The organism is Streptomyces flavusporus (assembly GCF_046267975.1).
Taxonomy (GTDB): domain Bacteria; phylum Actinomycetota; class Actinomycetes; order Streptomycetales; family Streptomycetaceae; genus Streptomyces; species Streptomyces flavusporus.
In genome coordinates this window covers 8,930,239-9,378,825 of the sequence record NZ_CP176503.1, presented here as the reverse complement: position 1 = coordinate 9,378,825, position 448,587 = coordinate 8,930,239, and the positions used below count along the sequence as shown (strand labels likewise).

The following is a 448,587-nucleotide window of genomic DNA, read 5'->3' as shown; positions in this document are numbered from 1 at the left end:
ATGTGCACCAGACCGCCGGTCTCGTGACTGACGTTGGCGAGGAAGGCGGCGGCCTCCTGCTTCTTCACCGTGTCGCTGCCCGTGTTCGCGAAGGCGGGGTACGCACTCAGGGCCGCGGTGAGGCCGCTGTAGGTGTAGAAGGAATTCCGGTTCGGGAACATCTGGTTGAACTGCGCCTCGCTGACGACGAATCCGGCGGCGGACGCGGTCGGTGCCGGCTGGAGGGCGAGGGCGGTGCCCGCGAGGGCGAGTGAGCTCAGGACTGCGGAGATACGGCGCCTCGACACAGGGTCAACTCCTTTGCGGTACACGGCCGCTCCCGGTCGAGGGCAGGGCGGAGCCGACCCTCGTGCGCACATGCCGGTGATACCGGCCACGGCGTGGGGGCGGCCGTGGTGGGGGGTGTGGACCACACTCAACCGCGTTGGTCTGTACCAGTCAAGGGTGTAGACCAGTCAAGGAGTCCGGGAAATCAGAGGAGTTGACGTCCGATCAGATCAGGGACGTGTTGGTCACGCCGTCCGGCCCTTGCGCAGGAACCGTTGCAGTCGCGCCTGGGGCCAGGTGTTGATCACGTCGTCCTTGGTGAGCCACCCACGTTGCGCCGTGCCCACGCCGTAGCGGAGGTGGGCCAGGTGGAGGACGGAGTGGGCGTCGGTGTCGATGGCGAACTTCACCCCGTGCCGCTTGGCCCACAGGATGTGCTCGTCGCTCAGGTCGAGCCGGTCGGGATGCGAGTTGATCTCCAGTGCCGTGCCGGTGCGTGCGCAGGCGGCGAAGACCGCGTCGAGGTCGGCGTCGATGCCGGGCCGCTTGCCGATGATGCGGGTGGTGGGGTGGCCGATGATGTTGATGTACGGGTTCTCGCAGGCGCGGACGAACCGACGGGTGAGCGCCTCGCGTTCCTGGTTGAAGTGCGAGTGCACCGAGGCCACGCACAGGTCGAATCCGGCCAGGAAGTCGTCCGGCCAGTCCACGCCGCCGTCGGGGTCGATGTTCAGCTCCACGCCGTGCAGCAGCCGCATGCCGCGGCGTTTGCCGCGCCGGCCGTACTCGCCGTCGAGCTCCCGTACGCGCTCGCGCTGGGCCAGCATCCGCTCGTCGGTCATCCGCTGCATGTAGAGGTTGGGCGCGTGGTCGGTGATCGCGTAGTAGGCGTGGCCGCGTTCGGCTGCCGCGGCGACCATTTCCTCCAGCGGGGCCAGGCCGTCGGTGAGGTCGGTGTGGGTGTGCAGGTCGCCCCGGATGTCCGACTCCTCGATCAGATCAGGGAGTTCGCCTTTCAGCCCGGCCTCGATCTCGCCGCGGTCCTCTCGGAGGGTCGGCGGGATCCAGGGCAGGCCGAGCCGGGCGTACACGTCCTCCTCCGTCTCGGAGACGATCTTCTCCCCGCTCTCGACGTCGAACAGTCCGTACTCGGAGAGCTTGAGTCCCTGGTGCACGGCCAGTTCGCGGGTGCGGATGTTGTGCGCTTTGGAGCCGGTGAAGTACTGGAGCGCCGCGCCCCAGGAGTCCGGGGGTACGACGCGCAGGTCGACGGCGAGGCCCTTGGTGGTGCGGATGGACGTCTTGGTCGTGCCCTGCGCGATGACCTCCATGACGTACGGCAGCTCGGTGAACGTCCGCATCAGCGGCCCCGAGTCCTCGGCCGCGGTGAGGATGTCGACGTCGCCGATGGTCTCGCGGAGGCGGCGCAGCGAGCCGGCGTAGGTGCACCGCCGGCAGCCGGTCACCCGGGACAACTCCTCGACGACGCCTTCGGCGACGTCCATGGCGGCGTCGATCAGCACCCGGTCCCCGGAGGACTGCAGGAGCGCGATGCCGTGCAGGATCCTCTCCTCCGTCCTGGGGCCGAAGCCTTTGAGGTCCCGCAGCCGCTCCTCGTGGATGGCGTCGGTCAGTTCCTCGACGGAGGAGATGCCCAGCTCCTCGTAGAGCGCCAGGGCCTTCTTCGGGCCGAGTGTGGGGATGGCCGTCAGCCGCCGGACCCCGGCGGGGATCTTCGCGCGCAGTTCCTCGACCGCGGAGACGCGGCCGGTACGGAGGTACTCGACGACCTTCTCCGCGATCGACTTGCCGACGTTGGGGATCTCCTTGAGGCCCTTGGCGTCGAGCGTGGAGACATCGGCGTGGTAGCCGCCGATCGAGCGCGCGGCCTTCTCGTAGACGCGTGCCTTGAACGCGTCTCCTCCGGTGATCGAGATCAGGTCCGCGTACTCGGCGAACAGCGCGGCGACCTCGTCATTGGCCCGAGCCACATCTCCAGGGTAGGCAAGGTGCGGCGCCCGTGCGCTCAGCTCAGCGGCTGCCCTGAGGTCGCCCGACTACGTGCCGTGACGTCTCCGTCACACGCGGGACGCCGTCCGGTCCAGCGTGGAGGCCAGGCGGTCCAACAGGGCGCGCAGCAGTTCCTCGTCGCCGTCCCCGAGTGACGGCCAGTCCGCGCGGACCGCCTGGTCGACACGCCGCCAGTACTCACGGCCGCGCGGGGTGAGGTGGGCGAGTTCGGCCTGCTCGCCCCCGCGCGAATGGGAGCGTTCAGTCTTCCTCGCCGGCCGGCACCACCACGAGGAACGCGTCCGACTTCAGGTCCATCACGACCGTCGCGGGCTCACCCTCGGCGCGCAGCGCCGCCGCGTACTCCTCGGCCGGCCACGATCCGCGCGGAGCCCCCGCCGGAAACCGCTCCAACACCTTCGCGCCCATAGCGGCAGGCACCTCCCAATTGGTTCATCCGGCTGGCACATCCGGTTGTTCATCGTGAAGTTCTTGAAGGAACAACTCCCGTACGGTTCGCCTGCCCCGGATCCGCGCGCCCATGTGCAGACGGGCGGGCTCCACGCCACCGGCTGTCGACGAGGGTGACGAGGCCGGACGCTTCCTCACCTCCCGGAGGATTTCTTCAAGGACAGCTCCTCGTTCATCGCCGCGAGAAAGCGCAGCGCCACCGCGAGTTCGGCCTCGCCGAAACGGGTTCGGGCGGCCGGCGTCGCCTCGGCGAGCGGGCGCAGGTAGGACCGGGCATGCGAGCGGGCGTCGGCCGCGTAGTGCAGATGGACCCCTCGGCGGTCGCTGCTGTGCCGGACCCGGCGAATGCGCCCGGCCCGCTCCAGCCGCTCCACGCACGCGCTGACGGCACCTGAGGTGAGCCCGAGGTGTCTGCGCAGCCGCCCGGGGTCATCGGCTCGTCGGCGTCCAGGATCGCCGCCAGCGCCTGGACGTCGGTGGAGCGCAGGCCGTTGTCGCCCGCGAAGTGGTGGACCAGACGGTTGATCCCGATGCTCATCCGCCGCAGCTGCACGGCGATGGTGTGCGGGTCGATGCGCGCGGGGCCCGCCGACGGCTTCCGTAGTAGCGCCGCCTGCCGCTGCCTGTCGTGTGCTGTGGTCACAAGATCAGCGTATGGACATCTCCGGATCCGGCATCCGGACCGCCGCCAAGCGGGGCAGCCGGGGCGGCCCTCTGACCTCTACACATAAAGGCTGAATAAGCGCAAAATAAACCTACACGGCGCTTACCGCATACCGCACCAGACGCGGTCAGGCCTGCACAGTCAAAGGAGACGAGTCATGGCCAACGTCTCGCCCACCAGAGGTGACATAACCAGCCACCCTGATGCATCCGAAATGCGGGCACGGTACGCCCGTATGCTCGGCGGTCGTGATGTGGCGCTCGTGGACGGACCGGTGTTCCTGCTCGGTCTGTACTGCGCCGCATCCCCGTGGATACTTCACTTCACCACCAGCCAGCCCGCGCTCGTGACCCACAATCTGATCGTCGGGATCGCGATCGCCCTGCTGGCTCTCGGGTTCACCAGGGCCCCCGAACGCATGTACGGCCTCAGCTGGGCCATGTGCGCGCTGGGCGTATGGATGATCATCTCGCCGTGGATCGTCGGCGAGAGCCCGGACGCCGGCGTCGTGTCGAGCAACGTCGTCATCGGGGCCCTGGCCGTGATCCTGGGACTCGTGTGCGCCGGTACGGCGGCGAGGAGCGCCCCCAGGCCGTAGACAACGTCGGAAAGGGAGAAACGGAACGGCCGGTTCGCGGCGTGGCGGACCGGCCGTTCCCCCGTCCGCTCAGCGGTTCGGCACCAGCCACGGCTCCTCGGGCAGCGGGCTGCCGGTCTCCAGGAGGGACTTGAGGTTGGACAGCACGGCCGCCCAGCCGGACGCCGCGTCGGCGCGCTCGGCCTCGTCGGCGAGGTTCTCGTGGGTGACGGTGAGTCGGACGATGTCGCCGTGCGGCTGGATGTCGAAGGTGACGCGGGAGTGTTTGTCCGCGTCGGATTCGTCCTCGGGCGCGGCCCAGGTGGTGACCAGGCGGGTCGGACGCTCGCTCTCGGTGACGGTGCCGACCACGTCGGCGATGCCGGAGCCGTCCGTACGGACGTGCTCCCAGCGTGATCCCGGCTGCCAGTCGGAGACGTTGCTGTGGCCCCAGTAGGCGGCGGTGAGGTCGGCGTCGGTGAGCGCGTCCCAGACCTTCTCGGGCGTGCTCTGGATGTACGTGACGTACACGAATGTGGGCTTGTCGGTCATGGCTCCCTCGGCTCGTCGCTTCACGGCACCGAGCGCGCCGAGGCGCGGGCGCTCGAACTTGTCGATCCACCGCTCCTGGATCTCGTGGAGCGGGACCGGGTTGAGGTAGTGCAGCTTCTGCCGCCCCCGCCGCACCGTGCTGACCAGGTTGGCGGCCTCCAGGACGGCCAGATGCTGCGTCACCGACTGGCGTGCCATGTCGATGCGCTCGCAGAGCTCTCCCAGCGTCTGCCCGTTCTGCTCGTGCAGCCGGTCCAGCAGCCGTCTGCGGGTGTCGTCGGCCAACGCCTTGAAGACCCTGTCCATCCCCGAGTCGCCCTCTGATCGCACACTCAACGTTATGCAGGCAATTACCTGCATGTCAACGTCGGGCGGTCACCGCACCGCACCGCAGCTCAGCGCGGTGCGAACGGAGCGGAGTGGCTTCGTCTCCGGCGGGCACATGGAGAGCAGCGGGGTCCCGACAAGAGGGGCGGAGATGGAAATCTCGAGCATCATCAGTGCCATCGTCATCGGCATCATCATCGGCGTGCTGGGGCGGCTCGTCGTACCAGGCCGCCAGCGCATAGGAATCCTGTGGACGATCCTCGTCGGCATCGCGGCCGCACTCGTCGGCACGGCGATCGCCGGCGCCCTCGACGTCGCCGACACCGACGGCGTCGACTGGGTCGAGTGGCTCATCCAGATCGGCCTCGCCGCACTGGGCGTCGCCGCACTGGACCGGGCACGGGCACGTCGCTGACCCGGAGGAGGCTCATCCCTGCCCGGACCACGGGTGCGGACGCCGGCGGTCGGGCCCCGCGGGCGAACGTAGGCTGCAAGCCGGCGATCATGTCGGCATGATGGCCGTACGCCGGAAGGAGGGCCGTACGTCATGGTGGAGGACGCCGAGCTGCCGTATCTGCGTCGCTGTGTGGAGCTGGCGGCGGAGGCGCTCGAGGCCGGGGACGAGCCGTTCGGGTCGGTGCTGGTCGGCGCGGACGGTGCCGTGCTCGCCGAGGACCACAACCGGGTGGCCTCCGGTGACCGCACCCGCCACCCGGAGTTCGAGCTGGCGCGCTGGGCGGCGGCCCGTATGACGCCGGAGCAGCGGGCGGCCGCGACCGTGTACACGTCCGGCGAGCACTGCCCGATGTGCGCGGCCGCCCACGCCTGGGTGGGCCTCGGCCGCATCGTGTACGTGACGTCCTCGGAGCAACTCGCCTCCTGGCTCGACGAGTTGGGCGCACCGGCGCCTCCGGTACGGACGCTGCCGGTGAACGAGGTCGCGCCCGGTGTGCTGGTGGACGGCCCGGTACCGGAGCTGGCCGACGAGGTGCAGGCGCTGCACCGGCGGTTCCATCGGCGCTGAGCATCGCGCCGGTCCGTGAGCCGGCGTTGCGTCTGCGGGCTCACGGACCGGGCGTGGGACGAGAACGTCCCGGTCAGCGCCCCCCTTGGACGCGGGAGCGCCGATACAGCACCGCCCCGCCCAGGACCAGTGCCGCGGCTCCGACGGCGGCGGGCAGGGTCGCGTCCGCTCCCGTCTCGGCGAGGGCCGTGGTGGGCGGTGGGGCGTACGGCGCCGGCTTCGGTGCCGGGTGCGCCTTGGGCGGGGTGGACGGCCTCGGCTCGGGCGCCGGGCGGGCCGGGCGGTCGCCGGGCGTGTTCACGGACTCGTTGCCGACGGCCGAGTTGCCGACGCCGACGACGTTCACGGTGTTGCCGCTGACGTTGACCGGGAGGTCGACCGGCAGCTGCACGCCGTTGCCGGAGAGCACTCCCGGCGAATCGTTTGCGCTGCTCTCCGCGTTCGCACCGCCACTCTCTGTTTCCCCGCGCGCCGGGCGCTGCTCGTCCGCGCCGTCGTCGTTGGCGCAGCGGTTGCCCGCGGCGGGGTTGAGGAGGCCCACCACGTTCACCGTGTTCCCGCACACGTTCACCGGCGCGTGTACCGGGAGCTGAACGGTGTTGCCGGCGATCAGGCCGGGCGAGCCGACCGTGGCGCCGTGCGCCCCGGAGTCGGCGTGCGCCGGCAGCGTCACGGCCATCGCGCCCGAGGCGGCAGCGACGGCGATCACACCGTTTCGGGTAACCCGTCTCATAGGTTCCCTGCCTTCCAGACTTGGTCGCGGGCGCTCGCCCGCACCGGATAAAACGCAGGCGAACCATCCGAGTTATGGCTTATCTGCCTTTCACCCCATCGAGTGGCAGGGTTGTCGAACTAGCAGTAAAACCGTCCGAAGCCCCCTTCGCCTCCGGCCCGGAACCGAGGCGGCGCAGGGTACGGCACTCCGGCCGGTCCCGCTCGCCCGGAGGCGTGCCCTCCGGCATCCGCCTATCGTGAGCGAGGGTGCCGTTCACCCGTCCGCAACGGGGCGCCCCTGGAGGCATCGATGCTGGCCAAGCTGTCACCGCGGCACACGGTCCGGCGCTGGACGCTCGCCGGCACGGTCGGCCTGGCGCTGCTGGGCGCCGGGCTGCCGGCGACGACTGCCGAGGACCGCGCCCAGCCCGATCTGACCCGGTTCTACCGCCAGAAGATCGCCTGGACGGCGTGCGACGGCGCGGAGACGCCCACGGACCTGCAGTGCGGAAAGGTCACCGTGCCCCTCGACTACGCACGCCCCGGCAAGGGAACGCTCGAACTGGCCCTGGCCCGCCACCGGGCGACCGGCGACAAGCGCGGCTCGGTGGTGCTGAACTTCGGCGGTCCGGGCGGCTCGGGCGTCACCGAACTCGCCTACAGTGTCAAAGACTTCATGGGCCTGACCGACGGCTACGACGTGGTGAGCTTCGACCCGCGCGGCGTCGGCCGGTCCTCCCCGGTCAGCTGCGGCGACGGCTTGCACGAGGACTCCGCCGTCCTGCAGGAGACCGACGCGGCGCTGCGCGATCCGCAGTCCGTGCTCCGGCAGTTGAAGAAGACGGCCGACGAGTGTGCCAAGCACTCCGGGCCCGTCCTCCCGTACATAGGCACGGTGAACGCCTCGCGGGACCTGGACGTCATACGCGACGCGCTCGGCGACAACAAGCTCAACTACCTGGGTTTCTCCTACGGAACCCGCCTGGGTGCGGTGTATGCGGCGCAGTTCCCCGACAAGGTGGGGCGGCTGGCACTGGACGGGGTGGACACGCTGACCGAACCGCTGACCCAGCAGGGTGTGGCGGGTGCCAAGGGTCAGCAGACCGCACTGGAGGACTTCCTCGACTGGTGCGTGCAGGACATCGCCTGCCCGTTCGGACAGGACCCGCGCGGCGCGCGGCAGGACGTCGAGCGACTCGTCCGCTCCATGGACGAGGATCCCGTACCGAGCGCGTTCAGCGGCGAGTTCACCGGCCAGGACCTGGTGGTCGCCCTCGCTCAGGGGCTCTACAGCAGGAACCTGTGGCCGTCGCTGGAGCGTGCCCTCGCCTCGCTGGTCGAGGACGGCGAAACGCACGGTGTCGAGGCCTTCGCCACCGGCGGCTTCGCTCCTCCCGGCAGTCCGGAGCCGCGGCCGGAGACCACGCCGACCGGCGACGGCGGCCTGGCCGACGAGGAGGACGTCCCCCTCGACAACCTCCCGGCGGCGCTCATGGCGATCAACTGCGCGGACGATCCCGATCGCCCCACGGCCCGGCAGATCACCCGAGAGCTCGGCCGGCTGCGCGCCGCGTACGAGGAGGCATCACCGGTCTTCGGCCGGCACCGGCTCACCCAGGTACTCATGTGCTACGGCCGCCCCAAGGGCACCGACTTCATCCGCAACGAGGTCAAGGACGTCGACACGCCCAGGATGCTGCTCGTCGGCACGCGCGGCGACCCGGCGACGCCGTACCGCTGGACCACGCAGACGGCGAAACGGCTGGGCCCGTCGGCCGTGGTGCTCGACAACAAGGGCGAGGGCCACACCGGGTACTCGTCGTCCACCTGCGTGCAGCGCAAGGTCGATGACTTCCTGCTGTACGGCTCTCTGCCGGCGAGCGGCGGCTCCTGCGCCCCGGAGAGCCCCGAGGCCCCCGAGGACGGCGAATGAGGGCCGCACGGCACGACGCACTCACACCAAATGCCCGATACGTAAATCGGTCCTATGGTTCTGTCATGGAGCACGCACTCAGTCCCACGACCCTCACCGAGCTGCGCCGCCCGCGCCCCTACCCGGCGGTGTCCGTGCTGACGCCGACACACCGGCGCGAGCCCTACCACGAGCAGGACCGGGTCCGGCTGCGCAATGTGGTGGCCGAGGCCAAGAAGCAGCTGGAGTCCGATCCCGCGGTCACCCGGGAGCGGCGCGCCGATGTCGTGGCGCAGCTCGACCGGGCCCTCACGGAGGTCGACCTGACGTATGCCGACGACGGTCTGGTGATCTACGCCGCGCCGGGTGAGCACCAGGTGTGGTCGCTCACTCGCACCGTGCCCGAACGCGTGGTGCTCTCGGACACCTTCCTCACTCGCAACCTGGTCTCCGCACAGGCCTCCGAGCGGCCGTTCTGGGTGCTGTCGGTCTCGGCCGACCGCGCCACCCTCTGGAACGGCGGCGCCGGCCGCGTCACCGAGGAGCGCACCGGCGGCTTTCCGCTGACCAAGCGCGCCGACAACTTCGATCCCGAGCGGATGGAGCAGATCGGCGACATACCGAGCACGTACCGCGACGAGGGCACCCGCCACTTCCTGCGCGATGTCGACACGGCGATGGGCGCGGTGCTGCGCGAGAGCCCGCGCCCGCTGTACGTGACCGGTGAGCAGGCCGCCCTGTCCTGTCTGGACGAGGTGGGCGACGTCGCCAGGCGCGCGGTGTACGTCCCGCACGGCGGCCTCACGCACGCCACCCCGGACGCCGTCTGGCAGGCCGTGCGGCCGGTGGTCGATGCCGAGGCCCTGCGGACGGTCGACGCCGTGACCAAGGAACTCGTAGCCGCCCGTGGGCGCAAGGAGTTCGCGGCCGGTGTCGACGAGGTCTGGCAGAACGCCCGGCAGGCCCGGGTGCGGCTGCTGGCCGTCGAGGAGAACTTCCGGGTGACCGTGCGCGACGACGGCGCCCACCTGATTCCCGCGTCGAGCGACGACCTCGACGCCCGCGAGGACATCGTGGACGAGATCGTCGAGCAGTGTCTGGAGACCGGCGCCGAGGTCCGCTTCGTCCCCGACGGCGCGCTGGGCGACGCGAACGGGATCGCCGGCGTGCTGCGCTACTGACGGCACCCGTGCGTCGCCCCTTACGCTACGCCGGGACAGCCGGCGACGAGGGAGTGCGCACGTGGGTGACCTGCTGGGCGTGGCGGTACTGGGCGCGGGACACATTGGAGCCGACCACATACGGCGGCTCGACCAGGTGGTGAGCGGCGCCAGGGTCGCCGCCGTGGCCGATCCCGACACCGCCCGAGCCAAGGAGGCGGCGGCCGGAATCGAGGGGGTCTCGGTGCACGCGGAGGCGGAGGCCGCCCTGGACGCCGCCGGCGTCGCAGCCGTGCTGATCGCCTCCCCCGACCCGGCGCACGAGGAGGCCCTGCTCGCGGCCTACGCGCGCGGGCTTCCGGTGCTGTGCGAGAAGCCCCTGGTCCCTGACTCCGCCGGTGCGCTGCGCGTACTGGAGGCGGAGGCGCGGCTCGGGCGGCGGCTGACGCAGACCGGGTTCATGCGGCGCTACGACGCCGAGTACCGGCAGCTGAAGTCCCTGCTGGACAGTGGCCGGTTGGGGCGTCCGCTGATGCTGCACTGCACCCACCGCAACGTCTCCTCGCCGCCGGGCTTCACCAGCGCGATGCTGGTCAGCAGCTCCGTCTCGCACGAGATCGACGCGGCGCGCTGGCTGCTCGGGCAGGAGGTGACGGCGGTGACCGTGCTGCGCCCCAGGTCCTCCGCGTACGCCCCCGCCGGCCTGCTCGACCCGCAGTTCGTACTGTTCGAGACCTCGGCCGGCACCCTGGTCGACGTGGAGGTCTTCGTCAACTGCGGCTTCGGCTACCAGGTGCGCTGCGAGGCCGTGTGCGAGGCGGGCAGCGCCCGGATCGGCGACGGGCACACCATGGTCGTCACGGCGGAGGGCGGCGCCCGCGAGGAGGTGCCGCAGGACTACCTGGTGCGGTTCGCGGACGCCTATGACCGTGAGATGCAGGCCTGGGTCGACGCCACCCGGCAGGGCCGGGTCACCGGCCCCGGCGCCTGGGACGGTTACGTCGCCTCCGCGGTCGCCGAGGCCGGCGTCCGGGCGCTGGAGAGCGGGCACCGCACGACGGTCGAGCTCGCCGCGCGCCCGGAGCTGTACGCGGGCGTCGACCGGTAGGCTCACCCACCTCGAACACATGCGCATCGAACGCGCGAATGGTCGCGGCAGGAAACGTCGGACGGTCAGTCAAGTCGCGTACGTGGTCTACGACTTGCCCCATGCGGCGACGTACGCCCCACCTACGCCGGAACCACTCCGTGAAGACGGTGGCATATGCCGGAAGCACCACCGTATCGTGTGTTGCCAAATCCCTTACAGGGCGTCGCGGGCTGTGCAACAGTCATAACGGTCCCTCCGTCAGCCTTGGTCGTACCGTCCCCCTCATCGGAGAGCGTCATGCCGTCCCACCTCTCTGCGGACCACCCCGCCGCCCAGCCGCCAGGACACGGCCCGGTCGACGCGCTGATATCGCAGACGCGGCGGCTCAAGGGCGACGTGAACGCCGTACGGCGGGAGGCGCAGAGCGACGGATCGGACCCGCAGGATCGCTGGCAGCGCGCGCTCTACGATCTCGCCCTGCACCAACTCAACGACCTCGACGAGCACTTGGCACAGCTGCGGGACGGCCCCCCGCCCCCGACCGCCGAACCGGCCGCCGCGGAGCCGCCCGCCGCCCCGCGGCGCGGCTCGCTGCTCAGCCGGGTCGGCAGTGCGGAGTGGAATCTGCTGACCGACGAAGCCAGTTGGTCCTCAGAGCTGTACGAGATCCTCGGTCACGACCCCGCCGCTCCCCCGCTCACCCTCGACGAGCTGCCCTCGCTGGTGCTCGACGCGGACCGGCCCAAGCTGACGGCGATGGTCACGGACTGTCTGGTCGACGCCAAGCACATCGACGGCGAGTTCCAGATCGTGCGCCCGGACTGCGAGGTCCGGACCGTGCACATGATGGGCGAGCCCGTGCTCGACACTGACGGCAGCACCGCCTCGATGTGGGCCGTACTGCGGGACGTCAGCGAACTGCGCCGCAGCCAGCAGGCGGTCAGCGAGACCCGTGACTCGCTGCAGCGCCACCGGCACCGCGCACAGACCGAGCACCGGCTTGCGGTCGAGTTGCAGGAGGCCGTGCTACCGCCGTGGCGTGGCACCCTGCGGCTCCCGCACCAGGGCCCGCGAAGCCTGGACCTGGCCGCCCGCTATCTGCCGTCGTCGACCAGCGCACTGGTGGGCGGCGACTGGTACGACGCACTCGAACTGCCGGGCGGCGAGACGCTGCTGAGCGTCGGCGACCTCACCGGACACGGAGTCACGGTGACATCGGGCATGGCGATGCTGCTCGGCGCGCTGCGCGGCATGGCGATGGCGGGCGCCCGGCCGGGCCAGTTGATGGCCTGGCTCAACCAGCTGCTGGACACCACCGTCCAGCCGGCCCTGGGCAGCGCCGTCTGCTGCCGCTACCGCCCCGAGACCCGCACCCTGGTCTGGGCGCAGGCAGGACACCCCGCCCCGCTGCTGTTCCGCAACGGGACGGGGCGCAGGCTGAACACGCCGGACGGCGTCCTACTCGGCGCGACCTCGGGTGCCACCTACGGCGAGGCCGAGGAGACCCTCGAGGCGGGCGACCTGATCCTGCTGCACACCGACGGGCTGGCGCCCGGGCGAGGGGAGTCACCCGGAACGGCCGCCGTGCACCGCCTCCTCGACCTGGCCCCGCGCTTCGCCGAGACACACACCGCGCAGGACTGCGTACGGACGGTCGTGGAGGAGTTCGGCGAGTCGGAACGCGAGGACGACGCCTGCGTGCTCATCGCCAGGGTTATGTCATAACTGCCGCGGAACTACACCTGTGAGCTGTTGCCGCCCTTGCCCTTCGTCTTGGGCAGCGCCAGTTTGATCTCCTCCCGCAGTTCCTGGATCTTCGGGTAGCCGGCGTACTCGGCGGTGAGCCGGTACATCTGGCGCAACCGGTCCCAGGTGCGGTGGGAGGAGTTCGATCCCATCGACACCAGGGCGAGGCGTGCGTACCGGTCCGCCTGTTCGGGGTCGTCCGCGATGAAGCAGGCGGAGGCCATGGACAGGAAGTCGAAGATCTTCGAGCGCTGCCGCCCGTCGATCCTCAGGGCGAGGGCCTTCTCCGCGAAGTGCTGGGCGTGCACGGCCGCGCCCGGCTCGAACTCGGCCAGCGTCCGGTAGGCCAGGGCCTGCATGCCGTACAGGTCCTCCTCCTTGAACGTCTGCATCCAGCTCGGCGGCGGCACGTCGCCCTTGTCGGAGACGAAGAGGTCCTCCGCCTGCCCCAGGGTGCGGCGCATGGCCTGGCCCTTGCCCATCGACGCCTGTGCCCAGGCCTCGATGGTGTGGAGCATCGCCTGTGTGCGGGGCAGCACCTGGTCGCCGGAGCCGGACTTGGCCAGCTTCATCAGGTCGAGCGCGTCGTCGGGCCGGCCCAGGTGCACCATCTGGCGGGCCGCTCGGGAGAGCGCCTCGCCGGCCCGGGGCCGGTCGCCGCCCTCTCGCGCGGCATGGGCGGCGATGACGAAGTACTTCTGGGCCGTGGGCTCCAGGCCGACGTCGTGCGACATCCAGCCCGCGAGAACGGCGAGGTTGGCGGCGACGCCCCACAGGCGCCGCTGCAGATGGGGTGGGTGACGGTAGGCGAGCATGCCGCCCACCTCGTTGAGCTGGCCCACGACCGCCTTGCGTTGCAGCCCGCCGCCGCGGGCCGCGTCCCAGGCACGGAACACCTCGACCGAGCGCTCCAGTTCCTCGATCTCCTCGGACCCGATGGGGGCGGCCTCATAGCGGTCGAACCCGACGGGGTCGGCGTGCAGGGGGTCGGCGTGCAAGGGGTTGTCGAGGTGGGGAGCGTCGGCGGTCAGGGCCGGATCGGTGTGCAGCCAGTCGTACATGGCGCTGCTGAGTGCGGATCCCGCGGCGAGCGCGGCACCCGCGCCCACCAAGCCGCGTCGGTTGAGCATGAGGTCCATTCCCGTGAATTCGGTGAGGACCGCGGCGGTCCGTTCGGGCGCCCACGGCACGCCGTCGGGATGTTCCACACTCCCGCCGTCCTGCCGTTTCCCCGTACGCCCGTGCCGGACCAGACCGAGGTCCTCAATGGTCACGACACGGCCGAGACGCTCGGTGAACAGGGCCGCCAGCACCCGCGGCACGGGATCGCGCGGGATCTCTCCCATGTCGATCCACCGCCGCACCCGCGAGGTGTCGGTCGCCAGCTGGGGGTGGCCCATGGCCGCCGCCTGCTTGTTGACCAGTCTCGCGAGCTCTCCCTTGGACCAGCCGGCCAGACCGAACAGGTCCGCAAGGCGGGTGTTGGGTTCTCCGCTCACATCAAGCCCCCAGGTTCTCGGCTGAGTTGACAGTAGCCCGGTGAGAGTTGCCGGGCGACTATTCGCCAGGGTTCGCCAGGGCACGCCAGATGGTGTGCCACTGCACATCGGGTGTCAGGTAGGAACGCGCCACCCCGACCCGGTCGCCGCTTCATATGACGGGTGCATTCCCCAGGGTGCACCGGGGCATCCGGGCCGGGTGGCGCAATGACGTCGCAGGCACACGAAGGGATCTGTCTCGCCCATGTACGCAGCATCGTCCTCCGTGTCCGCCCCGCCCCGGCCGCTGCGCCCGCACCCCCCGGCTCCCGCCTCCCCGAGGCCGGGTGAGACGCCCCTGTCGGGCGGCGGCCCCTACCTCGCCCCGGCGCGCCCGTCGGCCCCCGTGCTCGGTGCCGGCCGGTCGCAGCGCCCGGCGGGGCCCGGCACCCAACCGCTCAGCGGGAGACTCGACCTGTCCGGCCCTCAGGGCGCCCAGCTGCGCACGGCGATCGCCTCGGTGCACCGGATCTGCCCGGAGTTCGCGCCGGTGCAGGTGCTGCGGCGCAGCGGACGGTCGGTGCTGGTGGTCGGCACGACAGGACGCAGTACGGCCGTCGCCAAGTGTTTACTGGACCACTCCCCGGCCTGGGCCGAGCGGATCCGGCACGAGATAGCGGCCTACCGCTCGTTCGTCCGGCACCGCCCACCGGTGCGGGTGCCTCGGCTGATCGCGGCGGACCCGGACAACTGCACGCTGGTGATCGAGCGGATGCCGGGACGGGCGGCGGCACTCCAGCGGCACCCGGCGGAGGCGCCACCGCGCGCCGACATCCGGGCGGCGCTGGGCGCGATCTGCCGACTGAACGCCTGGCGCCCGCCGGCCGGGACGTTCGACGCGCCGCTGGACTACGCGGCCCGCATCTCCCGGTACCACGAGCTGGGTCTGCTCACCGACCGGGACATGGGTGACCTGCAGAAGCTGCTGCACGGCATCGCGCTCGCCGCAGGCCGGCAGGGCATGGGGCAGTTCTGCCACGGCGACGCGCTCCTGTCGAACATCCTGGTCTCCCCCGCGGGTCCGGTGCTGGTGGACTGGGAGCACGCGGGTTGGTACCTGCCGGGCTACGACCTGGCCGTCCTGTGGTCGGTGCTCGGCGACGCGCCGGTGGCACGGCGGCACATCAGCCAGATCGCCCAGTCCGCGGGCCCTGCCTCACGGGACGCGTTCCTGGTGAACCTGATGCTCGTACTGACCCGTGAGATCCGTACGTACGAGACGGCCGTGCAGCGTTCGATGCACGACGCGACCCCGGCGGCACCGGGAGTGGCCCAACCGGGTGCTGGGCCGTCCGGCGAGGAGCAGCGGTTGCTGCTGCGGCGGCTGCACGACGACTGCCAGCTGGCCCGGCGGGCCGTGCGCGCGGCCGTCGGCACTCGCTGACGGGGATGACGGACCGCGGTGTGTTTCGCGGACAGCGGCGCACCGCGGTCGTCGTCATGCCGGGATCAGGACCATTGGTGTACGCCACTGACGCCCCGCAGGCCCGCACGCCCCCGCCGCGAAACTCCTCGCGCCCCGCCCTGACATGGGAAATCGCCTCGTGGGCGGCAGGATTGACGGATCGTCGGAGAGCCGGTACCACTGACACGCCCGGCCCCGCACGGCTCATCGCGCCCGACCGTCACAGGAGGCTGCTTTGCGAGGATCCGCCACCGACCCCAGCCGAGCCGCCGGGCCGAGACGCGTACGCCGGGCCGTCGGCGCCGTGGCCTCGGCGGCGCTGCTGCTGCCGCTGCTCGGCGCAGCCCCGTCCGAGGCCGGGTCGGCCGGCCGGCTGCAGCAGGCGTTCGCCGCGGCGGCCGCCGAGTACGACGTGCCGCGGAGCGTGCTGCTCGGCGTCTCCTATCTCCAGTCCCGTTGGGACGGGCACGGCGGTGCGGCGAGCGTGACCGGCGGCTACGGCCCGATGCATCTCACCGACGCCCGCACGGCCCTCGCCACGGCGCCGCCGCATCACAGCGAGGGCACCGAGGACCCGCGCGGCGACAGCGCCCGCCCGCCGTTGCTCCCCGACGTGGAGCTGCCTCAGGACGCCGAACTCCCTGCCCGCCTGCGGACGTTGACCAGGGCGGCGGAGCTGACCGGTATGAGTGCCGAGGAGTTGCGCACCGACCCTGCGGCGAATGTGGCGGGCGGGGCCGCGCTGCTCGCCGCCGCGCAGCAGGAGCTGGGCGAGCCGCTGAGCGAGGATCCGGCTCAGTGGTACGGGGCCGTGGCCCGTTTCTCGGGCGCGGACGACACCGCGACGGCGGCGGCGTACGCGGGCGACGTGTACGACGTCATCCGCACCGGCGAGGAACGCCTCACCGACTCCGGACAGCGCATCTCCCTGGCCGCGCAGCCGGGTCTCGCCCCGGACACCGGGCAGTTGAGCCGGACGGGCCTGCGTCGGGCCGCCGCCGAGGGCACCGAGTGCCCGACGACCGTGTCCTGTGAGTGGATCCCGGCGCCGTACGAGGAGTTCGGGGACGGCGACTACGGCAACCACGACCTGGGTGAGCGACCGGCGTCGCAGAGCATCGAGTACATCATCGTGCACGACACGGAGGGCGCCTGGGAGGGCGTCCTCGACCTGGTGCAGGATCCCACCTACGTCTCCTGGCAGTACTCCCTGCGCTCCACGGACGGTCACATCGCCCAGCACGTCAAGGCGAAGGACGTGGCGTGGCACGCGGGCAACTGGTACGTCAACGCCAAGTCGATCGGCCTGGAGCACGAGGGCTTCCTCGCCTCGCCGGACGCCTGGTACACGGAGGCGATGTACCGCTCGTCGGCCCGCCTGGTGAGGTATCTCGCCAGGAAGTACGGCATTCCGCTGGACCGGCAGCACATCCTCGGCCATGACAACGTGCCCGGCCCGACCACGTCGACGGTCCCGGGCATGCACACGGACCCGGGCCCGTACTGGGACTGGCGGCACTACTTCACGCTGCTCGGCCGGCCCTTCGGCCCCACCGCCGGGGCAGGCAGCGGCATGGTGACGATCCTTCCGGACTACGCCTCGAACCGGCCCGCGTTCACGGGCTGTGCGTCCGCGGGCACACCGTGCGCGGTGCACGGTTCGAGCGCGGTACGGCTGTACTCGGGGCCCGGCGAGGACTATCCGCTGATCAAGGACATCGGCCTGCGCCCGGGCGGCGGGGACTCGACGATCGGCGTCAACGACATCGGATCACGAGTCTCCACCGGCCAGCAGTACGCGGTGGCGGGCCGCGAGGGCGATTGGACGGCGATCTGGTATCTGGGCCAGAAGGCCTGGTTCAAGAACCCGAAGAAGGCCCCGACGGCAGTGCCCGCGAAGGGCCTCGTCGTCACGCCCAAGGACGGCCTGGAGAGTATTCCGGTGTACGGCCGCGCCTACCCGGAGGCGGCCGCCTACCCGGCGGGAGTGCCCGCCCAGGCGGTGTCCCCGCTGTCGTACCGGCTGCTCAAGGGCCAGAAGTACGTCGTCGGTGACAAGGTGCCCGGCGAGTACTACTACGCGGTCACCTTCGCGACCGACGCGCACCAGGTCGTGGTGGGCGAGGATCTGTACTACGAGATCCAGTTCGGCCACCGGGTGGCGTTCGTGCGGGCGGCTGACGTGACGGTGTCGTCGGCGACGTCGTAGGGCCTCAGCCCTGCTGGAACAGCTCCGCGGGCAGCGGCTTCAGCAGGGCGTACAGATCGTCGGTGATGGGGCGGTCCCAGGCGGCGATGGTGACCAGGACGTTGTCGCTGCGGTCGAACTGCACGCAGGAGATCCGGCTCTCGGAGAGCTTCAGACGGCGCACGATGAGGAGGTTGTCGCCCTGCATCACCGGCACGTCCTCGGTGCCGACGACGGTCACCTCCTCGTCGTTCTCGAGGGCCAGCAGCAGCTGGGCCACCTCGAAGGGGATCTGCCCCTCGGCGACGTCGCGGGCCGGGGAGCCCTCCGGCAGATTGCCGATGATCATCGCGGGGCCGCGGCCGCCGAACAGGTCGTAGCGCAGGAACACGCCCTGGCAGGTGCCGTCGGGGGCGGGCAGCAGGCCCGCGCCCAGATTGCCGGGCCAGTCGCCCGGGTCCATGGCCAGCACGTCGAAGTCGGGCCCTGCGGGGGTGGCGCTGCGGCGGCGGAGGAACGACATGCCGCCATGGTACGTGCCCGCAGGTCGTCGGCGCCGGGCGGGCGGCCGTACGTGCGGCGTTCGGGCAGGCCTACGCGGGCTTCCGGTGCCGTTCGTGGTGTCGGGCGACGCGGGCGCGGTTGCCGCAGGACGGTGTGCACCATTCCTGGCGCGGGTGCTCCTTGAGGAAGTAGCGCACACAGCGCGGGGCGCGGCAGGCGCGCAGCCGCTGCCGGTCGGGGCTCGCGAGGAAGGCGACAGCGGCCTGTGCGAGCACCGCGGTGAGCTCCGGGTCGCCGTGCACGGCCTGCCGGTGCAGGGCGGGGTCCGCGTCGTCCGGCCAGTGCAGGACGGGGACGGTGGGTGTGCGGGCTGCCGCGGCGTTGAGGCGGGCGAGGGCTTCGGGCACGGGCAGCAGGCGGGCCGCGTCGGCCGGGCTCGGCTCGGCGGGGCGTACGGCGCGGGCGAAGAGGGCGCGGACGGCGGCGCGCAGCTCGCGGACGGCGGTCAGGGCCTCGGCGTCGGCGGTGTAGGCGGCGGCATCGGGGACGGTGTCGGGGTGCGCGCGCACCCACGTGGTGAGACCGGCCGGGTCGGTGAGGTCGTCGGCGACGCCGCCGTGTCCGTCGTGCCGGACGGTCAGGGCGAGATCCAGGGCGATCCGGGCGTCCCTGCTGAGCGAGTCCTGCATGACGCTAATGATACGTTTGCGAGCAACCATTAACGAACGGGGGTGAGCGAGGGCTCAGGGACGCGCGGGGGCCTGGTCATTCCTCTGGCGGCGCCGGGGGCACCACGGCCACGGGGCTCGCCGCGTGCAGGAGTACGGCGTGCGTGACCGAGCCCATCATGCGGGCGGGCGCGAGCAGCCGGCGGCGGTGCCGGCCCACGACGACCAGCTCGGCGTCCTTCGAGTTGGCGACGAGGTGGCCGGCCGCGTCGCCCGGGACCACGTACGGTTCGGCCCGGACCTCGGGTTGGCGCCCGCGGTGCGGGGCGAGGAAGCCCTCCGCGAGGGCCCGCGTCTCGTTCTCGACGGCGTCCTGGTCGATCCCGGTCGGGACCAGCTCACCGACGGCTCCCGCCCACAGCTGTACCGGCCACGGATAGGCCGCGATCACCTGGAGGCGGGCGTCGCGCAGGGCGGCCTCGGTGAAGGCGAAGGTGAGTGCGGCGTCGTCGGGGCCGTCCACGTTGAGGCCGACGACCACCCGGGGTCCCGGCTCCTGCGGCGGCGCGTCGTCGACCTCGCGGCCGGGCCGGGGCACCACGACGACCGGGCACTCGGCGTCGCGGGCGGCGGCCAGGCCGTTGGAGCCGAGCAGCAGCCGGGCGAAGCCGCCGCGGCCCCGGGAGCCGAGCACCATCAGCTGGGCTTCGGCGCCCAGTCCGGGCAGTACCGCCCCGGGGGTGCCCTCCGGACCGCGGTACTCCACGACCGACCCGTCGGTGCGCCCGGCCAGGTGCGCACGGGCCCGGGCGAGCACCGGGTCGTCCTCCGGCTCCGGCAGCCGGGCGACCTCGACACCGGCGGGTACCCGTACGGCGTACTGCCGCACATGGACCACCCGCAGGGGTACCGCGCGTCTGCGGGCGGCGTCGAGGGCCCAGTCCAGGGCCCGCAGACTGTCGTCCGAACCGTCGAACGCCGCGATGACCGGCAGGGTGCTCATGGGGTCCTCACCTCCGGACGGCGGCCCACCTCTTCCCGGGGCCAGCCTCGCTCAGGCGTGGGCCCCGTCCGGGTTCACCGCACCGCGTGTCCGGAAACACGGGCGGAACACCCCCGGTTCGGCCCGTCCACCTGGCTCCCTGGGGTTCAGGTCAGGTCGAACTCGCCTTCCCGCGCCCCCGACACGAACGCACCCCACTCGGCGGGGGTGAAGATGAGGGAGGGGCTCTCCGGACGGCCGCTGTTGCGCATGGCGATGAAACCCTCGACGAAAGCGATCTGGACATCCCCCACGCCGCGGCTGCTGGACTGCCATTCGGCCTTGCTCAGGTCCAGTTCCGGCTTGTCCCAGCCCATGAGCGGCTTCTGCTGGGTGGTGGTCTCGGCCACGTCCGTGCTCCTCCCGACTCGTCGTCCGCGGCCAGCCTAGCGATCGGTTCCCATGGCCAACAGGCCACGTGAGGGGGACCTTTCAGGAGTGCGGAGGCGCGGATCCCACGAGCCACATGGAGAAGAACTGGGAGCCGCCGCCGTAGGCGTGCCCGAGCACCCTGCGGGCGCCGTCCACCTGGTGCTCGCCCGCCTGTCCGCGCACCTGGAGCGCGGCCTCGGCGAAGCGGATCATGCCAGAGGCGCCGATCGGGTTGGTGGACAGCACGCCGCCCGACATGTTGACGGGCAGGTCCCCGTCGAGTTCGGTCACCCCGGACTCGGTGAGCTTCCAGCCCTCGCCCTCCGCGGCGAAGCCGAGGTTCTCCAGCCACATCGGCTCGTACCAGGAGAACGGCACGTACATCTCGACGGCGTCGATGTCCCGGCGCGGGTCGGCGATCCCGGCCTGCCGGTACACGTCGGCGGCGCAGTCCTGACCGGCCCGCGGCGACACGAAGTCCTTGCCGGCGAACAGGGTCGGTTCGCTGCGCATCGCCCCGCCCAGCATCCAGGCGGGCGGCCGGGGCGCGCGGGCCGCGCCGGCCCGGTCTGTCAGGACCATGGCGCAGGCGCCGTCGGAGGAGGGGCAGGTCTCGGAGTAGCGGATCGGGTCCCAGAGCATGGGCGAGGCCTGGACCTTCTCCAGGGTGATGTCGTGCTCGTGGAGGTGGGCGTAGGGGTTCTTCAGGGCGTTGCGCCGGTCCTTGTAGGCGACCAGCGAGCCGATGGTGTCGGGCGCGCCACTGCGCCGCATGTACGCCCGCACGTGGGGGGCGAAGAAGCCGCCCGCGCCGGCGAGCAGCGGCTGCTGGAAGGGGATCGGCAGGGACAGGCCCCACATGGCGTTGGACTCGGACTGCTTCTCGAAGGCGAGTGTGAGGACGGTGCCGTGCACGCGGGCCGCGACCAGGTTCGCCGCGACGAGTGCGGTGGACCCGCCGACCGATCCGGCCGTGTGGACGCGCAGCATCGGCTTGCCGACCGCGCCGAGCGCGTCGGCGAGGTACAGCTCGGGCATCATGACACCCTCGAAGAAGTCGGGCGCCTTGCCGATGACGACGGCGTCGATGTCGGCCCAGGTCAGCTCGGCGTCGGTGAGGGCACGTCGGGCGGCCTCGCGGACGAGGCCCGCGATCGACACGTCCCGGCGGGCGGCGACGTGCTTGGTCTGGCCGATCCCGACGACGGCCACGGGCTCCTTGCTCATCGTGGATCCCCTTCGAGTACGGCGACCAGGTTCTGTTGCAGACAGGGACCGGACGTGGCGTGGGCGAGGGCCCGGTCGGATGCACCGCGGTGGATACGGGCGGCCGCCTCGCCGATGCGGATGAGCCCGGCGGCCATGACCGGGTTGGCGGCGAGCGGTCCGCCGGACGGGTTGACGCGCACCGTGTCGTCGAGCCGCAGCGCCTTGCGCAGGACGATCTCCTGCGCGGTGAACGGCGCGTGCAGCTCGGCCGTGTCGACCGGCCGGTCGAAGGCGCCGGCCCGCTCGGCGGCCAGGCGGGTGGAGGGCGAGTCGGTCAGGTCGCGCACGCCGAGGCCGTGTGCCTCGATGCGGTGGTCGATGCCGCGGATCCAGGCGGGCCGTGCGCACAGGGCGCGGGCCCGCTCCCCGGCGGCGAGGATCACGGCGGCGGCGCCGTCGCCGACGGGCGGGCAGTCGCCGGTGCGCAGGGGCCGTACGAGGTAGTCCCCGTGCGTCACCGAACCCCTCAGCTGGGCATGGGGGTTGTCCCGACCGGCCTCGCGGCTGCGGGCGGCGACGGCCGCGAGCGCGGGTTCGTCGGTCTCGCCGGCGTCGACGAGGGCCTGGGCCTGGAGGGCGGCGAGGGCCACGGAGTCGGGCCACAGGGGCGCGACGTAGTACGGGTCGAGCTGGCGGGTGAGCACATCGCGCACCGAGCCCGGTGAGGACTTGCCGTACGCGTACACGAGGGCGGTGTCCGCCTCGCCGGTGAGCAGCTTGGTCCACGCCTCGTACAGCGCCCAGGCCCCGTCCATCTCGACGTGCGACTCGGAGATCGGCGGCCAGGCGCCCACCCCGTCGAGGGCGAGGGTGAAGGAGAAGGCACGGCCGGCCAGGTAGTCGCTGGAGCCGGAGCAGGTGAAGCCGATGTCGGCGGTCTGCAGGCCGGTGTGGTCGAGCACCTCGTGCAGGACCGGCATGAGCATCTCCACCTCGGAGAGCTCGTCGCTGGTGCGCCGGTGGTCGGTCTGCGCGAAGGCGACCACGGCGATCTCGCGCGTCACCGAGCCTCCCGGTGGTAGGGTCGTCGACTGCGGAGCGAGAGCCAAGCCCGCATAGCAACTCCTTCCAAAACTTCATATGTCCGGGCTGGTTTCAACCCGGCTGGTGCTGATCGCAGAAGACTCGGTCGTTCGCTGAGCGACCGAGCGGCGTGAGCCAGGAATTCCCCTCGCTTACGAGGGGGAGGATTCAAAGCAGCTCCTTGTACGTCTCGTAGTCCGCGTCAAGTTCGCCGGTGGGCCGGTAGTGGTCGGGATAGCGACCTCCTGCCGTCCACACCGGCTCGACGCGCAGCCCCATCCGCACCTGGTTGTACGGGATGCCGCCGATACGGCCGTGCAGGGCGAGATCGGCGCCGTCGAGGGCGATGTGGGCGTAGACGTACGGCACTTCGATGTCGAGGTTCTTCGCCTTGATGTTGACGATGCAGAACGTGGTGATGGTGCCGCGCGGGCCGACCTCGACCTGTTCGGCGGTGGCGACGCCGCAGGTGGGACAGGCGCCGCGGGGCGGCACGTACACCTTGCGGCAGGCCGGGCAGCGTTCGCCGACGGTGCGGTGCCCGGACAGCGCGTCGATGTACGCGGACTGGGCGCGGCCGGGGCTGTAGGTGTAGTCGAGGCGGGCGGGGGCGACGATGCCGGTGACGGCGTTGCCGAAGTGGCCGTCGTGACCGGTGAGTCGGGGTGCTGCGCCGTCGTACGGCTCGAAGCAGGCGATGTCCGTGATGGCGCCCGTGCGTTCCTCTGCCCAGCGGATGCGGACGCGCATGCCGGTGCGGACGGTGTCGGGGCCGGGGGCGTCGAGGGCGTGCAGGAGGGCGGTGTCGGCGCCGTCGAGGCGGACCAGGGCCCAGGCGAAGGGGGTGTCGAGGGGCTGGCCGCGGCGCGGGGCGTGGTTCCAGGCCCAGGTGGTGACCGTGCCCGTGGGGGCGACCTCGACGAGGTCGCGCAGCTCCTCGGCGGTGACGGGGTCGTACTCGACGGGCGGGACGAGGGCGCGTCCGTCGGACGTGCGGACGCCGAGGACGACGCGTTCGCGCAGACCGGTCAGGAAGGCGCTCTGGACGGGGCCGACGGAGCGGGTGAAGGGGAACTCGACGACCAGGGGGGCTTTGAGGACTTCGGGCACGGTGACTCCCTCGTCAGGCACGCTTGTAGACGGGTGGCCGCTTCTCCGCGAAGGCGCGGGCGCCTTCCTTGGCGTCGGCGGTGTCGAAGATCGGCCAGCCGCGGGCGAGTTCCGCGGCGAGGCCGTCCGACTCGGTCATCTCGGCCGTCTCGTACACCGACGCCTTGACGGCCTCGACGGCGAGGGGCCCGCACGCGTTGATCCGTTCGGCGATCTCCAGGGCCTTGCCGAGCGCCGTGCCGTCGGGGACGACCTGCCCGATCAGGCCGATGTCCGCGGCCTCCCGGGCGTTGTACGGGCGTCCGGTGAGCAGCATCTCCAGGGCGTGGGTGCGCGGGATCTGGCGTTGCAGCCGGACCGTGGAGCCGCCGATCGGGAACAGCCCGCGCCGGACCTCGAACAGCCCGAAGGTCGCCGACTCGCCCGCGACCCGGATGTCGGTGCCCTGGAGGATCTCGGTGCCGCCCGCGACGCAGTGGCCCTCGACGGCCGCGATCACGGGTTTGCGGGGGCGGTGGTGCCGCAGCATCGCCTTCCAGTGCAGGTCGGGGTCGGCCTTGAGCCGGTCCCGGTACTGCTGCCCGGCCATGCCCTTTCCGGCCAGGGCCTTGAGGTCCATGCCCGCGCAGAACGCGCCGCCCGCTCCGGTCAGCACGATCGAGCGGATCGCCTCGTCCTCGTCGGCCTCGACCCAGCCGTCGTACAGGCCGACGAGCATCGGCAGCGAGAGGGCGTTCTTGGCATCGGGCCGGTTGAGCGTGAGCACCAGCGTGGCGCCTTCGCGCTGCACGGTGAGGTGTTCGGTGCCACCCATGGGTGTCCTCCGTCCGCAGGAACGAGAACAGGTTGCAGGAGGCGGGGAAGCACTTCAAGGGTTTTCTGACAGTCAGTCAGATTTCTGTTGCGCGGACCCTTCACAGTTGTGCCGCCCTTTGCTCTGATGACCGGCAACCGAGGGGCAGCGAGGTCAGGAGGAGCGGTGGAGTACAACCTTGCCGACCTGTTCGAGTCGGTCGTGGACGTGGTGCCGGACCGCGAGGCGCTCGTGTACCTCGACCATCCCGGCACGGGTGCGGAGCGCCGTCTGACGTACGCCGCACTGGACGCCGCCGCCAACCGCATCGGCCACCACCTGCTCGACAGCGGGATCCGCCCCGGCGAGCACCTCGGACTCCACCTGTACAACGGCGTCGAGTACCTCCAGACGGTGCTCGGCTGCCTCAAGGCGCGGATCGTGCCGGTCAATGTCAACTACCGCTATGTGGAAGAGGAGTTGGTCTACCTCTACCGGGACGCCGATCTGGTGTCCCTGGTCTTCGACGCGGAGTTCACGGACCGGGTGGCGGCGGCGTTGCCGCGGGCGGACAAGCTGCGGCATCTGGTGCGGGTGGGAACCGGAGACTCGCTGGGGGTGCCCTTCGCCGAGGCCGAGGCCGCCGGCTCACCGGAGCGCGGGTTCCCGGCGCGCTCGGGCGACGACCAGTTCATCATCTACACCGGCGGCACGACCGGGATGCCCAAGGGTGTGATGTGGCGGCAGGAGGACCTGTTCTTCTCCGGGCTGGGCGGCGGAGCGCCGACCGGTGAGCCGGTGAAGAAGCCTCAGGAGCTGGCCGAGCGCGTCGCGGCGGGCGGTTCGGGCATCACCTTCTTCCCCGCTCCCCCGCTGATGCACGGCACGTCCACCCTGACCGCGTTCATCGGCTTCAACTTCGGACAACGGGTCGTGCTGCACCGCAAGTTCGTGCCCGAGGAGGTGCTGCGGACCATCGAGCGGGAGAAGGTCACCAGCATGTCGCTGGTCGGCGACGCGATGCTGCGCCCGCTCATCGACGCGCTCGCCGGACCCATGAAGGGGACGGACTGTTCCTCGATGTTCAGCGTGTCGTCGTCCGGCGCGGTCATGTCGGAGACGGTCCGGCAGCAGTTCCTCACCCTCGTCCCGCAGGTGATGCTGCTGAACAACTTCGGCTCCTCGGAGTCCGGCTTCAACGGCACGGCCACGGACGACTCCGGCCCCGAGCGCGGCTTCCGCATCCGCGTCAACTCCCGTACGCAGGTGGTCGATCCGACCACGCACGAGCCGGTGGCCGTCGGCGAGGTGGGCCGGATCGCCCAGTGCGGCCATGTTCCGCTCGGCTACTACAACGACCCGGCGAAAACCGCCGAGACCTTCTTCGAGAAGGACGGCGAGCGATGGGTGCTCCTCGGCGACATGGCCACCGTCGACGAGGACGGCGTGGTGACCGTGCTGGGCCGTGGCTCGCAGTGCATCAACACCGGGGGCGAGAAGGTGTACCCGGAGGAGGTCGAGCAGGCCCTGAAGTCCCATCCGGACGTGTACGACGCGTTGGTGGCCGGCGTTCCGGACGCCCGGTGGGGCAGCCATGTCGCGGCGGTCGTCCAACTGCGCGAGGGCGCGCCGACCCCGTCCCTGGAGGACATCCAGACCCACTGCCGGGACCATCTGGCCGGGTACAAGATCCCGCGCCAGCTGGTGATCACGGAGTCCATCCGCCGCTCACCGAGCGGCAAGGCGGACTACCGGTGGGCGCGCGAGGTGGCGGTGGCGGCGGACGGCTAGTGCCGCGGCAGGCAACGTTTGCCCGTCAAGGAGCGGCGTCCGGTGCGTGCTCTCGGCGTGCCGGCCGGAAGTCCTCGTACTGGACGTACTTGGGCTTTCGGCCGGTGCGGCGAGAGGGCGTGCCGTGCGTCGCGACGGGGCGAACGTTGCCTGCCGCGGCACTAGTAGGGCTTTGTTAGGTACCCCGATTGATCATCGTCAGGTAGATTGTGATGTTCTGTCAGGTGTGACACCTGAGGAGATGGAGACGGTCCGCCCGCGCCTGGAGGCGTTCGCGGCGGAGATGCTCGGTTCGCTGGCGCGTCGGGACCAGCGGGCCAAGGGCGAGCTGTATCTGCGCGGGCTGATGCTGGACGGCAAGCGCAAGTCCATGCAGCCGATGGCCGAGCGCCTGGGCGTGGACCACCAGCAGCTGCAGCAGTTCGTCTCATCGTCCACCTGGGACTACTCCAAGGTCCGTGAGCGGCTGGCCCGTTGGGCTGCCGCGCACATTTCTCCCGAGGCGTACGCGATCGATGATGTCGGCTTCCCCAAGGACGGCTACGACTCACCGGGGGTGGCGCGGATGTACTGCGGCGCCCTGGGTAAGCGCGGCAACTGCCAGGTCGGCGTCAGTGTGAACCTGGTCAGTGACCGTGCGTCATCGGCTGTCGACTGGCGCCTGTTCCTGCCCGAGAGCTGGGACGACACCAAGTACGGCGAGGACGCGCTGATGGCCGAGGCGATCCGGCGCCGCCGCGCCAAGGCGGGAATCCCGGGCACCGAGCGGCACCGGGAGAAGTGGCGCCTGGCGCTGGACATGCTCGACGAGGTGCGCGACAACTGGGAGTTGCCCGACCTTCCGGTCGCCGCCGACGCCGGATACGGCGACGCCACCGGCTTTCGCGAGGGCCTGACCGAGCGCGGCCTGACCTACGCGGTCGCGGTCAAAGCCACCACGACTGCGCACCCCGGCAATGCCACACCCCAACGCCCGCCGTACTCCGGGCAGGGCCGCCCTCCCGTGTCCGCCTACCCCCAACCGCACACCACCCTGCGCGCCCTGGCCCTGGCCGTCGGCCGAGCGGCCACCCGCACCGTCACCTGGCGCCAGGGCAGCAAGGCCACCAGACGCAACCCGAACGCCGAGATGCGCTCGCAGTTCCTGGCCCTGCGGGTCCGACCGGCCAACCGCACCATCCGCCGCGCCGCCGACGGCTCCCTGCCCGACTGCTGGCTGCTCGTCGAGTGGCCACCCGACTCCGCCGAGCCAACCGACTACTGGCTCTCGACGCTTCCCGCCGACACCCCACTGCGCGAACTGGTACGAATCGCCAAGATCCGATGGCGAGTTGAGCACGACTACCGCGAGCTCAAGGACGGTCTGGGCCTGGACCACTTCGAGGGCCGCAACTACCTCGGCTGGCACCGCCACGTCACCCTCGCGTCCCTCGCCCAGGCCTTCTGCACCATGCTCAGGCTCGACCCAAAAGCCCCTGCGCCGGCCTGACCCTCTACGCGGTCCTCCGCGAACTCCAGGCCCTCCTGGCCACCTGGACCGGCGCCTGCTCGATATGCGGCCAACCCGCACCAGCACCCGAACCCCACCACAGGACCTAACAAAGCCCTACTAGGTCTCTCAGGCGCCGTCGAAGAAGGCGGCGGTGCGCCGGGCGAACCGGTCCGGGTCGTCGAGCCACGGGAAGTGCCCCGCTCCCGGCTGGACGGTGAACTCGGCGTTCGGGAAGACGTCGGCGGCGCGGCGCGCCAGCTCGGGGCGGGGGCCGCCGTCGAGTTCACCGGCGTACACGAGAACGGGGGCGGTCACTGCGGCGAGGGCGGCGCGGGTGGCGGGCGGGTCGTAGGCACCGTCGGAGCCGTACGTCTCCCCTGCCTCGTCGTTGGTCTGCTCCTCCTCGAGCGCGGCGTGCGCGGCGGCCGTGTCGTCCCAACGGCCGTAGAAGAAGGGCAGGAACACCGGGTCGAAGTCACCGTCGCCCACCAGCCAGCGCTCGAACGCCGGGAAGGCCTCCTCGAACCACGGCTCGCCCTTCCGCAGCCGCGCCGCGGTCAGCCGGTCCTCGGCCGTCGCGGGCAGGCCCAGCGCCCACGGCGTCGCGGTGATCAGCGCCAGCCGTGCCACCCGCTCGGGATGACGGGCCGCGTACAGCATCGCCAGGCTGCCGCCGGCCGAGTGGCCGAGCAGGTCCATCCGCTCCAGCCCCAGGTGGACCCGCAGCGCCTCCACGTCGCCCACCAGCCGGTCGCAGCGGTACGTCGCCGGATCCGCCGGCACCGCGGAGTCCCCCGTGCCGCGCAGGTCGAGCAGGACCAGCCGGCGGTGCGCGGCGAGCCCGCCCAGGTCGCCGAGGTAGGCGGAGGCCCGCATGGGCCCGCCGGGCAGGACGACGAGCGGCTCGCCGTCACCGCGCGGGTGATAGGCGAGGCGGGTGCCGTCGGGTGCGGTGAAGGTGGGCATGACGCCGATCATCGGGGGTGGGACGGGTCGCCGCAACACACTTCCGCTTGCGCCGCGACGCGCCGGGAGGTGAGGGCTAAATCCCGTGGGCGCGACGCCCGATCGATGGCTGGCTTGCGTGGTGTGAGCATCGAGGATCCGACAGAGGTCGTCCGGCGCGGGTACGACGCCGCGTCGCTGCGTTACGACGAGGTGTACGGCGCCGAGACGAAGTACCGGCCCTGGCTGGCCGAGTTGTGCGGGCGGCTCCCGCGCGGCGACGTGCTGGACGTGGGGTGCGGCAGCGGGGTGCCGGTCGCCCGGGCGCTGGCCGCGGCCGGCCTTCAGGTCACCGGCATCGACATCAGCGAGGTGCAGATCCGCCGGGCGCGGGAGCTGGTGCCGACGGCGGAGTTCATGCGGGTCGACGCCACTGCGGCGGCTTTCGGCACCGGATCCTTCGACGCCGTGGTGTCGTTCTACGCACTCATTCACCTTCCGCTGGCCGAGCAGCCGGGCCTGCTGGGCAGGATCGCCGCCTGGCTGCGTCCGGGAGGCTGGTTCGTGGCCACCGTCGGACACGGAGCATGGACGGGCGTGGAGGAGGACTGGCTGGGCAGCGGCGCGGCGATGTGGTGGAGTCATGCGGATGCGGGCACGTATCGCGAGTGGATCGGGCGGGCCGGGCTGACGGTCGAACGGGAGGAGTTCGTTCCGGAGGGTGACGGCGGGCACGCGTTGTTCTGGGCGCGGCGCCCGGTCTGAGAGCCTCAGTCGTCGGTGAGCCGGTCCCGCAGGTCCCGTTTGAGGATCTTCCCGCTGGCGTTGCGTGGCAGGGCGTCCACGAACACCACCCGCTTCGGGGCCTTGAACGGGGTGAGCCGCTCGCGGGCGTGGGCGATGAGCTCGGCCTCCGTGACCTCGCCGCGGGGCACGACGACCGCGGTGACGGCCTCGACCCACTTGTCGTCGGGCAGGCCGACGACGGCGACCTCGGCGACGGACTCATGGGTGTAGAGCGCGTCCTCCACCTGCCGTGAAGCGACCAGTACGCCACCGGAGTTGATGACGTCCTTGACCCGGTCGACGATGGTGAAGTAACCGTCCTTGTCGCGGACCGCCAGGTCCCCGGAGCGGAACCAGCCGTCGCGGAAGGCCTCAGCGGTCTCGTCCGGCTTGTTCCAGTAGCCCTCGCACAACTGCGGGGAGCGGTAGACGATTTCGCCGGGCGTGCCGTCGGGCACGTCCTTGCCGTTCTCGTCGACCACACGGGCGTCCACGAAGAGCACAGTCCGGCCGCAGGAGTCCATACGGCCCTTGTGTTCGTCGGGCCCGAGGACGGTGGCCAGGGGGCCGATCTCGCTCTGGCCGAAGCAGTTGTAGAAGGCCAGTTCGGGGAGGCGCGCACGCAGCCGCTCCAGCACGGGCACCGGCATGATCGACGCCCCGTAGTAGGCCTTGCGCAGCCCGCTGAGGTCGCGGGTGGCGAAGTCGGCGCGGTTCGTCAGGCCGATCCACACGGTGGGCGGGGCGAACACACTGTCCACGCGCCCCGCCTCGATGAGGTCGAAGAGCCGGTCGCCGTCCGGCGCGTCGAGGATGATGTTCGTCGCGCCGACCGCCAGGTAGGGCAGCAGGAAGACGTGCATCTGCGCGGAGTGGTACAGCGGCAGCGCGTGCACGGGCCGGTCGCCGGCACTGAGGTCGAGGGCGGTGATCGCGCTGAGGTACTCGTGCACCAGGGCGCGGTGCGTCATCATCGCGCCCTTCGGCAGGGCCGTCGTACCGGAGGTGTACAGCAGCTGTGTCAGGTCCTCGCTGCGCGGTTCCGGACCGTCGTACGGCGCCGCCGCGGGCAGTCGGCCGAGCAGCGAGTCGTCCGCGTCCCGCAGCGGCAGCACGCCCGTGGTGTCCGGCAGCCGGCCGGCCAGGTCGGGGTCGGCGAGGACCAGGGAGCTCTCCGACTGGCCGACGATGTACGCCAGGTCGTCGCCGATCAGGTTCTGGTTCACCGGCACGTGCACCAGGCCCGCGCGGGCGCAGGCGAGGAAGGCGATGAGGTAGGCGTCGGAGTTGTGGCCGTAGGCGCCGACCCGGTCCCCGGGGGTGAGTCCCTGGGCGAGGAGGACGCTCGCCGCCCGGGAGACGGCGTCGTCGAGCTCCTCGTACGTCCAGCGGCGGTCGCGGAACTCGACCGCGACGCGTGCCGGGGTGCGGCGGGCGCTGCGCCGCAGCACCCCGTCCACCGTGCTGCCGTGTCCGGGCGTCATGGCACCGATCCTCGATCCGCCGACGGGTGAGGTCAAGTAACCGGCCGGAGCGGGCGTCGAGCCGGTCACACCGGACGGGTCCGGCCCTCCCAGTACGGCTCCCGCAGCCGCCGCTTGTACAGCTTGCCGTTGGGGTCGCGGGGCATCTCGGCGATGAAGTCGACGCTCTTGGGCCGTTTGTAGCCGGCGAGGTGTGCGGCGCAGTGGTCGAGGAGGGTGGCGGCGAGGTCGCGGCCGGGCTCGTGGCCGGGGGCGGGTTCGACGACGGCTTTGACCTCCTCGCCCCAGTCGTCGTGCGGGATGCCGAAGGCGGCGGCGTCGGCGACGGCGGGGTGGGCGAGCAGGGCTGACTCGATCTCGGCGGGGTAGATGTTGACGCCGCCCGAGATGATGAGGTCGATCTTGCGGTCGCGCAGGAAGAGGTAGCCGTCCTCGTCGAGCACGCCGAGGTCGCCGACGGTGAAGAATTCGCCGATGCGGTTCTTCCGCGTCTTCGCCTCGTCCTTGTGGTAGCTGAAGCCGCCCGTGGTCATCTTCATGTAGACGGTGCCGAGTTCGCCGGGCGGGAGCCGGTTGCCGTCGTCGTCGAAGATCGCGAGTTCGCTGATGGGCCAGGCCTTGCCGACGGTGCCGGGTTTCTTCAGCCAGTCCTCGGTCGTGGCGAAGGCGCCGCCGCCCTCGCTGGCCGCGTAGTACTCCTCCACGCAGTCGCCCCACCAGTCGATCATGGCTCGTTTCACATGGTCGGGGCAGGGCGCGGCGCCGTGGATGGCGTGCCGCATGGCGGAGACGTCGTAGCGCGCCTTCACGTCGTCGGGGAGGGCCAGCAGCCGGTGGAACTGGGTCGGGACCATGTGGGTGTGCGTGCACCGGTGGGCGTCGATGAGGCGGAGCATCTCCTGCGGGGTCCACTTGTCCATGAGGACCAGCTGGTGCCCGATGTGCAGGGACGCGCCCGCGAACTGGAGGACGGCCGTGTGGTAGAGCGGCGAGCAGACCAGGTGCACGTTGTCGTCGAAGGGCCTGATGCCGAAGATGCCGAGGAAGCCGCCGAGGTAGGCCTCTTCGGGGAGCTTGCCGGGCAGCGGGCGCCGGATGCCGCGCGGGCGGCCCGTCGTACCCGAGGTGTAGTTCATGACCCAGCCGAGGGTGCGGTCGGCGGGTGCCGATTCCGGTTGCCCGTCGAGGAGTTGGGCATACGGGCGGAAGCCCTCGACCTCGCCGACGGCGTACCGGTGGGTGGGCGGGAGGCCGGCCTCGTCGGCGGCGCGGCGGGCCTGTCCGGCGAAACGCTCGTGGGCGAGGAGGACCTTGGCGCCGGAGTCGGAGACGATCCAGGCGATCTCGGGGCCGACGAGGTGGTGGTTGACGGGGACGAGGTAGAAGCCGGCCTGGGTGGCGGCCAGGTACGCGGTGAAGAACTCGGCCGAGTTGGGGAGGACGATGGCGAAGGCGTCGCCGCGTTCCATCCCGGCCGCGCGCAGGCCGTGGACGAGGCGGTTGGCGGCGGCGTGCAGACGTCCGGCGGTCCACTGCTCGCCGTCCGGCGCGATCAGGACCGTGCGGCCAGGGTCCTGGGTGGCCTGGGCCCAGAAACCGGCGGGGGGTGTGCTCGTCACTGGCCGCTCCTTCCGGCGATGCGGTTGATGCGGTCCACGGCCCGCTCGAAGCCGCGGGTGAGGTCGTCGAAGACGGCCTGGACGCTGCGCTCGCTGGTCATCCGGCCGACGATCTGACCGACCGGTGTGCCGAGCAGCGGTTCGACCTCGTACTTCTGGATGCGCGACACCGCCTCGGCGACCAGCAGGCCCTGCAGCGGCATGGGGAGGGTGCCCGGTCCGGCGGGGTCGTCCCAGGCGTCGGTCCACTCGGTGCGCAGCTGGCGGGCGGGCTTTCCGGTCAGGGCGCGGGAGCGGACGGTGTCGCCGGACTCGGCGGCGAGCAGTTTGCGGGTCAGGGCGGGCGAGTGGAGGTCGGCCTCGGTGGTGGTCAGCCAGATGGAGCCCGTCCACACTCCCTGGGCGCCGAGGGCGAGCGCTGCGGCCGCCTGCTGTCCACTGCCGATGCCGCCGGCGGCCAGCACGGGCAGCGGGTCGACGGCGTCGACGACCTCGGGGGTGAGCACCATGGAGGCGATCTCGCCGGTGTGGCCGCCCGCCTCGTACCCCTGGGCCACGACGATGTCGATGCCGGCGTCCTTGTGCTTGCGTGCGTGCCGGGCGCTGCCCGCGAGCGCGGCGACCAGCACACCCCGGTCGTGGGCGCGGGCGATGACGTCGGCGGGTGGTGAGCCGAGGGCGTTGGCGAGCAGTCTGATCGGGTAGTCGAAGGCGACGTCGAGCTGGGTGCGGGCGACCTGCTCCATCCAGCCGGTGATGCGCCATCCCGATGCCTCGCCGTCCGGGAGTTCGGGCACCCCGTACTTGCCGAGTGTGTCCGCCACGAACTGCCGGTGCCCCTGCGGGATCATCGCCTCGACGTCGGCCTCGGAGACGCCTTCGACCTTCTTCGCGGGCATGACGACGTCCAGGCCGTAGGGCCTGCCCTCGGCGTGGGCCTCGATCCAGTCGAGGTCGCGCTTGAGGTCGTCGGGGGCCGTGTAGCGGACCGCGCCGAGCACTCCGAAGCCGCCGGCCCGGCTGATGGCGGCGGCGACGGCGGGGAACGGCGTGAAGCCGAAGACGGCGTACTCGACTCCCAGTTTCTTGCTCAGCTCCGTCTGCATGGGCGCAGGATGCCGCAGCCCGGCGGACGACGGAAGAGGTTTTCTGACGTCCCGTCAGATTTCTGGTCACCTCATACGAACCGCACGCCCCATTGACACATCCCGCGCCTGACAGGAAAGTTTCACCCCGCAAGGCGATCCCGGAAAAATACTTTCACGCTTGCGTACGGGAGGGTCCTCGATGGGCGAAGAGATGGCGACCGGCCTCACCCGCCGTCAACTGGGCACTCAGGCCTTCGTCTTGGGCGGCGCCCTCGCCCTGGCACCCTTCCCGGCAGGACCGGCCACGGCCGCACCGGCAGCATCGAGCCACCCGACCCTGCGCCACGGCTCATCCGAACGCGCTGGGCTGCTCACCGCCCACCTGCGCCAACTCGTCACTGACGCCGAGGCGTTCCTCGGCCCCTCCCCCAAGTACCCCTGGTACGCCGGTGCCGTGCTGCTCGCCGGGCGCGGCGGGGTCGTGGCGCTGCACGAGCCGATCGGGATGGCGGTGCGCTATGCCGCGTACGACGAGAAGACCGACACCGGCGTCGAGTTCCCGGCCGGGGAGCAGATCCCGATGGCCGAGGACACCGTCTTCGACCTCGCGTCCGTGTCCAAGCTGTTCACCTCCATCCTCGCCGTGCAGCAGATCGAGCGGGGGGCGCTGGAGCTGGAGGCGGCGGTCGCCTCGTACCTGCCGGACTTCGCGGGCGGGGGCAAGCAGGACATCACGGTCCGTCAACTGCTGACGCACACCTCGGGATTCCGTGCGTGGATACCGCTGTACAACGCGCCGACGTACGAGGAGAAGCTGCAGCTGATCTGGAACGAGGCGCCGCTCAACGCACCGGGGACCACCTACCTCTACTCGGACCTCAACCTGATCTCCCTCCAGCTCGTCCTGGAGAAGATCACCGCTCGCACTTTGGATGCTCTGCTCCACGACGAGATCACCGCTCCGCTCGGGATGCACCGCACTCGTTTCAACCCGCCCGCCTCCTGGAAGCCGAAGATCGCCGCCACGGAGGACGCCCGAAAGCCCTGGTCGGGGCTGGACCGTGGCCTGGTGTGGGGCGAGGTGCACGACGAGAACGCCTTCAGCCTCGGCGGTGTCGCGGGCCACGCGGGGGTGTTCTCCAACGCGTGGGACCTGGCCGTACTGGGCCGCACGCTGCTCAACGGCGGCCGCTACGGCCGGGAGCGCATCCTCCGGCCGGAGTCGGTGGAGCTGATGTTCACCGACTTCAACACCACCTTCCCCGGGGACGAGCACGGCCTCGGCTTCGAGCTCTACCAGCACTGGTACATGGGCGCGATGGCCACCCCGCGCACGGCGGGACACACCGGCTTCACCGGCACCTCACTCGTCCTCGACCCGACAACCGACTCGTTCCTCGTCGTCCTCGGCAACTCCGTGCACCCCGCGCGCAGTTGGCGTTCCGGATCCGCGCCTCGGGTCGCCGCCGCGAACAACCTGGCGCGCGCCGTACCGGTCCGCCCGGCGCGGGGACGTACCGTCTGGTTCTCCGGGATGGCGAGTGCGACGACCGCGACCCTCACGTTGCCCGCACTCGACACGTCCTCCGGCGGGGCACGGCTGCGCTGCGCCCTGTGGTGGGACACGGAACCGCGGGCCGACGGGCTCGTCCTCGAGTCCTCCGCGGACGGCGGCGACACCTGGCAGCCGGTCCCGTTCACGACGGCACGCCACGGCGAGGAACCCGAGGCCCACCCGGCCGGCCTGGCCACCGGATGGTCGGGCCGCGTCTGGCACCGGCTCACGGCGGACCTCCCGCCGGCCCCACGGCTCACGCTGCGCTGGCGGTACACCACCGACCGGCTGTACGTCGGCCGTGGCGCCTACGTCGACGCCCAGCGGGTCCAGGCCGGCCGCACCGTCCTCTTCGACGAGGCGCGCCCCGCCGACGCGGCCCGGATCACCGCGACGGGCTGGGCCGCTTCCGCCGACTGACGGCCCGGGAAGCCCTCGGCTCACCCCGGTCCGGTCGGCGCCGTCCGCCCGGGGACAACGCAGCGAAGCCGTCGGCCCCCGCCGCCCCGGGCGTCACCCGGCGAAGCCGTCGGCCCCCTCCAGCACCGCCATCGCCGCGTTGTGCCCGGGCACCCCGCTGACCCCGCCGCCGCGCACCGCGCCCGCCCCGCACAGCAGCACGTTGGCGTGCCGGGTCTCCACGCCCCAGCGGCCGGTGCCCTCCTGGGCGTACGGCCAGGACAGCTCGCGGTGGAAGATGTTGCCGCCGGGCAGCCGCAGATCCCGCTCCAGGTCGAGCGGGGTCCTGGCCTCGATGCACGGCCGACCATCGGCGTCGGTGGCCAGGCAGTCGGCGAGGGGCTCCGCCAGGTGCGCGTCGAGCTGGGCGACGGTCGCCTTCAGCAGCGCTTCGCGCACGGCGTCGTTGTCCCTGGCGAACAGGCGGGCGGGGGTGTGCAGACCGAACAGGGTGAGGGTCTGGTAGCCCCGCTCGACCAGGTCCGGGGCGAGAATCGTCGGGTCGGTCAGGGAGTGGCAGTAGATCTCGGACGGCGGGGCGGCGGGCAGTTCACCGGCCGCGGCCTGGGCGTACGCGGTGGCCAACTGCTCGTATCCCTCGGCGATGTGGAAGGTACCGGCGAACGCCTCGCGCGGGTCGACCGACGTGTCGCGCAGTCGCGGCAACCGCTTGAGCAGCATGTTGACCTTCAGCTGGGCGCCCTCGGCGGGGGCGGGCTGGGTGTCGCCGGTGAGCGCGGCCAGATCCTGCGGCGAGGCGTTCACCAGGACGTGCCGGGCGACGGCGACGCCTTCCCCGTCGTGGGTGCGGTAGGTGACCTCGGCGGTGCTGCCGTCGGTGGCGATCCGCAGCGCCTCGTGCCCGGTGGCGATGACCGCGCCCACCCGGCGCGCCGCGTCGGTCAGCGCACCGGTCACGGCGCCCATGCCGCCGACCGGCACGTCCCAGTCGCCGGTGCCGCCACCGATCACGTGGTACAGGAAGCAGCGGTTCTGCCGGAGTTCGGCGTCATGGGCGTCGGCGAAGGTGCCGATCAGCGCGTCGGTGAGGACCACGCCCCGGACCAGGTCGTCGGCGAAGTGGTCCTCGACGGCGACGCCGATCGGCTCCTCGAAGAGCATCCGCCAGGCGTCCTCGTCGTCGATCCGGCGGCGCAGCTCGTCACGGGTGGGCAGCGGCTCGGTCAGCGTGGGGAACACGGCCCGGGCCACGCGCGCGGTCCTGCCGTAGAAGCGCTGCCAGGCCTCGTACTCGCGCTCGCCGCCGGTCAGCCGGGCGAAGGCCGACCGGGTCCGCTGCTCGCCACCGCCCACGAGCAGGCCGCTCGGGCGGCCGTCGCGCTCGACGGGCGTGTACGAGGAGATCGTGCGGGTGCGCAGACGGACGTCCAGGCCGAGATCCCGGACGATCTTCTGCGGGAGCAGACTGACCAGGTACGAGTAGCGCGACAGCCGGGCGTCGACGCCGGGGAAGGGGCGGGTGGAGACGGCGGCGCCCCCGGTGTGGTCCAGCCGTTCCAGCACCAGAACCGACCGTCCGGCCCGGGCCAGGTAGGCGGCGGCGACCAGGCCGTTGTGGCCGCCGCCGACGATGACGGCGTCGTACGCGCGATGTCCCTCGTGTGCAGGCATGGCTCTTCGTAACACGGGGTGATCCGCCTCGGCCAGAGCGGGCCGGTGCGGATCAGGCGTCACCGGCCGCCCGCTGCCGGCGCAGCACCGCGCCCCTGCGGTACAGCTCGACCGCCTCCTGTCCGCGGCCGAGCTGTTCCAGGCAGTGGGCCTCGTCGTTGCGGCTGGCGAGGGTGTCGGGGTGGTCCGGGCCGAGGACGCGTTCACGGGCGGCGGCCACCGCGCGGTACTGGGCCAGCGCGTCCGCCCAGCGGCCGAGCCAGCCCAGGCCGACCGCGACCTCGCGGCGGCTGACCAGGGTGTCGGGATGGTCCGGGCCGAGGACGCGTTCGCGGATCGCGCACACGTCGCGGGACTCGGCGAGGGCCTCCTCCCAGCGGCCGAGGCGGCCGAGGTTGACGCCGAGGCCGTGCCGGGCACGCAGGGTCTCGGGGTGGTCGGGGCCGTGCACGCGGGTGCGGTCGTCGATCAGGTCGCGGTACAGCTCCAGCGCGTCCGCGCTGCGGCCGAGGCGGCCGAGACTGATGCCGATCTCGTAGCGGGCGGCGAGGGTGTCGGGGTGGTCGGGGCCCAGGGCCTGGGCGCGGGCCTCGGCGACCTCGCGGTAGGTCTCCAGCGCCTCCGGCCAGCGGCCCAGCTGGCCCAGCGCGTAGGCGACCTCGTAGCGGGTGACCAGGGTGTCGGGGTGGCCGGGTCCGAGGACCCGGGCGCGGGCCGCGGCGACGTCGGACGCCATGCGGTACGAGTCCTCCAGGCGGCCCAGCCTGCCGAGGTTGAAGGCGAGGTTGTGCCGGCAGCGCAGGGTGTCGGGGTGGTCGGGGCCCATCGTGCGCTCCCGGGCGGCGAGCACCCGCGTGTATTCCTGGTGCGCGTCGAAGGGCCGCCCCAACTGGCCCAGCACGTAGGCCGTTTCCTGCCGGGCGGCGAGAGTGTCGGCGTGGTCGGCGCCGAGCACGCGCTCCCGGGCCCGGGCGACGTGCGTGTACTCGCGCAGCGCGTCGGCCGCGCGTCCGGTGCGGCTGAGGGTGAAGGCGATCTCGTAGCGGCTGGCGAGGGTGTCGGGGTGGTCCGGGCCGAGGAGGTGCTCGCGTTCTGCGGCGACCGCGCGGTGCACTTCGCCCGCCTCGGCCCAGCGGCCCAGCCGTCCCAGACTCAGGCCCGCGTTGTGGCGGCCGGCCAGGGCCGTGAGCACCTCCGTGGACGGGGTCGGCGGTGTGTCCGGGACGGGGGCGGGGATGCGGTCCGTGCCGAGGCGGGCGATCCACTCGCTGGTGAGCGCGGCGCCGGCGTCGGGCGGTGTGGTGCGCAGCGCGGTGCCGGCCGCCTTGTGGCCGGTGGTCATGCCGCGGGTCCAGGACGGCAGCCGCGGTTCGTGGGCCGCCGGTTCGGGCGGCTGCGCGGTGACGACCGTCGGCACGTGAGCCGGCGTGGTGCGGCCCGCGCTGATCCTGTGCCCCAGCTCGGCGGCGTCGCGCGGACGGTGCTCCGGAAGCTTGGCCAGCAGATCCAGGATGATCTGCTCGAGGTAGGCCGGCAGCTCGGCACGGTGGGTGCGCGGTGGCGCGGGCGGCGTGTCGCGGTGGCCGACGAGGATCGCCCAGGCGTCGTCGAGGTCGAACGGCGGTACCCCGGTGGCGAGTTCGTACAGAACGCACCCCAGCGAGTACAGGTCGCTGCGCTGGTCCACCTCGTCGCCGCCGATCTGCTCCGGCGACATGTAGTGCGGGGTGCCCATCGCGACACCGGTGCCGGTCAGCCGGGAGGTGAAGCCGATGTCGGCCCCGAGGCGGGCGATGCCGAAGTCGCAGATCTTCACCGTGCCGTCGGTCAGCCGCACGATGTTGGCGGGTTTCAGATCCCGGTGCACGATGCCCTGCCGGTGTGTGTAGGCGAGGGCCGCGGCCACCTGGTCGGCGATGTCGACGATGTCGGGTACGGGCAGCGGATGGTGCTTGTTGTCCTCCAGGAGCTGGCTGAGGTTGCGGCCCTGCAGCAGTTCCATGACGAGGAAGAGGACGCCGTCGGACTCGCCGAAGTCGTGGACGACGGTCACGCCGCGGTGCTGGAGCGCGGCCGCGACCCGGGCCTCGCGGCGAAACCTTTCCCGCAGGACCCGGGTGAAGGACTGGTCGTGGTGCGGGCCGAGGGGTTTGAGGCACTTCACGGCGACGTGCCGGCCGAGCGACTCGTCGCGCGCCCGCCACACCTCGCCCATGCCCCCGCGCCCGATCAGGTCCAGCAGCCGGTACCGGCCCTGGATCAGCCTGGTCTCCCCCATCGCGTGCCGTCGCCCCCGTCGCTGTCCGCCGCGCCCTCCCCTGGCCCGTCCAGTATGGCGACCTGTGGTTCGAGTTTGTACGGTGCCGGGCGGGCGTCGGGGCCGAGTCGCGCCATCGCCCGCAGGATGTGCTTGGGCGGGAGTTGCCAGCGCACCCGGGCGGGAACGGCGCGCAGCAGGGTGCCGGTGAACCGCAGGTGGCGGGTGACGGTCGCGGGTGCGGGGGCCGCACGCCCGTACAGCTCGTGGGCGTACGACGGCAGGGAGGCGTACGCCAGTCCGGCCACGCGCCGCCACAGCAGCTCGCGTGCCGGCACCAGCAGCGGGTGCGTCGGCGGCCGGCGCAGGAAGTCGTCGACGTCCCGCGCCTCGGGTCCGGCGGCGAGTTCGGGCCGCACCTTCACGAAGTAGGCGGCCATCTCCGCCCGGTCGGCGGGTACGGCGTCCGGGTCGAGGCCCACCAGGCGGGCGCTGACCCGGTGTTCGGCGATGTAGCGGTCGGCCTGGGCGTCGGTGAGCGGGTAGCCGGAGCGGCGCAGGACGTGCAGGTAGGAGTCGATCTCGGCGCAGTGCACCCACAGCAGCAGGTCGGGTTCGTCGATCCCGTATTCCTCACCCGTCTCCGGATCGGTCGCCCTGAGCATGCTGTGGATCTTCCGGACCCGGGCGCCCGCCCGCTCGGCGGCCTCGGTGGTGCCGTACGTCGTGGTGCCGACGAAGTTCGCGGTGCGCATGAGCCGCCCCCAGGCGTCGCGCCGGAAGTCGGAGTTCTGCATGACGCCGCGCACCGCGCGAGGATGCAGCGCCTGGAGGTAGAGCGCGCGGATGCCGGCGACCCACATCATCGGGTCGCCGTGCATCTGCCAGGTCACGGACCGTGGAGTGAACAGCCCCGGATCAGCCGCCATGCCGGCAGGTGTGACCACGGCCACTGATTGTCACCTCTTGTTGCTGTCGACCTGCGCTTTTGCCAACCAGCGGCAGCATCACACTGAGCCGACTACCGAGCCTTCTTGGCACATTGGTACAGGCCGACGGTTTCCCGCTGCTCGCGCCATCCACAACATCGACGACACTGATCGCACGCCTCGGAACACCGCTCCACTACCAGTCCCTCAATGCCGGAAAGTTATGATTCATTCTGGTTTGTCAAGCAGCTCTGCGGGTCGGCGTGTTCGTGGCGGCGAGCGGCCTCGCGGGGGCGGCCGGCACTGACTGTTCGGGGAGTCGGTAGGTTGCGGGCGCGGTCTTGACCAGCAGGTTCTTGCGTGCCCAGGCGCTGAGGTGTTGTGCGAGGGTGCTGTGTTTGACGGTGTTCAGCGCAGCGGTGATCTCACGGGCGTGCCAGGGGCGGTGAGGATCGGTGGCCATGACCGCGAGGACGTCTTCAGGGTGGACGGCGAGCTTGGAGGGCTGCGGCGGTCCGTCCGGGATCTTGAAGGTGGCCGGTCCGGTCTTGATGAGGATCTGGCGCCTGGACCACCGGATCAGCTCGCCGGTCAGGTCGCCGCGGTCCAGCCGTAGCAAGGTGGCCAGTTCGATGGCCCGCCACTCACGCTCCGGAGCGGTGCCCATCGCGGCGAGCACATCCTCGAGCCTGCTGGTGTGCATCGGGACCGCGGGCGGTAGCAGCGTCTGGGCCGTCACGGGCGGGTCCTGCTGCAGGGCCGGGTTCCGGCCGGGCCGGCCGGGCTGAGCTGCTGTCGGTGCGGGGACGGGAGTGTCCTGCTGAGGGAAGTGGACGATGATGTCGAGGGCGGTGACCGGGGTGCTGACGCAGGGGCGGTCCTCGTCGGACCGGCGGTGTCCGTAACGAGCGGAGACGCCTTTGACGGTGCGCGCGCTGATCCGTGGTCGGCGCGGTGGCAGCAGGGCGCCGATGACTGCCTCTGCGATCGGGCCGGTCAGCTCGCTGCCGGCGTCGGGCACGATGGCGGCGCCACGGGTGACGCTGTCGCGGGCGGCGACCAAGGCCGCGGTGAAGCAGGCCCGGTCCGGGTCGCATCCGGGCACGGCATCGGTGGCGTCCAGCATCGCCATCCGCAAAAGCTGGTGGACCGTCAGCAGTGCCCACATCTCCTGGCGCAGGCCCTGAGGGTCACCCGAGCGCAGTACGCGGCCCTTGAGCATGGTGTGACGGATCGCCAGGAACGTCACCTCGATCTCCCACCGCTGGTGGTAGAGGGCCAGCAGGTCTTCGGCCGGGTGGCGGCGCGCATCGGTCAGCGTGGTCACCAGCCGGTACTCGCCCCGATGGGTGCTGCCGTCCGCGCACGTGACGGTGACGGTCGCGGCGATGACACGGACCGGAACCCCCGCGATGACCGACAGGAAGGAACCGTCGGCCAGGACCTGCAGCACGGCGGGCCTGCGCGAGGAGCAGATCCGCAGCAGCAGCGCAGCCCGTGAGGCGTGCACGGCGCGGATGAAGGCGTTCGCGTCAAAGCCGCGGTCGGCGAGCACCACCATGTCCTGCCGCAGGTGGCCGACCAGTTGCAGGGCAGCCTCCACCTCACCGCGATACGGACCGACGACCGCGCCGAGCAGGGCCCGCGTTCCCGTCTCCGCCAGGGCCATCACCGCCAGCAGCGGATAGGCGGCCACCCCGGCGGCGACCTTGTACCTGCCCAGCCAGGCCACGTTGTCGCCGGTCTCGGGGACCCGGGTGGACCGGCAGCCGTCGAACGCGACCGTGCGCAGACCCCGCCAGGACACACCCCTCGTGCACGGACGGCCCAGCGGACCTGCCACAACCTCGAACAACTCCCGCAACGGGTCCGGTCCCACCCGCCGACGCACACAGGCCAGACCCGCCGCGGTCACCGACGCCACGAGGTGCCCCGCCTGCCGCAACGCTCCGGCCAGGGTGTCCCACACCCGCCCGTAGGAACCGCCTGGGAACAGGGCCAGCGCCAGCACGAAGTACACCGCCACCCGAGCCGGCACCGTACGCGTCCGCCCCCGACGGCCCGGCTGGTCAAGGACATCGTCGACCAATTCGAAGGGGAGATATCGGGTCAGGGCGCCGAGATGCCCCGGAGCGAACACTCCGCAGGCCGTTGTGAAGGTCTGAGTCAGCGTCGTCGTGCCACACTGGTCCGTCAACGGGACCTCCGGTGTTGGTCTGTCTTGGTCGACGACTCAACTTCCAGGGGTCCCGTTCTGTTCTCCCGACCCGCCACCTCGACACACCGCCGCCGAGTACTTGACAAGCGGCAACTTCACATAACTTTCCGGCATTGACCAGTCCCTGCCCAGGTTGACAGTGGATCATTCACTCGAAAGTGTGCTCAGTTGCAGGCGCTGCACGACTTCACCCGCTGGAAGCCCGAGGGGCGACGGAGCGCCGCCCCCTTGCTCGATCACGAGATTCGGTGAAACCGACGCTCGTGCAGGGCCGCCGTGTACACATCCGCCGTCGTCGCTGCGGCCGTGGCCCAGCCGAAGGAGCGGGCATGCCGGACCGCGGCCTCGCTCATGCGGGCGGAGTCGGCCGCGTCGTCGGCGAAGCCGCACAGCGCCCGCGCGTAGTGCGCTGGATCGTGCCCTGGTACGAGAACGCCGCTCACCCCGTTTCGTACTGCCACCGGCAGGCCACCGACCTCGGCGGCGATCACCGGGGTGCCGCAGGCCTGCGCCTCGACGGCCACCAGACCGAAGGACTCGCTGTAGGACGGCATGACCAGGACGGACGCCGCCCGGTACCAGTCGGCGAGCTGGTCCTGGCCGACCGGTGGCCGGAACAGCACGACGTCCGAGATGCCGAGGCAGGCCGCCAGCTTCTGCAGTCCTTCCGGCTGGGCCAGGCCGCTGCCGCTCGGCCCTCCCACGACCGGCACCACGATCCGCTCACGCAGCCGCGGCCGCTCGTCCAGCAGCCGGGCCACCGCGCGCAGCAGGACGTCCGGCGCCTTCAGACGATGTAGACGTTCATCCCGCCGGCGTCGCCGGTGCCGGGCTGGTGCAGCGGTGAGGTGTGCACGCTGAGCATCGCGACGCGGCGGGGGCGGCCGTGGGCGTCGGGGGGCCGCACCCGGGGCGGGCCGACGAGCGTGCTGCCGTGGGTACGGCTGTCCTGGAGCCCTTCGAGTCGGGTCATGTACTGGTTCACCTCGCCGGCCCTCCGGCCATGGCCTCGGCATGCAGGTCGAGGCGGTGCTCGCCCGCGTACACGTTCATGGAGCCGCCGCGCAGGAAGCCGACGAGGGTGAGCCCGGTCTCCGCCGCCAGGTCCACCGCGAGGGATGACGGTGCCGAGACCGCCGCCAGCAGCGGAATGCCCGCCATCACCGCCTTCTGCGCCAGCTCGAAGGACGCCCGCCCGGACACCAGCAGAATGCTCCGGGACAGCGGCAGTTCGCCGGACTGCAGCGCGCGGCCGATCAGCTTGTCGACGGCGTTGTGCCGGCCGACGTCCTCCCGCAGGTCCAGCAGCTCGCCCTCGGGCGAGAACAATCCGGCGGCGTGCAGCCCACCGGTGCGGTCGAACACCCGCTGCGCGGCCCGAAGTCGGTCGGGCAGGATCGCCAGCAGTTCGGGGGCGACTCGGACCGGGGGTGTGTCGGCGATCGGCCACCACGCCGTGGTCCGTACGGCGTCCAGGCTGGCCTTCCCGCACAGGCCGCACGACGACGTGGTGTACACGTTCCGCTCGAGCGTGATCTCGGGCAGCGGCACGCCGGGGGCAAGCTGCACGTCGACGATGTTGTACGTGTTCGAGCCTCCCCCACTCTCGACTTCGCTCGAGCGGGAGGGACCCCCACGCGTGGCGCCCGCGCAGTACACGATGTTCGCCACGTCCGAGGCCCGGCCCACGACGCCCTCGCTCACCAAGAACCCGGCGGCGAGCGCGAAGTCGTCCCCGGGCGTGCGCATGGTGATCGCCAGCGGCTTGCCGCCCAGCCGGATCTCCAGTGGCTCCTCCGCGACCAGCGTGTCGGGGCGCGTGCTCAGCGCACCGCCCCGGATCCGCAGCACGCGCCGTCGCTCGGTGACCCGTCCCATGGCCTCACTCCCAGTTCTGTCTGTGCACGTCGTTCCGTTCTACGCCTGGGGCGTCAGCCTCCGATGGCCGACATCGGCCGGGCGGGCCGCAGGCAGGCAGGTGCGCACCTGGCCGTCGGCGGTGAGCCGGGTGCGGTCGCAGGTCCCGCAGAAGGGGCGGGTGACGGAGGCGATGACGCCGGGCCGGGCCCCCGTCGACGATCCAGCGTTCGGCGGGCACGGAGCCGCGAGCCTCGTCCGGCTCAGGGGTGCGCGTGAAGCGGGTGCGCAGGCTCTCCAGGACGTCCCCGGCGGTGATCATGCCGTCGCGATTCCAGCCGCGCTGGGCGTCGAGGGGCATCTGCTCGATGAACTGGAGTTCGTAGTCGTTCTCCATGGCCCGGGCGAGCAGCTCGGGCGCGTCGTCGTCATTGAGGCCGGGCATCAGGACGGCGTTGACCTTCACCGGGGCGAGCCTGGCGGCGCGGGCCGCCGCAAGCCGATGCCGTTGGTGGTCAGCGACAGCTTGGGGCGCGGTGCGAGGGCTGCGCAGCGCTCGACGATGCCGACGAGGCCGGGGCGCAGCAGCGGCTCGCCGCCGGTGAAGCGGCCTTCCTCGACCCCGAGTTCGGTGACCGCGATGCGGATGAGCCGTACGATCTCGTCGTCCGTGAGGAGATCGGGCTTGGTCAGCCACCGCAGGTCCTCTTCGGGCATGCAGTACGTGCAGCGCAGGTTGCACCGGCCGGTTAGCGAGACCCGCAGGTCGGTGGCAACGTGACCGAACGTGTCGATGAGCATGGCTGCGGCCCTTTCTCCTGCTCCGTCCGCCTCCTCAGCACTCGATGACGTTGACGGCGAGGCCGCCGCGAGCGGTCTCCTTGTACTTGACCTTCATGTCGGCGCCGGTCTCCTTCATGGTCTTGATGACCTTGTCGAGGGAGACGTGGTGACGGCCGTCGCCGCGCAGGGCCATACGGGCGGCGGTCACGGCCTTGACCGCGGCCATGCCGTTGCGCTCGATGCACGGGATCTGGACAAGGCCACCGACCGGGTCGCAGGTGAGGCCGAGGTTGTGTTCCATGCCGATCTCGGCGGCGTTCTCCACCTGTTCGGGGCTGCCGCCGAGGACCTCGGCGAGACCACCGGCGGCCATCGAGCAGGCGGAGCCGACCTCGCCCTGGCAGCCGACCTCGGCGCCGGAGATGGACGCGTTCTCCTTGAAGAGCATGCCGATGGCGCCCGCCGCGAGCAGGAAGCGGACGATGCCGTCCTCGTCGGCGCCCGGCACGAAGTCGAGGAAGTAGTGCAGTACGGCGGGGATGATGCCCGCCGCGCCGTTCGTGGGGGCCGTCACGACCCGGCCGCCCGCAGCGTTCTCCTCGTTCACCGCCATCGCATAGAGGGTCACCCACTCCATCGCGCGGCCCGCCGAGTCGCCCTCGCTGCGCAGGGCCCGAGCCGCCGCCGCGGCCCGGCGACGGACCTTCAGTCCGCCGGGGAGGATGCCCTCGCGGCCCAGGCCTCGGGAGACGCAGGCCTCCATGACCCGCCAGATCTCCAGCAGACCCGCGCGGATCTCCCCCTCGGTGCGCCAGGCCTTCTCGTTCTCCAGCATCAAAGCGGAGATCGACAGGCCGGTCTCCCGGGAGAGCCGCAGCAGCTCGTCACCGGTGCGGAACGGGTAGGCCGGCACCGTGTCGTCAAGCTTGATCCGGTCTGCGCCGACCGCGTCTTCGTCGACGACGAAGCCACCGCCCACCGAGTAGTACGTCTTCTCCAGCAGCGGCACACCGTCGGCGTCGTACGCGAAGAGGATCATGCCGTTGGCGTGGTACGGCAGCGAGCGCCGACGGTGCAGGACCAGCTGGGTCGAGACGTCGAAGTCGATCTCGTGGGCGGGGCCGATCTCGGCACCGAGGAGGCGGATGCGCCCGGTGCCGCGGATCCGCTCGACGTCCAGGTCGGCCTGGGCGACGTCGACCGTGTGCGGCTCGTTGCCCTCCAGGCCGAGCAGGACCGCCTTGGGGGTGCCGTGGCCGTGGCCGGTGGCACCGAGGGAGCCGAACAACTCCGCCCGCACCGCTGCGGTCTGGACGAGCACGCCGTCCTGCTTCAGCCGGGCGACGAACATCCCGGCGGCGCGCATCGGGCCGACGGTGTGCGAGCTGGACGGGCCGATGCCGATGGAGAACAGGTCGAAGACGCTGATTGCCACGCCATACTCCGAGGGACTGGAGGGGCGTGCCGAGCGGTCACGGGCACGCCCCTGCGGGAGGTGTCGGTTACAGGCCGGGGTAGAGGGGGTGCTTGTCGGCCAGGGCCTTCACCCGGGCCTTCAGCGCCTCCGCGTCGTACGACGGCTTCAGCGCCTCGGCGATGACCTCCGCGACCTCGGCGAAGTCCTCGGCCCGGAAGCCGCGGGTGGCGAGGGCGGGCGTGCCGATGCGCAGGCCCGACGTCACCATCGGCGGGCGCGGGTCGTTCGGGACGGCGTTGCGGTTGACCGTGATGCCGACCTCGTGCAGGCGGTCCTCGGCCTGCCTGCCGTCCAGCTCGGACGCACGCAGGTCGACCAGGATCAGGTGGACGTCCGTGCCGCCGGACAGGACGTTCACGCCGGCCTCACGGGCGTCGGCGGCCGTCAGCCGCTCGGCGAGGATCTTCGCGCCCTCGATCGTACGGCGCTGACGCTCCTTGAACTCCTCCGAAGCGGCGACCTTGAAGGACACCGCCTTGGCCGCGATCACGTGCTCCAACGGGCCGCCCTGGAACCCGGGGAACACGGACGAGTTCAGCTTCTTCGCGAAGTCCTTGCTGCGGGCGAGGATGATGCCGCCGCGCGGCCCGCCCAGCGTCTTGTGCGTCGTGGACGTCACCACGTCCGCGTACTCGACCGGGTTCGGGTGCAGACCCGCCGCGACCAGACCCGCGAAGTGCGCCATGTCCACCCACAGGTACGCCTCGACCTCGTCGGCGATCCGGCGGAACTCCGCGAAGTCCAGCTGCCGCGGGTACGCCGACCAGCCGGCGATGATCACCTTCGGGCGGTGCTCCTTGGCCAGCCGCTCCAGCTCCGCCATGTCGACCAGACCCGTCTCGGAGTCCACGTGGTACGCGACCACGTTGAACTGCTTGCCCGAGAAATTGATCTTCATGCCGTGGGTGAGGTGACCGCCGTGGGCCAGGTCCAGGCCGAGGACGGTGTCGCCGGGCTGGGCCAGCGCGAACAGGGCGGCCTGGTTGGCGGAGGCACCCGAGTGCGGCTGGACATTGGCGTACTCGGCGCCGAACAGCTCCTTGACCCGGTCGATGGCGATCCGCTCGGCGACGTCGACGTGCTCGCAGCCGCCGTAGTAGCGGCGGCCGGGGTAGCCCTCGGCGTACTTGTTGGTCAGGACCGAGCCCTGCGCCTCCAGAACCGCGACCGGCGCGAAGTTCTCGGAGGCGATCATCTCGAGGGTGGACTGCTGGCGCTCCAGCTCGGCGTCGACCGCGGCGGCGACCTCGGGGTCGAGCTCGTGCAGGGGCTGGTTGAACAGGGTCATCGGCGGTCTCCTTCTGTGTGAGCGGATCTCGGGGGGAGTTGAGGCGGGGCGCTCATGTCATGGCGACCGCGGCGGCGGGGACGAGGGTGCGGCGGAGCCGGTTGAAGAACTTCGGCTGGTTGAGGGAGAGCACGGCGACGGGGGTGTCCTCGCGCCGGTAGACGGCCGTGAAGGTACGGCTGTCGACGTCACCTTCGACGACTTCGGGCTCGGTGCCGGGGGCGACGTGTCCGGCGAGCTGGATGCGTACCTGGTACTGGTCGGACCAGAAGTACGGCGCGGTGAGCGGGGCGGGGGCCGACACACCGGTCAGCAGCGTGCGGGCGGCGGTCTTCGCCTGCTCGGTGGCGTTGCTCCAGTGCTCGATGCGGGCGTGCCGTCCGGTGAACGGGTTGGGGCAGCGGGCGACGTCACCGACGGCGACCACGCCCGGGACACCGGTCGAGCAGCCGGCGTCGCACACCACGCCGTCGTCCACCCGCACACCGGAACCGGCGAGCCAGTCGGTGGCAGGCCTGACACCCACCCCGACCACCACGATGTCGGCGGCCAGCACCCGCCCGTCCGCCAGCCGTACGCCGGTGACCCGGCCCTCGCCGACGAGTCCCGCCACGCCGGTTCCGCACAGCAGGCGAACCCCGTGATCGTGGTGGAGCGAGGAGCACACCAGCCCCATCTCGCGTCCCAGTTGGCGTTTCAGCGGGACGTCGAGCGCCTCGACGACGGTGACGTGGAGCCCGAGCCGGTGGGCGGTGGCCGCCACCTCGGCGCCGATGAAGCCGGCACCGATGACGACGACCCTGGGCAGGCCGTCCAGCAGCTCGGCGCGCAGGGCCTGGGCATCGTCCAAGGTGCGCAGGGTGTGGACACCCCCCAGCCCGTCCGTGCCGGGGAGCGTGCGGGGGCTGGCGCCGGTCGCGACGACGACCCCGTCGGTGCGCACATGCCGTCCTCCGGCCAGGGTGACGGTCCGGGCGACGGGGTCGAGCCGCACCGCGCGCTCGCCGAGCAGCCAGTGCACGTCCAGGTCCTTGTACTCGCCCTCGTCGCCGAGCGCGAGCGCATCGGCGTCGAGGGCGCCTTTGAGGAAGTCCTTGGACAGCGGGGGGCGGTCGTAGGGGGTGTGGCGCTCCTCGCCGATGACGACTATTTCGCCGTCGTAGCCCTCTGCGCGCAGCGCGCGGACCGTACTCAGGCCTGCGAGGGACGCTCCGACGACGGTGATGCTCCTCATGCCGGCTCCAGACGGGGAGTTGTCTCGTATGGCACAACGATCATCGCTATACGCAACATGTTTTCTGCGGGGTACGGCGCTTGTCAAGGGAGGAGTCGTATATCAATTCCCAATGGCGCTCAATGTTGCGCATTTCGCAACGGGAGCCCGTGGCCCGTCTACCTGCCGGAGGGGCCGCAACAGCAGGTGGACGGGCGGTACTGGGGCGGGGGGATTGCGAGCTGTTCCAGCTGGAGTGTGTTCAGGTGTGCCCTGGTGGGCGGGAGTGAGTCTTGGCGGTCTGTGGCGTGAAAACGCCTGTCGGTCATCGTGCGGATCTCTCGGGAGGGAACGGAAGTACTGGTCTCGAATGCGTGACCTTTGCGGGCGAGTTTCGTTGGAGGCGGTGACGAGGCTGGGGTTTTCGGGGCAGAGCCGGGCGGGGGTGACAGGTGGGCGAGCTGCGGAATGTGGTGGAGCCGTTCGTCGCGTCCGGCCCGACCGGGGTCGCGATCCGTACCCGGATCAAGCAGCTGACATCCGAGGATGAGCAGGTGCTGCGTCTGGTGGGCGCGCATCTGGGCGCACTGGCCTCGAAGGACCTGAAGGCGCGGTGCGCGGACGGCCTGGAGCACTCCACCGACACCTGGGCGGCCAGGAAGCGTGCGCTGACGCCGGTGGCGTCTTCGCGCTGGGCCGGGGCGATCACCAAGGCGTCGCACGACCAGTGGGCGCTGGCCCGCCGGTGTCAGCTCGCCCACATCCAGTCCCTTCAGGCCGGTGTCGCCACGATCGAGCACCGGTTGGCGCAACCGGTCGGGGCGAAGGGATCGAAGAACGCGCCGGGCGGCTACCGCTCCCGTCGGGAGTGGTTCGCCAAGTCCCGCCGCCTCCACGTCCTGGAGGACCGGCTGGAGCGGGAACGGGCCGACCACCAGGCCGGGACCGTGCACGTGGCGCGCGGCGGCAAGCGCCTGGCCCGCACCCGCCACCATCTGGAGGCAGCGCAGCTCACCGAAGCCGCATGGCGTGAGCGGTGGGAGGCCGAGCGCTGGTTCCTGCAGGCGGACGGCGAGTCCGGCAAGCGGTACGGCAACGAGACCCTCCGCATCACCCCCGAGGGCCGGCTGAGCATCAAGCTGCCCGCCCCGTTGAAGGACCTGGCGAACGCCCCGCACGGCCGGTACGTCCTCACCGGCACGGTCCGCTTCGCCCACCGAGGCACCGAGTGGGCCGACCGCGTCGAGGCCAACCGGGCCGTCGCCTACCGCATCCACTACAACCCGGCCCGGAACCGCTGGTACGTGACCGCCGCCTGGCAGATCCCGCCCACTCGGACGATCCCCCTGGACGCCGCGCTCGCCGACGGGGTGATCGGGGTGGACACCAACGCCGACCACCTGGCCGCCTGGCGCCTCGACGCACACGGCAACCCCGTCGGCAGCCCCCGGCGGTTCTCCTACGACCTGTCCGGCACCGCCGATCACCGCGATGCCCAGGTCCGGCACGCCCTGACCCGGCTGCTGCACTGGGCCAAGGGCTGCGGCGTGGCCGCGATCGCCATCGAGGACCTGGACTTCACGGCGGAGAAGACCCGCGAGAAGCACGGCCGCAAGAAGCGGTTCCGGCAGCTGATCTCCGGCATGCCCACGAGCAGGCTGCGTGCCCGGCTGTCCTCGATGGCCGACGCCACCGGCATCGCGATCATCGCGGTCGACCCCGCGTACACCAGCCGCTGGGGCGCCCAACACTGGCAAAAGCCCCTCACCACGAAAAACCGCACCACCACCCGCCACGACGCGGCCGCCGTGGCGATCGGCAGGCGCGCCCAGGGACACCCGATCCGGCGACGGACGGCACCGCCCCCACACGACCGGAGCGATCGTGCGGGGCATCGGACCGTCCAGGCCCGACCGGACATCCCTGGGCGTGAGGGACCCCGCCCCCGCATCCCCGGACCACGGACACGATCCGTGCGCGCCGGGTGCGGAGCGAACGCGGGGAACCAGAACGCCCAACACCGTTCGGGGCGTTCGGCTGAGCATGAGTCCTGGCACCAGGACTCACTCCCGCTCAGTCTCTAGTAGGGCTTTGTTAGGTACCCCGATTGATCATCGTCAGGTAGATTGTGATGTTCTGTCAGGTGTGACACCTGAGGAGATGGAGACGGTCCGCCCGCGCCTGGAGGCGTTCGCGGCGGAGATGCTCGGTTCGCTGGCGCGTCGGGACCAGCGGGCCAAGGGCGAGCTGTATCTGCGCGGGCTGATGCTGGACGGCAAGCGCAAGTCCATGCAGCCGATGGCCGAGCGCCTGGGCGTGGACCACCAGCAGCTGCAGCAGTTCGTCTCATCGTCCACCTGGGACTACTCCAAGGTCCGTGAGCGGCTGGCCCGTTGGGCTGCCGCGCACATTTCTCCCGAGGCGTACGCGATCGATGATGTCGGCTTCCCCAAGGACGGCTACGACTCACCGGGGGTGGCGCGGATGTACTGCGGCGCCCTGGGTAAGCGCGGCAACTGCCAGGTCGGCGTCAGTGTGAACCTGGTCAGTGACCGTGCGTCATCGGCTGTCGACTGGCGCCTGTTCCTGCCCGAGAGCTGGGACGACACCAAGTACGGCGAGGACGCGCTGATGGCCGAGGCGATCCGGCGCCGCCGCGCCAAGGCGGGAATCCCGGACACCGAGCGGCACCGGGAGAAGTGGCGCCTGGCGCTGGACATGCTCGACGAGGTGCGCGACAACTGGGAGTTGCCCGACCTTCCGGTCGCCGCCGACGCCGGATACGGCGACGCCACCGGCTTTCGCGAGGGCCTGACCGAGCGCGGCCTGACCTACGCGGTCGCGGTCAAAGCCACCACGACCGCGCACCCCGGCAATGCCACACCCCAACGCCCGCCGTACTCCGGGCAGGGCCGCCCTCCCGTGTCCGCCTACCCCCAACCGCACACCACCCTGCGCGCCCTGGCCCTGGCCGTCGGCCGAGCGGCCACCCGCACCGTCACCTGGCGCCAGGGCAGCAAGGCCACCAGACGCAACCCGAACGCCGAGATGCGCTCGCAGTTCCTGGCCCTGCGGGTCCGACCGGCCAACCGCACCATCCGCCGCGCCGCCGACGGCTCCCTGCCCGACTGCTGGCTGCTCGTCGAGTGGCCACCCGACTCCGCCGAGCCAACCGACTACTGGCTCTCGACGCTTCCCGCCGACACCCCACTGCGCGAACTGGTACGAATCGCCAAGATCCGATGGCGAGTTGAGCACGACTACCGCGAGCTCAAGGACGGTCTGGGCCTGGACCACTTCGAGGGCCGCAACTACCTCGGCTGGCACCGCCACGTCACCCTCGCGTCCCTCGCCCAGGCCTTCTGCACCATGCTCAGGCTCGACCCAAAAGCCCCTGCGCCGGCCTGACCCTCTACGCGGTCCTCCGCGAACTCCAGGCCCTCCTGGCCACCTGGACCGGCGCCTGCTCGATATGCGGCCAACCCGCACCAGCACCCGAACCCCACCACAGGACCTAACAAAGCCCTACTAGGAACGGTCCGACTTTCGATGCGAATCACGAAACGTAATGCAGAAGGCCCTGCGGGAGCCCTTCAGCGGAGCTCCCACACAGGCGACGGGGGCAACCCCGTCGTGGTCGCTCAGATGTACTCCGTCGCCGCGTCGAGCATCCAGTCCGCCAGATAGCCGGCGAAGGACGAGCGGACCAGCACCCAGAATCCGGCCCTGGGTTCGTCCCGGGCGACCAGGACCACCTGAGTGCGGCCCAGTGTCGTCTGGGCGCAGCGCCCGGACCCGAAGGCCCGCGGATGCAGGTCCAGCGGGCAACCGTGGGCCAGCAGGTCGTGGGCGCGGGGACCCGTCACGAGGAGCGTGGTGCGCTGGGCGGAGACGTCGGTGACCGAGACCGGCTCGTCTTCCGCGGCCTCCCGGATCCGGCTCTCCAGGTCCCGTTCCCTCCCCGGCGGTCCGACCAGCAGCCACTCGTCCGGACCGAGCCACAGCGCGGTCAACTCCCCCGCGCGTACGACGGTGTTCGGCTGGAGGGGCAGTTGGAGGTCCAGTGCGAGCCCGACGGCTTCCGCCGCCGCTCCCTTGGCGTCGAGGCGCACGTTGATCTGGGCCAGGAAGGGGAGTTCGGCCAGCCGGATCGCACCCCCGGACGTGCGTGTCGCGGCGGCCAGGCGATCCGCGACGTGCGACAGGGGGCTGCGGAGCGGGGCGGTCAGGGCGTTGTCAGCCATCGCGGCGGGCTCCCTCGGGGTCGTAGAGGACGGGGCTTGCGACGGTCACCGGGACCAGTTGGTCGCCCACGGGGGCGTACAGCCGCTCGCCGATGCGGTCCCTGCCGCCCTTGATCAGGGCGAGCGCGAAGGTCCGGCCGAGGACCGCACTGCGATAGCTGGAGGTGACGTGGCCGAGCATCGGGACGGGCGGCGCCGGCAGCACGCTGTCGGCGACCAGGTGGGTGCCCTCCGGGAGGAAGGTGCCCGGGTCCTCGGGGAGGAGGCCGACCAGGTGCTTGCGGTCGGGGCGGGCGGTGTCCGCACGGGCGTAGGACCGCTTACCGATGAAGTCCGGCTTCTTCTTCGACACCACCCAGCTCATGCCGAGGTCCTGGGGAGTGACGGTGCCGTCGGTGTCCTGGCCGATGATCGGGTAGCCCTTCTCGGCCCGCAGGACGTGCATGGTCTCCGTGCCGTACGGGGTGATGCCGTACGGGGCGCCGGCCTCGTACACGGCCTCCCAGAGGGCGAGGGCCTCCCACGGTGACACGTTGATCTCGTAGGCGAGTTCTCCGGAGAAGCTGATCCGGCACACCCTGGCCTCGATGCCCGCGACGGTCGTCTCGCGCCATGCCATGAACGGGAAGTCGTCGTTGGCGACGTCGAGTTGGGGCGCGAGTGAGCCGAGCACCTCGCGGGACTTCGGACCGACCAGAGCGACCGTGGCCCACTGCTCGGTCACGGACGTGCAGTGGACCTTCAGCTCGGGCCACTCGGTCTGGAGCCACTCCTCCATCCAGTCGAGTACGGCGGCGGCGTTGCCCGTCGTCGTGGTGACCAGGAAGCGGTCCTGGGCGACGCGGATGACCGTGCCGTCGTCGAAGACCATGCCGTCCGGGCGGCACATGACACCGTAGCGGATCATGCCGACCTTCAGGGTGCTCATCATGTTGGTGTAGAGCCGGTCGAGGAAGACGCCGGCGTCCGGGCCCTGCACGTCGATCTTGCCGAGAGTGGAGGCGTCCATGAAGGCCACTCTCTCGCGGGCCGTCCGGCACTCGCGCAGCACGGCGGCTTCCATGTCCTCGCCGTCCTGCGGGTAGTACCAGGGGCGCTTCCACTGGCCGACGTTCTCGAACAGGGCGCCGTGCGCGACATGCCACTCGTGGATGGCGGTCGTGCGGATCGGATCGCTCAGCGCGCCTCGGCCGCGGCCCGCGAGGGCGGCGAAGGAGACCGGGGTGTAGGGCGGGCGGAACGTCGTCGTGCCGAGCGCCGAGATGTCCACGCCGAGCAGTTCGGCGACGACGCCGCTGGCCAGGACACCGGAGGTCTTGCCCTGGTCGTTGGCGGTGCCGGCCGTGGTGTAGCGCTTGGTGTGCTCGACCGAGCGCAGACCGGCGCCGGTCGCGCGGGCCAGGTCGTCGACGGTGACGTCGCGTTGGAGGTCGACGAAACGGGGGGCGTCCGAGGCACCCGGGACGACGTACACGTGCATCGGTGGCGTCTGCCGCGGCTGCGCAGCCACCGCCGGGAGGCGGGGCGCCTCGGGTGCGTAGCCCTCGGCCTCGACGGCGCGGGCACCGGCGGCCGCGCCCTGTGCCAGGACCGTGGCCGCGTCGAGGACGCCGCTCGCACTGCCCACGACCTCGACCGCCTGGCGGCAGGTGTCGGGCACGAAGGAGCCCAGCGTCTCGTCATAGCGCAGCTTGCCGCCCGACTGGCTGAACAGGTGCGCCACCGGGTTCCAGCCGCCGGAGACCAGCAGCAGGTCGGCGGCGAACTGCCGCTGCCCCGCGGACTCTCCGTACGGGGCGACGGTCACGGCGGTGAGGCGCGTGTCGCCTTCCGTGCCGGTGACGGCGTGGCCGGGCAGGACTTCGATGCCGGCCGCCCTCGCGCGCTCCGCCCACTCCCCCGGTTCGGGGCGCGTGTCGACGATCGCCGTGATGACCAGGCCCGCCGTGGTGAGGTCCAGCGCCGCGGCGTAGGCGCTGTCGTTGGTGGTGAAGACGACCGCGTGGCGGCCGGGCAGGACACCGTGGCGGTTGACGTGCGTGCGGGCCGAGGAGGCCAGCATCACTCCGGGGCGGTCGTTGTCCGCGAAGGCCAGCGAGCGCTCGTGGGCGCCGGTGGCGAGGACGACGCGGCGGGCGCGGATGCGCCAGACGCGTTCGCGGGAGACGTTCTCGGGGGCCTCGGCGCCGAGGTGGTTGGTACGGCGCTCGACGGCGAGGAGGTGGTTGTCGTCGTAGTAGCCGAAGACGGTGGTACGGCGCAGGACGCGGACCTCGGGGGCGGTGTCGAGCTGCCCGGTGATCTCCTGCACCCAGTCGAGGTGTTCGGCCGTGCCGAGGAGGCTGCCGCCCGGCTCCGGCTGGTCGTCGACGAGGATGACGCGCGCGCCGCTCTTTGCTGCCGCCGCCGCGGCCGCGAGGCCGGCCGGGCCCGCGCCGACGACCAGCAGGTCGCAGTGGGCGTGTACGGCATCGTAGCGGGCGGGGTCCGGTTCGGTGGCGAGGCGGCCCTGGCCGGGGAGGCTGGTTGCCACGAGGCCGTCGTAGAGCTCGACGGTCGTCGCGGGCAGCATGGGCTCCGGGAAGGGCTCCTCGATCTGGACGACCGCGTTGGGCTCCTCCACGCCGGCGGAGAAGATGCCGCGGGGGCGGCCGAGCTTGATGCTGGTGCCGGCCTGGATGACTCCGTTGGCGAGAAGGGCGGAGGCGAGGGTGTCGCCTCGGTAGCCCTGGTATTCGGTGCCGTCGAAGGTGAAGGTGAGGGGGGTGTCGCGGTCGATTCGGCCGCGGGTGGGGTGGCGGAACGGCTGGCCCGCGGCGGAGCCGCTGATGGATGCAGCGCCCCCGCCGCCCCTACCTGTCCCGTCCTCCAGGGGCTCCGCCCCTTCGACCCCGCCGGAGGGCTCCGCCCCCTGGCCCCCCGTCGGCCCTGAAGGGGCCTCGTCCTCAAACTCCCCCAGAGGGGGCACCCCCGGACGGGCTGGATCAACTGAGCGTGGCTCGACGGTTGCCGGGCGTTCCTCCTCCGCCCGGTACACCGCCAGAATCTCGTTCGTCGACGTGTCCCGTACCGCGTTGAACCAGCGGCGGCAGCCCGCCGCGTGGCTCCAGCGCTCGGCGAAGGGGCCCTTCGGGTTGTCGCGGAAGAACAGGTACCGGGCCCACTCCTCGTCGCTGAGGGACGCCGGGTCCTCCGGATACGGCACGTGGGCCTGACCGCCGTAGTGGAACTCGGCCTCGTCGCGGGGCCCGCACCACGGGCAGGGGATGAGCAGCATGGATCGGCTCCCTAGTGGGCCACCGCGGCCGCGCCGTGCTCGTCGACGAGCGCGCCGGTGGTGAAACGGTCGAGCGAGAAGGGGGCGTTGAGGGCGTGCGGGGTGTCGTGGGCGATGGTGTGGGCGTAGACCCAGCCGACGCCCGGGGTGGCCTTGAAACCGCCCGTTCCCCAGCCGCAGTTGAGGTAGAGGTTGTCGACGGGGGTGAGCCCGGTGATCGGCGAGGCGTCGGGGCTGACGTCCACGATGCCGCCCCAGGTGCGCAGGACGTGGGCGCGGGCGAAGACGGGGAACAGCTCCAGGGCCGCCGACATCTGCTCTTCGATGATGTGGAAGGCGCCGCGCTGGGTGTAGGAGTTGTAGGCGTCGATGCCCGCACCCATGACCAGCTCGCCCTTGTGGGCTTGGCTGACGTACACGTGGACCGCGTTGGACATGACGACGGTCGGGTGCACGGGCTCCAGCAACTCCGACACGAGCGCCTGCAACGGGTGGCTCTGGAGGGGGAGTTCGATACCCGCCATCGCGGCGAGGACCGAGGTGTGGCCCGCCGAGCAGAGCGCCACCTTGCCGGCGGCGATGGGGCCGAGGTTGGTCTGGACCCCGACCACTCGGTTGCCGACCACGTCCAGGTCGGTGACCTCGCAGTTCTGGATGATGTCGATGCCCGCGGCGTCCGCGGAGCGGGCCAGGCCCCAGGCCACGTAGTCGTGCTTGGCGATGCCGGCGCGCGGCTGGTAGGTGGCGCCCAGGACCGGATAGCGCACGTCCGGGGAGATGTTGACGATCGGGCAGACTTCCTTGACGCCGTCCGCGTCGAGCCACTCCGCGTCCACGCCGTTGAGGCGGTTCGCCTCCACGCGGCGCACACTGTCGCGGACGTCCTGCAGGCTGTGCGCGAGGTTCAGCACGCCGCGCTGGGAGAAGAGGATCGGGTAGTCGAGCTCCTCCGCCAGTCCCTCCCACAGCTTGAGCGCGTGCTCGTAGATGCCGGCGCTCTCGTCCCACAGGTAGTTGGAGCGGATGATCGTGGTGTTGCGGGCCATGTTGCCGCCCGCGAGCCAGCCCTTCTCCAGCACGGCGACATTGGTGATGCCGTGGTTCTTGGCGAGGTAGTGCGCGGTGGCGAGGCCGTGTCCGCCGCCGCCGACGATCACCACGTCGTACGACCGCTTGGGGTCGGGCGTACGCCACAGGAAGTCGGGGTGGTCGGGGAGGTCGGCGCCGGGGGTGCGGGGGCTCATCGGACGTCTCCGTCTTCTGAAAGGTGCGGATACTGCGGGTACTTGGGGACGTGCGCGGTCATACGGCGGTGGCGTTCCTCTCGGCGGCCTCGACGACGTTGGCCAGCAACATCGCCCGCGTCATGGGGCCCACACCGCCTGGCATGGGCGCGATCCAGCCGGCGACCTGGGCGGCGTCCGGGTGGATGTCGCCGACCAGGCCCTGGTCGGTGCGGGTGATGCCGACGTCCAGGACCGCGGCGCCGGGGCGCAGCATGTCCTTGGTGACCAGTCCGGGTGAGCCGGCGGCGGCGATGACGATGTCCGCCTCGCGTACGTGCCAGGCCAGGCCCTTGGTACCGGTGTGGCACAGGGTGACGGTGGCGTTCTCGGAGCGGCGGGTGAGGAGGAGCCCGATGGGGCGTCCGACGGTGATGCCGCGGCCGATCACACACACCCGCGCCCCGGCCAGCGGCACGTCGTGGCGGCGGAGCAGCTCGACGATGCCGCGAGGGGTGCACGGCAGCGGTGCCTCGACGCCCAGGATGAGCCGGCCGAGGTTGACGGGGTGCAAGCCGTCGGCGTCCTTGGCCGGGTCCATGCGTTCCAGTACGGCGTTGGCGTCCAGGTGGCGCGGCAGCGGGAGCTGGACGATGTAGCCGGTGCAGGCCGGGTCGGCGTTGAGCTCGTCGATCGTCTCCTCGACCTGCTGCTGGGAGGCGTCGGCCGGCAGGTCACGGCGGATGGAGGCGATGCCGACCTGGGCGCAGTCGCGGTGCTTGCCGGCGACGTAGGCGTGGCTGCCGGGGTCGTCGCCGACCAGGACCGTGCCGAGGCCCGGCGGGCGGCCGTCAGTGGCCGTCAACTTGGCCACACGCTCCGCTAGTTCGCGGCGGATGTCGGCGGCGGTCGCCTTGCCGTCGAGCAGCTGTGCGTTCACCGGCGGTGTTCCTTCCCTCGTAGTCGACGCTGGGTGTCAGCCGCGGAGGCGGGACATGGTGGGGTCGAACAGGGGCTCCTCGGCGACGACCGCCTCGATGCGCTGGTCGAAGTAGCCGATGTGCACGGGGGTGCCGGGGGTGGCGAGTTCGGCGGGGAGCCAGGCGTAGGCGATGCCCTTGCCGATCGTGTAGCCATAGGCGGCGCTGGTGACGTAGCCGACCGCACGGTCCCCGTCGTACACCGGCTCCTTGCCCATGACCACCGACCGCGGGTCGTCGATGGTGAGGCAGGTCAGCCTGCGCCGCACGTTCTCCTTACGGCGCTCCAGCGCGGCCTTGCCGATGAAGTCGTCCTTGTCGAGCTTGACGGCGAAGCCGACGCCGGCCTCGTAGGGGTCGTGCTCGTAGGTCATGTCGGTGCCGAAGGAGCGGTAGCCCTTCTCCAGCCGGAGGCTGTTGAAGGCGCCGCGGCCGGCGATGACGCCGCCGAGGGGCTTGGCCGCCTGCCACAGGGTGTCCCACAGCTTCAGGCCCTGGTCGGCGGTGGTGTAGAGCTCCCAGCCGAGCTCACCGACGTAACTCAGGCGCATTGCGGTGACGGGCACCGAGCCGATGTAGGCGCGCTTGGCGCGGAAGTACTTCAGGCCGTCGCCCGAGAAGTCCTCGTCCGTCAGGGGTTGCAGGACCTTGCGGGCGAGGGGGCCCCACAGGCCGATGCAGCAGGTGCCGGGGGTGATGTCACGTACCTGGACCGTGCCGTCGGTGGGGAGGTGGCGGGTGAACCAGTCGAGGTCCAGGTTGCCGTTGGCGCCGACCTGGAAGAGGTCGCGGGCCAGGCGGGCGACGGTGATGTCGCTGCGGATGCCGCCGTCGTGGTCGAGGAGCAGGGTGTAGGTGACCGAGCCGACGGACTTGGCGACCTTGCCGGTGCACAGGCGCTCCAGGAAGGCGGAGGCGCCTGGGCCGCTCACCTCCAGGCGCTTGAGGGCCGTCATGTCGTACATCGCGACGGTCTCGCGGGTGACCTGCGCCTCGGCGCCGACGATGGGCGACCAGTACTGGGCTGCCCAGTCGTTGGGGGTGGGAATGCTGCGGCCTTCGACCAGGGACGCGTTGGCCTCGTACCACTGCGGGCGCTCCCAGCCGTTCGCCTCCAGGAAGAAGGCGCCGTGCTCCTGCTGGCGAGGGTGGAAGGGGCTGGTGCGGATCGGACGCGGGTCACCCGAGGGCTGGAGGGGGTGGAGGATGTCGTAGACCTCCACGAAGTTCTGGCAGTCGCGGGCCAGGACGTACTCCGGGGACAGCTGGTGCGGCTCGAAGCGGTTGACGTCGCACTCGTGCAGGTCGAAGGACGAGCAGTGGCCGTCGACCAGCCATTCGGCCATCGCCCGCCCCACGCCCGCGGAGTGGGTGACCCACACGGCCTCGGCGACCCAGAAGCCCTTGACGTCCGGGGACTCGCCGAGGAGCGGGAAGTTGTCGGTGGTGAAGGAGAACAGGCCGTTGATGCCCTCCTCGACCTTCGCTTCCTTGGTCGCGGGGAGCAGGGACTGGGTCTCGGTCCAGGCGTCCTCGAAGTCCTCCTCGGTGAACTTCAGGACCGACGGCATGTCCTCGGCCTCGTCCACGGAGAGGATGTCGTCGGCGGAGATCGGCATCGGGCGGTGGCCGTAGTAGCCGATGCCCAGTCCGTCGAAGCGGTCGCGGTAGTAGAGGTCGGCGTCCTGGTGGCGCAGGATCGGGCGGACCGCTTCCTCCGTCTGGCCGGCCAGGGCCGGGACGGGGCCGGTCCAGGCCAGCTGGTGGGCGAGCGGGGTGAGCGGCAGGTTCATGCCGACCATGCGGGCGATCTTCGGGCCCCAGATGCCGGCGCAGCACACGACGATGTCGGCGGGGATCTCACCCTGGTCGGTCAGGACGCCGGTCACCTCGCCGTCGGCCCGCAGTACGTCGAGGACCTCGTGGCGGGCCAGGAAGCGCACGCCGCGCTCGGTGGCCCGGCGGATCTGCGCCTCGACGGCGAGGACGGCCTTGGCGAGGCCGTCCGTCAGGACGAGGAGGCCGCCGAGGACCTTGTCGCGGTTGACCAGCGGGTGCTGCTCGACGCACTCGTCAGGAGTCAGGATCCGCGACTCGATGCCCCAGGCGGAGATCCAGCCGTGGCGGCGGTGCAGTTCCGCGAGACGCTCGGGGGTGGTCGCCACTTCCAGCCCGCCGACCTGCAGGAAGCAGGGCTTGCCGTCGACGTCGAGGGAGCAGAACTTCTCGACGGTGTAGCGGGCCAGCTCGGTCATGGTCTTGGAGGAGTTCGTCTGGAAGACCAGGCCCGGGGCGTGCGAGGTGGAGCCCCCGGTGGCGGGGAGCGGGCCCTGGTCGACCACGGTCACTTCGGTCCAGCCTCGCGCGGAGATCTCGTCCGCGAGTGCCGCGCCAACGACGCCCGCTCCGATGATGACCACTCGCGGTCCCGCCATCGCCGCACCTCCGGTTTGATAACCAGTCGAGCCGATCCGGTTGCTGTCTACGCAACTTGATTCAGGTTGCGCAACTCAATGTGCCTTCCGTGCAGGTGGGTGTCAAGGGGTCCGCGACCTCGGAAAACCGGCCGGAACACGGCAATGCCCGGTGGGCGGTGCGCACCCCGCGCGCACCGCCCACCGGGCATGTTCCGACCGGCTTCCGACTCCCGGCTTCCGGCGCTACTTGAGCCAGGCGTCCACCTTGTCGCGGTTGGCCTCGACCCATTTCTTCGCCGCCGCCTCGGGGGTCATCTTGTCCACCGCGATGTACTTCGCCACGACGTTCTGGTCGTCGTTCGTCCAGGTGAAGTTCTTCACCAGGTCATAGGCCGGGCTGCCCGACTTGGCGAACTTCGCGCTGACGATCTTGTCCAGCTTGTACACGGGGTAGTCGCAGTTGACCTTCTCGGCGTCGGCGTCGCAGCCCGCCTTGTACTCGGGCAGCTTGACCTTCACCAGCCGTACCTCGGACATGAACCACTGCGGCTCGTAGAAGTAGCCGATCACCCATTCCTTGTCCTTCTCCGCCTTGCGGAAGGCCTGGATGAGGGCGGTCTCGCTGCCCGCGTACACGACCTTGTAGTCCAGCTTCAGGTTCTTCACCAGGGCCTCGTCGTTGGTCACGAACGACGGGTCGCCGTCGAGGAGTTGGCCCTTGCCGCCGGACTCGGACGTCTTGAACTCGGCCGCGTACTTGTTGAGGTTGTTCCAGTCGGTGATGTCCGGGTGTTCCTTGGCCAGCCACGGCGGCACGTACCAGCCGATGAGGCCTTCGTTGCCGGTCGGGCCGGCGTCGACGGCGGTCTTCTGGTCGGTGATGTACTTCTTCTTCAGGTCGTCGTGGCCCCAGTTCTCGACGACGGCGTCGACCTCGCCCGTCCCGAAGCCCTGCCAGGCGATCTCTTCCTTCAGGTCCTTCTTGGTGACCTTGCAGCCGAGGTCCTGCTCCGCGACGTAGGCGATGACCGCCGCGTTGGCCTCGTACCCCACCCACGGGTTGACCGCGAGGTTGAAGGTGCCGCACTTGCCGGAGCTGCCCGAGCCGCCGGCCTCCGAGGAGCTGTCACCGACCTTCGCACCGCCGCAGGCGGTGAGGGTGAGGCCGAGGACCGCTATGCCGGCCGCGCCGACTCTCCACTGTCTTGCTTGCCTTGCCATGGTCAGTTGCTCCTTACGCGCCGGCACGCCGCGCCGCTGCCTGAGTGATCCGGTCGAACATGACTCCGAGAAGGACGATGGCCAGCCCCGCGGCGAGCCCCTTCCCGTACAGCTGTCCCTGCGAGAAGCCGGCCACGACGTCGTAGCCGAGGGCGCCCGCGCCCACCAGGCCGCCCACCACAACCATCGACAGCACGTAGATCAGGCCCTGGTTGGTGGCGAGAGTCAGGGCGCCGCGTGCCATCGGCAGTTGGACCTTGGTGATGATCTGCCAGGTGTTGCACCCGGCGGCGGTGGCCGCCTCCACGGTGGTGGCGGGCACGTTCCGCACCCCGTCCGCGATGATCTTCATGGCGATGGGAGCCGCGTAGACGACGGCGGCGACGATCGCGGTGAAGCGGGTCGCGCCGAACAGCGCGAGGAAGGGCACGAGATAGACGAACGGCGGCATGACCTGTGCCGCGTCCAGGCTGGGCCTGAGCAGCCGGTCCACGAGCGCGCTGCGTCCCATCCACACGCCGAAGACCATGCCGAGCAGCATCACGAGCACCGTGGCGACGACGGTCGACGCCAGCGTCGTCATGCTGTCCGACCACACTCCGGTGCCGACCAGCAGTCCCACGCACACCGCCGTGGTGATGCCGGCGCGCCAGCCGCCGAGGACGACGCCGAGCGCGATCAGGGCCGCGCCGACGAGCCACCACGGGGAGTCGGTGAGCAGTGTCTGGAACGGGTTGAGCAGACCGTTGGTGATGGCGTCGCGGAAGGCGTTGGTGATGCCCGACAGGTTGTCCTGCGCCCAGGTGGTCACGGTGTCGGCCCCGCTCGAGATGGCACTGCCGGTGCCTCCCTCGCCGGGGAACTCCGCCGCCCATACATAGGTGTGCGACAGGTAGATCAGGACAGCCGTGACTGCCGCGCCCACGCCCAGCAACGGGCGTCGCCAGGTCAGAAAGCGGTTCTTCGAACGCCGGGCCGCCTCCTCGCGTCTGCTCGCCGCCGTGGTGACCCGGTCCAGCACGATGGCCATGACCACGATGGCCAGACCCGCGTTGAAGGCCGTGCCGACGTCGAGCGACTGCAGCGCCTGGACGACCGTCTTGCCGAGGCCGGGCGCGTCGATCAAGGCGGCGATGGTCACCATGGCCAGAGCGGCCATGATGGTCTGGTTCACGCCCATGACCACGGTCCGCTTGGACATCGGCAGCAGAACCTTCATCAGGGCCTGCCGTCGCGTGGCACCCAGCGAGTCGGCCGCCTCGACCGTGGTCTTCGGTACGGAACGGATGGCGTGCGCGGTGATGCGGATCGCGGGCGGAGCCGCATAGATCAGCGTGGCGATGGTGGCGGACGCCGGGCCGATCAGGAAGAAGAGGGTCAGCGGAGCCAGGTAGACGAAGGTCGGCATCGTCTGCATGAAGTCCAGGAAGGGCGTGATGATCCGGTTGACCCGATCGGACAGCCCCGCCCACACACCCAGCGGGATCGCGAACAGCAGCGCCACGAACACCGCGGAGACGGTGAGCGCCAGGGTGTCCATGCTCTCCTGCCACAGGCCCTGCAGGCCCAGGAAGGTGAAGCCGGCCACCGCCAGCAGCGCGACCCGCCAGTTGCCCACGGCCCAGGAGACATAGCCGGCGATGCCGACGACACCCAGCCAGCCGATCTGCGGGACGGGGCGGTCGACGGAGGGCTGTGAGATCAGCTCCTGGACGAAGGTCACCAGGGAGTCGATGACCAGGCGGATCTCGTTGAAGAAGTACAGGAAGAGCGGGTTGGAGTTGCGGTTCGCGCCGATCGAGTCGTTGACGTCGTTGAACCACCGGTGCAGATCAGTCAGGTCCGCCGCGGCCAGGGCCAGGGTCTGCTTTCCGCGCAGCACAAGGAACAGCACCAGCCAGACGACGAGGATCGCCGCCACCACCATGGACCGGCTGACCTTGCGCACGCTCTTGGCGGGAGCGGCCTGCTCCACGGCCTGAGTCTTCTCCGGTTGCTCTGTTTTCTCCACGGCGACGGTCATCACGCGCCGCCTTCCTGCCCGGCGACCACCGCGAGGATCTCCTCGTCGCCGACGATGCCGAGCAGCTCGCCGTTCTCGACGACCTTGACCGGCTTGTCGGCCGCGAGCACCGCCCGGGTGGCCTCCTTCACCACGACGTCCGGGCCCAGCTCGGGACCGTCCAGGGCGTCGCCGTCCGCCGGCGGGCGCATGATCCACCGCAGGGTCAGCACGTCGCCGCGCGGCACGTCCTTCACGAACTCGCGCACGTAGTCGTCCGCCGGGGCACCCACCAGCTCGTCGCCGGTGCCGCACTGGACCATCTTGCCGTCGCGCATGATCAGGATGCGGTCGCCCAGCTTGAGGGCCTCGGAGAGGTCGTGGGTGATGAACACCATCGTCTTGCCGACCTCGTGGTGCAGGCGGATGACCTCGTTCTGCATGTCGCGGCGGATCAGCGGGTCGAGCGCCGAGAACGGCTCGTCGAAGAAGAGCACGTCCGGATCACCGGCCAGCGCACGGGCCAGACCGACGCGCTGCTGCATACCGCCGGACAGCTGGTCGGGGTAGGAGTTCTCATAGCCCGCGAGGCCGACCAGCTCGACGACCTCCTGGGCCCGCCTGGTGCGCTCGGCCTTGCCCATGCCGCGGATCTCCAGACCGAACGCCACGTTGTCGACGACGCGGCGGTGAGGCAGCAGACCGAAGTGCTGGAACACCATGGAGAACTTCCGGCGCCGCAGGTCGCGCAGGCGCTTGTCGTCCGCCTCGCGGATGTCCTCGCCCTCGAACACGACCTCACCGGCGGTGGGTTCGATCAGCCGGGTCAGACATCGCACCAGCGTGGACTTGCCGGAGCCGGACAGGCCCATGACGACGAAGACCTCACCGGGCGAGACCTCGAAGTGGACGTCGCGTACGGCGGCGGTGCATCCGGTGCGGTCCATGAGCTCGCGGCGGGTGAGCCCGCACAGCTCCTCGGAGTCCGGGACCTGGTCGGCCTTCGGCCCGAACACCTTCCACAGCCTGCGCACGGATATGACCGGGGTGGAGCCCGAGTCCTGGGGCGTGCCGAGCCGCTGCAGCACCTCGGTCTGTGTGGTCACGTTCGACCTTCTTTCGGCGTTCAGCCGCGGAACCAGTGCTGCGGCCGGGGTTGGATGTTCTGCCAGATGTGTTTGGGCTCTCGGTACTCGTTCAGGCCGGTCGGTCCCAACTCCCGGCCCACACCCGAATGCCCGAAGCCACCCCATTCCGCTTGCGGCACATAGGGGTGGTAGTCGTTGATCCACACCGTGCCGTGGCGCAGCCGCCGGGCGACCCGCTGGGCCTTGCCGGCGTCCTGCGTCCACACGGCTCCGGCGAGTCCGTACTCGGTGTCGTTGGCGATGCGTACGGCGTCGTCCTCGTCGGTGAAGCGCTCCACGGTGAGCACGGGCCCGAACGACTCCTCGTGCACCACGCGCATGTCCTGCCGGCACTCGTCGAGCACGGTGGGCAGGTAGTAGTGGCCGTTCGCCAGCGCGGGGTCCTCGGGCCGTGCGCCGCCGCAGCGCAGTACGGCGCCTTCGGCGAGGCCGGACGCGACGTAAGCCTCGACCTTCTCCCGGTGCTGTGCGGAGATCAGTGCTCCGGTCTCGGCCTCGGGGTCGAAAGGACCGCCGAGGCGGATCTGCCGGGCTCGGCGGACGACCTCGTCGACGAAGCGGTCGTGCAGCGAGTCCTCGACGATCAGCCGTGCACCGGCCGAGCAGACCTGCCCCGAGTGCAGGAAGACGGCCGTGAGGGCGAAGTCCACGGCCGTCTCGAAGTCGGCGTCGGCGAAAACGACGTTCGGGTTCTTGCCGCCGAGCTCCAACGCGACCTTCTTCACGGTCGCGGCGGCGGTGGCCATGATGCGCTGGCCGGTCTCCAGACCTCCGGTGAAGGAGACCATATCCACGGCCGGGTCCTCGGACAGTGGTGCGCCCACCTCGGACCCGGTGCCCAGGACGAGGTTCGCGGCGCCCGCCGGGAGCCCTGCCTCCTCCAGTGCCTTCATCAGCAGGATCGAGGTGGAGGGGGTGAGCTCACTGGGCTTGAGGACGATCGTGTTGCCGGCGAGGAGTGCGGGGGCCACCTTCCAACTCGCCTGCAACAGCGGGTAGTTCCAAGGGGTGATCAGTCCGCACACGCCAACCGGCTCATACACGACGCAACTTACAGCGTCATCGCGGCCGGTGTCGATCACCCGGCCGGCGTCGGTGCCTCCGAGGCCGCCGTAGTAGCGGAAGCAGGAGACGACATCGGCGATGTCGTACTCGCTCTCCACCAGCCGCTTGCCGGTGTCCAGAGACTCCGCGCGGGCGAATTCCTTGGCGTCGCGCTCGATGAGGTCGGCGGCGCGCAGCAGCAGCGCGCCGCGCTCTCGCTCGGAGGAGCTCGGCCAGGGCCCCTCGTCGAAGGCCCGGCGGGCCGCGGCGATCGCCGCCTCGGTGTCGGGGCGTGTCGCTTCCGAGACGGTCGCCGCGAGCGTGCCGTCAGCGGGACATCGGATGTCCCGGTGCCCACCGGCCACCGGGTCCCGCCATTCGCCATCCACATACAGGTCTGCCACGCGCCGAGCCTTTCAACCGAAATTCGTTGCGCATCATGCACCCGATTGCTTGTGGTGGAACACCATGGCGAATGTCCAAACAGACGTCAAGAGGTTGACCGATGACGATTTGGCCATGCGATCACTTACCCGGCCACCCTTGACCACAAGCAACACCGAGCCGACCATGTTGCGTATCGCTCACCATGTTGTGCAATGCGCATCGACGGAGGCCGACGTGTCCCCTAAGTTCCCTCGACCGCAATCTGGCCGTGAGTACGTCCTCACCCTCTCCTGTCCGGACAGCGCCGGACTGGTCCACGCCGTGAGCGGCTTTCTCGTCAGGAACTCCGGCAACATCCTGGAAAGCCAGCAGTTCGACGATCGGCTCCAGGGCCGCTTCTTCATGAGGGTCCACTTCGACGTTTCCGATCCAAACGCCGAGCTGGAACAACTGCGTTACCGGTTCGGTCCCGTGGCCCAGGCCTACGGCATCTCCTGGACCCTGAGCGACGCGGCCACGCCGACCCGGACGCTGATCATGGTGTCCAAGTTCGGCCACTGCCTGAACGACCTGCTCTTCCGCCGGCGCACCGGCGCCCTCAACATCGAGATCCCCGCGATCGTCTCCAACCACCGGGACTTCGAGGGACTCGCGGAGACGTACGGCATCCCCTTCCACCACATCCCGGTGACCAAGGAGACCAAGGCGGACGCCGAGGCGCGGCTGCTGGAGCTCGTGCGTGAGCTGGACATCGACCTGGTGGTGCTGGCCCGCTACATGCAGATCCTCTCCGACGACCTGTGCAAGGAGCTGGAGGGCCGCGCCATCAATATCCACCACTCCTTCCTCCCCAGCTTCAAGGGCGCGCGCCCCTACGAGCAGGCCTACGCGCGCGGAGTGAAGCTCGTCGGCGCGACGGCGCACTATGTGACGCCGGACCTCGACGAGGGCCAGATCATCGAGCAGGACGTGGTCAGGGTGGACCACTCGCTCGACCCCGGTGAGCTGGTCACGGTAGGGCGGGACGTGGAAGCGCAGGTGCTCGCGCACGCGGTGAAGTGGCACAGCGAGAGCCGCGTGATGGTGGACGGCAACCGCACGGTGGTCTTCCGCTGAGCCGCACTGATCGTGGGCGGGACCGGATTCCGGTCCCGCCCTTGTCGTATACGGCCCACGCGCGCTGTTCCTCGATCAGAGCGGCTGGTGGAGGAAGGCGATGAGCGTGGCTGTGAGTTCCGCGGGGGCGTCCTCCTGTACGAGGTGGCCGGCGCCGGCGATCGGTTCGAATCGCGCGCCGGGGATGAGAGCGGCGAGCTCGCGCCCCTTCGCCACCGGGAGCCAGGTGTCGTCCTCGCCCCAGCAGACGAGCGTGGGGACGCCGATCCCGCTGTACCGGCCCTGGATCTCGTCGGTGTAACGCTGGTCGGCCTGGGCGATCTGCCGGTAGAAGGCCGCCTGGCCGAGTCCGTCCAGCCAGGGCCCGACGAGCCGGTCGAGGACCGTGGGATGCAGGCCGCGGCTGCTGGCGGAACCGACGTACTCACGCACCAGGGCACGGTGGAGTGCGCGCGGCAACTGCTCGAAGACGTCGGAGTGCTCGCCGACCAGCCGGAAGAACGGAGAGCCCCACGGCGCCAGCGCGACCGGATCCACCAGTGCGAGGGCCCGGTAGCGGGCGCCGTGCAGCAGATGCGCCCGTAAGGCGACCGCGCCGCCGAAGTCGTGGGCGACCACGAGCGGTTCCTCCAGACCCCAGTGGCTCAGGAGCTCGGTGAAGACCTGTCCCTGGGCGGCCAGGGACACATCCTGGCCCACTGCCTTCTCGGAGGTCCCGTAGCCGGGCATGTCCCAGACGAACACCTGATGGTGCCGGGCGAGCGAGCGGGCGACGGCACGCCAGACATACGAGGAGAACGGGGTGCCGTGCAGAAGGACGACCGGCAGTCGGCCGGGCTGCCCCAGCCGGCCCCAACGGACGTCACCTGATGTGCTGTTGAAGGTTCGGGGCAGCTTCCAATCGGTGTCCGTTGCCATCCTTCTCCTGGTTCAGCCGCCCAGCCGGTCCAGCAGCGCGCGGCGCCACCGCTCCGTTTCGACGATCTGGTTGAACGTGAACAGGTGCAGACCGGCCACCCCCGCCGAGGGTGCGGTGATGGCCTCCTCCGTGCGGATCAGCAGCCTCTCGGGTGCATACCCTCCGGGTGCCGCGAAACGCACGAACCACGAGGCGTGCTTCGTCAGGAAGCGTGTCGACTCCCCCACCCCGATCTTCGTGGCCATCGCCAGCAGCTTCGCCCGCTGTACGGGCCCCGCAATGCCCACATGGACCGGCAGGGTGACGTCCCGGCGCCGTATACGAACGAGCCACTCCCCCAGCACCCGCGGGTCGAAGCAGAGGTTGCTCACGATGTACGTGGCGTGCTCGCGCTTGTCCCACATCGCCTGGATGGTGACGTCGTCGTGGATGAGCGGATGGCTCTCGGGGTAGCCGGTGACGCCGACGTGAGTGAAGGGTCTGCCCAGCTCGCTCAGCCTGCGCAGCACCGGCAGCGCCCCCTCGTACGCCCCGGCGGGCGGGTCGGCGTCGCCGGCCGGGACGAAGATGTCGTCCACGCCCGCCTCGCGGAGCCGGCCCGTGACCTCCTTCAGGTGCAGGTCGTCCCGCAGCAGCCGCGCCGGCACGTGCGGGACGACCCGGTAGCCGTGCGCCGCGAGCCGGCCGGCGAGATCGAGGGTCGGTTCCAGGCCCTTGACCGGCGACGCCGTCACGGTGACGACGACGTCGCGCGGGACATGGGCGAGGATCTTGTCCTCGGTCGCCTTCGCAGGCAGCACCTCGTAGCGGACGCTGTCCAGCAGCGCCCGGAGCCCTGCGGCGCCCATCGTCTACTCCGCCTGCTTCCGGACGTCACGGTGGCGGTAGTACGCGGCCTTCGACGGCGCCGGCGGCTCCTTGCCGAGGATCAGATCGGCGGCCTTCTCGGCGATCATCATCACCGGGGCGTAGATGTTGCCGTTGGTGACGTAAGGCATCACCGACGCGTCCACCACACGCAGACCCTTCACGCCGTGCACCCGCATGCTCGTGGGGTCGACGACGGACATCCCGTCGGTGCCCATCTTGCAGGTGCAGGACGGGTGCAGGGCGGTCTCGCCCTCCTTCGCGACCCAGGCGAGGATCTCCTCGTCCGTCTCCACCGACGGTCCCGGCGAGATCTCCCCACCGTTGTAGGGGGCGAGCGCGGGCTGGTTGAGGAGCTTGCGGGCCACGCGGATCGCCTCGACCCATTCGCGGCGGTCCTGCTCGGTGGAGAGGTAGTTGAAGCGCAGCGCCGGGTGCTCGCGCGGGTCCTTGCTCTTGATCTTCACCGAGCCGATGGCGTCCGAGTACATGGGGCCGACGTGCACCTGGTAGCCATGGCCACCGGCGGGCGATGAGCCGTCGTAGCGGACCGCGACCGGCAGGAAGTGGAACATCAGGTTGGGGTAGTCGACGTCCTCGTTGCTGCGGGCGAAGCCGCCTGCCTCGAAGTGGTTGGTGGCAGCCGGGCCCTTGCGGAAGAGCCACTGCAGTCCGATGAAGGGGGCGCGCCACTTCGCCATGTACGGCTGCATGGAGACCGGCTGCTTGCAGGCGTACTGGACGTAGACCTCCAGGTGGTCCTGCATGTTCTCGCCGACGCCCGGGAGGTGGTGGACGACGTCGATGCCGAGGGCGCGCAGTTCTTCGGCGTTGCCGACGCCGGAGAGCTGGAGCAGCTGCGGGGAGTTGATGGCGCCGCCGCAGAGGATGACTTCCCTGGCGCGGACCTGCTGGAGCGCTCCCCAGCCGCGCTGGAACTCGACACCGACGGCGCGCTTGCCCTCGAAGAGGACGCGGGTGACGAAGGCCCGGGTCTTGACGGTGAGGTTCGGCCGCCTCATCGCGGGCTTGAGGTATGCCTTCGAGGCCGACAGGCGGCGTCCACGATGGACATTTCGGTCGAACTTGGCGAAACCTTCCTGCCGATAGCCGTTGACGTCGTCGGTGGGGGCGTGGCCCGCCTCCTGGGTGGCCTTCAGGAAGGCACCGAAGAGGGGGTTGGTCGCCGGGCCGCGCTCCAGGACGAGGGGGCCGTCGTGGCCGCGGAACTCGTCGTCCGGGTCGGCCACCAGACAGTTCTCCATCCGCCGGAAGTACGGAAGACAGTGTGCGTAGTCCCAGGTCTCCATGCCCGGGTCGGCGGCCCAGCGCTCGTAGTCCATGGGGTTGCCGCGCTGGAAGATCATGCCGTTGATGCTGCTGGAGCCGCCCAGCACCTTGCCGCGCGCGTGGTAGATGCGCCTGCCGCCCATGTGAGGTTCGGGCTCGGACTCGTACTTCCAGTCGTAGAACCGGCTGCCGATCGGGTAGGTCAGCGCCGCCGGCATGTGGATGAAGACGTCCCACGGGTAGTCCGACCGGCCCGCCTCCAGGACCAGCACCCGGTTGGCCGGGTCAGCGGAGAGTCTGTTCGCCAGTGCACTGCCGGCCGAACCGCCACCGACGATGACGAAGTCGTATTGCAGGGGAGCCATGATGCCTCGTCTCGCTCGCGCCGTAGATATGCGAGGCATGCTAAACCCGGTCGCGCTATACGCACCAGGTTGCGAACAGCGCAACTTCCAACGTCTTCGTTTCGGTACGGTTACTTGCAAGGGCGTTGTTTACTACGCGTATAGTTTCACTGTGAGCAACTACAGCCCTGACACAGAAACGTCGAATTCGCAAGTCGGCGGCGTGCAGTCGGTGGACCGCGCCATCAGCGTCCTGGAGATCCTCGCCCAGCGTGGCGAAGCGGGCGTCAGCGAGGTGGCGGGCGAGATCGACGTGCACAAGTCCACTGCCTTCCGCCTGCTCGGCGCCCTGGAGGCGCGCGGCCTGGTGGAGCAGGCCGGCGAGCGCGGCAAGTACCGGCTCGGCTTCGGCATCGTCCGCCTGGCCGGCGCAGTCACCGGCCGTATCGACATCACACAGCAGGGCCGCCCGGTCTGCGAACGCCTCGCCGCGGAGATCGGCGAGACCGTCAACATCGCCGTCATGCAGGAGCACTACGCGATCAATCTCTACCAGGTGCGCGGCCCGGGCGCGGTCACCGCGCACAACTGGGTCGGCCAGCTGACGCCGCTGCACGCCACGTCGAGCGGCAAGATCCTGCTGGCCCACCTGCCCGCGAAGGAGCGCGCCGCGCTGCTGTCCGCCGCCGGCATGAAGAAGGTCACCCCGCACACCATCACCGCGAAGACGAAGCTCGAGAAGAACCTCGCCGAGGCGCGGGAGCGGGGCTACGCCTTCACCCTGGAAGAGCTGGAGATCGGTCTGCACGCCATGGCCGCGCCGGTCCGCAACCGGGACGGCGAGGTCATCGCGGCGCTCAGCGCCTCCGGGCCCTCCTACCGGTTCACCGAGGAGCGCCTGCACGAGCTCTCCCCGGTGCTGATCAAGGGCGCCGAGGAGATCAGCCACCGGATGGGCTACCTGGGCTGAGTCACCCCTGAGGCGTGCCCAGGCGCTCGTTCACCCAGTCGTGGAAGGCGCCGATGTGGTGCTCGCTGGGCACCAGCACGCCGCCCTTGGCGTACATCCGGGAGCTCATTCCGGGCTGCGTACGCTCGCAGGCGTCGAAGTCCTGCTGGTTGACCCGATGGAAGAGTTCCACGGACCGGCTGACGTCCTTGCCGCTCTCGACGACGTGCGGGAGGTAGAGCCAGTCGCACTCGACGATCGTGCGGTCCACGGACACCGGATACATCCGGTGGAAGATCACGTGATCGGGGACGAGGTTGATGAAGACCTGCGGCCGTACGGTGATGGCGTAATAGCGGCGATCCTGGTCCTCGGCGACCCCGGGAATGCGGTCCAGGCCCTCCGAGCCGTCCACGGTGAAGCCCTGGACCTCCTCACCGAACTCGGCACCATGGCCCACGTAGTACTGGGCGGCGTAACCGTCCGCGAACTCCGGGAGCACTTCGGTAAGTTCGGGGTGGATCGTGGCGCAGTGGTAGCACTCCATGAAGTTCTCGATGATGAGCTTCCAGTTGGCCTTCACGTCGTAGACGATCCGCTTGCCGACGGAGAGGTTCTCGATGCCGTAGCGCTCGATCGACTCGACGTCGCCGAGACGGGCGACGACCTCACCGATGACGTCCTCCTCGAAGGAGGGCGGGTTCTCCGCCAGGCAGACCCACACATAGCCGAGCCATTCGCGCACCGCCACACTCACCAGGCCGTACTCGGTGCGGCCGACATCGGGCATCTTGGTGAGGTTGGGCGCCGCGACGAGCTTGCCGTTCAGGTCGTAGGTCCAGGCGTGGTACGGGCACTGGAAGGCACGCTTGACCTCGCCGGTCTCCTCGGTGCAGAGCTTGGCTCCACGGTGCCGGCACACGTTGAAGTACGCACGGATGGAGTTGTCACGCGCCCGGGTGACGAGGATGCTCTCGCGGCCCACGTCTACGGTGCGGAAGGCGCCGGGCTTCGCCAGCTCTGAGGCGCGCGCGACGCAGAACCACATGGTCTCGAATATGCGCTCCTGCTCCTGCGCGAAGATCTGCGGATCCGTGTAGGAGGAGCCGGGGAGAGTGGCGATCAGGCTGTCCGGCAGGCTGGTCGAGGTCACGGTGCACTCCTCGGGAGAACGTCGTGGAGGGGTCATTCACGCGCCGGGAAGAGCGACTCCGGACGGCGTTGTATATGGGGCAACGATGTGTGCTATGTGAAACCGCAGCATGGGATGCCGGTGGGGCGGTGTCAAGATGCGGTGGCGGCGAGTTGCTTGCGCCAGCGCATGAACAGCCGCGGCTGGTTCATCCCGAGCGCGGCGACCGGGTCCCCGGCCCGCCGGTAGACGGCCAGGACGTCGCGTTCGTCCGCGGCGCCCGCCTCGATGGTCACACTGTCCGCGCCGGCCGCGTGACCGGCGAACTGGATCTTCACGCCATACTGGTCGGACCAGAAGTACGGCGGCCTGGGCACACCCGGTTCCACCGCACCCCCCGCCAGCAGCGTGGCGACCGCGGCGTCCGGGCGCTCGCGCGCACCGGTCCAGTGTTCGACGCGCCGGTGGAGGCCCGTGCGCGGGTCGTACCAGTTGGCGCAGTCACCGACCGCGACCACACCGGCCAGGCTGGTGCGGCCGTCCGCGCCGCACTTGACGCCGTTGTCGAGAACGATGCCGGAACCTTCCAGCCACTCGACGCACGGACGCGCGCCCACACCGACCACGACGATGTCGGCGGGGATGCTGCGGCCGTCCTCGAGCAGGACGGCGTCGACGCGGGTCTCCCCGCTCAGCCCCTTGACGCCCACGCCGCACAAGAGCCGTACGCCGTGGTCGGCGTGGAGGGCGGAGACGACGGCACCCATGGTCTCGCCGAGCGGTCCGGCGAGCGGTGTCGGGGCCGCCTCCACGACGGTCACCTCGAGCCCGAGGGCGTACGCGGTGGAGGCGACTTCGGCTCCGATGAAGCCTCCGCCGATCACCACCAGCCGTCCGCCGCGGGCCAGTTCGTCCCGCAGGGCTCGGGCGTCGTCCAGGGTGCGCAGGGTGTGCACTCCGGCCAGACCTTCGGAACCGGGAAGGGTGCGCGCCGCAGCGCCGGTCGCGATGACGACACCGTCGGCGGGCACCTCCCGTCCGTCGGCGAGCCGGACGGCACGCTGCGCGTATTCGAGTCCGGTGGCGCGGACGCCCAGCAGCCACTCCGCCTGCAGGTCCTCGTCGTCCGCCTCCAGGGCGAGTTCGGCCTCGCCGAGAGTGCCGGCCAGGAACTCCTTGGACAGCGGGGGCCTGTCGTAAGGGCGGTGGAGCTCGTCTCCGATGACGACCAGCCGACCGTCGTAGCCCTGCTTCCGCAGTGAGCGCGCCGCCGACAGGCCGGCCAGCGAGGCGCCGACCACGGCGACGGTCCTCACGCGGGACCCCCGGCGAGCCGGGCTGCGACGCAGGGCGGCAGGTTGGGCGCCTCCGTGGACAGCCGGACGTAGATCATGCCGTCCTCGACGACGACCTCGTGCGTCCGGACCGGAAGCTTGGCCGGCGGGGCGTCGACCGCACCGGTCCTCAGGTCGAACTTCGAAGCATGCAGCGGGCATTCCACCTCGCAGCCCTCCAGCCAGCCGTCGGCGAGCGAGGCGTCCTGGTGGGTGCAGGTGTCGTCGATGGCGAAGAGTTCGCCGTCGTCGGTGTGGAACACCGAGACCGGCGGATCGATGTCGAGCCGGTGGGCCTCGCCTCGCGGGAGATCCTCGAGACGGCACGCGGGAATCATCATGACACCTCGGTGCGTATAACGAAACGGATTGCGGTAAGCGCAACATCAGTCTGGGGTCGCCCAGAACCCTTGTCAAGGCATTCAGTGGGCGCCCCGAGCCGCCCATAGTGTTGCGCGATTCAGAACTCAGTTCACATAGAACAACAGCAGCCCGCCGCATCGGCTCGCGATGGCAGCGAGCCGAGGGCGGGCGCGTGAGGGTCGCCGGTAGGCGTCAGAAACCTCGGTCGATCCACTCCTGGAGGTGCGGGGCCTCGGCCGCGATGCTGGTCGTCTCCCCGTGTCCGGTGTGCACGACGGTGTCGCCCGGCAGCGTCAGCAGCCGGTCCCGGATCGACTCGATGATGGTCGGGAAGTGGCTGTACGACCTTCCTGTCGCCCCCGGCCCACCGGCGAACAGCGTGTCGCCACTGAAGAGCGCCGTCAGGGCCGGCGCGTACAGGCAGACCGCGCCGGGGGCGTGGCCGGGCGTGTGCAGAACGGTCAGCTCGATGCCGGCCACCGTGAGGCCCTGGCCGTCGGTCAGTTCGGCGTCCGGCGCCTTGTCGGGGTGGGTCTGCTTCCACAGCGGCAGGTCGTCCGGGTGGAGGAGGATCGGAGCACCCGTGCGCGCCGCGAGTTGGGGCGCGGCGTCGATGTGGTCGTTGTGGGCGTGGGTGCACACGATGGCCCGCAGGGTGCGCCCGCCGACGGCCTGGGCGATCGCCTCGGCGTCGTGCGCGGCGTCGATGACGATCGCCTCGGTGTCGTCGCCGACGATCCACACGTTGTTGTCGACGTCCCAGGTGCCGCCGTCCAGCGAGAACGTCCCCGAGGTGAGGAGGTGTTCGATGCGGGCGGTCATCAGATGACCACCACCGAGCGCAGCACGTCGCCGTGGTGCATCCGTTCGAAGGCCTTCTCGACCTCGTCCAGCGCGATGGTCTCCGTGACGAAGGCGTCCAGGTCCAGCCGGCCCTGCAGGTAGAGGTCGATGAGCATCGGGAAGTCCCTGCTCGGCAGGCAGTCGCCGTACCAGGAGGACTTCAGGGCGCCGCCGCGGCCGAAGACGTCGAGCAGCGGCAGTTCGAGCTTCATCTCCGGGGTGGGGACGCCGACGAGGACGACGGTGCCGGCGAGGTCGCGGGCGTAGAACGCCTGCTTGTACGTCTCGGGGCGGCCGACCGCCTCGATGACGACGTCGGCGCCGAAGCCGCCGGTCAGCTCGCGGATCGCCTCGACCGCGTCGGCGTCCTTGGAGTTGACGGTGTGGGTCGCGCCCAGCTTCTTGGCCGTCTCCAGCTTGCGGTCGTCGATGTCCACCGCGATGACCTTCGCCGCGCCCGCCAGGTTCGACCCGGCGATCGCCGCGGCCCCGACCCCGCCGCAGCCGATGACGGCGACCGAGTCGCCCCGTCCGACGTTCCCGGTGTTGATGGCCGCGCCGATACCCGCCATCACGCCACACCCCAGCAGACCGGCGGCGGCCGCCGACGCGGTCCGGTCGACCTTCGTGCACTGCCCGGCCGCGACCAGCGTCTTCTCCGCGAACGCACCGATGCCCAGCGCCGGCGAGAGCTCGGTGCCGTCGGTCAAGGTCATCTTCTGCTTCGCGTTGTGGGTGTTGAAGCAGTACCACGGCCGTCCGCGCAGACAGGCCCGGCACTGGCCGCACACCGCACGCCAGTTGAGGATGACGAAGTCTCCGGGGGCGACGTCGGTGACCCCCTCCCCCACCGACTCCACGACACCCGCGGCCTCGTGGCCCAGCAGGAACGGGAAGTCGTCGTTGATGCCGCCCTCGCGATAGTGCAGATCGGTGTGGCAGACCCCGCAGGCCTCGATCTTCACCAGCGCCTCACCCGGACCCGGGTCGGGCACGATGATCGTTTCCAGGCTGACGGGGGCGCCCTTGCCCCGCGCGACGACAGCACGGACCTGGTGCGTCATGGCCACTCCTCGGCTGGTCGAGACTTGAATCAGATGTTGCTCATTACGGCACACATCTCATGTGTCGCAACACAGCATCGTGGAGTGCCGACCGGGGGTCAAGGAGCTCGACGGGGTTCCCTCAGCCGGCCAGGAGCGCGGCGGAACAGCGCGAACGCCCGGCGGGGTCGTGGCCGCACATGTCGGTTCCACGGCCCCCCGGGCAAGGGTTCCTCCGGCCTCAGCAGGCGGAGGAGGATGTGGACTCCCTGGGCCGCTCGGGCTCCGTGGACTCCGTGCCGTTGGTGGACGTGGCGGGTCCGATGCGGAGCTCGAAGTCGCCGTCGTACTTCTCATGGCCGGCGATGACGGCCGTTTCGATGGCTTCCTTGCATTCCCGCCCACGGATGATGAGCGGGTCGTGCCGCAGGTCGCGGGTGAGGGCGACACACAGCCCGACCATCACCACGGTGAAGGGTGCCGCCGCGAGAATGGTGAGGTTCTGCAGTCCGGTGAGCGCGTCGCCCTTGCCGCCTCCGATGAGCAGCATGATCGCCGCGACCGCACCGGTCAGCACACCCCAGAACACCACCATGGCCCGGGTCGGCTCCAGGGATCCGCGCTGCGAGAGCGTCCCCATCACGATCGAGGCGGCGTCGGCGCCGGACACGAAGAAGATCCCGACGAGGATCATCACCACAATGCTCGTCACCGTGGCGATCGGGTACTGCTGGAGCACGTCGAAGAGCCGGCCCTGGGCTGTCGCGGCGTCGCTGAGGCGGCCTTCGTCCTGCAGGTGCATCGCCGAGCCGCCGAGGATCGCGAACCACAGCAGGCTGACGGTGCTGGGTACCAGGATGACCCCGCCTACGAACTGCCGGATGGTCCGGCCGCGGCTGATGCGCGCGATGAACACCCAGAGAGGCCGCAGAGCCGAAGAGGGTGGCGAAAATGGCGAGGATGTCGATGACCCTGCCGCCCCAGCCGTTCGCCCGCTTCTCGCCGATCAGGGGGGTGAACACGGCGCTGATCAGCTGTCGGCGTCCGCGCCGGAAGGTGCTGTAGGCGATGGCAAGACCGACGACCGCGTACATCGCCCACGGGTGGAGCGTCCAGTGGAAGAGGGTGGTGGCCATGGCGGTCTCCATGGCCTGGGCGGCGTCGGCCGGGTCGGTGCCCGGCGGTGGCGTGGTGAAGTGGGACAGCGGTTCGCTCACGCCGTAGAACATCAGGCCGATGCCCATGCCCGCGCTGAACATCATGGCGATCCAGGAGACGGTGCGGAACTCGGGCTGCTCGCCCTCCCCGCCCAGGGTGATCCGCCCGTAACGGCTCATCGCCAGCCAGAGGGCGAAGACGACGAAGCCCGAGGCGGCGAGGACGAATGCCCAGCCGCCGTTTCGGATGGTCCCGTCCAGCAGCTTCCCGGACACGCTCTCCAGCGTGTCGGTCGCCGTGGCTCCCCACACGACGAAGGCGAGGGTGAGGACCGCTGCGACGCCGAAGACGACAAAGTCGGTCCGGGGGCCGGCGGATGCCGGCGGGCTTCCCGGCAGATCCGCCCCGACAGGATGGCTTCGGCTCCCGTTCCTTTCGCGGGTTTTGTTCATCAGCTCGTCCTTTCCGCAGACGGCGGTGCACTCTCTGTCGAGGACGACGGATGCGCGACCGAGCAAGAGGGGAATTCATCGGTGATTCCGCCGTGCCCCATGGACACACCGGATCGGATGGGAGATCGGCGAGGGAAGGGGAGGTGGAGCGGCTACCACCCGGACACTGTTGCGAATAATGCATGACTATCCACTATGAGCAACAACGATCTGACGCCTCAGAGAGGCTGTCAAGAGACACGTCAAGGAGAGTTGCCCGACCGCGATCAACCGGTCAGCTGGTACGCAGCCGACGCCACCCCGAGCAGCCGGCGCGCTTTCAGCTCCGTCTCGGCCCACTCGCGCTCGGCATGGGAGTCCCAGGTGATCCCGGCCCCCGTCCCGAAGCGCAGTAACGGGCCGCCGGGAGCGGTGCGGTCGATCCAGAACGTGCGGACGCCGACCGCGAGTTCACCCGTGCCGCGGTCGGCGTCGACCCAGCCGACGCCACCGCAGTACGGGCCGCGGGACGCGGTCTCCAGCGTCGCGATGATCCGCAGCACGCTGGACTCGGGGGCGCCCGTGACCGACCCGGGTGGGAAGGTTCCGGCCGGCAGCTCCGGCCGTCCGGCGCCTTCGGTGAGCTCGCCGCGCACGGTGGACACCAGGTGCACCAAGCCGGGGTGTTCCTCGACCGCGCACAGGTCGGGGACGGTCACGGAGCCGGTGGCGCAGACGCGTCCCAGGTCGTTGCGGACCAGGTCCACGATCATGACGTTCTCGGCGTGGTCCTTTTCGAGGAGGTCCGCGGCGGTCCGGCCGGTGCCCTTGATGGGGCCGGACTCCACCGTACGGCCGTCGCGGCGGAGGAAGAGCTCGGGCGAGGCCGTGGCGATCTCGACACCGTGTGCCGGGAGGCGCACCGTGCCGGCATACGGCGCTGGATTGCCGCGCGCCAGCAGGGCGGTGAGGGCGTCGACGTCCGCGCCCTCCGGGTCGGGCAGCGGCGTGGACAGGACCCGGCACAGGTTCGCCTGGTACACCTCGCCGGCCGCGATGTGCTCGCGTATGCGCCGGACCCCGCTGGTGTAGACGGCCCGGTCGAGGGAGGACGTCCAGGCGTCCGGGCCGCGCCACGCACCGGGCTCGGCGGCGGGCACGGGCGCACGGCGTACGTCCCCGAAGCGCGCGCAGACCGGGCGCCCCTCGAAGTCGGCGACCACGGCCCAGAAACCGGTGGAGTCCGGGCAGCGGGATCACTGGTCACGTCCCGGAGGTCGGTGGCGACGAGGCCGCCGAAGCGGGCCAGAGGGGTGAGGTGGTGCTCGGCTCGGCTCGGCTCTGCTCATCGAAGTCAAGCACTCGCGTCCGCTCCGGCGAAGACCGGTTCCAACCGAACGACGATCGACTTCGACGTGGGGGTGTTGCTGATGGCTGCGGTGGAGTCCAGGGGTACCAGGACGTTGGTCTCGGGGAAGTAAGCGGCGCAGCATCCGCGGGGCGTCGGGTACGGCACTGTCCGGAAGGCCGGCGCCCTCCGCTCCACACCGTCCCCGTACTCACTGACGATGTCGACGAGGTCCCCATCGGCCAGACCTCGCTCGGTGAGGTCGTCGGGGTGCAGGAAGAGGACCCGGCGGCCCTGGTGGACGCCGCGGTAGCGGTCGTCCAGGCCGTAGATGGTGGTGTTGTACTGGTCGTGGGAGCGGAGCGTCTGCAGCAGCAGCCGGCCCGGCGGGACATGGGGGCTCTCCAGCAGGTTGACGGTGAAGTTGGCCAGGCCGGTGGCGGTGGTGAACCGTCGCTCGTCGCGGGGCGGGTGGGGCAGGGCGAAGCCGCCCGGCTGCCGTACCCGGGCGTTGAAGTCCTCGAAGCCAGGGATCACGCGTTCGATGCGGTCGCGGATGCGGTCGTAATCCGACTCGAAGTCGTCCCACGGCACCTGCGGGCCTGCTTCCCCAAGGGCGGCCCGTGCCATCCGACAGATGATCGCAACCTCGCTCAGCAGGTGCTCGGACGCGGGGGCCAGCCGCCCCTGCGAGAGGTGCACCATGCCCATGGAGTCCTCCACCGTGACCAGTTGGGGGCCGGTCGGCCGCAGGTCGGCCTCGGTTCGGCCGAGACACGGGAGGATGAGTGCCTGCTCCCCGGCGATGACATGTGATCGATTGAGCTTGGTCGAGATCTGCACGGTGAGGCGGCAACTGCGCAACGCCTGCTCGGTCAGCTCGGTGTCGGGGGCCGCGGCGACGAAGTTGCCGCCCAGCGCGACGAAGACCCGTACGTCACCGTCGCGCATGGCGCGGATGCTGTCGACCGCGTCGTGCCCGTGGTGCCGCGGGGGTGTGAAGGCGAACTCGGCGCCAAGCCTGTCCAGGAACGTGTCGTCCGGCTTCTCGTAGATGCCCATCGTCCGGTCGCCCTGCACGTTGGAATGGCCGCGTACCGGGCAGAGGCCGGCGCCCGGGCGGCCGATGTTGCCGCGCAGCAGAAGGAAGTTGACGACGTCTCGGATGGTGGGTACCGAGTGGCGGTGCTGGGTGAGTCCCATCGCCCAGCAGACGACGATCTTCTCGGCGGCCAGCACCTGGCGGAACGCGGCCCGGATCTCTTCCTCGGGCAGGCCCGTGGCTTTCAGGATGTCGTCCCACGACGCCTTGCGGGCGTGCTCGGCGAATTCCTGGAAGCCATGCGTGTACTGGTCGATGAAAGACGTGTCCAGGCAGGTGCCGGGTGCTTCGTGCTCCGCCTCCAGCAGCATGCGGTTGAAGGCCTGGAACAGCGCCTGGTCTCCGCCCAGCCTGATCTGCAGGAACTGGTCCGCCAACCGGGTGCCGCCACCGACGATGCCAGAGGGGCGCTGGGGGTTCTTGAACCGGAGCAGCCCGGCCTCGGGGAGGGGGTTGACCGCGATGACGCGAGCGCCCCGACGCTTGGCCTGTTCCAGTGCGGAGAGCATGCGGGGGTGGTTGGTGCCGGGGTTCTGGCCGACGAGGAGGATGAGGTCGGCCTCGTAGAGGTCGTCCAGGCTGACGCTGCCCTTGCCGATGCCGATGGTCTCCGTCAGGGCCGAACCGCTGGACTCGTGGCACATGTTGGAGCAGTCCGGCAGGTTGTTGGTGCCGAGCATCCGGACGAAGAGCTGATAGACGAACGCGGCCTCGTTGCTCGCCCGTCCGGAGGTGTAGAAGGCGGCCTGGTCCGGGTGATCGAGTGCGGCGAGTTCGCGGGCGATCACGGCGAACGCGTCGTCCCAGGAGATCGGTCGGTAGCGGTCGCTGTCGGCCGGGCGGTACATGGGGTGGGTGAGGCGTCCCTGCTGCCCGAGCCAGTAGTCGGTGCGGGGCAAGAGATCCTCGAGGGTGTGCTCGGCGAAGAAATCCGGGGTGACCCGGCGGAGGGTGGCCTCCTCGGCCACGGCCTTGGCCCCGTTCTCGCAGAACTCCGCTCGGTGCCGGCGTTCCGGCTCGGGCCAGGCGCAACCGGGGCAGTCGAAGCCCTCTTTCTGGTTGACCTGGAGGAGAGTGAGCATGCTGCGGCGGGCCCCCATCTGCTCGCCGGCGTGCCGGAGCGAGGAGGTGACCGCTGGGATGCCGGCGGCGTACTCCTTCGGGGGGCCGACCCGCAGACGGGCGTCGCCGGGATCCTCAGCAGGTGCCTTGCGAGTCATCTGAAGCGCTACTCCGCGGTGTAGGGGAATCAGAGCCATTCCATCGCCGGGCATCGCGGCCCGCCGTACGGGGAGCCGCCACCGGAGACCAGATCGGTTGCGAATTGCACAACAGTATCGTAATACGCAACGCGTCTAAGGAAGCCCGACTTGCGACCTCCTGTCAAGGCCGCTGCTCTGCCGATTCGAGGCCGGGCCCGGCCTGCGCGGTGACTCACGGTCTCCCCAACAGCTGCGGATCAGGCGTCGGACGAGGAGGCAAGGGCCGGTCTGCTGCGCCCCCCGAAAAGGGTTACGGCGAAAGGCGGCCGACCAGGGAAGATGCCGGTCGGTCACCCTTCCTCGCACAGCCGGGCCAGGCGCCCGCGTCAAGGGCACGGGATGCTGGATGAGAAGCGACCCGGCGAGGACGGCCAGGAGATGATGGCGGTGATCGCCGTCAAAGATCGTCGGCGGACTGCTCTGGTCGCAGAGTCTCGTCCTGGCCGGGTACACCTGGCCCGCGCCTCATGCGTCGAATGATGCCGCCACCGCTGCGGACTGACGGTGATCCTGGCGCCAAGTACCCCTGTTTTGTGCCAACTGAAGATCGTGATCGCAGCAGGCTAACGCCGTACCCGCGGCATCCCCAGGCCGATCCACGAGATGATCTCCCGCTGGATCTCGTTGTTGCCGCCGCCGAAGGTGAAGATGACGGCGGAGCGGTAGCCGCGCTCCAGTTCGCCGTGGAGGACCGCGCCGGCCGAGCCCTCCTGGAGGGCTCCCGTGGCGCCCACGATCTCCATGAGCCAGGCGTAGGCGTCGCGACGGGCCTCGGAGCCGTACACCTTGGCGGCGGAGGCGTCCTGCGGGGTGAGGGTGCCGTGCTGGAGGGCGCTGACCATCTGCCAGTTGAGGAGTTTCAGGGCGTCCAGGCGGGTGTGGGTCTGCGCCAGCCGGCGGCGTACCCAGGGCAGGTCGATCACCCGGCGGCCGTCGGTGAGTTTGGTCCGCCGGACCCAGCGCCGGACGTCGTGCAGGGCGCGGATGGCCATGGTGCCGTGCGCGGCCAGGGTGACGCGTTCGTGGTTGAGCTGGTTGGTGATCAGCCGCCAGCCCTGGTTCTCCTCGCCGACCCGGTGGGAGACGGGGACGCGGATGTTCTCGTAGTAGCTGGCCGTGGTGTCGTGCCCGGCGAGGGTGTGGATGACGGTGCAGGAGTAGCCGGGGTCGGTGGTCGGCACCAGGAGCATGGTGATGCCCCGGTGCGCTGGGGCGTTCGGGTCGGTGCGCACGGCCAGCCACACCCAGTCGGCGGTGTCGCCGTTGGTGGTCCAGATCTTGTGTCCGTTGACGACATACTCCTCGCCCTCCCGCACTGCCCGTGTCTTCAGGGAGGCCAGGTCGGTGCCCGCGTCGGGCTCGCTGTAGCCGATCGCGAAGTCGATCTCGCCGGAGAGGATCCGAGGCAGGAAGTACGCCTTCTGCTCCTCCGTGCCGTACTGCATGATCGTCGGGCCGACGGTGTTCAGCGCCATCAGCGGCAGCGGCACGCCCGCCTGCGCGGCCTCGTCGAAGAAGACGAACTGCTCCGTCGGGGTCAGCCCACGCCCGCCGTACTCCTTGGGCCAACCCACACCGAGCCAGCCGTCCGCGCCCAGGCGTCGGACGGTCTCGCGGTAGAACCGCTTCTGCGCGGTCCGGTCGGCGTGCCTCAGGTGGGCGTTGTCCGGCACCAGCTCGGCGAAGTAGGCGCGCAGTTCGGTGCGCAGCCGCTGCTGCTCGGGCGTGTAGTCGAGATGCACGGCGCCTCCAGGCTCCCCAAGGCCGGTCCTGACGGCGCACACGGTAGAACCTGTTTCAGAAATTGGGAATGGCGGTGGACCGTGCAGTCTTCGAAGCTCACCTCACCCCAGCGTGTTCAGGAAGTCCGTGCAGGCCCGGGCGCAGGCGCGGCAGGCCGCCGAGGCGTCCTCGGCGCCCGGCCGGCCGTCGAAGACGCGGGCGGACTCCAGGCACTGAGCCCGGCACCACTCCAGCTGGGTGCGTATCCCGGCTTCTTCGACGAGGTTCTGCTCGGCCAGCACCCGGCAGGTCGCGTCGCACACCTCCGCGCACATGATCCCTTGACGTCGTACGAGTTCCTGCTCCTCGGTTCCATCCGGATCGACCAGGCTCGCGCGCAGCGCGCACACCCGAGCACACTCCGTGCACGCCTGCGCGCAGGCGAAGCGGTCCTCCAGGAAACGGAAGAGCTCCTGCTGCGATGTCGTCACATGTCGCGGGTAGCCGTGACACACCGCACCAAACCCGGCGCGGGACGCGGGTCCGTTTTCCGCCCCCACCCGCGGGAACCCGTCGTACCCGAGCACGGACGACCGGGAGGTGGCACAGATGCCCGGACGAGAGGAACTGCCCTCGACCCTGGAGCGCTCCTCCGAGGACGCCCAGCGCACCTGGATCAAGGCGCACGACTCGGCGGTCGAGCAGTACGGCGAGGGCGAGCGGGCACACCGAGTGGCCTACGGCGCCCTGAAGCACATGTACGAGAAGGTCGGCGACCACTGGGAGCGCAAGGAGGGCGGCCGCAAGGGTCCTTCGGATCCGCAGTCGGCCCGGCCACGGCAGCGCGGTGGTCGCAGCGGCGAAGGCGTCGACGAGAACGCCTCCAAGGAGCACCTCTACGACGTCGCCCAGCGACTCGGCGTCGAGGGCCGCTCCCGGATGACGAAGGGGGAACTGCTGGACGCGATCCGCAAGGCCAATCGTTCGCAGACCCGCGCCGCCCGCTCACAGTGAGCCGGTTGGCCGCCACTTTAGGGGGTATTCGTCCGATATGAGTAACGCATCGATGCAGATCGCCGCGCCGAGCGGCCTGCTCAGTCTCGCGCTGTTCGTGATCGCTGTCGCCGTCCTGGCGCTGCTGGCGGGCAGCTTCTGGTACGGCAACCGGATCAAGCTGCGCGAGCCCCCGCGCCCACGCCCCGAGGAGCAGCCACATCTGCCGCCGGAGGGCCCGGTCCACGAGATCCGGGAGAACCGCGAGCCCGACGAGGTCCCCAGGATCCCCAAGGGCGGTCGCCCGCTCACCCCGTACGAGCTGAGCAACATGCAGACCCGGCCGAGCGCGTCGAAGGAACGGCGCCGCTGGAGCCGAGGCAGCAGCGGATCCTTCGGCGGAGGAGGTCTCGGAGCGCACTGAGCCGCGGCCGACGCACGAAGGCAGACGTCCCGAGGAGGGGGAGATCATGGCCGACCCCGGCCGCAGCACCCTACCGCTGCCCGACTACGACCATCTGCCGATCGGCGGGCTGGAAGCCCGGGTGCGTTCACTGACCGCCGAGGAGGTGGAGGAACTCATCGCCTACGAGCGGACGCACGCCGATCGTGTGCCGGTGAACGAACTGCTGACCGCACGCCTCGAGCAGTTGAAGGCGGGCGCCGAGCCGACGTCCGGCGACCCGGCGGCCCTGCGTCCCGAGCAGGGCGAAGGCCACACCGGCTCCCCGGTGTCGCCCGCGACCTCGCCCGAGCCGTTCGGCCCACCGCCGCACGGCACACCCGACCAGCGCGGCAAGCCGAAGGGCGACCGCACGTAGGGCACCGGGGGCCGGGCCGTCAGCGGCCGGCCCCGCGGTCGTCCATCCGTCCGATGCGGGCCACGTTCTCCCGGTCGTCGGCGTCCTCGCTGGGCTCGCCGGCGAACCAGGCGTCGAGGATCTCCTTCAGCAGCGGCTCCGAGGTCAGCCGCAGGCTCAACGCCAGCACGTTGGCGTCGTTCCAGCGGCGGGCGCCGTCGGCCGTGTAGGCGTCCGTGCACAGGGCGGCCCGTACACCGGGCACCTTGTTCGCGGCGATCGAGGCGCCCGTGCCGGTCCAGCAGCACACGACCGCATGGTCCGACGTCCCGTCGGCCACGTCCTGCGCGGCCGCCGCCGAGCACGCCGCCCACTGTGGGTCGTCGCCGGCGCGCAACGCCCTGTGCGTGCGCACCTCGTGGCCGCGCCCGCGCAGTTCCGTGACCAGCAGACGGGCCACGGGTTCGTCCATGTCGGAGGAGACGGAGATCCGCATGCCTCGGAGCCTACGCCCGCCGCCCACCCGGAGGGGCGGTCGTCACGGGGACGCCTGTTCGCTGTCCTTCAGCGCGCCCCAGCCGTGCCAACGGTCGACCTCGATCCAGGCGCTGACCCGGGCGCGGACCCGGTCCGGGTAGGGACTGCCCGTGTAGTGCCGGGAGAGGCGGTCGATGTCGGCCAGTCCCTCGTCCTCCTTCAGCTCGGTCGCGCGGCCGATGAGGGTCACGTGCGTGTACCAGTTGTCCTTGTCGAGGACGGTCAGGGTCACCCGCGGGTCGCGGCGCAGGTGCTGCAGGCGGACGCGGCCCTCGTCCAGGCTGATCAGCACCCGGCCGTCGTCCCACACGTACCAGGTGGGCGTGGAGACCGGCGTGCCGTCGGAGCGCAGGGTGGCCATGACGCAGGGGTTGGCGCGGCGCAGCAGGGCGTCGGCCTCGGGCGGCAGGGGCGGTTTGGACATCTGAACCTCTCAGTGACGTGCTGTTTTCCGGGATGGTCCGGCCGTCAGGAGGAGTGTTCCTCGTCGAAGCTGGCGAAGTAGGCGGCAGCCATGTCCTCGTCGCCGTGTCCCTGGGCGGCGGCGCGGGTGAGGCGTTCGGCGCTTGCAGCGGCCACGTCCAGGCGGATGCCGTGCTGCTCCCCCGCCTCGACGATGAGACGGGCGTCCTTCGCGGCGGTCGCGACCGCGAACTGGGCCGGGGACAGCCGGTCGTCCAGGATCAGCCCCGCCTTGACCCGCAGATAGCCCATGTCGAGCGGGCCGCCGTCGATGGCGTCGAAGAAGCTCTGCGGGTTCACGTCGAGCACCTTCGACAGGGCCAGGACCTCGCCGACCGCGTTGGTGGCGGCGATGACCCAGCTGTTGGCGACCAGCTTGAGGCGGGTGGCGGTGCCGGCCGCCCCGTCGTCACCGGTCCACACGGTCCGGGCGCCGACGGCGTCGAAGACCGGCGTGACCGTCTCCCGGCTCTCGCTCGGCCCCGCCGCGAGGACCAGCAGCTGTCCGGCCTCGGCGGGCTGGCGGGTGCCGAGCACCGGGGCGTCGTAGAAGACCAGCTCGTGGTCGCGGGCGAAGGCGGCCAGGTCGCCGATCGCCCCGATACCGGCGGTGGTCGACTGCACCCACGCGGTGCCGGGACGCAGTGCCGGGGCCGCCTCCTCCATGACCTCCAGGGCGGCGGCGCCGTCGTACAGCATCGTCAGGACGACGTCGGCGCCCTGGACGGCCTCGGCGGGGGTGGCCGCGACGTGCGCTCCGTCGGCGGCCAGCGGTGCGGCCTTGTCGGGGGTGCGGTTCCAGACGCGGACGGTGTGTCCGGCCTTGGCCAGGTTGCGGGCCATGGCGGCGCCCATGATCCCGGTGCCCAGGACGCTCACGGTGAGCGTGTCGGTCATGACGTCAACTTCCTGTCGCTCTGCGGTGCGGTGGTTGTTGCTGGGGTGGACGCGATCGGGTCCGGCCCGGGTCCGACGATGCCACCGCCCGGGTGCGTCCCGCGCGTCGGGTGCACCCGGGTCTGCGGGATTTCAGCGGCCGAGGCGGCGCGGACGAGTCCGTCGAGCCGTTCCTCGGGCGTGCCGTCCTGTTTCGCGGTCCAGGACAGGCGGCCGGGGACGTCCTCGGCGGGCGCCTGGAACTCGAGGGCGGCCGTCGCTCACTCCGGGAGCATCAGCCGGCCCGTCTCGCCCGGCTCGAGGCGTACCGCGCGGTCCGGCAGCCGTACGTCGACCGGGGACGTGTCGGAGGAGGGCACGGTGATCTCCAGCTGGCCGTGCCGGAGCCGCACCCGTACTCCCCAGTTGCCCTGGTAGCGCAGATTGAAGCCGTAGGAGGACAGCTCGGGCAGTGGGACGGGGTCGAGCCACAGCGCGCCGCCGCGGGTCTCCAGGCCGGTCAGTCCGCGCTGGACCAGGTCGAGGGTGCCGGCCATCGCGCCCAGGTGGATGCCCTCGCCGGTGGTGCCGCCCTGCACGTCGGCGATGTCGCCGCGCAGGGCCTCCTGGCAGAACTGCCAGGCCTCGGCGCGCCGGGCGCGGGCCAGGATCCAGCCGTGCACGAGGCCGCTGAGGGTGGAACCGTGGCTGGTGCGGTGCAGGTAGTAGTCGACGGTGCGGTGCCAGATGTCCTCGTCCAGCCGCAGCCCCAACCGGCGGAACATTCCCTGCAGTTCCGCCGGTGAGAACAGGTAGCCGAGCATCAGGACGTCGGCCTGCTTGGAGGCCTGGTAGCGGTTGACCGTGTCGCCCTCGGCCTCCAGGATCCGGTCCAGCCGCCGGATGTCGCCGTACTCCTGCCGGTAGCGGTGCCAGTCGAGTTCGGCGAGATCGCCGTAGCCGTCGAACTGGCTGATGACACCCTCGTGGAACGGCACGTGGAGGGTGCGGGACACCTCCTCCCACCGCTCGAGTTCGTCGTCGTCGAGCCCGGTGCGCTCGGCGAGTTCGCGGCGCCGCGGTTCGGGCAGGCCGTGCAGCAGCTCCAGGGTGCGGCTGAGCACCCAGGAGGCGGTGACGTTGGTGTAGGCGTTGTCGTCGAGTCCGGGCTGCTGTGCGCCGGGGTAGGCGTCGTGGTACTCGTCGGGCCCTACCACGCCCCTGATGCGGTGCCGTCCGAGTACCTCGTCGTAGCCGGCCGCGTCCGCCCAGAAGCGGGCGATCTGGAGGAGCATCTCGGCGGCCTTGGTGTGCAGGAACTCGATGTCGCCGCTCGCCTCGCAGTACTCCCACACGTTGTACGCGATCGCCGAACCGACGTGGTACTGAAGCCGGGAGTGGTCCGGCAGCCAGCGGCCCGAGCGCGGGTTGAGGTGCAGTTCCTGGGTCTCCTCCCGGCCGTCGCTGCCGCTCTGCCAGGGGTACATCGCGCCCCTGCGGCCCACGTCGCGGGCGGCGGTGCAGGCCTGTTCGAGGCGGCGGTGGCGGTAGCGCAGGAGGGCGCGGGAGACCTCGGGGAAGTGCAGGTTGAGGTAGGGCAGGACGAACAGCTCGTCCCAGAAGACATGGCCGCGGTAGGCCTCGCCGTGCAGTCCACGGGCGGGCACACCGACGTCGAGGTCGGCGGTGTGGGGGGAGAGCGTCTGCAGGACGTGGAAGAGGTGCAGCCGCAGGATGCGGCCCGCCTCACCGGGGACGTCGAGGTCGGCGCGGCGCCACAGCTGGGCCCAGGCGGTGCGGTGGGAGCGGAGCAGGTCGTCGAAGCCGGGGGCCCGGCCGACCCGGCCGACGGCGGCGTGCAGCGGGTCGCTGATGGCCGGGTCGCGGGAGGTGTGCAGGGCGACGGTCTTGTCGACGGTGGCGGTGCGGCCGGGCGCCAGCTGCAGCCGGGTCCGCTGGGTGGTGCGCGTGCGGGCGTGCCGGATCGAGACGGGCGCGTCGGCGGTGAGGCGGGAGGCCATGCCGATGCGGATGTCGGAGGTGCGGGTGCGGCAGCGCAGCCAGACCGTGTCGTGTTCGGCGGTTCCGGATTGCTGGTGCGTCAGGTGGCGGCCGTCCAGGTCCCGGTAGCGCGGCACTCCGGCGTTGCTGACACCACCGTCGAGGGCGGCCTCGACGTGGAGTTCGCCGGAGAAGCCGTCGGCGGTGAACTCGGTGCGCAGTGCGGCCAGGTGCGGGTCGGCCATGTGCACCAGCCGCTGCTGCCGCACGGTCAGCGCCCGCCCGTTGCCGAACGCGTATCGGGTCAGGCGCTCCAGCACGCCCGAGGACAGGTGCAGCACCATGCGGTGTTCGAGCACGGTCGCGGTGTCGGGGGTGAGCCAGGGGCGGCCGCGCAGGCGGAAGCGCAACGGCAGCCAGTTGGGCACGTTGACCATGTCCTCGTTCTCGACCATGCGGCCGGCCACATCGGAGGTGAGCCGGTTGTAGCACCCCGCCACATACGTCCCCGGGTAGTGCACATCATCCGCGGCGCACTCCGGCAGGGCGCCACGGGTGGCGAAGTAGCCGTTGCCCAGCGTGCACAGCGACTCCCGCAGTCGCTCGTCCGCGGCCTCGTAGCCCTCGTACTCCCAGGTCCAGCCCGTCACGTCGGTACTCCTCCCGCAGCAGGCGGCTCGCCGGGATCTCGTACGAGGATCCCGGCACCGTCCCCCAGCAGTGTCTCCCGGGGCCGGGCCGGGCGGGGCGGAGCACGCCGCGGACGAGGGGACGCCTCGGGCCTACGGCACGGGGGGTGCCACTCCGGCCGGGTCGCGGGGCAGCACCGCGACCCGGTGGAAGTTGCAGCCGCCGGCGGGTGCGAGCTCCGCCGGGGGCAGGTCCTGGTGGGCCTGGAGGGCGACGCTCACCAGGCTCAGCAGCAGGTCGAGGTCCCCGTCGCAGTCGAGGTGGACGGTGACCCACCGGGAGCCGGGCACCAGGCGGATGGCCGTGGACTCCCTGAGGTCCTCGGCGAAACGTCCGATGGCCCGGCGGGTGAGATGCAGATCCACGTCGTGGCCCGAGTGGAAGTGGGCGATCTCGCTGTGGGCGGAGCTGATTGCCCGCCCTGTCCCGCAACTGGCCGGTCCCGCCGTGAGGTCGGGCCAGGCTGCCAGTTGCTCCAGGGCGCGCTGGGCCAGAGTCATGGCCCCATCGTCACCGCATCACCCCGCTGGTACCAGAGGTTGAGTCTTTTGTAACCCAGGCGTGAGGATCCTCACCGGGGCATGCGCCGGTCCGGGCCGAACCTGTACCCAGCTGACAGCCACGCCGTGGGTCAGTGGGCAGGTGCCGGTCCCGTGCTGCGGCGGACGATGAGTTCGACGGGTACGACGGGCTCGACGCGGGGTTCGTCGATGCCGTCGATGCGGTCCAGGAGGAGGCGCAGGGCGCGGCTGCCGATCTCGGCGAAGTCGGTGCGCACGGTGGTCAGCGGCGGCAGCAGGTGGGCGGCCTCGGGGATGTCGTCGTAGCCGACCACGCTGACGTCGTCGGGCACCCTGCGTCCGGCCTCGTGCAGGGCGCGCAGCAAACCGAGGGCCATCTGGTCGTTGGAGGCGAACACCGCGGTGACGTCGGGGCGTCGGGCCAGTCGGCGGCCCAGTTCGTATCCGGAGTCGGCGCTCCAGTCGCCGATGAGGGCGTCGGGGACCTCGGCGCCGGCGGCGGTCAGGGTCTCGCGCCAGCTGTCCGTGCGGACGTCGGCGGAGGTCCAGCCGGTGGGCCCGGCGATGTGGTGGACGGTGGTGTGGCCGAGGCGCAGGAGGTGGCCGGTGGCCGCGCGGGCGCCGGCCCAGGAGTCTGCGGTGATCAGGGGGGTACGTCCGCCGAGGTCGTTCTCCAGCACCACCATGGGGGTGTCGATGCGGGCCTCGGCCAGCGCCGTGCCGACCCGGCGCTGGGGGGCGATGGCGATCACGCCGTCCGCGCCCTCGGCCGAGAGCGTGTCCACGGCCCTCACCACCGTGTCGCGTTCGGCGGTGTCGAGGGCGATGGAGCTGACCAGGTAACCGGCGCCCTGCGCCGCGGTGTTGATGGCGGTCAGGATGGAGGCGGGTCCGTAGCGGGCGGCGTCGAAGGAGATCACGCCGACCATGCGGGTGCGTCCGCTGGCCAGGGAGCGGGCGCTGCGGCTGGGCCGGTAGCCGAGCGCACGCATGGCGTCCAGCACCGCGGCCCGGGTCTCGGGGCGTACGGCAGGATGGTCGTTGAGCACCCGGGACACGGTCTGCTTGGACACGCCGGCCAGCCGGGCCACGTCGTCCATCACGGGGCGCGCCCCGGCGAAGCTGCGGCGGCTGCGCCCCCTGGGAGCGGGGCCGTCGGCGGTGCTTCGGGTCATGGCGGGCGGTGCTTCCTTCGGCCTCGTTCCCCGGCGGTCCTTTCCCGCCCGGCGGATCCACAGGATAGGCCGGGCGGCCGGCTCCAGGGCGTCAGCCCGTGGTGACGGGCCAGGTCCGACTCGTGACGGTCTCGTCGGCGAGCGGCAGCTGGCCGGTCCGCGGTGGCGCGCCGGGCGGGGGGGGGGACGCGCAGGCGGTGCGGTCGGGTGGTCAGCGCTGCTCCGGTCCGAGATCGGGGGTGTCGGTGAGCTGGGCGCGCGGGCTGGTGGTGGCGTGCAGTTCGAGCAGGACGAGGTCATTGCTGCCGGGGCGCAGGACGGGCGCGGGAACGTACAGGGTGCGTTGGGGGCCGCGGTTCCAGTAGCGGCCGAGGTGGAAGCCGTTGATCCAGGCCTGGCCCTTGGTCCAGCCGGGCAGCGCCAGGAAGGTGTCGGCCGGTTCGGTCACCTCGAAGGTGCCGTGGTGGAATGCGGGTCCGGCGGCAGTGCCGGCCTCGAAGGTCAGTCCGCTCAGGTCGTTCAGGGGCAGCGGGAGGCAGTCCCAGCCGTGCAGCGCCGTGCCGTTGAAGGTGACGGCGCCGAGCAGGCCCTTGGGAGCGCCGATGCGGGGGCCGTAATTGACGCCGCCCATGTTCTCCACGAGGACGTCCAGCGTGGCCCCGGCGCGCGGGACGCGCACGGGCAGGGTCTCGTCGTGGCGTTCGCGTTCCAGTACGCCGACGGGGGCGCCGTCCAGGAAGACCTGGGCCCGGTCACCCACGCCGCCCGCGAAGTGCAGCACTCCGTCGCCGGCGGCGGGGACGGTGGTGCGGTACAGCGCGTATCCCGACCGCAGCCCGAGCTCGTCCAGGGTGAGCGGGCTCTCGGTGCGCACGGGCCGCTCGGCCTGCCTCGCCGCGTGCGGCAGCAGCGGCGCCTGCCGGTCCAACTCCACCACGGTGGGGGCGAGTTTCCGGCTCGGGGCCGGAGCGGGCTCGTCGGGGACGGGAGCGTGGCGGGCGATCACCTCGCGGAAGGCGTGGTACTTCGGGCCGGGGTCACCGGACTCCGTCAGTGGGGCGTCGTAGTCGTACGACGTGACGATCGGGGCGTAGGCGTGGTCGTGGTTGGCGCCGTTGGTGAAGCCGAAGTTGGTGCCGCCGTGGAACATGTAGATGTTGACCGACGCGCCGGCCGACAGCAGCCGTTCGAGGTCGGCCGCGGCGTCGGCCGCGGCGCGGACGTGGTGCGGTTCGCCCCAGTGGTCGAACCAGCCGATCCAGAACTCCGCGCACATCAGGGGCCCTTCGGGCTGGTGGGCGCGGAGCCGGGTCAGGTTCTGGTCGGCCTTGCTGCCGAAGGTGCCGGTGACCAGCGTGCCGGGCAGCGAACCGGCGGCCAGGTGTTCGGGGTCGGTCTGCTCGCAGGTGAAGAGCAATTCCTCGATGCCGCGCGAACGCAGGGACTGGTGCAGGTGCTTCAGGTACGTGGTGTCGTCGCCGTAGGCGCCGTACTCGTTCTCCACCTGCACGGCGATCACCGGGCCGCCGGCGGCCGCCATGTGCGGGAGCAGCGGGGGCAGCAGCAGGTCGAGGTAGCGGTCCCAGGCGTCCGTGAAGCGCGGGTCGCTGCTGCGCAGCCGGATGTCGGGGTCGGTGGTGAGCCACGAGGGCAGCCCGCCGCCGTCCCACTCGGCGCAGATGAAGGGGCCGGGGCGCAGCAGCACGTGGAGGCCCTCCGCGCGGGCCAGGCTCAGGTAGCGCGGCAGGTCGAGGATGCCGTCGAGGACGAGGGGGCCGTCGGGGTCGGGCTGGTGGAGGTTCCACGGCACGTATGTCTCCACCGTGTTGAGGCCCATCAGCCGGGCCTTGCGCAGCCGGTCGGCCCACTGGCCGGGGTGGATCCGGAAGTAGTGCATCGCTCCGGAGACGATCCGGAACGGCTCGCCGTGCAGCAGGAAACCGTCGGGCGTGGTGGTCAGGGCGGGCATGCGGGACTTCCCTTCAGCTGGAGCGGGTCAGGACGGGCGCGTGGTGCGGATCAGCCAGAGGGTGGCGGCCAGGCACAGGGCGGAGACACCGCTGAGCAGGAGCGGGACCGCACCCGTGCCGGACAGTTCGATGGCCTTGCCGAGCGCCGGGCCGGCCGCGACGCCGCCCACCATGGAGGCGGCGATGACGATCGCGCCCGCCCGACGGGCCTGCGGGGCGGCCCGGTTGAGCCAGGGCAGTCCGGTCGGGAAGATCGGCGCGATGAACAGGCCGACACCCGCGTATGCGTAGGGGGCGAGCTCCGGCACCCCGGCCAGCAGCAGACAGACCGTCATTCCCGCGCAGGAGACGGTGACGATGGTCTGGGCGGAGCAGCGCAGCGCGATCGGCACGACCAGGAACCGGCCGACCGTCATCATCAGCCAGTACACCGAGGTGGCGGTCGCGGCGGCTCCGGCGCCGTACCCCACGCTCTCCAGGTGGGTGGGTTCCCAGCCGCCGACGCCGGCCTCGATGCCGACGTGCAGGACGTAGAGCGTGACGAACACGGCCAGCACCGAGCCCAGGCTCCGGGCGAGGACGGGACCTGATTCCCCGGCCCCGCCGTCGGGCCGGGGCGATCGGTCGCGTACGCCCTTCAGGCACAGCAGCAGCGGCAGGTTGGCCAGCGCGAAGCCGAGGAAGACGGCCGGGTACCGGTCGGCGCCGACCGCGCCGACGAGGGCCGGGCCGAGGATGGCGCCGACGCCGAAGTGGGCGTTGAGGACGTTGAGCATCGCGGTCGACCGGTGGCCGAAGCCGGTGGCGAAGAGCTGGTTCAGGCCGTAGTCGATGCCGCCGAAGCCGAGCCCGGCGAGCAGCGCCGCGGCCAGTGCAGCCGGCCAGGTGGGGGCCAGGGCGACGCCTGCCGCGCCGGCGGCCATCAGGAGGTACGAGCTGCCGAGGAGCTGCCGGTTGCCGATGCGCCCGTAGAGGCGGTCGAAGAGCAGCACCCCGGCGACACCGCCGACGAAGTGGGCGCTGAGCCCCATGCCGGCGGCGGACGGCGACAGCCCGAACTCCCGTCGGAACGCCGGGATCGCGGGCCCGTACAGGGCCTGGAGCGCCCCGATGAGCATGAAGCCCACGCAGGACGCGACGACGGCAAGCGGGCTGAAGACGGGGGCCGCGGGGACGCTGCGGGCGCCCGCGCGGGGCGGTCCGGTCGTTGGCTCGGTCACGCGGACTCCAGGGAAGGGCCCATGGCGGCGTGGGCGGAGGCGGCTCTGCGACGAGGATGAATGTTACCGGTAACATACCGGCCGTCAAGCTCCCCTGCACGCTTCCGCGGCGGTCCCTGCCCCGAACGGGCCAGCGTCCGGCAGCGGCACAACGGTCCGGGGGTACGGATGTCGCACCGTCCAGACCGAGGAGTCCGATCGTGCAGCCGCCGAACCAGCCCTTGGGCCAGCCTCAGATGCCGCCACAGACGTCGCCACAGACGCCGAAGGAGAGCGGAGGTGATCCCGCTCCGGGCGCCCGACCGCCGGGGCCGCGGGTCGACGCCTCCCGCTTGTGGGCCGGCGGGGTCATGACCGCCGCGATCGCCGGACTCACCGCCGTGTTCTCCGTGCTGCTGGTCCGAGGGGTCCTGGGCTTCCCGGTGCTCGCGCCCGACGGCCACGGCGCGCTGGGGGACGCCTCGGCGGGGCTGCTGGCCGCCGGTTCGGCGGTGGTCGCGCTGGCGGCGACGGCCGTACTGCACCTGCTCATGCTGAGCACCGCGCAGGCGCGACGGTTCTTCGCGTGGATCGTCGTCCTGATCACGGCGGCAGTGGTGCTGCTGCCCTTCACCTCGTCGGTGAGCACCGAGGCCAAGGTGGGCACCGGCGTCGTCCGCCTCGCGATCGGCGTCGCCATCGGGTCCTTGCTGTCCGCGGTCTGCCGGGGAGCCGGCCGGCGTACCGCCTGACCGGGCGGCGGCGGTACGCCCTCCGCGGGCGAGTCGGCCGCCGCTTCGTCACCCGGCTCGTCGATCGGCGCGAGCGGACCGCCCGTTGACCGGTCGGCACGGGCTGCCCCCGCTCGCGTCACGTCCGAGGGGCTCCCGGCGGATGCGGGGAGCCCCTCGTGCGGTCAGTCCGTCAGTCCGCGTCGGCCAGAGCCCTGGTCCGGCCGCGCCGGTGGACGTACCAGCCCGTCGCCGTGAGCAGCGCGGCCAGCGCGGCGGCGGTGCCGACGGTGACCCCGGTGGAGGCGAGGCTGCCGCCGGAGGTCGTGGTCGTACCGGTGCCGCCCGAGGTGGAGCCGGTGCCCGTCCCCCCGGTGGTGGTGCCGCCGTCCGAGGTGCCACCGCCCGAGGCGCCGCCGGATCCGGTGCCGCCCGTGCCGCCGGCGTCGTCGTCGGTGTCCACCGGGTCCTGGCCGACGAAGCTGACCGGGACCTTGACGTCCTGGGAGCGGTCGCCGGACAGGGTGTGGTCGGCGCGGGTGGCGAGGACGCACTTCGCCTTGAAGCAGTCGGTGAACTCGTCCTTGGCGTCCACCGTGAGCTCGACCTCGAAGGTGCCGCCGTCGCCGTACGGGATCGCCAGGCCCTCGCCGTAGTCCGGCGGGTTGGAGGAGATCCACGCCGAGGAGTGGGAGGCGCCGGTCATGTCGACGCCGCCGATGCACGGCGTGGGCAGCTCGCCGTCGCCGTTGTCGACGCACAGGGCGACGTAGATGCCCTTGTCGACGTCGTAGCCGGAGCCGGTGACGGTGAGTTTCTGGTCCTCGGTGGCGAGGCTGTTGACCGGGGTGACGGTGAGCTTCTGGCCCTCGGGGCCGGAGACGGTCTTGGTGCCCGACGGTTCGGTGTCCTCGCCGCCGCCCCCGGTACCGCCGCCGTCACCGCCGGACTCGCCGACGGTCAGCATGATCGGCGAAGTGCGGGTCGCGCCCGCCGAGTTCCTGAACTCGGCGCGGTACTCGTGGCCGTCCTGTCCCGCCTTGGCGGTGAAGGAGTACGCGTTCTCGGTCGCACCCTCGATCGTGGACCAGGTCTGGCCGCCGTCCGGGCTGACCTGCCAGCGCACCGTCGGCTCCGGGGTGCCCTCGGCCACCGCGACGAACGTGACCTCGTCGCCGGGGGCGACGGACTGGTCGGTCGGAGACTGGGTGACCTTGGGGGACATGCGGAGGTCGAGCTTGACGACCTTGCTCTCCGCCTGGTTGGTGAGGTGGACGGACGTGGCGCCGGGGGCGACGGCGACGCCCGCGTAGGCGCCCGCGAGGCTGCCCGGCAGGGCGACCGGCTCGGCCGCCTGCTGGAAGGTCGCGGCATCGAGGATCTGGAGGGAGCCGTTCTTGTCCGAGGTGCTGCCGGAGAGGTCCTCGCGCAGCACGAAGGCCCGCCCGGTGGTCTTGTCGAAGGCCGCCGCCGTGGGCCGGTCCGCACCCGTCAGGGTGGTCAGCAGCTTGCCGTCCTTGTCGAGGACGAGCACCGAAGTCCCGCTGCCCACCCAGACGTTGCCGGTGGCCGGGTCCGGCTCGACGAAGAAGACGGAGTCGGCGGGAAGTTCGGCCGTCGCAGTCACCTCGAAGGTACCGGTGTCGACGCGGCGCAGCACCGGCTTGCCCTCGGCAGTGCCGACGGACCAGGCGGCGCCGTGCGCGGCGTCCACGCCGAGCTGGTTGCCGCCCTCGAGCGTGACCGTGTCCTTGACGGTACCGGTGGCGATCTCGACGCGGCGCAGCTCAGGGCCCGCCGCGACCAGAACGGTGGAGGTGTCGGCGTCCTGACCGATGCCGGTGAACGACGCACCGTTGAACCAGACGCCCTGCGCGACCGTGTCGCCGTCCTTGGCGGTGCCGATGCCGCGCAGCGGGTAGTGGAAGACCACGCCGTCACCGGCGAGCGGGGCGGCGATCCGGCGGACCACACGGGCTGCCATCGCGCCGTTCGCATCGGGAGCCTGCGTGATGCGGCTGAGGACCCTGCCGTCCTTGGGGTCCAGGACGTACAGGCCCTGCTCGGCCACGTCGGAGGTGTCGGGGATGTTGTCCGAACCGACGTACAGCTTCCCGGAATCGGGGTGCAGCAGAAGGTCCAGAGGCCGGCCGGCGGTGGTGAACTCGGCCGACCGGACGTAGCTGACGGTACCCGGGGGGACGTCCACGCCGTCGCCGTCTCCGTCACCCGGGTCCTGGCCCTCGAAGGTGATCGGGATGCGGACGTCCTGGGAGCGGTCGCCGGTGCCGTTGTGGTCGACCCGGGTGACGACCGAGCAGGCGACCTCGAGGCAGTCGAGGCCGCTGTCCTTGGCCTTGACGTTCAGCTCGACGTCGAAGGTGCCGCCCTCGCCCCACCGTTCGGCGATCGTGCCCGCGCCCTCGTCCAAGGCGTCCCTGGGGATGATCCAGACCGAGGAGCCGCTGTTGCCGCTCTGGTCGGCGCCGCCGAGGCAGGGAGTGGGGATGCGGTTGTCGCCGTTGTCCTTGCACACGGCGACGTAGATGCCCTTGGTGTCGTCGTAGGCCTCGCCGGTGACGTGCAGCGTCTCGCCGTCCGGGTCGAGGTTGGCGGAGGCGGAGACGGTGAGCTTCTGGCCGTCCTTGCCGAGCGCCGTCTTCGGGGTGTCGGCGGCCTGGGCGGGCGAGCCGACGGTCACGGCGGTGACTCCGGCGGCCATCAGGGCAGCGGCGCCCAGGAGTGCTGCGGGGCGTCCGAGACGGAGTCTGGCCGGTCTCTCCTGCTGCTGCCGCTCGGTTGAGTCGTCTGTCACGGGGAGGTCCTATGGGAAGGTGATCGGGGGTGTGGACTGGCCGTGCCGGAACGGGCCGGCCGGACGGCCGGCCCGTGGACCACTCGGAGCTGTGAGCGCTTACTGGAAGCTGATCGGGACGTGCACGTCGTACTTGCGGTCGTTGGTGTCGAAGTGGTCCGCGCGGGTGACGATGGCGCAGTCGACGTCCTGGCCGCAGACGCTGCCGTCGTCGAGCGTGGCCTTGACGTAGATCTGGACGTTGAAGGTGCCGGAGCCGAACTTGGAGCTGTTGGCGAACATGCCGCCGAAGGTGTTGTTCACCCAGTGCGAGGCACCGGTCGAGCCGTTCTCGTCCTGGCCGCCCAGGCACGGGGTCGGCTTGTTCTCGCCCGGCGCGCCGTTGACCACGCACAGGCCGACGTAGATGCCCTGGCCGGTGTTGAAGCCGGAGCCGGTGACGTTGATGACCTGGCCCGCCGCGGCGGCGGTGTCCGGGGCGGTCACCGACAGGTCGTAGGTGGTGCTGCCGTCGACGACGGTACGGGTCGAGGTGGCGGCGGAGGCCGAGCCGGCCAGGCCCAGCGTCAGTGCGGCGGAGGCGGCGACGGCGATGCCGGTGCGGGCGGAGAGGACGGATCTCATGTGTGCGATCACCCTTCTATTCGGTTAGGTAAGGCTAACCTAAGCCGGATCTTGCTGCTCTTGTCAACGGGCGGGAAAGAAGTCCAAACACCGTTGGGCGCAAGGGATTTGGGCATGCCGAGGAGCGGGCCGCGTCCAGGCCCGCTCCTCGATCGGAGAGTCCGGTAACGCGCCGGTCAGTCCGCGGCCCGCACCCCGAACCGCGCCACGGCGCTGGTCCGTTCGCCGGTCACGGTGTACAGCCCGGCTGTGTGCTCGCCCTCCGCGGCACCGGCGTACACCGGGAAGGTCCGGCTGATCCGCCCCGCGTCGTCCGCGACCACCTGGTAGCGGGTGTCGCCGTCGATCGCGACGAGCACCACCGCGCCCGGCGCGAACCCGGCGCCGGTGACCTCCTGTTGGCCGCCCGCGGTCAGGGTCGGGCGGACGACGGCCGCGGTGGGTGCCGAGGCGTCGGCGAGCCGGTCGCCGGGGGCGGAGGTGCTCGGGGCGGGCCGGGTCGCCTCGCTTCGGCCCACGTCGCCTTCGGGTGGCGCGGGCACCGGTGACGCCGGCACCGGTGACGCTCCTTCCCCCGTGCCCACGGTCACGTCGAGCAGGCCCAGCGCGTCCCCCGAGGCGAACTCCCGCCCGCTCCAGGCGGACAGCAGCCGGGCGCCGTCGGCGGTGAGGAAGGCGCGCAGGCCGGTCCAGGTCACCCCGCCCGCACGTACGGCGGGTGCGACGCCGCCCGTCTCCACGCCGGCGAGGGTCACCTCGCGCTCCTCGCCGTCGACTTCCGCGCGGGCGTGCAACGTGCCGCCGTCGTCCGCCAGGCTCAGGCGCAGGGCGTCGAGGAGGAGGGGGTGGGCGGGGTCGGCGGACCGGACGAGGCGGACGGTGCCGTCGAACTCGACCTCCGCGTCGCCCGTACGGGGGTCGGCTCCTCCGCCGGCGGCCGGGAACCAGGCCCGGTTCGCCGAACCCTGGGCGTCTTGACCGGCGTTGAGGGACACGCCGTGGTCGGTGAGTGCCGTGGCGGCCGTCGCCCAGCTCGCGTAGCCGCCGGACACCTCACGCGGGAACGCCTCCCCGTCCTGGGCGACCGCGACGCCCGGAGCCAGCAGTGCGACCAGGGCGCCGCCCGCCAGGAGGACGGCACCGGGCCTGTTCCTCGCCTTCACGTTCAAGCCCCTTCTCTGAAGTCGGAATACGACGCCTGCGGCCCAATGCCGCGCCCACGACGGCTGTACGACGCCTGCGACGGATGTACGCCGCCGAAGTCGGCCGTCGCCCACGAGGTTGACGTCAGCCCGCGTGCCCGGCGCGCCGCCGGCGTGCCCAGAACCAGGTGCCGGTACCGGCCGCGACCAGCCCGGCGGCGGCCAGCCCGAGCGGCACCGCGAGGTCCGCACCGGTGCTTGCCAGCGGGCCGTCCGATGCCTTCTCCCCGGAGTCGGAGGCAGCCGAGCCCCCGGTGCCGGACGTGGCGGCCGTCGCGCTCGGCGTGGCCGACGCGGAGCCCCCGGTCGACGTGCCCCCGCTGCCGCCGAACGTGACCGGAATCCGTACCGTCTGACTCTGGTCGCCGCCCCGCGTGTGGCCGTTGCGGGTGATGACGGCGCAGGTGACGCCGGACTTGGTGCAGTCGGTGTTGGCGTCCTTGGCGCGCGCCTTGATCTGCACGCTGAACGAGCCCTTGTGCCCACTGCCCTCATACGGCTTGGCCAGCCCCTCCCCGTACGAGGGCGGGTTGGAGGAGACCCACGCGGACGCCCCGGACTCGCCGGACATGTCCACCCCGCCCACGCACGGCGTGGGCGTCTTGCCGGGGCCGTTGTCCACGCAGAAGGCGACGTAGATGCCCTTCTCGGTGTTGTAGCCGGAGCCGGACACGGTCACCGTCTCGCCCGCCGGATCGAGGCCGGAGACCTTGGAGACGGTGAGTTTCTGCCCCTCGGGGCCCGTCGCCGACGCCCCCGCGGCGACCGCTGGGGACGTCGTCAGCGCCAGCGCCACCGAGGCGGCGGCCACCGGCAGCCACCCAACTCGCCTGCCGTGCGGGCCACTTGACCATGCCATGGAAACCCCACCCCACGATAATTTAGGAGAGGCTAACCTAAGTTGCTGATCATCTGTGTGCCAGCCGAGAGGAAAGGGCCGAACCATGCGCGCACCTGGAAGACCCCACCGCCCCCCGCGACGGTGGGCCGCCGCCGCCCTCGCTCTGGTTGTCGCGCTGGCGACGGCGGCCTGCGGAGGCGGCTCGGGTTCCGCGGGGACGGACTCGTCACCGGCCTCCGCGAGCGAGCGGGCCGCGGCGGCGCAGAAGCAGCCCGCGGGGAACTCCCTCGTACCGCTCGAAGGGGAGCCGCCCACACCGGAGTTGCCCGTCACGGTCGACTCCTCCGACGGGCGGAAGGTCACCGTCAGGGACGCCTCCCGGATCCTGCCGCTCAACGGCGGTGTGGCGGAGATCGTCTTCACCCTCGGGCTCGGCGACCGCGTGGTGGGGCGCGACATCACGGCCACGTTCGAGGAGGCGAAGGACCTGCCCCTGGTCACCAAGGCGCACGACGTGAGCGCGGAGAGCGTGCTCTCCCTGCGCCCCACCGTCGTCCTCGCCGACACCGACACGGGCCCGCAGGAGGCGATCGACCAGATCCGCGACGCCGGCATCCCCGTCGTCGTGCTCGATCCGGCCACCGAACTGGCCGACGTCTCCGCCCGGACGACCCGGATCGCCGAGGCCCTCGGCGTCCCCGAGGCGGGCGAGGCCCTCAACTCCCGTATCGGCAAGGACCTCGCGGCGGCCAGGGCGGCCGTCCCCGAGGGCAGCCGCCCGACGGTGGCCTTCCTCTACATGCGCGGCAGCGCGGCCGTCTACCTCATGGGCGGGAAGGGTTCGGGGGCCGACTCGCTGATCGAGGCCGCGGGCGCGGTGGATGCGGGCGTCGCGTCCGGCCTGGACAAGCCGTTCACTCCGTTGACCAGCGAGGCCCTGGTCAAGGCCCAGCCCGAGGTGATCCTGATGATGAGCAAGGGGCTGGAATCGGTCGGTGGCATCGACGGCCTGCTCGACGTCCCCGGCATCCGCGAGACCCCGGCCGGCATGAACCGCCGCATCGTCACCCTCGAGGACGGCGTCCTCCTCAGCTTCGGCCCGCGCACTCCCCTGGTGATCGACATCCTGGTGGACCGTGTGCATCGGGGATGACCCGGGACCGCTTCAACCGGCGGCGCACGGCGCACCGACCCCTTCCGAAGATGCCAAGGCTCCCCTACGCTCCGTTATGCAACAAGTTGCATTAGTCCACGAGAGAGGCGATCACATGCACTCCTTCCGCAAGGCGGTCGAAAGCAAGGACGTCGACGCCGTGGAGGCGCTGCTGGCCGACGACGTCGTCTTCACCAGCCCCGTCGTCTTCAAGCCGTACACCGGCAAGGCGATCACCGCCGCGATCCTGCGCGCCGTGTCCGAGGTCTTCGAGGACTTCACCTATGTACGGGAGTTCACCCACCCCGACGGCCGCGACCACGCCCTCGTCTTCACCGCCACGGTCTCCGGAAAGCAGATCCAGGGCTGCGACTTCCTGCACGTCGACGAGGACGGGAGGATCGACGACCTGATGGTCATGGTCCGCCCGCTGTCGGCCGCCAACGCCCTCGCCGAGGCGATGGGCGCCCGCTTCGAGGACATCGCCCGGGAGGCGGCGGGGCGGTGAGAGGGTCCCGGGCTCGCGACACCGACGGCTGTCGCTGTGCGCACGTGACCTTCGCTGCCGCAAGGTCGATACTGCGGACAGCAGCATTACCGCCGGAACCTGCCGAGATCCCAGGAGGTGCTCTGGCCGCTCTGACCGGCACCACGCTGTCCGAGGAGCCCCAGAGTCCGGAACCAGCGGCGGTCGACATGGCCGAGTTGATCTGGGACCTGCGACGCTTGACCGCTGACCAGGTGCAGCGCGTCAGCGAGGCGGCGGCATCCATGCAGCGTACGTGACCACAACCCCGATGCAGATCACTTGCTGAGCGAAAGGCCGGTCCCCGCCAGGCAACCGTCGATCGCCTCCGGGCGGTACTGCAGCATCTTGAGCTTGCGTTTCACTGCGCGGGTGATCTCGGCGAGGTTGGCGGCGGCCAGATTGCCGATTTCGCGTTTCACCAGCGACCAGATGCCCTCCTGAGGGTTGAGGTCAGGGGCGTATGTTGGCAGCTGGAATACGGTGAGCCAGTCGGTGTTGGCCTCGAAGAACTCCCGAAGTGGTGCGACCAGGTGCATGCGGAGGTTGTCCCACACGAGCACGATCGGGCCGCCGAGTTGTGTACGGGCGCGGATGATCAGGTCGCGGTAGTTCTTCCAGCCGAAGCCCTTCGGGTCGTCCTTGCGGCCCCGGTATTCGCGGATCGCGTAGATCAGACGGGACCGCTCACCGGACTTGTAGCAGGTCATTCCTGCCATCGACACCCGGCCCGAGCCCCGTCCGCGCACGCGGACGACCGGGGTGCTGCCCCTGCGTCCCCAGGTCCTGGCACGCGGCGGCGTCACCGACTGGCCGGCCTCGTCCTCGAAGACCACCCAGGCTCCATTCGCCGCCGCGGTGCTCTTACCCGCGGCCACACCTCCCGCTTCCACAGCTCCACCGCGTCGTCGTCACGTTCGATCGCTCGCCGTGCAGGCTGCTGCCACGACCAGCCGTACCGACGCAGTAGCCGCCACGTGCCCTCCACTGTGTACGAGACGTGGAACAACCGGCCGATAACCGTCTTCACCCGAGCCAGGGTCCACCGCTGGTCGGTCCACCCGTGTGCCAGCGGGCCACGCTCCAACTCCCGCTCCAGCCTGGCCATCTGCGCCTCAGACGGTCTGGGCCGACCAGGTGACCCCTTGGAAGCCACCCCGGCGTGGCCGTTCTCCCGCCACTGACGCCGCCAGCGTTCCACCGACCGCTCCGAGACCCGCAATGCGGCAGCGATCTCCCGGTTCTTCTCGCCGGCCTCGAAGCGAGTCACAGCCTGGCGCCGGACCCGCTCTCGTGCTGCTCTCTCAGCGTCGGTCAAACCGCCACCCTGCGGATATCTCACCGCCCCAGGACTACCGAAGCCCTGGGTGATGTCCGGCGAACAACCCGACATCACCCGATCAAGTTCAGTAGCCGCGGTCACCATGACCAGCAGTAACAGGCCGAGGGTGTCGACGACGATGCTGCGCTTGCGGCCGACGATTTTCTTGCCGGCGTCGGTGCCCTGGGTGCTGGTGGGCACGCTCGGGGCGGTCTTGACGCTCTGGGCGTCGATGACGCAGGCGGCCGGCTCAGCCTTGCGTCCCTCCTGCTCGCGGACCAGCCGGCGCAGGCGGATGCCCAGTTTCTCGATCGTGCCGTCGGCGGTCCAGGCGCTGAAATGCGAGAAGACGGTGGTGTGGGGTGGGAAGTCGTGCGGGAGGTAGCGCCAGGGGATGCCGGTGCGGTTCACGTAGAGGATCGCGTTCAGGACTTCACGCAGGTCGGCGACCCTGTCGCCGAGGTTGAGCGAGGTCTTCTGCCGGTCGGCCCGCCACGCGGTGAGCGTCGGTTCCATCAGGGCCCAGCGGGCGTCGGAGAGATCACTCGGGTAGGACTTGCGAGGTGGCTGAGTCGTCATGACAGCACTGATACGGCCGGGAGTTGGAGCCCGTATATCGCTCGTCCGGGTGACTGACGGGGGCGATCTGCTCATATTCGAACCGGACAGGATCTGTTGGTGCAGAACGTGACAGCACGCCCGACCGGCAGCGGGAGCTGCCCCTGCACATTCAGTGCGAGGAACGCCAATTGGTCGATCTCGAACATTCGACAAAACAACCAAACCTGCACGTCAGCAGCGCGAACGTCCTCTCAGAGGGCGTTTGATGTAGACGAATTGCCGTTTATTTCCTAGTAAGTTCCTCGCCAGGTTGGTGTAGTCTCGTCCGTTATGCGCTTGGTGAGGTTGTCGATCGAGGCGATGTGGATCATGGCTTCGGAGCTGGCGGGCAGGGTCTCGTAGTCGCGGGTGAGGCGGCGGTGCATCATGATCCATCCGATACTCCGCTCCACGACCCAGCGTCTTTTGACGACATGAAAGCCGCGGATTTCGGGGTTTCTGTTGACGACTTCGACGTCGATTCCGAGGTTGGCTCCGTGCTCGATGACGGCGTTTTTGAAGCCGGTGTCGACCCACGCCTTTGAGATGGTGGGGTAGGTCTTCTTGGCCTGGTCGAGGAGTTGTATTCCTACGGCGTTTTCCGACAGGCTTGCGGCGGTGACGGTTACGGCGAGGAGTAGGCCGAGTGTGTCGGTGATGATGCCCCGCTTCCTACCGACGATCTTCTTTGCGGCGTCGGTTCCCTGGCTGGTCAGGGGTACGTTGGTGGAGGTCTTGACGCTCTGGGTGTCGATCACGGAGGCGGTCGGTTCGGGTTTGCGGCCTTCCTTGACGCGGGCCAGGCCGGTGAGGTCGTAGTTGAGCTGGGCGAGGATTCCTTCGTCGCGCCAGGCGGCGTAGTAGGCGTAGACGGTGCCGTGGTTCGGGAAGTCATGCGGGAGGTATTTCCAGGGGATTCCCGTGCGGTTGACGTACAGGATTGCGTTGAAGACATCGCGCAGTTCGACCTGGGCCGGCTGGCCGGTGGGTCTGCGGTCGAGTCGGGCTTTCCTCCAGGCGGATAAGGTCGGTTCGATCAACGCCCATCGGGCGTCGGACAGGTCGCTGGGGTACGGCTTGCGCTGGCTCACGAAAGGGCTCTTACACGAACAGCACCGCTGACAGCGGTACTTGACCGGCTGGGCGTTTCCATGACGTCCATAGACCAGACGGAATCTGGGTGCGAGATGCGGAGTAAATAGGCGCCGAGGCTGGAGCCTGGAAGGCCGTGAAACTGCACGTAGGGCGTGAATCACTCCAAAGAGATCACGCCGCAAGAACGACGCAACACCGCAAGCCATACCTAAATGCCCACTCAGAGGGCGTTTGATGTAGACGAATTGCCGTTTATTTCCTAGTAAGTTCCTCGCCAGGTTGGTGTGGTCTCGTCCGTTATGCGCTTGGTGAGGTTGTCGATCGAGGCGATGTGGATCATGGCTTCGGAGCTGGCGGGCAGGGTCTCGTAGTCGCGGGTGAGGCGGCGGTGCATCATGATCCATCCGATACTCCGCTCCACGACCCAGCGTCTTTTGACGACATGAAAGCCGCGGATTTCGGGGTTTCTGTTGACGACTTCGACGTCGATTCCGAGGTTGGCTCCGTGCTCGATGACGGCGTTTTTGAAGCCGGTGTCGACCCACGCCTTTGAGATGGTGGGGTAGGTCTTCTTGGCCTGGTCGAGGAGTTGTATTCCTACGGCGTTTTCCGACAGGCTTGCGGCGGTGACGGTTACGGCGAGGAGTAGGCCGAGTGTGTCGGTGATGATGCCCCGCTTCCTACCGACGATCTTCTTTGCGGCATCGGTTCCCTGGCTGGTCAGGGGTACGTTGGTGGAGGTCTTGACGCTCTGGGTGTCGATCACGGAGGCGGTCGGTTCGGGTTTGCGGCCTTCCTTGACGCGGGCCAGGCCGGTGAGGTCGTAGTTGAGCTGGGCGAGGATTCCTTCGTCGCGCCAGGCGGCGTAGTAGGCGTAGACGGTGCCGTGGTTCGGGAAGTCATGCGGGAGGTATTTCCAGGGGATTCCCGTGCGGTTGACGTACAGGATTGCGTTGAAGACATCGCGCAGTTCGACCTGGGCCGGCTGGCCGGTGGGTCTGCGGTCGAGTCAGGCTTTCCTCCAGGCGGATAAGGTCGGTTCGATCAACGCCCATCGGGCGTCGGACAGGTCGCTGGGGTACGGCTTGCGCTGGCTCACGAAAGGGCTCTTACACGAACAGCACCGCTGACAGCGGTACTTGACCGGCTGGGCGTTTCCATGACGTCCATAGACCAGACGGAATCTGGGTGCGAGATGCGGAGTAAATAGGCGCCGAGGCTGGAGCCTGGAAGGCCGTGAAACTGCACGTAGGGCGTGAATCACTCCAAAGAGATCACGCCGCAAGAACGACGCAACACCGCAAGCCATACCTAAATGCCCACTCACAGGTCGTCTTGTAGGTGAATATGATGATTCATTGCTACTGGATGGCCTCCGGGTCGGCGCCACGCAGGCTCTTCAGCGGACGCTCGGGGTTCTCTGTCGCTGCTCTCAGGAGCTCGGTGAAGGATCGCCCCCACTTTTCGACGGCCGCCTGGGTGAACAGGTCCGCGGAGTATTCGAAGGTGACGGTGATGGTGTCGTCCGCGGGCACCAGGACGACGTAGAGCTCGTTGCGCGCCACTCCTGCTATGGGCAGGCTGCGTACCGAGGCGGACACAGATGTCAGGCCGAGGGCGGGCGGCGGTGTGGTGACCACGGTGAACAGCACCGTGGGGAACAGCGCGTCTCCGGTCCCGGGGGAGACCAGCTCGACGACGTCTGTCAGCGGCAGGTCCTGGTGGTCCAGCGCGGTGAAGAGCGTCGCGCCCAGCCGTTTCACCAGGCTGGTGAAGGTCTTCGCCTCGCCGATCCGGGCGCGCAGCAGGACGGCGTCGCCCAACAGCCCGACCACGTCGGCGCGTTCACGCTGCGTGCGGTTCGCGCTGGAGGCGGCCAGCACTATGTCGCCGGGTTCGCCGCAAAGTCCGGCCAGCCAGATGGCGAACGTCGCGGCCAGCACGGAGTACGGGGTCGCGCTCAGGCGGGTCGCGGTGTCCGTGATACGGCGGGCTGTGTCGCCGTCGATGACCCAAGTGTGAAGGGCGCCCCGGCCGGACAGCGTCTCGGGTCGCGGCTGGTCGTAGGGCAGGGCCGGACGCAGGGGTACGCCGTCCAGTTCGGTGTGCCAGAACCGTTCGAGTTCCGCCCTGCGCTCGCCGTCCAGGTCGTGCTCCGCTCGCGCAAAGTCCGTGAACTGTATGGTGGACGGGGGAAGTTGGGCGTTGTTTCCGGACCGCCGCGCGTTGTACAGCTCCTGCAGGTCGCGCCAGATGACCCCCATGGACCAGCCGTCGCAGACCGCATGGTGGAACACGGTCACCAGCACCCAGCGGTCCGCGCCGAGGCGTGCCAGGCGGAAGCGGAACATCGGTGCGCGGTCCATCGTGAACGGGCGGGATGCCTGTTCCCGGCACCACCGTTCGACGGCCGCGTCGTCCTCGGCCTGTGTGTCCAGGTCGGTGACCGGCAGGTTCACGGGCACCTCGGCCAGGACCTCGACGACGTACTGTCCGCCGTCGCGCCGTATGGCCCGGCTGCGCAGCGAGTGGTGGCGCCCCACCAGATCCTCCAGGGCCCGGGCCAGGATCCCGCAGTCCAGGTCGCCGTGCAGGTCGATGCGGTGGGCGACGTTGTAGACGCTGGGGTCGGTGAGCTCGTGTCAGCTGAGTATGCTCAGAAACCAGCCTCTGACCAGCGGCGATAGCGAAGTGCAACTGGAGTACTAGTGCTGCTCCGCAGAAGTTCGTGGAGGGGTCAGGCCGCTTCCTTGAGTGGGGTGCCGTCGTAGGTCCAGCGGAAGGGACGAGCGTGGTCGTTCCGCTGGATCGTCCAGGTGTCCATCTTCTCGATCAGGTCGTTTCGGCTGGTGAAGTCGCCGTGTCGTAGGACGGCGCGGGTCAGCGCGGAGAAGACGAGTTCGTCGGGTAGGACCGCTGCATTGCTGCAGCGGTCCCCCCTCAGAACCGGCCGTGCCCGCTTTCCAGGCAACCGGCTCAAGCAAGCCCCTTGGGCTCGCGGGCGAACAGAAGTGCTGGTCACCGGCCGGGGCCAGTGGCCAGCCGACGCCGGCAGTGGGTGTGTATCAGGCGTGAGGCGGCGGGTTTGTCCGGCTTGCCGTTGCCCGCTTCGGCGGTGACCGCGTGTTTGCGGATCGCGATGCGGGTGACCTTGAGCCACTGCTCCCACTGGTCGGGAGTTTGCGGCTCGTGGTCGGCGTGCAGCAGCAGCCCTCCGCAGAGCGGACATCGGCCGTCTTGCATCTGCAACAGATGCAAGGTGCCCTTGCCCAGCGGGAGTTTGCCGCGGCGGCACCGCTTGGCCCAGAAGTCGGCCAGGGCGGGATCGTCGGTTGACGCCCTCCCTGGCACCATCCGGTGCCGGACGATCGGCGTCCAGGCGAACTTGTAGAGGTAGAAACCGCTGGTGCGGTCCCCGAATACCCATGTGTCCTGCCTGAACGGGTTGAACATGGCGAAGTACCGGGCAGTCACCCAGCGCATCGGCTTGTTCGGGTGGGAGAACTTGGCCCACTTGTAGACCAGTCTCCACACGTAGGCGTCCAGCGAGTTGAACGCCCGCTTGGACACCCCGATCCGGTAGTAGGCAGCCCAGCCCTTGATGATCGGGTTGAGCTTGGCGATCACCGCGTCGGCGTTGGCCCCTCGCAGGGCCAGCACCTCGGCGGCAAGCCGTTCCCGGATCCGCCGCAAGGCCGCGTTGCTCGGTTTGGTCAGCAGCTTGCTGCGGTAGCGTCGGATGTTGAACCCCAGGAAGTCGCAGCCCTCATCGAGGTGGACAATGCGCGTCTTGTCCTCGTTGAAGGCCAGGCCCCGGGGCGCGAGCCACACAGTCAGCCGCGCCTTGACCTGCTCGGCCTGTTCCCGAGAATGACACAGGGCGAGAAGGTCGTCGGCGTAGACGACCAGAACCGGAGAATCGCGCGCCAGAATCGTGGCATCACTGCCGAGATTCTGGTAGCGGACTCCAGCAGCCTTTCCCATGCCGTGCAAGGCGATGTTCAACAACGCGGGACTGATCACCCCGCCCTGGGGAGTTCCCTCCACCGTGGGGGTGAACCAACCTTTCTCGACCACACCCGCCTTCAGCCATCCGGCGATCATTCCCCTCCCGGGAAAGGAGCCCAATGACGCGAGCAGGTGATCGTGGTCGATTCGGTCGAATGCCGCTTTCAAGTCCGCGTCGAGCACCCACAAGCGTTTGGCGTTCTTGCCGCTCGCCGTCGTGTGGATGGCAACGATCGCGTCATGACAGCCACGGCCTGGACGGAAACCGTAGACCTTCGGTTCCAGCCGTGCCTCCCACTCGGGCTCCAGTGCATTCAGCGTCAGAGCTTGAAGGCATCTGTCGGCGATCACAGGAATTCCAAGTGGGCGCTGCTTCCCATTCGCCTTGGCTATATACACCCGCTTGACGGGCTTGGGCTTCCACGGGGCCGCGCCATGCTGGACCCAGTCGGCCAACTCGGCCTTTCCCTGGGGCAGCAGGACGACTTTCCCGTCGATGCCCGCCGTCTTGCGGCCAGCGTTGACTTCCGTGACCCGCCGCACACTCGCGAGTGTGTTGGCGCGGGAGCGGAGCATCAACTTCTGCAGATTCCTGACCTTGGCCAGGTCTCCTGCCTGCGATGCCGTGAAGATGCGTTGCCGCAGACGCCGTACGTCGTCCTCGACGGTCCGCCAGTCGATCGACGGCCAGTCGGTGATCTCGTCCTCCGGTCCGTTCGCCATGCCGGCTGCGGTCGCAGCGGCTTGCGCCGCCCCAGCCACGTGTGTCGTCACGGCGTCCAACTTGCCCTTCGGTTCAGGTGTCTTTGGTCATCGTTTCTTCACGGGCTCACCAGACCCACGTCAGCGCCCTTTCAGGCCGGGACATCGGCCCCTATCCGGCCAGTTATGCGGGGACCACCGACGGAGGTGTCAGCGCATGGTTCCCGGTTTCCTGTTGCCTTTCGGCGACCGGCATTCGCTTGCTGGGTCTTCCTGCGCCCGCTGGAGAGTTGGGCCTTCCTTGCGGTTGGCTTACCAGGTCAGAATTGCATTGCCTGGACTCCATCGGGGTTGTCACGTTCCGCATGAGAGAGATGCTGCCGGTGAGGGGGCCCTCTGCACCCCGGGGACGGCGGTGCACTCCCGACTGGCCAGATTTCCCCAGTCGGCGCCTGCCGATTTCCAGCGGCCAGTCCCTATCTCTCGCTGAAACGACCCATCGGCGAGAGTGCTCATGACGAGGCATCATCAAGGGTTCATTCGCATTCACCCGTCCGGCATTTCCCAGCCTGTAACCCCCGGATGGAACGAGGATCCTTGGGCATTTCCCCAGGCTTCGCACCCCGCGATTACTCACGACGCACGCTGAGGCGGGAACGAGCCCTGTGCACTGGCTCGGGAGCTACACCTTCGACATCAGTCGATCCTCCTTCGGTGAGTCCGCTCTTCTCAAGCGGCTTTCGTGTCGCACGACCTGGTTGAGCCAGGAGGCGTGGGGTGGGGTCCAGTGGATGTGCCAGCGTTGGTGGGCCGCGAGCCACTCTTTGGTGTGCTTCGCGGTGTGGGAGGAGCCGTTGTCGAGAACCACGTGGATTTCCTTGTCGCGTGGCAGGAGCCGGTCGAGGCGGTCCAGGAAGGCGGTGAAGGTTGCGGCGTTGTTGCGTTCTATGGTCTCGATCAGGGTCTGTCCGGTGGTGACCTCCAGCGCGGCGACGATCGAGGCGGTGCCGTGGCGTCGGTACTCGAACTCGTGCCGGGCCGCTCGGCCTGGTCGGACGTGCTGTGAGGGGTAGCGGCGCTCGCGGGCTTGGATCGCGGTCTTCTCGTCGATGGACAGCACGATCGCCCCGGTCGGCGGGTTGCGGTACAGCTCGCAAATGTCCTTGACCCGCTCCCAGAAGTCGGGGGTGTCGCGGCGTGTGAGCCAGCCGCGCACCTTGTGCGGCTTGAGGTCCAGGTCGGCCAGGATCCGGCCGACCTGGGAGGCGGAGATCGGTGCGAACACCGTGCCCGCGACCTGAGCGGCGATGGACACGTGGGTCCAGGTCGCGGCGGGGACGGGCGGGGCGCTGGTGGCCGCGGCGACCACCGCGACGCGCACCAGGTCGTCGTAGCGGCGCGGTCGGCCCGAGCGAGCGGCGTCCTTGAGTCCCGCCAAACCCAGCCCGGCGAACCGCCCGCGCCACTTGCGGACCGTGTGCACGCTCACCGCCAGCCGACGTGCGATCGCCGCGTTGCCCACTCCGTCGGCTGCCGCCAGCACGATCCTGGCCCGAAGCACCTGCCGCACCTGCGCTTTCGTCGAGGACACGATCCGCTCCAGCACGCCGCGCACCTCCTCGTCCACCACCACGGCCGCCGCCGCACACCGCCCCGAGCCCTCCGCCATGAGCAGTGATCATGGCGCAGGCGCCGGTCGGGGCGGCAGGATGGGGCTGTGCCGAAGAACCCACCCGAGTCCATGCAGCACCACCTGCGCCAGCGGCTGAACGCCCGCGCCAGCGAGCGCTGGCCGCAGCTCGCCCGGGTCCGAGTCCGCTTTCGAGCCGGATTCGCCTATGTGGACGGCGAGTTGAAGGACGGCGAACAGCTGCCGCTGTGCCGCCTGCGCTTCGCGGGCGTCCTGCACTCCTGGGGCTTCGCTCTCTACCTCGCCAGCCGAGGCGGCTACCAGGACAACGTGCTACCCAGCGGCCTCCCCGTCGGCAGCCCCGAGGAATGCCTGGACTGCGCCTGCGGCCTCTACCTCGACAGCCCGGCGGCCTGACCCCTCCACGAACTTCTGCGGAGCAGCACTAGTAGGGCTTTGTTAGGTACCCCGATTGATCATCGTCAGGTAGATTGTGATGTTCTGTCAGGTGTGACACCTGAGGAGATGGAGACGGTCCGCCCGCGCCTGGAGGCGTTCGCGGCGGAGATGCTCGGTTCGCTGGCGCGTCGGGACCAGCGGGCCAAGGGCGAGCTGTATCTGCGCGGGCTGATGCTGGACGGCAAGCGCAAGTCCATGCAGCCGATGGCCGAGCGCCTGGGCGTGGACCACCAGCAGCTGCAGCAGTTCGTCTCATCGTCCACCTGGGACTACTCCAAGGTCCGTGAGCGGCTGGCCCGTTGGGCTGCCGCGCACATTTCTCCCGAGGCGTACGCGATCGATGATGTCGGCTTCCCCAAGGACGGCTACGACTCACCGGGGGTGGCGCGGATGTACTGCGGCGCCCTGGGTAAGCGCGGCAACTGCCAGGTCGGCGTCAGTGTGAACCTGGTCAGTGACCGTGCGTCATCGGCTGTCGACTGGCGCCTGTTCCTGCCCGAGAGCTGGGACGACACCAAGTACGGCGAGGACGCGCTGATGGCCGAGGCGATCCGGCGCCGCCGCGCCAAGGCGGGAATCCCGGACACCGAGCGGCACCGGGAGAAGTGGCGCCTGGCGCTGGACATGCTCGACGAGGTGCGCGACAACTGGGAGTTGCCCGACCTTCCGGTCGCCGCCGACGCCGGATACGGCGACGCCACCGGCTTTCGCGAGGGCCTGACCGAGCGCGGCCTGACCTACGCGGTCGCGGTCAAAGCCACCACGACCGCGCACCCCGGCAATGCCACACCCCAACGCCCGCCGTACTCCGGGCAGGGCCGCCCTCCCGTGTCCGCCTACCCCCAACCGCACACCACCCTGCGCGCCCTGGCCCTGGCCGTCGGCCGAGCGGCCACCCGCACCGTCACCTGGCGCCAGGGCAGCAAGGCCACCAGACGCAACCCGAACGCCGAGATGCGCTCGCAGTTCCTGGCCCTGCGGGTCCGACCGGCCAACCGCACCATCCGCCGCGCCGCCGACGGCTCCCTGCCCGACTGCTGGCTGCTCGTCGAGTGGCCACCCGACTCCGCCGAGCCAACCGACTACTGGCTCTCGACGCTTCCCGCCGACACCCCACTGCGCGAACTGGTACGAATCGCCAAGATCCGATGGCGAGTTGAGCACGACTACCGCGAGCTCAAGGACGGTCTGGGCCTGGACCACTTCGAGGGCCGCAACTACCTCGGCTGGCACCGCCACGTCACCCTCGCGTCCCTCGCCCAGGCCTTCTGCACCATGCTCAGGCTCGACCCAAAAGCCCCTGCGCCGGCCTGACCCTCTACGCGGTCCTCCGCGAACTCCAGGCCCTCCTGGCCACCTGGACCGGCGCCTGCTCGATATGCGGCCAACCCGCACCAGCACCCGAACCCCACCACAGGACCTAACAAAGCCCTACTAGATAGTGAAGTCCCATGCCTCGGCCTGGGACTGCTTCAGCAGCTTCTCGACGAACTCCGGCACCACGTTGCGGAACTTGCCCGTGTCGCTGGGCACGATCCGCACCATCGCGTCGATCATCTCGGTGGGGTCGAGGCGGCCTTCATCTCCGCTGTTCCGCAGCCCAGCCACCACCGGTTTGCGTGCCCGTCGAAGTGGTGGATGGCGTCGCTGATCCCGGCCGCGACCAGGATGATGCCGGTGATCGTCACCAGGTGCGCGCCGGTGAACGCGTAGTAGGCGAGTGTCTGGCGACGGTGCTCGGTGGCCTTCTCGAACTCCTCGTCGGCTCGCTCTTCGTCCCCGTCGAAGTACACCCACCACAGGCCCGAGGCCACGGCGATCCCCAACGCCAAGCCCAGCGCCAAGGGGGCATTCACCGGGTGGGTGGTCGACCCTTGGGTGCCGATTCCGATGGCGACCACCGATTTGCCCAGTACGACCAGCAGGAGCAGCGCATGCCGCTCCACGAAGTGATGCGGTTCGAGCACGAAGCCGCGAACGCGACCCAGCAAGGGCGAGAGATAGAGGACGGGCACAGCGGTGGCCAGCACACCCAGCCCCATGCTTCCGGAAGGTGCGGGCGACGAGTATGGGGACGCCGGCAGCGGCGTTGGACGGCATGTTGCGACGGATTGCCTGCCGAGCCGACGGGGCATCGGTCGTCAGGCAGACCAGCCCGTGGATGGCAATGACGGCCAGATACGCCAAGGGGAAGGCCCAGCCCTCGGGCGTGAAGGTGTAAGGCACATCCAGCCCCATGATGAAGAAGCCCGTCATCGCAAGCGTCAGCAGCAGGCGCACCTGCGCCGCGTCAGGTCTCACCGCGTTGGTGAGCCATCCGAACCCGCTGAACATCCACCACACGATGACCATCGGGAGCAGCGCCTTGAGGAGGCCCACCCACTCGGGATGGGTTCCCACCGCGTGGGTGACCTGAGTGACGAAGAAGACGAACACCAAGTCGAAGAAGAGCTCGCCGACGTCACACGGCCCTGGGTTCTCTCTGGAATCCACAGCCGTCTGGGAACGAGAGAGATCCCGGTCCGTTCGGTTCTTCTCACGAGCGGTTCGCTTTCCCTCATCGGTACGAGCGGACAGCCGTCCGCCGGGGCACCCGGTGGCGAATCCTGCGATCGAAAGAGGCGGCAGAAACGCCCACAGCGCGCCTGACCCTGCTCGCCGTGGCTGAGGGCAAAGGTCTCCTGGCAGTTGGCGGCATCCGGATTAACTGATCGTTTCTGCGTGGGATCGGCGTGCCGACCGGGTGCGAGCCAGGGGGGACCCCGCCCGTCCACGAACTGCGCGCCGCGGCCTCAAACGGCGGACCGGCGATCCGGCAGCACGGGGCGTCTGAGCCATCGTCCCAGCCCTGCTCCCGGCCGAGTCGGCAGCCGGGTGCGTTTGTCAACGGGCGTCGGATCGCCCGACATGACCCTGAAGCGGTCACCTCATCCCTTCCGGTAACCGCGTGCCGCTTGTGCCAATCGATACCTATGCGGGGGTCAAGTCTGCCTGCCCCGCCATGGGCACCATACCTAGGGGAACCGCTGACAGCCCGTTCCGGCATGGCCGGATGACGGATTACCCCCACGCCCGGCATGGTCAAACATGGATGTCGAAAGGGAACGCCGACCGGTTAGCGGAAATTCACGGCAAGCGCCTGAATAGCGAAAGTGGTCGGCAATGAAGACACCATGTAAGGAGCGGGTCGCAGTGCCTGACATTTCGACCGGAGAGGCCCAGCGGGTTCTCTCGGCCGGTGTGCGAAGGGCAGCGGAAATGGCGCTGCCTGTGAACATCGCGGTGTTCGATACCGGTGCGAACCTCAAGACCTTCGTTCGTATGGACGGTGCCCTGCTGGGTTCGGCCGACATCGCGATGGGGAAGGCGCGCACGTCGGCGCTGTTCCAGCTGGACTCCGAAGCGCTCTTCGAATACTGCAAGCCGGGCGGTACGTCGTTCGGCCTGGAGAACAGCAACGGCGGACTGGTGGTCTTCGCCGGCGGCAAGCCGATTCGCAACGCTGAGGGCGTGGTCGTCGGGGCCGTGGGTGTGTCCGGGGGGTCGGTCGCCCAGGATGCCGAGATCGCCCAGGCGGCGGCTGCCGCGCTCGCTGCCGCGTCGGCCTGAGTTTTCGTCCCGGCCTGAGCTTCCGCCCGGCTGGGGCGTGCGATGAACCGGTCCTACCGATCGGTTTCTGAAAAATCACCACATACAAAAAACCAAGTAAAGGAATGTGCATCATCATGAGCGGTAAGCGGATTCTGATCACGGGTGCCGGATCGGGTTTCGGTGAGGGTGCGGCCATCGGTCTGGCGAAGGAGGGTCACGACGTCATCGCCACGGCCCAGATCTACCCCCAGGTCGCGGCGCTCCGGCTGAAGGCCCGCGAGCTCGGTCTGGACAACCTGCGGGTCGAGAAGCTGGACGTCCTGGACCCGTACGATGTCGCGGCCGCGCTGAAGTGGGACATCGACGTGCTCTTCAGCAACGCCGGTATCGGTGAGGCCGGTCCGGTCAGCGAGATCCCCGTCGGGCTGCTGCGGAAGAACTTCGAGACGAACGTGTTCGCACCGCTCGAGCTCGCTCAGAAGTTCGCCCGCAAGTGGATCGACCAGGGTCGGCCGGGCAAGGTGGTTTTCACCTCCTCCATGGGCGGTCTGTTCACCCCGACCGGCTTCGGCCCCTACGTGTCGACCAAGCACGCGCTCGAGGCCCTCGCGGAGGCGCTCCGGGACGAGCTGCGCCCGCACAGCATCAAGGTGCAGACCGTCAACCCCGGCGCCTACCTGACCGGTTTCAACGAGACCATGGCCGAGACGGCCTTCAGGTGGCTCGACGACGACAAGAACTTCAACAAGCGTGCCGACGTGCAGGCCGGGTTCGACTCGCTGCTCGGCACCGATGAAGGTCGCCTCGACCCCCAGGAGATGATCGACGCGATGGTGCGGATCGTGCCCAGCGACACGGGCAAGTTCCGCAACGTGGTGCCGGGCTTTGTCGAGGACATGCTGAAGAAGAGCCAGACCGAGGCCTGGGACATCACCATCTAGCGCATCCATCACCTGGAGCCCTCCCATCCAGGGCTTCGGAGCACGTCAAGGAGAAAGATCATGAACCCCCCCCTCGCACGGCGCACCGCTACCGCGGCCGCCACTCTCGCCACCGCGATGGCCGCCCTCCTGGCCGTGGGCGGCACCGCCTCAGCCGCGCCGGGTTCGGCGGTTGACCGCGCGGCGATCGTCGCCCAGTCCTCGAACGGCGAGTACGGCGACCACCGCAACGACGATCGAGGCGACCGTGACCGCTACGACGGTCGGGACGGCCGCGGGGACCGCGACCGTGACCGCTACGACGGTCGGGACGGCCGCTGGGACCGCGACCGTGACCGCTACGACGGTCGGGACGGCCGCTGGGACCGCGACCGTGACCGCTACGACGGTCGGGACGGCCGCTGGGACCGCGACCGTGACCGCTACGACGGTCGGGACGGCCGCTGGGACCGCGACCGTGACCGCTACGACGGTCGGGACGGCCGCTGGGACGGACACCGCGCCTGGTACCGCGACGGCGGTGACTGGTACTGCAACGACCACGGCAAGCGGTACCGCTACGACGGGGACCGGTTCTACCTGCTGGTCCACGGTAGTTGGTACGTCGTGACCGGCGACGCCCACGGTTTCGACAAGGGCATCTTCCGCTGAGCCGGGCCTCCGCCGGGTGCACCGCCGCCGTGGCGCGGTGGTGCACCCGGCACCCCAGGCCCTCAAGGAGCAATGTGAGTGAGTCATGGCGATCCGCATAGACGAGCCGCTGTACATGGAACTCGTACTCACCGCCGAGGAGCGGATGACGGTGCCGACGCAGCTGTGCTACGAACCGCACGACCCGTTTGCCGTGTGCCTCGACTTCCATGTCGGCACCGACCTCTCGGCTCCTTGGTTCGTGGCCCGTGACCTGCTGGCGGAGGGGCTCTACCGGCCGACCGGGCATGGTGATGTGCGCGTCTGGCCGACGGGCTCCGGACCCGACGCTGAGCTGAACCTCGCCCTGTCCTCACCGCACGGGACTGCCCGGCTGATTGCTCCACTCCCCGTGGTGGCTCAGTTGCTGCGGCGTGCGTACCAGATGGTGCCGGCAGGTCGTGAGACGGAGAGGCTCGATTTGGACGCCGAACTGTCGCGGCTGTTGCACGGCATCACCTGACAGTGCTCGAGCGGACTCCACCGTCCTCGCCGTGCTCTCCGGTACCGCCGACGGCCTGCTATGCGCCTTTCACCTCGGCGCGATGACGGGCTGGGACGCGTCACCGCGATCGGGCCGGTATGAGGTGAACGGTCGTCGGCATCCCCGCCGACGGCCATCGTGAACCTCGGGTCGGCGCATCGTCACCGGTGGGCGGCGGTGACCTCCTCCGAGCGGGATGAGACGACGGTCCTCCCGTAACCCGGGTCGGCCGCCTCGTGGCGCCTGGTCAGGAACCGGTCCAGCAGGGTGCTCCCGAGCGCCGCCACCGCGAAGGCCGCACCGACCCACGCCGTGACCTCCAGTCCGAACCCCGCGTCGATGAGCAGGCCCCCCACCCAGGGGGCGACGGCGATACCGAGGTTGAAGGCGGCGATGTTGACGGCGCCGCCGAGCGTCCTGGTCTCGCCCAGGATGCCGAACACCCGGGAGTTCACGGCCGGGTTGATGAAGAAGCCTCTAGGTGTTCCGTCCACGGAGATCGCCCTGACGCGGATCTCCTCCGAGGCACCTTGAAACGGCTGAGGACCTTCTGGCGCGGTGCGGATTGCCACATCCGCAGCGGTGACCGGAAGGCCCTCATGCCGTCCCACCTGATGCCCTGCAGGGGGCACTTCCCACACTGGATGCCCGGATGGTGCATCCCGCCGCTGTCGACGCCGCGCCGGGTGCGCCTCCTGGGCTGTTGAACGGAGAGAGAGTGTGACAACCATAGGCTCGACCGTGACGAAAAGGCGGAGCGAGGACGACGTTCCGTTGATCACCGCGTCACCGGCCTTGGCCGGCGCCCTTCAGCAGGTGCTCGTCGATCTGATCGAGCTGCACCTGCAGGGCAAGCAGGCACACTGGAATGTCGTAGGTCGCAACTTCCGTGACCTGCATCTGCAACTCGACGACATCGTCGACACGGCCAGGGAGGCGGCCGATACGGTCGCCGAGCGCATACGCGCACTCGGCGCCGCCGTGGACGGACGTTCCGACATGGTCACCGCGACCACGACGCTTCCCGCCTTTCCCGGCGGAGAGCAGGACACGGCAACCGTGGCCTCCCTGCTCGACACCCGCCTCCGTGCTACAGCGGCGACGCTCAGGCAGGCACGTGACGAGGTGGACGCGGAAGATCCGCCGACCGCCGACCTCCTGCACGCGATCATCGACGACCTGGAAAAGCACGCCTGGATGATGCGGGCGGAGAACCGTTAACCTCGATCTTGCATGAGGGTCCGTCAGCTTGCTGACGGGCCCTTTCTGCTGGTTCGGGGCGGAGTTTTCTGGGGGTGGGCAGGTTGGCGACCCGGCTGATGCCCCTATGGATGTCAAGCGGCTGGTGCTGGTGTCACCGCGGTTCGCGGGTGATCGTCTGGTAGATCTCTCGTGCGATGTACCGTTTCAGGCAGCGGATGGCTTCTCGGCGGGTCTTGCCCTCGCTGATGCGTCGCTTCACGTAGTCGCGCGTGCGGGTGTCCCAGCGCAGGCGGGCCAGGACGATGGTGTAGAGCGCGGAGTTGGCCTGGCGGTCGCCGCCGCGGTTGAGCCTGCGGCGTTGTGTCTTGCCGGAGGATGCCTCCACCGGGCTGACGCCGCAGAGTGCGGCGAAGGACGCTTCGCTGCCCATCCGTTGTGGGTTGTCACCGGCCGCTATGAGCAACGCGGCAGCGGTGTCCGGGCCGACGCCGTAGTGCTCCAGGATTCTCGGTGCACGGGCGGCGATGGCGGTGGTGATCCGCGCCGTGAGGCCGTTGATCTCTTCGGTGAGATGCTGGATCCGTCGGGCCAGCAGCCGGAGTGTGTGCCGGGCCGCCGCTGCCGGGCCGATCCCGTCCACGGCCTCCAGCTCGGAGCACCGGCGGATGAGCTTGGGGTTGCTCAGCCCGGTCAGTGACTCGCGCAGAGCAGGATCCGCGGACACCAGGACGGCCTTGAGCTGGTTGATCGCCTGTGAGCGCGACTTGATCGCGGAGCCCTTGGCCATCTTGAACATCCGGATGGCCTCGACCGGCCCGTCGCTGGTCTTGGCGTTGGCAGTGGCCCGGCCGGACAGCACCGCTTGGGCGGCAGCTGCCGCGTCGATCGCGTCGGTCTTGCCGCGCCGGCGGCGGGTGGCCTTGTCCGGCTGGTTGACCTCGATGACAGTGATGCCTTCGCTGTGCAGGTAGCGTGTCAGCGCCGCGCCGTAGGAGCCGGTGCACTCGACGCCGGCCCGCTGGAGCTGCCCGAAGGCACGTGCCCAGGCCAGGAGTTGCCGGTAGCCCTCCTGGGTGGTCGGGAAGCTGCGGGTGTCCAGCATGGCCCCTGTCGTGGTGGTCACCGCGACGACGTGGGTGTCCTTGTGGGTGTCCACTCCGAGTACGACGTCCTCGGGCGGTTCGCCCGTGTGGTGACGGGTGCGGGTGGGCTGGGTCATGCTGGGCACGGTCGCCTGTCTCCTGAGCGCTTCGGGAACACCGGTGGCCGACGCCGGGCCGGTGTGGCGGTCAGGACTGTGACGGTGCCTGTCGCGAAGCCCCTGTCGGGACACGCCCACCGGTCCGGCGGCAGCAAGCGCCGCCTCCGGCATGGTCGACAGATCAGCACGCAGGGCACGAGGCCAGTCGCGTCGCGGGTCAGGCCACCGCCCGAGGCGGCACCCGATCATCCTCACAGTCGCGTCGGGTGGGCGCCGGCTTCCACGCTCCGGTGTGGTGGTGCGGTTCGTAGGGACAGGGAACGTTGCCGGTCAGCCGGGGTTCGGCAGTGTGGGCAGCCGGTTGAGGGCGTCTGTGATCACCTGGGGCCAGGGCCAGTGCGTCGCGAATTTCAGGTGTCGGCGGCGGGCTGTGGTGACGAGCTGGGCGGCGGTGGAGAACAGCCGTAGCCGCAGGCGGCGGGGTTCCCACAGCCGGGCTGTGCCGGTCAGCGCGAGCATCGGCATCCAGGCCAGCAGGCCCAGGGCGAGCTGGACGATCTCCAGCCAGATCCGGTTCTGTGCCGTGTCGTGCAGGGGCAGGTTGCGCAGGCCGGTGGCGCGGGCGGCGCGGATGCGGTCCTCGGCGCGGGCCCGCCGGCGGTGCCGTAGTTCCAGCTCGGCGATCGCCGCGTGGGTGGTGTTGGTGGCGAAGGTCAGCCGCATCCCGTCGGCGTCAGTGAAGCGCAACTGGGCGCCCGGATGCGGGCGTTCCTTGCGGACGATCAGCCGCATACCCTTCGGCCAGCCGGTCAGGCAGTCGCTGCCGGCGTCGATCTCGGCGACCCAGGCGCCGTCCCGGATCTCGCCGTCCGGCTCGACGGCCGGCGTCCACGCCGATACGGGAACCTGCAGGACGGCCTGGTGGATGGCGTCGGTGATGGTCATCCCGACCGAGTACGACAGCCACCTCCCGCGCGCCGCGAGCCAGGCCACGAACTCATGGGTACCACCACCGGAGTCGCAACGGATCAGCGTGTGCCGTCCGCGCCGGTACTTCTTCGGCAGCTGGGCCAGGGCCAGCCTCGCGGCCTCGATGTGGTCGGCGGCAGTGTTGGAACCGGCGTTCCCCGGCCGCAGCAGGCCCACGACCGGTTCCCCGGACCCGCCGCGGCCGTGGTCGACGAAGGCCATCAGCGGGTGGTGGCCGAACGTCCTCTTCCAGGTCGCGGCGGCATCCTGCTTGTCCGAGTGCGCGATCACGAGGACACCGTCCGGGTCCACGGTCACCTGTCCACCGGCAACCGGTGCCCTCTCACCGGCCAACTGCCAGATGTGTTCGCGGACTTCGGCGCGCGCCTGCCTGAGTGCGGCCAAGGCGCGTTTCCCGCTCGCTGCGAGTGTGTCGATCAGCCGGGACACCGTCGGATCGGAGGCCACCGGCCCGAACATCGCCGGCTCGGCCCGCAGCATCCCCACATCGGCCAGGCAGTCCCCGCCCAAAACGACCGCGAGCGCCACATCCAGCAGGATCTTGCCCGGATCGTGCACCGTCCGGGCCCTGCACCACGGTGCTGGAGCCGCGGATATCGCCGCATCCAGACCGGCCTTCCGGGCCGTCTCCACCAGCAGCACGGCCCCGGCCTGGGAGACCACCGAACGACCGCCGCCCTCGACGCGGACACGCGGGTAGGACCCGATACGCTTCTTCACCTGGGAAGTGCTTCTTTCCTCGCAGCCAACAGGACCCTCAGCAAGTCCTATCGTTGCAGGTCAGGAGCACTTCCCGTGCTTTTGATCAACCTTCGGACAGCCCCCCTCGCGAAAGCGCGAGGTTAAGGACGGCCTGGGAGAACACCCCATCCGACTTCATGCCGGCCCGGCGCAACCGGTGGTGCCTGCCAATCCACCCCGTTCGGCCCGCGGAAACGCGGTAAGCCACTGATACCGTTCCTGAAAGGGGCGCTGAAGCTGCCGGTTGCCCATATCGGGGCCATGGGTTCCCGGCGCACCCACGAGGTGCGCACGCGGCGCCTGCGCGAAGCAGGTGTGACAGATCAGGAACTGGCACGACTGCGTTCACCGATAGGCCTTGACCTCGGCGCGCGCACCCCTGAGGAGACGGCCCTGTCGATCGTGACCGAGCTCGTCGCCGATCGCCACGGCGGCTCGGGCCTGTCCCTGACAAGGACGCGCAGACCTGTTCATCGTGACATCGCGGCTGTCTCCTGTGGCGTCATGTGACAGATCCAGTGGGTCGCATTGGGAAACGGACCGACATGTTGGGCTTTACACATCTGGTCGGATGACCGATGTCCCCAGGACTGGTCCGCGCCATGGTTGTGGCAGTGCCACCGCATTCAGGAAAAAGGGAGGGGCCATGCCCGACAAACAACCGGAGAGCACGGCCGGCCGGCCGGCTCTCGATCACATCAGCTCGCTGCCGATGCGTGTCCATCGGATCCTGGGGCCGTCGACCCGTCTCCCGATGCGGGCCGCTTTCCATTACGACCCGGCCGATCCACTGACGGTGGACGTCTGTCTAAGTCCTCCCCACGGCCCAACCGTGACCTGGGTCATCTCGCGTGATCTGCTCTTCGAGGGCACACAGGGGCACACCGGCATGGGCGACGTAAGACTGTGGCCCTCGCCGACTCACCCCCGGCCCGTGATGTACATGCAGCTTGAATCGCGCGGCATGACGGCACTGTTCGAGGTGAGCCTGTCCACGCTGGAGGCGTGGCTGCTGAGCACCTACGACCTTGTGCCACCCGGTACGGAACTGGACGGGTTCGACTGGGACCTGTTCGTGGAGCGTCTGCTCGGCGATGCCTGAGCACCCCCTTGACTAGCGTTGCTGACCCCTCGCAGGATGAGGGGCACATTTCGGATATGGAGTTTGATATGACGACATTGACCGCCGCGGCGTCGGGATCGTTCACGATCGGCGCCGACCTGACGGTGAACCGCCTGGGATTCGGTTCGATGCGACTCACCGGCAAGGGGGTGTGGGGTGACCCGAAGGACCCGGACGAGGCGGTGCGTGTGCTGCGCCGCGCCGTTGAGCTGGGCGTGAACTTCATCGACACGGCCGACAGCTATGGGCCGTTCGTGGCCGAGCAGCTCATCAAGAAGGCGCTGCACCCGTACAGGGACGACCTCGTCATCGCCACGAAGGCGGGACTGAGCCGGCAGGGCCCGGACCTCTGGACCCCGCTCGGCCGCCCCGAGTACCTGCGTCAGCAGGCCGAGCTCAGCCTGCGGCACTTGGGGGTCGAGCGCATCGATCTCTTCCAGCTGCACCGCATCGACCCCACCGTGCCGCTCGAAGACCAGGTGGGCGAGCTGAAGAAGCTGCAGGACGAGGGGAAGATTCGCCATATCGGACTGTCCGAGGTCAGCATCGCCGACCTCCAGGCGGCGCAGAAGGTCGCGCCGATCGCGACCGTGCAGAACATGTACAACGTGGCCAACCGCTCGGCGGAGGAACTGCTCGACCATTCGACGGCCAACGGCATCGGTTTCATCCCGTGGTACCCGCTCGCGACCGGCGCCCTCGCGGCGCGCGGCGGCCCCCTCGCGAAGATCGCCGAGCGCACCGGACACACCCCCGGCCGGCTCGCCCTCGCCTGGCTGTTGAAGCGTTCGCCCGTCATGCTGCCGATCCCCGGCACCTCATCGGTCGCGCACCTGGAGGACAACATCGCGGCCGCGACCGTCCAGCTGTCCGATGAGGACTTCGAGGCGCTCGCCGCCGCGAACTGAAGCTCACCTGCCACTACCGCCAACGGAGAGAAGATGCCCCGTACGTTCCTCATCACCGGCGTGAGCAGCGGCCTCGGCCGCGCCTTCGCCACCGCCGCCCTCGAGGCCGGTCACGCCGTCGTCGGCACGGTTCGTGCCCCGGACCACGCCGCCGCCTTCGAGCAGATAGCCCCGGGACGCGCCCATGCCCGCGTGCTCGACGTCACCGACACCGATGCCATCGCGCCGACCGTCGCGGCGATCGAGGAAGAGGTCGGTCGCATCGACGTGCTCGTCAACAACGCCGGCTACGGGGTCGAGGGCACTTTCGAAGAGACCTCCCTCGACACCTTCCGCCGCCAGTTCGACGTCAACGTCTTCGGCGTCGTTGCGGTCACCCAAGCCGTCCTCCCCCGCATGCGGGAGCGCCGTGCGGGTCACATCCTGTTCGTGAGCTCCATGGGCGGTCTGCGCGCCTTCCCCGGCCTGGCCGCCTATCACGGCTCCAAGTTCGCCGTCGAGGGTATCGCCGCCACGCTCGCCCAGGAAGTTGCCCCGCTCGGCATTCATGTCACCGCCATCGAGCCCGGCTCCTTCCGCACCGACTGGGCCGGCCGCTCCATGCACCGCGTCGAGAGCACCATCGCCGACTACGACAAGATCTTCGCCGCGACCCGCGAACGCCGCCTCGCCATGAGCGGCCACCAGCTCGGCAACCCCGCCGAGGCCGGCCGCGCCCTGCTCGCCGTCGTCGAGGCCGAGAACCCGCCGACCCACCTCATCCTCGGCAGCGACGCGCTCCGGCTCGTCGCCGACGCCCGCTCCGCCTTCGACGCCGAGACAGCCGCGTGGAGCGAGCTGTCGAAGTCCACCGACTACCCCGACGGCGAACAGATCGCATGAGAGAACCGACAACGACCGGAGATTCGATTGAGAACACATGACATGACTGTGGTGCTCACCGGCGCGACCAGCGGCATCGGGCGAGCCGCCGCCCGTCTGCTGGCGCCGCAGGTGACCCGATTGATCCTCCATGGCCCGCAAAGGCCACAAGAAGTCACTGGGCAGCTGGAGGAGCTCCGCGCTGCCGGCTCAGGAGAGGTGCATTACGTACACGCTGACTTCGACAGCCTGGCCATGGTGCGCGCACTCGCCTCCGAGATCTCGAAGATCACGGATCGGGTCGATGTGCTCATCAACAACGCCGGCCGCCCGGGAGCACCGAGACGCCGGCTCAGTCACGACGGCAATGAAGCGACTCTCCAGACGAACTACCTGGCGGCCGTGCTGCTCACCGAACGTCTCACCCCGTTGCTCGTTGCATCCGGCGGCCGAGTAGTACATGTCGCTTCGGCGACCCATCTGTCCGCTTCGCTCGACCCGGACGACCTCAATCTCGAGCGCTCCCACTACAGCGCAACGACTGCGTACGCGCGCTCGAAGCTGGCCTTGGTGGCGCACGCTCGGTGGCTGGTTGAACAAGCGGCCCCGCCGCAGCCGGACACTGTAAGTCTCCACCCGGGAGTCATCAGCACCGAGCTCTTGCACGCCATGTTCGATATCGGCGGTGACTCGGTCGTGCACGGAGCGCACAACGTAGTGAATGCCGCCCTGTCCACCGGTAGGTGGGCCGGCCAGTACCTGGACGAGAGACGACCGGTCCAGCCGAACCCCATTACCCTCGACGCCGATTTCCGGCACCGGCTCGCACATCGCACCTTCGATCTCTTGCACCACTCCGGCAAAGCACCTGAAAAAGGCTGAAGTTCTCCCCTGAGGATGGAGGACATGCCATGTTTGGCATCACGAGCCCATTGCCGGAAGCCGACCGCAAGGTCATCGCCCAGGCCTTGCAGGGCGCCCTGGTGGACCTGCTGGATCTGTCGCTGACGGGCAAGCAGGTCCACTGGAGCCTGCACGGGCGACGCTTCGCTCCATTCATCTCCAGCCCGACAGGGTCGTGACGGGCGCCGGGGAGTTCTCCGACGCTGTCGCCGAGAGGGCCGCTGCGCTCGGCATCACGCCCGACGGCCGGGCGGCAACCGTCGCTGCCGACAGCAACGTGCCCGTCTACCCCGCTGGTTGGGTACAGGACAGTGACGCAGTGACCGCAGTCGTGGAGTCCTTGGCCTCGGTCATTGCCCGGATGCGGGAGCGGGTGACGAACACGCGAACTCGCCGACGTCCCCGCCGCGGGCCTCGTGCGGACCGTGGCGCTGGACCTGGCAGACCTGGCGTCGGTGGACGCGTTCGCGCGGGCCTGGCGCAGGCCGCTCGACATCCTCGTGGCCAACGCGGGGATCATGGCGCTTCGGAGCGGACCGTCACAGACGCGGACTGGGAGATGCAGCTCGCCACCAACTTCCTCGGGCACTTCGCCCTGGCCGGCGCGCTGCACGCTGCGCTGGGTGACGCGGGCTCCGCCCGCATCGTGGTCGTCAGCTCCGGCGCCCACCGCTGGGCGTCCTTCGACTTCGACGACCCGTACTTCGAGCAGCGTCCCTATGACCGGTGGGTGGCCTACGGGCAGTCCAAGACCGCCGACGTCCTGTTCGCCGTGGGCCCCCCTCGCTGGGCGGTCGACGGCATCACCGCCAATGCGCTCGATCCAGGGTTCATCCTCACCAACCTCCGGCGCAATCTCGACGACGACACCATGCGTGCGTTCGGCGTGATGGACGAGGACGGGAACCTCACCCCACCGCCGCACTGCAAGACTCCTGCGCAGGGTGCCGCGACGTCCGTGCCGCTCGCCGCATCGCCGCTGCTCGATGCCGTGACCGGCCGCTACTTCGAGGACAACCAGGAGGCGCAGGTCGTACCGGCCGACGCGCAAGGAGGCGGCGTCGCTGCCCACGCCCTGGACCTCGGAGCGGCGGACAGACTCTGGGAGTATGCGGGAGACCCTGTCCGAGCCTGGTCGAAGGCACAGTAGGCACCTCCGAACCTGGCTAGCCGGCACTGGCTCCGGAGGAGCGACGGTACACGCCGTACCAGTAACCCGCTGCCAGCTCGCGCGCGACCGGGGCGTTGTCCCTTTCGCTGCCGGACATCTGCTGGGCGATGACCTGACTGCCTCCCTGGACGATGATCCTCGCGGCGAGCTCCGGGTCGATGTCCTCAGGTGTCCGGCCGGCCCGCCGCTCCTCCTTCAGCACCGTCACTGCGTTGTCGATGAAACGGTCCTGATCCGCAGTCCATGCTTCCCGGACCGCCAGGTCGTACGTGGCGACTTCGTTGATCGCGGAGAGCAGAGCCGCGTGCTCGCGGTAATGCCGCAGGATGAGCTCGTAGGCCCGGGCCAGGCCGTCGAGCCCGCCCTCGGGGCCGCAGGGCCGCCAGGCCTCCGCTATCGCGAAGCTCTCCGTTTTGAGGGAGCCGCTCAGTCGCAGCAGGTATCGCCACTGCGCTCCGGTGCGGTCCACGTACAAGATCGCGTCCATGATCTCGCGCAGGTCATGCTCGGGCGGCGGCCGAAGTCCAGGGCCCGGCCGCGACGCTCGAAGCGCCATGCTGCCAGGACCGGCTCGATCAGCTCCCAGCGGGCATCGGACAGATCACTTGGATACGGACGTCGAGCACTCATGCCCTGGACGTACCGCCCGGACGCGAGTGCGCCCAGGCGTGCGTCTTCAATCGCGGGAGCAAGGCCACCGAACGGGGCGTCCTGGGGCGAGACAGGCGTAAGTCTCATTCCGCCTCAGCTATCACCCCATCCAGCCCTCGAGACTCGACTACATCGCCGGTCCCGTCAGCATCACAGCCCCACGCCACACAGACCAGGAGATACCTGGGCCCTAGAGACGAAAACGACCTCTGACTAGGTGTTTTTCAACCTCCGGCGTGGCGATCACGGGTCTCTTGCCGAATTCCGAGTTGGTCGTCCATCGGCTCGGTGAAGCCGAGGACGTCGGTGTAGAAGCGCTCGATGCGACTCTGGTCGGAGACCGGGACGGACACGATGTCGGGATTGGTCAGACCGAGCCGACACCGCCCTCGCAGAGACGAAGGCGGCATATGTCCGCCCGGACCCCGCGGCGTCGAAGGTGAGATCGAACTCCACCGGCTCGCCCGCGAGCAATATCCGGCCCCCAGGACCCTGAACCGCTGACGAGTACGCAATCGCGGAGGGCTCTCCGCCGTCCTGCACGACACGGCCCACGCTCCGTTCCGGGTCGAACCACTTCACCACTCCCACGGGCCCCACGCATAGCCCCCACATGCCGGCCGCTGATCGCACAGCCTCCACCTGCACGCGACCAGCGACAAGGGGCGCGGCCCCGGCGCACGAGACACGCACCCCGGCGCTCGCTTCAGCCGTCCACCACCCTCAGTCGCTGTGACACACCTCACAGGAAAATTTGGACAGACTGGGGCAAACTTAGGGGCTTGTGCATGAAGTAGCTGAGGAGTCTCACGCCGCATGGCCCACGGAGCCCGTCCCCGCCACCCTGCACACCCTCAACCGGATCTGACCCGGGTACGCGACTGTGATCGCTGCCGGGTGCGGGGAGTCGTCGTCATCAGAGCCATCGGGTGCAGTTCTCCTCGGTGCAGGCCCGGTACGAGTCGGCCTGGAGCTGGACCAGGTCGTGAGGGAAGGAGGCCTGTGCCGCGCCCGCCGCATAATCGAACGAAAAATCGATCACACCGGGAGTGTGTGCCGGGATCTTGGATCTGGCATCAGGCGGATCTGCGGCCAAGTCGGAGGCCTCAGTGCTTCACATGGCGGGAGTTCGGTCCCTCAGGAGCTCACCAGAGCGTCAGCGAGGCAGCCTGAATCCATGGCGTCGCTCTTTCGCCCACCTTCTCGACCAGGAGCGGACGCTCACAGCAGGGTCCTGCTCACACTGGTGCAGTGCCTGCCGTTCGTGATCGCGCTGGCCGTGCTGACCATCGAGCTCACCCCTGCCCACTTCATCTACACCGGCCCCCTTCTCACCGCGGTGCCGGCGCTGGCAGCGGTGACGATGGGTCCCAAGCGCACGGCCTCGGCAGTGGCCCTTGCGCTGGCGATCAGCGTGACCACAGCCACCTACAACCAGGCATGGGGCACCCTGCAGGTCTACACCAACTTCCTGGCTCTGGCTCTGGTCTCCACAGCCGGCTTCATCATCAGCAGCGCCGTGCGTGCGTACCGGCGGCGCGAGCTCGACCAGGTCCGCCGGATCGCCGTGTGCGCACAGGAGGTCATTCTGCGGCCGGTCCCCGAGCGCCTGGGCCCGGTGCGGGCGGCCGGCCTGTGCCTCGCGGCCGGCACCGGGGCACAGGTCGGCGGTGATCTGTACGAGGCCGTCCAGACGCGGTATGGCGTCCGGATGATCGTGGGAGACGTCCGCGGCAAGGGGCTGAACGCCATGCGCGCGGTCGCCACGACACTGGGCGCCTTCCGGGAGGCCGCGCACTACGAGGAGGACCTGGTCCAGGTCATGAACCACTGCGCCGCCGCGCTGCGCCGGGAGGCCGCCGTGCCGGGCTCCTATCCCGAGGAAGCCCTGATGGAGGGATTCACCACCGCACTCATCGCCCAGATACCCCACGACGAACCCGTAGTACAGCTGGTCAACCGCGGCCACCCACCCCCGCTGGTACTGCACGAGGGCCGGACCCAGACCTTGATGCCCACCACACCGCTTCCGCCCCTGGGCCTGGAAGACCTGATGCCCGACCTTCCCGAAAAGCCGGAGAGCCACCCCTTCGCACCCGGCGACCGCCTGCTCCTGTACACCGATGGCGTGATCGAAGCCCGCAACCCCGACAACACCTTCTTCCCCCTGCCCGAGACCATGGAATCGATCAGCTTCAGCACCACCCCTCAGGAATTTCTTCACCAACTGCACCACGCATTGATCCACCACACCGAAGGTCACCTCGCAGACGACGTAGCCATGATCCTGGCCGACCGGCTCGACGAAGGAGCCGGCATCCCGGTCACCTGAGCATCTCCTCCAGGTGGGCCAGCGTGTCGGCGGCCGACGTTCCGGAGCGGGCCTCGCGGATGGTGATGCACGTGGCGGTGAAGTCCGCGAGTTCGAGGATCAGGTCGAAGAACTCGCCCTGATCGCGAGCGAAGGTTTCCCCGAGCACTTCGCCCGCGCTCGTCTGGTCCGCCAGCAGCGCCCGGATCACGGGCAGCGCGTTCAGCTTCGCCTCTCCCTTAAGGGTCCTCACCGGCCTCGCCCGCGAGGAGAGGAACGCCGACACGGCTCAGTGAGACCGATCTCGCTGCGCTTCAGAGGAAGAGCGTTTCCGGGGCGGCATAGGACGATCCCCTGACCTGACTCTATGAGGGTCGGGCTCCCTTTCCTGCTCAGCCCGGCGGTACCTACTGTCCGGGTAGGTGCGAGCTCGGGAAGGAGGCCCTCGATGTCTGTCTACGTCGGTACCGACGTGCATCGCAAGCGCTCGCAGATCGCCGTGGTGGGTCACGACGGTGCGGTGCGAGGGAACCAGAATGTGCCCAATGGCGTGCACCCCGTGTCGGGGTCATCGGGGACCTGCCGATCGGCGCGCCCGTCGCCTTCGAGGCCGCGTTCGGTTGGGGCTGGTTGGTGGAAACGCTGGAGGACTACGGCTTTCAGCCCCATCTGGTCCATCCCTCACGGTGCAAGGCGATCACCTCGGCCCGCTTGAAGAACGACAAGGTCGATGCCGCACCCCTCGCTCAGCTGCTGCGTGCGGACCTGCTGCCGGAGGCATGGATCACCCCCGCGGCCGTCCGGCAGCAGCGCATCCTGCTACGGCACCGCTTCCACTTGGTGCGCCTGCGTACCCTGCTGCGCAACCGCATCCACGCCGTGCTCGCCGAGCACGGTCTCGAGCGGCCCGGGGCCTGTTTCACTGCCGCAGGGCGGGCGTGGCGGAGGGCCTCGATCTTCCGGACGCCTCCCGCATCGTCGTCGACCAGTTGCTGGCCGTGCTGGACGCGCTCAAGGAGCCGATCGATGCCCTGGACCGTCTGCTGGCCGCCCGGGCCCGCGGTGATCCACGGGTTGCTGCCCTCACCCGGCTGCCCGGGGTCGGAATCCTCACCGCGCTGGTAATCGTCACCGAGGTCGGCGACATCTCCCGCTTCCCCGATGCACGCAAGCCGGCCTCCTGGGCCGGACTCACCCCCACAGTCCGCAGCTCGGATCTGACCGTCCGGCACGGCCACATCTCGAAGCAGGGCTCGGCATGGCTACGGTGGATCTTGTGCGAGGCGGCCCAGACCGCCAAGAGATCGCCCGAGTTCGTGGACACCGACCAGGCCATCGCACACCGCCGCGGGAAGAAGATCGCCACCACCGCCATCGCCCGCAAACTGATCACCCGCGCCTACCACGTCCTGCAGGAAGCCGACGCCGAACCTCGTAAGAGGCCTCGGTGAACCGCCACCGCCGCAGGCGGTCGCCGGCGCCGGGTGCGCTCGTGAAACTGCATGAGCCGGCTCCGCCGCGCTCGATGACCTGACTGAGCAGCCCGGTTCCCCGAATCACGGCCATGGCGCCAAGCAGCAGCCTGGTGCCGAATGGGTGCATGCGAGACCTCTCCGCCGGCCCAGATCACCACTCGGGGATACACAACAGCCACCACCGCTACGGCTCTTCACTCACTCCCACGCCGTCAACGGAAACCCAAACAGACACAGCCCCGGCCCCATCGCGGAGCCGCAGGCCAGACCGACTCACGTCTTGACAGCATCGACCCTCATGGGTGCAGTCTCGCCTCGGCCACCGGCATACCTTCCTCGCACCTGAACGGTCAAGGCGGCACCTTGAAAACCGGGCTGCTGCCACGAGAACCAACGAGGACCGCAGGAGCGGGATACGGCCAGGTGGCAGCGGCAACCCTTGTGAGAGAACAAGTGCCAGCCCCAGACGGCTGGTCCAAAACCTTCACCGACCCGAGGCTCTGCGCGGCGATCGTGGACCGACTCACCTTCAACGCCACCCTCATCGAGACCGGCGCTGAGTCCTACCGCCTGGCCCGCACCAAGGTCAGGAACAACAGCACCAAATAGAAGCCCGTCCTTGAATCGCGCTGCCCACGGATCATGGACCGTGTTTCACTTTCCCGCATGTCAACCACTCTCGGCGCGCCCCGACCTGACCAGGCCGCCTACATGCTCCGAGCTGCGGCCAGCGCCGCCGGCCGCAGCTACAAGCAGGAGTTAATGGAACTGCTGGACGTCCAGCCAGACCAGACCGCGCTCGACGTGGGATGCGGCCCGGGCACAGACCTGCCGACGTTTGCGGAACGTGTCGGCGTGAACGGCACAGTGATCGGCGTGGACCGCGACCCGGCGATGCTGGCAGAAGCCCGCCGACGCACCAGCGGCCTGCCGGCAGTTCAAATCCGCGAAGCAGACGCCCACGCCCTCCCCGTCGAGCCCGGCACGGTGGACCGGGCCAAGATCGACCGGGTGCTCATGCACGTCGCCGAGCCGGCCGGTGTGCTGGAACAGCTTCACCTGGTCACGCGGCCAGGGGCACGGATCGGTCTGGCCGAGCCGGACTGGGACACCCTGGTGGTCGATGCCGAGGATCTCGACACGAGCCGCGCGTTCACGCGTTACACCACGTCGGAAGTGGTCCGTCACGCCACCATCGGCCGCAGGCTAGCCCGTCTCGCGGAGCAAACAGGCTTCGTTGTCGAGACGGTGAGGGCCACGACACCGGTCTTCCTCGACTTCCAGGACGCGGATCACACCCTGGGACTCGGCCGCAACATGCAACAAGCCATCCAGGACGGTCACATCGACGAAGCACGCGGCCGCCGGTGGTTCACCTCGCTTTCCGAGGGGCCCTTCTTCGCCTCCTTCACCCTCGTCGCCGTGATCTGCTCCCGCTGACGAAGAGCCGGGACTCGCGCGGTGACAACTGCGCCAGTCCCGGCTGCCGATCTGGAGACCGGTGGTCCCAAATCAAGCCGCCACCCGGAGCCACCTCACAACGCCTGATCTTCACAAACCACCGTGAACTGAGGCTAGTTGGAGTCGCCTTGGTGGGGCAGCTGAACGCCGCCCTAGTCACCCTGCTCGGCCGTGAAGGAGTTGCACCGCAACTCGTGGCGGGGCGGTCTGGTCCTGGAGACCAGCGCCGGGGAGAGGGCGACTTTCTGTGGTTCGACAAGTCCGCGTGGGACATGCTCTATGACTTCTCCAGCGTCTGCGCTGATGCCGTGCGGGCTCAACTGCTACGCGGGCCGCGTCAAAGCCGGCGCCAGCACAGAGTCCGGCTGGTCTTCAGTGGCGCTTCACTTGGTCGGTCGGGCTGATCTGTTGGCTGCTGGTGCTGTGGCGTGTCTCGGTCTTGCCCTGTTCGCAGCGGTTCGTGGCTGATCGGCCTGGCGTTGTGCCAGGCGGCGGTGGGCAGTCTTGATTGCCCAGGATAGGGCGGATATTACTCGCGCAGAGCAGTGGGTCGATCCTGATCACAACAGCAGTGAACGCCAGACCACGTTCTGTGGATATCGCGTGCGCGTCGACCGGACAGCGCTGCTGCACCATCTTGCCCAGACCGGAACCCATCCTCATTGTGGAGGTCCGGATTGGACGATATCGATCAGACTTCGACGGCTCCGGCTACCGCACCCCCAGAAGCAGGATCTACCTCATCGACGCCGCCGGCCCAGTCACCGCCCGCTGACTCTGCCGCCGCTTTCGGGGAACGCATCCGCACCGAACTCGGTGAGGAACACCAACAATATTCTCACGCGCTGGCTCACCCCTCACACAAGCTCGTCTGATTGACGCAGCCGATCATGTGCAGGCCGTGATCATCGCCACCGGCATCACCGAGGACGGCGGACGCGAAGTGCTGGGACTGATGGCCGGCGACAGCGAGACCGAGGTGTTCAGGCGGGCGGCGCCGGCCAGCGCGGCGTCGTGCCGCTCAACTGGCACGACTGCGTTCACCGATCGGCCTTGACCTCGGCGCGCGCACACCTGAGGAGACGGTCCTGTCGATCGTCGCCGAGCTCGTCGCCGATCGCCACGACGGCTGCCCCTGAGAAGGAGGCACGCGCATTCACCATGACACCGCGGCTGTCTCCTGGGCCGTCATGTGACAGATCCAGTGGGCCGCATGGTGAAACTGACCGACTTATTGGGCTTTACACATCCGGTCAGACGACCGATGTCCCGAGGACTGATCCGCGCCATGGTTGCGGCAGTGCCACCGCATTCATGAAAAGTGAGGGGTCATGCCCGACAAACAACCGACGTCCACGTCCCGTACTCAGTTCGGCAAGCTGCCGGACCAGCCGACGGTGACGACTCCGGCGCACCGGCACGCCAAGGCGTTTCTCGATGCCGAACGTGCCCGCATAGGCACGCAGCCCGGCCTCGGCATGGCGGGCCTCCTGGTGGTCGTTCCGGTCGCCTTGCTGTTCGCGTTCGGGCTGGGTGGCGCGGAGGAATCGGTTGTCGTCCTCTCGCCCCTCGTCACATTCGCGCTGCCGCCCCTGACGGTGATCGCCTTCTGGTGGGAGGACTGGCCGGGTTCCAGCCTGCGTCCCAAGTGGTCGGCATGCGTGGACATACTCCTGATCGCGGCAGCGGGCATCGCCCTGGCGGTGGCGGCGCAGCGGGTGATCGGTCATGTCGACGCCGCCGGTATCTTCGATCCGACTCCGGGGCCTGGTCACTCACCGTTGTATCCCGCCTCGTTGCCCCTGGGACTGACCGCCTTCACGGCGATCCTGCAACTGACCCTTGCCTTCGAGGGCTGGCCGCTCAAGCGCCTGCCGCGGCTCGTCGGCGGGATCGCGGCACTGGCGCTCTCCTGGGCCGTCGCTCTCCTGGTGCAGTACGTCGCCTACGACTTTCCCGCCCCGCCGGACTCCGGCCTGTTCAGCCGGAGCGGGCCGTTCTCCCGGGAGGCCATCTCCGTTGTGCTCGCCGTGTGCGGTTCGTGGCAGGTGTGGCTGTTCATCGTCTGGCGTGGTTGGCCCATGAACGCATTGCGGAAGCGATGGCTTCGGATCGTCGTGGGGAACGTGCTGGTGCTCGGTGGCGCTGCGCTCACCTACGCGCTCGCGTACGGCGCGGGCGGGGTGGAGCCGCCCGCCATCCTGGCGGCCGCCACCAGCTTCAGTGCCGCCGGGGTGCTTGTCGGCATGCTCTTCGAAGGGGCGTTGCGCCCGTATCTGTCCGCCGCCTGGGAACGCGTGGCCACCCTTGCCGTCACCGTGGCGGTGGGAGCCGGGCTCTGTACCGGGCTGCTCGCCTACGCCAACACGCTCACCTGGTCGACCTCCCACGCTGAGGCGTGGGTGGGACATGCAAGCATCAACGCATTGGCGTTCGGCGTGATCCTGCACGTGGCGGTCTGCCGCCGCTGGCCACTGGACGACAAGACCTCGGCACTGCGGCAGCCCGAGGCGCCCGAACAGTCGCCGTGAGCCGGCGGACCGTCCACGGCCTTCCGGGGCCCCGCACTCGGATGCTGCGGGCGGCCCTCGCCGTGGTCGACCCCGATCGGCTGGCGGAGATACGGCGGACGAAGGACGAGGCGTTCACGAAGGCACTGGAGTGGCAGTCGCTGAGTGTTGCGGAGTTGGGTGCCGGCTGGGCCGGGGGCATCGGGTTCGCCCGCCGCCCCCGACCTTGCAGCCCGGCATGCCCGGGCCATGAGCACGCTGGAGGACGAGGACCCGGTTGCCGCCAAGGACGCGCTGCGGGAGCTGAGCGAGGTCCTGGACGAGGCCCTGAAGGCGGTACGCGCGTGAGCTGGACGTGGGAGTACGCCTTTTCGGTGGTGCAGGCGGCCCGTACCGCGCCCCGCTCGTTCGTCGCTCAAGTGGGGTGCAGGCCGCAGAGTTGGTCAGGACGGCCGAGGCGTCGTATGCGCGCGGCCGAGCCACGGCGGGTTCGATCCGAGGGGGGGCCGGATGTCGCCGTTCCCGGCGGGATGTTCCGATACCGGGTCGTCGTACGCAGCGAATGTGTCTACGGCCTCGGCATCCCAGATCGAGAACCCTTCTGCCTGGCACCCCACCGGTCCCAGCCGAGCGCGCAGGGACGGAGGGTCTGTCCAGCCAACGGCTCTGGCCCGTAATCGGTGGTTGCGCTGTGTAGTGATCACTGGAGGAGGATGCGGTGGCGGAGTAGGGGGAACCCGGCTCGGCCGTGCATCTGCCTCATGATCTTCTTGGTTCGCGTGTTGACGCCCTCGGTGCGGCCGTTGTGGTACGGGAGGGTGAGTCCGGCGTCGACGGCGGCACGGTCGAGTTCGAGGCCGTTCGCGAAGGAGTGCAGGTGGGGAAGGTCGGCGGCGCGGACCGTGGTGATCCAGTCGGTGAGCTTAACGTCGTTGCCCTCCGCTGGGGCCAGTAGCTGAGCGAACTCGCTGGTGAGACAGGCGAGTTCGCTTATTTCTGGGCAGGCTTCGGTGAGTTCCCGCAGTAGCGTGGTGTCCTTGTCGCGCAGGTTTTCGGGGCGGGTGAGCAGGAGGCGGGCGAAGCGCTGCGGGGTGGTGACCGGCTTGTCGCCCTCGGCGCGGCCCTGGGTGATGTAGCGGTAGAGCAGGTTGAGGCTGCCGGTGTATCCCGGCTCCTGGATCTCCCGGAAGAGTTGGAGGACCGCGACGGCCGGGTCTTCCGCGCGGCGGGTGCGCAGGTGGTCGCGGTAGGGGTCGACGAGCGTGGGCTTGTAGCGGGGTGCGCGGCGGTCTCCGGTGGGCTCCTTCATGCGGGCGTACCGCTTGACGGTGTTCAGGGCGCCATCGAGGCGGCGGGCGCATTCGAGCAGGCCGACGCCCTGGTCGAGCAGATGGTGGACCCGCTGCCAGCGCTCGCGGGTGGTCTGCTCGCGTACGCCTCCGGGCCTGGCGGGGTTCACGGCGGTGGCCCAGCAGGCGGCGTGGGAGCGGACCTCGGCCAGGACCTTGCCGCACAGGTTGGACCAGAGATGCCACCTGTCGCTGACCTGGACCGCTTCGGGGAGGGCCTGGCGGATCGCCTCGCCATAGGAGCCGGAGCCGTCGCGGCAGACGTATGCGGCCCCGGGGTGCTCGCGTAGCCACGTGATCAGGGTCTGGGCGGTGCGGTCGGGCAGGACGTCGATCCGCTCGCCGGTCTCGGCGTCGATGATCACGGTGGCGTAGCGGTGCCGGCGCTTGAGGGCGAAGTCGTCGACGCCGGGCACACGCGGGACGCGCAGCGGCGGTGCTGCCCTGTGCATGAGTAGGCGCAGGGCGGTCGAGCGGGAGATCGCGCAAGCCGGCACGCGGGAGAGACGGGCGCCAGCTCGGCCCGCTGACTCCTTGACCACGGAACCGAGTTGGCTGGTCAGTCGGTTGGTGCGGCGCTGGTAGCGCTCCACGACGCCGGGCACCTGTTCGCGGAACGTCTGCCGCGGGCAGCCGAGCACCGGGCACACCAGTCGCCGCAAGACCACCGAGACGACGACCCGCCGTCCGTCCACCGGCACGTCCGCGACCGTCCGATGGTGAAAGCCGTGGACTTTCTCCGTCAGCGCCCCGCACGCCGGACACGGCACCGGCCGGCCCTGCGTTCGGGCCGTCACCCGGATGACCCCACCTTCGACCTTCACATTCTCGACGACCAGCGCCGATAACCCCGAAAACACCAGCCCCACAAGCTCGTTGACATCTCGCATGCCTTGCCAACGACGCCCGTCACCGTTCGTTACCACCGATTACGGGCCAGAGCCCAGCCAACGGTGTAACTCGTGTGGTGTGAGTTAGCGGCGGCCGAGGGAGAGTCGGCCGTCGAAGGCGATGTCGAAGGCCTGCAGGGCCGGCTTCCATCGCATAGTCCAGCGTTTGCGGCCCTGGCCGGTGGGGTCCAGGCTCATGACGGCCATGTAGACGCACTTCAGCGCGGCGGCCTCGTTCGGGAAGTGCCCGCGGGCCCGGACGGCTTTGCGTATGCGCGCGTTGACCGACTCGGTAGCGTTCGTGGTGCAGACGACGCGGCGGATCTCGGTGTCGAACTGGAGGAACGGCACGAACTCCGCCCAGGCGTTCTCCCAAAGACGCACGATCGCGGGATGCTTGGCGCCCCATTCCTCCTGGAAGTCCAGGAAGCGGTCCTCGGCGGCCTTCGCGGTCGGCGCGGTGTAGATGGGCCTGAGCGCGCGGGAGATCTTGTCCCAGTCCTGGCGGCCCGCGCAGCGGAACGACGCTCGGATCAGGTGGACGACGCACGTCTGTGTGACCGCCTGCGGCCAGACCGTCCCGGTCGCGTCCGGCAGGCCCAGGCGCCCGGCGCGTTGTGCACTGGCGGGGGTGCCTCCGACGCCCAGCCACAGCGGCAGCCGGGTCTGCTGCGGGCGGGGCGGGACGGGGAGATGGTCCAGGGCGGGACGGCTGCGGCCGGTCCAGGTGACGTGCTCGTTGTCGCGTATCGCAAGCAGGAGGTCGAGCTTCTCGGCGAAGACGCTGTCGTAGTCGGCGGGGTCGATGCCGAAGAGGGTGAAGGCTTCGAGGAAGGCGCTGCGACCGGCGATGATCTCGGCTCGTCCGTCGCTGATGAGGTCGAGGGAGGCGAAGTCCTGGTGGAGGCGGACCGGGTCCAGTGTGGGCAGGACGGAGACGGCGCTGGTGAGGCGGATGTTCGTGGTGACCTGGGCGATCGTGGCGAGGGGGACGGCGGGGTTGGCGACGGCGAAGTCGGCGCTGTGGTGCTCGCCGAGGGCGAAGACGTCGAGGCCGGCCCGGTCGGCGGCGATGCCGTAGGAGACGATCTCGCGGGTGTGGGTCGCGGGGACGTGGAGCTTGCCGGTGGTGGGGTCGCTCTGAAGGTCGGACAGGGACAGGATGCCGAGTTCCACGGCGGGCTCCTTGCGGTGCCGGGTGGCGCCGGCCGGTGATTCAGGCTGCCGGCGCCACCCGGCGGGTCAGTTGCTGATGGCGGGCATGGCCCGCCGGTAGCGGGTGTCGGTGAGCTGGGCGATGAGGAAGGCGGCGATGTCCGTGCGGCTCATGGCCGAGCCGATCTTGTCGTGGCCGAGGAACCCGGACCGGGTGCGGCCGGTGGCGGGCTTGTCGGTGGGGTTGGTGATCCGGGCGATCGTGTAGTCGAGGCCGGACCGGGTGACGGCTGCGGTCATGCCGGTGAGCTCGGCCAGCGCGTTCGGGAACATGAGCTTGGCCATGACGGGCAGGACCCGGTGCTTCCAGTGCGGCTTGTCCTTCGGGTCGGCCAGGGACGGCGTGGCCAGTCCGATGAAGCGGGTCACCTTCTCCGCTTCCATCGCCTTGACGATGTTCTGTGTGCCCTCGGTCAGCGGCGTGCCGGTCACGGAGCGCTCCAGGGACGGGCCGAGTGCGCTGATCACCGCGTCTGCGCCCGCTACGGCTGTGCGGACGGCGGCCGGGTCGGACAGCCGGCCGGTCGTGAGGGTGAGGTTCGGGTGGGTGAGGGTGAGCTTGGCCGGGGTGCGGGCCAGGGCGGTGACCTGGTGGCCGTTGTCCAGCAGCTGCTGGACGACGAGTTGTCCGATGCCGCCGGTGGCGCCGAAGACGGTGACACGCATGAGGGATGGCTCCTTGCCGGTGCGGTGGGTCAGGGGGCGATGCGGCGGACGGTGGGGGCCCAGCCGTCGGCGACGAACTTGTGGCCCCAGGCTTCGGAGGTGGAGGGGTTGGTCTGCACGAAGTCGTCGGGCAGCAGTTCGCCGTTCGCGCCGAACTCGATGTCGAAACCGGTGGGCGAGCGCATGTAGAAGCTGATGAGGGTGTCGGACATGTGCCGGCCCAGGGTGACGGTGACGGGGATGTCGTCGCGCTCCTGTACCAGGTCCCAGGCGCGGCCGACGTCGTCGAGGTGGGTGGACTCGAGCGCGATGTGCTGTACGCCCTTCATGCCGGGCACGCCGACGTAGCCCAGGCAGTGGGTGCGCGGGTTGCAGCGGTAGAACTGCGGGCCGGAGATGCTGCCGTCGGGGGTGGTGGCCGTCCAGCCGCCGAAGTGCTCCAGGCCGAGCACGCCGGTGGTGAACTCCTCCAGTTCGGGGGTGATTTCGGGGACGACGAAGACGACGTGTCCGACGCCGTCGGTGCCCGCGACGAACGTTCCGGCCATGGGCTTGCCGGGCAGGAACGAGCCGGCGGTGAAGGTGGGCCCGTAGTAGATCTCGTGGGGGAAGCCGAAGGGGTCGGCGAACCGGGCCAGGCCCTGCACCTGCCGGTTGGCGCAGTCCTGTGAGCTGCCGAGGTCCGGCTTGTAGCCCTTGGCTTCCAGTTCGGCGACGGCCTCGGTGAACGCGGCCTTGCCCGACAGCTCCCAGCCGACGTAGGCCAGGCGCTCCTCTTCGCCGGGGTGGATGGACAGGCGGCGGTGGCGGTCGTCCATCCGCAGGTGCACGGTGCCGTCGGCGCCGCGCTCGCCGATCTGCAGGCCGAACACCTCGGGGCCGAAGGTCAGCCACTGCTCGTAGCGGGGGGATTCGAATCCGAGGTAGCCCAGCGCGTGGATCTGCATGTCATGTCTCCTTGGCAGGTCGCAAAAGTGTGCGGTGGCCCGTGTGGGCCGTGTGGTCAGAAGGGGTTCAGAAGCTGTAGGGGCCGAAGCGGCCCCAGGCCACTAGGACGGCCAGGATCAGCAGGGCGGCGTTGAAGGCGATCGCGGAGGGTTCCTTGCGGCGGGCGTGGGTGAGCGCGGCCAGGAGCATCGTGATGGCCAGGCCGGTCGCGGCCAGCGGGGTCAGCACCGGGGCGATGCCGGTGGCCGCGGGCAGGATCAGCCCCAGGGCGGCGGCGAACTCCACGACGCCGATGAGGCGGACGGTGCCGGGCGAGAAGTCGGCCACCCAGGGCAGCTTGGCGGCGAGTTTCTCCTTGGGCTGGGTGGATTTCATGACACCGGCCATGGCGAACATGCCGGCCAGCACGGCCTGCACGATCCACAGGAAGACGTTCATCGGGGACTGGGCCCTTCGGTGAGAGGGAGATGGAGAGTGTGAGATGCAGAGGCGGAGCCGAGCGGGCCGGCGGCGACCGCCTCGGGCGGGGCCGTCGGTCCGTCGGGCGGGTGTAGGAAGTCCGGGTCGGCGAAGCTGAGGGCGTCGACGCCCTCACGGTGGTGAGAGGACGGAGCCTGCAGACTTCCCGCTAGCCGAGGAGGCTGCCGCCGGTGGCGTCGAGGGATGCTCCGGTGATCCAGCGCGCCTGCTCGGTGGCGAGGAAGACGGCCACGTTCGCGATCTCCTCCGGCTCGCCGAGGCGCTTGAACGCCGACAGCTGGGACATGGGCTCGCGGACCTCGGGCGTCTGGAAGGCCGCGCTGCCGTTGTCGGTGGCGCCGGGGAGCACGCTGTTGACCGTGATCTGACGGGGGGCGAGGTGCCGTGCGAAGTGCAGCGTGAGCTGGTCGATCGCGCCCTTGGACATCGCGTAGACGACCTGTGTGGGGATGGCGATCCGGGTGACCGCGGAGGAGATGTTGACGATGCGTCCCCCGTCCGGGATCAGTCCGAGGGCGCGCTGGACGATGAGGAAGGGGGCCTTGGCGTTGACCGCGAAGATCTCGTCGAGCTGTTCGGCGGTGACCTCCTCAGGAGCGTCTCCGGGCGTCGTCGCGGCGGCGTTGTTGACCAGGATGTCCAGGACGGTCTGCCCGGTGTGCTCGCGCAGGCCGGCCTCGAGACCGGCGAACAGCTGGTCGATGGCGCCGGGCGTACCCAGTTGTGCGCCGACGGGGAAGGCCCGGCCGCCCTCCTGTTCGATGAGGGCGACGGTTTCCTTGGCGGCCTGCTCGTCGCGCCCGTAGTGCACGGTGACCAGGGCCCCTTCGCGGGCCAGGCCGAGGGCTGTGGCCCGGCCGATGCCCCGGCTGGAACCGGTGACGAGTGCGGTCTTGCCGCTGAGCTTGGTCATGGGGGTGTCCTGTCTGTGTTCGGAAAGTGGGTCTCGGGAAGCGGGTGGAGTGTCAGCCGTTGAAGACGAGTTCGGCCTGGTCGCGGCGCTCGTACAGGTCCCAGTACAGGGGCGCGATCTCCTCGGGGGTCGCCGAGGGGATGCCCTCGGGGCCGCCTTCGCCGATCCAGGTGTTGATCGCCACGTGGGCGGCGTAGATGCCACTGCCGGCCAGCTCGCCATGCAGGTTGTGCACCCAGTTGCGCAGGGCCCCTCCGGCCGCGTTGACGTTGCCGAGCATGGGGATCGGGTGGACGGAGCCGCCGCCGGTGGTGAACAGCAGCGTCCCTGCCCCGGCCTCGCGCATCGCGGGCAGCACCGCGCGGGCGGCGGTGACGGCGCCGTAGAAGGTGTACTCGATCTGCGGCTGGAGGTTGTCGACCGTGACCTCGCTGGGGGCGGCCATGGTGAAGCCGGGCACCGGGGAGTGCGGGGCCGGGGAGTACTCCAGTACGTCGATGGAGCCGAAGCGGGCGCGGGCCGCGTCCAGCGCGGCGGTCAGAGAGTGACGGTCCAGCACGTCGGCGCGGAACGCGGCGGCCGTGATGCCCTCCGATGCGAGCTGGTCGACGAGGTCGTCCAGCTTCTTCGGGGTGCGGGCGAGCAGGGCGACGTCGAAGCCGCGGGCGCCGAAGGTGCGGGCGATGGCCAGACCCATGCCGGGGCCGGCGCCGACGATGGCGAGAGTGGGCACGATCAGATCTCTTTCACAGTGGTGCGAGGGCGGGGTCAGGAGCAGGTGATGGCGAGCTTGCCGAGCGCGCCGGCGCCGAACGCGGCGAATGCCTCCGGGGCCTGCTCCAGCGGGTAGGTGGCGGTCACCGGGACGCGCAGCGCGCCGGAGGCGGCGTCGGCGGCCAGCGGATCGAGGGTCTGGGGGTTCGGGTCGGCCATCACGGAGTGCGCGGTGATGTCCTGGCCGGTGACGGCGTCGGGGCCGAAGCCGAGGGTCGAGGCGATCCGGCCGCCCGGCCGCAGCAGACCGGCGAGCTGGGCGCCGTCGCCCGCTAGGTGCAGCACCGCGTCCACCCCGCCGGGGGCGAAGGCGCCCACCTGGGCTTGAAGGTCGCCGGTGAAGTCGACCAGGTGGACCTCGGAGTCCGTGAGGGCCTGCACGAGGTCGGCCTCGGCGCCGGGGCGGGCGGTGGCGATCACCTGCACGCCCCGCGCGGCGGCGATCTGCACGGCCAGCGCGCCCACGCCACCGGTGGCACCGGACACCAGCAGCGTCTCGCCCGGCTTGACGGCCACGGCGTTGACACTGTCCAGGGCCGCGGTCCCGGCCAGCCCCAGCGCGCCCGCATCGGTCACGTCCAGACCTTCGGGGATCACCGTGACGCCGTACTCGGCGGACACGGTGACGTACTCGGCCAAGGTCCCGGTGCCCAGGAACGGCTTCATCATCACGCCGAAGACGGCGTCGCCGATGGCGAAGCCCTCCACGCCCTCACCGAGGGCCTCGACGGTGCCCGCGAAGTCCTTGCCCACCACCAGCGGGAAGCGGTGCTCCATCATTCCCTGCAGGTAGCCGGCCGCGGTCGCGGCGTCGAAGCCGTTGACGGAGGAGGCGGCCACCTTCACAAGGAGTTCGCCGGCCTCGGGGCGGGGCAGGTCCGCCTCGCCCACGGCCGGGGTGGCGGGTACGGAATCCAGGGTTACGGCACGCATGGCCATCACCTTTCACATAAGTGGAACGGGCTTCCCGTTTCTCTGTCATCAGCGTAACAAGGCAAGTGGGACGCCTGTTCCACTTCGCTAGGATGGATTTATGACCACACCCACAGACCCCGCCGAAACCACAGGTCAGCAGCCCGAGCAGGGGCTGCGGGCCGACGCCGAGCGCAACCGGGAACGCATCCTCGCCGCCGCCCGCCACCTCTACGCCACCGAAGGACTCGGCGTCTCCATGGCCGCAGTCGCCCGCGAAGCAGGCGTCGGCAAGGCCACCCTGTCCCGTCGCTTCCCCACGCGCGAGGAACTCATCACCGCGGTCTTCGCCGACCGCATGGACGGCTACGCCGCAGCCGTCACCGACGCCCTGGCCGACCCCGACCCCTGGCACGGCTTCACCGGCTACATCCAGGCCGTGTGCGCCATGCAGGCCGCCGACCGCGGCTTCGCCGACGTGCTGACCATGACCTTCCCCGCCACCAAGGCCCTGGAGACCCGGCGCGCCGAGGCGTACGACGGGTTCCTCGAACTCATCGGCCGGGCCAAGGCCACCGGCCACCTGCGCGAGGACTTCGTATCCCAGGATCTCGTCATCCTGCTCATGGCCAACGCCGGCGTCGTCGCCGCCACCGGGGACGCGGCGCCCGATACGTGGCGCCGCCTGGTCGGCCACATGCTGCGCTCCTACGCCGCTCCCGGCGCACCCCTGCCCTCACTGGCCGGTGCCCCCGAGCCCACCGCCCTGTACCGCGCCATGGTCCACGTGGCCCGTACCGGAGCGGACGCCTCCTGAGCGTCACCGTCCGGCCTGCGCAGGGGCCGCCGTCCAGAAACACGTCACAGGTGAGCGATGGGGAAGCTCCTTCGCGAAGCCCAGGGCCCCACCCGGTCCAGGTCGATCCTCTCGAGGGCGAGGGCTCCGCGCGTGGGACGAGGTCGCCGCGCTAGCCGGCTGCCTTCGGCGAGGGGCCGCACTGGTTGGCGCCCGTGTCGCTGTCCACCGTCATGCCCACGAGGTAGAGGATCGGGCCGATGAGCGGGATCAACGCGATGAGCATCCTCCAGCCGGACTTGCCGGTGTCGTGCAGTCGGCGGATCGAGACGGCCAGCATGGGCACGATGAGCAGCAGCAACAGCACATTCGGCAGCGGCGCCCCGGCTGCGAGGCTGATGCCGGCCAGCAGGAGTGTGCCGACGACGTACAGCACGGAGAACCACCAGTATTCCGAGCGTCGGGCCCGGCCGGAGAACGTCGCGTACTTGGGCACGAGGCACGTGCGTACCGCTTCAGTGAACGACATGGCTCGACTCCGCCCTCATGGATATCCCTGCCCGACCGGCAGGAGTGCCACTGTCGCGGCCTGGATGGAAGACCTCCCTGAAATGCGGCATGACCTCCGCCGCCAGGGAGCCTCCGGTGGGTGCCTGCACCATCTGAAGCAGGTCGGCAGTCGTGTCGAGGTCCTTGACGGTCAGTTCCTTTCCGTCGCGCATGCGGAGCAGGGCGTCCCTGAACGCGTCCACGGCATCTGCCGCGCGCGGATCGGACGACACCGGGGCGGCGGTGTCTGACGAGGTGGTGGTGGCAGTCATGCTTGCCTACTTCCTTGTAACTGGGGATGGCCCGGGGCCGGAGCGGAGCGGGCCGAACTCGCTGCAGGCCGCGGGGCGGCCCCGGTAGTCGGGAGCTCGATGGGCCGATGGATCAGCGGGGCGGGTATACCGCCGAAGCCGCCCCGGCCCCGCCCTCCTGGCCGGGCGGGGCCACTCACAAGGGCCTCAGCGGGCGGCCCGGCAAAAGGGGGGTTCAGCCGCTGAAGACGAGTTCGGCCTGGTCGCGCTTGGTCGTGTGCAACTCCCAGTAGACGGGCGAGATCTCCTCGGGCTTGGCCGTCGGGAAGCCGGGGACGACCGACATGCCGATGGACACGTCGATGCCGACATGGGCGGCCTGAATGCCGGTGCCGTCCAGCTCCTTGTGCAGGTTGATCACCCAGTTGCGCAACGCTGCCGCGGCGGCGTTGACGTTGGCGACGGCGGGGACGGGGTCGAGGGATCCGGCGCCGGTGGTGAACAGCAGGGTGCCCGCTCCGGCCTCGCGCATGGCGGGCAGCACCGCCTGCGTGGCGGCGATCGCCCCGTACAGCTGGAACTCCATCTCGTGCTGCACGTGGGACGGATCCGTCTCGGTAGGGTGGGTCAGGGCGGTGGAGCCGAACGATCCCACCGGGGAGTACTCCAGGACGTCGATGCCGCCGAATCGTGCGGCGGCGTCCTTGAGGGCCTGGGTGAGAGCGTCGCGGTCGAGTACGTCCGCGGGGAACGCGGCGGCGGTGATGTTCTCCGCGGTGAGCTGCTCGACGAGGCCGTCGAGCTTCTCGCGGTTGCGGGAGATCAGGGCGACGTCGAAGCCCTGGGAGCCGAAGGTGCGAGCGATGGCCAGGCCCAGCTGGGGGCCGGCTCCGACGATGGCGATGCTGGTCACAGCGATCCTTTCGTCATGCCTTGATGGGGGTGCGAGCTTCATGCGGCCGGTGCAGACACGGGAGTCTCGAAACTCTCGCGATCTGAATAGGTCTATCCACTTTCTATCTGGATAGGCCCTTCCGTTTCACTGAGGCCACCGTAACACGGAAACTGGAAAGGGCTCTCCAGTTGCTAGAGTGGCGGGCATGACTCCTCGCATCCCACGCCCCGACACCCCCGCTGACCGGCCATTGCGCAGCGACGCCGAGCGCAACCGGGAGAGGATCATCGCCGCTGCGCGCACCGTCTACGCGCGTGACGGACTGGACGCTTCCATGGCTTCCGTTGCCCGTGAGGCGGGCGTGGGGATCGCTACCCTGCTGCGTCGCTTCCCGGCCAAGGCGGACCTGGTCGCCGCCGTCTTCGCGGACCGGATGGACGCCTACTTCGAGGCGGTCGCCACCGCTCTGGACAACCCCGACCCGTGGGACGGCTTCACCGGCTATATCGAGGCCGCCTGCGCGATGCAGGCCGCCGACTACGGCTTCGCCGACGTCCTGACCACGACCTTTCCCACCGCCAAGGCCATGGAGCGGCGGCGCAGCGAGGCGTACGAGGCCATGGTGGAGCTCATCAGCCGCGCCAAGGCGACCGGCCGGTTGCGGGAGGACTTCGATCCCTCGGACCTGGTCCTGATCCATATGGCCAACTCGGGCGTCGTCAACGCCACCGGTCATGCCGCCCCCGACGCCTGGCGACGCGTCGTCGCCCTGCTGATCCAGTCCTGTGAGGCGCCGGCGCGCGGCCCTCTGCCCGCCTCACCCGAGCACGACGCCCTGTATCGCGCCATGCTCCGCGCCGGCCCGGAGGATCCTGCCGCCCCGGCTCCGGACGAGGACGCCTGACGCGGCACCGACGCCGAGTAGGAAGGTGCGGCGCGTTCGGGCCGGGGCAAGGTGCCGCTCCACTTCTGCACGTCGAGTGGTGACTCAGAGTGACCGGTTAGGGTGCGGTTGGGTTGGTAGCACTCGAACGGGGAAGGTGGGCTGCGACAGTGCACCGCACAGCTGTCGGTTCTCCACGGTCAGTTGGTTAACAGCGCGGACCAGGTGATCGATGCCGGTCCGCAGATGGGACAGCTCCTCTGCGTCTTTGGCTCGGAGCTCCTTGAGTTTGACGATCTGCTGGCGCAGGCGGATTTCGGTGTCCGGCGTCTGTCCGCGCGCTCTGACCTGGGCGTAGAAGTCGTTCTTGAGGTCCGGGTGACGCTGGGTGAGTGCGTTGCGCGGTACGCCGGCTTCCTGGGCCAGGGCGACGATCCTGCCGTGCCGGAGTACTGCCGCTGCACGCCCGCCGAAGCGGGTGCCCTTCTTGAGGAAGCCGGTCTCGTCGATGATCAGGACACCGTCGGGCTCACCGAGCCGTTCGGCCACGTATTCCTGCAGGTCGTCCCGGACCTCATCCGGATCCCACCGGGCCCGGTTCAGCAGGTGCTGCAAGCCGGCCGGGACGTCGTGGCCGACATACTCCGCGAGCTGCCAGCCGTTCTTCCGGCCGACAGGGCCGAGCAGCCCGCGCACGTAGTCCCGCATCCGCCGCCGCAGACCGACCCGGCCGAACCGGTAACCGACCCGCAACAGCACCTCCTCAAGCTCCGAAGCCCAGACACCAGGCCGCACGTCGTCTTGCACGATCAGCACAACAGCGATCAAGTGCTGCTAGTCACGAACTCCGGCCACATGACGACACGTCAGCTGAGTATGCCCAGAAACCAGCCTCTGACCAGCGGCGATAGCGAAGTGCAACTGGAGTACTAGGCGTACGCACCACCGTGTCACCATCCCGGTGCCCCCCGCAGGCGCCCCGCCTGGCCTCTCCCAGTCGGGCGCCTGCCTGGCGACGGCCCGACCTGCGCGCCCGCCGGATCGCTGCACCACAGCGGGCGACGCCGGTCAGTACGACAGCCGTGCGCGGCAGCAGGCCCGCACTTCCCAGTCATGTGACTGATGCACTGGGGGCTCCGCCGGTGCTTCCATCGCAGGTGATCTTCGCCTTCGCCGGTACCCAAGTGCGCCTCCACGGCTGCGCGGCGCAGGCGTACCGGGCGTTGAGCTTCCGAGTCCGACGCCACCACCGTAAAGGAGTGTGTGATGTCCGACCCATCTTCCAACCCTGCGGAACCGGTGCTCGAACCGGAAGCCCGCGCGTTCACGGAAGCCACCGCAGAGCCGCCGTACCTCACAGATCTCGGGCCGGTGGAAGGCCGCAAAGCCATGCAGAGAATGCAGACGGCAGGGATGGCGGAAGCGGGACGGGCGGCAGAGGCGACACCTGCCGTGCAAGGCACGCACGGTGGGCAGGAAGGGCGGTCTTGGCAGGCGGGCATGCCCGAAGTGGACGAGAGGTGGATCGCGGTCTCGGGGGGACCGAACGGCAGTGTCGCGGTGCGCATCGTCCGTCCCAAGGGGGCCATCGGGGCATTGCCCGCCATCCTGTACCTCCACGGCCCGGGCTGGGTTTTCGGCAGCGCGTTGACCCATGACCGGCTGATCCGTGACCTGGTGGTGGGCGCACAGGCCGTCGCGGTCTTCCCCGAGTACACGCTCTCCCCGGAGGTCCGTTACCCCGTCGCCCTGGAGGAGTGTTACGCGGTGGCCCGGTGGGTCGCGCGCCGAGGAGCCGACCACGGCATCGACCCGACGCGGCTGGCCGTCGCGGGGGACTCCGCGGGCGGCAATCTGAGTGCGGCCCTGACGCTGCTGGCAAAGGAGCGCGGGGACGTCAGTTTCGTCCAGCAGGTACTGTTCTACCCGGTCACCGATGCGAACTTCGACACCGGCTCGTACCGCCGTTTCGCTGACGGCTACTTCCTACGGCGGGAAGCGATGCGCTGGTTCTGGGACCAGTACGCGCCCGATGAGTCGCAGCGCACGCAGATCACTGCAAGCCCGCTGCGGGCGACCGAGGAGCAGCTCGCCGGACTGCCGCCGACGCTCGTCATCACCGCGGAGGCGGACGTCGTACGGGACGAAGGCGAGGCGTACGCGGCCAAGCTGCGTGCGGCAGGAGTGGCGGTAACCGCTACGCGGTACGAGGGCGTCATCCACGATTTCGTCGTGCTCACCCCGCTGTCGTCGACGTCTGCGGCACGCGGGGCGATCACCCAAGCCGTTCTCGTCCTGCGGCAGGCACTGGGCACGACCGGCTAACCCACCGCCGCAGCGCCCCACCGGCGTATGGCCGCCCAACCCTCCCTCTAGACAACCGAGTTGTCCGACTGACCCCAGTTGGACGTCATGTCCAACGAAATGTCATGCATACTGTCTAGGGTCCGCCTGGGTTTTTGCGGCCGTGCACAGAGTTACCCCTCCGAAACGAAGGATGACTCTGACGCATCCATGACCAGGGCAAGCGTTGAAGTGTAGAGGAAAGTGGTTGTGATCGGTGGTGGCTCAGCCAGGCACAGTGCGACGGGAACGCTGATCGGTCGGGACGGTGACCTCCGCCGGATCCATGATCTGCTGCGTATCGGGGCGGGCGGCGGGGCGCTGCTGCTGGCCGGCGATGCCGGGGTGGGGAAGACGGCGGTGCTGGACGCGCTGGCGGGGGCCGCGGAGGCGGAAGGCATCCGGGTCCTCCGCGCCGCCGGCGTGGAGTTCGAGGCAGACTGCAGCTACTCGGGCCTCAATCAGATCCTTTTCCCGTTCCTGGACACCCTGGACGACCTCGACTTGCCTTTCCGTGACGCCCTCCGCGTGGCGCTCGGCTTCGACAGCGGTCGGCCGCCGGAGCGGCTCCTCGTCTCCAACGCTGTACTGCGACTCCTCCAGACGGTCGCCGCCGGGGATCCGCTTCTGATCATCATCGATGACCTGCCCTGGGTCGACCGGGCGAGCACCGCCGTGCTGGGCTTCGTCGCCCGGCGGGTGGCCGGCATCGGGGTGAGCATGCTCGCCGCAGCGCGCCCCGGAGCTCATAGCCTCTCCGAGGGCGGCGCACTGCCCACGTACGAGCTGCCACCGCTCGACGCGGAGTCGGCGGCTCAGTTGATCGGTAGCAAGTTCCCCGTCCTCGCGCGCAATGTGCGCCAACACCTTCTGGCTGTGGCGGGCGGCAATCCCCTGGCGCTGCTGGAACTACCGACAGCACTGCAGCCGGCGCTGGCTGACCCGCCCGCCGTGCTCCCACTCAGCCGGCGCCTGGAGACGTTGTTCGGCTCCCGCGTGACTGGGCTGCCCATGCCGTCCCAGAGTCTGCTGCTGCTCGCGGCGCTGGAAGGGAGCGGCGACCTGGGTGTGCTGCAGGCGGCCTCGCGGCAGGCGAACGACGGATACAGCCTGGACGATCTCGCGCCCGCCGAGCGTGACCAACTGGTGTACATCGAGGACAGGACGCGGCGCCTGAGGTTTCGCCACCCGCTGATCCGCTCCGCCGTGGTGGGCAACTCGACCAGCAGCGAACGACGCGCAGCACACGGGGCGCTCGCCCAGGTCCTCGTCGACCAGCCCGAGCGCCGCGCCTGGCACCTGGGTGAGGCGACCCTGGAACCCGACGAGGAGGTTGCCGCCCTGCTGGAGCACGCAGCGCGCCTCACCCTGCGTCGTGGTGACGCGAACGGCGGGATGCGGACGCTTGTCCGGGCTGCAGTCCTCACCCCCCAGGGACCAAACCGCAGCCGCCGCCTCGCGGAGGCGGCCTACATTGGCGCTGAGTCCACCGGCGCACTTCACAGTGCTCGCAAGCTCCTGGACGACGCCAGGTCCGTTTCCCCGGAGCTCGACGAAGGCTCGCTGCACTTCGCCACAGCAGCGGCGCTGCTCGACCTCAACAGCGACGGTGATGTCGACACTGCTCACCGACTGCTGGTCGCCGTCGTCGAGTCCGCGGCCGAAACCCACAGGTATGACGCCCGCAACAAGGCGCTCGTCGACGCGCTTCACATGCTGGCGGTGCTCTGCTTCTTCGGTGCCCGGCATGAGCTGTGGCAGCCCTACTACCGGGTGTTGGAACGGCTGCAGCCGGAGCCCCCGGTCCTCCTGTCCGTACTGGGTAGGACGTTCTCCGACCCAGCGCGCACCGGCGCGGCGGCGTCCGGGGAACTCGACCTGCTCGTCGCGAGCCTTCCCGGGGAGACCGACCCCATCCAGATCAACCGCGTCGGCACGGCGGCCCTCTACCTCGACCGGCTCGGCGAAGTCCGCGAAGCGGCGTGGCGGGTGGTGCGCACGGGACGCGACGGCGGTGCGGCAAGGCGATACATGTCCGCTCTGATCCACCTGTGCCTGGACGACTACCTCACCGGCATGTGGGACGAGGCACTCGACCTCGCCGACGAGGGACTCCAAATCTGCCAAGACCACGGATACAGCGCCTTCGCCTGGTACTTCCATTACGTCAAGTCCATCGTGCTGGGCGCTCGCGGGCATGCGGACGAGAGCCTTGCGACGGCCCACCGCGTAATCAACTGGGCCGTCCCCCGCGGAGCGCACTGCGCCGCGCACTATGCGCACCATGCGGCTGCGGTGGCAGCCCTGGGACTCGGCGACTTCTCGCTGGCCTACGAGCACGCGAATGCCGTCAGCCCCGCCGGGAACCTCGCGTCGCACACCCCGCATGCCCTATGGGTGGCGATGGACCTGGTGGAGGCCGCCATCCGGACCAACAGGCCCGAGGATGCGGCCGAGCACGTACGTGCCATGCGGGAGGCACACACGGCCGCCGTGTCCCCCCGACACGCCATGCTGATGGACGCGTCGGCCGCCCTGTGCACCACCGACGACGAGGAGGCGCTACGGCTGTTCGCGCAGGCGTTGGCGACTCCCGCAGCCGAGCGATGGCGCTTCGACTTCGCACGCGTCCAACTCGCCCACGGGGAGCGATTGCGGCGGGTCAGGGCGACGGCCGAGTCCCGGAAGCCGCTGCGCGCCGCGCTGGCAACATTCGAGCACCTGGGAGCGCGGCCGTGGGCCGAACGTGCAGAGAAGGAGCTGCGAGCCGCGGGCTGGAGCAGGCGGGGTTCAGGTGAATCGAAGGCACACACGCTCACGCCCCAGGAGCTGGAGATCGCCCGGCTCGCGGCCTCCGGTCTGACCAACAAGCAGATCGCCGAGCGCCTGTTCCTCTCTCATCGGACCGTGGGCGCGCATCTGTACCAGGCCTATCCGAAGCTGGGCATCACGTCGCGCGCCATGCTGCGCGACGCACTCGACTCCGAGGCCACGAGCCGGCGCACCGGCGCTGCCGACGACAGTCCCGACGGCTGAAGCCTCTGCCCGCTGAACCCGCGTCGGGGCCAAATGAAGATCGAAGTGATCCAACGGGCTGCCGACGTGCTGTTCGACGTTCCGGACGACGCGTACTACAGCTCCGCCGTCTCTCCGTCGATCTGCGCCACGACCCGGACATCGAGCGGGCCCACTGAAGATGCCGCGCAGGCCATGACCCACAGCGGCTTCCGGCACCTCATGGTCCTTGACCGCCCGGAGCCGGTGAGCTGATGCGCAACGGTGCCTGTGTGGAAAGGATCCGCACAGGCACCGCCCCAAGCCGCAACCATCATTTGAGCAAACCCCGTCGGCGAGGAACCAGGTCCGCGAAAGCGGCGCCGGTTCAGGCACAAAGCGGCGCGTCAGCCGCGCAGGGCCTGGACCGCGGCTTCCAGCCGCTTGCCGAAGTCACCGTCCGCCTGGCGGAAGTTGTCGATCGCCCGCTCGGCGATGTCGTCGCGCGACACCCCGGCGATGCTGCCCGCCAGGTTGTCGATCAGGCGCTCCTTCTCGTCCTCGGACATCAGGCGGTAGAGGTTGCCCGCCTGGACGAAGTCGTCGTCCTCGGCGTGCACCGGCGCCGGGTGGTTGCCCGTGCCGGCCGTGAAGTCCGAGGTGGAGGCCCACAGCGGCCGGTCCGTCTGGAACGGGCCGCCGAAGCTGTTCGGCTCGTAGTTCTTCGCGCCCTTGTGGCGGCCGTCGTACAGATGGCCGTCACGGGAGTTGGTGCGCGCCTCGGTGGCGTGCGGGCGGTTCACCGGCAGGTGGTCGGCGTTGATGCCGACGCGGTAGCGGTGGGCGTCGCCGTAGGCGAAGAGGCGGCCCTGGAGCATCTTGTCCGGGGACGGGCCGATGCCGGGCACGAAGTGCGCCGGGGAGAAGATCGACTGCTCGACCTCGGCGAAGATGTTCTCCGGGTTGCGGTTGAGCTCCAGCTTCCCGATCTCGATCGGCGGGTAGTCCTCGTGCGGCCACACCTTGGTGAGGTCGAACGGGTTGAAGCGGTACGTCGCCGCGTCCGCCGCCGGCATGATCTGCACCTGCACGGTCCAGGTCGGGAACTCGCCGCGCTCGATGGCCTCGCGCAGGTCGCGCTGGTGCGAGTCGGGGTCCTTGCCCGCCAGGGCCTCCGCCTCCTCGGCGGTCAGGTTCTTGATGCCCTGGTCGGTCTTGAAGTGGTACTTGACCCAGAAGGCCTCGCCGGCCTCGTTGTTCCACTGGAACGTGTGCGAGCCGTAGCCGTTCAGGTGGCGGTACGAGGCGGGAATGCCGCGGTCGCCGAACAGCCAGGTCACCTGGTGGGTGCTCTCCGGGCTGAGCCCCCAGAAGTCCCACACGTTGTCGGCTTCCTGCGAGCCGGTGTACGGGTCGCGCTTCTGCGTGTGGATGAAGTCGGGGAACTTGATGGCGTCCTTGATGAAGAACACCGGGGTGTTGTTGCCGACGAGGTCGTAGTTGCCCTCCTCGGTGTAGAACTTCAGCGCGAAGCCACGCGGGTCACGGACGGCGTCCCATCAGTGTTGCCATCTCAGTCTTGCCATTTACCGATGGGATCCCGCGTCGGTCGGCAGCGGCCCCAGCACGACCTTGGTCTCCAGGTATTCCTGCATGCACTCGGGGCCCCATTCGCGGCCGTTGCCGGACTCCTTGCAGCCGCCCAAGGGAGCGGTCCAGTCGAAATCGGCGTTGTTGACGATCACGTAGCCGGCTTCGATACGGGAACCGACGTCCGCGGCGTCCGCCGGATCGCCGCCGGTGACGTAACCGGCAAGGCCGTACCGGATGTCGTTGGCGATCTCGACAGCCTCGTCCACCGTGTCGTAGGTGATGATCGACATCACCGGCCCGAGGATCTCTTCCTGGGCGATGGTCATGTCGTTGGTGACCCCGGTGAAGACAGTGGGCTTGACGAAGTGCCCCTGCTCCAGGCCATGCGGCTTGCCGAGGCCACCCGTGACCAGGTGGGCTCCCTCATCCAGGCCGGCCTGGATGTAGTGCTGGACGGTCTGCCACTGCTCGGCAGAGATCAGCGGGCCCATGTCGATGTCGTCTGCGCGCGGGTCGCCGATCCTGATGGACTCGATCCGCGGGAGCAGCACGGACAGGAACTCCTCCAGCCGCTCGCGCGGCACCAGGGTCCGGCTCGGCGCACTGCAGATCTGTCCGGTGTTGGCCACCAGCCAGGTGAGCGCTGTGCCCGCCGCGACGTCCATGTCCGCATCGGGCATGATCACCTGCGGAGACCTGCCGCCGAGCTCGGTGGCCACGCGCTTGGCGCTCTTGGCCGCGGCGGCGTTCACCTGGAGCGCGGCCTCACCCGAGCCGGTGAAGGACACGACGGCGACGTCAGGGTGCGACGCGAGTGCGTTTCCGATCACCGAGCCGCGGCCGGTGACGAGGTTGAAGACACCTGCGGGGACGCCGGCGGCCTCCAGGATCTCGGCCAGGACGACAGCCGAGTACGAAGCCAGCTGAGCCGGCTTGAGGACGACGGTGCAGCCCGCCGCGAGCGCCGAGGCGGTCTTGCCGGCCGGCTGAAGGGCGGGGAAGTTCCACGGAGTGATCAGAGCCGCCACGCCGATGGCTTCCTTGCGGATGTGGGTGGTGCCACGGTCTTCGGTGAACGCGAACGTCTTGAGCACCTGGGCAGCGGCCCGGAACTGGATCAGCCCGGCGGCAACGTGCATGGCACGGGACAGCGGCAGCGGACAGCCCAGCTCGGCGGTGACCGCCTGGGCCATGTCCTCGGCGCGCCGCTCGTACTCGTCGGCGATCCGCTCCAGCAGATCTATGCGCTCCTGGCGGGTGGTCCGGGAGAAAGAGGGGAATGCGCGGCTGGCCGCGGCGACCGCCAGGTCGACGTCGGCCTCGCCGCCGAGCGCCACCCGTCCGGACACCTCGCCGGTGGCAGGGTCGGTCAGATCGATGACCGTTCCGTCGAGGGGCTCGCGCCAGGCGCCGTCGATGTACAGCTCGGTGTACTCACGCATGGTGTCTCCGTTGGATGCGCAGTTCTCCGCCACACGGACGACCATGTGGCGGAGGCGGCCTTTCGTGCACGAAGGCTCCTTGCGGAATCCATCGTCGTGACGGAGAGACCTGGCATACAGGGAGATCTTTTCCTGGGAAGCTGTCCCTAGGGAAGCCAGTACCAGGCACGCGCAGACCGCTTCCGAGCAGCTGGGGAGAGCTTCGTGGCCGCCTGCCGGCCTCGGTGTCACATCAGCCGTCCACCGGAGCCAGGCATCGAACGGGCGTTCCTTCTGCGCATTGCGCAGTGCTGGTGTGGGTGAGTCATCTGACGGATGCGCTGTCGTCGAGAAGACGAGGAGCGGCAGTCGGCATTGGCTGCTCTCGCACGGCGCAACCGGAGAGGGAAGCCGTGTCATGGTGAATGGGAGTGCGTGTACTGGCCAGTGGTAGGCCTGAGCCGCCCTGTCGATCGGCGACGATCTCGGCAACGATCGACAGGGCCGTCTCCTCGGGCGTGCCCGCGCCGAGGTCGAGGCCGATCGGTGAACGCAACCGGGCCAGCTCGTGATCGGTTACCCCTGCTGCGCGCAGGCGCTGTATGCGGTCGTCGTGGGTGCGCCGGGAGCCCATGGCCCCGACGTAGGCAACCGGCAGCTTCAGCGCTCGTTGCAGGAGCGGTATGTCGAACTTGGCATCGTGCGTGAGCACACACAGCACCGTTCGGTTGTCGAGCCGAGTGGCTGCGAGGTAGCGGTGAGGCCAGTCGACGACCACTTCGTCCGCGTCGGGGAAACGCGCCTGGGTCGCGAATACCGGTCGGGCATCGCAGACGGTTACGTGGTAGCCGAGGAATTTGCCGAGCCGTACCAGCGCTGCCGCGAAGTCGATCGCTCCGAAGACGATCAAGCGGGGGGCCGGGACACTGGATTCGACCAGCAGTGTCAGCGGGCGACCGCAGTAGGAGCCCTCCTCGCCGATCACGACTGTCCCGGTGCGCCCGAGTTCCAGCATTGCTCGAGCTCTGGCTGCTGCGGTGCGATCCAGCTGCGGCTGGTCACCCAGCGTTCCCTCGTACGACCCGTCGGAGTGGACTGTCAGCGCGCGACCGAGCCGTTCGGCCGGCCCGTCGACAACACGAGCCAGCGCAACCGTCTCCTGTGAGCGTGCGGCCAACAGCGCGGCAGCGAAGACGTCCCGGTCCGGATCACCGGCACGGACCGGTGTGACCATGATGTCGATGACCCCGCCACACGTGAGGCCGACGGCGAAGGCGTCCTCGTCGCTGTACCCGAACTGCTGCAAGACGGTCTCACCGTCTTGCAGCGCCTGCTGACACAGGTCGTACACCGCGCCTTCCACACAACCGCCGGAGACCGAACCGACGGCCGTGCCGTCGCTGTCCACAGCAAGGGCGGCGCCAGGCGCACGCGGTGCGCTGCCGCTGACCGCGACCACGCTGGCGACGGCGAAGTCACGGCCTTGCTCAAGCAACTGACACAGCTCTCGTGCGATGTCCAGCATGGTTTCTCCCCGGACTGCGGCGGTGCGATACTGCGCCGGACGGTGGCGCCGGCGACGAGGACGGCTCCGCGGCTCATCGGCCGCGGAGCCGGTCTCTCAGAGCATGAGTTGGTCGATGGTGATCGGGAGGGAGCGGATGCGGCGGCCGGTGGCGTGGAAGACGGCGTTGCCGATGGCCGCGGCCAGGCCGACCAGGCCGATTTCGCCGACTCCCTTGGTGCCGACGGCGGTTGCCCGGTCGGGTCCGCCGATGAAGAGTACCTCCATGTCGGGAACGTCGGCGCTGACCGGCATGAGGTAGTCCCCGAAGGTGGCGTTGGCGATGCGGCCGGTGCCCTGGTCGGTGGCCGTCTCCTCGAACATCGCCTGGCTGATGCCGCCCACCGTGCCGCCGATGATCTGGCTGGTGGCGGTCTTCTCGTTGAGGATGCGCCCGCCGTCGATCGCGGAGACGACCCGTGCCACCCGCAGCAGGCCCAGTTCGGGGTCGAGGCGCACCTCGACGAACTTGGCTCCGAAGGCGCCGGAGAGCGCCATGCCCAGCTCCTCGGCCTGCGGGGGGGTGCTCCGGCCGTCGGCGCTGAGCTCCTCGAGGCCGTGACGGGTCAGGATCTCCGTGTAGGTCTCACCCTGTGCGGGATTGCCGATGCGGTGGATGCGCCCGTCGGTGACGGTCACGTCGTCGGGCGCGGCGCCGTGCAGCGGGGATTCGGCGTCGTCGCGCACGACGTCGAGGAACTCCCGCACCAGGCGCCGGCAGGCGGCGTGGACGGCGTTGCCGAGGGCGCCGGTGAGGCCGGAGCCGCCGGCCTGGGGCGCGTAGGGCATGTCGGAGTCGCCGAGGTCGAACCGCACCCGGGCGACGTCGAGGCCGAGGAGCTCGGCCGCCAGCTGGGTCATCACCGTGTAGGTGCCGGTTCCGATGTCGGTGGCGGCGCTGCGCACGTATGCCGAGCCGTCGTGGCGCACCGAGGCCCGGGCCTGGCACGGCACCTGGTAGAACGGGTAGGAGACGCCGGCCAGGCCGTAGCCGACGAGCCAGCGGCCGTCGCGCATGGAGCCGGGTTCCGGGGTGCGCCGCGACCAGCCGAACCGCTCGGCGCCCTCGAGATAGCACTCCCGCAGCGCCTTGCTCGACCAGGGCAGGCCGAGGACCGGGTTCTCCTCGGCGTAGTTGCGCAGGCGGATCTCGAGGGGATCCATGCCGACGGCGTGGGCGACTTCGTCGATGGCGGACTCCAGAGCGAAGCTGCCCTGCCCCTCGGCCGGCGCGCGCATCGAGCCCGGGCAGGGGATGTTCAGCCGGGCCTGCCGGTCGCGGGTCAGCACGTTCGGGCAGGCGTAGGAGACGGCCGAACCGAAGGAGACCGGTTCGTAGTCGTCGTCCTCCATCGCCACCGACGAGATGCCGTGGTGCTCGATGGCCACGAGGTCCCCGCCCCGGGTGGCGCCGATCTTGATCTGCTGGACGCTGTTGGGCCGGTGCCCCACGGAGGTGAACATCTCCGGCCGGGACAGCACCAGCTTGACCGGGCGCCCGACCTCGCGGGCGGCCAGCACGGTGAGGATGACGTGGGACCACACCCGCAGCCCGGCCCCGAAGCCGCCGCCGACGAAGGGGGCGAGGACGCGGACGCCGCTCTCGGGGACCTTGAAAATCGTGGCCAGCGAGGCACGCACGTTGTGCGGCCACTGCGTGGAGTCGTGCACGGTGAGCGCGTCCCCGTGCCAGTACGCGACGGTGGACATCAGACCGAGCGGGTTGTTGGTGTTGTCGGGGGTGGTGTAGGTCTCCTCGACGACGACGTCCGCCCGGGCGAATCCGGCGGTGACGTCACCGCGCTCGGTGTCCAGCCCCCAGGGGTTCTCGACGATCTCGGCGCGGGGATCGTTCACGTCGAGCAGGGCCTCGGCCGGCTCGTACTCGACGCGTACCAGCCGTGCGGCGTGCCGGGCCTGCTCGGCGCTCTCGGCCACCACGATGCCGATGTGCTGCCCGTAGTGCAGGACGCGGTCGTCCTGCAGCGGAGCCGGAGGCGATCCGCCCAGCAGGGTCATCGGGCCGCGTTCCAGCTTCGGCGCGTTCAGGTGCGTGATGACGGCCAGCACACCCGGCGCCGCAAGGGCCCTGGTCACATCGATGCCGCGGATGCGCCCCGCGGCGATGGTGCTGCCCACCAGGGCGGCGTGCGCCATAGCGGGGAAGGAGAAATCGTTGGGGTAATGAGCCGATCCGGTCACCTTCAGCGGGGCGTCCACGCGGTCCAGGCCCGCCCCGACGACCGTGCCGGTTTCGAGAGTCGTCATGATGCTGCTCCTGCAACCGTCTCGAGCGTGCGCACGAGGGTGCGCTTGGCCAACTCCACCTTGAACGCGGTGCCGGGCAGCGGCCGGGCACCCTCCAGGGCCGCCTCCGCCGCGGTGCGGAAGACGTCGGCGCCCGCCCGGGCCCCCCGCAGGACGCCCTCCGCGTCCCAGCATCGCCAGGGGACGGTGCCGACCCCGCCCAGCGCCACGCGCGCCTCCTGAACGACACCGTCCTCGATCACCAGGGCCACGCCGGCCGAGACCAGCGCGAACTCGTAGGAGACACGGTCACGGACCTTCAGGTAGTGCGACCGTGCGGTCTCGGGGAGCAGGGGGATCTCGAGCGCAGTGATCAGCTCGCCGTGCTGCAGCACGTTCTCGATGTGAGGGGTGTCGCCCGGCGGGAGATAGAACTGGGTCAGGGGGATCGACCGTGTTCCGTTCGCCCCCCGGACGTGGACGACGGCGTCCAGCGCCACCAGCGGAACCGCGACGTCCGAGGCGTGCAGGGCGATGCAGTGGTCGCTGGTGCCGAGGATGGCGTGCATCCGCTGGATGCCCGTGATGGCGGCACACCCCGAGCCCGGGTTGCGCTTGTTGCAGGCGGCGACGGTGGGATCCCTGAAGTACCGGCACCGGGCTCGCTGCAGCAGGTTGCCGCCGATGGTGGCCATGTTGCGCAGCTGGGTCGAGGCGCCGAGCAGCAGAGCCTCCCGCACGAACGGCAGCCGCTCCCCGACGACGGGATCGGCGGCCAGCTCCTCCATCGTCGTGAGCGCCCCGACCCGGATCGCCGAGTCGGTGTGCGTGATGCCGCCGAGGGGGAGGCGGGTGATGTCGATGAGCCGCTCCGGTCCGAGGACCCCGTCCTTCATCAGGTCCAGCTGCGTCGTGCCGCCGGCCAGGAACGACGCGCGCGGATCGGCGCTGACCACGGCGACAGCCTGCTCGGCGTCGGTGGCCCGGACGTAGTCGAAGGGACGCATGGATCAACCCCCCGCCGCAACGTCGCGGATCGCTGCGCGAATGTTCGGATAGGCGCCACAGCGGCAGAGGTTGCCGCTCATGAACTCACGGATGTCCTCCTCCGAGTTCGCCCGTCCCTCGGCGATGAGCGAGACCGCCGACATGATCTGCCCCGGCGTGCAGTAGCCGCACTGGAACGCGTCATGCCGGGCGAACGCCGCCTGCACGGCATGCAGCTCCCCGCCGACCGACAGCGATTCCACCGTGGTGATCTCACGCCCCTCGTACTGCGCGGCCAGCGCCAGACACGACACCACACGCTTGCCGTCCACCAACACCGTGCAGGCCCCGCACGCACCCTGGTCACACCCCTTCTTGGCCCCGGTCAGGCCCAGGTGGTCACGCAGCGCGTCGAGCAGCGTGACCCGCGCATCGAGCCGGAGCCGGTGGAGTGTGCCGTTCACGTTCAGGGTGACGTCGACCTGGGGCACTTCCGGCGGTGACTGGCCGGTCGGGGGTGCCTCGGTTTCCATATGCTTCATGGCGCCTCAATTCTGAGTTTCCGGAGGGTTACTTGCCAGGCAAGGGAAATTCTTTGATTCTGGCCCTGCAGTCAGATGTTGCTGCTCAGCAAAAGCCGTACTCCGCCATCTTCTACAATTATGCCACTGAAGAGGAATGTCCGCCGTGCACCTAGGCGTGTGAGGTCTGTTTCACGGTTCTCGTGCTCGACGCGCCAGAAAATCGAACACGCGTCGGCGTCGTCCCAGGTCGTGGAGGTGGTAAGAAGTCGGCGACCCACGAGTCTGTTCAAGAGACGCAGGCCGCACCCCGCCGCACTGTCGCAGGCCGAACGCGTCCACGTCCGCAGGATCCGCTCAGGGGCATCCCGCCAGGGACGCTACGGATGCGAGTTCGTATAGGCAGCGGGACCCTGTCCTGTAGTACGCATTCCCGCCGCACCCTGCATCCGCGCGAGGCAGTCCCGATGATCGACGACCTCTCAGCCCCGATGCACCGAGTGCTGCACACCCTGCGTGTCGACGCCGACGCCCGGCTTTCCTCGAGCACCTGCTCCTCGCCCGCTGTCACGCCACCGACCCTCCGGACAGATCTAACGGCGTCCCGCCATTCCCACCACCAGTCCCACCAGTCCCGCAGAAGTCAGAACGCGCCTCGGACTGCCTCTTGAACAGAGCTGACGTTCGAGTAGAGACGCCTGCGGAGAGCACCCGCTCGACCTCGCCCGAGAGAGTTGGCATGCCTGTAGTTGATGACATAACCGTCAGGCGCGGAAGGGACGCGTTTGTCCCTGGGACGGCCACGTCCCTAGGTACGCCAGTACCCCCCTTCGCTGCCACGCGGCGGCCCCAATGAGCCGCAACACGATGCTCCGAGATTTCCTGCGCTCACGCCGTGCCCGGGTGACACCCGAGGAGGCGGGTCTGCCGCTCGGGCCTGGAGCGCGCCGTGTGCCCGGCCTTCGGCGGGAAGAGGTGGCCGACCTCGCCGGCATCAGCGTGGACTACTACGTCCGCTTCGAGCAGGGCCGTTGCCCCAACGTGTCAGACGCCTTGTTGGACTCGGTCGCCAGGATTCTGCGCCTCACCCCTGTCGAGCGAATTTACTTGTACGAGATCGCCCGGACGTCTGCCACCCACGCACCCAGGTGTGCCGACGACCAGCAGATCAGCGCCGGACTACGCCTGCTGCTCGAGAACCTTTCCACCCCGGCGTTCGTCCTCGGACGGCTACTCGACCTCCTCGCCATGAACGAGCCCGCGCACGCGCTGTTCCGCGGCTTGGGAGCCCGCGGAAACTACCTGCGCTGGCTGATCCTCGACGCTCCGGGCAAGGCACCGTACGCGGACTGGAACGTCGCAGCCCACGAGGCGATCGCCATGCTGCGCTTCGACGCCGCCCGCCATCCACACGATCCAGCCGTCGCCGCGCTCGTCGACGAGCTCACGGCGGTGAGTTCCGAATTCCGCCGAATCTGGGCCACCCATGAGGTTGAGCTCTGCAGGAACGGCCGACGTCGCTACCGCCATCCTCTGGTCGGCGAGATCGTGCTCCACAGCGAACGCCTTCACATTCCGAACGAACCTGATCAGACGCTCTTCACCTACAGCGTCGTCCCGGGCTCGCCCTCCGACGCAGGCCTTCGTCGGCTCACCCGTACCACCGATCCGGCCATCGCCACGAGTGCCGTAAGAACGGCCACGTCTGCCTCCCGGAAGACCGACTCCGTGGCCGGCCCGCCGAGCAGCACCCGTTCCGCGTCAGCCGCGCCACGGCTGGTGCCTGCGCCGCCGAGCGCGAGCCGGGAGGCGCGAGCGGTGCCGCTGCCGGCCTCGAGCGCGGCGGCGACCGACACCACTGACCTCGACTTACCGTGCCCAGGCCGGTGACGCAGTGATCAACGGAAAATCGTCCTCACGGAGCCTTCGGGGGCATGGCCGATCCGCTGGTTGTCGCGCTCTCATTGTTCAACAGCCCCAGACCTCTGGGGGAAATTCGCCCCTTCCGGGGCCTGAGGTAATGCGGGATGAGGGCCTTCCGGTCTCCGCTGCGGATGTGGCGATCCACGCTGCTCCAGAAGGCCCTCAGCCGTTTCGAGATGTCTCAGCGGAGATCCCTGTCGTCGATCTCCGTGGACGGAACACCCGGATGGTGATGTCCCAGGCCTCGGCCTGGCTCTGCTTCAGCATCTTCTCGATGAGCTCCGGTACCACGTTGCAGAATTGCTCGTGTCGCTGAGTACGATCCGCACCATCGCGTCGATCATCTCGGTGGGGTCGAGGCGACCGTGGTCATTGCCGAGCAGCGAGTCGAACCCAGCCGGCACGCCGATCTCACGCAGAAACGATCAGTTAATCTGGATGCCGCCAACTGCCAGGAGACCTTTGCCCTCAGCCACGGCGAGCAGGGTCAGGCGCGCTGTGGGCGTTTCTGCCGCCTCTTTCGATCGCAGGATTCGCCACCGGGTGCCCCGGCGGACGGCTGTCCGCTCGTACCGATGGGGGAAAGCGAACCGCCCATGGAAAGAACCGTACGGAACGAGACTTCCCTCGTTCCCAGGCGACTGTGGATTTCAGAGAGCACCCAGGGCCGGGTGACGCCGGCCGAGCTCTTCTTCGACTTGGTGTTCGTCTTCGTCGTCACCCAGGTCACCCACGCGGTGGAGAGCCATCCCGGGTGGGAGGGCCTCCTCAAGGGACTGTTCCCGATGGTCATCGTGTGGTGGATGTTCAGCGGGTTCGGATGGCTCACCAACGCGGTGCGGCCCGACGCGGTGCAGGTGCGCCTGCTGCTGATGCTTGCCATGACCGGCTTCTTCATCATGGGGCTGGATGTCCCCTACGCCTTCGCACCCGAGGGTTGGGCCTTCCCCTTGGCGTATCTGGCCGTCGTCGCCATCCACGGGATCGTCTATCTGACCGCCAATGTCCCGTCGGCGCGGCAGGCCATCCTGCGCAACATGCCGTTCAACGCCGCGGCCGGCCTCCTCGTACTCGTCGCCCCGTACCTGCCGGAAGCATGGGGCTGGGTGTGCTGGGCCGCCGCTGTGCTGGTCCTGTACCTCTCGCCCTTCCTGGGCCGCATCCGCGGCTTCGTCCTCGAGCCGCATCACTTCGTGGAGCGGCATGCACTGCTGCTGATGGTGGTTCTGGGTGAGTCGGTGGTCGCCATCGGGTTCGGCGCCGAGGGATCGGAGAGCCACGCGGTGGATATACCCCTGGCCCTCGGCGTGGTGTTGGGGATCGCCGTGGCGTCGGGCCTGTGGTGGGTGTACTTCGACGGTGACGAAAGCCGGGCCGACGCCGAGTTCGAGAAGGCCACCGAGCACCGTCGCCAGATGCTCGCCTACTACGCATTCACCGGCGCACACCTCGTGATGATCGTCGGCATCATCCTGGTCGCCGCGGGGATCACCGACGCCATTCACCACTTCGACGGTCATGCACACCGGTGGTGGCTGGGCTGCGGCACAGCGCTGTTCCTCCTGGGCCACGCGGCCTACCGGGGCCTGCTGGGAAGCGGACGGCTTACCGACCGCCTGGTGGGGGCCGTGTGCGCGGTGCCGCTGGGAGCGACGGCGTCCATCGCCGGCTGGATCGGCATGACCCTGGTTGTGGTCGTCCTGGCGGCCATCGCCACCGTCGACCACCGCCTGGCGTCACAAAGGACCCAAGCCTCTCAGACGGCCCTGAGTACTGGCTGACACATCGACTACGTCGACAACCCCGCCTTCACCGCCACGAGAGACGTCCGCGACGGGATGCTCTACCACGAGCACCTGACCCTCTACCGGACGCCCTGAGCGCCGGCGCGCACTGCCCCGCGTGCCGCGGCGAGGTGAAGGATCCGGGCGAAGGGCTCGGAAGCGGCCCTCGCTCTTGTGACCGATTGGGATCGGCGCCGGCCAGCAGGTCCAGTACCGGGCGCCCCAGCATTGCATCCGCCGGGCAGCCCAGCAGCCCTTCGGCCTCCGAGCTCCACCCGACCACCGTGCCCCGCTGGTCGATAAGGATGTGGGCTTTGTTTTCCGCCGGGACTCCACCATGGGGACCACTGCGCTTGGTGGCGTGAGATGCACCCATAGTCATCAGCTTTCACTCGCCTCAGAACTCGGTACGCCCTCAGTGTCCTCCGAGACGCTCGCGCGCGGCATCGGAGCCCACTGCTGGTCGTGGACTCGTTGAGCTGCTCAACCAAGTCCGAGGGGCGCGATTCCTCACCGAATCTGCTGGGTGCCCTCATAGAGCAGGGGGAAGGCGGGAAGCAGGCAGCGGGAGACGTTGCCGAACATCTGCCGGCTGCCCAGGATCAGGGCGAAGGTGAGGAGCGTATAGACGAACAGCGTTGGGGAGCAGGGTGTCGCACACCCTGCTCCCCAAGTGTTTCGGCCCGGCCGTCCCGCTGATGCGCTACGCCCCGTCCTTGGATTCCCCCGCCGCAGGTGCTGCCCCGGGCCGCCGGGGGGATCCTGCCGCCTCCGTCGGCCGGGCGGGGAGCTCGGTAGCGGCCCAGCCCGCCAGGAAGGTCAGGGCCTGTGTGCTGGGCGAGTGCGGTTCCGCCGTGTAGACGAGCAGGCTCTGGTCCGTGGAGCCCCGCACATCCAGCACCTGGAAGTCCAGGCTCAGTTCCCCGGCGATCGCGTGGACGAACTCCTTGCGGCCATGCCGCTGGGCCCGCACCCTGTGGTCGGACCACCATCGGCGGAAGTCGGGGTCCTTCAAGGACAGTTCCCCGACGAGACGGGCGAGTTCGGGATCGTTCGGGTAACGGCCGGCGTCCATGCGGAGGTAGGCGACACACTCCTGGGCCACTTGCTCCCAGTTCGCGTACAGCCCCCGGACCTCGGGATCGAGGAAGGTGAGCCATATGTGGTTGCGCCGCTTGGCCGGCAGCCTGGAGTAGTCGGTGAACAGCGCGGCGCTCAGTTTGTTCCACGCCAGGATGTCCATGCGGCGTCCGAGCACGAGTGCCGGGACGTTCACCATGCTGTCCAGGAGGACCTGGGTTGCATGCGATACCTGCTGGTTTCTCGGTGCGGCCGGCTTCGCCCGGTCGGAGATGCCGGCTTCGGCCGCGCACCGCAGCAGGTATTCCTCCTCGTCGGGGCGCAGCTCAAGCGCCCGGGCCAGGGCCGTGAGGATGGCGGGCGAGGCGGACTTCACGCGGCCTTGTTCCAGCCTCACGATGTAGTCCACGCTGACGCCGGCCAGCGACGCGAGTTCCTCACGCCGCAGTCCCGGCACCCGGCGGTGCCCGGACGTGGGCAGCCCCACCTGCTCCGCACTGACCCGGGCGCGGCATGCGCGCAGGTATTCACCGAGTTCTGTCACGGCAGCCTCCTTCTCGTTCGATCCCTGCGCGTCATACGGCGGGTCAGATGCTGACCGTCACGTCGTCATGGTCCGTGGACAGGGCCAGTTCCCGCCAGGTGTCGGTCTCCTCGCGAAGCTGGGCGATCTTACGGTCCATGGCCGAGGCGCAGTCGCTGCCGAGCTGGACGCGCAGCGGCGGGTTGGCGGCGTCGGCCAGGGCGAGGATGGCCGTGGCTCCCTTGACCGGGTCACCGGGCTGGGCGTGGTTGAGTCCGGGGACGGCCTGGCGCACCGCGCCGGCGGTGTCGGCGTAGTCGGAGATGATCCGGCCCTCTGTGAGCAGGCTGGTGGCGTCGAGGAAGTCGGTGCGGAAGTATCCCGGCTCGACAATCGTGACCTGGATCCCCAGCGGCGCCAGTTCCGCGCGCATGGCCTCGGACAGGCCCTCCACGGCGAACTTGGTCGAGCAGTAGACGCCGAAGCCCGCCACGCTCTCGAAGCCCCCGATGGAACTCAGGTTGAGAACGCGGCCCGACCGCTGTCGGCGCATGACCGGCAGTACGGCGCGGGTGACGTTGGCCAGACCGAAGACGTTGGTGTCGTAGACCGAGCGGAACGCTGCGTCGGTGGTTTCCTCCACCGCGCCCAGCACACCGCGTCCTGCGTTGTTGACGAGGATGTCGATCGTTCCGAACTTCTCGACGGCTGCCTCGATGGCTTCGCGGGCCTGCGCCTCGTCGGTGACGTCCAGGGCGACAGCGAGCAAGCTGTCCCCGTACTGGGAGAGCGCGTCCTGTACGCCCTTCGGATTGCGGGCCGTCGCCACGACCTTGTCGCCCCGCTCCAGTGCCTGGCGTGCGATCTCCAGGCCGAAACCGCGGGACGCGCCAGTGATGAACCAAGTGGTCATGCTACTACCTCTCATTTGTTCGATGTTAGAAAAATCGGGTTGGATGTAGCTATTGCTTCCGGAGCTCGGCCCGGCCCGAGCGGACAGCAATGACCCCTGCTGCTACGGCCAGCAGTGCCACGAGCAGTCCGAACCCCGAGAAGGCGGCGGCGACGCCGAAGCGGGAAGCAGCGGCGCCCAGAACGACCACCGGCACACTCACCGCCAGGTAGGCCAGGGCGAAGAACCCCGGCAGGAGCTGGGGGTAGCCCTTGGCGATCATCGCCGCCGTCACGGTGCTGGTGGACCCCATGAAGGTCAGGCCGAAGCCCGCACCGGTGATCGCCGCGCCGGAGAAGAACAACAGGGCGTGGGCGGTGTCGTAGCCGATCACGGACACCCCGACCCCGGCGACGAGCAGCGCGCACCCCGTCACCGATGCCGCCCGGTCCCCGAGCCTGCGCAGCAGCATCGGAGCGATGCCGCCGCAGCCCTGCACCACGAGGATGACCAGCGAGGACAGTGCCCTGTCGGTGGTGTGCAGCAGGCCGGCGACCAGGTCGACCCCCAGTGCCAGGTACAGGCCGACGACCGCCCAGCCGGCCGTCACGATGGGGGCCACCCGGAGCAGGATCCCGCGCGGCTCCGCACCCAGCCGCAGCACCCGGGGGCGCCAGGGCCTGAGCCGTTCGGGCGCGATCTGCCAGGCGGGAATCGCCCGCACCAGGGCGAGACCGCCGAGGGACAGGACGGTCAGCACGACGAACGGGGTGACCAGCGGTGCGGGAGCGAACTGGACGGCGAGGCCGGAGAACACCGCGCCCAGCGCGATGCCTGTCGAGGTCGCCGCGCTGTTGGCCGCCGCCGCTGCCTGGTGACTGCGGTCCCGGTGAAGGTCGGCCAGGGCCGAGCCCGCGCTGCTGGTGAGCAACCCGACCGCGACGCCCTGGATCAGGCGAGCCAGGCACAGCGCCCACGCCCCCGTGGCAAGCAGGAACGTCAGAAAGCTGACGACGACAGTGGCCAGCGCCATCACGATCGTCCGCTGAGTACCCAGGTGCTCGGCCAGGTCCCCGGCGACCAGCAGGGTCAGGATCGCGCCGACGGCGTAGCAGGCGTAGACGATCGTCGACGTGGTCGTGCCGAAGTGCCATTGCTGCTGGTAGAGACCGTACAGCGGAGACGGCGCGCTGCTGGCGGCCATGACCACGAAGACGATCGCGACCACGGTCTTGAAGTGCCAGGGGCGGTGTTGCCGGTGATGCTGGGCGGTAGGGCGCCGGTGCTCCCGGAGCTCGGGGGCAGCCGACTTGTCGGCGATCATCAGTCTTGCCATCTTTCGACGGGAATCCGGCGTCGGCGGCAGAGGTGGCTTTCCTCTGCGAAGGGCGCCTTGCGGGATCCATCGTCGTGGCGGAGTGCCTGGGCATACAGGGAGGCCTTTTCCTGGGCAGCCGTCCCTAGGAAAGCCAGTACCAGGCAGACGAGCGGGCTGCTCCAGGGCTACCCGCCGAGCATCCACAGTTTCCGCAGCTCCTGGCGCAGCACCGGGGTCAGCGCCTCGGCGTAGGGATCCACCACATGGCTCTCGTCGCGGTAGACGAACGTGTCGCCTACGACCCGGGGGCACCTGCCCGACCCGGGGCACAGCCAGGGCTTCGGGTCGACCACGGCGGCACTGGCACGACGGGCGCCCTGCCGGTTGGCCTCCCGGCGGGTGGGGTCCTTGATCGCGTCGCGCTGGTCCTGCTCGCAGTCTTGCAGCTGCAGCGGGTAACTCGACACGCACTCGACGGCATCGTTCTTCGGCCACGGATTGTCGAGCAGTACGACCCCGTGGTCCGCAGCGCCGACCAGCCGCCGGTAGACGGGTCCATAGCCCGCCGCCCAGTCCTGCAGCAGGTCTTTGAGCTCCTTCGCCGACTCGCCCGCCTCGGAGGAGGAGACCACGACCAGCATCGGCTGCAGGCGCGAGATCCGCTCCAGTGCCTTGTTGCGCCAGGTGTCGCACGCCTTGTACGGACGATGGTTGTCGACGATCGTGATGTCGGCGGTCTTGCAGGACGCCTTCGTCAACGACACCAACTTCCACTCCTACGGCCGGCTCAGCCTCTCCACCGCCGGGAACCACTGCGTGGCATGCGAGTCCCCGTACAGTACGACGACCTTGTCGGAGGACCGGTCACCGTAGGCGCAGGCGGGCGACACGGTGGCGGCGTAGTTGACGTGACAGCTGTCGCGGTAGACGGCCGACCGCTGCTTCTTGATGTCGGGGAGTGACGGGGACAGGTTGCGGGGCACGCCGGTTGCGGCCGTGGTGATGAGTTCGGCCGGCCGGGCCTGCGGGTCCTGTGCCGTCGTGAGGACCTCGTCCAGTTTGGGGGCGCGGACGGTGGTACTGATCGACGGGGGGAAGGACGTGACCGACCCAGCCGAACGGCTGCTGTGGATCTCGCCCGCGCTGCCAGGCCGCGCCCACGATCTCACCGCGGCCCGCACCCACCGGATCATCCGGATCTGTGAACGCCAGGGCGTCCCGGTCCTCGCCGGCCGCGTCTGCATGGGAGCCGGCCCGTGGGTGACGACACCCCTCAGACGTCCGCCGGGCCGCGACCTCACGCCGACCCAGCGCTCCGTCAACCGCGCGCTGTCCGCGGCACGGGCACCGGTCGAGCGCGGGGTCGCACGGCTGAAGTCGTGGCGGATCTTCCGCAGGGCCCGGTGCAGCCCGAATCGCATGTCGTCAATCTCCGCCGCCGTCCTCACCCTGGAGCGGCAACGCTGAAACGGCTCACTGGCTTGGAGTTCCGGCACGAATGATCCGTGCGTCGCCTCCCTGGCCGCGAAGGTAGCGTCGGTGGTCTACCCCGGCTCGGGTACCAACCCTCTCCCGCAGTGGGTGCCGATCTTCTGGGCCGCCCCTCTTCTTGGCCTGCCGAATCGCCACAGTGCCATCACCCTTCAGCTCGGTGAACACGCCCTCTGACGCGTTGCTGGCGTCCGCCGGGGCCTCGTCAGCGCTGCCCTTGAGGGCTTCTCCCTCTGGTGGGCGATGCCGTTCTTGGGCAGCGCCGAGCCGCCGGTGGTGGTCATCTTCTCTTCCCTGCCTGTGCACAGCTTGCCGCTCCTCGGGAGCCGACAGCGTGACCTTCGCTGCCGCAAGGCCGATACTGCCGTCAACAGGAGCTGCAGTCGTCCGACAACCGATCACCCGCAGGACCTGACGGGCCGTCACCGAAGTCAGCATCAGTACCGTCAGGACCCGCCCCGGACCGTCACGAACCGCCAAGATCGAAAACTGGCCTTATGTGCTCTGACCTCGGGAAACACAGGTACAGGGCCCGCCTGCTAATCTCTTCAGGAGGTACCCGTGAAGATGCTCATCAACGTCCCGGAGACCGTCGTCGCCGATGCACTGCGGGGCCTGGCGGCGGCGCATCCCGAGCTGACCGTCGACGTGGAGAACCGGGTGATCGTACGGCGGGACGCGCCCGTCGCCGGGAAGGTGGCGCTCGTCTCCGGCGGCGGCTCGGGGCACGAGCCGCTGCACGGCGGGTTCGTCGGGCCCGGCATGCTGTCGGCGGCCTGCCCCGGGGAGGTCTTCACGTCGCCGGTGCCGGACCAGATGCTGCGGGCGGCGGCGGCCGTGGACAGCGGGGCCGGGGTGCTGTTCGTCGTGAAGAACTACACCGGTGACGTGCTCAACTTCGACATGGCGGCCGAGCTCGCCGAGGACGAGGGCATCCAGGTCGCCAAGGTGCTGGTCAACGACGACGTGGCGGTCACCGACAGCCTCTACACGGCCGGGCGGCGCGGGACGGGCGCGACGCTGTTCGTGGAGAAGATCGCCGGGGCCGCCGCCGAGGAGGGCCAGCCGCTGGAGCGGGTCGAGGCGATCGCCCGGCAGGTCAACGAGGCCTCCCGCAGCTTCGGCGTGGCGCTGAGCGCGTGCACGACGCCCGCGAAGGGCACCCCCACCTTCGATCTGCCGCCCGGCGAGCTGGAGTTGGGCATCGGTATCCACGGGGAGCCCGGGCGGGAGCGGCGGGCGATGATGACCTCGCGGGAGATCGCCGACTTCGCGGTGCACGTGGTCCTGGAGGACCTCGCGCCGCGCAATCCCGTCCTGGTCCTGGTCAACGGCATGGGGGCGACCCCGCTGCTGGAGCTGTACGGCTTCAACGCCGAGGTGCAGCGGGTGCTGGCCGAGCGCGGGGTCGCCGTCGCCCGCACCCTCGTCGGCAACTACGTCACCTCCCTCGACATGGCGGGTGCCTCGGTCACCCTCTGTCAGATCGACGAGGAACTGCTGCGGCTGTGGGACGCGCCGGTGCGGACGCCGGGCCTGCGGTGGGGTGTGTGACCGGGCGTTCCAGGTGATCGACGTACCTACCACGCCGTACCTACCACGCAAGGAGATCCAGTGCTCGACGCCGACTTCTTCCGCCGTTGGATGACGGCGACCGCCGCATCCGTGGACCGCGAGGCGGAACGGCTCACGGCCCTCGACTCCCCCATCGGGGACGCCGACCACGGCAGCAATCTCCAGCGCGGCTTCACCGCAGTGATCGCGGCGCTGGAGAAGGAGGCCCCGGACACGCCCGGTGCGATCCTGGTGCTGGCCGGGCGGCAGCTCATCTCGACGGTCGGCGGTGCCTCCGGGCCGCTGTACGGCACGCTGCTGCGGCGGACCGGCAAGGCGCTCGGGGACGCGGCCGAGGTCGGCGAGGAACAGCTCGCCGAGGCGCTGCGGGCGGGCGTGGACGCGGTGATGCAGCTCGGTGGCGCCACGCCCGGCGACAAGACGATGATCGATGCGCTGGTGCCGGCGGTGGATGCGCTCGGTGACTCGTTCGGCGCGGCACGGGCCGCCGCCGAGCAGGGCGCCCTGGCGACGACTCCGTTGCAGGCCCGCAAGGGCCGGGCGAGCTATCTCGGTGAGCGCAGCATCGGGCACCAGGACCCGGGCGCCACTTCGTCGGCGCTGCTCATCGCGGGGCTCGTGGAGGCCGCCGATGAGTGACGCGAAGCTGGTCGGGATCGTGCTGGTGTCGCACAGCGCGCAGGTGGCCGCGTCCGTTGCCGAGCTGGCGAAGGCGCTGTCGGGCGGCGGCACGGCAGTGCCCGTCGCCCCGGCCGGCGGCACCGAGGGCGGTGAGCTCGGTACCAGCGCGGAGCTGATCTCCGCCGCTGCCGCGTCCGTGGACCGCGGCGCCGGGGTCGCCGTCCTCGCCGACCTCGGCAGTGCCGTACTCACCGTGAAGGCGCTCCTCGCCGAGGGCGACGAACTCCCCACCGGCACCCGCCTGGTGGACGCGCCGTTCGTCGAGGGCGCCATCGCCGCGGTCGTCACAGCGGCCACCGGAGCCGACCTCGACGCGGTGGCGGCGGCGGCCGGGGAGGCGTACACATACCGGAAGGTGTGACGCGCACACGCAGAGGCGCACCCACGCGCGTGTCCCTCCCCACCGGCGGCAGGACGGTCAGGTGACCCCCTCCGCCGCCATCGCAACAGCCGAGCGCACGGCGTCGGCCAGTTCGGTCTGCGTCGTGTGGCGGTCGGTGTCCGCGTCGGCGGTGCGCCAGGCGTGGTGCTCGACCGCGGCGCGCAGGGCGGCGTTGAGCATCGCCGCCTGGATGGCCGGCCGCAGGTCGTCGGCGGGCAGCCCGGCCCGGTCGGCGAGGGCGTGGGCGAAGGCCGGCTCGGCCTCGTCGTAGGTCTGCAGCCACACCGCGCGCAGGCCCGGCTCCGTCCGGGTCAGACGTACCAGTGCCCCCAGCGTGGCGCCTTCGGTCCCGGTCACCCGCTCCTGCTCGGTGCTGAACGCCCGCTCCAGGGCCGCCACGAGGGGCTGCCCGGGCCGCCAGTCGCGCAGGCATTCGGCGATCAGGTCGATGCCGGCGGAGAACAGGGGACGTACGCAGTTCTCCTTGCTCGGGAAGTACCGCCACACGGTTCGCGCCGAGACGCCGACGGCCTGCCCGATCTGCTCGCCGGTGGTCGCGGTGACCCCCTGGCGCACGAACAGGTCGACCGCCGCCCGGGCGATCTCCAGCCGGATCTCGGCCTTGCGTTCCTCGGTCAGGGGCGGTCGGCCCGTCCGTCCGCGGGCTGCGGTCATCTGTTCCTCCGGCGCCGGTGATCGGTCCTCCGGAATTCTCCACCAAGATTTTCTGTCACTCACAGACAATAAGTCGTACGGTGGATCCGCACCGGGCCCGCACCCCTCCCCTCACCCCTAGGAGCACCCCCATGGCCACTGGACTGGACGGCCGCAGCGTCATCGTCACCGGAGCGGGCTCGGGCATCGGGCGCGCCGCCGCCCTGGCCTTCGCCGGGGAAGGGGCCCGGGTCGTGGTGGCGGATCTCAACGCCGAGGGCGCGGACACGACCGTCAAGGAGATCGGGCAGGCGGGCGGCACGGCCGTCGCCGTCACGGGCGACCTGAGCGAGCAGGCCGTGGTGGACCGGGTCACGCAGACCGCGGTCGAGCGCTTCGGCGGGGTGGATGTCCTGGTGAACAACGCCGGGATCATGGATCGGATGTCGGCGCTCGCGGACGTCAGTGACGCGGAGTGGGAGCGGGTCATACGGGTCAACCTCACCGCGCCCTTTCTGCTCACCCGGACTGTGCTGCCGCACATGCTCGCGGCCGGCCGGGGCGCGATCGTCAGCACCGCCTCCGAGGCCGGTCTGCGGGGCAGCGCCGCGGGCGCCGCGTACACGGCGTCCAAGCACGGGGTGGTGGGCCTGACGAAGTCCCTCGCCGTGATGTACCGCAAGCAGGGCATCCGGGCGAACGCCGTCGCGCCGGGCGGCACGCGGACCGGCATCGTCGTGGAGGCCGAGGCCGACGCCCACGGGCCCGCGGCCCTCGGCCCGCACTTCGTCAACGTCGGCCGGCTGGCCCGGCCCGAGGAGCAGGCCGCCGCGATCGTGTTCCTCGCCTCGGACGCGGCGAGCAACATCAACGGGGCGATCCTGCCCGTCGACGACGGCCGGTCGGCCGTCTGACGGCAGCTCAGGAGCCCTCGACGAACTGCCGCGCCAGCCGCTCCCCTTCCGAGACTGCGGCCTCGTGGCTCTCGATGGGCGAGGCCTGGGAGTCCTTGAAGACGATGTAGGTGACACCGGAGTCCGTGCCGCCGCTTCGCGGGTCGGGCGGAATGCCGAGCGCCGCGGCGGTGGCGTACGACGCCTCGCCGATGATGTCGGCCGGCCCGGTGTCACCGACGACCGCGTACTGCACCTGGTCGCGGTAGACGACGGCGACCACCGATCCGCCGCGTACGCCGTGGTCGCGGTAGTTCCAGATGCCGCTCGGCATGGGCACGACGACGTAGGGCAGGCGCTCGGCGTCCAAGTAGCGTCCGTCGGACTGCTGGAAGGCCGTACTGGGCAGGAAGTACGGGTCGGTGACGCTGTTGCAGTGGGTGCCGGGGCTGCCGTCGCAGTCGATGTCCATGTCCGCCTTCCAGAAGACGGCATCGCCTGTGCCGCAGACGGGGACGGTGGCCGGGGTGTCGCGGTCGGTGCGGTAGCGGCCGTTCGAGACGGGGGTGCAGTCGCTCACCTTGGCCAGCAGGTCGGCGGCCGTCACGGCGCCTTCGTGCGGCACGGTCGTCCGCTGGTGCCGTATGGCGAAGTCCGGATCGGGGTGGATGGGGGAGGGCACGGTCGAGGCGAGCAGGGCGGCGCCTGCCGCGGCCAGCGTGAAGTACTGGACACGCACGATAAGAGCCTCTCTGCTGGGGGACACTGAGGGACATTCGGCCCCAATCTGCTGCCGATGCGATCACACTGCCACCCGAAGAGGCCGGAAACGGCACGCGCGCCCCGAATCGTCCACCAGGGGCCGGGCGCCCGAGCCGGTGTCGGCTCCGGCCGCCCGGCCGCCCGTGCCGGCGCGGGATCAGCGACGACAGCGGTCCGCGCCATCGGCATGAACTCCCCACTCCTCAGGGAGAGTTCAGCCGCGAGGAACTTCAGCATACGTAACCGCGCGGCATGCCCGGCACCCGCCGCCCTCTTGATGTGATCGCACCAGCCGCGCCATATTGGTCCGAACCATTGCCGTCACTCCGTCAGCGGAGGCCCAGAGGTGCGACGCGTCCCCGTTTCCGCTGCCCTCGTCTGTGGCACGCTGCTGCTGGTCTCCTCCTGCGGCGCGGGCGGCACGGGAGCGGCCGACGACGGCAGGCTGCCCGGGGCGCCGACGGGGGTGACCGCCACAGCAGGGAGCGCGACGAGCGTCCATGTGATGTGGAACGCGGTGTCCTCCGACATCAGCTCCTACGAGTTGTACCGGAACGCCACTAAGGTCAAGGAGGTGCCCGGCTCCGAGCACATGGCCGACGTCACCCGCCTCACCCCGTCGACGACATACGTCTTCACCGTGCGGGCGCGCGACACGGACGGACGGCTCGGGCCGCGCAGCCGCGGGGTCCAGGCCACCACCCCCGCCGCCGGCCCGGTCGACCGCTCCGCCCCGTCGCGGCCCGGCGCGGCGCAGGGACGGGCCGTCGGCAGCCGGGCCGTCCAGTTGTCGTGGGCCGCCTCGACGGACGATCGTGGAGTGGCCTCGTACGACATCCATCAGGGCGCCACGAAGATCCACAGCGTGAGCGGGGCGCAGACCACGACCGTGGTGACCGGGCTCAGACCCGGCACCCGCTACTCCTTCACCGTCCGCGCGCGGGACGCGGCCGGCCATGTCTCGTCCGCGAGCCGGGTCGTCCGGCTCACCACCGCGCCGGGCACGGACGACGGGCGCGGCACTGCGCCCACCGGGTTCCGGGCGACGACCCGGCGCGCCGACGGGGCGTACCACATCGACCTGTCCTGGGTGCCGCCCGAGGCCGACGGAGTGATCACGGAGTACCAGGTCCACCTCGACGGCCGTCCGGCCACCTCCCTCGTCTGGGGCGGGACGGCGCCGCGCGACCGGGCGACGTACAGCTTCTACCTGGGCCGGGAGACCGGGGTGACCCATCGGGTGCGGATCCGGGCCAGGCTCCCGGACGGCACCTGGGGCGGCTTCTCGGCGGAGCGGACGGTCACGACGGGCGCTGCCGCAAGGCCGTGAGCCACCCGCCTGAGCCGGATGGTGGATTACGTCACCTGCCCGGGGGATGCCCGCATGCGGGACGGGCCGGGGCCACGTTGGCTGCCACTGAGGCAGCACGGGCGTTTCCCGACCCCAGGCGGCGCAAGGGATGTACCGCCAACCGTGCCGCCGGAGGACAGTCCCATGCCTACTTCTCAGCCACTTCTCCGCACCGGGCTGACCGCAGCCGCCGCCGCACTGCCGCTGGCCCTGGCCGCCGGACCGGCCGTCGCGGTCAACGGGATCTCGGTGAGCACGGTCGGCTCGACGGTCTCGGTGACGACCAGCGCGTGCACCCAGATCAACGGCAGCTGGGGCACCGCCTCGCTCCTCAACAGCAACCAGGCGACCTTCGCCCAGGGCCGCCAGGTGTCGCTGTCGGGCTCGAGCGGTCTGCAGTCCGCGGCCTGGTCGAACGTCAGCCCCGGTACGTACACCGTCATCGTCATGTGCTCGAACAACAACACCGCCGGCACCCAGTCCGTCATCGTCTCCTCCAGCTCCACGCCCACGATCTCGACGACGTCCTCGCCGTCGCGCGGTGTGGTCGGCGGGGTCGGCGGCTCGACCAGGGACTACGGCACCATCACCCTGGTGGCGGGCGGGGCGCTGGTGGGCACCGGTGTCATCGCAGCGGCCTGGTTCCTGCGCCGCCGCTCGAAGCCCTACCGGCTCTAGGACCTGTCCGGCGGATCATGCCGCAGACGCGGGGCTTGGCACGCCCATCTGCGCTCATAGGGCGCCGCCGATTTCCTGCGACCTGATCCGCCGGACAGGCCCTAGCACGCCCGCGCTCACTTCGTGTCGCGGCCCGGCAGTTCGGCGAACTCCGCCAGCGCGTGTTCGAGCCATTGCGTCCAGAAGGTCTCCAGGTCGATGCCCGCCCGCAGCACGAGGTGCTGGAGCCGGTCCTGGGCGCTGTCCTTGCCGGGCGGGAAGTCGCGCTGCTCGATCTTCTCGTACTCGGCCAACTGCCGTCGGTGCAGGTCGAGATGGCGGCGCAGATCGGCTTCCAGCCCTGCGGTGCCGACCATGGCCGCGGCGCGCAGCCGCAGCAGCAGTGTGTCGCGGTGCGGCTTGGGGTCCTGCGCGGCGGCGGTCCAGCGGGCCAGTTCGGCGCGGCCCGCGGGCAGAACCTCGTAGCTCTTCTTCTGCCCGCGGACCGGCTGCTCGGCCGGCAGGGCCCGGATCAGACCTTCGGCCTCCAGTTTTCCCAGCTCGCGATAGATCTGCTGATGCGTCGCCGACCAGAAGTAGCCGATCGACCTGTCGAACCGGCGGGTCAGCTCCAGCCCCGAGGACGGCTTTTCGAGCAAGGCGGTGAGAATCGCGTGCGGGAGTGACATGGGGGTCATCCTAGGGACGCCCCCGGGACCTACAGCGTGGCCGCCAGCTCGGTGCCCTGCTTGATGGCGCGCTTGGCGTCCAGTTCGGCGGCCACGTCGGCACCGCCGATGAGGTGCACGCTGCGACCTGCCGCGAGCAGCTCCTCGTAGAGGTCCCGCCGCGGCTCCTGGCCGGTGCACAGCACGATGGTGTCGACCTCCAGCACGGTGCTGGTGTCGCCGACGGTGATATGCAGACCGGCGTCGTCGATGCGGTCGTAGCGCACGCCCGGGACCATGCTGACGCCGCGGTGCTTGAGCTCGGTGCGGTGGATCCAGCCGGTGGTCTTGCCCAGGCCCGCGCCGACCTTGGTGGTCTTGCGCTGGAGCAGGTGGACGGTGCGCGGCGGCACGGGCCGCTCGGGCGCGGCGAGGCCGCCGGGCCCGTCATAGGTCATGTCGACGCCCCAGTGGCGGAAGTACGTCGCCGGGTCCTCGTGCGCCTTGTCGCCGCCGTCGGTGAGGAACTCGGCGACGTCGAAGCCGATGCCGCCCGCGCCGAGGATCGCGACGCGCTCGCCGACGGGGGCACCGTCGCGCAGCACGTCGAGGTAGCCGAGGACGCTCGGGTGGTCGACGCCGGGGATGTCGGGGGTGCGCGGGGTGACGCCGGTGGCGACGACGACCTCCTCGTACTCGGCGAGATCGTCGGAGGTCACCCGCGTGTTCAGCCGTACGGCCACGCCGTGCGCGTCGAGCTGGTGGCGGAAGTAGCGCAGCGTCTCGTCGAACTCCTGCTTGCCGGGGACCCTGCGGGCGACGTTGAGCTGCCCGCCGATCTCGCTCGCCGCGTCGTACAGCGTGACGTCGTGGCCGCGTTCGGCCGCGCTGACGGCACAGGCGAGGCCGGCGGGGCCTGCGCCGACGACGGCGACGCGCTTGCGCCGCCGGGTCGGGGAGAGCACCAGCTCGGTTTCGTGGCAGGCGCGCGGGTTGACCAGACAGGAGGTGATCCTGCCGCTGAAGGTGTGGTCGAGGCAGGCCTGGTTGCAGCCGATGCAGGTGTTGATGGCCTCGGGGCGGCCGGCCGCCGCCTTGGCGACGAAGTCGGGGTCGGCGAGCATCGGGCGGGCCACCGACACCATGTCGGCGCAGCCGTCGGCGAGCAACTCCTCGGCGAGCTCGGGGGTGTTGATGCGGTTGGTGGTCACGAGCGGGACCGACACCTCGCCCATCAGCCGCTTGGTGACCCAGGTGTACGCGCCGCGCGGCACGGAGGTGGCGATGGTCGGGATCCGTGCCTCGTGCCAGCCGATGCCGGTGTTGATGATGGTCGCTCCGGCGGCCTCGACGGCCTTCGCGAGAGTGATCACCTCGTCGAGGGTGGAGCCGCCGGGCACGAGGTCCAGCATGGACAGCCGGTAGATGACGATGAAGTCCTCGCCGACCGCCTCGCGCACCCGCCGGACGATCTCGACCGGGAAGCGCATGCGGTTCTCGTACGAGCCGCCCCAGCGGTCGGTGCGGTGGTTGGTCTGCGCGGCGATGAACTCGTTGATGAGGTAGCCCTCGGAGCCCATGATCTCGACGCCGTCGTAGCCGGCCTGCCGGGCGAGGCGGGCGGCTCGGGCGTAGTCGTCGATGGTCCGCTCGACGTCGTCGTCGGTGAGCTCACGGGGCGGGAAGGGGCTGATCGGGGCCTGGACGGGGCTGGGTGCGACGAGGTTCTGGTGGTAGGCGTACCGCCCGAAGTGCAGGATCTGCATCGCGATCCGGCCGCCCTCGCGGTGGACGGCCTCGGTGATGCCCCGATGCTGCTCGGCCTCCGCGTCGGTGGTGAGCTTCGCGCCGCCCTCGTACGGCCGCCCGTCCTCGTTGGGTGCGATACCGCCGGTGACGATCAGGCCCACTCCCCCGCGCGCCCGGGCGGCGTAGAACTCCGCCATGCGCTCGAAGCCGCGCTCGGCCTCCTCCAGGCCGACGTGCATGGAGCCCATCAGGACGCGGTTGGGCAGGGTGGTGAAGCCCAGGTCGAGCGGGCTCAGCAGGTGCGGGTAACGGCTCATGGCCCCTCCGTGCGCGGTGTCGTGCCCGTAGTTGTAGAGCACCGCGCACGGTTTATGCAACTAGTTGCACAACAAGGGAGAGCCAGGTCACCTGCTTTCCAGCCGTACGTGCAGTTCCCGCTCCTGGTCGCCGGAGGCCGTGCAGAGGTCGCGCACCGTGAACAGGTCGTTCAGAGTGGTGCGGAAGCGGTCGATGGCCCAGTAGCCGCCCTGCACGTCGGCCTCCACGGAGGACGTGAGCCGGCCGGCCGGGCGGGCGCCCTCGTGCGGTTCGGAGACGTCGAACGTGCCCAGCCACACCGTCGGCCGGGTCTGGTGCCACTCCTGCGGCACGTCGTCGGAGCACCGGTCCGAGTCGAAGCACGCGCACAGCGCGTCGAACACGATCCGGGCGTCCTCCTTGCTGCATCCGCTGATCTCCACCGAGACCGACTCCGGGTGCAGTCGCTCGCTGTCCATCGTGATCGCTCCTCTCGTGGCCGCGCTGCGGTACCGCAGCGAGTTCCCCCGCGACACCGCGCCGCACTCCAAGAAAACCACCACATTCCGGGACGCACAGCCCCGAGAGGAGCGTCGCTCGGTCCGACGGGTCAGCTCTTCGTGAAGCGGTACGTCACGCTGTCCGTCAGGATGCAGAAGCCCGGCGACAGGACGATCACGCGCAGGGTGCCGGTGCGGCGGTCGTAGTCGATGCCCTCCGTCTCGAACGTGCCAGAGCAGCCACTGCGCAACGGCAGCTGCCGCAGCGCCGTGACATGGCCGGTCACGTCGGCCGTGCCGTTCGGCTCGGCCGACAGGTCGATCTGGAGCAGCGGCTTGGTGATGCCGAAGAGCGTGCCGGCCGGGTCGTCGGAGGAGCACAGCAGGCGGGTGGCGCTCACGAAGTCGCAGCCCTGCACGTCACGCACGGCGTGGTCGAGGTGGACGGTGGAGGCCTGCGGGAGGTTCGCCGCCGGGGAGGTGCCCGGGTTGACGCCCGGGGTCGGGAAGACCAGCAGACGGTTCATGGTGCCCCACTCGCCCGCGAGCATCCACTGTCCGCCCGGCGAGACGGCGACCCAGGAGTTGTTCAGCGCCTCCCCGGCACTGAGCGTGTGCACGTACTCCGACCAGGTGCCGCCGGGGGCCTGCACCCGGAACATCTTCGTGGTGCCCGAGTCCCGCTGGTACGGCTCGATGTAGAAGCCCCCGTAGGAGGCGTCGGGGTCGCCGACGTGGTTCCAGCCGCGGCTGCCGACACCGGCGGGGATGGTGCCGATTCCCGTGTAGCGGTTGGGGCTTCCGGCCGGGACCTCGACGGAGGTCAGGCCCTGGCTCTCGGTCAGCGGATCGGCGCGGTCGGAGCCGGCCTCGATCCAGGCGTCGGCGGCCGTGGCGGACGGGGCGGCGGACAGGACGGCGGCAGTGGCGAGAGCGAAGGCGGCGAGGCCGGTCAGGGCGGCATGACAACGTTGCCGGGTGCGCAGGGGCATGGTCGGCTCCTCGATCGGGGGGGTGGGGGCGCGCTCGGCGCATCAGTGTGGCCCGATCAGGTAGTCATGTACAGACCAATGAAGAAACGCGATCCGTCGGCTCGGCGACCGCTCCCTGGCGCTTCGCCGGACGACAACGGTCGTGTTGAGGGATGGTGGAGAAGGGCCGTCGTGGCGTAAGAGAGATGGTTGAGCGCGGTACAACGAGCAAGTCGGCACGGGGGACCGCGTGCCGGGAGGATGGGCGAAGGCGGTGCGTGCGATGGGTGCAACCGGGCCTCCCGTGGCCGACGGGACAGAACCGGGCCGCGGGTCGTTGGGGCCCAGCGGCCTGCTCGACGTGCTGGGCGTGGCCTCGGTGGTGCTCGACGCCGAGGGCCGGATCATGCTGTGGAGCCCCCAGGCGGAGGAACTGTTCGGTTATTCGGCGCAGGAGGCGCTCGGCCGGTACGCGGCCCGGGTGCTGGTCCACGAGCAGCACGTCGGCCTGGTCAAGAAGCTGTTCGCCGACGTGATGGCCACCGGCCAGGGCTGGGCCGGGGCCTTCCCCATCCGGCGCAAGGACGGCACCACCCGGCTGGTGGAGTTCCGCAACATGCGGCTGCTCGACGACCGGGGGCACGTGTACGCCCTGGGGCTCGCCGCCGACCAGACGACCGTGCGCAGCCTGGAGCAGGACGTGGCGCTGTCGACACGGATGATCTCGCAGTCGCCGATCGGGCTGGCCGTCCTGGACACCCGTCTGCGGTACGTGACCGTCAACCCGGCGCTGGAGCGGATCAACGGCATCCCCGCCGAGGAGCACACCGGCCGGACGATCCGTGAGGTGCTGCCCCTCGTCGAGATCGACACCCTGGAGTCCGCGGCCCGCCGGGTCCTGGAGACCGGCCGGCCGCTCGTCGATCACTCCACCGTCGGCCGCACCCCGGCCGACCCTGACGAGGACCATGCCTGGTCGGTGTCGCTGTACCGGCTGGAGGACTCGCTCGGCACGGTGCTGGGCGTGGCCCTGTCGATCGAGGACGTCACCGAGAAGTACCGGGCGGGCGTCGAGGCGGAGTCCGCGCGACGGCGCCTGGCGCTCATCGCCGACGCGTCCGCCCGGATCGGCACCACGCTGGACCTGGACCGCACCGCCCGGGAACTCGCCGACGTCGCCGTGCCGGAGCTCGCCGACATCGCGGCCGTGGACCTGCTGGACGCGGTGGTGGGCGGCCGCCGCCGCAACCTCGGCCCCGCCGAGCCGGCGGTGATCCGCGCCCTGGCCGTCAAGGCGAACGACGCGCCGGACGCCCTGCATGCGGCCGACCCGCCCGGGCAGGTGGCCCGCTACGGCCCCGACCGCCTCGTCACGGAGTGCGTGCGCACGAGCCGGCCCGTCATGGTGGCGCAGGTCAAGGACGAGGACCTGCCGCGCATCGCCCGCTCCCCGGAGGCGGCGGCGCTGCTGGCCCGCGCCGGCGTCCACTCGTACCTGGCCGTCCCGCTCATCGCGCGCGGCGAGGTGCTGGGCGCCCTCGACCTCAAACGCACCGGCAATCCGCTGCCCTTCAGCGAGGACGACCTCCTGCTCGCCCGTGAGCTGGCCTCCCGCGCGGCCGTGCAGATCGACAACGCCCGCTGGTACCAGAACGCCCGCGACACCGCCCTGATGCTCCAGCGCAGCCTGCTGCCCAGCCACCCGTCCGTCACCGGCGGCCTCGAAGTCGCCTCCCGCTACCAGCCCGCCGGCGCCACCACCGAGGTCGGCGGCGACTGGTTCGACGTCATCCCACTGGACGGCGGCAAGACCGCCCTCGTCGTGGGCGACGTGATGGGCAGCGGCATCACCGCCGCGGCGACGATGGGCCGGCTGCGGACCGCCACCAACACGCTGGCCTCGCTGGACCTCGATCCGGCACGGCTGCTGGAACACCTCGACCGGATCACCGAGAGCCTGGACCACTCCATCGCCACCTGCCTCTACGCCGTCCACGACCCCCGGCTTCACCAGTGCCGGATCGCCAACGCCGGCCATCTGCCGCCCGCCCGCATCCGCGTCGGCTCACGCCCGGAGCTGCTCGACCTGCCGACCGGGGCGCCGCTCGGCGTGGGCGGCGTCGAGTTCTCCACCACCGTCTTCGACCTCGGCCCCGGCGACGAACTCGTCCTCTACACCGACGGCCTCGTCGAGACCCGCCGGCACTCCCTGGACGAACGCCTCGCCACCATGCTCGGCCTCCTCGACGACCCGACCCGCCCCCTGGAGGAGGTCTGCGACCTGCTCGTCCGCACACTGCACCACCCCGACAACCACGACGACGTGGCCGTACTCATCGCCCGCGCACAGCCGGAGAACTGACGCCGACCGCTCGTCAACTCCAGCTCGGCGACGGCCCGTGCGGGCCTCCGTACGGCAGGGGCCGGCCCGTGGCGGCGTCCAGCAGGACGCGATCGCCGACCGGCCGGTCCAGTGTCACGGTCACTTCCCTGCCGAGCAGTTGTGCGGTGCAGGGGCCGTCCGTGCCCCCGGCGACGGAGCCGGACAGCACCACGCTGCCGTCCGTCTCCAGCACATGGACGACCGGGCCGTCGTCGCAGGCGCCGTGGTTGCCGATCACGGTGACGGACCGGCCGTCGCCGGCCACCTCGACCAGGCCGCGCAGCTCCCACAGTTCGCCGCTTGGCGACCCCGCGGCCGGCCCGATCGGCGGCCTGGGGAGCTTCGACGGGCCGACGGCGACGCTCTTGAGCGGGGTGTCGTAGCCCTCCAGGGTGAACAGCCAGGCCGGGACGGTCGCCGGGCCGCGGCTGGTGGCCAGCGTCATACGGCCCAACCGCCCCCCGGCCACGGTGAGGTGCGGTCCGTCATTGGCGCCGTGGGCGAACCTCTCGTACGCACCCCGCGCCCCCATCAGGGGCCGGGTCAGCGAGCCGCCGCTGTCCCACGTCACCCGTCCGTTGCGCTCCGGCGCGACGGGAAGGCGGCCGCGCAGGACGAAGTTCTGGGTCGCGTAGGCACGTTCGTCGGCCTTGTCATGGAAGCCGCCCTCGGGCAACTCGACCGCCTCGCCCATCGGGTGGTAACCGGCGCGCCACGCCTCGGCGGCCTTCGACCCGTCCCAGGCGTCGGCCACCCGGCGGGCACGGGCCGCGGCCTCGGGAGCCTGCCCGGTGGCGCGCACCTTGTCTCCCGAGCCACCGGGTTCCTCGCTTCCGCAGCCCGCGAGGGCGCCGGTTCCGGCGGTGAAAAGGGCCAGTCCGACGAGCAGTTGGACAGTGCGCGCGGACCTCGTGCGGGTGGTCGTGATGGGGCTGGTCTTCCTACGCATGGGCCCTCCCCGGGGACGAAGGTGTGGAGTCTGTGGGTGTGGGCCGGAGCCCGTACCGTTCCTGTGACGCCCGGGCCGTCGGCGGGGTTCACCGAAATCTGTTGCCGGGCCCGGGACGTACGAACCGGCTCAGCCGACAAGGGCTCCGACCCCGATCACGACGTGCGCGTACAGCTCCTCGGAGACCGCCAGTCGGGTGGTCAGGCCGGCGCGGGTGAAGGCGTCGACGGCCGACGGGGCCTGGTGCTCGCTCGTCTCGATCAGCAGGCAGCCGCCGGGCGCGAGCCACCGGCCCGCCTCGGCGGCGACCCGGCGCAGCACCTCGAGTCCGTCGGCGCCCCCGTCGAGGGCGACCAGCGGCTCGTGGTCGCGGGCCTCGGCCGGCAGCAGGCCGACCTCGGCGGTGGGGACGTAGGGCACGTTGGCGGCGAGGATGTCGACGCGGCCTCGCAGCTCGCCGGGGAGGGCCTCGAACAGGTCGCCCTCATGGACCCGGCCGCCGTGACCGGCGATGTTGCGGCGGGCGCAGCGCACTGCGGCCGGGTCGATGTCGGCGGCGTGGAGTTCGACGCGGCCGAGAGCGGCGGCGAGGGCGGCGCCCACCGCGCCCGAGCCGCAGCACAGGTCGACGACGACGGCTGCGTCCGGAGCCTGGGCGACGGCCTGGTCGACCAGGAACTCGGTGCGGCGGCGGGGCACGAAGACGCCGGGTTCGACGGCGATCCGCAATCCCTTGAACTCGGCCCAGCCCAGGACGAGTTCAAGGGGCAGTCCGGCACGGCGGCGGTCCACCATAGCGGCGGCCTCGGCCGGGGTGCGGGCGGCGCCGAGGATCAGCTCCGCCTCGTCCTCGGCGAAGACGCAGCCCGCGGCACGCAGCGCGGCGACGACGGAGGGGCGGGAGGGGCGGGAGGGGCTGGACGGCGAAGCGGAAGGAGGAGCGGGCATGAAACCGAGAGCCTTTCGGAAGCCGAAGGGCGCTCTCACGGCCACCTAGAGCCGGTGATCCGCGCTGTCGTGAGGGGAGAGCACCCGACCTGACACAGCAGTAATGGGTCTCACCTCCTCGGCCTCGCAACGGCTGGGACCACCCGCAGCCGGACGGCCACCCTACCCGAAGGGTCGGACGCTCACCGCGTACGGTGGTCCGCGTACGCACCGATCACGCTCTACCGGCGGGCCGCCGCACCGGCGGCCTGGAGGCACCACCCGCATGAACGTCACCCGAGGCTTCACCGGGCGCCCGCGCGTCGACAACCCGGGGCTGCCGCCCGGGCAGTACGACGCGGGCGACGACTGGCCCGTCCTGTCCGCCGAGGTCACGCCCGACCTCACGCCCGCCGACTGGACCTTCCGCATCGACGGCCTCGTCGAGGAGCCGCTCACCTGGGACTGGGATGCGGCCCACGCGCTGCCGGCGTCGGTGTACGAGGGCGACATCCACTGCGTGACCAGCTGGTCGAAGTTCGGGGTGCGGTTCGGGGGTGTGTCCCTGGACGCGTTCCTGGAGCGGGTGCGGCCGCTGCCGTCCGCCACCCATGCGGTGGCGTACGCGCACACCGGGTACACCACGAACCTCCCGCTCGCCGACCTCACCGGCTCACGTGCCTGGATCGCGTGGGAGTACGACGGCCGACCGCTCACGCCCGAGCACGGCGGTCCGGCGCGGCTGCTCGTGCCGCACCTGTACTTCTGGAAGAGCGCCAAGTGGATCGCCGGCCTGCGGCTGCTCGACCACGACGAGCCCGGATTCTGGGAGCAGAACGGCTACCACGCGCGCGGCAACCCCTGGGAGGAGCAGCGGTACTCCGGTGACTGAGATCTTCACTCCTCCGACCCGGTTCGCCGTCCCCGGGCGCATCGCCGTCGGCAACGGGACCGCGAACCGCTGGCAGACCGCCACGCTCACCGAGATCCGCCGCGAGACCCCGCGCGCCGCGACCTTCCGGTTCGCGGTGCCCGCCTGGGCGGGGCACCTGCCGGGCCAGCACCTGATGCTGCGGCTGACCGCCGCGGACGGCTACACGGCCCAGCGCCACTACTCGATCGCGTCCGCGCCGGACGACTCCGGGCACATCGAGCTGACCTTGGACCATGTCGACGGCGGCGAGGTCTCCGGCTGGTTCCACACCGAGGCCCGGCCGGGCGACCGGGTCGAGGTGCGCGGCCCGCTGAGCGGCTTCTTCGCCTGGCCGGGCGACCGTGCGGCGCTGCTGATCGGCGCGGGATCCGGGGTCGTACCGCTGATGTCGATGGTGCGCCACCACCGGGCACGGGACCTGTCCGTGCCGCTACGGCTGCTGGTGTCCGCGCGCGGTCCCGAGCAGCTCATCTACGCGGCGGAGTACGGCCCGGAGACGACGCCCGTGTTCACGCGGAGCGCCCCGCAGGGTCTGCCCGTGGGACGTCTGACGGCCGCCCATGTGGCGCCGCTCCTGGCCGAGCGGCCTCCCGGTGGGTGGGAGGCCTATGTGTGCGGCTCCAATGCCTTCGCCGAGCATGCGTCGCGTCTGCTCGTCGCGGCCGGCCAGCCGGTGGACCGTATCCGGATCGAACGCTTCGGCTGAGCCCCGGCGCTCCCCGGCTCGTCCCGCGCGGCGGCCGTTCGTCGTGAACGAAGTCCCGTGGACGGGGTACGAGATCCATGTGGCACTCGCACGCATACGTGGCGGCCCGAGGGAGCGAGGGTACGGCTCCCGGGGCCTCCGGTGACGGCGAGGAGGCGGGCATGGGAACCCGGGTGCGCGGCTGGCGGTGGCGGCGCAATCCGCTGCGACGCCGGTCGGACGTCGTCGAGGCGTGGACGGTGCTGGCCGTCGCCGTCCTGCTGTTGCTGGGCGCTCCACTGGCCGGGGCGGTCGCGGCCTGGTGGGCCCACGACGAGGCACGGTCGACCGCGGTGGCCCAGCGGGCCGAACGCCGGCACGTCCGCGCCGAGGTCGTGGGCAGAGACCCCGACAGCCTGCCCGCCCTGCACGGCGGCCGGGAGTACACGTACCGGGCGACCGTGCGGTGGGCGGAGCCGGGCGACGGATCCCGGACCGCCACGGCGCAGGTCCCGGCGGGCACGCGGCCCGGTGAGAGGGTCGACGTGTGGTTCGACGCGCAGGGCCGCAGTGTGCCGCCACCACCGGACGACGCGACGGTCTGGCAGCACACCTTCGCCATCGGCACCTGCGCCACGGCCGGCACGGTCGGCGTGGTGCTCCTCGGCCGTGCGGTCGTACGCCGGGTGGCCACCGGTCACCGGATGGCCGAGTGGGAGCGCGAGTGGGCCCGTACGGAGCCGGAGTGGACGGGGCGGCGGGCCTGACCGGGCGTTCATGAGTGCTCCGACCACCAGGCGGTCTGTCTCCCCTCCCCCGTCCATGCCCCGATCGAGGACGAGAAGACCTGGCGAGTGGTCCGACCACCCGCGTACGGTGTGATCATCAACGTCCTCTTCACCCAAGGCGGTCCTACATGGCGCTGTTCGACCTCCCCCTCGACGAACTCCGCGAGTACCACAGCTCCTCCAGCGAGCCCGAGGACTTCGACGCCTTCTGGTCCAAGACCCTGCAGGAGGCGCGCGAGTACGACCTGGACGCCCGGTTCGAACCGGTCGACACAGGACTGTCGACGGTGACGGTGTACGACGTGACCTTCGCCGGATTCGGCGGGCACCCGGTGAAGGGGTGGCTGACGCTGCCCGCCGCGGCGGAGGAACCACTGCCGCTGGTCGTGGAGTTCATCGGCTACGGGGGCGGGCGCGGTCTGCCGCACGAGCACCTGCTGTGGGCGTCCACGGGCCGCGCGCACTTCGTGATGGACACCCGCGGCCAGGGCAGCGCCTGGGGCGGCGGTGGCGGCACCCCCGATCCGGTCGGCGGCGCGCCCGCGTACCCCGGTTTCATGACCCGCGGCATCGACGCGCCGGAGAACTACTACTACCGCCGGGTGTTCACGGACGCGGTGCGCGCCGTCGACGCGGCCCGCTCGCATCCGCTCACCGATGCGGCCCGGACCGTGGCGCTCGGCGCCAGCCAGGGCGGCGGCATCACCATCGCCGTCGGCGGTCTGGTCCCCGACCTGGTCGCGGTCGCGCCGGACGTGCCGTTCCTGTGCGACTACCCGCGGGCGGCAACGCTGACGGACCGTCACCCGTACCGCGAGATCGGCCTGTACCTCAAGACCCACCGCGGCCGCGGCGAGGACGCCCTGCGCACGCTCTCCTACTTCGACGGCGTGCACTTCGCCGCCCGCGGCCGGGCCCCCGCGCTGTTCTCGGCGGCGCTGGAGGACCAGACCTGCCCGCCGTCCACCGTCTTCGCCGCCTTCAACGCCTGGGCGCACGAGGACAAGGCGATCGAGGTGTACGAGTTCAACGACCACGAGGGCGGAGGCCCGTACCAGCAGGCCGCCAAGGTGCGCTGGCTGCGGTCCTACGCCTGAGCGGAACGCCACTTCCCTCCGGTCCGACCAGTCGGTACGTTCAGGGAGCCCGGGCCGCAGGGCCGCGGACCGGGCTTCCGACGGACGACGGAGGGGCCATGCCCGAGCGCACGCCAGACATCCACGGTCACTGCGACACCCGCTTCGCCGCGGTGCGGACGGCGTTCGAGGAGAACTTCCGGGAGCGGGGCGAGCTCGGCGCCGCGGTCGCCGTCTCGGTCGACGGCGTGACCGTGGTCGACCTGTGGGGCGGCTGGGCCGACGCGGCCCGCACCCGGGCCTGGGAACGCGACACGCTGGTCAACGTCTGGTCGACGTCCAAGGGTCCGGTGGCGTTGTGCGCGCACATCCTCGCCGACCAGGGCCTGCTCGACCTCGACGCCCCGGTGGCCGCGTACTGGCCGGAGTTCGCCGCGGCCGGCAAGGAGAAGATCCTCGTACGGCATCTGCTGTCGCACCGCGCCGGACTCTCCGGCCCGCGCGAGCCGCACACCTTCGCCGATCTGTGCGACTGGGAGGTGACGACGGGCCGACTGGCGGCGATGGAGCCGTGGTGGGAACCGGGGACGCGGTCCGGGTACCACGCGCTGACGTACGGCCACCTGGTCGGCGAGGTCGTCCGGCGGGTGTCGGGGCTGCTGCCGGGCGCGTTCCTGGAGCGTGAGGTGACCGGGCCGCTCGGGCTCGACTTCACCATCGGACTGCCGGAGAAGGAGGCCGCGCGGGCGGCGGAGCTGGTGCATCCGCGGGTCGCGCCCAGCAGCGAACAGACGGCGATCTTCAGCCAGTTGGCGCCCGCCGCGCTTGCCGCGCTGACCAATCCCGTGGTGGGCGCGGCCGAGGCCAACACGCCCGAGTGGCGGGCCGCCGAGATCCCCGCCGCGGGCGGCCACGGCACCGCGCGGGCGGTCGCCGCCCTGTACGGGATCTTCTCGGGCCGGGGTACGTACGACGGCCACCGCATCCTGTCCCCCGAGGCGGCCGAGCGGGTGCGCGAGGGGCAGGGCGCCTGCCGGGACCTGGTCCTGGGTGCCGGGTTCGACGGGGATACGGAGGCCGGGCTGGGACTGTGGCTGAGCGGGCCGCACGGCTCGTACGGGCCCAATCCGCGGGCCTTCGGGCACGACGGTTTCGGCGGGTCCTGCGGGCTGGCGGATCCGGAGGCGGGGGTGTCGCTGGGCTACGTGATGAACCGCATGGGGCCGCACATCGCGAACGACCCACGCAAGATGGCGCTGGTCGACGCCTTGTACGGCGCGCTGTGACGGCCGAGTGGACCTGTCCTGTTTCGGTCGAACCCGCGGACCGCACTTCCATGCTGGTTTAGACCAATGCTAGATCTGGTGGCGCAATGAGCCCGCACGGCTACGGCACGTCACCAACAGGAGGGCGCGGCATGGCCCGCACCACCCCGCACGACCACCCGCACACCGACGGACAACCCCTGTACCGGCGGATCGCGACAGAGCTGCTCGGCGAGCTACGGAACGGCACCGTCCCGCCCGGCGAACGACTGCCGGGCGAACGGCAGTTGGCAGTGCACTTCGGCGTCAGCAGGGAAACCGTCAGGCAGGCGCTGGAGGTGCTGCGCCGCGAGGGCCTGGTCGCCACCGACCGGCGGGGCAGCCACGCCACCCTCTCCGGCCCGCCGGCCGAAGACCCGACCTCGCTGATCTTCCCGGTCGGCGCCCGACACATCGCCGACCCGCGCGCCGTCGACCGCGCCACCGTCAGCTGGGAGACGCCCCCGCCCGAGCACGCCGAGGCGCTGGGGCTCGCCCCGCACCGGCCGACCCTGATGCACCGCTACGAGTCCGCCGGCACCGACGGCCACGGTCTGCGCAGGGCCGTGACGTCCTTCTCGGCCGTGGCACTGGCCGAGGTCGAGGAGCTGGCCCGGTATCGCGACCGCGCCGACGGCACCGCCTCGGCCCAGCTGCGCCGCGCCTACGACTGGATGCGCAGGGCCGGCCTCGCCCTGCACCACCGCGACGCCATCACGCCGCTCGCGGACACGCCCTCGGTCCGGGTGACCCGGCTGGTGCACGACCAGTACGCCCGCCCGCTGGAGTTCACCGACCTCGTCGTGGACGCCCAACCGGACGCCCTGGTCTACGAGTTCACTCTGCCGACGGCGGTCTGAGCCCGGGCACCGGCCCACCGGGCCCGGCGTGAGACCGGGCTCTGTGGGCCGGTGAATCCCCATGCGCGGGCCACGGACACGATCATGCGGGCACGCACCACCGGCGAGGCCGTCAGGCAGATCTCTTCGATCGCTACGACTCGCCGACCGGTGCGCCTGGCTTTAGCGTCGAGGTATCCCCGAATTCGTATCGACTTCCCTCACCGAAAGGAGCCGACTCGTGGCCGACCATGTCCTCGAGCCGGAGGCGCAGGAACTCGCGGATGCGACCGCGAATCCGCCCTTCCTCTATGAACTCGGCCCGGAGGGCGCCCGCAAGGTGCTCGATGACATCCAGGCCGCCCCCATTGAGAAGGCCGAGGTCGGCGAGGACAAGTGGATCACTGTCCCGGCCCAGGTCGGAGACGTGCAGGTCCGTCTCATCAAGCCGGTGGGCGCCACCGGGCCACTGCCAGTGATCCTCTACATCCACGGAGGCGGGTGGATCCTCGGCAACTCCGGCACGCATGACCGGCTCATTCGGGAGCTGGCCGACGGCACCCGGGCGGCCGTCGCATTCGTCGAGTACGACCGCTCGCCGGAGGCGCAGTACCCCGTCGCCATCGAGCAGGCGTATGCGACCGCCCAGTGGATCACCGAGAACGGGAGCAGCGAAGGCCTCGACGCCGGCCGCATGGCCGTCGCGGGCGACTCGGTCGGCGGCAACATGACCGCGGCGGTCGCTCTCATGGCCAAACAGCGCGGGGACGTGCACTTCGTGCATCAGTCGCTCTACTACCCGGTCACCGACGCCGGTCAGGACACGGAGAGCTATCGGGAGTTCGCCGACGGCCCGTTCCTCACGGCCCGGGCGATGGCCTGGTTCTGGGACGCGTACATCCCGAACTCCCCCGAGAAGCGAGACGAGATCACGGCATCGCCGCTACGCGCCACCCTTGAGGACCTCGCAGGTCTTCCCCCGGCGCTCGTGATCGTCGACGAGAACGACGTCCTCCGCGACGAGGGCGAGGCCTACGCCGCCAAGCTCACTCGGGCAGGCGTCCCGACCACGAGTGTTCGCTACAACGGCATCATCCACGACTTCATGATGCTCAACCCCGTCCGCTCCACCAAGGCATCAACAGCAGCCATCGAGCAGGCCATTCACGTCCTACGAAAGGCGCTCGGCACCCTCTAGTGCCGCGGCAGGCAACGTTCGCCCCGTCGCGACGCCCGGCACGCCCTCTCGCCGCACCGGCCGAAAGCCCAAGTACGTCCAGTACGAGGACTTCCGGCCGGCACGCCGAGAGCACGCACCGGACGCCGCTCCTTGACGGGCAAACGTTGCCTGCCGCGGCACTAGCCGGGACCGGTTCCGGAAAATGCCGGTTGCAGCCACTCGTTGACGGCTGGGACCAGCACGGTCGCTCCGTAGCCGACGGCGAGCGCTTGTGGGAGCTGAGCGCCTACCCGGGCCGTCCGGCCACGACCAAGCGGACGCGCGGGCTGCCGTCGCCGCGCTGCCCGAACTCGGGCAGCGCATGGAGATCCACCCGGAAACCGGCGCGGTCCAGCTCCCGCAGGACGTCACCGAACCGGACGGCCCGGTAGTACATGACGAAGGGCGGCCGCCACACGGCGTTACGGACCCGCATCACCGCGTCGAAGCCCTCCAGCATCCAGTACGCGGCGGATCCCGGGCGGGGCGGGGCGACGACGGGAAACGCGAAGCACCCGCCCGGCCGCAGGACGGAGTGGACCTGCTCGAACAGACCGGGCAGCTCACCCGGGAGGAAGTGCCCGAACGCGCCGAAGCTGGCCACGAGGTCGAACGCGGGCCGGAACGGCAGGGCGCGGGCGTCGGCACGCACCCAGGAGACCCGCGGCCCGACGGCCCGGCCACGCTCCCGCGCGACAGCGAGCATGCCCGCGCTGAAGTCGACCCCCGTGACACTCCGCCGGCACACGCCCGTCAGCACGTCGACGCCCGCGCCGGTGCCGCAGCACAGGTCGAGCCCGTCCTCGAACGGCCCGATCCGCCGCAACGCCGCCGCGGTGGCCTCCAGCACCGCGTCCGGCGTGCGGAAGGGTGTGTGGTCGAACTTCGGGGCGAGCAGGTCGTAGCCGCGCTCGACGGAGGACAGCGCCTGTACGGCGAGCTCGCGGAGGCTGGGACCTTCGGGGCTGAACATCGACATCAGCTTAGTCGCGCCTGGGCAGCAGGAACGGCGTCGCCAGGATCAGGACCCCGGCGATCCCGATGGCGGCGCGCGGGCCCGTGACGGTGCTCTCCCCAGGCCACTGAGGCGTACGTCACAGCGGCAGGCGCCCATCGAGTGGTAAGGTGCCGGTGGCACTTGTGTACGCCTCCATGTGGCGCCGGTGCCGGTTTCCTTCCTCAGTTCGCCGAGCCGCCCGCCGTTCCGCGGCCGGTACGGCAGCTTCTCAGCGCACCTCATCTCCAGACCTGCCGGTCCGTCGCCGAGGTGCTGTTCTCCGCCGCCCGGAGGCACGTACGTACGCCCTCCCCTGCGGCTCTCCCCTCCCTTGCTCCCGCATACCTGTGTCCCAGGCTCTCCGTCCGTGAAAGGACCGACCACCATGACCGCCACTCTCGAACACCCTCCCCTCCAGCAGCAGGCTCAGGCCGTCACCGGTGTCGTCGACATCGACGCGGGCGGCAAGGCACACCTGCGCGCCGCGAACTGCCTTCCGACGTCCGCCGATCCGCAGGTCCCGGCCGCGCTGATCCGCCGGTACGGACTGCGCAAGGGCGACCTCGTCGAAGGCGTACGCGGCTCCCAGCGCACCCTGACCGAGGTCGCGCACGTGAACGGCCGCACACCAGAAGAGGTCCGCGGTCGCCGACACTTCCGCGACCTCACACCCCTCCACCCGCGCGAACGACTCCGCCTCGAACACCCGGCGTCCGGTCTCGCCGGGCGCGTCGTCGACCTGCTCTCGCCCGTCGGCAAGGGGCAGCGCGGGCTCCTCGTGGCCCCGCCCAAGACCGGCAAGACCGTGCTGCTCCAGCAGATCGCGGCCGCCGTCGCCGGCAACCACCCCGAATGCCGGCTGATGGTGGTGCTGCTCGACGAACGCCCCGAGGAAGTCACGGACATGCGGCGCTCGGTGCGGGGCGAGGTGTACGCCTCGACCTTCGACCAGACACCCAGGCAGCACATCGCGCTCGCCGAGCTGGTGATCGAGCGGGCCAAGCGGCTCGTCGAGGCCGGCGAGGACGTCGTGATCCTCCTCGACTCGCTGACCCGGCTGTGCCGGGCGCACAACAACGCGGCCGCCTCCGGTGGCCGCACCCTCAGCGGTGGCGTCGACGCGGCCGCGCTGATCGGCCCCAAGCGCTTCTTCGGCGCCGCCCGCCTGGCCGAGGAGGGCGGATCGCTGACCATCCTCGCCACCGCCCTGGTCGAGACCGGCTCCCGCGCCGACGACTACTTCTTCGAGGAGCTCAAGAGCACCGGCAACATGGAGCTCCGACTGAGCCGTGAACCGGCCTCCCGCCGGGTCTTCCCGGCCGTCGACATCACGGGCTCCGGCACCCGCCGCGAGGAACTCCTCCTGTCCCCGCCCGAGTTGACCGCCGTACACGGGCTGCGGCGCGCCCTGCGCACCCGCGACGGCGAGGCGAGCCTGGAGACCCTGCTGGAGCGGATGCGCGCGACCCCCGACAACGCGACGTTCCTGCGCCGGATCCAGCCGACGCTGCCCGCCCGCCGGGGAGACTGACGGCGGTTCACGCGCGTCCCTCCGGTGCGGCATCCGGGTGCACGCCTGCCGCATTCGGCCCTGACAGCGCGGCGTGGCCAGGACTTCGTTCCTACGTTGCTCATATGAAGATCGGATTCCCTTCCAGGGTGGCCGTGCCGACCTGCGGTCTCTGCGTCGCCGGCATCCTGGCGCTCGCCCCCGTCGCGGCGGCCGCCCCGACAGAGCCGGACCCCGGTGCACCGGGCGGGCCACGGGGGACAGCCCCGGTGTCGACCCTGCTGTACCGCTCCGGCACGCAGGCGCGGCCGCGCCCCGGGGCACCGCAGGTCCCGGATGTCTCCGCCCTGTCGTGGCTGGTGGCCGACGCCGACACCGGCGAGGTGCTCGCCGCGCACGACGCCCACCGCAAACTGCCGCCCGCCAGCACCCTGAAGACCCTGTTCGCCCTCACAGTGCTGCCGGCACTGCCCGGGGGGCTCCGGCACCGGGTCACGGACGAGGAGTTGTCGGGCATCGGGTCGGGCAGCAGCCTGGTCGGGGTCGAGGAGGGGGGCGCGTACCGCGTCACCGACCTGTGGCGCGGAGTGTTCCTCAGCTCCGGCAACGACGCCGTGCGTGTCCTGGCCGAGCTCAACGGGGGCTGGCGCACCACGGCCGCGCGCATGGAGGCCAAGGCCCGCACCCTGGGTGCGCACGACACCCGTGTCCGGTCGCCCGACGGATACGACGCGCCGGGCCAGGTGTCGTCGGCCTACGACCTGGCCGTGTTCGGCCGCGCGGGGCTGCGCAACGCCGACTTCGCGCGGTACTGCGCGACGGCCGAGGCCAAGTTCCCGGAGGCCGACGGCTCGGCGTACGACATCCACAACACCAACCGGCTGCTCACCGGCGAGGACGGTGTGGCGCCCTACCCGGGCCTGATCGGCATCAAGAACGGCTACACCAGCAACGCCGGCCACACTCTGATCGCCGCCGCCCGCCGCGACGGGCGCACCCTCGTCGTCTCGGTGATGAACCCTCAGTCGGGCGACGCCTTCACCGTCTACGAGGAGGCGCGGTCGTTGCTCGACTGGGGTTTCGAAGCCGCCGGCCGGGTCGATCCGGTGGGCTCACTGGACGCCCTGCGCAGCAGACCGCGGCCCGGCCCTCCCGCCCTGCCCGTGGCCGCGCCGGACACACCGGACACCGGGCCGGGCTGGCCGGCGACGGCGGCGATCGCGGCCGCAGCCTGTCTGGGCGCGGGGGCGGTCGAGCTGGCGCTGCGGCTCATGGGCGTCCGCACGGCGCCGGAGTGACCGACCGGCAGCCACATCAGCAGCCCGAGGGTGATCCAGGCATAGGTGTTGCTGCCGAGAAACCCGTCGACGCCGGACGCGTCGTCGAACCACAGCCACACCACGCTGGTGCACAGCACCGCGTACAGCGCGACCGCGACCCGCGGCTGCCCGGCCCGGATCAGCACCACGAAGGACGGCAGCAGCCACACGAGGTGGTGCACCCAGGTGATCGGGCTGACCAGACACGCCGTCAGCCCGGTCAGGGCGAACGCGGCGTACCAGTCCCCCGCCGCCACGGCCTTGCGGGCACGCCAGGCCCACACGCCCATCACCAGCAGCACCACCGCCGCCCAGACGGACTTGCCCTCCAGGTCGAGGCGGGCCAGGAGGCCCTGCAGGGACTGGTTCGAGACGTAGTCCAGCCGGCCCACCCGGGTGGTGTCCCACAGCGCATGCGTCCAGTAGAAACGCGACGCGTCCGGCGTCACCCACGCCGCCAGTCCCGTCGCCCCTGCGGCGACGGCTGTCGCGACGGCCGCAGCCCGCCACCGCCGGGCGAGCAGCAGCAGCGCGATGAAGATCGTGGGCGTCAGCTTGATCGCCGACGCGAGTCCGATGCCGACACCGGCCCAGCGTCCCCGCCCGGTGGCGAGCAACCAGGCGTCGGCCAGCACGAGCGCCAGGAGCAGCAGGTTGACCTGGCCGAAGCTGAACGTGTCGCGGAGCGGTTCGTACAACGCGAGCGCGCAGGCGGCCAGGGAGCAGCCGTACCAGCCGTAGCGCCGCCACGCCCTGCCGGTCAGCACCCGCAGCGACACGCCCAGGGCGGTCAGATTGAGCAGCAGGGCGATCGCGACCGCAGTGTGCAGGCCGACGAGGGCCATCGGCAGCATCGCGACCGCGGCGAACGGCGGGTAGGTGAAGCCGTACGTGGTCCCCGGCACCCGGTAGTCGTAGATGCGTCCGTCGTCGTGGATCCAGCTGTGGATGGTCCCGTGGTAGACGCGCAGGTCGAACCAGTCCCGTAGCAGCGGCACCGTCGCGGTGAAGACGGTCACGGCGGCGGCGAGGACGAGCACGAGCAGCAGTCGCCCGCGGTCGGTGCGGGACGCCCTCATGCCGTACGTCCCAGGACCGGGGCCTGCGCGGCCTGGTGGGCCTGCCACAGCACGACCACCGCGAGGACCCCGCCGGAGACGGCCAGCAGCAGCTGCCCGAGGTCCGCCGGGCCGCCGCTGGGCAGTACGGCGAGCGCGAGGACGCAGGTGACGGCCGCCACCCGGTGCCGTACCGAGGTGGTGGGCGCCGCGGCGGCGATGAGGAACAGCCCCCACAGCGCGTACCAGGGCCGGATCGCCGGGCCGAAGGCCGCGACCGCCGCCAGGCTGAGCCCCAGCGCGTACACCGGGCGGGGGCGCAGTCGCAGCCATATGACGAGCAGGGCGACCGCGGTGATCGCCAGTCCGGCCGCGTGCCACACCGGGACGGCGAGCGGCGCCAGATCGCTGCCCAGCCGTTCCAGCAGGGCGCCGGTGGCACGGCCGAGCAGGCTGGTGAGCGCCCAGTTGTGCGGCGAGACGGGTGTGTTGAGGGCGGCGATCCAGCCGTACCCGGTGCCGGCCACGGCCGTCGTGGCGACCGTCGTGGCCGCGGACGCGGCAGCGGTCGTCAGCACCGCCCGCGCCGGGTGGCGGCCCGCGCGCATCTGGAGCACGACGATCGCGGCGAGTCCGAGCACGGCGGGCGCCTTCACCAGCGCGGCCAGTGTGATGAGTACGGCGCCCAGGACCGGCCTGCGGCCGAGCGCCGCGACCAGGCCGACGCCGAGCAGACCGAGCATCATGGCGTCGTTGTGCGCGCCGGCCACGAGGTGCAGCAGTACCAGCGGGTTGAGGGCACCGAGCCACAGCGCGGCGGCCGGGTCGGCGCCGCTGTGCCGGGCGAGGCGGGGCAGCGCGGCCGCCATCAGGGCCACGCCCAGCAGCGCCAGGAGCCGCATCCCCATGAGGCCGGCGGGCAGTTCGCCGCTGGTCAGGCCGGACAGCGCGGAGGCGGCGGCGAGGAACACCGGGCCGTAGGGTGCCGCGGTGTGCTGCCACACGGGCGAGACCTCGTCGGCGAGCGGGCCGCCGAGACGGGACGGTCCGTGCGCGTACACGTCGATCTGGGCGTCCACCATGGCCCCTTGGGCGAGGTAGCTGTAGACGTCCCGGCTGAACAGCGGCGGGGCCAGCAGCAGCGGGGCCGCCCAGACGGCGAGGACCAGCAACAGCGCGCGTGGCGTGGGCGGTTCGGGACTGCGGATCAGCCGGCCGAGCAGGGCCCAGGCCGCGATCAGCAGGACGACGCCGAAGTACACGCCGACCAGCCCGAGAGCGGCGCCGGCCGAGGAGGGCGACAACAGCTCGCGGACGGGAAGGGCTCCGGCCGTCTCACCGCCCAGTGCGAGAAAGGCGGTACCGGCCAGACCGAGTACCTGACAGCGGCGGAGATCGACGGAGGAAGCCATGGCCAACACTCGGTCAGCGTGTCAACGCCGGGTGGCCGGAAAACGACGTTCCCCCTTCTGGTGGGAGACCTGCGCATGACCTCCGTGTGATCAGAACACCGACAGGCCGGTGAGCGTCGTGAAACGGTCCAGGGCAGCGACCCCGGCGACCGAGTTGCCGCGCTCGTCCAGCCCCGGGCTCCACACGCACAACGTGCAGCGTCCCGGCACGACGGCGACGATTCCTCCGCCGACCCCGCTCTTGCCGGGCAGGCCGACGCGGTAGGCGAAGTCGCCGGCCGCGTCGTACGTTCCGCAGGTCAGCATTACCGCGTTGACCTGCTTGGCCTGACTGCGCGTGAACAGCCGCGAGCCGTCGGCGCGAACGCCGTGCCGGGCCAGGAAGGCGGTGGCGAGGGCGAGGTCGGCGCAGGAGGCCCGGACGGAGCACTGCCTGAAGTACTGGTCGAGCAGCAGCGGCACCGGGTTGTCGATGTTGCCGTACGAGGCCATGAAGTGGGCCAGGGCGGCGTTGCGGTCGCCGTGCGTGGCTTCGGAGGCGGCGACCTCGTGGTCGAAGTCCAGGCCGGGGTTGCCGCTCTCGGTGCGCAGGAAGTCGAGGAGGGTGCCCGCCGCGTCGCCGGTACGGGTCTGGAGGCGGTCGGTGACGACCAGCGCGCCGGCGTTGATGAACGGATTGCGCGGGATGCCGTTCTCGTACTCCAACTGGACCAGGGAGTTGAACGGGTTGCCGGACGGCTCGCGGCCGACGTGTTCCCAGAGTTCGTCGCCCTCGCGGGCCAGGTCGAGGGCGAGGGTGAAGACCTTGGTGACGGACTGCGCGGAGAACGGCTCACGCCAGTCCCCCACGCCGTACACCGTGCCGTCCAGCTCCGCGACGGCCATGCCGAAGCGACGCGGATCGCAGGCGGCGAGCGCCGGAATGTAGTCGGCGGGCCGGCCACGGCCGGGCGTGTGCTCGATCTCCTCGGCGATGCGCTTCAGGACCGGTTCGAAGGTCAGCGACGACGTCATGATCACCAGTGTGCCTCCGGGCCGGTCCTGGCGTGCATCCGCAGGTCAGACGACGGGCGAGCCGCTGCCCGCGACGACCTCGGGCCGCAGCAGGGCAGCCAGCCGCTCGGCCGGCAACAGACCCCTCTCCAGGACGAGTTCGGCGACCCCGCGGCCGGTGGCCAGGGCCTCCTTGGCGATGTCGGTGGCGGCCGTGTACCCGATGTGCGGGTTGAGCGCGGTCACCAGGCCGATGGAGTTCTCCACGCTTGCGCGCAGCGCCTCGGTGTTGGCGGTGATGCCGTCCACGCAGCGCTCGGCGAGGGCGAGACAGGCACTCTCGAGATGGGTGATGCTCTCCGACAGGGAGTGCAGGATGACCGGCTCGAAGGCGTTCAGCTGAAGCTGTCCGGCCTCGGCGGCCATGGTGATGGTGACGTCGTTGCCGATCACCTCGAAGGCGACCTGGTTGACCACCTCGGGGATCACCGGGTTGACCTTGCCGGGCATGATGCTGGAACCGGCCTGCACGGGCGGCAGGTTGATCTCACCGAGGCCCGCGCGCGGCCCGGAGGACAGCAGCCGCAGGTCGTTGCAGCTCTTCGACAGCTTGACGGCGATCCGCTTGAGCACGCCGGACATCTGCACGAACGCTCCGCAGTCCTGGGTCGCCTCGACCAGGTTCGCGGCGGTGACCAGGGGCAGCCCGGTGATGTCGGCGAGATGGCGGCGGGCGGCTTCCGCGTACCCGGCGGGGGCGTTCAGCCCCGTCCCGATCGCGGTGGCGCCCAGGTTGATCTCGTGGATCAGCTCGACTGCCTCGGCAAGCCGGCTCCGGTCCTCGTCGAGCATGACGGCGTACGCGGAGAACTCCTGCCCCAGCGTCATGGGCACCGCGTCCTGGAGCTGGGTGCGCCCCATCTTGAGTACGTCGCGGAACTCGACGGCCTTACGGGCGAAGGCGTCCTGCAGCACGGACATCGCCTTGAGCAGACCGCGCACCGCGAACACCGTCGCGACCTTGACGGCGGTCGGGTAGACATCGTTGGTGGACTGGCCGAGGTTGACGTCCTCGTTGGGGTGCAGGTACCGGTACTGGCCCCTGGCGTGGCCCAGCAGCTCCAACGCCCGGTTGGCGACAACCTCGTTGGCGTTCATGTTGGTGGAGGTGCCGGCACCGCCCTGGATGACGTCGACGACGAACTGGTCGTGCAGCTTTCCGGAGCGTATCTCCCGGCAGGCGGCGACGATGGCGTCCGCCTTGTCCGAAGGGAGCAGGCCGAGTTCCTCGTTCGCGAGCGCGGCGGCCTCCTTGACGGCGGCGAGGGCGTCGATCAGATGCGGGTAGGCGGAGATCGGCGTGCCCGTGATGGGGAAGTTCTCCGTGGCGCGCAGAGTGTGGATGCCCCAGTACGCCTCGGCGGGGACGTCGCGGTCTCCGAGCAGATCGTGTTCGCTGCGGGTGGCGGCGGTCATGAAAGTCCTCTGTGTGTCGGAGGTGTGCGAGTCAGGCGTACGAGGCGGAGGGCAGCGGATCGAGCGCGCGCACCGGCCGGACACTGCCGACCGGCTGTCCGCCGCCGAGCAGCGGCTCGCCCGCGAACTCGGCGAGCAGCGCCGGGTCGACGCCGGCCCGGGCCAGCGCCGCGGCGGCGACCGGGATCCGGGCCCGGTCGGCGCCGTCGGCGATCTTCACGGCGACGGTCCGGCCGTCCGGGAGTGCGGCGACCTGCACGCCTTCGAAGCCGTCCTTGGCGAGCAGTCCGGGCACGGCCCGCATCAGCGCGGCCACGTCCCGGCCGGAGCCGGAGGCCATCTCGGCGTGCTCGCGCATCGCGTCGGCGACCCGCGCCTCGGGGGTGCCGGGAGCTGCGGTGGTGATACGGGCGGCGGCCCGCGCAAGGCCGTGCAGGGAGACGGAGAACAGGGGTGCGCCGCAGCCGTCGACGGTCACCCTGGCGATGCGCTGGCCGGTGAGGTCCTCGACGATCTCGGCGATGGCCTGCTGGAGGGGGTGGGCGGGGTCGAGGTAGTCGTCGAGGAGCCAGCCGTTGAGCTTGGCCGTGTAGAGCATGGCGGCGTGCTTGCCGGAGCAGTTCTGGGCGAGCCGGGAGGGCATGCGGCCCTCACGTACCCAGGCGTCCCGGACGACCGGGTCGAACGGCAGGTCGGGGACGTTGCGCAGATCGTCCTCGGCGAGTCCGGCGATGTCGAGGATGCGCCGGGTGCCGGCGAGGTGGCGCTCCTCCCCGGAGTGGCTGGCGGCGGCGAGCGAGAGCAGCTCGCCGTCGAGCGGGAGCCCGGCCCGCACCATGGCGACGGCCTGGACGGGCTTGAGTGCCGACCGGGGGTAGAAGGCGGCCTCGATGTCGCCGAGCTGGAGCTGGACCTCGCCGTCCGCACCGAGGACGACGACGGAGCCGTAGTGAATGCCTTCGACCATCCCGCCGCGTATGAGATGGGCGACGGGGGCGTGGCGGGGCTCACGGACCAGGGGTGCGTCCGCGACGGAACTGCTGTACATCACTGCCTGATTCATCGGTGAGGTGTCGTCGGCCGGGGCGTGGTTCACGCGTCGGCCCTGGTGGAGGTGGTGCGTATCCGGCCGCGAATGGCGTACCAGCCCGCGACCAGCGCCGCGACGATCAGCGGCAGGCACAGCACGGTGGTGCGTCCGGCGCCGCCGTCGGCGTACATGAGGACCAGGACGGAGGCGAGGAACGCCAGCGTCACGACTTCGGTCCACGGGGAGCCCGGCAGTCGGTAGCCGGGGCGGGCGAGTTCGCCCTTCTGGGTCTTCTGCCAGAACATCAGATGGCAGATCATGATCATGCCCCAGGTGGCGAGGATGCCGATCGCCGCGAAGTTCAGCACGATCTCGAAGGCCTCGGCGGGCACGACGAAGTTGAGGCCGACACCGAGGACGCAGACGCCGCTGGTGAGCAGGATGCCGCCGTACGGGACCTGGCTGCGGCTCATGTGCGCGGTGAACTTCGGGGCGGAGCCGGCGACGGCCATGGAGCGCAGGATGCGGCCGGTGGAGTACAGGCCGGAGTTGAGCGAGGACATCGCCGCGGTCAGCACGACGAGGTTCATGATCCCGCCGGCCGCGGGGACGCCGATGTTGGAGAGCACGGTGACGAAGGGGCTCTCGCCCGCCTGGTACGACGACCAGGGCAGCAGCATCGAGAGCAGGACGACCGAGCCGACGTAGAACAGGCCCACGCGCCACATGATCGAGTTGATCGCCCGGGGCATGATCTTCTCCGGGTTCTCGGTCTCGCCCGCGGCGACGCCGACCAGTTCGACGGAGGCGTAGGCGAAGACGACGCCCTGGATGATCAGCAGCATGGGCAGCAGTCCGCTGGGGAAGAGGCCGCCGTTGTCGGTGATCAGGGACGGGCCGGGGGTGTGACCGTCGACGGGGTGCTGGGTGACCAGCAGGAAGATGCCGATGCACATGAAGACGACGAGCGCGCCGACCTTGACGATGGCGAACCAGAACTCCAGTTCGCCGAAGATCTTCACCGAGATCAGGTTCACGGTGAGAACGACGGCCAGTGCGATCAGCGCGATCACCCACTGCGGAATGTCGGAGAACATGCCCCAGTAGTGGGTGTAGGTGGCCACCGCGGTGATGTCGGCGATACCGGTGGTGGCCCAGTTGAGGAAGTACATCCAGCCCGCGGTGTAGGCGCCCTTCTCGCCGAGGAACTCCCGGGCGTAGGACACGAAGGCGCCGGAGGAGGGCCGGTACAGCACGAGTTCGCCGAGGGCGCGCACAACGAGGAAGGCGAAGACCCCGCACACCGCATAGGCGATGAAGAGGGAGGGACCGGCGTCGGCGAGGCGGCCGCCGGCGCCCAGGAAGAGGCCGGTGCCGATGGCCCCGCCGATGGCGATCATGTTGACGTGCCGGGACTTGAGGGACTTGCTGTAGCCCGCGTCTCCGGCGTCGACATGACCGGACGGTTTGTGCACCTCTTCGTGCAGGGACTGCTCGCTCACGCCTCGGGGCCGCCTTCCGTGGGGGTGTCCGTGCGCGCGGGGCGCACGATGTCGGTGAGGGTGGTCTCGACGCGGTCCAGGTGGTGGGACATGGCCTCGACCGCGTCGTGCTCGGAACCGTCGATCAGCGCCTCGACGATCGCGCGGTGCTCACGGTTGGACTGCTCCCGGCGTCCGCCCAGCTCGTTGAGGAACGCCGACTGGCGGGCCAGCGCGTCGCGGATCTCCTCGATGACCCGGCGGAACACCGGATTCTGGGCGGCCTCGGCCACGGCGAGGTGGAAGAGAGTGTCCATGGCCACCCACGCGGTGGTGTCGGTCTCCCGCTCCATCCGCTGAAGCAGGTGGGCCAGGTGGTCGAGGTTCTCCGGGGTGCGGCGCACCGCCGCGTACCCGGCGACCGGGATCTCGACGTGCCGGCGCACCTCCAGCAGGTCGCTGGCGGCGTAGTCACCGAAGGTGGGGTCCTCGACCGCGCTGGCGACGACGAAGGTGCCCTTGCCGGTCTTCGCCACGGTCAGCCCCATGGCCTGCAGGGCACGCAGGGCCTCCCGCAGCACCGGGCGGGACACCTCGAGGGTGCGGCACAGCTCCGCCTCGGAGGGAAGCTTGTCGCCGATCGCGTACTCGCCGCGCTCGATGGCGCCGCGGAGGTGGGTGAGCACCGCTTCCATCGCGCTGACGCGCCGCGGGACCGCTCCACCTGTCTGGCTGTCTGACAGGTTCACGGGGGTGATACTCCGGGTGGCCGGCGGGTGGTGTCAAGCGGGCCGAGCGCACCGCAAACCGGTGGACCCCCCGTTTCGGCAGTGGGGCTACCCGCACCCCACTTGGGGGGAAGACGTCATTCTGCTGCCGGGAAATGGTTCACATACTGAAGCGCATGGCCAATCCAATGGTGCTCCCGGGGAACTCGTCCACGCGCGAAGAACAACGCGAACAGCAAAGGGGAAGCGACTTTTCCGAACTGTCGCGCCGCATAACCGAAGCCGGGCTTCTGCGGCGCCGGCCGTTGTATTACACCGTGCGTTTCGGGGCGGTGACCCTCGCTCTTGCGGGAGGCATCGGGGCGTTTCTCGCGCTGGGGGACAGTTGGAGCCAGCTGGTCGTCGCCGCTTTCCTGGCCGTGATCTTCGGCCAGCTCGCGCTGGCGGCCCACGACCTCGCCCACCGGCAGGTCTTCTCCCGCCGACGCCCCAGCGAGGCCGGCGGTCTGCTGGTCGCCGATCTGCTGCTGGGTATGAGCTACGGCTGGTGGATGAACAAACACACCCGGCACCATGCGAATCCGAATCATGAGGGAAAGGACCCCGACGTCTCCCCCGACATTCTGGTGTGGTCACAGCGGCAGGCACGCAAGGCAAAGGGGCTGCCCCGTTTCATCGGAAAGCATCAGGCCATGCTCTTCTTTCCGCTGCTCACCCTGGAAGGGCTGAATCTGAGTTTCGCCAGCTTCAAGGCGCTGGGGAACGCGTCGATGAAACGGCCGGTGCTGGAGGGGACGCTGCTCGTCGTCCATTTCTTCGTGTACTTCGGCGCCCTGTTCACCGTGCTCTCCCCAGCCAAGGCGCTCGCCTTCGTCGCCGTCCACCAGGGCCTGTTCGGGATCTGTCTCAGCTCGGTGTTCGCCCCCAACCACAAGGGGATGCCGATGATCGAGGAGGGGATGCGGCTGGACTTCCTGCGTCGCCAGGTCCTCACCTCGCGCAACGTCAGGGGCGGCGCGCTCATCGATGTCTTCATGGGCGGGCTCAACTACCAGATCGAGCACCATCTCTTCCCCAGCATGCCGACGCCGGCGCTCGGCAGGGCCCAGGTCATCACTGAGCGGTACTGCGCCGAGCTGGGCATCCCGTACCACCAGACCGGGCTGCTCGCCTCGCACCGAGAGGCGCTGCGCCACCTCAGGAGCGTCGGAGAGCCGCTGCGGGACGCGGGCGACTGACTCGAAACCGCTGGGCGTCGGCGCCCAGGGCGGGGGCTTCGCGCCCGCACCCGTCACGACCACACGACCTCGGCGATCGACACCCCCGCGAACGCCGCGCCGAGACCCGCGCTCACGCTGGCCACGACATTGACGGCGGCATAGAGCCCGGCCCCCGTCTCGACCAGCCGCAGTGTCTCGTACGAGAAGGTCGAGTAGGTGGTCAGGGCCCCGCACAGGCCGGTGCCGAGCAGCAGCTGAAGGTGGGAGCCCGCGGCGCCCGCCACTGCCGCGCCGGCCAGCAGGCCGAGGACCGCGCAGCCGACGACGTTGACCGCGAAGGTGCCCCACGGGAAGACGGAGTCGTGCCGGGACTGCACCGCCCGGTCGGCGAGATAGCGGAGCGGGGCGCCGACCATGGCGCCCGCGACGACCAGCAGCCAGTTCACCACGGCTTCTCCCCCTGCGTGCCCGATGTGCCCCCGCCGCCCTCCCGGCCGACGTACTTGATGACCTCGCAGTCGTCGAGGATCACGAGTCCCTCGGTGACCAGTTCGTCGAGCTGCGGCAGGAAGGCCCGGACGTGCTCCTCGGTGTCGACGATCACGACAGCCACCGGCAGGTCCTCGCTCAGGGACAGCAGCCGGGAAGTGTGGATCACGGACGAGGCACCGAAGCCCTCGATGCCCTTGAAGACGCTGGCGCCCGCCAGCCCCGCCGCGCGGGCCCGGTGCACGATCTCGGAGCAGAGGGGGCTGTGGTGCCAGGTGTCGTTCTCACCGACGAAGACGGTCACGCGCGTAGCGTTGCCGGTCAGCCGGGTCATCGCTGCCTCCATGTCAGGAAACGGCGGGTCGCGGTCGCGCCGAGCCACACCGCGGCGAGCGCCGCCGACACGGTCGCGGCCAGATACGCCAGGGCGGTGCGCGGGTGGCCGGCGTCGACCAGCCGCTGAATGTCGACGGCGTACGTCGAGAAGGTCGTGAAGCCGCCGAGCACTCCGGTGCCGACGAAGGGGCGGACCAGGCGGTGGGCGACCCAGACGTCGGTGATGATTACCATGAACACGCCGATCACGGCGCAGCCGATGACATTGACCCAGAAGGTCGCCCAGGGGAACCCGCCCGTCTGCGCGGGCCACCACACCGAGGCCGCATACCGGGCCGTCGCGCCGATCGCCCCGCCGACGGCGACCACCGCGACGACGGGCACCTGGGCGCGCCAGGCGCGCCGCCGTGGGGGACGCGTGTCCAGGGGAAGGCTCTCGGTCTCCGGGGCTGTCATGACGGTACGTCTCCTACTCGCCGGGGCCCTGACTGCGGGCGCCTGTCGTCGCAAGTAGGGACCGTTGGCGGCACCGACGCCGCGGTTCGTACGGCGGGCCCCACCGCCGCGCCGCGCGGGAACGCGGCTCACGCCAGACTAGCGCCGGGGCCGCGCCCCCGTCACTTCGGGGCCGGTGCCTCGCACACCGCGACGCCGCGCTCCCAGACACTGCCCAGGATCAGCAGGTCGCCCACTTCACAGACGCTGGTGATCATGCGGAAGCCGGTGCGGTGGTGGACGACGTCACCGTCGTCGTCGACCGCCAGGACACCGGCCGCGGCCGGAGGACGGATGGGGGCGTGCACGGCTGTCCGGGCCGCGGCGCGGCGTACGGGGCCGGGTGCGCGCTGCAGCAGGTCCAGGGCGGGCACGCGAGGGCCGGCCGGCGCGCCCCGGATCGGGCCGTCGGGGCCGCCGCGCCAGATGTTGCCGGGCATGCCCGGCAAGTGCTCCACGAGGGGTTCGTGCCGACCGGTGCGCGGGCCGGTGAGCCAGTAGCGGGTGAGGCGGCACGCGCGGGTCTCGGCGACGACCAGGAACGACCCGTCCCAGCTCACCGTGAGGCCGTTCGCGAACTGCAGGGAGTCCAGCAGCACTTTGGGCCGGTCACTGCCGGGCTCCAGCCGCATGAGGTGGCCTGTGCCCGTCTGTTCGACCACTTCGCCGATCCAGTGCTCCAGCGGACAGCGGTGACTGGAGACGGTGAAGCAGACGCTGCCGTCCGGCAGGGCGACCGCGTTGCTGCAGAAGCGCAGGGGCTCCCTCGCCACCGAGTCGGCGAGGACGCGTACGGTGCCGTCGGCGAGGTCGGCGCGCAGCAGTCCGCGTTCGGCGCGGCGGACCTTCGCGGTCGGGGGCGTGATCCTCGGGTGGGTACCCGTCGTGGCCGCTTCCCTACCAGCCCTTCTCGAACATCCGGGCCACCTCGGCGATCCGGACCTCGTCGCGGCGGTAGTAGGTGCGGCGCCGGACGCGCTTGGCGCGCAGCATGCCGAGGTCCGCGAGGAGGGTGAGGTGGGTGTGGGCCACCGCGCGGCGGACGCCGAGCTTCGCGGCGACGGCGTCGGCGGAGACCCCGTCCGCCACGAGGTCGGTGTGCCGCCGGCGGGGGAAGTGGGCGACCGGATCCTTCAGCCACTCCAGGATGCACAGGCGGGTGTCGTTGGCGGGAATCCTCAGCATCACGTCCCCCTTGGTCCGGGCCCTCTATGTGCGGCTTGCCCACTGCGGCGCCGGGCAAGCCGCCAGGCTCGGCACACCGCCGGACTTGACCGGGACCGAACGGGCCTCGACTCAATGTCGCGGAACAGCGAGGACCCGGCCGCGGAGGTGCGCACTCTCACGGCCGGGTCCTCGGGTCCTGTGATCCGCCTGGGATCAACGCGATGGGGTCCTCACCTCAGCCCAGCCGAACCCCCCAAGGCGAATCCCCGCCGAATCCCCTCAGCGGTGGCTGAACCACGCCATCGCCGGCAGCGCCCTGTCGTCGTAGCCGAACAGGGCCTGGTTCTCCCAGCCGTTGCCGGAGGAGGCGTCGGTCGGGTCCCAGCCGTTGCCGGAGGAGGCGTCGGTCGGGTCCCAGCCGTTGCCGGTGACGGCGGTCCAGGTCGCCTCCCAGTAGAAGACGCCGAGGCCGCGGCCGTTCGGGACGGCCTCCACGATGCTCGCGATGTCCTTCATCCACTGCGTCTGCCCGGCCGTCGAGGCCCCGTAGCCGGGGACGAGCTCGCTGGAGAGGTCGATGATGTTCTCGTGCGCGTCCTCGCTGTCGAGGCGGAAGGGGTAGGCCGTCTCGGCGACGAAGACCGGCTTGCCGTAGCGGGCGGCCGCGTCGTCCAGCGTGGTCTGGAAGTCGTAGAGCGTGCCGTGCCAGTAGCCGTAGTACGACAGGCCGATCGTGTCGAACTTCACGCCGCCCGCCACCGCGCTGTCGAACCACCAGCGGGTGCCGGACAGGTCACCGCCCTTGGCGAGATGAAGCGCGACGGTGGTGGACGAGTTGACCGCCTTGACGGCGTCGTATCCACTGTTGAGCAGCCCGGCGAGCTGAGTCCAGTTGTTGGTCGATCCCTCGTTCCACAGCATGCCACCGTTGATCTCATTGCCGACCTGGACCATGTCGGCGGTGGTGCCCTGTGCCTTCAATGCGTTCAACACGTCGTACGTGTGGTTGTACACGTCCGTCTTGAGTTGACTGTACGAGTGGCCCGCCCACGCCGCCGGCTTGCTCTGGGCGCCCGGGTCGGCCCATGTGTCCGAGTAGTGGAAGTCCACCAGCAGCTTCATGCCCTGCGCCTTGACGCGCTTGGCCATCGCGAGCACGCGCGTCTTGTTGTTGTAGCCGTCGGCCGGATTGACCCAGACCTTCAGGCGCGCGTAGTTCATGCCGGAGGACTTCATGATGGCGAGCGGGTCACTGGTGGTGCCGGAGCTGGTCCGGTAGACGCCGCCGAGCGCCTCGCTCTTGGCGAGGGAGGAGATGTCGGCACCCTTGATCGACGTACTGGACGTGCCCGACGTGAAGGTCAGGTCGTCAACATTGATCCAGTTGCCCGCGTTCGCGTCACTGTTGATGCTGATCGTGCACTGGTTGTTCGTCACATTGACCGGCACGACGATTCGGATCCACCCACTGGCGGACGCCGGCAGATCGGTGCGCTGCTCCGCGCTGCCGCAGTTCTTCAGGGCTATGTAGGCGGAGTTCTGGCCGCCGCCGGAGCGGACCCAGGCGGTCAGCTTGTAGTTGCCGTTGGTGAGCCCGGAGAGGTACTGGTACGTCTCCACCTTGTAGGCGGCGGACGCCCAGTGGCTCAGGCGGTAGCTGCCGCTGCGGCCGCCGGCCTCGGCGAAGGAGGCTCCGGTCGAGCCGTACTCGGACCAGCCGCTGGGCGTGGCCGCGCCGGTGCCGTCGGTCTCGAAACCGCCGTTGGTGAGCGTGCTCGCCGCAGCCGCGGTCGGGGCGGGCAGGGCGGTGAGGGCGAGCCCGGCCGTGAGCGGCAACAGCAGGACTCTCAGGGTGCGTCTGGGATGGAACTTCATCGTCCGTCGTCCCTTCGACGTGATGGGGATGGGGGGTGCCCCTCTCGTGGGGATGAGGGGCCCTCCGCCCGCGGCTCTCGTGGCACACACGGGCGGAGGGGAGTCGCTCAGCCGTCGAGTCGTACGACCCTCACGGCTCCCGCCGGAACCGCCAGGCGGCCTGCGGCTCGTTCGCCCGTCAGCAGCTCGGTGCCGGACGTGTCCAGCGGCACCTTGGCGTCGGCGGCGGTGTGGTTGACGACGAACAGGAAGGTGCCCGACTCGCCGGTGCGGCGTACGACTTCGACGTCGTGGGGCAGGTCGGCGCGCGGAGCGATGCGGGCGTCCTCTGCGGCCCGCCCCAGCAGTGTGTCGAGGCCGTCGGTGCCGAGGCGGGTCGAGACGTACCAGGCGGTGCCCTTGCCGAGGCGGTGCCGGGTGACGGCGGGGCGGCCGGCGGTGAGGCCGTCGGCGTAGGTCCACACCGTCTCGGCGCCGCGCGGCACCACGAACTCCGTCCACACGTCGGCGCCGAGCTCGGCGCCGTCCGGGCCGGTGATCCGGACCTTCTCGCCCTTCAGAAGCGGCGAGAACTCCTCCACCGTCAGGCCGAGGACCTCCCGCAGCGGGCCCGGATAGGCGCCTTCGTGGACGGCGTCGTGCTCGTCGACGATGCCGGAGAAGTACGACACGACGAGGGTGCCGCCGTGCTCGACGTACTCCTTGAGGTTGAGCCCGGCCGCCTCCGTCATCAGATAGAGCGCGGGCACGACGACAAGGGGATACGCCGACAAGTCGGCTTCCGGATGGGCGAAGTCGACGGTGAGGTGGCGGTCGTAGAGCACCTCGTAGAAGGTGTCGGCGCGTTCGCGGGCGTCGTGGTCCTCGGTGGGGCGCCAGTCGAGGTTCTGCGCCCACCAGGAGTGCCAGTCCCACAGGACGGCCACGTCGGCCTGGGTGCGGGTGCCGCGGATCGGGCCCAACGTGTCGATGGACGCGCCGAGTTCGACGACCTCGCGCCACACGCGCGTGTCGGTGCCGCCGTGCGGCAGCATCGCCGAGTGGAACTTCTCCGCGCCGCGCCGGGACTGCCGCCACTGGAAGAACATGGCACCCTCGGAGCCCCGCGCCACGTGCGCGAGGGAGTTGCGGGCCATCTGGCCGGGCGCCTTGGCGGGGTTGCGGGCCTGCCAGTTGACGCCCGAGGTGGAGTGCTCGAGGAGCAGCCAGGGGGCGCCGCCGGCGACGGAGCGGGTGAGGTCGGCGGCCATCGCGAGGTTGACGTGGGTGCGGCGACCGTCGGTGATCAGGTAGTGGTCGTTGGTGACGAGGTCGACCTCGCGGCCCCAGGCCCAGTAGTCGATGGAGTCGCACTGGCTGAGCGCGGTCATGAAGTTGGTCGTGACCGGCACGCCCGGTGAGAGGCGGTGCAGGATGTCCCGCTCCATGCGGAAGTTCTCGCGGATGGTGGCGTCGGCGAACCGCTTGTAGTCCAGTGCCTGCCCGGGGTTGCCGACGGTGGGAGTGAGGCGCGGCGGGTTGATCTGCTCGAAGTCCGTGTACCGCTGGCCCCAGAAGGCTGTGCCCCAGGCCTCGTTGACCGCGTCGACCGTCTCGTACGTGGCCCCCAGCCAGCGGCGGAAGTGCGCGGCGCAGGAGTCGCAGTAGCAGGCGGAGACGGGGACACCGTACTCGTTGTGCACGTGCCACATCGCGAGGGCGGGGTGGTTGCCGTAGCGGTCGGCGAGCCGGGTGGTGATGTTCGCGGCGGCCGCGCGGTAGTCGGCGTTGCTGTGACAGATGGCGCCGCGCGAGCCGAACTCGTAGCGGGTGCCGTCGGCGGTCACCGGCAGCGCCTCGGGGTGTGCCCGGTAGAACCACACCGGCGGTACCACGGTGGGCGTGCCGAGGTCGACGCGGATGCCGTTCTCGTGCAGCAGGTCGAGCAGGCGGTCGAGCCAGCCGAAGTCGTACACCCCGGGTTCGGGCTCCAACAGCGCCCAGGAGAAGATCCCGACACTCACCATGGAGACGCCGGCCTCCCGCATCAGCCGGACGTCCTCCTGCCAGACGGTTTCCGGCCACTGCTCGGGGTTGTAGTCCCCACCGAAGGCGAGCCTGGTGAGGCCCCCGGGGGTGGTCTCCGGCATGGATCTCTCCCGTTTAATCGATCATTTGGGAACGTGCACACACAGCTGGGGCGGTGCGAGCCCAACATAACCGCACAGCAACAACCATTGACAAGTGTCTGGGATGTTTCTCTACTGTGAACGCTCACAGAAGCATGACAGGGCCTCGCGACGGGCGAGGCCCCAGGTCAGCAGGCATCTGCATGGCAGGTCTCCGCAGCGGGCGGGGACCCTGGTCAGGGGAGAGTTCCATGCCGAACACGAAGCGCCGTCGCCTCGTGGCAACCACTGTCGCCGTCACGCTCGGCGCCACCGCACTCGCCGCCTGCGGTTCCGAGGACGACGGCGACGCCCAGTCGGGCCCGGTCTCGCTGACGTACTGGACCTGGACTCCCGGCATGGACAAGGTCGTCGACCTGTGGAACAAGGGACCGGGCAAGAAGGAGCAGATCACCGTCACGGTGAAGAAGCAGGCGTCCGGCGACACGCTGGTCACCAAGATCCTCACCGCGCACAAGGCCGGCAAGGCGCCCGACCTGGTGCAGGCCGAGTACCAGGCGCTGCCGACGCTGGTCAGCAATGACGCACTCGCCGACATATCGGGCGAGGTCGGGGACGCGAAGGGCAAGTTCGCCGAGGGTGTCTGGCAGCAGACGACGCTGGGCACGGACGCGGTCTACGCGGTGCCGCAGGACATCGGGCCGATGATGTTCTACTACCGCGAGGACCTCTTCAAGAAGTACGACCTGAAGGTCCCGACGACCTGGGACGAGTTCGCCGAGACCGCGCGCAAGCTGAGGAAGGCGTCCCCGGACACCGACCTCACCACCTTCTCCGCCAACGACTCCGGCCTCTTCGCGGGCCTCGCGCAGCAGGCCGGCGCCAAGTGGTGGACCACCGAGGGCGACAAGTGGAAGGTCGGCATCGACGACGCGGCGACGCAGAAGGTCGCCAAGTTCTGGGGTGACCTCGTCGAGGAGGGCGCCATCGACAACCAGCCGATGTACACCCCGGCCTGGAACAAGGCGCTCAACACCGGCAAGCAGATCGCCTGGGTCAGCGCCGTGTGGGCGCCGGGCACGCTGAGCACCGCCGCGCCCGACACCAAGGGCAAGTGGGCCATGGCTCCGCTCCCCCAGTGGTCCGGCAGCGAGAACGTCACCGGCAGCTGGGGCGGCTCCTCCACCGCGGTCACCACGGACTCCGGGAACAAGGAGGCCGCCGCGAAGTTCGCCGCCTGGCTGAACACCGACGGCGAGGCCCTGAACGCACTGGCCAAGGAGAGCGGCATCTACCCGGCCTCCACCTCCGCGCAGCTCAGCGGCGCCTTCACCACGCCGCCGGACTACTTCTCGAACCAGGCGGACTTCTACACCCAGGCCGCGGAGATCGCGAACACCACCGCGCCGTCCGCGTGGGGCCCGAACGTCAACGTCGCCTACACGTCCTTCAAGGACGCCTTCGGCGCCGCCGCCAAGAACAAGTCGGACTTCACCGCCGCCCTGAAGACGATGCAGGACGACACGGTCGCCGACATGAAGAAGCAGGGCTTCGAGGTCGCCGAGTGACCAGCACGGCACGCCGGAAGTCGTACGGGGTCAAAGGGGCCCCGTACGGCTTCCTTCTCCCCGCATCGATCCTCTTCGTCCTGCTCTTCGCGCTGCCCATCGGGTACGCGATCTGGCTCAGCTTCCGCAAGGTGAAGGTCTCGGGCCTCGGCCTGGGCGCCGGTGCCCGCAAGGAGGTCTGGGCCGGGCTGGAGAACTACACCGACGCCTTCACCGACAGCGAGCTGCTGGACGGTGCGCTGCGCGTCCTCGGCTACGGCTGCGTCGTCGTTCCGGTGATGCTCGGCCTCGCCCTGCTGTTCGCCCTGATGCTCGACTCCGAGAAGGTCAGGCTCGCGCCCTTCTCCCGGCTCGCGATCTTCCTGCCGTACGCCATTCCCGGCGTCGTGGCGGCGCTGCTGTGGGGCTTCCTGTACCTGCCGGACGTCAGTCCCTTCTACTTCGTGCTGGACAAGCTGGGCCTGCCGCAGCCGGACCTGCTGGACGGCGGTCCGCTGTTCCTCGCCCTGTCGAACATCGCGGTGTGGGGCGGCACCGGCTTCAACATGATCGTCATCTACACCTCGCTGCAGTCCATTCCGGGCGAGGTGTACGAGGCGGCGAAGCTGGACGGCGCCACGCCGCTGCAGATCGCACTGAAGATCAAGATTCCGATGGTGGCGCCCTCGCTGGTGCTGACCTTCTTCTTCTCGATCATCGCGACGCTCCAGGTGTTCAGCGAGCCGATCGCCCTCGGCCTGCACACACTCCTGGAGCAGGGCGCCAACACCCCGGCGCTGTACACACTGGTGATCACGGGCGCGTTCCTCGCGGTGTTCCCGCTGGTCGCGCTGTTCCTGGTCATCCAGCGCTTCTGGAGCCTGGATCTGCTCTCCGGGGCCGTAAAGTCATGACCATGAACAACACGGGGGGCCGGCGCAGACCGCCGACGATTCACGACGTGGCGCGCGAGGCGGGTGTCTCGCGCGGCACGGTCTCGCGCGTGCTCAACGGCGGCCACTACGTCAGCCCGGCCGCGCAGGAGGCGGTCAACGCCGCCATCCGCAGGACGGGGTACGTCGTGAACCGGCACGCCCGCTCGCTGATCACCGGGCGTTCGGACTCGATCGGCTTCCTGCTGACGGAGCCGCAGGAGCGGTTCTTCGAGGATCCGAACTTCAACGTCCTGTTGCGCGGCTGCACCCAGGCGCTGGCCCAGCACGACATCCCGCTGCTGCTGATGCTGGCCGGCACTCAGGACGAACGTCGGCGCATCACGCGGTACATCACCGCGGGGCACGTCGACGGGGTGCTCCTCGTCTCCAGCCACTCCGGGGATCCGGTGGCCCAGGAGCTGCGCGAGGCGGGGGTGCCGCTGGTCGCCTGCGGCAAGCCGATCGGGCTGGGCTCGAAGGTGAGTTACGTCGCCGCCGACGACCGGGACGGCGCGCGGGACATGGTCCGCCATCTGCTGTCCCTCGGCCGACGGCGGATCGGCGTGGTCACCGGCCCGCTCGACACCCCGGGCGGTGTCGAGCGGCTCGCCGGGTACAAGGAGGTGCTCGGCGAGGCCGGCGTCGAGATCGACGAGCGGCTCATCGTGTCCGGCGACTACAGCCGGGCCAGTGGTGAGGCGGGCGCCGAGCGGCTGCTCGCGCAGGCCCCGGACATGGACGCGGTGTTCGTCGCGTCCGACCTGATGGCACAGGGCGTGCTGACGGCACTCCAGCGGGCGGGGCGCCGGGTGCCGCAGGACGTGGCGGTCGGCGGCTTCGACGACTCCCCCGCCGCCGTCTCCGCGAGCCCGGAGCTGACGACCATACGGCAGCCGTGGGACCGGATCAGCGCCGAGATGGTGCGGGTCCTGCTCGCGCAGATCGGGGGCGAGGATCCGGCTGCCGTGATTCTGCCTACGGAGCTGGTGAAGCGGGCGTCGGCGTAGGGCCCTCCTGCTTGCACGCACACTAGTTGCACACTCAACGAATGGCCGATTCGGTGTTACCGTGCGGATATGGCAGCGAACACGGCCCAGTCCGGCCTGGAGCAACGGTGGCGGGACATCCTGTCGGCGCATGCGCGGACGATGTGCGAGATCGATCGCGTGCTGCATCCGCACGGCCTGGGGGCGAGCGACTTCGAAGTGCTGGACATTCTCGCCACCGAGTCGCCGGAGGAGGGCGACCAGTGCCGGGTGCAGAACCTCGTGGGGCGGGTGCATCTGAGCCAGAGCGCCCTGTCCCGCCTCATCGGCCGGCTGGAGAAGGACGGTCTGGTCGAGCGCTCCGTCTGCGCGGAGGACCGGCGCGGCGTCTGGGTGGCCCTGACCCGCAAGGGCCGCGAGCTGCACGCCGAGGTTCTGCCCCTGCAACGGGCGGCCCTGGCCCGCACACTGCAGGGCTGACCCGCCCCGTGCCCCGGCCTCGGCGCGGCGCGTCAGCGGCCGGGGTCACCCGTGGTCACCTCTGTGGCCGGGCCAGCAGGGTGCGTACGCCGTCCGAGGTGAGCGTCAGACCGTGCGCCGAACTGCCGTCGATGGTGAGGGACAGATCGTCGGAGGGCCACTGCGAGGCGAGCGCGCCGAGCGGTACGAGGCGGTAGCGGGAGACGAACGGCAGCAGCTCGGCCATCTCCAGCTCCGACGTGAAGACGGGCACCACCGGGCGCCCGTCCGGTTCCTCCAGCACGGGCAGCGCCACGGCGGAGGGATCGGCGGCCTCCTCCTCGAGGGCGTCGTCGGGCACGGGGACGAGCACCTCACTGCTCGCGAGCGTGTCCAGCGCCGCCGTGTCCTCGGTGTTCTCGGCGAGCACGTCGAGTGCCCGCTGGGCCGGGGTGGCGTTGTTGTCGTTCGCGGGTGTCTCCATGACAGATCCCCTGGTAGCGGTGGTCGTACGGCCCGCCCGGCACGAGGTCGCCCCGGCGCGGCATCCCACGCGTACCCGACCCGGCGGAACCCAACCCTCCGCCCGCCCCGCGGTGCTCCGGCGCCGGAAAAGGAGGTGAGGCCGGGTCCGCCCGCTGGTTGTATGAGCGCCATGCTGTCCACCGACCGCCTGCTGGCCTTCGCGGCCATGTCCTTCGTGCTGATCGTGATCCCCGGGCCGAGTGTGCTGTTCGTGATCGGCCGGGCGCTCGCGCAGGGCCGGCGCGCCGCGCTGACCACCGTCGTGGGGAACACGCTGGGTGCGTATGTGCTGGTCGTCGCCGTGGCGCTGGGGGTGGGGGCGGTGGTCGAGCGTTCCGTCCTGGTGTTCACCGTGCTGAAGCTGGCAGGCGCCGCGTATCTGATCCACCTCGGGGTCAGGGCGTGGCGGCAGCGTGGTGCCCTGCAGGCCGCGTTCACCGCCGACGAGGGTCGCCGGGGTGGTCTGCGCACGATGTGGGAGGGGTTCGCGGTCGGGGTGGCCAACCCCAAGACCATCGTGTTCTTCGCCGCCGTGCTGCCCCAGTTCGTGGACCGCGCTCAGGGGCATGTCGTGGCGCAGATGCTGCTGCTCGGTCTGGTCTTCAACATCATCGCGGTGGTCTTCGACAGTCTGTGGGGACTGACCGCGGCCACCGCCCGGGACTGGTTCGCCCGCTCCCCGCGGCGGCTCTCCCTGGTCGGCGGCGTCGGCGGTCTCACCATGATCGGCCTCGGATTCACGGTCGCCGTGACGGGCCGCAAGGACTGAGCAGCGGGGGCGGGTGGCGGTCGCCCGGGGACTGCCCCACGCCGGCCGGTTCCCGGTCACTGCCCCGGCTGGACGCTCAGCACGTCCGCGGCTCGCACCGCCCGCCCCGACGCGAGGGACTCGTTCGCGGCCAGACCCGTCACGAGGGACCGGGCGCCGGCCGTGGCGTCGGCTGCACGGCCCAGGGGGTCGGCGCCGACGACACCGAAGAGGTCGTCGAGCATACGGACGTCGCCGCCGCCGTGGCCGCCCTCCCCCGTGACGACCTTGATCTCGCGCGGGCGTTCCCAGAAGCGGCGCAGCAGCAGTTCGGTGCGGCCCGCGTCCTCGTCGGTCTCGGCGCCGTGCAGAGCGGTCTGGGTGCCGGGGCGTGACCAGGTCGTCTCCTCGACGAGGAGTTCCAGTCGTCCCTCGCTGCCGTTGAAGGCGATGCGATAGCCCTCCCAGGGCGCGTATGCCGTCAGGTGGTACGTCAGCGTGGCGCCGGAGTCGTAGCGCACCAGTACGGCCATGTCGTCCTCGATGGTCACGCCGGGCGCGAAGACGTTCTGGTCGCGGTGGTAGCCGTCCTCCGACTCTGCATCCAGGTAGAGCGACTTGAGGATCGGCTCGTCGGCCAGGTGCAGGGCGTACGGGTCGTCGTCGGCCGCCGGGGAGTCGTGTGCGCGGGTGTAGTCGCGGGCCAGGCCCCGGCGTCGGCCGGCCTCGTCGCCGTAGAAGAAGAGGCCGCCCTGTGCGAAGACGGTGTGCGGCGTCGCGTCCAGCCACCAGTTGACCAGGTCGAAGTGGTGAGTCGACTTGTGGACGAGGAGTCCGCCGGAGTTGGCCTTGTCGCGGTGCCAGCGGCGGAAGTAGTCCGCGCCGTGCCGCAGGTCGAGGAGCCATTCGAAGTGCACCGAGCCGACCTCGCCGATCTCGCCGCCCGCGAGGAGTTCCCGTACGGCCGAGTGCACCGGGTTGTAGCGGTAGTTGAACGCCACCCGCACCGAGCGTCCGGTCCGCCGCTGTGCGTCGAGGACGCGCCGGGCGCGCTCGGCGTCCGTCGTCATCGGTTTCTCGGTGACCACGTCGCAGCCCGCCTCGAGGGCGCGCACGATGTAGTCGTCGTGGGTCCGGTCCACGGTGCACACCACCACGAGGTCGACCCGCTCGCGGCGCAGCATCTCGTCGAAGCCCTCGGCCCCGTACGTGGGTACGGGCGCGCGGTCCGGGTGCACGGACGCGATCCAGTCGTTGTGGACGTCCATGCGGTGCGCGTTGACATCGCAGAAGCCCACAAGATCTACTCGGTCCGCGTAGGGGTCGGCCAGTGCCTGCGTGTAGAGCCGGGCGCGGGCGCCCAGACCCACCACGGCACAACGACGTCGGGGCGCGGGGTCGAAGGTCATGCGGAGCCTTTCGTTCCGATGAGGCGGTGCAGGGGTCTTGTCGTGACATCCGGACGTCCCTAGGGTCGCAGAACGGTGCAAGCGCTTTCTAGAGCCTGGAAGGGGTGACTCCGCATGCCCGGAAGCAGGACGACGAGGTCCTGGCTCACGGCCGCCGTGCTCGTGCTCTGCGCGGCGCTGACCGGCTGCTCCGGTTCCACCGACACGAGCGGCTCGTCGGGAAAGGTCGTGCTCCGCTACACCTGGTGGGGCAATCCGGACAGAGCGGCCAGGACCGAGCAGGCGATCGAGCTCTTCGAGGAGGAGCACCCGGACATCGAGGTGCAGACCTCCTTCTCCGGATACGACAGCTACAAGCAGAAGCTCGCCACCCAGGCCGCCGGCGGCGACGCCCCCGATGTGATGCAGCTCGACTACCGCATGATCGAGCAGTACGCGTCCGGCGGCGTCCTCTACGACCTCGGTCGGCAGAAGTCCGTGCTGCGGACGGACCAGATCGACGCCGGCCTGCTCGCCACCGGTGCCGTCGACGGCAAGCAGTACGCCGTACCGCAGGGGCGCGGCACCGAGGCCGTCGTGTACGACGCAAAGGCGTGGCGGGCCACCGGCGTTCCCCTGCCGAGCGGGGACTGGACCTGGAGCGAGTGGGCGGACACGATGCGCGCCCTCGCGCAGAAGACCGGCAAGCCGGCGGCCACCGACCCGGGCCAGAGCGAGGACGCCTTCGAGGTGTGGCTGCGCGGCCAGGGCAAGTCCCTGTACACCGAGGACGGCGGACTCGGCTTCACCGCCGACGACCTCACCCGCTGGTGGACGTTCGCCGATGAGCTCCGCCGCGAGGGCACCGTCTCGCCCGCCGAGCAGACCACCCAGCTCGACGGCACCGTGGAGAACACCCCGCTCGGCCGCGGCAAGGCCATCGCCGACATCAACTGGGATGCGCCGGCCAGCGGTTTCGTCCCGCTCGTCGGCGAGGGCGTCACGCTCGCACCGATGCCGTCCGGCGAGGACGGCACGCCCGGCCAGTACTTCAAGCCGTCGATGTTCATGGGCGTCTCCGCAGACTCCGGGCATCCCGAAGAGGGCGCAATGCTCATCGACTTCATGCTCAACAACCCCGGCGCCGCAAAGATCCTCGGCGCGACCCGCAGCATCCCGGTGAACGAGACCCTCCGCGAGGAGACCGCCGGGTCCCTCACGGACTTCGACCGGACCATCCACGACTTCCAGGCCACCCTCGAAGGCGAGCTCAACGATCCGCCCCAGGCGCCCCCGTCGGGTGACAGCGCGCTGCAGACCACCTTCCAGCGGGACTACGACCAGGTCTCGTACGAGCGGATGTCACCCCGCGAAGCGGCCGAGAACTACATCACCGAGGCGAAGGCGGAGCTGAGGTCATGACCACCACGCAGATGCCAACGGCCGCCCGCCCGAAAGGCGTTGCCGTAACCCGCAAACCCCCGCGCCGCCGACGCGAGGGCGCCGCCTGGGTGTTCCTCTCCCCCTGGGTGCTCGGTACCTGCGTCCTGACGCTGCTGCCGATGGCCGTCTCGCTCTACCTCTCCTTCACCGACTACGACCTGTTCAACCCGCCGAGCTGGGTGGGGCTGCGCAACTACACGCAGATGTTCACCGAGGACCCGCGCTACTGGCGCTCGGTGGTCGCGACCCTGACGTACGTCGTCATCGCCGTGCCCCTCCAACTGGGGCTCGCGCTGGTCGTCGCGCTCGCCCTGAAGAGCATGAAGCGGGGCAAGGGCTTCTACCGCTCGGCGTTCTACGCGCCCTCGCTGCTCGGTGCCTCGATGTCCATCGCCCTGGTGTGGCGGGCGATCTTCAACGACGGTGGCACGGTCGACAACCTCTTCGGCACCGGCGGCTGGGTGAACAAGCCCGGCTGGGCGCTGCTCGCGGTGGCACTGCTGACGGTGTGGCAGTTCGGGGCGCCGATGGTGATCTTCCTGGCCGGACTCCAGCAGATCCCCGGGGAGTTGTACGAGGCCGCGGAGGTCGACGGGGCCGGGCGGTGGCGGCAGTTCCTGTCCATCACCGTGCCGATGCTGTCCCCGGTGATCTTCTTCAACCTGGTGCTCCAGACGATCCAGGCCTTCCAGGTCTTCACCCCGGCCTTCGCGGTCAGCGCGGGCAAGGGCGGGCCGGCCGACTCGACGCTCTTCTACACGCTCTACCTCTACGACCGTGGCTTCGTCGCCTCCCACATGGGCTACGCCTCCGCCATGGCCTGGGTGCTGCTGATCGTCATCGGCGCGGTGACCGCCGTGCTGTTCCGCACCTCGCGCTCCTGGGTCTTCTACGCCTCCGAGGGGGACCGATGACTACGGCAACTCCCGCTGTCCGCAAGCCTGTTGCCTGGCGACGGGTCGCCCTGCACGCCGGCTGTCTGGCCGCGCTGCTGGTGATGCTGTACCCGCTGGCCTGGCTGGTAGCGACCTCGCTCAAGCCCGCCGACGAGGTGATCGCCAGCCTTCAGCTGCTGCCGAGCCGCCTGGAGTGGTCGAACTACTCCACCGCCCTGGACGGTGTGAACGACGTCTCCGTGGGCCGGCTGCTCACCAACTCCCTGCTGATCGCGGGCGGTGCGGTCGTCGGCAACGTCCTGTCGTGCTCGCTGGCCGCGTACGCCTTCGCGCGACTGCGGTTCCGCTTCCGGGGCCCGCTGTTCGCCTTCATGATCGCCACGATCATGCTGCCGCACCACGCGGTGCTGATCCCGCAGTACATCATCTTCAACCAGCTCGGCATGGTGAACACCTACTGGCCGCTGATCCTGCCCAAGTTCCTCGCCACCGAGGCGTTCTTCGTCTTTCTCATCGTGCAGTTCATGCGCGGGCTGCCGCGTGAGCTGGAGGAGGCGGCGCGCATCGACGGCTGCGGGCCGTTCCGCAGTTTCTTCCTGGTCATCCTGCCGCTCACCCGCCCCGCGTTGATCACCACCGCGATCTTCACGTTCATCTGGACGTGGAACGACTTCTTCACCCAGCTGATCTATCTCTTCTCGCCCGAGAAGTTCACGCTGACGCTGGCCCTGCGGGCGTTCGTGGACGCCTCCAGCCAGTCGTCGTTCGGTCCGATGTTCGCGATGTCGGTGATCGCCCTGCTGCCGATCGTGCTGTTCTTCCTCGCCTTCCAGCGGTTCCTCGTGGAGGGCATGGCCAGTTCGGGGGTCAAGGGATGAGCGCCCGTACGCGTACGACCCGTGAGCCGGGCGAGCTCTTCGGCCCCCGCGCGACCCTCTTCGCGGACATGCTCAGCGTCGGCCTCGCCACGGCCGTGGCCTGTCTGCCGCTGGTGACCGTGCCGGCCGCGTTGTCCACGGCGTGCGCCGTCCTGCGCGGCGTACGCGAGGACCGGCCCGCAACCGCGGGGCGGTACCTCACCCTGCTGCGGCAGCGGCTGCGCACAGGTGACCTGGCGGCCGGTGCGGTGGTCCTCGCGAGCGTGCTGCTGCTGGCCGCGGACCTGACCCTCGCGGGCGCGGGGCTGCCCGGAGCGCGGCTGTTCGCTGTGGCGGCGGGCGCGATCGGCGCGTGCGCGGCGGTCGTCGGACTGCGTGCGTGCGCCCGCCCCGAGTCACTCACCGACTGGCCCGCGGCCGTGCGTACGGCGGCCCGGGACGCCGTACGGGATCCGGGCGGCAGCGGCCTGGTCCTGCTCGCCCTCGTGGCGGCCGCGCTGTGCGGCTGGATGCTGCTGCCGCTGGCCTTTCTCGCGCCGGGACCGCTGGCCCTGGCTCTGACGTCCGTCGACGTACGACTGGAGAGCATGTGATCGCCCGCAGAACGTTCCTCGCCACGACCGCCACGACCGCCGCGGCCACCGGAATCAGCAGCGCACCCGCCGCGGCCGAGCCGCGCACGGACGCCGGCTTCCTCGCCCTGCTGACCGAGGCCGCCGACCAGCGCGTCACCGGGCTGCTCACGACGTACGGCGAAACCATCACCGATCTGCGCGACCGGGGCCGGGCCCGGGCCGCGGCCCGCGCGCTGCGCACGTTCACCTCGGTCTACGTGCACAAGGAGTCGGCGTACCACCACTCCCCCGACCTGCTCGGCCCGCTCCGCGAACTCGCCGACACTCTCGCTGAGGAGCAGCACGACGACGGCCTGTACGACCAGGGCGCCGTGCACTCGCCACCGGACACCGCCTTCTCGGTCGTCGACCTGAATCTGGCGTACGCCCTGCTGGACCGCGACGGGCACCGGCCGACCGAAGCCGTGCGCAACGTCGTCGAGCAGGTCCTGGACAAGGCGGGCCCGGGTCTTGCGACCGGTGGTGTGCACACCGCCAACCACCGCTGGCTGGTGTGCGCCGCGCTCGCCCGGATCCACCGCCGCCGGCCCGACCCGGCGTACGCCCGCCGCATCGACGCATGGCTGGCCGAGGGCATCGATCTGCTGCCCGGCGGCGAGTACAGCGAGCGCAGCCCCACCTACTCGGCCGTCGTCACCAACCCGGCCCTGCTCACCCTGGCCCGCCACTACGGCCGTACGGATCTGTACGCCGCCGTACGAGCCAATCTCAAGGCCACCCTCTACGTCATCGAGCCCAACGGCGAGGTGGAGTCGGTGCATTCGCGGCGCCAGGATCAGACGGCACTGCGCCATCTGCCCGAATTCTGGCTCCAGTACCGGGAGTTGGCGATCCGCGACGGTGACGCCCGCTTCGCCGCCGTGGCCGCGCTGCTGCAGGAGCGCGGCATGGACCAGACCTTCGGCGAGACCCCGCTGGGCGACCGGCTCGCGGAGGTCCTGGACCGCCCGGAGCTGGCCCGCCCGCTACCGTCACCGGCGCCGCTTCCCGAGAATTTTGTGCACCACGACCCGGACTGCCGTCTGGTTCGCATACGCCGGGGCACTCACACCGCGACCGTCTTCGCCGGCACGGACTTTCCCGAGGTGCGGGCCATTTCCTCGGGTCTGTCCACCAATCCCACGTTCTTCAAGATGCGCAAGGGCGCGGCGATCCTCGACTCGCTGCGCCTGTCGCCGCAGTTCTTCTCCCTCGGTCACTTCCGTGCCGAAGGGCTCGAGCAGGTCGACGGCGGCTGGCGGCTGCACGCCGAGGTACGGGCCGCGTTCCACCAGCCGCTGCCGCCGCAGCACCGCCGGCCCGACGGCGACTATCCGCTCAGCAACGACGGACGCTTCTGGTCCGCAATGGACTTCCCGCACCGCCCCAAGGAGTGGCGGACCCTGCGCACCGAGGTGCTGGTGCGTCAAATACGCGACGGAGGCTGGGAACTGGACTTCGACGTCTCCCGGTCCGCGGTACCCCTCGCACTGGAACTGTGCTTCCGCCGCGGCGGCACCTTGACCGGTGACGGGCTCGAACCCGTTGCGGGCCAGACCGACACCTTCCAGCTCGTCAGTGGTGAGGCCGCGTACACCGTCGGCGACGACCGGATCGAGTTCGGCCCCGGCAACGGCAAGGGCGGCAAGCAGCCACCGGTGGTCGAGCCGGGCGAACGCTACTCGTGGATGAACGGCTCCCTCACACCGGACGGCATCCGCGTGTTGATCACCGGCAGGTCACCTCTGGCGTACCGGCTCACGCTCAGGTGATCCTCACTCGTCGTCGAGGTAGTCCCGCAACACCTGCGAACGCGAGGGGTGGCGCGGCTTGCTCATCGTCTTCGCCTCGATCTGGCGGATGCGTTCACGTGTCACGCCGTAGATCTGTCCGATCTCTTCCAGGGTGCGGGTGCGGCCGCCGAAGAGGCCGTAGCGCAGGGAGATGATGCGTCGGGCGTGTGCGCAATTGAGCCGACGGGCTCACCGGCGGCGGCCCCGGCCGTCCGGACGATGCCAGGAGTCGATATCGACCTCGGCGATGCCAAGGCCACCGCGGTGCGAATTCAGTGGCGTCAGTGCCGGGGCGGGTTCCTGCGCGGGGTGATCGTGGCGTTCGGCAGGGTGGGGGCGGGCAGGCGGTCGCCGTCGTACCCCTTGACGGTGCCGAAGCGTTCGGAGGCGTGCTGCCAGTCGTCCCGGGCCCGGACGATGTCGTCATGGCTGCGGCCGATGAAGTTCCACCACATGACGACCTCCTCCTCGAAGGGAGCCCCGCCGAGCAGGACGGTGCGAGCCCTGGCGTCCGATTCGTTCGTCAGCGTCAGGACGCCGATGCCGGGGTGGGCGTAGCCCATGTCCGCCGGACGCAGCAGGGTGTCCGCCATGCGGACGTCGCCGTGGTCGACGAGGAGGCCGTGCTCGTAACCGGGGTCCACGGCGAGCGTGATCGATGCGCGCGGTCCGAGGGCGATCTCGGCGCCGAGCAGCGGCGTGAAGGTCCGCACCGGGGAGACGGAGCCCGCGAGCGAGCCGAGGAAGACCCTGATCTCGGCTCCGTCGATGTGCACCGGCTCGGGTACGTGGTGCTGGAAGTCCCTTTCGGTATGCCGGTGTTCATCGGGCAGGGCCACCCACAGTTGCACGCCGTGCAGGATCGTGGTCCGCGGCGTCGAAACCTCGGAGTGGGCGATGCCGTGTCCGCCGGTCATGAGGTTGAGTTCACCCGGCCGTACGAAAGCATGGCTACCGAGCGTGTCGCGGTGCTCGATCTCCCCGCTGAACAGCCAGCTGACCGTCTGCAGTCCGGTGTGCGGATGCGGGGCGACGTCCATGCCGCCGGTGACGGAGACGTCGTCGGGGCCATAGTGATCGGCGAAACACCACGCTCCGATCAGCGTCCGGGCCCGCTGCGGCAGCGTGCGCCGTACGGTCATCGCCCGCGGCCCGCCCAGCGGCACCTCGCGCGGAGAGATCACGTCGACGCGTGGCTCCTCCGCTCCTCTTTCGGTGTCCGCTCCGCACAGCATCTCCACGGGGTCCGTTTCCACGTTGCTCATCGGATGCCGCCTCTCACCCACCCCAAGGGGTTTGTTTAAAATAAAACAACTTGTTTCCGAGTATACGGAGCCCACGACCGCGTACACGCACCACGTGGACGGGGCGCCATCACCGAAGGAGTCCCGGGTTGAGCAGCGGCACGACGGAACCGGCGGTTCAGCGGATCTTCATCGACAAGCAGAGCCCAAAAGCCTACGACGCCCTTGTCCAGACGTCCGAGGCGGTCCGTGCCGTCGCTGCCGACGCCGGACTCGACCGCACCCTCGTAGAGCTGATCAACCTGCGCGTCTCGCAGATCAACGGCTGCGCCTTCTGCCTCCACATGCACACTCGGGCCGCCCTGCGCGCAGGCGACACCCCACAGCGGCTGGGGGTCCTGGCGGCCTGGCGGGACACCGAACTGTTCACGCCCGCGGAACGAGCCGCACTCGCTCTGGCGGAGGCCGTCACCAGCCCTGCCGACGCGACGGCACAGGAATCCGCCTACGCTTCGGCGCGCGAGACACTCGCCGCGGACCAGATCTCCGCGGTGATCTGGGTGGCGATCACCATCAACGCGTTCAACCGGGTCTCGATCATGAGCAAGCACCCGGTACGGAACAGCTCCCGACCGTGATCTGCCCACCTCAGGCCATGCGAGGCGTCGCCCCGGATCGCCCCGAGGGCGCCACGCCGTCATCCTGGAACGGTGGGGGAGTCTCCTCGCTGCCGGAAGGAGCCCCCGATGAAGGCCGTACGAACCCACGACCGTGATGCCGCTGTGGACGGCCTGGTTGTGGAGGAGGCACCGTACCCGTACGCGGGCGAGGGCGACGTGATCGTAAAGGTGCACGCGGCCTGCTTCACCCCGGATGAGCTGGCCTGGCCGGCCACCTGGGTCGACCGGGGCGGCCGGGACCGAGCGCCCGTCATTCCGGGACACGAGGTGTCGGGCGAGGTCGCCGAGGTCGCGGTCGGCACGACCGGGCTGTCGGCCGGTCAGCGTGTCGTCGGGCTGACCGACTGGAACCGGGACGGCACTCTCGCCGAGTACGTGGCGGTGGAAGCGCGCAACCTGGCGCCGCTGCCCTCGGGAATCGACCACGTGCAGGCGGCGGCTCTGCCGATGCCAGGCCTCACCGCCTGGCAGGGCCTGTTCATACACGGAAGGCTGGAGGCCGGGCAGAGCGTGCTGGTGCACGGAGCGGGAGGGGGCGTGGGAATGGCCGCGACACAGCTTGCCCGCGAAGCCGGGGCGCGCGTGATCGGGACGGGGCGCGAGGGCAGCCGGGACCAGGTGCTGGAGCTCGGCGCAGAGGTTTTCCTCGACCTTCAACAGCCGGCGTGGGAGGAGGCTGCGGGCCACGTCGACCTCGTCTTCGACACCATCGGCGGGCAGGTCCTCGCCCGCTCGGCCGCCGTGGTCAGGCCCGGCGGCACCCTGGTGACCATCGCCCATCCCCCGAACGTACAGCCCGAGGACGGCCGGGCGATGTACTTCATCGTCGAACCCGACCGCGGTCACCTCCTCGAGATCATCGGCCGGCACCGGGAGGGCCGGCTGCGCCCGCTGGTGGGTGCCGTCCTTCCTCTGGACCGGGCGCCGGAGGCGTTCCGCGCGAAGAAGGGAACAGCCGGCAAGACGGTCATCCAAGTTGCGTGAGCGCTGAGCTAGTGCCGCGGCAGGCAACGTTTGCCCGTCAAGGAGCGGCGTCCGGTGCGTGCTCTCGGCGTGCCGGCCGGAAGTCCTCGTACTGGACGTACTTGGGCTTTCGGCCGGTGCGGCGAGAGGGCGTGCCGGGCGTCGCGACGGGGCGAACGTTGCCTGCCGCGGCACTAGTCGGCGGGGTTGTCGCGACGGACGCTCTCGACGAACGCTGCCTCGCCCTGTGCGACGCGGTTGGCCTCTTCGAACACACTGAGGACCTGTGCAGCGGGGATGACGGCAGCGCCGGACGCGTCCGCGAACACGTAATCACCCGGGCGGACGGTCACGCCGGACACGACGACCGGCCGGTTTGCCTCGAATGGCGTCACCACATCGCCGCCCCATTTACTCGTCTGCCCCAAGCAGTAGGCGGCGAAGTCGTACGTCGCGATTTCGACGAAGTCCCGGAGACGACCGTCGGCCAGGACCCCGGCAAGACCATGTGCTGCCACCAGCGAGAGCTTTGTTCCGCCGCCGAGCGATACATCGGTATGCCCGTTGCCGGCCAGGACCAGCACCCGCCCCTGTGCGCCCTGTCCGATGGCGTCATGGAACAGCCGGGTGAAACTGAATTGCTCAGGCGGGAGTGCTTGCTCACATGCAGGGAAAAACGAGATCGTCACCGCGGGGCCCAGGAGGACACGGCCCGGGGTCGGGCTCACCAGGTCGTTGATGTGACACCGGTGTCGGTGCATCCGTCCCATGGCATCGACGACGTCGGGGGTACGTACTCGCGAGGCGAGATCCTGCAGGCGGTCGTTCTCGCGGGCAGTCATGCCGGTGTGGGGATCTTGAGGTAGTCCAGTCCGCCGGCGTCGAGCCATATCTCGGTGGGAGAGCGAACCAGGCGAAGCAGAACGCTGTCGCAGCCGGGACAGCGCAGGACCATCCCGGGACCATCGAGGTAAGCGTGCGTTTGGGCAAGCACCATCTGTTCACTGCAGCCGCGGCATCGTCCAGAAGCCGTGGTCATATCGGTTCCGAACAGGGCTTCGAGGTCCCCGGCGGCGGCGTTGCCGTCAAGGAAGTCAGGCGTCAGGGTCATGGAGATTCAGCTCCTCATCCGCTGGATCCAAAACGCTCGGTGCGGATACGGCCGGGCTGGTGGCCGAGGGCCACCAGCAGGCCGGCGGCCGTTTCGACGAAGCCCGTGGAACCGCAGACGTAGCAAGTGGGTTCAAAGTCCGGTGGCCACCCGGCGTTCGACAGCTCCGAAGCGGTGAACCGCCCGGGGGGCCGCGGCCACTCGGCTGGGGTGGAGCGGGTATAGAGGTACGTCTTGTCCAGGCCCGGATCGTCCCCTCTCAACTCGGACACGAAGAGCTGGTACTCAGGGCTGCGCACGACGTACACCAACCGGAAGGGCGTACGGCTGCCGACTGCGCGGCGCATGCGGATCATCGCCATCAGCGGCACCAGGCCGGAGCCGCCGGCCACCAGCAGAATCGGCTCCTTCTGCTCGGGCCGCCACACAAACCAGCCGCCGACCGGTCCGCGCAGTTCCACCACGTCGCCCACTGCGAGTTCGTCCGTCAGGTACGGGGAGACCTCACCGTCATCGACACGCTGCACGGTCAGCTCGACGCTCTCGCCGTCGGGTGCCGACGCCAGTGAGTAACTGCGCTGTGTGCTGTAGCCGTCCTCCGCCGTGAGTCGCACATCGACGTGCTGCCCCGCCAGATGACCCGGCCAGCCGGACACCTCGAAGACGAGGGTGCGCGCAGCGTGGGACTCGATACGCCGATCGGTCAGGCGGGCTGTCTTCCAGCGCAGCCGGTCCCCTAGTCGCCTTGATACCGCTGCTCGCGCCATGGGTCCCCATAATCGTGGTAGCCGATGTTCTCCCAGAAGCCCCGTTCGTCCTCGTCGAGCAGTTGGATGCGCTGCACCCACTTGGCGGACTTCCAGAAGTACAGGTGCGGAACCAGCAGTCTGGCGGGGCCGCCGTGCTCCGGCGCGAGTTCCTCGCCGTCGTAGCGGTAGGCGATCCATGCCTTCCCGTCGAGGAGGTCCTCCAGGGGCACGTTGGTGGTGTAATCGCCGTAGGAGTGAACAAGTGCGTAGTCGGCACTGGTCTCCACGTCCTCCAGAAGGACGTCCAAGGACACTCCCTGCCACTCCGTGTCGAACTTCGACCACTTGGTGACACAGTGCAGGTCAACGGTCGGAGTCTGGCTGGGCAACGCCATGAATTGTGCCCAGTTCCAGCTGTGCCGTGTGCCCGTCTCTGTGCGGATGGTGAACTCCCACTCGTCAGGGTTCACCGTGGGGGTGGGTCCTGCGGACAGAACGGGGAAGTCGGTGGTCTCGTACTGCCCAGGAGGCAGTCTGTGCCGGGTATCCCGCGCTCGGCCGTGGAATCCGCGCGAAACGATGGGCATGCCGTGCCCCCATTCTCCGAAGCGGACGGTTTCCATTCTTCAGGACATCGCACAGCACAGCATCTCGGCGGAAGAAGGCTCCGGAGTGGTATGGCTTCGGAACCACGTCATGGATCACATCACTGAAGAGCGGAGGAGCCCGTGAAACTGGTACGCGACGCCATGACCACCGACGTCGTCACGGTTGAGCCCTACACCTCGCTGACCGCGGTGGCAGCCTGCATGCGGGAGGCCGACGTCGGCTGCGTTCTGGTCATCAGCGACGACCGCCTCCATGGGCTGGTCACCGACCGCGACATCGCGGTCCGCGTCATTGCCGAAGGTCTGATCGCCGGCAGCATCACAGCGCTGGAGGCCGCATCCGGGGACCTCGTCACCGTCACCCCCGACACGTCACTGTGTGATGCAAGCGCGCTCATGCGGGATCACGCATTGCGCCGGCTGCCCGTCGTGGACGAGGGGCGCATCGTGGGTCTGCTCTCGCTGGGCGACATCGCCTCCACCCCGCACGCCCAGGAGGTACTGATCGCACTCAACAATGCACCAGCCAACCACTGACATCCGAGCACTGCCCGTCTGGTACTTGAGCTGTGCCGGCCCGCTGCGGTTCCGGCTCATCGCGGAAGGAGGGACAATACCCGGGTACCGCAAAACCCAGAAGTTGTCTCCTGCCGGTTACCGCAGTCCGTTCGGAAACGACGACAACACAAACGCGGAGGACCGGGATGACAGGACAGACACAGAGGGCCGTTCTGGCAGGCGGATGTTTCTGGGGCATGCAGGACCTGATTCGACGCCTGCCCGGAGTGACGTCGACCCGCGTCGGCTACACCGGCGGTGACGTGCCCAACGCCACGTACCGCAACCACGGCACACACGCCGAGGCGATCGAGATCACATTCGACCCCGACCAGACCGACTTCCGCACGCTCCTGGAGTTCTTCTTCCAGATACACGATCCGTCGACGAAGAACCGCCAGGGTAACGACGTCGGTCTCAGCTACCGCTCGGCCATCTACTACGTGGACGAGGAGCAGAGGAAAGCGGCGGAGGACACCGTCGCCGATGTCGACGCTTCTGGCCTGTGGCCCGGCAAGGTTGTGACAGAAATTGAACCCGTCGGACCCTTCTGGGAGGCCGAGCCCGAGCACCAGGACTACTTGGAGCGCTATCCCAACGGGTACACCTGCCACTTTGTCCGCCCAGGCTGGCGGCTTCCCACACGCGCGAGGGTTTGACGGCGGCGAACCGCACAGGCGCCTGGACTCTGCAACCTGTCAGGCGGGGCCCCACGTCGGCTTATCGGTGCAGCGGGCCGAGGCTCAGACGTAGGAGCCGATGTGGGAGCGGGGTGTCAGCGCCGACCGGCCGCCGGAGTCACGATGCCGTACGACAATCTGGTCATCGTTCTCGCGGTATCCGCTGGCGTCCCGTTCCTCCTCGCGGTGATGCCCCGCGTCCCTCTCCCGGGCCCGGTCCTCGAGATCGTGGCCGGGATCGTCCTTGGCCCGGCAGTGCTGAACGTGGTGCAACCGGACGCCACCGTTCAGGCCTTGTCGATCATCGGCCTGAGCTTCCTGCTGTTCCTTGCCGGGCTCGAGATCGACTTCCAGCACCTACGCGGGCCGTGGGCACGGCTCGTCGGTATGGGTCTGGCGGGCACACTTGCCCTGGCCGCGACCATCGGCTGGGTGCTGCACATCGCCGGGCTGGTCGAGAGCCCGCTGCTGATCGGCACCGCGCTGGTAGCCACGTCTCTGGGTCTTCTGGTCCCGATCCTGAAGGATGCCGACGCGGTCGATCGGCCGGTCGGCCAACTGACCATCGGTGGCGGCTCGGCAGGAGAGATCAGCGCCGTGGTGTTGCTGTCGCTGTTCTTCTCCGAGCATTCATCGGGCCCGGCCTCCAGGCTGCTTCTCCTCCTCGGCCTTGCTTGTCTGGTGGCGCTCATCGTGGTGGCCTCGATGCGTGCAGGACGCTCCATGTGGTTGTCCGGGGCCGTGGTGAAGCTGGCGGACACGAGCGCCCAAGTCCGGGTCCGCTTGACAATGGCTCTGATTGTCGGCCTGTCCGCGGTCGCCCTGCATCTGGGATTCGAGGCCATTCTGGGTGCCTTCATTGCGGGGGCCGTACTACGGCTGGTCGACCCCGACGCCGAACGGACGCATCCGCAGTTCCACGTCAAACTGGAGGGCCTCGGCTATGGATTTCTCGTCCCGGTGTTCTTCGTGACGAGCGGTATCCAGTTCGACGTCGGAGCCCTGTTCGCGGACGCTGGGACGGTGCTGCGGGTACCGATGTTCCTTGCCGCGCTGCTCCTCGTTCGGGGACTGCCCGCACTGGCCTACCGCAGCGCCGGGCTCTCGCGCGCGGAGATCATGGCCAGCGGACTCTTGCAGGCCACCTCCCTCCCCGTCATCGTGGCCGCGACAACGATCGGCTTGAAGCTGGACGCGATCCGACCGGCCAACGCCGCCGCGCTGGTGGCGGCAGGCCTGCTGTCAGTGGTCGTGTTTCCTCTGACGGCCTTGCCGTTGCTCAACCGTTCACGAACATCCGCAAGTACGGGGCCCGAAAAGGACCCGGATTGATCCCAGGAACGGCTTCCGCTGTTACTTGGCAGACGCAGGCGTACCGCAACGGCGGCAAGGGATGCTGGGAGGCGGGGAACGTGGTCCGGAGCGGAGACGTTTTCGTCTGGGAGCGGGTGGGTCGGCCCGCCCCTCCGACGACGGGAACGAGGACGTCAAGATGAGCGAGAAGGCCCGGAAGCTGTTCGAGGCACTCGACCTCGACCAGAACGGAACCCTGACCCGCGAAGAGGTGATCATCGCCCTGCGCACGAAGGGCCCGTCTCTTGCCGCGTCGGGGGATCTGCCGTTTTGGGGCGTGGGCGATGCCGACGCCTCTTCCGCGCTGTTCGACGCCGCTGACCAGAACGGGGACGCGGTACTGACCCTGGAGGAGTTCGCGGCACTGGTCGACCGCCGTTTCGGCTGGCACTGACACTGGACCGGCCTCCGCCGCACGAGCGCTGCTCTCCTAAAGCGGGTGTCGCAGGCTCGAATCCTGCCGGGGGCACAACACATTACGCCGCTGACCTGGGGTTTCTCCCCCAGGGAGGCGTTTTAATCGGCCTCGGACTCCTCGTCCGGGGCCGTTTGCGTGAGCGGACGGGGAGTTGATCTCCCGGATATCGCCCGACGGATCAGCATCATCCGGCACGGACTCCGGGCCGGGCTTCTCCGCGCCGTCGGGCTCGGGCTCCGCTTCGGGAGCGGTGTTCTCGGAGGTGGCGCGGGCGCGCTGTACGAGCCGGGCTGCGGCCTCGGCGATGGCGAGGTCGGCCTCGGGGAGCAGGCTCGTGTACGTGTCGACCGTGATGGTGATCGAGGAGTGGCCGAGCATCTCCTGGATGTCCTTCAGGTCGGCTCCGGCCGCGTGGGCCAGCGTTGCCGCGCTGTAGCGGAGGTCGTGGAGCCGGACCGGTGGGAGTCCGATCTCCTCGTACAGCTCGACGAACCGCCGTGTGACGTTGGCGGGGTGGAGCATCTCGCCGTTCTCCTTGGTGAAGACGCGGCCGGTCTCCACCCAGGCGCTCCCCCACTCCTCGCGGTCCTTGTCCTGCTGGGCGCGGTGCCGCTTGAGGGCCTGGACCGTGTCGGAGTCCAGCGCGATGGTCCGCGCGCCGGCATCGGTCTTGGGGTCGTCCTCGTACACCTCCCAGCCGTCGACCACGAGTTGCTTGGCGACGGTGATGAGCCCGGCGTCCAAGTGCGTGTCAGTCCACTTCTGGCCGCATGCCTCACCGCGTCGCAGCCCGCGGAACGCGATCAGGTGGAAGAGCGCGTAAAGGCGGTCCTCCGCGACGTGGTCGAGGAAGAGGCCGGTGCGCTCCGGTGTCCAGACCATGACCGGCGAGGGCTTCTCGCCGGTGCGCTTCCAGTGAAGGATGCGTTCCTCGGTCCACACGAGGGCCTTGGAACTCCTAACAAAATGCTCCAACTTGCCTTGGAATGTTGCTGCCTGATGGTGTGTTGGCCTGCACATGAGAAGGGGTGAGCAGCTGCCGTGGATCGTGTCCGATGAGCTGTGGGCGCGGATCGAGCCGTTGCTTCCGGTCGTGCCGCGCCGCGCGGATCACCCGGGGCGCAGGCGTCTGGACGACCGGAAGGTGCTGTCGGGCATCCTGTTCGTGCTCTACACCGGCATTCCATGGGAGTTCCTGCCGCAGGAACTGGGCTTCGGCTCCGGCATGACCTGTTGGCGGCGTCTGCGCGACTGGAATGACGCGGGTGTCTGGCAGCGTCTGCATGAATCGCTGCTGGCCGAGCTGCACGCTACCGGCGCTCTGGACTGGTCCAGGGCGGTGATCGACGGTTCCCACGCGCGGGCCATGAAAGGCGGCCCAAAACCGGACCGAGCCCGGTCGACCGTGCCCGAACAGGCTCCAAGCACCATCTGATCACCGAAGCGCACGGCATCCCGCTGGCCGCGTCGCTGACCGGCGGCAACCGCAACGACGTCACCCAGCTCATGCCGCTGATCGAGGCCGTCCCGCCGGTGCCCGGCCGGCGCGGACGACCCCGCCGACGGCCCAAGGCGCTGTACGCCGACCGGGGCTACGACCACGACAAGTACCGCAGGCAGGTCCGGGCGGTCGGGATCACCCCGACCATCGCCCGCCGCGGCACCGAACACGGCACGGTGCTGGGCGCGCGGTCGGCTCCGTGAGCCATCGGGGGGATGCTCCTCCATGGGCGATCAAAGCGGTGAGCCGGATGGGTTCTTCATCCACGTATAAGGGTGTCCTCTGGCTGCGGCACATCACGCTGAGCAGCCACGGCCGGGGCGGTCAGGATGCGGTGGGGACCGCCGCATCAAGGCCGCGGGCCGCGACGAGCTGCGCGCTGCCATCGGCCAGGCGGTAGCACAGGCCCACCACGGCGGCCCGGCCGGCGGCCACCTTCTCGGCGAGTACCCGGGAGCGGTCCAGCAGCAGGTCGACGGTGTGCCGTATGTGCTCGGCGAGGATCTCCTCCGGCTCGACCCGTCCGGCGGCCCGCGCTGCCAGCACGCTGGGGGTCACCCGCTCGACGACGTCCCGGACGTACCCGGCCGGTGCCATGCCGTCCTCCAGCGCGGCGCACGCTGCGCCGACCGCGCCGCACGAGTCGTGACCGAGCACCACGACCAGCGGGCAGCCCAGCACGTCCACGCCGTACTCGATGCTGCCCAGCACTTCCGCACCCATGACGTGGCCTGCGGTGCGCACCACCACGCGCTGCCGGCCGACGATCAGGGCGTTGTCGTCACACTGCCGCAGCAGCATGGCCACGGCCTCGCCTCGCTCGCGCTTGGCTGGGAGCAAGAAGCCCCACAGGTTGGTTGTCCATCGCTCCATGACGCGTTCACTGCTCTCGAGGAATCCCATCGGGTGCACCTGCCCTGCCGCAGACCGGGCAGGCTCGCCCATAAGGATGTCCGACCACCCAGTGATGACCGCGCAGCCTTTGACCTGCACGGGTAGCCCGGCCGGGGTCGATGTCGACGAGCTTGATCGCACTCGGGTGGCTTCGCGGATGGCCGGAGCTTCTTGGGACAGGCGCAGGGGGCCAGAGCGGCCGGCCCGCAGGGGGCCTGTGATCGTGTCACGGAGCGCTGGGCTCAGAGAAATAGGCTGTGAACTGGTCGCTCAACCCCTGGCGCCGTCGTAAGTGGTGAGACCGCGCGACGCCGGAGTTCCAGGGAGTGGAGAGGCCGGCGATGACGTTCAGGTCCTGTTCGAGGCCACTGGCGAAGCGCGCAGGCTGAGGAGGTGCAACCGTCTCAATGTCACGACGGGCAGACGGCATGCCCGCAGTCCTGGGAGTGGCCCGACTGCGGGGGGTGCAGCAGACCGGCGCTTCCTTCCGGGCCTTCTCCCACGAGGCCGGCAGGACCCTTTGGGAGGGCAGCTCTTACGCTGAGCGCGCCCCATGCTCCCCGAAACGTTGCGCTCCGGGTGAATCAATAGCTGTGTCCGCGAGCTGAGATTTCAACGGAACATGCAGAAAGATTCTCTGTCGCAATAAGTGGAGTGGGATTTTTCACCGCACACAGGCCGCTGCGGCGTGCTACTGTCGGCCTCAGTTGCAGTTGTGGTTCCCGAAACTTCAAGTGCTGTCCAGTCGGCCTCTGTGCCGCTGGGAGCGCTTTGTATTTCCGGTCTTTTCCGGGGCGGGGTGATCATCGCGGCGACACGGCGTCCGCGCAGTGCGGACCCCGATGCACTGCCCCAAAGGAGAAATGACATGGCTGCTGGTACCGTGAAGTGGTTCAACGCGGAAAAGGGCTTCGGCTTCATCGAGCAGGACGGTGGCGGCGCTGACGTGTTCGCCCACTACTCGAACATCGCCGCCCAGGGCTTCCGAGAGCTGCTCGAGGGCCAGAAGGTGACCTTCGACATCGCGCAGGGCCAGAAGGGCCCGACGGCCGAGAACATCGTTCCCGCCTGACACTGACGCGCACTTTGTAGCTGGGGCCCGCATCCTTCGGGGTGCGGGCCCCAGCTGCTCGCATTTTCCGCAGTGGTTTCACCTGTGGACGACAACCAGGAAATCCGTAGGCTCACCGCACACGGATCGTCCTTCAGGGGTGCAGACGCATCCCTTCATAGCTGCATCGCCGTGGACGCCCGAATATTGCGTCCACACCGCGCCACTCATTTCAGTGCCTGCGCCCGCACGGATTTTCCGCCGGCCAGATTCGCTGTCGCGTTCCACCGGCCCGTTCTTGTAATTCTCCGTGCCGCTCATCGCTGCGGGAATTCCTTGATATGTGCCGCATCGAGGAAGGTTCCGCATGAACCGCACACGCACGAACGACCGCTTCGCCCGCACCCGTAACGGCGGTGCCGACTCCGGAAGGGGTGGCAGCCGATTCGGTTCGTCGGCCCCGCGCCGGTCCGGCGGGCCGAGCCGTTCCGGTGGTTACGGCCGCCGGCCCGCCGCGATTCAGGGGGAGTTCGCCCTCCCCAAGACGATCACCCCCGCGCTTCCCGCCGTGGAGGGCTTCGCCGATCTCGACATGCCCGGGGCACTGCTGGCCGCGCTCGGCTCGCAAGGCGTGACCGTGCCGTTCCCGATCCAGGCCGCGACCCTGCCGAACTCCCTCGTCGGCCGGGACGTCCTCGGCCGTGGCCGCACCGGCTCCGGCAAGACCCTCGCCTTCGGGCTGGCGCTGCTGGCCCGTACGGCCGGGCAGCGAGCCGAAGCCAGGCGGCCGCTCGGGCTGATCCTCGTACCGACGCGTGAGCTGGCGCAACAGGTCACCGAAGCGCTCGCCCCGTACGCCCGCTCCGTGAAGCTGCGGCTGGCCACGGTGGTGGGCGGGACGTCGATCGGCAGGCAGACGAGCGCACTACGCGGTGGCGCCGAGGTCGTCGTCGCCACACCGGGACGCCTCAAGGACCTCATCGACCGCGGCGACTGCCGGCTGAACCAGGTCTCCATCACCGTCCTCGACGAGGCCGACCAGATGGCCGACATGGGCTTCATGCCGCAGGTCACCGCCCTTCTCGACCAGGTCCGCCCCGAGGGCCAGCGCATGCTGTTCTCCGCCACCCTCGACCGCAACGTCGACCTGCTCGTGCGCCGCTACCTCAGCGACCCCGTCGTGCACTCCGTCGACCCCTCGGCCGGCGCGGTCACGACGATGGAGCACCACGTGCTGCATGTCCACGGCGCCGACAAGCACACGGCCACCACCGAGATCGCCGCACGCGACGGCCGCGTGATCATGTTCCTCGACACCAAGCACGCCGTCGACCGCCTCACCGAGCACCTCCTGAACAGCGGGGTACGGGCCGCCGCCCTGCACGGCGGGAAGTCGCAGCCGCAGCGCACGCGCACGCTGGCGCAGTTCAAGACCGGGCACGTCAACGTGCTGGTGGCGACCAATGTCGCGGCGCGCGGCATCCACGTCGACAACCTCGACCTCGTCGTCAACGTCGACCCGCCGACCGACCACAAGGACTACCTCCACCGCGGCGGCCGTACGGCCCGTGCCGGCGAGTCCGGCAGCGTCGTCACCCTGGTCACCCCGAACCAGCGCCGCGGTATGACCCGCCTCATGGCAGCGGCCGGCATCGTCCCGCAGACCACCCAGGTCCGTGTCGGCGAAGAGGCCCTGCACCGCATCACCGGCGCCCAGGCCCCCTCCGGCATCCCGGTCGTCATCACCGCGCCGGTGGTCGAACGCCCCAAGAAGCGCAGCGCCACCTCACGCGGCCGACGCCGCCCCGCTTCGGCGGCCCGCCGCGCGCCCGTACGGCAGTCCACCGTCGGTGCGGCCGCATAGAACCTTCGTGATCAGGAAGCCGACCCAACTCCGCAGGAGGCACCCTTTGACGCTGGTCCAGATGCAGACCCGCCCGGCGAGCGCTCACCCCGTGCACAGCACGGTGGCCGACTCCATGGACGCGGCCGGACCGCAGGTCTGGGAGGACATGACCGTGGAGGTGGCACTGTCTGTGATGGCCGCCGCCCGTACGGGTCATCTGGTCGTCTGCGACGATGACGGTCTGTGCACCGGCCTGGTCACTCGGGCCAGGCTCACGGCCGTTCGTGACAGTTCCGGATACACGGACCGGATCCGTCTGCGTGACATCGCGGACGTCATCGGGCCCTTCGCCTCGCCGCTGACCACGAGGGCCGAAGCCGAGCCTGCGATGCGCTGCCGCCGGCTCGGGGTCCTGCCCGTGGTCGACGAACACGGCAACGCTCTGGGCGTCCTCGCCCTCTCCCGCTGAACCGCTTCACGGCGGTCGGCCCCGTCTCTCCTTCTCCCCTGTGAGGCATCATGCGCTGTGTCATCGCCCGCTTCCCGTTCGAGCTGACCAAGAGCGGCGTGCTGGAATCGATGAAGGGCGTCAAGCCCGAGCCGGTCACCGGCGAGTCCGTGATCATCGGACGACGCCACTACCCCGTCAAGCAGGTCGGCCAGGTCATCACCCGCCAGGACCGCCGCGATTTCAGTGCCGGCGAAGTCCTCCGGGCCATGTCCCGGCTCGGCTTCACCTGTCGCACCCTTCCCGAGGCCGCACCCGCGCGCATCGAAAGCTCGTTGCAGCGGGCTTCCGCAATGCTCGGCACCCCCCTGTCCGTCTGACCGACGGGACAGGCGCGAGCCGAACAGAGAAGTGAGGGCCCTACCGGCGCGCGCCGGTAGGGCCCTCACTGCGTGCCGTGCCGCTCTCGGCGTGGCGGTGGGTCAGTGGGTCAGTGATCGGAGTAGCTGAAGTCGCCCACGGTCCAGGCACTGACGTCCTCGATCGCGACGCGGTACATCCCGCCCGTCTCCGGGATCCCCACCGTGCCCTGAAGGATCCGGGCGACATGGAAGTGCAGATGCGTGGGCGGCCCGTCCTTCTTCGCGGGGGTGTCGAAGACAGCGGAGAACTCGCCCAGGTGGGCGGAATCCCTCAGCACCTCCGACACCCTCTGCCTCCACACGGCTTCGGGAGCCAGGCGACCGGTGATGACAGCACCACCGGTGACCACGGTCAGGGACATCTGAGTGCTCTGCCCGGACTCCACAAGGGCGGCGATGTCAACGATCAGCTCGTCAGGCTTCGGCATGAGATCGGATTCTATGCACCGGCCCGTCCGGGCGGCTTGGGAGGTGGCACTACCGGGTAAGACGAGCGCACACGGCTTCCCCGGTGCCGCAATACAGGTCAGGGGTGCGCATGTGTGGCGCCTGCGAGCCGTGGACGGCCACCTCGATGGTGTCCGGGTGAGCCGTCAGTTCCAGTGTGCAGGTGCCCCCGCCGTGGCGCAGGGCGTTGGTGACGAGCTCGGACACGATCGAGACCGCTGTGTCCGCGGCTCCCCGGGGCATTGGTCGGCTGCCGCAGGTCTTCGAGGAAGGCTCGTGCCGTATCGCGTGCGTCGGCAACGGCCGCAGTGGAACGGACAGTTATGGCGTTGGCGGACATCGTGTTCATCAGGGTCACCCTGGTCTCCGGATCGTCCATGCCCGGCCCTTGCCCACCCGACCCCTGTGCCCCGCCCGCCACCCCGCCAACCCGTCTGAGCAACCGTGCTTGTCAGAGGGGACTGAGAATCGCGGTCGACGCGACGCGCCGGTCGGCGGCGTCACGGGAAGCCCAGCGGGCAGCTCTGGGTCTCAGCCGTACGCCGGACCTGCGCTGCAGACGGTCCCAAGCATTCGCAGACCGGCCCAAGGGGGTACCTCATCGTCGAGCGCACCAAATCTATGGTCGCTGGAGTAGACATTCGATGCTCACATGATTATGGTTTCTCTCGTAGCAGAGATCGAGCAAGGCCCGGCAGACACGAACTGCCGGGCCGTAGTACACGCATGACGGTGCGGTGGTGGAGTTTCGAAGCCAGGTTGTTGTACGACGGCGACGGGACTGACGACCGGACCGGGTGGCCCGCAGTGGTGAGGGGCCGCCGTGAACAGGACCGCAGTTGACGCGGTTGCAGTACCAGCAGTGCTGTATTGAGCGGTGCCCTCGGTGAAGGCGTCGGGCTGCGGACGCGCGTGCCGGGGAGTTCGGCAGTGGGGTTCCAAGCCAGAGCAGACGCAGGACAGGCGACGGGGCCGGCTGCCGGAGAGTGGCGCTGTGTGAGGCCACCAGCAGTTCGCGGTATCAGCAGTACAAGCAGTACGGAGTCCCCGTTTGCAAGTGATTGGTTGAGAGGAAGAACGGAGGAGTCGAGCGCCATCAGGATCGCCCGGGTGGAAGAGATGAGCCCGGGTACCGTAGGACATCGATAGGTAGGTGGTCTCCGGTCACGCATCCGCGGTCCCCGCACCCCCGTCGGCGTATCGGGCGGCTGTGCGGAAACAGAAGGCCGGCGCAGTACTAGGGTCGGCAGATGGTGTTGCAGTTCCTTCGGGGCCCTGGTGCCGTACGGCACCAGGGCCCTCCACGCGTTCCACAGAGAGGTGAGATGACAGCAGAAGAGTCGCTAGGCCGTCTCGACGACGACGACTACCCCGCCTACACGATGGGCCGGGCCGCCGAGTTGCTCGGTACCACTCCCGGCTTCCTCCGCGCCATCGGCGAAGCACGACTGATCACACCACTGCGCTCCGAGGGCGGACACCGCCGCTACTCCCGCTACCAACTGCGTATCGCGGCACGCGCGCGTGAACTCGTCGACCAGGGCACCTCGATCGAGGCCGCATGCCGGATCATCATCCTCGAAGACCAGCTCGAAGAAGCCCAGCGCATCAACGCCGAATACCGCCGCGCCGGCGGATCGTCCAATCCATCGGCCGGGGCCTGAGGTGAGCGGGCCCGCCGGGATCGGCGGGCCCTCACCCACGCGCATGGCCGGAATGTGACGCGCAGGGAGGGTCCTCGTGTCCGAACGGTTCTCCTGGCGCTTCGCTCGCCTCAGGCCCCGGTCGCGGCGCCGCCACAGCGGGTGCGGCGGCCGACAGGCTCCATACCCGAAGTTCCGGGTGGATCCATCTCGCCCTCCTCACCAACCGCCGCGAGCAAACGGTCGTTTGCCGCCTCTCCTCCAGGACATCCCCCGTACGGCCGCAGTCGCTGATCGGGCCGCGAGTGCGGCGAGCGCACCGTGCCGCAGGAGTGGATGCGCCTGCTGTTGTGGTCAGTAGGCGGCGAGGGAGATGGCGATGTAGTGCGCGGTGAAGGCTGCCACGGTCAGGGCGTGGAACACCTCGTGGAAGCCGAACCAGCGGGGCGAGGGGTCGGGGCGTTGGACGGCGTAGACCACCGCGCCCGCACTGTGGAGGAGACCGCCGGTCACTATCAGGGTGACTACGGCCGCTCCGCCGGTGTGCAGGAAGTCGGGCAGGTAACGCACCGGTGCCCACCCCAGGGCCAGGTAGCAGGGGGTGTACAGCCAGCGGGGAGCTCTGACCCACAGGACACGGAAGGCGATGCCGGCCAGCGCGCCCGTCCATACGATCCACAGCAGCAGGGTTCGCCGGTCAGGGGGGAGGAGGAGTACGGCCAGAGGGGTGCAGGTTCCGGCGGTGATCAGGAAGATGTTGGCGTGGTCGAGGCGACGCAGAACGGCCTCGCCCAGTGACCCCCAGGTGCCCAGGTGGTAGACGGCGCTCGTCCCGAACCGGAGCCAGGCGGTAACGGAGTACACGGTGCAGGCCAGGGCCGCCTGCTGCGTCCGGGTCAGGCAGATCAGGACGATGCCAGCGCTCAACGAGGTGGGGACCATCGCGGCGTGGAGCCAGCCACGCAGCTTCGGCTTGATCGGCTCGACCATGTTGGCCGCCCGCTCCACCAGGGAGGCAACTGGGTGAGGGCTCTCCCCGGCCTTGCCATGGTGTGATCCGCAGGAGAGACCGGCTGAAGTGGCCCCCTCTCCTTTCACCCGCGCGGGGGCAGCGCCTCCGCCGTCGGCGTCGTCGCGGGACACAACTTCCCGTCCTGTCTCGGACTTCTGGTCATCACTGGCAACCCTGCGGTCATGCTAGGAGCCTGCCCGCAACAGCGTTCCCGGAGGTCGGCCTCGTGCCGCCAGGCCGGCATCACCGGACGTGGCCTGCTCGGCCACCAGGTGAGCGCCGGCCCCTGCGACCTGCCACCAACTGGGCCTGCAGAAGCGGTGTAAGCCGACTGAGCATGGGAAAGATCAAGATTCCCGAGCGCGCATCTCCGCCCGCCTACGCCCAAGGACCGCCGATGCTTCCCGAGTTCCGCTCCCACGCATCCGCCCCCCTCGCACATCAGCTGGAACTGAGATTGGGACTGCCCCCACAGCTCGAAACCGGCCGTCTCGACGTGGAGCGTGTCGCCGGCATCGCGGTCCTCGCGGCGGCCCACTCCGATGGCTACGCGGCCACCGCGCACCTTCTCGGACTGCTGGCCGCGCTCCCCACCCCCACCGAGGCAGGAGAACGCTTCTGGTCGGACCTGTGGAGATCCTCGGGCACTGCCTACCTGCTGCCGACCAACATCAAGGAACTGGTGCTGCGTTCGCTGGCCGGAGAAGGAACCGGTCTGGCCGGACAGATCCTCTCGGCTGTCGACGAGATGACGCCTCCCCAGCGCGTTGCGGCCGCAGAGGTGATCGGCCAAGCGCTCACCGAGTCCGACCACCTCCCTGACCTCAAAGAACAGGTCATTGGCGAACTTTGGCTCCGGGACCTCGAACTCACCGCCTGGCGCGTCCTTCACGCGGACCACAAGTCGGCCGATCCCGCCGGACGAAACGCCTTCATCGATGCATGGACGAGTATCTGACCCGGCCGAGCGGCACGCACATGCGTCCGAAGAGCCGGTGGACGAGGGCGGCACGACTCCTCTCCACCCACCGATCGTCAGGCTTCCTCGTCGGTCCTTCACCGCCCCCTTGTCACGAGCAGCGCGCAGTCTCCCAGTCAGGGAGGACAGACGAAGAACGTGGCCTGGCCACGCCTGCCACGACGTGATCCTGCATCTGCTTCATGCAGGATCACACGCGCTTACAACGGCTAAGAGGCTGTCTCATGTGGTGAGTTTTGCGAGCTTCTTGTAGCAGGTGAGGGCGGCTGCGAGGCCGAGGAAGGCGAGGAAGTGGGAGCCCTTTCGCTCGTACCGGACGGTGAGCCGGCGGTAGCCGAACAGCCAGGCGATCGACCGCTCGATCTTCCAGCGGTGTCGGCCGAGCCGCTCGCTCGATTCGATCCCGGGACGTGCGATGCGTGGGACGAGTCCGCGTTCGCGCAGCCAGGCGAGATGTTCGGCGGAGAAGTACGCCTAATAGGCACGATGGTTGGCCGTTTGGCCGGTCGGCAGGGGCCGGAGCGGCCCGCGTCGGGAGCGGACGGCGGGTATGCCGCGGATCAGCGGCTTGAGGGCCAGGCTGTCGTGGGTGTTCGCGCCGGACACCGCGACGGCGAGCGGGATGCCCTGGGCCTCGGACAGCACATGCAGTTTGCTGCCCTTCTTGCCGCGATCGACCGGGTTCGGCCCGGTCGGCGTGCCCCCCTTTCAGCCCGGACCGAGGCGGCGTCGACGATCGCCGAGGCCCAGTCCGGTTCGCCCCGCGCACCGAGTTCGTCCAGGACCGCCCGGTGGAGCCGACGCCACAGCCCCGCCCGAACTCCGGCGCTTGAAGGCGACTTCGGCGTTGGTCGCTTTGTGCACTGCCCGGAAGACCTGTGCTTGTCCGCCCTCCTCCATGGGAAGTCGATCGAGGCGGTAGTCCTTCCGGTCACCGCGGGCCTGAGAAGCCGTCTCTCAACCGATCTTGGAACGTGCAGATCGAACGGAGTTCCTGGTCGGGTGATCTTCCGGCCGTACGCGCATGAAGGCAGGGCCTCCTGGTAGCTCGGGGGTGCGACCCCAATCCGAGCGGTTCCCGGAGGCCCTGTTGTCGTTGTTGTACGCGCCCGAGCCCGCCCACTTCAACTCGCCCGCCGTGTCGTGCGATTGCCTCGCGCACGTGTACGGCAACGCGGCCGATCATCCCGATCGGGTGCGCCGGTATCCGTCGGACATGACGGACGCGGAGTGGGCGGCCATCCGGCCGTTGCTGCCGGTGCCGGCCTGGCTCCAAGGCAGAGGCGGGCAGCCCGAGGGGTATTGCCACCGCCAGATGCTGGACGCGATCCGCTATTTGGTCGCGGGCGGGATCTCCTGGCGGGCGATGCCCGCGGACTTCCCCGCATGGGGCCGGGTCTACGCCTTCTTCCGCCGTTGGCGCGAGCACGGGCTGATCGCCGAGTTCCATGACCGGCTGCGCGGGAGGGTCCGTGAACGCGAGGGCCGCCAGGCCGAGCCCACGGCGGGGATCATCGACGCGCAGTCGGTGCGGGCCGCCGCGACGGTGCCGGCCTCCTCACGCGGCTACGACGGCGGGAAGAAGGTGCCGGGCCGCAAACGGCACATCGTGACCGACTGCCTCGGCCTGCTCCTGGTCGTCGCGGTCACCGCCGCGAACATCGGCGACCGCGACGCCGCGGCCGGCCTGCTGAGACGGCTGCGCCGCCTGCACCGCGACATCACCCTGGTCTGGGCCGACGGAGGCTACACCGGCGGCCTCGTCGACTGGTGCCGGGACAAACTCGCCCTGACCTTGGAGATCGTCAAGCGCACCGACGACATGACAGGGTTCGTGGTGCTCCCCAGACGCTGGGTGGCGGAGCGCACGTTCGCCTGGCTGATGAACTCCCGCCGTCTGGCGAGAGATTACGAGACGCTGCCCGCTTCCAGCGAGGCGATGATCCGGTGGTCGATGGTCACGCGGATGAGCCGGCGCCTGGCGCGGCCACGGGCCGCCGGCCGGCGCTGAACGCTCCCGACGTCTCCTGCAGCAGCCACCCGCGCTCCGCCAGGCGCCTGGCCTTCGAGCGCACCCCCTCGACCTTCGCCGGTGTCGTCCCCAGGCCCAGCTGAACCGCGACCTCCTTGGCCTTCGCCGGTCCCTCGCCCGCTGAGCGCCGCTCCTCCAGCACGCCCAGAATCCGCTGATAGTCCGGCGCCAGCACCGTCACCGGCAGCCCGTCCCGCCACGGCGGCACCGTCGAGCCCGGCACCGGCACGGTCGATGGCGCCCTTTCCTGCTCCGCCCCGCTCTCCGTCACCGCAGTGGACTCGGCCGCAGACACAGCCAGGGCCTCGAGCAGCTCCTCCCGCGCGATCACCCGCCGGTCCAGCTCGATCTCCGCGGCCTCCAACACCTCAGCCAGCCGAGCGGCTTCCTCCCGCAGACCCTCCACCCGCACACGGGCAGCCGCCTCCCGCTCCTCCAGCATTCCCAGCACCGACGCCACCGCGCACCCCTCGGTCATGAAGCGGACACAAGACGCCGCATCCCTCCCTCACCCCGAGCGAAACCATTCCTGACCAGCAAGGATCAACCGATCACGTTCGGTTGAGAGACGGCTTCTGAGCTCGCACCAGGTCGTACGGGCTCAGAGCACCGCTCTTGGCCGCAGACGCATGGTCGGGTGTCTGCTGAACACGGACCGGGATCGCGGGTCGTGCCTGTATCGGAATGCGGCGCCCACCGTAGACGGGGTAGCCGCTGATGGAGTCAACGGGTACGAGCGCGTAACCGTCCCGGGCCAGCAGGGTGTTGAACAGTTCCAGCAGCTCTCGCAGCTCTTCCGCATCAGTCCGCACAACGGGGTGGAGCATTTCGGAGAGGAATCGGAGGAGGATCGCGTCCGGGCCGCGGCGCAGTCCGAACCGCTCGTCGGTGAAGATCCAGTCCGGTTCCCAGTCATAGTTGTTGACGCGGTGCTGGTAGATGTCGCCCTCGGCAGTCGGGAAGCGTGAGTCGTAGCTTTCCAACGCATCCAGATCGAAAATGCGCTTGAGGAACTCCGATTCCTCCAGCCTGCCGGACCAGTCGACGTTCTGCAGTCGAAGGGTGTCGAAGAGCCGCATACGGGTGACCTCGGTGATGCGCCCCCGCTTGTCCTCGGCCGCGCGTATGTCGTGCGGCTGGAGGAGCGCCAGCCCCTCGCCGCCCTCGAACGCTTGACGCTAGTTCACGGCCGGGTCGGGAAGTGCCGGCTTGATCAGGATCCGGTCGACGGCTGACCGGCCGTTCTGACTGGCCACTTCAGCGATCGTCGGCAGCAAGTGGTCCAGGGCCTCGTCGCCGAAGCTGGGGAAGTCGACCGCGTCGATGTAGAAGACAGCAGCCCAGAAGTAGTCGTGCCAATTGGTGGCCGTCGTGTACCCGTCCTCGGTCTGCTCGAAATCCAACCTCTCAACCGCGCGGAGCAACTCCGTCGCGCCAACATCCGAGCGAGCAGCGAAGATCGCAGCAGCCTGCGCCAATACGCGCTCCCCGAGTTGCTCCTGTCCACTGTCCATCGCCTGTGCCGCCTTACGCACACAGCCGGACATGGCCCACACCTACGTCAGCAGTGCCTTGCAGCACCGGCGCGGCCAGCCGACGTCCTCCCCCACACACAACTAGTAGGGCTTTGTTAGGTACCCCGATTGATCATCGTCAGGTAGATTGTGATGTTCTGTCAGGTGTGACACCTGAGGAGATGGAGACGGTCCGCCCGCGCCTGGAGGCGTTCGCGGCGGAGATGCTCGGTTCGCTGGCGCGTCGGGACCAGCGGGCCAAGGGCGAGCTGTATCTGCGCGGGCTGATGCTGGACGGCAAGCGCAAGTCCATGCAGCCGATGGCCGAGCGCCTGGGCGTGGACCACCAGCAGCTGCAGCAGTTCGTCTCATCGTCCACCTGGGACTACTCCAAGGTCCGTGAGCGGCTGGCCCGTTGGGCTGCCGCGCACATTTCTCCCGAGGCGTACGCGATCGATGATGTCGGCTTCCCCAAGGACGGCTACGACTCACCGGGGGTGGCGCGGATGTACTGCGGCGCCCTGGGTAAGCGCGGCAACTGCCAGGTCGGCGTCAGTGTGAACCTGGTCAGTGACCGTGCGTCATCGGCTGTCGACTGGCGCCTGTCCCTGCCCGAGAGCTGGGACGACACCAAGTACGGCGAGGACGCGCTGATGGCCGAGGCGATCCGGCGCCGCCGCGCCAAGGCGGGAATCCCGGACACCGAGCGGCACCGGGAGAAGTGGCGCCTGGCGCTGGACATGCTCGACGAGGTGCGCGACAACTGGGAGTTGCCCGACCTTCCGGTCGCCGCCGACGCCGGATACGGCGACGCCACCGGCTTTCGCGAGGGCCTGACCGAGCGCGGCCTGACCTACGCGGTCGCGGTCAAAGCCACCACGACCGCGCACCCCGGCAATGCCACACCCCAACGCCCGCCGTACTCCGGGCAGGGCCGCCCTCCCGTGTCCGCCTACCCCCAACCGCACACCACCCTGCGCGCCCTGGCCCTGGCCGTCGGCCGAGCGGCCACCCGCACCGTCACCTGGCGCCAGGGCAGCAAGGCCACCAGACGCAACCCGAACGCCGAGATGCGCTCGCAGTTCCTGGCCCTGCGGGTCCGACCGGCCAACCGCACCATCCGCCGCGCCGCCGACGGCTCCCTGCCCGACTGCTGGCTGCTCGTCGAGTGGCCACCCGACTCCGCCGAGCCAACCGACTACTGGCTCTCGACGCTTCCCGCCGACACCCCACTGCGCGAACTGGTACGAATCGCCAAGATCCGATGGCGAGTTGAGCACGACTACCGCGAGCTCAAGGACGGTCTGGGCCTGGACCACTTCGAGGGCCGCAACTACCTCGGCTGGCACCGCCACGTCACCCTCGCGTCCCTCGCCCAGGCCTTCTGCACCATGCTCAGGCTCGACCCAAAAGCCCCTGCGCCGGCCTGACCCTCTACGCGGTCCTCCGCGAACTCCAGGCCCTCCTGGCCACCTGGACCGGCGCCTGCTCGATATGCGGCCAACCCGCACCAGCACCCGAACCCCACCACAGGACCTAACAAAGCCCTACTAGCCCTCCACTCAACGCGGAAGGTCAGCCAGCTTAATGACCTCCCAGTGGCTGCACGGCCAGAGTTCATCGCTGTTACCAGAATGAGGGGCCTTCGGAGCGACGAGTTGGATGCCGGGCTGCCGCCGCTCAGGAGCACAGCCTCGCGGTTACCGTCGGCGCGGTGATCGCCGCACTGTCCTCGACTGCAGCATCGGCCGCACGATGCGCCGATACGGCACCAGCGCGGGCAACCTGCTCACCTGCAAGATGGCCACCGCCAACGAGTGCCGGAACCAGCAGCCTCCTGCGAGATGTGCAGTCGCAACCGAGGCTCCCGATCCGCCCGAGCGACGGCGGGATGCGCCGACGCAAGCGCCACCCCCCTTGGCCAAACAGCTCAGCGGCGTCGTGCCCACGACGTGCCCTTCAGAACGGACAACCACGGTCAACAGCGGTACGACCAGGCCCGCGCAACGGCGCCAGCACAGCGTATCCACGCACCCATGAGGGCTGGGGCTGTCAAGGGCCGCAAACGCCCACTCCGGTGCGCTGAGGGAGGTGGCCTTCGCCGACCCAGCTGACACCGAGCGGATCAAGGCCGCCGTACTGCTCGGCTCACTGCTCCCCGCCGGCATGGCCGCGCTGCTGGTCAAACGCCGTAACAGCATCTACCGCAGGCTGTGGGAGGCGGAGCACCTCGACGAGGACGCCGACGGCATCCCCGACATCTACCAGCGCGGCACGCGCCCCATCCGTGCCCGACGCCGCCGGTGACGGCTGAGGACCGACAGCCCGCCGCAGGAGACGGCCACGGCCGGTGACTGTAGGCGCACGACCGCCACCGGCGTGCGGCCTCCGCCGCGCGGCTGATGGCCGCCGCGGCGACCGTCGGTGACGCGCGCACGGCCGACCGGCTGATGGCCGATGAGGAGGCGACCGGCGACGTCACCGACGCCCGAAGCGCGGAGGATGCTTGGGAGACGGACGGCGGGGCCTGGGCACCACCGCCGCACTCCCGCCACGGAGCGCGACGGCCCTTGCCCTCGGGCCGAGGGAGTCGAGGCCCACGGAGACCGCTCACCATGGCAGCGATCCTCGCCATGACCGCGGCCCGGTCGCAGTGAGCCGGAACCGCCCTGATCCGCCCGGCTCAGCACTCGCAGTGAGGAACGGACCCGCGGACCTGCGCTACAACGACGCCATGCCGGGGATCGGCCGCCGGAGCCGCGGGGAGCGCCACCGTGATGCCCGTCAGGGAAGGAGCAGCCCGGGTTGCCGGTCCTCCACGGCTGCGTGAGCGTAGGTGATCGGAGAGTGAGGAAAGTGACAGGGAATGGGACGGCGGAATGGTCGGTGTGCTGCATCAACTGGCGCGACCCGTGTGGCAGGGAGCCGGGCGGCTGACCACGCCGTTACTGCCCGACGACTTTCTGGCGGTCGTCGATCCCCTGTGGTCGGCCAGGTGGCCGACGGGCCGGGTGGAGGCGGTCCGGACGGAGACGGCGGACGCGACGACGCTCGTGGTGCGGGCGGGGCGCGGCTGGTCGGGGCATCGCGCGGCGGGTCAGTACGTGCCGGTGGGAGTGGGCATCGACGGCGTACTGCACTGGCGGACGTACTCGATCACGACCCCGCCGGACGGCTCCGGGCGTTTCGCCATCACGGTGCGGGGGGTCCCGGACGGGCGGGTGTCGCCGCACCTGGCCCACCGGGTCCGGCCCGGGGAAATCCTGCGCCTCGGTCCTGTCCAGGGGGATTTCGTGCTGCCCGACCCGCCGCCGGCGCGCCTGCTGTTGCTGACCGGCGGTATTGGCATCACTCCCGTGGTGGCCATGCTGCGCGCACTCGCCGGGCGCAGGGGCCGCCGCCCGGACACCGTGCTGGTGCACAGCGCGCCGGACGCCGACCGAGTGGTCTTCGGCGGTGAGCTGCGTGCCATGGCAGCCCGCGAGAGCTGGTTCGCGCTGTACGAACACCACACCCGCCGGGAAGGGCGGTTGGATCGGGTGCGCCTGGGCGCTCTGTGCCCTGACTGGGATAAGCGCGAGGCCTGGGCCTGCGGCCCGGAAGGGCTGCTCGCGTTCGCCGAGCGGGCCTGGCGCGACGCGGATGCCCGGCGCCGGCTGCATCTGGAGCGGTTCCGGCCGCTGTCACCGGCCGCGCCGGGCAGTGGATCGGGCGGGCACGGCGGGCGGGTGCGCTTCACCCGCAGCGGTGTAGAGACGGACGCCGGCTCCGCCACGTCCCTGCTGGCCGTGGGCGAGGCGGCGGGTGTCGTCATGCCCAGCGGCTGCCGTATGGGCATCTGCCACAGCTGCGTCAGCCCGCTGTCCGCCGGCCGGGTCCGCGATCTGCGGACCGGCGACGTACACGGCGAGCCGGGCGATCTGATCCAGACCTGCGTGTCGGCCGCCTGTGGACCCGTGCACATCGACCTGTAGAAACCATCTGTGGAGCCTCAAGCCTTTAGAAAGGGGAGAACCAGTGGCCGCTGCGCTTGCTCTTGCGCCGCACGAAGCCGACGCCTTCGGGCAGGAACTGGACCGCATCCGCGCCGAGGTGCTGGCCGAGCGCGGCGCCGAGGACGCCCACTACATCCGCACACTCATCACCGTGCACCGCGCCCTGGAAGCCGGTGGCCGGGCCGCGCTGACCGTGTCCCTGCTTCCGCCCGCCTGGCTGGCCGGAACGGCGATGCTCACCACCGCCAAGATCCTGGAGAACATGGAGCTGGGCCACAACATCCTGCACGGCCAGTGGGACTGGATGCGCGACCTGGCCATCCACTCCACCACCTGGGAGTGGGACTTCCCCACCCCGGCCGCCGCCTGGAAGCACACCCACAACGACCTGCACCACACCTGGACCAACGTGGTGGGCCGGGACCGGGACCTGGGCTACGTGGCCATGCGGATGAGCGCAGACCAGCGCTGGCACCCCGTCCATCTCCTTCAGCCCCTGTACGGCGGGCCGCTGCTGGCACCGCTCTTCGAGTGGGCCATCGCGCTGTACGACCTGGAGCCCGAGGCCGTCGTCCAGGGCCGCAAGCCGCTGCGCGCGTTCCTGGACGACCTCGCAGGTGCGGCCCGCAAGGCGGCACGGCAATCCGCCAAGGACTACGTCCTCTTCCCGCTGCTGGCCGGCCCGTCCGCCCTTCCCTGCCTGCTCGGCAACCTCACCGCCAATGTCACCCGCAACATCTGGGCGCACACCGTCATCTTCTGCGGCCACTTCCCCGCCGGCGCGGAATCCTTCACCGAGGACGAGATCGAGGGCGAGTCGCGCGGCGAGTGGTACGTACGGCAGGCACTCGGCTCGGCGAACATCGACGGCGGCCCTCTCCTGCACATCCTCACCGGCAACCTCAGCCACCAGATCGAGCACCACCTCTTCCCCGACCTGCCCAGCAACCGATATGCCCAGATCGCTCCCCGGGTGCGCAAGCTGTGCGAGAAGTACGGCATCCCGTACACCACCGGCCCGCTGCTGCGCCAGTACGCCTCCACCTGGGCCCGCATCTGGCGCATGGCGCTCCCGTAACACCCCCCGTACGAGCCGGTTCGCCGACGCACGGGGCCCCGTGGCCCGCACCGGGGCCCGCGGCCTGTCGGTCCGGCGCTGGGCGGTCACCCGGGGCCCTCCGTCTCCGGTTTCGCTACCTCTTCTGGTTCATCCGCTGCGGGACGGGTGCGGTGCCTGGCCCGACACGCAGCAGTCCGGGCCTCGTCGTGTGGCCGTCGCGTGTGGCGCTCATGCTGTGTGGTGCCGGGCGACGATACGGGTGACCGTGACGGTGACGGTGGCCGCTTCCGGGAAGCCGTGTGCGGCGAGGTGGGAGATGACAGCGGCCCGTACCTGGTTGTGGACGTTCCGGGCCGTGTCCGACGCCCTGTGGCCTTCAGCCAGGACGCAGCGCACCTCGATGTGCCATCCCGGGCCGTCCGGCGCCCGGTCGGTGCGGACGCCCGCCTCGGACGGGGTGCGTTCAGCTGTTGTCTCCGGTCGCGTAGGCGAGGCGGCCGCCGCGAGGCGGTGAGCGAGGCGGGGCTGCAGGCCGGCCACGCCGGGAACCGCGAGGGCCGCCTCGGCCGCGACGCCGAGGAGAGTGGTCGCGTCGGTGGCAGCCATCACGTACCACCGCCTGTGGGGTGACCGGAGCCCGCGGGGCTGAGGGGCAAGAACGGCTCCAGCACGTCGACCACGATGATGTCGACGGCCGTCACGGCCAGCCCCAGAGCTTGGTCGGCGGTATTGATGACCGATCGGCGTACCTGATGAACCTTGTCGGGCAGCGGGCGGTCGAGGGCGGCGGCCAGGGTCATGGTCACCTGCACGCCGGTGCCCTCACCCGCGGGTACGAGCCGGCAGGTCGCGGCCCGCGCACCGGGCACCGTGTCCGCGGCCTGCCGCAGCACTTTCGCCGCGGCGCTCTCGGCGATCCTCAGATCCAGGTCGGTGTCGGCCAGTGGCAGCAGCCGTCCGAGGCGGACCTCGGCCCTGACGACGCTCATGACCCGGTCGGCGAGTGCCTGCAGGCCGGGCGGGTCCTTGGCGCGCATCGCCCGCGTGGCCGCGTTCACCGTGGCCAGTCCCTCGACGGCCTCGCGGCAGTGGGGACATGACACGGTGTGCGGATCCGCGGCCGGCGCCGCGTCCTGTGCCTGTTCCCAGGCCCGGCTGAGCAGGCGGCCGCAGGGCAGTACCTCGTCACCTGCGAGCGGGGCCGCGTCATCGACGGCTGGGATGTTGCGAGGCCCGTCGGTTCCGGGCGGTTCGGAAGGCCGCGCGTGCGAGTCGTCTAGCGCCATGGGGCCATCGCCTCCTTCAGGGACCGGCGTGCCCTGAACAGTCTGCCGCGCACCGTCTGCTCACTGGTCTGTGTCACGTGGGCGATCTCCTTGTAGGGCAGGCCCTGCAGTTCCCGCAGGATCCAGCAGACACGCTGTCCGGCGTCCAGCTCGCCGAGCGCGCGGGCCAGGGCGGCCGTGGCCGCGTTCTGCTCTGCGGCCCGGGCGGGCGAGCTCCACTCGTCGACCGTTGCGGCTTCGGCAACGGCGTCCAAGGAGAGGGGCGGAAGTCGGCGGCGTCGCATGGTCAGGCAACGGTTGACGGTGATCCGGTACATCCAGGTGCGGAACTGCGCACCGTGGCGGTATTCCGGCAGTCGCCGCCAGGCGCTGACGAAGGCGTCCTGAACAGCGTCCTCGGCGTCCTGGGCGTTGCCGAGCATGCAACGGGCCAGGGCCAGGAGGGGCCGGCTGTGCCGCTGGACGAGAACAGCGAAGGAGTCCTCGTCTCCTTCGGCCGCCCGCACGACCAGCAGTCCGTCCGGCAGGTCGCATCCCAGCGGTGGGAAACCGGTCTGCTCGATCATGCCGCTCCTGCTCACGGCTCGGGACGAACGTGTACCCCACCGCATTCAATGTGATGCAGGTCACATTAAATGCGCGTGAGAAGCCGACCGCCCCGTATGTCCAACTTTGCGACGGGTATCACGCCGGTGCCCGACCGACCGATCGAGGCGACCGCCATGACGGACAACAGCACCAGCGTCGGCAAGGGCAGCCCGCCCGACGGAGACACGAGCGCGCTGCAGGGCCGTACCGGGGCCGGGGCTCCGGCGGAGACACGGGGAAAGACCACCATCGCGGACGGCGTGGTGGCCAAGATCGCGGGCATGGCCGCCCGCGAGATACCGGGCATCCACAACCTCGGAGCGGGGATGGCCCGCGCCATCGGCGCCGTGCGGGAGCGCGTCCCGGGCGGAGGCGGCGGCGTCACACGAGGGGTGAAGGTCGAGGTAGGAGAGCGCCAGGCCGCCGTGGACCTGGACGTCGTCGTCGAGTACGGCGTCTCCATCGTCGATGTCGCCGGTGACGTGCGCAGCAACGTGATCAGCGCCGTGGAGCGGATGACGGGACTGGAGGTCGTCGAGGTGAACATCGCCGTCGATGACGTCCACCTCCCTGATGAGGAGGAAGAGTCCGAACCGGGTGAGGGCCGCGTGAGGTGACCCGGCCGTGATTCACGGCCGCGTCCCGGCGTGAGCGGGTGATCACATGGATGGCGCTCGCGAGACGGGTGAGTGAGTGATGAACACAGCGACTACGGGCCTGGCGGCCGGCATGGCCCTGGGCTTCGCCGGTTACTTCGGCGGCTTCTGGGCGTTCCTGCTCGTTCTGGTCCTGGGCGCGGCGGGTTTGATCGTCGGCCTCGTCCTGCAGGGTGACCTCGAACTTCCCGCACGGAGGCAGCGGTGAGTGCCCCACCCGGCTCCGCCGGACCGCCCGGCACCGCGCGCAGCCCATCGCCGCGGGCCGTCGACCTGCCACCCCCGGCCGATCGGGGCGCCACCGTCATCCCCGACAAGGTGGTCGCCCGTATCGCCACCCAGGCCGCACGTGCGGCTCAGTCCAGGCGTGCCGCCCTACCGCCTGACCGGAGCGGATCGGCAGCGCCGAGCGCCTCCGCTGCCGCCCATACCGGATCGGTGCGCCTGCACCTGGCCCTGGATTTGCCCTATCCCACCGACATCCCCCGCGTCTGTGAGCGGATACAGCACGACGTCGCCGAGCGGGTGGCTCAGCTGACCGGCCTGCACGTAGCAGAAGTCACCCTCACCATCCGGCGACTGGTAAGCGTCACCCACGCGAACCGGGGACGGGTCCGGTGAACCACCGCGCTCGGTCGCCCGACATGCCGCACACGAAGGAGGACCGGAATGACACCCGACCCGGGACCTCCCGGCCGCAGCTCCGCACCACCGGTGCACCGTGACACGGTGTCATCGGCGAACCAGCCGACCGAGTCCGAACCGCCCGAACGCGACGCGCCCCAGCCGAACACGGCAGCGGGCGACCACAACGGACAGCACACGACCCACCGCCCATGGTCCGCGCGCCGCCTTCCGGCTGCCCTGGTCGCGTCGGCGATTCTCGTGGCGGCAGGCGCGGCACTGTCCGATGTCGTCGCCGTACGGGCCGGACGCCAGGCAGCAGCCTGGCGAAAGCACCTGGCCGACGAACTGGCCACTCGTCCGGTGGACGACGTGTGGATGCTCACGGGAGCCGCCGTGGCTGCTGCCGTCGGCGTCTGGCTGATCACCCTGGCACTCACCCCCGGCCTACGGCGCCTGCTGCCTCTGCGATCCCCTCCCGGCTGTCCCCCGCCCCACCTGCGGGCCTCACTGGACCGCGACGGCGCTGCCGCTCTGCTGCGCGACGCCGCCATGCGGGTCCCAGGCGTCAGCACGGCTCACATCCGGGTCCGTCGCCATCGCATCAAAGCCCGCGCGGACATCCGCTTCCGCGACCCTGAGCAGGTCAAGGACGACCTCTCCGCCGTCCTCAACGAGGAACGCGACCGGCTCGCCCTGTCCCATCCTCCCCGCATCGTCGTACGTGTACGGCAACGCACCGCCTGACGACACCCAGCACCGGAGCCCGCACCATGACGCCGCGACCCGTGCTCAACCGCATCCTGCTGGCCCTCACCGGACTGGTACTGCTCGGCGGCGGCCTGCTGATCATGGCCGCCGGGCTCGACCTCTACCGGCGACACGACCTGGCGCCGCCCGCCGGCTGGCCCCTGACCACCCCGGACGACATCCTGCTCAGCTCCGCCGACCGGGCACGCTGGAGCAGCCAGGGCTGGTGGTGGTGGCCCGCAGTCATCGCCGCCCTTACTCTCATCACCCTGCTCGCCCTGTGGTGGCTGCTCGCCCAACTGCGCCGACGTCACCCTGGCGCAATGCCCGTCGGCGGCACACCACCGCAGGACGGCGTCGAACTGCGCGACCGCGCGCTCAGCGACGCGATCGCCACCGAGGCCGGCGCCCTGCCCGGCGTCCAGCAGGCGAACGTCCGCATCACAGGTCGACCTGCCCACCCACGCACCCACATCACCCTCACCCTCACCCCTCAGGGAACACCCGGCGCTGCCCTCAACGCCCTCTGCGAGGGGCCGCTGCGCACCGCCCACCAGTCCACCGGCTCCCCTCACATGCCCACCGAGGCCCAGCTGTGCGTCGCTCGCCACAAACCCCACCGCGCGCGATAGAGCCGAGGCAACCGCTTGCAGCCGGACTTGCCCCTGGGGCACAGGGCTCGGGAGGCCGACCACCACTATTCCCCCTTCCCTCCAGAACCCTCGCAGTTCACAGTGGAACAGGAACTACTCCCCAGGGGAGGCGTCATGATCATCCTGGGCATCATTCTGCTCGTCATCGGCTTCGTCACCGGCATATCCATCCTGTGGACCATCGGGATCGTCCTGGCAGTCATCGGAGCAATCCTGTGGGTCCTCGGCGCAATGGGACGCGCCGTCGCCGGACGACGCCACTACTGGTGACCGGCCAAGAACCGCGCCGCCGAGGGCGTGCAAAGGCCGGGTTCGGGGCCCCGAGGAGCCGCACCGTTTTCAAGCACCGAGGGACCTGGGAAACAGGGCGGTGAGCTCATCGGGTCAAATGCCACGGTTGGAGCAATGGATCGGGCGGATCGGGCGGCAGTTGCACGCTGCTCTGATCGGTCGGGCAGCGTCGGGAGTTCGTGTGCACAGACCTTTCGTGAGCATCCATCAGAGCGTCTGTCATGACCACCTTCGCGCCGAGGGAACGCATGGCCTTCCTGCCCACGGACCGGTCGGAGGGGTTCGGTGAGGAGCTTCTGGGCCTCGAGCGCGAAGCAGCGAGTCGCGCGGTCCCGCCACCGCCCCGGAAACCGCTTCGTGGCACTGCTCGCGTCCAAGGCGCGCTGCCGACGTCGCGGCATGAACGCCTACATCACGCAATGTCGGCATCATTCCCTTGAGACGGGCCCAGCACGGTCGGCGGGCGGTTCCCCGACCGTCCCCCGTCGGCTCCTCCTGGACGATTCGCCGGGGCCCGCATGAGCGAATGCACATGCGGCCGGCTCGTGCGTGCCGAGCGCGAGCGGAGAGCAACCGTTCCCCGCCACCCGGACACACGCCGGAGCAGGTCGTACGCCGAAGGCTGCCGTACGCCGCCGACCGGCTCGGCGACGACCACTACCCGTACCCGTCGTACACCATGGGCAGTAGGCAAGGTCGCCGAGCTGATCGGTGCCAAGTCGGGGAACCATCGATCCACTGGTGTGTCGGTCTGCCGATGCGCCCGCGGTCTTCGGCGAGGGTTTCCATGACTGGAGGGGCGGCGTGGTGGAAGGTGTGGGAGATGAGGGGCGGTGGTCGACGGCCGAGCCGGGTTTCTGGCAGCAGGTCGTCGGGCAGTTGGGCACGGCCCTGATCGTGGTGGACCCCGCCGGACGGATTCTCGCGGTCAACCCGGCCGCCGAGCGGCTGCTGGGCCGCGCCGCTGCGGCGATGCGCGGGGAGGACGCACACGACCTGCTGCACCGGGATGCGGACGGCGGCAGGATCCCCCGGGAGCAGTGCCCGCTGCTGCGGGCCGTGGCCGAGAGGGCCGAGGCGCGGGGGGAGGGCGACATCTGTCTGCGCGGTGACGGTCGCCTGATCGCGATCTCCTGGTCCGCTTCTCCCCTGACGGACGACGGCGCCTTCATGGGCATGGCCGTGCTGTTCACCGACGCCGCCAGCGACCGCAGCGCGCGTCGGGAGCGTGCGGCCTATACACGTGCTCTGGAGGACCTCACCGAGCGGCTGACGCTGGTCGCGGAGATCACCGACGTGCTCGGTCAGACGCTGGAGACCGATGAGGCCCTCGCCCGGCTGGGCCGCCTGCTGGTTCCCCGCCTCGCCGACTGGGCGGCGGTGGACCTCCGGGTCGGTTCCGGACAGGTCCACCGTGTGGCGGTGACGGGTCCCGAGGGCCGGGACGCTGCACAGGAGGACTGGCGCGAGCGCCTTCCCGAGGCCGGGGAGGAGGCCCGCTCCCCTCTGGTCCAGGTGCTGAAGGGCGGTGATCCCGTCCTGCAGCGCGAGGCGGACGTGGCCGCACCGACCGCCTCTGCCCTGGCCGCCGTCCACAGCGGCTTCCTGCGGGCCGTCGGCGCGACGTCCGCCGTCACGGTGCCGCTGGGCTCCCGGCGGCAGATCACCGGCGCCCTGACGCTGGTGCGCACGGACCCGGCGCACCCCTTCGACGCCGACGACCTGAAAGTGGTGAGCGACATCGGCCGCCGGGTCGGCCTGGTCATCGACAACGCCCGCCGCTTCGGCCGCCAGCGCGCCGTCGCCGAGGCCATGCAGCGCAACCTGCTCGCCCCGCTGCCCCAGCCCGGCCGCCTGCGGCTGGCCGCCCGCTACCAGCCCGCCCCGGCCGGCTCCCAGGTCGGCGGCGACTGGTACGACGCGTTCGAGCGGAAGGACGGCACGCTCGCGCTGGTCATCGGCGACGTCGTGGGCCACGACCTGACCGCGGCGGCCGGCATGGCGCAACTGCATGGCATCCTGCGCTCACTGGCCTGGGACCACAGCGGCCCGCCCGGCGCCGTCGTCGACCGCCTCGACGACGCCATGCCCGCCATCACCACCGTCCCCATGGCCACCCTCGTCCTCGCCCTGCTCGAAGGCAGCCTGCACACCGGCCCGTGGACGCTGCGGTGGACCAGCGCGGGGCATCCGCCGCCCCTCCTGCTGACCCAGGACGGACAGGCGCAGTACCTCGAAGCGGGACAGGGACTCCTCCTCGGCGCCCCTCCGGGCACCGGCGGGAGCCGGCCGAGCGCCGCGCAGTCCCTGCCGCCGGGTTCCACCCTGCTGCTCTACACCGACGGCCTGATCGAGATGCCCGGCAGCGACCTGGACACCGGCCTCGCCCGTCTGCGCCGCCACGCCCTCGCTCTCGCCCACGAACCGCTGGACACTCTGTGCGACCAACTGCCCGCCCGCATGCCGCCCGGCAGCACCGACGACGTGGCCCTCCTCGCCCTGCGCCTGCCGTCGCCGTGAGAGCCGTGACCGCCGTGACCGCCGTGACGCGGGACGTGGTGCACAGGTGCTCAGGTGCTCAGGTCTCGAGGACCAGGACGCGGAACGGGCCGGGCAGGGCCGTCCGAGGTGTGTCGCCTTCGATGTACCGCCACCCCCAGGACCGCAGCGCCTCGACGGTCCTGTGGTCGGAGCGGTTCACCAGCGTGACGGCGACGGCGGCACCGTGGTCGGTGAGCAACCGTTTCTGCAGGCGCCGGGCGAGGTTCCAGGCACGGTCCTGGTTCTGCCTGCGTACGCGGGACGGAACGTGGATCCCGGAGATCACGAAGAGGCTTCCGGAGGCGGCGAGCCGGAGCAGCCTCCCCGGAAGGTATCCGTCGAAGCCCTCCCACCAGGGACCGTCGCCGCGTACGGGGAAACCGTAGGCGCATCCGGTCAGCGCGGTGGTCTCCGCGATCAGCAACTCGAATCCCGGTCGCCGTACGTCGGCCGCCAGCCGCCGCAGGAAGGCGCCGCGGGCTTGGTTCCACGCCCAGGGGCCGCCGCCGGACGTCTCCGCGTACAGATCGCCCAGTTCCTGCAGATGGTCCTCTATCTGACGCCGGGTCAACGGACGGACGCGTTGCCCCTCTCGGGGCGAGGAGCCTCGTTCCGGCCTCGACGGGCCGGGCTTCCGCGTACCGCGCCGGTCCGGGCCGGCGGGCCACCCAAGGAGTTCTGTGGTCGTCGGCGGAACCGGCACGTTCACGGTCATGAGGCAAGCCCTGCCCCGGGCACGGGCGGATCCGGCCCGGCGTCGTCGGTCGCCGAGAGCGGCACCGGTGTCGGAGCCGGCGCGCGACATGCCCTCGGTGTCTTCAACCGTACTCCCGGGGCCGCGCCCCCCCTTGTGGACCGACGATGGCCGAGAACGCCGAGGCGGGTACGGCGGATCCGTCCGCTCCCCATCGGACGGGGGCGCGCGGGAGTACGGTGGACGTACCGAGGGCATGTCGCACACCGGCTCCCGCGCCGGTCTCGTCCTCGGCGAGACACTTCGCCGGAAGCCCCCGCGCAGCGCAGCAGTTTCCGGAGACAGGTCAGCACGATGGCCTCGGCCTTCGATACGTTCCCCGCCGCCGACGCGTGCTTCTCCCGAGCGCTTCTCGCGTTCGACCGACCGTCAGGCCGTGACCGCCATGGACATCGCCCTCACCGTCGCCGCGTTCCTCGTGCTCATCGCCGGCGGAGCGTACGTGATCCACCGGCTCAACTCCGCACACGGCGAAAGGATCGCCTTGCATCCCTACAGCCGCTTCCTTCCCGGCCGCCCAGCCGCCGCCGACCGCGCTGCCGGCACCACCGCGCCGCCCCCACCGCACTCCGCCCCGTCCGCCGCGCACGAACGCCGCGACCATCGCGACGGCGGCCGGGGACGCTTCCGACCGCGCCGCCACCGGGACCGGACCACGCACAACAAGCTGAATGCCGCAGGGCGTTGAGGCCGAGATGCCCCACAGGACAGAGATCACATCCATGCACGCGTCGCCCCGCCGCAGCCACGGCACCGGCAGCACACACGGCACAGGCGAAGATCCGCCGGCGTACGAGACCGCGGACGGTGATCCCCCCGTGGGCGGACTCGCGGAGGTCCGCATCATCGCCGCCAGCCCCGACATCGCCCAACGTGTGGCGCAGCTGCTGCGCCGGAACTTCCGCTGCGACGAGCCACGCAGCTACCCCGCGGGCCCCGACGGGCGCGACACCTTGCTCCATCTCACCGTCGACACCGGGGACGTCGCCGCAGAACCCTCCGTCGAGTCGCCCTGGCTGACCACCAGCCACACCCAGGCACGACGCGCCCACACCGACGAGCCGGGCTGACCCCGGCCCACCGCAGCACCGGCAGTCGTACGACGGCCGCCCGAGGACAGGAACCGCGACCATGAACCCGCCCACCGGCACAGGCCCACCGCCCAGGGCCGGCGACCGCGCCCCGGCCCACCCGGAACGCACCTCACCGCGCCCTGCCCGGCTCGCCCTGCGCCCGCCGACCTTCCCGCCCGGTCCCGTATGCGGCGCCTGGTGGCCCCGTACCGACGACCTGATGACCGAACTGCCCGCGCTCACCGAGGCGTTCGACGCGACGCGAGGACGCGTGTCGCGCATGGCGTCCCACCGCGACACCTGGCCGGCGGCGCCCTGCGACCTGCCCGTGATCGGGCACACGGTGAAGGCCGCGTGGTTCGCGTCCGGTTTCGACCCGCACATGATCCGACTCTTCTCGTACGGCGTCGGACGCTGGGACCTGCTCGTCGTCCCGCCCCGGACTGAGACCGCCACGGCCGCGCGGCTCATGGCCGCGGCGGCCGACCCCGCGCTCCACCTCACCGCGAGCGAGCTCCTGGCGGCCGAGCGACGCCTCCACGCCGAGGACGAGGCCGTACGCGAGCAGGGGCAGATGGAGCAGTGGGAAGACGAGGGCGGAGCACCGAGGCGCCCCTCGGCCCCGCTCTCCCCTCCCGCAACTGTTACGGTCCGTGACCCCCTTTTCGCTTCCCGCCAGATACGCTGAAGGGACCGAGGGCACGACGCACACCGGTTACGGACCGGCTTTCACTCCCGGCGCACCACGACACCGGGCGGTTCATCGCCCAGGACTGGTTCCGCATCATGACAGCTTCTGCCGCCCGCCCTCGATCCGGACGTCCTGTCACCGCGTTCGCGCAGGCGACCAGCACCCAGTCGGCACACCGCCCCATCCCCAGCGGTGCAGGAGAGCGTGGCCTCACCTGACGGCCGCTGCAGACCGGCGACCGCGTACGCCCGTCCCTCCACGTCACAACAGCAGCCGAGCACCCGGCCGCGCCTCCCCGGCCTCTCGTCTCGGCCCGCGAGAGGAATCCCCTTCACCGAGGCCGAGGAGCCCCGTCATGCCGTTCGATTCTTCCGCGACCGTTCCCTCACCGGCAGCGGTCCCGCCGGATCCCGCCCGCCCGCCTCAGGGGTACGACGGAACAGCGCCCTTCCCGTCCGACGGCCCGGCGCCCGCCCGCGGCGGCGCCGAGCTCGTGTACGTGACGGTGACGGCGGCGATCGTCGTCCTGCCGTTCCTGGCGCTCGGCGCGGCTGGCTGGTGACTGTGGGGAAGCCTCATCCGTCCCGCCGACATCGTCCTCGCGCTCTTCCTCTACACGGTCACGGGCCTCGGCGTCACCGTCGGCTTCCACCGCGGCCTGACGCACGGTGGTTACCGTGCCGCCCGGCCCGTGCGCATCGCGCTGGCGATGGCCGGATCGATGAGCTTCCAGGGCGACGTGATCAGCTGGGTCGCCACGCACCGCCGCCACCACGCCTTCACGGACCGGCCCGGCGACCCGCACTCCCCGTACCGCTACGGCACCCATCTGCGCGGCCAGTTGCGCGGACTGCTGCACGCCCACGTCGGCTGGCTGTTCCGCAACGACCCGACGCCCGCCGACCGGTATGCCCCGACCTGCTGGCCGACCGCGACATGCGCGCCGTCGCCCGCGCCTTCCCGGCCCTGTGCGTCCTCACGCTCGCACTGCCGTTCGCGATCGGCTGGGCGATCGGCGGCACCTGGGTACACGCGCTGACCGCCGCGCTATGGGCGGGCCTCGTCCGCATCGCCCTGCTCCATCACGTGACGTGGAGCGTCAACTCCCTGTGCCATGTGCTGGGCAAGCGGCCCTTCCGTACCCGGCGCCACGACCGGGCCACCAACCTGTGGCCGCTGGCCCTGCTCTCCTTCGGCGAGAGCTGGCACAACCTCCACCACGCCGACCCCACCAGCGCCCGGCACGGCGTCGACCGGGGCCAGATCGACCCGTCGGCCGCCGTCATCCGCCTCCTCGAACGCCTCGGCTGGGTGTCCGACGTGCGCTGGCCCACGTCGAACCGCCTCGCCGCCCGCCGCGCCTGATCCGAACCTGCCCGCCGCACAAGCCCGTCGAAGGAAACTCCATGATCACCACAGCACCGCCCTCACCGCCCACCCCACCTCTCCTCCGCCTGCGCCTCGCTCCCCACAGCACCCTGCCGCGTCGCCTCGACGGCGTGTGGTGGCCACGCTCCTACGACCTCCTGGCAGAGCTTCCGCAGCTGCTCGCCGCACTGCCGCGCGCCTGGGGACACATCGCCGGCGTCACGGTGAACGGAGCGGCCTGGTCCGCGGCACCTGGCCGGATGCTCGTCGCCAACCAGGTCGTACGACTGCGGAAGACGGTCGCAGTGCACGCCCCGGACACCGTCGTCCTGCTCGCCCCCGGCCACGGCCGCTGGGACCTGCTGGTCGTGCCGCCCGGCACCACCGAGGAGGCGGCCGAGCCGATCATTACCGCCGCGCTCAGCGACCGCGCCTGACACGGCAGGAGTAGCGTGGACGCGAGGAGGGCCCCGAACAGGCAGGTGAGCACGATGCCCGATCCCGATTTCCCGCCTCCGGCAGGATTTCTGGCGGACGGTGTGAACGAATCCATGCGTCCCGGAACGGCACTCCTGCGGCTCACCACCACTCACGAACGCCGGAGCATCCTCGACGGTGCGTGGTGGCCCCGTTCCAGGAATCTCACCGCCGAACTGCCCGGCCTGATCAGCGCACTGACCGAGCGCCTCGGGCCGATCACACGGATCGGCCTGGACTCCGCGGCCTGGGACGAAATGCCGACGCGGATGACCATCGACGACCGTGTGGTGCACATCGACGTCTTCTCCGTGGGCGACGACACCGCGCTCGTGACCCGAGGGGACCAGGACCACTTCTCCCTGCTCGTGGTCCCACCGGACACGCCCCCCGAGGCGGCGCGAGCCGCGATGACCGAAGCGGTCCGTACCGGCAACCCCAAGCAGGCCCAGCAGATCCTGATCGACACCGGCACGGATCAGACCCGTCCGAGCGGCCCGACCACTGCGGACGGCCGTCGGCGGGAGGACCGGTGACTCCGGCTGAGCCGCCGACGACGACGGCAGCGGCACACGCGCCCATCGCCGGAGGTCAGGGCGCTGTGGCCGGAGCATCAGGCGGATCCCGCCCCCTTGACCGGGGTCGACGACATGGACGCGTCCAGACCACGGGTCTGCGGCGACATGACCGTCAAGGGGGCCTTGTCCTGCCTACGCACGTCGGCAAGGCCCGGTCATCGGCGCTCACCTGACCACACCCGCCGACAGCTTCTACTGGACGATTCTCCAGATGCGCATGAGCGAAGGCACACGCGGCCGGCTCGTGCGTTGTCGGCGCGCGAGCGGAGAGGAACGGTTCCCCGCGGCCCGGAAACACGTCTGTCGGATGTCGTGCCCTTGGCGTGCCCGTAAGAACGGAGAACCACGGTCAACCACGGTGCGATCCGGGCTGAAGGCATGGGGCTTCAAACCGCGTAGGCGCAGGTCAGACACCATGCACCCCCGCAAGCGCCGTCGCTTCCCAAGCTGAGGGCCCCGATGTCAGAGCCAGGTGCTAACTTGCGCCGTCCAAGGGAGACAGGAAGGGAGTGGTCCGGTGGGGGCCTCGGGGTGGGGCTACTACGTGCCGTACCAGGAGGACTTGGACGCTGCGCGGCAACAGCTACGGCGTGAGGTGTTCGAAGCGGGCGACTATTACTGGGTCAACGGCGCCGACTGGCGACCCGGAGAGGAGCGGGAGCCGCGGCCGCAGACGTTGAAGGAGCTGTGGGAGGACGAGTTGGTCCAGGAGGCCGGCACTCACTCGATCCTGGACATCTTCCGAGTGATGGGACCTGATGACACCCCGGACTACAACACCGTGGAACCTGTGACGGCCGAGGAGGCACGCGAGCTGCTGGAGACGGACAAGCTGACACGCGCCCACGTCAAGGACTTCGATGTCTTCCCCGGTCGCGATGGATCGGGCGATGCGCGGTTCTGCACGACGACCAGGGCAAGCCCGAAGAGATCTATTTCTGGGGCCACTCGGGTGACTGAAGCGCCAGGCAACCGGGACGGCGCCTGACATCCACGCCTGACATCAACGAGGACGGACACCAGCACCCCCAAGCATCCAGGGACAACTAGCTCGGCCCCAGATGCAGCCGTCGTAGACGACCGTTGATCGAACTCCTAAAGCGAGTGTCGGCCCGTGCCACAGCCGTGCCACAACGGGCGGTCAACCACGGTTAACGACGGCTCGCCGCAGTCGAGATGCGCCGCTGACCTGAACTGCCTCTACAGCCGGAACGATCTGGGCGTCCCCCGTACCGATCACGTCCGCCCTGCGCGCGCGGCGGTCATCCGCTGCAGGCGGCGTGCCAGCGCGACACGCAGTACGGGGCGCGAGTGGGGCCGGCCGCGCGCATGAGCCGTACGTCGCACCGGGCCCCCTCTTGTCTCCGACGGCATGGCACCCGTACGCTCACCGTCCATACCGACTGGATGGTATGCCCCGTAGGAGCGTCGGTACGCGACGACGGCCGCCTGTCGGCCGTGCCGGGCCGCCGATCCAACGCGACCGTCGAAGGAGCCGCCGGAGATGAGCAGCATCAACCGCCAGGTGCGCCTGGCCGCACGCCCCGTGGGAGAGCCGCGGCCGACCGACTGGGAGCACGTCGAGGAGCCGACCGGGCAGCCGGGCGACGGGGAATTCCTGGTGCAGGTGCTCTGTCTGTCGATCGACCCGGCGATGCGCGGCTGGATGAACGCGGGCAGGTCCTACATCCGCCCGGTGGAGATCGGCGAGGTGATGCGCGCCGGCGCGGTGGGAAGGGTGATCGCCTCCCGGCACTCCGGGTTCGCGGTCGGCGACCATGTGTCGGGCTCGTTCGGCGTGCAGGAGTACTGCGTGTCGGACGGGCTCGGCGTGACCAAGGTCGACCCGGCGATGGCCCCCCTGCCGACGTATCTCGGCGCTCTCGGCATGTCGGGCCTGACAGCCTACTTCGGCCTGATCGACATCGGGCGTCCCGAGCCCGGCCAGACCGTCGTCGTCTCCGGAGCGGCGGGGGCGGTCGGCAGTGTCGTCGGGCAGATCGCCAAGATCCTGGGCTGCCGGGTCATCGGCATCGCCGGCGGCGAGTCCAAGTGCCGGCTGGTGGTCGACGAGTTCGGGTTCGATGCTGCGATCGACTACCAGAACGAGGACGTCCGTAAGGCGCTGCGCGAGCATGCCCCCGACGGCGTCGACGTGTACTTCGACAACGTCGGCGGCGACGTTCTGGACGCCGTGCTGCTGCGGCTGGCGCGCGGTGCCCGCGTCGTCGTCTGCGGCGCGATCTCCCAGTACAACAGCACCAAGCCGCAAGGCCCTGCCAACTACCTGTCGCTGCTGGTGAACCGCGCCACCATGACGGGCATGGTGGTGTTCGACTACGCCGACCGGTACTCCGAGGGCGTCGCACAGCTGGCCACGTGGCGAGCGGAGGGCCGGCTGAAGTCCCTTGAGGACGTCGTGTCCGGCGGAGTGGCGGCGTTCCCCGAAACCCTGATGCGGCTCTTCCGTGGAGAGAACCACGGCAAGCTGGTGCTGAAGATCGCGGACTGACGGGCAGAGGGGGGAGGAATCCGGTGAAGGCACTGACCTACCACGGCCGTCATGACATCCGCTACGGGGATGTCCCCGACCCGGCCGTCTCCAGGCCCACCGACGCGGTCGTCCAGGTCACCACGGCCGGCATCTGCGGCAGTGACCTGCACATCTACGGTGGCAACCCGTTCAGCCCGGAACTGGGCTACACGCCGGGACACGAGCAGGCCGCTCCGACGGCGTCCGCAAGATCCTTCTCGACCCCACCCGCTGATTCTCCTGCGCAGGGCCGCCTCGTCCGGACGGTCCCCACCCTGCCGGGCTCGCCCGGTGTGCTCGCATTCCGGACTGGTGAACACCAATGACCGGTGACCTTGGCCCGCCCCTCTGCCCTGCCTACGGCTGCGCGGTGCCGCCGATCAGCTGCGAGACGCGGGTTGCGCCGGCGCGCACGGCATCCCCGAGCTGCCGGTGCCGCTGCTCGAACAACTCCACGGGTATGGACGTGGCCAGGGCCCCCACGACCTTCCCGCCTGCGTCGAACACGGGAGCGGCCAGGCACGACAAGCCACCCTGGAACTCCCCGACCTCGGTCGCCACGCCGGAGCGGCGCACCCGTGCCAGATCTTCCTCCAGAACGTCGAGAGTGGTGATCGTGCGCTCGGTGAGCCGGGGCAGTCCCTGCTGCCGCAGGTGGTCACGACGCCGCTCGGCCGGCAACGACGACAGCATGACCTTGCCGAAAGCCGTGGCGTGGGGAGCCTGGTGGAAGCCGACATCGAGCGGCTCCGCCCGCCGCGCCGAGGGCGAGTCCACGACTTCCGCGACGACGATCTCCTCGTCGCGGAAAACAGTGAAATACGCGGCGGCGGCGCACTCGTCGTGAATCTGGTGGAGCCTGACCAGGTAGCCCTCGTGGACCAGGGTGTGCAGCAGGCGGTACGTCGTCGGGAGGGTGAGGCCCGCGCGCCGGGCGACGGCCTTGGCGGTGATGCCGTCACCGCCCGCCGCGACCGCCTCGAGCACCCGCAGAGCACGGCGGACCGATCCGAGCAGGTCTCCGGTTTCGGCGGCGGACGCCTCAAAGCCGTGCATCATGCGCCTCCTGCGCGGCCACCGGTCCGGCCCCGGCGGCCGAGGGCTGCCCGGTGCGCGACGGTCATGCGGTGCGGGCGGCCTGCCGGTCACCGGCTGGCGCCGTACGATCTGGTCGCCGGGCACGAGTCGGCCACCGCCTGTTCGACGGCCGGCGTCGCTCGTGTGCCATTGCCGTCCCGCTCGACCGCACCGCCGGGCCTACCGGACCGGCCGCACGTGCCGACCTCCGTCACCTGCTGCAGGCCCGCAGCCAGTCGACATACATCCATGGAGAGAGTCTGATGATCTTCATCACCGCCAAGTTCCGAGTCCGTCCCGAGCACGCCGACCAGTGGCCGGAGATCACCGCCGACTTCACCGAAGCCACGCGCCGGGAGCCCGGCTGCCTCTGGTTCGACTGGTCGCGAAGCGTGACGGACCCCACGGAGTACGTCCTGGTCGAGGCCTTCCGCGATGACGAAGCAGGCGCTGCTCACGTGCAGTCGGCGCACTTCAAGGCCGCGCAGCAGACGCTGCCGCCGCATCTGGTCGAGACCCCTCGCATCGTGAACGCGAACGTTCCGCAGGACGACTGGTCGCTGCTGGGCGAGATGGCCGTTCCCGAGCAGGAGTAGCACGAGCTGGGCGCACTCCCACGGAGTGACTTGCGTGCGACGGCGGCGGCACCGTTACGCGCTACGACGCGCCTGCGGCTGCCTCTCCGCCGACGCAGCCACAGCCGCTTCCCCGTGCCCTACCGTGCGGGCGGCTCACGCCACTGCGTACCAACGGTGCCCGGCGGGCCGTCACGCCCCGCGGAGCCGGTACGACGAAGCGCGCGGCGCCCGCACGGCCGATACTGGGATGAGCCGCTGCAAGCCCAGGCAGGCGGGACGGGTGGGAGCGCCCGGCGCACCGCACTACGAGTCCCTCGAACGGTGCGAGGTTGATGGGGCGATGGACGACACATCCCTGACGACGCTCAGCGAGAGCCCGGAGGACCCGTTCTCGATCCACCAGTCGGCGTCCGCCGTCCTGGACGACCACGGGCGGGTTGTCGCCTGGAGCGAGCAGGCCACGGGCCTCCTCGGGCATCGGGCCGACGAAGTGCTGGGCCGGCCGGTACGTGAGGTCCTGGTCGCCGACGGAGACGAGGCCCTGATCGCCGAGGTGGTCGCCGGGTGCCTGCGGGAGCGCGGCTGGTTCGGGCTGCTGCCGGTCCGGCATCGCGCGGGCCACCGCGTGTACGTGGGGTTCCGCGCCCGGCGGGTGCAGCGCCTGGACTCCACCGTCGAGCGGCTGCTCGTGGGCCCGTGCGCCGAGGACGTCGTCCAGTGGGAGGTCGACCGGGCCGTGCTGGACGGCTTCTTCCGCCGGTCCCCCGTCGGTGTCGCGGTTCTCGGCCCGGACCTGCGCCTGCTGCGGGTGAACCGGGCGATCGCACGGTTCGGCGGTCTGCCGGCCGAGGCCTACCCCGGGCTTCGCACCTCCGACTTCCTGCTCGGTCCGGACGCGCAGCTGGTCGAGGAACGGCTCCGGTCGGTCCTGGAGACGGGCCAGCCCGTGATCTACGCCGAGCAGCCCTGCCGGTTGCAGCGGGACCCTCAGAAGGAACTGATCGTCTCCATTTCCGCCTTCCGGATGCAGAACCCGTCCGGCCGGGTGCTCGGCGTCACCGAGATCGTCGAGGATGTCACCGGCCGCCACCGGGCCCGTCGGTGCCTCGCGCTGCTCAACGAGGCCGGCACCAGAATCGGGAGCACCCTGGATGTGGCCAGGACGGCGCGTGAGCTGGCCGAGGCGGCGGTTCCCGCGCTGGCCGACGCGCTCTCGGTGGATCTGCTGGAACCCGTGGCCCATGGGGAGGAGCCCGCCCCCGAGGCAGTGGGCCCGCTGCGCAGGATGGCGGTCCGCAGCGTCCGGCCCGAGGCGCTGCAGGTGACGTACCCGCTGGACCATCTGTTCTCCTTCCCCGAACAGACCGCGCAGGGGCGCTGCCTGGCCGAGCGGCGTTCGGTCCTTCAGCCCACCCTGGAGGTCGACCGCGGATGGTTCCTGGTCGACCGTGAGCGGGCCGAGAGGATGGTCGCGCTGGGTGTCCACTCGCTGATGGTGGTGCCGCTGGCCGCGCGCGGTGTCGTCCTCGGCCTGGTCTGTTGCCGGCGGTGGCAGCGGCCCGAGCCGTTCGAGGAGGACGACCTCACCTTGGCGGAGGAGTTCGCCGCCCGGGCCGCGCTCTGCATCGACAACGCCCGCCGCTACACCCAGGAGCACCAGGCGGCCGTGGCCCTCCAGCGCAGCCTGCTGCCGAGCGAGGTACCCGAGCACCCGGCGGTCGACACCGCCCACCGTTACCTGCCCGCGCAGGCCTCCACCGGTGTCGGCGGCGACTGGTTCGATGTCATCCCGCCGTCGGGACTGCGCGTCGCGCTGATCATCGGCGACGTCGTCGGCCACGGCATGCACGCGTCGGCGACCATGGGACGGCTGCGCGCCGCCGTGCACACCCTGGCCCATCTCGACCTGGCTCCGGACGAGGTCCTCGCCCGGCTCGACGACCTGGTGGATCATCTGGCCACCGAACAGCGGCAGGCCGACGCCAACGCCCCCAGATCGTCGGCGCCACCTGCCTGTACGCGATCTACGATCCGGTCTCCCGGCACTGCGCCATGGCCCGCGCGGAGCACCCGCCGTCGACCGTGCTGGGGCCGGACGGCCGGGTGCGCCTGATCGACCTCCCCGCCGGGCTACCGCTGGGCGTGGGCGGGCTGCCGTTCGAGACCGCCGACCTCGAACTGGACGAGGGCAGTCTGCTCGCCCTGTGCGGCGACGGGCTGCTCCTGGCCGACCACCGGGACATCGACCAGGGCTTGACACTGCTGCGCACCGTACTGGCCGGTCCGGCCCGCTCGTTGGAGCACACGTGCAAGGCGGTGGAGGACGCGATGCTGCCCGACCGGCCCGCCGATGACGTCACGCTGCTGCTGGGCCGCACGCAGGTGCTGGCGGCGGAGAAGGTGGCCACGTGGGAGCTGTCGACCGACCCCACCGCCGCCGGTCGGGCCCGGTCGCTGGTGACGGACCGGCTGGCCAAGTGGGGGCTGGAGGAAGTCGCCTTCACCACTGAACTGATCGTCAGCGAACTGGTGACCAACGCGTACCGGTACGCCGGCAGCCCGGTGTTGCTGCGACTGATCCGCGACAGCCATCTCATCTGCGAGGTCTCGGACACCAGCAGCACCTCCCCCCACCTGCGCCAAGCCCGAAGCACTGACGAGGGCGGACGTGGCCTGTTCCTGGTGGCCCAGCTGTCCGAACGGTGGGGCACCCGCTACGGCCGCAACGGAAAGACCATCTGGGCCGAGCAACCACTGTCCACCGCCGCTCCGAACGCGCGTAACAGTGAAACCAGGCCTTCTTGACCTGCGCCGCGGTCCGCAGGTGCCGGACATCGACTCGGACCGCCCCCGTCGGCTCAGTTCGCCGGGGAACCGAATTCCTTGCGGGTGTCCACCGGCTTGCCGAACAGCTGCCACCGCTCGCCCTTGAACCGCATCAGCTGCATCGTCTCGAGCGGGAAGGCGTCGTCGGGCCCGGTGGAGAGGGTGACACCGGGCAACAGCATGTCCACCTTGACGTCCTTCAGGTTGCGCACCGTGTCCCGCAGCCCCTCCCTGGTCGGGCACTTCACGGCGTCCAGGGCTTTGTGCAGGCTGGAGGCGGCGGCCCAACCATAGGCGTTGAACTGGTTGGCCGGGTCGGAGTCGGGCGCGTACTTGCGCAGCGCGTCCCGGTACGTCTTCATCTCCGCGTCGTCGGCCCACTGCGGGTCGGCGGGGTCCTTGAAGTAGGTCGCCGACACCACGCCCTGGACGTTCTTGAACCCGACGGGCTTGAGCACGGTGGCGGACGAGGACACGTTGTTGACGATGTGCACCGGGTTCCACTTGGTGTTCTTGGCATCGGCGGCGAGGGCCTGGCTGCCGAACTTCGGCGTGGTGATGTTGAGCAGCACATCCGCCTTGGACCGGGCGAGGCTTGTCATCTGTGCCGAGACGGATGGGTCGGTGACCTCGTAGCTCTCCTCGGCGACCACCTTGATGCCGCTGCCGGCGGCGGCCTCCTTGAACCCGCCGAGCAGGTCCTTGCCGAAGTCGTCGTTCTGGTAGAGGACGGCGACCTTGGCCTTCGGCTTCTCGTCCTTGAGGTACTTGGCGTACACCCGTGCCTCGGCCACGTAGTTGGGCTGCCAGCCGATGGTCCACGGGTGCTTGTCGTCCGTACCCCAGACGGAGGCGCCCGTGGCGACGAAGGGCTGCGGCACCTTCCGCTTGTTGAGGTAGTCCCACACGGCTGCCGTGGACGGGGTGCCGAGGGTCTGGAACACGGCGAAGACCCTCTCCTGCTCGACCAGTCTGCGGGCCTCCTCGACCGCCTTGGGCGGCTGGTAGCCGTCGTCGCGGACGACGAACTCCACCGTGCGGCCGTCGATGCCGCCCTTGTCGTTGACGTACTTGAAGTAGGCGCTCACGCCCTTGCTGATCGTGCCGTACGCGGAGGCCGGTCCCGACAGCGGGTAGATTCCGCCGAGCTTGATGGTCTTGTCGGTGATGCCGGTGGTCTGCTGGCCCCGGCACGCGCCGTCGGCGGCGGCGTCCTTGTCGTCCTGCCCGCGCTGAGTGTTGCAGGCGGCGGCGAGGAGCAGGGCGGTGGATGCGGCCGCGGCCGTGGCCGCCCGCAGAGCGGTCGTCTTGCGCATGTGATTCATTCCTTTTCCGTGCGGGGCGGTGCGCCCACGGGTTCGGCATCGACAGGTGCGGGATCCGCGGGTGCGGGGGGCGCGGACGGGGGTTCGGATTCGGGCGTGCGGTCGGCGGCGGGGGTGGTGCGGGTGAGGCGGCGGGCAGCGGCGCCCCGGGCGCGGCCCGCCAGACCGGCCAGTCCCGTCGGGGCCACGAACATCACCGCGATGATCAGCAGGCCGAACACCACACCGGGCGCCGCGTCGCTGATGTCCTGGGCCACGCTCGGCACGTACATCACGAACGCCGCCCCGAGCAGCGGTCCGTACAGCGAGGCGAGGCCCCCGACCACCAGGCCGGCCAGCAGCGTGATGGACAGGACGAAGCTGAACGAGTCGGGTGAGACGAAGCCGATCACCCAGGTGTACAGACACCCGGCGACACCGGGAAGCTCGCGCTCCAGGCGAAGGCGAGGGTCTTGTGCAGGGACAGCCGTACGCCCATGACCTCCGCGGCGCTCTCGTTGTCCCGCAGGGCGAGCAGTGCCCGGCCGACGCGCGACCGCAGGAGGTTGCGGGCGAGCAGCAGGGCCACCGCAGTGACGGCGAGGACGACGAGGTACATCCACTGGTCCTCGGCCAGCCCGCTCCACGCGGGCGGCTGCAGCTTGTCCACGGTCAGGCCCATGGAACCGCCCGTGACCGGTTCGAGCCGCTTGAGCAGCGGCGGCAGGAACACCGCGAACGAGAGGGTGACCAGGGCCAGGTACAGCCCGCGCAGGCGCAGGGCGGGCACTCCGAAACCGAGGCCCAGCAGGAAGCATCCGACGGCCGCGACGGGCAGGGTGGCCAGGTGGCCGGTGTCGTACCGGTCGAGCATGACCGCGGCCGTGTAGGCCCCGGCCGCGAAGAACGCCCCGTGCCCGAGCGAGATCTGCCCGCCGAATCCGACCAGCAGGTTGAGTCCGGCCAGCGCCACGGCGTACAGCAGGACCATGGTCAGCTGGAAGACCTGGAAGGGGGCGAAGTAGAACGGTGCGCCGACGGCGACTGCCACGGCGAGCAGCGCGGTGAGCGCGGCCCGCAGGCGCCGGGCACGGTCGGTGCCGAGGTTTGCGACGATCGTGCTCATGCGCGCTCCACCGCCGCCCGTCCGAACAGGCCCTGGGGCCGCATCAGCAGCACTGCCAGGATGATCACCAGGGGTACGCCCACCTTGAGATCGGCTCCGATCACGTCCACGTACGCCCCGGCCAGCGTCTCGGCGACGCCCACGAGCAGGCCTCCGACGACCGCGCCGACCGGGCTGTCGAAGCCTCCGAGGGTGGCCGCTGCGAAGGCGTAGATCAGTACCCCGCCCATCATGTTGGGCTCCAGGAACAGCACCGGGGCGACGAGCACACCCGACACCGCGCCGACCGTCGCGGCCAGCCCCCAGCCGAGCATCAGCACCCGGCCCACCCGGATGCCCGACAGCCGGGCGGAGACGGGGTTGCACGCGGCCGCCCGCATCACCAGGCCGACGGAGGCGTGCTGGAACAGCAGGTACAGCAGGCCCATCACAAGGGCCACCACAGCGATGATCCCGAGCGTCGACCAGTCCACCCGCACCCCGGCCAGATCCATCCCGCCGTCGGGGAACGGCTGCGGGAAGTCCTTCACGGTGAACGACCAGATCAGACCGGCCATGGCGTTCACGAAGATGAACAGGCCGACCGTGACGATGACCGTCGTCAGCTCGGGCGCGTTCCGCACGGGACGGATGACGAGCCGTTCGACCAGCATGCCGCCGGCGAACGACACCACCAGGGTGACCGGCAGCGCCAGCCAGAACGACATCCCGGACGCCACGAGCTGCCACGCCACATAGGTGGAGATCATGGCGAGCTCGCCCTGGGCGAAGTTGACGATCCCGGTGAACCGGTGGATCAGCACCAGGGCCAGCGCCAGGCTGGCATAGACGGCGCCGGAGCCGACGCCTTCCACCACTTGCTGGAGTACCTCGGTCACGGCGCTCACCCGCCCTTCCCCGCGCGGACGGAGACACCGAGGTACACCTCGGCGACCTGTCCGTCCTCGCGGATCCGGTCGGCCGGTCCGGACAGCACCAGGCGGCCGGCCTCCAGTACGTGGGCCCGGTGCGCGACATCCAGTGCGAGCTGGGCGTTCTGTTCGACGACGACCACGGTGGTGCGTTCCTCCTCGTTGACGGCACGGACGATCTCGAACAACTCGCGGGTGACCAGCGGCGCGAGCCCCAGCGACGGCTCGTCCAGGAGCAGCAGCGAGGGCCGCAGCATCAGCGCCCTGCCGATGGCGAGCATCTGCTGCTCGCCGCCGCTGAGGCTGCCGGCGGCCTGGCGGGACCGCTGGCGCAGCTTGGGGAAGTAGTCGTAGATCCGTTCAAGGTCGGCCGCCACGGCCGCGCGATCGGTGCGGCCCCGCCGCCATCGGCCGGTGCGCAGGTGGGCGCCGATGCGCAGGTTCTCCTCGACGGTCAGGTCGTTGAAGGTGCCCCGGCCCTCGGGCACGTGCGCCACACCGAGACGGGCGGCCTGCTCGGGCGAACGGCCCAGCAGCCCCGTACCCTTCAAGGTCACCGAGCCGCGTCCGCGGACCATGCCGCACAGGGCCCGCAGGGTTGTGGTCTTACCCGCACCGTTGGGCCCGAGGATCGCGCACACTTCGCCGCGAGCGACGGTGAAGTCCAGGCCTTGCAGCACGCGGGCCTGGCCGTATCCGGCATGCAGGTCGGACACCTTCAGGAAGTCCGGCTCCGCACTCGCCCCGGCCTCGGTGGGACCGGTGGTCGCCTCGCTCATGCCGCCACCCCCAGGTACGCCTCGATGACCGCCGGGTCGCGCTGGATCTCCTCCGGCGGGCCCTCGGCGATCTTGCGCCCGAAGTCGAGACACACCACCTTGTCGCACAGGCCCATCACGAACCCCATGTGGTGTTCGACCACCACGAGCGTCAGGTCGAAGTCCTCGCGCACCGCCCGGACCAGATCCGCGAATTGGTCGACCTCGCCGTGGCTGAGACCGTTGACGGGTTCGTCGAGCAACAGCAGCCGGGGGCGTACCGCGAGCGCCCTGGCGAGTTCGACGCGTTTGAGGGTGCCGAACGGCAGCCCGGAGGCGGGGTGCTCGGCGACGTCCGCCAGGCCGAGCCGCCGTAGCAAGTCGTCCGCCTGGTCACGCAGTTCCCTCTCCTCCCGCCGGACGCGGGGCAGCCGGAGCGCCGCGGCGAAGTGACCGGTGCGCCCCCGGCTGTGGGCGCCGACCATGACGTTCTCCCGGACCGCGAGCCGCGGGAACAGTCCCAGGTTCTGGAAGGTGCGGGCGATACCGCGCCCGGCCACGGAGTGCGGCGGGAGGGCGAGCAGGTCCTCGTCCTCGAAGCGCACCGTTCCCGCATCAGGGCTGCAGCGCCTGGTGAGGCAGTTGAACAAGGTGGTCTTGCCGGCTCCGTTCGGTCCGATGAGCCCCACGGCGGTGCCCGGCTCGACGGTGAACCCGACACCGTCCAGTGCCGTGATCCCGCCGAAACGCACGCTGATACCGTCGACCGCGAGCATGAGTGACGCCCCTTCCGAGGTGCTGGGGGTGAGCGAGCGTCACAGTAGGTGGGGGCCTTCCGGGCGCACATTGGGTGCGAGCACCCAACTTCGCGGCCTCCGACTTGTGCGCCGCGCCCAGTTCCCCGGAGATCTCGCCCGCCGGGCCTGTTGACGGGACACGACGCGGACAGCGACGATCGGCGCCATGCCTCGCGGACCCGCCCTGGGCGCCCCCGCACTCTCCGAACCGCTCAGCCGGGAGCGGCACCGCATCCTGCACGCCGTCCAGGACCGGCTCGAGGAGGTCACGCAGACCGCCGTCGCGGTGATGCGCACGGAGATCCCGTCGTACGCCCTCCAGGACGAGCGGTTCTTCGACGACGTACGCGACCAGGTGCTCACGCACTACCGGATGCAGCTCGCGGCGCTGGCCGGCGACCGCGACATCGCCCCCGAGGACCTGGTCTTCAGCCGCGCGGCAGCCATGCGCAGGGCCCGCGCGGGGTTCGCTCTGGAGGACTGGATCAGCGCCTTCCGCGTCGGCCGGCAGGTGCTGTGGGACGCGCTGCTGGACTGCGCGGGCCCGTCCCCCGAGGCGCAGCAGGCCGCGCTGTCACTCGTCACACCGCTGATGCGGTACGTCGACTACGCCAGCACCCATGCCGCGCAGGCCTACGTCGAGTACAAGCAGCACGTGGTCGCGGACGCGGACCGGGAGCGCCGGGACCTGCTGGACCAACTCCTGTCCGGCGCGGCACCGACGCGCGGCCCCCTGCTCGCCGCGGCCCAGGCGTACGGCATCGGGCCGCACTCGCCGATGATGGCGGTCGTGGCCGTGTGCGTGGACGACATCCGCACCGGCGACCTCACCTCCGCCGAGCACGGCTACGCGACCAGCGCGTCCCTCAGCGTCGCCGGGCCCTGGGCCGGCCGGACCCTGGTCGTCGTCCGCCATGGCCAGGTGGTGGCCGTGCCCGTGGTGCGCACCGGCATGGACCCGGAGGACATCTGTGCGCACTTCGGGGCCGTGCAGCGGCGGCTCGCACGGGAAGGAACCATGCTCGCCATGGGCATCAGCACCGTCGCCCAGGGCGCCGGCGAACTGCCGCGCGCCTACGAGGAGGCCCGGGCCGCACTCGACCTCGTGCCGAGCGGGGGCGGGGTGGCGGCCCTGCCGCGCCTCTCCCCCTTCGACTACCTTGCGCTGCGCGCCGACGACCTCGCCCGCCAGCTGGTCGATCCCCGTGTGCGTGCGCTGCTGGAGGAGGACCGAAGACGTGGCGATCCGCTGGCAGCCACCATACGGGCCTTCGCGGAGGCGGACCTCAACCTGCGGCTGGCCGCCGACCGGCTGCGGGTGCACCACAACACGGCGCACTACAGGCTGCGCCGGATCGAGGAACGCACCGGGCGCAATCCGCGCCGGATCGCCGACCTCCTGGAACTGCTGGTCGCCCTCGCCATCCGCGACGGGGACAGGGAAGACGGAGAACACCAGTGAGCGGAATCGTGGAGACGACCGGGACCCAGACGCCGCGTCAACACCCGGACGGGCAGGCGAAGTCGCGCCTGCCGGAAGTGGACGCCGAGCGGGACGGCTCCGTGCGGCACGCCCTGCTGAGCGCCGCGCTGGAGGTGTTCACCGAGCGCGGTTACACCGAGGCCGGTCTCAATGAGATCGCGACACGCTCCCACATCCCGCTGGGCAGCCTCTTCCAGCACTACGGCGGAAAGCGCGGCCTGTATCTCGCCCTCTGGGAGGAGTTCCGGGAGGAGCAGGAGCGCCGGACCGCGGCCACGCTGGCCGCCGAGCGTGACCGTGGCGTGGACGATCCCATCGCCCTCTTCGTCGCGGGAGCCAGGGCCTATCTGGAGGGTGCCTGGGACAACCGGCGCCTCGCCATGCTCCTCGTGGAGGACGACGGCCCCGCCGGCTTCGACGCGCTGCGCCGCCAGTGGGACCGCGCGTGGGTACAGCGCAACGCCCGGCTTCTGGAGGTGGACGAGAAGCTACGTGTCGGCCGGGTTCGGGTGAGAGTGCTGACCACCGTGATCGGCGGGGCGGCGCGCGAGCTGGGCGACTGCGCGGACGAGAGGGAGGCCCGGGAGATCGTGGACGAGGTGTGCGGCATCCTCATCCACCTGTCGGCTCCGGCCGGCTGAACGCCCGGCGCCGGGCACGGCACCAACGGTGCCGCACAGACGTGCGGGTGCGGCGGGGCGGCGGGGCGGCGGATTGAGACAACGCTGCGCGGAGTGCGTATCGCTTCACGACGGATGTTGCCCAAGGAGGACTGCCGATGGGAATCCCCGACGCCGAACCGCGGCAAGGCCTCACGTCCGGGGGCGGTCCCGCGCAGGAAATCCGGGACTCCTTCCAGGCCGTTCTGGACGCCTTGGACGCCGCACGGACCGACCTACGCACGCTGGACCAGCAGCACCGTCGCCTCGGTGACACGGCCGAGGACAGCGCTGTTGCCGGTCACCTGCGCCGGATTCCGCAGGAAGCCGTGGTAGGGCCGCTGTGGTCACACGGCGCGCGACCAACTGCGGACCGCAGAACCGGCCCACCTGCGGACACTCCCCGCTCCGCCATCCCGCAACCGTGGGATGCGCCTCCGGCCCTGCTCGTCGCCCCACCCTCCGATGCGCCCGTGTCCCCGGAAGTCGTCCGCGCGCCCGAGCGGCAAGGAAGCGGGGGACTCCGACGACGCCGAGGACCTGGTCGCTTCATCGACCGGCGGCGCACCCGTGTCGCCGGAGCCCTCGGACTGGGCACCGTGAGCGGATTGATCATCGCCGCGGCCCTGCTCGACAACGAGCACACCGCACCGGCGGAACCCCCCGCATCCATGGAGCAACCGGACCGGCCGCTTCCCGGCAGTTCCGCGCTCCCCCAGATCCCGGGTACCGGCGTCCTGCGCGAGGCGGACAGCGGCCACGGGGTGTACGAGTTGCAGGTGCGTCTGCTGCAGATCCCGAGCATCTACGACGGCGGCGCCATCGACGGCCACTACGACGCGGAAGTCCGGCAGACCGTAGCCCGATTCCAGAAACGGTACGGCATCCACGGGGACGAGAGCGGCGTCTACCTTTGATCTTGCGCAGTGCTCCGTCCTTCCGGACTCTGTTGAGGAATCCCCAAGACGGGCTGTCAGGCCGCGGACATGAGGGCTTCGCGGCGTGAGGTGTGGGTGCCGCCGAGTGGGGTTCCAGTGAGCCATCGGTCAATACGGATGATGTTGATCGCGGTGGCGGCGAAGACGTGACCGAGCCGGGTTGTGGGCAGGTTGCGGTAGCGGGTGCGGCGCAGTCCGGTGACGCGAACGGCCTGGGAGACCGTGCCTTCGACCCCGGCTCGAATCGCGTAGCGGTCCTTCCACTCGTCGGTGTCCTGGGCCTGGCGGACGGCTTCGAGGGCCTCGTGGCGCTCGCGGGGCAGGAAGGTCAGGCCCCCTGCCCCGGCGCCCGGAGGGAGGTTTGGTGCACGGGGCCTGCTGCGGGCAGGGGGGCAGTGCCCGGCGGGGCAGAACACCTTGATCATCGGAGTGCCGTGCGGTGGTGCTTCTGCTCCCACCACTTGAAACTGCGGTGCCCACCAGGGCAGACGGCACTCTCGGTTTCCCAGTCGATGGCGAAGTCGGCACGTGAGAACCCCTGGTCCTGCCGGGACTGGAGGCTACTGTCATGCGGGGCCGGGCCCAGCAGTTCCATGCCACGCTCTTGCGCGGCCACGAACAACGCCGCGGTGGTGCAGCCGGGGCATCCACGACATGCACATCGGGCAGCAACTCCCGGTCGGCGAGCGTCTGGTGGACCGGTTCGGTCATCTCGGTGTCGGCCACCACAGCGCCGGTCGTGGCCACCTGCCTGATCACATGAGGCGCGTGGCGCTCGCAGGTCCCTACCTTTTATCTCGGGTTGAGCCCGGCCATTCGTAGGGTCGGATCACCCAGGGGTGTCGGGTATGGCTTCGCAGGTCTGCAGTCCGTGGCTCACCGAGATTGGCCGCCCGGCACCCCACGACGACTCGGCCGCCAATTGGGATGTGCGAGAAGATCGCTGTGTAGGGACACGTCGGCGAGGTCGTCTGCGGGATGTACGAAGCAAGCGACGAGTTCCGGAGGCGCTGTGAGCCGGATATGGGCCGGGGTGGACGCCGGCAAGGCCCACCACCACTACTGCTGGATCCAGGCGCGCCGCAGCACCTGCACGGCCTCGATCTCCCGCAGCCAGCCAGGAGCCGCGGGCGCATAGATCGCCTGGAGCAGGAGAAAGCCGTCTCGGCCGACCTGTTCGGACCACTCCTTGCGGACCTCCTGGCCCTTGGGAAGAGGTAGTCATCCACGCGCGGCCCATACCGCTCGGCCCACTCGGCGGTGATCAGGGCAGACAGCAAGGCCGGGGCCGCGACCGCCAGCGCCTCCAGCGCCGCCCGCAGCGTCTCGCCGACGAACTCCATCCGGTTCAGTGTCCGCACCGCCGCTAGTAGGGCTTTGTTAGGTCCTGTGGTGGGGTTCGGGTGCTGGTGCGGGTTGGCCGCATATCGAGCAGGCGCCGGTCCAGGTGGCCAGGAGGGCCTGGAGTTCGCGGAGGACCGCGTAGAGGGTCAGGCCGGCGCAGGGGCTTTTGGGTCGAGCCTGAGCATGGTGCAGAAGGCCTGGGCGAGGGACGCGAGGGTGACGTGGCGGTGCCAGCCGAGGTAGTTGCGGCCCTCGAAGTGGTCCAGGCCCAGACCGTCCTTGAGCTCGCGGTAGTCGTGCTCAACTCGCCATCGGATCTTGGCGATTCGTACCAGTTCGCGCAGTGGGGTGTCGGCGGGAAGCGTCGAGAGCCAGTAGTCGGTTGGCTCGGCGGAGTCGGGTGGCCACTCGACGAGCAGCCAGCAGTCGGGCAGGGAGCCGTCGGCGGCGCGGCGGATGGTGCGGTTGGCCGGTCGGACCCGCAGGGCCAGGAACTGCGAGCGCATCTCGGCGTTCGGGTTGCGTCTGGTGGCCTTGCTGCCCTGGCGCCAGGTGACGGTGCGGGTGGCCGCTCGGCCGACGGCCAGGGCCAGGGCGCGCAGGGTGGTGTGCGGTTGGGGGTAGGCGGACACGGGAGGGCGGCCCTGCCCGGAGTACGGCGGGCGTTGGGGTGTGGCATTGCCGGGGTGCGCAGTCGTGGTGGCTTTGACCGCGACCGCGTAGGTCAGGCCGCGCTCGGTCAGGCCCTCGCGAAAGCCGGTGGCGTCGCCGTATCCGGCGTCGGCGGCGACCGGAAGGTCGGGCAACTCCCAGTTGTCGCGCACCTCGTCGAGCATGTCCAGCGCCAGGCGCCACTTCTCCCGGTGCCGCTCGGTGCCCGGGATTCCCGCCTTGGCGCGGCGGCGCCGGATCGCCTCGGCCATCAGCGCGTCCTCGCCGTACTTGGTGTCGTCCCAGCTCTCGGGCAGGAACAGGCGCCAGTCGACAGCCGATGACGCACGGTCACTGACCAGGTTCACACTGACGCCGACCTGGCAGTTGCCGCGCTTACCCAGGGCGCCGCAGTACATCCGCGCCACCCCCGGTGAGTCGTAGCCGTCCTTGGGGAAGCCGACATCATCGATCGCGTACGCCTCGGGAGAAATGTGCGCGGCAGCCCAACGGGCCAGCCGCTCACGGACCTTGGAGTAGTCCCAGGTGGACGATGAGACGAACTGCTGCAGCTGCTGGTGGTCCACGCCCAGGCGCTCGGCCATCGGCTGCATGGACTTGCGCTTGCCGTCCAGCATCAGCCCGCGCAGATACAGCTCGCCCTTGGCCCGCTGGTCCCGACGCGCCAGCGAACCGAGCATCTCCGCCGCGAACGCCTCCAGGCGCGGGCGGACCGTCTCCATCTCCTCAGGTGTCACACCTGACAGAACATCACAATCTACCTGACGATGATCAATCGGGGTACCTAACAAAGCCCTACTAGCGGCCGAGGCCCTCGACCGCCACGGTGGCGGCCTTGGCGAGCAGGGCGTCGCGGCGTTCGGCGTCCTTCTTGCCACGGGTGGACATGACCGCCATAACGATGGGGTTACTGCCGTCGTCGGACCACACCACGGCGATGTTGTTGCGTCCCCCGTATCCGGCGGTGCCGCTCTTGTCGGCCACGTCCCAGTCGTCGGGGACGCCCGCCCTGATGAGCGTCCGACCGGTCATGTTCGTCGTCATCCACTGCCTCAGAAGCTCGCGTTCGTCCCGCTTCAGGGCGTCACCGAGCAGGAACGCCCGCAGGCTCCCCGCCATCGCTCGCGGGGTGCTCGTGTCGCGGATGTCGCCCGGTGTGCCGTCGCTCATCTCCGGCTCGTACCGGTCCATCTCGGTGACGTCGTCGCCGAACTCCTCCAGCACCTTCTCCAGGCCGTCGGGCCCGCCGAGTTCGTCGAGGAGCAGGTTGACCGCCGTGTTGTCGCTGTACCAGAGGGTGGCGGCACACAGCCCCCGCAGGGTCATGCCCTTCTCGACGAAGTTCTCGGACACGGGCGAGTCCGCGACCAGGTCCTCGCGCGAGTACCTCACCACCTTGTCGATGCCGTCCGTTCCGTACTTCCGGAGGATGGCACCCGCCGCGAGCGCCTTGAACGTGGAGGCGTACGCGAACCGGTCGTCCGCCCGGTAGCCGACCGACCGGCCCGTGCCGGTGTCCAGGGCGTAGACACCGAGCCGCGCGTCGAACTCCCCCTCCAATGCCCGGAACTCGGCAGTGGTGGGCTTCGTGGCCACCGCCGGTGACGCGGACCGCGCCGTGCCGGCGGGTGAGCCGGCCCCGGACGCGGTTTGCTGACCGCACGCCGGAAGTGTGGCGAGCGCGAGCAAGCCGGCCGCCGCCCAGGCGGCACCCCGGCGGATGCGAAGCGGATGCGTCATGGAATGGACCTCCAAGCCGTCGAATGACATGGGGAACCTGCGAGCCCGGGGAAAGCCCTGGGCGTCGACCACTCTCCGGCCAGTGGGGTGCCGAGGTCCAAGACGCGGACGTTCAATTCCATGCTGTTTTGGCATAGTTGGGCTCATGGATCTTGTCGCGGCATGCCGGGCGTTCGTCAGTGTGAGCGAGCACGGCAGCTTCACGGTGGGCGCGGCGGCGGCCCGGACGGCCCAGTCCGTGGTGAGCCGCCGCGTCGCCGCGCTGGAACAACGCCTCGGCGAGCGGCTGCTTGACCGGTCCTCGCGGGCGGTGACGCTGACGCCCTTCGGCCGGGACATGCTGCCGACGGCGAAGCAACTCGTGCGGCTCGCCGACCGGTTCGAGCACGAGGCGGAGGCCGCGCGACGCCGGCCGCTACGGCTCGCCGTACCCGCCGTCTGCCCGACCGGTGCCCTCGCCCGCCTCATCGCCCAGGCGCACGAGCAGCAAGTCCTCCTCGACCCGTTTCCCGCCGGGCCGGCCGAGCGGGCCGACCTCGTCACGTCCCGGCAGGTGCGCGCGGCGCTGCTCGCGGTGGCTCCCACCGAGGCGACCTGGACGGTGCCGCTGGGCCTGGCGGTCGCGCACGCCCCGGGCGGCGGGCCGATCTACCTGGACACCCTGCGCCCCGGCCGGGCCGACCGCGACCAGCGGCCCCGGCGCGTGTGGCTCCAGCCGGAGGACGACGTGCCACACGTCCGGGACCGTCTCGCCCGGCTGCGCGACGCCGTCGGGCTGCTCCCGGCCCAGCTGGCCGTCGCACCGGCCGTGGCCGCCGCCGCGGCGGACGTGCTCAGCCAGGGCGACGCACTGCTGTGCTCGGCCGCGCAGGCCCGCGAACTCCGCCTCCACTGGCGGCCCGTCGGCGAGCTGGGCCCCGGCTTCGCGCGGGGGTTCTCCCTGGCCGTGGCGGATGAGGCGGACGTCGACGCGGTCCGCGTACGCCAGGTGTGCGCGGACGGTATCAGCCGGTGCCTCGGCACCACGGAGCGCTCGGAGGCAGCCGCATGACCACCAGTACCGAGAGACTGCTCGGGGATCTGCGCCGGGCCCTGCGCGACGGCGGGCTGTACGGCTCGTTCCTCGTCCGGGACCTGGAGACGGGTGACGAGATCGGTATCGACCCCGACATCGAGTTACCCGTCGCGTCTCTGGTGAAGATCCCGCTCGCCCTGGTGACGCTGGAACGCATCCGGCGCGGGGAACTCGACGGCGCCACGGTGATCGAGGTGCCGCCGGGGCGGATCACCACTCCCGGTCCGACCGGCCTGAGCCGGTTCCGTCACGCCGCCCGCATCGCCGTGGAGGACCTGCTCTACCTCACCCTCTGCATCAGCGACAACAGCGCCGCCGACGCACTCTTCGAACTCACGCCGCCCGACCGGGTCGGGGCGGTGCTGCACGAGTTGGGGCTGCGAGGCATCGCAGTCCGGCACACCATGCGCGAGCTGATGGAAACCCCGGTGGAGCGTTTCGACCCGGCGGACGTGCACCTCGCGCACGCCCTCGCGATCGACGCCGGCACACCGGGGCGCGGCCACCGGGTGCCGCAGCTCGACATCTCGCGCGCCAACACCGGGACGGCACGGGCCTTCGTCGACCTCCTTCAGGCCCTCTGGCGGTCGCGGCCCGGGACCGAGAGCGACGAGTCCCCGACGACGCCCTCGGCGATCCACCCCGACGTCGCGGCACGGGTACGCGGCTTCATGGCCAACAACCTCGTGCGCAACCGCCTCGCCCCGGACTTCGACTCAGACTCCTCCACCTGGTCGTCCAAGACCGGCATGCTGCTCAATCTGCGCCACGAGGCAGGCGTCGTCGAACACGCCGACGGCCAGACCTACGCGATAGCCGTCCTGACCGAGTCACGGGTGGCCGCCGGCCGACAGCCTGGCGCCGACGCCCTCATGGGCCAAGTCGCCCGGCGGCTGCGCGACGAGCTCCGTTCGAGGTGGGGCTAGGTGTTCTGTCCACGGAGGTTGGCGACGGTGACGCCGTTGCGGATTCGGGCGGGCAGAACTCGGCCGAGACGACGTTCTTGCCGCCACCGACCCAGTCGCCGTTGAAGTTCAGAGCGATCATGTGCCGGCCGTCCTTGGTGCCGAAGGCCTGTGTCGAGGAGCCGTGGATACCGCCGGAGTGGCCCCAGACCTTGATCCCGCAGGTCGTCTCGTACTCGATGAGGCCCAGGCCGTAGTGCTGACGCGGCAGGTTGCCCTCGGTCGAGACCGTGGTCGTCATCTGCTGGAGCTGGGTGGGGCGCAGCAGCCTGCCGCCGAAGAGGGCGGTGTAGAAGCGGTTGAGGTCGGCGGAGTTGGTGACCATCTCGCCCGCCGCCCAGGCCCAGGACGGGTTGAGCTCCGTCACGTCGTAGGTCTTCCCCGGGTCCTCCGTGAAGGTGGAGTAGTGCCGGGTGGGCGCGGGGACATGCGGGTCGGTGCCGGGGAAGTACGTGGCGCGCATCGCGAGCGGTCTGGTGATGCGCCGCTCGATCTCCTCGGCGTAGGGCCTGCCGGTCAGCTTCTCGATGATCAGCCCCAGCAGGAGGTAGTTGGTGTTGGAGTACTTCCAGGAGGTGCCGGGTTCGAACTGGGGCGGGTTCTGCAGGGCGAGGGCGATGACCTGCTGTGGAGTCCAGTCGTCGTAGCGAGACTCGAGGAACTCGATGCCCAGCACCTTCTTCGAGAACGCAGCGTCCTCGGTGAAGTTGAAGATGCCGCTGGTGTGGTTCATCAGCTGACGGACCGTGATCTTCGTGCCGTCGTGGCCGTTCCCCCGTACCAGGCCAGGGAGGTAGTGGTCGACCGTGGCATCGAGATCGGCCTTCCCTTCCGCCTGGAGCTGGAGCAGGACGGTCGCCACCAGCGTCTTGGTGACGCTTCCCGCGCGGAACCGGTCGCCGTTGCCGCGGGGCTGCTGCGTGGAGAGGTCGGCGACGCCCGAGGTGCCCTTCCATCCCCCGCGGGTGTCGCGTACTTCGGCCACGACGCCCGGCACGCCCGCGGCGACGGCCGCGTCCATGGCGGCCAGGGTGGCAGCGTGCCGGGACTCCCGCGTCTCAGCGGCGGGCACCGTGCCGCCTGCCGCGGCCGCAGGCGTCGTCAGCAGGGCCGAACCTGCCGCTGCGATCGCTGTCACGCCCAGCAGCGTCCTCCGTGTCCGGCGTGTCGACATGTGCACCAACCCTCTCTCGGCCTGCGGGACACGCATCGTGCCGACCACCCCTAACCGGCCACCAACACCCCGCCAACGGCGATGATGTGACGTTGAACCCAGCCCGTTACTGAACGAAGATGATGTTCTTCGATCGATGTCGGACACCGGACGTTCGGTGTTCGGCGTCCGACGCGGGGGGAGGGCCGGTGAGGTTCGCAGTACTGGGATCGCTGACGACCATCGACGACGACGGCGTGGCCGTCGCCCTCGGCGGATCGAAGCCCCGCTCGTTGCTCGCCGTACTGCTGCTGGAGCCGAACCGCACGGTGCCGCTGGACACGGTGATGGCGGTGTTGTGGGGCGAGGAGCCACCGCCGACGGCCACCGCCTCGCTGCACAACCACGTCGCCCGGCTGCGGCGAAGCCTCCACGACGTCGGCGGCACACGGCTGCGCACCATGCCGCACGGGCTCGAAATACGCGTCGGCGAGGGTGAGTTGGACCGCGACGTGTTCGAACGGCGGGTACGCCGAGCGCAGGAGGCCCGCAACCGGGAGGACTGGGAGGTGGTGGAGCGGGACGCCGGTGCCGCCCTGGCGCTGTGGCGCGGCGCACCGTTCGCCGATGTGCCCGCCCTCGCCGGCCACCCCGTGGTGACGTTCCTCCAGGAGCAGCGGTTGCAGGCGCTCGAATGCCGCTTCGAGGCTCTCCTGCACCTCGACCGCCTCGATGGGCTCGCCGCCGAACTGGGCCTCCTGGTCAAGGAACATCCGTTCCGGGAGACGCTGCACCGCCAGCTGATGCTCGTCCTCGGCCGCACGGACCGCCGGGCCGAAGCGCTGGCACTCTTCCGGTCGCTGCGCCGGAGCCTGGTCGAAGAACTCGGGGTGGAGCCCGGCCCCGCCGTCCAGGACGCCCACCGGGAGGTGCTGCTCCGCAGCGCGGCCGTCCCGAACCGCGCATCACCCGCCGCTCCGGCGGCCGGCCCGCGGCCCCCGTCGACGGGGACGCCCCCGCGGCTGGCGCAGCTTCCCGCACCGCCCGGTGAGTTCGTCGGCCGTGCCGAGCAGATGGCCGAGATCCGTACGGAGCTGGAGTCCGGTCGCAGCCGCACTGCACTCGCCGTGATCAGCGGAATGCCGGGCGTGGGTAAGACGGGCCTCGCCCTGCACATCGCGGAACAGCTCCGGCATGCGTTCCCCGACGGCCAGCTGTATCTCAACCTCCACGGAGCCACACCCGGCGTGGCCCCCCTCGAACCCGCCGACGCCCTCGCCGTTCTCCTGCACGGCCTCGGGGTGGACGCCCGGCGGATCCCGTGCGATGTGGAGGCCGCCTCCGCCCTGCTGCGCTCCGCACTCGCCCCCACCCGAACGCTGCTCGTCCTCGACGACGCGGCCTCGGTGAGCCAGATACGTCCGCTGCTGCCGGCCGGCGCCGGCTGCGCCGTACTACTGACCAGCAGACGGCCGCTGGCCACCCTGGGAGCCGCCACGCATGTCCGGCTCAAGCCGCTCTCACCGCGGGACAGCGCCCTCCTGCTGGAGCGGGCCTCGGGCCGGTCCTGGGCCGCGTCCGACGCCGAACCGGTCGCCCGGCTCGTGGCTCTGTGCGGCCACCTGCCCCTGGCCCTGCAGGTCTCCGCAGCCCGTCTGAGGAGCCGGCGGAACCTTCCGGTGGAGAAACTGGTCGAACGCCTCGCCCGGCAGGAGGACCGCCTGGACCATCTCGAACTGGAGGACCTCAGCGTGCGCCGATCCCTGATGGCGGCCCATGAGGCGTTCCTGGGCTCGGACGACCCGCGCGACGGTGACGCCGCCGCAGCCCTGGTCCTCATCGGGGCGCTGGACCTGCCCGAGTACGGGGCACCGCTGATGGCCACCGCCATGGACTGCACGGAGCGCGGCGCCGACAGGGCCCTGGACCGTCTGGCGGAGGTGGCGCTGCTCCAGGAAGTGGGCTGGGGCCGCTACGCCCCGCACGACCTGGTCCGCGACTTCGCCCGGGAACTCGCCGGCCGGCCGGGTGAGCAGGCCCGGAACGCCGAAGCCGCCGAACGGTCCCTGCGCTGGTACCAGGAGCGGCTCGCACACTGCGCCGCGGCCCTGCGGCCGGGGACCGGGCGAGCGCCCGAGCACGCCGGGGGCCGGACCGGCACGGTCTTCGCCGATACGGCGGCGGCACTCGCCTGGGGTGACGCGGAAGCGCCGAACCTGCTGGTCCTGGCCGGCTCCGGTGCGCACGGGCGCCTGGACCCGACCCGCACCCTGGACCTGATCAATGCCTTGTTCCCCTACCTGCACGACCGCGGCCGGGTGCAGGATCTCGAACGGCTGACGCGGCACGCCATCACCCTTGCCAGGTCCAGCGGCAACACCGCGGCCGAAGGCCGGGCGCTGGGCCACCTCGCCTCCGCGCACTACTCGGCCGGACGCGTCCGACAGGCACTGCTGCTTCTGGACGAAGCCGTGGAGCTCAGCGAGCACCTCGCCGACGACATGGCCCGGATGCGTCACCTCGGCAACCGGGCCGCGCTGCTGCGTGAACTCAACCAGGACGCTGACGCCCGAGCAACGTTGGCACGGTGTCTCGCACTGCGCCCCGACCACCTCACACCCGGCGAGGAAGCGATGCTCCTCGGGCACCAGGGGTACGTGGCCGAACTCACCGATCTGCGCTTGGCCCTCTCGTACCACCTGCGCAGCAGGGAACGTGCCCGGGAGGCCGGCAGCGCCGTGATCGAGCAGGTCGCCCTGTGCAACATGGGCCGCACCCACCTGGGCCTCGGCGAGCCCGCCCGGGCCCTGCAGAGCTTCGAAGAGGCGCTGCGCGTCATGGCGGCCGACGTGGCGCACTGGAACGCGGAGCGGGAGACGCGACTGGGCCAGGCCCAGGCCCTGCGGACGCTGGGCCGACTCGGACAGGCCGGGGAAGTCTGCACGGCGCTGCTCCAGGAAGCCGCCACGCGCGGCGACTCCTACGGTCGGGGCCTCGCCGAGTACGAGTTCGGGCACGTCCTGAGAGCACTCGGGGACGAACGGGCGGCCCTGAGCCGATGGGTCAGCGCACTGTCCGCCCTGGAAGGAACGGACGCGCAGGTACTCGCCGACCTGCGTGCCCTGACGTCTGCCCCGACGGTCGCTGCCGACGGCTGACGGAACTGCGCGACGAGCGGCACCGCGACGGAGCCGCCAGGCGACTCCGTACCCACGAAGGGCGCAGTCAGCGGGTCGGGGTGATCCGTACGGTCTCGGCCCAGTCGGGGGGCTGAGGGGCGTCCTCACCGATCAGGACGACGATCAGACGGCAGGAGACGGGTTCCGGGGGCCACGGGGTGTACCCGTCGGTGAGCACGACGACGATGTTCGGCGGTTCGGGTGCGGCGAGCGCATTCCGGATGCCGACGGTCATGTCCGTCCCGCCACCGCCGGCCAGTTCGACCTGGTCGACGGCGGTCACCCTGGCGACGGCGTGGACGTCGGCGTCGCAGGCGAGGACGGCGACCCGGTTACCGCCGACGCCCACCTCGCGCAGCACGCCGGACACCTCGGCGAGAGCGGCCGCGAGATCGTCCTCGCCCATCGAGCCGGAGGTGTCGACGACGATCGCCACGCGTGGCAGCGGTCGGCGCAGGCTGGGCAGCACCACCCGGCCGCCGAGGGCCGGGGTGCGGCGCGAGGGGCGCCGGTAGGTGTAGTCGACCGCACCGCCCGCCCACGCGGCGGCCTCGCGGACGGCGCCGGTCAGCGCCTTGCGCCAGTCGACGGTGGGTTCCAGGACCTCCTCCGCCCAGCGCCGCCAGCCCGCCGGCACCGAACCCCGGGAGCGTCGGTGGGCGCGGACGGCCTGGGCGGTCTGGCGGCGCAGGGCCTCGGCCTCCACGGGGCCGAGCCCGGCCACGCCTTCGCCGCCCTTCTCCCCCAGGTCCCAGGGCACTGGGACTCCGTGCGCGCCGGACCCGCAGTCCACCGGGTGGAGGGACGTGGCCGGAATGCCGGGCAGGTACTCCTCGAAGAGTCCGCCCTCGGGCAGACCGAACATGCGGGGTTCCATGCGCCCTTCGGGCAGTCGCAGCCCGTCGGAGACCAGGTCGTCGTTGATCTCGCAGTCCTGGGCGATGTTGACCCGCAGGCGGTCGCGCTGGTCTGCCGCGGGCAGCCGGTCGGCCCGGCCGTGGTGGTCGCGCAGGAGGTGCGCCGCCTCGTGGATCCACACCCCGGCCAGTTCCTCGACGTCGGTCGCCTCGACGAAGTCAGGTGCGACGTAGCAGCGCCAGTACCGGTCGACGGCCATGGTGCGCACCTGCTGCGAGACGACGACTGTCAGGGCGTACAGGGCGGAGGCCAGGTACGGGCGTGCCTCGGCCGCTTTGTAACGCGCGGCCAGCAGCTTGGCGCGGTCCAGCCCGTCGGCCGGGCCCCCTGTGACAGCCATGGGGCCGGTCAGCGCGCGCCCGGCAGGGCGCCGGCGAGCTGGAGCAGTTCCAGGAAGGCGTCGATCCCGGGCGGGATCGGCCAGTCGGGCTCGCGCATTGCGGCGAGGTCGCGGGCGGCTCGCGCGGCCACGTCGGGCACTCCGGCGTCCACGGCCTTGGCGAGGACGTCCCAGCCCGCCTCCCAGCGGGGGCGAGTGGGTTCGCTCTGCACGGCGGCGACCACGGCGATGAGGAACGCCAGCTGGCGGTCGCCGCGTTCGGGGAGCGCGAAGGCCGACGGGTCGGCGAGCACCCGGTCGGGATCGGGCAGGTCCAGGTTCTCCAGGTACGACAGCAGCTCGATGCCGGCCGCCTCACCGACGGCGCCCATCACGGCGGCGGCCTGCGCCTCGCGTCCGGCGCCGGACGCGTACCCGGCGGCGAGCAGGCGCAGCGCCATCTCCCAGGTGCGCGGGGAGGGCCAGGCGCGGCCGCGGCCCTCGGCCTCTTTCGGCATGTGGTGGACCAGGCCGGGCCGGGCGGTCAGGAAGCCGCTGATCACGCCTCGGGCGCGGGCGACCGCGCCGGGCACGCGGCCGGGTTCCACCGCGGGGAGGATCGTCTCGGGCCAGGTGCCGGCCATGCCGCGGGCCACGGTGCGCGGGTCGTGTGTCCAGTCGAGGTGGACGAAGCGGTTGGCGAGCGGGGGGCTGAGGTGCCAGCCGTCGGCGGCGCTGGAGGGCGGGTTGGCGGCGGCGACGATCCGCACCGACTCCGGCAGGGCCAGGCTGCCGACCCGGCGTTCGAGGACCACCCGCAGCAGGGCGGCCTGCACGGCCGGCGGCGCCGAGGACAGTTCGTCGAAGAACAGCAGCCCGTGCCCGGTGCGCGCGAGCCGGACGGCCCAGTCCGGCGGGGCCATCGGCACGCCCGAGGCCGCCGGGTCTTCGCCGACGATCGGCAGTCCGGCGAAGTCGGACGGCTCGTGGACGCTGGCGACGACCGTCTCCAGGTGCACGCCGAGGGCGGCAGCGAGCTGTTCCATGCCGGCCGACTTGCCTATGCCGGGCTCGCCCCACAGCAGAACGGGCTGATTCGCCGTCACGGCCAGGGCGAGGGCCTCCAGTTGGGGGTTGCCGGCCGGTTCGGTGCGCGTGACGCGTATGCGGGCGTTGAGGGCGTCGGCCGCCGCGAGAGCGGCGGGAACGGGAAGGGAACCGGTCGTCATGCGTGGATGTCCTCGTCCTGTGCGGGCAGCTCTTCGTCCTCGTCCCAGTCGGGCTCGGAGTCCTGCTCGCTCATGTATTCGTCCCACCACTCGGAGCCGATGCCGGGGTGCTCCTGCAGCACGCGGCGGCGCAGGAACATCAGGTCGGTCCGTTCGTAACGGCGGATCACCTGGGCGAGGGAGAGCTCCATCTCGTCGATCACGTCGATCCTGGCGCCGGCGTCGAGGAGGTCCCTGACCAGGGCGGCGGACCCTCCGTAGTGGACGGCGCTCTGGAGCGGGGTGCGGTACGCCTTGTCCTGCGCCTCCAGGTCGAGCCCGGCGGCGAGCAGTCGCGGCAGCAGCTCCCGGTGGTCGAGCAGATGGAGGACGTGCAGCAGGCCGCGCCCTCTGCGGTCGCGGACGTGCGGGTCCGTTCCGGCGTCGAGCAGCGCCAGCACGGCGGGGGTGTCCCCGTGCTGGACATGCTGGAACAGCTCGCGCCGCTGGTCCCGCAGGGCGCGCGGCAGCCGTCCCTCGCCACTGGTCCAGGCGTGCTGGGTGGCGAAGCAGCCGGACACGGAGCCGCCGAAGGCGCGCAGGGCGAGTTCGCGCTGCCGCTCCTGCTCGGTGTGCGGGATGTCGAGCACGCCGTTCCTGGACACGACCTCGTGCCATACGCCGCCGCAGCGGACGCGGACCGGCGCGGGCGTCGTCGGGCCGGGCGGGCCGGCAGCGGGTCCGGCCTGCGGGAACAGCGCGGCGGCGACCAGCGGGTGCAGGTCCTCGGGCCGGATCCGGCCGGCGCGCAGCAGGCCGATGTCGGGCAGTCGCTGCCAGGCGTACGAGGGCAGGCGGGGGACGTCCTCCTCCTGGCCGCGGTCCCTGCCGACGACCTGGGCCGGGGCCCCGTCGGCGGCCGCGAGGGTGACCCGAAGGCAGCCGCGCCAGTCGACGGGGATGCGGAAACACGTGCCGCGTCCGGCGCGCTCCAGCAGCCGGACCTCGGGGGCGATGCGGGTGAGGTCGGGTGCGAAGTACGTGATGAGCTGGGCGACGTCGAGCTGCCGGTAGGAGCGCGGGCCCTGCGGTGGAGGGGTGAGGTCGAGGTCGAGTCCGGCGGCGGCGTACGCCTCGATGTGGGCGCCACGGGCCTGCAGGACGGCGACCCACTCGGCGCGGGCGGCAGGGTCGGCGGGGCCCGGGTCCTCGGCGGGCAGCTCCTCGGCAGCGAGCGGGGTGCCGTCCGGGTGGAGGAACGGCAGACGGCCGGAGCCGGCGGGGCCCGCGCTGTGGCGCAGTTCGCCGGTGCGGCGGACGTCCCAGAAGCGGCGGGCGGCGGTCCAGTCCTCGGTGACGTACGTCAGGCCGTGGAGCCGGTCACGCGCGGGCGCGATGGCGGGACCCAAGTGCAGCCGGAGCCGCTGCGGTCCTTCCAGCATCGGGGAGTTCGTCAGCGACAGGACGGGGCCGGAGCTCCCGTATGCGGCGAGGACGACCCGCCGGCCGGGGGTGAGCGTGGTGTGGCCGTTGAGCGTGCGCGGCAGGTGCCAGCGCAGCAGGTCCGGTGCCAGGTGGCGCAGGTCGTCGGTCACCCGGGCTGCCGCGTCGGGGCCGTACCGGTCGGCTATCCGCTCCGGGTCGAGGTCGTCCGGGACGTCCACCGCGGCCGCGGCACAAGCGGCCCGCCAGTCACCTGCCAGGCGTGCTTCCGTGGCGCGTTCGATCATCCAGCCGGGGACGGCGTAGCGGCGGATGCGGGCCCAGGCGGAGGCGTCCTCGGGCGACAGGGCAGCGGGTGGCAGCGGACGCCGGCTCATCGGTACACGCTGCCGATCGCACGCAGGTCGGGGTGGGTCGGCCGGGCGGGGCGCAGCCGCTCGGCGAAGGACCGCTTGACGCGACGGGGCAGGCCGGGGCCGAGGCCCACGTACTCGAGGCGGTGCCGCTCGGGCAGCGCGGCGAGCAGGCTCTTCGCGCCGCGGCCGGTGATGCCGGTGTGGCGCAGTTCGAGGCGGCGCAGCGGGCTGCCGGGCAGGGCGGCGGCCAGGGCCCGGGCGCCGTCGTCGCCGGTGGCGTTGCCGGTGGAGCCGAGGCTGCGTTCGGACATGGCCCGGCCGAGATCGAGGGTCTCGATGCCGTCGAGGGCGTCGGCGAGGGCGCGGGCGCCCGCGGGGCCGATGCCGTTGCCGCCGAGGCCGAGCCGGACGGGCCTCGCGGGGTCGGTCGCGGCGGCCAGGACGGCGGTGCCCTCGTCGCCGAGGTGGTTCGCCGTCAGGTAGAGCTCACGGACGCCGGCGTCACGGACGAGAGCGGCGAGCAGCGGGGCGTCGGCGGCGGTCAGGCCGTTGCCGCCCAGGAAGAGCCGTTCGAGCGGGGCCTCCCGGTCCAGGAGTGCGTCGAGGAGCACCCGTACGCCCGCGGGTCCGATGCCGGAGTTGACGAGATCGAGGGTGCGCAGGGTGGTGTTGCGGCGCAGCAGCCCTGCGAGAGTGCGGGCACCGGTCTCCCGGACGGGATTCCGCTTGAGCCACAGGGCGCGGAGCGTGGTGTCGTCGGCGAGTGCCGCGGCGAGGGCGGTCACGCCGTCCGGGCCGATGCGGTTGCAGCCGAGGTAGAGGGTGTGGATCCCGTGGGAGGCGCCGGCGTCCCGCGCGGCGACCAGGGCGTCGGCGACTGACCGGACTCCGTTGTCGCCGAGGGAGTTGGTGCCGAGGAGCAGATGGGCGGCGTGCGGGGAGGCGGTGGCGACCGGCAGCAGCCGGGCGGCGCCGTCGGCGCCGAGTCCCTGCTTGCACAGGTCCACCCGACCGTCGGCGCGCAGGGTGCCGAGCGGAAAGGTCTCGTCGTCGGCAACGGGCCGTGCGTCGGCGAGGCGGGCCATCAGCGGCCCGAGCTCCTCGGGGTCGGCGAGCGGCAGATCGGGGTGCTCGATCGCGGGGCAGCGCACGGGCGTTGTCGGCTGGGTCATCACCACTCCACCGGTCTTCGCCGGGGCCCGGCGTCCGCGTCGACATCAAGTAGGCGCAAGACCGGTCGGATTCGAACCGACGTCCTCCAGCTCGATGCGTGGGCGCGACGACCTCTGCGCTACGGCCTTGCTGCGCACGATCATAGCCACACTCCGCACCTGATTTCGATCACCAGTGTGATGCGATTGCGCCAGGCGGCGCGGCCGAATATATGCGTCCGGTCGGCGGGGCACGGACGCCCCGACACCAACTCCATGGTGGAAACGCGCACTCCGACGCCCAAACCGCACACGAGGAAGTGGCGCACATGACCTCCGCAGCATCCGCTCCCCCAACGCCCGGCAACCTCAAGCACATCGTCGCCGACAGCCTCGAGAACCGGCGGCTGTACGAGGAGAGCGAGGCACGGCTGCTCGCCGCAGCCGAATGACGACGGCTGCGCGGGCGGGCTACGCGAGCGGCTTCAGTGCCCCGCCGTAGTCCGCCCAGCGGCCCAGGTCCCGTCGTCTCCGTGCGATGTACGCGCGCCGACGGCGACATCGAGCAGTGCCGCACGCCACGGCTGCCCGACGCCCCGGAGGCAGCTCGTCAGGTCAGGCTCGACGGGACGATGCCGTAACGGCGCATCTTGCGGTACATCGTGGCGCGGGAGATACCAAGGTCCTGGGCAGTGCGCTGGACGTTGGAGTTGTGGTCCATCAACCCACGCAGGATGGCGTCGCGTTCCAGCGCCTCGATGGTGGTCAGGACCTTGTGCGAGGACACCCGGCATTCCGGCGGCAGGTCCTCCGCATGGATCATCGGGCCGGAAGGCCGCCGCGCCAGCCCGCGCATCACCGACTCCAGCTGCCGGACGTTCTCCGGCCAGGGACATCGCTGCAGCATGGTCAGGGCATCCGGGGAGAACCTGCTCTCACCGCTCGGCCGGTACTTGCGCAGGAAGAACCGCGCCAGGTACTCGATGTCCCCGGGGCGATGGCGCAGGGGCGGCACCTCCACCAAGGCACCGCAGAGCTGGTCGAGCTGGTCATCGGTGCCGACCATCGACGGCTGGCTGGTCAGGACCAGTTGCCCGGTGGCGGTGCCGTCCAGGTGCGTCAGCAGGTTCCTCAGTCGCTGCCGCAGCTGGTCGCCCAACAGGTGAACGTCGCGCAGGACAAGCACGTTGGACGACACGGCGAGCAGCTCTCCGATGTCATGCAGCCAGCCCTCGGTGACGGCAGGCGCATCGGACAGCGGCGGCTGCGTCGTCTCCAGCCGGCGTCCGGCGCCGTGGGCCCGGTGCAGGGCCTCGACCAGCGTCCTCTTGCCGACACCGGCTTCGCCCAGGAGATGCAGCGAAGTCCCGGCCACGAACGCCGCCTGGCTGTCGGCGACCGCGCGCAGCCAGTGCGGTGACGAGCCCACCAGTCCCAGGCCGGACCGGGCAGGCGCGGCGGAAACCGCGGGTCCCTGCTGCGGGCGTCCGATCAGCCGGACTCTGAAGACGGCGCCCGCGTCGCTGTCCTCGCGCCGACAGCGACTGACCCTGAGTTCGGCGACCCGTCCGGAGGGCAGGGCGATGCTGCGCGTCCCCTCCGTCCGGGGGCTGTCGGCGATCTCACGGGCGTGGTCGAGCAGCGCGTAGTGATCCGGCCCGGTCACCGCCGTGCTGAGCTGCTCGTTCATCATGACGACATCGCGGTTCAGGGCCAGCACGGGGCCCGGACGCACCGAGGAGCACGCCTCCATGTAGTCATGGAACAGGGCCCGCTCGCGCCGCGAGGTGATCGCCGCGATCTCACCTTCGATCTGGGCCGCGACCGAGCGGGCGAAGGCCATCAGCATGCCGTCGGAACCCTGACGGATGGTGGTGAGGTTGAAGGCCCCCAGCAGGGTGCGCCGGGTGGGATGCAGGATCGGCACGGCCGCGCAGTGGAAGTCCCGCAAAGCCTCGACGTAGTGCTCCATTCCGGCGATCATGACCGGGCGGCCGCTGGCCAGCGCGGTCCCGATGCCGTTGGTGCCCACGTAGCGCTCGGCGAACACATGGCCCGGGGCCAGCTGCACGCGGTTGAGGTTCGTCGTCAGCCCCTCGTGGGACACCTTCCGGGAGAGCACCACGCCGTTCCGGTCCGTGATCATGATGGACACCGGGTCGTCGGCGAGCTGCTCGTGCAGCCTGTCCAGGATCGGCAGCGCCGCCCTGGCGAGGGGGCTGTCGAGGTTGGGGTTGTCCAGGTACGGAGCGTCGAGGCTGCCCGACGGCACCTTGTGCTCCATCGAGCGCTGCCACGAGGCCACGACAAGCGGCCGGGCGCTTGGATCGTTGGTGACTTCCAGGTAGAGCTCTCTGGCTGCTCTCAGCGAGCTTCCGGGCTGGTGGCGGGGCATTAACACTCCCGTACTGCGCGCGTCACATTCCCTCAATGCAGTGATTGGACCAGCCCGACGGCGTGGCGCCTACGGCGTGTATCACATTGAGACATCCGCGGACGACTTCTGAGACATCGACCTGCGAGCGGCGGCCTGTGTAATCGGCGCACCATCCACCCGCCGACCCACAGGGAGCCGCCATGAAGGCCGTGCAGGTCATCGAGTACGACGAGCCGCCCGTGCTCGTGGACGTGCCCGATCCGCAGATCACCGGTCCGCTGGATGTGATCGTGAAGATCGGGGGCGCCGGAGTCTGCCGGACCGATCTGCACATCCTCGAAGGACAGTGGAAGGAAAAGAGCGGGGTCGCCCTCCCGTACACGATCGGTCACGAGAACGCAGGCTGGGTCGCGGAGGTCGGGCAGTCCGTCACCCACGTCGAGGTCGGTGACCCGGTCATCCTGCACCCGCTGGTGACCTGCGGTCTGTGCCGCGCCTGCCGGGCCGGCGACGACGTGCACTGCATGAACTCGGCCTTCCCCGGCATCGACGCCGACGGGGGCTACGCCGAGTACCTGAAGACCAACGCCCGCTCGGTCGTGCCGCTCGCTCCGTCCCTCGAGCCGGCCTCGGTGGCGGCCCTGGCCGACGCCGGGCTCACGGCGTACCACGCTGTCGCCAAGGCGGCCCGGGTACTGCGGCCCGGTGACAGGGCCGTGGTCATCGGTGCCGGCGGGCTCGGGCACATCGGAATCCAGGTGCTGCGGGCCCTGTCGCCGGTCGAGATGATCGTCATCGACCGCAGCCCGGAGGCCCTGGCGCTGGCCGAGGAACTGGGCGCCGACCACACGCTCGTCGCGGACGGAAGCGAGGTCGACCGTGTGCGGGACCTCACCTCGGGGCACGGGGCGGAGGCCGTCCTGGACTTCGTCGGTGAGGGGGGTGCCGTCGAGACGGGCGTGGCCTGCCTGCGCCGCAACGGCAACTACTACGTCATCGGCTACGGCGGCCACCTCCACGTTCCGACGATCGACGTCATCTCCACGGAGATCAACTTCATCGGGAACCTCGTGGGGTCCTACAACGACCTCTCCGAGCTGATGGTCCTGGCCGCCCGCGGCAAGGTCACCCTGCACACCCAGCGCTACCCCCTCGCCTCCTTCCAGCAGGCCCTCGACGACCTGGACGCCGGGGCCGTGCGCGGCCGAGCGATCTTGATCCCCTGACACCGCAGGAGCAGCCCCATGCGCAGCAGACCGTACCCGGCCCTGGTCGCCGTCGCGGCCGTCGCGGCCCTGACCGCCACCGCGTGCACCGCCCAGAGCCAGGAACAGCAAAAGCCCAAGGGAAAGGCCGCGCTCTTCAAGCCCGGCTCGGAGATCAGCTACCAGAAGTACGGCAAGGACTACCCGGCCACGAAGGTCAAGGACGTCCCCGGGCCCTGCAGCTACGAAGCGATCAGCCGCAAGGACTACTCCGGACAGACCCTGAAGATCATCAGTCACGCCGTCCCCGTCATCGGCGAGCCGACTCAGCTGCACGCCAAGCAGTTCGAGGACATCACCGGCGGGAAGGTCGAGGTCGTCAACGTCCCCTTCGGTGAGCTGCACCAGAAGATCCTCACGCCCCTTCAGGCGGGCCAGCCGGCGTACGACGTCATGTTCTACCCGTCCCTGTGGATCGGCGACATGGCCCCCTATCTGGCACCGGTACCGAAGAAGTACCTGAACACCCCCGGCATGAAGGACGTCACCAAGGCCTACATGGACGTGGCGACCTGGGACGAGAAGGTCGTGCAGTACCCGGTGGACGGTGACCGGCACTACCTCAAGGTCCGCACCGATGTGCTGAAGGACCCCAAGCGGCAGGCGGAGTACAAGAAGGCCACGGGCAAGGACCTGAAGGTCCCCACGACGTGGGCCGAGTACCAGCAGATAGCCGAGTTCTTCAGCGGCAAGGACTTCGACGGCGACGGCAAGCGCAACTACGGCAGTGCCGAGGTGACCAAGCGCGACGACCTGACGTTCTCCGCGTTCATCAGCCGGGCGGCGCCCTACGTGAAGAACGCGGACGTCGAGGGCGGTGTCTTCTTCGATGTCGAGACCATGCAGCCGCTGATCAACACGCCCGGCTTCGTCCGCGCCCTGGAGGACATGGTGAAAGCCAAGTCCACGTGGGCACCCGGCGGCGCCAACTTCGGCCTGGGAGACGAGATCTTCTCGTTCGGCGGCGGGCAGACGCTGATGTCGTACTCGTGGGACGACGCCTTCATCCAGGCCCAGCAGCCGGACAGCAGGATCCGCAACGAGGTCGAGGCGGCGCCGCTGCCGGGCTCCGGCGGCCAGCAGCAGCGCGTCGCGATGGCCCGCGCCCTGGCACGCGCCACCGGCATCCTCCTGCTCGACGAGCCGCTGGCGAACCTGGACTACAAGTTGCGCGAACAACTGCGCGACGAATTCAAGACCCTCTTCTCGGACCGGGGGGACACGATCGTCATCTACACGACCACCGAACCCGCCGAGGCGATGATGCTCGGTGATGTGGTGCTGGTCATGCACGAGGGGCGGATCCTCCAGACCGGCACCCCGCAGGAGGTCTTCGAACGCCCGGCGACCACCACGGTGGCGTCCATCATCGACGACCCGCCCATGAACATCTTCGCGGGCCGGATCGAGGGCGGCCAGGTCACGGTCGCCGGCTTCCAGGCCACACACGCCTCCGCCCACCTGGCCGATCTTCCCGACGGCGCCTACCAGTTCGGACTGCGCGCGACGGACGTCGGCCTGGCCGCCGGCGGGGTCGAGGGCGAGGTCACCTTCGTGGAGATCTCCGGTTCCGAGACCTTCGTCCACGTGGTCGTCGGCGAGAGCCCCTTCGTCGTACAGATCGAGGGCATCCACGACGTCGCCCTCGGCGACCTGGTCAAACTACGGCTCCGTCCCGACCGGCTGTTCGCCTTCGACGAGCAGGGAACGCTCGTGCGGACACCTTCGTACGATCTCGCTTCAGTGGAAGGGCGTTGACATGGCGCAGTTGGACATCGTCGACGTCGGGCACGCGTACGCGCCGGGTGTCGAAGAGGAGCGGTGGGCTCTCAAACCGCTGAACCTGACCTTCGAGTCCGGTACGACGTATGCACTGGTCGGCCCCTCGGGCTGCGGCAAGACGACGCTGCTGAACATCCTGTCCGGCCTGGTCAGACCGTCCCAGGGACGGGTTCTGTTCGACGGTGTCGACGTCACCGCCCTGCCCACGAAGGCCCGCAACATCGCCCAGGTCTTCCAGTTCCCCGTCATCTACAAGTCGATGACGGTCTATGAGAACCTCGCCTTCCCGCTGCAGTGCCGACGTTGGGACAGGGCGAGGATCGACGCCAAGGTCCGGCAGGTCGCCGAGGCCCTGGACCTGCACGGCCGGCTCAGGCAGCCCGCCCGCGGGCTCACCGCCGACGACAAGCAGCTGATCTCGCTCGGCCGCGGCCTGGTCCGGGACGACGTCGCGGCCGTACTGATGGACGAGCCGCTCACCGTCATCGACCCGCAGCTGAAGCACTTGCTGCGGCGCAAGATCCGTGCGATCACCGAGCAGTTCAGGCCCACCGTGATCTACGTGACGCACGACCAGTACGAGGCGATGAGCTTCGCGCAGGAAGTGCTGGTGATGAAGGACGGCCGTGCCGTGCAGCAGGGCACCCCGGAGCAGCTCTTCGAGGCACCCTCGTCCTCCTACGTCGGCTACTTCATCGGTTCACCGGCGATGAACTTCCTGACCGTGGACCGGGGCAACGGAAGCCTCGCGCTGGGTGGCCGGGCGCTGTCCGCCGCCTGGGACATCCCGCACAGCACGACCGAGGTCCAGGTGGGCGTCCGGCCCGAGTACGTCAAGATCGTCACGGACCCCGGTCCCAACACCTTCCCCGGCACTCTGCGGAGCGTCACGGACCACGGCGCGCAGCGCGTGCTCGAGGTCGAGGTGGCCGGGCAGCTCGTAAGGACCAAGACACCGCGGGAGGAGGGAGTGCCGGCGGGCGAGGAGGTCCTGGTCCATCTGCCGCGCGCCAAGGTTCTTCCGTACGCGGACGGTCAGTTGGTACTCCAGCCGTCATGACCCGCCGGGCACGCCCGCGCCACCTGCCCGTCCCACCGTGGGGGCCGCCGACCGGGCGGCCCGCCACGGGCGTGGGGCGACGACGCCGTGCCGGGATTGTTGCGACGCGTCCGTTCTCGCGGGTCCGCGGGCCGGCGGCGGCAGGCCGAGGTCGCGGTCAGGTGAACATGCCGGCCAGTGACTGTTCGGTCCACACGGTCTTGCCCTCGCGGGAGTAGCGGGTGCCCCAGCGTTCGGCCATCTGGGCCACCAGGAACAGGCCGCGCCCGCCCTCGTCGGTGGTACGGGCGCGGCGCAGGTGGGGTGAGGTGTGGCTGGTGTCGCTGACCTCGCACACCAGACACCGTTCACGGATCAGCCGCAGGGTCGCGGGGCCACTGGCGTAGCGGTAGACGTTGGTGACCAGTTCACTGGCGATCAACTCCGTCGTGAACGCCAGGTGCTCCAGACCCCATTCGCTCAGCTTGGCCGAGGTCAATGCCCGGGCCCGGGCGGCGCTGGCAGGCTCCAGCGGCAGACGCCAGGAGGCGACATCGTCCGCCGGCAGCACGCGGGTGCGGGCGATCAGCAACGCGACGTCGTCGCTGGGGCGCGCGGGCACGAGTGAGTCGACCACCGCTTGGCAGGTCCGTTCCAGCGGGTCCGCGGGGCGGCTGAGCGCGGCGCACAGCTTGGTCAGGCCGACGTCGGCATCGATGTGACGCTCGCCGATGAGTCCGTTGGTGTACAGGCGCAGCAGGCTTCCCTCAGCCAGTTCGACCTCCCGGGCCTCGAACGGCAGGCCGCCCAGGCCGAGCGGTGGGCCGGCGGGCAGGTCGAGCAGAGCCGCCTGTCCGTCCGGAGCGGTCACCACCGGTGGCGGGTGGCCGGCGCGGGCCACGGAACACCGCCCGGAGACCGGGTCGTACACGGCGTACAGGCAGGTGGCGCCGACGACCTGCTCGCCCACGGGCCGTTCGCCGGCTGCTTCCTGTTCGGCCGCCAGCAGAAGGACCAGATCGTCCAGGCGGGAGAGGACCTCGTCCGGCTCCAGGTCGAGGCTGGCGAGCGTGTGTACGGCGGTACGCAGCCGGCCCATGGTGGCGGCGGCGTGGATGCCGCGTCCCACCACGTCGCCGACGACGAGGGCGATCCGTGCCCCGGACAGGGGAATGACGTCGAACCAGTCACCGCCCAGGCCAGGGGCCGCGCTGGCCGGCAGGTACCGCAGGGCCACCTCGACGGCCGACTGGTCCGGAACCGCCCGGGGCAGCAGGCTGCTCTGCAAGGTGAACGCGGTCTGCTGCTGCTGGGTGAAGCGCCGGGCGTTGTCGATGGCGACGGCGGCACGTGAGGCGAGTTCCTGGGCGAGGGTGAGATCGTCGGCCTCGAAGGGATCGGGGCGGCGCGAACGCCACAGGGTCATCACGCCCAGCACCAGGCCACGTGCGGCAACTGGGACCGCGATCAGCGAGTGGGCGCCCAGGTCCGGAGCGTGGTCCCCCTGGCGGCCTTCCCTGGAGGACCAGTCGGGCGGGAGAACCGGTTCCAGGACGGGCCGTCCTTCGGCCAGGCATCTGGCCTGGGGTGCGTCAGGCCCGAACTCCACCGGATCGCCCTGGGGGTGGGGCGGGCCGGGTTGCTGGGCACCGACGCTGCAGGCCCCCACTCGTACTACGGGCCCCGCAAGGGCCTGCGTCAGTTCCTCACCGCGCGTCACCTGCTGAAGCAGGTCCACTGACGCATGGTCGGCGAGGTGAGGCACCATCACCTCGGCGAGTTCCCGGGCGGTCTCTGCCACGTCGAGCGTGGTTCCGACACGGCTGCCGGCCTGGTCGAGGAGCGCGAGCCGACGCTGGGCCCGATGGCGTTCGGTGATGTCCTCGATCATCTCGGCCACACCCAGGATGCGGCCGGAAGGATCCGCCATCGGAAAGGACGAGACCATCGCGACCCGCTCTCGTGCCGGATCCTGCTCCAGACGAACGAACTGCTCGGAGTAGAGCATCGGCCTTCCGGTCTCGATCACCTGGCGCACACGGTCCACGGCCCTGCGTGCGTCATCGGGGAGGAGGAAAGAACCGGTGGGCAGCCCCCGAAAGTCCGCTGCCGGGACGCCGCTGAAGCGTTCGATGGCCCGGTTGACCCGGAGAATCCTCAGGTCAGGGCCGTGGACGACCAGGCCGATCGGGCATCGGCGGTACAACCCGTCCAGGACCGCGCGGTCCCTCTGCCACTCCAGGACGTCCACCGCGAGGGCCCCGGCAAGAAACCACTCACGGACCCGGCCGTCGCGTGAGAGCGCATGGGCCCTGAGCCCCATCTCCACGAGCCGCCCGTCGCGGTGCCGTAGGTTGAGCGCCCCGAACCAGCCGCCGGCCCTCCTGCAGCTCGCCGCGGCCCTCCTTGCGGCCGGCAGATCGCGAGGATCGACAAGGGCCTCGAAAGCCGGACGGCCGATCACGGCTGTGTCCGGATAGCCGAGTAGTTCCTGGGCCCGCCGGTTCCATCCGACCACGGCTCCCCGGTCGTCGAGCACCGCCAAAGCGGCAAGGTGCAGGGCGAACGGATTGTCGTGGATCTCGCTGAACTCCGTCATCCGCTTCTCCACCGCTGGACACCACCTTGCACTCCGGGTCGGTGGCCAGGCGTTCCTGAATGCCCCGCTGATCTGCTGTTGCCTGGTAAGCCTAGTGAACCCGGTGCGGCCGCGGCCTCGCCCACGGCGCGGCACGCCGTGGCGGGCACGAGGGATTACGGCAGGCGGTGACGCTCGAATCCGTCGCCGAAGGTGGTGGTCGGCATCCAACTCATTACTCAGGGCAGCAACACCTGCGCAATGCCCCGAGCGGCGATGACGGAGCGGGGGCGGTCCCCACGGGTCATGGCCCCGACCTGGACCGCCCCGCCGGCTCGGTCGGGCGCCGTGGCGAGCGGTACTGCGTGCGGGCCGGTTCCAGACCGCTCTGCATCGCATGGTGGGTCGTGTCCGGCAGACCGTCGGCGGTCGCCCTGTGTGAGCAGATGGCGATCACGCGTGCGGTTGTCGTCCGTCGTGCGGCACGGGATGCTGAGGGAGCACGAAGGGAAGCGGTGTCATGGGTCGTTTTCCGAAGGCGGCCAACGTCGATTTCCACAGTCCCTTGGAGCTCTCCAAGGCCGCCACCGCGGTGCTGGACCACGAAGGCCGCATTTCCGGGTGGGGATCCTCAGCCCAGCGCTTCCTCGGACATACACCCGAGGATGTGCTGGGCCAGTCGGCCGCCCGGCTGCTGGCAGCGACCCCGGAGCAGCGGCTGTCCGCCCTCTGCAGAGCGCACAGCCCTCGCAGCACCGTCTTGGACCTGTGCTGTCGAGACGGACGTACCCTGCGCGCGGCCGTGACGTTCAGCCCGCTCGCGCACCGGGGCGCCGCTGCGACCGTCGTGGTCGCGGCCGACCTGGAGGCGCTACGCGGCTGGGAGGCGCAGCTGGCGGTGCTGCAGGGACTGGCGACCGAGTCTTCCGTGGGGCTGACGATCTTCGATACCGACATGCGCATCGTCTGGGGGAATGTCTCCACCGATCTGGAGCTCGCGGGGATCGCCCAGTACATCGGCCGACCGGCCGCGGATCTCTTTCCTGAAGGCGAATTCATCTCCCGCCACCACCCTCCGGACGAAGACCAGGTGATGCAGCACGTGCTGACGACGGGGGAACCGATCACCGGCATGCACTATCGCGGACGCGCCCCCGCCGACCCGGTACGCGAGCACGTCTGGTCCTGCTCGTACCACCGGCTGCTGGACGCCCGAGGCGAACCGCTGGGGCTGTTCGAGGAGTCCCTGGACATCACCGACCGCTACCGCGCCCAGGAACGCCTGTCGCTGCTGGTGCGGGCAGGAAAGCGCATCGGTGCCTCGCTGGACGTGCGTCGTACAGCCGCGGAGCTTGCCGACGTGGCGATACCGCAGCTCGCCGACGAAGTGCTGGTGGACCTGCCGCCGGCCGTCATCGAGGGACGGCAGCCGCCGACGGGGCCGGCGCCGGGGCACAATCTGCTGCGGATGCACGGCCGGACCCCGGAAGAGTTCCGGACCAGTCCCGTCTCCTACCCACCCTCGTCACCGCAGGCTCTGAGCCTGGCCACCAGCCGCCCTGTCGTCGACGCCTGCCCGCCCGACGCACCGGGCGAGGTGGGATCGGCCGCCTCGCACTCCTGCCTCTTCGTCCCGCTGCTCACCCGCGATGCAGTCCTGGGCCTTGCCACCTTCCGGCGCAGCAGCAATCCCGACCCCTTTGGCGCCGAGGAGCAGACGCTCGCCGTGGAACTGGCCGAGCGAGCCGCCGTCGGCATCGACAACGCCCGCCGTTACACCAGCCAACATGCGGCGGCCCTGGTACTGCAGCGAAGCCTGCTGCCACAGAACCTGCCCGAGCAGAGCGCGGTCGACGTGGCGTACCGCTACCTGCCGGCCGACAGCCGCGTGGGCGTGGGCGGCGACTGGTTCGACGTGATCCCGCTGTCCGGTGCCAGAGTGGGCCTGACCGTCGGCGACGTGGTGGGCCACGGCGTGCACGCGGCCGCGACCATGGGCCGGTTGCGCGCCACCGTACGGACTCTGGCCTTGCTGGACTTGGATCCGGCCGAGTTGCTCACCCGGCTGGACGACCTGGTCGCACAGGACTCGGAGTCCCACGCGGACGACGGGCTGAGCGACGAGGCGCTCGGGGTGACCTGCCTGTACGCGATCTACGACCCGGTCAGCGGCCGGTGCGTCTGGGCGAGCGCGGCCCATCCCCCGCCGATCGTGGCCGATGCGAGCGGCTCGGTGGCCTTGTCCGCGCTGGCGCCGGGGCCGCCCCTGGGGCTGGGCGGCCTGCCCTACGAGAACGTTGAGCTGAGCCTGTCCAAAGGCAGCCTGGTGGCGTTCTTCACCGACGGCGTCGTGGAGGACCGGCGCACCGATATCGACAGCGGAATCGACCGTCTGGCCCATGTGCTCACCTGGCAACGCCGCCCCGTGGAGGAGCTGTGTGACCGGGCGCTGTCGACCTTGCCACCCGGACCACAGGCGGACGATGCCACGCTGCTGCTCGTCCGCACCCGGCGGCTCGACGCCGACCATGTGGCGGACCTGGAGCTGCCGCCCGACCCGGCCATGGTGGCTCACGCCCGCACACTCACTGAGCGCCAATTGGCGACCTGGGGCCTGTCCGAACTGTCGTTCACCGCTGCACTCGTGGTGAGCGAGCTGGTCACCAACGGCATCCGGTACGCCACCGGCCCCGTCATGCTGAGGCTGATCAGGGATCGCAGCCTGCTGTGCGAGGTCTCCGACAACGCGCACACCGCACCCCACCTGCGGCGAGCGCGTCGGGACGACGAGGGAGGCCGCGGCCTGTTCCTCGTCGCCCAGGTGTCCCAACGCTGGGGCACGCGGTACACCTCGTCCGGGAAGACCATCTGGGCCGAGCTGGCCACCCCCTAGGAGCGCCTTGCTGCGAGGTCGGGGGCGGCACGGGCTGCCTCGATGAGCGCAGCCCGCGGTGATCAGCGCCGCCCCCTGACACCCACCCCCACGTTGGGTGACGCACTTGGAGCAGTGAGACGACCTGCCCTACCTTCGCCGCAAGGACCGTCATGACCGCCACCCATCACGCCAGACCGAGCCGGCACGCGACGCCGCAATCCCCACCGCCTTCCGCATGCTCGGGCTGCAACTATGCGGGCACACGATCTCAGCACCGGTATGGTCGCGGAGCCAAGCGGTCAGCGTCTCGGAATTCCGGTCTGGCAGGACATCGACGAGCTGATGAGTTTCGACGTCGACGAGGATCGTTCCGAAGCGACGGCCGCGGCGGGAGGCGAACTCGTCCACGCCGAGCACCCGTGGGGCCTGGTCCGGCACGGCCGGAGCTCGCCCGCTGGTAGGGCTCGCTAACACCGTCGATCTGTTCGGCAAACGTCCGGCGTTGGCAGGTTGGGGTATCACAGAAGAACCGGCGGACGGTCAGCCGAACCAGCACCGGCCTGCCCGGCGACAGGACAGTCGTCCGGCTGACGACCGTAACGGCTGTGGACCCGGCGGGATGCGACACCGCAGTCCGGACACGCTCTCGACGAACGTGTGCTGGACAGCTGGACCGGCGTCCCGTCCACGAGCGCCTCCACACACTCCACCCGCACACCAGTAGTCCCAGGAAAGAACATGCCCTCGGCCGATAAACAGACATCCCCCATGAGCAGAGCATTGGCAGAGGTAACCTCGCGCCATGACCGATGACCTGGTACAGCGAGCGCACTGGGGTGACTTAGCACGCCAGTTGGAGATGGTGAAGGATGCCGCCCCCAGACACGAGCCCCCAGACGTGCTGCTTCTCCCCGCTCGTCCGGGTGTTTCCGCGTAGGGGCGGCGGTTGTCCCTACTCAAGCAGTCGCAGCGCCGAGAGTATCGACACGCACAAGGTCATCCACAGGATGAAGGCTCCGCCCCCGTATAGAAATGCGCCTGCCGGATTGGTGCCCGACGCCCAGGATAGGAAGCCTGCCACGAGTGCCACGAGCAAGGAGGACAGGGCGGCGATCATCAGGAAGAGCGCCTTGACGTATGGTTCCCGCTGCACCGAACGATTCCTTCAGCTGCGGACCGGGCGCAGCCTAGGAATTCATGGTCACGCTGCGAGTCGCATGGGCGGCAGGGTTCGGGTCCCGGTCGTCCCGGACCTCCGCACGACGCGGCCCACCGGTGGGGCGTTACGAGTGCTGGCCCCGGTCAGAGCTGTACGAAGATATACCCGTCCCTTAGAACCGACGGCCTCCAGCCGATCGCGGTGCCCGGCGAAGACGAGGCAACGCGGGCCAACGAGCAGGAGCAGAACGGCACGCAGATTCCGGCTGCTCGCACGGTCGAGCCCCAGAACGTCACGGAACTGCTCAATCAGCATCTCAAGCGGTGAGCCCCAAGATGAGAGCTCTGCACCGAACGCGTTCGCCACGATGCGCTCGAAATCCACTTGACGGAGCAGACGCACAAGACCTGTGCGTACCAGACGCCCCATCAGTTGCAGCATCGCATGGGTCTTCCCCTCGCCTGCTGCCAGCCAGTTTGGGGACATCCCACCGGCTGCGGGTGTGGTGTTGTCGAAGATGGCCTTGGCATGAGCGAGTTCATGGAGGGCTGAAGCAGCTCGAACCGCCGCCGAGCGACGAGCGATTGCACCACGCGACGGCGCCAGCATGACGTCAAACGTCAAAGGCCGGAGTGTCGCGTCCGCGCCAACTGGCGTCGATGGGAAGGCGGGACAGCGTATGTGATCCGCCATGGGTCCGTATGCACCAGCGAGCAGACGCTGGTTGGCGGGCGAGAGCACACTGCCATGCTCGAGATGCACGGCACCAGCGGCTTCCGGGCACACGCCCGACTCACACCACCAATACCACGGCGCCGTTGAGATGGTGGTGTAGCTCAAGGCGCCTCCCCTCATGCCAGATGGCTCTCATGATACCGGGATGCAGCGCCGAGGTCTGAAACTCACCCTTGTCCACACTGTTCGTCAAGGACTGTGTCACATCGACCGATGCCTTGCGACACAGGGCTTCCGTCAGCGGATCCCAGGGGCTGAGTGGTCACCGCGGTGTCCCAGCTCGGCAGGGGGACTGACGGCACCACGGCCTCACTTCTCGCACCGTACGACTCCGCGAGGGTCGGGCAACGGACCACCCACCCTGGGCAGAAGGGCGATCTCCCAGTATCACCCGCTCCAATGGCATGATCGTCCTACCGTCCGAGGACGGAATGGATGTCCAGCAAGAGGGGGAACGGGCTTGTCTTTCGAAGAGGAGTGGGCCCAGTTGAAGGCCGACGCCCTGGCGCGGCGGTCGACAGGTATGCAGATCGATCAGCTTCCAGCAGATGCGAGCGGCGGCGCAGCCGCACCGGCCACCGGAAGGCTGGTCGCCAAGACCGACTCGGTCAACGGCAATTCGAATCTGCTGATCGAGATCGCGGGCTTCCTCCACGAGGGTCGGCCGGACGCCGAACTCTCCACCATGGCCCGGGATCCCCGTGCGCACGAGGACGTGGCCAAGCAGGTGACGCGGTTCGCTCGATTCGCTGATGACCAGTACGTGGATGCGGTGGCTCTGTTCGCGGCACTCTCCACTCGTCTGCGAACCGCCGGCAGCGACTTCGTGAAGGTCGATGGCGACACCGCACAGCGTTTCCTCGACAACGTGCTGCGCTACGGCCAGTACGTCGCCCCGGAGGCACGATGAGCAGCGGCATCAGCCACCGCACGGACGTCGAGTTCCTGGAGAGTTGCAGCCCTCCACTCGTCGAGCGCAACGCGGACGAGTTCAAGCGCCTGCACGACATGCTCGTTGCGGTCGAACCATCCGCCGAGCGGGCCGAGAAGCACACGCAGTGGAAGAGCGACGGCAGTCAGCACTACGAGGCCCGACTCGCCGAAGCCCGTAAACTCATCGCGCAGATCGCCGACGGCTACAACAAGGCCGCTACTGCCCTGCGCGACTACGCGTTCGCCCTGGAGGTCGCAAAGGCCCACTACTCCAACGGCAAGGCGAACGAGCAGGCCCTCGCGAATCTGATCCACACCAAGGGCACGGCGATCACCCGTGAAGCCCAGGAGGCCGAGCCGATGCGCCAGTGGGAGGACATGCGGGACACCACGGGTGTCATGGACTTCTTCGCCGAACTCACCATGGACGTCGACGACATCCGCGACGACGCGAACCGGCTGCACGACGCGGCCGGCGGCGATTTCCACCTGGCCAAGACCACCGAGCAAGAGGCACGTGAGCTCTGCGTCCACCAGCTCAAGCAGGCGTACGACTTGCTGCCGGACTTCCGCATGGGCTTCATCGACCGCGTCGACATCGTCTCGGCGATCGCTGAGCTGCGGCGGGAGGCGGCCGAGGCGAGTACGAACCCGCTGACGCGGCTGCCCGGCAGCGGCCCCAAGCAGGACTACTTCCCCATCGCCGGAAACGACATCGTCTCCCCGACCCTGCGCGATATCCGACTCCAGGTCGCCAGCCTGCCCGGAGCGAAGGACAGTTACTGGAGCCCGCCCTCCAACGCCCAGGAGCGCGCCGACTGGATCGCGGCGAACAAGGAGATCATCACGGCTGCGGCACGCAACTCGGGGCTGCCGCCGGACATGGTCGCCGGTATTGCCTGGCAGGAGATCGGCGGACAGCCCGGCATCCTCGACGACATCACCGACACCATCCGCGAACAGGCGGACTCCCCGCTCAGCCCGATCGCCCCCGAGAGCCTGCCGTGGCGCCTCGGCGGCGACCCCGACAACACATCCATGGGACCCATCGCCATCCAGGTGCGACGCGGCGCGGAAGTCCTCGGCTACGACCCCGACCACCTCACCGATCAGCAACGCGGCATGGTGGAGGAAGCTCTGCAGGACCCGGCGCAGAACATCTTCATCGCCTCCGAGTACCTGGCCCAGCTCAAGGCGGAAAGCGAATTCGCCGACGTGCCGGCGGAGGAGATGACACCGGCCCAGTATCAGGAGCTCGCCGCGCGATACAACGGCGGTCCGTACTGGCAGACCGACGACGCCCAAGCGTATGGGCGTGGCTTTACGAACAATCTGGACGACGCAAGGAACGCACTGCGCTGATGACCAGCCCTTCCAACGTGGACGACGACCGCGGCTGCCTCCGCCTGGTCCTCGCCGTACCACTCGCTCTGCTGACCCTCATCGCTGGGTACTTCTGCTGGACGGCACTGACCATCCGTCCGTCCGGCTCCTGGGACGACGACGCTTACGCCGGCATCGTTCTGTCCTGCGTTCTCACCATCGGGGCCGCCGGTGCCGCAGGAGCGTTGTGGATGCTTCCGTCGGTGCGACGGGTCATCGCCTGGTGGTGGGTGGCCCCAGCTCTGTTGCTGGGAGTGGTCGCGGGGGTGCGATGGGTGATGGGCGGTTAGTCGGCTGTCGCCCTTCGCGGCGTCCACCTGCAGATTTGCTCCTCCCGCAGCTGCTGCTGACGCTCCTGTCCCTGCACATCGTGTTACATCCGCCGATACCTTGCGACCAGGGCGTTCCTGTCTACGCAGCCGCTTGACCTTGGCATGCACGAGATCGCTGACAGAACCCTCCTGGGCGAGTACCTGCGGTCTTGCAGGTCGGTAGGTCCGCCGACGGTGATGGGGGTGACGGTCAGGGCCTGCCCCAGCAGTGATCGGGTCTGCCGCGGGTCCAGGGCGGGGAAGGTCCTGCAGGAGTCCTTCGCGGCGCAGCAGTGCCGCCTGGCGGGTGTCGATGCCGTCCCTGCGGCGGACGGCATTGTCGAATTTGCGTTGGGCGGCGCGCTGTTCGCGCAGTGCCTCGCCAAGTCGGTGACGGCGCAGGGCCTGTTCAGGCCCGACGGCGCCGAGGAAGTACGGCAGGGTGTCCTTGACGGCAAGACCTGCGGCATCCCCCCTGCCCCAGGACGGCCGCGTCTTCCCCGCCCTCGTCCAGCCCGACGGCAGCGTCATATCGCCGACACCGACTCAGGATCCGGTCTCCAACCGGGCGATCTGCGCATCCTGCCGTCACATGAGCGTGCCCCTGCTTCGCCTGTCACCGGAGGACCACCGTGCGTCTGCCCTGGACGAACACCCGGCCTTCGCAATGCCAGCGGACCGCTCGGGCCAGGGCCGCCGACTCCGCGTCGCGGCCGATGGCGGCCAGGTCGTCGGGGGTGTGGCTGTGGTCGACTCCGATGACCTCCTGGGCGATGATCGGGCCTTCGTCGAGGTCGGCGGTGACGTAGTGGGCTGTGGCGCCGACGAGTTTGACGCCGCGTTCATGTGCCTGGTGGTAGGGCTTGGCACCCTTGAAGCTCGGCAGGAACGAGTGGTGGATGTTGATCACCCGGCCAACCAGCCGGGTGCACAGGTCGTCGGAGAGCACCTGCATGTAGCGCGCCAGCACGACCAGGTCGACGTCGAACGAGTCGACGAGCTCCAGAAGTCGGGCCTCGGCCTCGGGCTTGGTCGCGGCGGTGACCGGCGCATGGAAGAACGGGATGTCGTGCCACGTGACGAGTGCCTCGTGGTCGCGGTGGTTGGAGACCACCGCGACCACGTCGATGGGCAGGTCGCCGCTGCGGGTGCGGAAGAGCAGGTCGTTGAGGCAGTGGCCGTAGCGGGACACCATGACCAGCACGCGGCGCCGGGTGCCGACCGGTTCGAGGTGCCACCGCATGGTGAACGGCGCGGCCACGGCGCAGCACCTCGGTGGTGTTCTCGCCGCCGGACGTGGCAAAACGCACCCGCATGAAGAAGTGGCCGTCGCGGCGGTCGCCGAACTGGTGGTTGTCGATGATGTCGCTGCCGTGCTCGACCAGGAACCGTGAGACGGCATGGACGATGCCGGGGGCCTCGGGGCAGTCGACGGTGAGCACGTGCTCGACCGGCGCCGGGGGAGAGTCCTGTTGGAGATCAGTCATGGTGTCAGCACTCGATTACGTTGACGGCGAGGCCGCCGCGGGCGGTCTCCTTGTACTTGACCTTCATGTCCCTGCCGGTGTCGCGCATGGTCTTGATGGCCTTGTCCAGGCTGACCTTGTGCGTGCCGTCACCGGCCAGGGCGAGCCGTACCGCGTTGATCGCCTTGACGCTGGCGACGGCGTTGCGCTCGATGCAGGGGATCTGGACCAGGCCGCCGACCGGATCGCAGGTGAGCCCCAGGTTGTGCTCGATGCCGACCTCGGCGGCGTTCTCGACCTGCGCGGGCGTCCCGCCGAGGACCTCGCACAGCGTCCAGGCCGCCATGGAGCAGGCCGAGCCGACCTCGGCGCCGGAGATGGAGGCGTTCTGCTTGAACAGGATGCCGATCGCGGCGGCGGTCAGCAGGAAGCGCATCACGCCGTCGTCGTCGGCGCCGGGTACGAAACGCACGTAGTAGTGCAGTACGGCGGGGATGATGCCGGCTGACCCGTTGGTCGGTGCGGTCACGATGCGGCCGCCTGAGGCGTTCTCCTCGTTGACGGCCAGGGCGAACAGGTTCACCCAGTCCATGACGTGGAGCGGATCCCGGTCGTCGGCCTCGGAGTTGAGGTCCTGGAACAGCGCCGGTGCGCGGCGCGGCACCCGCAGGCCGCCCGGCAGCTCTCCTTCGCGACGGCATCCGCGCTCTACCGACGCCCGCATGACCGAGCACAGGTGGAGCGGCCCCGAGCGCACCTCGGCCTCGGGGCGCCAGGCCTGCTCGTTGGCGAGCATGATGTCTCTGATGGCGAGGTCTTCGCGTGCGCAGTGCGCGAGGAGTTCGGCCGCCGAGTCGAAGGGGAAGGGCACCCGGGTCGTGCCCTCGACGACACGATCGGCGCCGGTGGCGGCCTCGTCGACGACGAAGCCTCCGCCCACGGAGTAGTACGTCCGCTGGTCCAGCACCCGGCCGTCGTCCGCGAACGCGTGGAACACCATGCCGTTGGGGTGCGCGGGCAGGGACTTGCGCCGGTGCAGCACCAGGTCGGCGTCGCTGTCGAAGCCGATCCGGTGCTTGCCGGCCAGGAGCAAGGTCCTGCTCTGGCGCACCTCCCCCACCCGGCCGTCGGCCCGGTCGGTGTCCACGGTGGCGGGATCCTCGTCCTCCAGGCCGAGGACGACTGCCTTGTCCGAGCCATGGCCGTGGCCGGTCGCGCCGAGCGAGCCGAACAGTTCGGCCCGCACTCGGCCGACGAAGGACAGCAGGCCCTCAGCGTCCAGGCGCCGGACGAACCGCCGGGCCGCGCGCATCGGCCCCACCGTGTGGGAAGAGGAGGGGCCGATGCCGACCGAGTACAGGTCGAATGCGCTGAGCGCCATCAGGGCACCTCGGGGCCGCGGTACTCGCTCATCGCGTCGATGAGCCAGCGGGCCAGGTGGTCGGCGAACGAGGAGCGCGGGAACAGGCGGTACGTCGGAGTGTCGTCGACCTGCCAGAGCAGTACGGCGACAGGCCCCACCGTGGTCGACACTGCCTTGCCGGGGCCGAAGGCCCGGGGATGCAGGTCCAGCGGGCAGCCCTTCTCCAGCGCCTGCCGGGCGGCCGGGCCGCTCAGCTCCAGGGTGGTGCGGTTCGCGGAGACGTCCACGACCGAGCCCGGGTCGCCGCCGAGGGCCTCCCGCAACTCGGCGGTCACAGCGGCCGCTTCGGTTTGGGACAGCACGAGCCACTCGTCCGGGCCCAGCCAGAGGACCGTGTGCGGTCCGGATGCGGTGATGTGCCCGCCCTGGCGCGGAAGCGGTGCGCCCAGGGTCTTCTCGATGCGGTCGGCCGCTTCGGACGCGGGATCGACGCGCAGGTTCACCATGGTGAGGAACGGCCACTCGGTGAGCGTGACGCCGCGGGCGCCGGTGACCGTGGCGGCGCGCATCCGCTCTTCCAGGTGCGCCAACGGGCTCACCCGTGCGTCGATCGTCGGCTCAGCCATCGCGCTTGGTCCCTTCGGGGTCGTAGAGGACGAAGTCGGCCACCTCGACGGGCACCAGGTCCTCGCCCACCGGGGCGAGCAGGGTCTCGCCGATCCTGTCCCGGCCGTCCGCGACGAGGGCGAGGGCGAAGGGACGGCCGAGGGCCGGGCTGTGGTAGCTGGAGGTGACGTGGCCGAGCATCGGCACCGGCCCGGCCTCGGGGGTGATCGGCACGTCCGGCGCGACGAGTTGGGTGCCCTCGGGCAGCCGGGTCGTGCGGTCGCTCGGGAGCAGGCCGACCAGCTGCTTGCGGTCGGTGCGGGAGGTGTCGGCGCGGGAGTAGGACCGCTTGCCGATGAAGTCCTTCTGCCTGGAGACCACCCAGGACATGCCCGCGTCCTGCGGGGTGACGGTGCCGTCGGTGTCCTGGCCGACGATGATGTAGCCCTTCTCGGCCCGCAGGACGTGCATGGTCTCGGTGCCGTACGGGGTGATGCCGTACGGCAGCCCGGCCTCGTACACCTGCTCCCAGACGGCCAGGCCGTACCACGCGGAGACGTTGATCTCGTAGGCGAGTTCGCCGGAGAAGGAGATCCGGCAGATGCGGGCCGGGATTCCGGAGGCCAGGGTGGTCTCGCGGAAGGCCATGAAGGGGAACGCCTCGACGGACAGGTCGATGTCGGGCGCGAGTCGGGCGACGACCTGGCGTGACTGGGGCCGACGACGGCGATCGTCGCCACTGCTCGGTCACCGAGGTGCAGTGCACGTCGAGTTCGGGCCACTCGGTCTGCAGCCACTCCTCCAGCCAGTCCAGGACGCCGGCGGCGCCACCGGTCGTGGTGGTCATGAAGTAGCGGTTGTCGTCGAGGCGGAGCGTCACGCCGTCGTCGAAGATCATGCCGTCCGGCTTGCACATGACGCCGTAGCGGGCCATGCCGGGCTTCAGCTTCTTGAAGGCGTTGGTGTAGATGCGGTTGAGGAACTCGCCCGCGTCCGCACCCCAGATCTCGATCTTACCGAGGGTGGAGGCGTCCATGAACGCCACCCCCTCGCGGGCCGCGCGGCGCTCGCGGGCCACGGCGGTGTCCATGTCCTCCCCGGGCCGGGGGTAGTACCAGGGGCGCTTCCACTGCCCGACGTCCTCGAACTCCGCGCCGTGCGCCACATGCCAGCTGTGGATGGACGTCGTCCGCTCCGGGTCGAACAGCTCGCCGCGCTCCCGCCCGGCCAGGGCGGCGAAGGCGATCGGCGTGTACGGCGCCCGGTAGGCCGTGGTGCCGATCTCTCCCAGTGAACCGCCGAGGGCCTCGGCGATGACGCCGATCGCGTTGACGCCGGAGGTCTTGCCCTGGTCGTTGGCCGTGCCGAGCGAGGTGTAGCGCTTGACGTGCTCCACGCCGCGCATGCCGGCGCCGGTGGAGCGCCAGACGTCGGTGACGGTGACGTCGCGCTGGAGGTCGATGAAGTGGGTGTCCCAGGTGCCGGGTTCGCCTTCGGGGGCGGGGACCAGCCACAGGGCACGCATGGGTCCAGAACCGGTCCGGGCATCGCCGGGCGACGGTACCGGCACCGGGAACCCGGCGTCCGTCGCGGCCCGCGCACCTGCCCGCGCTCCCTCGGCCCGACAGCCGTCGAGGTCGTACGTCCCGTTGGCCGCACCCACGACCTGCTGGTCCCGTACGGTGCCGTCGGGGACGAAGGCGACCAGATCCTCGTCCCAGCGCAGCCGTCCCTGACGCTGGCTGTGCAGGTGCACCACCGGACTCCAGCCGCCCGATACGGCGAGCAGGTCGCAGTCGAACGACGGTGGGGCACCAGTGAGTCGACCGTCGGCGTCGAGGGCCTGGACGGTGACGCCGGTGAGCCGACGGTCCCCCGAGGTGTCGACGACCGCGCTTCCCGTCAGCACCCGTGCGCCCCGGTCGCGACGGCGACCTCGGCGGCCCGGTGGGACAGCTCGGGGCGCGCGTCCACGACGGCGGCGATGTCGATACCGGCGGCGTGGAGGCCGGCGATCGTGTCGTAGGCGCTGTCGTTGGTCGTGCTGACCACGGCCAGCGAACCCGGCGCCACGGCGTATCGGTTGAGGTAGGTGCGCACGGCCGCGGCCAGCATCACACCGGGGCGGTCGTTGCCGGCGAAGGTCAGCGGACGTTCGTGCGCGCCGGTCGCCAGGACGACCTGGCAGGCCCGGATGTGCCACAGCCGCTGGCGCGAGACGCCTTCGGGTGCGGCAGTTCCGAGGTGGTCGATGCGCCGCTGGAGGGCCAGCACGTAGTTGTCGTCGTACGACCCGAAGGCCGTGGTGCGCTGCAGTACGACGGCCTCGGGGGCGGCGTCGAGTGCCGCGCGGACGTCGGCGACCCAGTCGAGGGCGGTCTGCGCGCCGACCCTCTCGGTGCGCCCGGAGAGCAGCGAGCCGCCGGGCTCGGGCTGGTCGTCGAGGACGATCACGCGAGCACCGGAGCCTGCGGCAGCGGCGGCGGCCGCGAGCCCGGCCGGTCCGGCGCCGATGACCAGGACGTCGGTGTGGACGTACTTCTTGTCGTAGACGGCGGGGTCGGGGGTCGGGTCGAGTCGGCCCATGCCGGACAGCGTCATGGCGGACAGACCGTCGTACAGCTCCACCGTCGTCGCCGGGAGCATGCCCTCCGAGCACGAACCATCGATCTGCAACAGGGCGTTGGGCTCCTCGACACCCGCGGCAACAATGCCGCGAGGGCGGCCGCGGTAGAGCGACGGAGCGACCTCGACGAGCCCGTTCGCCAGCATCGCCGACGCGACGGTGTCACCGGGGTGACCGGTCAACTCCCGCCCGTCGACGGTGAACCGCAGCACGGTGCCACGGTCGACGCGGCCCCCTTGCCGGAGCCGGAAATGCTGGTCGGTCATCGGTTCCCTCCGGCCTGGGGCAGTTCGGGGCGAGGCTCGTCGAGCCGGTAGGAGGTCAGCACCTCATGGGTGGCGATGTCGCGCAGGACGTTGAACCAGCGGCGGCAGCCGGTGCTGTGTACCCACCGCTCGGCGAAGGGGCCCTTGGGGTTGTCGCGGTAGAAGACGTACTCGGCCCACTGCTCGTCGGTGAGATCCGCTGGGGTCTCGGGGTAGGCGACATGGGCCTGTCCGCCGTAGTGGTAGTCGGTCTCGTCCCGAGGACCGCACCATGGACAGTTGATCAGCAGCACGGTGTCCTCCTCAGTGGGCCACGGCCGCGGCGCCGTGTTCGTCGATCAGTGCGCCCGTGGTGAAGCGTTCGAGGGCGAAGGGGGCGTTCAGCGGATGCGGCTCGCCGGTCGCGATGGTGTGCGCGAAGGTCCAGCCGGCCGCCGGGGTGGCCTTGAACCCGCCGGTTCCCCAGCCGCAGTTGACGTAGAGGTTCTCCACGGGCGTGCTGCCGATGATCGGGGAGGCGTCCGGGGTGACGTCGACGATGCCGCCCCAGGTCCGCAGCACGTGCGCGCGGGCGAAGACGGGGAACAGCTCGACGGCGGCGGCCATCTGCTGCTCGATCACGTGGAAGGAGCCACAACGCCGCGCTGGTGGCCCGTCTTCCCCTGGACGACACCGCCAAGCAACAGCTCACCGCCTTCGTGGACCAGGCGATGGACGAGTACCGGCGCTACACCAGCGGCGGGGCACTCGACTCCCGTTCCGACGAGATCGGTGCGCACACCGTCGAGGACCAGCTCGTCGGCCTGCACCCGGACGCCATACGCATCATCCGCACCGCGGTCCAGGGCGGCGCCGTCGACAAGGCCTCACAGACCACCGCCAAGTACGGCCTGCGCTACTTCGCCTCGTACCTCGCCCACGAGAAGGGCAACCGGCTGTTCCCGGTGGACGGCATGCAGCAGCTGCCGCTGCGCATGGCCGAGCAACTACCGAAAGGCACCGTTCACCTCGGGACCACCGTCGAATCGGTCGAGGCCCTCGACAGCGGGACGTACCGTGTCCGGCTTCGTGAACGAGGCCGCGAAACGCGTGTGGTAGCCGCCCGCCGAGTGGTCGTAGCCGTGCCGGCGCCCCAGGTACCGGACGTCGTGCCGGACCTGCCCCGGTGGAAGCGGGACGCCTTGGACAAGGCACTGACCTCGGGCAGCCGCACGCTCGCCGTCGTCGCCGACGTCCGAGATGTCCCGCACCTGGCCGATCCGGCGTTCATCACAACTGTCAGCACCCGGTTCGACGCGATCATCAACCCCGCCCCCGGCCGACCCCGACACGACACGCGTACCGGGGCGTCGCTGGTCCAGTACGTCTGCTACGGCAACGGCGCAGGCCACCAGGAAGGCTTCGGCACCGATGAACCGGCCCTGGCAGCCTGGGTCGAGGACTTCCTCGCCGTACTCCCCGAACTGCGCGGACGCATCGCCGGTACGCACGGGCACACCTGGCCGCACTGCTTCTCCCTGCTGTCTCCGGCGCGACTGTCCGTACTGGACGAGCTGCGCCGACCGGTACGCGGCATCGAGTTCGCCGGCGACTACACATCGGCCACCGCAGGCACGCACGGCTGCTACGACGAGGCGTACCGGGTCGCAAAGCGCCTGCTTCATCGCAAGGCCGGAGCCGATACGGCGTGAACCGCGCCCGTGCGACGAGCCGCCAAGAACCGGACCATATGCGAGCCAGAGGCCCGTCGCCCCTCTCATCATCCGCTATTCCAGCTCGTCACAGACATGAATGACGTGTACCACCAGCAGACGAAGGATCTTCTGGTGTCGTACTCGCCGAAGAAGCTGGGTTTCTTCTAATACTCCAGCTGTAGATCGCGATCTTGCTGGTCTGGGCTGGCCCGGGAACAGGTGCGGCCACCGGTGATCATCGGTGTGTGAAGCAGGGCTGATGCGTTCTCAGATTTCGAGATCGAGTGGTTGGAGTGCGTGGTCGGTTCGTGACCGATAGTGGTCGGTGGCGGCGGCGATGTTCGTCCATCCGGCCTGGCGGATGAGGCCGATGGCGATGTTGCGGAGCGTCGCCATCGCGCGGGGTGCGGTGCCGGTGCGGACACTGGAGGCGTCTTCGGCGAAGGTCACGTCCCGCACGTGGTGCAGGGCTTCCACCTGCCAGTGCCCGCGGATCAGTTCGGCGAGCTGGGATGCTGTGACCTGGTCCGGGGTGAGGCTGGTGACCGCGTAGATCGTCTTGATGGTGGTCTTGCCGGTCCTGCGGTTTGTGCGACGCCGCTTGACCTCGATGGCTTGGACGGCGTGGGGGAAGAGCAGTCCGGGCTGGACGGTGCAGACCTTGAGTCGGCGGATTTCGCGGCGTCCGTGTCGCTGGTCGCGGGTGCGGTGCTGGAGCGGGACCTCCCGCCAGGGCAGGTGCCGCAGCTGACGGCGAAGTTTCTTCTGGTTGCCTTTGACGACCAGGATGTAGTGGGCGCCCTGGGCGGTGATCTGCTCGGCGTGGCCGGTCTGGGTGTGCAGCGCGTCGGCGGTGATGACGTGGCCACGCAGGTCGAGTGGCTCAAGCAGCGGGGCAAAGGCGGGGATTTCGTTGCTCTTCGCGGCGATCTGCCGCTGGGAAATCGGGTCTTCAAAGTTGAGCGGTGCGGAGGTGTCCGCGGGCTCGGCGGGTGGTGACTGAGCGTGTCCGTAGCCGTTGGTTCTCGGCGTTGCGGAAGCCTTGCATTTTGAGTTCCCGGTCACTCCGGGTGACAAGGGCTGGTCGCAGGCAGGACGGATTCCGCGGTTCTTATGACAGCAGGGCGGCCTCTGCATGATCGTGTCTTCTCGCCACGAGTTGACAGTCGATCAGGCAAAGGCCGTGATGCACACTCTTCCTTCTCCCACGCCCGGTGTCGATGCCCTGCGCGAACTGGCGGCGTTCCGAAGCCAGTTGCGCTCCTGTCTGTACCGTCGAGGCGATGCGCTGTTCGAACTCGCTGATGCGATGCTGTGCACCGCCCATCCGGTGCAGTCACCGGTCGAGCTGTCGCTGGAGCCGGAGTTCCTCCGGCGGCACAGCTCGGTGTACGACGCGCTGCACCACGGCGGGGTCTCGACCGACGGGCTGCGGCAGGCCCTGGTCCAGCGTCTGTCCCCGGCCCGGGCGGGCGAGCCGCTGATGTTCGCCATCGACACCACCCCCCTGGCCCGTCCCGACGCCCGCTTTGCCGACCAGCGGACCATGGTGATGGTCCGCAGCAAGGGGCCGGACATGTTCCTGCCCGGCTGGGACTACAGCGTTCTGGTCGGCATCGGCTGGGGCGCCACCTCCTGGGTGCAGCCGCTGGAGGCGCGGCGGGTGCGCCCCACCGAGCAGGCCGGCGAGGTCGCCCTGCGGCAGATCCGCACCCTGCTGACGGACTTGCAGACCACCGGCCGCTGGCAACTGGGCGACCCACCACCGTTGATCCTGCTGGACGCCGGCTACCGGGGCGCGGAACTGGCCACCGAGCTGGACTGCCTGCCCGTTCAGCTCCTGGTGCGACTGCGCAGCAACCGGCGCTTCCACTTCGACCCGCCACCACGACTGCCCGGCACCAACGGGCGCCCCCAGCGGCACGGCGCGGAGTTCTCCTGCGCCCGCCCCGACACCCGCCCGGCTCCCGACAACGAGACCCACCTCGACAGTGACCGGTACGGGAAGGTGACCATCCGCGCCTGGCACAACCTGCACCAGCAGCTGACCCGCCGCTCCAGCTGGTGGAGCGACTGGCCCGAGGACACGCCCTTGCCCATCGTGCGCGGCACCGTCCTTCAAGTGCACGTCGAACGGCTGCCGCACGGCGGCGGCACGGAGAAGGACTTGTGGCTGTGGCACCTCGGCCCACAGCCCGCCGATCCCGTTCTGCTGTGGATGGCCTACATGCGCCGCTTCGACCAGGAACACTTCCACCGGTTCGTCAAGGGCCACCTCGGCCTGGGCGCCGCCCGCCTGGACGCGGCCGAAGCCGTCGACCGGTGGATAGCCCTCGTCCTTGCCGCCTACACACAACTGCATCTCGCCCGGGACCTCGTCGACGATCTCCGCCGCCCCTGGCAGGCCCGCCCACCCCTTGGCACCACCTTGAGCCCCTACCGAGTCAGGCTGGGGTTTCGCCGCCTCCGCGCGAAACTCCCCGCGATCACCAAACCGCCGAAACCCCGGCCCGCAGGGCCCGGCCGCCCCAAAGGCTCACGGAACAGGCCGAAACATCCCCGCCCCACCTACAGACCCCCGACCAGCCCTTGTCACCCGGAGTGACCGGGAACTCAAAATGCAAGGAAGCCGAACGCGTTGCGGGCGACGAGCTTGATCACGCGGTTGATCCCTTCGCTCTTGGCGTTGCTGTGTCCGGTGTCGATGAACGCGGCGATCTCGGGCCACCAGCGGTCGACGGTGGTGGCGAGCTGGCGGACTTCGGGGATGTCAGAGTCCGCGCACCAGGTGAGGAACTTCCAACGGGCGTGGCCGACTTGGTGGCGGTCGGCTCCGGTGCGGGCCAGGGCGAGGAGGGTGCGCAGGTTCTCCTTGGCGATCCAGGCCGTCAGCAGCGTCTGCCCGATCTTCCCCTCGCCAAGGAGCGTGTTCCACATCGTGGCGAACTGGTCGTCGGTGAGGTCCTCGCGGTTGCGCAGAAGCCGCCGTCTGGCCTTCCACTCCGGGTCGCTCGCCCGTCCGCGTCGGCCGCGGGTCTCGGCGGTGGTGCGGCGCCTGACCATGGACAGCATCTTGTTGGCGAGCTGGACCACGTGGAAGTGGTCGACCACGACGGTGGCGTGCGGCAGGCCGATGCGGATCGCGGCGCGGTAGGTGGCCGACATGTCGATGGCGACGTAGCCGATGCCCTTTCTCCAGTCCAGGTCGGTGGTGGCGAGCCAGGCCAGGACGTCGGCGACGGTGCGGCCCTCGACCTGTCCGAGCAGCCCGCCGTGGCCGAGGGCGTCGACGAAGCCGGTGTGCCACCGGTCCCGGGTCAGGCGCCACTTGCCGGTATCCGCGTCCTGTTCCCAGCGGGGCCGTCCGCGGCGGGTCTCGTCGATGCCCAGGACTGCGACCTGCGGCAGAGGTGCCTCGGTGACGTCGCGGGCCTGCGTGCGGAAGGCTTCCATCACGGTCGGCCAGGACAGATGCAGATCCCGCGCGGCCTGGATGACCGTGGAGCCGGCATCCCGTATGCGGCGCCCGGCCGCTCCCCGCAGCCGGGCGGTCAGCCTGGCACCGGCCGGGATCTGCGGGATCTGTTCGGTGAAGGACCGGCGAGGGCAGTCGGCCTCGCGGCACCACCAGCGGCGCTTGTGCCAGCGGAACTCCAATCCGCTCTCTCCGTGAGGGAGATCGCGTGGCCGGGTCACCGCCGAGCCCTTCACCCGGGTGGCGAACACCCCGCAGGCCGGGCAGGCCCTGGCTGTCTCGTCGGCCGTGACCAGGTGGACCCTGCGTCCTCCGTTGGCCAGCCGTTCGACCTGCACGACGGACACCCCGTCCAGATCGAGCAGCAACGTCGTATCGTTGACCAAGCCCGTGGCTCCTGCATGATCGTTCTGCGTCGAGAACAGAAATGATCACGCAGGCCCACGGGCGCTCTGCGTCCAGGGGACGACACCACCACGACGATCACACACCGTGACACCACGGCAGTGCCCGAGACGAGGCGCACCGCTCAACTTCGAAGACCCGGGAAATCACGGCCTGGCTCTCGTGCAGGACCGCGGCCAGGAGGTGGACAGCCGTCTGGCCGTCACGACGGCTGCCGCGTACGGCCTTGCCGTCGACGGCCAGTCCCACCAGCGCGGGCGCCTCGTCCTGGACCGGGTCACGGGAGTACCGGGCGAGCCAGGCACCCACGGCGTCATCAAAGGCGTCGCCGTCGATGCGGGACAGCAGGCGGCCCAGGGTGGTGGCACGCGGGAGACGCGTAAGGCCGATGCGTGTCCGTGTTTCAGGGGCGGCGTCGACGGCGAACCGGGAGATGCCGGCCAGTGTGGTGGCACCGCCGAGGACTGCGAGCAGGCACAGGGCGAGCAGGGAGCCCAGCCGGTAGCGGCGGCCCCTGACCCGCCTCGGATCGGGGAGCCGGTCCAAGATCTCGCGGAGTGAGGTGAGTTGCTCGGGCGGGCAGGGCAGGCCGACGTGCCCGCAGTGGCGCTGCAGGACGCCGATCAGGGAGGATGACACGCGAACGCGACCCCTGTTCGTGATCAAAGGCTTCGAGAACCTTGATCATCGGGGGTCGCGTTCACCGTCTCCAGTCCGGCCGCCGCGGCGCATGCACACGCGATCAGCTCATCTCGCCGAGTGAGAACGCATCAGCCCTGGGTACTCGGCGACTTCGGCGGCCGCATCGACGCCGTGGGGCTGGGCGGCTGCTGATCCGCGGGCTCCTCGGCTCCAGGGTCTCCGGGGCGTATGGGCCCCGGAGACCCCCGGCCGGTCAGGGAGCGGTTTCGCGGAGCATGAGTACGGCGTACCGCTGACTGCGGAAGACCAGGTCGTACCGGGCGGAGGGATGCAGTTGCTTCGCGTATCCGACAGGGTCCTCGAGCGGTGTCGACCACCCCGAGCTCAGGTCGAAGGCGATGTACTGCGGAATCAGCGTGCCTGTGTTACCGACCCAGTACACCGACGTCCGGCTGGTCAGGTGGGTCATCAGTCCCGTGTTGGCCTCCACGGTCGCGCCGTCAGGGATACGTGACACCGCGGCAGTCGCATCCGAGACTCGCGGACCCCCGTCGTATGTGTCCGACTGGATGAGACCTCGCAGCGGCAGCTGGAGGCAGAGCGTGGCGGCGATCGCCGCGACGGCAGGCACCGCATGGCGCGCATAGCCCTGTATCCATGCGTGGGAGGAGCGCCGGGCACGCAGTATGGCGTCGATGAGTGCCATGAACACGATGGGCATGAGGATGGCGCTGTAGTGCCAGTCCGTCCCCCAGTAGTTCGGCTCGTGCGAGAGGAACCGCCAGCCCAGCGTCGGCACGGCGACGAGGACAAGGGGGGAGCGCAGTGCCAGGAAGGCCGACACTCCGATGATCCACAGCAGAGTCTCACCCTTGGTACCGAGCCCGTCGAGCACTTCGGTGGGCAGGCCAGCGGAGTCTCCTCCGGCACCTGGCACCTTCTGCCAGTAGTCGTAGCCGCTGCTCGGATTGAACATCGGGATGATGACGAGCAGGGTGACGGCCGTGGCCGTCGCGCCGAAGGCGGCCAGCCAGATTCCCTGCTTTCTCCGACCGGCCAGAACAAGACAGATTCCGACGGCCGTCACGGTCAACCCCAGGTCCTCTTTCACGAACACCAGGGGGACGGACCAGTAGGTGACGTGTTGCCATCGCTTCAGCAAAAACTGGCGCAGCACAACGGCCAGGAGCGGCACCGCGAAGCAGATCTCATGAAAGTCGCTGTCGATCGCCCGCTGAAGACCCCATGACAGACCGTAGGCCGCACCGAGGAGTAGACCCCGTGTCCGCCCCAGAAAGTGTGCGGCAGTGTCGGACACGACCACGACCGAGAGGGCGAAGAAAGCCGCCTGCACAAGGAGCAGTGTCACCGGACCGGGAAACAGCCTGTACAACGGGGCCAACAGCATGAGGACAGGACTGAAATGGTCGCCCAGAATGTTGAAGTCCGGCCCTTTGATCAACGAGATCGGGGCTTCCAGGTGGGCGTACGACCGCACCACCTGCTCGAATATCGAGAGATCCCAGGACATCGACTCGAAGCGAGCGTATCTGGCGACGGAGAGGGTCGCGTAGGCGCCGAACAGCAAAAATCTCAGGAGAACATGGGGGGTTCGCTCGAAGCGGCTTATGCGGCGGAGGGCGAGGAATCCGGCCCGAGGGTCGGACGGCGCGGACCTAACGACTTCCACCATGCACCTCGGACCTAACCTTCCGGGCGGCATCCAGTTGATCCCGCTTCGCCATGGAAATCGCGTCCAGCTTCTTCGAGTTCTTCTCGATCAGCTTCTGCTGGTAGGCCGACTCGACGGTGTACCAGACGCCGATCACATTCGAGCTCTTCTTGCATCGGACATCCGCCATGGCTGTCTCGACTTCTCCATTGCCGACCTCGGCCCGGGAGAACTCCGGGGCGGACATGGCCGCCATGGGGTCCGGGTACTTGTAACCCGCATTGCTCATGCAGGCGGACCAGGAGTGGAATACCTCCTGCACACGCTTGTCCTGCATCGACAGCTTGTAGGACCGGGCGTTGAGATCCTGCGATAGATCCGACACTCCGAAGTGCCGCTTTCCCGCCAGGGCCCGCTCGGCCTCTCCCACACAACCGCCTTCGGGGACGCGGCTCCCTGCCCCCTTCCCGGTCAGCGCGCGGTATTGGTCGGCCGGGACCGTCGACTCGGGCCGCACCGCCGCGCCCGGCATGTGGTAGCCGCTGGCTGCTGCCAGATCCGCGTCCGCCAGACCGTACCGGCGTTCCGTCATGGTCTTGGGACCGACCCGCTTCTGCGGCTTCGGTGGCGTGTAGTCAAGTTGCAGCCCGTGCATGCATTTCTGGATCAATACATTCCGGGCTTGCATGAGCGACGACATCTCCGAATCGGAGAACAAATAGGGTTCCAGAGGAAGTTTCAAACCGTTGACTGTCTCGAGGTCTCGTATGCCAGTGACCGTCGGTGCCGGAATTCGGGGCTCTTCTTTCGCCTTCCCGCCGGCCTCGGCCGAGCATCCGCTCAAGACGGATGAAGCCAGCGCAACCATGAAGACAGCTGCCGCTGTTCGTCGATCGCGAGCGCGCAGACGGACACGGGACATCAGTGTTCCTTTTCGCGTGTATAATGACAGATCCGGTGTCCCGCCCAACTGCAATGGGCGGGACACCGGGTTCTCAGTTCACTGCGTGGTCAAAAACCGATTGTCAGGCCCAGATCCACTGGAACGAGGCGTTCTCATTGTAGGTGTTGCTGAGGTTCCGCCAGGACGTGGGCTGAACGTTGTCGTAGACCCCGCCGAAGTTCGAGTTGAAGTACACGCGGGCGACGAGGCCGGTCTGCAGGTTCTGGGCGGACGCGGCATTGTTCTTGACCGGCTGACCAGCCCCGGCGCCGACACCCTTGAACGTGTAGCCGGCGAAGTCCGCGGTCGTGTCTCAGAACGGGTAGTACGCGTTCTGGCTGTCCGAGTTGTAGAACAGGCAGAAGTGCGACGGGTTGCAGGTGTTGGTCGAGGCGCTCGCCGGAGCGGCGATGCCGACCACACCCGCTCCGGCGACAGCGAGAGCGGCCAGTGCAGAACGAATACGTATGTAAACCTTCCCTTTGGTGAGTTTCGAGCAAGGAAAGCATTCGCAGTTTGCCTGCGCAAGCAAAACGAAGGACTATCTCACCCAAGGCCCTTCGGCCCAAGATCACTTTAGGCGATCTCTGGGATGGTCGTACAGCTATTTTCAGCCAGAATTATTTACGTCGAAATCACCAGAAGGTTCCGTTGCGCCGAATACAGGCAGGGGATGGACTATTCGCCTATCGGTACCAAAAACACCTTTTTCAGGTAGCCGTTCAGTCAGGGCCCCGGCGTTTGCCCGTCTCGTCCGAACTTGGGCCGGTTGATGTCGGCGGCGGTCCCCAGAAACAGGCGAACACGGCCCCCGTGGATCATGGAGTTCTCTACGCTTCAAGATCCACGAGGGTGCCGCGTTCGTTCCACCATCATCCCCCATCGCTGCTCCCGTCTGCCCCGCGCCCCGTCTGGAAGCCCTGCGTGAGGGCACCGTACGGGATCAAGTCCGCAGTCTGGTCGCGGGATTCGAGTCGCTCACCGATCCGCGCGGAGCCAGCGGGGTGCGCTACCGGCTCTCCTCTTTGCTGGCCCTGGTGGTCTGCGCGATGACACCCGCGGGCCACGACTCGATCACCGCGGCGGCGGAGTGGTGCCGGCGGGCGGCACCCGGGGAACTGGCCGCCTTCGGCCTGCCCTACCACCCGCTGCTGGGCCAGGGCTGATGCGTTCTCACTCGGCGAGATGAGCTGATCGCGTGTGCATGCGCCGCGGCGGCCGGACTGGAGACGGTGAACGCGACCCCCGATGATCAAGGTTCTCGAAGCCTTTGATCACGAACAGGGGTCGCGTTCGCGTGTCATCCTCCCTGATCGGCGTCCTGCAGCGCCACTGCGGGCACGTCGGCCTGCCCTGCCCGCCCGAGCAACTCACCTCACTCCGCGAGATCTTGGACCGGCTCCCCGATCCGAGGCGGGTCAGGGGCCGCCGCTACCGGCTGGGCTCCCTGCTCGCCCTGTGCCTGCTCGCAGTCCTCGGCGGTGCCACCACACTGGCCGGCATCTCCCGGTTCGCCGTCGACGCCGCCCCTGAAACACGGACACGCATCGGCCTTACGCGTCTCCCGCGTGCCACCACCCTGGGCCGCCTGCTGTCCCGCATCGACGGCGACGCCTTTGATGACGCCGTGGGTGCCTGGCTCGCCCGGTACTCCCGTGACCCGGTCCAGGACGAGGCGCCCGCGCTGGTGGGACTGGCCGTCGACGGCAAGGCCGTACGCGGCAGCCGTCGTGACGGCCAGACGGCTGTCCACCTCCTGGCCGCGGTCCTGCACGAGAGCCAGGCCGTGATTTCCCAGCGGCAGATCGCCGCGAAGAGCAACGAAATCCCCGCCTTTGCCCCGCTGCTTGAGCCACTCGACCTGCGTGGCCACGTCATCACCGCCGACGCGCTGCACACCCAGACCGGCCACGCCGAGCAGATCACCGCCCAGGGCGCCCACTACATCCTGGTCGTCAAAGGCAACCAGAAGAAACTTCGCCGTCAGCTGCGGCACCTGCCCTGGCGGGAGGTCCCGCTCCAGCACCGCACCCGCGACCAGCGACACGGACGCCGCGAAATCCGCCGACTCAAGGTCTGCACCGTCCAGCCCGGACTGCTCTTCCCCCACGCCGTCCAAGCCATCGAGGTCAAGCGGCGTCGCACAAACCGCAGGACCGGCAAGACCACCATCAAGACGATCTACGCGGTCACCAGCCTCAGAAGCCGTCTCTCAACCGAACGTGATCGGTTGATCCTTGCTGGTCAGGAATGGTTTCGCTCGGGGTGAGGGAGGGATGCGGCGTCTTGTGTCCGCTTCATGACCGAGGGGTGCGCGGTGGCGTCGGTGCTGGGAATGCTGGAGGAGCGGGAGGCGGCTGCCCGGGTGCGGGTGGAGGGTCTGCGGGAGGAAGCCGCTCGGCTGGCTGAGGTGTTGGAGGCCGCGGAGATCGAGCTGGACCGGCGGGTGATCGCGCGGGAGGAGCTGCTCGAGGCCCTGGCTGTGTCTGCGGCCGAGTCCACTGCGGTGACGGAGAGCGGGGCGGAGCAGGAAAGGGCGCCATCGACCGTGCCGGTGCCGGGCTCGACGGTGCCGCCGTGGCGGGACGGGCTGCCGGTGACGGTGCTGGCGCCGGACTATCAGCGGATTCTGGGCGTGCTGGAGGAGCGGCGCTCAGCGGGCGAGGGACCGGCGAAGGCCAAGGAGGTCGCGGTTCAGCTGGGCCTGGGGACGACACCGGCGAAGGTCGATGGGGTGCGCTCGAAGGCCAGGCGCCTGGCGGAGCGCGGGTGGCTGCTGCAGGAGACGTCGGGAGCGTTCAGCGCCGGCCGGCGGCCCGTGGCCGCGCCAGGCGCCGGCTCATCCGCGTGACCATCGACCACCGGATCATCGCCTCGCTGGAAGCGGGCAGCGTCTCGTAATCTCTCGCCAGACGGCGGGAGTTCATCAGCCAGGCGAACGTGCGCTCCGCCACCCAGCGTCTGGGGAGCACCACGAACCCTGTCATGTCGTCGGTGCGCTTGACGATCTCCAAGGTCAGGGCGAGTTTGTCCCGGCACCAGTCGACGAGGCCGCCGGTGTAGCCTCCGTCGGCCCAGACCAGGGTGATGTCGCGGTGCAGGCGGCGCAGCCGTCTCAGCAGGCCGGCCGCGGCGTCGCGGTCGCCGATGTTCGCGGCGGTGACGCAAACGACCAGGAGCAGGCCGAGGCAGTCGGTCACGATGTGCCGTTTGCGGCCCGGCACCTTCTTCCCGCCGTCGTAGCCGCGTGAGGAGGCCGGCACCGTCGCGGCGGCCCGCACCGACTGCGCGTCGATGATCCCCGCCGTGGGCTCGGCCTGGCGGCCCTCGCGTTCACGGACCCTCCCGCGCAGCCGGTCATGGAACTCGGCGATCAGCCCGTGCTCGCGCCAACGGCGGAAGAAGGCGTAAACCCGGCCCCATGCGGGGAAGTCCGCGGGCATCGCCCGCCAGGAGATCCCGCCCGCGACCAAATAGCGGATCGCGTCCAGCATCTGGCGGTGGCAATACCCCTCGGGCTGCCCGCCTCTGCCCTGGAGCCAGGCCGGCACCGGCAGCAACGGCCGGATGGCCGCCCACTCCGCGTCCGTCATGTCCGACGGATACCGGCGCACCCGATCGGGATGATCGGCCGCGTTGCCGTACACGTGCGCGAGGCAATCGCACGACACGGCGGGCGAGTTGAAGTGGGCGGGCTCGGGCGCGTACAACAACGACAACAGGGCCTCCGGGAACCGCTCGGATTGGGGTCGCACCCCCGAGCTACCAGGAGGCCCTGCCTTCATGCGCGTACGGCCGGAAGATCACCCGACCAGGAACTCCGTTCGATCTGCACGTTCCAAGATCGGTTGAGAGACGGCTTCTCACCCCGGACCAGGTCACAGCATCCCAGCTCGCCGAACTGATCCGCGGGCACTGGCAGGTGGAAGCCCTGCACCACGTGCGGGACGTGACCTTCGCCGAAGACGCCTCCAGTGTCCGCACCGGCACCGCACCCCGCGCGATGGCGACGCTCCGCAACCTCGCCATCGGCCTCATCCGCCAGGCCGGATGGACGAACATCGCCGCCGCCACCGACCACTATCGGTCACGAACCGACCACGCACTCCAACTACTCGATCTCGAAATCTGAGAACGCATCAGCCCTGGTGTGTGAAGACAGAAGATCAGTCGGTGGCCGCAGGTCACAGCATAGATCCTGGCCGCTGGCAGGCCGCGTTTGAGGTTCTGATGGGTCGCATCGCGGGACGGTTCGGTCGGGTGGAACCGCGGCGCCGGGTACGGGCGTTCGTGCTCGGGCTGCTGTCGGACCTGCCGCGCAAGAACTGCTGGGTGCGCCACGAGGCGCCATGTGACCGAGTGGAGGTGTGAGACCTCTACCGCCGGGCCGTCGCAGCGGCCGGGTAGAAGCTGAGGGCAGTCCGAGCCGGGGAACGCCGGTGAGGACGGGAAGCAGCCCTGACAACGCCGGGACGACGCGGTACTGCCAGACGCGTCGGGTTCGGCAAGCAAGGCCAGAAGGCGTACGAAGAGGAATCCGTGTAAAGCTCCGTAAGTCTTGCACCGGGCTCAAATCTGGCGGATATGGGCCCGGGGTGCAGTGCGTGGCCACTCGCTTCAACAGGGGTGGCCAACTCCGAAGCCGGTCTCCAACTGCCGGTGGGGAGGCCACGCTGAAGGTCTGCGGCGTAGGCGTGGTGATGCTGCCGGGGCAGTAGCGGGACGCCGACCTGGCCGATCGGCACATGGTGAACGTGGGAACCGCCTGCGGTCGCCCCCGGCTTTCCGGGCATCCGGTCCGGAGATCGAGGGCAGGCCCGTTGCCGGCTGAGGTCCGCAGGTGGGGCGGAGGCCCCGTAGTAGTCCGAGCGGAGGAAAGCTCCGTGCATGGCGAAGGGGGCCAGCAAGTCTGCAGGGAGGATGCTGCAATGCCGGGAGGCTGTTGGTGAATACCGGCGCGCTGGAGTTCGCGCTGCTCAAGGCCGAGCGCCGGGTACTGGAGATGCAGACCAAGCTGCACTGTTGGGCGACCGACGATCGTGATCGCCGGTTTGATGACCTGTTCAATCTCGTCGCCGATCCTGCGTTCTTGCTGGTCGCGTGGGCTCGGGTGCGAAGGAACAAGGGCGCCCGCTCGGCCGGAGTGGACGGGCAGACCGCTCGCTCCGTAGAGGACGGGCAAGGGGTTGAGGTCTTCCTCAACGAGGTGCGGTCCGACTTGAAGGACCGTAGTTTCCGCCCGCTTCCCGTGCGGGAACGGATGATCCCCAAGCCGGGGACGGCCAAGCGCCGTCGGCTGGGGATCCCCACCGTGCGGGACCGGGTGGTCCAGGCGTCCCTGAAGCTGGTGCTGGAGCCGATCTTTGAGGCGGATTTCCTCCCGTTTTCCTACGGGTTCCGCCCCAAACGCCGGGCTCATGACGCGCTCGCCGAGGCACACCACTTCGCCAAGAGCTCCTACGAGTGGATGGTGGAGGGGGATATCGAGGCGTGTTTCGACTCGATCGACCATACGGCTCTGATGGGCCGGGTGCGCCGCCGAGTCGGGGACCGACGCGTTCTTGACCTGGTGAAGGCGTTCTTGAAGGCGGGCATCCTGAGTGAGGGCGGCCAGTCCAAGGACACCGACACCGGCACTCCGCAGGGTGGGATTCTCTCGCCGCTGCTGGCCAACATCGCCCTGTCCGTCCTCGATGAGTTCATCGCGGCAGGTCCGGGCGGGCCGAACTCCACACAGGGCCAGCGGGCCCGGCGACGTCGGCAGAATCTGCCCAACTACCGGCTCATCCGGTATGCGGACGACTGTGCGCCACGAACACAACAGGAGGTTCCGATGTAGACGGAAGCCCTTGACGTGGTGCTGCACTGGTGATGGAGGCAGGCCCTCCGGGATCGCCCACGCAGGGGGAGGTCTCAAACCACCGCAGGTTGCTCCGGTGAATGAGCCGGGGTGATGAGCACTGCGGAAAAGGCGCACGAGATGCGTCAGGTACGTGCCGAGAAGGCGAACGCGAGTGAACCACTGCTGAAGTGTCGTAAGCGTATGAGTGGTTGCCGAAACCGGGGTCCAGTTGTTGCCCCGGGATGAGTCTGACGGGTTCCTGTATTCCTGGTCAGGCGGCGGCCCGGCATGAAGGTGGCGCGAGCTCGGCGACAGGCACCAGTGCGGAACGTGGGAACCCCTCGCCACGATGCCGCCAACCGGTCCATGTTGAGGGCGGGTTGGTGTAAAGGGAGAACTCCAAGCAGCTGAAACTGCAAGGGGCTGAGTACCGATGCGTGGCAGGGGGACGGACCGCCTCGTAGTAGTGATGAAGCTCCTGTAATGGGGGTGGAGCGAAGGGGGCGGGTTGTCCTGATCTTGTTTGGTGGTCAACCGGGATTCTCCGGGAGGAGCCAGATGAACGGATCGAGGCCGCAGGCCGAGTCCAAGTCGTTTTGCATTCCCAAGTCGATGGTGTGGGAGGCGTATCTGAGGGTCAAAGCCAATCAAGGAGCACCCGGGGCGGACGGCGTGACGATCGAGCAGTTCGAGCAGAACCTGAAAGGGAATCTGTACAAGCTGTGGAACCGCATGTCGTCCGGCTCGTACTTCCCTCCGGCGGTGAAGGCCGTCGAGATTCCCAAGGCGGGCGGAAAAGGTGTCCGAGTCCTTGGGGTGCCGTCTGTGTCCGACCGGATCGCTCAGACGGTGGCCGCGATGTACCTGGAGAGACGGGTGGAGCGTGTGTTCCACCCAGACTCCTACGGCTACCGGCCCCGGCGATCTGCGCTGGACGCGGTGGAGCAGTGCCGGCGGCGCTGCTGGAGAAACGACTGGGTCGTCGACCTCGACATCCGGGCGTTCTTCGACAGCGTGGACCATGAGCTGATACTCAAGGCCGTCGAGCGGCATATCGATGAAGACGGGAAGTGGGTCCTGCTCTACGTCAAGCGGTGGCTGGTTGCGCCGCTGGCAAAGGGAGACGGGACGGTGCAACAGCGGGATCGCGGAACTCCCCAAGGATCAGCGATTTCGCCCGTATTGGCGAATCTGTATCTGCACTACGCGTTCGACATGTGGCTGGTGCGAGAGTTCCCGCAGGTCACGTTCGAGCGGTACTGCGATGATGCGGTGATTCACTGCCGCAGTGAGCGTCAGGCCCGCCGCGTGCGGGATGCGCTTGCTGCGAGGTTGGCGCAGGTCGGTCTGGAACTCCATCCGGACAAGACGCGCGTGGTGTACTGCAAGGACGCTGATCGGCGCGGCTCGTACGAGCACACGTCGTTCACATTCCTCGGGTACACGTTCCGACCGAGGCTGGCCAAGAACCGGTACGGGAAGCACTTCTTGAACTTCCTGCCCGCGGTCAGCAAGGCGGCGATCAAGGCGATGGGTAAGGAGATCAGGTCCTGGCGCATCGCCTGCCGCAGTGACAAGTCCCTCACGGACCTTGCGCGGATGTTCAACAGCGTCGTGCAGGGTTGGATCAACTATTACGGGCGCTTCTACAAGTCCATGTTGTATCCCCTTCTCCGGCGCCTCAACGAGTATCTGGTGCGCTGGGCTTGCCGGAAGTACAAACGACTCCACCGCCGGGAGAAGAAGGCGCGGGAGCTGTTGGCGGGCACCGCCCGCCGCTACCCGAACCTCTTCGCCCACTGGCGGTTCGGCCTCAGACGCCATCCGCTTTCCGAACGTGATCGTTTGGTTCGGGCTGGGTGGGCATGAACTCCGGCTGGCGGCGGGAGAGATGGGCGTGGTTCGTCCGTTCGTTTCGCTTATGGAGGTGGCTGGTGCCGTCGGTGCTCGGTCTGCTGGAGGCCCGGGAGAAGAAGGTCCGGGAAGAGGTGGCACGGCTGCGGGAGGAGGCCGAGCGGGTGCAGGCCGCGCTCGGCGAGGCGGAGCGGGCACTTCAGCGTCTGGCGGATGCCCGTGTGACGGTGGCTGAGGTGCTGGCGGAGCCGCCTGTCGCGGTCGCGGAGCCGGTGGTGAGTGCGGTGGCGGGGTCGGTGGTGCCCAGACGGGCCGAGGGCATGACAGCGACGGTCCTGCCTCCGGACTACCAGCGGATCATGTCCGTGCTGGAGTCGGATGCGGCCCGGGAGGGTATGCGGTGCCAGCAGCTGGCCGCAGCCCTGGGCCTTCAGGCGGTTCCGGCGAAGGTCGAGGGGCTGCGGTCGAAGGCGAAACGCCTGGTGGAGCGGGGGTGGGCGCTCCAGGTGCGGCCGGGGGTGTTCACCCCGCTCGGGGCGCCGGCCGGCTGAAGGCGCCTGGCCGGCGCCCGGCCAGGCGGCTGCTCATGAGCATGGTCATGGACCACAGCACCATGGCCTCGTGCATGGCGGGCAGCGTCTCGTAGTCGCGCACCAGGCGGCGCGAGCGCATCAGCCAGCTCAGCGTTCTCTCCACCACCCACCTGCGCGGCAGCACCACGAACCCGCTGGTGTCGTCGGTGCGTTTGACGATCTCAAGGGTGAGCTGGAGCTTCTCGGCCGCCCAGTCGACGAGCCGACCCGCATAGCCACCGTCCGCCCAGACGAGGCGGATGGAGAAGTACATGGTGCGCAGCCGCTCCAGCAAGGGCAGTGCGGCGTCGCGGTCCTGCACGCTGGCCGCACTCACCACGACGGCCAGGACCAGGCCGAGGCAGTCCACCACCAGGTGCCGCTTGCGGCCGCCCACCTTCTTCCCGCCGTCCCACCCGGACGTCGAGCGCGGGATGTTCGCCGCTGCCCGCAGTGACTGCGAGTCCACGATGGCGGCCGTCGGGTCCACCTCACGGCCTTCCTTCTGGCGCACCTTGTCGCGCAGCCGGTCGTGGAGCTCGGCAAGCAAGCCCGTCACCTGCCAGCGGCGGGCGAACGCGTGCACCCGCCGGTACGGCGGGAAGTCACAGGGCAGGTTGACCCACTTGACGCCGTTGTCGACTACATAGCGGACCGCGTCCAACATCACGCGGTGGCAATAGCCCTCCGGCCGCCCGCCCCGCCCCTGAAGCCACGCGGGGACCGGCAGCAGCGGCCGGATGACCTGCCACTCCGCCTCCGTCAGGTCGGAGCCGTAACACCGCACGCGGTCCGGCCCGTCCGCCGCGTTGCCGAACCTGTGCGCGAGACAGTCACACGCCGGAGATGGCGCGTTGGACTCCAGAGACGCGAGCACGAAAGACTGCGACACAGGGCCTCCTGGTGCTGCTCGGTTGGGATCGCAACCCCGAGCTACCAGGAGGCCCTGCCGTTATGCCCCGACCGCCGAGAGGTCACCCGAACAGGAACCGTGTTCGACTGATCAAGCCTGCCGAGCGGTAAGCGGATGGCTTCTCAAGCCTGACGGCTGGGCGATGGGAGCCGTGTGAGCCGAGAGGTTCCCGCACGGTTCTGCGAGCGGCGGCGGGTGAGATTCCCGCCGCCGACTCACCTTCTGATCGCCGTGACTGGGACTCGTGAGCAGGCCGAAGACATACGCACCCAGGTGGCGGAAGTGCTCGCTCCGATGGAACTGCGCCTGTCGGTGGAGAAGACGGCGATCACTCACATCGACGAGGGGCTGGACTTCCTGGGGTGGCGCCTCCAGCGTCACCGCAAACGCGGGACCCAGAAGCACTACGTCTACCTCTACCCCTCCAAGAAGGCTCTCCAGGCCGTCAAGGAGAAGGTCAAGACGCTGTGCCGACAGGACACGAACCTGCCGCTGGCAGTCGTGCTGCACCATCTCAACCCGGTGCTGCGGGGCTGGACGGCGTACTTCCGGCACGGGGTGTCGTCCGCGACCTTCCAATACCTGTCGGCCTTCACCTGGCGCCAGGTCTTCGGGTGGCTGCGGCGCAAGCACCGCCGGTCCAGCTGGAAGAGTCTGCGCCGCCGCTATAGCGCGGGCCGATGGTGGCCCGCCGACGACGAGGTGACCTTGTTCAAGTGCGCGAAGGTGCGGACCCACCGCTACCTCTACCGCGGTAACAAGATCCCATCGCCTTGGCCCAATGGGACCACGACGGCAGTGGCCGTCTGAGAGGGCTTGTGGAGAGCCGGATGCCTGGAGATCGGGCACGTCCGGTTCGGGAGGCGGGCCGGGGAAACCCACCGACGGCAACGTCGGCAGGGCGCCCCGGCCCGACCTCACACGCTCGCTGAGCATGCCGGGGACGCGAGTCCGTACGGTCTCCAGCACCTGCTGTCGAGGGCCAGATGGGATGCAGATGCGGTACGCGACGACATCCGCGGCTTCGTCGTCGAGAACCTGCATCACCAAGACGCGGTGCTGGTCGTGGACGAAACCGGTGACCTGAAGAAGGGCATGCACACCGTGGGCGTGCAGCGCCAGTACACCGGCACCGCCGGACGCATCGAGAACAGTCAGGTCGCCGTCTACCTCGCCTACTCCACCCCGCTCGGGCACACGGCGATCGACCGTGAGCTGTATGTCCCGCGTTCCTGGACCGAGGATGCGGCCCGCTGCCGGGCCGCCGGGATCCCCGACGCCGTCGGCTTCGCCACGAAACCTGCCCTCGCCGCCCGCATGATCGACCGAGCACTGGACGCCGGCGTCCTTGCGTCCTGGGTGGCCGGCGACGAGGTCTACGGGGGCAACCCCCACCTGCGAACCGACCTGGAGAAACGCCAGGTCGGCTACGTACTCGCCATCGCCTGCGACCACCAGATTCCCACCCGTGCGGGCAAGCTCCGCGCCGACATCCTGGTCAAGAAGCTGCCGAAGCGGGCCTGGCAATGACTCTCCGCCGGCGCCGGAGCCAAAGGGCACCGCCTCTACGACTGGGCCCTGGCCGACATCGCTGACGACCGGCCCGGCCACCGCCAGTTGCTCGTCCGCCGCAACCGGCGCACCCGTGAACTCGCCTTCTACCGCTGCTACTCAGCCACCCCGGTTCCGCTGTCCACCTTGGTGCGGGTCGCCGGGAGCAGATGGACGGTCGAGGAGACGTTCCAGGCCGGCAAAGGCTTGGCCGGCCTGGACGAGCACCAGGTCCGCCGCTGGACTTCCTGGCACCGTTGGGTCACCCTCGCCATGCTCGCGCACGCTTTCCTCGCCGTGACCGCGGCCGCCGAACGCCGAGACCGCCCAGCGCCCGAAGACCTGATCCCCCAGAGCGGCAACGAAATCCAGCATCTGTTCGCGGCAATGATCAACCCGGTCCACGACCTCGCGCACCGACTTCGCTGGTCGCGGTGGCGACGTCGCCACCAGGCCCGCGCTCGCACCTCCCACTACCGACGACAAGCAACCACTCAACCGTGACCTGCCGCAGAGTCATGAGGTGAGGACGAGGCGCTACGGCAGCGGTGCCATCGCGTCAGGCCACCCGGTATGATCGGTGGCGGCCTGGTGCAGCCGGCCGCTCGCGCCTGTCAAGGTTGGGTGAATGCACCGTGGGTCGCCTCGCTTCGGCTCACTGAACGCGGCACCGGCCGACAACGCGAGCATCGGCAGGATGGGCCGCGTGGAAAGCCGACGCGATGACGTCCTCTACCACTGAGCACGCCAAGAAACTCGCCAGACTCCTGCGCGAGGACCTTGCCGCAGCGGGGATCGAGATTCCACACAGCCTCGCACTCGAACTGACCGCCCACCAGCTCGGCACCAAGGACTGGAATGTGCTCGCCGCCCTGACGAGCCGCGCAGGAAACCCTGTCGCACCGGACATCAGCCCGGGCGTGCCCGTCCTGCGCGTCATGTCCGTCGCCAGGCACTGCCGTTCTACCGTGACTTCCTTGACTTCGCCCTGGACTGGGAGCACCGGTTTGAGTCCGGGCTGCCACTGTATGTGCAGGTATCGCGCTCGGCAGCCGTGCTGCACCTCTCCGAACATCACGGCGACGGCGCCCCCAACAGCGTGGTCTGGATCCCGGTGCGCGATGTGTCCGCCCTGCACAAGGAATTGCTCGCCCGACCGAACGCACCAGCACGTCCCGGAATCGATCCGGACGCCCCCGGAGGGCCGACACTGCAGGTCATCGACCCGTACGGCAACATCCTGAGATTCGCGCAGCCGCCATCCGCACAGTAGTCGACCCAGGGCAGAGCGCGCCGCAGCACGCGGTGCGCTCTGCCGACACGATCCTCCACACGGACATTCCACAGAGCAACGCCAGCAAGATCGCGATCTACAGCTGGAGTATTAGAGCTTGTCTCACGTGGCGAGCTTGGCCAGTTTCTTGTAGCAGGTCAGTGCCGCTGCGAGGCCGAGGAAGGCCAAGAAGTGTGTGCCCTTCCTCTCGTACCGGACGGTGAGGCGGCGGTAGCCGAAGAGCCAGGAGATCGACCGTTCGATCTTCCAGCGGTGTCGGCCCAGGCGCTCACTGGATTCGATGCCGGGCCGAGCGATACGCGGGACGATGCCGCGCCCGCGCAGCCACTTCACGTGCTCGGCGGAGTAGTAGGCCTTGTCCGCACGGAGCCTGCCGGGACGGCGCCGGCGCGGACCGCGCCGCGAGCGGATCGCGGGTATGCCCAGGACCAGGGGCAGCAGAGCCTGGCTGTCGTGGACGTTCGCCCCGGACACGCCGAGCGCCAGGGGTAAGCCCTGAGCGTCGGACAGCACATGCAGCTTGCTGCCCTTCTTGCCCCGGTCGACCGGATTGCGCCCGGTCAGCGATCCCCCTTTTTCGCGCGGACCGAGGCTGCATCGACGATCGTGGAGGACCAGTCCAGCTCTCCGCGGGCACCGAGCTCGTCCAAGACGGCCCGGTGTAGACGTCTCCACAGCCCGGCTTCTGTCCACGCGGAGAACCGGCGGTGCGTGGTGGCGGGAGAGACGCCGAACGTCTCGGGAAGATGCCGCCACGCGCATCCGCTGGTCAGCACGTACACAACCGCGGTGAACACGGCCCGCTCATCGCATGGGGCCGTCCCTCCTCCCTGCGGGCGCGGCGCGAACGAGGGAAGCAACGGAGCCGCCAGCAACCAGAGTTCGTCAGGAACCAACCGCTGCGACAGATCGACACCCATAAGAAGGAATCATGCCGCATCGATCAGACACCACGTGAGACAAGCTCTTAGCTGTAGAAACAGCATCGGGCGCGCCAGACGGCGCTCTGCCGATGATGGCGAAAAGCAGCGGAAGCACACTCACAGCCGTGGTGCGCTGGCGCCGCCTCCTCGACTGTGCTTCTTTGCCAGTTCCCGCACCGGGGCATCAACAGCGGGTCCACCAAAACAATGGGCCCGCGCCACAACTGTGGGCAGTCATCGGTCATCGGGAGACCCTGTGTGCGAGACATGCCTCCGGGGCCGGCACGCACCAATGCCTCAATCGGCACCAAGATCCGGACCATACGCGGGCCAACACTCCACCCGTCGCTGACCCAGCCCTCGCTTTCCCTGGTCACCGCGCCGTGCGAGATGTACCACCAGCAGACCAAGAACCTCTTGGTTTCGTATTCGCCGAGGAAGCCGGGGTTCTTCCAGACCCAGAAAAAGAGGCGCCTGACCAGCGTAGATGCCCGTCAGGCGCCCTTTCCCAGGTTCGCCCAGGCAGCGAGCCGGAATTCGGCCTTACTGCCGATTTCTCCCATCCGTGCCCCGCCTCTGACTAGTGTCTCGTGATCCTGATTGTGTTACTTCGAGTTGTTGTTGACGAGTTTCTTCACGCTGGTCTGGACGAGGCGGACCTTGGCGAGGATCTCGTCGGCGGTGGCGGTCCAGGTGAAGGGTTTCGCGTTCTCGTTCCAGGAGTTGATGTAGTCGCGGATCTGTTTGACCAGGACGTTGACGCTGGAGAACGTGCCACGGCGGATGGACTGCCGGGTGATGATCCCGAACCAGATCTCGATCTGGTTCAGCCACGAGGACCCGACGGGAGTGAAATGGAAGTGGACGTGCGGGTTTTTCGCCAGCCACGCCTTCACGCCCGGGGTGGTGTGCGTGGAGAGGTTGTCCAGGACGACATGGATCTCCTTCCCCGCGTGCGGCTTGACGGCCTTCTTCAAAAACGCCAGGAAGTTCGCGCCGTTCCGGCTCGGCTTGCACTCGCCCAGCACTTCTCCGGTCGCGACGTTCAGCGCGGCGAACAGGTTCGTGGTGCCGTGCCGGACGTAGTCATGGGTGCGCTGCTCGGTGGCCGCGAAGGCCACCGGCAGCACCGGCTGGGTCCGGTCCAGCGCCTGCACCTGCGTCTTCTCGTCGACCGACAGCACCACGGCGCCACCGGGCGGGGCCAGGTACAGCCCGACGATGTCGGCGACCTTCTCCGCGAACGCCGGGTCTTTCGAGATCTTGAAGGTGCCCGAGCGGTGCGGTTTCAGATTCTCCTCACGCCAGATGCGGGCAACGTAGTGCCAGGACACCGAGATGCCCTCGCGCCGCTTCAAGTGGTCGGCCAGCGTTCGCGTCGACCAGTGCGAGAGCCCGGAATCCACCGGCGGGGACATCCTCGTCAAGGCGATCACCCGGGCCCGCACCCGAGGCGGCACCTGAGTTCGCGGCCCGCCCCGGCGTTTGTCCTCCAGCCCGGCAACACCACGCTCGGCATAGCGGGACTTGCACCGGTCCACCGTCAGCGGTGCCACACCGGCGAGCTCGGCGATGTCCTTTCGCCGCCGCCCCTCGGCCGACCACAACACGACCCGCGCGCGAAGCGCCACGACAGCCGGCACATCCCGCGAACCCGCCAACTCCCGCAGCTCAGCAATCTGTTCAGAGGAGAGATCCATACCAGACTCAACGATCACAGAGGCCTCAGGTTCCACAAACAGAATCAAAAGACACTAGCTGTTCCGGGATATTTCCAGGCAACCCTGGGCTAAGGTGCCGGCTGCCGCATCCTCGTGCTCGTCCCGGCTCGTCCACAATGAGCGCCGCCTCACGTGCTCGGCGCCACGTTATGCCCTACGCCAGGCGTCGATGTAGTTCCCGGCCGCGTTACGAAACACACGCCCATCCGGTGCCACACCGAAGCGCTCTCGCTTTGGCCGCGCGCCGCATCAGGGAGTGGATCTCGGAGATGGCACCCTCGTCGGCCCACTCCTTTCAGGCCATCACAACGCCACCCTTCAGGTTCCGCAGCCCCCACCCAGTGGCAGGGAGGCGGCATTGGGACTTCTGCAGTGGCCCTGACCGGCCGTCAGTGAGGATGGGGGCGAGTCCGCCGCCGATCAGCCTGCTGCACGTGGGGACGGCGAAGGACTTGATGGACTGGAGCAGCGGCTCCCCACCGCGGTGACGGCCACCTCCCTCCCCCGGCCGTGGTGATGAACGGCCCATACCGCGCCCCAGTTGCAGCGGTACGCCCCAATGCCCCCGGCATGAATGGCGAAACCGTTCGGCCGCTTGGGCCGGTCGGCCCTTGAGAACGGCTGGTCGGGGCCGTTCGGGGCCGACGGCTGCGCCCGTCTCAGAGCTGATGGGCGCGAGTGCCCCGTAGCCGGCCCCGGGTGTCCAGCAGCAGTGGGGCGTACTCGGGCAGCCGGTCCAGCGGAACGGTGTCGTGATCCTGCACCAGGATCACGAGGGCCGCGTCCGCGGCGGCAGCCAGTGCGTCGGCAGCCCGCTCCACCGGTTCGCCGTCCGGCGCCCAGGCGTCGACGAGCGGATCGTGATAGGTGACGGAAGCGCCGCACTGTCGCAGCAGCCGGACGATCGCGGCGGCCGGGGTGGCCCGCAGGTCCGTACTGTTGCGCTTGTAGGTCACTCCGACCAGCAGCACCCGCGCGTCCCGCAGGGCCCTCCCGCGCTCACGCAGCAGGTGCTCGGCACGCCGCACGACATGCGCCGGCATCCCGGCGTTGACCTCTTGCGAGAGTTCGACCAGCCGCAGCGGGGTCCCGGCAGCGCGCGCCCAGTGCGTGAGATAGACGGGATCGACCGGAATGCAGTGCCCACCCACACCCGGTCCCGGCCGAAACTCCTGGAAGCCGAAGGGTTTCGTGCGCGCGCAGTCGAGAGCGTCCCATACGTCGACTCCCAGCGCCCGGGCGGCGACGGCGAGTTCGTTGACCAGGGCGATGTTGACACTGCGATAGGTGTTTTCCAGGAGTTTCGCCAGTTCGGCCTCCCGTGCGGAGCCCGCCTCCACGACCCGGTCACACAGGTGCCGGAAGAAGTCGGCCGCGGCCGCCGTGCACCGTCGGGTGTAGCCACCCACGACGCGCGGGGTGTTCCGCACACCGAAAGTGTCGTTGCCCGGGTCGATGCGCTCCGGTGAGAATGCGAGGGAGAAGTCCGTGCCGGCGCTGAGCCCGGAGGCCTGCTCCACAATGCCACGGACGACGTCGTCCGTGGTGCCGGGAAAGGAAGTGGACTCCAGGATGACGAGGGTGCCGGGCTTCAGGCGATCCCCGAGACCGGAGGCGGCGCGCCGCACATGGGAGAGGTCGGGCCTGCCCGTTTCGTCCAGTGGTGTGGGGACGCAGATCACGGCCACCGAGGCCTCAGCCAGCGGGCTCTCGTCGGCGGAGGCCCGGAAGCCGGCGTCCAGCATGGCGGCCAGATCGGCGTCGGTGACGTCGGGGACATGCGAGTGGCCCGAGTTCAGGGCTGCGGTGACGGACGGGTTTTCGTCGATCCCTATGACACGCATGCCGGCGCGGCACGCCTCCCGGGCCAGCGGGAGACCGGTGTAGCCGAGTCCGATGACAGCAAGGCTGTTCATATCGCTCCCTGGATGCAGGGTGATGGTGAGGAGGGGCCGGGGCTCACCGCTCCCCTACCGCACGCGTTCGCAGGCGATGACCAGATATTCGAGGCTCTTCTCCCGGTAGCCCGCCAGGAACGGCGCCTCGATGCCCGTGCGCAGCCTTGAGTGGTTGCGCAGTTCCCAGTAGGGGATGGCCTCATCGGTGTGACGCGTCACCCGGTAGGGCGCGAGTCCACTGGCAGCGAGCGCCTCGAAGTAGGTGCTGCGCTTGTGCATCCCGCACACGTAGTGGTTGTCGATGCGGCGCGAGGCGGACGAGCGGGCATCGACGGAGTCGTTGCGGCACCACGTCACCACCACATGGCGTCCTCCCGGCCGCAGCAGCCGGGCGAACCCGCGGAACAGGTCGTGGAGGTCCGCGTACATCGTCGTCTCGTTGCTGACGATGAAGTCGAAGGTCTCGTCCTCGAAGGGCGGTTCCAGCATGTTGGCGTGGTGGAAGCGCACCCGGTCGTCCCGGCCGCGCTCCTTGGCCACCCGCTCGGCGAACTCGATGTGACGCTCACAGAAGGTGACGCCGTCCATACGGCAGCCGAACCGCTGGGCGATCATGAAGGAGGTGCCTCCGCGCCCCGAACCGGCGTCCATACCGCGCGCGTCGGCGGCAACGGTACCGAGTGCGTCGAGGATGAGTTCGGCCTCCGCGTTCTCCATGCGGTGCAGTTCCTCGAGGGCTAGCGAGTCCCGGTGCTCGGGGGCTGCGGTGAAAACGCCGGGATCGTAGTCACCGACGCCGTAGTGGTGGTGGTAGAGACCGTCCTCCGCCCCCAGAAGCAGATTGATGTCGTCTGTCGTCTTGGTGTCCCAGTAGCCCTTCAGCAGACGCTCGTAGTCACTGCGGACCACGGCGTTCCGTTGTCCGGTCGTACTCGTCATGTGGGCAGACCCTTCGTGTGGTGGACGGTCAGCGGATGTCGGAGGTCTCACGGGCAGCCAGAAGCGCAAGGGTCCTGCGGCAGATCTTTCCGCTGGGGCCGAGTGGCATCTCCCTGACACGCAGCAGGAGTTCGGGGAGCTTTCGGCGTTCAAGGCCGCGCTGGGACTCCAGGAACACCGTGAGTTCCCGCAGGCCCGGTGCGGGCGCGCCCGGCGTCTCGCGGACGCATGCGCACAGGCGCTCCCCCAGTTCCGGGTCGGGCACGCCGACGCAGGCCACCTCGGCCACAGCGGCATGTGCGCTGAGTTCGCGTTCCACCTCGGCCGGGCTGATGTTGTAGCCGCCCCGTACGACGATCTCCTTGATGCGGCCCAGTACGTGGAGCCGGCCGTGTTCGTCCAGGAGCCCGCAGTCACCGGTACGGACCCAGCCGGTCGACGTGCGGTACCGGGCGTCCAGATCGGGGTCGGCCACGTAGCACAGCGGTGTCATCGGGCCTCTGGCGCAGATCTCGCCGGGCTGCCCGGCCGACACGGGGGCACCGGTGTCGTCGGTGATGCGGATCCGCGCCACGGCCGAGTCGGGAAGCCCGCTGCCCGCCTCAGGGCGGAGCCCGGTGGCGGCGGTGTGGCAGTTCACGCCGTCGGATGATCCGTAGACGGAGATGACAGGGCCGCCGAACCGGTCGCGGCACACCTCGGCGGTGGCGTCCGGGAGGGCCGCGCCGCTGGAGACGACGGCCTGCAGGCCGGTGAAGTCCTCTCGGGATGTGGGCGGTTGTTCGGCGATGCGGTGCAGCATCGTGGGCACGCCGAAGACATGCGTGGGGCGGTGCTCGACGATCATGCGGAGCGCCGCGGCCGGGTCGAAGGACTCCTGCACCAGCAGCGTGCCGCCGAGGGCGGCCAGCGTGACGGACGTGCCGCAGGAACCGAAGGAGGAAGCCAGCGGGACGAGCACGAGGTTGCGCATCGCGCCGTCCCCGTCGTGCAGGGCGCGTACGTAGGTGGCCCGGCCGCCGGCCATCGCGTTGTGGGAGTAGGCGACCATCTTGGGTTCGGCCTCGGAGCCGGAGGAGACCAGGATCCGGGCGGGCGCCTCGGGGTCGACGGGACGGGGAACGAAAGGCTGCCTCGCGGGCGCCGCGAGTGACTGCGCGGTCCGCCGGCCCTCCCCGAAGGTGAACACCGCTTCGAGGTGGGGGAGATGAGCGCGTGGTACCGCGTCGGAGAGATGGGTGACGATGACCGCGCGGGCACGGGCGCGGGCGAGCAGGCTCACCGGGCCCCGGCTGCCGTGCCCCGGCGGATAGGGCAGCGCGACCGCGCCGACGGCCGCGACCGCGAGCTCCGCGGCCACCGCGTCGCGCCCGTTCGGCATCCGTACGGCGATGATGTCCCGTTCGCCCAGCCCGCGTTCGGCGAGCCGGGCGGCGATGTGCCGTACCCGGGCGTCGAGCCCGGCGTAGTCCAGCGCGCCCGCCGAGTCGATGACGGCCGTCCGACCGGGGTGACGCTTCACGTGTCCGGAGAAGAGCGTGTACAGGTCGCGGTCGGGGCAGTGGCCCTGTTCGACCCAGGCGCGCCGCACTGGGGCCGGCACCAGGTCACGGATCTCGACACCGGCGTTCGATGTCCATCCGGCCCTCATGAGAACTCCCAGGGTGCGAGGGGGGTGGCGTACTCCCCGACGGCCAGCGCCGGGGCGAACCGTGGGTCGCGGGCCAGGTCCGCGAGGCTGGTGCACACCGGTGTGACGGCCACGCCCGCTGCCGCCAGCCTGGGCAGCCAGTCCGCGGTGGGCCGCGTCCGGGCCCGGGAGGCGATCGCGTCCACGCCCGCCCCGGCGCCGAGGTCGAGCGCTCGCGCGAGGCGGTCCGGCCGCTCGCGGGCTTGCGGTCCCAGCGAGAGGTATCCGTCCCGGGTACGCAGCGGACGGTCCGTCGCTGCGGGCCGTCGCCACCCGCGGGGAACGAGGGCAGCGGCGGAGTACAGGGAGGAGTCCACGCGGCCGCCTCTTCCGGTGCGAAGCCGTGCCAACAGTGCCGCCAGTACGCCTTGCGCGCAGACCAGCCCGCCGAGGACATCGGTGAGCGTCATCAGGGAGGGCGCGGGTGGCTCGTCCGCGGGCCGCACGGCGGCGGCGAGGCCGCTGTGCGCCTGGACCAGGTAGTCGGTCCCCACCGGCGGTATCGGCCCGAGGGCGTCGCCCCAGCCGGACGCCCACGCGTACACCAACCCGGGGCGAGCCGAACGCAGGTCCTCGGCGTCCAGTCCGAGCCGGGCCGCCTTGCCCGGCGCCCAGTTGTGCAGAAAGACATCGGCCTCGGACACGAGTTCGCGGACCGCCCGCCGTCCCGTGGCCGAGGTGAAGTCGATCTCCGTGACGGCTTTTCCGGCGTTGAGGGCGCTGAAGCGGGCCGAACAGGTGCCCGCAATGGGAGGGATGCCGCGCATCGGGTCGCCGCCCGGCGGTTCGACACGTACGACGTCGGCGCCCAGGAGCCGCAGGACATGACCGGCCATGGGCCCCTGGACGCGTCGTGCCGACTCGACGACGCGCAGGCCCGCCAGGGGTGCCCCGGCCGTGCGGGGAGCGCCGCCCGTACGGGTCCGGCCGCTCGTGGTGCCGCCGGGTTCGGGCGACGGCGTGAGCGTCCACGGCGGCGTCACCGTCGGCGGGAGGGGATCTTCCCGTACGGACAGCACGGCGGCGCCCGACCGGTCCGCGGTCGCCCGGATGGCCGCGAACGAGACACGCCGCACGGTCGCGGACAGCGCGGGGGGCAGCGAGCAGGTGGCGGTGGCGAACCGCTGCTGGAACGACCGCCATCCGCGGCCGATCTCGGCACGGTCCGCGCCGAGCCGCTGCCAGAAGTCCAGCCACCGGTCGGCGTCGAGGACTTCGAGTTCGAAGCGCACTCCGTCGGCGGAGACGAACGGGCAGTCGGCGGGCCCGGACCCTTGCCCCGTGCCGGTGCGCGATGGCAGGCCGTCCTCCGGGTTGTCGCCGTCGGCTGTCGCGGCCGCGAGGTACTGGGCGAGCGCCAGCAGCGCGGCCTGGCTCACGGAGGTCCGCACCTGCGTCACGTCGGCGCCCGCGGCCCGCGCCAGGAGTGCCGCGCAGACTCCCTGGGCCGCGAGGACGCCCGCCACCGTGGAGGCGTAGTCGACGGCGAGCGGGGCCGGGCGTCCGGCCGCCCGGCCGTGGACGTGCATGATCCCGCAGGCCGCCTGGACGGCACCCTCATCGACCAGGGGGACGGAGAGCGGGCCCTGCCAGTCGATGTCCCAGCCGACGGTGGCGGTGGCGGGGTCGTCCACCAAGTCGAGCACGTGTGCCGCGATCCGGGCGGCCACCGGCGCCGTGGCCGGGGCCCCGGCGCGCGGCACGCAGAGCGTCATCGGGCGTCCTCCGTGAGGGGCCGCAGACCGTCTTCCGCCTCACCGGCCTGCGGGCGCCGGCCGTGTACCGAGTAGATGACGCTGGACGCGGCGCAGAACGACGGGTCCCGCATCAGCGCCCGTACGTCCGCCAGCTGCGCCTCGGTCATACCCGCGGCGAGGAGCTTGTCCCGCAGGTGGTAGGTGTGGTTGAGCTGCATCAGCAGGCCCGGCGACCCCGCGGTGCGCAGTTCGATGCGGGGCCACGGGTCGATGTTGACGAGCCCCGCGGCACGCATGGCGGCCGGCGCGTTCCGGGCCCAGTGGGGATCTCCCCCGCCGGCCCGCATGACGGCGCACTTGGCGTCGAGGAAAGCCGCGTAGAGCCGCGCGGATGCCTCGTCCGGGGTGAGCAGGGGTGGTTCGTAGGAGGCGTCGAACTCCTCGATGTACAGCCACCCTCCCGGTTTGAGGGCACGCACGAGCTTGTCGAGGACGGCGAGCCGTTCGGGCAGGTGCTGGAGGACGAGACGGGCGACGACGAGGTCGAAGTCCGCCTCCGGGAGCGGATCGGTCACCACGTCGTGCTCGACGGCGGTCAGGCAAGGCCCTTCCTGGATGTGGTGCGGTTTGACGTCGGTGGCCATGACCTCGCCCGTGGGAGCGACGCGTTCGGCGAGCCACCGGGCCACGCTCCCGCCCCCGGAGCCGATGTCCAGGCACCGCCACCCGGTCGTGACGCCGGTCTCGGCGAGCCTGTCGAAGGTCATGGTGTCGTAGGCGTCGGTGATGCAGCGGTGCAGCTCGTCGCTGTGCACGCTGTCGTTGTCGAAGACGAACCCCGAGGCCTGGCCCGGACTCTTGCGCATGTAATCCCCCCTTGTCCCGTCTCAGGTCCACCGGCCGGAGCCGTAGGTGTCGGTACGACCGGTGAGGCGGTGCAGCAACTCCCCGCGCCGCACCTTGCCGGTTCCGGTACGCGGCACTTGGTCCCAGGTGAGTGCGACCGGTTCGCGCAGGGGCGGCAGGTCTCGCACCGCTTCCTTCCAGCGGGCCTGGTCCAGGGCGCCGTCGGCGGTGACCACGACCGGCAGCGGATCCCGGCCCAGCTCGGCGAGGACGACGCACTCCAGGGCCTGCGGCAACCGGCCCTCCAAGAGGTCCTCGGTCCGCAGACAGCTGAGCTGCGGCGTGCGATCCACCTCGCGGTCGAGCAGCTCGATGCTTCCGTCGCGGTTGCGGGCGCCGATGTCGCCGGTGTTCCACCAGGTGCCGTGGCGCTTGGCCGACCAGCGGTCTTCCTCGCCGACGTAGCCCAGGGCACAGGCGGCGGTTCTGGCCAGTACCAGGCCCGCCCGCCCCCGCGGCAGGGACCGCAAGGTGTCGGCGTCGACCACCCGCAGCCGCGTCTTCACGGGCACCGGACGTCCGAGGTTCCGGGTGCCGGCCCCACCCGATGCCTTGTGGACTGACTGCCGGGTGTGGAAGCGGAAGGTCAGCGGTCCCGTCTCGGTCTGCCCCCACCCCTCCACCCACACGGGACGGCGGTGCCGGCTCGCTCTGAGGTACGCCCGCACGGTGGGGGGATGCATGGCGTCGTACGTACTGATGACCATGCGGACTCGCCGAAACGGGTTGTCCAACCCTCCGGTCAGCGGCTGGAAGCGGACGAACGAGGCGGGCAGCGCCTCCAGGACGGTCGGCGGATGGGCGCGCAGCACGGGGTCGGCGAGGTTCGGGTCCTGCGTGGTGATGATCGAGATCTCGGCGGGGCCCATGCACAGGGCGCTCGCGGTCCAGCAGAACGTCCTGCCATGGGCGAACGCGCTCGCGTTGACCAGGATGTCGCTGCGTCGCAGGCCGATCCGCGGCAACCGCACGCTCTCGAACCGAGCCAGCTTGCCGATGATCGTACGGGTCGAGTGCACCACCAACTTGGGCACACCGGTGGTACCCGACGTGTGGTTGATCACCAAGGGCTCGTCGTCGTGTCTGCGGTGAGGCCCGGGGGCGGTGTGTCCGCGTACGTCGTCCATGCCCAGCGTCCCCGGCACGGCGCCGTCCAGCACCAGGGTCGCTCGTGCGGCCGCGGACAGGTCGGTGCCCTCCTTCCGGCCGCGTTCCAGCACCTGTGCCGTCGTGACGAGCAGGGCGGGGCCGAGCCGGGCCAGCAACGTCCCCAGCGCCTCACCGGACAGGTGCGCGGACAGCTGCGCGGGTACGGCGCCGACGCGCACGGCGGCGCAGGCGAGCAGGTCGTAGTCCCAGTGGTTGTCCTTGACGATCGCCACCCGGTCGCCGGGGCCGGCCCCGGCGGCGGCCAGCCAGCCGGCCGCCTCCCGTACGAGCGTGGCGAGTTGAGGGAGCGTGTAGTGGGTCCGGGTGCCCGCGTCGATGTCGAAAGGCCGGTCCAGGTGGACGAGCGTGGCGACCCGGTGCTCGGCGCACTCGTCGAACAGGACGCCCATGTCGTGCGGTTTCACGAGACGTTCTCCTCGGTGGGTCGGGAAGCTGGGCGGGTTCGTCCGACCGACCGGGGTGGCCGCAGCCGGCTGAGGACCCGGGAGGCCGCGAGCGCGCCCGAGCGCACCGCGCCTTCGCTGGCCGGCCGCAGCATCACCCAGTCCCCGGCGTACTCCACCGGCCGTGCGGCACGCGCCATGAACCGGGCGCGTCGGCGCAGGGCGTCGGGGGTCGCCTCGGGCAGGCCGTGGGTGAAGGCGTGCACGAAGTGGCGCCCGGCGGTCGTGTCCAGACCGGGGACGTACCGGGTGGCCGCCCGCACCAGCCGGTCGGCCGTCTGCCGCTCCGGCGCGTTCAGCAATTCGGGGATGATGCGGGCGTCGGCCATCAGGGTCAGCAGTCCCTTGCCCGCGGGCGCCCGGCCCGGGTGCTTGGCATGGTCGACGATGATCGCGGAGAGCACGTCGTCCTCCGCATCCGGCGTCAGCAGGACGTACAACGGCTTGCGGGACGGGGGCGCGAGCGGCCGGTCCAGCAGGCAGCTGACCTTGAGCGTGGGGGTGAAGGTGCATGCCGACAGGAACGGAAGCTCGTCGGCGGGGGCGTTGACGTGCAGGCGTGCCGCGACCGGAGCGGGCACGCAGAGGACCACCGAGCGCGCCGTGACGTTGTCGCCCCCGACGCGCAGCCGCACGGAGCCTTCCTCGGTGACGACCTCGTGCACCTCGCTGCCGGTGACCACGTCGAGTCCCTCGGCCAGCCGCCGGGCGAGCAGGTCCATGCCGTCGCGGTACGTCCGCCAGCCTGCGGCCGGACCCACCGACAGCAGCAGACTGAGCATCGGCGCCGCCGCGGAGCGCGCGGTGTCCCAGCCGAAGAAACTGCCGGCGACCGGCTGGAGCAGGTAGTCGTGCACGTCCCGGTGATACCGCCGCGCGAACTGACTGACCGTCAAAGTCCCTGCCGGGGTCCGTTCGGGGTGGTCGGCGTCGAACTCCCGGCGGTGCGCCCCTGTCCAGGCCAGGATCCGGGCGAGATCCAACCGGGCACGGGGCGAGAGCCCGGCGCCGGTGAGCACCGCGGAGATGTCCGCCACGCCGGGGTGGGCCCGTCCGCCGCGCCACACCCCGACCGACTTGCCGATGCGCGGCACGTCGTGTTTCGGCACGCCCAGCCGCGAGAGCAGTTCCCACGTCGCGCGGTAGCCCTGCTCCGAGATCTGTTCGGCACCCTCGTCGATCGTGTAGCCGTCCTGCTTGAAGCTGTGCATCCGGCCACCGACGTGCTCCTGCTCCTCGAAGACCCGCACCTCGAGACCCGCACGCCGCAGTTCGTGTGCGGCGGTCAGCCCGGCCATGCCCGCGCCGACCACGGCCACGTCGAGATCGGGGCTCATCCGGCGGCCCCCGCGCCGACGATCAGGTTCGCGGTGATCAGCAGCACCGTGCTGACCCGGTGCGCCGGGAACCCGAGCTTGCGGGCGCGCATGATGTCCCCCTGGCGGAAGCCGGTGAGGTATTGGCGCACGCGCAGCACCGTGACGGGCAGCATCAGGAGCACGAACCACCACGGGGCGATCCCGACGGCGGAGGCGACCGCGCCGATCAGGAACTCCGCCGCGGAAAGCGAACCGATGAAGACGGCGTTGCCCTTGGGCGAGACCAGGCACGCCACGGTCGGACGCCCGACGGCCCGGTCCCCGGGGATGTCGTTGGTGTTGGAGTACACGCCGAACAACAGCGGTCCGAAACCGAACAGCACCCCCTGCACCAACAGGAATCCGGAGAAGTGGCCGGCTGCCAGCCCGTACGCCCCCATCACCAACGCCGCGCCCAGCCCCGCGAGGAAGACCTCCTGGAAGCCGCGATAGCTGATCTTCAGCCCGTAGGAGTACTGGACGGAGAACACGAACAGGACCACGACCAGCACCACGGTCCAGGTGGGCCGGTACGGGGCTGTCGCCATGGCGGCGGCCCACAGGACGGCGCCGATGGCGGCGGTGGCCCACCCGAAACCGAGCGCTTCGCGCAGTGTCAGGGTTCCCGCGACGAGCGGCTTGCGGAGTTTGTTGCGCAGCGGGTCGTCCGGGCCGTAGTTAGCGGCGTCGCTGCCGTCGCGGTAGCCGGTCACGTCGTCGAGGGAGACCATCGCCACGATCACGAAGACCGCGCCGAAGAGGAACAGGGCAAGCGTCACGATCGTTGCGGGCGGCAGGCCGGAGACGGGCAGCAGCACCGCGGACAATGCCACGGCGACGCTCGGGTAGTAGTCGTAGACATCGAGTTTGCCCAGCCGGGCATAGCTGCGGATCTTGCTCTCGGGACGTGCGATTCCGGACGTGAATGGTCCGGCCTCGGTGCGGCTCGTCATCCGCTCCGCTCCTTCGAGTGTGTTCGGGTCGACCGGGACGCCCGCTGAGGCGGCGACCGGCGGGGGACTTGCTACGGCTGGTGACGCGCCGTCGCCTGGTTAGCGGCCCTGCGCGGGTCGGCGTAGGCGCAGACCGTGTCCGCAATGTGTTCCACCTGGGCGTCGGTCAGCCGCGGGTGGACGGGGATGGCCAGTTGGCGTCGGGCGGCGCTCTCCGCGTGCGGCCAGCTCCGGTCCGCGGGCGCGAACCGGGTGAAGGCGGCCTGGTGCGGCAGCGGGAGTGGGTAGTAGACGTGGCTCTCGATGCCCCGGTCGGCCAGATACCGCTTCAGTTCGTCCCGCTCCTCGGCGAGCAGCGAGTACACGTAGAAACAGCGGCCGTTCCGGCCCGGCGGAGGGGGCAGTACTCCTCGCTCGCGCAGCGGCGTGAAGCGTTCGGTGTAGTAGTCGGCGATGCGAGCCCGGCGCTGCAGCAGCTCGGGAAAGCCGGGTAGCCGGTGGAGCTGGAAAGCCGCGAGCACTTCGTCGAATCGGCTGTTGTAGCCGGTGCGCGAGTAGACGAACCGCTCGCTCTGCCCGTGGTTGCGCAACGCCCTGACGGCATGTCCGAGTTCGGGGTCCATGGTGACGACGGCGCCGCCCTCGCCGGCTGTTCCGAAGGTCTTGACCTGGACGAAGGAGAACACTCCGGCCTCGCCCCAGGTCCCGGCGGGGCGGCCGTCGAGGACGCCGCCCTGGGCGACCGCCGAGTCCTCGACCAGGCGCACGCCGTGACGCCGGGCGATGTCCCGCATGCGGGGCATGTCGGCCATCACCGAGAACATGTGCGCCGGCATGATGGCCCGGGTCCGGTCGGTGATCGCCCGTTCCACCTCGTCGGGGTCGGCCACCATCGTCCACGGGTCGATGTCCGCGAACACCGGCGTCGCCCGCAGCCCTGCCACGGTGTTGGCCAGCGGGGCGCAACCGTAGGCCGGTACGACCACCTCATCGCCGGGTCCGACACCCATGGCGTGCAGTACGAGGGTCAGCGCGGAGGTGCCGCTGGAGCAGGCCACGACGTCGGCGGCGCCGAGCGAGGTGCACAGGGCCTCCTCGAAACGGGCGGTGTGCTCGCCGAGCAGGAACCTCTGCTCCGGTGCGGTGCCGATGTCGTGGACGAGGTCCAGCAGCACCTGCCGGTCGGCCTCGAAGAGGTCCCGGGCGAAGAAGGCAATCGTCACGCCGGCCTCCTGGTCGGGAAACGGCGGACGAGGTCGCACACCGTGTCGACGTCGTCGACGCTCATGTCGGGGTACAGCGGGAGGGCGATCGTGCGCTCGCAGGCCGTCTCGGCGTGCGGGAAGTCGCCGCGGCGGTATCCCAGATGGGCGAAGCACTCCTGGAGGTGCAGCGGGGTCGGGTAGTACGTCTCGGTGCCCACGCCGTGCTCGGCCAGGTACCCGGCCAGTTCGTCACGCCGCTCGACCTCGATGAGGTAGACGTAGAAGACGGGGTGGGTCCGTACGGTGCGGGGCACCACGGTGGGCAGTCGCAGTACGCCGGGTGTGCCGGCCAGCCGTTCGGTGTAGGCGGCGGCGAGTCGGGCCCTGCGGGCGATGTCCTCGTGCAACTGGGTGAGCTTGGCGAGGAGGACAGCCGCCTGTATGTCGTCCATCTTGCTGTTGACACCGTTGACGGCGGTCTCGTTGCTGATTCCGGGGAAGTGGGCCAGCGTCCGGCCGTAGCGCCCGTGGTGGCGCAACGCCGCTGCGGCCTCCGCGAGTTGACGATTGTCGGTGAGAATCGCCCCGGCATCGCCGATGGCCCCGAGCGTCTTGGTGGGGAAGAACGAGAGCACACCGCCGGCTCCCAGCAGCCCGGCGTGTACGCCGTCCCACCGCATGCCGATGGCCTCCGCGCTGTCCTCCACCACGGTCAACCGGTGGTGGTGCGCGATGTCGAGCAGCGCGTCCATGTCGGCCATCTGGCAGAACAGGTGGACGGGCATGATCATGCGGGTGCGCGGGGTGACCGAGCGGGCCACGGATTCGGGGTCGATCGTGTAGGTGACGGGGTCGATGTCGGCGAAGACCGGGCGGCCGCCGGCCAGCACGACGGAGGAGGCCGAGGCCACGAAGGTGAATGCGGGGACGATGACCTCCTCGCCGGGCTGCAGTCCGCAGGCGCGCAGCAGCAGCACCAGGGCGTCGGTGCCACTGTTCACGCCCACCGCGTAGCGTGCGCCGGTCCACTGGGCCAGTGCCTCCTCGAACCGGGCGACCTGCCGGCCGTGTGAGAACTTGCCGTCGTCGATGACTTCGGTCAGCCGGGCCCGGATGTCCGGCCAGAGGGCTTCGAAGGTCCTGGCCTGGGTGAAGAAGGGCACCGGCCCCGAGGTGCCGACCACGGCGCCGGTCGCCATGCCGCGCCCGCCGTACCTCTGTCCGAAGGATGCGTTGCGCATGTTTCCTCTCGTGTCGGTGGTGGCGGAGGCGAGCCGAGCAGTCGGCAGGAAGGGGCTACAACGACGGCGCTCCCCCGGTGGGCCGGGGGGCGCCGCACGCAGGACCGGGTGAGTCACAGACGGTCAGAGCAGGGAGAACTCCAGCTCACCGGAGTGGTAACGGTGTACGGCCACGATCAGCTCCTCGACCGACAGCTGACCGTCGCCGTCCGTGTCGATCAGCTTGAATGCCGTGTCCGCCGTGGACTCGTCACTGCCGATGGCATGGATCCAGCGCCGGAACTCCGGGGGGCTGACCTGACCGTCGCCGTCGGTGTCGCACAGGTCTGCGATCGCGCTGATCGTCGGACGCAGCACCTGGTCGAAGCCGGCCTGCCCGCGCTCGAGCACCTTGTCCGCCGCGACGCCCTTGAACTCGTCGAAGCCCAGCGCCCCGTCGCTGCCGACTCCGGCCTCCCCCGCCACATACTCCCACATACCGAGGTACGCGTCGGTGAGATTCCGGCCCTTCGGGGAGCTCTCGCTTTCCCCGAACGCGAGCAGGATGCGCTTTGCCTCGCCTGCCCAGTCACTGCGATCGATGGTGCCGTCGCCGTTCTTGTCCCACATGTCGAAACGGCGACGCAGACGCTTTTCCTGTACGGAAGTGCTCATGCTTCTTCCTTTCTCGTTTCCTTCTCTGGACTGCGATTCAGATACTTACCGGAACGGGCCCCCGATAACCCACTCCTATGAGTGAGAAAGAATCGCGCCACGCGCATTCCACGCATGGCCGAAACGCGTTATCGGACAGCGGGACGGCACACATTCAAGCCGCTCCTGACGGCCAAATCCGGAGCGGCTACCGATAGCCATCACCACCGTGGCCAAATACTATTATCCTTGTTTCTCCATGCGCTTTGATGCGCCCACCCCATGACCCCGCCGACTCAGCAGGAGAACCAACCCCGATGCGGCGATCGGGGCCACCTGGGAAATGAGTTGCCCGACCACGTCCGGGGTGTCGAAGCGTCCGAGATGCGCCACATGGAACACCAGGTGCGGAACCGTGAAGGCGAGGCATCCGAAGGCCGCCCCCCGCACCAGGCGCCGCTCGGGGGACACGGCGGCCAACAGCAGGACCGTCGTCAGCCCGAGCGACAGGGCGCCGAGATCGCGCACCAGGTGCTCGTTGTACGGCGGAAACCTGGTCACCCACCCCAAGCCCGGGAGAGGAAACCCGTCGTAGAAGGATCGCGGCGCGAACAGAGCCCACCCTGCCGGCAACCCCTGCCCCAGGGACAGCAGCACCAGTGCGGCACGTACCAGGGGCAGCCTGGTCACAGGCGCTGGCCCCACCGGGCCCGCGACATCGGTCCGTTGACCCGCTTCGCGGGACTCGGCGGGCATGGTCCCGCCCCCGGGGCCCGCAGGGCTCCGCAGTGTCCGCGGACATGGGGCCGCTCCGAGTGCACCGCGCCCGGAGCGGCCCCTGCCGTCGGCCTGCGGCTCAGACACCCAGAAGCGGGGCGTCGAGCTCGCCCGCGTGGTACTTGCCCACCGCGGCCACGAGCTCCTCGACGGACAGCTGCCCGTTTCCGTCGGCGTCCACCTGGCGGAACACCTCGTCCGCGTCGATCCCGTCGTTGCCGATGGCGCCGAGCCACTTCCCGAACTCCGCCGGGTTGACCTGCCCGTCGCCGTCGACGTCGCACAGGTCGACCATCGCGCGGATGCTGGGCCGGAGCATGGTGCTGAAGCCGACCGCGCCCTGGCTCAGCATCTGGGTGCCGGCGATTTCGATGAACTGCTCGACCGACAGGGCCTGCCCGGCGCCGCGGCCGGCCTCTTGCATCATGTAGTCCCACATATGCGGATACGCGTGCAGCAGCGCCTGGGCCTTGGGGGAGCCTTCCGGCTCGCCGAAGGCCTCGACGATACGCCGGGCCTCCGCCTCCAGGTCGCCGCGTTCGATACGTCCGTCCCCGTTGGTGTCGTACAGCGCGAAACGCTGCCGGAGACGCTCGACCTGGGCAGTCTTGTTGGACATCTCACTCCTCTTCGTCGAAAAGCTGCGGCGAAAATCGGCAGTCTCGCACCCGAATCCATGGGAAACCGAAAGGGCCACCTTTCCGGAATCCCCGAGGGAGAATTGAAAAACCCGAGTACAGGTCCAGGCGATCGACCGCCCCATGCAAGGCGAACATTCAACGCCTCGTTGCAAAATACATGAGTACTAGCACCTATCGAGGGCTGTCAACGGAGGGGCCGGCGACCGGAAGACCGCAGAAACATTTCTCCCGCAATGTTGAGCACCTCCGCACGGCCGATTGTTTTCGCCCGTAGGTTCGGCCGCGAGACCGGAATCGGTCCCCTGGGCGGCATCTGCCGGGCCGACCGGACACTGCGGCCGCCTTCGACATGCATTTCGGCCATCTTCTCGCCGACAGAAGAATCGGCGATCAAGCATGAAGAAGGCCATCAGTGGATACGATGCTTCGAAGCCGCGACAACGTAACCTGCCCCCCTTTCGCCGCACATTTCACGAGGACTGTAGCGCGCGTTTCAGGGGACGACGGGATGGGTATGCAGAACATTTTCAAGCTCATTCACCAACCTGTGCCCAGTTCACTCGACTCCGTATTCGCGCGCGAATCAACACCCGTGAGTGGCGTTCGGAAAGGATGTACAAGGGGGTCGAGCCATGCTGTGCACGTTGATCGTCGGCCTGGGCCGCGCCGGCCTGGGACTGCATGTGCCGTTGCTGCGGCGTGCGCGCGCCCAAGCCCTCGGCACGTTCGCCGACCACCCGATCGTGGGAGTGGACCCCGGAAACACCCCACCCATCGAGCAGCGGGATCTGCTGATCACCGATTCCCTGCACCGCGCGTGCGATCTCCTCGACCCGGCGCGCACCGTCGTCCATCTGTGCACCCCGCCCGCCGTGCGCGTCGAGGTGCTCCGCGAGGTCGCCACGCTCGGGTTCTCGCGGATCCTCACGGAGAAACCGCTGGCCGGTGACCGGGAGGCGCTCCGGAGCATCCTGCACGTCGCACGGGAACACGAGCTGCGCCTGTCCGTGGTGGCGCCCTGGCTGCACAGCGCGCTGACGCAGCGTCTCGTCCAGCTGGTGGGCGACCAAAGGCTCGGCGCGGTGCGCTCCGTGTCCGTCACCCAGCACAAGCCCCGGTTCCGGCGCTCCCTCGGCGGCAGCAGTCACACCTCCGCCTTCGACGTGGAGGCACCGCATGCGGTGGGCGTCCTCCTGCGCCTCCTGGGTGACGCGCGGGTGTACAGTGCCGCCGGCGCCGACCTGCGGGTGGGGAGGACGACGGTGCCGCGCATGGGCAGCGCGCGCCTCGAACTGCGGCATGCGGGTGGCGTCCGGAGCGAGGTGCTGTCCGACCTGTCGGCACCAGTACGCCAGCGGCAGATCGCCCTCGAAATGGCGGAGGGCAGGGTCGTCGGGCACTACGCGGTCGGCGAGGACGACGACTTCGCCCAGCTGGAGATCACCCGTGACGGCCACACCGCGCGTGAGGTCCTCCGCGACGACTCGCTCATGTCATGCCTGACACAGGCCTACCGACGCTTCATCGACGGCGGCGACGGAGCCGATACCGACGACCTCGGCCTTCATGTGCGAACGGTCGAACTTCTCGACGAGGCGAAGCGGCTGGCGGTCGGCGAGCCGGCGGCCGTACCACCCACCGCCAGGGGGACCCGTTCCAAGGAGGCGATCACCCATGGTCGTTGATCTCCCCTCCGGAGCGGGCCCTCAGCGGCCCCGGTACGGCGTGACCGAGGACGACCACATCGGACGTGCGGCTCCCGGCATCCGTTTCGCGGGCATCGGGGACGAGGCGGCGGCGGATCCCGCCGGGCAACTGGACGCGCTGCGCCAACTGGGCTGGAAGGCGATCGAGTTACGCAACGTCAACGGCGTCGCGATCGCCGACCTGGACGACCGGGCCTTCGACGCCCTGGCCGACCGGATCGCGGCCGCCGGCCTCGACGTCGTCTGCGTCGACTCCCGGATAGCCAACTGGAGCCGCCCGATCACCGGCCGCTTCGAGGACGATGTGGCGGAGCTGCGGCTGCTTGCCCGGCGCTGCGCCACCCTGGGCACCCGGTATGTCCGGGTGATGTCCTACCCCAACGCCGGCCTGGACGAGGAGGAGTGGGGCAAGCGGGTGCTGGACCGGATGGCCCTGCTGGTCCGGCAGGCGGAGCAGCAGGGGCTGGTGCTGCTGCACGAGAACTGCAGCGGCTGGGCCGGTACCCGGGCCGACCGGATGCTGGAACTCCTCGACCGCATCGGCAGCCCCGCGCTGCGGCTGCTCTTCGACATCGGCAACGGGGTGCCATACGGCTACGACGCCCGGGCGCTGCTGGGCGACGTCATCGACCATGTCGCTCACGTGCACGTCAAGGATGCTCGGACCGGAGCGGAGGGCCGCGTCACGTACACGCTGCCGGGGGACGGGGAGTCCGGCGTGCGCTCCTGTCTCAGGGCCCTCCTCGACCACGGCTACACCGGGGCCTGGTCGATCGAACCGCACACCCACCTACGGCCGCACCAGGACCACGACGCCACCAGCTCCGACGGTGTTGCGGCGTTCGTCCGCTACGGCCGGTGCCTGGAGCGGCTCGTGCGGCAGGAAGCCCCGCCTGCCCGCACCCCCGTCGCCGGTGGGGGGCAGCATGGCTGACGTCCCGGCCCAGCTCCCTCCCCCGGCCGAATCCGCTGCCCTGTCGCCTTCCGCTGCCCTGTCGTCTCCCGCGCGGCTGACTCCGGCCGATCACGACCTGCTGCTCGACCTGCTCGACACTCCCACGGCCGGGCCGCTGGAGACGGGCGCCGACGGCCCCGCCGTGCGCCTGTGGGACGCCGGACGGGCCTATGCGGCGGCTGCCGCGACGCTCGGCCTGAGGGTGCTGCGCCACGCCCCGGCGGAACCGGGAGTGCTGCGCCGGGACGACGTACCGCTGACGGTCCGGGAAGCGGCGGAGGACGAGACGTTCCTGGCCCGGCAGCCCAGCCTGGTGCTGCGCCTCGGCCCGGAGCTCCCGCGGCGGGACACGGTGATGTTCAACGTCCACCTGGACACGGTGGCCGGGTGGTGGCCGGCCCACTTCGACGGACGACGCTTCACCGGCCGGGGAGCGATCGACGCCAAGGGCCCCGCCGTCGCCCTGCTCGCCGGCATCCGGGCGGCTCGGGCTGCCGAGCCGGCCCTCGGCAGCCGGGTCGGCGTGCTCATCCAGGCTGTCGCCGGTGAAGAAGGCGGTGCCATGGGGACGTTCGGCACCAGGCCACTGGTGGAGCACGGCTTCACCGGCGGGCTGAACCTGTTCTGCGAGCCCACCGGGCACCGCTTCCTGCCACGTTCGACGGCATCGATGACAGCCCTCGTACGCGTTGACGGCGAGGACGCGGTGGACGATCGCCCCGCGGCCGGGCACAACGCGACCGTGCTGCTGGGGCACATCAGCCACTACCTGGCCCGCGCCCTGCCACCGCGAATCGGCGACGGCAGGGTGTGCGTGGCCGGCCTGTACACCGGCGAGCGGCACAACCGGGTCTACGCGGTCGGCTGCTGCTCAACGTCTCCTACGGTTCACGGCCGACCGGCCGAGCCGCCGAAGCCGCGCTGCGGCAGGCGCTGCGTGAGGCGCTCGCCGACTTCTCCTCCGGGGCCGCCGACACCCACGATTTGGCCAGAACGGCCGCTGACGCGGCACGGATCACGTCTCTGCACTGGTACAAACGCGGCCTCCCCGCCCTGGACGGCCGAGGCCGCGCGCCGTGGGCCGAAGAACTGCTGGAACGAGGGGCGGGCCTGGTGCGCTGGCCCGACGAGGAGCCGGCCTTCACCTGCGACGCGATCTGGATGGAGGAGGTCCCCGACAGCTACACGGCGGTCTTCGGCCCCGGCAACCTGGACACCAACCACGCGCACGCCGCCGGCGAGTACGTCGACCTGGACGACTTGGACCAGTACGCCGACGACATCGCCCGCATTCTCGTAGCCCGCGTCCGCCACCCGCCACCCGGCGGCGGTGCCGCCGTAGAACCACACACTCACTCAGCGGCCGCGCCCGGCGCGGCCGCGGACAGGATCGCTTCTCGATGACCTCGACGGCTTCCACCACTTCCACCACCTCGACAGCCCCCACCGCGGTGACGGCTGCGGCGCCCCGTTCCGGCCCGCATGCCGTTCCGCCCCCGGCCCCCGGCGAGGCCGGCGTGCGGGTGCCGTACAGGGACCTCGTTGCCTTCGTGGCCAATGTCCTCATCGCCAAGGGGCTGCCCGAGGACCGCGCGGGAGTCGCTGCCGAGGCACTGTGCCACGGCGACCTGACGGGCTTCACCAGTCACGGCATCACCAACCTCACCCGGCTCTACCTGCCGCTGTTCGACTCGGGCCGGTGCGACCCGCGGGCGGAGCCGCGGATCGTCGCCGACCACGGTGCCTCGGTCCTCCTCGACGCCCGCCGGGCGCTCGGGCTGTGGGCCGCCACCGAGGCCATGGACCTGGCGGTCGAGCGCGCCCGCGAGTACGGGGTCGGCATGGTCTCGGTACGGGGGGCCACGCACTTCGGCTGCACGGGCCACCATGCCCTGCGCGCGGTCCGGCACCACATGGTCGGCCTGGTCACCGCCAACTGCGGCCGGCAGCGGATCGTCCGCCCGCTCGGCGGACGGGTCCCCATGCTCGGCACCAACCCGCTCGCGCTGGCCGCCCCGGCCGGAGACCGACCGCCGTTCGTCCTGGACATGGCCACCACGGTGGCCCCCACCGGCAGGGTCCGAGCCGCGGCACGGGCCCGGCAGAGCGTGCCCGTGGGCTGGCTGCAGGACGACGACGGCGCGCCGGTGACCGACCCGGCCGCCTTCGACCGCGGCCAGGCGCACCTGTGCTGGCTCGGCGGTGACCCGCACACCGGTGCTTACAAGGGCTTCGGGCTGGGCCTGCTGGTGGAGGTGCTGTCCGCACTCGTTCCCGGAGCCGGACTCGGCCCGCAGGAGAACAAGGCGGAGCCGGTCGGCCCCGATGACGACATCGGCTACTTCATGCTCGCCATCGCCCCCGGGCGGCTCCGGTCCGAGGCGGAGTTCCTCACCGACGCGGCCGACCTGTTCGGTGCCCTCCTCGGCTGCCCGCCGGTCCGGGCGGACGAGCCGGTGCGCTATCCCGGCTGGCCGGAGGACGCCCGCTGCCGGGACCGGCGCGCTCACGGCGTCCCGCTCGACGCGGCCCTGCACCGGGAGATGCTCGACCTGGCCCGGAACAGCGGTCTTCGCTTCCCGGCAGCGGTGGAACCCACCGAGGCGGGGAGCCCGACATGACGATCCCCCGCATTCCCCGCATCGGCCTCATCGGCCTCGGCGTCATCTCCCGCTTCTACCTGGCCGCACTCGAACGCGAGGCGTGCGCGCGGCTGGTGGCGGTATGCGACCCCGACGAAAACCGGCTCGCCACCGCACCTGCGCAGGTCGCGCGCTACCGCGACCACCGTGAACTGCTGCGGGCAGCGGACCTGGACGCCGTGGTGGTCAACGTGCCCAACGACCTTCACTACCCGGTGTGCAGGGACGCGTTGGCGGCGGGACGTGCGGTGTGCGTGGAGAAACCGCTCGCCACGAAGGCGTACGACGGCCACCACCTCGTACGGCTCTCCCGGCAGAGCGGTGCCGTGCTGTTCACCTCCTTCCACCGCCGCTACAACAGTGAGGTGAACGCGCTCCGCGAACGCATCGCCTCCGGCCCGCCGATCGCGTCACTGACGGTGCGCTACGAGGAGACGATCGAGGAACACGCCGGTCAGGACCGCTGGTATCTCGACCCGGAGCGCTGTGGGGGCGGCTGCGTCGCCGACAACGGGCCCAACGCGTTCGACCTGGTTCGCCTGTTCCTCGGCGATGTCCGGGTGACCGAGGCCACCGTGCACCGCGATGCACAGGGCGTCGACCGGCAGGCGCAGGTGCTGCTGTACGCCCCGTCCGGCGCGGCGGCCCGGGTAGCGCTCGACTGGTCCTGTCCCGGCGAGCGCAAAACGGTCGAGGTGCGACTTGCCGACGGGACCATGGACCGTGCCGACATGCTCGCGGGCCATCCGGAGTTCAAGGGGTCCCTGCGGCACGAATACGTAGGCGTACTGCGGGACTTCACCGACGTGCTGTCCGGCCGCCGCCGGAACGACCCCGACGGCCTGGCCGCCCTTGAGCTGGTGGCCGCCACGTACGCGTATGAACGCATCGGCCGGTCCCGCCCCCGACAGGAGGTGCCCCACCCATGACCCCAGGAGAGGACGGTGCCAAACGCACCGTGTACGGGCAGCTGGTGAAGGTGCTCACCCACCGGCGTGACGACCGGGGTATGACTCTGGAGAGGTTCGCGAGCCGGTGTGTCCGTCGTGGGGAGGTGCATGAGCTGGTGACCACCGACCACACGGAGACCGCTGCCGGTGCCCGGATCGACCGGGTCGGCTTTCTGGGTTTCGTGGAGGCCGGATGCGCCGGTGTCATCGACCGGGGCGATGAGGTCTGGGCGGGCGGGGGCCGGGTGGGGACGGTCCTGGGATTCGACGCCTGTCACTTCCCGAACCACTACAACATCCTCATCTCGGTGCCCGAACCGCTCACCGGCCCGCAGTTCGGTCTCGCACCCGAAGCCGAGGTCAGGTTCGAACAGCGGGCTCAGATGCCGCCCCCGCCCGGCGGCAGCCCGATCACCGACGGCTGACGCGTGCCGACCCGCTCACCAGGAGTACTCGTGAACCCTCGTATCAACCTCGCCGAGCTGGAGCCCGCCGCCTATCAGGCCATGTTGGGCCTGGAGCAGTACCTCTCGTCGAGTCCGCTGCCGGCGCCGCTACGGGAGTTGGTCAAGCTGCGGGCCAGTCAGCTCAACGGCTGCGCGTTCTGCGTGGACCTGCACAGTCACCACGCCAAGAACGCCGGAGAGCCCGACGAACGGCTGTTCTCCCTCGTGGCCTGGCGCGAGTCCCCCTTCTTCAGCAAGGCCGAACGCGCCGCGCTCGCCCTGACCGACGCCGCGACCCGCCTCGGCACGGAGGGCGTGCCCGATGCCGTGTGGAACGAAGCCGCCGCCCACTACGACGACCGGCAACTGGTGGCGCTCGTCATGACGGTCGCCACCGTCAACGCCTGGAACCGGATCGCCGTCAGCACCCGCCTGGTGGCCAGCTCACCGGGCCCTGACCGAGGCGGCGCAGGTGACAGACGGTGATCGCCAGGCCGGACTCGGCTGCGAACTGGGCGAGTTCGGTACACGTGATGCCCGTCGCGGGTCGGTTCTCCTTCATGGTCGCCACCCAGCCGAAGCGCAACGGGTCCTTGGCCTGTCCCGGCTGGCCCGGCCGCGACTTCCGCGTCAGTCGCGGCGATCGCAAATCAGGTCGACATCCGCGCCCGCGGCCGCGCTGATCTCACCCCATGCGCTCCGAGCCAACCAAGATCCGGACCATTCATGGGCCGACGCCCCGCCCAGAGCAGCCACAGACACCGTTCCTGCTGGTCAGCAGCGGTGCGGCGCGTGTACCACCGTGAGACGAAGAACCTGCTGGAATTGATATGCATCGCATCCAAACGCGGCTCCCTGGCCATGCACGCAGAGACTGAGCCGCAAGGGCGTGGAACTTAGTCTCTCCGCTCCGGCCACATACAACGCAACTACTCCTGACCGATCAGCCCCAGATGCCCGAGTTCAACGGAGCGTAGTCAGCACCAAGTCAGCACGGGAGCGGTTAAGACGGGTAATGACGTGGGCTTTTAGTCAGCACCAAACCAGCACGGGAGTCAGCACGCCACCGTCAAATCGCACCTAATAACGCATCACAGACACAGCCCGTTCCTGCCCCATTCCAGCCGCTGAACCACCCCCTGGCGAGCGGGCATGGGGGCCGCGCGGATACCTCGCCCCGGAACTATGTTGTCCCGCCATATGTGCGCCTGACCTGCACGTTCCTACGGTGTGCCCACACGTACCCGTCCCCACCGCACACGAGGAAGTGGCGCACATGGCCTCCGCAGCATCCGCTCCCCCAACGCCCGGCAATCTCAAGCGCATCGTCGCCGCCAGCCTCATCGGCACCACCATCGAGTGGTACGACTTCTTCCTGTACGGGTCTGCCGCCGCGCTCGTTTTCAACCAGCTGTTCTTCCCCGAGTCCGAGCCGCTCGTCGGCACGCTGCTCTCGTTCCTGACATACGCGGTCGGCTTCGCCGCCAGGCCGCTGGGTGCCCTGGTCTTCGGGCACTACGGCGACCGGCTCGGGCGCAAGAAGCTGCTGGTGCTGAGCCTGCTGATGATGGGCGGGGCGACCTTCGCGATCGGGCTGCTGCCCACCCACGCGACGATCGGCACGGCGGCGCCGGTGCTGCTCACCGTGCTGCGTCTTGTGCAGGGTTTCGCGCTCGGCGGTGAGTGGGGCGGCGCCGTTCTGCTCGTGTCGGAGCACGGGGATGCGCGGCGGCGCGGCTTCTGGGCCTCGTGGCCTCAGACCGGGGCGCCGGCCGGGCAGCTTCTGGCGACCGGTGTGCTGTCCCTGCTGACCGCTCTGCTCTCCGACAGCGCCTTCGTCAGCTGGGGTTGGCGCATTCCGTTCCTGCTCTCCGGTGTGCTGGTGATCGTCGGCTTGTGGATCCGGCTGTCCGTCGACGAGTCGCCCGTGTTCAAGCAGGCTCTGGCGCAGGCCGAGGCACGCAAGACGGACAGCACCGCTGCCGCCGAGAAGCTCCCGCTGGTAGCGGTGCTGCGCCACCACTGGCGTGACGTCCTGGTGGCCATGGGTGCGCGGATGGCCGAGAACATCAGCTACTACGTCATCACCGCGTTCATCCTCGTCTACGCCACCACCTCCGCCGGGGTCTCCAAGCAGACGGCGCTCAACGCGGTGCTCATCGCGTCCGCCGTGCACTTCGCGGTCATCCCGCTGTGGGGTGCGCTGTCGGACCGGATCGGCCGCCGTCCCGTCTATCTGCTGGGCGCGGTCGGCGTCGGTCTGTGGATGTTCCCGTTCTTCTCGCTCATCGACACCGGCGGCTTCGGCAACCTGCTCCTCGCCGTCACCGTGGGCCTGGTGATGCACGGTGCGATGTACGCGCCGCAGGCCGCGTTCTTCTCCGAGATGTTCGCGACCCGGATGCGCTACTCCGGTGCCTCCATCGGCGCCCAGTTCGCCTCGGTCGCGGCCGGTGCGCCCGCCCCGCTGATCGCCACCGCGCTGCTGGACAGCTACGGCAGCTCGACGCCCATCTCCCTGTACGTGATCGCCGCGGTGCTCCTGACCGTCGTCGTCGTGGCGGCGGCGAAGGAGACCCGCAACCGGGACCTGGCCGACGTCGAGTCCGTTCACGGAGCGGAGTCCACGGCGGACCGGACACCGGACGCACACCGGGTCTGATCCAGCCGGCCACGACCCCCGTACGCCCGTGCGTACGGGGGTCACTGACGTGTCGGGGCGGCCGCCAGACAGTGCAGGCGCAGGGCGAGCTGGATCTCCAGGGCACGGGCGGGGCTCTGCCAGTCGTCCCCCAGCAGGCGGCCGACCCGCTCCAGGCGCTGGGCGACCGTGTTGACATGGACGTGCAGTTCGTCCTTGGTGCGGGCGGGGCTCATCCCGCAGGCGAAGTACGCGTCGAGGGTGCGCACCAACTCGGTGCCGCGGCGTTCGTCGTAGGCGACGACCTGGCCGATGGTGCGGGTCACGAAGCCCGAGATGTCCCGGTCGCCGGCCAGCAGCAGCCCCAGGAAGCCGAAGTCCTCGGCGGCGGCACCGTCCCCGGCGCGGCCCAAGAGCCGCAGGGCGTCGAGGCAGCGGCGGCCCTCCTCATAGGCGGTGGGGACGGAGTCCGGGCGGGCGGTGAGGTCCTCGACCGGTGCGGACGCGCCGACCGTGACCGCCTCATGGACGGCGGTGCCCAGGTGCCGGGCGGTGCGGCGGGCCAGGTCGGTGGCCGTGGCGCCGGGGTCGAGGGGCAGCAGCAGGACGGTGCCGCCGTCGCGTGCGGCGGCCAGTCCGTGGCGGGTGGCGGCGAGATGGGATGCGGCCGACCACAGGCGTCGACGGGCGTCCGCCTCCTGGTCGGCGTCGGCCGCCGGGCCGTCGATGCGCGCCGCGAGCACGACATGGGTGGCGTCGAGGTCGGCATGCAGCCGTGCGGCGCGCTCCCGCAGCAGGCGTGGGTCACGGTCGCGGGCGTCGAGCAGGTCGTCCAGGAGTTCGCCGCGGACACGCTGTTCGGCCTCGGCGGCGGACCGTCGGGCGAGCAGCAGCAGCGACGTCACCATCGCGGCCCGCTCCAGGGTGCGCAGGTCGACGGGGTCGAGCCCGGGCTGTCCGCGCAGCACGAGCGCGCCGAGCAGTTCACCGCCCGCGGCGACCGCGGCGATCCAGTCGTCCTCGTGCCGTACCGCATGTCCTTCCGTACGGAAGGCCTCCATGGCCTGCGTCGGTGCGGCGGTGGCGTCGGTGAACTCGACCGTGCCGCCGAGTACCTCGGAGACGGCGGCGGCCACGTCGTGGACTCCGCCTCCGCGCAGCACCAGTTCGGCGAGCCGGTCGTGCACGTCGGAAGCGCGTTCGATGACGGCGCTGCGGTCCCGGATGATCTCGTTGGCACGCTCCAGGCCGGCGAGGGCCGAGCGGGTCTCGGTGAGCAGGTTGGCGGTGTCGATGGCGGCCGCGGCCAGCGCCGCGAAGGAGCCGAGCAGCGCGATCTGTGCCCGCTCGAAGACCCGCGCGCGCCGGTCCGCCGCGAAGAGCACCCCGATCACATGGTGCCCGAGCATGAGGGGGACCCCGAGAATGGCCACCAGGCCCTCGTCCCGCACGCCCGCGTCGATGGCGGCGGTGTGCTGGAAGCGGTCGTCCTTGAAGTAGTCGTCGGTGACATACGGGCGGGCCGTCTGGGCGACGAGGCCGCCGAGCCCCTCGCCCATCCCGAGCCGCAGCTGCTGGAAGCGGGCCGCGACCGAGCCCTCGGTCACCCGCATGTAGGTGTCGCCCCGGGCGGGGTCGTTCAGGCTGAGGTAGGCGACGTCGGTGCCGAGCAGCGACCGGGCACGCTGCACGATCGCCTGCAGCACGGCGTCCAGATCGCGCAGTCCGGCCAGGTCGTGGGCGGTCTCGAAGAGCGCCGACAGCTCGGCCTCCCGGCGGCGGCGTCCCTCCAGCTCCGACCGCACGCGCAGCGCGAGCAGCTTGGCGTGTTCGAGCGCCGCGAGCCGGTCGGCCGGCCGGCCCTCGGTGCGGGCGCGCAGCAGCGGCTCCTCGAAGGCGTCGGCGGACGCACCGCGGGCCAGCAGCTCCAGGAACGGCGCCTCGGCGCTGCTCTCGGGCACTGTGGTGGCGCCACTCGCCGAGGCCGCGGTGGAACTGTTCGATGACGCGTCGGCGTCGGCACGCTCGGCGGAGTGCACGTGATCGCGGGACATGCTCACAGGATTCCTCATTGCCCGGGCGCCCCGTCAGCCCTGTGGAAAACTCCGGGCGCGCGGGGCGCCGGATCGTTCAGTGCGCGGTCCAGCCGCCGTCGAGGACGAGCGAGGTCCCGGTCATGAAGGACGCCTGCGGGCTGCACAGGTAGGCGACCGCCTCGGCGACCTCCTCCGGTTCGATGAGCCGTTTGAGTGCGCTGTCCTGCAGCAGCACCTCGGACAGGACCCGGTCCTCGGGCAGGCCGTGCGCCCGGCCCTGGTCCGCGAGCTGTTTCTCGACCAGGGGGGTGCGCACATAGGCGGGGTTCACACAGTTGGAGGTGACGCCGTGGGGTGCGCCTTCCAGGGCGGCGGTCTTGGACAGCCCCTCCAGGCCGTGCTTGGCGGCCACGTAGGCCGCCTTGTAGGCCGAGGCACGCAGTCCGTGGACGGAGGAGATGTTCACGATGCGGCCCCAGCCCTGCCCGTACATGTGGGGCAAGGCGCCGCGGATGAGCCGGAACGGCGCCTCGAGCATCACGGTGAGCACGGTGTGGAACACGTCGGGCGGGAACTCCTCGATGGGCCGGACCAGTTGCAGCCCGGCGTTGTTGACGAGGACGTCGGTGCCCGCGGCGGCCTGTTCGGCGGCGTCCAGGTCGGTGAGATCGAGGACGTGCGGTTCGACGCTGCCCGGCAGGCCCGTCGCCTGCCCGGCGAGCGACTCCAGACCCGCGTCGTCCCGGTCGACCGCTCTGACCTTGGCCCCGGCGGCCGCGAGCCGCAGCACACAGGCGCGGCCGATGCCACCGGCAGCTCCGGTGACCAGGGCCGTGCGGCCGCCGAGATCGAGCGAGGGGGCGTGGGGGCCGGGGAGGCTGTTGGGCAGGTTCATGGCTCGACCCTAGGCAGTTCGCGCACCCCGCCCCATGTGGTCAAAGCCCATACTTCATTCGAAACTCGTGGAGTCGAACCATGTGGGTTGGTCCGACAGGGCCTGCTTGATCCGCAGCTGCCCGAACTCGTTGAGCTGCGGCAGGGCGTCGATGTCGAACCAGCCGACGTCCAGCGACTCGTCGTCGTTGACCCGCGCTTCGCCGCCGACGGCACGGCAGCGGAACGTGATGTCCATGTACTGGCACGTGTCGCCGTTGGTGTAGGTGACGGGCTTCAGCGCCTGCACCAGCACCACCCGCTCGGGCACGCAGTGCACGGCAGTCTCCTCGTGGACCTCCCGCACAGCGCAGGCCGCGGGCTGCTCCCCCGGGTCCGGGATGCCGCCGATCAGCGACCACATGCCGGTGTCGGAGCGGCGGCCCAGCAGCACTCTGCCGTCGTCGTCGAAGACGACGGCGGTGACCCCGGGGAGCCACAACAGCTGGTGCCCGGCGGAAGCCCGCAGACTGCGGATGAAGTCAGGAGTAGCCATGGGCCGACCCTAACGGGAAGATCCTCCGGCCCTGGGCCGCTTCCCGGGGCGCACGGCGGGCGTACGGCTACACGTCACCCGCGCGCCGCCCGCGCGCACCGGCGCCGACGGCCCAGCCCAGGCCGCCCGCCGCGACGAGCACCAGGGCGATCTCCGGCAGGATGCCGAGCCGGGTTGCGGGCGTCTGGGAGGAGCGCAGCGGCACCTCCTGGACCAGCGAGTCCGCGACGAACATCCCGGTCTTCTGCGTGATCGCCCCGTCCGGCAGGATGATCGCGCTGACGCCGCTGGTGACCGGCACCGTGACGGTGCGGCTGTGCTCGACGGCGCGGATGCGCGACATGGCGAGCTGCTGGTAGGTCATCTCACTGCGGTCGAAGGTGGCGTTGTTGCTCGGCACGGAGATCATCTGCGCGCCGTCGGTGACGGTGTCGCGCACGGCCCAGTCGAAGGCCGCCTCGTAGCAGGTGGCGAGGCCGACCCTGACGCCGTCCAGCGTGAAGACGCCCGGCTCGCTGCCGCGGCTGAAGTCCTGGCGGACCATGCTGGTCCAGTTCTTGTTGATCGCGTCCAGCAGCGAGCGCAGCGGGAGGTACTCCCCGAACGGCTGGATCTGCCGTTTGTCGTAGGTGTCGACCGGCCCCCTGTCCGGGTCCCACAGGATCTGCTCGTTGAGGAGCTTGCCGTCGCGCTCGACGACACCGCCGACCGAGATGGGCGCGCCGATCGCCTTGGCGGCGCTGTCGATGACGGCGTACGCGTCGGGGTTGGCGAAGGGGTCGATGTCGGAGGAGTTCTCCGGCCAGAGCACGAAGTCGGGCCGTGCCACCTTGCCCGCCTCGACCTCGGCGGCCAGGCGTTCGGTCTCGCGGGCGTGATAGTCGAGCACCGCCCGCCGCTGGGAGTTGAAGTCGAGCCCCGCGCGGGGCACGTTGCCCTGGATCACGGCGACGGTCGCGGTGCCGTCCTCGGCCTGGTCGCTGACCAGCGGCCGGGCGGCGAGCGCGCCCACCACCGGCACGGCCACGCCGAGCAGCGCGACGGCCGCGGCTCCCCGTCGCACCGCGCGCGTGCGCCTGCCCTCCGCCACCAGGCGGACGACGTCGCACAGGCCGAAACCGCACAGGACGACCGCAAAGCCGAGTACCGGTGTGCCGCCGACCGCGGCGAGCGGCAGGAAGACGCCGTCCGCCTGCCCGAAGGCGATCTTGCCCCAGGGGAAGCCGTGGAACGGCACGCGCGCGCGTACCGCCTCACCGGCGATCCACACCGCGGCCGCCCACACCGGCCAACCGGGCAGCCTCGACACCGCTGCGATGCCGACGCCGGCCAGGGCGACGAAGACTGCCTCGATCGTGGCCAGGGCGAGCCAGGGGCCCGAGCCGACCTCCACGCCGGTCCACACCAGCAGCGGCAGCAGGAAGCCGAGTCCGAAGAGGTAGCCGAGGCCGAGCGCCGCCTTCCAGTTCCGGCCGCGCAGTACCCAGCCGAAGACGGCGAAGGCCGGCAGGGCCAGCCACCACAGGGTGCGCGGCGGGAAACTGACGTAGAGCAGCACTCCGGAGAGCGCTGCGGCGGCGGCCGGGGCGAGGCGGCGCAGCAGGCGCGCGCCGCGCGCCTTTGGCGCGGTCCGCGGTTGTACGCCGTCCGACTCGTCCACGGAGGTTGCGGTGACGGTCACTCCGGGAGTGTACGGCGGACGACTTCGAAGCCGACAACGCGGTGGCCAGGCCTACGACGGCCTCCTCCTGCGCCGTTGCCGCATCGTTCCTGCCGTTCCTGCCGTTCCTGCCGTTCCTGCCGTTCCTGCCGTTCCTGCCGTTTCTGCCGTTTCTGCCGTTCCAGCGCAACCCTGCACAACTCGGTACCGGTCATCCACAAACCGCCCATCAGCCGTTACCGTGTGCCCGGGCCCCGGGTCGTGAGACGGGACGGCTGGGGTCCGTCAGGTCGGGGGCGGCCGGGTTCGGGGGGACGTGTGGGGTCCACAGGGATGGCGTCTGTGGCCGGTCCGGATGCGGACGGCGGTAGACGGAACGTTTCTGACGCGGTGGGCGTGGTCGTGCTGGGGGCCTGCGCCGTCTGGTCGCTGATCACGGCAGCCGTGCACGACGGCCGCCCGGAAGGCGTGCTCCTCGCCGTACTGGCCGTCGCCGCCGGTCATGCCGCAGGACGCATCTGTGGGGCACTCGCGCCGGTCGCCGCTCCCTGCGCCGGGGCACTGGCCGGACTCGGACTGACCCTCACCGTTCCGCACCTCGCCCCGGGGCCACAGCCCGGCGCGCCACTCGGCAACGCGGGCGCCATCGCCGCGCTGCTGACCCTGTCCGCCGGCGCCGCCTGCTGCGCCGCCTGGTCCGCCGCCGTACCGGCGATGCGGCTGGCTCTGCGGCTGCTGGCCGCCGGGATCGCGCTGACCGCGGCCGCGATCGGTTCGGTCATCGGCGTCGTGGCGTGTTCGGCGGTGTTGCTGTGCTCCCTCGCGGCGGGCCGGATGAACCACCGCGGCCTCGGCATCGCCGGCCTGGCCCTGGCGGCGGCGCTGGTGACCGCCGGGAGCTGGGCGGTCGCCGCAGACGTGCTCCCCGAAGGACTCGCCGCATCCGTGGAGGGCCCGCTGACCCTGCACCGGGTAGAGCTGTGGCAGGACGCGCTGGCCATGGCCCGTGGGGACGTCCTGGGGGTCGGCCCAGGGCGCTTCGGAGAACTCAGCCCCACCGTCGTCGGGTCGCCGCTGTCCGATGGCAAACCGCATTCCGCACCCCTGCAGCAGGCCGCCGAACAGGGAGTCGTCGGGGTGGTTCTGCTGGCGGCGGCGTTCTGCTGGGTGCTGTACACCCTGTGGCGCACCGCGCGGCCCACGCCGGTCGTCCTCACCGCCGGCGCGGCGCTGACGGCACTCGCGGCCATCGCCGCGGTCGGCAACGCGCTGAGCTTCACCGCGGTGTCGGCCGGGGCGGGGCTGCTCGCGGGCCTGGCCACGGCACGCCCGCTGGCCGAGGAGTCGCCACGCCGGGAGAGCGTCGCGCAGGGGGACCGTCCGGCGCCGTGACTCAGTGGGCCGTGCCGGGTGTGCCGGCCCGCAAGCGTGACTTGATGACCCGTACGGCCGCCTCCGCGTTGTCCACGGTGATCGTGAACGTGTGGCCGTCCCAGAGCTGCAGCACCACGCCCTCCCCGCACCGTACGACGACCGCCGTGCCCTTCTCGGGGCGCCAGCGGTAGCCCCAGCCGCCCCACTGGCGGGGAGTGACGTACGGGGCGAACTCGGCGCCGACGACCTGTGACAGAGGGATGCGGCGGCGCGGCACGCCGATGTGACCGCACCGCACTTCGAGGGACTCCTTGTCGACCTTCAGCGCGACGTGCACGAACGCGAGGGTGCCGAACAGCACCAGCAGTCCGGCCGCGATGCAGCCGACGACGGCCATGACGAGCGGGGCGATGCCGTTGGTCCACGAGGAGTCGACGGCGAGCTCGATACCCAGTGCCAGGCAGGCGGCGCCACCCAGTGCCAGCAGCCACTGGACCCGGTTGGTGGCCCGACCGGTCCAGACGTCGGGGTGCGAGCCGTGCTCGCCGCGGGGGTGTTCCCTCATGGTTTCGAGGTTACTCAGGTTTCGCTGCGCGGGGAGGGTGTTGCGCAGCGTGACTGGCCGGCGGGCGGCCCGGCGGACCGAGGGATTCCGGTCAGTGACCGTGGGTCACCGAACGGGGCTGACCGCCGACAGGAGCCGGCCTTCCGCGTAGGCCAGGGCGGATGCGGGCAGCGGGCCCTCACGACCGCTCAGCAGCACCGTCACAGTGCCGCCGGGCTCGGCCGCGGGATCGGGGCGCGACCCGATCCGGCGCAGGGCCTGAGCGGCCACGGCCCCCGCGGAACCGTGCAGAACGAGGGCCGGGGCGCCGGGGCGCTGCACGGCGGCACGGATGCGCTCGGCGACCAGCTCGTAGTGGGTGCAGCCCAGGACGACGGTGGTGACCTCGGCCGGGGTCAGCTCGGCAGCCGCGGCGACGGCGGCGTCGATGGCGGCCTCGTCCGCGCGTTCGACCGCTTCCGCGAGTCCCCAGCACGGCACCTCGGCGACCTCCACCCCGTCGGCGAAGTCCCGGATGAGTCCGCGCTGGTAAGGGCTGCCGGTGGTGGCGGGCGTGGCCCAGATCGCGACCGGGCCTCCGCCGGCCGCGGCCGGCTTGATCGCCGGGACCGTCCCGATGACCGGCAGCGCCGGTTCGAGGCGGGCGCGCAGGGCGGTCAGGGCGTGCACGGTGGCGGTGTTGCAGCCGACGATGAGGACGTCGGGCCGGTGCGCGGCGGCCGCCTCGGCGACGGCCAGGGCGCGCTCGGTGAGGTCCTCCGGGGTGCGCGGCCCCCAGGGCATGCCCTCGGGGTCCAGGGAGAGCACGAGATCGGCGTCGGGGCGCAGGCGCCGTACCGCGGCGGTGGCCGCCAGCAGGCCGATTCCGGAGTCCATGAGCGCGATCTTCACCCGGCCACGATAGACGATGGGCCACTCCGGGCCGGTCGGGTGGGGCAGACTGCGCGGGTGAGCGCCATCGCGTGGACTGCCGCCGGATCACTCGTCGCCTGGCTGTGGCTGCTGCTCGGTCAGGGCTTCTTCTGGCGTACGGATGTCCGACTGCCGCCCCGGACCGAACCCGCCGTGTGGCCGGACGTCTGTGTCGTCGTACCGGCGCGCGACGAGGCGGAGATGCTGCCCGCCAGTCTGCCGTCGCTGCTCGCGCAGGACTATCCGGGGCGGGCGGAGGTCATCCTGGTGGACGACGGCAGCACGGACGGCACCGGTGAGCTGGCCCGCGCACTGGCACAACGGCACGGCGGGCTGCCGCTGACCGTGGACTCGCCGGGCGAGCCGCCCGCGGGCTGGACCGGCAAGCTGTGGGCGGTGCGGCACGGCATCGGCCTGGCACGCGCGCGTGGCCCCGAGTACCTGCTGCTGACGGACGCCGACATCGCCCACGCACCAGACAGTCTGCGGGCGTTGGTCGCGGCGGCCCGCACCGGAGGCTTCGACGTCGTCTCGCAGATGGCCCGGCTGCGGGTGGAGAGCCGGTGGGAACGGCTCGTGGTGCCGGCCTTCGTCTACTTCTTCGCGCAGCTGTACCCCTTCCGCCGGATCGGCAGGAAGGGCGCACGGACCTCCGCAGCGGCCGGCGGCTGCGTGTTGCTGCGCACCGAGGCCGCCGAGCGGGCGCGTATCCCGGACGCCATCCGGCACGCCGTCATCGACGACGTGGCGCTTGCGCGGACCGTCCGGAGCATCGGCGGCCACCTGTGGCTGGGGCTCGCCGAACGGGTGGACAGCGTGCGCCCCTATCCGCGCCTGCACGATCTGTGGCGCATGGTCGCGCGCAGTGCCTACGCCCAGCTGCGGCACAGTCCGCTGCTGCTGGCCGGGACCGTGGCGGGACTGGCGGTGGTGTATCTGGTGCCGCCCGTGGCACTGGTCGTCGGTGCGGCCGGCGGGGGTACGGCCGCGGCGGTGCTGGGCGGCTCGGCCTGGCTGGTGATGACGGGCACGTACGTCCCGATGCTCCGCTATTACCGCCAGCCGCTGTGGCTCGCTCCCCTGTTGCCGTTCACCGCGTTCGTGTACCTCCTCATGACGGTCGACTCCGCGGTGCAGCACTACAGGGGGCGCGGTGCGGCCTGGAAGGGCCGCACCTACGCCCGTCCTGGCGCCGTCCCCGACGAGGGGTGAGCGCCGGTGTCCCCCAGGGTCACTTCCGGCCCGGGGTCCAGTTCATGCCCCACCCGTAGGCGTAGTCGACGGTCCGCTGCGGGCTGACGCCGCGCTCCGGCACCAGATAGCGGGCCTCGCGCTGGACGACCAGGTCCTGGCCGGTGTTGGTGATGAGCGCGAGGGCGCACACCGGGGACGGGACAGTGCACTCGTCCAGGGAGAAGTCGATCGGGGCGCCGTGCTGCGGCTTCAGGGTGACCGTGGCATGCAGGTCGGCGAAGGAGCGGGCGCCTTCGTAGATGGTGACGAAGACGAGGATGCGCCGGAACTTGTGCTTGTGGTCGAGGTTGACGGTGAGGTTCTCACCGCTCGCCATGGCTCCGGTGCGGTCGTCGCCGTCGAGGTGGATGTACGGCGGCTGGTGCAACGCGCCGAAGGCGTTGCCGAGGGCCTGGACGACGCCCTTGCTGCCGTCGGTGAGTTCGTACAGGGCACACAGGTCGAGGTCCAGGTCGGAGTGCATCGCGACCGCCCGCCCGCGCTTGCCGCCCCATCCCGAGAACTGTTTGCGCACCTGCCAGTTGAGGTTCACACGCATGGCACCCGACGTTCCGCCCTGCTTGGTCAGCGACACGGACGGGGCTGCCTTGGTGAGCGTGACCTTGGTGAGCTGGACCGGCGGCGCGGGCGGAGCGGCCGACGGCGGGGCCGGCACGGTGACGGGCGGCGCGGACGGCGCAGGCGTGGGTGCGGTGACCGGCGGCGCGGTGGGGGCCGTGTGCTGCGGCTCGTCCACCGTGATCCCGAAGTCCGTGGCCAGGCCCTCCAGGCCGCTGCTGTAGCCCTGTCCCACCGCACGGAACTTCCAGGCGCCCTGGCGGCGGTAGAACTCGCCGAGCACGAAGGCCGTTTCGACCGTGGCTCCCTCGCTGTCGAACCGCGCCACCACCGTGCCCCGAGCGGCGTCCTTGACCTCGATGTACAGGCCGGGCACCTGGCCGAACGCGCCGCCGTCCGCGGAGGCGGCGACCACCACGGTCTCGATCGCGGGCTCCACGCTCGTGAGGTCGACGAGGAGGGTGTCGGTCACCGCTGCGCCGGCCTCCCGCTTGCCCTCGTGCCGGAGCGCTCCGGAAGTGTGCTGCGGCTGGTTGTAGAACACGAAGTCCGCGTCGGAGCGCACCTTGCCACCGGCCAGCAGCAGGGCCGAGGCGTCGGTGTCGGGCACGCCCGGTCCGGAACGCCACCCGAGTTCCACCCGCAGTGCCGTCGTCGGCACCGGAACATTCGATCCCTTCGGCATTGACATGTCCGCCCCCGTCACGTGTCACCGCGCCAAGGTCGCCCCCCGGCAGCCATCGATTTTCTCTATCCGCCACCACCTATTGCCACCGCCGACGAACGCCCATGCGCGCGTCCGGAAAGACGAGTGGTCAACCGCCGGTAACCCCCCGGGAACTGAGCCTTTACACGATCCGAGCGCCGCTCGGTGCCCCTTTTTCCCAAGTTCGCTCGCATTGGGGAGCCCACGTCACCGCGGACACGGAAAACAACCCTCTTATCGGTCTCCCCAACCAGCACATCGTGGGCTTAACTTATGTGCCATGACCTCCCCCCGCTCCACCTATGGCGGCGGCTACTACTCCGCCTCCTTCCCGGACACTCCGATCTACGACTCGCTCGTGGCCGAGCGGGGCACCCCGCAGATCGCCCCGATCCGGGTCCCCGCCGCGTACGACACGCCGGGCAGCCACCTGCCCGCCCTCCCGTCGGCGCTGCCCGCCCTGCCGGCGGCCCCGTCCCAGCCCGCCCATGGCTACCCGCAGGCGCCGCAGCCCACGCCGCTGCAGCAGGCGCCCACGGCGTACATCCCGCAACAGGCCGCCGCGCCGCGCGGTTACCCCGGCCCGCAGCATCAGCAGCCGCGCCCCGCGGCGCCCGGCGGCACGGGTTACGAGGCGATGCGCCCCGCGGCTGCCCGGCCCGCCCCGGCTCAGTACCAGGACCCGTACAACAACCAGCAGTACCGCGGCTACTGAGCCCATCCCCGGGCTGTCGGTGTCGCCTGGCACGATGGCCCCATGGGGAACGCGGTGCTGCAGTCGATTCATGTCCATCCGGTCAAGGCGTTCCGGGGTCTTGCGCCCCGGCAGGCCGTCGTGGAGCCCTGGGGGCTGGCCGGAGACCGACGCTGGGTGCTGATCGACGACGGGGGAAAGGTCGTCACGCAACGCCAGCAACCGCGCCTCGCGCTGGCCGCCGCCGAGCTCGTGCCCGGCGGCATCCGGCTGTCCGCACCCGGACTGGACCCACTGACCGTGGCCGTCCCCGAGCCGGTCGGCACGCTCACGCTGCAGATCTTCCGCGACAAGGTGGAGGGCGTCCTCGCCGACGCCGCGGCGCACGCCTGGTGCAGTGAGTTCGTCGGTGCCGACGTCCGCCTCGTCCACATGGACGACCCCGCCGTACGCCGGCCCGTCGATCCGGACTACGCACTGCCCGGCGAGACGGTCACGTTCGCCGACGGCTACCCGCTGCTCCTCACCTCTGCAGCCTCCCTCGACGCCCTCAACTCGCTGATCGCGCAGAACGGACTCGCCGACGAGGGCCCGCTGCCGATGAACCGGTTCCGGCCGAACGTGGTCGTCGCGGGCGCCGCGCCCTGGGCCGAGGACGCCTGGCGGCGCATCGCCATCGGCGAGGTGACCTTCCGCGTCGCCAAGATGTGCGGGCGGTGCGTCGTCACCACGACCGACCAGTGCACCGCCGAGCGCGGCCGGGAGCCCCTGCACACCCTCGTACGGCACCGCCGCATCGGCGGCAAGCTGGTCTTCGGACAGAACCTCGTACCTCAGTCCGTGGGCACGATCAGGGTCGGGGACCCGGTCCGGATCCTCGAATGAGTGACAGTCGCCGGGAACCGCAGCCGGGCGGGAACCCCGGGCCGGAACCTGCGCGTTGAGCCATCGTGAGAAGTTCATGAGAGGCCCCGGGCACAGGTGATTTCGCTCTCTCTTTGACCGGGCCCGCGGGTGAACGGCTCCATCGGGGGTTATCACGGAGCGGGAAGGGGGTGCGGGACGTGCGAGCTATCGGCGGGCTCTGGCGCTGGCGGCACAATCCGCTGCGCCGCACGACCGATCTGGTCGAGGCCTGGGTGGCCCTGGGCGCCCTGCTGGCCATCCTCCTCGTCGCACCCGTGATCGGCTCCCTCGTCGGCTCCCTCGCGCAGGACTCCATGCAGCGGTCCGTCCGGGAGCAGCGCCAGTCCCGTCATCTCGTGACGGCCACCGTCGTCCGCGAGTTGGAGCGCTCCCCCCTGGACCTCGACGCCGAGACCGCCTCGCGAGAGACCCGCACCCGCGTGCTCGCGCACTGGACCGCACCGGACGGCACCTACCACCGGGCACCGGTCATGACGCACCTCAGCACCCCCGAGCCCGGCGAACACTTCACGATATGGACCGACGGACACGGCCGTACCGCGGCCCGCCCGCTGGACCCGGCCACGGCGACGACACACGCCGTCCTCGCCGGGTTCGGCGCGGCCCTGCTCACCGCGGGCCTCGTCGAGGGAGCCAGACGGATGATCGTCTGGCACATGGTCCGTCGCCGGTACGCCCGTTGGGACCAGGCCTGGGACCGGGCGGGCCCGGACTGGGGCAGGACCGGCACCGGCAGCTGACGGCCTTCCGGCTCCGGTCAACCCACCGTCCGTGCGCACGCTACGGTGGACCGGCCGAACTTCGGCATCAACCCGCGTGCGAGCGAGCCGTAGGGGCCCTGACGCCCCGAAGGCGAACGAGCCATCAGTACGACCGAGGTGGGGGCACAGCAACGCCATGGCACAGGGCACGGTCCAGGTGACGCACACCGGTACATCGCGGTGGCGGCGCCGCACGGGTGAGTACGCATCGCTCGCCGCCGCCCTGGAGGCCGCGGCCGACGGTGACGTGCTCACCATCGCCCCCGGGACCTACCGGGAGAACCTCGTCGTGCAGCGGGCGGTGACCCTGCGCGGACCCGAGGGCTCGCCCGGCTCCGTGCGCATCGCACCCGTCGACGGGGTGCCGCTGACCGTGCGCGCCTCGGCGGTGGTGCAGGACCTGCACGTGGAGGGGCAGGATGCGGCCGCGCCCGCGCTGCTCGTCGAGGAGGGCACGCCGCAGCTGACCGACGTGCGGGTCGTCACCCGGTCCGCCGCCGGAATCGAGGTGCGCGGCAGCGCACGCCCGACCGTGCGGCGGTGCACCGTCGACAATCCGGCGGGCATCGGCATCGCCGTCGTCGACGGCGGGGGCGGGGTGTTCGAGAACTGCGAGGTCGTCGCGGCCGGACAGGCCGGCGTCGCGGTGCGCGGCGGCGCCCGTCCGCGCCTGGAGCGCTGCCGGGTGCACCACGCCTCGGGTTCGGGTCTGACCGCGACCGGTGAGAACTCCGGGCTGGAGGCGGTGGGTTGCGAGGTGTACGAGGTCCGTGGCAGCGGCGTGCAGATCACCGGCCGGGCCACCGCGCACCTCACCGACTGCGATGTGCACCGCACCACCGCGGACGGCGTCACCCTCGACACCGACGCCGTGCTCACCCTCGCCGACTGCCGGATCCACGACATCCCCGAGAACGCGGTCGACCTGCGCTCCCGCTCCGTCCTCACGATGGCCCGCACCAGCGTGCGGCAGTTCGGCCGCAACGGCCTGTCGGTGTGGGACCCGGGCACACGCGTCGACGCCAACCAGTGCGAGATCTTCGACAGCACCGGCGACTACCCGGCCGTGTGGGTCAGCGACGGTGCGACGGTGGTGCTCGACTCCTGCCGGGTGCACGACGTGCCGGACGCGCTGTTCGTGCTCGACCGCGGCTCCCGTGCGGACGTCGTCGACAGCGACCTGTCCCAGGTGCGCAACACGGCGGTGTCCGTCAGCGACGGAGCGACGGCACAGCTCGACGACTGCCGCATCAAGGACGCCGCGACCGGCGCATGGTTCCGTGACCACGGCAGCGGCGGCACCCTCAGCAACTGCACGGTGGCCGACACCCAGACCGGCGTGATCGTGACCAAGGGCGCCGACCCCACCATCGAGCGGTGCACGGTCGACTCCCCCGCGGAAGCGGGCTTCTATGTGTCGGCGGGCGGCCGCGGCAGCTTCCTGAACTGCCGGGTGCGGGGCAGCGGTGGCTACGGCTTCCATGTGATCGACGGGTGCCGTACGACGCTCAGGAAGTGCCGTACGGAGCGCTGCGCACGCGGGGGTTACGAGTTCGCGGACCCCGGTCCCGACGCCGGGTCCGGTGCGGGACCGGTCGTGGAGGACTGCACCAGCGACGAGAGCGCGAGCCTGCGCACGCCCGCTTCCCCGGCACCCGTCGTCCAGACGGCGAGTGAGTCGACGTCCCTGCTCGGCGCGATCCCCGGGCAGCGCACCACCGAGCAGGAGCCGCTCGTGGCGGCCACGCGCCCGGAGCAGTCGGCCCGGACCTCGAAGGCCGTGCTCGGTGAACTCGACGCGCTGGTGGGCCTGGAGAGCGTCAAACGTGAGGTGCGGGCACTCACCGACATGATCGAGGTGGGCCGGCGCCGACAGCAGGCGGGCCTCAAGGCGGCGTCGGTCAAGCGGCACCTGGTCTTCACGGGTTCCCCCGGCACTGGCAAGACCACGGTCGCGCGGCTGTACGGCGAGATCCTCGCCTCGCTCGGTGTCCTGGACAAGGGCCACCTGGTCGAGGTGTCCCGCGTGGACCTGGTGGGCGAGCACATCGGCTCCACCGCCATCCGCACGCAGGAGGCGTTCGAACGGGCCCGTGGCGGCGTGCTGTTCATCGACGAGGCGTACGCGCTGTCGCCGGAGGACGCGGGCCGTGACTTCGGCAAGGAGGCCATCGACACGCTCGTGAAGCTGATGGAGGACCACCGGGACGCGGTGGTGGTGATCGTCGCGGGCTACACGGCCGAGATGGAACGGTTCCTGTCCGTCAACCCCGGTGTGGCGTCCCGTTTCTCACGCACCATCACCTTCAGCGACTACGCCCCCGACGAACTGCTGCGGATCGTGGAGCAGCAGGCGGACGAGCATGAGTACCGGCTGGCGCCGGGTGCGGCGGAGGCCGTACTGAAGTACTTCACCGCGATCCCGAAGGGCCCCGCCTTCGGCAACGGTCGCACCGCCCGGCAGACCTTCGAGGCGATGGTGGAGCGCCATGCGAGCCGGGTCGCCCAGCTCGACGAACCGAGCACGGACGATCTGACCCTGCTGTACGCGGAGGATCTGCCGGAACTGCTTTGACTGCTCCCCCTCGGAGACGAGGGGGATTCCTGGCTCAGGCTGCCTCCTGGAGCGGCGCTCCAGGAGGCCTCACGCCCTCGGCACCAGCCGGGTTCAGACCTGCCCGGACGAGCATCACGCGGGCGGAGTTCTTGTCCCTGGGGGAGACGGCTCCGCACGCGGTGCGGGTGTAGGTGCGTTCCGACAGCGGCAGTGCGTGCTTGGTTCTCGCTCCGCACGATGCGCAGTCCATGGTGGTGTGCGCGGGGTGCACGAGACGCACGACCCGCCCGTGCTTGCGGACCATGTGGGTCTTGGGCAGTCCGGTGCAGCGGGTGCGGCGGATTCCGGTGTGTCGAACCGCTTGCGATACCGTTTCTTCGACGCCTGCCCGGACGTCATAGCGGGCCTTCCATTGCGTGGTCTGCTGCTCGGCTCGTCGTTGTTCCAGGACCTGCTGCTGCTCGCGGGGCAGAAGCGTCAACTGACGGCCCCACTTGCCGTTCGCGGCCGTGGTGCACCGGGATTGCAGCGGGCACGGCTCGCAGTCCCGGGACGCGAAGCGCACGCGGAAGATCGGGGTGCCGCTGGCTCTGTGCTGGTCGGACCAGCTTGCGCTCACCGCTCCGTGCGGACACGTGACCTTCCTCGTGTCTCAGTCGACGCTGAAGGCACTCTGGGCGAGGTGCTCACCGTCGTGGCGCTCATGGACCGTGTCCAGCTCCCCGGGTCCCAGCAGATCGATCCGATGGTCGTCGCGGGCGGTGACGATGTGGGCGGCAGTGACTTAGCCCGCGTCCACGGCGTGCTCATCGGGCAGTAACTCCCGTGCAGCCATGCCGTGATGAACGATGTCGGTGACCTCGGTGTCGGCGACAGTCGCGTCCGTGGTGAGGACATGGGTGATCACATGCGGAGCATCCGGCCCGCAGGTCCCACTCGGATGGATCTTGTAACCGCACCAGCCCGATCCCCGCTTGATCCCGTAGCGGGCGTCGGTGTCGTAGGGCGAGGACAGTCGGCGTCTGACTGGCGGGAGGTCCTTCGCCTCCCGCCAGCGCACCCCTGCCCGTCGCGGTGATACTGCTCGATCCAGGCCCGGGATCGGGGTCAGGACCGGAGCCAGGATCCTCATCGAGGTCGGTGACGGCAGCAGTTTCCCGTCCGCCGCCCACCTCGCGGCCTACGCCGGGCTCGCCCCGGCGACCCGAAGTTCCGGGTCCTCGATCCGCGGCGAACACCCTTCCCGGAGAGGCAACAAGCAGCTCAAACGGGCCTTCTTCCTCTCCGCGTTCGCGGCCCTGGCCGACCCGGCCTCCCGCACCTACTACGACAAGAAGATCGCCCAGGGAAAGCACCACACCCAGGCCCTCCTCTGCCTCGCAAGACGCCGAGCCGACGTGCTCTTCGCGATGCTCCGCGACGGCACCTTCTACGACCCCCAACCCGCCCCCACGGGTTGACGAAACCCATAGGGGCACCCCCCACGGGAAACGCCTGCGCGAAGGACTCGTCCTCGAACAGCGGGCCGAGTGCCTCACGGATGCGGACAGCCAGCGTCCCTTTCGGGAACGAAGTCCGCACCACCCGCGCGGTCAGACCCGGCACGCCAGCGTCACGCCGCGACTCCAGCGACATCCGACCCCCTTGATCGACACCACACCGATCCTGACAGCCCCGACCAACCACCATCACCGGTTTGCAGATATCCCAACGGAGTCGTTCACACCGGGGCATCCTCGCAAGAATCAGGTGACCGCCGGGCACACCACCTAGGAGTCGGCCTCCGGGCGCTGCGCCGGCACCTCCGGGCGCAGTCGGGCCAGCAGGCGGGCGCGTTCGGCGCCGAAAGCCGGGTCCGCCTGGTACTCGGAGTGGCCGAGGACGGGGGCGGGCAGCGGGTGAAGGTCGGTGCGGCCGTGGGCCAGCGGGTCCTGCAACGGCTCGCGGTCGACCTCGGGTTCGCTGTCGTCGGGCAGCCGGACGGGGCCGCCGATCGGGTCGGTGAGCCGGTACAGGTTGGCCCAGCAGTCGACGTCGTGGTGCAGGGCGGTGAGCGCGGCCGGCCCGAAGTGGGCGGGGAACCAGCGGCCGTACAGGCGCTCCAGCGGAGAGCCGTACGTCAGCAGGGCGACCCGCTTGCGCACGGTCGGGGTCAGCTGCCAGGCCGCGGCGGCGGCGAGGACGCTGCCCTGGGAGTGGCCGGAGATCACCAGGCGTCCGCCCGTGGTGCGCGTCCAGGTGGTGATCCGCCAGGTCAGGTCGGGCACGGCCCGCTCGGCGTAGCAGGGCGGGGCGAAGGGGTGCGCGGCGCGCGGCCAGAAGGTGCCGACGTCCCAGAGGATGCCGATGGTGCGCCGGGCGGAGGCGTCCTTGTAGGCGCGCCGGCCCCAGGTGACGAAGAGGATGAAGCCGAGCCCGATCAGCCAGGAGCCGAGGGCCTGGGCGGTCTCCGCGGCACCGTGGACGAAGGGGTGTGTGTGCTCGGCGGCCTGGCTCGGGGTCTGCTCCGTGGCCATGGCACCGACCAGAGCCCCGGTGCCCAGGAGCAGGCCGACGGTGGAGGTCGCGGCGACGAAGAGGGGCCCGCGGTCGGTGAGCGTGGCCATGGCGCGGGTGCGCGCGATCCGGCGGGTGCGTTCGGGGTCCTTGGACTCCCCCGGATAGGTGCGTTCCACCACGGCGCGCTCCGCGCGGGCCAGCCCCAGCGTGCGCCACGCCTGCCAGCCGCACAGGACGAGCAGGACCACCAGCAGCGGCGGGATCACGGACGCCTGCCAGGTCAGCAGGACCGGCGCACCGGGGATGGCGGCCCGGGTGCCGTCCAGCCAGTCGGCCACCCGCTGGGACACGCCGCCGGACATCACGGCGCCGAGGGCGCAGGCCAGCATCGCGACGGCGGGCCCGGCCAGGCCGCGCATCGCGGCACGCGGGTCGGGATCGCTGCGGTGGAGGAGGTGGGCGACCACACCGAGGACGATCACCAGCAGGCCCTGCACGAGGACGATGCCGCCGAAGGTCGCGTCGCCCGGCAGCCGGCCGTCCGATGCCCACTCGGGGCGCTCCCACCCGGCATAGACCAGGGTGAGGGCGAACAGGACGAGGGCGCCGAGCGGGAGGTGTCGTACGAGGGGCGCGTCGAGTCCCTGGTCGAGGTGCTGCTCGCTGCGGCCCCGTCGGCAGACCGCCCACACGACGAGGGTCGCGCCGATCACCAGTGCCGCCTCCAGCAGCCATCCCAGCGTCTCCAGGACGGCTGGTCCGCCGGGTTCGCGGTCGTGCCGGGCGGCGGCGCCGGCGACCGCGGCGGCCACCGTGAGCAGGCCCGCGGCGGTGTGCGCGCCGCGCAGCCGGGCGACCAGGCGCCGGCCGTACCAGAAGCCGGGGCGGGCCAGTGAGGTGCGGCCGGTGTCCTCGTCGTCCTCGGCGGTGCGCGACAGCGGCTGCTCGGACTCGTACGCGGCCCAGGTCCGCAGGGAGAGGTACCACAACAGGCCGACCAGGGCGGCGGGCACCAGGGACGCCAGGGCGAGCCTGCGGCCCGGCGGGCTCCACCAGCCGCCGTCGGAATCCGTGGGCGACAGGAAGCCCAGCCAGGAATGCCGCTCGGCGCAGGCGGGCGTGCCCGCGCACTGCCAGGCGGTCAGGTCCAGGGCGACCTCGCAGGCGGCCGCGACGAGCAGCACCGTCAGGGTCAGTCCCACGAGTCGGACCAGCAGCCCGTAGAGCCGCACCGTCCGGACGCGGCCCCGCGCGGTCGGGCGCATCCAGTGCGCGAGGTTGGCCACCATGAACGGCAGTAACAGCAGCCACAGGGCGCGGGCGCTGTTGCCGGAGGTGAGGTTGGACCAGACGTACGCCTCGGGCACCGGCCGCCCGGCGGCATCGCCGGCCCGTTCGTCCGGGTCGGCGGTGTCGGTGCGGGTCTCGACCTCGACGTCGTCGGCGCGCCGGAAGACGGCCGCGGTGTCGTCGCCGGAGATCCGCACCGTGCGCGGGTCGTCCAGCATGTGCTCGGGTGTGGCACCGCCCACCCCGTGGACCAGCAGTTCCAGGGCGGCCCCGGCATGATCGGGCCGCTCGGCGGGCCCGGCCGCCCCGTCGCTCCACGCACGTTCCTGCGCACGTTCCACTTCTTGCACTTCCCCCGAGACGTGCCGTTGGCATCTGTCGGTGCGGGCTCAAGGATCTCCGCTGGACACCCCGCCCACACCTCTCGTCACCGAATCTTCCCGATCCGTGTGACAGACAGGCAAGGATGGCAAAGGATAAAAGGACAAGGCCACTGTGACATGTTCGCGTCGGGGCAGCCGGTGACGCGTCCCGGGCCGACCCGTGCGAATATGGGACGCCAACGCACCGGGGGCGGGAGAATGTCCTTGTCGGAGCGGGTGCGAGGGCATGTCGGACAGGCTTGAGGAAAGGACCGGAGCGTACGTGAGTGAGAATCAGAACCTCCTCGCGGAGCAGCGGCGCGCCCTGATCCTGGACGAGGTGCGGCGCCGCGGCGGCGTCCGCGTCAACGAGCTGACCCGCAAGCTCGGCGTGTCGGACATGACGGTCCGCCGCGATCTCGACGCGCTGGCCCGCCAGGGCGTTCTGGAGAAGGTCCACGGCGGTGCGGTCCCGGTGGCGGAGGCGAGCACGCACGAGCCGGGCTTCGAGGCCAAGTCGGGTCTGGAGCTCACCGCCAAGGAGGACATCGCCAAGGCCGCGGCGCAGCTGGTCGCGCCGGGCTCGGCGATCGCGCTGTCGGGCGGTACGACGACGTATGCGCTGGCGCACCACCTGATCGAGGTGGCCGATCTCACCGTCGTCACCAATTCGGTGCGGGTCGCCGACGTCTTCCACGCGGCGCAGCGCTCCTCGGGCCAGCGCCAGGGCGCGGCCACGGTGGTGCTGACGGGTGGCGTGCGCACCCCGTCCGACTCGCTGGTGGGGCCGGTGGCCGACCAGGCGATCGCGACGCTCCACTTCGACGTGCTGTTCCTCGGAGTGCACGGGATATCGACGGAGGCCGGCCTGTCGACGCCGAACCTCGCGGAGGCGGAGACCAACCGGCGCCTGGTGCAGTCGGCGCGGCGGGTCGTGGTGGTCGCCGACCACACCAAGTGGGGCACGGTGGGCCTGAGTTCCTTCGCCACGCTGGAGCAGGTCGACACGCTGGTCACCGACTCGGGGCTGCCCACCGATGCCCGGGCCGAGATCTCTGAGCATCTGCGGCACCTGGTGGTGGCGGGCGAGGAGGAGGACGCGGAAGACCTCTGACCGCGTCGGCGGCGCAGACATCTGACGGTCCGCCAGCTATGGTGGGCTGCCCTGTCCCCGCCCGCCGTACAGGGGGTTTCGCATGGCTCGCCGTCTGCGTCCGGTGGAGGTCGACTTCGTCCGGGCCGCGCCCGTACGGCTGGTCTTCGCCCGCGAGATCACCGCTCCCCCTCAGACGGTCTTCCGTGCGCTCGCCGAGGACGTGCCCGGCTGGACGCAGTGGTTCTCGGCGGTGACGCTGGCCCGGCCCACCGACGACGGCGCCGGACGGGAGATCCGGCTCAAGGGCGGTACGCGGTTCGCGGAGACGATCCTGGTGGCCAAGGAGCCCGAGGTGTACGCGTACCGCGTCGACGCAACCAACACGCCGGGGGCCCGTGCGCTCGTCGAGGAGTGGCGGCTCACGCCGGCCGGCGCCGGCACGCGCGTGCAGTGGACGTTCGCCGCCGACGGGACGCCGGTGTTCCGCCTTGTGCTCAGGCTGGCGCGGGCGGGCCTGGGGCGCGCGTTCAAGGACGCCGTGACGGCGCTGGACCGGCGGCTCGCACGGTGAGCGCTCAGTCCGGCCAGAGGCCCGTGGCGAGCAGCGTCCCGATCGCCGCCGTGTACGGCGTGATGTCCAGGCCCTGCTCGGCGAGCCAGGTGTCCGAGTAGTACTTGTCCAGGTAGCGGTCCCCCGGGTCGCACAGCAAGGTGACCACGCTGCCCGTACGCCCGTCCGCCACCATCTCGGCGACGATCTTCAGGGCGCTCCACAGACCGGTGCCGGTCGAGCCGCCCGCCTTGCGGCCGATGGCCTGCTCCAAGGCGCGCACGGCGGCGACGCCGGCCGCGTCGGGCACCTTCATCATCCGGTCGATGGCGCCGGGCACGAAGCTCGGTTCCATACGTGGCCGGCCGATGCCCTCGATACGTGAGCCGCAGTCGCAGGTGACGTCCGGATCGCCGGTGGTCCAGCCCTCGAAGAAGCAGGAGTTCTCCGGATCGGCGACGCACACGCGCGTGTCGTACTGCATGTAGTGGACGTAGCGCGCGATGGTCGCCGAGGTGCCGCCGGTGCCGGCCGTGGCGACGATCCACGCGGGTTCCGGGAACCGCTCCAACTCCAGCTGGCGGAAGATGGATTCGGCGATGTTGTTGTTGCCGCGCCAGTCCGTGGCCCGTTCCGCGTAGGTGAACTGGTCCATGTAGTGGCCGCCCGTGTCGGCCGCGAGGCGGGCGGACTCCTCGTACATCGTGCGCGGGTCGTCCACGAAATGGCACTGCCCGCCGTGGAACTCGATCAAGCGGCACTTCTCGGCGCTCGTCGTGCGGGGCATGACGGCGATGAAGGGCACGCCGATCAGCTTCGCGAAGTACGCCTCGGAGACCGCCGTGGAGCCGCTGGAGGCCTCGATCACCGGACAGCCCGGCCGGATCCAGCCATTGCACAGGCCGTAGAGGAAGAGCGAGCGGGCGAGCCGGTGCTTCAGGCTGCCGGTGGGATGGGTCGACTCGTCCTTGAGGTACAGGTCGATGCCCCAGTGGTCCGGCAGTGGGAACCGGAGGAGGTGGGTGTCGGCAGAACGGTTGGCGTCGGCCTGCACCTTGCGGACGGCCTCTTTCAGCCAGCCGCGGTAGACGGTGTCGCTGTGGTCGACGTCGAGGGTGGCGCCGGTCCTGGTCTGCTGGGGGGTGGTCACGGCGGGGCTCCTTGGGCTGCGCGCCGACGGCGGGTGGCGCGGCCGGTACACCGATCATAAACAGGCTTCCGCACGCTTCTCACCTGCATAAACGCATCTTTGAGCAGCTCAAAGACGGCCCTGGGGGCGCAGCGGACCGTTGCGCGCCACCCCGGCGGAAGCCCTCGGGGGCGCATTCGCGCGAGTGCTCCGGGTGGCCTATGCCCGGGTGACGTGCGCACTGGTGCGCGTCTTCGGTGACGGGCAGACTGCACCGCGCGGGACGAAAACGCCGGACGGGAAGCCACGCGCGACGAGGGGGCAGGAGGGTATGGCGGAGCCGGAGTTCACGGCCATGGGGGTGCGGATCGGTCAGGGCCTGCGCTCCCTCACCCGGGCCGGGCAGGTCCGGATCAGCGACGGCAGGCTGGAGTTGCTCACCAGTTACGGAAGCGAGATCGACAGCGCACCGGTGCAGGCGGTGCGGGCGTCGAAGCCCTGGTTCGCCTCCGAGGCACGCGCGCTGGCCGACCTCAACGGCAAGCGCTACTCGCTGACGTTGGGCGAGCACGACCCCGCACCGGGCGAGCCGGGACCGCCCGCGGCGCGCCGCTTCATCGAGGCCGTACGCAGGGCGGCACGCCGTGACGGCTGAGCGCCGCCGGGGTGGGGCGGCCCGGCGGGGGTGGCGGCGGCCGGCCGAGCCGCGGTGGCCCGCGGTGGCCCACCGGCGGCGGTGGGCCGTGGTGGCCCCACAGACGTGAGCCGTGACAGCCACGCCCATCCGAGTCGTGCAGGTCACGTCGACGTGAGCCGTGCAGGCCGCTCGGACGAGCCATGGCCGCCACGCAGCCGCGAGTTGCGCGGCTGGACCCCCTGCGTCACTCTGGTCTCACGTCACTCTGGGTTTACCGGCGATAACGCTGCGAACCAGCCGCCGGTCACGACAGCAGGCGGCAGTTTCACGCAGGCGCGCTGCTGGATCCGAACTCCGTGTTCTTCCGGACCTCACGTCGGGGAGTCGCAGCCGTGATCAGTCACCCACGCAGGCACTGCACGGTGGAGCTCCAAGCCCTGCCGTCGCGGATCGGCCAGGTCCGCAGAATCGTATCTGCGCAGTTGCGCTACTGGCATCTGGATGCCCTGATAGACCAAGCGGCGCTCGGTGTGACCGAACTGCTCTCGAACGTCCACCGGCATGCCCAGCCCGACAAGACGTGCACCGTGGAGATCGAGCTGCTGCTCGACCGGCTCATGGTGTCGGTGCGCGACCGCGACCCCCGCCTCCCGGTGGTGGCGGACGCGGATCCACTGGCCACCTGCGGGCGGGGTCTCGCGATGGTGGCGGCGATGAGCGAGAGCTGGGGTATGCGGCCGGACGGTGACCAGGGCAAGGTCGTCTGGTTCACGCTGCCGACGGCCTTGCCCGCGGTGAAGGCAACCCCACGCCCGGCCCGCCGCACGGCCGCGGATCCCGCCCCCAGGTTCGCGGAGGTCGAACCCGTCAGCCGTACGCCCGAACACGCTCCCGCCCGGTCGGCCGTTGTCGGCTGACCGGGCGGTGAGAGGGCCTCGGCGAAGTCACCGCGGGGCCGAGGCCCGTCACTCCGTCGCGATGGCGCGCAACACGTCCAGTCGGGCCGCACGCCGGGCCGGCCGCAGGCCCGCGAGAGCTCCGGCCGCGAGGCCCACCAACGCCACCACCGCGAGCTGAACAGGCGGCATCGCGAAGGCGAAGGCGCTGTCGCTCGCACCGTCGGAGGCCTTCACCAGCACCCAGCCGAGGAAGGCACCGAGGCCGAGCCCGCCCACCGTGCCGAAAGCGGCGACCAGGACGGACTCCCAGCGGACCATGGCCCGCAGCTGGGGACGCGTCTGACCGACGGCCCGCAGCAGGCCCAGTTCGCGGATGCGTTCGTGGACAGCCAGCGTCAGCGTGTTGGCCATGCCGAGCAGGGCGATGAGCACCGCGAGGGCGAGCAGCGCGTAGACGAGGGTGAGCATCATGTCGATGCCGCCGGCCGACGACTGCGCGTACTCGTCACGGGTCTGCACGTCGGGGTTGCCGTACCGGGCCGCGACACTCTCCACCGCCGCCTTCCCCGCGTCCGTGCTCACGCCGTCCTTGAAGGAGACCGCGACGAGCGTGTCGGAGTCCTGGATGCGGTGCGGTGCCCAGGCGGGGCGGGTGATGACGTAGTCCCCCGCGAGTTCGGACTGCCCGTACACCGCGCGGACGGTGAAGGTCTCGCTCCGGCCGTCGGTGAAGGTGAGCCGGGCCGTGTCGCCGATGGTGAGGTCCTGCTTGTCGGCCTCCTTCTCGGTGATCGCGATGCCGTCGGTGCCGAGGGCGTCCAGGGAGCCCCGGACGGCGCCGAGGTCGAAGGTGCGTTCCAGGGCGGCGGGGTCGGTGACGGTCAGCGGCCTCCCCTGTCCCTCCACCTCGGCGACGCCGCTGCCGAGGCCCACGGCCGTGTCCACCTCGGGGAGTTGCCCGATCGCGCCGGCCAGCTCCGGTCTGAGCCCGCTGCCGCCCCCGCCGAACGACGGCGTGCTGACCGCCACGTCACCGGCGAAGGACCGCGACACCGTCTGGTCCATCGTCGCCCTCAGAAACGCTCCGAACACGGTGAACAGCGACACGACGGCCACGCCGATCATCAGCGCGCTCGCCGTGGCGGCCGTCCGCTTCGGGCTGCGCAGGGCGTTGCGCCGGGCGAGGCCGCCGGTGACGCCGCGCAGCCGGTCGAGGGGCCCGCCCAGGACGCGTACGGCGGTGGTGGAGGCGACCGGGCCGAGGACCACGAAGGAGGCCAGGGCCAGGACGGCACCGCTGCCCGCCAGCCAGACGGACGGCGACACCAGGACGCCGGTGAGCGTCAGGGTCACCGCGAGGGCGGCGAGTGACGTGCCGGTGACGGCCCGGACGCGGGAGGCGCCGGAGGAGTCGACGGCCGTCTCGCGCAGCGCGGCCAGGGGTGCGGTGCGGCCGGCGCGCACGGCGGGCAGTAGTGCGGAGGCCGGGCAGACCACGATCCCGACCGCGAGCGGGAGGACCAGGGAGAGCGCCTTGACCACCAGATCGCCCTCGGGGAAGGGGAATCCGATGGCCGGGAACAGCGCCTGCAACCCGGCGGCGATCCCGATGCCGCCCGCGAGACCGGCGGCCGACGCGGTCACCGCCACGACGCCCGCCTCGACGAGGGTCGCCGCGGTGATCTGGCGGCGGGAGGCGCCGAGCGCCCGCAACAGGGCGTGCTCGCGGGTGCGTTGGGCCACGACGATCGCGAAGGTGTTGTGGATGGAGAAGGTCGCGACCAGCAGGGCGACACCGGAGAACACCAGCAGGAAGGTGGTGAAGACGCTCAGGAACTGGCTGGAGATCATCTCGGTGTTCTCCTCGGCCGACTCCTGACCGGTGAGCGCCTCGACCCCCTTGGGCAGCACGGGAGTCAGCCGGTCGACCAGTTCCTGCTCGCCGACGCCGGGACCGGCCCGCACCAGAATGCCGGTCGCCTCGCCCGGGCGTGCGGTGAGGTACTTCTCCGCGTCGGCCTGCGTCATGCCGGTGAACGTCACCTGGGCCATCCCGTCCTCGCCGCCGAAGGTCGCCAGGCCGACGATCGTCACCTGGACCGGTTCCGGGGTGCGCAGGGTCGTGGTGTCTCCGATCTTCAGGTCGCCCCGCTCGGCGGTGCCGCGGTTGACGACGACCTCGCCGGACTTCTCCGGGGCGCGGCCTTCGGCGAGTTCGTACGGGTTGAGCTGTGGGTCGGTGATCCAGTTGCCGGCGAGGGTGGGCGGGCCCTGCCCGCCGATGGGCTCGCCGTCCGCGCCGAGGAGCTGGCCCGCGCCCTCGATGTCGGGCACGGCGGCCGCTACGCCGGGAACCCGCTCGAGCGTCCCCACCAGGTCGGCGTCGACCGGCCGGCGCACGCCCTGGCTCCCGCCGGGCGTGGTGATGGCGTCGGCGCTGCGGACGACGGCGTCCGTGCCGCTGGTCGCGTTGCCGAACATCGAGTCGAAGCTCGCCCGCAGCGTGTCACCCATGACGAGCGTCCCGGCGAGGAAGGCGACGCCGAGGAACACCGCGAGGAACGTACCGGCGAAGCGGCGCTTGTGGGCGCGCAGCGAGGACACACTCAGGCGTACGGAGGCGCTCATGACGGCACCTCGAAGGCTTTCATGCGGTCCAGGACCTTCTCGGCGGTCGGGGATTCCATGCGGTCGACCAGGCGTCCGTCGGCGAGGAAGACGACCTCGTCGGCGTGAGCGGCGGCGACCGGGTCGTGGGTGACCATGACGACGGTGCGGTCCATCTGGCGCACGGCCCGGCCGAGCAGCCCCAGTACCTCCTCGCCGGAGCGGAAGTCGAGGTTGCCGGTCGGCTCGTCGGCGAACACGACGTCCGGGCGTCCGGCGAACGCGCGGGCCACAGCGACGCGTTGCTGCTGACCGCCGGAGAGTTCGGCGGGCCGGTGGTGGAGGCGGCCGCGCAGGCCGACCACGTCGGTCAGCACGTCGATCCACTCGGCGTCGCCACGGCTGCCGGCGAGGTCCAGGGGCAGCCTGATGTTCTCGGCGACAGTCAGCGTGGGCACCAGGTTGAACGCCTGGAACACAAAGCCGACGCGGTCGCGGCGCAGCAGGGTGAGACGGCGGTCGTCGAGGGAGCCGAGTTCGGTGTCGCCGATGTGGGCGGTGCCCGAGGTGAGCGTGTCGAGGCCGGCCGCGCAGTGCATCAGGGTGGACTTGCCGGAGCCCGAAGGCCCCATGATCGCAGTGAAGCGGCCGGCCGGAAAGCCGACGCTCACCCCGTCCAGGGCCCGCACCTCGGTGTCGCCGACGCCGTAGACCTTCACGGCGTCGGCGACCCGGGCGGCCGTCCGGGTGGCGGTCGTGGTTTTCACGCCGCACCGCCCTTGCCCGTACGGCCGAACTGCTCGTCCAGCACGGACAGCCGGCGCCAGTACTCGTCCTCGTCGATCTCGCCGGAGGCGAAGCGGCGGCCGAGGACAGCGATGGGCGAGTCGCCGGTCGGGCGGCTGTCGTCCACCCCGCGCCACGGTGCGCGGCGGCCGCGCCCGACGGTGCGGCGCAGGACGGTGACGGCGCCGACGATCACTGCTGCCCAGATCAGCGGGAAGAGAAGGATCCACGGGCCGGGGCCGCCGTCCCAGTGTGCGAGGGTCTGCATCCCGAGTCATCTCCAGTCGTCTCAGCGGGTCTTTCGTCGATGCCTCGAGACTCACGCCGCAGGGGGTTCCGGGTCGTCGTACGGCCAGCGGCAGTGCGGGTACCTCGCGGGGAGTACGCAGGGCCGGTTCCGCTGCTTCAGAGGGCTCGACTTCTGTAACTACTAGTATGTACAGTGACGGCATGAGCACCTCGGACCGACTGATCGAGTCCACCCGGGAACTGCTGTGGGAGCGCGGCTATGTGGGCACCAGCCCCAAAGCCATCCTGGAGCGCGCGGGCGCCGGGCAGGGCAGCATGTACCACCACTTCAAGGGGAAGCCGGATCTCGCCCTGGCCGCGATCCGGCGGACCGCCGAGGAGATGCGGGCTACCGCCGCGGGAGTACTCGACGGTCCGGGAACGCCGTACGAGCGCATCGAGGCGTATCTGCGGCGCGAGCGCGATGTGCTGCGCGGCTGTCCGATCGGGCGGCTGACGATGGACCCGGACGTCATCGCGAACGACGACCTGCGGGCGCCCGTCGACGAGACGATCGACTGGCTGCGTGAACGGCTCGCCGGGATCGTCGAGGAGGGCAAGGAGCAGGGCCGGTTCGCGCCGGGGCTCGACGGCGAGTCGATCGCGGCGACGATCGTCGCAACCGTCCAGGGCGGCTACGTCCTCGCCCGCGCGTCCGGTTCACCCGCCGCCTTCGATGCGGGCGTCCGGGGTCTGCTCTCCCTTCTCTCCCCGCGCTAGGAAGGCGGACCGATGCACGCGATGCAGTACGAACTCACTCTGCCCACCGACTACGACATGAAGATCATCCGCCGGCGCGTCGCGCGCAAGGGGCACCTGCTCGACGAGTGGCAGGGCCTGGGCTTCAAGACGTATCTGATGCGCGAGCGAGGTGTGCACGGATCGCCGGTCAACCAGTACGCGCCGTTCTATCTCTGGAACACCGTGGCGGGCATGAACTCCTTCCTCTGGGGAGGCCCCTTCCAAGGGATCGCCGACGACTTCGGGCGGCCGTCGGTCCGGCAGTGGACCGGGCTGGCGTACGAGGAGGGCGGCGCCGCCCACTCCTCCGCGCGGACAGCGGTGCGGCGGCGCCAACGGGTTCCGGCCGACGGACTGTTGAGCGAGATCATGGCGGAGGCGGTGCGGGAGACCGGGCGGCTGGCCGGCAAGGACGGTGCGATGCTGGCGGCGGCCGCCGTGGACACAGGTCACTGGGAGCTCGTCCACTTCTCTCTCTGGGAACACGACACGCCCGAGACCGAGGGCGATGTGTTCGAGGTACTGCACATGTCCGCGCCGGGACGCGATCGGCTGGCCCGATCATGTTGATCTCTGACCCAACGGCCACTTTCGGCCATGACGACCATGCAGAGGATGGGAGGTGACAGGCCGCCATGGTCTGCGGAGGTGACGAAAGGCGAGGACATGGCACTGGAGATGCGCGATCGCTGTGAGCGCTGCGAGACGGCGGCGCTGCCGCTCGACGCGCCCGCCCGCATCTGCTCGTACGAGTGCACCTTCTGTGTGCCGTGCAGCGAAGCGATGCGGGACGTCTGTCCCAACTGCGGTGGCGAGCTGGTCCCCAGACCTCGCCGTTCCTGACAAGGAGGACCCCCACACATGCCCTTCGTCCGCATCGACGCCCTCGGATCCGACCCCGAGCGGCTGGACGCCCTCGGCCGTGCCGTGCACGACGCCCTGGTGGAGGCCATCGGGATTCCGGCCGACGACCGGTTCCAGGTGCTGGTCGGTCATGACGGCAGCCGAAACACCCTGCGCTACGACGACGGCTATCTCGGCATCCGCCGGGACGACGGCCTCGTGTTCGTCACGATCACGATGCGCTCCGGGCGGACACCCGCGCAGAAGCAGGCGCTGTTCCGGCGGATAGCCGAACTCGCCCACGAGTACGCGGGGACCGAGCCGCGGAACGTGTTCGTCAACCTGCTCGAGAACGAGCCCGTCGACTGGTCGTTCGGCGAGGGGGTCGCGCAGTACGCCGACAGCCCCGCGCCCGTCGATTCCCCCGCCCTCACCGGACCGTCGTCCTAGGCCACGGCGATGTCCACGGACGGCCGGAGCTTTGCCGCCACAGCCAGGGCCTCATGCGCGGGGTGGGTGTCGAAGGCGCTCAACAGGGCGATGTCGGCGGGGTCCGGGAGGCGGCCGACCGCTGGTTCCGGGCGCGCGACCGGGTTCCCGACGTGGCCGGTGAACCGGACGGTCACGAAGGGCTGTTGACGCTGGTCGCCCTGGGCTGCGGCACCGGCGTGGTCCCCCGCCTCGTACTGGAGCACAGCTCGATGCACGACCGGCTGTCGGCGATCCCCGTCCCTGGTCCGCCGCCGGAGCCGTTGCCGATCGGGCTGTGCGTCCGGCGGGCCGATCTGCGCCGCCCGGCGGTGGCGGCGCTGTGGAGTCTGACGGAGCGGACCTCGTAGGACCCGGTAGGCGTCACGCCGTCGCCAGCGCACCCAGCGGATCGTCCAGCACCGGCTGCCACGCCAACTCCGCGGCGCCGACCAGGCTGTTGTGGTCGAGGGAGCAGGCCAGGATGGGGACGCCGCCGCTCCGGCCCCACAGGCTGCGGTCGGCGACGACCGCGCGCAGCCGGTCGGGGTCGGCGTCCAGGAGGGTGCGGTGCAGGCCGCCGAGGATGATCCGGTCGGGGTTGAGGATGTTCACCAGGCCGGCGAGTCCGAGGCCGAGGCGGTCGATGAGGGCCTCCGCGGCAGCGCGCACTCCGGGGTCGTCGTACTCGTGCCGGATCAGGTCGTTGGCCTGCTGGAGCAGGGACACCTCGGGGCCCGGCTCGCGGCCCGCCGTCGTGAGGAAGGCCAACGGGTCGGCCTCGACGTCGAGGCAGCCGCGGCTGCCGCAGTGGCAGGGGCGGCCCTCGGGGTTGACGGTGAGGTGGCCGACTTCGAGGGCGAGGCCCGAACTGCCCGAGTGCAGCCGCCCATCGAGCACCAGCGCACCGCCGACCCCGCGGTGCCCGGTGGCCACGCACAGCAGGTCGCGGGAGCCGCGCCCGGCGCCGTGCCGGTGCTCGGCGAGCGCGGCGAGATTGACGTCGTTGGCCGCGAAGGCCGGTCCGGTGACGTCGGCCGCGCGGACGCACTCGGCGAAGATCTCCCGCACGGGCGCGCCCGCCGGCCACGCCAGGTGCAGTGGGTTCAGCGCCAGGCCCTCCGGCTCCGCGACCGCCGACGGCACCGCCAGACCGGCGCCCACGCACCGCCGCCCGGTCTCGCGCAGCAGCTCCGCACCGGCCTCCACGACCGACCCGAGCACCTTCGCCGGATCGGCGTCGACGACCTCGCAGCCGGGCGCGGTCGCCACGATCCGCCCGCCGAGTCCGACCAGTGCCGCCCGGAACCCGTCGGCGTGCACCTGCGCGGCCAGCGCCACGGGCCCGTCCTCGGCGAGTTCCAGCCGGTGCGAGGGGCGGCCCTGGGAACCGGCGGCGGCGCCCGGCCGGGCGTCGACCCGGATCAGCCCCAACGCCTCCAGCTCGGCGGCCACCGCGCCGGCCGTGGCCCGGGTGACGCCGAGTTCGGCGGTGAGCACGGCCCGGGTCGGGGCCCGCCCGGTGTGCACGAGCTCCAACGCGGGCCCGAGCGCGCCGCGCCCCCGGTCCAGTCGCGTCCTCGAGGTGGTCCCTTCCCCCGCCGGCCGGGGGTCCGCCTTGCCGCTCATGAGGGCGAGTCTCCCATGATCCGCACGTCAGCCAGCGTCCGCCGGGAAGCCGCTGACCCGCAGGGTGATGTTCAGTCGTCCGATCAGGCCGAGCCAGGGCGGCGCGGTGCCGGCATGCACCCGCGGCACCCCGTGGTACGCCATCCGCGACGGCCCGCCGAACACGAACAGGTCACCGCTGCGCAGCTCGACGTCCGTGTAGGGCCGGGCCCGGGTCTCGGTGTTGCCGAACCGGAAGACGCAGGTGTCACCGAGGCTCAGGGACACCACCGGCGCGGCGGACTTCTCGTCGCTGTCGCGGTGCATGCCCATGCGGGCGTCGCCGTCGTAGAAGTTGATCAGCGCGATGTCGTACGCGGCCCCCGCGGCCGCCTCCGCGCCGAGCGTGTCCGCCACCGCGCGCCGGCCCAGCTCACCGAGCCACGCCGGGAACGGCTTCACGGGGGCGCCGTCTCCGTCGACGACCGTGCGGGCGTAGGCGTACGGGTACCAGTGCCGGCCCAGGCAGACCTGGCGGGCGGTCATCGTGCCACCGCCGGGCGTGCGGACCGTGCGCAGTCCCGCGGGCGGGCGCGCCCACTCCCGGCAGGCGCTCAGCAGCTCGCGCTGGCGCACCGCGTCGAGCCAGTCCGGCACGTGCACCGCGCCCGGCGCGATCTCCGTACGGTCTCTGGGGAACAGCTCGGCCTCCATGCCGTCCATCCTCCCGCACCGGCCCTGAGCTGCGGCTCGGTTAGCCTTGACCGCACGATGAACGACCGTATGACGACGCCCTGGGGCGAGCTCGCGCTGGCTCGCTTTCCCGAGGACCCCCGCGACCGCCTGCGTGCCTGGGACGCCTCCGACGAGTACCTGCTGCGGCATCTGGCGAGCGAGGGCGTGCCGCTGTCCGGCACGGTCGTGGTGCTCGGCGACCGCTGGGGCGCGCTGGTGACCGCGCTGGCGGCGCACGGGCCGGTGCAGATCACGGACTCGTTCCTGACGCAGGAGGCGACCCGCGCGAACCTCGCTCGCAACGGCGTGGAGCCCGGCACGGTGCGTCTGCTCACCACCCAGGATCCGCCGCCCGACCGGGTGGACGTGCTGCTGGTGCGGGTGCCGAAGAGCCTGGCGCTGCTGGAGGACCAGCTGCTGCGGCTGGCGCCCGCCGTGCACCCGGGCACGGTCGTCGTGGGCACCGGCATGGTGAAGGAGATCCACACCTCGACGCTGAACCTGTTCGAGCGGATCCTCGGCCCGACCCGTACCTCGCTCGCCGAGAAGAAGGCCCGGCTGATCTTCTGCACGCCGGATCCGTCCCTCGTCCGGCCCGCCAACCCGTGGCCGTACAGCTACGTGCTGCCCGGCGGCATCGGTCCGGTGTCCGGGCACACCGTCGTCAACCATGCGGGCGTCTTCTGCGCCGACCGGCTGGACATCGGCACCCGCTTCCTCCTGAAGCATCTGCCGGACACGCGCGGCCCGCGGCGGGTCGTGGACCTGGGCTGCGGGAACGGTGTCGTCGGTACGGCGGTGGCGGTGGCGAACCCCGAGGCCGAGGTGCTGTTCGTCGACGAGTCGTTCCAGGCCGCGGCGTCGGCGGAGGCGACGTACAGGGCGAACGGCGTGCCCCGGCCCGCCGAGTTCCGGGTCGGGGACGGGCTGGCCGGGGTGCCCTCCGGCAGTGTCGACCTGGTGCTGAACAATCCGCCGTTCCACTCGCACCAGGCGACGACCGATGCGACGGCGTGGCGGATGTTCACCGGCGCGCGGCGCGCGCTGCGGCCGGGCGGCGAGCTGTGGGTGATCGGCAACCGGCACCTCGGGTATCACGTCAAGCTGCGGCGGCTGTTCGGCAACAGCTCGCTGGTCGCCAGTGATCCGAAGTTCGTGGTCCTGAAGGCCGTCAAGCGGTAGTCGGCCGGCGGAGCGTGGTGATGATCCGTGCCACCGCCCGGGCCATCGCCTCCCGGCCCACGCTCAGATAGCTGCGCGAGTCGACCGCCTCGGGGTGGGCGGTGAGGAACTCCCTGATCGCGCCGGTCATGGCGATGCTGAGTGCGGTGCCGACGTTGACCTTGGTGATGCCGCCGGCGACCGCCGCCGTCAGTTCGTCGTCCGGGACGCCCGAGGAGCCGTGCAGGACGAGGGGGACGTCCAGGATGCCGGAGAGGCGTTTGAGGAGGGCGTGGTCGAGGGTGGCGGTGCGGGTGGTCATGGCGTGCGTGCTGCCGATGGCGACGGCCAGGGCGTCCACGCCGGAGTCGGTGACGAAGGCGCGGGCCTCAGCGGGGTCGGTGCGCGCGCCGGGCGCGTGGGCGTCCAGCGGCGGCCGTCCGTCCTTGCCGCCGACCTCGCCCAACTCGGCCTCGATCCACAGCCCTTGAGCGTGCGCCCAGTCGGCGGCGGCCCGGGTCGCGGCCAGGTTCTCCTGGTACGGCAGCCGGGACGCGTCGTACATCACGGAACTGAACCCGGCGTCCGGTGCCTGCCGCAGCAGGGCGTCGCTCTGCACGTGGTCGAGGTGCAACGCGACGGGTACGGCGGCCCGTTCGGCGGCGGCGACGGCCGCGCGGGCGAGCGGGAGCAGTCGTCCGTGACGGAACCTGACCGCGTTCTCGCTGACCTGGAGGACGACCGGTGCGTCGACGGACTCGGCGCCCACGACGACCGCCTCGACGTGCTCCAGGGTGATGATGTTGAAGGCGGCGACGGCGGCTCGGGCCGCGGCCGCGCGGGTGACGAGGTCACCGGTGGTCACGAGGGGCACGGCTGCTCCTTGCGGGCGGCTCAGAGGATCACCGAGCGGGTGAGGTGGCGGGGCCGGTCCGGGTCCAGGCCTCTGGCTTGGGCCACGGCGACAGCGAGCCGTTGCGCGCGGACCAGCTCGGCGAGCGGGTCGAGACCGCCCGCCACCCATCGGCCGCCCGTGGCCCGCACCTGCTCGGGGAGCCCTTCCGGCGCCGCGCCGAGCATCCAGGTCACGGTGGAGCGCGTGGTGATGCTGATGGGGCCGTGCCGGTACTCCATCGCCGGGTAGGACTCGGTCCACACCTGGGCCGCCTCCCGCATCTTCAGGGCGGCCTCGTGCGCCAGGCCCACGGTCCAGCCACGGCCGAGGAAGGTGAACTGGCCGCAGTCCACGAGGCCTTCGGGCAGCTCGGCGGCCAGCGCGGTGCGGGCGTCCGCGACGACGGACTCGGTGTGCAGTCCGAGGTGGGCGCGCAGCAGGGTCAGCGCGGTGGTCGCGAAGCGCGTCTGCACGACGGACCGTTCGTCCGCGAAGTCGAGCACGACGACGTCATCGGCGGCGTCCGTCACGGGCGTGCTCGGGTCGGCGGTGATCGCGGTCGTCCGGATGGGGCCGCTCACCATTCCGAGCAGGTCCAGCACCTCGGTGGTGGTGCCGGAGCGGGTGAGGGCGACGACACGGTCGTACGGGCGGCCGTACGGGAACTCCGAGGCCGCGAAGGCGTCCGTCTCGCCCTTCCTCGCGCCCTCGCGCAGGGCCGCCGCGGCCTGCGCCATGAAGTACGACGTGCCGCAGCCGACGATCGCGACCCGCTCCCCCGGTGCGGGCAGCGCGCCCCCGTGCCGCGCCGCCAGGGACGCGGCACGGGTCCAGCACTCCGGTTGGCTGCGCAGCTCGTCCTCGACGTGCGTCATGCGACACCCCTCCCCTGTTGATTATTCTTGCAAGTTACTGCCCTCTTTCAAGCATCATCAAGCATCTCGTCCACAGTCAGGTGCGCTAGGGTCGCCGCATAACGAGGAACGGACGGAGGGTGCGGATGTCGCGCGACGCCCGCTGGAAGGCGCTGCTGGAGCTGCTCGTCGAGCGTGGCCGGCTGGACGTCGAGGAGGCGGCTGCCGAGCTGGCGGTCTCGGCCGCGACGATCCGCCGGGACTTCGACCAGCTCGCCGAGCAGCAGATGCTGGTCCGCACCCGGGGCGGCGCGGTCGTGCACGGCGTGTCGTACGAACTCCCCCTGCGCTACAAGACGGCCCGCCACGCCTCTGAGAAACAGCGCATCGCCAAGGCCGTGGCCGATCTCGTCGCCCCCGGCGAGGCGGTGGGGCTGACCGGCGGCACGACGACCACCGAAGTGGCCCGGGCCCTGGCCGTGCGCAGCGACCTCGCCGCCGGCTCGCCCGCGCTCACCGTGGTCACCAACGCGCTCAACATCGCCAACGAGCTGGCCGTCCGCCCCCAGTTCAAGATCGTGGTGACGGGCGGGGTGGCGCGGGCGCAGTCGTACGAGCTCATCGGTCCGCTCGCCGACGGCGTGCTCGGCCAGATCACCCTCGACGTGGCGGTGCTCGGCGTCGTCGCCCTCGACGTGGTGCACGGCGCGGCGGCGCACGACGAGGCGGAGGCGGCGATCAACCGGCTGCTGTGCGAGCGTGCCGAGCGCGTGGTCGTCGCCGCGGACTCCAGCAAGCTGGGCCGCCGGGCGTTCGCCCGGATCTGCGCCGCGGAGACGGTGGACACGCTGGTCACGGATGCGGCGGTGGACGAGCACACGGTGCGGCGGTTCGAGGAGGCGGGCGTCGGGGTCGTCACGGTGTGATCAGCCGGGCCCGATTCGTGGGGCCCGCGTGTTCGATCCCGCCTAAGCTGGAACCGCGCCGGGCAAACCGGGCGAGGGAGGCTGTGATGGCCGAGACACCGAGGGACGAGGGGTTCGGGCGCTCACGGTATCTGCCGATCGCCGAGCACGGGCTGATCGGCGATCTGCGGAGCGTGGCCCTGGTGGGCACCGACGGTACGATCGACTGGTACTGCTGCGGGGCCTTCGACGCGCCGAGCGTGTTCGCCTCGATCCTGGACGCGGAGCGGGGCGGCGCCTTCGAGCTGGCGGCGAGCGTGCCCGGGCGGACCAAGCAGTTCTACTTCCCCGACACCAACGTCCTGATCACCCGGTTCTTCACCGAGGACGGCGTCGGCGAGGTGCAGGACTTCATGCCGATCAGCGGCGAGTCGACCGAGACCGAGCGGCACCGGCTGATCCGGCGTGTGATGTGCGTGCGCGGTTCCCTGCCGTTCAAGGCGCGGGTGGCGCCCCGGTTCGACTACGGGGCCCGGCCGCACACCCTGCGGATGGTCGGCGACGTGGCCGTCTTCGACTCCGAGGACCTGTCCCTGGCGCTGACCGCCACCGTGCCGCTCGAGGCCGACGGCCCCGACGCGTGGGCGGACTTCAAGCTCGCCGAGGGCGAGTCGGCGGTGTTCGCGCTGGACCGGGTCGGAGGCGACGTGACGCCCCGCCGGTGCCCGAGCATGGAGGCGGAGGAACAGTTCGGCGAGACGGTGGCCTACTGGCGTCGCTGGCTGTCCGCCTCGCGGTACCGGGGCCGCTGGCGGGAGATGGTGCACCGCTCCGCGCTCACGCTGAAGCTGCTCACGTACGCGCCCACTGGCGCAATCGTGGCCGCGCCGACGACGAGCCTGCCCGAACAGCTCGGCGGCGAACGCAACTGGGACTACCGGTACGTCTGGGTGCGCGACGCCGCCTTCTGCGTGTACGCGCTGCTGAGGCTGGGCTTCACCGGCGAGGCCGAGGCGTTCATGAAGTTCGTGACCCGGCACATCAGTCCGGGCGCCGGCTGCAGCTCCGGCCCGCTGCAGATCATGTACGGCATCGACGGGCGCACCGACCTGCCCGAGCGCGAGCTCGACCATCTGGAAGGGTACGAGGGCTCCGCGCCGGTGCGGGTCGGCAATGGCGCCGCCGAGCAGCTGCAGCTCGACATCTACGGCGCGCTCATCGACTCGATCTACCTGTACGACAAGTGGGCGCAGCCCATTTCCAGCGGCCAGTGGGACGACGTCTGCGCGCTGGTCGACTGGGTGTGCTGCCACTGGGACCAGCCGGACGAGGGCATCTGGGAGACCCGCGGCGGCCGCAAGGAGTTCCTGTACTCGCGGCTGATGTGCTGGGTGGCGATCGAACGGGCCATCCGGATGGCCAACCGGCGCGGACTGCCCGCCGATCTCCCCCGGTGGCGGCAGTGCCGCGACACGATCTACCGCCGCATCATGCGCCGCGGCTGGTCCGAGCAGCGCCAGGCCTTCGTCCAGCACGAGGACGGCGAGGTGCTGGACGCGGCCGTGCTGATGATGCCGCTGTCGAAGTTCATCGCGCCCACCGATCCCAAGTGGCTGTCCACCCTCGACGCCCTCACCAACGAGCTGGTGTCCGACTCCCTGGTCTACCGCTACGACCCACAGGCCAGCCCCGACGGGCTGCGCGGCGACGAGGGGACGTTCTCCATCTGCTCGTTCTGGTATGTCGAGGCGATGGTCCGCGCCGGACGGGTGGACGAGGCGCGGCTGGCGTTCGAGAAGATGCTCACCTACGCCAACCATCTGGGCCTGTACGCCGAGGAGATCAGCAACACGGGCGAGCAACAGGGCAATTTCCCGCAGGCGTTCACTCATCTCTCCCTGATCAGCGCGGCCTTCAACCTGGACAAGGCGCTCGGCTGACCGACCGGCCGGGCCGCGCGGCCCGGCCGGTCAACGGCGTTACGGGCAAGGTCAGTTGCCGCTCGCGTGATAGGCGCCGTCGATGAAGACGAGGGCGTCACCGACGGGCCGTTCGGCCGTTCCGCTGGGCCGGTTCACCAGTGCGCCCTCGACGGACATGGTGGTGGAGCCGCCGCCGTCGAGGTTGACCGCGTCGCGCAGGCCGAGCGCGTGGGCGACGGCGGCGGTCTCGTCCATGGTGGTGCCGACGCTGCTCGTCATACGGCCGTCGATGGTGGCGAGGACGATCCTGCCGTCCCGGGTCGTGCCGGCGATGGTGCGGGGGTTGCGGGCGAAGAAGCTGCCCGACCCGGGCGGCACGACGATCTGCCCGTCCGCCGTGAGGCGATAGCGGCCGTTCACCCCGAACAGCCCCGGGCGCACGGCGAGCTTCTCACCCTGCTCGTCGGTCAAGGCGGAGGCGATGCGCAGGCACCCCTGTCCCGCCACCTCCAGCAGGGCGGCGGTGTCGCGGCCGGTTGCCTGCAGGGACGTCTGGCCGTCGGTCAGGGTCGTGCCGCGGCTCGTCGAGGTGCGCACCACGCAGCCCCGCCGGTCGAGGACGACCTCCACGCCGGCGCCGGACGGGGTGGCCTCGGCGAACTCGGGGGTGAACCGCACGACGTCGCCGGGCTCGGAGCACTCGGTCTGGTCGGTGAGAGTGGCGCACGCGGCCGGCACCACCGGTGGGTGGTTGAGGAACTCCAGGGGCAGGCTCGCCGCGGTCTGCCGGTTCTGCACGCTGCCGGACCAGCTCAACTTGCCCATGACGGCCCGGTTGCTGCGGGCGTCCACCACGAAGTCGGCCTCGGCGGGGTCACCGGTGGGCTCGCTCAGCAACCGCCCGCCGTACAGGCCGAGTCCGACCGGGTCGCCGGGGTACTGGGCGCTGGCGGTGAAGGTGAAGAAGGAGGCGTCGACGCCCGCGAGGGCCCCGGAGGTGCGGACGAGGTCCGTGGTCCGCTCCGTGCGGGCGAGGTCCGGACCGTAGGTGGCCGCCAGGTGTCCGCGGGTCCTTCGGGGGTCGATCGTGAGGAGGTTGACGACCCAGGGCCCACGGGTCGTGGTGTTGATCTGGTCGGCCGGGGCGGGCTCGGTGCCCCGGCCGATGCGGGTGAGAGTGACGCCGTCGGCCAGGGTCTGGCTGGTGCGGGTCTCCGCCAGGTCGGCATCGCCCAGGGGGAGCGCCGGGTCGGCGGCGGTGGCCTGACCGGTGGGGGCGAGGAGGAGGGCCAGGGCGGCGAGGGTGGCCGCCGCGGCACGTGACAGTCCGAATCTGTACGGGGTGGTTGTCATGCCCACGAGCCTCTGGGCCCCAAGCAACGCTCATCGCTGCACGAGTTGACCTTGCGCCCGCGTCAGGATTAACAACGGCCCACGCGGTGGGACGAGTTGCGCTGCTCAGCCTCCGCTCTCCGGATCGCAGCATCCCTCGCGTCGCATGTGACGGCTGACCTCCAGCCATTCCTCGGCCGCGGCCGACCGCTGTGGGTCGTCACCCCGCGTGGTCGCGTCCCCGAAGGCGTCGACCAGGTCCGCCTGGTCGAAGAGGACGCCGCCGCTCAGGACCGCCACCGTGCGGATCAGGGTGGCGAAGTCGGTGAACGGGTCGCCGTCCACGACCGTGAGGTCGGCGAGCTTGCCCTCCTCCAGGGTGCCCAGGTCGGCCTCGGCGCCGAAGACCCGCGCGGGCAGCAGGGTGGCGGTGCCCAGCGCCTCGGCCGGTGACAGGCCGGCGTGGTGCAGTGCGCGCAGGGCCAGGTGCAGGTGCAGTCCGACCGGGACGAGCGGCTGGTCCGTGCCGAGCGCGACCAGTCCGCCGCCCGCGAGGATCCGCCGGTAGACGTTCAACTCCCTTTCCATAGTCGCCAGCTGGGCGTCGGTGGGCGGCTGCCCGGCCTGCTGACGTACGAGCGCCGTGTCCCACGGCGGCATGAGCGCGGTGACGCGCGGGTCGTCCGCGAGCGCGGGGTCGGCGCCGAGCAGCGGCAGTGCCGTGAACGGGGTGGCGACGAGGTGGAATCCGGCGCGGGTATAGATCTCCTCGACGTCCTGGTAGGAACGCCCCGTGGCGGAGGTCGCATGCCCGAACTCCAGGCGTTGTGTGGCCTGCAGATGGGTCGTCAGGTCCTGGCCCAGCTGCACGCCCGGAGTGCACAGATGGCTGCCGCTGCGCACCCCGAGCCGGTCGTGCCCGAAGTCCGCGGCCTCCTTCATCACCCAGCCAGGGGCCCGTACGTACGTCTTCACGAAGTCCCAGTCCAACGCGGCCCCACGCTCCAGCGAGCGGCGCAGGCCCTCGCGGGTGCGGTGGGCGCGGCCCATGCTGTAGGCGACCCGCGCCCCGTCGAGCAGTTCGCCGGTGGTCAGCAGCCGAGGCCCGGCGAGGGCACCGGCTGTACCGCCAGTACAAGGGGTTGGTGTGCCGGACAGGAGAGCGGCAACGTACGGGGCGGTGCCCGCCTGCGGACCTCGCCCCGACATATCTCGGCCGATCTTCACCGCTCAGCGCTTCCTGTACGCCGTGGTGACCTCGACCTCCACCAGCCAGCCCTTGACGGCCAGTGAGGCGACCTCCATCGTGACGCACGCCGGGCGGGCCTTGTTCCCGAGCAGCGGCGGCTTCGGGGCGGGGGTACCCATGGGCACCCCATGACCTGATGTGTCGTCAGGTCGATGTTGGCGAAATACTGCCGGTGCACGCGGTTCCACCCCGTGTAGTCGGCGGTCTCCGCGCCGGGCGGCTTCATCAGTTGACATGCTCCCCTTCCTGAAGGGCGGGGATTCTGGCCGTCCCTGCCGGATGCTGTGCCGCTACGCGGCACGATGCCCGGTGGGGATTCCCTGGCTTCCTGCTTCGTCGCGCTGCGCCACAACGAGTCGTTGTGGTCTTACCGGCGCTCCACAGGCTGTCACCGCCAGCCCGGCGGCCGTCTTGACGTTGGTGGCGGCGTTCACGTCCCGGTCGTGGACGGTGCCGCAGCCGCTGCAGGTCCACTCCCGCACGTACAAAGGCTTGGGCCCGTCCTTCCACCCGCAGACGGAGCAGACCTGGCTGGTCGGCTCGAACCGGCCGATCTTGACCAGGGTCCGCCCGTACCGGGCCGCCTTGTACTCCAGCATGCCGATGAAGGCCGACCAGCCCGCGTCCTGAACGGACTTGGCCAGTCGGGTGCGCCCCAGAGCCATCACGTTCAGCTCTTCCACGGCGATCGCTTGGTTCTCGCGGATCAGCTTGGTGGAGAGTTGGTGGTGAAACTCCTTGCGGGCGTCGGCCACGGCGGCGTGGGCGCGGGCGACCTTCAGGCGGGCCTTCTCCCGGTTGTTGGATCCCTTCTGCTTGCGGTCCAAGTCGCGCTGGGCCTTCTTCAGTTTCTTCTCCGCCCGGCGCAGGAACCGCGGGGAGGCGATCTTCGTGCCGTCGGAGAGGACTGCGAAGTGCGCACGACCCAGGTCGATCCCGATGGTCTGATCGGTCTCGGGCATGCGGGCCGCGTCCGCGGCCGGGCAGGTGTCGATGACGAAGGAGGCGAAGTACCGGCCCGCACTGTCCTTGATCACGGTGACGCTGGACGGGACAGCGGGCAACGGCCGGGACCAGGCGACCCGCACCGCCCCGATCTTCGGGAGGTTCAGCTTCCCGTCCGTTGTGATGGACCAGCGGGCGTTGGCGGTGAACCGGATGGCCTGCCGGTGGTCCTTACGGGACTTCATCCGCGGTTTCTCGATCTTCGGGCCCTTGCGGTCGCCCTTCAGAGAGGCGAAGAAGTTCTTGTAAGCGGTCTCAGCATCGCGCAGGGACTGCTGGAGCACCACCGACGAGACCTCGGCCAGCCAGGCCCGCTCGGGGCGCCGCTTGGCCTCGGTGATCAGTTCCTTCGATAGCCAGGCCATGCCTGGGTAGGGCAGGTGGTTGGCGTGGGCGTGCTCGCGGGCGCACCCGAACGCCCGGGCCAGCGCGGTGCGTTGGCCGGGCTCCGGGTACAGGCGGAAGCCGTACCGAAGCTGCATGCCGGCCACTCTAGGAACCTGGCCCGGCACCCATGTGGAGATCACCGGAAGTGATCACTCCTGCACGTTTGCGATCAATGCTCCAGGCGTGTCCGTGACCATGTTCCGGCGCCACCACGAGATTGGTCTTGATGTTGCGCAGCACGACGAGCGCCTGCGCCTCGGTGATCGTGAAGCCGGTGGCGCCCTCGGTGAGGGACGGGTCGGTGTAGTACTCCGGAGTCCCTGGCGGCGCGGTGGGGTTGAGCGCGGAGGGCCCGAGACCGCTGCTCTGGTACAGGGCCACCTCCCCGCCCGTCGCCACGCCGTTCGCGATGGCCGGGTTGGACTGACCGTCGGGCAGCAGGACGCGCACCTCCTTCGGGCCGGGCCACCAGCCCCGGGCGTCGGCGAGCGCGGTACCGCCCGTGAGGAGCGAGGCGGTCAGGGCCGTACCGATGACAGCCTTCGTACGCCGGTTCATGCGGCCATCACCCTCTCGTGGATGTCGGTCACGACCTTGCGGGCCGAGCTGAACGCGCCGTGCTGCCAGGCGATGACGTGGCTGAGCCAGTCGCCGGCGAAGTACACGTGTCCGGCGGGCTGGTTGAGGAGCTTGTACTCGGGACCGTTCTGCGAGGGCCAGCCCACCCAGCCGCCCTCGATGTGCGGGGTGCGGTGCCAGGCCACGCTGAAGGAGTTGGCGAGTTCCGTGCGGTACTTCTCGCCGTGGATCTTCACACCGCGGCTCACCGCCCGCGCGAGCCGCTCCTCGTGCGGCAGGGCGCTGTACGCGAGGGCGTTGGCGCCGAAGTTGTAGTAGCCGATGAGGGTGCCGCGGCGGCCGAAGTAGCCGTAGGACGGGTACCAGATGGTGGCCAGATCCGTGTCGGTGGGCGTGATCCCGCCGTAGATGTGCTCGTCCGTCTCCCACCAGCGGCTGCGGTACTCCAGGCCGATCTTGCCGACGGGTGTCGAGACGGGGTACTTCAGCGCAGCCGTGACGTCTGTGCCGAGGTTGTGCTTGATGCGGGCCATGACCATGGGCGGTACGGCGGCCACGACGAAGTCGGCGTGCCGGGTGCGGGTGCGGCCCTGGGCGTCCTTGTAGGTGACGTCGGCGCCGTCGGCCAGGTTCTTGACCTCCAGCACTTCGGCGCCGTACGTGATCCGGTCCCGCCCGATCGCCTCGGCCAGGGCGTACGGGATGGCGTCCATGCCGCCTACCGGCTGGAACATGAGCATGGCCTGGTCGTAGCCGAGTTCGAAGGAGAAGCGCTGCCCGACGCCGCTCGCGATGACGTCCGACAGCGAGGGCACCGGCCCCAGCACCGTGCCCTCCTCGAAGGCGGCGCCGGGCTCGACGGAGTAGCCGCGCCGGTCGGTGCCGGTGTAGGCGTAGCCGTCCGCCTTGCCCTTGATGGCGCCGAAGTTCTGCAGGAAGGCGATCAGCCGCTCCTTGTCGGCGGCGGTGAGCTGTGCGTCCAGGGCACCCTGGTCGGTGGCCTTGGCGAGCAGTTCGGAGACGTAGCCGTAGACGTCGGCCTTCGCGGTGCGCCAGCGGATCGGCTGTCCGGCGAGGGCGGGGCTCTTCTCGTGGTAGATGTACGCGTTGGCGTTCTGATTGGTGAACACCTCGACGGGGACGCCGAGTTCACGGCAGTACTCGAGCGTGACGTGCGACTGGGGCAGCCGGGCGGGCCCGGCGTTCATGTACTGGCCCTTGGAGAACGACGCGGTCTGTTCCCGGCCGTCCAGGTCGGTCAGGGTCGTGCCGCCGCGCACGGTCCAGTTGCGGCCGCCGGGCCTGTCCTTCGCCTCCAGGATCCGGCAGTCGTAGCCGGCCTTGCCGAGTTCGTACGCCGTGGCCAGGCCGGCGATGCCGCCGCCGAGCACCAGGACCTTCCTGGCACTGCGCCCGCTCAGCGCGAAGTCGCTCTTGCGCGGCGCCCGGTATTCCGCGGCCCGTACGTCCGGCACCGGCGCGAGGCCCAGCGCGCCCATCGCCGAATAGAGCACTCCCGCGCCGCCCGCGATCCCGACGGATCGCAGGAAGTCGCGCCGAGATGCCGTGGATCTCTCCGCAGCCATCCACTCCTCCTCACCCGCGCCCGCAATGCGGACGCGGCGTCCGATCAACCCGGTCACGTGGGGGGTGAGTTGTTGCCGATGAGACCGGAGGTGCGAGATGAGCCTCGGTCAGGAGTGTTACGGCGCCATACCGATGACGTATCCGTGGCATGAGCATGCGAGCGGCAGGTGCGCGCGCCCGGTCATGCCATGGGGACCGGCGTGGTGATGCGTGCGATCCGGCCGAGCGGGCACTCGGTGGGCATGGCCGAGGACGCAGCGGCGGCGCACGGGCAGGGGCGGAGCGGACACCGGTCGGTGCCGCACACGGCGGACGTGCGCATCGAGGCGTGGGGAGCGAGTCGGGAGCGCTGCCTGGTGGAGGCCGTCCTGGGGATGGTGGAGGGCTTCGCCGACGTCTCCGGTGCGCGGCCGACCGGCGAGGCCCGGCTGCGGCTCGCCGAAGGAAGCGACGAGGACCTCCTGACCACGCTGCTGGACGAGGTCATCTTCCGGCTGGAGGTGTACGGCGAGGTTCCCGTCGGCGTGGCGGCCGAGGCGTCGGACGGCGGCCTCGATGTGCGGATGGCGGTGGCCCACCTCGGGGCGGTGGAGGTCACCGGTGCAGCGCCGAAGGGCGTGTCATGGGGGGACCTGCACATCGGGCCCGGTCCGTCCGGCTGGTCCTGCGCGGTCACCGTCGATGTGTGACGCGCCGGACGGTCATCCCTTCACCACACCCAGCGGAACCAGCCTGGCCACCGTGCGGGACAGTCCCGCGGCCTCGGTCGCCGCCACCACCGCGCTCACGTCCTTGTAGGCCTCGGGAGTCTCTTCGGCCAGACCCCGCCACGACTTCGGGCGTACGGCGATACCGGCCCGTTCCAGTCGGGCGCGCAGTTCCCGGCCCGTGACCGTGCGGGCGGCCCGGTGGCGGCTCAGGGTCCGGCCCGCGCCGTGGCAGGCGGAGTGGAACGCGTCGCCGACCGGCACACCCGCGAGGACGTAGGAGGCCGTGCCCATGGTGCCGGGGATCAGCACCGGCTGCCCGAAGTCCCGCAGGTCCTCGGGCAGTTCGGGGTGGCCGGGCGGGAAGGCGCGGGTGGCGCCCTTGCGGTGCACGCACAGCAGGCGCGGTGTCCCGTCCACCGTGTGCGTTTCCATCTTGGCGAGGTTGTGGGACACGTCGTACACCAGGGACAGCCGCACACCTGCGACGCGGCGGAAGACCCCGCGTGCCGCATCGGACAGCAACTGGCGGTTCGCCCGGCCGTAGTTGGCGGCCGCGGCCATCGCGCCCAGATACGCCCGTCCCTCGGGCGAGTCGACCGGTGTGCAGGCCAGTTGGCGGTCGGGGACGGTGATGCCGTACCGGTTCATCGCGCGGTCCATCAACCGGACGTGGTCGGTACAGATCTGGTGCCCGAGGCCGCGCGAACCGCAGTGGATCATCACGCACACCTGACCGCGGGCGAGCCCGAAGGCGGTGGCGACCGGTTCGTCGTACACCTCGGCGACCTCCTGGACCTCCAGGAAGTGGTTGGCGGAGCCAAGGCTGCCGACCTGCACCAGGCCCCGCTCCCTGGCCCGCTCGCTCACCTGCGTCACATCGGCGTCCGCGACCGCCCCGCCGTCCTCGCAGCGGGTCAGGTCGCGCTCCTCGCCGTGACCCTGTTCGACGGCGTACCGGGAACCGCCCCGCAGGATCCGCTCCAGCTCCTCCTGCCCGCTCAGCCGCCACACCCCTCCCGGGCCCGCACCCCGCGGAATCCGCCGGCCCAGGCCATCCATGATCGCGGGCAGCATCCCCCGCAGCCCCTGCCGGTCGCAGTCGGCCGCCAGCAGCCGTACCCCGCAGGAGATGTCGAAGCCGACCCCGCCGGGCGAGACCACGCCGCCCGCGTCCACGGCGGTCGCCGCGACGCCACCGATGGGGAAGCCATAGCCCCAGTGGATGTCCGGCATGGCGTACGAGGCACTGACGATGCCCGGCAGGGTGGCCACGTTGGCCACCTGCTCCAGCGACTGCTCGGCATCGCTCAGCAGGTCACGGGAGGCGAACACCACGCCGGGCACCCGCATCCCGTCATGCGGGTCGATGCGGAAGCGGTAGGGGCGTTCCTCGACCAGTTCCATCGCTCGGTCTCCCTCGACGAGGGTGCAACCCGTGGGTACGACAGCAGTGCCCTCGCTTCACCCCCCTCTGCCTGCGGCCGGCGGTGCGGGCCCGACCGGCGGGCCGTACAGCGCCTGGACTACGTCGTCGTCGGTCAGCTGGCCGAAGTGCTCGTACCAGAGGCCTACGGCCATGAACGCCGAGGGCTGCTGCAGGCAGATCACGTCGTCCGCCTCGTCCCGCAGCAGCTCGACCGCCTCCGGAGCGCCCACCGGCACGGCCAGCACCACCCGCTCGGGCGCGTCACGGCGTACCCGGCGCAGCGCGGCGCGGGCGGTCGCACCGGTGGCCAGTCCGTCGTCGACGACGATCACGGTGCGGCCCCGCAGGTCCGGGGCGGGACGGCCGCGCCGGTAGCGCTGTTCGCGCCGCTGCACTTCCTCCCGCTCCCGTTCCACGGTCTCGGCGAGGGCGGCTTCGCTCAGGCCCAGGCTGCCGAGGGTGCGTTCGTCGAACAGCGGAGGGTCGTCCCCGGCGATCGCCCCGACACCCAGTTCCTCCTGGAACGGCGCCCCGATCTTGCGGACGACCAGCACGTCCAGCGGCGCCTCCAGTACCTGCGCGACCTCGCGGGCGACCACGGCACCGCCGCGGGGCAGGGCGAGGACGACGGGGCGCGGGAGAGCCCCCTCCTCCCGCAGGATGCGCAGCCGCTCGGCCAGGTCCCGCCCGGCCTGCCTGCGGTCACGGAACTGCATGCGCTGCCCTGCCTTTCTTCTCGGTCCTCAGCCTCTTCCTTCAGCCCTCGCCCCCGATGGAGATACGGCGGCGCTTGGCTTCACCGGACTTGGGGAGGCGGATGCGCAGGACGCCGTCGTTCAGTTCGGCCTCGATCTTGTCGGCGTCGACGTCGGTCGGCAGGCTGGTGCGGTAGAAGAACCGGCCGCTACGGCGGGAGAGGACGCGGCCCTGGCCCTCGTCCTTCATTTCGCCGGAGATCCGCAGCTCGTGATCGCCGACGTCGACGGAGATGTTCTCCCGGGGAATGCCGGGCAGCTCGGCCCGCACCTCGTAGGCGTCCTCGGTCTCGTCCTCCTCGACCAGCGGCACCCAGGGGCCGCCGCCCCACGCGGGGGCCGTCCGCTGTTCGAAGAGGCGGCCCATGTCGCGCCACAGGTTCTCGAACTCGGACAGCGGATCCCAGTCGAACAGCCCCCGTCGGCGCCATGCTTCCGGAGAGCCGCCGGTACGGTGCACTGGAAGATTCACGACGCACCTCCGTTCTCCACCTGACCTGGTACGGGTATCCGCCGCCCGAGCGTCCACACGTCCCTGCCCGGCCGGTGTCGGACCGGCATGTTCAAGTCCGCCCGCGACGGGCACCCGGCCTCCGCAGGGAGGTGGTGACGTATGGCAGCGCAGCAACGTTCCGGCGGGACGGTGGCGCACCGCCTCATCGAGGAGCATCTGCTGGAAGGGCGCATGGTGCCGGGTGAGGAGATCGGCCTGCGGGTCGATCAGACCCTCACGCAGGACGCCACCGGAACACTGGTCGTCCAGGAGCTGGAGGCGCTCGGCCTGGACCGCGTGCGCACCGAGGTCAGCGTCCAGTACGTCGACCACAACCTGCTCCAGGCGGACGAGCGCAACGCCGAGGATCACGTCTTCCTGCGCTCGGGCTGCCGACGCTACGGCATCTGGTACTCCAAACCGGGCAACGGCGTCTCGCACCCCACCCACATGCAGCGCTTCGGCGTGCCCGGCAGGAGCCTGGCCGGCTCCGACTCGCACACCTGCGCGGCCGGTTCGCTGGGCATGCTGGCCATCGGCGTCGGCGGCCTGGAAGTCGCGCTGGCCATGGCCGGGCGACCGTTGTACCTGCGTATGCCCGAGGTCTGGGGCATCCGGCTGACCGGTGCCCTGCCCGACTGGGTCAGCGCCAAGGACGTGATCCTGGAGCTGCTGCGCCGCCACGGCGTCAAGGGCGGGGTGGGCCGGATCCTCGAGTACCACGGACCGGGCCTGGCGCGGCTGACCGCGATGGACCGGCACGTCATCGCCAACATGGGGGCCGAGCTCGGCGCCACGACCAGCGTCTTCCCGGCCGACGACGCCGTGCGGTCCTTCCTGCGCACCGAGGGCCGCGAGGACCACTTCACCGAGATCACCGCCGAGCCCGGGGTCCGCTACGACCTGGAGGAGGAGCTCGATCTGTCCGCCCTCCAGCCGCTGATCGCCAAGCCCACCTCCCCCGGCAACGTCGTGCCCGTGCGTGAGGCGGCGGGCGAGCCGATCGGCCAGGCCGTGATCGGCTCCTCGGCCAACCCGGGCCTGCGCGACTTCGCCGTCGCGGCGGCCATGGTCCGGGGCCGGCAGACCGCGCCGGGTGTGAGCTTCGACGTCAATCCCACCTCGCGCGAGATCCTGCAGGACCTCACCCGGGCCGGGGGGACCTTCGACCTGCTGGCGGCCGGTGCGCGACTGCACCAGGCCGGCTGCCTGGGCTGCATCGGCATGGGCCAGGCCCCCGCCGCCGGACGCAACTCGCTGCGCACCTTCCCCCGCAACTTCCCCGGCCGCTCCGGCACCGAGGACGACGCGGTGTGGCTCTGCTCCCCGGAGACCGCGACCGCCTCCGCACTCACCGGGACCATCACCGATCCGCGCGACTGGGCCGCCGACCACGACGTGCCGTACCCGCACCTGGACCTGCCCGACCGGGCCACGGTCAACACGGCCGTGCTCGAACCCCCGCCACCTCCCGAGGAGGCGGCCGGCGTCCGACTGGAGCGCGGGCCCAACATCTCCGCCCTGCCCGACTTCGACCCGCTGCCCGACACGCTCGACGTACCGGTCCTGCTCAAGGCGGGCGACCACGTCTCCACCGACGAGATCTCCCCCGCCGGTGCCAGGGCGCTGCCGTACCGCTCCAACATCCCCAAGCTCGCCGAGTTCACCCTCACCCGGCTCGACCCCGGCTACCCCCGGCGCGCCGCGGAGCTGCGCGAGAGCGGCGGGCACGTGATTGTCGCCGGAGAGAACTGGGGCCAGGGCTCCTCCCGGGAACACGCCGCGATCACCCTGCGCCACCTGGGACTGCGCGCCGTCGTCGCCCTCACCTACGCCCGCATCCACTGGCAGAACCTCGCCAACTTCGGCGTACTCGCCCTGGAGTTCACCGATCCCGACGACTACACGCGCGTCCGGCCCGGCGACCGGCTCCGCCTGGACGGCCTGCACAAGGCGCTCACCCCCGGCGCCCCGCCGACCGTCACCGTCCACAACACCGGCCGCGACGAGACGTACCGGCTGCGCCACCGCCTCTCGGACCGGCAACGGGAGACCGTCCTCGCCGGTGGCACGATTCCCGCCCTGGCCCGGCGCAGCCGGCTGCGCCCTGATCCGCCGGACAGGCCCTAATACTGCAACGGTGCTTGTTCTGAGTGCTGGTCAGTTGTCAGGGGCTGTGTCCGCGTCGTTTGTAGTGGCTGATGCGGGCCTGGTGTTGGCGTCGTCGTCGCCAGTGCGACCAGTGCAGGATGTGGTCGACCGGGGTGGGGCGGCGGTTGGTGAGGCGGGTGATCAGGCGTCGGATCTCGGCGAGGCTGAGGTGGATGAGCTGGGAGGATCCGTTTCTGCTTTCTCCGTGTTGAGTTCTCGGGCCCGTAGGACGGTCAGGCAGGCGTGGGCGGCCATGGCCAGGGTCATGTGGCGGTGCCAGCCGGGATAGCGGCGGACCTGGTAGTCGTCGAGGCCGCACTCCTGCTTTGCGGTCTGGAAGCATTCCTCCACGGCCCATCGGCTGCCGGCGATACGGATCAGCTCGTCCAGCGTGGTGCCGGCCGGGCAGTAGGCGATGTAGTAGGAGATCTCCTCGGGCCGGCTGACGCTGCGGCGGGCGATGACCCAGTGCCGGCGGTCCTCGCGGTGCCAGGGCCGGACCTCGACACGGGCCCAGTCATAGATCCGCCGGCCATGTGCCCCCTCGCCGCACGAGCGGCGCTTCCATTTCTGCCGTGGCAGGCCGGGGAACAGGTCGTGGACGGGATGATCGATGGCCCAGCGGGTGACGACGGTGTCGTGCCGGGTGGTGGCCATGACATGGAAGACATCGGCCTGCTCCAGCTCGGACCGCCAGCCCTTGCTGAAGCCATAGGCGGCATCCGCCGTCACCCATCCGAACGGGATCTTGTCCCTGATCGCCCGACGGATCATCGCCTTGGCCATGGCCACCTTCGTCTCGAAGGCGATGCCGTCGTCGATGCCGGCCTGTCGACACCGTTCCCGGTCGTCCGTCCATGACGTGGGCAGATACAACCGGCGGTCGATCAAAGTGCGTCCGCGGTTGGTGGCATAGGCGAGGAACACACCGACCTGGCAGTTCTCGGTGCGTCCGGCGGTACCGGAGTACTGCCTTTGCACCCCGGCCGAGCGGATGCCCTTCTTCAGGAAGCCGGTGTCATCGACGATCAGGACGGCGTCTGGGTCTCCGAGATGCTCGACGGCGTAGTCACGTACGTCGTTGAGGACTTCGTCGGCATCCCACTCGATCCGGTTCAGCAACCGGTGGATGCGATCGGGACCCGAGTGTCCAGCCTCCTCCGCCAGCGTCCAGCCGTTCTTCCGCTCCAGCGGCGCAACCAGCCCCCGCATGTAGGCGAGCGCCGACTGACGAGGCTCCTCCCGGTTGAACCGGTGCACGAACCGCTCGTGCACCGCGCTCAGTTCACCTGCCCACAACCTGACATCAGCAAGGTCCCCACCCATAACCACACCAACGACTGAACTGGCCAGCAGTCACGGCAAACACCGTTGCAGTACTAGCTTGATCTTCAACTCTTGCGGCTGGGCGGGGGTTGGCCGACTTTTTCTGCCAGGGCTCCGCGGTGTCGGTTTTGCGTGCTGAGAGGATCAGCGGGTGGCGGCTTTTCCCACGGCCGCCGGAGGTTGGTGGCCAAGGTGCGGGAGAGACGGGGTGTGGGCGTCGGGCCGCAGCCACCAGGCGGCGTCCACGGCCAGGACCAGCCTGGCGTCGCCCGCCCGCCCGCCCGCCCGCCGCGGCAGCGGCACCGCCGCCGGCGCCCACTGCAGTCGCACTGCATCCACCCGGCCACAGCCAAAGTGGGCCTTGCCGGGCATGCCGCAGCGTGCGGGAAGGTGGTCGCCAAGTGCCCCGCCATCTTGCCCAGTTCACGTCAGCGATGCGAGACTCCCGGAACCGATGCCTGCCCGGGAGCCACTCGGCGAACCGGGCACACCCCCGCACTCAGCCGGCTGGTCTCGACAGCAAGGGAATGGCGTGTTACGCGCACCGAGGTTCAGGCACGTTCCCATGACCGCGTTGGCGGCCGTCCTCGCCGTCGCACTCTCCGCATGTGGCGGAAACGACGAGCCAGGAGGAAGCGGCTCGGCCGCCCCCGCGTCGCTCGACCCCAAGGCAGACCTGAGCAACCAACGGCTCACGGTTTCGAATTGGGACGGCTATATGCCCGAGGATTTCCCCGCCCGGTTCAAGTCCGCCGTCGGCACACCCGTGACCGTCGCGAAGCACACGACCAACGAGGAGATCGTCGCCAAACTGACCGCCTCCTCCGACAGCGGCATCGACGTGGCGTTCGTATCCGGCCAGTACGCGCAGGCACTCGCGGCGCAGGGCCTGCTCGAACCGATCCACCACGATCTGATCCCCCATCTCAAGAACCTGGATCCGCTGGCTTCCCGTCTCGCCCACGACAAGGGCAATGTCTACTCCGTCCCCTATACCTGGGGCACCACCGGGCTCTGCTACCGCAAGGACCTCGCCGGCTACACCCCCGACAGCTGGAACGACTTGCTGAAGCCGCGCGACGCGCTCAAGAAGAAAATCACCATGCTGAAAACCGAGCGCTGGCTCTTCCTGCCCGCGCAGAAGGTACTCGGCTACTCGGTGAACACCACCGACGAGCAACAGCTCGACCGTGTCAAGGAATTGCTGCTCACCACGAAGAAGGGACTCCTGGCCTACGACGACACGACGTTCGGTGACCGGCTCAAGTCCGGGGAGACGGCTTTGGCGGAAGCCTGGGACGGCTGGTGCCCGACCGACGACAAGAGGATCGGGTTTGTCGTCCCCAAGGAGGGCAGCGACCTCTGGGTCGACACGATGGTGATCCTCAAATCCTCGAAGAACAAGGAGGCGGCGCACGCCTTCATCAACTACATCCTCGATGCCGAGGTGCACTCCTGGGTCGCCTCCAACATCTACTACAAGGTCCCCAACGACGCCGCGATGGCCAAAGTGGACCCGGCCCTGCTGAAGAGGTATCCGGCCCTCACCATGACGCCCGAGCAACTGCTGAAGGGCGAGTCTGTCGTCGACCTCGGTGAAGCATCGACGGCCTACACCAGGATCGTCACGGAAGTCACCGCGGGCTGATGGTCCGTCGAGTGAAGGCGGGCTCGGGACCGCGACTGCGAGCCCGCTCAGTCCTGATCGGCCCCGGCCTCTCTTACCTGGTCGTCCTGCTCCTGCTGCCGCTGGCCCTGCTGGTCGGCTACACGGTCTTCCAGCGGGGCCGCTTCGGCGGGATAGCCTACGAGGACGGGGTGACCGGCGAGAACTTCGCGAGGATCGCCGACCCCTTGTACGCCGGTGTCCTCGCGGACTCGCTGAGGATCGCGGCCATCACCACGCTGCTCGCACTCGTCCTCGGCTATCCGACGGCGTATGCGATCGCCCGGCTGCCGCGGAGATGGCGTACGGTCGCCCTGGTCCTGGTCGTCCTGCCGTTCTGGACCAACTTCCTGATCCGTACCTATGCCTGGATCGTACTGCTGTCCAGCCAAGGCCTGGTCAACACGGCCCTTACCGGAACAGGAGTGATCGACCGGCCGCTGGAACTCCTGTATACGGAGCCGGCCATCGTCGTCGGGCTGCTCTACGCCTATCTGCCGCTGATGGTGCTGCCGTTGTACTCGGCGATCGAGCGGGTCGACCCGCGACTGCTCGAAGCCTCGGCGGACCTGGGTGCGTGCCCGGCCCGTACGTTCCTGAGGGTGACGTTTCCGCTCACCCTTCCCGGCGTGCTGACCGGCTGCGTCTTTGTCTTCGTGCCCAGCCTGGGCAACTTCGTCGTCCCCGAACTGCTGGGCGGCGGGCGCACGGTCATGGTCGGCAACCTGATCAGGGACCAGTTCCTGACGGCGCGGGACTGGCCGTTCGGCTCGGTACTGGCCCTCGCTCTCGTGGCGTTCCTGGTCCTGCTGCTCATGGCGCAGGCGTGGACCGGGCACCGACTGGGCGGTCGCTGATGCGCCGACTGGGGATTCTTCCGCTGTGGTTAACGTATGCGTTCCTCTACACGCCCGTCGTCGTGCTCGTGGTGATGTCCTTCAACAGGTCGGACAGTCCCTACGCGTGGTCCGGGTTCAGCACCGGCTGGTACGGCACGCTGGCCCACGACGACGAGGTCCTGCGGGGCCTGGCCAACACGATGATCGTGGCCGCGGCCGCCACCGGCCTGTCCACCGTCCTTGGCACGCTGCTGGCCGTGGGGCTGGCCCGCCATGGAAGCCGGTCGCGGCTGCTGCACGCTCTGTCGGTGCTGCCCGCGGTCCTGCCGGACATCGTGCTCGCGATCGGTTTGTTGGCCTTCTACTCGCTCATATCGGCGACCCTCGGCCTGCACTCGGTGCTGCTCGCCCACACCGTCTTCGGCCTCGCCTTCGTCACGGCCGTCGTACGCACCCGGATCGCGCACGTCGACCCTTCACTGGAGGAGGCCTCACGCGACCTCGGTGCGGGACCGGTCACCACGTTCCTGAAGGTGACCCTGCCGACCCTCGCGCCGGGGATCGTGGCGGGCGCCCTGCTGGCGTTCACGCTCTCGCTCGACGAGTTCGTCATCGCCTTCTTCACCGCGGGACCGAAGGATCCCACCCTGCCGATCGTCATCTACTCAATGATCAGGTTCGGTGTGACCCCGGAGATCAACGCACTGGCCACCGTGCTGCTGGCGGTCAGCTTCACCGTGGTGATCACGGCCCAGCGGTTGAGCCGACTCACGGAGGCGCTGTGAGCCCGAACCCGCCTTCGTCCCGCGCCCTTCCGCCCCTCGTCCGTATCGAGGGCGTGACCCGCAGGTTCGGCGACACCGTGGCTCTGGACGGGGTCGACCTGGACGTAAGGGCGGGTGAGTTCTTTGCCCTGCTCGGCCCGAGCGGTTGCGGGAAGACGACGTTGCTGCGCGTCCTCGCCGGGTTCGAGACGCCGGACAGCGGCACGGTCAGCCTGGACGGCCGGGACCTACGGGGCGTACCCGCGCACCGGCGGCCGGTCAACCTGATGTTCCAGTCGTATGCCCTGTTCCCGCACATGAGCGTGGAGAAGAACGTCGCGTACGGGCTTGCGCGCGAACGCCTTCCCCGGGCGGAGATCCGCGAGCGGGTCGCAGCGGTGCTGGCCACCGTCGGGCTGACGGCACAGGCGCGGAGACGGCCGCACCAACTGTCCGGCGGGCAGCGGCAGCGTGTCGCGCTGGCCCGCGCGATCGTCAAACGGCCCCGCCTGCTGCTCCTCGACGAACCGCTGTCGGCGCTGGACAAGAACGTCCGCGCCGAGATGCAGCTGGAGTTGAAGCGGCTGCAGTTGGAGGCCGGCATCACGTTCCTCGTCGTCACACATGACCAGGAGGAGGCGATGTCGCTGGCCGACCGTATCGCTGTCCTGGACCGGGGGCGCATCCTACAGGTCGACACCCCCGTCGAGCTCTACCGGCACCCGCAGGGCAGGTTCGTCGCAGGCTTCGTCGGCTCCAACAACATCTTCTCCGGACACTTGCTGCCCTCCGGTGGACTGGACGTGCCGGGCGTTGGTGTGCTGCCGGCCCCCGTCGGCGTGGGGAGCGCAGCGGGGCTCGTCGCCGTCGCCGTACGCCCGGAGAGCATCCAGGTCGCCGCTGCGGACGCGAAGGGCGGCGAGGGCCTGCTGCACGGAACGGTTCTGGACGTCAGCTTCCACGGCGGCTCCTCACGGATCGCGGTCACGGTCCCCGCCCTGGAATCGCCGGTACTCGTCACCGCGTCTGGGCCGGCCACGGTGACCGCCGGTACGCCGGTCGCACTGTCCTGGGACCCGAGCAGCGCGGTCCTGGTCGAGACGGAAGAGACGACCTGGAAAACGGGAGGACAGGCCACATGAGACCGCTGACAATCCTTTTCGCACCGGAGAGCGCATACGGTCCCACCAACAACTGCGTCGGCATAGGCGACGTACTGCGCCGCCGAGGCCACCGCGTGGTGTTCGCCGCCGAGGCGTCCTGGAAGGGCAGGCTCGCCACGCTCGGCTTCGAAGAGGATCTGGTCGATTTAGCACCGCCGCCCGAAAAACCCCAGGATGCGGGCCAGTTCTGGAAGGACTTCATACAGGCCACCGCCCCCGAGTTCAGGAAGCCGACGATCGAGCAGCTCGGAACCTGGGTCAGGCCGGTCTGGGAGGAACTGGTCTCCGGCGCCCGGTACTGCGAACCCCAGCTCAAGGACATCATCGACCGGGTGCGGCCGGATGTGATCGTCGAGGACAACGTCGTCTGCTTCCCCGCGCTGACCACGGCGGGCGTCCCCTTCGTCAGGATCGTCTCCTGCAACCCGCTGGAGGTGAAGGGCGAGCACGTGCCCCCGCCCTTCTCCGGGCACCCGGCCCACGACAGCACGAACTGGGCCGAGTTCCGTGCCGAGTACGACCGTACGCACCGCGAGGTATGGGCCGCGTTCAACGCCTGGGTGGTGGAACAGGGGGCACGGCCGCTGCCCGACCTGGAGTTCATCCACGAGGGCGATCTGAACCTCTACGTCTACCCGGAGATCGCCGACTACACCGAAGCCCGCCCGCTGGGCCCCACCTGGCACCGGCTGGACTCCTCGGTGCGGGAGACCGACGAGGAGTTCGCCCTGCCGGCGGAGCTGGCCGGCCCTCCGGCCGGTACGGACGACAGCGCACTGATCTACTTCAGCCTGGGCTCGCTCGGTTCCGCCGATGTCGACCTCATGCGCAGGATCATCGCCTCACTGGCGCGCACCCCGCACCGCTACATCGTCTCCAAGGGACCGCTGCACGACGAGATAGAGCTTCCACCCACCATGTGGGGTGCGGAGTTCCTCCCCCAGACACGGATTCTCCCGCTGGTCGACCTGGTCATCACCCACGGCGGCAACAACACGACCACCGAGTGCTTCCACTTCGGCAAGCCCATGATCGTGCTCCCGCTTTTCTGGGACCAGTACGACAACGCCCAGCGGGTCGCTGAGCTGGGTTACGGCGTCCGGCTCGACCCCTACCACTTCACCGACCACCAACTGCACAGTGCCCTGGAGAAGTTGCTTGGTGACAGACACCTGCAGCGGACCCTGACGGAAGCCTCCGCGATCATCCGGGCACGCGACGGGCTCCGTACCGCGGCGGACCTCATCGAGCAGCGTGGCCGCGGTCTCCAGACAGACAGGCGGGGGTGACGTTGATCGCGCTCCGGCGCAATCCGTTCGCCTCCGGCATCCGGAAGAGCTGCCGTCGGCCGGGCTGACCGACGCCCCCTGGTCGCCCGTCGAGGAGCACCGCGAGGCGTATGACCCGGCGGCTGGGGCGAGCGGCGGGCATGGCACTTCCCTGGCCCGTCCTGTCCGCGGTGAAGCCGAAGCGGTGCGCACCGGGTGCTCGGCGGGCCGGGTAGCGCCCGCGCCGGTCACGACCCCGGCGTCTGTGACCCGCGGCGGTCTTCGCTCAACAGCACGTCCACAACGACCTGACCGCAGCCGGGATTTGTTGTCCCGGCCGACCGGCATCCCCTACTCCCCGGATCGATAGAGGTGCCGAACATGAAGCACTCCCTGCGGCTCGGCGTCAGTACCGCCACCCTGGCCGCCCTCGCGGCGCTCTCCGCCTGCGCAGATGGAAACTCCGCGTCCTCGTCGCCCTCCAACGGCGACTCAGGTGCCCGGGCCACGCTCGACCTCGCCATCCCCTCGGCCGTGATCGCCCCCAAGGAAGAGGTCGCCACCTATGCGGTGGGCGACGCCGAGGGCTACTTCTCCGAGGTGAAGTTTCCCCGTGATCTTGGACACGGTTCTGTCACGCGGCGAGGGCGTGCTCTGGTTTCGTTCCGTGGTGGCGCTGGCGGGTCTCGTGGGGCGTGAGGTAGCCCCAGTCGGGATGTCTGCGCAGGCGCCTGCGGTTGTAGTAGGTCTCGATGAATGTGAAGATGTCGGCTCGCGCGCTCGCCCGGTCATTCCAGATGCGGGTGCCGATCTCCTCCTTGAGGACGGCGAAGAAACTCTCGGCAGCGGCGTTATCGAAGCAGATCCCGGTCCGCCCCATGCTCTGCCGTAGCCCCAACTCGCCCAGCCTGTCCCGGAATTGGGCCGAGGTGTACTCCGATCCGCGGTCGGTGTGGATGATGCAGCCGTCCTCCAGGAGGCCCAGGCCGGCAGCCATGTCCAGGGCGTCGACGACCAGGCCGGCGCGGTGATGATCTGCCATGGAGTAGCCAATCACCTCACGGGTCGCCAGATCGAGCCAGGTCGCCAGGTACAGCCAGCCCTCGGCGGTAGGGACATAGGTGATGTCGCCGACCACCCGCAGGCCCGGGGCGGTAGCGGTGAAGTCGCGCCCGATCAGGTCCGGAGCGGGAGCGGCCTTGCGGTCGGCGCGGGTGAGGCTGCGACGCCCGGTGCGGCGGCTGTGACCGGCGATGCGGTGTTCGCGCATGAGCCGCTCGACGCGCTTGCGGTTCACCAGGCGCCCCCGGCGGCGTAGTTCGGCGTGCACCCGGGGAACGCCGTACGTCTTCTTCGACGCGACGTGGATGACGGTGATCTCGTGGACCAGGGCGAGGTCCTCGCGCTCGCGTACCTCGCGGGCCTGCTCTCCGGCTTCCCAGGCGTAGTACGAGGAGCGGGCCACGCCGAGGACGGCGCACAGCAGGACGACGGTGAAGTGGGCCTTCTCCACGCGGATGAACCGGTATATCTCGCTCACCGGTCGCTCTCCTTCGCGAAGAAGGCCGTCGCTTTTTTCAGAATCTCGATCGTCTTGGCCTGGTCGGCGGCGAGCTTGCGCAGTCGCTTGAGTTCCTCCCGCTCGGCCGCATCCAGCCCGCTCCCGGCGGCCACCAACGTCCCCGCTCCGGTCTGCCCGGTGCCGTTCGTCTTCTTCACCCAGCCCCGCAGACTCTCCGAGCTGATGCCCAGTTCCCGGGCGACCTCGGTCACCGTCCGGCCCGAAGACGCCACGAGCGCGACCGCGTCCCGCTTGAACTCCTCCGAGTACCGCTTCGTGTACTTACTTCCCACCTGGCACTGCTTCCTCTGGGCTCACACGTCCCAGTCTCCAGGTGTCCGCGATCAAGGGGAAGCTTCACCCGAGGCGTCCCCCACCCCGGCCGGCGACGGCCGCTGGATCGCCCAGCTGCACTCCGAACCGCTGTCCGCGGGCACCGCAGCCCGCGACCGGCGCCTCGCCCGGATCCGCGAGTCCGTGCCGGAGGCCGTCTTCCTGCGCAGTGACGACCACGCCTCCCTCCGCCCGGGCTATTGGGTGATCTACGCCCCGGGGCCCTTCGCCGACGGCCGCGCGGCACTCGCCTTCTGCGCCGAGCGCGGGCGAACGACGGTGAACGGCTGCATCGGCCGCTATCTGAGCACCAGTCCGACCGATTTCGTTCTCCAGTGCCGCCCACCGGCAGCGAACCCCACGGGCCACTGCACCCGCGACAGATAGGCGCCGGACGCCTCAGACCTCACTTCTGCCGGGCGTCGGCGGGGTCCCAGCCCTGGTGGGGCACCGAGGCGAGCAGACGCCGGGTGTACGTGTGCTCGGGGCACTCAGCACCTGCCCGGTCGGGCCCTGTTCGACCACGGCGCCCCGGCACATCACCACGGTCTCGTCGTGCCCGAGTCGGGCCGGGTCAGCCCGACGAGCATGCGGACGACGGTGCTCTTGCCCGACCCGGGCTCGCCCACGATGCCGACCGATCCGCCGCGGGGAACGGTGAAGGACACCTGGTCGGCGGCGGTCAGCCGATTGCCGCCCGGCAGCCGGTAGGTCTTGCGCACGGCGTCGACGACCAGCAGCGGTGCGGGCGGAGGCGTGGAAACGTCGTTCACCGTGTACTCCCGGTGGGCTGCGCGGCGGGGCGCGCGGACGGATCGAGCGGGTCGGACTGAGAGGCGTACAGAGCAGTCAGGTCGGGTAGGCGGCGGCACGCGGCCACGCCGCCGCCTGGAACCGGGAGCGGCTCCGGCTGCCATGTGTCGTCTGCGAACTCGCGGCCCGCCACCTCGCCCGCTCCCTCGGCCGCATCGGCCGCCGGGCCTGCTTCGTCGGAGTCACCGGCTTCGCCCTCGCCGACCCGCTGCTCGCCCTCGGTCAGGGCGACGCCGTCGTGATCTTCCAGCCGGGACGGCCACTGTCCGAACTGACCGTGGTGGTCGAACGAGCGCACTCGGTCGACGCCAGGGTCGTCTTCGTCGCCGACGAACTGAGCAAGGCCTACGGGGACCGCGTCGACTCGGTCCTCCTCGCCCCCTACACCGTTCCTAGAAACTGAGCGGGAGTGAATCCTGTTGCCAGGACTCATGCTCAGCCGAACGCCCCGCACGGTGTTGGGCGTTCTGGTCCCCCGCGTTCGCTCCGCATCCGGCGCGCACGGATCGTGTCCGTGGTCCGGGAATGCGGGGGCGGGTTTCCTCACGCCCGGGGACGCCCGGTCGGGCCTGGACGGTCCGATGCCCCACCGCATCACTCCGGTGCTGTGGGGGCGGTGCCGTCCTCCCCCAGTGCCTTAAGGGCCTGGGAGGTACCCCCAGCCGGATCGGGTGTCCCTGGGCGCGCCTGCCGATCGCCACGGCGGCTGCGTCGTGGCGAGTGGTTGTGCGGTTCTTGCTGGTGAGGGGCTTGTGCCAGTGCTGGGCGCCCCACTTCGAGGTATACGCGGGGTCGACCGCGATGATCGCGATGCCGGCGGCGTCGGCCATGGAGGTTAGGCGGGCGCGGAGCTTGCCGGTGGGCATGCCGGAGATGAGCTGCCTGAACCGCTTTTTGTGCCCGTGTTTCTCGCGGGTCTTCTCCGCGGTGAAGTCGAGGTCCTCGATCGCGATGGCCCTGACGCCGCAGGTGCGTGCCCAGGTCAGCAGGCGGGTCAGGGCGTGCCGGACTTGGGCGTCGCGGTAGGACGCCGGGCCGTCGAGGTCGTAGGGGAAGCGGCGCGGGTTGCCGAGGGGGTTGCCGTGGGTGTCGAGGCGCCAGGCGGCGAGGTGGTCGGCGTTGGTATCCACACTGATCACGCCGTCGGCCAGGGCTGCCGTGAGGGGGACGGTCTTCGTCGGCGGGATCTGCCAGGACGCGGTCAAGTACCAGCGACCGCGGGTGATGTCGTAGTCGATGCGGTAGGCCACGGCCCGGTTGGCCTCGACGCGGTCGGCCCATTCGGTGCCCCGGTGCTGGAACTGCACGCGGCCGGTGAGGACGTACCGGCCGTTCGGGGCGTTCGCGTGCTCGGCGAGCGGGGCAGGCAGCTTGATCGAGACCTCGCCGTCGGGGGCGACGCGGATGGTCTCGTTGCCGTACCGCTTCCCGGACTCGCCATCCGCGGCGAGGAACCAGCGCTCGGCCTCCCACCGCTCACGCCAGGCGGTCTCGTACAGCCCGGCGGCGTCCAGGTTGTGGCGGGCGCGAGCGAGGCGCTTGCCGCCGCGGACGACGTGCACGCGCCCGGCCTCGCGGTCGGCGCGCTCCTGCTCCAGGCGGTCGTTGAGGACATGCAGGCGGCGGGTCTTCGCGAACCACTCCTGCGGCGTGCGGTAGCCGCCCGGCGCCCGCTTGCTGCCCTTCTGCCCGACTGGGAGGGACAGCCGGTGCGCGATGGTGCTGGTCCCAGCTTCCAGGCTCTGAATGTGGGCGAGCTGGCAGCGGCGGGCGAGCGCCCACTGGTCGTGCGTGGCCTTCGTGATGCTCCCGGCCCAGCGAGACGACGACTGGGCGGTCAGCTCCCGCTTGCGGGCGGCCCACGTGTCCGTCGTGTGCTCCAGGCCGTCCCGGCAGCGGGCGGCCAGGTCGCGGGAGGCGAGCGTACCGAGGTGCGCGCCGACCAGACGCAGCAGCTTCTCGTCCGCAGGCGTCAGCCCCTTCAGCCGGGTGCGGATGGCGACACCGGTCGGGCCGAGCGCGACGAACGGCGCGTCGATGGGGCGCAGGTCAGCCATGCTGAGCGGCCTCCAGCGCCCTGTGGGCCCGGTCGCGCGCGAAGCGACGGCCGTACAGGCGGGCGCACAACGACGTCAGCACCTCCACCATGTCCCGCTCCGGATCGTCCTCGACCTCGCCGTCGTCCAGCACGACCAGACGCCGCCCCGACGCGGCAAGCACGGCCTCGACCAGCTCGGTGTTCATCCGCCCCAGCCGGTACTTGTGCTCGACCACGACCGTGGTCACCGCCGGATCGGCCAGCAGACGCCGCACCTTCGGGCGGGAGCCGTTCATGCCCGAGGCGACCTCCGCCTCGCACCGCACCACCCGGTGCCCGGCCTGCGCCGCCCACCGCACCAGCCACGCCGTCTGCTGCTCCAGGTCCTTCTTCTGGTCGTGGGAGGAGACCCGGGCGACAGGCCCACACCCCCAGTGATCTGCGAAGCGGCGTTGACCTCCACGTTCACCAGGATCGTGCGCGGGCCCACACGCCGCGCAGGCACCGGCAAGGTTCCTTCACGGAACCACCGCCGCGCCGTCTGCGGGTGCACACCCTGAGCCCTCGCCCACTCGGTCAGATTCACGCCGACGACTATACGGAGCACCCACTCATGAATACTGATGTTTGCTCATGTACCAGTAGAAAGAGTGCAGCTGGCGCCCCCACCGGAACCACCAACGAATCACTGACCGGCCTCGTCATCGCGGACGTTCTCCTGCTCGCCCTCACCACCCTCGACGAAACGTCCGCGGTCGAACACGCCCACCAGCTCGACGCCCTGCGCGGCCAACTCCTCAATCCGGGCGACCAGCGCGGCCGACGGGCCTGACCGCCCTGAAGGGGGTCGCCGTAGGGCCGGATCAGGGACGGTTGAACCCGTCGGCTTCGAGGACGGCTTGGGCGAATTCCCCGGGTGCCTCCTGCGGCACGTTGTGGCCGGTGTTCTTCAGGGTGTGGTGCGCGTAGGGGCCGGTGAACTTGTCGCGGCAGGACGAGCCGTCACCCGCGGGCGTGAAGGGATCCTTCTCGCCGTCGAGGGTGACGGTGGGTACGGCGATCGTGGGGCCCGCGGCAAGCTGCTGCTCGAGTCGGTCGTGGCGCGGGTCGCTGTCGGCCAGGCCCAGCCGCCAGCGGTAGTTGTGGACGACGATGTCGACGTGGTCCGGCAGGGCGATGATGTCGAGCGCCACCACCGCCTGCTGGGCGTTGCGGAACGTCCGTTCCGACAGGAATCCCGTCGTGCCGTGGCCCCGCAGGTAGGGCACGATCACCCGGTACCGTTCCTGAAGACTGAGCAGGAGTGACCCCATGCAGCCGCACGCCCCGAACGGTCTTGGGCACACTGGTCCCCGGCGTACTCGACCCCGAGACAGCGACACGCATCCTGTGCGTGGTCCGATCCCGGGAGGCCAGTTCCCTGCGCGACCTGGCCATGTGGATGCGGCCAGAGGCGACGGGGAGGCCCCGGACCATCTCTCCGGTGGAGCGGGGGCCCCGCACGCTGGCGCCGTACCCGGCGTCCCAGATCGCACGATGACGTCAACCCGGTCGGCGCAGGACGCCGCAAGCCTGTGAGCCGACCATCACACGATCGAGCTAACTCGACCTCGTGCGCACTCCCCGGCAAGCAGTTGCCAGCCCCCGCGCGGCGAGCAGCGGCGCCACGTCGGCGAAGCTGTGGATGTCGTAGGGCCAGCCGTGCAGGCAGATGACCACGGGCCCGCGGGCGGGACCGACCTCCGCGTAGCCGACGTTCAGCTCGCCGGCCCGGATCTGCTTCAGACGGCCGAAGGACGTGTGCCCCGCCCCGGCCGCCGGCTCCGTCCCGCCCACCGCGGCCGCCGAACCGCTGGACCATCCGGCGAGAGTCGCCCCAGCGGCACCCACGCCCACGATCTTGCCGAAGCTCCGCCTGTCGAACATCTGGACTTCCCTTTCGTCATCAGCGTGTCCTGCGTTCTCCGTGGCCATGCGATCAGAAGACCTGCGCGAAGCAGCCGAATCCGATCACGGCCGCCGTCGCGATCACCGCGAGGACTGTGAACATCCGTCGCGCCTGCACCGGAATCCTCGAGCCCCTTGCCGCTCGGCGTGGCTCTACAGGCATGTACGCACGAGCCATTCGTCCTCGTTGTACGCGTCTCGCGCCGGATCCGGCGCACCGGCCGGCCGCTCCTCGATCGTGTCCTCCAGGCGAATACGCTCCGGCAGCCTGCCGAACCGCGCTCGACGCGCCACCTCCGCGGCGTCCGTGTAAGTGACAGCCATGCTCAGCTCCTTATCTCAACACGCCAGCGACAGAACAGCGTCACTGGTTCAACTGGTGACGATACTTGCAGGCGGCTCGCCGCCCGTCAAGCCGGTGACGACGCGTGAGAGCCGGTGACGCGATTGCAGAACCTCGCAGTCACCTGTCAGAATGGTGATGTAAATCTGGATCATGTCTTCGTGTGCGGAAACCCGGCGCTCGACTTCGCAGCGACACTCCGGGCCCGCCGATCCGTACGGTTCGAAATGTTCGTGTCGCCGGACCGGCTGGACGCCTGGTACCTGGAATCCGGAGTCGTGGATGCCGTCTCGCCGAGCCAGGATTCCGACGTCGAGCAGGCCATAGGGGTACGGGAGGCCGTCTACGCGCTGGCCACCAACCGTCGGCTCGGCGAGCCGTACGACACGGAAGCGCTCACTGCGCTGAACGACGCCGCCCGCAGGCCCCCCGCCACACCGCAGCTCACCCCGGCGGGCCGGTGGACGGCGGCGACTCCGGAGCAGGCACTGTCCACTGTGGCACGGCACGCCGTCGAGCTCCTGAGCGGACCGGATGTGCCGCTCATCAAGGAGTGCGGCAATCCGGAGTGCACCCGCATCTACATCGACCGGTCGCGCGAAATGCGTCGGCAGTGGTGCGGCATGGAGTCCTGCGGCAACAAGATCAAGGCCGCGGCATACCGCGCCCGCAAGCGGCAGGCCCAGCCGGCGGAGACGGTCTGACCGATGGTCCGGGGGCACCTCGTGGGGCGGACACCGCGTCGGGCATCCTGAGGCCGAGGCCGGCTGGGCGGCAAAGGGGAGCTGTGGTGAACGAGCAGACGCACGGCACGGGCGGTGCCGGGGCAGCCGGAGCGTACCCCCAGCTGCGGCTGGACACGTTGCTCGAGGGCCTGCAGGAGCAGATCCAGGAGGTACGGGCAGCCCGCGACAGGATGCACACGCTGCTCGACGCCGTGCTCTCCATCGGCAGCGATCTCGATCTCGAAGTGGTGCTGCACCGGATCGTGCAGTCGGCGGTCACGCTGGTCGACGCCCAGTACGGGGCGCTCGGGGTGCTGGGTGACGAAGGAACCATCAGGCAGTTCCTCACCGTCGGCATCGACGAGGAAGCCATCGCCCGGATCGGGCACTACCCGCGCGGCGAGGGCATCCTGGGCCTGCTGATCCGTGATCCGGCCCCCCTGCGCCTGCCGGATCTGAGCGAGCACCCGGCTTCCGTGGGCTTTCCCTCCGGCCACCCGCCGATGAGCAGCTTCCTGGGCGCCCCGATCCGGGTCCGTGAGCAGGTGTTCGGCAACCTGTACCTGACCAACAAGCAGGGCGGCGCGGAGTTCGACGCCGACGACGAGGCGGTGCTGCGCACGCTCGCCGCGGCGGCCGGTGTGGCGATCGACAACGCCCGGCTGTACGACGACGCCCGCCGCAGGCAGCGGTGGCTGGCGGCGAGCAACGAACTGACCCGCAGCCTGCTGTCCGGCGAGTCGCCCGCCGCGGCGCTGGATTCGTTCACCGCCACGGTGCGCGACATGGCGGGCGCCGACCTGGTCACCCTTGCGGTGCCGGTCGGCGACAGCGGGGAGCTCGTGATCGAAGCTGCCTGCGGGACGGGAGCACAGGACGTCCACGGGCTGCTGCTGCCGACCACGACACTGGCCTCGAAGGTGCTCGCGTCCGGGGAGACCGTCACCAGCGAGGCGGTGAGCACCGACCCGCGCGGTCAGGGCGGCAGCGCCGCGCTGGTCGAACTGGGGCCGGCGTTCTTCGTGCCGCTCGGCACCCGGGAGAACGTCCGCGGCGTACTGCAGGTGGCGCGCGTACCGGACGGCCCGAAGTTCCCGGACGCTGTCATCGACATGATCAACGGGTTCAGCAACCAGGCGGCCCTCGCCCTGGAAGTGGCCGAGCGTCGGCGGGACGCCGAGCACATGCTGGTCCTCAGCGACCGCGACCGGATCGCCCGCGATCTGCACGACCTGGTCATCCAGCGCCTCTTCGCCGGCGCGCTGTCACTGCAGTCCACGCTCGGGCGGGTCGCCGACCGGCCCCAGGCGAGCGAGCGGATCCAGCGGGTCGTGGACGACCTGGACGACACCATCAAGGTCATCCGCTCCACCATCTACGCTCTGCGCGAGCACGACCAGAAGCGGCGGGGCAGCGGCCTGCGCGCCCGCCTGGTGACGGCCACCGAGCGGGCCGCCGAAACGCTCGGTTTCACCCCCGCACTGCGGATGACCGGCCTGCTGGACACCGACGTTCCCGCCGACTACGCCGACCACCTCCTGGCGGTCCTCGGCGAGACCCTGTCCAACGTCGCCCGGCACGCCCGGGCCACTGCGGTCGACGTGAACGTGGAGGTCTCGGGCACGACCCTGCGGCTGCGGGTGTCGGACAACGGCCGCGGCATCGACCCTGCCGTCACCCGCCGCAGCGGGCTGGCCAACCTCGACCGGCGCGCCGACGAACTCGGCGGCACCTGCAGCCTGTCCCCCAACGAACCCCGTGGTACGACGGTGGAATGGGCCGTGCCCATCTCACGGGCCGGCCGCTGACGGCAGGCCACCTGAGTCACCTCCCTTGTCCGGCCCGTTCCCAGCCGCGGCGCGGGGCTCGGGCGCCGAGTTGGGTGTCACGGCTGCGGTAGACGATGTAGGGGCGGGTCAGGTAGCCGACGGGCGCGGTGAGCATGTGGACGAGGCGGGTGAAGGGCCAGGCCGCGAACAGCAGCAGCGCGCTGAGGGCGTGGAGTTGGAAGAGGACCGGGGCTCCGGTCATCAGGTCCGGGTCGGGCTGGAGACAGAAGATCGAGCGGAACCAGGGGGAGATGGTCTCCCGGTAGTCGTAGCCGCCGCCCACGATGTTGGCGGCGACGGTCGCGGCCAGACCGAGGACGATCGTCGCGGTGAGCGAGACGTACATCGCCTTGTCGTTGCGGGTGATGACGGAGAAGACGGGGCCGACGGTGCGACGGCGGTAGATGAGGATGGCCAGTCCGCCCAGGGTGCACACACCGGCGATGGTGCCGAGGACGACCGCCGAGACATGGTACGTGTGCTCGCTCATCCCGACCGCTTCGGTCCAGCTCTTGGGGATGAGCAGGCCGCCGATGTGGCCGATCAGGACGACGAGGATGCCGAAGTGGAACAGCGGGCTGCCGATGCGCAGCAGGCGGCTCTCGTAGAGCTGGGAGGAGCGGGTGGTCCAGCCGAACTTGTCGTAGCGGTAGCGCCAGATGTGGCCGAGGACGAAGACCGCGAGAGACAGGTACGGCAGGGCGACCCAGAGCAGGATGCCGCCGGTGCCGGACTCCACCGCCAGGGTGACGGGCTGCGCGGGTGCGGTCATCGCGGGCCTCCTGCGGGGTCGGGCGTCGACTGCGTGGGTGTGTACGGGGCAAAACCAACCTGCTCCCCGGGCGGGCCCTCGACGGCGAGCCGGGCGACGGCTTCGGGTTCGTCGCCCGCCAGGGCGGGCAGGGTGGCGGAGACGGAGTCCAGCAGGGCCGCCCAGGGCGAGTGGTCGTCGTGCAGGGCCAGGCGCAGCAGTTCGAGGCCGGCACGGTGTTCGGTGAGCAGGCGGTGTCCGGCCGCGGGGTCGGTGGCGGCGAATTCGAGGACGACGGCGAGATGGTCGGGCAGTTCGTCGTCGGTCAGGCGCCGGCCGGAGGCGGCGTAGGTCTGTTTCAGACGCAGCAGGGCGATGCCGCGTTTCCGGGTGTCGCCGTGGGCGTAGTAGGTGAGGTACGGGCAGCAGCGTTTGCGGTGGTCGAAGGTCGCGACGTAGGCGGCGGCCAGGTCGGCACCGGGTGTGCGTTCCGCGTGCGCGGTGAAGCGCAGCAGCGGTTCGGCGACCGCCTCGGGCAGCGCAGTGGCGACCTTGTGGGTGAGGGCGAGGCGGGGCGGGAACTGGTCGTCGGGGTGGGCCAGCAGGAGGGACTGGGTCTGCCAGGCGTAGGGGTGCCAGGGTTCGGTGCGCGCCGGGAGTCGTGTCGTCCGCTTCATGGTTTCGGCTCCGCCTCCCCGCCGGTGTCCGTGTGCGCGTCGTGACCGGCGTCGGACGGCTTGGGTGGGAAGAGGCCGGGTGGGGAGCCCTTGCCGTCCCAGTTGAGGAGGTTGACGCGGCTGGCCTTGTCGGTGGGGGCGACGGGGGTGTCGGAGGTCTGCCGGTCGTGCAGCGCCCGGTAGTTCTCCACCGCGATCGGTGCGGCGCCGCCCGATGCCTCACCGAAGGGGCCGGAGCCTCCCACCCGTCGCCCACCACCATCCTTGTCCGACGGGCTGCGCCCGGCCCTTCCCATTCCGGGGCCGCCCTCGTGGTCCAGGCTGCACTCGGTGGCCAACTCCTCCAGCTTGTGGGCCTGTTCGGCGTGGGCGGGCGGGATGACGTACCGCTCGTCGTACTTGGCCAGGGCCAGCAGCTGGTACATGTCGTAGATCTGCTCGCCGCTCATGCCGACGGACTTGGGGATGGTGTCGTTCGGTTCGCGGCCGAAGTTGATGTCGCGCATGTAGGAGCGCATCGCTGCCAGGCAGCGCAACACGGCGTCGACCGGCGCCGGGTCCCCGGCCGTGAACAGCTGGGCGAGGTAGTCGACGGGGATGCGCAGGGCGTCGACGGCGGCGAACAGGTTCTGGTGGCTCTCGGCGTCGTGACCGGTGTCGCGTACGGCGTCGACGACCGGGGACAGTGAGCTGCCCCGAGTTTCGTAGAGTCCGGCGGTCTCGTTTCAGGCGGACTGCGGGGTGGCTTCCTGTTGTCGCCACCAGTCGCGGTCGTACTCGGCGGGCGGTACGTAGTCGAGTGCGGAGTGCAGGCGTTCTTCGTTGTACCAGGTGACCCACTGGAAGATCGCCCGCTCGACCTGGTCGACGTCCCGCCACGGCCCTTGCATCTCGATCAGCTCGGCTTTGAAGGTGCCGTTCAGCGCCTCGGCCATCGCGTTATCGTACGAGTCGGCCACGGAGCCGACCGACGCGGAGGCGCCGATGCCAGCGAGCCGGTCGGTGTACCGAATTGACACGTATTGAGACCCGCGGTCGCTGTGATGAATGAGGCCGGAGCCTGCCTTGATCCGGCGTCTCCACAGAGCCATCTCCAGTGCGTCCAGGGGCAGTTCAGTCCTCATATGGTTCGCGACCTGCCAGCCGACGATCATCCGCGAGTACACGTCCAGGACGAACGCCACGTATGCCCAGCCCGACCACGTCCTCACATAGGTCATGTCGGCGACCCAGAGCTCGTCCGGGCGGGAGGCTGTGAAGTCCCGGTCGACCAGGTCCGGCGGCCTCGGCGCCGACGGTTCGCAGATCGTGGTGCGGCGCCGCTGTCCGCGGATGACACCCTCCAGGCCCAGCTCGGCCATCAGGCGCTCGACGGTGCAGCGGGCGACGTCCACCCCCTTGCGCTTGAGGGCACGGGTGATCCGGCGGGCTCCATAGGTGCCGCCCGACTCGGCGCGGACCGACTCGATCAGAGGCATGAGCTGTTCGTCGCGGAGCCGGCGGGCCGACTTCGGCCGCTTCTTGCGGGCGAAGTACGTCGACGGCGACAACTCCAGCACCCGGCAGACGGGATCGACCCCAAGGCCCTTCTCGCGCAGATGGTCGATCACCTGCTCGGCCTCGTCCGGGGACGGTCGATCTCCTGGGCAAAAAACACCGACGCGGCCTTGAGGATCTCGTTCGCCCGCCTCAACTCCGCTACTTCTTTGCGGAGTTGCCTGAGCTCGTCCTGCTCGGCGGTGGTCAGCCGGCCGTCGCGCTCGCCACGGTCGGCCTCGGCCTGGCGGACCCAGCCGCGCAGGGCCTCTTTATGGATGCCCAGGTCCTTCGCAACGTGCGCGATCGGGCGGCCGGTGGCACGGACCTCGCGGACCGCGCGCTCGCGGAGCTCGTCCGGGTATTTACGGGGTGCTGCCATGGTGCTGGTGGATCTCCTTCGCCAGGACCGTAACCCTGGCATCAGGGACTCCACAAATCTCAGTACAGCTCAGCCTGCCGCTTCCCGCGTTGCCTGCCCGATGTCGGCTCGGTCTGTGCGGCCACCGCTCCGCCCCTTCCTCGGGCCTCGTCGCCCCTATGGATGCTCGGTTCGGTCCCACCGGGGAACGCCACTCCTCGCCTGCCTCAAACTCTGACATCCACATCCGACACCCCGTGGTTTTTGTTGCGCCGAACGGCCGCCCGCCCGGCAGCAGGCGGTCTGCGGTACGCGATCTCCGCCTGGCCCGAGTGGTCCCTGACCAGGGCCGGGTGGCCCATGGGCACGGGCCGTACCGTGCCTGCACGCTGGAAGCGGCAGGTCCCCAGACCCTCACCGGAGGCAGGTCATGACCGCTCCCACCACCCTCAGCATCCTGCGCGCCCTGTCCGCCGAGCACCGGCAGCGGCTGATGCGGATCCCACGGGAAGTGATGTTCCCCCAGGGCACCCGCCTGTTCGAGGAGGGTGGCCGGGCAGACCGGTTCTGGATCATCCGCACCGGCACGGTCGCCCTCGACCTGCATGTCCCCGGCCGCCGGGCCGCTGTCATCGAGACCCTCGGCCACAACGAACTCATCGGCTGGTCATGGTTGTTCGCCCCGCACGTCTGGCATCTGGGCGCGGAGGCGACCTCGCCGGTCCGGGCGTACGAGTTCGACGCCACGGCGGTGCGCACGATGTGCCAGGACGACCTCGCGTTCGGCCTGTCCGTCACCCAGTGGGTGGGCGACATCCTCGCCCACCGGCTGCACTCGACCCGTACCCGCCTGCTCGACCTGTACGCCCCGTACGGCAGCGGCAGCGTCGTCTGACCCACCCGGGACCGAGTCAGCGGCCCGCACGCCCCTGGACGCGGATGCCGGCTCAGTGCCCTTGCTGCCTCAGCCGGTCCCGGGCCTGGCTGGCGATCATCGCGGCCTGGATGCGCCGCTCGACACCGAGCTTCGCCAGCAGGCGGGAGATGTGGTTCTTCACGGTCTTCTCGGCCAGGTACAGCCGCTGCCCGATCTGGCGGTTGGTCAGGCCCTCGCCGATCAGCGCCAGAATCTCCCGCTCCCGGTCGGTCAGGCCCGGCAGCCCGTCCGGCTCCGGCTCCTGCTGCTGCCCTCCGCGGAGCCTGGCCATCAGCCTGGTCGTGGCGCTCGGGTCGAGCAGCGACTGGCCACGTGCCACGGTGCGTACGGCCGACACCAGGTCGGAGCCCTGGATCTGTTTGAGGACGTACCCGGACGCGCCCGCCATGATCGAGTCCAGCAGGGCCTCCTCGTCGTCGAACGAGGTCAGCATCAGGCAGGCCAGCTCAGGCATGCGCGAGCGCAGCTCCCGGCACACGGTCACACCGTCGCCGTCCGGCAACCGGATATCGAGCACCGCAACGTCCGGACGCAACGCCGGGACACGCACCAGTGCCTGCTCGACCGTGCCGGCCTCACCGACCACCGAGATGTCCGGCTCGTCGTCGAGCAGGTCGCGCACTCCCCGCCGTACCACTTCGTGGTCGTCCAGCAGGAAGACCCGGATGGGGCTGCCGGGGCCGGACTGCTCGCTGTCCGCCATCAGTTACTCCTCGTGTCCGTGTGTCGCGTTCCTTGCCGGTGCCCGGTCGTGGGCGAGCCCGGCTTCTCCTCCAGATCTTGCTCGTCTCAGGGCCGAAGGGACAGGGCCGATCGGCCCTGTCCCTTCGAACCCGCCTCACCGCGCCGGTCAGCCGTCCCAGGTCCAGTCGGCGACTTCCGGCAGGTCGGTGCCGTGCTCGCGGATCCAGTCGTGGTGGCGCAGCCGCACGTCCTCCATCCGCTGCCGTACGGCCGCGGCGCGCACCGCGAGGCCGGGAACGCGGTCGATGACGTCCATGACCAGGCGGTAGCGGTCCAGGTCGTTGCGGACGACCATGTCGAACGGCGTGGTCGTGGTGCCGATCTCCTTGTACCCGCGCACGTGCAGATGCCCGTGTCCGGTGCGGCGGTAGGCGAGCCGGTGGATCAGCCAGGGATAGCCGTGGTAGGCGAAGATCACCGGCTTGTCGGGGGTGAACAGGCCGTTGTACTCGAATTCGGTCATGCCGTGCGGGTGTTCCTCGCTCGGCATCAGTCGTGCGATGTCGACCACGTTGACCACGCGCACCGACAGCTCCGGGAGGTGGCGGCGCAGCAACTGCGCGGCGGCCAGCACCTCCTGCGTGGGGACGTCGCCGGCGCAGGCCAGCACCACGTCCGGTTCGCCACCGTTCTCCGTCCCGGCCCAGTCCCAGATCCCGGCGCCGCGCGCGCAGTGGACGCGGGCCTGCTCCATGGAGAGCCAGTCGAAGCAGGGCTGCTTCCCGGCGACGATCACGTTGACGTAGTCGCGGCTGCGCAGCGCGTGATCGGCCACGGACAGCAGCGTATTGGCGTCCGGCGGCAGGTAGACCCGTACCGCTTCCGGACTCTTGTTCATGATGTGGTCGACGAAACCGGGGTCCTGGTGGGAGAAGCCGTTGTGGTCCTGGCGCCACACGTGCGACGTCAGCAGGTAGTTGAGGGAGGCGATGGGGGCGCGCCAGGGCAGGCGGCGGGTGACGCGCAGCCACTTGATGTGCTGGTTGACCATCGAGTCGACGATGTGGACGAAGGCCTCGTAGCAGGAGAACAGGCCGTGCCGTCCGGTGAGGAGGTAGCCCTCCAGCCAGCCCTGACAGGTGTGCTCGGAAAGGATCTCCATCACCCGGCCGTGCCGGTCGAGGTGCTCGTCCACGTCCAGGGTGCCGGCCTGCCAGGCCTTGCCGCTGGCGGCGTAGACCGCCTGGAGGCGGTTGGAGGCGGTCTCGTCAGGGCCGACCAGGCGGAAGTCGCGTCGTTCGGCGGTCGCCCTCATGACGTGTTCCAGGAAGTCGCCCAGCACGCGGGTCGGCTCATGCATCGTGGCGCCGGGCTTGTCGACGTCGACCGCGTACGACTCCAGTGGCGGAAGCGGGAGTTCGCGCAGCAGCAGGCCGCCGTTGGCGTGCGGGGTGGCGCCGAGCCGGCGGGCGCCCTCGGGGATGCAGGCCAGAACCTCCGGGCGGGGACGGCCCTGCTCGTCGAACAACTCCTCCGGGCGGTAGGAGCGCAGCCAGTCCTCCAGCTGCCGTAGGTGCTGGTGATTGTCCCGTACGGCAGACAACGGGACCTGGTGGGAGCGCCACGTGCCTTCCACCGGCAGGCCGTCGACCTCAGCCGGTCCTGTCCAGCCCTTGGGGGTGCGCAGCACGATGACCGGCCACCGGGGGCGCTCAGCCGCGCCCTGCTCGCGGGCGGCGTGCTGGATCGCGGCGATGCGGTCCAGGGCGGTGTCCATGGCGTGCGCCATCGCCTGGTGTACGGCGGCCGGGTCGTCGCCCGTCACGTGGATCGGGTCGTGGCCATACCCTTCGAGCAGGGCGTCGAGTTCGGCCTCGGGGATCCGGGCCAGCACGGTCGGGTTGGCGATCTTGTAGCCGTTGAGGTGGAGGATCGGCAGGACGGCACCGTCGTGGACCGGGTCGAGGAACTTGTTGGAATGCCAGGAGGCGGCCAGGGGGCCCGTCTCCGCCTCGCCGTCGCCGATGACGCAGGCGACGACCAGGTCGGGGGCGTCCAGTGCGGCCCCGTAAGCGTGGGAGAGCGAATAGCCCAGCTCACCGCCCTCGTGGATCGAGCCGGGCGTCTCCGGCGCGACGTGGCTGGGTACCCCGCCCGGGAACGAGAACTGCTTGAAGAGCCGCGCCATGCCGACCGCGTCCCGGGTGACATCGGGGTAGGTCCGGGTGTACGAGCCTTCCAACCAGGAACCCGCGACCACTGCGGGGCCGCCGTGGCCAGGTCCCCAGATGCACAGGGTGTTCAGGTCGCGGGCCCGGACGACGCGGTTGAGGTGGGTGTACACGAGGTTGAGGCCGGGGGACGTGCCCCAGTGGCCCAGCAGCCGCGGCTTGACGTGCTCGGGCCGCAGCGGCTCGGTCAGCAGCGGGTTGGCCATGAGGTAGATCTGGCCGACGGACAGGTAGTTCGCGGCACGCCAGTGGGCGTCCAGCGTCCTGAGCTCGTCGTCGGTGAGGTGGGCGGGCGCCTGCAGGGTGTCGACGGACATCTGGGTCCCCTTCCGGATCGGGGTTCGGCGGCAGGTGCATGTCGTTCCGCACCAGACCACCCTCCGACGAATCTCCGGGTACCCGGCAGGGCCGATCGGGCCACACCCACCCGCTGAAGGGGCCGGGACACCGCTAAGCGTTCCGCTGGAAGTCCGGTACGCCACCCGCGGGTGCGTCGCGGCTGGTCGCGCCCACGGTGGGGTCCCTTGCCGCGTCTGCCTGTGCGAGGCCGTAGCCGGTCCTCAGGTAGGTCGGCAGGTACACGGAGAAGGCCACGTAGCCGCCGAAGGCGACGGCGTACAGGGCGGACGCCTGCCAGGTGATGCCGAGCCGCAGGGTGGCAGTCAGGCGGCGGGCCAGCGGCTCGGCCGGCACGGTACGGCCGGGGGCGTCCCGCAGCATCAGCGCGGCCACCACCGCGTAGACCGCGAGTACACCGGCGGTGATCAGGAACGGACCGGCCATACCGGACGCGTCCACCAGCTTCACCGTGGTCAGCGCGCTGATCGCGGTACCGCCCATGCCCGCGCGAAGATCCCGATGGCCAGGCCGCGCCGCTCGGGCGGTCCTGTGCGAATACGGTGTCGTGCCCCACTGCTCGGTGTGCCGCGATCGTTCATCCAGACCACCGCGGAGTCGAGCCGGTGCGGCAGGCTCGATGAGCCGACCGCACGCCTGTGCACGGCTGTCTCCCTCACCGACCGAGGAGTTCGACCATCCGCCGGCCCAGTTCCGGTACGGAGGCGGGATTCTGTCCGGTGACGAGCCGTTCGCTGACCACGACATGTGCGGTGCGGCCGGGCGCACAGGAGTACACAGCCCCCCTGGCTTCCAGCATGCTCTGCAGGGAGAACGGCACGACGTCGGTCAGGCCCCGCGCTGCTTCGCCCTCGTTCGAAAAGGCGGTCAGGGCCTTGCCTGCGACCAGGTAGCTGCCGTCAGACAGGGTGAGATCGACGAGTGCGGCCTGGCCGTGGCAGATGGCCGCGATCACTCCGCCCGCTTCGTAGATGCTCCGTGCTGTCGACTCGAGCCGGGCGTTTCCGCGGAAGTCCCACATCGTGCCGTGACCGCCGACGAAGAAGACGCCCGCGTACCGGGACGCATCGACTTCCTGCGGAGTGAGCGTGTGGTCGAGCTTGTCCCTGACGTCGGCGTCCGCGAGGAAGGCGGTCTGCTCCGCTCTGTCGAGGTCATGACCGATCATGGGCGGCTTGCCGCCCCGGACCGAGGCGAAGTCGACTTCGTATCCGGCCGCACGGGCGATCAACCAGGGCTGGACAGTTTCACCGAGGTGGAACCCGGTCGGCCTGCCGTCGTCGCCGAGAACATCGTGGCTGGTGAGTACGTAGAGCATCCGCTTGGGCGCGGTCATGTTGACAGTTCCTTCCGGAGTCACGCAATTGACTGGACATACACGGCTGACTGCTTCGAGGTAACCCGGACGGCGACCGGCAGCCGCGCAGGGTCGGGAGGTGGGCTGACGGTCATGGTGCATGCAGCCTCGTCGGCCGTGAGCGGACGGGTCACGGCACATGATCCGCTGGTAGCGCAGATATGTGACCGGCGCGAGGGCCATGGCGGCGCCGGGGTGGCCGTTGCCGGCCCGCTGCACGGCGTCCATGGCCGGCGCCCGCGCGGTGGCCACCGCCGGCCGGTCCAGATCGGTCAGGTGAATGCGGGGGTCGGCACGGTGGTCGACTCCTCGAGGTCGGTGGGTCGGGTCACTGGTGGGGGCGCCTGGCGAACAGGGCGACGACGGCGGCGGCCAGGATGACGGAGCCGGCGAGGATTCCCAGTATCAGCTGGTAACCGGCATGAGCCGCGGCCAGTTGCCCGAGCGATGCGCCGATGAACAGGACGAAGGTGTTGAACGCCACGGCGGCACCCCGACTCTGCGGAGCCAGTTCGTGCAGCAGGCCAACCAGGCCGGGGACCACCAGGCTGATGCCGGACACGAAGACCAGGCTTCCGCCCACCACCGCGACGAGGACTCCGCTGAGCTGTGCAAGGAGCAGGCCGGCCCCCGCAGTCAGGAATCCCGCGACGGCCAGCACACGCGGGCCCTTGCCGCCGAACAGCCGGTTGACCACGGGGCCGACAATCAGACCCAGAGCACCGATGGCCTGCACCAGGAGCAGTCGGCCCTCGCCGAAGTCGAACGCGTCACGCAGGTGAGGGTTGAGCACGGCGTACATGGCGACGAAGCTGCTGAATACGGTGATGGCCGACGCGAACACGGCCGCCGGGCCGGGCGTACGGATCAGCCGCCCCATGGCCAGAAAGACGTTGCTCCAGGTCGTGGTCGCCGCCGTGGCCCCAGGGGCCAGCAGCCCCCAGAGGGCAATGGCCGCCACCGCGTACACGATGGCCGCCGGCCAGAACGCGGTCGGCCAGTCGGCATGCGCGCCGACGAACTGGCCGAACGCCTGCCCCAGCAGACCGGCCCCCAGCAGGCCGGTGGTGATGAACGACAGGGAGACCGGACGCCGCGCCGCCGGCGCACGGTCGGCCACATAGGCCAGGGCGACGGGCGCGAAGGTGGCCGCCGCAAGGCCTTGCAGCGCACGGAACGTGATGAACCAGCCCATGCCAGGGCTCAAAGCGGTCAGAGCTGTGGTCAAGGCGGTGGCCAACACTCCGAACGCCAGCACGGGGCGACGCCCCAGGCGGTCGGACAGCGGGCCGAAGATGAGAAAGCCGGCCGCATAGGTCAAGGAGAACGCGCTGCCCGTCCACGAGGCGGTCGCCGCGTCGACACGGAAGGGCCTCTGGATCTGTTCCGCGACCGGGATCGCGAGATAGAGCTGGGCGGGAATCGCGAATGCCATCGCCACCAGCAGCATCAACTGGACGGAGAAACCACGGTCGCCCCTCGGGACACGGCCCAGGCGCGCGGTTCGCTCGGCGGCCACGGGCTGCAAGGTACTCATGAGCATCTGCTCCAAAGAGAGAATGGGTGAGGCGTTGTGCGACACGGCCATGGGTGGGGCACAGTCAGGCACGCTGTGCCCCACCATGGCCGTGCTGAGGGCGGGTCAGACGGCCAGCTGCGGCAGGTCGGAGAGCTCCAGCGATGCGACGTTGAACCGCTTGGCCTCCTCCCGGTGTTCCGGCGTCTGATAGCCCCATTGGGCCCATCGGGCTCGTGCGCCGGTGGCAGAGACCTGGCGAACGTTGGTGAGGTTGTCGTCGATGAAGGTCACGGATTCCGCGGTGGTTCCCCGACGAGAGCACAACTCCTGGACGGCCTCTGCCTTGCGGCCGCATTCACCGAAGATCTCTGACACGGTCTGGTCCAGCCCATGCCGGCGCAGAATGGAACGCACCGACTGCTCGTCCTTCGCGGTGATGATCGCCACGTTGCCCGAGTGCTGCCGGAGAAGGTTGTCCAACCCTGTGTACAGGGTGTGCAGCCCGAGCCAGAACTCCGTTTCCTCGGTCCGGAACCAGTCCCGGGCCAGGGATGCCGCAGTGGCGAACCGGCTGACGTGGTCGGACGACGCTGAAGCGAAGAGGAGGTCGAAGTCCGCCTGGGATCCGATGCTGTCGGCCGCCGGGTGATGCGCCACGACGAAGTGGTCCAGCAGTCGCGAGTAGTTGCGCACCTTCTGGAACCGCGCCATGAAGTCGGCGGGCAACAGCTCGACGTGGCCGGAACCGGGGATGGAGCGATCGTGCCGCTGCACTCCGAGCCAGGTGACGAGGGCGCACTCCTCCAGGGCGTCGCAGACCACCCCGTCGAAGTCGAGCGCCAGCAGGCCGGCCATCAGGCGGAGACCTTCTCGACAGTCTCGAACACGCTCCGCATGAAGGCCCCCATGTAGCCGTAGTAGGAGCAGGTGATGATGTTGCCGTCGACGATGACGTCGCTGTCGACCACATGGGCACCAGCGTTGATCACGTCGTCCCGCAGACCGATGTACGCGCAGGCCTTGCGGCCCTTCAGCACTCCGGCGCTGACCATGATCCAGGGCCCGTGGCACAGGCCCGCGACGACCTTGCCCGCCTTGTCCATGCCGGCCACGAAGTCCAGGACATTCTTGTCCTGGCGAACCCGGTCCGGCGCCTCGTGGCCGCCAGTGAGGATCACCGCGTCGTACTGGTCGACCGAGAGGTCCTCGTACCCGATCAGGGGCCGGGCGGTCTTGTCCATCGGCAGCGGAATTCCGTACTTTCCGGTGACAGGGGCGCCGTTCTTGGTCGCCACATCGACGTGCCACCCCTCCTCCAGAAGACGGTAGTAGGTGAACACCACATCGTGGTCCTGGAAGCCGGCGCCAGTAATGATTACAGCACTGCGAGACATGGTTCTATCCTTTCGAGATGTCGGATGACGTTCAGAAGTTCTTGCTGATACAGAGGTACTGCTTGTCGGTCTGGGGCCGCCGCTTGTCGCCTTCCTGGCCGGTAAGGACCTCGACGTCCAAATAGACCACTCCGGAGACGCAGAGCGGAACGTAGAAGATGTCCTCGCTGCGCCTGCGGCAGAAGATGTCCATTCCCGTGCGCAGCTCGAATCGGAACTTGCCGTCCGGGGTCTGCCGCCGCATGTGGGCATTGGGGAACGCCGCCACCTTCTGCATAGAGTGTTCGGGTTCCTCCAGCGACTTCGCCTCATACGCGGTGCCGGCCCGGTTGTAGTCGTCCTTGAGCCGCATGAGGTCGAACTTGTTGCGCGGAACCTCGACCTCGATGAGTTCGAGAGGCTCATCCCCGATGTTCCTGGTGCCGTGGAAGGCGCCCGGCGCGATACGGAGGATCGTGCCCTCCCGGACCGGTACCTCCTTCGCGAGACCGGAGGTCACCCCCTGCCCCCCGAGGCAGATCAGGTAGGTGAGCTTCCGGGCATGCACGTGCATCGAGGTTCCGTGCGGTGCGTCGATGTGCAACGCCCAGAAGTCGAAGAACTCGTCGACATAGGCGCGGTACTCGTATCCCCAGGGCTTGGGAATGACCTCGTTGAGGTGGGTGTCCTCATCGAACTGCTCGTTGAGCGCCCGAGCTCCGCGCCGCATGAGCTTGCTCAGCTCGGCGACATCTGCGGAGCCGGCGTTCATCGGAACCGGCAAGTATCCGGGAGCATCGAAACCAGAAGTTTCGACAGACACGCCAACGGTGTTGGAGATGCGCTTAGGAATGTTTGTCGCCATAATGATTTCCTGGGTGAATGGGGTCCGGTTTCCAGAATTCAGCGAGCCAGGACTTCGACTTGCCTGTTGTGCCATCTCTGCGCGATGGCCGCTTGTTTCCCTAAGACCAGGTTGTCCGTTGCGGAAAAATCAGCAAAGCGACGAAAATTCGGGGCTTGACAGATTTGATGCAGAACGCGTATCGATCCGAAATGGCAGGCGTTCCGAGTCGTTGATCCCTGCGTGAGGTCTCGCTCAAGGCGGTGGACAACTGGTGGGGTCCTTCCAGCGCCCGGACGAGCGGGCCGTCGAGCAGGATGCGGAAGCGGTGCGCGTCTGGCAGGAAGAGAAATGGTCGGCGATCCGTGCGAGGGCGAAGGCCGAGGGCGGCGAGGTGCTCTTCGCCGACCAGGTCATCGCTCCCGCAAGGTCCGTGCTTGGCTCGCCGATCACCCTGCCCGGATCGAGCTGCACTTCCTGCCGTCCTACTCGCCGGAACTGAACCCCGACGAGCTGGTCAACGCCGACCTCAAACGGAATCCACCCATGCACAGCCCCGCCGGTGACCAGCCCCAACTCGCCGCCGAAACCCGCAGGTTCTTCCACCGGCGTCAGCGCCGGCCGCACGTCATCCGCGGCTACTTCGGCGGACCGCACGTCCGCTACATCTTCGAATAGAACCGTTTGAGTTTTGGAATCAATAGGGGGAGGCAGGCCCGCTGGATATCGCGACAGTGCTGTCCGTCGGACATTGCGGACGCGGAGTGGGCGGCGGTCCGGCCGCTGCTACCGGTGCCGACCTGGCTGGAGGGCCGGGGCGGGCGGGGCCGGGGTCGAGGAGCATGACGCGGTCCGAGCGCAGGCGTCCGACCAGGACGACGGGCAGGTCCGCCAGGGCGTGGGAGAGGTAGGCGACGTCATAGCCGGAGTCCATGACGATCCAGATCTCCGGATCACCGGCCTGCCACTGCCGGGCCTGGATCAACTGCTCGACGATGTCCCGTAGTTGGGCAGTGGTGACGGCGGTCGCGTCGTCCGCCGGCCCGAGGTGCACGGCGTCCAGCAAGGCGACCCAGGAGGTCCGGCCGGTCTCCACGGCGGCGACGAAGGAGTACGGCCAGCCCGGCACGAACTGGTCCGTCTTGCGGTCGCCGCGCCCGTAGGCGTGGCAGAACAGCCGGTCGTCGCTGGTCGGGGCGTCCGGGCGGAGCCAGTTGCTGACATCCACGGCCAGCACGATCCGCCCGTCGGCCGCCCTCGGCAGCGGCAGGCCGGCCGGCGTGCGGCGCAACCGCGTCGGCTCCAGCCAGCCCCGGTCCAGCGCGGCATACAGGGCACCGTGCCCCCGTCGGTGCTCCACCGCCAGGCAGAGCTCGACCAGGGTCTTCACCGGCCCGTCCGCGCACAAGATCGCGTCGGTGAGCTCGAAGAGCGCATCGGCACGGCTGTACAGGCAGCCGTAGAAGTCGACCCGAAAGCGGGACAACACGCTCAATGCCTCGCCTGCGGGCGCGTCGACGGGGAGACTCATAAGCAGCGGCCGTTCTTTCGTGCTTCGTTACTCGACATCTCGAAGCGTGAAGAACGGCCGCGCCACGCGCCGCCGGTTCCCGGGGATCTCAGCAGGTCGAGTGACCTGCGACGTTAAACGCCAAGCTCAGCGTCTGCCCGGGCCGGGCGGCCACCAGTTCCGGTTCGGGCGGCGAGCAGTCCAGCAGTGTCTCGCGCTCGTCGGCCTTGGCCCCGGTCAGAGCGAAAGCGATTGGCAAACCCTGAGGGATGCACACCAGGCACACCACCACCGGCGTGGAGTCGATGAGCCACGCGTCGTCACTTCCACATGGTGGTGTCGGGTGGTCAGAAGCCGGGTGACTCGGCGCAGCAGCTCGGCGGCCTTGCGCAGAAGCGTTGAGCGCCGCGACCGGTCCGGACCGGTCGCGGCGCTTCATAGCAGGTCAGGGCCTGCGTCAGGTCGATGTGCAGACGCTGACCTGACGGATCCGCAGCTTCGGGGCGATCTCCTCGAGTACTAGCCTCTGGAAGTGCGGGCTGGCGAGATGTTCCTCGAACGCGGCGCGATCGGCGTAGCGCTCGATGAGGACGATCTCCTGATCTGGCGGGTCGCCCCGATGCAGTGCCTCGTAACCGAGGCAGCCGGGTTCCTTCGATGATGCCCGCGTCAAGGCCGACAGCGCGGTCAGCACGCGCTCGCGTTCACCGGGGGACGGCTTCCAACGGGCAACAACGACGATCTCTCCGGGCCTGGCATCGTGCAGGGGCCAGGGGGTGATCACGCGCTCCTCCACCGGACTCGGTTCAGGCCCCGGCACCGGACCGAAGGATCTCGAGCACCGCCTCCGCGACGCCGGCAGAGGAAGCGGGGTTCTGGCCTGTGGCCAGGCGTCCGTCCACGACGACGTGAGCCTCGAAGTTCGCCGCACCGCTGTGCTTGGCGCCGCGCTCTTCCAGCTTGGTCTGCAGGGCGAACGGAACGACGTCGGTGAGCCCGACCGCCGACTCCTCATCGTTGGTGAAGGCAGCCACGGCCTTGCCCGCCACCAGGTGCGTCCCGTCGGACAGCGTGAGGTTCACGAGCGCGGCCGGACCATGGCACACGGCGGCGACCACGCCGCCGCCTTCGTAGATGCCCTGGGCAACGCCAGCAAGCGTCGTGTCGTCAGGGAAGTCCCACATGGTGCCGTGCCCGCCGGCGTAGAAGATCGCGTCGTACTGGGTAGGGTCGATGTCCTTTGGGCGCGGAGTGGCGGCAAGCTGGCCGCTGATGTGGACATCCGCCAGGAACGCGCTCTGGATCGAGTCGGAACGGTCCACGCCGTCCATCGGTGGCTCGCCGCCCTTGACCGAGACGAGGTCGACCTCGTACCCGGCGTCTGTGAACACCTTCCATGGGTGGGCCGCCTCAGGGAGGTAGAAGCCGGTGGTGCGACCCGTGTCACCGAGGCGATTATGGCTGGTGAGCGCGATGAGGATCTTCTTGGTGCCAACCGTGTCATCGAGGCGGTCATGGCTGGTGAGCGCGGTGAGGATCTTCTTAAACATGTTTATCTCCTGTGGTAAAGGCGATCTGCGATGCCGCTGCGGCTGCGGCCCACACCATGGACGGTAGGCTGCGCAGCCATCGGGATACCAATTACGGAAATTCGGGGCTTGACGGGTTTGATGGCGTCAACTACGGGTCGAAAGTCAGGGTCCCGAAGTGTTTAGCGCTTACGAAGGCAGGCTCGCTTGATATCGCGACACCGCCCATTGCGAGCGGAGCTGAATCGGCCGCGGTCACGAGCAGTCCACGCTTCTTCTTTGCAGCATGGCATTTCCTGAAAATGGCCGTCACAAGAACCCGTTGTCGTCTCCGGTCTGCTCCGCAGACACAACGCGCGGAGCGGCCCGAGGCCGTCCAGCAGGTCCAGTGTGGGGTCGAGGAGCGGGGAGTCGTGGCGGTTGGCCGGGCGGCCTCCTCGCCGCCGGGTGCCTGGTGATGCAGCCGTCGATGGCGATCTCCTCGAGGACGAGGCCGACGATCCGGTCGTATCCCTACAGGGCGATCCGCTCGAGCTGGGCGAAGACGCCGAGCTGGATCCACTCGTCACGGCGACCTCGGATGGTGGCGGCCGAGCAGGTGGTGTCGGCGATGGCCTGGTAGGAACAGCCGAAGCGCAGGACCTGCAGCAGCTTGTCGAAGACGATCCGATCGCTGATCCGCGGGCGGTGGCAGCCCAGGGGGTGGGCCGGATCGTAGACCGGCCGCAGTACTCGCACCTGAAACGCGCTCCCT

Annotated in this window: 400 protein-coding genes, 1 tRNA gene and 49 pseudogenes (2 of these 450 cut by a window edge); 192 read left to right on the top strand and 258 right to left on the bottom strand. The window is 70.1% G+C overall.

Features of this window, described 5'->3' with window-relative positions; translation table 11 throughout:
* The 4 genes and pseudogenes from ACKTSN_RS44200 to ACKTSN_RS44185 all read right to left on the bottom strand — a co-directional run.
* On the bottom strand, positions 1 to 287 hold the 5' end (the start) of the coding sequence (locus tag ACKTSN_RS44200) for a chitinase (protein ID WP_409474201.1). 424 nt of this gene lie to the left of the window's left edge; only the first 287 of its 711 coding nucleotides appear in the window; its start codon is at positions 285 to 287; the stop codon falls past the left edge of the window.
* A 225-nt stretch (positions 288 to 512) separates the two neighbouring features.
* Positions 513 to 2,258, bottom strand: coding sequence for a DNA polymerase/3'-5' exonuclease PolX (gene polX, locus ACKTSN_RS44195; protein WP_409474200.1), 1,746 nt, complete (start codon positions 2,256 to 2,258; stop codon positions 513 to 515).
* Between the two features lie 280 nt (positions 2,259 to 2,538).
* Positions 2,539 to 2,706: a hypothetical protein gene (locus tag ACKTSN_RS44190; protein ID WP_224735432.1), complete on the bottom strand. Its 168-nt coding sequence runs from the start codon at positions 2,704 to 2,706 to the stop codon at positions 2,539 to 2,541.
* A gap of 176 nt (positions 2,707 to 2,882) precedes the next feature.
* Positions 2,883 to 3,391 (bottom strand): annotated as a pseudogene (locus tag ACKTSN_RS44185) (MarR family winged helix-turn-helix transcriptional regulator).
* A gap of 178 nt (positions 3,392 to 3,569) precedes the next feature.
* Between ACKTSN_RS44185 and ACKTSN_RS44180 the strand changes: the two are divergent.
* On the top strand, positions 3,570 to 4,010 hold the full coding sequence (locus ACKTSN_RS44180; RefSeq protein WP_385269561.1) for an SPW repeat protein: 441 nt from the start codon (positions 3,570 to 3,572) through the stop codon (positions 4,008 to 4,010).
* Positions 4,011 to 4,079: 69 nt separating this feature from the next.
* On the opposite strand, the gene ACKTSN_RS44175 is transcribed toward ACKTSN_RS44180, so the two are convergent.
* On the bottom strand, positions 4,080 to 4,847 hold the full coding sequence (locus tag ACKTSN_RS44175; RefSeq protein WP_409474199.1) for an ArsR/SmtB family transcription factor: 768 nt from the start codon (positions 4,845 to 4,847) through the stop codon (positions 4,080 to 4,082).
* A 172-nt stretch (positions 4,848 to 5,019) separates the two neighbouring features.
* Between ACKTSN_RS44175 and ACKTSN_RS44170 the strand changes: the two genes are divergently transcribed.
* The gene (locus ACKTSN_RS44170) at positions 5,020 to 5,283 is read left to right on the top strand and encodes a GlsB/YeaQ/YmgE family stress response membrane protein (RefSeq protein WP_409474198.1); all 264 of its coding nucleotides are present in this window, start codon (positions 5,020 to 5,022) and stop codon (positions 5,281 to 5,283) included.
* A gap of 132 nt (positions 5,284 to 5,415) precedes the next feature.
* Complete coding sequence (locus tag ACKTSN_RS44165) at positions 5,416 to 5,892, top strand: nucleoside deaminase (protein ID WP_409474197.1); 477 nt, start codon at positions 5,416 to 5,418, stop codon at positions 5,890 to 5,892.
* Positions 5,893 to 5,965: 73 nt separating this feature from the next.
* Here the strand turns inward: ACKTSN_RS44165 and ACKTSN_RS44160 are convergent, their stop codons facing one another.
* Positions 5,966 to 6,625, bottom strand: a complete 660-nt coding sequence (locus ACKTSN_RS44160) for a chaplin (protein WP_409474196.1) — start codon at positions 6,623 to 6,625, stop codon at positions 5,966 to 5,968.
* A 291-nt stretch (positions 6,626 to 6,916) separates the two neighbouring features.
* On the opposite strand from ACKTSN_RS44160, the gene ACKTSN_RS44155 reads away from it, so the two are divergent.
* The 4 genes from ACKTSN_RS44155 (at position 6,917) to ACKTSN_RS44140 (ending at position 12,493) form a co-directional block, all read left to right on the top strand.
* On the top strand, positions 6,917 to 8,539 hold the full coding sequence (locus ACKTSN_RS44155; RefSeq protein ID WP_409474195.1) for an alpha/beta hydrolase: 1,623 nt from the start codon (positions 6,917 to 6,919) through the stop codon (positions 8,537 to 8,539).
* A gap of 65 nt (positions 8,540 to 8,604) precedes the next feature.
* The gene (locus tag ACKTSN_RS44150) at positions 8,605 to 9,699 is read left to right on the top strand and encodes a chemotaxis protein (RefSeq protein ID WP_409474194.1); all 1,095 of its coding nucleotides are present in this window, start codon (positions 8,605 to 8,607) and stop codon (positions 9,697 to 9,699) included.
* Positions 9,700 to 9,760: 61 nt separating this feature from the next.
* The gene (locus ACKTSN_RS44145; RefSeq protein ID WP_409474193.1) at positions 9,761 to 10,786 is read left to right on the top strand and encodes a Gfo/Idh/MocA family protein; all 1,026 of its coding nucleotides are present in this window, start codon (positions 9,761 to 9,763) and stop codon (positions 10,784 to 10,786) included.
* A gap of 279 nt (positions 10,787 to 11,065) precedes the next feature.
* Positions 11,066 to 12,493: a PP2C family protein-serine/threonine phosphatase gene (locus ACKTSN_RS44140; RefSeq protein ID WP_409474192.1), complete on the top strand. Its 1,428-nt coding sequence runs from the start codon at positions 11,066 to 11,068 to the stop codon at positions 12,491 to 12,493.
* 11 nt (positions 12,494 to 12,504) lie between these two features.
* On the opposite strand, the gene ACKTSN_RS44135 is transcribed toward ACKTSN_RS44140, so the two are convergent.
* Positions 12,505 to 14,013 carry a DNA-binding protein NsdB gene (locus ACKTSN_RS44135; RefSeq protein WP_409474191.1) on the bottom strand — a complete coding sequence of 503 codons (1,509 nt, stop codon included), beginning with the start codon at positions 14,011 to 14,013 and terminating at the stop codon, positions 12,505 to 12,507.
* Between the two features lie 244 nt (positions 14,014 to 14,257).
* On the opposite strand from ACKTSN_RS44135, the gene ACKTSN_RS44130 reads away from it, so the two are divergent.
* On the top strand, positions 14,258 to 15,436 hold the full coding sequence (locus tag ACKTSN_RS44130) for an aminoglycoside phosphotransferase family protein (protein ID WP_409474190.1): 1,179 nt from the start codon (positions 14,258 to 14,260) through the stop codon (positions 15,434 to 15,436).
* A 256-nt stretch (positions 15,437 to 15,692) separates the two neighbouring features.
* Complete coding sequence (locus ACKTSN_RS44125) at positions 15,693 to 17,666, top strand: N-acetylmuramoyl-L-alanine amidase (RefSeq protein ID WP_409474189.1); 1,974 nt, start codon at positions 15,693 to 15,695, stop codon at positions 17,664 to 17,666.
* A gap of 4 nt (positions 17,667 to 17,670) precedes the next feature.
* On the opposite strand, the gene ACKTSN_RS44120 is transcribed toward ACKTSN_RS44125, so the two are convergent.
* From ACKTSN_RS44120 to ACKTSN_RS44085, 8 genes are all read right to left on the bottom strand, one after another.
* Positions 17,671 to 18,168: a hypothetical protein gene (locus tag ACKTSN_RS44120; RefSeq protein WP_409474188.1), complete on the bottom strand. Its 498-nt coding sequence runs from the start codon at positions 18,166 to 18,168 to the stop codon at positions 17,671 to 17,673.
* Positions 18,169 to 18,238: 70 nt separating this feature from the next.
* Positions 18,239 to 18,838 carry a CGNR zinc finger domain-containing protein gene (locus tag ACKTSN_RS44115; protein ID WP_409474187.1) on the bottom strand — a complete coding sequence of 200 codons (600 nt, stop codon included), beginning with the start codon at positions 18,836 to 18,838 and terminating at the stop codon, positions 18,239 to 18,241.
* 76 nt (positions 18,839 to 18,914) lie between these two features.
* Positions 18,915 to 19,820 (bottom strand): universal stress protein, encoded by a 906-nt coding sequence (locus ACKTSN_RS44110; protein ID WP_409474186.1) that lies wholly within the window; start codon positions 19,818 to 19,820, stop codon positions 18,915 to 18,917.
* Positions 19,821 to 19,966: 146 nt separating this feature from the next.
* Positions 19,967 to 20,209, bottom strand: coding sequence for a DUF397 domain-containing protein (locus tag ACKTSN_RS44105; protein WP_409474185.1), 243 nt, complete (start codon positions 20,207 to 20,209; stop codon positions 19,967 to 19,969).
* An 82-nt stretch (positions 20,210 to 20,291) separates the two neighbouring features.
* Positions 20,292 to 21,458: a thiolase domain-containing protein gene (locus ACKTSN_RS44100; protein WP_409474184.1), complete on the bottom strand. Its 1,167-nt coding sequence runs from the start codon at positions 21,456 to 21,458 to the stop codon at positions 20,292 to 20,294.
* On the bottom strand, positions 21,455 to 22,504 hold the full coding sequence (locus ACKTSN_RS44095; protein ID WP_409474183.1) for a thiolase domain-containing protein: 1,050 nt from the start codon (positions 22,502 to 22,504) through the stop codon (positions 21,455 to 21,457). The genes ACKTSN_RS44100 and ACKTSN_RS44095 overlap by 4 nt, the downstream gene beginning before the upstream one ends.
* 187 nt (positions 22,505 to 22,691) lie before the next feature.
* Positions 22,692 to 23,633, bottom strand: coding sequence for a Zn-ribbon domain-containing OB-fold protein (locus tag ACKTSN_RS44090; protein WP_409474182.1), 942 nt, complete (start codon positions 23,631 to 23,633; stop codon positions 22,692 to 22,694).
* A 13-nt stretch (positions 23,634 to 23,646) separates the two neighbouring features.
* Entirely contained in the window at positions 23,647 to 24,447 is an 801-nt protein-coding gene (locus ACKTSN_RS44085; RefSeq protein WP_409474181.1) for a crotonase/enoyl-CoA hydratase family protein, read from the bottom strand.
* A gap of 165 nt (positions 24,448 to 24,612) precedes the next feature.
* On the opposite strand from ACKTSN_RS44085, the gene ACKTSN_RS44080 reads away from it, so the two are divergent.
* Both ACKTSN_RS44080 and ACKTSN_RS44075 read left to right on the top strand, forming a co-directional pair.
* Positions 24,613 to 26,217, top strand: coding sequence for an acyl-CoA synthetase (locus tag ACKTSN_RS44080; protein ID WP_409474180.1), 1,605 nt, complete (start codon positions 24,613 to 24,615; stop codon positions 26,215 to 26,217).
* Between the two features lie 226 nt (positions 26,218 to 26,443).
* On the top strand, positions 26,444 to 27,706 hold the full coding sequence (locus tag ACKTSN_RS44075) for an IS701 family transposase (RefSeq protein ID WP_409473986.1): 1,263 nt from the start codon (positions 26,444 to 26,446) through the stop codon (positions 27,704 to 27,706).
* A 129-nt stretch (positions 27,707 to 27,835) separates the two neighbouring features.
* On the opposite strand, the gene ACKTSN_RS44070 is transcribed toward ACKTSN_RS44075, so the two are convergent.
* Positions 27,836 to 28,675 (bottom strand): alpha/beta fold hydrolase, encoded by an 840-nt coding sequence (locus tag ACKTSN_RS44070; protein ID WP_409474179.1) that lies wholly within the window; start codon positions 28,673 to 28,675, stop codon positions 27,836 to 27,838.
* 123 nt (positions 28,676 to 28,798) lie between these two features.
* On the opposite strand from ACKTSN_RS44070, the gene ACKTSN_RS44065 reads away from it, so the two are divergent.
* Entirely contained in the window at positions 28,799 to 29,419 is a 621-nt protein-coding gene (locus ACKTSN_RS44065) for a class I SAM-dependent methyltransferase (protein ID WP_409474178.1), read from the top strand.
* A gap of 5 nt (positions 29,420 to 29,424) precedes the next feature.
* Here ACKTSN_RS44065 and ACKTSN_RS44060 read toward each other — a convergent pair whose 3' ends face one another.
* The 3 genes from ACKTSN_RS44060 to ACKTSN_RS44050 form a co-directional block, all read right to left on the bottom strand.
* Positions 29,425 to 30,924, bottom strand: a complete 1,500-nt coding sequence (locus ACKTSN_RS44060) for an acyl-CoA synthetase (protein WP_409474177.1) — start codon at positions 30,922 to 30,924, stop codon at positions 29,425 to 29,427.
* 65 nt (positions 30,925 to 30,989) lie between these two features.
* A complete protein-coding gene (locus ACKTSN_RS44055; RefSeq protein ID WP_409474176.1) occupies positions 30,990 to 32,543 on the bottom strand; it encodes an acyl-CoA synthetase in 1,554 nt (517 codons plus the stop codon).
* Positions 32,540 to 33,649: a nitronate monooxygenase gene (locus ACKTSN_RS44050; protein WP_409474175.1), complete on the bottom strand. Its 1,110-nt coding sequence runs from the start codon at positions 33,647 to 33,649 to the stop codon at positions 32,540 to 32,542. The genes ACKTSN_RS44055 and ACKTSN_RS44050 overlap by 4 nt, the downstream gene beginning before the upstream one ends.
* A gap of 181 nt (positions 33,650 to 33,830) precedes the next feature.
* Between ACKTSN_RS44050 and ACKTSN_RS44045 the strand changes: the two genes are divergently transcribed.
* Positions 33,831 to 35,606, top strand: a complete 1,776-nt coding sequence (locus ACKTSN_RS44045; RefSeq protein ID WP_409474174.1) for a serine hydrolase — start codon at positions 33,831 to 33,833, stop codon at positions 35,604 to 35,606.
* A gap of 93 nt (positions 35,607 to 35,699) precedes the next feature.
* Here the strand turns inward: ACKTSN_RS44045 and ACKTSN_RS44040 are convergent, their stop codons facing one another.
* From ACKTSN_RS44040 to ACKTSN_RS43990, 11 genes and pseudogenes are all read right to left on the bottom strand, one after another.
* Positions 35,700 to 37,277 (bottom strand): phytoene desaturase family protein, encoded by a 1,578-nt coding sequence (locus ACKTSN_RS44040; protein ID WP_409474173.1) that lies wholly within the window; start codon positions 37,275 to 37,277, stop codon positions 35,700 to 35,702.
* A gap of 52 nt (positions 37,278 to 37,329) precedes the next feature.
* Positions 37,330 to 39,555 carry a tetratricopeptide repeat protein gene (locus ACKTSN_RS44035; RefSeq protein ID WP_409474172.1) on the bottom strand — a complete coding sequence of 742 codons (2,226 nt, stop codon included), beginning with the start codon at positions 39,553 to 39,555 and terminating at the stop codon, positions 37,330 to 37,332.
* On the bottom strand, positions 39,537 to 40,463 hold the full coding sequence (locus tag ACKTSN_RS44030; protein ID WP_409474171.1) for an oxygenase MpaB family protein: 927 nt from the start codon (positions 40,461 to 40,463) through the stop codon (positions 39,537 to 39,539). Before ACKTSN_RS44030 ends, ACKTSN_RS44035 begins: the two co-directional genes overlap by 19 nt.
* A 241-nt stretch (positions 40,464 to 40,704) precedes the next feature.
* The gene (locus tag ACKTSN_RS44025) at positions 40,705 to 42,603 is read right to left on the bottom strand and encodes an IS4 family transposase (RefSeq protein WP_409474646.1); all 1,899 of its coding nucleotides are present in this window, start codon (positions 42,601 to 42,603) and stop codon (positions 40,705 to 40,707) included.
* A 314-nt stretch (positions 42,604 to 42,917) separates the two neighbouring features.
* Positions 42,918 to 43,484 (bottom strand): annotated as a pseudogene (locus tag ACKTSN_RS44020) (glycosyltransferase); the annotation flags it as partial.
* A complete protein-coding gene (locus ACKTSN_RS44015) occupies positions 43,469 to 43,654 on the bottom strand; it encodes a hypothetical protein (RefSeq protein ID WP_409475138.1) in 186 nt (61 codons plus the stop codon). The gene ACKTSN_RS44015 and the pseudogene ACKTSN_RS44020, both read right to left, overlap by 16 nt.
* A gap of 8 nt (positions 43,655 to 43,662) precedes the next feature.
* Positions 43,663 to 44,559, bottom strand: a complete 897-nt coding sequence (gene fdhD, locus ACKTSN_RS44010) for a formate dehydrogenase accessory sulfurtransferase FdhD (protein WP_409474170.1) — start codon at positions 44,557 to 44,559, stop codon at positions 43,663 to 43,665.
* Positions 44,560 to 44,628: 69 nt separating this feature from the next.
* Positions 44,629 to 45,339: pseudogene (locus tag ACKTSN_RS44005) on the bottom strand (GTP 3',8-cyclase MoaA); the annotation flags it as partial.
* 34 nt (positions 45,340 to 45,373) lie between these two features.
* Positions 45,374 to 46,756, bottom strand: coding sequence for an L-serine ammonia-lyase (locus tag ACKTSN_RS44000; protein ID WP_409474169.1), 1,383 nt, complete (start codon positions 46,754 to 46,756; stop codon positions 45,374 to 45,376).
* A gap of 67 nt (positions 46,757 to 46,823) precedes the next feature.
* Entirely contained in the window at positions 46,824 to 48,086 is a 1,263-nt protein-coding gene (gene glyA / locus ACKTSN_RS43995) for a serine hydroxymethyltransferase (protein ID WP_409474168.1), read from the bottom strand.
* 52 nt (positions 48,087 to 48,138) lie between these two features.
* Positions 48,139 to 49,320: an NAD(P)/FAD-dependent oxidoreductase gene (locus ACKTSN_RS43990; RefSeq protein WP_409474167.1), complete on the bottom strand. Its 1,182-nt coding sequence runs from the start codon at positions 49,318 to 49,320 to the stop codon at positions 48,139 to 48,141.
* 431 nt (positions 49,321 to 49,751) lie between these two features.
* On the opposite strand from ACKTSN_RS43990, the gene ACKTSN_RS43985 reads away from it, so the two are divergent.
* Together ACKTSN_RS43985 and ACKTSN_RS43980 are read left to right on the top strand one after the other, a co-directional pair.
* A complete protein-coding gene (locus tag ACKTSN_RS43985) occupies positions 49,752 to 51,383 on the top strand; it encodes an IS200/IS605 family accessory protein TnpB-related protein (RefSeq protein ID WP_409474166.1) in 1,632 nt (543 codons plus the stop codon).
* 61 nt (positions 51,384 to 51,444) lie between these two features.
* Positions 51,445 to 52,707: an IS701 family transposase gene (locus ACKTSN_RS43980; protein WP_409467247.1), complete on the top strand. Its 1,263-nt coding sequence runs from the start codon at positions 51,445 to 51,447 to the stop codon at positions 52,705 to 52,707.
* A 233-nt stretch (positions 52,708 to 52,940) separates the two neighbouring features.
* Here the strand turns inward: ACKTSN_RS43980 and ACKTSN_RS43975 are convergent, their stop codons facing one another.
* The 9 genes from ACKTSN_RS43975 to ACKTSN_RS43935 all read right to left on the bottom strand — a co-directional run bounded on the left by ACKTSN_RS43975 (position 52,941) and on the right by ACKTSN_RS43935 (position 67,259).
* Positions 52,941 to 53,543, bottom strand: coding sequence for a sarcosine oxidase subunit gamma (locus ACKTSN_RS43975; RefSeq protein WP_409474165.1), 603 nt, complete (start codon positions 53,541 to 53,543; stop codon positions 52,941 to 52,943).
* Positions 53,536 to 56,820 carry a sarcosine oxidase subunit alpha family protein gene (locus ACKTSN_RS43970; RefSeq protein WP_409474164.1) on the bottom strand — a complete coding sequence of 1,095 codons (3,285 nt, stop codon included), beginning with the start codon at positions 56,818 to 56,820 and terminating at the stop codon, positions 53,536 to 53,538. Before ACKTSN_RS43970 ends, ACKTSN_RS43975 begins: the two co-directional genes overlap by 8 nt.
* Positions 56,821 to 56,831: 11 nt before the next feature.
* Positions 56,832 to 58,064, bottom strand: a complete 1,233-nt coding sequence (locus tag ACKTSN_RS43965; protein ID WP_409474163.1) for a sarcosine oxidase subunit beta family protein — start codon at positions 58,062 to 58,064, stop codon at positions 56,832 to 56,834.
* 58 nt (positions 58,065 to 58,122) lie between these two features.
* Entirely contained in the window at positions 58,123 to 58,983 is an 861-nt protein-coding gene (locus tag ACKTSN_RS43960; protein WP_409474162.1) for a bifunctional methylenetetrahydrofolate dehydrogenase/methenyltetrahydrofolate cyclohydrolase, read from the bottom strand.
* Between the two features lie 36 nt (positions 58,984 to 59,019).
* Positions 59,020 to 61,458, bottom strand: coding sequence for a GcvT family protein (locus ACKTSN_RS43955; RefSeq protein WP_409474161.1), 2,439 nt, complete (start codon positions 61,456 to 61,458; stop codon positions 59,020 to 59,022).
* Between the two features lie 225 nt (positions 61,459 to 61,683).
* Positions 61,684 to 62,661: an ABC transporter substrate-binding protein gene (locus tag ACKTSN_RS43950; RefSeq protein WP_409474160.1), complete on the bottom strand. Its 978-nt coding sequence runs from the start codon at positions 62,659 to 62,661 to the stop codon at positions 61,684 to 61,686.
* Between the two features lie 13 nt (positions 62,662 to 62,674).
* On the bottom strand, positions 62,675 to 64,684 hold the full coding sequence (locus tag ACKTSN_RS43945) for an ABC transporter permease (protein ID WP_409474159.1): 2,010 nt from the start codon (positions 64,682 to 64,684) through the stop codon (positions 62,675 to 62,677).
* On the bottom strand, positions 64,684 to 65,769 hold the full coding sequence (locus ACKTSN_RS43940; RefSeq protein ID WP_409474158.1) for a quaternary amine ABC transporter ATP-binding protein: 1,086 nt from the start codon (positions 65,767 to 65,769) through the stop codon (positions 64,684 to 64,686). The genes ACKTSN_RS43945 and ACKTSN_RS43940 overlap by 1 nt, the downstream gene beginning before the upstream one ends.
* A 20-nt stretch (positions 65,770 to 65,789) precedes the next feature.
* Entirely contained in the window at positions 65,790 to 67,259 is a 1,470-nt protein-coding gene (locus ACKTSN_RS43935; protein WP_409474157.1) for an aldehyde dehydrogenase family protein, read from the bottom strand.
* A gap of 217 nt (positions 67,260 to 67,476) precedes the next feature.
* On the opposite strand from ACKTSN_RS43935, the gene purU (ACKTSN_RS43930) reads away from it, so the two are divergent.
* Positions 67,477 to 68,358 (top strand): formyltetrahydrofolate deformylase, encoded by an 882-nt coding sequence (gene purU, locus ACKTSN_RS43930; RefSeq protein ID WP_409474156.1) that lies wholly within the window; start codon positions 67,477 to 67,479, stop codon positions 68,356 to 68,358.
* 75 nt (positions 68,359 to 68,433) lie between these two features.
* Here the strand turns inward: purU (ACKTSN_RS43930) and ACKTSN_RS43925 are convergent, their stop codons facing one another.
* The 3 genes from ACKTSN_RS43925 to betA are packed head-to-tail and all read right to left on the bottom strand — an operon-like array spanning position 68,434 to position 71,799.
* Complete coding sequence (locus ACKTSN_RS43925) at positions 68,434 to 69,276, bottom strand: alpha/beta fold hydrolase (protein WP_409474155.1); 843 nt, start codon at positions 69,274 to 69,276, stop codon at positions 68,434 to 68,436.
* 12 nt (positions 69,277 to 69,288) lie between these two features.
* Positions 69,289 to 70,125 (bottom strand): 5,10-methylenetetrahydrofolate reductase, encoded by an 837-nt coding sequence (locus ACKTSN_RS43920; RefSeq protein WP_409474154.1) that lies wholly within the window; start codon positions 70,123 to 70,125, stop codon positions 69,289 to 69,291.
* A gap of 3 nt (positions 70,126 to 70,128) precedes the next feature.
* Positions 70,129 to 71,799, bottom strand: coding sequence for a choline dehydrogenase (betA, locus tag ACKTSN_RS43915; RefSeq protein ID WP_409474153.1), 1,671 nt, complete (start codon positions 71,797 to 71,799; stop codon positions 70,129 to 70,131).
* 202 nt (positions 71,800 to 72,001) lie between these two features.
* Here betA and ACKTSN_RS43910 point away from each other — a divergent pair, with 202 nt between their 5' ends.
* The gene (locus ACKTSN_RS43910) at positions 72,002 to 72,748 is read left to right on the top strand and encodes an IclR family transcriptional regulator (protein ID WP_385516292.1); all 747 of its coding nucleotides are present in this window, start codon (positions 72,002 to 72,004) and stop codon (positions 72,746 to 72,748) included.
* Between the two features lies 1 nt (position 72,749).
* Here the strand turns inward: ACKTSN_RS43910 and ACKTSN_RS43905 are convergent, their stop codons facing one another.
* The 10 genes and pseudogenes from ACKTSN_RS43905 to ACKTSN_RS43860 all read right to left on the bottom strand — a co-directional run bounded on the left by ACKTSN_RS43905 (position 72,750) and on the right by ACKTSN_RS43860 (position 84,956).
* Positions 72,750 to 73,880 (bottom strand): aromatic ring-hydroxylating oxygenase subunit alpha, encoded by a 1,131-nt coding sequence (locus ACKTSN_RS43905; protein ID WP_409474152.1) that lies wholly within the window; start codon positions 73,878 to 73,880, stop codon positions 72,750 to 72,752.
* A 131-nt stretch (positions 73,881 to 74,011) separates the two neighbouring features.
* Complete coding sequence (locus ACKTSN_RS43900) at positions 74,012 to 75,175, bottom strand: NAD(P)/FAD-dependent oxidoreductase (protein ID WP_409474151.1); 1,164 nt, start codon at positions 75,173 to 75,175, stop codon at positions 74,012 to 74,014.
* Positions 75,172 to 75,534: a bifunctional 3-phenylpropionate/cinnamic acid dioxygenase ferredoxin subunit gene (locus ACKTSN_RS43895; protein WP_067276415.1), complete on the bottom strand. Its 363-nt coding sequence runs from the start codon at positions 75,532 to 75,534 to the stop codon at positions 75,172 to 75,174. The genes ACKTSN_RS43900 and ACKTSN_RS43895 overlap by 4 nt, the downstream gene beginning before the upstream one ends.
* Before the next feature lie 214 nt (positions 75,535 to 75,748).
* A complete protein-coding gene (locus ACKTSN_RS43890; RefSeq protein ID WP_409474150.1) occupies positions 75,749 to 76,378 on the bottom strand; it encodes an MBL fold metallo-hydrolase in 630 nt (209 codons plus the stop codon).
* Complete coding sequence (locus ACKTSN_RS43885) at positions 76,378 to 77,463, bottom strand: S-(hydroxymethyl)mycothiol dehydrogenase (RefSeq protein ID WP_409474149.1); 1,086 nt, start codon at positions 77,461 to 77,463, stop codon at positions 76,378 to 76,380. Before ACKTSN_RS43885 ends, ACKTSN_RS43890 begins: the two co-directional genes overlap by 1 nt.
* Before the next feature lie 220 nt (positions 77,464 to 77,683).
* A pseudogene (locus ACKTSN_RS43880) lies at positions 77,684 to 79,052 on the bottom strand (BCCT family transporter).
* Between the two features lie 266 nt (positions 79,053 to 79,318).
* A pseudogene (locus ACKTSN_RS43875) lies at positions 79,319 to 80,340 on the bottom strand (chorismate-binding protein).
* A 45-nt stretch (positions 80,341 to 80,385) separates the two neighbouring features.
* Positions 80,386 to 82,701, bottom strand: a complete 2,316-nt coding sequence (locus tag ACKTSN_RS43870) for an FdhF/YdeP family oxidoreductase (RefSeq protein ID WP_409474148.1) — start codon at positions 82,699 to 82,701, stop codon at positions 80,386 to 80,388.
* A 605-nt stretch (positions 82,702 to 83,306) separates the two neighbouring features.
* Positions 83,307 to 84,485: an acyl-CoA dehydrogenase family protein gene (locus ACKTSN_RS43865; RefSeq protein WP_409474147.1), complete on the bottom strand. Its 1,179-nt coding sequence runs from the start codon at positions 84,483 to 84,485 to the stop codon at positions 83,307 to 83,309.
* A gap of 102 nt (positions 84,486 to 84,587) precedes the next feature.
* Positions 84,588 to 84,956, bottom strand: a complete 369-nt coding sequence (locus tag ACKTSN_RS43860) for a ferredoxin (RefSeq protein ID WP_224736355.1) — start codon at positions 84,954 to 84,956, stop codon at positions 84,588 to 84,590.
* A gap of 118 nt (positions 84,957 to 85,074) precedes the next feature.
* On the opposite strand from ACKTSN_RS43860, the gene ACKTSN_RS43855 reads away from it, so the two are divergent.
* From ACKTSN_RS43855 to ACKTSN_RS43845, 3 genes are read left to right on the top strand one after another with little or no spacing between them, the layout of a single operon-like run.
* Positions 85,075 to 85,479: a ChaB family protein gene (locus ACKTSN_RS43855; RefSeq protein ID WP_409474146.1), complete on the top strand. Its 405-nt coding sequence runs from the start codon at positions 85,075 to 85,077 to the stop codon at positions 85,477 to 85,479.
* A gap of 37 nt (positions 85,480 to 85,516) precedes the next feature.
* On the top strand, positions 85,517 to 85,882 hold the full coding sequence (locus ACKTSN_RS43850; protein ID WP_385515422.1) for a DUF6479 family protein: 366 nt from the start codon (positions 85,517 to 85,519) through the stop codon (positions 85,880 to 85,882).
* Positions 85,883 to 85,928: 46 nt separating this feature from the next.
* The gene (locus ACKTSN_RS43845) at positions 85,929 to 86,279 is read left to right on the top strand and encodes a hypothetical protein (RefSeq protein ID WP_409474145.1); all 351 of its coding nucleotides are present in this window, start codon (positions 85,929 to 85,931) and stop codon (positions 86,277 to 86,279) included.
* 19 nt (positions 86,280 to 86,298) lie between these two features.
* Here ACKTSN_RS43845 and ACKTSN_RS43840 read toward each other — a convergent pair whose 3' ends face one another.
* From ACKTSN_RS43840 to ACKTSN_RS43805, 8 genes and pseudogenes are all read right to left on the bottom strand, one after another.
* The gene (locus ACKTSN_RS43840) at positions 86,299 to 86,754 is read right to left on the bottom strand and encodes an RpiB/LacA/LacB family sugar-phosphate isomerase (RefSeq protein ID WP_409474144.1); all 456 of its coding nucleotides are present in this window, start codon (positions 86,752 to 86,754) and stop codon (positions 86,299 to 86,301) included.
* Positions 86,755 to 86,796: 42 nt separating this feature from the next.
* Positions 86,797 to 87,219, bottom strand: coding sequence for a PPOX class F420-dependent oxidoreductase (locus ACKTSN_RS43835; RefSeq protein ID WP_409474143.1), 423 nt, complete (start codon positions 87,217 to 87,219; stop codon positions 86,797 to 86,799).
* A gap of 44 nt (positions 87,220 to 87,263) precedes the next feature.
* Positions 87,264 to 88,223, bottom strand: a pseudogene (locus ACKTSN_RS43830) (NAD(P)-dependent oxidoreductase); the annotation flags it as partial.
* Positions 88,224 to 88,414: 191 nt separating this feature from the next.
* Complete coding sequence (locus ACKTSN_RS43825) at positions 88,415 to 90,784, bottom strand: glycoside hydrolase family 65 protein (RefSeq protein ID WP_409474142.1); 2,370 nt, start codon at positions 90,782 to 90,784, stop codon at positions 88,415 to 88,417.
* Positions 90,785 to 90,916: 132 nt separating this feature from the next.
* On the bottom strand, positions 90,917 to 91,324 hold the full coding sequence (locus ACKTSN_RS43820) for a luciferase family protein (RefSeq protein ID WP_409474141.1): 408 nt from the start codon (positions 91,322 to 91,324) through the stop codon (positions 90,917 to 90,919).
* 131 nt (positions 91,325 to 91,455) lie between these two features.
* Positions 91,456 to 92,520: a LacI family DNA-binding transcriptional regulator gene (locus ACKTSN_RS43815; RefSeq protein ID WP_409474140.1), complete on the bottom strand. Its 1,065-nt coding sequence runs from the start codon at positions 92,518 to 92,520 to the stop codon at positions 91,456 to 91,458.
* A gap of 211 nt (positions 92,521 to 92,731) precedes the next feature.
* Positions 92,732 to 94,489, bottom strand: a complete 1,758-nt coding sequence (locus tag ACKTSN_RS43810; RefSeq protein WP_409474139.1) for a glycoside hydrolase family 35 protein — start codon at positions 94,487 to 94,489, stop codon at positions 92,732 to 92,734.
* A 27-nt stretch (positions 94,490 to 94,516) separates the two neighbouring features.
* Positions 94,517 to 95,608 (bottom strand): MFS transporter, encoded by a 1,092-nt coding sequence (locus ACKTSN_RS43805; RefSeq protein WP_409475075.1) that lies wholly within the window; start codon positions 95,606 to 95,608, stop codon positions 94,517 to 94,519.
* Positions 95,609 to 95,766: 158 nt separating this feature from the next.
* Here ACKTSN_RS43805 and ACKTSN_RS43800 point away from each other — a divergent pair, with 158 nt between their 5' ends.
* Positions 95,767 to 96,441, top strand: a complete 675-nt coding sequence (locus ACKTSN_RS43800; protein WP_409474138.1) for a DUF6069 family protein — start codon at positions 95,767 to 95,769, stop codon at positions 96,439 to 96,441.
* Between the two features lie 172 nt (positions 96,442 to 96,613).
* Here ACKTSN_RS43800 and ACKTSN_RS43795 read toward each other — a convergent pair whose 3' ends face one another.
* From ACKTSN_RS43795 to ACKTSN_RS43780, 4 genes are all read right to left on the bottom strand, one after another.
* A complete protein-coding gene (locus ACKTSN_RS43795) occupies positions 96,614 to 99,235 on the bottom strand; it encodes an immunoglobulin domain-containing protein (RefSeq protein ID WP_409474137.1) in 2,622 nt (873 codons plus the stop codon).
* 99 nt (positions 99,236 to 99,334) lie between these two features.
* Positions 99,335 to 99,859 carry a hypothetical protein gene (locus tag ACKTSN_RS43790; RefSeq protein ID WP_409474136.1) on the bottom strand — a complete coding sequence of 175 codons (525 nt, stop codon included), beginning with the start codon at positions 99,857 to 99,859 and terminating at the stop codon, positions 99,335 to 99,337.
* A gap of 176 nt (positions 99,860 to 100,035) precedes the next feature.
* Positions 100,036 to 101,022: an HtaA domain-containing protein gene (locus ACKTSN_RS43785; protein ID WP_409474135.1), complete on the bottom strand. Its 987-nt coding sequence runs from the start codon at positions 101,020 to 101,022 to the stop codon at positions 100,036 to 100,038.
* 124 nt (positions 101,023 to 101,146) lie between these two features.
* Positions 101,147 to 101,920: a hypothetical protein gene (locus ACKTSN_RS43780; RefSeq protein WP_409474134.1), complete on the bottom strand. Its 774-nt coding sequence runs from the start codon at positions 101,918 to 101,920 to the stop codon at positions 101,147 to 101,149.
* Positions 101,921 to 102,005: 85 nt separating this feature from the next.
* Here ACKTSN_RS43780 and ACKTSN_RS43775 point away from each other — a divergent pair, with 85 nt between their 5' ends.
* Together ACKTSN_RS43775 and ACKTSN_RS43770 are read left to right on the top strand one after the other, a co-directional pair.
* Positions 102,006 to 103,055, top strand: coding sequence for a heme/hemin ABC transporter substrate-binding protein (locus ACKTSN_RS43775; protein ID WP_409474133.1), 1,050 nt, complete (start codon positions 102,006 to 102,008; stop codon positions 103,053 to 103,055).
* A 115-nt stretch (positions 103,056 to 103,170) separates the two neighbouring features.
* Positions 103,171 to 103,563 (top strand): nuclear transport factor 2 family protein, encoded by a 393-nt coding sequence (locus tag ACKTSN_RS43770; RefSeq protein ID WP_409474132.1) that lies wholly within the window; start codon positions 103,171 to 103,173, stop codon positions 103,561 to 103,563.
* A gap of 296 nt (positions 103,564 to 103,859) precedes the next feature.
* Here ACKTSN_RS43770 and ACKTSN_RS47590 read toward each other — a convergent pair.
* From ACKTSN_RS47590 to ACKTSN_RS43725, 8 genes and pseudogenes are all read right to left on the bottom strand, one after another.
* Positions 103,860 to 104,923 (bottom strand): IS630 family transposase gene (locus ACKTSN_RS47590; protein WP_431197165.1). Its coding sequence is split into 2 segments (ribosomal slippage): positions 103,860 to 104,476 and positions 104,476 to 104,923, totalling 1,065 coding nucleotides; the frame shifts between segments, so codons are not numbered across the junction.
* Positions 104,924 to 104,980: 57 nt separating this feature from the next.
* Positions 104,981 to 105,481: pseudogene (locus ACKTSN_RS43755) on the bottom strand (IS5 family transposase); the annotation flags it as partial.
* A 272-nt stretch (positions 105,482 to 105,753) separates the two neighbouring features.
* Positions 105,754 to 106,593: an IS5 family transposase gene (locus tag ACKTSN_RS43750; RefSeq protein WP_409467188.1), complete on the bottom strand. Its 840-nt coding sequence runs from the start codon at positions 106,591 to 106,593 to the stop codon at positions 105,754 to 105,756.
* A 263-nt stretch (positions 106,594 to 106,856) separates the two neighbouring features.
* A pseudogene (locus ACKTSN_RS43745) lies at positions 106,857 to 107,696 on the bottom strand (IS5 family transposase).
* Between the two features lie 262 nt (positions 107,697 to 107,958).
* Positions 107,959 to 109,215: pseudogene (locus ACKTSN_RS43740) on the bottom strand (condensation domain-containing protein); the annotation flags it as partial.
* 119 nt (positions 109,216 to 109,334) lie between these two features.
* Positions 109,335 to 109,577: a hypothetical protein gene (locus tag ACKTSN_RS43735; protein ID WP_409470354.1), complete on the bottom strand. Its 243-nt coding sequence runs from the start codon at positions 109,575 to 109,577 to the stop codon at positions 109,335 to 109,337.
* 38 nt (positions 109,578 to 109,615) lie between these two features.
* A complete protein-coding gene (gene ltrA, locus ACKTSN_RS43730) occupies positions 109,616 to 111,328 on the bottom strand; it encodes a group II intron reverse transcriptase/maturase (protein ID WP_409467920.1) in 1,713 nt (570 codons plus the stop codon).
* 661 nt (positions 111,329 to 111,989) lie between these two features.
* Positions 111,990 to 112,976, bottom strand: a complete 987-nt coding sequence (locus ACKTSN_RS43725; RefSeq protein ID WP_409474130.1) for an IS630 family transposase — start codon at positions 112,974 to 112,976, stop codon at positions 111,990 to 111,992.
* A 48-nt stretch (positions 112,977 to 113,024) separates the two neighbouring features.
* Between ACKTSN_RS43725 and ACKTSN_RS43720 the strand changes: the two genes are divergently transcribed.
* Complete coding sequence (locus ACKTSN_RS43720) at positions 113,025 to 113,354, top strand: hypothetical protein (RefSeq protein ID WP_409470352.1); 330 nt, start codon at positions 113,025 to 113,027, stop codon at positions 113,352 to 113,354.
* A gap of 93 nt (positions 113,355 to 113,447) precedes the next feature.
* Positions 113,448 to 114,710, top strand: a complete 1,263-nt coding sequence (locus tag ACKTSN_RS43715) for an IS701 family transposase (protein ID WP_409467247.1) — start codon at positions 113,448 to 113,450, stop codon at positions 114,708 to 114,710.
* A 120-nt stretch (positions 114,711 to 114,830) separates the two neighbouring features.
* Here the strand turns inward: ACKTSN_RS43715 and ACKTSN_RS43710 are convergent, their stop codons facing one another.
* The 3 genes and pseudogenes from ACKTSN_RS43710 to ACKTSN_RS43700 form a co-directional block, all read right to left on the bottom strand.
* Positions 114,831 to 114,953 carry a hypothetical protein gene (locus tag ACKTSN_RS43710; protein ID WP_409475137.1) on the bottom strand — a complete coding sequence of 41 codons (123 nt, stop codon included), beginning with the start codon at positions 114,951 to 114,953 and terminating at the stop codon, positions 114,831 to 114,833.
* Entirely contained in the window at positions 114,950 to 115,438 is a 489-nt protein-coding gene (locus ACKTSN_RS43705; protein ID WP_409474129.1) for a low temperature requirement protein A, read from the bottom strand. Before ACKTSN_RS43705 ends, ACKTSN_RS43710 begins: the two co-directional genes overlap by 4 nt.
* A 22-nt stretch (positions 115,439 to 115,460) precedes the next feature.
* Positions 115,461 to 115,889, bottom strand: a pseudogene (locus ACKTSN_RS43700) (low temperature requirement protein A); the annotation flags it as partial.
* A gap of 699 nt (positions 115,890 to 116,588) precedes the next feature.
* Between ACKTSN_RS43700 and ACKTSN_RS43695 the strand changes: the two are divergent.
* The 4 genes from ACKTSN_RS43695 to ACKTSN_RS43680 all read left to right on the top strand — a co-directional run bounded on the left by ACKTSN_RS43695 (position 116,589) and on the right by ACKTSN_RS43680 (position 119,081).
* A complete protein-coding gene (locus tag ACKTSN_RS43695) occupies positions 116,589 to 117,005 on the top strand; it encodes a GlcG/HbpS family heme-binding protein (RefSeq protein ID WP_365710407.1) in 417 nt (138 codons plus the stop codon).
* 116 nt (positions 117,006 to 117,121) lie between these two features.
* Positions 117,122 to 117,928, top strand: coding sequence for an SDR family oxidoreductase (locus ACKTSN_RS43690; RefSeq protein ID WP_409474128.1), 807 nt, complete (start codon positions 117,122 to 117,124; stop codon positions 117,926 to 117,928).
* A 60-nt stretch (positions 117,929 to 117,988) separates the two neighbouring features.
* Positions 117,989 to 118,579 carry a hypothetical protein gene (locus ACKTSN_RS43685; protein ID WP_409474127.1) on the top strand — a complete coding sequence of 197 codons (591 nt, stop codon included), beginning with the start codon at positions 117,989 to 117,991 and terminating at the stop codon, positions 118,577 to 118,579.
* 85 nt (positions 118,580 to 118,664) lie between these two features.
* The gene (locus ACKTSN_RS43680; protein WP_409474126.1) at positions 118,665 to 119,081 is read left to right on the top strand and encodes an SsgA family sporulation/cell division regulator; all 417 of its coding nucleotides are present in this window, start codon (positions 118,665 to 118,667) and stop codon (positions 119,079 to 119,081) included.
* Positions 119,082 to 119,263: 182 nt separating this feature from the next.
* Here the strand turns inward: ACKTSN_RS43680 and ACKTSN_RS43675 are convergent, their stop codons facing one another.
* The gene (locus ACKTSN_RS43675) at positions 119,264 to 119,596 is read right to left on the bottom strand and encodes a hypothetical protein (RefSeq protein ID WP_409474125.1); all 333 of its coding nucleotides are present in this window, start codon (positions 119,594 to 119,596) and stop codon (positions 119,264 to 119,266) included.
* A gap of 247 nt (positions 119,597 to 119,843) precedes the next feature.
* On the opposite strand from ACKTSN_RS43675, the gene ACKTSN_RS43670 reads away from it, so the two are divergent.
* Positions 119,844 to 120,323, top strand: a complete 480-nt coding sequence (locus tag ACKTSN_RS43670; protein ID WP_409474124.1) for a Dps family protein — start codon at positions 119,844 to 119,846, stop codon at positions 120,321 to 120,323.
* A gap of 133 nt (positions 120,324 to 120,456) precedes the next feature.
* Here the strand turns inward: ACKTSN_RS43670 and ACKTSN_RS43665 are convergent, their stop codons facing one another.
* Both ACKTSN_RS43665 and ACKTSN_RS43660 read right to left on the bottom strand, forming a co-directional pair.
* On the bottom strand, positions 120,457 to 121,524 hold the full coding sequence (locus ACKTSN_RS43665) for an IS110 family transposase (RefSeq protein WP_409474123.1): 1,068 nt from the start codon (positions 121,522 to 121,524) through the stop codon (positions 120,457 to 120,459).
* 312 nt (positions 121,525 to 121,836) lie between these two features.
* A complete protein-coding gene (locus ACKTSN_RS43660) occupies positions 121,837 to 123,216 on the bottom strand; it encodes an IS1380 family transposase (RefSeq protein ID WP_409474122.1) in 1,380 nt (459 codons plus the stop codon).
* Positions 123,217 to 123,447: 231 nt separating this feature from the next.
* Between ACKTSN_RS43660 and ACKTSN_RS43655 the strand changes: the two are divergent.
* From ACKTSN_RS43655 to ACKTSN_RS43625, 7 genes and pseudogenes are all read left to right on the top strand, one after another.
* Positions 123,448 to 123,747: pseudogene (locus tag ACKTSN_RS43655) on the top strand (XdhC family protein); the annotation flags it as partial.
* A 136-nt stretch (positions 123,748 to 123,883) separates the two neighbouring features.
* On the top strand, positions 123,884 to 124,339 hold the full coding sequence (locus ACKTSN_RS43650) for an SsgA family sporulation/cell division regulator (protein WP_409474121.1): 456 nt from the start codon (positions 123,884 to 123,886) through the stop codon (positions 124,337 to 124,339).
* Between the two features lie 68 nt (positions 124,340 to 124,407).
* Positions 124,408 to 125,268 carry an aldo/keto reductase gene (locus ACKTSN_RS43645; RefSeq protein WP_409474120.1) on the top strand — a complete coding sequence of 287 codons (861 nt, stop codon included), beginning with the start codon at positions 124,408 to 124,410 and terminating at the stop codon, positions 125,266 to 125,268.
* Between the two features lie 33 nt (positions 125,269 to 125,301).
* Positions 125,302 to 126,150 carry an oxidoreductase gene (locus ACKTSN_RS43640; RefSeq protein ID WP_409474119.1) on the top strand — a complete coding sequence of 283 codons (849 nt, stop codon included), beginning with the start codon at positions 125,302 to 125,304 and terminating at the stop codon, positions 126,148 to 126,150.
* A gap of 42 nt (positions 126,151 to 126,192) precedes the next feature.
* Positions 126,193 to 127,011 (top strand): SDR family NAD(P)-dependent oxidoreductase, encoded by an 819-nt coding sequence (locus ACKTSN_RS43635; protein WP_409474118.1) that lies wholly within the window; start codon positions 126,193 to 126,195, stop codon positions 127,009 to 127,011.
* Positions 127,012 to 127,040: 29 nt separating this feature from the next.
* On the top strand, positions 127,041 to 127,211 hold the full coding sequence (locus tag ACKTSN_RS43630) for a hypothetical protein (protein ID WP_409474117.1): 171 nt from the start codon (positions 127,041 to 127,043) through the stop codon (positions 127,209 to 127,211).
* 228 nt (positions 127,212 to 127,439) lie between these two features.
* A pseudogene (locus ACKTSN_RS43625) lies at positions 127,440 to 128,182 on the top strand (SDR family NAD(P)-dependent oxidoreductase); the annotation flags it as partial.
* A gap of 16 nt (positions 128,183 to 128,198) precedes the next feature.
* Here the strand turns inward: ACKTSN_RS43625 and ACKTSN_RS43620 are convergent.
* The 4 genes and pseudogenes from ACKTSN_RS43620 to ACKTSN_RS43605 all read right to left on the bottom strand — a co-directional run bounded on the left by ACKTSN_RS43620 (position 128,199) and on the right by ACKTSN_RS43605 (position 129,896).
* Entirely contained in the window at positions 128,199 to 128,531 is a 333-nt protein-coding gene (locus ACKTSN_RS43620; RefSeq protein ID WP_409475073.1) for a hypothetical protein, read from the bottom strand.
* A gap of 108 nt (positions 128,532 to 128,639) precedes the next feature.
* Positions 128,640 to 128,833, bottom strand: a pseudogene (locus ACKTSN_RS43615) (transposase); the annotation flags it as partial.
* 245 nt (positions 128,834 to 129,078) lie between these two features.
* Positions 129,079 to 129,207 carry a hypothetical protein gene (locus ACKTSN_RS43610; protein WP_409474116.1) on the bottom strand — a complete coding sequence of 43 codons (129 nt, stop codon included), beginning with the start codon at positions 129,205 to 129,207 and terminating at the stop codon, positions 129,079 to 129,081.
* 563 nt (positions 129,208 to 129,770) lie between these two features.
* Positions 129,771 to 129,896, bottom strand: a complete 126-nt coding sequence (locus tag ACKTSN_RS43605; RefSeq protein ID WP_409474115.1) for a hypothetical protein — start codon at positions 129,894 to 129,896, stop codon at positions 129,771 to 129,773.
* Between the two features lie 135 nt (positions 129,897 to 130,031).
* On the opposite strand from ACKTSN_RS43605, the gene ACKTSN_RS43600 reads away from it, so the two are divergent.
* The gene (locus ACKTSN_RS43600; RefSeq protein WP_409474114.1) at positions 130,032 to 131,186 is read left to right on the top strand and encodes a PP2C family protein-serine/threonine phosphatase; all 1,155 of its coding nucleotides are present in this window, start codon (positions 130,032 to 130,034) and stop codon (positions 131,184 to 131,186) included.
* On the opposite strand, the gene ACKTSN_RS43595 is transcribed toward ACKTSN_RS43600, so the two are convergent.
* Positions 131,179 to 131,418: a hypothetical protein gene (locus ACKTSN_RS43595; protein WP_409474113.1), complete on the bottom strand. Its 240-nt coding sequence runs from the start codon at positions 131,416 to 131,418 to the stop codon at positions 131,179 to 131,181. The two genes, ACKTSN_RS43600 and ACKTSN_RS43595, sit on opposite strands and share 8 nt — an antisense overlap.
* Before the next feature lie 377 nt (positions 131,419 to 131,795).
* On the opposite strand from ACKTSN_RS43595, the pseudogene ACKTSN_RS43590 reads away from it, so the two are divergent.
* From ACKTSN_RS43590 to ACKTSN_RS43560, 7 genes and pseudogenes are all read left to right on the top strand, one after another.
* Positions 131,796 to 132,044, top strand: a pseudogene (locus ACKTSN_RS43590) (IS110 family transposase); the annotation flags it as partial.
* A 59-nt stretch (positions 132,045 to 132,103) separates the two neighbouring features.
* Positions 132,104 to 132,616 carry a transposase gene (locus ACKTSN_RS43585; RefSeq protein ID WP_409474112.1) on the top strand — a complete coding sequence of 171 codons (513 nt, stop codon included), beginning with the start codon at positions 132,104 to 132,106 and terminating at the stop codon, positions 132,614 to 132,616.
* 492 nt (positions 132,617 to 133,108) lie between these two features.
* Positions 133,109 to 133,249, top strand: a pseudogene (locus ACKTSN_RS43580) (ATP-binding protein); the annotation flags it as partial.
* A gap of 57 nt (positions 133,250 to 133,306) precedes the next feature.
* Positions 133,307 to 134,080 (top strand): methyltransferase domain-containing protein, encoded by a 774-nt coding sequence (locus ACKTSN_RS43575; protein WP_409474111.1) that lies wholly within the window; start codon positions 133,307 to 133,309, stop codon positions 134,078 to 134,080.
* A gap of 916 nt (positions 134,081 to 134,996) precedes the next feature.
* A pseudogene (locus tag ACKTSN_RS43570) lies at positions 134,997 to 135,086 on the top strand (transposase); the annotation flags it as partial.
* A 34-nt stretch (positions 135,087 to 135,120) separates the two neighbouring features.
* Positions 135,121 to 135,231 (top strand): annotated as a pseudogene (locus ACKTSN_RS43565) (XdhC family protein); the annotation flags it as partial.
* 201 nt (positions 135,232 to 135,432) lie between these two features.
* Positions 135,433 to 136,632: a hypothetical protein gene (locus ACKTSN_RS43560; protein WP_409474110.1), complete on the top strand. Its 1,200-nt coding sequence runs from the start codon at positions 135,433 to 135,435 to the stop codon at positions 136,630 to 136,632.
* Positions 136,633 to 137,311: 679 nt separating this feature from the next.
* On the opposite strand, the gene ACKTSN_RS43555 is transcribed toward ACKTSN_RS43560, so the two are convergent.
* The 8 genes from ACKTSN_RS43555 to ACKTSN_RS43520 form a co-directional block, all read right to left on the bottom strand.
* Entirely contained in the window at positions 137,312 to 138,850 is a 1,539-nt protein-coding gene (locus tag ACKTSN_RS43555; protein ID WP_431197157.1) for an ISL3 family transposase, read from the bottom strand.
* An 84-nt stretch (positions 138,851 to 138,934) separates the two neighbouring features.
* Positions 138,935 to 140,026, bottom strand: a complete 1,092-nt coding sequence (locus ACKTSN_RS43550) for an LLM class flavin-dependent oxidoreductase (RefSeq protein WP_409474108.1) — start codon at positions 140,024 to 140,026, stop codon at positions 138,935 to 138,937.
* Between the two features lie 66 nt (positions 140,027 to 140,092).
* On the bottom strand, positions 140,093 to 140,731 hold the full coding sequence (locus ACKTSN_RS43545; protein ID WP_409474107.1) for an NAD(P)-dependent oxidoreductase: 639 nt from the start codon (positions 140,729 to 140,731) through the stop codon (positions 140,093 to 140,095).
* A gap of 29 nt (positions 140,732 to 140,760) precedes the next feature.
* Positions 140,761 to 141,678, bottom strand: coding sequence for a VOC family protein (locus ACKTSN_RS43540; protein ID WP_409474106.1), 918 nt, complete (start codon positions 141,676 to 141,678; stop codon positions 140,761 to 140,763).
* Positions 141,679 to 141,745: 67 nt separating this feature from the next.
* Positions 141,746 to 142,117 (bottom strand): DoxX family protein, encoded by a 372-nt coding sequence (locus ACKTSN_RS43535; RefSeq protein WP_409474105.1) that lies wholly within the window; start codon positions 142,115 to 142,117, stop codon positions 141,746 to 141,748.
* Between the two features lie 190 nt (positions 142,118 to 142,307).
* Positions 142,308 to 143,072, bottom strand: a complete 765-nt coding sequence (locus ACKTSN_RS43530) for an SDR family NAD(P)-dependent oxidoreductase (RefSeq protein WP_409474104.1) — start codon at positions 143,070 to 143,072, stop codon at positions 142,308 to 142,310.
* A 52-nt stretch (positions 143,073 to 143,124) separates the two neighbouring features.
* Positions 143,125 to 143,805 carry an SDR family NAD(P)-dependent oxidoreductase gene (locus ACKTSN_RS43525; protein WP_409474103.1) on the bottom strand — a complete coding sequence of 227 codons (681 nt, stop codon included), beginning with the start codon at positions 143,803 to 143,805 and terminating at the stop codon, positions 143,125 to 143,127.
* Between the two features lie 35 nt (positions 143,806 to 143,840).
* Positions 143,841 to 144,779, bottom strand: coding sequence for an NADP-dependent oxidoreductase (locus ACKTSN_RS43520; protein WP_409474102.1), 939 nt, complete (start codon positions 144,777 to 144,779; stop codon positions 143,841 to 143,843).
* 100 nt (positions 144,780 to 144,879) lie between these two features.
* Between ACKTSN_RS43520 and ACKTSN_RS43515 the strand changes: the two genes are divergently transcribed.
* Positions 144,880 to 145,575: a TetR/AcrR family transcriptional regulator gene (locus ACKTSN_RS43515; protein WP_409474101.1), complete on the top strand. Its 696-nt coding sequence runs from the start codon at positions 144,880 to 144,882 to the stop codon at positions 145,573 to 145,575.
* 151 nt (positions 145,576 to 145,726) lie between these two features.
* Here ACKTSN_RS43515 and ACKTSN_RS43510 read toward each other — a convergent pair whose 3' ends face one another.
* From ACKTSN_RS43510 to ACKTSN_RS43500, 3 genes are all read right to left on the bottom strand, one after another.
* On the bottom strand, positions 145,727 to 146,083 hold the full coding sequence (locus ACKTSN_RS43510) for a DUF805 domain-containing protein (protein WP_409474100.1): 357 nt from the start codon (positions 146,081 to 146,083) through the stop codon (positions 145,727 to 145,729).
* Positions 146,070 to 146,375, bottom strand: coding sequence for a hypothetical protein (locus tag ACKTSN_RS43505; protein ID WP_409474099.1), 306 nt, complete (start codon positions 146,373 to 146,375; stop codon positions 146,070 to 146,072). Before ACKTSN_RS43505 ends, ACKTSN_RS43510 begins: the two co-directional genes overlap by 14 nt.
* 214 nt (positions 146,376 to 146,589) lie before the next feature.
* Positions 146,590 to 147,267, bottom strand: a complete 678-nt coding sequence (locus ACKTSN_RS43500; RefSeq protein WP_409474098.1) for an SDR family NAD(P)-dependent oxidoreductase — start codon at positions 147,265 to 147,267, stop codon at positions 146,590 to 146,592.
* A 187-nt stretch (positions 147,268 to 147,454) separates the two neighbouring features.
* Between ACKTSN_RS43500 and ACKTSN_RS43495 the strand changes: the two genes are divergently transcribed.
* Positions 147,455 to 148,153, top strand: coding sequence for a TetR/AcrR family transcriptional regulator (locus tag ACKTSN_RS43495; protein WP_409474097.1), 699 nt, complete (start codon positions 147,455 to 147,457; stop codon positions 148,151 to 148,153).
* Between the two features lie 413 nt (positions 148,154 to 148,566).
* Here the strand turns inward: ACKTSN_RS43495 and ACKTSN_RS43490 are convergent.
* Positions 148,567 to 148,927, bottom strand: a pseudogene (locus ACKTSN_RS43490) (transposase); the annotation flags it as partial.
* A 471-nt stretch (positions 148,928 to 149,398) separates the two neighbouring features.
* On the opposite strand from ACKTSN_RS43490, the gene ACKTSN_RS43485 reads away from it, so the two are divergent.
* The 3 genes from ACKTSN_RS43485 to ACKTSN_RS43475 all read left to right on the top strand — a co-directional run bounded on the left by ACKTSN_RS43485 (position 149,399) and on the right by ACKTSN_RS43475 (position 153,745).
* Entirely contained in the window at positions 149,399 to 150,457 is a 1,059-nt protein-coding gene (locus ACKTSN_RS43485) for an alpha/beta hydrolase (protein WP_409474096.1), read from the top strand.
* Between the two features lie 228 nt (positions 150,458 to 150,685).
* Entirely contained in the window at positions 150,686 to 153,511 is a 2,826-nt protein-coding gene (locus ACKTSN_RS43480) for a helix-turn-helix transcriptional regulator (RefSeq protein ID WP_409474095.1), read from the top strand.
* A 33-nt stretch (positions 153,512 to 153,544) separates the two neighbouring features.
* Positions 153,545 to 153,745, top strand: a complete 201-nt coding sequence (locus ACKTSN_RS43475) for a hypothetical protein (protein ID WP_385516250.1) — start codon at positions 153,545 to 153,547, stop codon at positions 153,743 to 153,745.
* A gap of 131 nt (positions 153,746 to 153,876) precedes the next feature.
* Here ACKTSN_RS43475 and ACKTSN_RS43470 read toward each other — a convergent pair.
* From ACKTSN_RS43470 to ACKTSN_RS43445, 6 genes and pseudogenes are all read right to left on the bottom strand, one after another.
* A pseudogene (locus tag ACKTSN_RS43470) lies at positions 153,877 to 155,025 on the bottom strand (catalase); the annotation flags it as partial.
* A gap of 30 nt (positions 155,026 to 155,055) precedes the next feature.
* The gene (locus tag ACKTSN_RS43465; protein ID WP_409474094.1) at positions 155,056 to 156,504 is read right to left on the bottom strand and encodes an aldehyde dehydrogenase family protein; all 1,449 of its coding nucleotides are present in this window, start codon (positions 156,502 to 156,504) and stop codon (positions 155,056 to 155,058) included.
* A 304-nt stretch (positions 156,505 to 156,808) separates the two neighbouring features.
* Positions 156,809 to 158,008 (bottom strand): XdhC family protein, encoded by a 1,200-nt coding sequence (locus tag ACKTSN_RS43460; protein WP_409474093.1) that lies wholly within the window; start codon positions 158,006 to 158,008, stop codon positions 156,809 to 156,811.
* Between the two features lie 96 nt (positions 158,009 to 158,104).
* Entirely contained in the window at positions 158,105 to 160,315 is a 2,211-nt protein-coding gene (locus ACKTSN_RS43455; protein WP_409467734.1) for a xanthine dehydrogenase family protein molybdopterin-binding subunit, read from the bottom strand.
* Positions 160,312 to 161,301, bottom strand: a complete 990-nt coding sequence (locus tag ACKTSN_RS43450) for an FAD binding domain-containing protein (RefSeq protein WP_409467733.1) — start codon at positions 161,299 to 161,301, stop codon at positions 160,312 to 160,314. Before ACKTSN_RS43450 ends, ACKTSN_RS43455 begins: the two co-directional genes overlap by 4 nt.
* A gap of 3 nt (positions 161,302 to 161,304) precedes the next feature.
* Entirely contained in the window at positions 161,305 to 161,823 is a 519-nt protein-coding gene (locus ACKTSN_RS43445; protein WP_409474092.1) for a (2Fe-2S)-binding protein, read from the bottom strand.
* A gap of 846 nt (positions 161,824 to 162,669) precedes the next feature.
* Between ACKTSN_RS43445 and ACKTSN_RS43440 the strand changes: the two genes are divergently transcribed.
* The 3 genes and pseudogenes from ACKTSN_RS43440 to ACKTSN_RS43430 all read left to right on the top strand — a co-directional run.
* On the top strand, positions 162,670 to 163,692 hold the full coding sequence (locus ACKTSN_RS43440; protein WP_409474091.1) for a helix-turn-helix domain-containing protein: 1,023 nt from the start codon (positions 162,670 to 162,672) through the stop codon (positions 163,690 to 163,692).
* A gap of 398 nt (positions 163,693 to 164,090) precedes the next feature.
* The gene (locus tag ACKTSN_RS43435; protein WP_409474090.1) at positions 164,091 to 165,506 is read left to right on the top strand and encodes a low temperature requirement protein A; all 1,416 of its coding nucleotides are present in this window, start codon (positions 164,091 to 164,093) and stop codon (positions 165,504 to 165,506) included.
* A pseudogene (locus tag ACKTSN_RS43430) lies at positions 165,507 to 165,605 on the top strand (Atu4866 domain-containing protein); the annotation flags it as partial.
* A 97-nt stretch (positions 165,606 to 165,702) separates the two neighbouring features.
* Here the strand turns inward: ACKTSN_RS43430 and ACKTSN_RS43425 are convergent.
* The 6 genes and pseudogenes from ACKTSN_RS43425 to ACKTSN_RS43400 all read right to left on the bottom strand — a co-directional run.
* Positions 165,703 to 165,885 (bottom strand): annotated as a pseudogene (locus ACKTSN_RS43425) (PAS domain-containing protein); the annotation flags it as partial.
* Between the two features lie 327 nt (positions 165,886 to 166,212).
* Complete coding sequence (locus ACKTSN_RS43420; RefSeq protein WP_409474089.1) at positions 166,213 to 167,133, bottom strand: helix-turn-helix domain-containing protein; 921 nt, start codon at positions 167,131 to 167,133, stop codon at positions 166,213 to 166,215.
* Between the two features lie 43 nt (positions 167,134 to 167,176).
* Positions 167,177 to 168,025 carry an oxidoreductase gene (locus ACKTSN_RS43415; protein WP_409474088.1) on the bottom strand — a complete coding sequence of 283 codons (849 nt, stop codon included), beginning with the start codon at positions 168,023 to 168,025 and terminating at the stop codon, positions 167,177 to 167,179.
* A gap of 49 nt (positions 168,026 to 168,074) precedes the next feature.
* Positions 168,075 to 169,340 carry an MFS transporter gene (locus ACKTSN_RS43410; RefSeq protein ID WP_409474087.1) on the bottom strand — a complete coding sequence of 422 codons (1,266 nt, stop codon included), beginning with the start codon at positions 169,338 to 169,340 and terminating at the stop codon, positions 168,075 to 168,077.
* A 167-nt stretch (positions 169,341 to 169,507) separates the two neighbouring features.
* Entirely contained in the window at positions 169,508 to 170,086 is a 579-nt protein-coding gene (locus tag ACKTSN_RS43405) for an SGNH hydrolase domain-containing protein (RefSeq protein ID WP_409474086.1), read from the bottom strand.
* Positions 170,087 to 170,098: 12 nt separating this feature from the next.
* Positions 170,099 to 170,305 carry a hypothetical protein gene (locus ACKTSN_RS43400; RefSeq protein ID WP_409474085.1) on the bottom strand — a complete coding sequence of 69 codons (207 nt, stop codon included), beginning with the start codon at positions 170,303 to 170,305 and terminating at the stop codon, positions 170,099 to 170,101.
* Between the two features lie 118 nt (positions 170,306 to 170,423).
* On the opposite strand from ACKTSN_RS43400, the pseudogene ACKTSN_RS43395 reads away from it, so the two are divergent.
* The 4 genes and pseudogenes from ACKTSN_RS43395 to ACKTSN_RS43380 form a co-directional block, all read left to right on the top strand.
* Positions 170,424 to 170,789, top strand: a pseudogene (locus ACKTSN_RS43395) (transposase family protein); the annotation flags it as partial.
* A gap of 585 nt (positions 170,790 to 171,374) precedes the next feature.
* The gene (gene dhaK, locus ACKTSN_RS43390; protein ID WP_409474084.1) at positions 171,375 to 172,367 is read left to right on the top strand and encodes a dihydroxyacetone kinase subunit DhaK; all 993 of its coding nucleotides are present in this window, start codon (positions 171,375 to 171,377) and stop codon (positions 172,365 to 172,367) included.
* Positions 172,368 to 172,427: 60 nt separating this feature from the next.
* Positions 172,428 to 173,027, top strand: a complete 600-nt coding sequence (gene dhaL / locus ACKTSN_RS43385; RefSeq protein WP_409474083.1) for a dihydroxyacetone kinase subunit DhaL — start codon at positions 172,428 to 172,430, stop codon at positions 173,025 to 173,027.
* A complete protein-coding gene (locus ACKTSN_RS43380; RefSeq protein ID WP_409474082.1) occupies positions 173,020 to 173,430 on the top strand; it encodes a PTS-dependent dihydroxyacetone kinase phosphotransferase subunit DhaM in 411 nt (136 codons plus the stop codon). Before dhaL ends, ACKTSN_RS43380 begins: the two co-directional genes overlap by 8 nt.
* A 57-nt stretch (positions 173,431 to 173,487) precedes the next feature.
* Here ACKTSN_RS43380 and ACKTSN_RS43375 read toward each other — a convergent pair whose 3' ends face one another.
* Positions 173,488 to 174,126 (bottom strand): TetR/AcrR family transcriptional regulator, encoded by a 639-nt coding sequence (locus ACKTSN_RS43375; protein WP_409474081.1) that lies wholly within the window; start codon positions 174,124 to 174,126, stop codon positions 173,488 to 173,490.
* A 131-nt stretch (positions 174,127 to 174,257) separates the two neighbouring features.
* Here ACKTSN_RS43375 and ACKTSN_RS43370 point away from each other — a divergent pair, with 131 nt between their 5' ends.
* Positions 174,258 to 175,019 (top strand): SDR family NAD(P)-dependent oxidoreductase, encoded by a 762-nt coding sequence (locus ACKTSN_RS43370; RefSeq protein WP_409474080.1) that lies wholly within the window; start codon positions 174,258 to 174,260, stop codon positions 175,017 to 175,019.
* 7 nt (positions 175,020 to 175,026) lie between these two features.
* Here the strand turns inward: ACKTSN_RS43370 and ACKTSN_RS43365 are convergent, their stop codons facing one another.
* Positions 175,027 to 175,737, bottom strand: coding sequence for a glycoside hydrolase family 75 protein (locus ACKTSN_RS43365; RefSeq protein WP_409474079.1), 711 nt, complete (start codon positions 175,735 to 175,737; stop codon positions 175,027 to 175,029).
* A 369-nt stretch (positions 175,738 to 176,106) separates the two neighbouring features.
* Here ACKTSN_RS43365 and ACKTSN_RS43360 point away from each other — a divergent pair, with 369 nt between their 5' ends.
* Together ACKTSN_RS43360 and ACKTSN_RS43355 are read left to right on the top strand one after the other, a co-directional pair.
* Positions 176,107 to 177,090, top strand: a complete 984-nt coding sequence (locus ACKTSN_RS43360) for a fibronectin type III domain-containing protein (RefSeq protein WP_409474078.1) — start codon at positions 176,107 to 176,109, stop codon at positions 177,088 to 177,090.
* Between the two features lie 165 nt (positions 177,091 to 177,255).
* Entirely contained in the window at positions 177,256 to 177,789 is a 534-nt protein-coding gene (locus ACKTSN_RS43355) for a hypothetical protein (RefSeq protein WP_409474077.1), read from the top strand.
* 116 nt (positions 177,790 to 177,905) lie between these two features.
* On the opposite strand, the gene ACKTSN_RS43350 is transcribed toward ACKTSN_RS43355, so the two are convergent.
* The 4 genes from ACKTSN_RS43350 to ACKTSN_RS43335 all read right to left on the bottom strand — a co-directional run bounded on the left by ACKTSN_RS43350 (position 177,906) and on the right by ACKTSN_RS43335 (position 181,974).
* A complete protein-coding gene (locus ACKTSN_RS43350; RefSeq protein ID WP_409474076.1) occupies positions 177,906 to 178,457 on the bottom strand; it encodes a PadR family transcriptional regulator in 552 nt (183 codons plus the stop codon).
* A gap of 29 nt (positions 178,458 to 178,486) precedes the next feature.
* On the bottom strand, positions 178,487 to 180,502 hold the full coding sequence (locus ACKTSN_RS43345) for an FAD-dependent oxidoreductase (RefSeq protein ID WP_409474075.1): 2,016 nt from the start codon (positions 180,500 to 180,502) through the stop codon (positions 178,487 to 178,489).
* A gap of 87 nt (positions 180,503 to 180,589) precedes the next feature.
* A complete protein-coding gene (locus ACKTSN_RS43340; RefSeq protein WP_409474074.1) occupies positions 180,590 to 180,961 on the bottom strand; it encodes a hypothetical protein in 372 nt (123 codons plus the stop codon).
* A gap of 131 nt (positions 180,962 to 181,092) precedes the next feature.
* On the bottom strand, positions 181,093 to 181,974 hold the full coding sequence (locus ACKTSN_RS43335; protein ID WP_409474073.1) for a hypothetical protein: 882 nt from the start codon (positions 181,972 to 181,974) through the stop codon (positions 181,093 to 181,095).
* Positions 181,975 to 182,236: 262 nt separating this feature from the next.
* Between ACKTSN_RS43335 and ACKTSN_RS43330 the strand changes: the two genes are divergently transcribed.
* The gene (locus tag ACKTSN_RS43330) at positions 182,237 to 184,315 is read left to right on the top strand and encodes a SpoIIE family protein phosphatase (RefSeq protein ID WP_409474072.1); all 2,079 of its coding nucleotides are present in this window, start codon (positions 182,237 to 182,239) and stop codon (positions 184,313 to 184,315) included.
* A 13-nt stretch (positions 184,316 to 184,328) separates the two neighbouring features.
* Here the strand turns inward: ACKTSN_RS43330 and ACKTSN_RS43325 are convergent, their stop codons facing one another.
* On the bottom strand, positions 184,329 to 185,285 hold the full coding sequence (locus tag ACKTSN_RS43325; protein WP_409474071.1) for a hypothetical protein: 957 nt from the start codon (positions 185,283 to 185,285) through the stop codon (positions 184,329 to 184,331).
* Positions 185,286 to 185,414: 129 nt separating this feature from the next.
* Entirely contained in the window at positions 185,415 to 186,233 is an 819-nt protein-coding gene (locus ACKTSN_RS43320) for a putative protein N(5)-glutamine methyltransferase (RefSeq protein ID WP_409474070.1), read from the bottom strand.
* A gap of 265 nt (positions 186,234 to 186,498) precedes the next feature.
* On the opposite strand from ACKTSN_RS43320, the gene ACKTSN_RS43315 reads away from it, so the two are divergent.
* The 7 genes from ACKTSN_RS43315 (at position 186,499) to ACKTSN_RS43285 (ending at position 193,036) form a co-directional block, all read left to right on the top strand.
* On the top strand, positions 186,499 to 187,104 hold the full coding sequence (locus ACKTSN_RS43315; RefSeq protein WP_409474069.1) for a sulfite oxidase-like oxidoreductase: 606 nt from the start codon (positions 186,499 to 186,501) through the stop codon (positions 187,102 to 187,104).
* A complete protein-coding gene (locus ACKTSN_RS43310; protein ID WP_409474068.1) occupies positions 187,097 to 187,852 on the top strand; it encodes a ferredoxin reductase in 756 nt (251 codons plus the stop codon). The genes ACKTSN_RS43315 and ACKTSN_RS43310 overlap by 8 nt, the downstream gene beginning before the upstream one ends.
* A 161-nt stretch (positions 187,853 to 188,013) precedes the next feature.
* Positions 188,014 to 188,598: an Rv1733c family protein gene (locus ACKTSN_RS43305; RefSeq protein WP_409474067.1), complete on the top strand. Its 585-nt coding sequence runs from the start codon at positions 188,014 to 188,016 to the stop codon at positions 188,596 to 188,598.
* Positions 188,599 to 188,747: 149 nt separating this feature from the next.
* Positions 188,748 to 189,716, top strand: coding sequence for an acetylxylan esterase (locus ACKTSN_RS43300; RefSeq protein WP_409474066.1), 969 nt, complete (start codon positions 188,748 to 188,750; stop codon positions 189,714 to 189,716).
* A gap of 98 nt (positions 189,717 to 189,814) precedes the next feature.
* Positions 189,815 to 190,981, top strand: a complete 1,167-nt coding sequence (locus ACKTSN_RS43295; protein WP_409474065.1) for a serine hydrolase domain-containing protein — start codon at positions 189,815 to 189,817, stop codon at positions 190,979 to 190,981.
* A 131-nt stretch (positions 190,982 to 191,112) separates the two neighbouring features.
* Positions 191,113 to 191,859 (top strand): GntR family transcriptional regulator, encoded by a 747-nt coding sequence (locus tag ACKTSN_RS43290; protein WP_409474064.1) that lies wholly within the window; start codon positions 191,113 to 191,115, stop codon positions 191,857 to 191,859.
* Between the two features lie 220 nt (positions 191,860 to 192,079).
* Positions 192,080 to 193,036, top strand: a complete 957-nt coding sequence (locus ACKTSN_RS43285; protein ID WP_409474063.1) for an alpha/beta hydrolase — start codon at positions 192,080 to 192,082, stop codon at positions 193,034 to 193,036.
* 268 nt (positions 193,037 to 193,304) lie between these two features.
* Here the strand turns inward: ACKTSN_RS43285 and ACKTSN_RS43280 are convergent, their stop codons facing one another.
* Positions 193,305 to 194,030 carry a class I SAM-dependent methyltransferase gene (locus ACKTSN_RS43280; protein WP_409474062.1) on the bottom strand — a complete coding sequence of 242 codons (726 nt, stop codon included), beginning with the start codon at positions 194,028 to 194,030 and terminating at the stop codon, positions 193,305 to 193,307.
* Positions 194,031 to 194,439: 409 nt separating this feature from the next.
* Between ACKTSN_RS43280 and rho the strand changes: the two genes are divergently transcribed.
* Together rho and ACKTSN_RS43270 are read left to right on the top strand one after the other, a co-directional pair.
* A complete protein-coding gene (rho, locus tag ACKTSN_RS43275; protein WP_409474061.1) occupies positions 194,440 to 195,585 on the top strand; it encodes a transcription termination factor Rho in 1,146 nt (381 codons plus the stop codon).
* A 104-nt stretch (positions 195,586 to 195,689) separates the two neighbouring features.
* Positions 195,690 to 196,526 (top strand): annotated as a pseudogene (locus ACKTSN_RS43270) (D-alanyl-D-alanine carboxypeptidase family protein); the annotation flags it as partial.
* An 83-nt stretch (positions 196,527 to 196,609) separates the two neighbouring features.
* Here the strand turns inward: ACKTSN_RS43270 and ACKTSN_RS43265 are convergent.
* The 7 genes from ACKTSN_RS43265 to ACKTSN_RS43235 all read right to left on the bottom strand — a co-directional run bounded on the left by ACKTSN_RS43265 (position 196,610) and on the right by ACKTSN_RS43235 (position 205,028).
* On the bottom strand, positions 196,610 to 197,962 hold the full coding sequence (locus ACKTSN_RS43265) for a glycosyltransferase 87 family protein (RefSeq protein WP_409474060.1): 1,353 nt from the start codon (positions 197,960 to 197,962) through the stop codon (positions 196,610 to 196,612).
* On the bottom strand, positions 197,959 to 199,353 hold the full coding sequence (mptB, locus tag ACKTSN_RS43260) for a polyprenol phosphomannose-dependent alpha 1,6 mannosyltransferase MptB (RefSeq protein ID WP_409474059.1): 1,395 nt from the start codon (positions 199,351 to 199,353) through the stop codon (positions 197,959 to 197,961). The genes ACKTSN_RS43265 and mptB overlap by 4 nt, the downstream gene beginning before the upstream one ends.
* A 90-nt stretch (positions 199,354 to 199,443) precedes the next feature.
* Positions 199,444 to 200,376 carry a glutaminase gene (locus tag ACKTSN_RS43255; RefSeq protein WP_409475072.1) on the bottom strand — a complete coding sequence of 311 codons (933 nt, stop codon included), beginning with the start codon at positions 200,374 to 200,376 and terminating at the stop codon, positions 199,444 to 199,446.
* A 36-nt stretch (positions 200,377 to 200,412) separates the two neighbouring features.
* Positions 200,413 to 201,822 (bottom strand): aspartate ammonia-lyase, encoded by a 1,410-nt coding sequence (aspA, locus tag ACKTSN_RS43250; RefSeq protein ID WP_409474058.1) that lies wholly within the window; start codon positions 201,820 to 201,822, stop codon positions 200,413 to 200,415.
* A 31-nt stretch (positions 201,823 to 201,853) separates the two neighbouring features.
* A complete protein-coding gene (locus ACKTSN_RS43245) occupies positions 201,854 to 202,870 on the bottom strand; it encodes an asparaginase (protein ID WP_409475071.1) in 1,017 nt (338 codons plus the stop codon).
* Positions 202,871 to 202,914: 44 nt separating this feature from the next.
* On the bottom strand, positions 202,915 to 204,354 hold the full coding sequence (locus tag ACKTSN_RS43240; protein WP_409474057.1) for an amino acid permease: 1,440 nt from the start codon (positions 204,352 to 204,354) through the stop codon (positions 202,915 to 202,917).
* The gene (locus ACKTSN_RS43235; protein ID WP_409475070.1) at positions 204,351 to 205,028 is read right to left on the bottom strand and encodes a FadR/GntR family transcriptional regulator; all 678 of its coding nucleotides are present in this window, start codon (positions 205,026 to 205,028) and stop codon (positions 204,351 to 204,353) included. Before ACKTSN_RS43235 ends, ACKTSN_RS43240 begins: the two co-directional genes overlap by 4 nt.
* Before the next feature lie 209 nt (positions 205,029 to 205,237).
* On the opposite strand from ACKTSN_RS43235, the gene ACKTSN_RS43230 reads away from it, so the two are divergent.
* The gene (locus ACKTSN_RS43230) at positions 205,238 to 206,299 is read left to right on the top strand and encodes a fatty acid desaturase family protein (protein WP_409474056.1); all 1,062 of its coding nucleotides are present in this window, start codon (positions 205,238 to 205,240) and stop codon (positions 206,297 to 206,299) included.
* A 53-nt stretch (positions 206,300 to 206,352) separates the two neighbouring features.
* On the opposite strand, the gene crcB (ACKTSN_RS43225) is transcribed toward ACKTSN_RS43230, so the two are convergent.
* The 7 genes and pseudogenes from crcB (ACKTSN_RS43225) to ACKTSN_RS43195 all read right to left on the bottom strand — a co-directional run bounded on the left by crcB (ACKTSN_RS43225) (position 206,353) and on the right by ACKTSN_RS43195 (position 212,772).
* Positions 206,353 to 206,727 carry a fluoride efflux transporter CrcB gene (gene crcB, locus ACKTSN_RS43225; protein WP_409475069.1) on the bottom strand — a complete coding sequence of 125 codons (375 nt, stop codon included), beginning with the start codon at positions 206,725 to 206,727 and terminating at the stop codon, positions 206,353 to 206,355.
* On the bottom strand, positions 206,724 to 207,104 hold the full coding sequence (locus ACKTSN_RS43220) for a DUF190 domain-containing protein (protein WP_409474055.1): 381 nt from the start codon (positions 207,102 to 207,104) through the stop codon (positions 206,724 to 206,726). The genes crcB (ACKTSN_RS43225) and ACKTSN_RS43220 overlap by 4 nt, the downstream gene beginning before the upstream one ends.
* Positions 207,101 to 207,562, bottom strand: a complete 462-nt coding sequence (gene crcB, locus ACKTSN_RS43215) for a fluoride efflux transporter CrcB (RefSeq protein ID WP_409474054.1) — start codon at positions 207,560 to 207,562, stop codon at positions 207,101 to 207,103. Before crcB (ACKTSN_RS43215) ends, ACKTSN_RS43220 begins: the two co-directional genes overlap by 4 nt.
* Positions 207,563 to 207,723: 161 nt before the next feature.
* Positions 207,724 to 208,437 (bottom strand): annotated as a pseudogene (locus tag ACKTSN_RS43210) (SMP-30/gluconolactonase/LRE family protein); the annotation flags it as partial.
* Between the two features lie 61 nt (positions 208,438 to 208,498).
* Positions 208,499 to 208,786 (bottom strand): ArsR family transcriptional regulator, encoded by a 288-nt coding sequence (locus ACKTSN_RS43205; RefSeq protein ID WP_409474053.1) that lies wholly within the window; start codon positions 208,784 to 208,786, stop codon positions 208,499 to 208,501.
* A gap of 261 nt (positions 208,787 to 209,047) precedes the next feature.
* Positions 209,048 to 210,643: a glycoside hydrolase family 53 protein gene (locus ACKTSN_RS43200; RefSeq protein ID WP_409474052.1), complete on the bottom strand. Its 1,596-nt coding sequence runs from the start codon at positions 210,641 to 210,643 to the stop codon at positions 209,048 to 209,050.
* A 107-nt stretch (positions 210,644 to 210,750) separates the two neighbouring features.
* Entirely contained in the window at positions 210,751 to 212,772 is a 2,022-nt protein-coding gene (locus tag ACKTSN_RS43195) for a beta-galactosidase (protein WP_409474051.1), read from the bottom strand.
* A gap of 230 nt (positions 212,773 to 213,002) precedes the next feature.
* Here ACKTSN_RS43195 and ACKTSN_RS43190 point away from each other — a divergent pair, with 230 nt between their 5' ends.
* The 4 genes from ACKTSN_RS43190 to ACKTSN_RS43175 all read left to right on the top strand — a co-directional run bounded on the left by ACKTSN_RS43190 (position 213,003) and on the right by ACKTSN_RS43175 (position 216,699).
* Complete coding sequence (locus ACKTSN_RS43190) at positions 213,003 to 214,319, top strand: ABC transporter substrate-binding protein (RefSeq protein ID WP_409474050.1); 1,317 nt, start codon at positions 213,003 to 213,005, stop codon at positions 214,317 to 214,319.
* The gene (locus ACKTSN_RS43185; protein ID WP_409474049.1) at positions 214,316 to 215,212 is read left to right on the top strand and encodes a carbohydrate ABC transporter permease; all 897 of its coding nucleotides are present in this window, start codon (positions 214,316 to 214,318) and stop codon (positions 215,210 to 215,212) included. The genes ACKTSN_RS43190 and ACKTSN_RS43185 overlap by 4 nt, the downstream gene beginning before the upstream one ends.
* Positions 215,209 to 216,240 (top strand): LacI family DNA-binding transcriptional regulator, encoded by a 1,032-nt coding sequence (locus ACKTSN_RS43180; protein WP_409474048.1) that lies wholly within the window; start codon positions 215,209 to 215,211, stop codon positions 216,238 to 216,240. Before ACKTSN_RS43185 ends, ACKTSN_RS43180 begins: the two co-directional genes overlap by 4 nt.
* 69 nt (positions 216,241 to 216,309) lie before the next feature.
* Complete coding sequence (locus tag ACKTSN_RS43175) at positions 216,310 to 216,699, top strand: MarR family winged helix-turn-helix transcriptional regulator (RefSeq protein WP_385271244.1); 390 nt, start codon at positions 216,310 to 216,312, stop codon at positions 216,697 to 216,699.
* Between the two features lie 55 nt (positions 216,700 to 216,754).
* Here the strand turns inward: ACKTSN_RS43175 and ACKTSN_RS43170 are convergent, their stop codons facing one another.
* Positions 216,755 to 217,162, bottom strand: a complete 408-nt coding sequence (locus ACKTSN_RS43170; RefSeq protein WP_409474047.1) for an SseB family protein — start codon at positions 217,160 to 217,162, stop codon at positions 216,755 to 216,757.
* Between the two features lie 171 nt (positions 217,163 to 217,333).
* Here ACKTSN_RS43170 and ACKTSN_RS43165 point away from each other — a divergent pair, with 171 nt between their 5' ends.
* Entirely contained in the window at positions 217,334 to 217,972 is a 639-nt protein-coding gene (locus ACKTSN_RS43165) for a LysE family translocator (RefSeq protein WP_409475068.1), read from the top strand.
* A 56-nt stretch (positions 217,973 to 218,028) separates the two neighbouring features.
* On the opposite strand, the pseudogene ACKTSN_RS43160 reads toward ACKTSN_RS43165, so the two are convergent.
* Positions 218,029 to 219,409: pseudogene (locus ACKTSN_RS43160) on the bottom strand (Gfo/Idh/MocA family protein).
* A gap of 65 nt (positions 219,410 to 219,474) precedes the next feature.
* Here ACKTSN_RS43160 and ACKTSN_RS43155 point away from each other — a divergent pair.
* Genes ACKTSN_RS43155 through ACKTSN_RS43135 form a run of 5 tightly spaced genes read left to right on the top strand, consistent with a single transcriptional unit; the run spans position 219,475 to position 224,942 of the window.
* Positions 219,475 to 220,761, top strand: a complete 1,287-nt coding sequence (locus tag ACKTSN_RS43155) for an ABC transporter substrate-binding protein (protein WP_409474046.1) — start codon at positions 219,475 to 219,477, stop codon at positions 220,759 to 220,761.
* A complete protein-coding gene (locus tag ACKTSN_RS43150; protein ID WP_409474045.1) occupies positions 220,758 to 221,696 on the top strand; it encodes a carbohydrate ABC transporter permease in 939 nt (312 codons plus the stop codon). Before ACKTSN_RS43155 ends, ACKTSN_RS43150 begins: the two co-directional genes overlap by 4 nt.
* Positions 221,693 to 222,556: a carbohydrate ABC transporter permease gene (locus tag ACKTSN_RS43145; protein WP_224738267.1), complete on the top strand. Its 864-nt coding sequence runs from the start codon at positions 221,693 to 221,695 to the stop codon at positions 222,554 to 222,556. The genes ACKTSN_RS43150 and ACKTSN_RS43145 overlap by 4 nt, the downstream gene beginning before the upstream one ends.
* A complete protein-coding gene (locus ACKTSN_RS43140) occupies positions 222,553 to 223,149 on the top strand; it encodes a hypothetical protein (protein ID WP_409474044.1) in 597 nt (198 codons plus the stop codon). The genes ACKTSN_RS43145 and ACKTSN_RS43140 overlap by 4 nt, the downstream gene beginning before the upstream one ends.
* Positions 223,146 to 224,942 (top strand): hypothetical protein, encoded by a 1,797-nt coding sequence (locus ACKTSN_RS43135; RefSeq protein ID WP_409474043.1) that lies wholly within the window; start codon positions 223,146 to 223,148, stop codon positions 224,940 to 224,942. The genes ACKTSN_RS43140 and ACKTSN_RS43135 overlap by 4 nt, the downstream gene beginning before the upstream one ends.
* 3 nt (positions 224,943 to 224,945) lie before the next feature.
* Here the strand turns inward: ACKTSN_RS43135 and ACKTSN_RS43130 are convergent.
* Both ACKTSN_RS43130 and ACKTSN_RS43125 read right to left on the bottom strand, forming a co-directional pair.
* Positions 224,946 to 225,119: pseudogene (locus tag ACKTSN_RS43130) on the bottom strand (sigma factor-like helix-turn-helix DNA-binding protein); the annotation flags it as partial.
* Positions 225,120 to 225,244: 125 nt separating this feature from the next.
* Positions 225,245 to 226,228 carry a pirin family protein gene (locus tag ACKTSN_RS43125; RefSeq protein ID WP_409474042.1) on the bottom strand — a complete coding sequence of 328 codons (984 nt, stop codon included), beginning with the start codon at positions 226,226 to 226,228 and terminating at the stop codon, positions 225,245 to 225,247.
* A 128-nt stretch (positions 226,229 to 226,356) separates the two neighbouring features.
* Here ACKTSN_RS43125 and ACKTSN_RS43120 point away from each other — a divergent pair, with 128 nt between their 5' ends.
* The gene (locus ACKTSN_RS43120; RefSeq protein WP_409474041.1) at positions 226,357 to 226,845 is read left to right on the top strand and encodes a carboxymuconolactone decarboxylase family protein; all 489 of its coding nucleotides are present in this window, start codon (positions 226,357 to 226,359) and stop codon (positions 226,843 to 226,845) included.
* 108 nt (positions 226,846 to 226,953) lie between these two features.
* Positions 226,954 to 227,871: an NADP-dependent oxidoreductase gene (locus tag ACKTSN_RS43115; RefSeq protein ID WP_409474040.1), complete on the top strand. Its 918-nt coding sequence runs from the start codon at positions 226,954 to 226,956 to the stop codon at positions 227,869 to 227,871.
* A gap of 173 nt (positions 227,872 to 228,044) precedes the next feature.
* Here the strand turns inward: ACKTSN_RS43115 and ACKTSN_RS43110 are convergent, their stop codons facing one another.
* Genes ACKTSN_RS43110 through ACKTSN_RS43095 form a run of 4 tightly spaced genes read right to left on the bottom strand, consistent with a single transcriptional unit; the run spans position 228,045 to position 230,297 of the window.
* The gene (locus ACKTSN_RS43110) at positions 228,045 to 228,692 is read right to left on the bottom strand and encodes an RraA family protein (protein WP_409474039.1); all 648 of its coding nucleotides are present in this window, start codon (positions 228,690 to 228,692) and stop codon (positions 228,045 to 228,047) included.
* Positions 228,689 to 228,961: a DUF6510 family protein gene (locus tag ACKTSN_RS43105; protein ID WP_409474038.1), complete on the bottom strand. Its 273-nt coding sequence runs from the start codon at positions 228,959 to 228,961 to the stop codon at positions 228,689 to 228,691. The genes ACKTSN_RS43110 and ACKTSN_RS43105 overlap by 4 nt, the downstream gene beginning before the upstream one ends.
* A 14-nt stretch (positions 228,962 to 228,975) precedes the next feature.
* Positions 228,976 to 229,728 carry a ferredoxin reductase gene (locus tag ACKTSN_RS43100; protein WP_409474037.1) on the bottom strand — a complete coding sequence of 251 codons (753 nt, stop codon included), beginning with the start codon at positions 229,726 to 229,728 and terminating at the stop codon, positions 228,976 to 228,978.
* On the bottom strand, positions 229,698 to 230,297 hold the full coding sequence (locus ACKTSN_RS43095; protein WP_409474036.1) for a sulfite oxidase-like oxidoreductase: 600 nt from the start codon (positions 230,295 to 230,297) through the stop codon (positions 229,698 to 229,700). The genes ACKTSN_RS43100 and ACKTSN_RS43095 overlap by 31 nt, the downstream gene beginning before the upstream one ends.
* Positions 230,298 to 230,459: 162 nt before the next feature.
* Between ACKTSN_RS43095 and ACKTSN_RS43090 the strand changes: the two genes are divergently transcribed.
* The 5 genes from ACKTSN_RS43090 (at position 230,460) to ACKTSN_RS43070 (ending at position 233,378) form a co-directional block, all read left to right on the top strand.
* A complete protein-coding gene (locus ACKTSN_RS43090) occupies positions 230,460 to 230,855 on the top strand; it encodes a CBS domain-containing protein (protein WP_409474035.1) in 396 nt (131 codons plus the stop codon).
* A gap of 167 nt (positions 230,856 to 231,022) precedes the next feature.
* The gene (gene msrA / locus ACKTSN_RS43085; RefSeq protein ID WP_409474034.1) at positions 231,023 to 231,535 is read left to right on the top strand and encodes a peptide-methionine (S)-S-oxide reductase MsrA; all 513 of its coding nucleotides are present in this window, start codon (positions 231,023 to 231,025) and stop codon (positions 231,533 to 231,535) included.
* A 144-nt stretch (positions 231,536 to 231,679) separates the two neighbouring features.
* A complete protein-coding gene (locus ACKTSN_RS43080; RefSeq protein WP_409474033.1) occupies positions 231,680 to 232,888 on the top strand; it encodes a cation:proton antiporter in 1,209 nt (402 codons plus the stop codon).
* Positions 232,889 to 233,048: 160 nt separating this feature from the next.
* Positions 233,049 to 233,303, top strand: a complete 255-nt coding sequence (locus ACKTSN_RS43075) for an EF-hand domain-containing protein (protein ID WP_409474032.1) — start codon at positions 233,049 to 233,051, stop codon at positions 233,301 to 233,303.
* Positions 233,304 to 233,313: 10 nt separating this feature from the next.
* A tRNA-Arg gene (locus ACKTSN_RS43070) sits at positions 233,314 to 233,378 on the top strand.
* Here the strand turns inward: ACKTSN_RS43070 and ACKTSN_RS43065 are convergent.
* Positions 233,340 to 234,209, bottom strand: coding sequence for a site-specific integrase (locus tag ACKTSN_RS43065; RefSeq protein WP_409475067.1), 870 nt, complete (start codon positions 234,207 to 234,209; stop codon positions 233,340 to 233,342). The two genes, ACKTSN_RS43070 and ACKTSN_RS43065, sit on opposite strands and share 39 nt — an antisense overlap.
* A gap of 136 nt (positions 234,210 to 234,345) precedes the next feature.
* On the opposite strand from ACKTSN_RS43065, the pseudogene ACKTSN_RS43060 reads away from it, so the two are divergent.
* A pseudogene (locus ACKTSN_RS43060) lies at positions 234,346 to 235,013 on the top strand (IS5 family transposase); the annotation flags it as partial.
* Between the two features lie 139 nt (positions 235,014 to 235,152).
* Here the strand turns inward: ACKTSN_RS43060 and ACKTSN_RS43055 are convergent.
* The gene (locus ACKTSN_RS43055) at positions 235,153 to 235,731 is read right to left on the bottom strand and encodes a carbonic anhydrase (protein WP_409474031.1); all 579 of its coding nucleotides are present in this window, start codon (positions 235,729 to 235,731) and stop codon (positions 235,153 to 235,155) included.
* Between the two features lie 859 nt (positions 235,732 to 236,590).
* Here ACKTSN_RS43055 and ACKTSN_RS43050 point away from each other — a divergent pair.
* The 4 genes from ACKTSN_RS43050 to ACKTSN_RS43035 all read left to right on the top strand — a co-directional run bounded on the left by ACKTSN_RS43050 (position 236,591) and on the right by ACKTSN_RS43035 (position 239,447).
* Positions 236,591 to 236,794: a cold-shock protein gene (locus tag ACKTSN_RS43050; RefSeq protein WP_023586116.1), complete on the top strand. Its 204-nt coding sequence runs from the start codon at positions 236,591 to 236,593 to the stop codon at positions 236,792 to 236,794.
* Between the two features lie 346 nt (positions 236,795 to 237,140).
* Positions 237,141 to 238,637 (top strand): DEAD/DEAH box helicase, encoded by a 1,497-nt coding sequence (locus tag ACKTSN_RS43045; RefSeq protein ID WP_409474030.1) that lies wholly within the window; start codon positions 237,141 to 237,143, stop codon positions 238,635 to 238,637.
* Between the two features lie 46 nt (positions 238,638 to 238,683).
* Positions 238,684 to 239,088 (top strand): CBS domain-containing protein, encoded by a 405-nt coding sequence (locus ACKTSN_RS43040; protein WP_409474029.1) that lies wholly within the window; start codon positions 238,684 to 238,686, stop codon positions 239,086 to 239,088.
* A 50-nt stretch (positions 239,089 to 239,138) separates the two neighbouring features.
* Positions 239,139 to 239,447: an SCO5918 family protein gene (locus tag ACKTSN_RS43035; RefSeq protein ID WP_409474028.1), complete on the top strand. Its 309-nt coding sequence runs from the start codon at positions 239,139 to 239,141 to the stop codon at positions 239,445 to 239,447.
* A gap of 110 nt (positions 239,448 to 239,557) precedes the next feature.
* Here the strand turns inward: ACKTSN_RS43035 and ACKTSN_RS43030 are convergent, their stop codons facing one another.
* Both ACKTSN_RS43030 and ACKTSN_RS43025 read right to left on the bottom strand, forming a co-directional pair.
* On the bottom strand, positions 239,558 to 239,917 hold the full coding sequence (locus ACKTSN_RS43030) for a hypothetical protein (protein ID WP_409474027.1): 360 nt from the start codon (positions 239,915 to 239,917) through the stop codon (positions 239,558 to 239,560).
* 79 nt (positions 239,918 to 239,996) lie between these two features.
* Positions 239,997 to 240,285, bottom strand: a pseudogene (locus tag ACKTSN_RS43025) (ATP-binding protein); the annotation flags it as partial.
* Positions 240,286 to 241,261: 976 nt separating this feature from the next.
* On the opposite strand from ACKTSN_RS43025, the gene ACKTSN_RS43020 reads away from it, so the two are divergent.
* Positions 241,262 to 241,600 carry a MerR family transcriptional regulator gene (locus tag ACKTSN_RS43020; protein ID WP_409474026.1) on the top strand — a complete coding sequence of 113 codons (339 nt, stop codon included), beginning with the start codon at positions 241,262 to 241,264 and terminating at the stop codon, positions 241,598 to 241,600.
* A gap of 333 nt (positions 241,601 to 241,933) precedes the next feature.
* On the opposite strand, the gene trhA is transcribed toward ACKTSN_RS43020, so the two are convergent.
* The gene (gene trhA, locus ACKTSN_RS43015; RefSeq protein ID WP_409474025.1) at positions 241,934 to 242,569 is read right to left on the bottom strand and encodes a PAQR family membrane homeostasis protein TrhA; all 636 of its coding nucleotides are present in this window, start codon (positions 242,567 to 242,569) and stop codon (positions 241,934 to 241,936) included.
* 359 nt (positions 242,570 to 242,928) lie between these two features.
* On the opposite strand from trhA, the gene ACKTSN_RS43010 reads away from it, so the two are divergent.
* Entirely contained in the window at positions 242,929 to 243,549 is a 621-nt protein-coding gene (locus tag ACKTSN_RS43010; RefSeq protein ID WP_409474024.1) for a hypothetical protein, read from the top strand.
* A gap of 243 nt (positions 243,550 to 243,792) precedes the next feature.
* Here ACKTSN_RS43010 and ACKTSN_RS43005 read toward each other — a convergent pair whose 3' ends face one another.
* Positions 243,793 to 243,972, bottom strand: coding sequence for a transposase (locus ACKTSN_RS43005; RefSeq protein WP_409475066.1), 180 nt, complete (start codon positions 243,970 to 243,972; stop codon positions 243,793 to 243,795).
* A gap of 72 nt (positions 243,973 to 244,044) precedes the next feature.
* A pseudogene (locus ACKTSN_RS43000) lies at positions 244,045 to 244,236 on the bottom strand (hypothetical protein); the annotation flags it as partial.
* A 388-nt stretch (positions 244,237 to 244,624) separates the two neighbouring features.
* Here ACKTSN_RS43000 and ACKTSN_RS42995 point away from each other — a divergent pair.
* Positions 244,625 to 245,581 (top strand): IS5 family transposase, encoded by a 957-nt coding sequence (locus ACKTSN_RS42995; protein WP_409467219.1) that lies wholly within the window; start codon positions 244,625 to 244,627, stop codon positions 245,579 to 245,581.
* On the opposite strand, the gene ACKTSN_RS42990 is transcribed toward ACKTSN_RS42995, so the two are convergent.
* The 3 genes from ACKTSN_RS42990 to ACKTSN_RS42980 form a co-directional block, all read right to left on the bottom strand.
* Positions 245,529 to 246,080, bottom strand: a complete 552-nt coding sequence (locus tag ACKTSN_RS42990) for a hypothetical protein (RefSeq protein ID WP_409467218.1) — start codon at positions 246,078 to 246,080, stop codon at positions 245,529 to 245,531. The genes ACKTSN_RS42995 and ACKTSN_RS42990 overlap by 53 nt on opposite strands.
* A 73-nt stretch (positions 246,081 to 246,153) precedes the next feature.
* The gene (locus ACKTSN_RS42985) at positions 246,154 to 246,699 is read right to left on the bottom strand and encodes a hypothetical protein (RefSeq protein ID WP_409475065.1); all 546 of its coding nucleotides are present in this window, start codon (positions 246,697 to 246,699) and stop codon (positions 246,154 to 246,156) included.
* A gap of 81 nt (positions 246,700 to 246,780) precedes the next feature.
* Complete coding sequence (locus ACKTSN_RS42980) at positions 246,781 to 247,149, bottom strand: hypothetical protein (RefSeq protein ID WP_409474023.1); 369 nt, start codon at positions 247,147 to 247,149, stop codon at positions 246,781 to 246,783.
* A 134-nt stretch (positions 247,150 to 247,283) separates the two neighbouring features.
* Here ACKTSN_RS42980 and ACKTSN_RS42975 point away from each other — a divergent pair, with 134 nt between their 5' ends.
* From ACKTSN_RS42975 to ACKTSN_RS42960, 4 genes are all read left to right on the top strand, one after another.
* Positions 247,284 to 248,546: an IS701 family transposase gene (locus ACKTSN_RS42975; RefSeq protein WP_409474022.1), complete on the top strand. Its 1,263-nt coding sequence runs from the start codon at positions 247,284 to 247,286 to the stop codon at positions 248,544 to 248,546.
* Between the two features lie 661 nt (positions 248,547 to 249,207).
* Entirely contained in the window at positions 249,208 to 249,423 is a 216-nt protein-coding gene (locus ACKTSN_RS42970) for a hypothetical protein (protein WP_409474021.1), read from the top strand.
* A gap of 572 nt (positions 249,424 to 249,995) precedes the next feature.
* Complete coding sequence (locus tag ACKTSN_RS42965) at positions 249,996 to 251,090, top strand: ferredoxin reductase (protein WP_409474020.1); 1,095 nt, start codon at positions 249,996 to 249,998, stop codon at positions 251,088 to 251,090.
* Positions 251,091 to 251,133: 43 nt separating this feature from the next.
* Complete coding sequence (locus tag ACKTSN_RS42960; RefSeq protein WP_409474019.1) at positions 251,134 to 252,189, top strand: fatty acid desaturase family protein; 1,056 nt, start codon at positions 251,134 to 251,136, stop codon at positions 252,187 to 252,189.
* Between the two features lie 210 nt (positions 252,190 to 252,399).
* Here ACKTSN_RS42960 and ACKTSN_RS42955 read toward each other — a convergent pair whose 3' ends face one another.
* The 3 genes from ACKTSN_RS42955 to ACKTSN_RS42945 are packed head-to-tail and all read right to left on the bottom strand — an operon-like array spanning position 252,400 to position 254,023.
* Complete coding sequence (locus ACKTSN_RS42955) at positions 252,400 to 252,777, bottom strand: hypothetical protein (RefSeq protein ID WP_409474018.1); 378 nt, start codon at positions 252,775 to 252,777, stop codon at positions 252,400 to 252,402.
* Complete coding sequence (locus ACKTSN_RS42950; RefSeq protein ID WP_409474017.1) at positions 252,777 to 253,457, bottom strand: hypothetical protein; 681 nt, start codon at positions 253,455 to 253,457, stop codon at positions 252,777 to 252,779. Before ACKTSN_RS42950 ends, ACKTSN_RS42955 begins: the two co-directional genes overlap by 1 nt.
* On the bottom strand, positions 253,448 to 254,023 hold the full coding sequence (locus ACKTSN_RS42945) for an RNA polymerase sigma factor (RefSeq protein WP_409474016.1): 576 nt from the start codon (positions 254,021 to 254,023) through the stop codon (positions 253,448 to 253,450). The genes ACKTSN_RS42950 and ACKTSN_RS42945 overlap by 10 nt, the downstream gene beginning before the upstream one ends.
* Before the next feature lie 156 nt (positions 254,024 to 254,179).
* Between ACKTSN_RS42945 and ACKTSN_RS42940 the strand changes: the two genes are divergently transcribed.
* The 7 genes from ACKTSN_RS42940 to ACKTSN_RS42910 all read left to right on the top strand — a co-directional run bounded on the left by ACKTSN_RS42940 (position 254,180) and on the right by ACKTSN_RS42910 (position 259,539).
* The gene (locus ACKTSN_RS42940; protein ID WP_409475064.1) at positions 254,180 to 254,662 is read left to right on the top strand and encodes an Asp23/Gls24 family envelope stress response protein; all 483 of its coding nucleotides are present in this window, start codon (positions 254,180 to 254,182) and stop codon (positions 254,660 to 254,662) included.
* 79 nt (positions 254,663 to 254,741) lie between these two features.
* Positions 254,742 to 254,909, top strand: coding sequence for a hypothetical protein (locus tag ACKTSN_RS42935; protein WP_409474015.1), 168 nt, complete (start codon positions 254,742 to 254,744; stop codon positions 254,907 to 254,909).
* Positions 254,906 to 255,322: an Asp23/Gls24 family envelope stress response protein gene (locus tag ACKTSN_RS42930; protein WP_409474014.1), complete on the top strand. Its 417-nt coding sequence runs from the start codon at positions 254,906 to 254,908 to the stop codon at positions 255,320 to 255,322. The genes ACKTSN_RS42935 and ACKTSN_RS42930 overlap by 4 nt, the downstream gene beginning before the upstream one ends.
* Positions 255,323 to 255,370: 48 nt before the next feature.
* Entirely contained in the window at positions 255,371 to 256,072 is a 702-nt protein-coding gene (locus ACKTSN_RS42925; RefSeq protein ID WP_409474013.1) for a DUF6286 domain-containing protein, read from the top strand.
* Positions 256,073 to 256,098: 26 nt separating this feature from the next.
* Positions 256,099 to 256,707 (top strand): alkaline shock response membrane anchor protein AmaP, encoded by a 609-nt coding sequence (locus tag ACKTSN_RS42920; protein WP_409474012.1) that lies wholly within the window; start codon positions 256,099 to 256,101, stop codon positions 256,705 to 256,707.
* Positions 256,708 to 256,842: 135 nt separating this feature from the next.
* Positions 256,843 to 256,998, top strand: a complete 156-nt coding sequence (locus tag ACKTSN_RS42915; protein WP_409474011.1) for a DUF6131 family protein — start codon at positions 256,843 to 256,845, stop codon at positions 256,996 to 256,998.
* 825 nt (positions 256,999 to 257,823) lie between these two features.
* Entirely contained in the window at positions 257,824 to 259,539 is a 1,716-nt protein-coding gene (locus ACKTSN_RS42910; RefSeq protein ID WP_409474010.1) for a SpoIIE family protein phosphatase, read from the top strand.
* 58 nt (positions 259,540 to 259,597) lie between these two features.
* Here the strand turns inward: ACKTSN_RS42910 and ACKTSN_RS42905 are convergent, their stop codons facing one another.
* Entirely contained in the window at positions 259,598 to 260,131 is a 534-nt protein-coding gene (locus ACKTSN_RS42905; protein WP_409474009.1) for a hypothetical protein, read from the bottom strand.
* A 568-nt stretch (positions 260,132 to 260,699) separates the two neighbouring features.
* Here ACKTSN_RS42905 and ACKTSN_RS42900 point away from each other — a divergent pair.
* The 10 genes and pseudogenes from ACKTSN_RS42900 to ACKTSN_RS42855 all read left to right on the top strand — a co-directional run bounded on the left by ACKTSN_RS42900 (position 260,700) and on the right by ACKTSN_RS42855 (position 267,360).
* Positions 260,700 to 261,002, top strand: coding sequence for a hypothetical protein (locus tag ACKTSN_RS42900; protein WP_409475063.1), 303 nt, complete (start codon positions 260,700 to 260,702; stop codon positions 261,000 to 261,002).
* A 7-nt stretch (positions 261,003 to 261,009) separates the two neighbouring features.
* Positions 261,010 to 261,384 (top strand): hypothetical protein, encoded by a 375-nt coding sequence (locus ACKTSN_RS42895; protein ID WP_409474008.1) that lies wholly within the window; start codon positions 261,010 to 261,012, stop codon positions 261,382 to 261,384.
* Between the two features lie 61 nt (positions 261,385 to 261,445).
* Positions 261,446 to 262,075 (top strand): DUF5994 family protein, encoded by a 630-nt coding sequence (locus ACKTSN_RS42890; RefSeq protein ID WP_409474007.1) that lies wholly within the window; start codon positions 261,446 to 261,448, stop codon positions 262,073 to 262,075.
* 358 nt (positions 262,076 to 262,433) lie between these two features.
* A complete protein-coding gene (locus tag ACKTSN_RS42885) occupies positions 262,434 to 262,640 on the top strand; it encodes a hypothetical protein (RefSeq protein WP_409474006.1) in 207 nt (68 codons plus the stop codon).
* Positions 262,641 to 263,443: pseudogene (locus ACKTSN_RS42880) on the top strand (acyl-CoA desaturase).
* 41 nt (positions 263,444 to 263,484) lie between these two features.
* A complete protein-coding gene (locus ACKTSN_RS42875; protein WP_409474005.1) occupies positions 263,485 to 263,883 on the top strand; it encodes a DUF5994 family protein in 399 nt (132 codons plus the stop codon).
* Between the two features lie 54 nt (positions 263,884 to 263,937).
* A complete protein-coding gene (locus ACKTSN_RS42870; RefSeq protein ID WP_409474004.1) occupies positions 263,938 to 264,459 on the top strand; it encodes a DUF5994 family protein in 522 nt (173 codons plus the stop codon).
* Between the two features lie 559 nt (positions 264,460 to 265,018).
* A complete protein-coding gene (locus ACKTSN_RS42865; protein WP_409474003.1) occupies positions 265,019 to 265,489 on the top strand; it encodes a hypothetical protein in 471 nt (156 codons plus the stop codon).
* 516 nt (positions 265,490 to 266,005) lie between these two features.
* Positions 266,006 to 267,013, top strand: a complete 1,008-nt coding sequence (locus ACKTSN_RS42860; protein WP_409474002.1) for an NADP-dependent oxidoreductase — start codon at positions 266,006 to 266,008, stop codon at positions 267,011 to 267,013.
* Positions 267,014 to 267,036: 23 nt separating this feature from the next.
* Positions 267,037 to 267,360, top strand: coding sequence for an alcohol dehydrogenase catalytic domain-containing protein (locus tag ACKTSN_RS42855; RefSeq protein ID WP_409474001.1), 324 nt, complete (start codon positions 267,037 to 267,039; stop codon positions 267,358 to 267,360).
* A gap of 31 nt (positions 267,361 to 267,391) precedes the next feature.
* Here ACKTSN_RS42855 and ACKTSN_RS42850 read toward each other — a convergent pair whose 3' ends face one another.
* Positions 267,392 to 268,093, bottom strand: a complete 702-nt coding sequence (locus ACKTSN_RS42850; protein ID WP_409474000.1) for an IclR family transcriptional regulator — start codon at positions 268,091 to 268,093, stop codon at positions 267,392 to 267,394.
* Between the two features lie 281 nt (positions 268,094 to 268,374).
* Between ACKTSN_RS42850 and ACKTSN_RS42845 the strand changes: the two genes are divergently transcribed.
* From ACKTSN_RS42845 to ACKTSN_RS42835, 3 genes are all read left to right on the top strand, one after another.
* Entirely contained in the window at positions 268,375 to 268,707 is a 333-nt protein-coding gene (locus ACKTSN_RS42845) for a putative quinol monooxygenase (protein ID WP_129796392.1), read from the top strand.
* Positions 268,708 to 269,029: 322 nt separating this feature from the next.
* A complete protein-coding gene (locus ACKTSN_RS42840) occupies positions 269,030 to 270,802 on the top strand; it encodes a PAS domain-containing protein (protein ID WP_409473999.1) in 1,773 nt (590 codons plus the stop codon).
* Positions 270,742 to 271,494 (top strand): SpoIIE family protein phosphatase, encoded by a 753-nt coding sequence (locus ACKTSN_RS42835; protein ID WP_409473998.1) that lies wholly within the window; start codon positions 270,742 to 270,744, stop codon positions 271,492 to 271,494. The genes ACKTSN_RS42840 and ACKTSN_RS42835 overlap by 61 nt, the downstream gene beginning before the upstream one ends.
* A gap of 53 nt (positions 271,495 to 271,547) precedes the next feature.
* On the opposite strand, the gene ACKTSN_RS42830 is transcribed toward ACKTSN_RS42835, so the two are convergent.
* The 6 genes from ACKTSN_RS42830 to ACKTSN_RS42805 are packed head-to-tail and all read right to left on the bottom strand — an operon-like array spanning position 271,548 to position 276,390.
* Positions 271,548 to 272,831: an ABC transporter substrate-binding protein gene (locus ACKTSN_RS42830; protein ID WP_409473997.1), complete on the bottom strand. Its 1,284-nt coding sequence runs from the start codon at positions 272,829 to 272,831 to the stop codon at positions 271,548 to 271,550.
* A 5-nt stretch (positions 272,832 to 272,836) separates the two neighbouring features.
* On the bottom strand, positions 272,837 to 273,232 hold the full coding sequence (locus ACKTSN_RS42825; RefSeq protein ID WP_409473996.1) for a hypothetical protein: 396 nt from the start codon (positions 273,230 to 273,232) through the stop codon (positions 272,837 to 272,839).
* The gene (locus ACKTSN_RS42820) at positions 273,229 to 273,945 is read right to left on the bottom strand and encodes a branched-chain amino acid ABC transporter permease (RefSeq protein ID WP_409473995.1); all 717 of its coding nucleotides are present in this window, start codon (positions 273,943 to 273,945) and stop codon (positions 273,229 to 273,231) included. Before ACKTSN_RS42820 ends, ACKTSN_RS42825 begins: the two co-directional genes overlap by 4 nt.
* Positions 273,942 to 274,823 (bottom strand): branched-chain amino acid ABC transporter permease, encoded by an 882-nt coding sequence (locus tag ACKTSN_RS42815; RefSeq protein ID WP_409473994.1) that lies wholly within the window; start codon positions 274,821 to 274,823, stop codon positions 273,942 to 273,944. The genes ACKTSN_RS42820 and ACKTSN_RS42815 overlap by 4 nt, the downstream gene beginning before the upstream one ends.
* 5 nt (positions 274,824 to 274,828) lie before the next feature.
* Positions 274,829 to 275,635, bottom strand: coding sequence for an ABC transporter ATP-binding protein (locus tag ACKTSN_RS42810; RefSeq protein ID WP_409473993.1), 807 nt, complete (start codon positions 275,633 to 275,635; stop codon positions 274,829 to 274,831).
* On the bottom strand, positions 275,632 to 276,390 hold the full coding sequence (locus ACKTSN_RS42805) for an ABC transporter ATP-binding protein (RefSeq protein ID WP_409473992.1): 759 nt from the start codon (positions 276,388 to 276,390) through the stop codon (positions 275,632 to 275,634). The genes ACKTSN_RS42810 and ACKTSN_RS42805 overlap by 4 nt, the downstream gene beginning before the upstream one ends.
* Positions 276,391 to 276,577: 187 nt before the next feature.
* Between ACKTSN_RS42805 and ACKTSN_RS42800 the strand changes: the two genes are divergently transcribed.
* From ACKTSN_RS42800 to ACKTSN_RS42790, 3 genes are all read left to right on the top strand, one after another.
* A complete protein-coding gene (locus ACKTSN_RS42800) occupies positions 276,578 to 277,873 on the top strand; it encodes a PucR family transcriptional regulator (RefSeq protein ID WP_409473991.1) in 1,296 nt (431 codons plus the stop codon).
* Complete coding sequence (locus ACKTSN_RS42795) at positions 277,870 to 278,535, top strand: TetR/AcrR family transcriptional regulator (RefSeq protein WP_409473990.1); 666 nt, start codon at positions 277,870 to 277,872, stop codon at positions 278,533 to 278,535. The genes ACKTSN_RS42800 and ACKTSN_RS42795 overlap by 4 nt, the downstream gene beginning before the upstream one ends.
* A 137-nt stretch (positions 278,536 to 278,672) precedes the next feature.
* Complete coding sequence (locus ACKTSN_RS42790) at positions 278,673 to 279,470, top strand: peptidoglycan-binding domain-containing protein (protein WP_409473989.1); 798 nt, start codon at positions 278,673 to 278,675, stop codon at positions 279,468 to 279,470.
* Between the two features lie 56 nt (positions 279,471 to 279,526).
* Here ACKTSN_RS42790 and ACKTSN_RS42785 read toward each other — a convergent pair whose 3' ends face one another.
* Complete coding sequence (locus ACKTSN_RS42785) at positions 279,527 to 279,916, bottom strand: transposase (RefSeq protein WP_409473988.1); 390 nt, start codon at positions 279,914 to 279,916, stop codon at positions 279,527 to 279,529.
* Positions 279,917 to 280,503: 587 nt separating this feature from the next.
* Between ACKTSN_RS42785 and ACKTSN_RS42780 the strand changes: the two genes are divergently transcribed.
* Positions 280,504 to 280,629, top strand: coding sequence for a hypothetical protein (locus ACKTSN_RS42780; protein ID WP_409473987.1), 126 nt, complete (start codon positions 280,504 to 280,506; stop codon positions 280,627 to 280,629).
* A gap of 352 nt (positions 280,630 to 280,981) precedes the next feature.
* Here ACKTSN_RS42780 and ACKTSN_RS42775 read toward each other — a convergent pair whose 3' ends face one another.
* Together ACKTSN_RS42775 and bla are read right to left on the bottom strand one after the other, a co-directional pair.
* Positions 280,982 to 282,244, bottom strand: coding sequence for an IS701 family transposase (locus ACKTSN_RS42775; protein WP_409473986.1), 1,263 nt, complete (start codon positions 282,242 to 282,244; stop codon positions 280,982 to 280,984).
* A 61-nt stretch (positions 282,245 to 282,305) separates the two neighbouring features.
* Positions 282,306 to 283,247 (bottom strand): class A beta-lactamase, encoded by a 942-nt coding sequence (gene bla, locus ACKTSN_RS42770; protein ID WP_409473985.1) that lies wholly within the window; start codon positions 283,245 to 283,247, stop codon positions 282,306 to 282,308.
* A gap of 145 nt (positions 283,248 to 283,392) precedes the next feature.
* Between bla and ACKTSN_RS42765 the strand changes: the two genes are divergently transcribed.
* Complete coding sequence (locus tag ACKTSN_RS42765) at positions 283,393 to 284,298, top strand: LysR family transcriptional regulator (protein ID WP_409473984.1); 906 nt, start codon at positions 283,393 to 283,395, stop codon at positions 284,296 to 284,298.
* Positions 284,295 to 285,248, top strand: a complete 954-nt coding sequence (locus ACKTSN_RS42760) for a serine hydrolase (RefSeq protein WP_409473983.1) — start codon at positions 284,295 to 284,297, stop codon at positions 285,246 to 285,248. Before ACKTSN_RS42765 ends, ACKTSN_RS42760 begins: the two co-directional genes overlap by 4 nt.
* On the opposite strand, the gene ACKTSN_RS42755 is transcribed toward ACKTSN_RS42760, so the two are convergent.
* On the bottom strand, positions 285,193 to 286,461 hold the full coding sequence (locus ACKTSN_RS42755) for a serine hydrolase domain-containing protein (protein ID WP_409473982.1): 1,269 nt from the start codon (positions 286,459 to 286,461) through the stop codon (positions 285,193 to 285,195). The genes ACKTSN_RS42760 and ACKTSN_RS42755 overlap by 56 nt on opposite strands.
* Positions 286,462 to 286,649: 188 nt before the next feature.
* On the opposite strand from ACKTSN_RS42755, the gene ACKTSN_RS42750 reads away from it, so the two are divergent.
* Positions 286,650 to 289,598, top strand: coding sequence for an AfsR/SARP family transcriptional regulator (locus ACKTSN_RS42750; protein WP_409473981.1), 2,949 nt, complete (start codon positions 286,650 to 286,652; stop codon positions 289,596 to 289,598).
* 67 nt (positions 289,599 to 289,665) lie between these two features.
* Here the strand turns inward: ACKTSN_RS42750 and ACKTSN_RS42745 are convergent, their stop codons facing one another.
* The 5 genes and pseudogenes from ACKTSN_RS42745 to ACKTSN_RS42725 all read right to left on the bottom strand — a co-directional run bounded on the left by ACKTSN_RS42745 (position 289,666) and on the right by ACKTSN_RS42725 (position 295,164).
* Positions 289,666 to 290,877: a vWA domain-containing protein gene (locus tag ACKTSN_RS42745; protein ID WP_409473980.1), complete on the bottom strand. Its 1,212-nt coding sequence runs from the start codon at positions 290,875 to 290,877 to the stop codon at positions 289,666 to 289,668.
* An 8-nt stretch (positions 290,878 to 290,885) separates the two neighbouring features.
* Entirely contained in the window at positions 290,886 to 292,085 is a 1,200-nt protein-coding gene (locus ACKTSN_RS42740) for an AAA family ATPase (RefSeq protein WP_409473979.1), read from the bottom strand.
* Positions 292,082 to 293,884: an ankyrin repeat domain-containing protein gene (locus tag ACKTSN_RS42735; protein WP_409473978.1), complete on the bottom strand. Its 1,803-nt coding sequence runs from the start codon at positions 293,882 to 293,884 to the stop codon at positions 292,082 to 292,084. The genes ACKTSN_RS42740 and ACKTSN_RS42735 overlap by 4 nt, the downstream gene beginning before the upstream one ends.
* Positions 293,881 to 295,035 carry a gala protein gene (locus ACKTSN_RS42730; RefSeq protein WP_409473977.1) on the bottom strand — a complete coding sequence of 385 codons (1,155 nt, stop codon included), beginning with the start codon at positions 295,033 to 295,035 and terminating at the stop codon, positions 293,881 to 293,883. The genes ACKTSN_RS42735 and ACKTSN_RS42730 overlap by 4 nt, the downstream gene beginning before the upstream one ends.
* Before the next feature lie 56 nt (positions 295,036 to 295,091).
* Positions 295,092 to 295,164, bottom strand: a pseudogene (locus ACKTSN_RS42725).
* Positions 295,165 to 295,343: 179 nt separating this feature from the next.
* Between ACKTSN_RS42725 and ACKTSN_RS42720 the strand changes: the two are divergent.
* Entirely contained in the window at positions 295,344 to 295,466 is a 123-nt protein-coding gene (locus ACKTSN_RS42720; protein WP_409473976.1) for a hypothetical protein, read from the top strand.
* A gap of 158 nt (positions 295,467 to 295,624) precedes the next feature.
* On the opposite strand, the gene ACKTSN_RS42715 is transcribed toward ACKTSN_RS42720, so the two are convergent.
* A complete protein-coding gene (locus ACKTSN_RS42715) occupies positions 295,625 to 297,409 on the bottom strand; it encodes a sigma-54-dependent Fis family transcriptional regulator (RefSeq protein ID WP_409473975.1) in 1,785 nt (594 codons plus the stop codon).
* Between the two features lie 182 nt (positions 297,410 to 297,591).
* On the opposite strand from ACKTSN_RS42715, the gene ACKTSN_RS42710 reads away from it, so the two are divergent.
* From ACKTSN_RS42710 to ACKTSN_RS42700, 3 genes are read left to right on the top strand one after another with little or no spacing between them, the layout of a single operon-like run.
* Positions 297,592 to 298,617, top strand: a complete 1,026-nt coding sequence (locus ACKTSN_RS42710) for an NAD(P)-dependent alcohol dehydrogenase (RefSeq protein WP_409473974.1) — start codon at positions 297,592 to 297,594, stop codon at positions 298,615 to 298,617.
* Between the two features lie 18 nt (positions 298,618 to 298,635).
* Positions 298,636 to 300,414, top strand: coding sequence for an extracellular solute-binding protein (locus ACKTSN_RS42705; protein WP_409473973.1), 1,779 nt, complete (start codon positions 298,636 to 298,638; stop codon positions 300,412 to 300,414).
* A gap of 1 nt (position 300,415) precedes the next feature.
* Positions 300,416 to 301,498 carry an ABC transporter ATP-binding protein gene (locus ACKTSN_RS42700; protein ID WP_409473972.1) on the top strand — a complete coding sequence of 361 codons (1,083 nt, stop codon included), beginning with the start codon at positions 300,416 to 300,418 and terminating at the stop codon, positions 301,496 to 301,498.
* A 157-nt stretch (positions 301,499 to 301,655) separates the two neighbouring features.
* Here the strand turns inward: ACKTSN_RS42700 and ACKTSN_RS42695 are convergent, their stop codons facing one another.
* Positions 301,656 to 304,076, bottom strand: a complete 2,421-nt coding sequence (locus ACKTSN_RS42695; RefSeq protein ID WP_409473971.1) for a SpoIIE family protein phosphatase — start codon at positions 304,074 to 304,076, stop codon at positions 301,656 to 301,658.
* Positions 304,077 to 304,575: 499 nt separating this feature from the next.
* Between ACKTSN_RS42695 and ACKTSN_RS42690 the strand changes: the two genes are divergently transcribed.
* Entirely contained in the window at positions 304,576 to 306,948 is a 2,373-nt protein-coding gene (locus ACKTSN_RS42690; RefSeq protein WP_409473970.1) for a SpoIIE family protein phosphatase, read from the top strand.
* Between the two features lie 150 nt (positions 306,949 to 307,098).
* Here ACKTSN_RS42690 and ACKTSN_RS42685 read toward each other — a convergent pair whose 3' ends face one another.
* Complete coding sequence (locus ACKTSN_RS42685; RefSeq protein WP_409475062.1) at positions 307,099 to 307,296, bottom strand: hypothetical protein; 198 nt, start codon at positions 307,294 to 307,296, stop codon at positions 307,099 to 307,101.
* On the opposite strand from ACKTSN_RS42685, the gene ACKTSN_RS42680 reads away from it, so the two are divergent.
* The gene (locus ACKTSN_RS42680; RefSeq protein WP_409475136.1) at positions 307,210 to 307,401 is read left to right on the top strand and encodes a hypothetical protein; all 192 of its coding nucleotides are present in this window, start codon (positions 307,210 to 307,212) and stop codon (positions 307,399 to 307,401) included. The two genes, ACKTSN_RS42685 and ACKTSN_RS42680, sit on opposite strands and share 87 nt — an antisense overlap.
* Positions 307,402 to 308,131: 730 nt before the next feature.
* Here ACKTSN_RS42680 and ACKTSN_RS42675 read toward each other — a convergent pair.
* Positions 308,132 to 308,929 carry a hypothetical protein gene (locus ACKTSN_RS42675; RefSeq protein ID WP_409473969.1) on the bottom strand — a complete coding sequence of 266 codons (798 nt, stop codon included), beginning with the start codon at positions 308,927 to 308,929 and terminating at the stop codon, positions 308,132 to 308,134.
* A gap of 382 nt (positions 308,930 to 309,311) precedes the next feature.
* Here ACKTSN_RS42675 and ACKTSN_RS42670 point away from each other — a divergent pair, with 382 nt between their 5' ends.
* The 3 genes from ACKTSN_RS42670 to ACKTSN_RS42660 are packed head-to-tail and all read left to right on the top strand — an operon-like array spanning position 309,312 to position 311,430.
* Complete coding sequence (locus ACKTSN_RS42670; RefSeq protein ID WP_409473968.1) at positions 309,312 to 309,734, top strand: hypothetical protein; 423 nt, start codon at positions 309,312 to 309,314, stop codon at positions 309,732 to 309,734.
* Positions 309,731 to 311,119, top strand: coding sequence for a hypothetical protein (locus tag ACKTSN_RS42665; protein ID WP_409473967.1), 1,389 nt, complete (start codon positions 309,731 to 309,733; stop codon positions 311,117 to 311,119). Before ACKTSN_RS42670 ends, ACKTSN_RS42665 begins: the two co-directional genes overlap by 4 nt.
* The gene (locus ACKTSN_RS42660; RefSeq protein ID WP_409473966.1) at positions 311,119 to 311,430 is read left to right on the top strand and encodes a hypothetical protein; all 312 of its coding nucleotides are present in this window, start codon (positions 311,119 to 311,121) and stop codon (positions 311,428 to 311,430) included. Before ACKTSN_RS42665 ends, ACKTSN_RS42660 begins: the two co-directional genes overlap by 1 nt.
* 637 nt (positions 311,431 to 312,067) lie before the next feature.
* Here ACKTSN_RS42660 and purU (ACKTSN_RS42655) read toward each other — a convergent pair.
* From purU (ACKTSN_RS42655) to ACKTSN_RS42630, 6 genes and pseudogenes are all read right to left on the bottom strand, one after another.
* A pseudogene (purU, locus tag ACKTSN_RS42655) lies at positions 312,068 to 312,938 on the bottom strand (formyltetrahydrofolate deformylase).
* A 4-nt stretch (positions 312,939 to 312,942) separates the two neighbouring features.
* Positions 312,943 to 314,298 (bottom strand): L-serine ammonia-lyase, encoded by a 1,356-nt coding sequence (locus ACKTSN_RS42650; RefSeq protein ID WP_409473965.1) that lies wholly within the window; start codon positions 314,296 to 314,298, stop codon positions 312,943 to 312,945.
* Entirely contained in the window at positions 314,298 to 314,906 is a 609-nt protein-coding gene (locus ACKTSN_RS42645) for a sarcosine oxidase subunit gamma (protein ID WP_409473964.1), read from the bottom strand. Before ACKTSN_RS42645 ends, ACKTSN_RS42650 begins: the two co-directional genes overlap by 1 nt.
* Positions 314,899 to 317,778: pseudogene (locus tag ACKTSN_RS42640) on the bottom strand (sarcosine oxidase subunit alpha family protein). The gene ACKTSN_RS42645 and the pseudogene ACKTSN_RS42640 overlap by 8 nt, the downstream one beginning before the upstream one ends.
* Positions 317,775 to 318,071 carry a sarcosine oxidase subunit delta gene (locus tag ACKTSN_RS42635; RefSeq protein ID WP_409473963.1) on the bottom strand — a complete coding sequence of 99 codons (297 nt, stop codon included), beginning with the start codon at positions 318,069 to 318,071 and terminating at the stop codon, positions 317,775 to 317,777. The pseudogene ACKTSN_RS42640 and the gene ACKTSN_RS42635 overlap by 4 nt, the downstream one beginning before the upstream one ends.
* 10 nt (positions 318,072 to 318,081) lie before the next feature.
* A pseudogene (locus ACKTSN_RS42630) lies at positions 318,082 to 318,411 on the bottom strand (FAD-dependent oxidoreductase); the annotation flags it as partial.
* 14 nt (positions 318,412 to 318,425) lie between these two features.
* On the opposite strand from ACKTSN_RS42630, the gene ACKTSN_RS42625 reads away from it, so the two are divergent.
* Positions 318,426 to 319,469: an FAD-dependent oxidoreductase gene (locus ACKTSN_RS42625; RefSeq protein WP_409473962.1), complete on the top strand. Its 1,044-nt coding sequence runs from the start codon at positions 318,426 to 318,428 to the stop codon at positions 319,467 to 319,469.
* 270 nt (positions 319,470 to 319,739) lie between these two features.
* Here ACKTSN_RS42625 and ACKTSN_RS42620 read toward each other — a convergent pair whose 3' ends face one another.
* On the bottom strand, positions 319,740 to 320,549 hold the full coding sequence (locus ACKTSN_RS42620) for an ISAs1 family transposase (protein WP_409473961.1): 810 nt from the start codon (positions 320,547 to 320,549) through the stop codon (positions 319,740 to 319,742).
* A 109-nt stretch (positions 320,550 to 320,658) separates the two neighbouring features.
* Here ACKTSN_RS42620 and ACKTSN_RS42615 point away from each other — a divergent pair, with 109 nt between their 5' ends.
* A complete protein-coding gene (locus ACKTSN_RS42615) occupies positions 320,659 to 322,077 on the top strand; it encodes a transposase (protein ID WP_409475061.1) in 1,419 nt (472 codons plus the stop codon).
* A gap of 8 nt (positions 322,078 to 322,085) precedes the next feature.
* On the opposite strand, the gene ACKTSN_RS42610 is transcribed toward ACKTSN_RS42615, so the two are convergent.
* The 4 genes from ACKTSN_RS42610 to ACKTSN_RS42595 all read right to left on the bottom strand — a co-directional run bounded on the left by ACKTSN_RS42610 (position 322,086) and on the right by ACKTSN_RS42595 (position 326,588).
* Positions 322,086 to 323,333: an ISL3 family transposase gene (locus ACKTSN_RS42610; RefSeq protein ID WP_409473960.1), complete on the bottom strand. Its 1,248-nt coding sequence runs from the start codon at positions 323,331 to 323,333 to the stop codon at positions 322,086 to 322,088.
* Between the two features lie 97 nt (positions 323,334 to 323,430).
* A complete protein-coding gene (locus ACKTSN_RS42605; RefSeq protein WP_409473959.1) occupies positions 323,431 to 323,991 on the bottom strand; it encodes a transposase family protein in 561 nt (186 codons plus the stop codon).
* Between the two features lie 256 nt (positions 323,992 to 324,247).
* Positions 324,248 to 325,687 (bottom strand): DUF2079 domain-containing protein, encoded by a 1,440-nt coding sequence (locus tag ACKTSN_RS42600; RefSeq protein WP_409473958.1) that lies wholly within the window; start codon positions 325,685 to 325,687, stop codon positions 324,248 to 324,250.
* On the bottom strand, positions 325,671 to 326,588 hold the full coding sequence (locus ACKTSN_RS42595; protein WP_409473957.1) for a hypothetical protein: 918 nt from the start codon (positions 326,586 to 326,588) through the stop codon (positions 325,671 to 325,673). Before ACKTSN_RS42595 ends, ACKTSN_RS42600 begins: the two co-directional genes overlap by 17 nt.
* 863 nt (positions 326,589 to 327,451) lie before the next feature.
* Here ACKTSN_RS42595 and ACKTSN_RS42590 point away from each other — a divergent pair.
* The 3 genes and pseudogenes from ACKTSN_RS42590 to ACKTSN_RS42580 form a co-directional block, all read left to right on the top strand.
* Positions 327,452 to 327,769 (top strand): annotated as a pseudogene (locus tag ACKTSN_RS42590) (transposase family protein); the annotation flags it as partial.
* Positions 327,770 to 327,906: 137 nt separating this feature from the next.
* Complete coding sequence (locus ACKTSN_RS42585; protein WP_409473956.1) at positions 327,907 to 328,878, top strand: ISAs1 family transposase; 972 nt, start codon at positions 327,907 to 327,909, stop codon at positions 328,876 to 328,878.
* A gap of 30 nt (positions 328,879 to 328,908) precedes the next feature.
* Positions 328,909 to 329,460, top strand: a complete 552-nt coding sequence (locus ACKTSN_RS42580) for a hypothetical protein (protein ID WP_409473955.1) — start codon at positions 328,909 to 328,911, stop codon at positions 329,458 to 329,460.
* Here ACKTSN_RS42580 and ACKTSN_RS42575 read toward each other — a convergent pair.
* Positions 329,408 to 330,364 (bottom strand): IS5 family transposase, encoded by a 957-nt coding sequence (locus ACKTSN_RS42575; RefSeq protein ID WP_409473954.1) that lies wholly within the window; start codon positions 330,362 to 330,364, stop codon positions 329,408 to 329,410. The genes ACKTSN_RS42580 and ACKTSN_RS42575 overlap by 53 nt on opposite strands.
* A 185-nt stretch (positions 330,365 to 330,549) precedes the next feature.
* Between ACKTSN_RS42575 and ACKTSN_RS42570 the strand changes: the two genes are divergently transcribed.
* The 5 genes from ACKTSN_RS42570 to ACKTSN_RS42550 all read left to right on the top strand — a co-directional run bounded on the left by ACKTSN_RS42570 (position 330,550) and on the right by ACKTSN_RS42550 (position 334,856).
* Positions 330,550 to 330,741 carry a hypothetical protein gene (locus ACKTSN_RS42570; RefSeq protein WP_409473953.1) on the top strand — a complete coding sequence of 64 codons (192 nt, stop codon included), beginning with the start codon at positions 330,550 to 330,552 and terminating at the stop codon, positions 330,739 to 330,741.
* Between the two features lie 98 nt (positions 330,742 to 330,839).
* Complete coding sequence (locus tag ACKTSN_RS42565; RefSeq protein ID WP_431197166.1) at positions 330,840 to 330,980, top strand: hypothetical protein; 141 nt, start codon at positions 330,840 to 330,842, stop codon at positions 330,978 to 330,980.
* Between the two features lie 574 nt (positions 330,981 to 331,554).
* A complete protein-coding gene (locus ACKTSN_RS42560; RefSeq protein WP_409473952.1) occupies positions 331,555 to 332,448 on the top strand; it encodes a reverse transcriptase domain-containing protein in 894 nt (297 codons plus the stop codon).
* A 561-nt stretch (positions 332,449 to 333,009) separates the two neighbouring features.
* Positions 333,010 to 334,320, top strand: coding sequence for a group II intron reverse transcriptase/maturase (ltrA, locus tag ACKTSN_RS42555; RefSeq protein ID WP_409475060.1), 1,311 nt, complete (start codon positions 333,010 to 333,012; stop codon positions 334,318 to 334,320).
* Positions 334,321 to 334,385: 65 nt separating this feature from the next.
* Entirely contained in the window at positions 334,386 to 334,856 is a 471-nt protein-coding gene (locus ACKTSN_RS42550; RefSeq protein ID WP_409468856.1) for a hypothetical protein, read from the top strand.
* Here ACKTSN_RS42550 and ACKTSN_RS42545 read toward each other — a convergent pair.
* Complete coding sequence (locus ACKTSN_RS42545; protein WP_409473951.1) at positions 334,828 to 335,769, bottom strand: IS5 family transposase; 942 nt, start codon at positions 335,767 to 335,769, stop codon at positions 334,828 to 334,830. The genes ACKTSN_RS42550 and ACKTSN_RS42545 overlap by 29 nt on opposite strands.
* Before the next feature lie 252 nt (positions 335,770 to 336,021).
* Here ACKTSN_RS42545 and ACKTSN_RS42540 point away from each other — a divergent pair, with 252 nt between their 5' ends.
* The 4 genes and pseudogenes from ACKTSN_RS42540 (at position 336,022) to ACKTSN_RS42525 (ending at position 338,614) form a co-directional block, all read left to right on the top strand.
* Entirely contained in the window at positions 336,022 to 336,600 is a 579-nt protein-coding gene (locus ACKTSN_RS42540) for a group II intron maturase-specific domain-containing protein (RefSeq protein WP_409473950.1), read from the top strand.
* Between the two features lie 6 nt (positions 336,601 to 336,606).
* Positions 336,607 to 337,845, top strand: a pseudogene (locus ACKTSN_RS42535) (IS701 family transposase).
* 218 nt (positions 337,846 to 338,063) lie between these two features.
* Positions 338,064 to 338,216 (top strand): annotated as a pseudogene (locus ACKTSN_RS42530) (glyoxalase superfamily protein); the annotation flags it as partial.
* Positions 338,195 to 338,614, top strand: coding sequence for a glyoxalase superfamily protein (locus ACKTSN_RS42525; RefSeq protein WP_409475059.1), 420 nt, complete (start codon positions 338,195 to 338,197; stop codon positions 338,612 to 338,614). The pseudogene ACKTSN_RS42530 and the gene ACKTSN_RS42525, both read left to right, overlap by 22 nt.
* A 123-nt stretch (positions 338,615 to 338,737) precedes the next feature.
* Here ACKTSN_RS42525 and ACKTSN_RS42520 read toward each other — a convergent pair.
* The 15 genes from ACKTSN_RS42520 to ACKTSN_RS42450 all read right to left on the bottom strand — a co-directional run bounded on the left by ACKTSN_RS42520 (position 338,738) and on the right by ACKTSN_RS42450 (position 356,808).
* A protein-coding gene (locus ACKTSN_RS42520; RefSeq protein ID WP_409474691.1) for an IS5 family transposase occupies positions 338,738 to 339,543 on the bottom strand; the annotation gives its coding sequence in 2 pieces (ribosomal slippage) (positions 338,738 to 339,222 and positions 339,222 to 339,543; 807 coding nt in all).
* Between the two features lie 620 nt (positions 339,544 to 340,163).
* Positions 340,164 to 341,258, bottom strand: coding sequence for an IS630 family transposase (locus ACKTSN_RS42515; protein ID WP_409473949.1), 1,095 nt, complete (start codon positions 341,256 to 341,258; stop codon positions 340,164 to 340,166).
* Positions 341,259 to 341,938: 680 nt separating this feature from the next.
* Positions 341,939 to 343,195: a nucleotide sugar dehydrogenase gene (locus ACKTSN_RS42510; RefSeq protein WP_409473948.1), complete on the bottom strand. Its 1,257-nt coding sequence runs from the start codon at positions 343,193 to 343,195 to the stop codon at positions 341,939 to 341,941.
* 54 nt (positions 343,196 to 343,249) lie between these two features.
* On the bottom strand, positions 343,250 to 344,116 hold the full coding sequence (locus ACKTSN_RS42505; RefSeq protein WP_409473947.1) for an SAM-dependent methyltransferase: 867 nt from the start codon (positions 344,114 to 344,116) through the stop codon (positions 343,250 to 343,252).
* A 28-nt stretch (positions 344,117 to 344,144) separates the two neighbouring features.
* Entirely contained in the window at positions 344,145 to 345,767 is a 1,623-nt protein-coding gene (locus ACKTSN_RS42500) for a class I adenylate-forming enzyme family protein (RefSeq protein WP_409473946.1), read from the bottom strand.
* A complete protein-coding gene (locus tag ACKTSN_RS42495; RefSeq protein ID WP_409473945.1) occupies positions 345,764 to 347,521 on the bottom strand; it encodes a CoA transferase in 1,758 nt (585 codons plus the stop codon). The genes ACKTSN_RS42500 and ACKTSN_RS42495 overlap by 4 nt, the downstream gene beginning before the upstream one ends.
* Positions 347,518 to 348,369, bottom strand: a complete 852-nt coding sequence (locus ACKTSN_RS42490) for a methyltransferase domain-containing protein (RefSeq protein WP_409473944.1) — start codon at positions 348,367 to 348,369, stop codon at positions 347,518 to 347,520. Before ACKTSN_RS42490 ends, ACKTSN_RS42495 begins: the two co-directional genes overlap by 4 nt.
* Before the next feature lie 21 nt (positions 348,370 to 348,390).
* On the bottom strand, positions 348,391 to 349,968 hold the full coding sequence (locus ACKTSN_RS42485) for an AMP-binding protein (RefSeq protein WP_409475058.1): 1,578 nt from the start codon (positions 349,966 to 349,968) through the stop codon (positions 348,391 to 348,393).
* An 11-nt stretch (positions 349,969 to 349,979) separates the two neighbouring features.
* Entirely contained in the window at positions 349,980 to 351,359 is a 1,380-nt protein-coding gene (locus ACKTSN_RS42480) for a protoporphyrinogen/coproporphyrinogen oxidase (protein WP_409473943.1), read from the bottom strand.
* On the bottom strand, positions 351,356 to 352,333 hold the full coding sequence (locus tag ACKTSN_RS42475; protein ID WP_409473942.1) for a UbiA family prenyltransferase: 978 nt from the start codon (positions 352,331 to 352,333) through the stop codon (positions 351,356 to 351,358). The genes ACKTSN_RS42480 and ACKTSN_RS42475 overlap by 4 nt, the downstream gene beginning before the upstream one ends.
* A 71-nt stretch (positions 352,334 to 352,404) precedes the next feature.
* On the bottom strand, positions 352,405 to 353,556 hold the full coding sequence (locus tag ACKTSN_RS42470) for a DegT/DnrJ/EryC1/StrS family aminotransferase (protein ID WP_409473941.1): 1,152 nt from the start codon (positions 353,554 to 353,556) through the stop codon (positions 352,405 to 352,407).
* Positions 353,553 to 354,779, bottom strand: coding sequence for a DegT/DnrJ/EryC1/StrS family aminotransferase (locus ACKTSN_RS42465; protein ID WP_409473940.1), 1,227 nt, complete (start codon positions 354,777 to 354,779; stop codon positions 353,553 to 353,555). The genes ACKTSN_RS42470 and ACKTSN_RS42465 overlap by 4 nt, the downstream gene beginning before the upstream one ends.
* 123 nt (positions 354,780 to 354,902) lie before the next feature.
* Positions 354,903 to 355,433, bottom strand: a complete 531-nt coding sequence (locus tag ACKTSN_RS42460; RefSeq protein ID WP_409473939.1) for an EF-hand domain-containing protein — start codon at positions 355,431 to 355,433, stop codon at positions 354,903 to 354,905.
* 222 nt (positions 355,434 to 355,655) lie between these two features.
* Positions 355,656 to 356,102: a hypothetical protein gene (locus tag ACKTSN_RS42455; protein WP_409473938.1), complete on the bottom strand. Its 447-nt coding sequence runs from the start codon at positions 356,100 to 356,102 to the stop codon at positions 355,656 to 355,658.
* A gap of 166 nt (positions 356,103 to 356,268) precedes the next feature.
* Positions 356,269 to 356,808 (bottom strand): EF-hand domain-containing protein, encoded by a 540-nt coding sequence (locus ACKTSN_RS42450; protein ID WP_409473937.1) that lies wholly within the window; start codon positions 356,806 to 356,808, stop codon positions 356,269 to 356,271.
* 654 nt (positions 356,809 to 357,462) lie between these two features.
* On the opposite strand from ACKTSN_RS42450, the gene ACKTSN_RS42445 reads away from it, so the two are divergent.
* From ACKTSN_RS42445 to ACKTSN_RS42410, 8 genes are all read left to right on the top strand, one after another.
* On the top strand, positions 357,463 to 358,515 hold the full coding sequence (locus ACKTSN_RS42445; protein WP_409473936.1) for a hypothetical protein: 1,053 nt from the start codon (positions 357,463 to 357,465) through the stop codon (positions 358,513 to 358,515).
* The gene (locus ACKTSN_RS42440; protein WP_409473935.1) at positions 358,505 to 359,470 is read left to right on the top strand and encodes a sugar phosphate isomerase/epimerase family protein; all 966 of its coding nucleotides are present in this window, start codon (positions 358,505 to 358,507) and stop codon (positions 359,468 to 359,470) included. Before ACKTSN_RS42445 ends, ACKTSN_RS42440 begins: the two co-directional genes overlap by 11 nt.
* Positions 359,463 to 360,791 carry a M20/M25/M40 family metallo-hydrolase gene (locus ACKTSN_RS42435; RefSeq protein WP_409473934.1) on the top strand — a complete coding sequence of 443 codons (1,329 nt, stop codon included), beginning with the start codon at positions 359,463 to 359,465 and terminating at the stop codon, positions 360,789 to 360,791. Before ACKTSN_RS42440 ends, ACKTSN_RS42435 begins: the two co-directional genes overlap by 8 nt.
* A 100-nt stretch (positions 360,792 to 360,891) precedes the next feature.
* A complete protein-coding gene (locus ACKTSN_RS42430; RefSeq protein WP_409473933.1) occupies positions 360,892 to 362,112 on the top strand; it encodes an Ldh family oxidoreductase in 1,221 nt (406 codons plus the stop codon).
* Positions 362,109 to 363,062, top strand: a complete 954-nt coding sequence (locus ACKTSN_RS42425; protein WP_409473932.1) for a Gfo/Idh/MocA family protein — start codon at positions 362,109 to 362,111, stop codon at positions 363,060 to 363,062. The genes ACKTSN_RS42430 and ACKTSN_RS42425 overlap by 4 nt, the downstream gene beginning before the upstream one ends.
* Entirely contained in the window at positions 363,059 to 363,508 is a 450-nt protein-coding gene (locus tag ACKTSN_RS42420; RefSeq protein ID WP_409473931.1) for a DUF6917 domain-containing protein, read from the top strand. The genes ACKTSN_RS42425 and ACKTSN_RS42420 overlap by 4 nt, the downstream gene beginning before the upstream one ends.
* A 30-nt stretch (positions 363,509 to 363,538) precedes the next feature.
* Positions 363,539 to 364,015 carry a carboxymuconolactone decarboxylase family protein gene (locus ACKTSN_RS42415; protein ID WP_409473930.1) on the top strand — a complete coding sequence of 159 codons (477 nt, stop codon included), beginning with the start codon at positions 363,539 to 363,541 and terminating at the stop codon, positions 364,013 to 364,015.
* A gap of 790 nt (positions 364,016 to 364,805) precedes the next feature.
* A complete protein-coding gene (locus tag ACKTSN_RS42410) occupies positions 364,806 to 366,191 on the top strand; it encodes an MFS transporter (protein ID WP_409473929.1) in 1,386 nt (461 codons plus the stop codon).
* 41 nt (positions 366,192 to 366,232) lie between these two features.
* Here ACKTSN_RS42410 and ACKTSN_RS42405 read toward each other — a convergent pair whose 3' ends face one another.
* The 4 genes from ACKTSN_RS42405 to lnt all read right to left on the bottom strand — a co-directional run bounded on the left by ACKTSN_RS42405 (position 366,233) and on the right by lnt (position 371,316).
* Positions 366,233 to 368,224 carry a helix-turn-helix domain-containing protein gene (locus ACKTSN_RS42405; protein ID WP_409473928.1) on the bottom strand — a complete coding sequence of 664 codons (1,992 nt, stop codon included), beginning with the start codon at positions 368,222 to 368,224 and terminating at the stop codon, positions 366,233 to 366,235.
* A 76-nt stretch (positions 368,225 to 368,300) separates the two neighbouring features.
* Positions 368,301 to 369,101: a 3-hydroxybutyrate dehydrogenase gene (locus tag ACKTSN_RS42400; RefSeq protein ID WP_409473927.1), complete on the bottom strand. Its 801-nt coding sequence runs from the start codon at positions 369,099 to 369,101 to the stop codon at positions 368,301 to 368,303.
* A gap of 54 nt (positions 369,102 to 369,155) precedes the next feature.
* On the bottom strand, positions 369,156 to 369,635 hold the full coding sequence (locus tag ACKTSN_RS42395) for an NUDIX hydrolase (protein WP_129797583.1): 480 nt from the start codon (positions 369,633 to 369,635) through the stop codon (positions 369,156 to 369,158).
* Between the two features lie 67 nt (positions 369,636 to 369,702).
* Positions 369,703 to 371,316 (bottom strand): apolipoprotein N-acyltransferase, encoded by a 1,614-nt coding sequence (gene lnt / locus ACKTSN_RS42390; protein WP_409473926.1) that lies wholly within the window; start codon positions 371,314 to 371,316, stop codon positions 369,703 to 369,705.
* 312 nt (positions 371,317 to 371,628) lie between these two features.
* Here lnt and ACKTSN_RS42385 point away from each other — a divergent pair, with 312 nt between their 5' ends.
* Positions 371,629 to 372,687 (top strand): O-antigen ligase family protein, encoded by a 1,059-nt coding sequence (locus ACKTSN_RS42385; RefSeq protein WP_409473925.1) that lies wholly within the window; start codon positions 371,629 to 371,631, stop codon positions 372,685 to 372,687.
* A gap of 1 nt (position 372,688) precedes the next feature.
* Here the strand turns inward: ACKTSN_RS42385 and ACKTSN_RS42380 are convergent, their stop codons facing one another.
* Both ACKTSN_RS42380 and ACKTSN_RS42375 read right to left on the bottom strand, forming a co-directional pair.
* Positions 372,689 to 373,234: a hypothetical protein gene (locus ACKTSN_RS42380; protein WP_409473924.1), complete on the bottom strand. Its 546-nt coding sequence runs from the start codon at positions 373,232 to 373,234 to the stop codon at positions 372,689 to 372,691.
* Between the two features lie 105 nt (positions 373,235 to 373,339).
* On the bottom strand, positions 373,340 to 374,125 hold the full coding sequence (locus ACKTSN_RS42375; protein ID WP_409473923.1) for a glutamate racemase: 786 nt from the start codon (positions 374,123 to 374,125) through the stop codon (positions 373,340 to 373,342).
* A gap of 57 nt (positions 374,126 to 374,182) precedes the next feature.
* Between ACKTSN_RS42375 and ACKTSN_RS42370 the strand changes: the two genes are divergently transcribed.
* Complete coding sequence (locus tag ACKTSN_RS42370) at positions 374,183 to 375,358, top strand: glycosyltransferase (protein WP_409473922.1); 1,176 nt, start codon at positions 374,183 to 374,185, stop codon at positions 375,356 to 375,358.
* Between the two features lie 19 nt (positions 375,359 to 375,377).
* Here the strand turns inward: ACKTSN_RS42370 and ACKTSN_RS42365 are convergent, their stop codons facing one another.
* Complete coding sequence (locus ACKTSN_RS42365) at positions 375,378 to 376,643, bottom strand: TerD family protein (protein WP_409475057.1); 1,266 nt, start codon at positions 376,641 to 376,643, stop codon at positions 375,378 to 375,380.
* Between the two features lie 301 nt (positions 376,644 to 376,944).
* Between ACKTSN_RS42365 and ACKTSN_RS42360 the strand changes: the two genes are divergently transcribed.
* From ACKTSN_RS42360 to ACKTSN_RS42345, 4 genes are all read left to right on the top strand, one after another.
* Entirely contained in the window at positions 376,945 to 377,379 is a 435-nt protein-coding gene (locus tag ACKTSN_RS42360) for a DUF6643 family protein (RefSeq protein ID WP_409473921.1), read from the top strand.
* A gap of 42 nt (positions 377,380 to 377,421) precedes the next feature.
* Entirely contained in the window at positions 377,422 to 378,243 is an 822-nt protein-coding gene (locus tag ACKTSN_RS42355) for an MOSC domain-containing protein (protein ID WP_409473920.1), read from the top strand.
* Between the two features lie 179 nt (positions 378,244 to 378,422).
* On the top strand, positions 378,423 to 379,025 hold the full coding sequence (locus ACKTSN_RS42350; protein WP_409473919.1) for an Rv1733c family protein: 603 nt from the start codon (positions 378,423 to 378,425) through the stop codon (positions 379,023 to 379,025).
* A gap of 157 nt (positions 379,026 to 379,182) precedes the next feature.
* Complete coding sequence (locus tag ACKTSN_RS42345) at positions 379,183 to 381,621, top strand: right-handed parallel beta-helix repeat-containing protein (RefSeq protein WP_409473918.1); 2,439 nt, start codon at positions 379,183 to 379,185, stop codon at positions 381,619 to 381,621.
* 34 nt (positions 381,622 to 381,655) lie between these two features.
* Here the strand turns inward: ACKTSN_RS42345 and ACKTSN_RS42340 are convergent, their stop codons facing one another.
* Complete coding sequence (locus ACKTSN_RS42340; protein ID WP_409473917.1) at positions 381,656 to 382,222, bottom strand: transposase; 567 nt, start codon at positions 382,220 to 382,222, stop codon at positions 381,656 to 381,658.
* A gap of 165 nt (positions 382,223 to 382,387) precedes the next feature.
* Positions 382,388 to 382,510, bottom strand: coding sequence for a hypothetical protein (locus ACKTSN_RS42335; protein WP_409473916.1), 123 nt, complete (start codon positions 382,508 to 382,510; stop codon positions 382,388 to 382,390).
* A 181-nt stretch (positions 382,511 to 382,691) separates the two neighbouring features.
* Here ACKTSN_RS42335 and ACKTSN_RS42330 point away from each other — a divergent pair.
* Positions 382,692 to 383,063 (top strand): annotated as a pseudogene (locus ACKTSN_RS42330) (transposase); the annotation flags it as partial.
* Positions 383,064 to 383,372: 309 nt separating this feature from the next.
* Here the strand turns inward: ACKTSN_RS42330 and ACKTSN_RS42325 are convergent.
* Entirely contained in the window at positions 383,373 to 385,733 is a 2,361-nt protein-coding gene (locus tag ACKTSN_RS42325; protein ID WP_409473915.1) for a hypothetical protein, read from the bottom strand.
* A 304-nt stretch (positions 385,734 to 386,037) separates the two neighbouring features.
* Here ACKTSN_RS42325 and ACKTSN_RS42320 point away from each other — a divergent pair, with 304 nt between their 5' ends.
* Both ACKTSN_RS42320 and ACKTSN_RS42315 read left to right on the top strand, forming a co-directional pair.
* Complete coding sequence (locus ACKTSN_RS42320) at positions 386,038 to 386,868, top strand: DeoR/GlpR family DNA-binding transcription regulator (protein ID WP_409473914.1); 831 nt, start codon at positions 386,038 to 386,040, stop codon at positions 386,866 to 386,868.
* A gap of 82 nt (positions 386,869 to 386,950) precedes the next feature.
* Complete coding sequence (locus ACKTSN_RS42315) at positions 386,951 to 387,421, top strand: SRPBCC family protein (protein WP_409473913.1); 471 nt, start codon at positions 386,951 to 386,953, stop codon at positions 387,419 to 387,421.
* Between the two features lie 4 nt (positions 387,422 to 387,425).
* On the opposite strand, the gene ACKTSN_RS42310 is transcribed toward ACKTSN_RS42315, so the two are convergent.
* Entirely contained in the window at positions 387,426 to 388,550 is a 1,125-nt protein-coding gene (locus ACKTSN_RS42310) for a PLP-dependent cysteine synthase family protein (protein WP_409473912.1), read from the bottom strand.
* A 310-nt stretch (positions 388,551 to 388,860) separates the two neighbouring features.
* On the opposite strand from ACKTSN_RS42310, the gene ACKTSN_RS42305 reads away from it, so the two are divergent.
* Both ACKTSN_RS42305 and ACKTSN_RS42300 read left to right on the top strand, forming a co-directional pair.
* Positions 388,861 to 389,184: a hypothetical protein gene (locus ACKTSN_RS42305; protein WP_409473911.1), complete on the top strand. Its 324-nt coding sequence runs from the start codon at positions 388,861 to 388,863 to the stop codon at positions 389,182 to 389,184.
* Between the two features lie 374 nt (positions 389,185 to 389,558).
* On the top strand, positions 389,559 to 390,083 hold the full coding sequence (locus ACKTSN_RS42300; protein WP_409473910.1) for an ATP-binding protein: 525 nt from the start codon (positions 389,559 to 389,561) through the stop codon (positions 390,081 to 390,083).
* A 48-nt stretch (positions 390,084 to 390,131) separates the two neighbouring features.
* Here the strand turns inward: ACKTSN_RS42300 and ACKTSN_RS42295 are convergent, their stop codons facing one another.
* The 3 genes from ACKTSN_RS42295 to ACKTSN_RS42285 are packed head-to-tail and all read right to left on the bottom strand — an operon-like array spanning position 390,132 to position 393,726.
* Positions 390,132 to 392,693, bottom strand: coding sequence for an ABC transporter permease (locus ACKTSN_RS42295; RefSeq protein WP_409473909.1), 2,562 nt, complete (start codon positions 392,691 to 392,693; stop codon positions 390,132 to 390,134).
* The gene (locus ACKTSN_RS42290; protein ID WP_409473908.1) at positions 392,690 to 393,439 is read right to left on the bottom strand and encodes an ABC transporter ATP-binding protein; all 750 of its coding nucleotides are present in this window, start codon (positions 393,437 to 393,439) and stop codon (positions 392,690 to 392,692) included. Before ACKTSN_RS42290 ends, ACKTSN_RS42295 begins: the two co-directional genes overlap by 4 nt.
* Positions 393,436 to 393,726 (bottom strand): SHOCT domain-containing protein, encoded by a 291-nt coding sequence (locus ACKTSN_RS42285; protein ID WP_409473907.1) that lies wholly within the window; start codon positions 393,724 to 393,726, stop codon positions 393,436 to 393,438. Before ACKTSN_RS42285 ends, ACKTSN_RS42290 begins: the two co-directional genes overlap by 4 nt.
* Positions 393,727 to 393,893: 167 nt before the next feature.
* Here ACKTSN_RS42285 and ACKTSN_RS42280 point away from each other — a divergent pair, with 167 nt between their 5' ends.
* The 5 genes and pseudogenes from ACKTSN_RS42280 to ACKTSN_RS42260 form a co-directional block, all read left to right on the top strand.
* A complete protein-coding gene (locus tag ACKTSN_RS42280; RefSeq protein WP_409473906.1) occupies positions 393,894 to 394,466 on the top strand; it encodes a TetR/AcrR family transcriptional regulator in 573 nt (190 codons plus the stop codon).
* 12 nt (positions 394,467 to 394,478) lie between these two features.
* Positions 394,479 to 395,057, top strand: coding sequence for a DUF4865 family protein (locus tag ACKTSN_RS42275; protein ID WP_409473905.1), 579 nt, complete (start codon positions 394,479 to 394,481; stop codon positions 395,055 to 395,057).
* Between the two features lie 96 nt (positions 395,058 to 395,153).
* A complete protein-coding gene (locus ACKTSN_RS42270) occupies positions 395,154 to 395,330 on the top strand; it encodes a DUF1272 domain-containing protein (RefSeq protein WP_129798371.1) in 177 nt (58 codons plus the stop codon).
* A gap of 18 nt (positions 395,331 to 395,348) precedes the next feature.
* Complete coding sequence (locus tag ACKTSN_RS42265; RefSeq protein WP_409473904.1) at positions 395,349 to 395,780, top strand: tautomerase family protein; 432 nt, start codon at positions 395,349 to 395,351, stop codon at positions 395,778 to 395,780.
* Positions 395,781 to 395,875: 95 nt separating this feature from the next.
* A pseudogene (locus tag ACKTSN_RS42260) lies at positions 395,876 to 396,169 on the top strand (LysR substrate-binding domain-containing protein); the annotation flags it as partial.
* Between the two features lie 13 nt (positions 396,170 to 396,182).
* Here ACKTSN_RS42260 and ACKTSN_RS42255 read toward each other — a convergent pair.
* Both ACKTSN_RS42255 and ACKTSN_RS42250 read right to left on the bottom strand, forming a co-directional pair.
* Positions 396,183 to 397,427, bottom strand: coding sequence for an ROK family protein (locus ACKTSN_RS42255; protein ID WP_409473903.1), 1,245 nt, complete (start codon positions 397,425 to 397,427; stop codon positions 396,183 to 396,185).
* 27 nt (positions 397,428 to 397,454) lie between these two features.
* On the bottom strand, positions 397,455 to 398,120 hold the full coding sequence (locus ACKTSN_RS42250; RefSeq protein WP_409473902.1) for an alpha-ketoglutarate-dependent dioxygenase AlkB family protein: 666 nt from the start codon (positions 398,118 to 398,120) through the stop codon (positions 397,455 to 397,457).
* Between the two features lie 69 nt (positions 398,121 to 398,189).
* Between ACKTSN_RS42250 and ACKTSN_RS42245 the strand changes: the two genes are divergently transcribed.
* Complete coding sequence (locus ACKTSN_RS42245; protein WP_409475056.1) at positions 398,190 to 399,323, top strand: methyltransferase; 1,134 nt, start codon at positions 398,190 to 398,192, stop codon at positions 399,321 to 399,323.
* On the opposite strand, the gene ACKTSN_RS42240 is transcribed toward ACKTSN_RS42245, so the two are convergent.
* On the bottom strand, positions 399,313 to 400,176 hold the full coding sequence (locus ACKTSN_RS42240) for a class II fructose-bisphosphate aldolase (protein ID WP_409473901.1): 864 nt from the start codon (positions 400,174 to 400,176) through the stop codon (positions 399,313 to 399,315). The two genes, ACKTSN_RS42245 and ACKTSN_RS42240, sit on opposite strands and share 11 nt — an antisense overlap.
* Positions 400,177 to 400,196: 20 nt before the next feature.
* The gene (locus tag ACKTSN_RS42235; protein ID WP_409473900.1) at positions 400,197 to 401,072 is read right to left on the bottom strand and encodes an SIS domain-containing protein; all 876 of its coding nucleotides are present in this window, start codon (positions 401,070 to 401,072) and stop codon (positions 400,197 to 400,199) included.
* 125 nt (positions 401,073 to 401,197) lie between these two features.
* On the opposite strand from ACKTSN_RS42235, the gene ACKTSN_RS42230 reads away from it, so the two are divergent.
* Entirely contained in the window at positions 401,198 to 401,977 is a 780-nt protein-coding gene (locus ACKTSN_RS42230; RefSeq protein ID WP_409473899.1) for a DeoR/GlpR family DNA-binding transcription regulator, read from the top strand.
* Between the two features lie 86 nt (positions 401,978 to 402,063).
* Positions 402,064 to 403,896, top strand: coding sequence for a glycoside hydrolase family 15 protein (locus ACKTSN_RS42225; protein WP_409473898.1), 1,833 nt, complete (start codon positions 402,064 to 402,066; stop codon positions 403,894 to 403,896).
* Positions 403,897 to 403,947: 51 nt separating this feature from the next.
* Here ACKTSN_RS42225 and ACKTSN_RS42220 read toward each other — a convergent pair whose 3' ends face one another.
* The 6 genes and pseudogenes from ACKTSN_RS42220 to ACKTSN_RS42195 all read right to left on the bottom strand — a co-directional run bounded on the left by ACKTSN_RS42220 (position 403,948) and on the right by ACKTSN_RS42195 (position 410,016).
* Positions 403,948 to 405,231: a phosphodiester glycosidase family protein gene (locus ACKTSN_RS42220; protein ID WP_409473897.1), complete on the bottom strand. Its 1,284-nt coding sequence runs from the start codon at positions 405,229 to 405,231 to the stop codon at positions 403,948 to 403,950.
* Positions 405,232 to 405,336: 105 nt separating this feature from the next.
* Positions 405,337 to 406,332 (bottom strand): annotated as a pseudogene (locus ACKTSN_RS42215) (amidohydrolase family protein); the annotation flags it as partial.
* A 108-nt stretch (positions 406,333 to 406,440) separates the two neighbouring features.
* Positions 406,441 to 406,578, bottom strand: a complete 138-nt coding sequence (locus tag ACKTSN_RS42210; protein ID WP_409473896.1) for a hypothetical protein — start codon at positions 406,576 to 406,578, stop codon at positions 406,441 to 406,443.
* A gap of 171 nt (positions 406,579 to 406,749) precedes the next feature.
* Positions 406,750 to 407,946, bottom strand: coding sequence for an RNA-guided endonuclease InsQ/TnpB family protein (locus tag ACKTSN_RS42205; RefSeq protein ID WP_409473895.1), 1,197 nt, complete (start codon positions 407,944 to 407,946; stop codon positions 406,750 to 406,752).
* Positions 407,947 to 407,956: 10 nt separating this feature from the next.
* The gene (locus tag ACKTSN_RS42200) at positions 407,957 to 408,409 is read right to left on the bottom strand and encodes a hypothetical protein (protein ID WP_409473894.1); all 453 of its coding nucleotides are present in this window, start codon (positions 408,407 to 408,409) and stop codon (positions 407,957 to 407,959) included.
* Positions 408,406 to 410,016: a flavin monoamine oxidase family protein gene (locus ACKTSN_RS42195; RefSeq protein WP_409473893.1), complete on the bottom strand. Its 1,611-nt coding sequence runs from the start codon at positions 410,014 to 410,016 to the stop codon at positions 408,406 to 408,408. The genes ACKTSN_RS42200 and ACKTSN_RS42195 overlap by 4 nt, the downstream gene beginning before the upstream one ends.
* Positions 410,017 to 410,259: 243 nt before the next feature.
* Here ACKTSN_RS42195 and ACKTSN_RS42190 point away from each other — a divergent pair, with 243 nt between their 5' ends.
* On the top strand, positions 410,260 to 410,706 hold the full coding sequence (locus ACKTSN_RS42190) for an archease (protein ID WP_409475055.1): 447 nt from the start codon (positions 410,260 to 410,262) through the stop codon (positions 410,704 to 410,706).
* A 12-nt stretch (positions 410,707 to 410,718) separates the two neighbouring features.
* Here the strand turns inward: ACKTSN_RS42190 and ACKTSN_RS42185 are convergent, their stop codons facing one another.
* From ACKTSN_RS42185 to ACKTSN_RS42175, 3 genes are read right to left on the bottom strand one after another with little or no spacing between them, the layout of a single operon-like run.
* Entirely contained in the window at positions 410,719 to 412,131 is a 1,413-nt protein-coding gene (locus ACKTSN_RS42185; RefSeq protein ID WP_409473892.1) for an RtcB family protein, read from the bottom strand.
* 57 nt (positions 412,132 to 412,188) lie between these two features.
* The gene (locus ACKTSN_RS42180; protein WP_409473891.1) at positions 412,189 to 412,869 is read right to left on the bottom strand and encodes a phosphoribosyltransferase; all 681 of its coding nucleotides are present in this window, start codon (positions 412,867 to 412,869) and stop codon (positions 412,189 to 412,191) included.
* A gap of 40 nt (positions 412,870 to 412,909) precedes the next feature.
* Positions 412,910 to 413,380 (bottom strand): Hsp20/alpha crystallin family protein, encoded by a 471-nt coding sequence (locus tag ACKTSN_RS42175; protein ID WP_409473890.1) that lies wholly within the window; start codon positions 413,378 to 413,380, stop codon positions 412,910 to 412,912.
* Between the two features lie 141 nt (positions 413,381 to 413,521).
* Between ACKTSN_RS42175 and ACKTSN_RS42170 the strand changes: the two genes are divergently transcribed.
* Positions 413,522 to 415,531, top strand: a complete 2,010-nt coding sequence (locus ACKTSN_RS42170) for an aconitate hydratase (protein ID WP_409473889.1) — start codon at positions 413,522 to 413,524, stop codon at positions 415,529 to 415,531.
* A 162-nt stretch (positions 415,532 to 415,693) separates the two neighbouring features.
* On the opposite strand, the gene ACKTSN_RS42165 is transcribed toward ACKTSN_RS42170, so the two are convergent.
* Positions 415,694 to 416,878 carry an IS701 family transposase gene (locus ACKTSN_RS42165; protein WP_409473888.1) on the bottom strand — a complete coding sequence of 395 codons (1,185 nt, stop codon included), beginning with the start codon at positions 416,876 to 416,878 and terminating at the stop codon, positions 415,694 to 415,696.
* A 144-nt stretch (positions 416,879 to 417,022) separates the two neighbouring features.
* Positions 417,023 to 417,208 (bottom strand): hypothetical protein, encoded by a 186-nt coding sequence (locus ACKTSN_RS42160; protein ID WP_409473887.1) that lies wholly within the window; start codon positions 417,206 to 417,208, stop codon positions 417,023 to 417,025.
* A gap of 235 nt (positions 417,209 to 417,443) precedes the next feature.
* Here ACKTSN_RS42160 and ACKTSN_RS42155 point away from each other — a divergent pair, with 235 nt between their 5' ends.
* The 6 genes from ACKTSN_RS42155 (at position 417,444) to ACKTSN_RS42130 (ending at position 423,277) form a co-directional block, all read left to right on the top strand.
* Complete coding sequence (locus ACKTSN_RS42155) at positions 417,444 to 418,526, top strand: polyamine ABC transporter substrate-binding protein (RefSeq protein ID WP_409473886.1); 1,083 nt, start codon at positions 417,444 to 417,446, stop codon at positions 418,524 to 418,526.
* Positions 418,526 to 419,401, top strand: a complete 876-nt coding sequence (locus tag ACKTSN_RS42150; RefSeq protein WP_409473885.1) for an ABC transporter permease — start codon at positions 418,526 to 418,528, stop codon at positions 419,399 to 419,401. The genes ACKTSN_RS42155 and ACKTSN_RS42150 overlap by 1 nt, the downstream gene beginning before the upstream one ends.
* Positions 419,401 to 420,168: an ABC transporter permease gene (locus tag ACKTSN_RS42145; RefSeq protein ID WP_409473884.1), complete on the top strand. Its 768-nt coding sequence runs from the start codon at positions 419,401 to 419,403 to the stop codon at positions 420,166 to 420,168. Before ACKTSN_RS42150 ends, ACKTSN_RS42145 begins: the two co-directional genes overlap by 1 nt.
* Positions 420,165 to 421,289, top strand: a complete 1,125-nt coding sequence (locus ACKTSN_RS42140) for an ABC transporter ATP-binding protein (RefSeq protein WP_409473883.1) — start codon at positions 420,165 to 420,167, stop codon at positions 421,287 to 421,289. Before ACKTSN_RS42145 ends, ACKTSN_RS42140 begins: the two co-directional genes overlap by 4 nt.
* Complete coding sequence (locus ACKTSN_RS42135; protein WP_409473882.1) at positions 421,286 to 422,599, top strand: glycosyltransferase; 1,314 nt, start codon at positions 421,286 to 421,288, stop codon at positions 422,597 to 422,599. The genes ACKTSN_RS42140 and ACKTSN_RS42135 overlap by 4 nt, the downstream gene beginning before the upstream one ends.
* Positions 422,600 to 422,959: 360 nt before the next feature.
* Positions 422,960 to 423,277 (top strand): hypothetical protein, encoded by a 318-nt coding sequence (locus ACKTSN_RS42130; protein WP_409473881.1) that lies wholly within the window; start codon positions 422,960 to 422,962, stop codon positions 423,275 to 423,277.
* Here ACKTSN_RS42130 and ACKTSN_RS42125 read toward each other — a convergent pair.
* On the bottom strand, positions 423,213 to 424,118 hold the full coding sequence (locus ACKTSN_RS42125; protein WP_409469761.1) for an IS3 family transposase: 906 nt from the start codon (positions 424,116 to 424,118) through the stop codon (positions 423,213 to 423,215). The two genes, ACKTSN_RS42130 and ACKTSN_RS42125, sit on opposite strands and share 65 nt — an antisense overlap.
* Positions 424,115 to 424,432 carry a transposase gene (locus ACKTSN_RS42120; RefSeq protein ID WP_409469760.1) on the bottom strand — a complete coding sequence of 106 codons (318 nt, stop codon included), beginning with the start codon at positions 424,430 to 424,432 and terminating at the stop codon, positions 424,115 to 424,117. The genes ACKTSN_RS42125 and ACKTSN_RS42120 overlap by 4 nt, the downstream gene beginning before the upstream one ends.
* Positions 424,433 to 424,487: 55 nt before the next feature.
* Between ACKTSN_RS42120 and ACKTSN_RS42115 the strand changes: the two are divergent.
* Positions 424,488 to 424,859, top strand: a pseudogene (locus ACKTSN_RS42115) (serine/threonine protein kinase); the annotation flags it as partial.
* Between the two features lie 152 nt (positions 424,860 to 425,011).
* On the opposite strand, the gene ACKTSN_RS42110 reads toward ACKTSN_RS42115, so the two are convergent.
* Positions 425,012 to 425,245 carry an ATP-binding cassette domain-containing protein gene (locus tag ACKTSN_RS42110; protein WP_409473880.1) on the bottom strand — a complete coding sequence of 78 codons (234 nt, stop codon included), beginning with the start codon at positions 425,243 to 425,245 and terminating at the stop codon, positions 425,012 to 425,014.
* Positions 425,242 to 425,583 carry a hypothetical protein gene (locus ACKTSN_RS42105; protein ID WP_409473879.1) on the bottom strand — a complete coding sequence of 114 codons (342 nt, stop codon included), beginning with the start codon at positions 425,581 to 425,583 and terminating at the stop codon, positions 425,242 to 425,244. Before ACKTSN_RS42105 ends, ACKTSN_RS42110 begins: the two co-directional genes overlap by 4 nt.
* Between ACKTSN_RS42105 and ACKTSN_RS42100 the strand changes: the two genes are divergently transcribed.
* Positions 425,566 to 425,688, top strand: coding sequence for a hypothetical protein (locus ACKTSN_RS42100; RefSeq protein WP_409473878.1), 123 nt, complete (start codon positions 425,566 to 425,568; stop codon positions 425,686 to 425,688). The two genes, ACKTSN_RS42105 and ACKTSN_RS42100, sit on opposite strands and share 18 nt — an antisense overlap.
* On the opposite strand, the gene ACKTSN_RS42095 is transcribed toward ACKTSN_RS42100, so the two are convergent.
* Positions 425,678 to 427,342, bottom strand: coding sequence for an IS200/IS605 family accessory protein TnpB-related protein (locus ACKTSN_RS42095; protein WP_409473877.1), 1,665 nt, complete (start codon positions 427,340 to 427,342; stop codon positions 425,678 to 425,680). The genes ACKTSN_RS42100 and ACKTSN_RS42095 overlap by 11 nt on opposite strands.
* A pseudogene (locus ACKTSN_RS42090) lies at positions 427,335 to 427,909 on the bottom strand (IS607 family transposase). The gene ACKTSN_RS42095 and the pseudogene ACKTSN_RS42090 overlap by 8 nt, the downstream one beginning before the upstream one ends.
* 27 nt (positions 427,910 to 427,936) lie before the next feature.
* On the opposite strand from ACKTSN_RS42090, the gene ACKTSN_RS42085 reads away from it, so the two are divergent.
* Positions 427,937 to 428,155, top strand: coding sequence for a hypothetical protein (locus ACKTSN_RS42085; protein WP_409473876.1), 219 nt, complete (start codon positions 427,937 to 427,939; stop codon positions 428,153 to 428,155).
* 31 nt (positions 428,156 to 428,186) lie between these two features.
* Here the strand turns inward: ACKTSN_RS42085 and ACKTSN_RS42080 are convergent, their stop codons facing one another.
* From ACKTSN_RS42080 to ACKTSN_RS42070, 3 genes are all read right to left on the bottom strand, one after another.
* Positions 428,187 to 428,597 carry an alpha/beta fold hydrolase gene (locus ACKTSN_RS42080; protein ID WP_431197156.1) on the bottom strand — a complete coding sequence of 137 codons (411 nt, stop codon included), beginning with the start codon at positions 428,595 to 428,597 and terminating at the stop codon, positions 428,187 to 428,189.
* 325 nt (positions 428,598 to 428,922) lie between these two features.
* Positions 428,923 to 429,249 (bottom strand): alpha/beta fold hydrolase, encoded by a 327-nt coding sequence (locus tag ACKTSN_RS42075; RefSeq protein WP_409473875.1) that lies wholly within the window; start codon positions 429,247 to 429,249, stop codon positions 428,923 to 428,925.
* Between the two features lie 174 nt (positions 429,250 to 429,423).
* On the bottom strand, positions 429,424 to 429,594 hold the full coding sequence (locus ACKTSN_RS42070) for a hypothetical protein (RefSeq protein ID WP_409473874.1): 171 nt from the start codon (positions 429,592 to 429,594) through the stop codon (positions 429,424 to 429,426).
* Positions 429,595 to 429,774: 180 nt separating this feature from the next.
* On the opposite strand from ACKTSN_RS42070, the gene ACKTSN_RS42065 reads away from it, so the two are divergent.
* Together ACKTSN_RS42065 and ACKTSN_RS42060 are read left to right on the top strand one after the other, a co-directional pair.
* On the top strand, positions 429,775 to 430,317 hold the full coding sequence (locus tag ACKTSN_RS42065) for a CGNR zinc finger domain-containing protein (protein WP_409473873.1): 543 nt from the start codon (positions 429,775 to 429,777) through the stop codon (positions 430,315 to 430,317).
* An 86-nt stretch (positions 430,318 to 430,403) separates the two neighbouring features.
* Complete coding sequence (locus tag ACKTSN_RS42060; protein ID WP_409473872.1) at positions 430,404 to 432,146, top strand: sensor histidine kinase; 1,743 nt, start codon at positions 430,404 to 430,406, stop codon at positions 432,144 to 432,146.
* A 16-nt stretch (positions 432,147 to 432,162) separates the two neighbouring features.
* Here ACKTSN_RS42060 and narI read toward each other — a convergent pair whose 3' ends face one another.
* From narI to ACKTSN_RS42040, 4 genes are all read right to left on the bottom strand, one after another.
* On the bottom strand, positions 432,163 to 432,939 hold the full coding sequence (gene narI / locus ACKTSN_RS42055) for a respiratory nitrate reductase subunit gamma (RefSeq protein ID WP_409473871.1): 777 nt from the start codon (positions 432,937 to 432,939) through the stop codon (positions 432,163 to 432,165).
* Complete coding sequence (narJ, locus tag ACKTSN_RS42050) at positions 432,936 to 433,595, bottom strand: nitrate reductase molybdenum cofactor assembly chaperone (protein WP_409473870.1); 660 nt, start codon at positions 433,593 to 433,595, stop codon at positions 432,936 to 432,938. The genes narI and narJ overlap by 4 nt, the downstream gene beginning before the upstream one ends.
* On the bottom strand, positions 433,592 to 434,221 hold the full coding sequence (locus ACKTSN_RS42045) for a hypothetical protein (RefSeq protein WP_409475054.1): 630 nt from the start codon (positions 434,219 to 434,221) through the stop codon (positions 433,592 to 433,594). The genes narJ and ACKTSN_RS42045 overlap by 4 nt, the downstream gene beginning before the upstream one ends.
* 99 nt (positions 434,222 to 434,320) lie before the next feature.
* A protein-coding gene (locus tag ACKTSN_RS42040) for an IS3 family transposase (RefSeq protein ID WP_409473869.1) occupies positions 434,321 to 435,513 on the bottom strand; the annotation gives its coding sequence in 2 pieces (ribosomal slippage) (positions 434,321 to 435,249 and positions 435,249 to 435,513; 1,194 coding nt in all).
* 409 nt (positions 435,514 to 435,922) lie between these two features.
* On the opposite strand from ACKTSN_RS42040, the gene ACKTSN_RS42035 reads away from it, so the two are divergent.
* Positions 435,923 to 436,387, top strand: a complete 465-nt coding sequence (locus ACKTSN_RS42035) for a Crp/Fnr family transcriptional regulator (RefSeq protein WP_409473868.1) — start codon at positions 435,923 to 435,925, stop codon at positions 436,385 to 436,387.
* Between the two features lie 52 nt (positions 436,388 to 436,439).
* Here the strand turns inward: ACKTSN_RS42035 and ACKTSN_RS42030 are convergent, their stop codons facing one another.
* The 9 genes and pseudogenes from ACKTSN_RS42030 to ACKTSN_RS41990 form a co-directional block, all read right to left on the bottom strand.
* The gene (locus ACKTSN_RS42030; protein ID WP_409473867.1) at positions 436,440 to 437,132 is read right to left on the bottom strand and encodes a response regulator; all 693 of its coding nucleotides are present in this window, start codon (positions 437,130 to 437,132) and stop codon (positions 436,440 to 436,442) included.
* 147 nt (positions 437,133 to 437,279) lie between these two features.
* On the bottom strand, positions 437,280 to 439,661 hold the full coding sequence (locus tag ACKTSN_RS42025; protein ID WP_409473866.1) for a phosphoketolase family protein: 2,382 nt from the start codon (positions 439,659 to 439,661) through the stop codon (positions 437,280 to 437,282).
* A gap of 208 nt (positions 439,662 to 439,869) precedes the next feature.
* A pseudogene (locus ACKTSN_RS42020) lies at positions 439,870 to 440,228 on the bottom strand (MFS transporter); the annotation flags it as partial.
* A 128-nt stretch (positions 440,229 to 440,356) separates the two neighbouring features.
* The gene (locus ACKTSN_RS42015) at positions 440,357 to 441,037 is read right to left on the bottom strand and encodes a type 1 glutamine amidotransferase domain-containing protein (RefSeq protein ID WP_409475053.1); all 681 of its coding nucleotides are present in this window, start codon (positions 441,035 to 441,037) and stop codon (positions 440,357 to 440,359) included.
* A 153-nt stretch (positions 441,038 to 441,190) separates the two neighbouring features.
* Positions 441,191 to 441,310: pseudogene (locus ACKTSN_RS42010) on the bottom strand (hypothetical protein); the annotation flags it as partial.
* A gap of 76 nt (positions 441,311 to 441,386) precedes the next feature.
* Positions 441,387 to 442,577 carry an MFS transporter gene (locus ACKTSN_RS42005; protein WP_409473865.1) on the bottom strand — a complete coding sequence of 397 codons (1,191 nt, stop codon included), beginning with the start codon at positions 442,575 to 442,577 and terminating at the stop codon, positions 441,387 to 441,389.
* A 123-nt stretch (positions 442,578 to 442,700) separates the two neighbouring features.
* Complete coding sequence (locus ACKTSN_RS42000; RefSeq protein WP_409473864.1) at positions 442,701 to 443,432, bottom strand: HAD family hydrolase; 732 nt, start codon at positions 443,430 to 443,432, stop codon at positions 442,701 to 442,703.
* Positions 443,432 to 443,971 (bottom strand): type 1 glutamine amidotransferase domain-containing protein, encoded by a 540-nt coding sequence (locus ACKTSN_RS41995; protein ID WP_409473863.1) that lies wholly within the window; start codon positions 443,969 to 443,971, stop codon positions 443,432 to 443,434. Before ACKTSN_RS41995 ends, ACKTSN_RS42000 begins: the two co-directional genes overlap by 1 nt.
* Before the next feature lie 31 nt (positions 443,972 to 444,002).
* Positions 444,003 to 444,722, bottom strand: a complete 720-nt coding sequence (locus tag ACKTSN_RS41990) for a cupin domain-containing protein (RefSeq protein WP_409473862.1) — start codon at positions 444,720 to 444,722, stop codon at positions 444,003 to 444,005.
* A gap of 486 nt (positions 444,723 to 445,208) precedes the next feature.
* Between ACKTSN_RS41990 and ACKTSN_RS47585 the strand changes: the two are divergent.
* A pseudogene (locus ACKTSN_RS47585) lies at positions 445,209 to 445,332 on the top strand (transposase); the annotation flags it as partial.
* A gap of 270 nt (positions 445,333 to 445,602) precedes the next feature.
* Here ACKTSN_RS47585 and ACKTSN_RS41980 read toward each other — a convergent pair.
* From ACKTSN_RS41980 to ACKTSN_RS41960, 7 genes and pseudogenes are all read right to left on the bottom strand, one after another.
* Positions 445,603 to 446,325 (bottom strand): annotated as a pseudogene (locus ACKTSN_RS41980) (transposase); the annotation flags it as partial.
* 127 nt (positions 446,326 to 446,452) lie between these two features.
* A pseudogene (locus ACKTSN_RS47580) lies at positions 446,453 to 446,587 on the bottom strand (IS982 family transposase); the annotation flags it as partial.
* Positions 446,588 to 446,593: 6 nt separating this feature from the next.
* Positions 446,594 to 446,697: pseudogene (locus tag ACKTSN_RS47575) on the bottom strand (IS982 family transposase); the annotation flags it as partial.
* 64 nt (positions 446,698 to 446,761) lie between these two features.
* Positions 446,762 to 447,100 carry a putative quinol monooxygenase gene (locus tag ACKTSN_RS41975; RefSeq protein ID WP_409473861.1) on the bottom strand — a complete coding sequence of 113 codons (339 nt, stop codon included), beginning with the start codon at positions 447,098 to 447,100 and terminating at the stop codon, positions 446,762 to 446,764.
* A gap of 10 nt (positions 447,101 to 447,110) precedes the next feature.
* The gene (locus ACKTSN_RS41970; RefSeq protein ID WP_409473860.1) at positions 447,111 to 447,854 is read right to left on the bottom strand and encodes a type 1 glutamine amidotransferase domain-containing protein; all 744 of its coding nucleotides are present in this window, start codon (positions 447,852 to 447,854) and stop codon (positions 447,111 to 447,113) included.
* A gap of 338 nt (positions 447,855 to 448,192) precedes the next feature.
* A pseudogene (locus tag ACKTSN_RS41965) lies at positions 448,193 to 448,571 on the bottom strand (transposase); the annotation flags it as partial.
* 15 nt (positions 448,572 to 448,586) lie between these two features.
* Position 448,587, bottom strand: a 1-nt sliver of a protein-coding gene (locus tag ACKTSN_RS41960) for an MFS transporter (RefSeq protein ID WP_409473859.1). It continues 872 nt past the right edge of the window; just 1 of its 873 coding nucleotides falls inside the window; the start codon falls outside the window, past its right edge — the gene reads right to left on this strand; only part of the stop codon is in view: it crosses the right edge, with 1 base visible at position 448,587.

Bases quoted from the DNA above. Each gene is read 5' to 3' on its own strand.
- ACKTSN_RS42510 (WP_409473948.1), bottom strand. From the start codon at position 343,195: ATGAACAGCCTTGCTGTCATCGGACTCGGCTACACCGGTCTCCCGCTG.
- ACKTSN_RS43055 (WP_409474031.1), bottom strand. From the start codon at position 235,731: ATGGGATTCCTCGAGAGCAGTGAACGCGTCATGGAGCGATGGACAACC.
- ACKTSN_RS42890 (WP_409474007.1), top strand. From the start codon at position 261,446: ATGAACCCGCCCACCGGCACAGGCCCACCGCCCAGGGCCGGCGACCGC.
- ACKTSN_RS44130 (WP_409474190.1), top strand. From the start codon at position 14,258: ATGTACGCAGCATCGTCCTCCGTGTCCGCCCCGCCCCGGCCGCTGCGC.
- ACKTSN_RS43965 (WP_409474163.1), bottom strand. From the start codon at position 58,064: ATGAGCCCCCGCACCCCCGGCGCCGACCTCCCCGACCACCCCGACTTC.
- ACKTSN_RS43870 (WP_409474148.1), bottom strand. From the start codon at position 82,701: ATGACTCGCAAGGCACCTGCTGAGGATCCCGGCGACGCCCGTCTGCGG.
- ACKTSN_RS42000 (WP_409473864.1), bottom strand. From the start codon at position 443,432: ATGGCCGGCCTGCTGGCGCTCGACTTCGACGGGGTGGTCTGCGACGCC.
- ACKTSN_RS43475 (WP_385516250.1), top strand. From the start codon at position 153,545: ATGAAGATCGAAGTGATCCAACGGGCTGCCGACGTGCTGTTCGACGTT.
- ACKTSN_RS43010 (WP_409474024.1), top strand. From the start codon at position 242,929: ATGGGAAAGATCAAGATTCCCGAGCGCGCATCTCCGCCCGCCTACGCC.
- ACKTSN_RS42435 (WP_409473934.1), top strand. From the start codon at position 359,463: ATGGCTGACGTCCCGGCCCAGCTCCCTCCCCCGGCCGAATCCGCTGCC.
- ACKTSN_RS43110 (WP_409474039.1), bottom strand. From the start codon at position 228,692: ATGACTGCCCGCGAGAACGACCGCCTGCAGGATCTCGCCTCGCGAGTA.
- ACKTSN_RS43330 (WP_409474072.1), top strand. From the start codon at position 182,237: ATGGGTGCAACCGGGCCTCCCGTGGCCGACGGGACAGAACCGGGCCGC.
- ACKTSN_RS42565 (WP_431197166.1), top strand. From the start codon at position 330,840: ATGGGTCGCATCGCGGGACGGTTCGGTCGGGTGGAACCGCGGCGCCGG.
- ACKTSN_RS42515 (WP_409473949.1), bottom strand. From the start codon at position 341,258: ATGGATCTCTCCTCTGAACAGATTGCTGAGCTGCGGGAGTTGGCGGGT.
- ACKTSN_RS42380 (WP_409473924.1), bottom strand. From the start codon at position 373,234: ATGAGGGAACACCCCCGCGGCGAGCACGGCTCGCACCCCGACGTCTGG.
- ACKTSN_RS43105 (WP_409474038.1), bottom strand. From the start codon at position 228,961: ATGACCCTGACGCCTGACTTCCTTGACGGCAACGCCGCCGCCGGGGAC.
- ACKTSN_RS43820 (WP_409474141.1), bottom strand. From the start codon at position 91,324: ATGACTCTGGCCCAGCGCGCCCTGGAGCAACTGGCAGCCTGGCCCGAC.
- ACKTSN_RS42810 (WP_409473993.1), bottom strand. From the start codon at position 275,635: ATGAGCGAGGCGACCACCGGTCCCACCGAGGCCGGGGCGAGTGCGGAG.
- ACKTSN_RS42450 (WP_409473937.1), bottom strand. From the start codon at position 356,808: ATGTCCAACAAGACTGCCCAGGTCGAGCGTCTCCGGCAGCGTTTCGCG.
- ACKTSN_RS43920 (WP_409474154.1), bottom strand. From the start codon at position 70,125: ATGGGCGCCGCAGGGCTCCGGGCGCTGCTGGACAGCGTCCGCTACGAG.
- ACKTSN_RS44030 (WP_409474171.1), bottom strand. From the start codon at position 40,463: ATGGCGGCTGATCCGGGGCTGTTCACTCCACGGTCCGTGACCTGGCAG.
- ACKTSN_RS43460 (WP_409474093.1), bottom strand. From the start codon at position 158,008: ATGCTGGACATCGCACGAGAGCTGTGTCAGTTGCTTGAGCAAGGCCGT.
- ACKTSN_RS43560 (WP_409474110.1), top strand. From the start codon at position 135,433: ATGCCCGACAAACAACCGACGTCCACGTCCCGTACTCAGTTCGGCAAG.
- ACKTSN_RS44190 (WP_224735432.1), bottom strand. From the start codon at position 2,706: ATGGGCGCGAAGGTGTTGGAGCGGTTTCCGGCGGGGGCTCCGCGCGGA.
- ACKTSN_RS44120 (WP_409474188.1), bottom strand. From the start codon at position 18,168: ATGTCGTTCCTCCGCCGCCGCAGCGCCACCCCCGCAGGGCCCGACTTC.
- ACKTSN_RS42755 (WP_409473982.1), bottom strand. From the start codon at position 286,461: ATGTCGACACGCCGGACACGGAGGACGCTGCTGGGCGTGACAGCGATC.
- ACKTSN_RS43205 (WP_409474053.1), bottom strand. From the start codon at position 208,786: ATGCTGAGGATTCCCGCCAACGACACCCGCCTGTGCATCCTGGAGTGG.
- ACKTSN_RS43200 (WP_409474052.1), bottom strand. From the start codon at position 210,643: ATGAAGTTCCATCCCAGACGCACCCTGAGAGTCCTGCTGTTGCCGCTC.
- ACKTSN_RS43155 (WP_409474046.1), top strand. From the start codon at position 219,475: ATGCCCGGAAGCAGGACGACGAGGTCCTGGCTCACGGCCGCCGTGCTC.
- ACKTSN_RS42220 (WP_409473897.1), bottom strand. From the start codon at position 405,231: ATGACAACCACCCCGTACAGATTCGGACTGTCACGTGCCGCGGCGGCC.
- ACKTSN_RS44040 (WP_409474173.1), bottom strand. From the start codon at position 37,277: ATGCCTGCACACGAGGGACATCGCGCGTACGACGCCGTCATCGTCGGC.
- ACKTSN_RS44160 (WP_409474196.1), bottom strand. From the start codon at position 6,625: ATGAGACGGGTTACCCGAAACGGTGTGATCGCCGTCGCTGCCGCCTCG.
- ACKTSN_RS42840 (WP_409473999.1), top strand. From the start codon at position 269,030: ATGGACGACACATCCCTGACGACGCTCAGCGAGAGCCCGGAGGACCCG.
- ACKTSN_RS42425 (WP_409473932.1), top strand. From the start codon at position 362,109: ATGACGATCCCCCGCATTCCCCGCATCGGCCTCATCGGCCTCGGCGTC.
- ACKTSN_RS43650 (WP_409474121.1), top strand. From the start codon at position 123,884: ATGCCCGACAAACAACCGGAGAGCACGGCCGGCCGGCCGGCTCTCGAT.
- ACKTSN_RS43125 (WP_409474042.1), bottom strand. From the start codon at position 226,228: ATGAGCAACGTGGAAACGGACCCCGTGGAGATGCTGTGCGGAGCGGAC.
- ACKTSN_RS42805 (WP_409473992.1), bottom strand. From the start codon at position 276,390: ATGCTCGCGGTCGACGGTATCAGCGTGCGTTTCGGCGGGATCACGGCA.
- ACKTSN_RS44050 (WP_409474175.1), bottom strand. From the start codon at position 33,649: ATGCAGACGGAGCTGAGCAAGAAACTGGGAGTCGAGTACGCCGTCTTC.
- ACKTSN_RS42765 (WP_409473984.1), top strand. From the start codon at position 283,393: ATGGATCTTGTCGCGGCATGCCGGGCGTTCGTCAGTGTGAGCGAGCAC.
- crcB (WP_409474054.1), bottom strand. From the start codon at position 207,562: ATGACAGCCCCGGAGACCGAGAGCCTTCCCCTGGACACGCGTCCCCCA.
- ACKTSN_RS43150 (WP_409474045.1), top strand. From the start codon at position 220,758: ATGACCACCACGCAGATGCCAACGGCCGCCCGCCCGAAAGGCGTTGCC.
- ACKTSN_RS42395 (WP_129797583.1), bottom strand. From the start codon at position 369,635: ATGGCTACTCCTGACTTCATCCGCAGTCTGCGGGCTTCCGCCGGGCAC.
- ACKTSN_RS43295 (WP_409474065.1), top strand. From the start codon at position 189,815: ATGCCCGAGCGCACGCCAGACATCCACGGTCACTGCGACACCCGCTTC.
- ACKTSN_RS42715 (WP_409473975.1), bottom strand. From the start codon at position 297,409: ATGCCCCGCCACCAGCCCGGAAGCTCGCTGAGAGCAGCCAGAGAGCTC.
- ACKTSN_RS43945 (WP_409474159.1), bottom strand. From the start codon at position 64,684: ATGACCGTCGCCGTGGAGAAAACAGAGCAACCGGAGAAGACTCAGGCC.
- ACKTSN_RS43680 (WP_409474126.1), top strand. From the start codon at position 118,665: ATGGCGATCCGCATAGACGAGCCGCTGTACATGGAACTCGTACTCACC.
- ACKTSN_RS42405 (WP_409473928.1), bottom strand. From the start codon at position 368,224: ATGTCCCGCGATCACGTGCACTCCGCCGAGCGTGCCGACGCCGACGCG.
- ACKTSN_RS44035 (WP_409474172.1), bottom strand. From the start codon at position 39,555: ATGGGGGAGACCAGGCTGATCCAGGGCCGGTACCGGCTGCTGGACCTG.
- ACKTSN_RS42155 (WP_409473886.1), top strand. From the start codon at position 417,444: ATGACCGCGTTGGCGGCCGTCCTCGCCGTCGCACTCTCCGCATGTGGC.
- ACKTSN_RS43955 (WP_409474161.1), bottom strand. From the start codon at position 61,458: ATGGCGGGACCGCGAGTGGTCATCATCGGAGCGGGCGTCGTTGGCGCG.
- ACKTSN_RS42900 (WP_409475063.1), top strand. From the start codon at position 260,700: ATGGACATCGCCCTCACCGTCGCCGCGTTCCTCGTGCTCATCGCCGGC.
- ACKTSN_RS43805 (WP_409475075.1), bottom strand. From the start codon at position 95,608: ATGCTCATCGGGGCGCTCCAGGCCCTGTACGGGCCCGCGATCCCGGCG.
- ACKTSN_RS43300 (WP_409474066.1), top strand. From the start codon at position 188,748: ATGGCGCTGTTCGACCTCCCCCTCGACGAACTCCGCGAGTACCACAGC.
- ACKTSN_RS43095 (WP_409474036.1), bottom strand. From the start codon at position 230,297: ATGCCCATCGTTTCGCGCGGATTCCACGGCCGAGCGCGGGATACCCGG.
- ACKTSN_RS42460 (WP_409473939.1), bottom strand. From the start codon at position 355,433: ATGAGCACTTCCGTACAGGAAAAGCGTCTGCGTCGCCGTTTCGACATG.
- ACKTSN_RS43325 (WP_409474071.1), bottom strand. From the start codon at position 185,285: ATGCGTAGGAAGACCAGCCCCATCACGACCACCCGCACGAGGTCCGCG.
- ACKTSN_RS43710 (WP_409475137.1), bottom strand. From the start codon at position 114,953: ATGATCGACGCGATGGTGCGGATCGTGCCCAGCGACACGGGCAAGTTC.
- ACKTSN_RS43530 (WP_409474104.1), bottom strand. From the start codon at position 143,072: ATGACCAAGCTCAGCGGCAAGACCGCACTCGTCACCGGTTCCAGCCGG.
- ACKTSN_RS43545 (WP_409474107.1), bottom strand. From the start codon at position 140,731: ATGCGTGTCACCGTCTTCGGCGCCACCGGCGGCATCGGACAACTCGTC.
- ACKTSN_RS43035 (WP_409474028.1), top strand. From the start codon at position 239,139: ATGCGCTGTGTCATCGCCCGCTTCCCGTTCGAGCTGACCAAGAGCGGC.
- ACKTSN_RS42690 (WP_409473970.1), top strand. From the start codon at position 304,576: ATGGGTCGTTTTCCGAAGGCGGCCAACGTCGATTTCCACAGTCCCTTG.
- ACKTSN_RS43345 (WP_409474075.1), bottom strand. From the start codon at position 180,502: ATGAGCCGTTACCCGCACCTGCTGAGCCCGCTCGACCTGGGCTTCACC.
- ACKTSN_RS42485 (WP_409475058.1), bottom strand. From the start codon at position 349,968: ATGGGCGTCCTGTTCGACGAGTGCGCCGAGCACCGGGTCGCCACGCTC.
- ACKTSN_RS43190 (WP_409474050.1), top strand. From the start codon at position 213,003: ATGCCGAACACGAAGCGCCGTCGCCTCGTGGCAACCACTGTCGCCGTC.
- ACKTSN_RS42650 (WP_409473965.1), bottom strand. From the start codon at position 314,298: ATGGCGCTCAGCGCATTCGACCTGTACTCGGTCGGCATCGGCCCCTCC.
- ACKTSN_RS43065 (WP_409475067.1), bottom strand. From the start codon at position 234,209: ATGGTCTGGACACCGGAGCGCACCGGCCTCTTCCTCGACCACGTCGCG.
- ACKTSN_RS43850 (WP_385515422.1), top strand. From the start codon at position 85,517: ATGAGTAACGCATCGATGCAGATCGCCGCGCCGAGCGGCCTGCTCAGT.
- ACKTSN_RS44140 (WP_409474192.1), top strand. From the start codon at position 11,066: ATGCCGTCCCACCTCTCTGCGGACCACCCCGCCGCCCAGCCGCCAGGA.
- narI (WP_409473871.1), bottom strand. From the start codon at position 432,939: ATGACCGCACCCGCGCAGCCCGTCACCCTGGCGGTGGAGTCCGGCACC.
- ACKTSN_RS43410 (WP_409474087.1), bottom strand. From the start codon at position 169,340: ATGGCAAGACTGATGATCGCCGACAAGTCGGCTGCCCCCGAGCTCCGG.
- ltrA (WP_409475060.1), top strand. From the start codon at position 333,010: ATGAACGGATCGAGGCCGCAGGCCGAGTCCAAGTCGTTTTGCATTCCC.
- ACKTSN_RS42085 (WP_409473876.1), top strand. From the start codon at position 427,937: ATGAATACTGATGTTTGCTCATGTACCAGTAGAAAGAGTGCAGCTGGC.
- ACKTSN_RS42830 (WP_409473997.1), bottom strand. From the start codon at position 272,831: ATGCGCAAGACGACCGCTCTGCGGGCGGCCACGGCCGCGGCCGCATCC.
- ACKTSN_RS43835 (WP_409474143.1), bottom strand. From the start codon at position 87,219: ATGTCCAAACCGCCCCTGCCGCCCGAGGCCGACGCCCTGCTGCGCCGC.
- ACKTSN_RS42945 (WP_409474016.1), bottom strand. From the start codon at position 254,023: ATGATCGAGCAGACCGGTTTCCCACCGCTGGGATGCGACCTGCCGGAC.
- ACKTSN_RS42430 (WP_409473933.1), top strand. From the start codon at position 360,892: ATGACCTCGACGGCTTCCACCACTTCCACCACCTCGACAGCCCCCACC.
- ACKTSN_RS42740 (WP_409473979.1), bottom strand. From the start codon at position 292,085: ATGACGACCGGTTCCCTTCCCGTTCCCGCCGCTCTCGCGGCGGCCGAC.
- ACKTSN_RS43080 (WP_409474033.1), top strand. From the start codon at position 231,680: ATGCCGTACGACAATCTGGTCATCGTTCTCGCGGTATCCGCTGGCGTC.
- ACKTSN_RS42305 (WP_409473911.1), top strand. From the start codon at position 388,861: ATGGCGGAGCCGGAGTTCACGGCCATGGGGGTGCGGATCGGTCAGGGC.
- trhA (WP_409474025.1), bottom strand. From the start codon at position 242,569: ATGGTCGAGCCGATCAAGCCGAAGCTGCGTGGCTGGCTCCACGCCGCG.
- ACKTSN_RS43340 (WP_409474074.1), bottom strand. From the start codon at position 180,961: ATGGACAGCGAGCGACTGCACCCGGAGTCGGTCTCGGTGGAGATCAGC.
- ACKTSN_RS42270 (WP_129798371.1), top strand. From the start codon at position 395,154: ATGGCACTGGAGATGCGCGATCGCTGTGAGCGCTGCGAGACGGCGGCG.
- ACKTSN_RS42885 (WP_409474006.1), top strand. From the start codon at position 262,434: ATGCCGTTCGATTCTTCCGCGACCGTTCCCTCACCGGCAGCGGTCCCG.
- ACKTSN_RS43305 (WP_409474067.1), top strand. From the start codon at position 188,014: ATGGGAACCCGGGTGCGCGGCTGGCGGTGGCGGCGCAATCCGCTGCGA.
- ACKTSN_RS43645 (WP_409474120.1), top strand. From the start codon at position 124,408: ATGACGACATTGACCGCCGCGGCGTCGGGATCGTTCACGATCGGCGCC.
- ACKTSN_RS42025 (WP_409473866.1), bottom strand. From the start codon at position 439,661: ATGTCCGTCGACACCCTGCAGGCGCCCGCCCACCTCACCGACGACGAG.
- ACKTSN_RS42135 (WP_409473882.1), top strand. From the start codon at position 421,286: ATGAGACCGCTGACAATCCTTTTCGCACCGGAGAGCGCATACGGTCCC.
- ACKTSN_RS42850 (WP_409474000.1), bottom strand. From the start codon at position 268,093: ATGATGCACGGCTTTGAGGCGTCCGCCGCCGAAACCGGAGACCTGCTC.
- ACKTSN_RS42245 (WP_409475056.1), top strand. From the start codon at position 398,190: ATGACGACGCCCTGGGGCGAGCTCGCGCTGGCTCGCTTTCCCGAGGAC.
- ACKTSN_RS42285 (WP_409473907.1), bottom strand. From the start codon at position 393,726: ATGCAGACCCTCGCACACTGGGACGGCGGCCCCGGCCCGTGGATCCTT.
- ACKTSN_RS42965 (WP_409474020.1), top strand. From the start codon at position 249,996: ATGGTCGGTGTGCTGCATCAACTGGCGCGACCCGTGTGGCAGGGAGCC.
- ACKTSN_RS42790 (WP_409473989.1), top strand. From the start codon at position 278,673: ATGGGAATCCCCGACGCCGAACCGCGGCAAGGCCTCACGTCCGGGGGC.
- ACKTSN_RS42230 (WP_409473899.1), top strand. From the start codon at position 401,198: ATGTCGCGCGACGCCCGCTGGAAGGCGCTGCTGGAGCTGCTCGTCGAG.
- ACKTSN_RS43090 (WP_409474035.1), top strand. From the start codon at position 230,460: ATGACCACCGACGTCGTCACGGTTGAGCCCTACACCTCGCTGACCGCG.
- ACKTSN_RS43685 (WP_409474127.1), top strand. From the start codon at position 117,989: ATGAACCCCCCCCTCGCACGGCGCACCGCTACCGCGGCCGCCACTCTC.
- ACKTSN_RS43535 (WP_409474105.1), bottom strand. From the start codon at position 142,117: ATGAACGTCTTCCTGTGGATCGTGCAGGCCGTGCTGGCCGGCATGTTC.
- ACKTSN_RS42145 (WP_409473884.1), top strand. From the start codon at position 419,401: ATGCGCCGACTGGGGATTCTTCCGCTGTGGTTAACGTATGCGTTCCTC.
- ACKTSN_RS42595 (WP_409473957.1), bottom strand. From the start codon at position 326,588: ATGTCCCGTGTCCGTCTGCGCGCTCGCGATCGACGAACAGCGGCAGCT.
- ACKTSN_RS41995 (WP_409473863.1), bottom strand. From the start codon at position 443,971: ATGTCTCGCAGTGCTGTAATCATTACTGGCGCCGGCTTCCAGGACCAC.
- ACKTSN_RS42190 (WP_409475055.1), top strand. From the start codon at position 410,260: ATGGCCGAGGACGCAGCGGCGGCGCACGGGCAGGGGCGGAGCGGACAC.
- ACKTSN_RS43265 (WP_409474060.1), bottom strand. From the start codon at position 197,962: ATGAGGGCGTCCCGCACCGACCGCGGGCGACTGCTGCTCGTGCTCGTC.
- ACKTSN_RS43440 (WP_409474091.1), top strand. From the start codon at position 162,670: ATGCTCCGAGATTTCCTGCGCTCACGCCGTGCCCGGGTGACACCCGAG.
- ACKTSN_RS43975 (WP_409474165.1), bottom strand. From the start codon at position 53,543: ATGGCTGACAACGCCCTGACCGCCCCGCTCCGCAGCCCCCTGTCGCAC.
- ACKTSN_RS42955 (WP_409474018.1), bottom strand. From the start codon at position 252,777: ATGGCTGCCACCGACGCGACCACTCTCCTCGGCGTCGCGGCCGAGGCG.
- ACKTSN_RS43780 (WP_409474134.1), bottom strand. From the start codon at position 101,920: ATGGCATGGTCAAGTGGCCCGCACGGCAGGCGAGTTGGGTGGCTGCCG.
- ACKTSN_RS43030 (WP_409474027.1), bottom strand. From the start codon at position 239,917: ATGCCGAAGCCTGACGAGCTGATCGTTGACATCGCCGCCCTTGTGGAG.
- ACKTSN_RS43140 (WP_409474044.1), top strand. From the start codon at position 222,553: ATGAGCGCCCGTACGCGTACGACCCGTGAGCCGGGCGAGCTCTTCGGC.
- ACKTSN_RS43350 (WP_409474076.1), bottom strand. From the start codon at position 178,457: ATGTCACTCCCGCACGCGATTCTCACCGCCTTGCTCGAAAAGCCGTCC.
- ACKTSN_RS42785 (WP_409473988.1), bottom strand. From the start codon at position 279,916: ATGATCAAGGTGTTCTGCCCCGCCGGGCACTGCCCCCCTGCCCGCAGC.
- ACKTSN_RS44170 (WP_409474198.1), top strand. From the start codon at position 5,020: ATGGAAATCTCGAGCATCATCAGTGCCATCGTCATCGGCATCATCATC.
- ACKTSN_RS42615 (WP_409475061.1), top strand. From the start codon at position 320,659: ATGCACACTCTTCCTTCTCCCACGCCCGGTGTCGATGCCCTGCGCGAA.
- ACKTSN_RS43845 (WP_409474145.1), top strand. From the start codon at position 85,929: ATGGCCGACCCCGGCCGCAGCACCCTACCGCTGCCCGACTACGACCAT.
- ACKTSN_RS42280 (WP_409473906.1), top strand. From the start codon at position 393,894: ATGTACAGTGACGGCATGAGCACCTCGGACCGACTGATCGAGTCCACC.
- ACKTSN_RS44115 (WP_409474187.1), bottom strand. From the start codon at position 18,838: ATGCAGGACTCGCTCAGCAGGGACGCCCGGATCGCCCTGGATCTCGCC.
- ACKTSN_RS44070 (WP_409474179.1), bottom strand. From the start codon at position 28,675: ATGCCCACCTTCACCGCACCCGACGGCACCCGCCTCGCCTATCACCCG.
- ACKTSN_RS42495 (WP_409473945.1), bottom strand. From the start codon at position 347,521: ATGACGCTCTGCGTGCCGCGCGCCGGGGCCCCGGCCACGGCGCCGGTG.
- ACKTSN_RS43445 (WP_409474092.1), bottom strand. From the start codon at position 161,823: ATGAAGCATATGGAAACCGAGGCACCCCCGACCGGCCAGTCACCGCCG.
- ACKTSN_RS44180 (WP_385269561.1), top strand. From the start codon at position 3,570: ATGGCCAACGTCTCGCCCACCAGAGGTGACATAACCAGCCACCCTGAT.
- ACKTSN_RS42360 (WP_409473921.1), top strand. From the start codon at position 376,945: ATGACCTCCCCCCGCTCCACCTATGGCGGCGGCTACTACTCCGCCTCC.
- ACKTSN_RS43895 (WP_067276415.1), bottom strand. From the start codon at position 75,534: ATGATGATTCCCGCGTGCCGTCTCGAGGATCTCCCGCGAGGCGAGGCC.
- ACKTSN_RS43175 (WP_385271244.1), top strand. From the start codon at position 216,310: ATGGCAGCGAACACGGCCCAGTCCGGCCTGGAGCAACGGTGGCGGGAC.
- msrA (WP_409474034.1), top strand. From the start codon at position 231,023: ATGACAGGACAGACACAGAGGGCCGTTCTGGCAGGCGGATGTTTCTGG.
- ACKTSN_RS43635 (WP_409474118.1), top strand. From the start codon at position 126,193: ATGACTGTGGTGCTCACCGGCGCGACCAGCGGCATCGGGCGAGCCGCC.
- ACKTSN_RS44110 (WP_409474186.1), bottom strand. From the start codon at position 19,820: ATGAGCACCCTGCCGGTCATCGCGGCGTTCGACGGTTCGGACGACAGT.
- ACKTSN_RS44155 (WP_409474195.1), top strand. From the start codon at position 6,917: ATGCTGGCCAAGCTGTCACCGCGGCACACGGTCCGGCGCTGGACGCTC.
- ACKTSN_RS42440 (WP_409473935.1), top strand. From the start codon at position 358,505: ATGGTCGTTGATCTCCCCTCCGGAGCGGGCCCTCAGCGGCCCCGGTAC.
- narJ (WP_409473870.1), bottom strand. From the start codon at position 433,595: ATGAAGCGGACGACACGACTCCCGGCGCGCACCGAACCCTGGCACCCC.
- ACKTSN_RS42465 (WP_409473940.1), bottom strand. From the start codon at position 354,779: ATGCGCAACGCATCCTTCGGACAGAGGTACGGCGGGCGCGGCATGGCG.
- ACKTSN_RS42035 (WP_409473868.1), top strand. From the start codon at position 435,923: ATGACCGCTCCCACCACCCTCAGCATCCTGCGCGCCCTGTCCGCCGAG.
- ACKTSN_RS42760 (WP_409473983.1), top strand. From the start codon at position 284,295: ATGACCACCAGTACCGAGAGACTGCTCGGGGATCTGCGCCGGGCCCTG.
- ACKTSN_RS42645 (WP_409473964.1), bottom strand. From the start codon at position 314,906: ATGGCTGAGCCGACGATCGACGCACGGGTGAGCCCGTTGGCGCACCTG.
- ACKTSN_RS42915 (WP_409474011.1), top strand. From the start codon at position 256,843: ATGATCATCCTGGGCATCATTCTGCTCGTCATCGGCTTCGTCACCGGC.
- ACKTSN_RS42075 (WP_409473875.1), bottom strand. From the start codon at position 429,249: ATGTTCGACAGGCGGAGCTTCGGCAAGATCGTGGGCGTGGGTGCCGCT.
- ACKTSN_RS43115 (WP_409474040.1), top strand. From the start codon at position 226,954: ATGAAGGCCGTACGAACCCACGACCGTGATGCCGCTGTGGACGGCCTG.
- ACKTSN_RS42385 (WP_409473925.1), top strand. From the start codon at position 371,629: ATGGCGTCTGTGGCCGGTCCGGATGCGGACGGCGGTAGACGGAACGTT.
- ACKTSN_RS42130 (WP_409473881.1), top strand. From the start codon at position 422,960: ATGAAGCACTCCCTGCGGCTCGGCGTCAGTACCGCCACCCTGGCCGCC.
- ACKTSN_RS43165 (WP_409475068.1), top strand. From the start codon at position 217,334: ATGCTGTCCACCGACCGCCTGCTGGCCTTCGCGGCCATGTCCTTCGTG.
- ACKTSN_RS43020 (WP_409474026.1), top strand. From the start codon at position 241,262: ATGACAGCAGAAGAGTCGCTAGGCCGTCTCGACGACGACGACTACCCC.
- ACKTSN_RS43050 (WP_023586116.1), top strand. From the start codon at position 236,591: ATGGCTGCTGGTACCGTGAAGTGGTTCAACGCGGAAAAGGGCTTCGGC.
- ACKTSN_RS42170 (WP_409473889.1), top strand. From the start codon at position 413,522: ATGGCAGCGCAGCAACGTTCCGGCGGGACGGTGGCGCACCGCCTCATC.
- ACKTSN_RS42695 (WP_409473971.1), bottom strand. From the start codon at position 304,076: ATGACGGAGTTCAGCGAGATCCACGACAATCCGTTCGCCCTGCACCTT.
- ACKTSN_RS43810 (WP_409474139.1), bottom strand. From the start codon at position 94,489: ATGCCCGCCCTGACCACCACGCCCGACGGTTTCCTGCTGCACGGCGAG.
- ACKTSN_RS43235 (WP_409475070.1), bottom strand. From the start codon at position 205,028: ATGGAAGCGGTGCTCACCCACCTCCGCGGCGCCATCGAGCGCGGCGAG.
- ACKTSN_RS42095 (WP_409473877.1), bottom strand. From the start codon at position 427,342: ATGGCTGACCTGCGCCCCATCGACGCGCCGTTCGTCGCGCTCGGCCCG.
- ACKTSN_RS42835 (WP_409473998.1), top strand. From the start codon at position 270,742: ATGGCCCGCGCGGAGCACCCGCCGTCGACCGTGCTGGGGCCGGACGGC.
- ACKTSN_RS43630 (WP_409474117.1), top strand. From the start codon at position 127,041: ATGTTTGGCATCACGAGCCCATTGCCGGAAGCCGACCGCAAGGTCATC.
- ACKTSN_RS42705 (WP_409473973.1), top strand. From the start codon at position 298,636: ATGCGCAGCAGACCGTACCCGGCCCTGGTCGCCGTCGCGGCCGTCGCG.
- ACKTSN_RS43245 (WP_409475071.1), bottom strand. From the start codon at position 202,870: ATGTACAGCAGTTCCGTCGCGGACGCACCCCTGGTCCGTGAGCCCCGC.
- ACKTSN_RS42980 (WP_409474023.1), bottom strand. From the start codon at position 247,149: ATGTCCGGCTGTGTGCGTAAGGCGGCACAGGCGATGGACAGTGGACAG.
- ACKTSN_RS42295 (WP_409473909.1), bottom strand. From the start codon at position 392,693: ATGAGCGCCTCCGTACGCCTGAGTGTGTCCTCGCTGCGCGCCCACAAG.
- ACKTSN_RS43640 (WP_409474119.1), top strand. From the start codon at position 125,302: ATGCCCCGTACGTTCCTCATCACCGGCGTGAGCAGCGGCCTCGGCCGC.
- bla (WP_409473985.1), bottom strand. From the start codon at position 283,247: ATGACGCATCCGCTTCGCATCCGCCGGGGTGCCGCCTGGGCGGCGGCC.
- ACKTSN_RS44150 (WP_409474194.1), top strand. From the start codon at position 8,605: ATGGAGCACGCACTCAGTCCCACGACCCTCACCGAGCTGCGCCGCCCG.
- ACKTSN_RS42875 (WP_409474005.1), top strand. From the start codon at position 263,485: ATGATCACCACAGCACCGCCCTCACCGCCCACCCCACCTCTCCTCCGC.
- ACKTSN_RS42030 (WP_409473867.1), bottom strand. From the start codon at position 437,132: ATGGCGGACAGCGAGCAGTCCGGCCCCGGCAGCCCCATCCGGGTCTTC.
- ACKTSN_RS43075 (WP_409474032.1), top strand. From the start codon at position 233,049: ATGAGCGAGAAGGCCCGGAAGCTGTTCGAGGCACTCGACCTCGACCAG.
- ACKTSN_RS42210 (WP_409473896.1), bottom strand. From the start codon at position 406,578: ATGGGTACCCCCGCCCCGAAGCCGCCGCTGCTCGGGAACAAGGCCCGC.
- ACKTSN_RS43840 (WP_409474144.1), bottom strand. From the start codon at position 86,754: ATGCGGATCTCCGTCTCCTCCGACATGGACGAACCCGTGGCCCGTCTG.
- ACKTSN_RS43100 (WP_409474037.1), bottom strand. From the start codon at position 229,728: ATGGCGCGAGCAGCGGTATCAAGGCGACTAGGGGACCGGCTGCGCTGG.
- ACKTSN_RS41970 (WP_409473860.1), bottom strand. From the start codon at position 447,854: ATGTTTAAGAAGATCCTCACCGCGCTCACCAGCCATGACCGCCTCGAT.
- ACKTSN_RS42205 (WP_409473895.1), bottom strand. From the start codon at position 407,946: ATGCAGCTTCGGTACGGCTTCCGCCTGTACCCGGAGCCCGGCCAACGC.
- ACKTSN_RS44165 (WP_409474197.1), top strand. From the start codon at position 5,416: ATGGTGGAGGACGCCGAGCTGCCGTATCTGCGTCGCTGTGTGGAGCTG.
- ACKTSN_RS44175 (WP_409474199.1), bottom strand. From the start codon at position 4,847: ATGGACAGGGTCTTCAAGGCGTTGGCCGACGACACCCGCAGACGGCTG.
- ACKTSN_RS43320 (WP_409474070.1), bottom strand. From the start codon at position 186,233: ATGCCCGCTCCTCCTTCCGCTTCGCCGTCCAGCCCCTCCCGCCCCTCC.
- ACKTSN_RS43575 (WP_409474111.1), top strand. From the start codon at position 133,307: ATGTCAACCACTCTCGGCGCGCCCCGACCTGACCAGGCCGCCTACATG.
- ACKTSN_RS42015 (WP_409475053.1), bottom strand. From the start codon at position 441,037: ATGACCGCGCCCAAGCGGATGCTCTACGTACTCACCAGCCACGATGTT.
- ACKTSN_RS43465 (WP_409474094.1), bottom strand. From the start codon at position 156,504: ATGCGTGAGTACACCGAGCTGTACATCGACGGCGCCTGGCGCGAGCCC.
- ACKTSN_RS43890 (WP_409474150.1), bottom strand. From the start codon at position 76,378: ATGACCGCCCGCATCGAACACCTCCTCACCTCGGGGACGTTCTCGCTG.
- ACKTSN_RS42925 (WP_409474013.1), top strand. From the start codon at position 255,371: ATGACACCCGACCCGGGACCTCCCGGCCGCAGCTCCGCACCACCGGTG.
- ACKTSN_RS42195 (WP_409473893.1), bottom strand. From the start codon at position 410,016: ATGGCTGCGGAGAGATCCACGGCATCTCGGCGCGACTTCCTGCGATCC.
- ACKTSN_RS42480 (WP_409473943.1), bottom strand. From the start codon at position 351,359: ATGAGCCCCGATCTCGACGTGGCCGTGGTCGGCGCGGGCATGGCCGGG.
- ACKTSN_RS43170 (WP_409474047.1), bottom strand. From the start codon at position 217,162: ATGGAGACACCCGCGAACGACAACAACGCCACCCCGGCCCAGCGGGCA.
- ACKTSN_RS43380 (WP_409474082.1), top strand. From the start codon at position 173,020: ATGAGTGACGCGAAGCTGGTCGGGATCGTGCTGGTGTCGCACAGCGCG.
- ACKTSN_RS42935 (WP_409474015.1), top strand. From the start codon at position 254,742: ATGAACACAGCGACTACGGGCCTGGCGGCCGGCATGGCCCTGGGCTTC.
- ACKTSN_RS42580 (WP_409473955.1), top strand. From the start codon at position 328,909: ATGACCGAGGGGTGCGCGGTGGCGTCGGTGCTGGGAATGCTGGAGGAG.
- ACKTSN_RS44085 (WP_409474181.1), bottom strand. From the start codon at position 24,447: ATGGGTGGCACCGAACACCTCACCGTGCAGCGCGAAGGCGCCACGCTG.
- ACKTSN_RS43045 (WP_409474030.1), top strand. From the start codon at position 237,141: ATGAACCGCACACGCACGAACGACCGCTTCGCCCGCACCCGTAACGGC.
- ACKTSN_RS43230 (WP_409474056.1), top strand. From the start codon at position 205,238: ATGGCCAATCCAATGGTGCTCCCGGGGAACTCGTCCACGCGCGAAGAA.
- ACKTSN_RS43855 (WP_409474146.1), top strand. From the start codon at position 85,075: ATGCCCGGACGAGAGGAACTGCCCTCGACCCTGGAGCGCTCCTCCGAG.
- ACKTSN_RS44015 (WP_409475138.1), bottom strand. From the start codon at position 43,654: ATGACCCGACTCGAAGGGCTCCAGGACAGCCGTACCCACGGCAGCACG.
- ACKTSN_RS42235 (WP_409473900.1), bottom strand. From the start codon at position 401,072: ATGACGCACGTCGAGGACGAGCTGCGCAGCCAACCGGAGTGCTGGACC.
- ACKTSN_RS43335 (WP_409474073.1), bottom strand. From the start codon at position 181,974: ATGCCCCTGCGCACCCGGCAACGTTGTCATGCCGCCCTGACCGGCCTC.
- ACKTSN_RS41990 (WP_409473862.1), bottom strand. From the start codon at position 444,722: ATGAACGCCGGCTCCGCAGATGTCGCCGAGCTGAGCAAGCTCATGCGG.
- ACKTSN_RS43505 (WP_409474099.1), bottom strand. From the start codon at position 146,375: ATGACTGCCACCACCACCTCGTCAGACACCGCCGCCCCGGTGTCGTCC.
- ACKTSN_RS43180 (WP_409474048.1), top strand. From the start codon at position 215,209: ATGACCATGAACAACACGGGGGGCCGGCGCAGACCGCCGACGATTCAC.
- ACKTSN_RS43800 (WP_409474138.1), top strand. From the start codon at position 95,767: ATGAATGTTACCGGTAACATACCGGCCGTCAAGCTCCCCTGCACGCTT.
- ACKTSN_RS42185 (WP_409473892.1), bottom strand. From the start codon at position 412,131: ATGGAACTGGTCGAGGAACGCCCCTACCGCTTCCGCATCGACCCGCAT.
- ACKTSN_RS43770 (WP_409474132.1), top strand. From the start codon at position 103,171: ATGCACTCCTTCCGCAAGGCGGTCGAAAGCAAGGACGTCGACGCCGTG.
- ACKTSN_RS43990 (WP_409474167.1), bottom strand. From the start codon at position 49,320: ATGAGGAGCATCACCGTCGTCGGAGCGTCCCTCGCAGGCCTGAGTACG.
- ACKTSN_RS42490 (WP_409473944.1), bottom strand. From the start codon at position 348,369: ATGCGCAAGAGTCCGGGCCAGGCCTCGGGGTTCGTCTTCGACAACGAC.
- ACKTSN_RS43515 (WP_409474101.1), top strand. From the start codon at position 144,880: ATGACCACACCCACAGACCCCGCCGAAACCACAGGTCAGCAGCCCGAG.
- ACKTSN_RS42800 (WP_409473991.1), top strand. From the start codon at position 276,578: ATGCCTCGCGGACCCGCCCTGGGCGCCCCCGCACTCTCCGAACCGCTC.
- ACKTSN_RS42505 (WP_409473947.1), bottom strand. From the start codon at position 344,116: ATGACGAGTACGACCGGACAACGGAACGCCGTGGTCCGCAGTGACTAC.
- ACKTSN_RS42990 (WP_409467218.1), bottom strand. From the start codon at position 246,080: ATGACCGAGGGGTGCGCGGTGGCGTCGGTGCTGGGAATGCTGGAGGAG.
- rho (WP_409474061.1), top strand. From the start codon at position 194,440: ATGACCGCCACTCTCGAACACCCTCCCCTCCAGCAGCAGGCTCAGGCC.
- ACKTSN_RS42860 (WP_409474002.1), top strand. From the start codon at position 266,006: ATGAGCAGCATCAACCGCCAGGTGCGCCTGGCCGCACGCCCCGTGGGA.
- ACKTSN_RS42165 (WP_409473888.1), bottom strand. From the start codon at position 416,878: ATGGGTGGGGACCTTGCTGATGTCAGGTTGTGGGCAGGTGAACTGAGC.
- ACKTSN_RS42345 (WP_409473918.1), top strand. From the start codon at position 379,183: ATGGCACAGGGCACGGTCCAGGTGACGCACACCGGTACATCGCGGTGG.
- ACKTSN_RS43665 (WP_409474123.1), bottom strand. From the start codon at position 121,524: ATGACCCAGCCCACCCGCACCCGTCACCACACGGGCGAACCGCCCGAG.
- ltrA (WP_409467920.1), bottom strand. From the start codon at position 111,328: ATGGCGAACGGACCGGAGGACGAGATCACCGACTGGCCGTCGATCGAC.
- ACKTSN_RS42720 (WP_409473976.1), top strand. From the start codon at position 295,344: ATGACCTCCGCAGCATCCGCTCCCCCAACGCCCGGCAACCTCAAGCAC.
- ACKTSN_RS43510 (WP_409474100.1), bottom strand. From the start codon at position 146,083: ATGTCGTTCACTGAAGCGGTACGCACGTGCCTCGTGCCCAAGTACGCG.
- ACKTSN_RS44045 (WP_409474174.1), top strand. From the start codon at position 33,831: ATGGGCGAAGAGATGGCGACCGGCCTCACCCGCCGTCAACTGGGCACT.
- ACKTSN_RS42180 (WP_409473891.1), bottom strand. From the start codon at position 412,869: ATGCAGTTCCGTGACCGCAGGCAGGCCGGGCGGGACCTGGCCGAGCGG.
- ACKTSN_RS43485 (WP_409474096.1), top strand. From the start codon at position 149,399: ATGTCCGACCCATCTTCCAACCCTGCGGAACCGGTGCTCGAACCGGAA.
- ACKTSN_RS43195 (WP_409474051.1), bottom strand. From the start codon at position 212,772: ATGCCGGAGACCACCCCCGGGGGCCTCACCAGGCTCGCCTTCGGTGGG.
- ACKTSN_RS42745 (WP_409473980.1), bottom strand. From the start codon at position 290,877: ATGGCTGTCACAGGGGGCCCGGCCGACGGGCTGGACCGCGCCAAGCTG.
- ACKTSN_RS42870 (WP_409474004.1), top strand. From the start codon at position 263,938: ATGCCCGATCCCGATTTCCCGCCTCCGGCAGGATTTCTGGCGGACGGT.
- aspA (WP_409474058.1), bottom strand. From the start codon at position 201,822: ATGACCGCCGCCACCCGCAGCGAACACGATCTGCTCGGAGACCGCGAC.
- ACKTSN_RS43220 (WP_409474055.1), bottom strand. From the start codon at position 207,104: ATGACCCGGCTGACCGGCAACGCTACGCGCGTGACCGTCTTCGTCGGT.
- ACKTSN_RS43790 (WP_409474136.1), bottom strand. From the start codon at position 99,859: ATGAGATCCGTCCTCTCCGCCCGCACCGGCATCGCCGTCGCCGCCTCC.
- ACKTSN_RS43455 (WP_409467734.1), bottom strand. From the start codon at position 160,315: ATGACGACTCTCGAAACCGGCACGGTCGTCGGGGCGGGCCTGGACCGC.
- ACKTSN_RS42275 (WP_409473905.1), top strand. From the start codon at position 394,479: ATGCACGCGATGCAGTACGAACTCACTCTGCCCACCGACTACGACATG.
- ACKTSN_RS42665 (WP_409473967.1), top strand. From the start codon at position 309,731: ATGAGCAGCGGCATCAGCCACCGCACGGACGTCGAGTTCCTGGAGAGT.
- ACKTSN_RS43145 (WP_224738267.1), top strand. From the start codon at position 221,693: ATGACTACGGCAACTCCCGCTGTCCGCAAGCCTGTTGCCTGGCGACGG.
- ACKTSN_RS43415 (WP_409474088.1), bottom strand. From the start codon at position 168,025: ATGACCACTTGGTTCATCACTGGCGCGTCCCGCGGTTTCGGCCTGGAG.
- mptB (WP_409474059.1), bottom strand. From the start codon at position 199,353: ATGGCTTCCTCCGTCGATCTCCGCCGCTGTCAGGTACTCGGTCTGGCC.
- ACKTSN_RS43725 (WP_409474130.1), bottom strand. From the start codon at position 112,976: ATGGCGGAGGGCTCGGGGCGGTGTGCGGCGGCGGCCGTGGTGGTGGAC.
- ACKTSN_RS43815 (WP_409474140.1), bottom strand. From the start codon at position 92,520: ATGACCCGAAGCACCGCCGACGGCCCCGCTCCCAGGGGGCGCAGCCGC.
- ACKTSN_RS43970 (WP_409474164.1), bottom strand. From the start codon at position 56,820: ATGCTGCTCATCCCCTGCCCGTGGTGCGGGCCCCGCGACGAGGCCGAG.
- ACKTSN_RS42445 (WP_409473936.1), top strand. From the start codon at position 357,463: ATGCTGTGCACGTTGATCGTCGGCCTGGGCCGCGCCGGCCTGGGACTG.
- ACKTSN_RS42355 (WP_409473920.1), top strand. From the start codon at position 377,422: ATGGGGAACGCGGTGCTGCAGTCGATTCATGTCCATCCGGTCAAGGCG.
- ACKTSN_RS43290 (WP_409474064.1), top strand. From the start codon at position 191,113: ATGGCCCGCACCACCCCGCACGACCACCCGCACACCGACGGACAACCC.
- ACKTSN_RS42680 (WP_409475136.1), top strand. From the start codon at position 307,210: ATGGTCGCGGAGCCAAGCGGTCAGCGTCTCGGAATTCCGGTCTGGCAG.
- ACKTSN_RS42365 (WP_409475057.1), bottom strand. From the start codon at position 376,643: ATGCCGAAGGGATCGAATGTTCCGGTGCCGACGACGGCACTGCGGGTG.
- ACKTSN_RS42950 (WP_409474017.1), bottom strand. From the start codon at position 253,457: ATGGCGCTAGACGACTCGCACGCGCGGCCTTCCGAACCGCCCGGAACC.
- ACKTSN_RS43885 (WP_409474149.1), bottom strand. From the start codon at position 77,463: ATGACGCACCAGGTCCGTGCTGTCGTCGCGCGGGGCAAGGGCGCCCCC.
- ACKTSN_RS42700 (WP_409473972.1), top strand. From the start codon at position 300,416: ATGGCGCAGTTGGACATCGTCGACGTCGGGCACGCGTACGCGCCGGGT.
- ACKTSN_RS42500 (WP_409473946.1), bottom strand. From the start codon at position 345,767: ATGAGGGCCGGATGGACATCGAACGCCGGTGTCGAGATCCGTGACCTG.
- ACKTSN_RS42895 (WP_409474008.1), top strand. From the start codon at position 261,010: ATGCCCCACAGGACAGAGATCACATCCATGCACGCGTCGCCCCGCCGC.
- ACKTSN_RS42250 (WP_409473902.1), bottom strand. From the start codon at position 398,120: ATGGAGGCCGAGCTGTTCCCCAGAGACCGTACGGAGATCGCGCCGGGC.
- ACKTSN_RS42200 (WP_409473894.1), bottom strand. From the start codon at position 408,409: ATGAACCGGCGTACGAAGGCTGTCATCGGTACGGCCCTGACCGCCTCG.
- ACKTSN_RS42400 (WP_409473927.1), bottom strand. From the start codon at position 369,101: ATGAACCTGCCCAACAGCCTCCCCGGCCCCCACGCCCCCTCGCTCGAT.
- ACKTSN_RS43370 (WP_409474080.1), top strand. From the start codon at position 174,258: ATGGCCACTGGACTGGACGGCCGCAGCGTCATCGTCACCGGAGCGGGC.
- ACKTSN_RS43950 (WP_409474160.1), bottom strand. From the start codon at position 62,661: ATGGCAAGGCAAGCAAGACAGTGGAGAGTCGGCGCGGCCGGCATAGCG.
- ACKTSN_RS43355 (WP_409474077.1), top strand. From the start codon at position 177,256: ATGCCTACTTCTCAGCCACTTCTCCGCACCGGGCTGACCGCAGCCGCC.
- ACKTSN_RS42660 (WP_409473966.1), top strand. From the start codon at position 311,119: ATGACCAGCCCTTCCAACGTGGACGACGACCGCGGCTGCCTCCGCCTG.
- ACKTSN_RS43375 (WP_409474081.1), bottom strand. From the start codon at position 174,126: ATGACCGCAGCCCGCGGACGGACGGGCCGACCGCCCCTGACCGAGGAA.
- ACKTSN_RS42940 (WP_409475064.1), top strand. From the start codon at position 254,180: ATGACGGACAACAGCACCAGCGTCGGCAAGGGCAGCCCGCCCGACGGA.
- ACKTSN_RS42315 (WP_409473913.1), top strand. From the start codon at position 386,951: ATGGCTCGCCGTCTGCGTCCGGTGGAGGTCGACTTCGTCCGGGCCGCG.
- ACKTSN_RS42845 (WP_129796392.1), top strand. From the start codon at position 268,375: ATGATCTTCATCACCGCCAAGTTCCGAGTCCGTCCCGAGCACGCCGAC.
- glyA (WP_409474168.1), bottom strand. From the start codon at position 48,086: ATGACCCTGTTCAACCAGCCCCTGCACGAGCTCGACCCCGAGGTCGCC.
- ACKTSN_RS42735 (WP_409473978.1), bottom strand. From the start codon at position 293,884: ATGAGCCGGCGTCCGCTGCCACCCGCTGCCCTGTCGCCCGAGGACGCC.
- ACKTSN_RS42600 (WP_409473958.1), bottom strand. From the start codon at position 325,687: ATGGTGGAAGTCGTTAGGTCCGCGCCGTCCGACCCTCGGGCCGGATTC.
- ACKTSN_RS43450 (WP_409467733.1), bottom strand. From the start codon at position 161,301: ATGCGTCCCTTCGACTACGTCCGGGCCACCGACGCCGAGCAGGCTGTC.
- ACKTSN_RS43555 (WP_431197157.1), bottom strand. From the start codon at position 138,850: ATGCGAGATGTCAACGAGCTTGTGGGGCTGGTGTTTTCGGGGTTATCG.
- ACKTSN_RS42475 (WP_409473942.1), bottom strand. From the start codon at position 352,333: ATGACGAGCCGCACCGAGGCCGGACCATTCACGTCCGGAATCGCACGT.
- ACKTSN_RS43520 (WP_409474102.1), bottom strand. From the start codon at position 144,779: ATGCGTGCCGTAACCCTGGATTCCGTACCCGCCACCCCGGCCGTGGGC.
- ACKTSN_RS42410 (WP_409473929.1), top strand. From the start codon at position 364,806: ATGGCCTCCGCAGCATCCGCTCCCCCAACGCCCGGCAATCTCAAGCGC.
- fdhD (WP_409474170.1), bottom strand. From the start codon at position 44,559: ATGGGACGGGTCACCGAGCGACGGCGCGTGCTGCGGATCCGGGGCGGT.
- ACKTSN_RS42150 (WP_409473885.1), top strand. From the start codon at position 418,526: ATGGTCCGTCGAGTGAAGGCGGGCTCGGGACCGCGACTGCGAGCCCGC.
- ACKTSN_RS43690 (WP_409474128.1), top strand. From the start codon at position 117,122: ATGAGCGGTAAGCGGATTCTGATCACGGGTGCCGGATCGGGTTTCGGT.
- ACKTSN_RS42265 (WP_409473904.1), top strand. From the start codon at position 395,349: ATGCCCTTCGTCCGCATCGACGCCCTCGGATCCGACCCCGAGCGGCTG.
- ACKTSN_RS42730 (WP_409473977.1), bottom strand. From the start codon at position 295,035: ATGACCCAGCCGACAACGCCCGTGCGCTGCCCCGCGATCGAGCACCCC.
- ACKTSN_RS43315 (WP_409474069.1), top strand. From the start codon at position 186,499: ATGAACGTCACCCGAGGCTTCACCGGGCGCCCGCGCGTCGACAACCCG.
- ACKTSN_RS42420 (WP_409473931.1), top strand. From the start codon at position 363,059: ATGACCCCAGGAGAGGACGGTGCCAAACGCACCGTGTACGGGCAGCTG.
- ACKTSN_RS43705 (WP_409474129.1), bottom strand. From the start codon at position 115,438: ATGGGGCTGGGTGTGCTGGCCACCGCTGTGCCCGTCCTCTATCTCTCG.
- ACKTSN_RS44100 (WP_409474184.1), bottom strand. From the start codon at position 21,458: ATGAGCAAGGAGCCCGTGGCCGTCGTCGGGATCGGCCAGACCAAGCAC.
- ACKTSN_RS42820 (WP_409473995.1), bottom strand. From the start codon at position 273,945: ATGAGCACGATCGTCGCAAACCTCGGCACCGACCGTGCCCGGCGCCTG.
- ACKTSN_RS42070 (WP_409473874.1), bottom strand. From the start codon at position 429,594: ATGGCTGTCACTTACACGGACGCCGCGGAGGTGGCGCGTCGAGCGCGG.
- ACKTSN_RS42710 (WP_409473974.1), top strand. From the start codon at position 297,592: ATGAAGGCCGTGCAGGTCATCGAGTACGACGAGCCGCCCGTGCTCGTG.
- betA (WP_409474153.1), bottom strand. From the start codon at position 71,799: ATGGCTCCCCTGCAATACGACTTCGTCATCGTCGGTGGCGGTTCGGCC.
- ACKTSN_RS44060 (WP_409474177.1), bottom strand. From the start codon at position 30,924: ATGACGCCCGGACACGGCAGCACGGTGGACGGGGTGCTGCGGCGCAGC.
- ACKTSN_RS43775 (WP_409474133.1), top strand. From the start codon at position 102,006: ATGCGCGCACCTGGAAGACCCCACCGCCCCCCGCGACGGTGGGCCGCC.
- ACKTSN_RS43540 (WP_409474106.1), bottom strand. From the start codon at position 141,678: ATGCAGATCCACGCGCTGGGCTACCTCGGATTCGAATCCCCCCGCTAC.
- ACKTSN_RS43925 (WP_409474155.1), bottom strand. From the start codon at position 69,276: ATGGCAACGGACACCGATTGGAAGCTGCCCCGAACCTTCAACAGCACA.
- ACKTSN_RS42255 (WP_409473903.1), bottom strand. From the start codon at position 397,427: ATGAGCGGCAAGGCGGACCCCCGGCCGGCGGGGGAAGGGACCACCTCG.
- ACKTSN_RS42920 (WP_409474012.1), top strand. From the start codon at position 256,099: ATGACGCCGCGACCCGTGCTCAACCGCATCCTGCTGGCCCTCACCGGA.
- ACKTSN_RS43600 (WP_409474114.1), top strand. From the start codon at position 130,032: ATGGCGTCGCTCTTTCGCCCACCTTCTCGACCAGGAGCGGACGCTCAC.
- ACKTSN_RS43280 (WP_409474062.1), bottom strand. From the start codon at position 194,030: ATGTTCAGCCCCGAAGGTCCCAGCCTCCGCGAGCTCGCCGTACAGGCG.
- ACKTSN_RS43495 (WP_409474097.1), top strand. From the start codon at position 147,455: ATGACTCCTCGCATCCCACGCCCCGACACCCCCGCTGACCGGCCATTG.
- ACKTSN_RS42225 (WP_409473898.1), top strand. From the start codon at position 402,064: ATGGCCGAGACACCGAGGGACGAGGGGTTCGGGCGCTCACGGTATCTG.